Origin of the sequence: Candidatus Cardinium hertigii (assembly GCF_003176915.1) — a bacterium.
In the GTDB taxonomy this organism is placed as follows: Bacteria; Bacteroidota; Bacteroidia; order Cytophagales; family Amoebophilaceae; genus Cardinium; species Cardinium hertigii_A.
The window spans coordinates 1-461,373 of the sequence record NZ_CP029619.1; the positions used below are offsets into that span (position 1 = coordinate 1).

A 461,373-nucleotide genomic window follows, 5' to 3' on the forward strand; every position below is an offset into this window, starting at 1 on the left:
ATGCATACAGAGAGTAAGGTTATTTGGGATAGGTGTCTGTTGTATATTCGGAATCAGGTTAGTGAGCAAACCTATCAAACCTGGTTCACGCCTATTGTGGCGAAGCATTTTAAGGATAATGTACTGACCATTCAAGTTCCCAGTCAATTTTTTTATGAGTGGTTAGAGGAGCATCATCTATCCCTATTAAAGCAGGCGGTACGTCAAGAGTTAGGTCCTACGGGCAAATTAGCCTATGCTGTTGTTATTGACAAAGGCAATAAAAGGCAGAAACCATTACTGATAAATTTGCCTACTTATCCAGGGCCTGCTCCTCGAAGCATACCAGCTTTGGCTTCTAATAATGAATTATTACAATTAAACCCCAATTATCTTTTTGATAATTTAATAGAGGGAAGCTGCAATCAGCTTGCTAAATCTGCTGCACAAGCTGTGGCCAAACAGCCAGGTGAGACTGCTTTTAATCCACTTATGATTTATGGGGGGGTAGGGTTAGGGAAGACCCATATAGCACAAGCCATTGGTCATGCTGTTCAGTCTGCTTTTCCAGATAAAAAAATAGTTTATACTGCTTCGGAAAAGCTTACTGCGCAATTTATAGAGGCTTTGCGCGGCAACCAAATACATTCCTTTACCGCACAATATTTAACGGTGGATTTATTTATCCTAGATGATATACAATTCTTATCAGGCAAAGAAAAAACGCAAGAGTTTTTTTTCCATATTTTTAACCATTTACATCAATTAAAGAAACAGATTGTCATAACGAGTGATGCAGCACCGCGCAATTTGAAGGGATTGCAAGAGCGGCTTCTTTCTAGATTTAAATGGGGGTTGACAGCAGATTTACAACGGCCTGATTTTGAGACTCGTGTAGCCATCATAGAGAGCAAGATGATAGCAGATGGGATTACGTTTCCTTCGGATTTAATTTACTATATTGCCCAGCATGTTGATACCAATGTGCGTGAACTAGAGGGTGTATTAATTTCACTTATGGCGCATGCCTCATTGGGCAAGCAAGATCTCAATGTAGCGCTTGCTCAGCAAGTGTTGAAGCACATTGTACAGCATGCGCCTACGGTTGAAGCTACTATTGAATCCATTCAGCAGAAAGTTGCTGCAAGCTATCCTATTTCCTTGGAAGCACTTACAAGCAAGTCGCGTAAAAAAGAAAATGTAGCGGCCAGACAAGTAGCCATGCATTTAATTAAAAAGTATACTGCCCATTCCTTAAAATCCATAGGTGCTTATTTTGGAGGGAGAGATCATACGACAGTTATGCATGCTTTACAGGTAGTAGAGGAACGTTTACAAACAGATGCCCATTATGCACGGCTATATGCAGCAATTGAAGAAAAAATAAAATGCAAACAATAGCAGCGATGCAATGCTTATAGGCTGTGTTGGCATAACTATCTAAGCTATATTATATGTTTAGGCATAGGGCTATAGCGTGTAACTATTTTATATAGCTTATGCAGGCCCACTGCTCTCCCCGTTAGATGATTTGCTCAAACAAAAGTCTACATATCCTAAAACCTAGCAATAGCCAAGCGGAGCAATTAACAACTATAGGATTAAGTATATTATTATTGTTTTCGCCCTGAAAGCAAAGCTAGAAACCCTACATAGGATAGTAACAACTTAAAAGAAAGGCAACGCGGTTATTGGGTTATCAAGTGATACATAATACATAATAGATCATAACCATCCTTTATAAAAAGTTATAAATCCAGGTAACTGCTTTAAAAGATTTGTTTTAATGCATTTTATTTTTTATTTATTTATTAGGCTTATATTCTTAAATAAGGGATGGATAGTGTTTTCACGGGCTGGCTAGCTATCTATCTATGTTCTAGGATGTTAGCGTGGCTTATAGTGTGGTAGCCACTTGCATGGCTTAAGCAGCTAATCTTAGTTCTTATAGTAAGTTATATTATAACAGTTATTTGGTTGGTAAGTGTAGCCCATATGCGTGATAGGAGTAAATAAAATTCCATTATATAATGAATAATCAAGATTATTGTAGTAAAAAAGTAATTGTAGTCCGTTTATTTAGTTATTTGTTATTTTGTGGGCATTCTTGTTCATCTCCAAGTATAAGAAATAGCCAGCGCTTTGTTAGTAATGCGTTGCCTAGCAAAATAGCTGGGGAAGCTGTAGCAGTTGGGACAACTGTATCAACTGGAAAGAGCCTACCACTACCACCATCTACTCCTGTATCATCTATACAACCTTCTGGGATTTTGCTAAATAAAGCAGGTAAAAGTGCAGATAGATGTAGCGTATATCCTGCTAGTCCTGCTCCTAAGGTACTTTTCCATCATATAGCGGTTGGACCAGCTGGAGCAGCGGTATCAACTGGCAATAATGAGTTTCTATCTGAATTACCTTTAGTAGAGAAGAAAAAAGAGCTTCTTTTAAAAGAAATAGAAAATAAAAACGAAAGAGAGGGGGTAATACAGAAAAAGGGTCCTACTCTGCCACCTAAACCAACACAAAGTGATGTCACCCCTAGCAAAAGGAGAACAGAAGGGTTGCTAAGTAGTACTTCGAATAGCGCATCTCCTATTTCAAGGTTAAGTAAAGAAAACGCAGATCTACAAGCTGAATTAATAAAAGCAATGTATAAGAGACGCAATGATTCTGGTTACGATGATAGCGAAGATGACAGCGAAGATGACAGCGAAGATGACAGCGAAGATGTTTCTTTGGTTGCTATGAAAGCTACTGAAAGTGGATTAGATAATGGGAATCAGGTAAAAAATGGTGTTATTTCTAGCAAAACGGGAGCAGGAGGGGCCTCTTCTAGCCAAGTAGCTAGAGTAGTTCAAGGAAGAAGTAGTACTTCGAATAGCGCACCTCCTATTAACGCTGTGCTTAATGAACAAATAAATAATCTTTTAAGTGATATTCAAGAAGGGAAGTCCCTAAAAAAAACAAGGAGATGGAAAGTAAAAGAAAATGGAGAGGTGGAATTCGTCAAAGAAACACAGCCAAGTGAGGGGGATTCGGTCAAAGAACCACAGCCAAGTGAGGAGAATGCGATGAAGAAGATGAAGAAGACGATTAAAAAAATGCCCAGTTCTAGCGATGAAGAAGACCCTGAAGAAGAGAAACTTAGAGATGAGCGTGAATGGGATTAAAGTTAAAAATTAAAAATAGCGTAATTAGGTACTAAAATGGAAACGGGAAGCAAGAATTAACGCTATTGCAAGGTGTTCCTATGTATAAACTATACGTTAGGTAACAGCTTAAAGGATTTGTTTAATACAATTTATTTTTTACTTATTTATTAGGCTTATACTTTCTTTTAGTAAGGATGGATAGTATTTCACTGGCTTACATAGCTATCTATGTTTTAGTATGTTAGCGTGGCTTATAGTATGGTAGCTGCTTGCATAGCTTATATGCAGCTAATCTTGGTTTTTATAAAACAAGTTATACAGTTATTCAATTAACAAACGTAACCCTATAATTAATAATAATAAATAAAATAAAACAAAAACGCATTACAATGAACAACCAAGATTATTACAATAAAAAAAAAGCAATTACAGTCTGTTTATTTAGCCATTTGTTGCTGTATGCGGACGCTTGTTCGGCTCCAGCTGTAAACAAAAACGTTCTACGTACTGATCCACCTCCTAGCATAGTGGTTGGGCCGGTTAAAACAGTTGTATCAACTGAAAATAGTGTACCGCCATCTCCACCATCTCCACCATCATCAGTACCACCTTCTTCTACATCATCTGTGCAGTCTCCGAATCCTTGTTTAAGTGCAAGTAGAGGGAGCGCTTCTGCTCAATCAGCTAGTGTATACCCTAATAACCCACCCCATCTGCCGTTAATAAATAATACTTTAAGTAGTTCACCTCCTGCTGATTTGAATTTGCATCATTGTAATTGTAAGGGGAGAAACGGAAGTACACCAATAGCACCACCACCATCTTCTTCTACATCATCTGAGTGTTTAAGTACAGGTGAAGAGAGTATTTCTCTTTCTCTATCAGATGTAAATAATAATGTATCTTCTGTATCATTACCACCGCCACAACCAGTGCCATTAATATTACCACCACCACCGCCATCATCATTGATACCATCACCACCACCGCCACCATCACCTGATCAATTGCGCGTAACTAAACCTGTCATTGTAAGAATAAAAAAAACAACAACTGGTGCAAGCGGAACACCAGAAAGCATCCCCAACACAGGAGATCAAATTAAAAAAAACTCTTTGTTTCTTCAAAGCATCGGAAAAGAAGCAAAAGTATCAGCGGATAAAGCAAGAGTATCAGCGAATGAAGCAAAAAAATCAGCAGAAGCAGCAACGGAAGTAGCAGGAACAGTATCAGCAGAAGCAGCAGAAGCAGCAGAAGCAGCAGAAGCAGCAGCAAAAGCAGCAGAAGCAGCAGCAAAAGCAGAAACGGAAGCAGCAAAAGCAGCAGCAGCAGCGGAAGAAGCAAAAGAGGCAGCGGATGAAGCAGCAGCAACAAAAGCAAGAAACGCAGCGAATGAAGCAGCAGAAGCAGCAGCAGAAGCAGCAGAAGCAGCAGCAAAAGCAGCAGCAAAAGCAGCAGAAGCAGCAGCAAAAGCAGAAAGCACATAACAACGGTAAATCTAAAGATTCCTGCAGGGAACAGATAGTCAATAATACGTTGGCAAACAATGCATGAAGCTATTCGTTTTATCTCATTACATAGAATGGATAGCTTTCCCCTGCTGCCTAGCTAACTTTTATCATTCATTGCCAAAAAATAGGGATTCGTCCACTTCGTCCCTCATCCCTTCTTCTTAATAGATGTTTTCTGAATAGTAATGCTTGTTTATCATTGAAATCGATCATAGTCATGCCTTTTCGGAAAGTAAAGCTGAAAAAAGTTGTCCTACAAAATAAAGGGTGTGAAACAGGAAATGAAGGCTCTAAAAATAGCGTAGCTGTAAAGCTTATGGATAGAGTAAAAGAACATTTTCAGGGCTATACAGAAGAAGATAATTCTAGCAATGAGGAACCTATCAGACCTGATAGTGAATGAGATGATTAAGGTTAAAATTAAAATCTACCACTTTTTTGAGGTATCACCCTATAAAAGTTATAAGCTGGTGAAAGTGTAAAAACTTGTTTTAATGCGTTTTATTTCTTATTTATTTACTGTATCTGAATGTTATTTAATCATATACTTTTAAGGTAGGCTGCTAACGCTTTATGCTGGCATAGTTACATCCATGCGAATAGTAAGGGAGAGATGATAAAACAGGAGGTAACCATTTTGTATGGCTTATACCAAGCTAATTTTAGCGCTTAGTAAAGCAAGAGATTCCGTTATTGAATTAGTAAACGCAACCATGCAAGTAGCTAATTAAACAAAATTATATTATATAATGAATTCGAAAAATTTTTTTAATAAAAAAACAGTTACGATCTGTTTATTTAGTCATTTGTTGTTGTATGCTGATTCTTGTTCTTCTTCAAGTACAAAAAACAGCAAACGTTCCTCTCCCCCTCTATTTACACCACCTCCCCCTCTATTTACACCACCTACATCACCTACATCAACTTCGAAACCTTCTCCAAGTGAAGTAAATAAGTGTTCAGGTGGAGGTAGCGCATCTCCTTCTAGTTCTGTTCTTAAGGAGCCTCCTACTGCATCAGTTCATCCACCCCTTTCAACTAATGCAGCGGTATCAATTGGAAATGCTGAGGCCTCATCATTTACCCCATCTTCAAATTCTTTAGAGGGGGAGTCATCCCATATGCAGGAGAATGGTGGATCTGGATCTAATTCCTTATCAAAGCAATTAGCTTCCATAGGTGGTGCTAAAGCAAATATTACCCCTACTCCTAAAGGGGATCCTACTGCATCAGTTCATCCACCCCTTTCAACTAATGCAGCGGTATCAATTGAAAATGCTGAGCCCTCATCATCTACCCCATCTTCAAATTCTTTAGAGAGGGAGTCATCCCATATGCAGGAGAATGGTGGATCTGGATCTAATTCCTTATCAAAGCAATTAGTTCCCATAGATGGTGCTAAAGCAAATATTACCCCTACTCCTAAAGGGGAGCCTACTGCATCAGTTGATCCACCCCTTTCAACTAATGCAGCGGTATTAATTGAAAATGCTGAGCCCTCATCATCTACCTCATCTTCGGAGTCTTCTCTCAATGACAATGAAGACAATGAAAAAGTATCAGGGGAGGATGAAATGGAGAAGGCAGCATCCCCAAATACAATAACTAAGCCAAAAAGAACTTCTTGGTTGAAAGAGAACAAGTCTGTATCTTCTGAAGATACATTAAAGTCTTCTTGTGGTACAGCAAAAGGAGAAAAAATAGATAAACAAGCAGTGAAAAAACAAGAGAAAGCAGCAAAACAAGAAAGAGAAAAACAAGAGAAAGCAGCAAAACAAGAAAGAGAAAAACAAGAAAAAGCAGCAAAACAAGAAAGAGAAAAACAAGAAAAAATAGATAAAGAAGCAGAGAAAGCAGCAAAAAAGAAAGAGAAAAAAAAGAAAAAATAGATAAACAAGCAGTGAAAAAACAAGAAAAAGAAAGAGAAAAAGCAGCAAAAAAAGCAACAGCAGCAGCAGTATAAAAACGGAATAACGGTTGGTAATTCGGAAGATGTTGAAGGGAATACATAGTCAATGCTACGATACACAGCGCAGGGAGCTTCTATTCTACCTAGTTACATAGGATGAAGGAAAGCCTCCCTGCGCTTAGCTAACTTTTGTATTTAGTTGCCTATATGTTCTTTATACTACTCAATTAGGAAGATTTATAGAAATGGTTGCAAAGGGGGTTATGGTAAGATAATTATTAAAATACTTTTTTATCTTATATACGCAGCTCTTATGGAGCTGTTTTTTTATGCGCAAAGTGGAATTGGTTTTTTTGTTAGCTAAGCTGGATAGCTAGCGTTTATTATTTGTTACATTACGTAAATGTTTCTAGTAGGATTAGGGATATTGTTGCTGGCTTTGTTTCTTGGTTCTCGTCTACAGGGGATGAGTATGAGTATGATAGGAAGTCTAGGCATATTGAGCTATATGCTGCTTTTTAATGCTGTTCCAGCAGATCCGCCTTTCCCGGTTATACTTTGTATTGCTGCGGTACTTACAGCAGTAGGTACAGTAGAGGCAGCAGGTGGGTTACATTATTTGGTACAATTGGCTGAGTCATGCATCCGTAAATACCCTCAGAGAATCCTATATATTAGCCCTGCCGTAACCTATGTCATTACCTTTTTAGGTGGTACCAATCATATAGCTTATTCTATTTTACCAGTTATTGCAGAGGTATCCAAAGAAATAGGGATTCGCCCAGAGCGTCCTCTTTCCCTTTCTGTTATTGCTGCCATGCATGGTGCATTGGCTAGCCCTATATCTGCTATTATGGCTACTTTAACAGGTTTTTTAACGGGTTATGGCATAGATATGGTGACCATTTGTAAAATCTTAATTCCTTCCACTATGGGGGGAATAGGCATAGCAGCTTGCCTAATCAGTCAATTGAGCAGCAAAATGCCAGCCATGCCCGCTGCTGTGGAAAATAAAACAGCAGCTCCTACTACCCCTGTTAATCCCTCTTCTCTTGCCTGTAGCAATAGAAAAATGGCTCAAGGATCTATTCTTTTGTTTGTACTTGGGAGCCTCTCTATTCTTTTCATAAGTTCTTTTAAAACATTGCGGCCTACTTGGGAGGTAAATGCTATCCAGCTACCCCTTTCTGATGAGGTGCTTCTTTCGTTGATGATGCTGTCCACTGCCTGCCTGATCATGTTGATCTATCGTATTTCCCCCAAATCTATTATCCAAGGCAAGGCATTTATGACTGGCGTACAGGGCATGTTTTCCCTTTTGGGTACTGCTTGGTTGAGCAGTACATTTGTAAAATGTAACCAGGAAGTCTTGTTGCGGTTTGTTGAACGATATCTTTCGGAACCTTGGCAGTTTTCTATTATGCTGCTATTGATGTCTGCTTTGATGGGTAGCTCCGCAGCTACTATTAAGGCATTGTTCCCATTGGGTTTGCTATTGCAAATTCCACCCAAGATACTATTGGCTTCTGTTATAGCAGTGAATGGCATATTTATAATTCCCATTTATCCAACTATATTGGCTGCTATTCAGCTGGATACTACAGGCAGTACACGCATTGGCAGGTTCCTTTTTAACCACAGTTTTATGCTGCCAGGTTGTATTACAGTTGTAGCTGCTGTTTGTATTGCCTTTGCATTGGTTGCTACGGGAATCGTATAAGGTATAGTAGTAGATTTATGGGAAGATCTATTGTGCTGGGTAGTTCCCTAAATAGATGTTACATTGTGTTCGCAACTAATCCTATAAATGCCTATGGCTGCCCTATTGCTCTATCGTGCTTCTGCTGGTGCTGGAAAAACGCATACATTGGTAACCCAATATATCAAATGGGCTTTATGTGATACAGCTGCTTTTGAACATATTCTAGCGGTAACCTTTACAAACCAAGCTACCCGAGAGATGAAGCAACGGATTATGACCGCCCTGCATAGTCTTGCTAACGGAGAGGCTACTGCCTTGCAAAAGGAATTGTTCCATATGGGTTGGACCCATGAACCATTGCAGGTAAGAAGCAGAGAGCTCTTGTCTCGTATGGTCTATCAGTATGAGTCTTTTGCTGTTACTACAATCGATAGTTTTTTCTATAAAATTGTTCAATCATTTTCTGAAGAACTATGCCTACAACAGCATTTTGCTGTTGAAATGGATGAAGCATTAGCGCTAGAAGAAAGTGTAGCATTGCTCTTACAATCTGATCTTCCTCTCCTACAAAAATGGTTGGTTGATTTTGCTTTGGAAAATTTACTGGCGGGTAAGCGCTGGCATATAGCAGCGCAGCTCCAGCAGTTGGGGAAAACTTTGTATAAGGAATCATTTAAGTTGCATGAAAAAGCGTTACTAGCTGCCTTGGAACAGGAAGATGTATTACCCTATTTTCTAGCAGATTTGCAATCTAACTTACTTCTCTTTGAAGAAAAGATGCAGAAAACAGGTAAAAAAGCTCTTGCCTTGCTTGAACAAGAAAAGCTAGCACCGGAAGATTTTTCTTATGGGAATAAAGGTATTATAGGCTATTTCCGGAAAATAGCCCATACAAAAGATTTTGCGCCTACCAAACGTGCCCTCCTAGCTGCTACTGCTGTAGCCTCCTGGATTCCCAAAAGGACAACTAAAAATGAACAGCTCACACGGGTTATAACGGATGCGTTGCATCCTTTGCTTGTGGAGGCAATAGCGTTGTATGATACAGAAGGGATCCGTTATCGAACAGCCATAGCAGTTGCTCGTTTTGTTTATTCTTTTGGCTTAATGGCTGCTTTATTAAAAGAATTAGAACAGTACAGGCGTAGGCATAATGTATTGTTTCTATCGGATATAGCAACCCTGCTCTATCAGTTTATTCAGGAAAATGATACCCCTTTTCTGTATGAGCGAATAGGCAATAAATTCCACCATTTTCTTATAGATGAATTTCAAGATTTATCTCTTTTTCAATGGGTTAATATCAAGCCTCTTTTACTCAATAGTTTAGCTCAAGGATATGACAATTTATTAGTAGGGGATGTAAAGCAATCTATTTATCGTTGGAGGGGGAGTGATTGGAGGCTTTTAAACCATCAAGTAGAAGCAGCATTCGAGGGAACAAAAGTCCATGCGTTAAGGACCAATAGGCGTAGCCATAAAGCCATTGTATCTTTTAACAATACTTTCTTTAGTGCGGCAGCGGATCAACTGATGCGTTATCTAGAGGTTACCCTATCATCTGCTAAAGAAGCTGCTGCTCCCTTGCGTTATGAGTGGGAACAAATGAAACGGGTCTATGGAGATATCGCACAACAGCTGCTGCCTACTACACAGCAAGGAGGTTATGTAGAACTTTTATTGTTTAAATCCCATCCATTAGATACTTTAAGTAAGGAGCGCCCCAATGGGCAGCTACGCGTACAAAAAGAAATGATACATCTGTTAAAAAAATTAAAGAACAGATCTATTGCGGCTAAAGATATTGTATTACTGGTTCGAAACAATAGGGAAGCAGCGCTGGTAGAAGAGTTATGTAGGGGTTTGTACGCTGCTAGGGATGGTTATATGCCTGCACAGGCGAGGTCTTTGGTATGGGACCATGTAGCAGTCAAAGTAATAATATATGCCTTGTATTATCTTAACAGTGCGGAAGAGCTTATGCATAAGATAGCGTTGATCCAGACCTACTCTAATTACATAGGTCAGGAACCCATTAACTGGCATCATTATATAGGGAGGGGCCGTGAGGTAACAGCTATAGCAGTGGTATTGCCCAAAACTTTTTGGGATCAAAAAGCTTTTTTACAAAGTTTACCACTTTACGCTTGCGTTGAGCTGCTTATAAAAATTTTGTTTGCGGAAGAAGAAGCCTATAATGCAGTGCTAGCTTTTTTTCAAGGTATGGTTTTAGATTATTGCCATACAGCAGCGACCGATACGCTTCAAGCCTTTTTAAGTTGGTGGGAAAAACGGGGGAAAACCTTTCCATTACCAGTAAATTCGGATGAGGATATGCTACAGATAATGACCATACATCAAGCTAAAGGCTTGGAATTTAAAATAGTAATCATTCCTTTTTGTAATTGGAACTTAGATCATATACCTCAGAAAGGGCCCCTGCTATGGTGTGCTCCTTATCAGCAGGCGCCTTTTCATTATTTTCCTGTATTGCCCTTACACTATAGTGAGATGTTGAAAGCAACTTATTATGCTCAAGATTATTATCTAGAACATATGCAAGCACACTTAGATAATTTTAATTTGCTTTATGTAGCTTTTACAAGAGCCAAAGAGCAGCTTTACGTTATGGCCCCTTTACCAGAGCAGGAGGGGAAGCTGCTTACCACAGCTGATTTGATATACCGATCGTTGGTAGCATGTCCTACTGATAAGAGCGGTGGTCTTTCTGTAGTAGAAACATTGGCAGCAACGGTAGAGGAGACGCCTATAGGCATTCGGTTTTGTTTGGGATAGAGGGACCCTTCCTAACTATAAACCACTAAAGGCCCCTACACAAACTGCTACAGAAGGCCGTACAAACAGAGGCAACTGATATATGGGGTGTAATTGTAGAAGGTACACAAACTTATCCTGGTGTTGTAGAACACATTAATTACATTACTAAACATAATAAGCAAGTTTTCTTTGTTTACAATGCGCCTGTACGGAGAAGTGCTTTATTGTTTATGTTGCAATCGTGGCATCTAGCGGTTAACGAAGAGCAAATCATTACGGCAGGCAGCGTAGCTGCCCATATGATTGTAAACAGTGCAAACCTATGGGGGGTAAGGTATCCATTTATATACCATCTTCTAGAAGATATCAACTATTTAATGGATGCCGAACAAATCATGCTTACAACCAACATACATAAAGCTGATCTGTTGCTGCTCACTTTGTATTGTGACCAAACAGCTGACCTAGATTTAAATCAATGGGATCCTGTATTAGAGACTGCTAGTATAAGAAAAATTCCTATACTAGGTGCTTGTCCCGATATAGGTATTATGCAGCAAGGGGTCTATAGATATTGTGCTGGTTATTTTGCTGAAAAAGTAAAACAGTGGGGGGAGAGGTTATCTATGCAGGAAAACCTTATCCTGCTATATACCAACGTGTCTTAGATCAACTACCTGGTATACCTAAAAAACGAATCCTTATGATAGGTGATACCCTGTCTACAGACATCCTGGGTGCCAATCAAATAGGTATTGATTTAGCGCTGGTGCTAACAGGAAATGCAACGATAGTGCATAACCAGTTCCATAGCCTGGAAGATAAATTAATACAGCTTGCCAAAGCTACACAAAACATAACACTTCATTGCATTATCCAGTTAGGGGACTAGCTATACATGGATCTTTAAGTAAATTATACTAAGTGGTCGTCTCTGAAGTATTTATTACACAATAGGTTTATTTTCGGTCTACCTTTTTCTCACACTCAAATGGCAGGTTAGATTCTATTTCAATTGATCATTATATAAGTATAATCGTTCCGAGAGAGAAATTCTTAGTTATATAACAGAAATTATAACTGGTTATGTGTATATTAGGAATTTTTTTCTTGTGATAAGTCGTAGATTATGTCCAATAGCACATAGAATGATATTGCGTGTATTTCCTAAAATTCCTTGCAATAGGTTATTATTTTGAAACATAGAAAAAAATTTTGTTTATGTGTCTTTTTATATAATTTCTTTACAGTACATTCTTTTTATGCTAGGTATTCCATCCCTTTCTTGTTTACTACGTCTTGCGATTCTTGCCTTTTCCTGCTGCCTTTGCTGGTAAATCTTATCAGGAGGCACCCAGCCAGTTCCTGCTGGGTGCGGTAGTAAATAGTGGGCGGCTAGCATGGCTAAACCGTTGGCCAGCATAGAAGGAAAGGCACCATTAATAGCAGTTATCGGTTCAACACATCGGTTCCAAGCTAGGATAGCTACTATACCAGTAGCCATACCGATTAAGGCTGTACGGGAACTGCCGCGAAAGCCATACACCGACAAGAGGAAAGGGGCTGTTATAATAGGGACAGAAAAATCAAAAGCGAGATACAACAAACTTAATAAATCTCTTTTCCAAAAGACCAATAGTAGGGCACATACACCTATTATTAAGACGGTTAATCTAGCTAACACAAGTTTATGTTTATCTGTTAGCACTTTGGTAGTTTGTATATTACCTACTATATCATGGCTTACCATAATGGAACCTATATTTAACATAGAATCAGCTGTAGACATGGCCATAGCTAGTATGCTAATCGCAATAAGTCCTTTAAAAATAACGGGAAGGGTTTCAAATATATAGGGCCAAACTTGATCTTTGTATAATGTAGGCATCTTTACAAAAAGTAACAGTGCTATTAAAGTTATAAACCCTTTTATTACCATAGCAAAAGTACTAGAATACAAGAATAATTTTCTAGCCTGTATAGGTGAAGAGGCCATATAAATTCTTTGTATGGTGATAGGGTCTATAAAAGTGGTTAGATTAGTTAAAAACAATGCAGCTATCCCCAATAGTTTATCCATATACAAGCAGCTATTCAACTGAAATTTGGGTTCCTTGTGCAAAATGGAGATTACTTGCACCATTGACTTGTTGGTTATTTTAAATATAAACCAAACTAGCAAGGGGATAATAGCCGTAAAAGTTATAAACTGTAGTACATCCGTAAAAGTAACGGAACGAATGCCCCCAAACATGGAATACGTGATCAGTATAAAAGCAGCTATAACCGTAACGGTCTTTTGCATCGCCTCTATATTACCGCTATCACTTAAGCCTATACATTGCTTAATGGCTGTCTCCATAGCAATGATTTGTGCAGCTAAATAAAATATATGGCATACGATAGAACTTAAAGCGGTGATAAACCTGGGTTTATTGCCATAGACGCTACCTATACTTTCTGCTAGAGAGAGATGCTGCATAAAAGGCCCCATACGCAATAGTAAAGGACTGAGCAGCCAGTAGCCAAGAGCAGTGGAAAGGAAGAATAGAATCCAGGAAAATCCCTGTATATAAGTCTCTTCTACGCAACGCAATAATCCTCCTCCCCCAAAGTCAGTAGCCAAGAGAGTAGCCACCAGCGTAGCCGTAGCAAATTGCTTATTGCCTATGGCATATTCCCGAAAAGTGGTTACTCTCCTACTGTAATACAATCCTACTACTAAGGTCAGTAGCAGAAAAGCCATTACCATTACAAGGGGTAAATTATTGAATAGTGTCATTGTGAATAACAAAAAATTAGTTTTGTACAGCTATAGCCTATGATACAACAACTATAGCTCAACCACAGCTAAGTATACAATATATAAAGCTATAAAACCAAGTTATTTACATTTATGTATCAATATTGTTTCAAAAAGAACCTTCTACACTAGCCGTTACATCAGGTAATGCACATTAATTGTATGGTATTATACAATAATAATGTAAAAAAGCATGACCGAAATTATAATATAAGGTATATACCTTAAAAAGCCATCAAGGCTTCATCCCTCCTTCAGGTTCTGTAGGCTTATTACCAGCCAATGCTTCCTCCGCTGCCTGCTTCAAGAGGATCGCCATGCCTGGTTCTCCATAGCGCTGGGCCAGCTCCACATCAATGGTTAAGCTTTCTTTGGCCATGGCTTGTACAACGGCAGGATCTTTGTAACCGAAAGCATGCTTTAAATCATATAACCGCTCTGCCAGCTTCACATAGAGTACAGAAATATGTTCTTTTTGCAAGGATTCCTTAAAGCGGTTAACAATAGCCAACAATGATTCCTCTAAACGCTTCCGGCTATCGATAGCGATTGTATTTTCTACAAAGCAGTAGACGATTAGGGGATAATTGGCTTTGATATAGGAAAGCGGCAGTCTGGTATAGCGGACCAAATCATACAGCAGCGTCGCATAAACCAGTTTAGCATGGCCATCTGTCCAGGCAGCTACCCACTCAGCAATCGCTACGGCTCGTACATAAAAAAGCTGCCCCGATGCATGCCGTTTAAACCCATAGCAGCGCCGCAGTAAGAGCAGTATCTCTGCAATAAGGAAAGAATCTATACTTTCAAAGGAACGCACCCAATCATGAAAAGCGGACAGTTGTGCGAGCGATGCGGTCTTTTCATGGGGCGTAATAGACGCTTCCTCCTGCGTACCCGCTTCCCTCGGCAAGGAAAGTGCTAGCATCTCCTCTCTTACTTGGGTTACATCTAGGGGGAGTAGGCAGACCAGCTGCTCTGCATGGGGCCATAGCAAAAGCCCATAGTGCGCATACACAATCGATGCTAACTTTTCTTTGTGTAGGTTTACCTTTTGCGGAGATAGGGCAGAAACCACCGGTTGGGTAACGGCAGGACCTTCCACGTCATATATGGTTTGTAAGATAGGCAGGGGGATCTGTTTATTTTCTGTATGTACTACCAACGCCAATGCAGGGAAAGTAATACAATCAGGGGATTCTTTTTCTTCAAGCGGTTCTCTTTTTTTGTAGCGCAGTTGGGTAGACTGCAGCTGTAACGTAATAGTGGAACGAAAGGAAACGCTGGATTGCCTTACATGATTAAGGGCCAGGAAGAGAAGCCGTACCAACTGTTCCCTATCGCCTAGCAGCGTATCGGGTATATTTACGGATTCCTCTATCCATAAACCAGGTAAGTAGCCTTTTTCTTTTTGGTAGGCTACCTCTCCTGCATCGATAAGCGCTTCTAATGGGATAGCAGTCGGTTGTAAAAGAAGCTGGTCCTGGCGTTTGGCCCGCTGCTTTAAATAGTAGGCCCATTCTGCAAATTTATCTAGGATGCTTTGGAAGTCTTCCTTAAGGAAGGGAGTGGTACTATCTACAAAGGCAATAGATTGCGTAACATTTTGGATGGCTTTTTCTAAAATAGTTCCCTCCTGGGCTAAGGTGCTTTGGGAAGAAGCAATAGGCAGCTCTTCGCTATAGGCTAGCTTTTTTAGTTCGTAGGCTTCTTGTGTAGCTTGTTTCTGCAGGAAATAAAGATTACGGGATTCTTTTTGTATAATACTATTTTTTGCCCAAACACTGATCATTAAAAGCAGTAAGCCAAACCCTAGTATAGACAATAATAGTGTGAGGGAAGGGCATATTACCGTTGCTTTACAACAGCAAATAGCTATTAGCATACCCCCTGCCGTAATAGCTAGCGCTCTTAGGCTCCAATAGAACGGAAGTGTCCACAATAGAACTGTTCCATGGGTAAAAAATAAAAGGAAGGGGACTAAAAGTGTTTGGCATAGGAAGCAGCTAAAGAGAAGATGGAGCGGGAATCCAACTAACAAACTAAAAAACCAACAGATCCCTATTGCCCTATCTGAGATTTTATTAGCAAAAAAGGCTACATAGCCTATATGAGCAACCCCTAACATAAAAAAGGGGATACATGCCCATACTGTCTTTGTTTGCCCGTTGTAATAACAGCTGCTAACTAAGCTAGTTATAATAAGATAAACCCCTACAAATACAGTTGTAATGGCATTCGGTTTCAGCTTGGCTAAATGTTCTTTTGTAAAAAAAATGGCACGTTCTTTTTTATTACGCTTCGCAATTCTTTGCTTTTCTTGTTGCTTTTGTAGATAAATTTTATCAGGAGGCACCCAGCCGGTTCCTACTGGTTGCGGTAATAGGTAGTGGGCGGCTAACATGGCTAAACCGTTGGCCAGCATGCACAAGAAAGCGCCGTTGATACCTGTTGTAGGTTCAATCCACCGATTCCAAGCTAGAATAGTGCCTATACCAGTTGCCATCCCGATTAACGCTGTACGGGAACTTCCGCGAAAACCATACACAGCCAAGAGAAAAGGAGCGGTTACAATCGGCACAAAAAAATCAATTACTAAACACAATAATTCTAATAAGTTATTATGCTTAAAGGCCAAGAACATAGCAGTTAAACCTACTATAACAGTAGTACATCTGGCCAAGAGCAAGGGAGATATAACAGGCATCCTTCTTATATTTTGTAAGCTTGCATATACATCATGACTGACTATAACGGAACAAGCATTCAAATCAGAATCAGCCGTAGACATAGACATAGCCAATAAGCTAATAGCAAGGAATCCTTTAAAGAAGGGCGGAATATGTTGCATGATATAGGTCCAGATTTCTGTGCTGGGCAAAGTAGGAGCAGCTATAAAAGCAGCTATACCAATTAAAATAGTACAAATTGTTATAATTAAACTAAAAATGCTAACATAACGGCAAACCCGTTGTGCCTGTATCACATCTGAAGCCATATAAATACGCTGTATATTAGAATGTTCCATATATACTACTAAAAGCGATAAAGCCATGGAAATAATAGAGATTAGGCTGGTATTACAATGGAATAAACTGCTTAATTGAAATTGTGTTTGACTCTGTAAAAAAGGAATGGTATCGGCAAAGGGCTTGTCGATTTTTTGGATCATGAAGATCGCTAAAAAAGGAATGATCAGTGTAAAAGTTATAAACTGTAGTACATCCGTAAAGGTAACGGAAGAAATCCCTCCAAAACAAGAATAGAAGATTAAAACGAAGGTAGTGAATAGTGTCAGATATTGTATAGTTTGCGGAGCACATGATTGCATGCACATTGCAATTGCTTTAGAGATTACGGTAATTTGAATAGATATTCCAGCAATAGAATTACAGATACAAGATAAAGCCGTAACTATTCTAGGATAGGTACCATATACACTGCCTATCGTCTCAGGCATGGAGAGATGCTGCATAAAGGGCCCCATGCGCAATACCAAACGGCTAAGCAATAAGAAGGGAAGACTGGTTGATAAAGCTATAAATATCCAGTCAATACCTCGACTGTGAATTTCTTCTACATCTAGTGGCATATCGTCCCCTCCAAATTTAGTAGCTAGCATGGTAGCTACTAAAGCAGCTGTGGCAAATTTTTTATTACCTACTGCGTATTCCCGTAGCGTAGTTGTTTTTTTATGAAAATAAATACCTACTGCTAGCGTCAATAGCAAGAAGGCTATGACCATAAGCAAAGGAACGTTATGGTATAATAATGCAATCATAATTTTTTCATTAAATACATACAACTGGATTGGTTGGTATAGCCATGCCTTTCAAAATCGACCATATAGCCAAGTTTTTCATAAAATTTTTGTGCGCCTAACAAGCGCATGGGTAGCAACCGTTAGCATACTACATTGTTCTTTACGCCCCAGTAGCTCTACTTGTTCCATTAATTGTCGACCTAACCCTTGACCCCGATAGATAGGGTCGACCCATAGTTGGTCAATGTACAGCAAGCCAAATATCCGAAGCCCATTTAACCCAGCTATAATTGACTCATGTTTAGCCTTCTTTACAAAAAAGCAAAAGGAGTAATGGCTTGAAACGGATGGGCCTCCTGATTAAGCCGATCGGTTAAAAAGTCAACATCTGCATGGCTTGGACAAGAGGTGTAGGTTATTTCCATATTTTGTTCTCTTTGTTTTATATTTAAGAAGTAAACGGGATTGTAATAAACAGCTTACTTCCTAGCGCATATGTCCATAAGATAATCACTTCCCTTAAATTTATATTCATATATAAAAAATGTTATAAAAACTGAATGAAGATAAAAAGTTTTATATAGAAATGTTAGACAGCTTATGTTTTGGTTAGGAAGGAAAAAGCCAATATTTAATATGTTTTAATTTAAATAATAAGTGGTTTATTTTGTTTATGTGTCTTTTTATATAATTTCTTTACAGTACATTCTTTTTATGCTAGGTATTCCATTTTTCTATGAACAAGTAGCAATTCCTGAAGTATACGCAATAATTCCTCAAACAGGTTCTGTAGGCTTATTACCAGCCAATACTTCCTCCGCTGCCTGCTTCAAGAGGATCGCCATGCCTGGTTCTCCATAGCGCTGGGCCAGCTCCACATCAATGGTTAAGCTTTCTTTGGCCATGGCTTGTACAACGGCAGGATCTTTGTAACCGGAAGCCTGTTTTAAATCGTATAGCCGCTCTGCCAGCTTCACATAGAGTACAGAAATATGCTCTTTTTGCAAGGATTCCTTCAAGCGGTTGGTAATAGCCAGCAGCGATTCCTCTAAACGCTCCCGGCTGTCTATAGCGATTACATTCTCTACAAAACAGTACACCCCCATATTATAATTACCTTTGATATAGGAAAGCGGCAGTCTGGTATAGCGGACCAAATCATACAGCAGCGTCGCATAAACCAGTTTAGCATGGCCATCTGTCCAGGCAGCTACCCACTCAGCAATCCCTACGGCCCGTACATAAAAAAGCTGCCCCGATGCATGCCGTTTAAATCCATAGCAGCGCCGCAGTAAGAGCAGTACTTCTGCAATAAGGAAAGGATCTATACTTTCAAAGGAAGGAATCCAATCATGAAACGACGACAATGTTGCTAATGATGCGGTCTTTTCATGGGGCGTAATAGAGGCTTCCTCTTGGGTACCGGCTTCCCTCGGTAAGGAAAGTGCTAGCATCTCCTCTCTTACTTGGGTTACATCTAGGGGGAGTAGGCAGACCAGCTGTTCTGCATGGGGCAACAACAGAAGCCCATAGTGCGCATGCACAATCGATGCTAAATTTTCTTTGCGAAGGTTTACCATTTGCGGAGATACAAAAGGATCCATTGGTTGGGTAGTGGAAGCGTCTTCTACGTCATATATTGCTTGTAGGGTAGATAGGGGGATGTTTTTATTTTCTGTACGCAATACCAAAGCCAACGCAGGAAAAGAGATACAATCAGGGGCTCCATCCGCTTCAAGCGGTTCTCTTTTTTTGTAGCGCAATTGGGTAGGCTGCAGCTGTAGGGTAATAAGGGAGCGCGGAGAAACGCTGGATTGCTTTACATAGCTAAAGGCTAGGAAGAGAAGGCGTACCAACTGCTCCCTATCGCCTAGCATGGTATCGGGTATATTTACGGCTTCCTCTATCCATAAACGGGGTAAGTAGCCTTTTTCTTTTTGGTAGACTACCTCTCCTGCATCGATGAGTTCCACTAACGGGATAGCAGTCGGTTGTAAAAGGAGCTGGTCTTGGCGTTTAGCCCGCTGCTTTAAATAGAATGCCCATTCTGCAAATTTATCTAGGATGCTTTGAAAGTCTTCTTTGAGAAAGGGGGTAGTACTGTCTACAAAGGCAATAGATTGCGTAACATTTTGGATGGCTTTTTCTAAAATAGTTCCCTCCTGGGCTAAGGTATTTTGGGGAGAAGCAGTAGGGAGTTCTTCACTATAGGCTAATTTTTTTAGTTCATAGGCTTCTTGTGTAGCTTGTTTTTGCAAAAAATAGGCCACCCGTTCTTGTTGAATCCTATTTTGTTTTTTTAAATACACAACTGACATTACTAGAAATGAGCCCACTCCTACCAGAGGCAATACTATCATAGGATCAGGCCATACTACCGTTGCTTTACAACAGCAAATAGCTATTAGCATACCCCCTGCCGTAATAGCTAGTGCTCTTAGGCTCCAATAGAAGGGAAGTGTCCACAATAGAACCGTTCCATGGGTAAAAAATAAAAGGAAGGGGACTAAAAGTGTTTGGCATAGGAAGCAGCTAAAGAGAAGATGGAGCGGGAATCCAACTAATACACTTATAAACCAATATTTGCCTATTGTCCAATCTGAAATTTTGTTATTTTCCTTCAAGAAGGCTACATAACCTATATACCCAACCCCTAGCATATAAAAGGGAAGGCATTGCCATACTGTCTTTGTTTGCGCGTTGTAGTAACAGCTGCTAACTAAGCTAGTTATAATAAGATAAACCCCTACAAATACAGTTGTAATGGCATTCGGTTTTAGCTTAGCTAAATTTTCTTTTGTAAAAAAAATGGCACGTTCTTTTTTATTACGCTTCGCGATTCTTTCCTTTTCCTGTTGCCTCTGTAGGTAAATTTTATCAGGAGGTACCCATCCGCTTCCTGCTGGTTGCGGCAATAGATAGTGGGCGGCTAGCATGGCTAAGCCGTTGGCTAACATACAAAAGAAAGAACCATCCACCGCAGCTATTGGTTTTATCCATTTATGCCAAGCTAAAATAGAAAATATACCCGTAATCATACCTATTAATGCTGTCCGGGAACTGCTACGCAATCCATATATCGCCAATACATAGGGAGCAGTAATGACAGGGAGAGAGAAAGCAAAAGTTAATTGAAGCAAGTGTAACAAATTTTTATATTTAAGCGCTACCATCATGCCAAAAATACCTACTATGATAGAGGTAACCCTTGTTAGTGCAAGCGAGTGCCTACTAAAAAATTTTCGGAAGATTGCATAATGTTGGAAACTGCCCATTATGTCATGACTAACTATAACAGCACAAACATTTAATTTAGAATCAGCCGTAGACATAGCCATAGCTAATAAACTAATGGCTACCAGCCCTTTAAAAAAGGGAGGTATGTGTCCCATGATATAATGCCAGACATTATTTTGTGATAAGCTTGGATCCGAGATAAAAGTTGTTATGGCTAGGATGACTATAGTAAATTTTATGATAAAGTAGAGGATCCCAGTATAAAAAAAAACATTATTTGCCTGGCGAGGAGTAGCGCACATGTAGGCTCGTTGGATAGCCGTAGGTGTAACATAAGACATCAATCCAGCTAAAAACAACCCTATCATAATCAATAGTTTTTTATCAAAATGAAATACGGTGCTCAAACGGAATTTTTCTTCTTTTTGTAAGAGCGTAATAATTTCTGTTACGGACTTCCCTGTTTGCTTAAACATAAAGAAAGCTAAAAAAGGTATTACAATCGCAAAGGTTAAAAATTGTAATACGTCCGTAAAAGTAACAGAACGAATCCCCCCACTTGTAGAGTAAGTAATTAAAATTATAGTAGCAACAATGGTATGCATGCTGTGTTCTTCCAGGTTTAAACACATGGCAAACGAACGAGCTACAATATTGGTTTGAATAGCAAAACTGGCAACATAAGTGCAAATGGTAGATAAAGCTGTTAAAATACGTGGCCATTTACCAAATACACTACCTACAGTTTCTGGCATGGACAAATGCTGCATAAAAGATTCCATCCGTAATGCCAATGGGTTAAGCATCCAGATGCCAAAGCCAGAAAATAATGATTTTACTATCCAGTATAAACCAAAATAATGTATACACTCTACCGTCCTTACCAATCCACCTCCACCATAAGCAGTAGCCAACATAGTTGCCACCAATGCAGCAGTAGTAAAGTCCTTATTGCCTACTGCATATTCCCGCAAAGTAGTTACTTTCCTACTGTAATAGAGTCCTACTGCTAGGGTCAGCAGCAGAAAAGTTACTGTCATTACAAGTGGTAAATTATTCCATAGTGTCATTATGAATAATAAATAGTTTATTCACATTGTACAGCTATAGCTTGTTATACAACAACCATAGCTTACCTACCCATAAGTATACAATATAATGTAGGGCTATACAACTAGCTATTCTATATTTATGTATAAAAATTGTTGCAAAAGCCTATTATCCAATCTTGGATTTGTTATTTAGTTATTTTGCCATTAAAATAAACTGCATAGGCAACTCCCTAGACATACAACAGGGAAGGCATCGCCCAAAATATTTTACTTTCCAGCTATATATAATTAAACTAACTATAACCAGATAAACCCTACAAATACAGCTGTAATAACATTGGGTTTAAGTTTTGCTAAATTTTTTTTGTAAAAACAGCCCGTTCTTTTTTATTACGAGACCGTTGTGATAAATCGATAAAATAATTTTTTATATGTTTCTACGCTTATTAGGTTTGATTTTTGATGTTATAGGGCTAGGTATTTTTATTATTTATTGATTTTTAGAATTTTTAATCCATTTTGGATAGACCATCTCCCTAAATACCGCTTACTATACTATTAGGAGCCCTGTATAAGTTGTAGGCTATTGCTTCCATAAGCTATTGCGTATGGGTTTTAGCAAGGCCTATATAACGGATTCCTGAACTACGGAACCAACTTGTCAATGCTTCCAAAGAGACGTTCTACCTTATAACGTCTCTTTGCTACCAGTTTATTAAATCGTTTAGCAGTAGGTGATAAGGGGCGTTGCAGGGCTACTTTATTCAACAAAACCTGTACATAACTACTATCATGGCTAGAGGCTTTTATGGTACTGACTGCTAGAACCAATCCTTCTTTACTTTCCACAAGAAGATGGCTCTTATCGCCATAGTAAAGTGTATGTCCTTTTTTTGTCCAATTTGCTTCTGCATCTACTCCTTTTTGATAACTTTCGGATACGGTTATAGTGTCATTTTCATGCAGGTCATAGCTTTTTTTGCCTTTGGGGGCTACTCCCCTAAGAGCTCATGGTATAATGCAAGACAGCGCGCACTATACTGCTCGTCATTTGGCACCAGCAGGCATGCTTGAGCTTTGGGTAATTTTTTAAATTCAGCTTCATTAAGCATTTCCCCACGCAATACCAGATCGGAATATTGCATGGCCAGCTCTATTATGTTACAAAAATTACCTGTAGCTAGTAATGCCATATCTTCTACTGAAATGCCTATTTTTTCTATTCTGTTGGCTAATAGAGGAAAATGATTGGAATAAGTCGTATTGTAAAGTGTGGTGATAAGCTTTGCTTTTGTAAAAAGAGCATGCTGCTGGTATAATTTTTTCCAAAAAAGAGGCAGTAAGCTAGTAATCCAACCATGACAATGTACAACATCTGCTTCCCATTCCAGTTTTTTAAGGGTTTCCATAACCCCCATGCAGAAAAAAATCATACGTAAATCATTGTCTGCAAAAAAATAGTTGGAAGCATCTTGGAATACCGCTTTTCTACACCCAAATAAAACTTCATTATCCACAAAGTAAACTTGTAGGCGTACATTAGGTATCGTACTTACTTTTACTGTAATAGCATACGCCGCAGCATCTATGGAAACAATATTGCCCGATAAGCGCAATACTTCATGTAGCCTATTTAAACGGTCATGGATGACACCAAACTTAGGTACTATAATGCGAACATCAAGCTGCTTGTGCTGCATGGCTTCTGGAAGCTTACGCAGACAACTTGCTATAAGAGAAGTTTCCAAAAAAGGAGCAACTTCACTGGCAACATATAGTATCCTTTGTAGAGACATAATCGTAAGTTTAGCTACAGCAATAGCAGAAACCTATCAATGCAACACCTTAGTTGGCATTAGACCGTAGTCGTTTGTTAGAATACCCTGCTGCTTTACACTTTTTGGGGGATAGTGGACTTGAAGGGATTCGAACCCCTAACCGCTGCATCCGTAGTGCAGTGCTCTATCCAGTTAAGCTACAAGTCCATTTCTCTCTGCCTTGCTTTTGAAATTTAGTAAAAAATATTAAAATAATTTACTTATATTGCCTTACGATAAAAAATAAGTAACCTTGCATCCTTTATTTTTATTTTTAAATATTCCTTATTATGTGTGATTTTTAGCTAGAATCAGCTCTTTCCCTTTTGTTTTATTACGCAGCAATAAATAAAGCAAATATATTATTATATTTACCAAAGTTTTAAATCTAAAATTGACTAATCGTGAAAAAGAAAGCATGGTATTGGTTCGTATTTTGTCTTGCTCTGCAGGGGGCAGTTGCTACGCCTTCTGTTGCGACCACACAAAAACCTGTTATTTCGGTAGCGCAAATGAACAAAGCGTCTGATACCTATCAGCCAATTATTGAGCAGAGGTATTTTGTATTTGTATTGGAATTGCTCAAGAAGGATTGGTTGCATCAGTCAGGGAAGTCCTCATTAGGTATGGAAAGATGGTCTTGGCGCGATTTTATGCGCTGGCCAACCCCTTCCCTTTTGTACGCTGTACGTATAAAAAAATCCCGTTTTGCAATAGGGGGAGGAATTGGCTTTAGTACGTTACAATATTCGTTTAAAAGTGATAAAAAAGAGAACTTTACGTTGCGCAAGAAGGGAAAAAATAATACAGAATATGGTGCAATAGATTCAGAAGATTTAGGAGGAGACAATTGGGGGCTTATACAGCCAAGTGCTGTAAAATATTCGCAGTGGAACGTTTCTTATATGGACTTTCTATTGGGCATGCGGTTTAATAGTGTATTAGAGCAGTCGAGAGAAGGCGTGCATGTTTGGTTGGGTGGAAAGCTAGGGGTGCGCCTTGCTTCTGCTACTACCATTGGTTATGAAGCGCACGACGCAATCAGCTCCTTGTACCGTGACAATGATTTTAACCTGAATCGTTTTGCGTTTAGTGGACAAATAGGTATAGGGTATCGTTTTGTTGGTCTAATTGGTAGTTATACCTTTACTCCTCTTTTTTCCGATGGGGTATTAAGGGAAAGGGATAGTACTACTTGTGGTGCTATAAAGCCTTACTCTGTATCGTTTTATCTCACCTGTTAGGCGGCACGCAAGGTTTTTCCTTGTGGGCAAGGTGTTAGGTGTTGGATGTTCTATCCATAGGCAGCTGCGCGCAATGTGTCTTGAAAAGGAACAAAATGCATGAGAATGTAGAGAATATAACATAAGGAAAAATTCCATAGGCCATGCTATTCCATGCAGAGTGGGTCGTGGTAGGGTTGTAGAGAATGGATATATTTCGTATACTTGTTTAGTTTGCTCTTAGTTATAGGGAATAAATAGATTGCTGGTTTATTTTTTTTTGTTTGGTATTGGTTGTTATGTACTTAGGGGGAGATGCCAGAGTGGCCAATTGGGGCGGACTGTAAATCCGTTGCTGTATAGCTTCGAAGGTTCGAATCCTTCTCTCCCCACTAGTATACAAATGTTTAGTAGAGGTTACGCTTAATTTTTAAGCTAGGGTAATGTAATAAGGCGGGAGTAGCTCAGTTGGTAGAGCGACAGCCTTCCAAGCTGTAGGTCGCGAGTTCGAGACTCGTCTCCCGCTCTTTCATTTAAAGCTTAAAGCTTGTGTGAAGGGCCGGTGTAGCTCAGGGGTAGAGTGCTTCCTTGGTAAGGAAGAGGTCACGGGTTCAAATCCCGTCATTGGCTCTATAGCTGGGGTGGATGTGTGCATAGGTTTTGGGTAGATCCAACAAAAATTATTTGGTTAATATTTTTATTTTAAATCTAAAGAATACATATTATTATGGCAAAGGAGACATTTGATCGGTCAAAACCACATGTAAACATTGGTACCATTGGGCACGTCGATCATGGCAAGACAACCTTAACTGCTGCGATTACTGCTGTGTTGTCTAAAGCGGGATTGGCGGAAAAGAAAGAATTTTCATCCATTGACGCAGCGCCAGAAGAAAAAGAACGCGGTATTACCATTAATACAGCGCACGTAGAATACCAAACTAAAACAAGGCATTATGCACACGTAGACTGTCCTGGTCACGCAGATTATGTCAAAAACATGATTACAGGTGCCGCGCAAATGGATGGTGCGATCCTTGTAGTAGCAGCTACGGATGGTCCTATGCCTCAAACGAGAGAACATATTCTGTTAGCCAATCAAATTGGTGTTCCTAGTATCGTTGTCTTCTTGAATAAGGTGGATGCGGTAAATGATCCTGAAATACTTGAACTGGTAGAACTCGAAGTTAGAGAGCTCTTGAGTACCTATAAGTTTGATGGGGATAATGCGCCCATTATCCATGGTTCTGCATTAGGTGCGCTCAATGGTGAGCCTGAAGCGGAGGCTAAGATACAGGAGTTAATGAACGCAGTGGATGGACATATTCCTTTGCCGGTACGTTTGATAGACCGAGATTTTTTGATGCCGATAGAAGGTACTCATACGATTACAGGGCGTGGAACGGTTGCTACAGGTAGAATTGAAAAAGGTGTGATTACTACAGGTAGTCCAGTAGAAATCATTGGTATGGGAGCGGAGAAGCTCACTTCTACCGTTACAGGAATAGAAATGTTTCGTAAAATCTTGGATAGAGGGGAAGCAGGGGATAATGTAGGGCTTCTATTGCGTGGCGTAGATAAAGATGCCATTCGACGTGGAATGATCATTTGTAAACCAGGCAGCTTAAAACCGCATCACAAATTTAAGGCGGAGATTTATGTGTTAACTGAAAAAGAAGGGGGGCGCCACAAGCCATTTGTTAGCAAGTATAGGCCGCAGTGCTACTTTAGGACAACGGATGTTACAGGTGAGATAAAATTACCGGATGATGTAAAAATGGTAATGCCAGGAGACAATGTTAACTTAGAGATTGCCTTAATAAATAGTATTGCCATGGAAGTAGGGTTGCGTTTTGCGATTCGTGAGGGAGGGAGGACAGTTGGTGCAGGACGGGTAACAGAAATTATTGAATAGAAGGGGTATGGTTTCTCTTTTGTTGAGGGTGGTATGTACTGTTCCTTGCTGGGGTAGCCCGAACGCATCCATACGGGTGTAGCTCAATTGGTAGAGTGGTGGTCTCCAAAACCATAGGTTGGGAGTTCGAGTCTCCCCACCCGTGCATAAAATAAAATATGTCAAAGTTAAAGCTGTTTGTACAAAGTTTAATTCAGGAGATTAAGTATAAAATCACTTGGCCTCCTTACGGTAAGCTGCAAAGTAATGCATTATTGGTGCTGGTAGCATCTTTTATATTCGCATTGTTTATTGGATTGATGGATTTGTCTTTAAGGGAAGCTTTTATTTGGTTTTATAATGCTTTTTAAAGTAGACTAGTGGCATGGATACGTTACAATGGTATGTGCTTAAGGTTATAAGTAAGCAGGAAGAAAAAATAAAGAGCAGTTTACAGGTAGAGCTTCTCAAGGAAGGGTTACAGCATAGGGTAGGAGAGGTATTTATTCCTTATGAGAAGGTATATGAGATACGTGCCGGAAAAAAAACTATCAAAAATAGAAATAAATGTCCGGGCTATATTTTTTTGCAAGCAGATCTTTCCAATAGCTTATTCCTATTGATGCAACTGCTCAGGAGAATCAGAGGGATCTTAGGTTTTTTAGGGGTAGAAGGGTGGAAGGCTACTGATGCCCCACTCCCTTTAAGTCAAGTAGAGGTGGATCGTTTTATAGGGAAAGCAAGTGAATCAGATCCTGTTGATGTAAAGCTAGCGACTATTTTTATGGTAGGTGAAGTGGTTGAAATTATAGATGGCCCTTTTGTGGGTTTTTCTGGGGAAATAGAAGAAATTTTTGAGGAGAAAAAAACCCTTAATGTAGTGGTTAAAATTTTTGATGAACGGAGTACGCCCGTAGAATTGCGTTATACACAAGTTAAAAAGCTTCTTTAGCAGTGAAGTCTTTGCTCAAGTTAAAATACAATATGTTATGTCTAAACCAGTTGTAGGTTATGTTAGGTTGCGGATCAAAGGTGGTTCCGCTAATCCTGCACCGCCTGTAGGTCCAGCTTTGGGTAGCAAGGGCATCAATATCATGGAGTTTTGTAAGCAATTTAATGCTAGAACCAAGGAAAAACAGGGGGAATTGTTACCGGTTGTTATTACCGTTTATCAAGATAAGACGTTTGATTTTATTGTTAAGACACCGCCTACTGTTGTTTCGATTATGCAGCTTGCAGAAGTGTCAAAAGGTTCCTCTGAACCAAATAGGCGGAAGGTAGCACGTATTAGTTGGGAGAAAATCCAACAAATTGCAGAAGGCAAGTTGCCCGACCTCAATACCTTAGATGTACATGCTGCCATGCGTATGGTCGCTGGGACAGCAAGAAGTATGGGGATTACGGTAGAAGGTAATGCACCTTGGGCTTAGCATCATTCAGATATAGAATATAGAAATGGGAAGGCAAAAGAATAAAAAATGTCATACAGTTGTGCTCTCTAAAGAGATGCATCCGTTAAATAAAGTCGTCGAGTTGGTAAAACAAGCTACCTCGACCAAGTTTGATGCTTCTGTGGATGTTGCGATTCGTTTAGGCGTTGATCCAAAGAAATCGGATCAAGTGGTTAGGGGTAGCGTATCACTCCCACATGGGACCGGTAAGCCATGTCGTATTTTAGTGCTTTGTACAGCCGATAAAGAAGCAGAGGCAACAGAAGCAGGGGCAGATTATGTAGGGTTAGATACCTATATAGATAAGATAGCGCAGGGGTGGACAGGGGTAGATGTTATTATTACGATGCCTACTGTGATGGTTAAGTTGGGTAAGCTAGGTGCTGTATTAGGTCCCAGAGGATTAATGCCTAATCCTAAAGTGGGTACGGTTACTATGGATGTTGCTGGGATGGTTAGAGAGATAAGAGCTGGAAAAATCAGTTTTAAGACCGATAAGTATGGCATTGTGCATAGCAGTGTAGGGCGTATTTCTTTTCCAGTAGAAAAGATTGGAGAGAATATAGTGGAATTACTAAAAGCGGTTGTAAGATTGAAGCCTTCTACTTCAAAGGGACTTTATATCAATAGTATCAGTCTGTCTAGCACGATGAGCAAAGGTTTTTTTATAGATAGAAGTATAGCCATTGGACTTTAGAAAAATGAAACGTGCAGAAAAATTAACAGTTATAGAGGATTTGGCAAACAAGTTTACTACGTATGATTGTTTCTATGTAGTGGACGCCATGGGGCTTACCGTAGCGCAAGTAAATAAATTTAGGAAAAGCTGTGCAGAACAAAAGTTGCTCTATCAAGTAGCTAAGAATACATTTATTCAGAAAGCATTGGAACGATCTGGTAAAGGAGAAACGCATGCACCTTTTTTCTCTAAAGTTTTGAGCGGTTTTTCTGGGATTTTGTTTGTCTCTGAGAAAGCAAGTACGCCTGCAAGAATGTTAAAAGATTTTTGGGTAGCAGAACGTTTGCATCGCCCTCTTCTTAAGGGAGCTTCTATTTATGGTGATTTGTTTATCGGGCCAGCGCATTTGGAGGCATTGCGTAACTTGAAGTCGAAGGTGGAGTTATTGGGTGATATAGTTGCCCTGCTCCAATCCCCTATGGCCAATGTAATGGCTGCACTCCAATCTGGAGAGAGGCGTTTAATGGGTGTAGTAGAAACTTTATCGAAAGCTTCCCTTTAACCAAATGGATCTCTTTTGTGTATATATATCAATTATTTAATAAACACTTATAATAAATATGGCTGATTTAAAAGTTTTAGCGGAGCAGCTTGTTAATTTAACGGTTAAGCAGGCGAACGAGTTGTTCGATATTTTAAAACAGGAACACGGCATTGAGCCAGCAGCAGCAGCTCCTGTGGTTATGGCAGCAGCCCCTGCTGCGACAGGTGGAGAAGCTGCACCAGAACAAACAGCCTTTGATGTAGTTTTGAAGTCAGCAGGAAGCAGTAAGTTAGCTGTGGTAAAACGGGTTAGAGAGCTTACAGGGTTAGCTTTAACAGAAGCTAAAGGAATGGTTGATAAAGCCCCTGTTACGTTAAAAGAAAAATTAACGAAAGAGGAAGCAGATACCATGAAACAAAAGCTGGAAGAAGAAGGGGCAGAGGTAGAGCTAAAATAAATATAAAAGCAATATCTGCTTTACTGTTAGGATAAGGAAGATAAGTTATAGGGAGTTTTGGCTCTAAAACCTCTATATATGCTAGTTAAAGTGGCTGAGAAATGGACATTAGTTTCAGCTTATTAAGCATTTTACACTGTTGCATGCATATTACATGTGGGAATGTGTGTCTTGCTTCTTTTTAATGCATAAAACTATAAACGGATAGTACCTTCGTGAAAAACAATCAACCTAACAAAGAACGCCACAGCAATAGTTCAGATAGCTTTAGTAGTTGTACTAGTTTGCTTGATATCCAATTAAAATCTTTTAAAGATTTTTTCCAGTTGGGTGTTACTCCAGAAAATAGAATGCGTGAAGGGCTCTATAAAGCTTTTATGGAGCACTTCCCCATTGAAGATCCCAAGCATAATTGCACCTTAGAATTTATCAATTATACCATAGATCCTCCCCAATATGCGCCTCGGGAATGTATTGAGCGTGGTTTAACCTATGATGTACCGTTGAAAGTCAAATTGCGTTTGATACAGCAAGATGACCAAACAGGTAAATATGAGGGAGTTGAGCAAGAAGTCTTTCTAGGCAATATCCCTTATATGACGGAGCAAGGGTCTTTTATTTTAAATGGTATAGAGCGTGTAGTAGTTTCTCAGGTACATAAATCATCTGGTATTTTCTTTTTTGAAAACAAGCATCTTAGCGGATCAAATATTTACTCTGCTAAGGTAGTACCTGCCAAAGGTGTTTGGATTGAATTTACGGTTGACGTCAATGGTGTAATGTATATCTATGTAGATAGGAAAAAGAAAATTCCTATTACGACCATGCTGCGTGCGATAGGCTATGGTAGTGATAAAGAGCTCCTTAACCTATTTGACCTGGCAGAAGAAGTAGAGGCAACGCAACCCATACTAGCGCAACATATGGGACGCAAGCTAGCTGCTCGTATTGTAAAGCGCAACGTAGAAGATATTATAGATGAGGAAACAGGTGAGGTAGTAGCATGGACCAGCTATGCAGTTATTGCAGAACGGAATACTCCATTGGATGAGGACGCTATAGAAATTATATTGGCTTCAGGTGTAGATACGGTTATGCTGCATAAGTTAGATACAACTTGTGCTGATTATAGTGCAGTGTACAATGCCTTTAGTAAGGATCCAGCCAATGACACAAGGGAAGCCATCCAGCATATTTACCGTCAGTTACGAGATTCAGAAGCGCCAGATGAGCAAACAGCACGTGAAACCGTAGAAGCACTGCTTTTTAGCAGCAAGCGTTATACGTTAGGTAGTGTAGGCCGCTATAGGATCAATAAAAAATTGAACTTGGATATTCCTTTAAAAACGGCTGTTTTAACACAGGAAGATATTATACATATTATTCATTATCTTATTAAAATAGTGAATGGTACAGCTTCAGTAGATGATATTGATCATCTAAGCAACCGTCGTGTGCGTTCTGTTGGAGAACAATTGGCTACCCAATTTAGCGTAGGGCTTGCGCGATTGGCTAGGGCTGTTCGAGAAAAAATTAATGTACGGGAAGCGGAAACTTTTAAGCCAGTAGATCTAATTAATGCCCGGACACTTTCTTCTATCATCAATGCTTTCTTTGGCATTAATCCTCTTTCTCAATTAATTGATCAGGTAAATCCCTTAGCCGAGATTACCCATAAGCGTCGGGTATCTGCATTAGGTCCTGGTGGGCTTTCTAGAGATCGTGCTGGTTTTGAGGTTCGGGATGTCCATTATTCCCACTATGGTCGGTTGTGCACCATTGAAACGCCAGAAGGAATGAATATTGGATTGATTTCTTCTCTTTGTATGTATGCGCGGGTGAATAGCATGGGATTTATTGAAACGCCCTATAGGCAAGTACATAATGGGCAGGTATTGTTAGATAGTCCCATTTGTTACCTCAGTGCTTCGGAAGAAGAAAAAGCTAATTTTGCGCCAGCCAGTGTGCGTTTAGATGCTGACGGTAGAATTTTAGATGAGCGGGTCAAGGTACGTAGCGCAGATGAATATCCGCTTGTTAAGCCAGAGCAGGTGCATTATATGGATATTGCTAGTAGTCAGATTGCTTCGGTTGCCGCTTCCCTGATCCCTTTTTTGGAGCACAATGATGCCAGTCGTGCTTTGATGGGTTCCAATATGCAGCGGCAAGCGGTTCCTTTGGTTAAGCCAGATAGGCCCATTGTCGGAACAGGTGTAGAAAAAAGAGTTGCGGAAGAGTTCAAGGGGTTACCCACTGCTGAGGGGAATGGAAGGGTAACCTATGTAGACGGAAGAAAAATTATCATTACCTATGATCGCTCTGAAGAAGAAGCGCTGGTTGCGTTTGACGCGGCTTCTGTAACCTATCCTATTGACAAATTTAGAGGTACCAATCGCAATACCTGTATCAACCTATCTCCGCTTGTTTCTAAAGGGGATGCTGTAGTGAAAGGACAGCTGCTTTGCGAGGGGTATGCTACTCAGAAAGGGGAATTGGCATTGGGAAAACATTTAAAAGTTGCTTTCCTTTCTTGGAAGGGTTATACGTTTGAGGATGGTATTGTGCTTTCTGAACGGGTAGTACAGGATGATCTCTTTACTTCTATTCATATCAAAGAATTTGTCTTAGAAGTAAAAGATACTAAGTTTGGTGCGGAGGAATTAACCAACGAGATTCCCAATGTTAGCGAAGCTGTTATTAGTAAATTAGACAGCAATGGTATTGTTAGAATAGGAACTGAAGTTAAGGAAGGCGATATATTGATTGGCAAAATTACGCCTAAAGGGGAGATAGATGTTACGCCGGAAGCAAGATTATTAAAAGCTATTTTTGGTGATAAAGCAGGAGATGTTAAGAATACCTCCTTACAAGTTCCTCCTGGGATGGAGGGGATGGTTATAGATACCAAACTATTTTCTGGTCCTGCCAAGGATAAGGAAAGCAAGCTAAAAGTAAAAAAAGAGCTAGAATTATTAAAAAAAGCACATGCTAGGGAGCTGTTGAAATTAAGGGAATTAATTATTACCAAGTTATCAACGCTTTTAGACGGTATGGTGACGGATGGTATCTACCATCAATTTGGGGATATAATCATTGAGCCAGGCAGTAAGTTTAGCAGTCAAGTAATTAGTGAAAAGCTCTTTCCTAAAAAAAATATTTATCAGGATGAATCCCTTTACAATGTTCCAGAGGAAAGCCATTTCATTGGTGATTTACTACTAGATAATTGGACAAAGGATGATCGTAAAAATGTGCTTATCCAACGCATTATAGAAGGCTATAGTAAAAAGCGTAGGCGTTACATAGTACGTTTTAAGCGTGAAAAATTTGCATTAGAAGCAGGGGATGGGTTGCCCAAGGGAGTAGTGCAGGTAGTTAAAGTTTATATTGCAGAAAAAAGAAAAATTAAGGTAGGGGATAAAATGTCTGGAAGACATGGTAATAAGGGCATTGTGTGTAAGATTGTTCCGCAAGAAGATATGCCATTCCTAGCAGACGGGGTGCCTGTAGATGTGGTATTGAGTCCGCTTGCGTTGCCTTCTCGTATGAATTTAGGCCAGCTATATGAAGCCGTTTTAGGATGGGCTGGTTATACATTAGATAGGCGTTATTCCAATCCTATTTTTGAAGGTATGCCGTTAGAGCAAATCTCAGCGGAATTGGAGCGTGCAGGGTTACCTGCTTTTGGTAAGACAGCCGTTTATGATGGCGGAACGGGGCTTCTATTCGAGCATAAGGTTACCGTTGGGGTAGTGTATTTGTTGAAGCTTGCCCATTTGGTAGATGATAAGATGCATGCACGTTCTACCGGTCCTTACTCTTTGATAACACAGCAGCCATTAGGGGGGAAATCCCAATTTGGGGGGCAGCGGTTTGGAGAAATGGAAGTTTGGGCATTGGAGGCGTATGGTGCGGCTTATACTTTACAAGAAATGCTTAATACCAAGTCAGATGATGTAGTGGGCAGATCTAAGGCCTATGAGGCAATTGTAAAAGGAAATAATATCCCTAAGCCAAATTTGTCGGAATCATTCAATGTATTGATTCACGAGTTAAGAGGATTGGGTCTTGAAATCACGCTGGTACCGTAGTAATCGTATGGAATAGTGTACGTATTATACGGATTATCCAGTGATTATGCTATCTGTTTAGACAAGGTATGAAATTTAGAAGAAACAAGCTGTATAGCACTGAGTTTTCTGGTATTGTGGCAAGCCTAGCTTCTCCAGAAGTAATTCTTTCACGTTCCTCTGGGGAAGTAATGTTGCCAGAAACTATTAATTATAGAACTTACAAACCAGAAACAAAGGGATTATTTTGTGAACGTATATTTGGTCCTGTAAAAGATTGGGAGTGTCATTGCGGAAAATACAAAGGCATCCGTTATAAAAGCATTGTATGCGATAGATGTGGGGTTGAAATTACAGAAAAAAAGCAACGAAGAGAGCGAGTAGGACATATTGAATTGGTCGTTCCTGTAGTTCATATTTGGTATTTTAGGGTACTGCCTAGTAAAATTAGCTACTTATTAGGCATTCCTACTAAAAAAGTAGAGCAAATTATATACTACGAACGGTACGTAGTTGTTCAGCCAGGTATTAAGGAAGTAGATGGCATAGAGGCTATGGCTCTTCTATCTGAGGAAGAATATCTGGCTATTTTAGAGCAGTTGCCTCCAGAAAATCAATTGTTGAGCCCTTCAGATCCCAATAAGTTTATCGCTCAAATTGGCGCAGAAGCTATTGAATCTGTTCTTAAAAGAATTGATCTCAAGAAGCTTTCTATTGAATTAAGGAAGCAATTGTTGACAGATACCTCTCAGCAGCGTCGTTTGGAGGTAGTTAAAAGGTTAAAAATTGTAGAAGGGTTCAGAGATCCCAACAGAAAAGTTGAGAACCGTCCGGAGTGGATGGTAATGCGTATATTGCCTGTTATTCCCCCTGAACTGCGTCCACTTTTTTCATTAGGCGGAGGTAAATTTGCCACTTCTGATTTAAATGATTTATATAGACGGGTTATTATTAGAAATAACAGGTTAAAGCGATTATTAGACATTAAGGCCCCTCAGATCATCATACGCAATGAAATGCGTATGTTACAAGAAGCCGTTGATTCTTTATTTGATAACTCCCGAAAGGTCAATTCAGTGGCTTCAGAAGGTATTCGGCCATTGAAATCCCTTTCAGATATGTTGAAAGGGAAGCAAGGCCGTTTTAGGCAAAACTTATTAGGAAAGCGTGTAGACTATTCTGGTCGATCTGTTATTGTGGTGGGGCCTGAATTAATGCTACATGAATGTGGTTTGCCGAAAGAAATGGCTTTAGAGCTATTTATGCCTTTTGTCATACGTAGGCTTATAGAGCGCGGTGTAGCGGAAACAGTAAAAGTAGCTAAAAGGCTAATTGAAGAGAAAAATGCGGTTGTTTGGGATGTGTTAGAATATGCTTTGCAAGGTCATCCCGTACTGCTGAATCGTGCCCCTACCTTGCACCGATTAGGGATACAGGCTTTTCAACCTAAACTTATTGAAGGCAAATCGATTCAATTGCATCCTTTGGTTTGTACAGCTTTTAATGCTGACTTTGATGGGGATCAGATGGCCATTCATGTTCCGCTTGGGCAGGAAGCTATTGCAGAGGCTACGTTACTGATGCTCGCTCCTTTTAATGTGTTGAATCCTTCTAATGGCGTACCCATTACTATTCCATCACGTGATATGATCTTGGGGTTGCACTATTTAACGAAAGGGAAGCGAAGCACGTCTGATGATAGCGTATTAGGGGAAGGGATGTGTTTTTATGCGCCTCAAGAGGTATTAATTGCGTTTGCGCATGAAAAAGTATCCAAGCATGCCTATATAAAGCTGCTCCTACGTAAAAAGAATGCAATAGGCGAAGAGGAACGGCTATACATTGAAACTACGGTTGGACGTGTGTTGTTTAATGAATATTGTCCAGAAGGCATGGCCTTCATCAATGAAACGCTTAATGTAAGAAACATGCAAGGTATCGTAGTAGATATGTATGCCCAGTTTGGTACGGTAGCTACTGTAACTTTTCTAGATAACATTAAGAAATTAGGCTTTGAAAGTGCCTTCCAGGCAGGCATGTCCATTGGGTTGGATGATGTGAAAGTACCTGCTACTAAAAGCCAGCTTATTGAACAAGCCACTGCAGAGATAGAGGCGATTTCGAATAATTACATGCTGGGATTGATTACAGATAATGAAAGATATAATCAGGTCATTGATGTGTGGACAAGGGCCAATACACGCATTACCCATCAATTAATGGAACAATTAGAGGCAGATCAAGATTCTTTTAATTCGGTCTATATGATGATGGTGTCTGGTGCCAGAGGTTCTCGAGAGCAGGTTCGTCAGTTAGGGGGAATGAAGGGTTTGATTACCAGGCCTAAGAAAAGTGCACAAGGTGCAGTAGGCGAAATTATTGAAGATCCTATTATTTCTAACTTTCAAGAAGGGTTGAATGTGATTGAGTATTTTATTGCTACGCATGGTGCTCGAAAGGGGCTAGCGGATACGGCCTTAAAAACAGCAGATGCAGGTTATTTAACCAGAAGGTTAGTAGATGTAGCGCAGGATTTAACTGTTATTTTGGAAGATTGTGGTACGCTTAAAGGGGTTCGTGTACAGGCTGTAAAGGTTGAGAATCGAGTAGTTGAATCCCTCTCAGAACGGATTCTTGGACGTGTAGTAGCAGAGGATGTATTCAATCCTAAAACAGGGAAATTATTGATTCAGAGTGGGAGTGAAATCGATGAACAAATTGTGGCTAGCATAGAAGCGGCAGGCCTAGAAGAAATGTTCATACGTTCCGTATTAACTTGTGATTTATCGCAAGGGGTTTGTGTAAAGTGTTATGGCAGAAATTTAGCGACCTGTAATATGGTATCTATAGGGGAAGCGGTAGGTGTTATTGCTGCGCAATCCATTGGGCAGCCTGGTACGCAGCTTACCATGCGTACTTTCCATGTGGGAGGTATTGCTTCTAATATAGCAGTGGACGCCAAGGTTAAAGCAAAGTACGCGGGTATGGTATCTTTTGAGGATTTAATTACTACTACTTATTTGGATCAAGATGGGGAAGAAGTTGAGGTAGTAATGAGCCGTTCTGCTGAGTTGCAAATCCTAGAATCTGCTTCAAAAAAAATCTTAATAAGTACCCACGTACCTTATGGGGCCTATCTTAAAGTAAAAGATAAGGCATCTGTCATTTATGATCAGGAGCTTTATCATTGGGATCCCTATAATGTAGTGGTGCTGGCTACGCAGGAAGGAACGGTTAAGTTTTTGGATCTTGAAGAAGGCATTACCTATCAAGAAGAGTTTGATGAACAGACTGGTCGTAAGGCAAAGGTAATGATTGAATCCAGGGATAAGTCTAAACAACCAGGGGTTGCACTATGTGATAAAAAAGGCAAGCCTGTAGCTACCTATACACTTCCTGTTAAAGCACAAATTACAGTAGAAATAGGGGATGTAGTTCAAAAAGGAGAAGTGCTAGCCAAAGTTCCTCGTATTATCAACCAAACACGTGACATTACAGGTGGTTTACCCCGTGTGGTGGAACTCTTTGAAGCTAGAAGGCCAGCAAATACAGCTGTAATCAGTGAGTTAAGTGGGATCGTTTCTTATGGTGGTATTAAAAGAGGAAACAGGGAAATTTTTATCGAGTCTAAAGAAGGGGTACGGGCTAAATATATGATTCCTTTATCCAAGCACATTTTGGTACAAGATAATGATTATGTAAAGGTAGGGGAAGTTATTACAGATGGCTCAGTAGCTGTTGCGGACCTTTTAGCTACGAAGGGACCGTTAGTGGCACAAGAATTTATTCTTAATGAACTACAAAGTGTATATCGCCTACAGGGAGAAAAGATCAATAATAAACATATTGAAATCATCATTAAGCAGATGATGCGTAAGGTAGAGGTAATTGATCCAGGTGATACGAACTTATTGCATGGACAAATGCTTGATAAAGCCCAATTTTTAGAAGAGAATAATCGTATTTATGATAAGTGTATTGTTGAAGCGGTAGGCGGGTCTACCCTGTTTGAATTGGGACAATTTGTACCTAAGCATAGGTTAATTCAAGAAAATGAACAGCTTCAGCAAAAAGGGTTGGACCCTGTTCAGGTAAGATCAGCAGAGATGGCTATTGCACAACCAAAATTGCAAGGTATTACACAAGCTTCTTTGGCTACGCAAAGTTTCTTATCTGCGGCTTCTTTCCAGGAAACTTCCAAAGTGTTAAGTGATGCGGCTGTTAGTGCTAAGTACGATAGCCTCAAAGGATTAAAAGAAAATATTATTGTGGGCCATTTGATTCCTGCTGGAACAGGTATACGCAAGTATGAAAAATTAATGGTAAACTCCAAACGGGAATACGATGCAGCAGTAAGTTAATTCGGTTAGCAGCAGGTGTATGCTTACATAGGGAGCTTGTCTTCAGCAGAAAAATATAAACAAGGGATCTCGCCTTAAAAAGAGATCCCACCTTTGCGCTATCCCTGTAACAACCGCGCATCTCACTACGGAAAAGGGACAAAGCGCATGCTCAGCTAATGGAAAGCTGTTCTACATGGAAGAGCAAAGAAACGTTTTAAATTTTCCAACAAATAAAAAGTTCTGCAACGAAATTACATCGGTATGTAAAATAGCCTTGGAGCTACCTTCCCATGTTTTTTTAGCCTGATGTAGGAATAGGATAAAATCCCCTAAGGAGAGGATCGTATTCATATCGTGCGTTACCACTACGGTAGTTGTTCGATAGGTATAGGTAATTTCAGCAATTAGTTCATCAATTTTCAATGCCGTTTGAGGATCTAGACCTGAGTTAGGTTCGTCGCAAAACAAATATTTAGGGTGGGTAACAATAGCTCTAGCTATACCCGCCCTTTTTTTCATACCACCACTTAATTCATTGGGCATTTTACGTTGGACATCTGCTAATCCTACCTGTTCTAAGCATTCGTTAACCCGATCTTTTTTTTCAGCTAATGGCATATCGGTCAATGCATCTAGTGGGAAGCGAACATTCTCTTCTATAGTTTGCGAATCAAATAAAGCCCCCCCTTGAAAAAGCATGCCAATTTCTCTTCTTATTTCAGTTTGCAACGGCTTAGATCCATAAATAAGGTCCCGATTATCAAAAAGAGCCTGTCCTTGATCTGGCATCAACAAGCCAACCAAGCATTTGACCAGTAAACTTTTCCCCGATCCACTAGCACCTATTATTAGGCTCATTTGTCCAGCTTGGAAATGGCCACTAATATGGTCTAAGATAATTTTATTATTAAAAGATTTAGAGATGTTTTCAAAAGAAATCATACCAACGATTTATACACGATTTCCTAGTAAGCCGTACACCAAGAATAGGTCTGCTATAAGAATAGCTAGACAGCTATTGGTTACGGCGTCTGTGCTAGCCTGTCCTACATCTAATGCTCCCCCTCTTGTGGTAAAACCTTTGTAACAAGCTAATGAGGAGAGCATAAAGCCATATACTAAGGACTTGTAGAGTGCGACATGTACGTCATATACATCAAATGCTTGTCTTAATCCATCCAAATAGGCTTTAGGGGAGAACGTGGTTAACCATGTACAAGCGAGATACCCACCGTAGATAGAAAGAAACATTGCAATAATAACCAGTAAAGGGAACATACAGACCGTAGCAATAATTTTAGGTAAAGCTAAGTAGTTCTTCGTATTGATACCCATAATTTCTAAGGCATCGATTTGTTCACTAATGCGCATAGAACCTAATTCACTAGCTATACTAGAACTTATCTTTCCTGTAAACACAATACCAATAACGGTAGGAGCTAATTCTGAAACAGTCATATTGCGAACAGCAAGACCTATGATAGATTTGGGCATAAAAGGATTGGTCATTTGAGAGGCTAGTTGGACAAAAGTAGCACTTCCCATAAAAATGGAAATGATACAAACAATCCCAACAGAATCGACACCGATTTGTATACATTCTTTAGTTAAACGTGCTAAAAACATACGGTAAGGTACCGCGTTGCCAAACATAGCACGTAAAAAGAGCAAATAAGCCTTCAGCTCTTTTACCATGTGGTCTATTTATTAAATAAAAAATTACCTTATGATATGATATGATATAATAATAAGGTATAACAACACCCTAACCTAGCGCATCTGTAAGCAATCCAAACTAGCTTGCACTTTTTATATTTATAGGTCTTTTAACAAAAAATTATACAGAGCGTAAGTTAACTATGAATTTTGGATAAAACAAAAATTAATGGGATAACATCCATTCCCTTTTAGATAATATTAGGTTTTTGTTTTTGTCTTCCATTCAAAGCGCATGAGTAAAAGAAGGCTTAATACCATACGTTCCAATATTAAAGTCATCCAGACACCATTGATACCCCAATTTATCCCCCATTTATTTTTTAGTATTAAAAAGTAGCACATACTTATCCCAATCAGCTGTGTAAAGGTACTACATATAAGCGGGAAAGTCTTATCATTTAACCCACGTAATACGCTACTTCCCCAGTGAGATATGCTATAGAATAGTTGAAAAAGAAACAAATGATTAATTAACTCACAGACGAAAACGTTTACCCTACCTTCTGCTTTGTAGAAAGTAAAAATATAGGGGCCTAGAGCTAGTAAGATGCATCCAGTTATTAATGAGACCAATTCAATCATTAAGCAGGCTGTTAGGGCTACTTTTCTTACTATACAGATATTATGTGATCTATGCTGTTGTGCTACATACATAGCGCCAGAAATACCTAACCCAATAGAGAAAATAGTAACTAGCTGACAAATATTGAATACAATAGCATGGGTTGCTTGTTCTTCCATGCCAATCTTGCCTATTATAAAGGTGATCAAGAAGAGATAGCCCCCCTCTATGCCAAACTGTAGCCCAATAGGTCCTCCTATGCTCAATATTGCTTTGATATAACGCCAAGATATTTGATTGAATTGTAAGCGCATGGTGCATCCCTGTAATTGCAAAGTGTGACGGATATAGCTCATACCTATGATAGCCGTAAGCATTTCTGAAAGTACAATAGAAATACCAACGCCCTTTAATCCAGGGAATGGGACTTTACTTTTTCCACACAACAGAAAATTAAATATAATATTAGCAATCAATGTAAGAAAAGCTAATTTCAATCCTATTTTTTCACGAGAAATTCCTTCTAGGTAGCGCCTAATCATTGTATTAACGGCAGAGGGTATAAGCGCGATAGCAAGCAATAATAGGTAAGAACGTTGGCCTACATCGATTGGATGGGGTAGTTTACTAGAAGATTCTAAATAAAAAGAGTACCCAACCAGAATCAGAAAAAAAACAGAAGCAAGAAAGAGATTCAGAAATAGAGCATGTTGTAGAATTTGCGTAGCTTTCCTATAATTTTTTTTATGCATGGATCGAGCAGTTAGCAGTGAGACGCTCACAGAAATACCTGTATTAATTTTTTTAAAAAAATTAAATAAGGCATTGATACATAATGCATAAGCAGCGAAACAAATACCCATACGGGTAATCACAATGGTATTGATAGCCTCCATCGCCAATGTATTAAGGATACTAAATGCAATAGGGTAGGTACGGATCAAGTAACCTCTTACTAGCGCCCTATCAATAGAAGAAAAATGCCTTAGCATAGAAAATAAATAGGCGAGTTATAATCATATACGTATATTACATTCATAGTAATAGTAAAGTAGATCTGTTCATAGGATAGAGTTATACCCCTTTCCTAGCTTTATTAGTTTAAGCAACCACTACTAATTTAAAGGTATATTTGTTAATAATGCGGGAAAGGGAAATAATTTTTTATCTATTGGAGTAATTCTTACTGGTGTCAAGCTACCTATTGTTTTCATGGTAAAATTACTTGCGACAGGTTTCATTCCAAATCTGCCAGGCATGCCACCATTTACAGAGGATAAAAATTGTTGGTGTGTCCCCATAGCTACTGCCTGGCGTATGATTTCTTCTTGGCCTACTGTTGGATATATGCTATGGATGATGGCTGCATCTGCTAAATAACTTATATAGCCTGTTCGATCTTTTCCACTTTTGCAATTAAATAATACGGAAGGGTATGCCTGTTTTTTATCCTGGTTTAGAATTGCCCTGCAGGCAATATAATTTGCACCAATAGCAGCATAATGATTAGACGGATTTATCAGATGTTTAACCCTATTAGTGCTATCAGAGCTATCGGCTATCTGCTCTAAACTTTTTACTTTCTCCAAGAAAGTATTATGTGCTGAGCTTGTATCTTTTGCTTTGCTATCCTTTATCAGCTCTTTAACCTGATGCTTAAAAATCGGCGTTGTAAACATGCCAGGCGTGTTTACTGGAATGTACATCAAGCGATTGGTATCATTTACTATATAACGTGTTTGTTCAATGATCTTTTTTTCACTTAAATCATAAGACCCAAATTTCAACTCCACATCATTATTCAGAATCATGACTATTGTATTTCTATCCTTTGCATTTACTTGCGCCCAATTATGCTGTGCAATCTGATCACTAGCCGCCGCATCCTCAATAAGAGAAGCCAATGTAGCGCTATGGTAGTAGCTACCTAGTACGGTCGCATTGCCCTTTTCGTCATAAGCTAATACATTCTTTTGGTACGCATTTCGACATCCTGGAATAGAGCGAATTTGGGTAGGAATTAAATGGCTCCCCTCTAAAAACTTAGGCACATAGGCATCCACTAATTTCTTTTCAAAGAAATCTAAGCAACGGTACCAATCTTTGGATTGCCTATTCCTAAATTCTTCCTGTTGATCAGGTGTTAGTTTCAACCATTTTTTATCTTCTAACCCGAATATTTTGTTTCCTATTTTAAATTGGGTGGTAACGTTATAGTGTGTATCATCTAATCCCACATAATTTTCTGCTCGTCTTAATTTTTTATTTATCCCCTCTAATGATTCATGTGGGAAGATACGCTCCTGCAGTAGCAAAATAATCTCCTTATTGAGGATCTTTGTTTGGTCAGTCCAGAAATTTTCATCGCATGATGTATAGAACGCATTAGCTGTATATGTATGCATAAAAGAAGCAGCTTTTTCCTTAAATATACCATCATCCTCGCCATACAATAAGGCTATTTTTGCCCCTGCACGATAGCTATTCATGATTATTACCACATAGTCTTCTGCTGCATAGAAGCTATGACAAGAAACCGCTAGGGCATCTCGTAATAAGCTATCGCCAGCTAATTTCCATGTAATACCTCTCTTTTGATCAGCAGCTGCACGCAATTTTTGAATTTCCTTTGCAAAATCGAGCTGCTCAGCTGCTTTTGTAAGTGCTTGCCCTTGCAACTTGCTCTTCTTGGTAAGCGAACCTTTTATGGAATCTAAGTGGACAGGAAGCTTCCGTTTTTTATTTGTGCTTAAACAGCTATCTGCTCTTGTAAAACAGATGAGCCATAGTATATTGTATAGAGGCTTTTTATAATACACGACTTGCTAACGATAATTTAAACAACCTATTACCTTTTAATGAAATATAATATAATACTGCATTTTACTAATTTTATAGCAATTAATAAAACAATAAAACGCATTTGTCCTCAAAAATTATAGCATTACTATTTATCCACCATGTTGTTTGAACTTATAGCACCTTATGAACCTGCTGGGGATCAGCCAAAAGCTATTTTAGATCTGGTAAAGAACAGCAAAAGGGGAATACGCAATCAAGTTCTTTTAGGTGTTACCGGTTCTGGTAAAACGTTCACTATAGCCAATACCATTAAGGAGCTTAACAAGCCTACGCTTGTTATCAGCCATAATAAAACATTAGCAGCCCAATTATATGGCGAATTTCAAGCTTTTTTTCCTAATAATAAGGTGGAATATTTTGTATCCTATTATGATTATTACCAACCGGAAGTTTATTTACCCGTTAGTAACATTTACATTGAAAAAGAATTAGCTATTAATGACGAATTAGAGCGTTTGCGCCTTAGTACGGTATCCAGCTTATTAAGTGGCCGCAAAGATATCATTGTGGTGGCTTCCGTTTCGTGTATTTATGGCATTGGTAAACCAGAAACATTTCAAGCCAATAGCTGTCTGCTCAAAATAGGTGCCCTATTACCGCGGCATGACTTTTTAAATGTACTAGTAGGTATGCTCTATAGACGTCATAACCAAGATATGCCTTTCACCCGTGGTTGTTTTCGTGTGTTAGGGGATACCATTGATCTATTTGTTGCTTATGCCGATTATGCGTATCGTTTGGTCTTTTGGGGAGATGAATTGGAAGCTATTTTTATGATAGAGCCTACTTCTGGTAGGCAAATCAAGGCAGAAAGAGAAGTAGTTATTTTTCCTGCTAATCTTTTCATGACAAATAAGGAAACCTTACAAGAAGCCATCCAACAAATCCAATTAGATCTTGCTGCGCAATTGACCTATTTAGAGCAAGCAGGTAAACTGGATGAATCCAAACGATTGCAAGAAAGAACCTTATTGGATCTGGAAATGCTTAAAGAATTAGGCTATTGTTCTGGTATTGAAAACTATTCACGCTATATGGATGGTAGAGTTGCTGGAGAGCGGCCCTACTGCTTGTTAGATTATTTTCCATCAGATTACCTAATGGTTATAGATGAAAGTCATGTAACCATACCACAATTCAAGGCCATGTGGAGTGGGGATAGAGCGCGAAAAATAAATCTGGTAGAACATGGGTTTCGGTTGCCTGCTGCTATGGACAACCGACCATTACATTTTAACGAGTTCGAAAGTTTACTGCATCAAGTTATTTTTGTAAGTGCTACGCCTGCTGATTATGAATTAGAGCGATCTAATGGTATTATTGTAGAACAAATTATACGTCCAACCGGGTTGGTAGACCCGCAAGTAGATGTGCGTCCCACTACCCATCAGATGCAGGATATCTTAAACGCCATACATACTGTAGTAGCCAAAGAAGAGCGGGTGTTGATTACTACGTTAACCAAACGAATGGCAGAAAAACTAACAGATTACTTGGTCAGTGCCCATATTCGTTGTAAATACATGCATTCTGAGATTAAAACACTGGATCGTGTTACCATACTGAATGAACTCCGTAAGGGTACTTTTGATGTATTGGTAGGTGTAAACCTCTTACGAGAGGGCTTAGATTTACCACAAGCCTCTTTAATGCTTATTTTAGATGCGGATAAAGAAGGATTTTTACGCAATACACGTTCTCTGATTCAAACCATAGGAAGGGTAGCACGTCATACAGAGGGCCATGTTATTATGTACGCCGATAGCCTAACAGCTTCCATGGAAAAAGCTATAAAGGAAACAGAGCGCAGACGTAAGCTGCAGATAGTCTATAATACCAAACACCATATTACGCCTAGATCTGTATATCAAAAACAAATAGATATAGAACTTGCAATACAAATAAATATACCTGAGGCGTATGGTATTATTAGCAGGGAGGCATATCCTGCAGTTACTGAAGACGTAGCGGTTGTTTATGGTAGTAAAAATGGGCTTCAAGCAGAAATTAAGAAATTAGAAGAACAAATGCATCAAGCTGCAGCTGCGCTGCGTTTTTTAGAAGCTGATCGGCTTAAAGCACGTATAGAACACTTAAGGAAGGGGGAAAGGGGATTAGAGCTTGATTCAAACGAACAGAAGACAAGCCATAGGACGCCTTAATGAGGCTCTTTCCCTAGCTGTACCTGTAGTTGATCTGCTAGCTGTAGAATAAGTAGAATGGTCTGATTTCTATAGGCTTGTTCTAGTTGTACCTGTCTGCAATTTAAGTAAACATTAAAATGTATAACGAAGCCTTGTGTTTCCATATTTTCAATATATATAGCCGTTTTATCTGGCTTAGCAAGCGATTGAGCAGTAGCCATTTTATGCAGTCCCTCTATAAATTTAGTGAGGCGTTCCAAAGAAACCGTATAGCTAACAGGTATGGATAAGGAAACGATGCGCTCCGTTCTTTTGCTCATATTATCAATTTGACTATCTGCTAACTTTCCGTTAGGGATATATACGATAGACCCTTCCTTGGTTCGCAATAGGGTCGCCCTTAAGCCAACGGATTCTACCTTACCACGGATGGTACAAGCTATAATCTCATCCCCTATTACAAAGGGCCTATCCATCATAATTAAAAAGGAGCCAAATATGTTTTGAATGGTATCTTTAGCAGCAAAACTAATACCCAATGTACAGAAAGAAAGCACGTTTGTTAATGCTTTAGTTTCAAAACCAAGCTTTGACATAATAGTTATAAAACCAATAAATAGGATAAAAATTTTCACTACCATGCTAAAAAGTGGCAACGTATATACTATGAACTTATTGGGCTGTTGTCTAGCTTGTATCCATTCTTGTATAATATTTACCACTTGATACAGCAAGCAAATGAATAGCAAGGAATGTATGGTTCCCAATACTGGATTTATAAAGCGTTCTATAATCTGAAAAGGAAATATGCGCAAAGAAATGCTTAAGTAGAAGAGGAGGATGTATATAAATAGGATACGTCTTACTACGTAATATTGTTCCGCACGCTGCCCTATACATCTATAGAGCAGCGCATGAAATAAGTAGGGGAGAAACCTATGCGTTAACAAAATAATAAACCCCATAGCTAGGAGAAATACGTATTGCCAGACTTCCAGCATGCAGTATTTCTTTTTACCTATTCCTTTAGGCAATAAATCATAACATAGGTTGCGCATCGTTACGTAAGTATGGTATTGCTTCAGACAGGCAATGCTTTTTTTGCTATAGCGGCCCTCTTCTTCCTGTGTAAGGCTACCCAACGTCCCATCCGATTCTGCCCTATGGGCATGGTTCACGCAGCTGGAATGCGTATATACCGCATCATGCCAAGCATCCCAGTTGCCCTTCTGTACAGAAGTTACCGTAGCTTCTCCCTGAGCAGGCAATAGCATGTAATGCCCTATAAATAAAAAAATAAATGATATTTTTTTCATAATATTACATTTTAGTGGGTTGACTCACGTAAGCAATGCGGTACCTATAGCAACGCCAATAGGCTAGCTTATTATTTCACAAGGATGCTTACCATACACAATAGATTAAATTTAAAAAAACTGCTGTCATGTCACTAGCTATTGACAAAGGGCGTCATAAATTTGATTATATAGAAGTCTTAGGTGCGAGAACCCATAATTTAAAAAATATTGATCTTCGTTTCCCACGCAATCAATTGGTAGTACTTACAGGTGTAAGTGGTAGCGGTAAGTCCTCCTTGGCTTTTGATACGATTTATGCAGAAGGGCAGAGGCGGTATAGGGAAAGTTTTAGTGCCTACGCGCGCAATTTTCTGGAGAATATAACGAGGCCTGAGGTAGATGCAATCAATGGGTTAAGTCCTGTTATTGCGATTGAACAGAAAACAACTCATAGCCATGCACGTTCTACAGTAGGTACTTTTACAGAGATCTATGACTTTATGCGTCTGCTTTTTGCACGCATAGCGGATGCACATGATCATTGCAGCAGTAATAAAATGGTTGTTCAAAATGAAGACCAATTATTTACTGATTTATTGAATATGTATGCAGGTCAATCGGTTACCTTAATGGCACCGCTGGTAAGCGGTAAAAAAGGGCATTTTGGGGAACTATTCAATCGTTTAATTCGACTTGGCTTTCATAAAATTAGCCTGGATGGTACGATTAAGGAATTGGACGATTCGCTCACGTTGGCACGCTATAAAAAGCACGATATAGCCTTAGTGGTAGATCACGTAATAGTTACTAAGCCCAATCAGGATCGAATGAAGCATAGTCTACAGTTGGCATTGCTGCATGGTAAAGGGCGTGTCAAGGTTGTAGATGCGGCGCATCAATCGCGTTATTTCTCTACTTCTTTAGTGGATGTTGAAACAGGGTGTGCATATGACGCACCAGAGCCTAGTTTATTTTCTTTTAATACTGCTCATGGCGCATGTCCTACTTGTGCAGGGTTAGGAGAAAAAATTCAGGTAGATATAGATTCTATTATTCCAGATAAAACTAAAAGCATTTATCAGGGGGCTATTTTGCCTTTAGGGGCACATAAGTCCTCGATTTTATTTAAGAAAATCACAACGCTACTTGCCTTTTACCGCCATCAGATAACGGATCCAGTAGAGACGTTGCCTTTACCACTTTTGCATTTACTATTACTGGGTAATACAGTGCAATCTGCTACCAATAAAGGATTAGATTATGTGGAGCCTTTTCCAGGTGTTATCCCAACGCTTATCAAGGAACAGGAGCGAGAAGGTAGCGTTACAAGCAGTATGGGTACCATCTTTGAAGCAGTATGTCCAGATTGTGCAGGAAGCAGGCTCAATAAAGTGGCCAGATCTTTTAAAATCAAGGAACGTACGATTGCAGAATTGGCTAGTATGGAACTCGATAAGTTACAGGCATGGTTTACACAGCTACCCGCTAGCTTAACAGAGCGGCAGCAACAAATTGCCCAAGAGCTCATCAAAGAAATAAGCAAGCGGCTGCAATTTTTAATAGACGTTGGGTTGCATTACCTACAGCTGAATAGAAGCTTAAAGACTTTATCTGGTGGAGAAGCGCAACGGGTTAGGCTGGCTACGCAAATGGGCATTCAGCTATTGGGGGTTTGTTATATTCTAGATGAGCCTAGTATCGGATTACACCAGCGTGACAATAGCCGCTTAATTGCTGCATTAAAAACGTTAAGAGATATGGGGAACACGCTACTAGTAGTGGAGCATGATAGGGAAACGATGTTAGAAGCAGATTACCTTATTGAGATAGGGCCTCAAGCTGGGCTCTATGGCGGTTTGGTAGTAGCGGCGGGTAGCTTACCTGAATTCCTTATGCAGGATAGTGTTACGGCTGAATTTTTAAACCGCAAAAGGGATTTCCCCTTTTCTGCTACGCGAAAGAAGGGAAATGGGAACGCTATTACGCTTATGGGATGCAGCGGGCATAACTTAAAAAATATAACGGTAACCATCCCATTGGGTATGATGGTTTGTATAACAGGAGTATCGGGAAGTGGCAAGTCTTCATTGATTCACAAAACGCTTCTCCCTATACTGCAGAGAAAGCTGTACAATAGCCCTGTTGTGCCGTTAGATTATAAAGAAGCAACTGGTTTAGTGCATATTAATAAAGTTATAGAAGTAAATCAGGCTCCTATTGGCAGAACACATCGTTCTAACCCTGCTACCTATACCACTATTTTTACAGAAATACGTAACTTTTTTGCTCTTTTACCAGAGGCGCAGATCCAAGGATATAAGCCTAACCGGTTTTCTTTTAATATAAAAGAAGGACGCTGTAACAGCTGTGAAGGAATTGGGCATCAGCGTATAGAAATGGGTTTATTACCAGAGATTTATGTTACTTGTGCCAGCTGTAAGGGGAAGCGCTATAACCGAGAGACCTTAGCAGTACGTTATAAAGGGAAATCCATTGCTGATGTGTTAGATATGACCGTGGAGGATGCCTTTTCTTTTTTTAAGAACCATGCTACTATATGTTCCAAACTGCATACCTTAATGCAGGTAGGCTTAGGATATATTACATTGGGGCAGCATGCCACTACTTTATCTGGCGGAGAAGCACAACGTATGAAGCTAGCTACAGAGCTAACACAAAAAAGCAGCCGAGATACGCTTTATATTTTAGATGAGCCTACTACTGGACTTCATTTTCAAGATATAGTAGATCTTTTATCGGTATTGCAAAAGTTAGTAGAGCAAGGTAATACTGTTTTGGTTATAGAGCACAATGTAGATATGATCAAAGTGGCGGATTATGTTATTGATCTAGGGCCAGAAGGAGGAGATGCAGGGGGGTATGTAGTGGCAGTGGGTACACCGGAAGAGGTTGCGTTAGCGCAGGCAAGCCATACAGGCTACTTTTTAAGAAAAGAATTAGAGATTATACATAAATCCTAAAGCAACGGATGATTGGGATAGGGAATACAATAAAAAAATTACCGTTGTACTTTCAGTATGCGTACAGGGTAGGGATCTGTCTTGCTGTAATAGGTCTAACCTCTTGTAAAGACTTAAAAAATTGGAGCAGCCCGTATGTTTCACATGTTACTATTGAATTTGGACAAAAAAGAGATGCAGCAGGTCACCTAGCATCACTGCGCACCTGCCTCTTGCAAAGAGAATTATTCTACTTAAAGTTGGATAGGAATGCAAAGTCGGATGGGTATCGGGTTTTTATGGAAAATTTAGAGAAGCTACCAGAAAGATTAAAAAATAAAATTGTACTTGAGCCAAATGTTACTTCCTTTAGTTTTGAGCTGTACAATACGGATTATTACCATAAAGTTATCGTAACGTATGATACAGTTACTTCTCTGATTTCTCCTGAAGCGGGTGGTATTCAGAGAAAATACACTATTAAACAGATTGAGCTTATAGAAGAGACGGCTCCCCAAGCAGATGGCACTCCAGCAAGAAAGCCTATTTTTTGTGATTACCGCATAAAAAAGGCAACCCTAAAAAAAGAAAAAAGATCTGTTAATGTTAAATTATTTTATTAAAATCTTTTTTGCTGTTCTCTTGGTTGTTACGGTTTCTTCCCATGCAACTACTTCAACAGAGCAGTCTCTACCCTCCCCTTTACAAGAGGCGCCCCAAGCAGAAGCTAAGCGCGCTACTATTTGGCCCACTACGCTCTATCTTGGGATAGATCTTGCTAAAACGGGCTATGGTTGGCATCAGAAAACAGGTAATGCTTGGGAGATAAGTAGTTCGATAGATTTTAGTCGGCTTTTATGGGATATGGATTATGGGCAGGGGAGCATTCATCGGGATGGGGGCAACGATGGCTCGATTACGGATACAACTGGTCGCTATTTTAGGGTAGGATTGGGTTGGAACTTGCTAACACCAACAGACGATCATAATCAGTTTTTTGCAGGCATACGTTATGCTAGAAGCTGGTTTAACTTTGCTTTAAAAGGACGAGTGCTTCCATGTGATCACAGATCATATAATGATAAGCAAGGAATAATAGGAAAGCCTACAACATGCATAGGTTGTACATCAGGTTGGGACAGTTGGAAAGGTGATAGCGTAGTAGATTGGTGGGAAATAGTAGCAGGTGGTAAAGTACGTTTGGTCCATATTTTATCTATTGGTTGTACCGTACGCTATAAGTTTCATAAAAAAACGATAAAAAAACGTTGTACAAACAACCAGATTGCTGAACCTTTTGATATTCCAGGTTTTGGTTTTGGCGAATATGACCATGCCTTTGGTTGTAGTTTATATGTATTGCTACGCATTCCACTACAAAGCAAACATAAGGTTGCTATAAGCAGTAGAAAAAACTAAACGTAGCTAGGGAAGGTCTGTTAGTAGGAGTAGGCTAATAAGCAGGTATGCTATATGAGAAGAGTTTTAAAATATATTTTTCTAGTACTGTTGGTAATAGTTGTAGATCAAGCAGTTAAATTGTGGGTGCATGGGCATATGGAGTTGGGATTAGCGGGGCATATCAACCTAGTAGGTAATTTATTTGGGCTTACCTATGTTTTAAACTATGGCATGGCATTTGGATTGCAATGGAGCTTTAAGTATGGGAAGCTACTTATGACAGGGATACGTTTAGCTATTTCTTTGGGTATAGTTAGGCATATCTTTTTCGGTTTTTTGCGATCCGCCCCCACTGGTTGGGTTGTGGGGTGGGTTTTGATTTTAGCGGGTGCCCTCGGTAATAGCATAGATGGTGTTTTGTATGGTGTTTATTTGGACAATGCCCCAGATACAGCGGTTATGAAATGGTTTCATGGGCAAACCATTGATATGCTTCATCTTGATGTATGGTCTGGTACGCTGCCAAACTGGTTTCCAATTGTAGGAGGAGAAGTGATTGCCTTACTACCTATCTTTAACATAGCGGATGTATCTATTTGTAGTGGATTATTATGTATATTGTACTGCTACAGACAAATAGCTGCCTGGGAAAAATCCATTCGTTCAATAAGCTAAGGGTATAGTTGAATTTATTATTTATGAGACAGTTTATAAAATATTTTATTATTGTATTGCTTATTGTTTTAGCAGATCAAGCATCTAAATTATGGGTCCATTACCATATGGCAATGGGTGTTGAAGGGCAAATTAACCTTATTGGAAAGATACTAAAGCTTACCTATACGTTAAATCCCTCCATGGCCTTTAGCATCCATTTAGGATTTAAATATGGAAAATTACTGCTCACTATAACACGCATTGCTGCTTCTTGTTATATTTTTTGGTGCGTTGTACAGGCTATAAGGGAATGTGTAGCTCCTGCTTGGGTATGGGGTTGGGCATTGGTTTTAGCAGGAGCCATTGGCAACAGCATAGATAGTACTTTTTATGGAATATGGCTGGACAATGCACTTGATACGGCACCTATGCAGTGGTTTCATGGACAGGTTATTGATATGATTCATATTGACCTTTGGTCTGGCGTTATGCCTGATTGGATGCCTATTTGGGGCGGTATGCATGTCTGCTGTTTGCCTATTTTTAATATAGCAGATGTAGCCATATCTGTCGGGTTACTGTTTATACTGTGTAATGCTTCGGCTAAATCCAACAGCACATCTGACTTGCGGAATGAATGTGCACTTTATGAAGAAGGCTGCGGCTAGGCAGTACAGGCCTAGCTAATTACCCTACAGATTTAAATCAGAACGTTCTCTATTAAGTAAGGAAGCGCTTGCTTCTCTATCCGGCTAGCTGCTCCTCTCTATTCTTGTGGATTCGAAGAGACCACCACTATGCCCGCTACGATGCTAGGCGATAGGGCACAGTTGGTACAACTTCTATGCATGGCGTTTAGCTATGTAAGAGAAGCCAGTGCTTCCCTGTTCTTCCCTATTGCGTTACATGCTAGCACTTTCTTTACCGAGAGAAGCCGGTACCCAGGAGGAAGCCTCTATTACGCCCCAAGAAAAGACCGCATCGCTAGCGCAACTGTCCGATTTTCATGATTGGATGCGTTCCTTTAGGCATTGCGCATGCTTCAGCTATTTCCTCATTGGTTTTATACCAGTAAATATTGTATACTTAACCCTGGGTTAGGCTATAGTTGCTGTATCATAGGCTATAGCTGTTTAAAATTAACTTTTTATTATTCAGAATGATACTATTCAATAATTTACCGCTTGTAATGGTAGTAGGGTTCTTGCTACTAACCTTCGTAGTAGGGCTGTATTACAGTAGGAAAGTAACCACTTTTCGGGAATATGCCATAGGCAATAAGGACTTTGCTACGGCTACGTTAGTAGCGACCATGCTGGCCACTACTTTTAGCGGAGGAGGCTTATTGCGTGGTGTAGAACAAACCCATGCACAGGGGATTTTCTGGATACTATTTGGCTTATCTGTCTCTATCGCTTATTTATTGTTAAGTCCTTTAATGTTGCGCATGGGGCCTTTTATGCAGCATCTCTCTTTAGCAGAAAGCATCGGTACTTCCTATGGGAAAATGCCTAGATTGGTTGTTGCTTTGGTTTCCGTTATTGGAAACGTTATCATGGTGACCACGCAAATTATTGCTATGACTAAAGCTATCGAAGTATGTCTAGACTTAAGTAATAGCGACAACGCAAAGGTAATGCAAGCTAGCATACCAGGAATAGCTACCCTTATAGTTATAGGTTATTCTATGTTTGGTGGTATTCGTTCGGTTACTTTTACCGATGTATTACAGTTTATAACTTTTACGGCTATTATTCCTTTGGTAGCCTGGTTTATATTTAAGTCAACTGACAAGTCAGTGTTAGAGGTAGCTTCCATCCTGCACAAAGAACCAAAATTTCAGTTGACTAGCTGTCTGCATATAAATAAACTATTAGCGCTAACCACATTGTTTCTAGCCAGTTTAGTTGGTTTCATAGACCCTATTATTATACAACGGGCCTATATGGCTTCTAGTCCTATACAGGCTAGAAAGCTGTTTATACATGCTGGAACCTTCGGTTTTATAATCAATTTGTTTATAACCTTAATAGCACTTTTCCTTTTTGTTAAGGCGCCAACATTATCAACAAATCAAATTTGGCCCTATGTATTTAAAAGTATTCCCCCTATTTTTAAAGGGTTTATTGCTGTTAGTTTACTAGCTATGGCCATGTCTACGGCTGATTCTATGTTAAATACATGTGCCGTCCTAGTAAGCCACGATATAGTAAGTAGTATACAAACTACTAAAGGAATAGCAGATAAATACAAACTTAGTTTAGCGCGATGTACTGTTTTAATAGTAGGTAGCTGTGCTATGCTATTGGCCTTTCAGAAAAGTGATTTACTCGCTTTGTTGAAGCTTGCTTTTGCTTTCTCTATTCCCATCATAACCGCTCCTTTTCTCTTAGCTGTATATGGCTTTCGCAGCAGTTCCCGTACAGCGTTAATAGGAATGGCTACTGGCGTATCGGCCATTTTAGCTTGGAACCGATGGATTGAACCAATAACTGATATAGATGGTGCCTTTCCTTGTATGCTAGCCAACGGCTTAGCCATGCTAGCTGCCCATTACTTACTGCCCCAGCCAGCAGGAACAGGATGGATACCTCCTGATAAGATTTACCAGCAAAGACAGCAGGAAAAGGCAAGAATCGCAAGGCGTAGTAAACAAGAAAGGGAACGCTTTTTTTCGAAAGAAAATTTAATAAAGCTTAAGCCGTCTAGAACAGGGTTGTTGTTATCAGGTATTTATTTACTTGTTATAGGAGTTGCTACCTTTGGCTATTGCTATGATTATAGCCAAAGTCTATACAGCTATAGCTTATTGCTATTGCCTTGTATGGGTTTGCTCTACATGGGATGTTCCGTCTATGGCTACCAGACTATTCCAGATAGGGCAATAGGGATCTGTTGGTTTATAAGTGTATTAGTTGGATTCCCTTTCCATCTTCTCTTTAGCTGCTTCCTATGCCAAACACTTTTGGTCCCCTTTATTTTATTTTTTACCCATGGAACAGTTCTATTGTGGACACTTCCGTTCTATTGGAGCCTAAGAGCGCTAGCTATTACGACAGGGGGTATGCTAATAGCTATTTGCTGTTGTAAAGCAACGGTAGTATGGCCTGATCCTATGATAGTATTGCCTTTGGTAGGAGTGGGCTCATTTCTAGTAATGTTGGTTGTGTATTTAAAAAAACAAAATAGAATTCAGCAGGAACGGGTAGCCTATTTCCTGCAAAAACAAGCTACACAAGAAGCCTATGAACTAAAAAAATTAGCCTATAGTGAAGAACTCCCTACTGCTTCTCCTCAAAGCCTCTTAGCCCAAGAGGGAACTATTTTAGAAAAAGCCATCCAAAATGTTACGCAATCTATTGCCTTTGTAGATAGTACCACTCCCTTCCTTAAGGAAGACTTCCAAAGCATCATCGATAAATTTGCAGAATGGGCTTACTATTTAAAGCAGCGAGCTAAACGCCAAGACCAGCTTCTTTTACAACCGACTGCTATCCCATTAGAAGCGCTTATCGATGCAGGAGAGGTGGCCTACCAAAAAGAAAAAGGTTACTTACCTGGTTTATGGGTAGAGGAAGTCGTAAATATACCCGATACCATGCTAGGCGATAGGGAGCAGTTGGTACGGCTTCTCTTCCTGGCTCTTAACCATGTAAGGCAATCCAGCGCTTCCTTTCGTTCCCCTATTACGCTACAGCTGCAACTTACCCAATTGCGCTACAAAAAGAGAGAACCGCTTGAAGCGGATGGAGATCCTGATTGTATCTCTTTTCCTGCGTTGGCTTTGGTATTGCGTACAGAAAATAAAAATATCCCCCTATCTACCCTACAAGCAGTATATGACGTAGAAGACGCTTCCACTACCCAACCAATGGATCCTTTTGTATCTCCGCAAATGGTAAACCTTCGCAAAGAAAATTTAGCATCGATTGTGCATGCGCACTATGGGTTTCTGTTGTTGCCCCATGCAGAACAGTTGGTCTGCCTACTCCCCCTAGATGTAACCCAAGTAAGAGAGGAGATGCTAGCACTTTCCTTACCGAGGGAAGCCGGTACCCAAGAGGAAGCCTCTATTACGCCCCATGAAAAGACCGCATCATTAGCAACATTGTCGTCGTTTCATGATTGGATTCCTTCCTTTGAAAGTATAGATCCTTTCCTTATTGCAGAAATACTGCTCTTACTGCGGCGCTGCTATGGATTTAAACGGCATGCATCGGGGCAGCTTTTTTATGTACGGGCCGTAGGGATTGCTGAGTGGGTAGCTGCCTGGACAGATGGCCATGCTAAACTGGTTTATGCGACGCTGCTGTATGATTTGGTCCGCTATACCAGACTGCCGCTTTCCTATATCAAAGCCAATTATCCCCTAATCGTTTACTGCTTTGTAGAAAACGTAATAGCTGTCGATAGCCGGGAGCGTTTAGAGGAATCGCTGCTGGCTGTCGCTAATCGCTTTAAGAAATCCTTACAAAAAGAGCATATTTCTGTACTCTATGTGAAGCTGGCAGAGCGGTTATATGATTTAAAGCATGCTTCCGGATACAAAGATCCCGCTGTTGTACAAGCCATGGCCAAAGAAAGTTTAACCATCGATGTGGAATTGGCCCAGCGCTATGGAGAATCAGGCATGGCGATCCTCTTGAAGCAGGCAGCGGAGGAAGTATTGCTTATAAGCAAACCATAGCATTCATTTGCTAAAGCAGAGGGTTCTTTGCTGTAAGGTTACGTTGGGTGCAGACAGATGCATAACAGTGTCAGCTTTTCAAGAAGACAGTTTGTACCCTGTTTGCGTTTAAACCATAAGGCACTATGACCCACCATCTAAAGCATGATGCGTTAATCAAGAAGATCTTAACGGATCAACTAGCTGCACAAGAATTCCTAGAACACTATTTACCAGCTGACTTTAAAGCACTTGTTGATTTAAGTCAAATCACCATAGAAAAAGAATCTTTTGTTGAAGATAACCTTAAAAGAAAACTAACCGATCTTATTTATTCTGTTAAAACCAAAAATCAGGAAAAAGCTTTTGTCTATGTTTTAATTGAGGCACAAGTTATACCAGATCATTGGATGGCATTACGGCTATGGAAATACATGCTTTTATTATGCGAACGAAATAGGAAAAATAAAGATAGGTTGCCCTTACTATGTCCCATTGTAATTTATCATGGCTCTAGAACATACCATGCACCTAGGAATTTATGGCAATTGTTTAGCAATCCCGAACAAGCCAAAAAATTAATGGCTGAAGATTATCAGCTCATTGATTTACAGAGCATGTCAGATGATGCCATTTTAAAGAAAAGACAGTTGGCTATGTTTGAATATTTACTCAAACACATCCATCAACGCGATATATTAAAATTATGGTCAGAATTATTTACAAAGTGCAAACATGTCCTCTTAGTAGATAAAGAAAAAGATTATATTTGTATAAAGGCTTTGTTATGGTATAGTGATGCGAAGTTACCAGAAGAAAAGCAGGCGGCATTAGAACGGATCCTTTCGGATCATTTATCTAAGGAAGAAACAGCTACGATTATGAGAACGATTGCACAAAAATACATCGAGGAAGGCAGACAAAAGGGAATAATGCAAGGCCTGGAGAAGGGTATGATGCAAGGTATGGAGAAAGGCATGGAAAAGGGCATGGAAAAGGGCATGGAGCAAGGGATAATACAAGGCATGGAACAGGGCATGGTGCAAGGCATGATGCAAGGTAAAATAGAAATAGCGAAAGCCATGCTAGCAAATGGTGCTGAGATCTCCTTTATTGAGAAAATTACTGGACTTAATACGGCTTTTATTGATTCACTGCAAGCCTAATTGCTTTATTTATATGAAAAGAATATTTTTATTTTTCTTGTTCTATGTTACGTGTATTTATGCTCATGCGTATCAGGAAACGCATGTTAAAGAACGCTCATTTAGTGCTGGGATAACTATTGGCTTAGGGCCAGCTTCTATCCATGGCCTGGGGAATCCTTACTTTGATATCGATCAATTAAAGCAAAAACGAAAGAGTTCTGGTAACCATTCTTCTCTTATAGAGGGGGGAGGGCTTACCAGTGGGGAAGTAGGGAGTGTTGGTTGTGCACTTTGTGGTGGAGTCTATTTTGCTTATGCTTTTTCAAATTATATCAGTGGAGAAATTCAAATGAATTACATATCTAAGTCTATACTTATGACTTATAAAGGGAATACTTTTTTTTCGATGAGATTGTATGCTATACCATCCATTTACTTATATAGTAAGGGTTTATCTTTTCCACTGCTTGGTTCTTTTTATCCATTTGGTAACCAGAAAGGTTTGAAGTTATTTGCAGGTATTGCGCTTGATTTTCCTACTTTATGTAAAAGGTTTATGCAATATGGTATGGCAAAAGAGTGGTATGAGGGGAAAGAAGTGGCATATACTGCATTTAAAAAGCAATTACGCAATTGGGATATGGCTATGGTAATAGGTATAGGTTATGAATGGTGTGCTGGATGGATATTGGATATAAGATACAATAGGGGATTTTTGGGTTTATTAAAAGAAAATTATCTGGCAGATAAACTGTTTAAGGATAGTGATATAACTGGTATAAAAAATATTAAAAATCGTTATACTACTTTTACAATTGGCTACAACATACTACGGTTGTTTAAAGTATAATTATGGTTTTTTTGTACGGCATAAACTTTATAAGAAATTCATCCACAGCATAATATATCTCAACTAATTTTTCTACATTCCTAATTGGCTCTTTTGATAATTTGGTTCGTGTTCCCATCTCCAAATTTAAAATGTAAAGAAGCTTTTTTAACTCATTTTTTTATTTTCTAATCCAAAACTAACGTTAATAATATTCGTGTTTTACCCAAGTAGGGTGTTTATTTATCAGCTTATTACACAATTTTGATATATAAATATAAAATGCTTGGTTTCATAGCATTATATATTGTAGCACCAGCGTTTGGTGATTTGATTCTGTAAATCCCAGGCACTACGGTCTTGTATCCCTATCCAGCCGGTATGGGGGCGTTTAGGAAGCAGATAATGTAAGGCAAACAAACTCAATGCGCTTATAATCATTGAAATGATAACGTGATTAACGGATACAACTTACTTTTGATACAAAATAAAATACGTTGCTACGATTATGTTCAAACCCATGACTAGTAACACAGCAAGGGATCTGGGTCTAAATCCCAAGCAAGCTAGCCATAAAAGGAACTGAAACAGCTGGTTCATAAAGGCAGATCACTTTGTACATTAATTGTTATGGGAGTTTTTTCTGCTCAAAGGATTTACTAGAAGAAAGTTTACCGGCTGCATAGCCCACTCCTATAGCTATGGAAACCAACAAAAGATCTTTTTCTAATTCTAGAAATAATAATAATACCTGTTTTTTTTGAAAAACTATTAAAAACAAATCCAAGTAGCAGAGCAAATAAAACGAAGTAACGATCACCCAAGAGGGTGCAATAGGTTGTTCTGCTTTGATTTTTTTCATCCAAAAGTAAGCCAGCACGAGTGCACCCAATGACAAAGCCAGCAATAAAAAAGAAAAAATGGGGTACAACAAAAGATTGGCCAATGCATTGTAACAGAGGGCTAATCCACTTAATACATTGCAAATAATGCCCCCTGTAGTGGCATCTTTTTTAAGTATTTCTTCTAAAGAATCAGTAGAATCACCCTTGTTTTCAGCAGGAACCTCTTTTTTTGAAGCAGTCTGTTCCGTAGGTTGATCCCCTTTTGTTGGAGTAGCTTGGCACAACAGTCCACTTCCATAAGCCAATAGAACAGTAAATAGGCTGCGTTGCAGAGCGCTAGCTAGGTAATGTCCTTTCCAGTTTCTTGCGACAAATAAACTAATAGTAAACAAATAAAATCTCAGTTCCATAAACTTTACGTTTGATCACTTTTTTATAAACAGTTTTTACGTTAGATTAAAGGCATAGCAGTCATTGCTTATGATTACATAACCCTTTACTTAATATCTTAATTTTTAGAAAAAGATCATAATATATTGTATGAATATTCAAAAAAAGTTTAACATTTTATTTAACCGAACAGGTACTTGTCAAGCGGAACGACTCCTTCCTGAATTAATAGAAAACGATTTATTGATTAGCGATAAAAAATTAAGTGATTATCTAAGGTTTATTTATCTATATAGCGATCTTTTAGTTTACTACGATACCAATAATCAACCCATGCAGGCAAATGTCTGGCGCAAATTCCTAGAACAGGATGATACGGTGATGTGTGCTTTAATTTTACATACCAATATTGATCGGATAAAAGGGCGCATACAAAAAAAAATTTCTTTATTGAGAAGCAATTCCACCTCTATGGTAGACCACAAGCAGTGGATCCCTATTCTAGAGACCGCACGAGATCTTGTTATACTATTGAATTATTGGCATAAAAATTTACCTAACGAAGATATTGTTCGTGTTAAGTTAGATACAGTCGTACACGAAGTATTAAACAACCATATTAGTATCTTGTATAAGCTGCTCCATTATAGTGGAAAAAATCATGGTAGACAGCCTTTTATAGATTTTTGTCTATTTCTAGAAGAACACTGTGCCCATACTTCCTTATGGAAATTAAATAGAGCCCTTATTTACAATGAAGCAGGGGAAGTCCATCCAGATGATAGCCAAGTTATTGATAGCATGGATGATTTTTTTGATGCTTCTTTTAATACGGTATATCAGCTCAAAGAACTTGCTTCTAATAATTATCTCCATACCCTGCAATTGCAAAACAAGGAACCCCATGTAGCGCTTTTAATAGCTTTTTTACAGCTGCTTCAATATGCAGACGCGCATTTAAACCACCTACCCCAACGGTTTTTGGTTCATTACTATAGGCACATACTCAAATTCAATAACAATCCTGCTACGCCAGATCAAGCTTACTTACACTTTTTATTGAACCCTAATTATGAATTTGCTTTCATACCAGAAGGGAGCCGTTTGATTGCCAAGAATCCGCTAAATGACGAACAAATTTTATTTGAGATCAAGAGAAATATAACCATTCATAGAGCTAAAATTAAGCAGATTAGCAGCTTATTCCCTAAGCAAAGGTCTGATAAATCAGCGCATACAGCCATAGAGCTAGCTGCTATTACTTATGCCAATGAGCAATTAAAGAAATTGCCTTTTCAATTATTTCCTGTATTACAAAACGAAGAATCGGAAAAACCCCATTATCAGGTAGCTACCTTGCTTGCTTCTCCTCTGTTTTATCTTGCTGAAGGCCTACGCTCCATTCAGCTGAAATGGAAATTTACAGCTGAATCTTTTCAAGCGTTCTTGGGTAAGCATACCGATAAAGATAGCGCTATTTACTTAGCAAGGTTAAGTAGTATACTTCATAGTTCGGCATCCATACAAGTTACCACCAAAATGGGATGGTTTGGAATAGCAGCGGAAGCCGTTACCCTGCAATGGATAGAAGAAGCCTATTGCCTCCATATGGTTGTTGCTTTAGGTCAAGAAGTGCCTGCTATAAGCAAACTACCAGCTGAGTACCGAGGTTCCCTATTCAACCCTGCTATGCCTGCTTTAGCCATTGTTATACCTGCTGGGGTATCCATTACAGACTTATCCCTGTTTAATGCATTACTACTCGAAAGAATAGATATAAAAGTATGTGTGCAGAATTATCGGGGGCTTATACTTCAGAATCAACTGGGTATCATTGATAATAGCCAAATAATCGAACCTTTTGGTCCTTTACCTAAAATAGATAGTAGTTTTTATATAGGGAGTGGAGAAATCTTTGCTAAGCCTATAACTTCCTTAAAGATAGACATCAAATGGGAGAATATTCCTAATACAGAAGACGGCTTTAAGCATTATTATGATGGTTATCCCACTAAGGTAAATAACGAAGATTTTAAGGTAAATATTTCCTACTTAAACCATCAACATTGGAACCCAACTCCTGCCTCTAATAGGCAACATATACCCCTTTTTCAGGTAACAAAATGCAGTAGGGGGATAGAGCGTTTAGATAGCTATAGAAACATACGTACCATTGATATCGCTCCATTAAACATTACAAAAGCCCAGGAGCCATTAGACTTATTCACGTATAATCCTAAAACTATAGCTGGTTTTTTAAAATTACAATTAAGTGGGCCAGCGCAAGCTTTTGGTCATGCTATTTATCCTAGTTTATTAAATAAGGTATTGGTACACAACGCACAACAAAAAAAAGCTTCGGGATCCCTGCTTGTATTAAATGAACCCTATACCCCCCGTATTAAAGCTATTACAGTTGATTATGAAGCTGAGGAAACCATTGCATGCACCCCATCATCTGGAGAAGTAACGGAGCAGCATGGCAATAGTTTTTTTCATATTTCTTCTTTTGGTTATGTAAAGGTACTACCTAGCAATGGAGATACCGCTCCTACCTTGCTCCCTTTGATAGAAAAGGAACAGACCTCTATTGCTTTTGGTATAGCAGATTTAAACAGTACGAGCTGTTCCATGCATATAGCTATGGGAGAAGAGCCACTTGGTCTAGATCAAGCCATTCAGCCACCCAGCTGGTTTTATTTAAGCAGCAATCGTTGGTTGCCCTTAAAGGAAGCTATCGTAGTAGATGGCACCAATGGATGTAGCCAATCTGGTATCATTGTTTTTGATTTAGGAAAATTAGTTCGTCCTGCTACGAAAGATAACACCCTTATGCCAGCTGGGTTAATTTGGATTAAGGCACAATTTTCAGAGGAACCAGCACGTTTAACACCTATAATGGCTGTTTACCTGCAAGCCGTCGCTGCCTCAAGGGTAATGGATAAGCAGGGTGTATTTGCTGCGCCCATACTGCCGCCCCATAGCATCCTACAGCTTCAGCATCCTATAGAAGGCATTGATGCTGTTACGCAGCCTATTCAAACCTTTGGGGGGCGTCAATTTGAAAACCATCAAGCTTTTTATAGACGGGTCAGCGAACGATTGCGGCATAAAAATAGAGCCATATCCGCATGGGACTACGAGCATATGATTCTAGAAAAGTTCCCAGCAATCTACCGTGTGAAGTGTTTGAATCATACCTTAAGACATGCCAACAGCATGGTGCAACCTGGTTGTATAACCTTTGTGGTTATTGCGAAAAGAAAACATGGCGCCATAGGTATGTTTCCTAAAGCCAATAGACAGCTGCTTACGGAGATTAAAACCTACCTACAAAGCATCACTACACCCTTTGTACAATGTGCCGTAGTTAATCCAATGTATGAAGATATTAAAGTAAATGTTACCGTTAAATTTAATACTGGTTATGAAAAAGGTTTATTTTTAAATTTGCTGCAGAAAGATTTAAGACAATTTCTTTCCCCCTGGTTATTTGATCCATCAGCTGATATGCTGTTGGGGGGAGATATGCCTGCTTCCAAAATTATAGATTTCATTAACAGTCGCTCTTATATAGAAGGCATAGGAAATTTTTCTATATTTAAATACGTAGGGAGTGGTGCAGATTTAAAGTTAGATAAAATCAGCAATTACGATAGTTACCTACGGCCTAGTTATCCATGGTCTATTATGATTTCTGCAAAGAATCATAACATAGAATCTGTAGACACATTTGATAGTACGGCGCAATTGCGTCATGGCAGTGTAGGCGACATGGCTATTGGGGAGGATTTCATAATAGGTCCATTTGATAATACCAACACGCAGCTAGAAGAAAGCGGCGCATATCAAGATTTAGATATACTGATACCAAGTCTTGAGGAGCATTATTTAGTAACCCAAAAACATATTCGAACTGATCATGGCTATTACGAATAGAGAGGAATTAAAGAAAAATTTTGAGAAAGGAGCTATTCCTACGCAGAATGATTTTGAGGATTTAATAGATTCCATGTTCCATAAGCAGGATGATGGGCTTGTCTCACCGGATAACGGTTTAAGCCTATCTCCCAAAGGGGATTCTTCTAAGCTCATAACATTTTTCAATAGTTTAAATGATTTTAAGCCTACTTGGAGTATCGAGCCTTATCCAAAAAACAGTTCAGCATTTGGCCTTAATCTTACAGATAAAAATGGAGAAAGCAAGTTTTTCATACAATCCAATGGCTATATTGGTTTAGGGACGCTTAATCCATCAGAAAGACTAACGGTTCAAGGGAATATCAATATGCATGGTCGGAGGGGCAACTATGCTTCCGGTAAAGTAGCTGGGGACGGGCAATGGCATGATATTACACCTGCCTTAAATGCTTGCCATGCTTTTGAGGTAATAGCTAAGATTGGGAAGGAGGGGTGTGGGGTACATGCCCTAACGCATGCCATTGCATTGAGTACTTTTGGACGCTCTAGTAATAAAATTCAAAAAATAAGAGCTTATTATGGAAGCTTCAGAAATAGAATTGATGTACGCTGGAAGGGTAGCACATTTAATTATACATTACAAATCAGATCTATGCGTGATTATGGGGAGGGAAGTATGCTTCAGTATTATGTAACCAACTTATGGTGGGAGGAAGAAGCAACAGAAATGTAAACCCTACGTAATGTGCTTTTCTGTGGGGTTATTAAAAAATTTTCAAATAGAAACAAGCAAAAAAGGGAAGATTTTTTTAACTTTGAGAGCAGGGTAAGAGGTAATAATATGTAGGAACAGAAAATTTTATACCTTGTATTAAGGTGTTTCATTTGAAGTTTAAGTTAATTAAAGAGTTGATTGTATGAAAAAAGGAATTCATCCCCTCTATAGGCCTGTTGTTTTTTTAGACACTTCCAGTGGTGCTAAATTTATAACGCGTTCTACCATATCTACCTCAGAATCAATTGAATGGGAGGATAAAAAAACCTATCCTTTGTATAAGGTAGAGGTAAGTTGTGTATCGCATCCTTTTTATACGGGCAAGAAGATTTTTGTGGATACGGCGGGTAGAATTGAACGTTTTAATCAGAAGTATAAAAAGAAAACGTCATCCACCTCTAGCAACACATAATAGTAGGTTGGCCCAATAGAATAGATTTGGCTGAGGCTAGTCGAAAAGGAACAAATAATGTAGGGGAGGGGCGTGTTATTAATTTTCTTATTACCTAGTGAGTAAGGGTTGTTCAGCAAATAGGAGATTGGTAAGGGTGCTATTTGTAAATAGAACATAATTATGATGAGAAAAATAGTATTATTTGATCTACCAGAGGATCGCCTTACCTTAAGGCCGTTTTCTTTTACGCGTCCGCTCTCTGCAATTAGAGTGGGCATGCTGTCTATAGCGGAAAAATGGCAGCATTATTTTCCAGGATCCTATACCTATTTGACTTGTTCCACTTTGCATGTTAAGTACACGCCTGTTGTTTCAACGGATGCTTACTATATCAATGGGGTTCTTTGTCCTGATTCCGTATTAGCAGAGGCTATTGCGAGATTGAACTACAATGAAGTGTTATTGTCAGAGGAAGGGGGGCTCATTGCTTTTCGTGGAAATGGGTTTACTAGCGCACAGAGTAATTTATTAGAGCGCATTACGGATAAAAAGCTAAGTCGTACTATCTTCTTTGGAGAGCTCACGCAGATAAAACACACATGGGATATATTTTTGTGCAATGCCCAAGAAATAGAACGGGATTGGGCATGGTATACCAAAGGTCGTGTAAGCAAGCCCATTGTAGATCCGCATACTATAGTTTACAATGAAAAAGATATTTTTATAGAAGAAGGGCTTGCTATACATGCCGCTTGTTTAAATGCGGAGCAGGGGCCTATTTACATTGGTAAAAACGTCTCTATAGCGGAGGGGGCTGTATTAAGGGGCCCCTTGGCTATTTGTAATGATGTTCAAGTGCAACCCCATACCTATATATATGGGGGATCAACCATAGGTCCTTTTTCCTCTATAGGTGGGGAGGTAAGCAATAGTATATTATTGGGCTATAATGATAAGCCCTACCAAGGTTTTATAGGGCACACGGTAATAGGTGAATGGGGCAGACTGGCAGCAGGGAGTAGTTTAGCACGTACGTTCTTTAATGGGGAGCCCATTGTTACCTGGGATTTTACTAAGGAAGCAGCCTGTGAGGAGAAGAGCCTCTCTACTTGTGGGTTCTTTGTGGGGGATTACAGTCAGTTTGGAGGCAACGCAACGATAGAGCCAGGTAGTGTAATAGGTGTAGCTGCCCATTTAGCAGCAAACCAATTAGCTATGCCCTATGTTCCTTCTTTTACTTATAGTGGTACAAATGGTAAGCTAAGGAGTATTTCCTTGGTAGAAACTTTAGAGCGGCTTAGTAAGCTCATGTCCTACAAGCATCAGGTTTTCTTAAAAGAGGATAAGGCTATTGTAGCTGAGCTATTTAAAACGACCGCAATCCATAGGACAAAAGCTATGATGGATCATGCTATTTTCAGAGATACCTGAGCATAACGAGTTTAAAAATGCCTTAATAAGGCATGTAGCGCTAGGTAGGGTAGGACATGCTTATCTCCTGGTAGGCCCTCCAGGTTCTGCTAACCTTACGTTGGCATGGGCGTTTGCTACCTATTTAAATTGTACGTTTCCTATAGAAGGGGATGCCTGTGGAAATTGTTCTTCTTGCAAGAGCATGGCGCAATGGGCACATCCCGATTTGCAGTTGCTATTCCCTAAAAAAGCTACTGGAACGCAAACAGAAGCAGAAGCACAAACAATCTTCAAAAATTATTTGCGGCAGCATCCCTTCTTAACGTTAGAGGAATGGTTGGCTGTCCTAGAGCAGGGATCGGGGCAAATCACCAAGCAGGATATCCATGCTATTACCCAACGAATCGCTATACAAGCTTTTATAGGACCCTATAAGATTATATGTATATGGTTACCAGAATGTTTAAATAACGCAGCTGCCAATGCTTTATTGAAAACCTTAGAGGAACCGCCTGCACGCACTGTTTTCTTATTAGTGAGTTGTGCTAGTGAAAAGATAATACCAACCATTAGATCCCGTAGCCAGCAATACTATATTCCTCCCTTTTCGAAGGAAGCTATTGAGCAGCTGCTTCGGAAGCAGTACACTGCGTTAGACGCGCATAGGTATGGTGCAATAGCTTTTTTAGCGGAGGGGGATGCCAGTAAAGCTTTTCAATTGGCTGAGCAAGCTGCCCCGGCGCATTTTGATGATTTCAGTAGCTGGATGCGCCATTGTTACAGCGGCAATTTTACAAAACTGATCAAGCAATCTGAATCTTTTCATAAGCTACCCATAAAGGAACAAAAAGATTTTTTAAGGTATGCCTTACAGCTATTAAGAATGACTATATTAGGGAAATGTAATCCTACTGTATCTGATACAACTTTAGCTGATGAGTCTACATTTAGTAAAAACTTTGGGTTACATGTAACCGTATCCCAATTACACCTGATTATCCATTTATTAAACCAGGCCTATGCTCATTTAGAAAGATATGCCCACGCTAAAATGATGTTTGCGAACCTATCTATTCAGATAGCAACCTTGCTTAAGGCTAAACAATTGTCTATCTTAGGCCATGCTCTTAGTAAAAACAAATAAATACCTACATTTTTATTACAAGAAATCTAAACTAAATAAGAAAATGGGTTACATAAAAAAAATTGTCTTGTATTGCTTACAGTTAGTTATTATTATTATACAAGCAGCTGATTGTAATTGTAAGCGTAGCGATTATGCTGAAATAGCTAGTAAAACAAAATCAGCGAAGCAGTTAGTAGTATGCCTACATAGAGCAGGAAGCAATGGAGATGCATTAATCAATAGTAGCATCCTTCTTATGCATCATAAACTACCGGACTGCCATTTTATGGCACCACATGGGACAGAATTTTTTATTGGTTGCCAGTGTTGTTTTCCTAGTCCGGATCCACGTGAATGGTTTAATTCAATGCCTTTAAGAAAGGAGGTAGAGTTAAGAAAGGAGGTATGTTCCGAAATAGAGGATCAGGGTCGTACTATAGCTATAGTGCAGCCATTATTAGCAAAAAATGCGCCCCTGCTTATCAATACCATCAAGCAAAAACAAAGAGCGTTGCAGCTTACGAATAAGGATACGATTATAGTGGGTTTTTTTGAGGGGGCTACAATGGGGATCTATCTAACTTTAATGCAAGAGGAGCCGTTTTTAGCTACTATAGCTCTCCCCTCTATGGAACTAATACCACCTTCCTCTTGTAAAAATACCCAGACACCTATTTCCTTAATTTATAAGAAGGATGATACAATTGCAGAAAAAGGGACGGATACTGCTATAGCGTATTTAAAAAAATACAATGTACCATGTAATCGCTATATCTTACCAAACAAGCGGGATCGTAAGTCAAACAACGATGAACAACAGAAGATGATTATAGATTGTATCCGTAAAGCTTCTAAGGCTTAGCTGTGATATTACAGCTAGCAATTTTAATTTTGTAAGCAATAGCTGACTAGCTCTATATGCTTGGTTATGTAGCAATTTAGTAGTTTAGCTAGCTTAATTTCTTATCTTAAGCCGTATTTCTGGCGCCTGTAAGATTAAATCTTGACTTCTACACGGGATTCCTATTTTGAAAATAACCAATAGCATTAACGGTAAAGTTTTTACGTGGCATCACCCTAAAGATATGTTGATCATTGCGTTGATGTACTTCAACAGTTGCTTCCGTAATATTGAGTTTTTTGCATCACATGTTAGCCCTATAAGTACTTTTTTATGGCATGAATCATATTGAATGCTATATTTTGTACCCTAATAAAAAGCGGGTTATATCTAAAAATATTTTCTAGATGTTATATATATATTAGCATATTAGCAAAAACATATTACGACTTATACAATCAAACAAAGATGCTGGATCTTTACTAATCCTATGCGTCATTCTTCTTGTGGTATGCATTACGCCAAGCGCAATGGTTTGTTCTTTAGTAGTTGCGTAACTGTTAGTGTTTGCATGCGGGCCACCTCCTCAAGCATATATAACTTTGCTACTACCTCATTTTGGTAGGTGAGCATATCCTTGGTTTGTACCATTACAATAAAATCAAATATACCTATTACTTGATAGCAGGTTGTAATAGCTGCTATTTTATTGATAGCAGCCTGAAACAATTTAACAGCCGTACCTGTCATTTTTTGTAGCGTTATACCCACCATAACGGTTGTATCCAACCCTAGTTGGGCATAATCTATTTGTGCATAATAGTGGGTGATAACTTTATATTGTTCTAACGTCTTTACCCGTTCCAATGTAGCAGCAGGAGAGAGATTGAATAATATAAAAGATTCTATTTATAATCCTGGTCACCAGATGTATTTTTTCGAAATATCATCGGAAAAATTACTATAGCTATTATGCCTAACAGCATGACACCCAAAAAGAATTGGGTCCAGGTTAGATAGGAGGCAGCCAATCCTGCAACAGTTTGAAGTAAAATACGTAAAATAGAATTAATCGATGCAATAATGGTATATTGCGTGGTCTTCCATTTACTAGTGCATAGGCTAGCAGAATAGGTAGTAAATGCTGTAACAGCTAATCCAGAAACAAAGAACTGTACAGCAGTAGCTCCTATAAATAAAAGGATATCATGTCCTATTAAGGCAAGCAACATTAACATAAAAGGACTCAATAATTGTACAATAGCCGCTATCCTTATACCTCGGTATATGCCCGTCTTGGGAATCAACATACCACTTAGTGTACTACCAGCAAGTGCTGCTAGGGTACCAATTTTTGTAGATAACGATACATCCGTATTTCTAAAAGATAAATCATTAGATAAATATACTCTTACTGTCATAGGAAGTATATCATTAGATTTATAAAGCAATAAAAAAAAGAGAGCCCCTAATAAATAGGGTTGTTTTTCCTTTAATAACAGAATACTTTTATAAATGATATGAAAATAGTTACGCTTATCTTGTAATGTGTTTGAAATTTTAGAGGTAGGTTCCCTAATACATAAAATAGTTATAGGTCCTAGATGGGCTAATAAAAAAACCATTTGGTACACTTGATGCCAACCATACTTAGCTGCAACATCCAATGATAGTACGCTTCCGATAAACATACCTAACCGGAATCCTATACTACTAGAGGCAATGGATAGGGGCAGTTCCTCTTTTGTATTAGGTCGTTCTATGCGATAGGTTTCCCACACAGTATCTTGTATAGCAGCAAAAAGAGCAATAGTAAATATGATACAAGCCATAGGCAAAATAGGGAAGGGCCGATGGGGGCTAATATCCAATAAGTTTAAACTTAACAAGGCAAGCAATAAGCAAATTTGTGTAGCCATAGCCCATCCCCTTCTTCTCCCTAGCTTGGCACATAAAAAAGGAACCGTATAGCGATCAAGAAAAGGGGCCCATAAAATTTTTAAAGAATAAGGACATGTAGCGAAAGCTAGAATACCCATTTTTCCAATAGGATAGCCTACTTCAGCTAATTGATTAGTAAGAATCGCAATGGCTATTAATGAAAAGACTGAACCTGAGATAAGCGCATTTAATAAAATGGCTATTAAATAGCAGCGCTCTTTGGGAAAGACCTTTTCCCTTAGTAATAATAATTTTACTTTCATCTCAAACTAATACGCTTTATAGCGTAGGAACCCAACTTGTTTACAAAGATAGGGAATATAACAAGTCGATACAATTTTCATTTACAATGAAAGACTTTTTAAAAAAGACGTTAAACGCTTTTTATCTTATTTAACGTTACTTTTGTAATAAATAACTTTTAATAAATCCATTAAGGTCTCCATCTAAAACTTTTTCTACGTCTTTACGTTCATGGCCTGTTCGGTTATCTTTAATAATCTTATAGGGATGCAATATATAATTTCTAATTTGAGAACCAAAGTCAATCTTTTTTTTAGAACGTTCTACTTCTTGTTGTTGCTCCCTTCTTTTTTCTAGTTCTTGTTGATAAAGCTTAGATTTAAGCAGCTGTAACGCTTTCTCTTTATTTTGCAATTGGGAGCGTTCTTGTTGGCATTCTACGATAGTACCAGATGGGATATGCCTAACACGGACAGCTGTTTCTACTTTATTAACGTTCTGGCCACCAGCTCCACCGGATCGAAAAGTATCCCAGCGTAAATCTGTAGGGTTTAGTTCAATTTTTATGGTATCATCAATAAGAGGGGCCGCATAAACAGATGCAAAAGAAGTATGCCGTTTACCTGCTGAATCAAAAGGGGAAAGGCGAACCAATCTATGGATACCAACTTCTGCCTTTATATAGCCATAAGCATAGGAACCGATAACTTCTAACGTTGCTGATTTTATACCAGCAGTATCACCTGATTGATAATGAATAGTTTTTACACTATAACCCTGCTTATTCCCCCACATGGTATACATGCGCACCAACATAGCAGCCCAATCCTGGCTTTCTGTACCACCTGCGCCTGGCTTTATATCTATTACGGCATTGAAAGAATCCTCTTTACTAGATAGCATGGCTTTTAATTCCATTTCCTCTAGAAGTGTAGATACTGTTTCAATTGTTATGCACAGCTCTTTGCTTAACTCCGCTTGTTCTTCAGTAGCAGATTGGCTCAATTCTTCTAGTAAAAGGAGTATTTCCCACTGGTCTTGCAGCAGATGGAACTTCTTAACAATCTCTTCTAGTTCTTTGATTTGCTGAATAGTTTTTTCAATTTCCTCTTGTGGATTAGACCAGAAGGAAGGAGCGGAAGCGGCTTCCTTTAAAGAGTGTAATTGTAGCTGCTTGCCAGCCAAGTCAAAGACAGTGCTTTAAAGCGGTTATCCTTGCTTCCAGATGATCGTATTGCGTTTGCATAAAAGACTTTTTATTAATGTTGTGTAGAGGTATCAAAGTGACAACGATTCCCTATAGAATCTTCTGTTTCATCTGCCGCAAATACATAGTGTGTAATGCGAACGGTTTTTTTATCCTTGCTGAGCTCACCTAATGGATTACTATAATTTTTAATCATTTTATGAAAAGTATAAATAGTAGTATAGGTAGTGTGCTTAAAGAAAGAGGCTAAATCAAAACTTTTAATTAAACAATTCGAGTGATTTTGGTAATCAATTAACTTTTTAACTATACCATTCAAATCCTCTCGCACAAAGAGCTCATTACTAAAGTTAAAATAGGTAATTTCAGGAGGGTCCAATCCTTCGTTAATTTTTATCATAGCCTTATTAAGGGCCTCTATATCTTTAAACCCGAACTTCAATTTAAACCGAAGCATCGATTTTTTGTCATTCTTTACAATTATACCAGTAATGCCAGTGATAGGGTTCAATGTTTTTTGTAGCGTACATAGAGGATTGTAAGCAATTAGTTTAGGAATATCTTGGTAACTTTTATTCAAATATTTAAGAAATGCAATGAGTTTAGCTGATTTAGTTAAGTCAACTTCAAGGCTAAATAATCCAGACCCATCCTCATAGAAATAGGCTCTTTCCGTAAAATTTACACCCAAGGCAGTGCTTGAGGTAGTAGCACAGCAAAAGCATAGACAAGAGAATAAGCCTAAACGTATTTTTTTTTGTATTGTAAGAAATTTATTAACCATTCTTGAAAATCTATTACCTAAAAGCTTAGTAGAAACCAATGCAGCCATAGTATACACTATAAATCGTAGGGTATCCCAGTTATCAATGGATTAAAAGAGAGGTGTTCTTTTTAATAATAATTACATTGAACTTTACCTAGCCAACTACCCACAATTGAGTTCATTTTCTACCCACAATTGAGTTCATTTTAATAAAAAAATAAATGGCAAACAAATTTTGGTTGTTAAATGTTATATAATTTATATTATGTTAAGTAGGAGCTGATTAAATTTTCTCTAGAAATGTCCTCAATAATGTCCTCAATCTTACTATTATTTTATTTGCTATTTTCTTCGCTCCTTTAGCCTGTAGTATATTAATACAATCTTGATGGCCAGATTGTTTTGCCAAATCTAAAGGTGTCTGCCCGTTATTATCTTTTTGGTTTATCTCGGCTCCTGCTTTAATTAAAGCGATAATACAATTTAGATTGCCTTCTTGTGCTGCCGAATGTAAAGGGGTCCATTCATCTTTATCTTTTTGGTTTACCTCGGCTCCTGCTTGAATTAAAGCATCCATACAACCTAGATTGCCGTTGTATGCTGCCAGATGTAAAGGGGTCCATCCATCCTTATCTTTTTGGTTTACCTCGGCTCCTACTTGAATTAAAGCATCCATACAATCTAGCTTGCCGTTTTCTGCTGCCGAATGTAAAGGGGTCCGTCCATCTTTATCTTTTTGGTTTACCTCGGCGCCTGCTTGAATTAAAGCATCCATACAATCTAGCTTGCCTCTTTGTGCTGCCGAATGTAAAGGGGTCCGTCCATCTTTATCTTTTTGGTTTACCTCGGCGCCTGCTTGAATTAAAGCATCCATACAATCTAGCTTGCCTGTTTGTGCTGCCGAATGTAAAGGGGTCCGTCCATACTTATCTTTTTGGTTTACTTCGGCTCCTTCTTTAATTAAAGCATCCATACAATCTAGATTGCCGTTGTATGCTGCCGAATGTAAAGGGGTCCATTCATCTTTATCTTTTTGGTTTACCTCGGCGCCTGCTTGAATTAAAGCATCCATACAATCTAGATTGCCTTCTTGTGCTACCAGATGTAAAGGGGTCCGTCCATACTTATTTAATTGGTTTACCTCGGCTCCTTCTTTAATTAAAGCGGTAATACAATCTAGATTAGCTTGGTATGCTGCCAGATGTAAAGGGGTCCGTCCATACTTATTTAATTGGTTTACCTCGGCGCCTTCCTTAATTAAAGCATCAAGACAACCTAGCTCGCTTTCGTATGTTGCCAGATGTAAAGGGGTCAATCCACCATACTTATCTGCTTGGTTTACATTGGCTCCTGCTTGAATTAAAACAGTGATACAATCTAGCTTGCCTTCTTGTGCTGCTAAATGTAAGGAACTCCGTCCATACTCATCTGCTTGGTTTACATTGGCTCCTTCTTTAATTAAAGCATCCATACAATCTAGATTGCCGTTGTATGCTGCCGAATGTAAAGGGGTCCATTCATCTTTATCTTTTTGGTTTACCTCGGCGCCTGCTTGAATTAAAACAGTGATACAATCTAGTTTGCCTTCTTGTGCTGCTAAATGTAAGGGACTCCGTCCATACTTATCTGCTTGGTTTACATTGGCTCCTTCTTTAATTAAAGCGGTAACGACACCTAGATTTCCTTGGATTACTGCCAGCTGTAAAGGGGTTCGTCCATATTTATCTATGTGATTTATATAAGCTCTTCCTTTAATTAATTTTTTAATACAAACTAGAAGTGCATGAAACATTGCGTTATTGTTTAATTGTTTGGACAGGAAAATAAATAAAGTAAGTTATTCCATTTTTAGTACCATAGTGATAACACTAAAAATACAAACGCTTGCAATTAATGGACTCCTTTGTATGCTACAAAAAACGCTTCACCAGGGTTTAGGCATATCCGGCAAGCATGGTATCAAGTAATTCGCTTGAACAAAAAAGTCCAATCCCAAAATAGCGGCTAGCTATGTCAGAAACAAACTCTTCCCCTACTTGATCTTCTGAGAAAGGTTCTCCTGGATAATCATCGAGTAGGTAGACCCTGTTACCATCTTTGTCAATGATCGATTGGCTCAGTAACTCTTTTTCTTGTTCTAAGGGGGAGCCATACTCTAAAAATGTTCCATCATTCCAAGATCCCCCTCTTGCCCGTATTTTTTGTCCATTTTTAATTACCGAATATCCCCAGAGGTTTACACCACTATGTAATACAATGGTACAAATTTCGGTATCTGGGAAATGGTTAATTAAGCGCTGTTCGATCGATGAAATATTTTTTTCAAAGGAGGCGCTTGTACCTAATACATTATTATTATCACAAATTATCAGATTATCCTTGTAAGACCCTATGTAAACGTTGTTTGTGCCCATATCCATTGCCTCCCAAAATGGTACGTTATCAACTTTTGTAAGTTCAGGCGACTCTAAATCTAGATCATTAAGTAATTCTTTAAAGTCTATATCATCAATTTGGGCTCTGATTATGATTGTTCCTGCTATCTTCCATCCCATGCTATGTATAGTTATATTGAATTAATGTAAAGGAATAAACAGATTAATACTATTTCTTTAAATATAAAAAATCAATCTATTTTTATTTTTATCCAACCTTTTCAATAGGATGTTGCTGACTATCCAATACTAGTTGATAGCTATTGCCCTCATTATCTTTTTTGATTAACGTTCTAAGAATTTCGTGTCGTAACACAATGTGCCTGATACTTTGCTCTAATATATCTAACCTAATAACTGGAGATAATTTATAAGTCATCTCAATATTATATGCATTGCTTCCTCCCTCATACTGATCCATAAACCATAAACGCTCTTGGCTAAAGGAAAGCAGTGGTTGTACAGATTGCTCTTTAAGCATGAGTATATCATAATCTTTAGTATAAACACAGTTAGAAACTAAATGTTGAAGGATTTGTTTTCGATTAAGCTTAATAAAATCTGTGTGCTCTTTTTTTAAAACAGCATTTTTAGGCACAAATAATTTTATATTACTGCCTTGACTCCAAATTTTAATGCCTTGGTGCATAATGCTATAGATATGCATCAGTATTGAGTTAAAATTCATAACTTTGTCGTTTGTTATATTAAAGCTTTCAGTTACATATTAGCAAACTTATCAGTTTTTGCAAGGTATAATAACCCTATACCACCCATACTTAGCGTATTAACAGGCTTACAGAAAGAGAATATCTACACTTATTTTGCAGAAGTTACCTTTATATCTAGTCTTAATCAGATTAAGTACTTATTGTCATCTTTTTTCATTTTACTGCTCATGTTTAAAGGCGAGGTCTCCATGGATTTCACCAATGAAATGAATTATTATCTAACTCATTTTCACTAATATTATTCGCAGGTGACATGACATACACAATATTTGGTAATACTATAAGATCACTTATTAAGTTGGATTTACTGTAGGCATAATCCAAGTGATAAATCCATGCTTTGTATATTATAAGTAATACACTGATTCTTACTAATTTTTGCCCCTCATGGACTAATTATACATATACATAAATCCAATCTAATAATGCAAATTTTGGATCAACCAATTACCGCAGAACTAATTAGTTTATACAGGAAGTTTTCAGCGCTTGTAAAAACTGAGGCCGTTGCAATAGAAAATTGCAAAGATTTTGTTATGATAACTCAATTTACGTTTAGATATTTTTGTAAGCTTATAGTACTATAATGTTATTGTTTATGTCCTTCCTGTAGTTTGAGATAAATAACTTAATTATGCGAACCATACAATTTATATTGAAACTAATACAACCTTATAGGACCTATATATTAGGCAACATTTTCGTTGTTTTATGTGCCTCAATCGATACAAATTTAAGGCCTTATCTCATTAAACTGCTCATAAATACAGCTATGGATGCTAACAGGAATAGTTTATTAACTATATCCAAAATATATGCATTTGTACAAATTGTACAGATATGCTTATGGACATTCAATGATTGGTGCCTTATCCAATATAGCCATTCTCTTAGGGCTTATGTAATCACGCTATTAATGGAGCGCATAAGAAATTATCCCTATAACTTTTACCAAAAACATGCTTCTGGTAGCATCATGGCAAAAATCAATGATGCGTCAAATTTACTGCCTGATATTATTTTTGTTATAATATATCAATTTATGCAAGTTACCCTAAGCATATTTTTTGCCCTTTTTCTTTTAGCAAGAATACATTATATATTAGCAGTGGAGATGGTTATCTGGATCAGTTTTTTCTTGATTCACACATACTTTAGCATCTCAAGAGGCAATGCTTTAACTATGGAGTATACAAAAGCTCGAGCAAATATTTGGGGCTATATAACAGATTATTTATCTAATATTTTAAATGTACACTGTTTTTCTCGAGAGCATTATGAAAAGCAACGATTGCACAATACAAATTCAAGAGTTATAGAAAATAGTAAAACATACGGGTATTTCTTGATGAGGATTCACTTTTTTCAAAGTGTTTTGATTGCTCTGTATACTATCTGCTTTTTGAGTAGTGTTACCTATCTGCAATCAATAAGCTACATCACTCCAGGTGATCTAGTTTTAATTTTCATGTTAAACTTTAGAATTGCTGATAAACTTAATGAATTATTAAGTCAGTTATGTCTCTTTTTTACTAACTGGAGAACAGCCATGGGAGCACTTGAAGTTTACAACTTTCCTATGGAAATACAAGATCAGGATAATGCAAAACCTATCATAGTAAGTCATGGGCAAATTATTTTTGATAAAGTTTATTTTCATTATGAAAAATCTAAACCGTTATTTCAAAACATTTCTTTAACCATCCAACCTCGACAACGAGTTGGATTGGTAGGAAATTCTGGAAGTGGTAAAACTACCTTTCTCAATCTTATTTTGAGGCTATTTAATGTAAATGCTGGAAATATTTTGGTTGATGGTCAAGAAGTACAAAGCATTACTCGGGCTTCGTTAAGAGAAGCTATTAGTGTGATTCCTCAACTACCAACTTTATTTCAACGTACTATAAGAGAGAATATCTTATATGGTAAGTTAGATGCCACTGATGATGAAATTATTGATGCAGCTAAAAAAGCACATGCACATCAATTTATTCAGCAACTATCCAGAGGTTACGAAACTGTAATAGGTGCGCATGGTACACAACTTTCTGGGGGGCAGATTCAAAGAATTGCTATAGCACGCGCCTTTCTTAACAGTGCACCCATTTTACTATTGGATGAGTCTACTTCCCAACTTGATCCCCTAACAGAGAAAAAAATCCAAATATCTCTTAGATATTTAATGCAAAATAAAACTACAGTCATCATAGCTCATAAATTGTCTACCTTGCTCAAGATGGACCGTATTTTGGTTTTTGACCAAGGTCAAATTGTACAAGACGGTACACATGCTGAACTGCTACAGCAAACTGGCTTATATAAAGTACTTTGGTATGCTCAGGAACAAAATGCTTTAATACCAACAATGGATTCTGTAGTTAGTTAAAACCGCATTGTGAACCAGATTTATAATTGATTATAAATCATACATGAAAGGTACTTAATTTTGGTTTGGAGTATGAATAATTATTTCAACGACTCGATTTTCCTGATGAATACATGTAATTCTTCTATTAAGTAGTCATCAAAAATAAGAATGTCGAAATTTATTTTAGGAGTAACGAATATCTCTTTTTCGGTATTGATTGCCTTTTTTAATACTTGAACTTCTTCTTGTTCTTGCGTAGCAGAACAAAAGCAGTTGTTAAAAAGTTGTTTATGGCGTTGCACTTCTTTTAAAGCAGCAGATAACGCTACTTTATTTATTTGTTCTAATACAGCTCGATTACACTTAGTGATAGTTTCAGCTGTTATTAAAACAAAACTAGAATATTGCAATGTTGATTTGTGTGATTCGTGGAGGTTGTTACACTAAAGATGTAAGATTAATTTAAATTAAATAGCGACCTGTAATGGTTGTGTGATTCGTATAGATTGCTACAGTAAAGATGTAGGATTAAGAAAAACCAGAAAATTAGGGGCAAGTCGTATGCAAACTAACTTGAAACGTTTGAATGGCATATCTTTTTCATTGAATACCACACATAAATCTTTTAAAAAAACATAAAATAAGTCGTTTACATATTAAACGCCATTACCGCAAACAAATTAAGCTATTATAACTGCAAAGTACAAGGAGAACGTATACAAATGGATGTGTGCAAAATAGCTGCGTCATTATATCAATACACTTAGATGATTGTACACGTTATAAAGTCCTTGCTCTATATCCCAAGACGTACTTCAAAAAATACGCTGGACCTTCCTTCAAAAATTGAAGAAAAAGATACCGTTTCATTGTCAAAGGATTCAAATTGACAGAGGACAGGAATTTTTCGCCTATGAGGTGCAAGAATGCCTCAGGGAGTGGGAAATTAAATTCCGTCCTATTAAGCCATTTTTTCCACATTTAAACGGTAAAATAGAAAGAGCATAGCGTACAGACCTAGATGAGTTTTATAGTAGTGTTAACATTAAGGATCCTGATCTACAGGTTAAACTTAGATCTTGGGAAGAATATTACAATAAACAACGTCCTTAGCTCTCTTCAAAGGAAAACTCCCTGGGAAAAATATAAAGAATTGGAAAATTTTATCCCTTGTTTAAGTGAAGTACAAAAAAATTACATTCCATCAAAAGAGCCATTTGCCACACAAAATCATAAACATGATCAAATGTTGCAATAACTGCGAAAACACAACATCATTTCACTTCATACGCATGGATGTCATGACATGTAAATTAATTATGGTGTTGCGCATAAGATGCATGGGGGGCTTTGGGTTATGTATGTCATTTTGATCCAATATGGCATATGAAATTCTGTGGTAGTTTTACCAATAAGAACCTACTGACGGTCTATAATACCTACCATTGGAATCTATACAACCGCTATGAGTTTACCTATTTTAACTTCCTAGTAGGCGGTCAAGGTAATTATAAGTTTGACCATCAACTATCAATATCTGCTTTTCTTGCTTCTATTTCTCTTCTTGCTTCTGCTGCTGCTGATGTTCCTGTTTATGTTTCTCCGATACGCAATTCTTTACTAGAATTACATGCCAACTAAGCGTAGAAACATATAAAAAATTATTCTATTGATCTATCACAACGGTCTCAAAGCGTTATAAAAACTATTTTTGTCTTACCTTAATCTTATTTTACCTTATCTTGTGTGCGTTAAAAGACATTTTTTTAAGAAACCCTTACAGTATACAGAAAATGGCAGTATTAGATTTTGAGAAACCTATCATTGAATTAGAAGAAAAGCTTGCTCGTATGCGCGAAGCAGCAAGATTACAAAATGCACCTGAACTGCTAATGGCTATTGAAAAGTTAGCCCATGATATTCGGGAGCTACAACAAAAAACTTTCCAAAATTTAACAAGATGGCAACGGGTTCAACTAGCACGCCATCCGGATAGACCCCATACACTTGATTATATCGAACAGATTACAGAACACTTTATAGAATTACATGGTGACCGGCTCATGGGAGATGATAAAGCTATGGTAGGAGGATTCGCTAAAATAGAGGACCATATAGTCATGCTAATAGGTTGCCAAAAAGGGAGAAACATCAAGGAAAAAAAAAGACACAACTTTGGTATGCCTAATCCAGAAGGTTACCGCAAAGCGCTGCGCTTAATGCGTCTAGCAGAAAAATTTAATAAACCAATTGTAACATTAATTGATACACCTGGTGCCTATCCAGGGCTGGAGGCAGAAGAAAGGGGCCAAGGAGAAGCTATCGCTACCACTATTCAAGCGATGTTTTCCCTACGTGTCCCCATCCTATCCATTGTCATTGGTGAAGGCGCATCAGGAGGAGCTTTAGCTATTGCAATAGGTGATTGTGTATTGATGCTGGAGCATACTTGGTACTCTGTTATTTCACCAGAATCATGTTCTACTATCCTATGGAAAAACCGAGATTATAAAGAACAAGCCGCTGAAATTTTACAAGTAACTGCTCATGATATGGTTAATTTTGGTTTGATAGACGGTATTATTAAGGAACCAGTAGGGGGAGCACATAGGAATTGGTCTATAGCAGCAACCCTACTTAAGGAAAACATCCTACAACATCTTCAACAACTACTCAGTAAACCAATTGATGCGTTGCTACAAACAAGAAGAGAAAAATTTTGTGCGATGGGTAGCATACGTGATACAACAACGCAATAACCCTACTCTATAATATGTAACCTTAGCACTTATAAAATAAACTGTTAGATAAGCGAAGAAACAATGGCAGAAACCCAACTACCTGAAGTAGTTGAACAGATACGTCCTTTAAAGCAAGATAAATTGCGATTTATCTATGATCTTGGCTGCACTTCTGTAAAATGTACTAAACAACATAATAACTGTAAAAACAGATTTTATTTTTCTTGTGCAAGTCAACAGCTATACAAAGCTATGGGAAGGTGTTAAAGCTGGAGAATCAGATTTTGATTGTATAGTAGAGCGTAAAGATAAAACGAACAGCCAACCAGTAAATGTGGTATGGCTTTTGATCGAGGATTATTTAGCTGGAAAGTATCCGTAAAGTCTACGCTTTAAGATGGTAGATAGAGGCATGTTTAACCAGGAAAATTTGCAGTAAGGTCGATAAGCCAAAACGCCATCATGTGCTTAGAGAAGTCTGTTAGTCAATTAATTTAATTTCTTGAGTTAACGCCATTGGAAGAACGGATACGTAGGAATTTTTAAGGTATCAATCCATACGTACCACAGACAAGATTATATAATTCAATACACGTTATATAATTTCCTTCTTTATATTCTTTTTCCATTTGTTCTACTGCTTTTTCTTGATTCTCTGCATATACTATTTTTTTTAATATTTCCATTGCTTTTTCTCCACTTTCTTTTTTTGCTTCTGCTTCTTTTCTTGCTTCTTCTGCTATTCTTTTTATTTTTTCTAATTTTTCTTCTGCTATTGCTTTTGCTGTTGGCTTCGGCTTCTTTTGTTGCTTGTTGGCGGATGCCTCATCACAATTCTCTGCTGCCATGTTGCCTGCTTTTGCTGTTGGCTGCAACTTCTTTTGTTGCTTGTTGGCGGATGCCTCATCACAATTCTCTGCTGCCATGTTGCCTGCTTTTGCTGTTGGCTGCAGCTTCTTTTGTTGCTTGTTGGCGGATGCTTCATCACAATTCTCTGCTGCCATGTTGCCTGCTTTTGCTGTTGGCTGCAACTTCTTTTTTTGCTTGTTGCTAGTGGATGCCTCATCACAATTCTCTGCTAGCATTACTGTAGAACAAAACAGTAAGGGTATAATATTTCTTTTAAAATTTAAAATTTCTATTACCCGTCTATAAAGTTCTTTTATCAAGCTGCTCATTGTTATTTGGTTTTTAATATGCCGGGTTTAAGTATTACTTTATAAAAATAATTTATTTATACTAAATATAGAATAGCAGTATTAGATTTTGAGAAACCCATCATTGAATTAGATGGAACGCTCACCCGTATGCGAAACGCAGCAAAATTAAAAAAACGCACCTGAATTACTAATGGCTATTGAAAAATTAGCACATGACATTAGGAATTACAATATAAACTTTCCAAAATCTAACAAAAAGAACTAGGCTCATTTGGATGTTATAAAGTTTAGTCTTCAACCTATACAAGCAAAAGAGCATTAGGAGAAATCAACTAAAATGGTTCATCCAATGCATTTACCTTACTAGAACGCATCACAGTAGTAACGGGTTCTAATGGCGCAGCAGCAGCTGACATACCCCCATCCACGAATTTCATATACCAGCCTATGAATTGTAAATTTATATGATCTAATGCTCCATTTCGGTGCTTGGCTATGATAACTTCCGCCAAGCCTTGCGTAGGATTCCCTGATTCATCTTCTGTTAAGCCATAGTATTCTGGCCTATATAAAAACAATACCAGATCTGCATCTTGTTCAATAGAACCTGACTCACGCAGATCAGAGAGCTGAGGCCGCTTGCTGCCTCCTCGTGTTTCTACTGCCCTACTTAATTGAGAAAGCGCAATAACAGCAATATCTAGCTCCTTGGCTAAGCTTTTAAGTGCCCGCGAAATAGAAGCAATCTCTTGCTCTCGATTGCTTCCTCCTCTCTTAGCATCCCCAGACATTAATTGTAAATAATCAATTACGATCAGTTGAATGTTATGCTTCGTTTTCAATCGCCTACATTTGGTACGCAATTCAAAAATAGAAAGTGCAGGGGTATCATCTACATAAATAGGTGCATTAGAAAGGGTTGCCGTCTTATGTAACAGCTGCTCCCATTCATGGTCCATAAGCTTGCCTTGTTTAATTTTTTCACTGGAGAGTTCTGCTTCTGCCGCAATCAATCGATTGACCAACTGTAGGGCACCCATCTCTAAGGAAAAAATAGCCACAGCTATTTGGTGATCTATAGCTGCATTGCGCAAAGCAGAAAGTACAAAAGCCGTTTTCCCCATACCAGGCCTTGCTGCTATAATAATTAAATCAAATTTCTGCCAGCCAGAAGTAACCCGGTCTAAAGCTGTAAAACCACTGGGGATACCAGTTAATCCATCTATGCGATTGCGGCGGTGCGATAGATTGTTAAAAGCTTCTACCAATAAAGTACGCATGGCTACATAGCCTTTCCGTACATGGGCATCAGAAATTTCGAAAAGCGTCTGCTCCGTACGATCCAAAACATTAAATACATCTACCGTAGGATCATAGGCGGATTGCTGCGTTTTACTGGAAAGAGTAATTAATTTTCTTCGAATGGCATATTCAATAATAGCCCTGGCATGGAACTCAATGTTGGAAGCAGAACTGATTCGTGTAGTGAGGTAGCTAACATAATAACTCCCTCCTACAGCGGCTAACTTGCCTTCTTTACGCAATTGATTCACTACTGTAAGCATATCTACAGGCTCAGCAGCACTAAAAAGATGTAAAATGGCTTTGTAAATTTCTTGATGCGCTTCTTTATAAAAACTATCCGGTTGTAATAAATCTATAACACTGGCTAAAGCTTCTTTCTCTAGCATCAATGCACCCAATATACCTTCCTCTAACTCTATGGCATGCGGTGGATACTTGGCATGGGCAGCTAATCCATCCACTGTAGAGCGCAATGGTTGCTCTCTTTCTACATTCGGTGTATAATTTGTCATAATACTGAAGCAATGTGTTATTACGCTTAACTAATCGTATAGTTTAACTTACAAGCCCCGCTTAACAAGTATGGCAACACGGAGCAGTTTGTGCCAACCTAGCTACTGCTTTTAACTTAATTGTCTTAATCATATGTGCTAACCCGCTGCTGCGTTGGAATCCTATAAGGGCATGCATGCCAATCGCTTCCATAAAATAAAGCTCAGCGGCTGCAATAGCTTGTCCCGGCTGACCAGAAAGAACTTGAAGCAATAGCGCAATCAATCCCTTCGTAATGGCGGTGTTGCTGTCTGCTTGGAAGAAGAGCAATCCTTCACTTTCTCTGTCTACCAGCCATACTTTAGACATGCATCCTTGTACCAAATGGTTTTCTGTCTTATAGCAAGACGCCATAGTAGGTAAAGCGGTACCAATATCTATCAGATAATCTAGCATAGCTAGCCGGTCATTGCCTAAAGTAGCAAATGCAGCTATGATAGCATCTTGCTGTTGATCAATTGCTTTGGAATCTTGTGCCATATACATAAACTATATAAATCAATATCCTTTTTGTATAATTTTATGCAATGCTTCTAAAAACAGATCTATTTCTTCAAGGGTATTGTATATGGCAAAAGAGAGGCGTACCACACCTTCTATACCCAACCTATGCATAAGTGGCTGGGTACAGCAATGCCCTGTACGTACGGCAATTCCTTGTGCATCCAACAATAACCCAACATCTAAATGATGCCTATTGCTTAAATTAAATGCAATAATACCTATCTTTTCAGCAGCAGTTCCAATCAGCTGTATGCCTGCTATATGGCTTAACCCCTTCAAGGCATGACTTACCAAGGTTGCTTCCTGTTTAGCTAGCTTCGCATACCCTATGCGAAGCAACCATTCAATGGCTTCGCTAAAGGAAATGATGGAAGCCAGCGGCAGCGTTCCTGCCTCAAATTTATAGGGGGGGGCTTGGTAGGTTACTGTTTCCAAACGTACTGTATCGACCATACCACCACCTGCTTGATAAGGGGGCATCCTTTCTAGCCATTCCTCTTTGCCATACAAAACGCCCAACCCCGTTAGTCCATACATTTTGTGCGCAGAGAAAACAAAAAAATCACAATCCAATGCCGCTACATCAATAGGTAAATGGGCTACTGCTTGCGCCCCATCCACCACAACAATAGCGCCTTTGGCATGTGCTTGCTCTATAATGGCTTTAATGGGAGTAATGGTCCCTATTGCATTAGATACATAAGTTAATGCTACAATTTTAGTACGCTTGGTAATCCATTGATCCAACTGGGTTAGGTCCAGCTGCCCCGTATCATCTATAGGGAGCAGCTTTAAAGAGGCATTTTTTCGTTTACAAAGCAGTTGCCAAGGAACAAAATTGGAATGATGCTCCAAAACGGAAACCAATACCTCATCCCCTGCACCCAATACCATCTCCCCATAGGTAGCTGCAATTAAGTTAATGCTTGCTGTAGTACCCGCTGTAAAAACAATAGTAGCTGGCTTAGGGGCATGAAGGAATTTTTGTACGGCAGAACGCGTTGCTTCTAAAGCTGTGGTAGCCTGCGAAGCTATGGCATACATCCCTCTATGGATGTTTGCATTCTCTTGCTCATAAAAACATTGCGCCTTGCGTATAACCGATAACGGTTTATGGGTCGTAGCTGCATTGTCCAAATAGACTAAGGCCTTATTACCATAAACACGTTGGCCTAAAATCGGAAATAATTCCCTAATTTGACCTATATCCAAAGCATCCGTAACAACCATTCTGTCAACTGGCTATCTCTACATTCAGTCTAGCCTAGTCTAAGGTACTATAATTTCGCAAGCTTTGCTAGCAATTTAGCGCTTATATACTGTTTCAGTTCAGCTATAGGAACCGCATCAATGATTTCTTTCCCAAAGGCCTCTAAGAGTATTGTTTTAGCCAAATCAGCATCTATGCCTCGTGATTGCAGGTAAAAAAGCTGCGTTGGATCTAACGCTCCAGTGGTAGCACCATGCGAACACTTGACATCATCTGCATAAATTTCCAACTGTGGTTTGACGTAATGATGGGCTAATGGAGATAAAACAATGGCATTATTGGTTTGATAGGCATTGGTTTGTTGTGCTTCTGGGGTTACATAAATGCTTCCATGAAAAGCAGCTGTAGCCTGTCCGCCTACTATTCCTTTGTAATGCTGCTTGCTAAAGCTTTGTGGATAACGATGCGCTATTTGCACACGGTAATCTACTTTTTCCTCTGCCGCAAGACCATAAAGACCATAAAGATTAGCGGTAGCATGCTTCCCATTTAATTGTGTAATAAACCGCATACGCAGTTTAACGTTACCCAAGGAAAAAACATAATGGTTCAATGAACTATCCGCTTTTTGATTGCAATGTAATGTATGTACCTGGTAACAAGGCGTATGCCCCAGCGTATAGTAGGATAACTCAGCGCCTGCCGATAGGAGGACATGGGTTAAAGCATTGATAAAATGGGCGGTATGGTCGATCACATAATTATGTTCTACTATTGTTACCCGGCTAGATGCGCCTACTTTAAGCAGCAAACGGGGCATTATATGGGGAACAGAACCTGTTATAATATTCTGAATAACAATAATATCTTTTAAGTCAACCGTATCATTAATCTTTAAGAAGTAGATTTCTTGGCACAGCATATGATTGAGCAGCACAAACAGATCCTCCTCCGATCCTAAGTCTGCCTGGTAATCGTTTAGCCATGCTTGTTGCTCTTCGGGGGGGAGATCTGCCCACTTCCACAATTGAACCGCCTGGCCCCTTGCATCAAAATAAGAATCCGCTTGAGAGAAATTTCCATCTATAAACGTTACAATAGCTGCTGCCGTTCCATAGGTTTCTATAGCTGATAGAGGCATGGATTGTATACAAGAGCCCTGTACCGCATGGCTTACATAGGCCTGTTGGGTTAACTGACGGATAAGATCCTGTAAGAAATTATAGTTTTCTTTCTGATTTTCTATAATATTTAGACAACTCAATCTATTGAAAGCAAGCGAGCGTTCTGAATAAAGCGGATCTGTTGGCGTAACTAAAGCAAAGGCTTCCCCCAGCCAATCTATAAATGTTCCCATAGCATTTAGGCTAATGTAGCCCTTCCATACAAAATAACTTTTCCTCTACTTTTAAAATAAGTCAAGATCAAACTAAGCGTTCCCATGCGTTATTGTATAAAATTAAGTGGGTTGTACCATCCGTTCATAGCCTTCCTTCTCTAGTTGATGAGCCAGCAAACTATTGCCAGATTGTATAATTTTCCCCTCGTAGAAAATATGTACAAAATCTGGTATAACATAATTTAACAATCTTTGGTAATGGGTGATTAAGATAATAGCATTGTTTGCATTGCGCAACTGATTGATACCTTGCGCTACAATCTTTAATGCATCAATGTCCAGACCGGAATCGGTTTCATCCAAGATAGCCAAAGTAGGCTCAAGCATAGCCATTTGCAGCATCTCATTGCGCTTCTTTTCTCCTCCAGAAAAACCCTCATTGAGTGAACGTTGTACCAATGATGGATCCATCTGTAATAAGGCCATTTTCTCCTTTAAAAGGGCTAAAAATGAAACCGCATCCAAAGGGGGCAACCCTTTTTGTTTTTTTATTTGATTAATAGCTGTTTTTAAAAAATTTGTTGTGGTAACACCCGGAATTTCAACTGGATATTGAAAAGCCAGAAAAAGACCCAGCGCAGCCCTGGCTTCTGGTGCCAATGCCAACAAGTCCTGGTTATACAGCTGCACACTACCTTGTATTACTTTGTATTCTTCTCTACCAGCTAGCACCGCGGCTAAGCTGCTTTTACCCGATCCATTGGGTCCCATAAGGGCATGTACCTGACCTGCATTGACCTGAAGATTCACCCCATTCAATATTTTTTTATCCCCTATACATACCTGTAAGCCCTCTATCCTAAGCATGATTTTGTTGTTTTATTTAAATAAACGAAGGCCATCTATCAGATTATATGGATAAAACATCTGTTTCCTTTAAGGCCAATAGATGATTGATTTTATCAATGTATAGGTCTGTTAATTCTTGCAATTTTTTTTCTGATCGTTTTAGTTCATTTTCTGATATACCTTCTTTTTGTGCAGCTTTTACAATTTCTTTATAGTCCCGTCGCAGGTTCCGAATCACTATTCTACTTTTTTCAGCTTCCACCTTAATAAGCTTTACCAATGCCTTACGTCTCTCTTCTGAGGGGGGGGGTAGCGTAGCCATAATCACGCGCCCATCATTTTTAGTAGCAAAACCTAGCTGACTTTCTGTAATAGCCTTTTCTATGAGGGGAATGGCTTGTTGCTCCCATGGTTGAATGGCCAAGGTACGTGCATCGGCCGTTTGGATGGAAGCCAGTTGATGCAGTGGGGTAGGATTTCCATAATAAGCCACCAATAAACCTTGGAGCATTGTAGGTACCACACGCCCTACATGCAGCTTAACGAAAGCGTCTTGTAGATGGGCGTAGGCCTTATCCATGTCCCGCTTGGCTTCCTCTAAATGCTGTTGCATAATAATCTCCATAAACAATAGAAAGGTTATATACTAATATAAAAACCACGTAAATATTTGATTCGCTTGCTATTTGCTATCTAATACAATATACCATTTTATCAATGATAGCACCGTACGATTCCTATACATTGCTGCTATGATTCCATTTCATCGCTTGATGCTTCATCTTCTCTTAGATCTATTATTTCTATGTCTCCGTGTGCCATTGGATCGAATGTAAAGTAATCGTCTGCTAACGGAAGATTTATAGAAAAATTATCCAATGTACAAATATAGCTTGTTTCATCATTTTGTACTATTTCCCATCCATGAATTTGTGCAGTAGCCCGATCAATCGCTAAAGTAATATGCTGCCAATCATTATTCGCTATAGGTATTAACTGAACCAAATCTTGGATGCGTGCTTTTTTAGCTAGCGAAACAATTTGTTCCCCCTTATAAGCAAGGATATAATCTTGCTGGTAACGTCTACAGAGCTCAAGAAAGTTCAAGGCATAATCTGTTTTTTCGTAGGAACTTATGGTAACCTCTTTTAGGTCTTTATCATACACCCAGATGGTTTCTCCATCTGTTATGGTCTCTTTATGGTTATAGCAGCATCTGGATTGTTCTCCCCGTACTGTAATAACCATAGTTGACCGGTATAATTTATCTTCCTCTGGATAACGTATACTCAGGCGATAAACCGCACGAAAATTTTCCAATGTTTGGTAATAAGCAACCGTTTGTTCTAAAACAGCCAACGCCTTTTCATCCATTGCTTCAGCAGCTGCAAAGGCAACTTTACCCACACAAATCAATTGCAAGAAGAGCAAGAAGAGAACGAACTGTCCCACTCCCCTCCTACATTTCCCAATAGCAACCGTTAGCATACCAATAACCTCTCGATAAAAAACTATTCATACAATAATAAATAAAAAATCATTGGTCACCAGCTATACCCTTCTGGATTTTTAAAATCTGTCGCCTATACGTTACCATTTTATTTATAATATGCAAAACTTAAGTTTAAAAAAAGTATGGTGTCTATATTGTTGCTTTAGCAAAGAATTCAGTATCAGAGAAACAGCAGCAGCAGGTAAGACCCCATTACATAAGGAGGCAGCTAATGGTTATGTAGCTCGTATTGAGGCTTTAATTAACGGAGGAGCGAATGTAAACCAAAAAGATAATAATGGGTATGCTCCTTGGATGAGGTATAAATACAGTTACAAGAGGAACCCTTTCTGAGACAAAGATAGGCAGCATGAGCTGGAGTCCATTAAAAAGACTCCTACGTATAGGAGCCTTTGCGTTATAAACCGTTATGCTATAACAATTGTACTATATTAAAACATAGGCAAGAGGTCAAAGGCGGAAAAATGTATATTTGTTTAAGCTAAATTCTGTGCTTTATATCTATTGCAAGGGATTCCGGCTGCTTCTTGTTGTAGGATGGCTAATTCTGGATCAATTACGCCTCGGCTAATGCTTAACAGTATACCCAGCGCAATGCCAGTAAATACAATAGAGGTGCCACCCATACTTACAAACGGTAAAGGCAAGCCTGTAACAGGCCCCAACCCTACTGCTACAGCCATATTCAATAATGCTTGAAATACTAGTAAAAGACTTACACCTATAGCCAATAGGCCCGCATAGGAATTCGCAACAGTAGGCAACAAAACAATGGCTCTATACAACAGCAGCAAATAAAGTAGCATAACGAATAGGGCACCTACCAATCCGTACTCCTCAATGAGGATGGCATAAATAAAGTCAGAATAAGGATGAGGCAAAAAGTTACGTTGGCTGCTTTTACCAGGTCCTTTCCCCATAATCCCTCCTGTTGCGATAGCGATATAGGCCTGTTCCACTTGAAAAGAGGTTTCCCCTTTAAGAAAATTTTCTATGCGTTTAGCAGCGGTTTTACTGCGCTGACCTAAGCACAAAGCCCCTCCTCCCATTAGGCTACCCATAAGGGTAATAATACATAAATATTTAACCGGAATTCTACCGATATACATCAATACCAAACAGGTACCAAATAACAAAATAGCAGCAGAACAATTGGTTAAAGCAATTAACCCACTGACTAGACCAATCCACACGAACATAGGCAAGCATGTTATCTTTAAAGAGGTAATATTTTTTTGTTGTTTAGCTAAGTGATAAGAAACCTGTATGATTAGCGCAAGTTGTGCAAAGTCTGAAGGTTGAAAAGATTTATTGATAAGCGGAATAGGCAACCAACGAGAAGCTTCATTTAGTTTTAATCCATACTTCCAAGTAAGCAACAGCAGCGGAATAGAGCTCCAAAGTGCTGCTTTAGCTATGGTTGCATAATAGCGGTAATCCACACGGTGCAACAACCACATAGCACTCAGTCCCATTCCTATCAGTATAACTTGCTTTAGTAAATAATATTCTGTATTGTAGTGCATTTGCCTATAGGCTAAGGAGCTAACCGCACTATAAACGGTTAGCATACTTAAGCTAGATAGTAAGAAGGCAACACCCCATATTACAGGATCTCCTTTTAATCTTGCTTTAATTAACCCATGCATAGCATACGTCCGTTCATTCTAGAAAAGTTTTCAGAAACCTATCGTGTACAATATTGGGATCATACCTTATGATGTAGCATTTTTCATCAAGCTGTTAACTGTACTGCGCATTAAATATAGGCTCAGTAAAAATAAGACCGCAAGCAACATAATATAGAAAGCAGGTGCAAACTGTAATTTTGTTTGTGTAATCAACCAATGAGAAATAGGAGGTGTAGAGCCTCCAAATAGAGCAATACCTAGGTTATAGCTAAAGGAAGCCCCAGAAAATTTCTGTTCCGGCTTAAAAAGAGAAAGCACAAAAAAATAGGCTACTCCCCCCATGACTCCACTAAGCATACCCAATACAGTCAACCCAATGATTTGGTGCACTATGGATATAAAATGAGTCATGTATACTAAAGTAGGCAAGATCAATAAGCACAATGCTATACTAGCTCTAACTATTGTCTTAAAAGGGCCAATTCTATCAGCTAAACGACCAAACAAAGGCATACTAAGCATAGATATGAATGAAACATAGAAAAGGTAGCTTAGGGCAATTGTATTATCCAGCTTTAATACTGTATGGTAATAGACATTTGTATATGATTTCACTAGGTATACAATACTACTAGCCATAGATCCCACACAAAAAGTTACAAACATAGCTTTCCAAGCTGTTCGGACAACTACACGGAAAGGATCCTTAAGTGTTTTCTTTTGTTCCATAAGCTGCTTAAAAACAGGTGTTTCCACTATTTTCAACCGCAAAAAAAAGCCAGCTAGTCCCATCAATCCACCTAACAAAAAAGCAAGACGCCAAGCAAAAGCAATAGGGTATTGCTCCGCTAGGATTCCTACAAGGCTAGCCAATAGTGTACCAACAAGATTAGAAGCATTGACTAAACCAGCTGTAAAACCAGGTTTTACATGCCGATAATGCTCTAGGATATAAATAGCTGTTCCAACGCTTTCTCCACTGATAGAGAGCCCCTGCAGAAGCCGCAGGCCAAGCAATAGTGCGGGCGCATATATACCCATATCTTCATAAGTTGGCATACATCCCATGAGCAATGTAGATAGAGTCATACCACTCATAGCCATCGTAAGTGCTAAACGTCTCCCATATCTATCCCCAATAAAACCAAAAAAGATACCCCCTATGGGTCTAGCAAGCACGCCTATTGTGAAAATAATGAGGGTCCACAAGATATGCTTTTGTTGGGAACCTTCAGGGAAAAAAGCACGACTAATAACAGATGAAAATACTGAGTATACGGTAAAATCATAATATTCTAGTATATTACCTAAAATAGCTGGTAATAGAATGGAGGACGGTTTTCGCATATTAATATAAATCTTTACTATAAATAACTAAAGGGGTCCTAACACGAGTCATAACCCCTTTTATTTTTTATCCTAATCTGCTAGCGCTAAAGCTGGAATTTTTATTTCTTCTTCTGAAGCATTCTATAGGGATCCATTATACCTATTTAAAAGCTTATCTGCTTTCTTTTATCTCATTTTGAATGATTAACCAGTGGCAATAGCACTAGTGAGCTTAACATTACAGCTATACCCAGCACAGGAAACGCTATGCCACTATTGTTTTCAGGGACAAGTAATGCCGCCTCGTTATTACCCCCATCGGCAGGTAAGCTTATTGCTACGTTCCTTAAATCAGATTCTTCCTTTTCAATGGTATTGATGGTATCTGCTTTCTTCTTTATTTTATCTATTATTCCCCTTGAAACACCTTGCTGTAGCAAAGCTTCTGCATGGCCTACTACCTCAGCTGTTATACTTTCAGAATTTGGAAAAGTATGTATACAATATCCTGTATCTTCTTTAGCTTTCCTTGTGATAGCGTTTATATTCCATAATAGCTTCTCTTCGTAGGCCTCTAATACGTCTAAAAGCGCTGCTGTAATTTCCTCATTTTCTAGATTTCTTAAATCCGATGCCTTCTTTTTAATAGCCTTGGCCTTCTCCATTATTTCATCTACTACGCCCCTTAAAGCGCCTTGCTGTAGCAAGGATTCTGCATAGCGCACTGCTTTATCTGCCATACTATTGGGATCATCCAACAAAATATGCCTACAGAACTTTGTATCTCCTGGATTTGGGCATGCCATGGCATCAAGCACAGCACTTTTATTCCATGATAGCTTTTCTTCCAGCGCCTTTAAGTCTGCTAAGCACTCTGTTGCCGCAACATGCAAAAACACTTCTTTATTGCTACTGCTTGATCCTCTTAACAACTCCCCTGCCTTGCTGTTTATAGCAGTGGACGTTCTGTGTTTTGCTAAAGACATATTGTGAGGAACAGCATGCTTAGACGCTACTCTTATCTCATTAGGGAACGTTATAACACTACTACGCTTAACACTACCACACCCCATGAGCAGCACTATATGCAGAATAGATAACCCTAGCCTAATGATATCCCTTTTCTTTATTATAATTATATGGAATGCAGAAACTGTTTTATTGCTTACGTTGCTTACATTAAGTATGTTTTGTCCCATAGGTAATGATTTTTTAAACTTTACAATCAAATTCCAAAACATCAACCAAGAGTGGTTATACAACCCTCCCTTGGACTTCCTCCTGCCTTAACTATTTATACCTATTACACTTTCTTACCTATTTGTACTTTCCTATCTTCCCATACTTCCTTCTATAAGCTCCCCTCTATACGCTTTTCCCTGTTTTATTACTCCTTTATCTTCTAACACTGATTTACTCCCCTCCTTTACCTTTTCTTGGTGCTAATATACCATATTTAACCAAATAATAATAGCCCATATTCCCCTATGTATTTGTCAACACAACATCCTTTTTGGGTCTAATAAATTTGCAGCAGATAGTAGGTATAACTTGGCTTGGCTTTAGTTGTACCTTAAGCAGTAAGGTATTATGCTATATTTGGCTACAAAATTTTAAATTAGGTATGTATGCATTTCTCTAGAACATTAACCAGGAAACGATGCTATCCTTACTTTATGTAACCTGCCCAACCCTTGAGGAAGGGAGGCATATAGTCACTATCCTTCTGAGCGAACGCTTAATTGTTTGTGCCAATATCATCCCTACCGTCTTCAGCTTATACCAATGGGAGGGAAGTATACAAGAAGGTAAAGAAGCTATACTACTTATAAAAACAGCAGTTGATTTAGTTGCTAGTGTTAGTTCCCGGATTAAGGCGCTGCATTCCTATACCTGCCCTCTTATCTTAGTGATAGCTGCGGATGCAACCAATCCAGCTATTGACGCTTGGCTAAAGGAAAGTATACATAAAGAGCACACAACTGTTGATGAGACCTGATAATACTATTTTTTGATAAGAAAGAATAAATAAAATATTTTATTTATTCTTTCTTATTCTTTTGTGCAACCTTTCTAAAGTACAGTAATTTAGATTTTTAAAATTTTTACTTATTCAGCTTATGGTGCTTCATAGCGTTAACTAAAATAACTTTACGGTTAAATAGGCCATATATGCTATATGAATTGGTATGAAAATCTTAAATAATTTATGAAAAAGTTTACCCTTCGAATAGTAGGATGCCCTATAACCAAAACTCAAGTTAAGTACATCCTAGCTATAGTAATGGCCATCAGTAGTTTACTAACTCATTATAGCGCCTGCCAGCCATTTAGGCGCGGATCTAATGCTATAATGATAGAAAGCTACTTTACACCAGAAGATCCTTGTACAGATATCGTTGTATCTAGGATTAGGTCTGCTAAACAATTAATTTTAGTTCAAGCTTACGTATTGACCTCCCTAAAAATCGTCCAGGCATTACTACAGGCACATCGTAAAAAGATAACCGTTCAAATACTCATTGATAAAAATGCCCTAGCTTCCTATGGAAGTAAAGTAACCCTGCTACTAAAACAGGGGATTCCTATTATTATAGATAAAACAGCGGGACTTGCCCATAGCAAAACCATGATTATTGACGACCTATATGTTATCACTGGCTCCTTTAATTGGACCCATAGTGCACAATCTAAAAATACAGAGAACCTGATTATTATAACGGGAGCAGAGAATAATAAGCAATTTAAAGAAAACTGGTATAAAAGAGCAACAGCTGGAGAGCGGTTAACACTACTTCCTATTCATTCAGCTTACCACACGTCAGCTCTCGTTTGAATTACTGGACTAAAACTGAAATAAAAAAAACCTTTCTTACCTAAGGGAACACCAAACGCTTACCTAAGCCCCCTTAAAGGTTTAATCTTATTGCCTGTATGGTTCATTTTTAGAGGCAGCATCTATTAAATAGGTCATTGCTTTTTTTTTACTTTCAAAACCTTCTACTTTTACCCATTTCCCTTGCTCCAACTCTTTATAGTGGTTAAAAAAATGTATAATGCGCTTTTTTAAAAGTGGATCAACTTGCTCAATATCTTCAATATGTGCAAACTCGGGCGCTATTTTAGTAGTAGGTAAAGCAATAATTTTTTCATCAGGACCAGATTCATCTTGCATCAGCAATATACCAATAGGCCTTGTTGGGATACAGGCAGCAGGCATAATAGGGTAACTGGTTATAACCAAAGCATCAACTGGATCCCCATCGCCAGCAACGGTATGAGGTATAAAACCATAGTTACAAGGATAATACATGGCTGTCTGTATAAACCTATCTACGCATAAAGCCCCAGAGACTTTATCCATTTCATATTTTACAGTATTGTAATGCATGGGAATTTCCACAATTACATTTACATCATCTGGAAAATGTGTCCCCACTGCTATTCTATCTATATACATTTTAATTAATTAAATTTAGGCAACATGGCTAAAGGAATCGCTACTAGGTATATAATACTTTTTTAAATTATTATATATAAACATCCTTACTATTATTGTAGGCATCCCTGGAGGTAGCCAATGGTAACAAACTGTCCTACTTTCTAAAAGTAGGGAATATCTATTTTTTATCAAAGATAATAGTGCATGATAAACGATATACGCAAGGGTTTGCGCGATGGACCCATCCATAAACGATTTTTTTAAATTATTCATGCATTCCAACCGTTTACATAATGCGATGCTACCGTTGATTGGTGCCCATACCTCTACCAAAGGGGGCCTTCACCAAGCATTAGCACATGGACAAGCTATACATGCTAACATCATTCAGCTGTTTACAAGCAACCAGCTTCAATGGAAAGGTAGGCAACTTAACCAAGTTGCATTGGATGATTGGCATCATACCCTTCATTCTACATCTATAAGTCAGATAATGAGCCATGCGAATTATTTAATTAACTTGGGCTCTAATAATGAAAGCTTACTAGCCAAAAGTAGAGCTGCCTTTGTAGAAGAGGTAGAGCGCTGTTTAGTATTAGGAATCAGTTATTTAAACTTCCATCCAGGTGCTGCAACCGGTTCTCCTATGCTTTCTTGTTTAGACCGCATTATACACAGTTTATCAATGTTAGAACCCTACTTTGCACAAGATACTACCTTGCGTTTACTGATAGAAACCACGGCAGGTCAAGGATCGACAGTGGGATATACATTTGAGCAACTGGCTTATATTATTGAGAAAGTGCAACACATTGTGCCTATTGGTGTTTGCATAGATACCTGTCATATTTTTGCTGCAGGATACGATATCCGCACGTTAGCTGGATGGGACGCAACCTTAGCTGAGTTTGATGCTACAGTTGGGCTTTCGCATCTCTATGCGCTGCATGTTAACGATTCAATGTGTCCACTTGGTTCCAGGAAAGATAGGCATGCCAATCTAGGAGAGGGTATGATCGGTATGGCTTGTTTTCAAACGATCATGCAGCATCCGAAACTCCATTTCCTTCCTAAATATTTAGAGACACCCAATGGAGGTGCTATGTGGGAACAAGAAATAAAATTGCTGCAGCAATTTTACTTATAGTCCAAACTACCTAAGATAGCTATACCTTATTTGAATCCTGAATCTAGGTGTCACGTAGCCTGTAAGGCGCTCTTAATGAGCTCTTCTAGGGTAAGGGGTGTTATACCTTGTGCGCTTCTTACTGTTAGTACAGCTTTTTCAGCTGCTTTTTGTGTTAACCCCAACATAACCAACGCTGTAATGGCATCCCGATCTGTTTTCATTTCCGCTTGTTGGGGCAATGTAACAGTTGTGCCAGCTACATAATCCAGTTTTTGTGCTTGATCGGTTAATTCTAATATAAGACGTTGCGCAGCCTTAAGACCAATTCCTTTAATGGCAGTAAGTGATTTTTCTTCCTTATCCAGGATAACCTTATGCAATTCTGATGGTGTCAAAGAAGACAAGATTGTTAAAGCTGTCTTAGGGCCAATGCTACTAACCGAAATAAGACGTAGCCACCATTCTTTTTCTTCTAAGGTATAAAATCCATACAGTATGTGCGCATCGCTCTTAACGTGCCAAACAGTTTGAAGGGTGCAAAGAGCAACTGCTTTGATTTGCGTAAAGGTATATAAAGAAATGTGTATCCCATAACCTATACCGCCTACGTTTAAAACAAGATAGGTAGGTTCTTTGTATACGATTTCTCCTGTAAGCTGAACAATCATACAATAACACAAAGCTAAACAGTCTATAGACTGCCTCCCCTATGCTCTAAGCATATATAGGAGATCAATGCTAATGAGATCTAGTTTATTAGATGAGTAGATTATTTTTTCTTTTTATTACTCGTCTGTATGGTAGCAGCAACCCTTGCTTGAAAAGAAGTTGTCTCTCCCTGTTTTATTTTCTGCTGCCTGGCAAGTAATTTTTTCTTAATAGCCTCTTCGTCCACAAAATATTTGGTAAGCGCTTGCTGCAGGAAAGTAAGAATATTTGAAATAAAATAATAAAAACTTAATCCTGCAGGAAAAGAATTTAGCACAAGCATAAAAGTAAAGGGCATCACATAGGTTAATCCTTTCATAGGTCCTTCGGTAGGGCTATTTTGACTGCTAGACTTGGCATATAAGATAGTAGATAACGTCATTAATAAAGTAAACAAACTCACATGGTTTCCATACAAAGGGATAGTAAAAGGAAGCTGTATAACGCTATCGTAAGTAGATAAATCATTGGCCCATAAAAAGGGAGCATGGCGCAATGCAATAGCATTAGGGAAAAAATTAAACATAGCTAGTAAAATAGGCATCTGCAGTAAAATAGGAATACAACCACTCAATGGATTGATACCCAGCTCCCTATAAAAAGTTACCTGTGCCATTTGAGCTTTTTGAACGTTAGTCCCATATTTTTCCTTTATTTTATCCAGTTCTGGCTTTACTATTTTCATTTTTGCCATGGAAATAAAAGATTTATAAGAGAGGGGAGCTAATAATAGTTTTACCATAATGACCAATAGAAAAATAACAAGGCCATAGTTAGCGCAATGTTTCTCTAAAAACGCAAATAGGGGGATAATCAGCCATTGGTTTACCCATTTAACAATGATCCAACCCAAAGGTAAGTTTTGTTCAAAGCCTTTGGTTACTTGTTGAAGTATTTTATAATCATTCGGCCCAAAGAAAAAGCTATACTTACCCGCTCCATTGACTTTATCCTGGTCGGATAATGCCAATGATACATCCACTGTTCTGGTAATTTCCTTGCTACCTGACGGCGTTCGCATAGCCATAGTAGTGGAGGCAAAGGCATCTTGTGCAATAATGGCTGAAGAGAAAAAACGTTGCTTGAGGCTAACCCATTTTAACGGCTTATCTATTTGTTTTTGTTCTACCTTATCAGTTGTTTTCAGCTGATCAAAGGTTTGGTCCAATAAATAATAGTTAACCGTACTTTTAGCTGCATCTGCATTGTAATCCGTTTCTAAGCATTGCATATCCATATGCCAGCAGAAGGCAGGTTTGCTATTATTTTGTGTCAGATAGGCTCCCATGCCTACCGCTTTCCAACTGTAACCTATTTGATAACTATTCCCAGAAAGTTCAAATTGCTGCTCTAAATATTGGTCAGCTGTGAGCATTAATTTAAAGACTATGGTAGCCTGTTCATTTTCCTTAAGTTGGTAAGCAGGCAATGCCTCTGTTTTAAAATACAAAGACTTCGTTTCTATTAATACATTCTCATAGGGTAAGACTAGACCCATGCAGCTACTCTGTGCGTCTAGTAAAACCACTTCTTCTTCCTGTTTCTTATACCGCTTCAGTACAACTTTTTGTATGGTACCTCCTTTTGTATTAAATGTTACCTTAAACAATGCATTCTCAACCGTTACATATTTTTCTTCTCCTTGCAATGCAGCGGCAAAGGGGAACCCAGTTTTTACCTGAGCAGGCGCTCCATTGAATGATTCAACAGGCATGCCAGCCTCATTAACAGAAGGCACAACAGACTGAAACGTCTGCTTAGGCTTAAGGAAATGATGGTACAGCAGCATACTAAATGTTGATAAAAATAGCAACCGAATGAATTTATTTTTATCCATATATAATAATATAATTAGTAATTGGTTTCAAAACCACGAAAAATGAAAAATGACGCAATAGAAATGCCCCGACTTTTGATCGTCCGCAGCTGATAGTTAAAGATATTAAATATTTTATGATAAAAACAGTTACACAAAGTGTTACTTTATTAAGGTAGCTAAAATAAACAAATAGTATGATTTTTATTCTATTTTGCAATTTTCTTAATCTTTTCCTAAGATTAGGATACGGTTATGCATGAAGGTATGCGTGTCCTTGCTCACTTGTATGGATTAGGAGACCAATAGAGAAGCCCTAGACTAAAGGAGCAAAAGCGTAAAAACCAACCTAATCAGTTAGTTTAATAAGGAACCATTAATTATTCAGCAGCCATGGATAAAAATAAAACCTTCCTAGAGTCTGGGAGCTTGCATCAGCTGGCAACTGCTCTTACAGCAAGTTCCATTGCCCAAAAGCGGATTAAGGCTACCATACAGGCAGCATGTATATGGGCAAATTTTTTTGAGAAGAGAAAAGATCCATTTGTCAACTATCCAACGATCCGTAGTTTACAAACATCCTACCAAATAGCATATATTGCTGTTACGGAAATGCTTTTAGAGCTTCCTGCTGTTATAGCTACCATTTTAACGCCCTCTTTTGCAGCAGGCTGGGTTTCATTAGAAGCAATAGCGGAACATTTTGGAGAGGAAACGGCTTCTGTACTGGCAGCAATCGATAGCTTACATAGCTGCATTATACAATACAATACCATTGATCAATATGCCCCCTATGTTGAGGCGACTGCCCCTCCCGTAACAGCTGCACTATTAGATATTTGCGATATTATTCGATTGTATTACAATGCGCCAGCTGAAGAGCAGCAGGAGAAAGTCCTTGCCAGAACTAGTAAAACATTTTTATTTGAATTAAAATATTTTTATATCCCATTGGTACATAAGATACGTTTATACGATATACAAACTAAGCTAGCAGATTTCTGGTTTAAGCACACTGATACCATTAATTACTATGCAATAACCGCACAGCTAGGTAAAACAAAACTGGAAAGGCAAAGACAGCTAGATTTTATTGTTGAAGAGGTAAGTTTAATAATGCGTAAGTATGGGATTGATTGCATTATTAAAAAACGTGTTAAATCACTTTATGGTATTTGGCACAAGATGCAAAAATTAAATGCACCCTTTAACCAAATTCATGATCTAACTGCTATTAGAATCATTCTCCTAGATAGCAGTAACAAAACATTAGCAGAGGAGAAAATAATTTGCTGGAGGGTTTTATCTATTCTTAGCAACCTTTATAAACCACTGAATACTATAATGCGAGATTGGATTAGCATACCAAAAGATAATGGTTATGAATCATTACATCTTTCATTTGAAACCCACTATCATGGAGAATTAGAAGTGCAAATACGTACGGAGCGGATGGATTATATAGCAGAACAGGGAACAGCCACACATTGGCAATACAAGTATGGTAAATAATTCTAGGAGTTATGTGCTATGGTAACAGTAAATGTAAATAGTCTTCCTCCCTATAGGGAGGAAACACCACAAAAGGAAACCTATTCATATAGCAAACGTTATAGGAGCCCAACAGATAGTTAGCTCCTATCTTAACTGATCGGTTAACACGCTTAGCTCTTTCAAAATTTTTTCAGCGCCCTGTATTACATCTGTAATAACTTCCTCTCCCATACTTTTTGCCTGATTTGTATTAGCGTATTTATTGCCTATAAGCTGCCGCACAAGGGCCTTCAGCTTTTTACGGTAAGATTTCAAATTATACATCAAGCCACTTCTCACTACTGAACCAGTTTCAGGCGCAGCAAGAATCCCTACTAAAATACCTAAGCACAAAACTACAAAAAGCATACAGAAACTTTTAAGATTCCATTTCATCCTTATTTAATTTATTAAATTAATTGATTTACATTATTTATTTACGAATTTTACCCATCTCGACCAGCTGGTACTTTTTTTAAAAGTTCCTCAAGCATACCATTGACAAAGGAAGCGCTCTTAGCAGTACCGTATAATTTCGCTATTTCAATATATTCATTGATGGATACCTTCATGGGGATCTCTTCAAATCTACGTAATTCCGTTAATGCTAGCTTAAGCATCAATTTATCCAGTAACACCATACGTTCACTTGTCCATTTTTTAGCTGCTTCACCAATCATTGCTTCATACAAAGCATTATCCTGTAGTGTAAACTGTACAAGATGATCATAAAAACTTCCTATTTTTTCCCATCGTGCTTCTAATTTACGCCAAAAAGAGACAAAACCAGCCAACCCCTCTGCTGCAAGCAGCTTAAAAGTAGACGTCAACAACTGCTTTACAATAGAGGCATGCGCACTCCAATAGATATCTATCTTTTCAAAAAAGCTATCCACCTCTTTGTTATTAAAAATAATAGTTTGCACCATGCATTCCAATAATTCTATTGTATCTATTGAACCTGCAGCATCAGCCAGCAGTTTAGATGGTTCCGCTGACTGCAGCAGCTGTCTATACCAGGCTTGCACACAATCTTCTGCTATAGGCCAATGAATGGTTTCTGAAGGGATAGCTTCCTTCCAATGATTCCTATGGTATAATTGCGCGAGCAGCGCATGCTGCGCCAATGCTTCCTTTAACCGAGAAGCATTTCCTGTTATTAACTTGCCTGTAGCTACCTCCGCTTTAGCCATTTTATGCCACTCTATTAGTAGCAATAAAATGTAAAGATAGTCCATGCAGATGTAAGCCTTCGATTGATTCCACCCTTTATGTAAAATTGTTTGATCTTGTATACACGCTTGCCTATAATAGAGTAGATTATTATGAACAGATTGTCCTATTGTACTTTCTTCGTCGCTTGGAAAAAGAGGAGAAAACGGTTCTTTTGCTATGGTTTTTCGAAAAAGTGCAACAGCCGTTGTTTGTTTCTGCTGTAATTGAGCTTTTTGAACAGGCTCATGTACGAAGCAATCAAATAGAAAATCTGTTTTTATTTGTTCGATCGCTTTTTCCTTATGGGCTTGTTGGGCAATCGTATAACCATAAAGATATTGTAAGGCCTTAATACGTATAAAACGCCGTGTAATGAAGCTATTGCTCATTATGTCATTGACTTTTTATTAACGCAATTAACGAACGAAAGCATTTTTTATACTTTGAATACGTGTTAAAGCTAAGGATTGAGCCACTTCTTCTGTTGGGCAGCAGGATTCAGCTGCTTTATCCAATACATGCAAACAAATAGAATAGAGCTCTTCTGTACGCTGCTTGACCAAATTTTTATTAAAAGACCGCATATCCAATTCTGTAACAGCATTGATCAGCCCACCTGCATTTGCCAAAAAATCTGGTACATATACAATTTCTCTTTCAAACAACCGTCTCCCATCTTTTTCTGGTTGGGCTAATTGATTATTGGCTGCACCCGCAATGATAGCGCAATTCAATTGTGGAATTGTTTCCGCATTTAAACTTGCACCCAATGCACAAGGGGCATAGATATCTAAGGGCAAACTATGCAAATGTTCCGTAGTTACAATTACTACTTTATGAAGTTCCGATAACGTCTGTAAACGATCAGGGCAAATATCGGTTACATAAACTACTGCTTTTTCTTGACAAAGCAATGAAACCAAACAACTACCTACTTTACCTACACCTGCCACGCCAATTTTTTTCCCTACTAAACGATCAGAACCAAAAACTTTCTTTGCAGCAGCCTTCATGGCAATATACAGACCATAAGCTGTATTTTCAGAAGGATCTCCACTGCCCCCTAACGCCACAGGCAAACCTATTACATGGCGTGTTGATTTAGCAATCTGAACCATATGCTCCATAGAGGTATTGTAATCAGTTGCTGTTATATAATGCCCTCCTAATCGTTCTACGTAACTACCATATTTACGCAGAATCGCTTCTGTAAGCGTCACGCCCTTTTTCTTGATTAATACTGCTTTACCCCCACCTACATCTAATCCTGCGATAGCTGCTTTATAGGTCATGCTACGGGAAAGCCGTAAGACATCCTGCAAGGCAGCTTGCTCATCTGGGTATGCCAAAAAACGAAGACCCCCAACAGCTGGACCCAATGTAGTATCATGTATGGCTACAATGGCTTGTAAGGCAGTCGCCTCATCTTGCAAATAAACAATTTGTTCAGGTCCCTTTTGTTCAAAATGGGTAGCACCATCCCTATCGGTACTTATAGCATGTTCAAAATAACTTTGTTCTATTACTTTCATGACAAATTTAAACAGATATAAATAATGATTATTAAATGAAAATACATCCTATGTAGCGCGGAGTAGGGGGGATTCGAACCCCCGGTACCCTTTTTAGGATACACCCACTTTCCAGGCGGGCACCTTAAGCCACTCGGCCACCACTCCAAAAGGACCTCTGCATTGCTTCTTAGGAAAACAATACTCCCCTTTCTCAATTTTTTATGTTACCTATTTTTTTACATTATTATTTATAAGATAATCTTTTAACTGTATAAGCGCTTTATAACGATGTGAAATTTTATTTTTTTTTGTTTTATCTAGCGAAGCATAGCACACTGCGTGACCATCTGGTTGAAAAATATAACCCCAATGCATACCCGCTACGCCATTCGTTGCATGGGGCATAATAATTTTTCCATGCATGCTGCCTGTAAACAACTTAACGGGTTGATTAGGGCCAGCTGTGTAGGCAAACGTAGAACGCGCCTCTGCTGTTTTATCTGGAAAGCTTACCAAAAGACGTGCTACTCCCTCTAATCCTATATGGGCTAGAAAAGTTTTAATATAGGGACCAGGTAATCCATTGAGACTAGGACAACTTAATGAAGTATCTTCCACCACTACAGGCCCTTGTAGAATGGTAGCAGCCGTTACACACTTGTTCATAGAAATTTCATCAGGGGACGCTTGTAATTCTGGTAACGCTATATCATAATGAATAAACTTAAAGGCAACGTTGTCCTCCAATATAGCCTTGACATCCTGTAGTTTCAGGGCATTACTCGTAACAAAAGCGATTGTTTCCACAATGTGTTATACTATTTTAATAGGATAATAATGCAAGTTATCGTTTCTATAACGTAAAAACAACTCAATACTTGAAATCAAACGGTAACCCATTGGCTTAACGTTAGTAACCACACGAAGGAATACCTTTTACTGAATGACTATAAAAACTTCCTTTTGCTCTATTTTGTAACGGTTTACTTCAACAAAACGCATTTTTAAGTGCTGAGCTTTTACGGAGGGCAGTTGCGCGCTAGCCTAAAATATTTTATTTACATCCAACATTTCTTTATTTATTTTATTTTGTTTATGTGTATAATTTTCACTATTCACTGCTGAATTAGCATCCGCTTGCCTTTTCTCCTGATCAGCTATTTGTATAATCTGTTTTACTTTATCAGATACGCTACTTCTATCTACCAGTGGCGCTTTTTTATAACCCAACGCCCTATCCTCATATAGCTTTAACATAAATTTTTCCCAAATAGGACGTGCCGTTTGGCTACCAGACCCATTGGCAAAATCCCTAAAATGAATACAACGATCCTCCCCTCCTACCCAAACACCTATACATAGATTTTGGCTTAACCCTATAAACCAACCATCTGAATGATTCGAAGTAGTACCAGATTTACCTGCTATTTCATTATCCTTCCGTAGTTCTGGTGAAACCCCTCGCAAGGCACCTTCATCTAGTGAACCTTGCAGCATATAAGTCATAAGCGCCGCTGTATCTTCATGCATTACTTCCCGATTTTGTGGTATAAAAGTTTGAAGCACATTGCCATATTTATCTTCAATACGTGTAATAAAAAAAGGCTCCGTCCAAACGCCTTTATTTAAAAAAGTAGCATAAGCACTTACCATTTCATAAATGGAAACATCACTACATCCCAACCCAATAGAAGGAACCGCTTCTAAAGCTCCTTTTATTCCCATATTATGAGCGTAATTTACAATTAGTTCTGGTCCAAGTGCCTTAACCAAATAGGAGGTAATAGAATTATAAGAATTGGCCATAGCGTAACGCAAGGTAAGCTTCTTACCGGAAAAATAATTCCAGGCATTTTTACCGGTCCAAGTTTCCCCATTGGGCAATGAAAAAGTAACCGGTTCATCTACTACTACATCTCCAGGTAAATAGCCATTGTCCAACGCTACCGTATAAACAATAGGTTTAAAGGTAGAACCTGCTTGGCGCTTACCTTGCTTAACATGATCATATTGAAAATGTTTATAATTAATACCGCCCACCCAAGCTTTGATATGTCCCGTATGGGGATCCATTGCCATACAACCCGACTGTAGCATTTTGCGATGGTGCTTAAAAGCCTCCCAAGGTGTAAGGTTAACTTGAATAGGCCCTTCCCAAGTAAATAATGTGGTAGGTACAGCGGTATGTAAAGCAGCATGCACAGCTCCTAGATCCCCTCTATGCTTTTGAACCAGCTGCTTGTAAAAGTCTGATTTTTGAATTGCTGTTTCAACATAATCTTCCATTTCTGTTCCATTTTCATAAATCCAAGGATTCGCACCTTTCCAATGGTCATCAAATTTATGTTGTAGCTGCGCCATATGTTCCTTTACAGCGGTCTCCGCATGGCTTTGTATGCGGCTATCTAGCGTGGTGTAAATGCGCAACCCATCTGCATAAAGATCATACCCATTTTCTACTGTCCATTTTAATAAAAAATCACGTACAACTGCCCTAAAATAGGGGGCTATACCTTGTTCATAATTTTCTTCTTGATAATGTAGCTCAATAGGCATTTCACATAAAAGATCGTATTCCGCTTGCTTTATGAAATTATGCTTAACCATTTGTGCTAGTACTACATTTCTAATGTATTTCGCTTTATCAGGATGTAAAATGGGATTATAGCGGGTAGAGGCACGCAAAAGTCCCACCAATAAGGCAGCTTCTTCTACGTGTAATTCCGCTGCTGTTTTATTAAAAAAAGTACGCACTGCTACTTTAATACCATACGTATTGTTCCCAAATGTAACGGTATTAAGATACATGGTTAGAATTTCTTCCTTCGTATAGGTACGCTCTAGTTGAACAGCTAGGATCCATTCTTTTGTTTTGTGAACCAGCATTCTAAGGGATGGGATACTGGCACATTTTCCTTCATAGTTCACTTCCTTTCTGATAGCAAAAAGATTCTTAGCCAACTGTTGGGTAAGGGTACTTCCTCCCCCTCTATTGCGCCTCAATAAAACAGAAAGAAAAAAGGCCCGTGCAAGCCCCCGTAAATCTATGCCTGCATGCTCCCTAAAGCGACAATCCTCCGAAGCAATCAGCGCCTGAATGATATTAGGAGAAAGCATTTCATAGTCAATCGGACTGCGGTTATCTCGAAAGTATTTACCCAATAGGACCCCATCCGCTGAATAAAGCTCAGAGGATAAAGCACTTTGTGGATTCTCTAATAAAGCAGTAGAAGGCATGCCGCCATACAGATTGCAAAAATCAACCTGAACCGAAAAAAGATAAAGCGGTACAATTAGTACGCCCATACAAAAAAACAACCAAATACGCCGTATAATCTTTTGTTCCTTCATACATGCCATAAATAAATATCTATAGAAGAATAAGCAATAGTATGTAAAGTTATTCTTTTTAGCTAAAAGATAGACATAAGATTTCTGTAATATTTACTTTTTTAAACCATAAAAGGGAAAACAGACAGGGTTATTTCTATTTATAGGCTATTGGAATAGTACGGGGTCTTATAAACCGCAACCACACTATCTGCCCTACTTTAAGAAACTCTGGCTCTCGCATACGGTTCTTCTCTAAAAGCATCTTTAGTTTTATACCATAACGCTGGGCAACATGCCATACACTTTCTCCTATTTCCACTACATGGTAGTGTGCACCTCCTTTATTTCCTTTTTCGCTATAATAATAAACCATGCCTGGAACAGGTTGATCTGTTTTATTTATATCATTTACAGTCAAAAATCTATTTACTGTTAGATTAGCTAATTGGGCTAAAGTGGCAACCGTATCCCCTTTCTGCGCTATAATTGCTAATTTGCCATTTGCTTTAATAAACCGAGGGTTACGCAGCTCATGGCAAGGCACAATAGTTGGGAAGATATTGGAGGAACGTGGATCATAATTTATGCTTGTACAAGCTGTAGCTTGCTGGGGTAAAGCTAGAGGGCTAACTACTTTTTTTAAATCTATGCGTTGCTTAGGAGGTGTAAAAGCAGCATGGCGCAGCAAATGCGTATGGCTTATGGGTACAACCAAAGCGCATTTGGTATGGTATGGTACAACAGCTGCCTTAAGCCATTTGTTGTGTTCAGATAATAGCTTACGTTCTATATTGAAATAAGCGGCAAGATCTTGTAGCTTATGGCCATGGTGGCCTTGATCATAGATATGTAATTGCCATAAGGGGTGCTTCTGCTTCCCCGCTACTTTCTCAAACGCAAGCTTAGTAGCTAACACAGCAATAATATAATGATCTGTTGTGTGATCCAACCATACTACTTTAGCCGTATAGTATTGTTTAATGCCTAGTTTTACTACACCTGCCCTGCCTCTATTATAAGCCAACATGGCACCCAACCAGCTATTAAAATAGGCATAATGCCCCTTTAATAAACGTGCAGCAGCTTTGGTAGACTGAAGCAAATGCATTCTTTCATCTACCGGATACCCTATAGGCAATTTCAAATCTAACGCAGTAACTGGATGAATTTGCCAAAAGCCCACATCATTGGTACTACTTACCACATCCCCTACCAGCATACTTTCATGCAAGGCCAGAAATTTAAAATCATCTGGTATACCTTCTTTTGCTAAAATTTTTTCTATAATTGGGAAAAAAAGATGCGTCCTCTCTACTACTTGATTGAAAAATTTTTTAGCCTGTATAAGCTGATTCACTTTTGCCTGCATACGCTTGCGTGCCCCCCGTGTAAGTTTTAAGCGCATGCCTGCAAATTGCACCACAGATGGTACAACTGCAGAGGAGGATAAAGGTGCCGCCCACCCCTTATAGGGGGGAATCCAAATCATTACTATTAAAAGCCAACGCATAGTCTATACAATGCCCGCCTTGCTGCTTTTCGATCAAGCAAAAGCAGCCGTAAAATGTTACTACAGCAGTAGTATGTCATCCATACCTTACAATAGCCTACCAGAGGCATAGTGGCATATTATACCTCTGCCCCTCCTTCTTCTATATAACGAAAAGTCAGATCCCCTCTTAAAAATTCTTCTGTCGCCTCTAGTACAGGCTTAGGTAATTTTTCATAATGCTGCGCAATAGTGTATTGCCTATGCAAATCTAGGCTATCTTTCTCAGCGGCATCAGCGGTAAACTCCTCTAAGCTTCTGTTTAGTTCCTCCTTCATACGTAAGGTAATTTGCTTCGCACGCTTTGTAATGATAACGGTAGTTTCATAAATGTTATCTGTAGAGGCAATCAGCTCATCCACATTCCTAGGCACTAGGTAGACTTTCTTATTTAAATTCATAATAGTAAGTAGGGCAAACACCCTATAGGTATACTAGGCCGTCTTGGCCAATTTTTGTTTACTCTCTAACCATAAACGATCTACAGCTTCCGCAAGAAAACTAGCCGGATAAGTCCGCTTAAAGTTTTCTAATACCACCATAGCCGCACGGTAAAGACCCAAACGAAAATAAATATGGGCTACATGCAAACTTTTTTTCATCAGTCGCTCTTGTAAAGTTTGCAAAGCCTGCATAGCTTTATCCAGATAACAACCTGATGGATAATCAGCTATGTACGCTTCTAAATAATCAATAGCCGTATGGGTAACGGTTTGATCCAGATGCACATCCATCTCCTTAAAAGATAAGCTATATCCCCGCATAAAAACAGCCTCTTCTCTCTTCAGAGCAGCCGGGTTCTGCTCTACAAAGTTATGAAACAGATTTGAACTTTCCTCATACTGCTTTATATAAAATTTACAATAAGCCTGCAAAAATTGCATTTCTAAACGATCAAGCTTACGGGTTAATAACGGCATAACTACCTCCAGTTGCTTGCATGCCTTTGCATACTTCTTTTGCTTAAATAACTGAATAACCTGCTCCTTCTGTTCCGATAAAGGCCTTATAGATGCGCCTGACGGAGAAGCTTCTACCAAGTTATAAGATATAAAACAGATAATCAACAATAAATTTAACAAGGACCTGTATCTAAACATAAACGTTTTCTTCTAAAGAATTTATAGTAATAAGGCAATATAAATATAAACAAGATTTTATCCCTACATTATCTTATTTTTTTACGGCTATTTCTTGGCTATCTGGCGCTTTAACAGTTGGCTTTACAATTGTTTCTTTGGTGGGCCATTGATCAGCATACCAAGCAAAGTTAGTTAATTTCATTTGTTCTTTTGTTAGCAGTGCTACAGGATAAAAGGCACCTATAGGCTGAGGGGTACACTTCATCTCTTCTAATGTATTATCTTTCATGCTAATCTCCATATTATGGCACTTAATATGATTCATACCTATTAGTTCATTTTTCTCCCCCAGCACAAAGTAAAGACTTTCTCCATTCCCATCTATGGACATTCTTTCAATGGCTCCTGCTTTAAAATAGGCAACCATTTTTTGTCCCTTGATTTGGTTATAATTATCAACTGGATCAGCAGAAACCATAAATAAATCTTTATTTACAAACAGTTGAATCTTTTCTTGTTCCTCCTCTATGACCAGATACATATCCTCTCCTGTAATCTGATAGCCCGCACACCAAACAATAGGTTTATTCTGTAAATAAATCGTATTACTTTTAGAATTATAGACTGCACCATCTGCTACCCCTTGCAAATTTTCCTGATACAGCTTAACCTGGCCCAGTGCATGGACTTCTTGTTCAGAACCATTCTCCGTACTATTTTTTTCTACTGAAAGAAACCTATCTGCACGCAAGTACATCGTTTCATTATTAACTACCTTGGTTAACAATGGCTGACCGGTTATCTCTGTTCTTTTTTCTTTCTCCTTCTCAGAGTAGGTAGCCCGCTCCCCAACTATTACAGCAGCCTGCGCTTTGGCATCTAATGATACATTCCCCTCTGCTACACAATTTGTTTTATCTACCATTTCCAAACGATCTGCCTTTAAAACGGTATCTTGATGGTGCCAACTGCCGTTATGCATAACCAAATGATGGGTAGAAGGCAAATAACTACCCTCTTGCTCTGTTAACAAAGTATTATCTTCATAAATAATTTTAGTAGCGCCCTGAAAATAAGCTTCTTTTTTTTCTGTATGATACGTCAGCTGATCACAATGTAAAGCATACGTAGCATCTACCAGAACTACCTCCTTAGAAAAGGTAATCTTATGCCCTCCCCCATCGTATAACCCTGTACGACTGGTTAAAACCATTTGATCTTGTACTAATTTTCCACCATCCAAAAATTTACCTTCTTTTCTTTCAACATCATAGGTCAGCTTGGTTGTATAGAACGTACCACTGCTCGAAGCGCAAATTACATTACCGTCTAGTATGGTCCATTTCTTTTCTGGATAATACGTTAATACATCCGCTTGCAACTGGCTACCCTCCTTATCCACTATCTTTACATTTCCATGCGCTTCTATAAGCTCCTCCGCATCATACTTATACGCTTTATCTGCCGTTAGCACCATCCCACTAGGTTGAAAGGTAAACGTAACATTGCCCTCCAATTTCTTACAACTTTTGTTATGCAGCCTAGCATTCTCCAAACGATCCGCTTTGTAAGCAACCTTATCTTCTTGAGCAACAAGAGGAATAGCTATAACCAGCAGTAGGAAGCATGCAAAATAGTACATAAAGTAGATATTTTTTTTAAACATATTTAATATATTAGGCCTTAAGTGCGTGTTTACTATACCATTGAGCCAACCAGAGTCCCTGATAGGGCCTAAATTTATAGCTAAGTTATGTAAAGCCAAGCTATTTTAAAATCGCTATGATAATATATCTATGAAAATAACGAAAAATTTATACATAGCATGGGTAATGGTACTCCCTCTATTAACAGGTTGTGGAAAAACAGATGATGAATATCTGATTGAGCAAGCTTATATACATGATTATCCTGAAAAATCTGCTTCAAAAGGAACAGTGTATATTGCCACGCCCTATAACCAAAATGCTTACGATAGCCATAAGGCATTATTACAGGGATATGTGCTAATAGGCAAAGCTAATTTTACAAGTTATCCAGTAGCACCTTCGGCCTGCATTAAATTTGGGAGAAAAGTGGGCGCAGAAGCTGTTATTGTATCGCTAAGTGACAAAAAAGAGGTTGTAAAATACAAATCCGTAGCGATACCTGATAAAGAAATCAGAAAAACCACAGAAGAGCATACCAATGCCTTGGGTACGATCAGTGATTCAATGATAGATGCATTATGCGATACGCTATTCGACAGTAAAAGAAACCGTATTACCATTACACCTAAAAACAAAGAAGAAACACAAACAATATATAAGTATGTACAACAACCCTATGTTGAAATACATTATACCCATACGCTGCTTTTTTTAAAAAAAACAAACGCATGCAAGGCACCATGGGAATATACCATAAAAGATTTTATAAGTCAGCAAAAGCAGCAGGAAGATGATGGTAACTATATAGGAGAATGGGTGCATTACCAAATCGGCAAACTAAATTTATTGGCTACAGATAGCGAATATGTAGCCTTTATAGACAAGGATAAAAAATATAAAAACAAAGAAAAATGTATAATCAATAGAAAATTAAAGTGGAAGAATGGAGACATTAAATTGCGCATTAATAAAAGCAGTAAGCAAGGCTTCTACTTAGATAAGAATAAAATCCCTATACCTGTTTATATATTACTGAATCAGTCTCATCAGCTTGAAATAAGGGAACAACAAACAAACAAAGTAATCATTACTTTATATCATTTGCATCCGAAAAAATAATAATTTAACCTAGTTTCAGAATTATAAATCCTTCAATATTTTTCTATGGACACATAGAATCAAATTTTGCCCAGAAGTCGACCTATAAACTAAAAACCACTGTACATTTTTACTTAATAATTTATTTTAGTATTTAAAACGCTGACTAGTGGTAAAACAATATGAACAAGTGTTAATTGGGGATTCAGCATTACCATATATAATATACCAAATCAAAAACCATGCTTGAACTAAGTGAACAAGAAATTATTCGAATTCAGAAAAAAGAAGCATTAGAAGCCATGGGAGTGGCAACTTATCCAGCTTTCGTTACGCCCATTACAGCAAAAGCTGCTACCATTCTTAACGATTATAAAGAAGAAAATAAGGAAAAGTATAGCCATGTGGTAGTAGCTGGCCGTATTATGGGGCGTAGGATCATGGGAGCCGCTTCTTTTATAGAATTACAGGATAATAGCGGTCGCATCCAGCTCTATGTGCAAAGAGATAGCATTTGCCCAGATACAGACAAAAGTAACTACAATATTCTATTTAAAAAATTATTAGATATAGGGGATATCATAGAAGCTACCGGTTTTGTTTTTACGACCCAAGTAGGTTCCATAGCCGTGCATGTTAATGCTTTTCGATTGTTAACCAAAGCGCTTTCCCCATTACCGATTGTTAAAGAAGTTACTACGCAAACAGGTACGCAAAGCTATGATGCTTTTACAGATCCAGAACAACGCTACCGACAAAGGTATGTGGATTTAATTGTCAATCCAACCGTACGCAAAACATTTGAAAAACGCACCCAACTGATACATATTATAAGAGATGCCTTTAACAGCCAAGGTTACCTAGAAGTAGAAACACCTATCTTACAGCCTATTTATGGAGGTGCATCCGCACGCCCTTTTGTTACGCATCACCATACCTTGGATATGCCTTTGTACTTACGGATCTCCAATGAACTTTATCTAAAAAGACTGATTATTGGTGGATACGAAGGTGTTTATGAATTTGCCAAAGATTTTAGAAATGAAGGAATGTCTCGTTTCCACAATCCAGAATTTACCCAAGTAGAACTCTACGTTGCCTACAGAGATTATCTTTGGATGATGGGTTATGTAGAACAATTAATAGAGCAGATAGCGCTTACCCTACAAAGCAGCACCACTTTCCCCTATGGGGAACATGTGATGCATTTCCAAAGGCCTTGGAAGCGTTTTACCCTATTTGAAGCCATTCAGCACTTCACGGATTATGATATAAGTTGTATGGATGAGCCAGCATTACGAGAAACCGCTACCCAGCTTCAGGTAACTATAGAAGATAGCATGGGTAAGGGTAAAATCATAGATGCTATTTTTGGGGAAAAATGCGAGCCGCACCTTATACAGCCTACTTTTATAACCGATTATCCAGTAGAGATGTCTCCTTTAGCCAAACGGCACCGCAATAACCCAGCCTTAACAGAACGATTTGAAATGATCTGTATGGGTAAAGAAATTTGCAATGCCTTTTCGGAGTTGAATGACCCGATTGATCAGCAAAAAAGAATGGAAGAACAGGGTGCATTAGCTGCACGAGGGGATGCAGAAGCTATGGTTATCGACCATGATTTTTTAAGAGCCTTGCGCTACGGCATGCCGCCAACAGTGGGCATTGGGATAGGGATAGATCGCCTAACGATGCTGATGACTAACGCTAGCTCTATTCAGGATGTGCTTTTTTTCCCACAAATGAGACCAGAAAATAAATAGAGGGAAATGTTATTTTTTTTTTAATAATGTTATTTTATTTTTAATAAAAAGTTATCTTAAGGTTACGGTTAATAGTTAAAAGCAGGGAATTTATACGCTTTATATTTGAACCTGCTACTAATGCGAACCGTTTGTAAACGTACATTTAAATAAAAACCAAGTAAGCTAGCTTACTTGGAAGTTCACTATTTAGAAAGTAAACTAAAGTCGCTATATGAAACGTGTTACCATTATTTTAATAAGCTTAGCCCTTGTTTTAGGCATTAAATTTTGGCCTAAAAAAGCCAGTCAGAGCAATACCGAAAAAGTGCTCCATTTAGCAATGGAAACGCGCATCCAGGGGTTAGATCCCGCAGTTTCTACGAGCACATATGAAACGCGTGTAATAGCAAAAGTATACGAAGGGTTGCTAGAGTACCATTATTGGAAGCGCCCTTTTGAACTAACAACCAACCTAGCAGTAGCCATGCCTATCATTTCCGAGGATGGTTTAACCTATACTTTCACGCTTAAGCCAGGGGTATATTTTCAGGACAATGCTTGCTTTCCCAATGGACAAGGAAGGGAAATAACCGCAAAAGACTTTGTCTATAGTTTTAAAAGAATAGCCGATCCCGCGGTGCAATCTCCTTATTTTAGTGAATTAGAGCCAATCATTAAAGGTATGGATGCATTCCGTACGCAGCTTCAACAGCACAAGGGAGACTATAGTATCCCTATAGAGGGAGTGCAGGCATTGGATAACTATACCTTGCAGTTTACCTTAACCAAACCTTCTACGCTATTTTTACATTTCTTAGCGCAACCTTTTGCCTATGTAGTCCCTTCAGAAGCAGTAGCATATTATGGTGCGGACTTTGTCAACCATCCTGTAGGAACAGGGCCCTTTACATTAGGGCAGTTTAGCCCACAGGATAATAAAATCATCCTAGCCAAAAACAAGCACTTCAGGGATAAGTTTTTTCCTACTGTTACAGCGGAGGAACCTGATTTAGCAGATTTAGCAGATTTAGCAGAAGCAAGCGGCAAGAAGGTACCTTTTGTAGATACAATTATATACCATACCTTACTAGAGACACAACCACGTTGGTTGCAATTCAAAGAAAAAAAAATAGATTGTCTCGATCTTGTTTCCGAGTACTTTCCGGACGTTTTCAAGAATAAGCAATTCAACCCAACGCTGCACCAAGCAGGCATTAAGTTTCTAGCAAAAAATGGAGGCTTAGTGGGTTATATAGGTTTTAATTGTTGCCAAAAACCGTTAGATAATATTAAACTGCGACAGGCTATCTCATTGGCTTTTGATAGGGCTGCTTTCAAGAAAACTTTTAGAGAAGATCTAGGGGAAATCGTACATTCTTTTATCCCTAGCTCTTTCGTAGGGTATAGTGAAACGTTTACCAATCCTTACGCTATTTACGATATAGAAAAAGCAAAACAATACCTAGCGGAAGCAGGTTACCCTGGCGGACAAGGATTACCTATACTTACCGTAATTTGTTCAAATAATAATAAAAATCAGCTAGATTTTTTTGATCAATACATGAGAAAAATTGGTATTAAAGTAGAAATACAGCCGTGCATTTTTTCAGAATTGGTAGATAAACTGCACAAAAAGAATTATATGCTAGCTGCTATATCCGAGCAATTTGATTATCCAGATGCATCTGCCGTTTTTAACCTCTTGCGCAATCCATATAGAGGTGGTATGACTATAAGAGATCAAAAATTTAATCAGTTATATGATAAATATACTCAAAAAATGTTAGATCCAGCAGAGAAAGCCAGTGGTTATGCGCAACTGAATGCCTTAGCAACAGAGCTTACACCTGCTCTACTATTACCTTCTTTTCCGAGCTATGTTTTAATTAATAAGCGGGTAAAATACTATCGGCCTTGTCCTTACAACTTTGGAATGGAGCAATACGTAGACGTAGCATAGTAAGGGGGAACGCCTTGCGCTACAGCATGCTACCAATAGTGGGCAAATAGGACAAAAAAACAAAGAGCGGGTAGCGTTATTTTGTTTTTAACAAAAAAAAGCTACCTTAGAGGTGCGCTTATAGTAAAACAGGACTTCTATTATTTAGTTGAGCCACATACGAGCCGGTCATAAAGTAAATTTTAAAAACAAGTAAGATCAGTTTTATACAAAAAATTTACTCCCTTTAAAAGTAAGTTTAACTATTATATGAGACGTAATACCATCATTTTAATAAGTTTAGCCCTTATCCTAGGCATTAAATTTTGGCCTAAAAGAGCAAGTCAGAACGATAAAGAAAAGGTACTCCATCTAGCAATGGAAAGGCGTATCCAAGGATTAGACCCTGCTGCTACTATCAATATATGTGAGGTACGTGTGTTAGCAAAGGCATACGAAGGATTGTTAGAATACCATTATTGGAAACGCCCTTTTGAGCTAACGCCCAACCTAGCAGTAGCCATGCCTGTCGTTTCCGAGGATGGTTTAACCTATACTTTCACGCTTAAGCCAGGGGTATATTTTCAGGATAATGCTTGTTTCCCCAATGGAAAAGGAAGGGAAGTAACCGCAAAGGACTTTGTCTATAGTCTTAAAAGAATAGCCGATCCCGCGGTGCAATCTCCTTATTTTAGTGAATTGGAGCCAATCATTAAAGGTATGGATGCATTCCGTACGCAGCTTCAACAGCACAAGGGGGACTATGGTATCCCTATGGAGGGGGTGCAGGCATTGGATAACTATACCTTACAGTTTACCTTAACTAAACCTTCTACGCTATTTTTACATTTCTTAGCGCAACATTTTACCTCTGTAGTCCCTCAAGAAGCAGTAGCATACTATGGTGCGGACTTTGTCAGTCATCCTGTAGGGACAGGGCCCTTTACGTTGGAGCAGTTTAGCCCACAGGATAATAAAATTATCTTAACCAAGAACAAGCACTTCAGGAATAAATTCTTTCCTGCCGTTACAGCGGAAGAATCCGATTTAGCAGAAGCAAGTGGCAAGCAATTGCCTTTTGTAGATACAATTATATACCATACCTTACCAGAGGAACAACCACGTTGGTTGCAATTCAAAGAAAAAAAAATAGATTGTCTCGATGTGGTTGACGAGTACCTTCCAAGCGTTTTCAAGCATAAACAATTTAACCCAGCACTGCACCAAGCAGGCATAAAGCTCCTAGCAACAAATAGGGGCTTTATAGGTTATATAGGATTTAACTGTTGTCAAAAACCGTTAGATAATATTAAGTTACGGCAGGCCATCTCATTAGCTTTTGATAGGGCTGCTTTCAAGAAAACTTTTAGAGAAGATTTAGGGGAAATCGTACATTCTTTTATTCCTGATTCTTTCGTAGGGTATAGTGAAACATTTACCAATCCTTACGCTATTTACGATATAGAAAAAGCAAAACAATACCTAGCGGAAGCAGGTTATCCTGGCGGGCAAGGATTACCTATACTTACCATAAGTGGTCTAGAGCATAAAAAAGCCCAGTTAGATTTCTTTGATCAATACATGAGGAAAATTGGTATAAAAGTAGAAGTACAGCCGTATATTTTTTCAGAATTGAAAGAAAAACTGCACAAAGGGAATTATATGCTCATTGCCTTACATGAATATTTTGATTATCCGGATACAGCTGCCGTTTTTAACATCTTGCGCAATCCATATAGAGGTGCTATGATTATAAGAGATCAAAAATTTAATCAGCTGTATGACGAAACTACTCAAAAAATAGCAGATCCAGCAGCGCAAGTCAGCGGTTATGCGCAACTGAATGCCTTAGCAACAGAGCTTACACCTGCCCTGCTATTCCCTTCCCTTCCGGAATATGTTTTAGTTAATAAACGGGTGAAGTACTATCGGCCTTGTCCTTACAACTTTGGAATGGAGCAATACGTAGATGTAGCATAAGGGAAGGTACAGCTGAATAAAAAGTTGTACGTAACCAGCACAAAACACAGCTACAAAGGGCTTATAGGTAAACTATTTAAATGATTATGAGTTTAATTAACGATAATATAAGCCATTGGTTTAAGCGCAAGAAGAAAGGTATTCTGACTCCAACTGCCCTAAAAAAAGATTTACCCAATGGGCTTTGGATAAGGACCCCGAAAGGAAAGATTGTACATAGCAAAACACTACGGGAAAATCTACAGGTAGTACCCGATGACGGCTATCATTTTCGCATTGGTTCAAAGGAATATTTTTCAATTTTATTTGATGACAATAATTTTACAGAATTAAATGCTACGCTCCAATCTACGGATCCGCTTCATTTTGTAGACAGCAAGAGCTATCAAGAAAGATTACAGCAGGCAGAAGTGCAAACAGATTTAACTGAAGCCATACGAACCGCTTATGGACGATCACATGGCCTACCATTGGCCATTGCTTGTATGGATTTTAGTTTTATTGGAGGTTCTATGGGGAGTGTTGTAGGCGAAAAAATAGCGCGATTGATCAACCACTGTTTAAGCAGCCAAACCGCTTTATTGATCATTTCTCAATCGGGGGGGGCACGTATGATGGAAGGTAGTTTTTCACTTATGCAAATGGCTAAGACAGCGGCTAAATTGGGACAATTGGCTGAGGCAAGAATTCCTTACATTTCTCTTCTAACAGATCCCACTACAGGCGGTATTACGGCATCTTATGCTATGTTAGGGGATATCAATATGGCAGAACCAGGGGCATTAATTGGCTTTGCAGGTCCACGTATTATTCGAGAAACCATTGGAAAAGAATTACCTAAAGGATTTCAATCTGCAGAATTTCTATTGGAACATGGCTTCTTAGATATGATTGTAGATAGAAGAAAACTAAAAGTAACGCTAACGCAACTGTTACAAATGATAGGTTAATACAGAAAATCTGCTTTGCAACATTGCCTACTCCTTCCCCCCAGAAAGCTAAACCCATTGTTGGAATGGGCATAGAAAAAAGAATTGCGAAAGCGCTCAAAGTATTCCCTATTGCTGAGGGAAATGGCAGAATAATGAGGCAAGTCAACCAGCAGACATTGCCCCTAAATGTATAAATGCAGTGCCCTATCTATTATCCTCATCCGATTCAAAGGAATCAACGTCATGGTCACTATCGTTACTATCGTCAACGTGTTCCTGGTAATTATGCTGCGCAATATTATTATTATAATGATAATATTGATTTGATTGCTTTGGATAATTATGATAATGTTGCTTTAATTGCTTTAGCTCTACCAGACTAACTTTCAGCGACACAGTATCGTTAAATCCCATAATGGGAGCCAGCTCTTGTTCTAACTGCTGAATCTTCTCATTCTGCTCTGTTGAATTGATCTTCTCTTCTAGCTCCAGCTTCTTTAGTGCAGCATCAAATGTCCTTTCTTCCGGATTTATAATTCTTATTAACGCTTCTTCCCCTTGCTGAACCCTTTTATATTGTTTTTCCTCAAGTTCACGCCCATACATGGCGCTCTTCTCTTTCGTCATTTTTTCTTGTAAAGGGGTACTTTTCCTTTTTCTTTTTATCTGTACACGAGAACCTGTATTTTTTAAAAAATTACCTACCCTTCTACACAAAGTCTCACTTTTTTGTTTTTGTAATGCATGTTCAGTCAACTCCACGGCAGGAGAATGTGGCAGTCTAAGTGGAAATGTATGACCTCCGCCTATTTTCTCCTCTTCTTCTGTTTTTAATGGAAGTTCACAAGCATGAAGTGGTAGTGGCGGTAGTGGTTTATTCCTATTGAATCTTTCAAACAATTTCGAATCAGGTGAAACCCTATTCCCATTTATTGTTTCTGCCTGTAGAATTCCTTGAGGAAATATTTCTCTAGGAACATCACTCTTTGCCTCACTATCATCATTTAATCCACTTTCAGGCGATTCCAAAGCAGAAAGAAGGAGTAGTGAGACGGCATCGCTTTCTGCCCTATTCCCTCCATCTAATCCACACTTTGCCGATTCCGAAACAGAAGCAGAAACAAGAACAGAATCAGCACTTTCTCCACCAACAGGAACCTGGGAAGAAGCAGGAACAGGGGAGGCAACAGGAACAGGGAAAGAAGCAGGAACAGGAGAGGCAACAGGAAACTGGGAAGAAACAGGAGGAGGAGAGGCAACAGGAAACTGGGAAGAAACAGGAGGAGGTAATACGTAGAAAGGGAACCGATTGTTTTCTGCTATCTTATCCTTATGCAATTCCTTTTCTGGAATTTCCGGAAGAGGAAGCATGTCAGCAGTAAGCGGCAAGCGTAATTTGATGGGCTTCTGATTGGTAGGTCTGCAGCCACTATGTATTAAAAATAAAGAAAACCCAATGCTAGATAAAAGCCTATGCGAATGAACCCATCTTTTTATCTTTCGATGGGGTTGGATTTGATTTAATGTAGGAATCATTGTTTTTGTGTTTTAATTTAATATATATATAGTATACTTATATAATATTAAAAAAAATGGAAATTACAATCCCCCTACATCCTATAGATTATTTTATATACAGAATTTCTATTGAAAAACAGATTTTAATAGGATTATCCCCCGCTAAGAGGAACAATCGTTATGTTCCTCTTCAGAACTAGAGCTGCTATTCCCATCATGTACTTGCTCCCTCAGAGCCATTAATGCAGCACCAAGCTCACTTCCCTGAATTTGACCTATTTTTGTACATTTTATATCTTCCCTCTCTGTTAGTGGAACCTTCTTAAGCTGTTTCCCTTTTATATCCATGCAATTCAAAACAATTGTCTGCTTATATTTCAACTACTACAACTAAAACATGAGTTTAACATCGTAAGAATCCCACTCCTTGTCATACTCTGTAAGGCTTGTTCCATCATAATAGATTTTTTTTTTGTTTTCTTTACTTCTCCCTATAAAACACCTACATGTCATCCCCTGTTCCATCTCAATCAACTTCTTTTCTAGATACTTTAGATCCTCTAGCACAAACTTAAAAGTACCATTATTCAGGTTCATAACTCTAATTATCTCCTTTTCTACTTTTTCAATCAATGAACCTTCCTCCTGTGAAATATTCTCCCTGCTCACTATCCCCTTTAGCTTCTCTAGCGCAGATTCAAAAGTGTACTCCTTTGGTTTCATAATTCTAATTACCTCTATTTCTAGTTCCTTAACCTGAAGCCATACGAACCGCTTATGGACGATCACATGGCCTACCATTGGCCATTGCTTGTATGGATTTTAGTTTTATTGGAGGTTCTATGGGGAGTGTTGTAGGCGAAAAAATAGCGCGATTGATCAACCACTGTTTAAGCAGCCAAACCGCTTTATTGATCATTTCTCAATCGGGGGGGGCACGTATGATGGAAGGTAGTTTTTCACTTATGCAAATGGCTAAGACAGCGGCTAAATTGGGACAATTGGCTGAGGCAAGAATTCCTTACATTTCTCTTCTAACAGATCCCACTACAGGCGGTATTACGGCATCTTATGCTATGTTAGGGGATATCAATATGGCAGAACCAGGGGCATTAATTGGCTTTGCAGGTCCACGTATTATTCGAGAAACCATTGGAAAAGAATTACCTAAAGGATTTCAATCTGCAGAATTTCTATTGGAACATGGCTTCTTAGATATGATTGTAGATAGAAGAAAACTAAAAGTAACGCTAACGCAACTGTTACAAATGATAGGTTAATACAGAAAATCTGCTATCTATTCACAAACAGGCAGCAATTCCTATCAGCAACTGCTGCTGCAATCACTAAAATAGAGCCTCTGTAGAGCTATGGGCCTAAACTGTAACTACCATATAGATTTACCCTCTTCCTCATTTCTCTCTAGCCTCAATTAAAGTATAATACATAGGCTTTGCAACAGCGTTAGCTCTACGCTTGAAAGAGTTGAAAATAGAAACGGGAAGCTAAAAACTGGAAATCACATTTAGCCCCTACAAGCGCTCATTTAATGCCTATTCAGCGATTCTAGCTTCCCATTTTCCTTTTTAGCAAAATACGCTATTTTTAATTCTAAGCCTAATCATCCCATTCATTATTTGTACCATCATCGTTATCATTATCTTCTTCAGATGATGTATCCTGAGTACATTTCTTTATCTCTTCCAGTCTTTTTCGAAGTGCCTCAGCAGGCGAACTAACTTGCTTAGTTTTCTCTTCCTCTTTTGGATCTTTTGGAACTTCAACTTTCCTCAGCGTTACTCCTCCTTCCCTAATTTGTGCGAAAAGCGCCTGCCTTGTATCAGGCTGATCAGCTGCAGGAACTTCCTGAGAAGAATTTCCCCGAACAGAAGTAGAAACAGAAGCAAAAACAGGAGGAGGTGGTGGTGGTAGTGGCACGTTATTTTTAAATGGCTTATTTCCTCTACCTGCTACATTTGCTTTGCTAAAAAGCGCATTTTCCGCTCCCATTTTGCTAGAAACGTTACCACCCTGTGCCTGATCTCTACTGCATCCACCATTAGGCAATTGACTTTGATCATACTGGCCACTTTTAGAAGTTTCCTGAACAGATGCCATTTCCGCTCCCGTTTTGCTAGAAAATTCACTACTTTGTAATTGATTACCAATATTTAATTTACATTCAGGCGATTTACGCTCTATCCATTCAGGAGGAGGAAGAGGCAGAGGCGAAAAGTCATTTTTAGATTCATCGTTATAAGAATTACTACTTGCTAAATTTTTTACTTGCTTAGTTTTCTCTTCCTCTTTTGGATCTTTTGGAACTTCAACTTTCCTCAGCGTTACTCCTCCTTCCCTAATTTGTGCGAAAAGCGCCTGCCTTGTATCAGGCTGATCAGCTGCAGGAACTTCCTGAGAAGAATTTCCCCGAACAGAAGTAGAAACAGAAGCAAAAACAGGAGGAGGTGGTGGTGGTAGTGGCACGTTATTTTTAAATGGCTTATTTCCTCTACCTGCTACATTTGCTTTGCTAAAAAGCGCATTTTCCGCTCCCATTTTGCTAGAAACGTTACCACCCTGTGCCTGATCTCTACTGCATCCACCATTAGGCAATTGACTTTGATCATACTGGCCACTTTTAGAAGTTTCCTGAACAGATGCCATTTCCGCTCCCGTTTTGCTAGAAAATTCACTACTTTGTAATTGATTACCAATATTTAATTTACATTCAGGCGATTTACGCTCTATCCATTCAGGAGGAGGAAGAGGCAGAGGCGAAAAGTCATTTTTAGATTCATCGTTATAAGAATTACTACTTGCTAAATTTTTTACTTGCTTAGTTTTCTCTTCCTCTTTTGGATCTTTTGGAACTTCAACTTTCCTCAGCGTTACTCCTCCTTCCCTAATTTGTGCGAAAAGCGCCTGCCTTGTATCAGGCTGATCAGCTGCAGGAACTTCCTGAGAAGAATTTCCCCGAACAGAAGTAGAAACAGAAGCAAAAACAGGAGGAGGTGGTGGTGGTGGTAGTGGCACGTTATTTTTAAATGGCTTATTTCCTCTACCTGCTACATCTGCTTTGCTAAAAGGCGCATTTTCCGCTCCCATTTTGCTAGAAACGTTACCACCCTGTGCCTGATCTCTACTGCATCCACCATTAGGCAATTGACTTTGATCATACTGGCCACTTTTAGAAGTTTCCTGAACAGATGCCATTTCCACTCCCGTTTTGCTAGAAAATTCACTACTTTGTAATTGATTACCAATATTTAATTTACATTCAGGCGATTCCGTAGCAGAAGAAGGGGAATGCGTTCTTTCATTCTGCCTCGCCTCTACCTGTTTAGGCTCTGCTATCCATTCAGGAGGAGGAAGAGGCAGAGGCGGAAAGTCATTTTTAGATTCATCGTTATTTGGCATGTTAATATTTTCTATCACTTCCTCTGTCGTCCCTTTTCCATTAAAAAGTGTATCCCCTCCTACTTTATCACCACCTGGTAATTCCGAAGAAGAAGTTACATTATATTGCTGATTTCCACTATTTTCCTTAGTATATTTAGGGGAGGAAACAGGGGCAGAAGCAGGCGCAGCATTTTCTTTACCAGCAGAAGAAGGAGAGGAAGCAGAACGAGACAATGGGTAAGGGGAACCTAGTTTATTTACCATTTTATCTTTGTGTAATTTATCTTCTGACGATTCTGGAAGAGGAAACGTTTCAGCGGTAATGGGTAGACCTAGTCCGTAAGGTTTCTGCTTTGTAAATCTGCAGCCACTATGTGTTAAAAAAAAAAAAACCAATGCTAGACAAAAGCCTACGCGAACGAACTAATCTTTTTATCTTTCGATGGGATTGGATTTGATTTAATATAGGAGTCATTTTGTTTTTGTGTTTATTTAATAGTATTATAATTTTACATTATAGTTATGATTTATTTCTCTTTATAAAAGAAATATATACTTCCCTAATGTAGGGTATTAAAAAAAGATGGAAACTGCAATACATAAACATAAAACTCTATACCTTCCATCCTGAACGGATACTTCCGTATAAGTAAATATTATGAATTACATAGAAAAAGATATTTACTTTATGCAATTCGCCCTAAAAGAAGCCCAAAAAGCAGCTATGCTAGGCGAAATACCAGTGGGCGCTCTGATGGTAGCTGACAGTAAGATCATTGCGAGAGGCTATAACCAAACAGAAATGCTACAAGATCCAACTGCACATGCAGAAATCATTGCTTTAACTGCTGCTTCTAATTATTTCAACAGCAAATATCTTACCAATTGTACGTTATACGTTACATTGGAGCCTTGTATTATGTGCAGTGGTGCCTTATACTGGGCACAAATAAAACGGCTTGTATTTGGGGCTACTGATCCTACCAGAGGATACCGCCGGATCATACCCTTCCCTTTACATCCTAAAACAGCGGTAACCGATACTATACTGGCTCAAGAAAGCCATGAACAATTAATTGAATTTTTTAAAAAACTAAGAAACCCACACCCTACGGGTTATTGTGGCTGATATATACATACATAAATTAGCTTTCAAAGCGTATAGAACAGCAGTTCGTATAACTTAATAAACAAGAAAAAACTTAAATTAGCTTGGTAGGGTTTATACATGCATTACTTTATACGTTGTGTTAATACCTATAGGGTTGAGCTGAGCTCCCATAAAATGGTTTGTATGTATGGTAATTTAAAATGTTTTTTCTAAAAAAGACCATGAACATTTTTGGAAGATTGGTGCATGCTTTGTTTTATGTTAAACTTTAAACTAGTCTTCTGATATTTAATTTAATAGTATGATAGATTTGCGGCGTATTAGGGAGAATCCTCAAGCAATCATGGATGCCCTGTCTAAAAGAGGCATGCAAAATGCCAAGGAATTGGTAGATGAGGTATATACATTGGATTTAGAGAAACGAAGGATACAAGCACAATTGGAAGAGGTATCCTCTCGCTTGAATAGCATGCATAAAACAATAAATCATCCATTACATCAAACAGCTACCGTTTCAATAGGGCTGGACCAGAAAGAAGCAACGCATCACTTAAAAGAAAAACACAAAATTTTAATGGGAGCATACAAATCCTGTGAATCAGCATTACTAGAAAAACTTTACCAATTACCTAATTTGCCAGCTCAAGAGATTCCTATTGGAAAAAATGCCAAGGATAATCAAATCATCTATCAAGTAGCTGATTTACCAAAGGTTAAGCCAGGAGACGCAGCACACTGGGATTTAATTAAAAAATATGATCTTGTTGATTTTGAGTTGGGTAATAAAATCACAGGAGCTGGTTTCCCGCTATACCAAGGCAGAGGTGCTAGGTTACAGCGCGCTTTAATTAGCTTTTTTTTAGATAAAGCAGTAGAAGCAGGTTACCTAGAAGTACAACCGCCTATTCTAGTTAATGCAGCTTCTGCTTATGCAACGGGACAATTGCCAGATAAAGAAGGACAAATCTATCATATAACGGCCGATGACCTCTACCTCATTCCTACTGCAGAAGTATCTATTACGAACATGTATCGGGATTATATTGTGGATCTAGCTGAATTGCCTATTAAATGTGCAGGATATACGCCATGCTTTAGAAGAGAAGCTGGTTCTTGGGGAGCTGATGTACGGGGATTGAATAGGTTGCATCAGTTTGATAAGGTAGAGCTGGTACAAATTTGCCATCCGGATCATTCATACAGACAGCTAGAGGAAATGCTAACCTATGTACGGAGCTTACTAGAACAGCTGGAACTTCCTTACCGCGTGGTACAACTCTGCACAGGAGATCTAGGTTTTTGCGCTGCAATGACCTATGATATAGAAGTATATTCTGTGGCACAAGATAGATGGTTAGAGGTAAGTTCTATTAGCAATTTTGAAACTTTTCAAGCCAACAGATTGGCTTTGCGCTACAAGGATAAAAAGAAAAAAAGTCATCTCTTGCATACCCTCAATGGAAGTGCATTGGCTTTGCCTCGTATTATGGCAGCATTGCTGGAATTTAACCAGAACCCACTGGGCATCTCTATTCCTAAAGTTTTACAAGTTTATACGGGATTTGATTGTATCGTTTGAAGCATAAAATTGCTATTTCTTTTCTAGGCAAAACAAACCATGCGGTATAGTAAGCGTTGCCTATACTAGAAATGTAAAATTTATCATAATAGCTATTTGGTATAAATCTTTAAAGGTCTGAAACGACTAACTTGTATCGCGGACCTTAGGTATTGAAACAGCTAATGATATTGTACAATACCGTTAACAAACAACAACAAAATGATTGTTAACTTAGATTAACGCAATCTATACAAACAGCTGATTGGGCTATTCACAATACGCTTCCATTGCATTAAAAGAAAAGATTTACGCAGATAAAACAGTATACCACAGCAGTGAACCATCTTTCTTTTGCACAAGAAAACCAAATCTCGCTACATTTATGAATTATCATGGGGGAGTTGGAGCAGTTGTTTATGCATGTTAACCCATGGGAAGCGCTTAACACTATTTTGCTTTGCATTTCGCATTTATACCTACTACCCATAGATTGATGGTAGTTCCCTTAGGTACTTTACTTCCAGCTGTTGGATTTTGCGCTATTATACAGCCAATAGCTTCCTTCGTGCTGCTATTTTTTTGTACAGTATATACAATACCTGTACGAATGCCCTGTTCTAATAACAACAGGCTGGCTTCTTCTAAAGGCAGCGTTACGACATCAGGTAGTGTAACCTGTTGTTTTCCTAAACCACCACCTGCTACTAGATCAATCGTGGACCCCTTGTGAATGGGCTGCCCAGCAGCTATGGGATGCCCATTATGCCATTGCTCTAACACTGTATTTTTGGTAATGTCGGGTACGTATTTAATTTCGCCCAGTTTAAGTCCTTGATTTTTTAAAAGCAACTGTGCCTGCTTTACAGAAGCCTCCACTAAGTTTGGCATAGCGGTAGAGGGTGGATGGGATGCATTTAAGGTTACATAAATTTTTCTACCTTCTTTTACCAAAGCGCCTGCTAAAGGGAATTGTTGTAAAACTGTAAGAGGAGGTAATTTACTTGAATAGTCATTATGGTCTGTGATCGCATAGCGTAAGCGCTTCTGATGCACAAAATCGTCCAATTCCTCTACAGGCATACCTGTTAAATCTGGCACCTTAACTGTCTTTCCTTGCTGTGTGAGCTTAGGCAATACTATATAAAAAAAAGTATACAATAGCGTTATGCTTAGCAAACAGATATAGAGAAGATGTTTGCCTATCTGTCTTATACATGTTATGCGCATCTTATATTAAATGTTAAGCATATACAACGGATTCAGTATTTTTTTCAAAATTTCTTTTTGTAAAACCATATTGAATAATGGCATCTATAAAATGAAAGGGCGTATAGCCATTGCGTGCACACTGATGGAAAATACAGGTAGCAGGTGTCATAGCAGGAAGGGAGTTAACTTCAATAATCCATACTTCTATCTTTTGATTAGGATATATTTTCACAAAGGCATCTATTCTGGCATAGCCTTGAAGGTTAAGCTTTTGGGCTACTTTTTTTAGCTCTGCTTGAACCATTTGGCTTATTATTTTGGCTATGGCAGGATCCTTATGAAAACGGGCAGGGGTAATGTTATGCCCCTCTCCTGCTAAAAATTTTTCTTCCAATGTAAGAATCGTGTTAGCAGCCAATACTTCCGAAGGTTCAAATAGTTCATATAGTGTTGCTCTATTGGCGTCTATACGGGTTAACAAGCCTACCGTTATTTCTAATAAGTGTAAGATTCCTGGATCTTGCTCTATACAATTTTCTATTAACAGCTGTGCTGACTGGGGCAGATCATTTGACAAGCCTAATGGTTGGGTTCCTTTTAAGGAGCTATTAAAACTAGCCGTTATATAATCCTGTAAGAGAGCCCTATCTGTAATTTTCCTAACCCCACTGCTACAACCATCATCTACTGGCTTAACAATAAGTGGATAAACCAAGTTACGCTCGATACTGCTTATTACGGAAGTTTGGCTAGCATCCCAATCTTGTTTTGTAATAATAACTTGCTGGGCAACGTGAAAACCTTGTTGTTTTAAAAATTGATTGGTCGCATATTTGTCAATGGTTAAAGCAGCAGTTTGTATGCCGGATCCATTATAGGGAATAGCATATTGTTCCAATAATCTTTGCAAGGTTCCATCTTCTCCAGGTCTACCATGTAAAGCTATAAAAACAAAATCTACACGCTTTTTAAGGGCTGAATAGCTAAGTATTTCTGGTTGATGGATACTATGCTTCGCATAGGTATCAGTCAGTGCATGGGCTTCTGCTCTAATAGGATCTAATAAAGATAGCGTGTCTTCCCATAGCGTTGGATGCAATAGAAAATTATGAATATCATCCGCATTATCCTTTAATAGAAGAAAAGTAGGTAGCGTAAAAATATGCTGCGCTTCGGGAGAACCAGATAAAAATAACGGAATCACATCATATTTTGCAGAAGCAGCTAGCTTGTTATAGATATTTCTTCCACTCTCTAGGGATATATGCCGTTCAGCTGTATATCCTCCCATTAAAACAGCTATTCGTTTTCTCACATTTTCAAGGTTCATGTTCACTAGGCAATGTAGTGGGCTGCTCTGTAGAAGCGGATAATTTTTCCTCAGGGGAAATTGTTTCCTTAGTATCTGAAGAAAAACGTTTCCCTATTAAGCGTTCTACATCTGACTTGAATAGTGTTTCTTTAACCAATAGCGTTTCTGCTAGTAATGTTACCGATTCTAATTTTTCTTTGAGTAATATTTTAACACGCCGATAAGCTTCCTCTACGATTTCCCTTACTTCAGCATCTATAGTATAGGCTGTCTTTTCTGAGTAAGGTTTTGTAAAGGCATAATCTGTTTGTTTAGAATTATAAAAAGAGAGATTACCCACTTTAGCATTCATACCATAAATCGTCACCAAACTATAGGCTAATTTAGTAGTACGTTCTAGATCATCTAATGCGCCAGTAGAAACCTTACCGAAGATGAGCTCTTCTGCGGCCCTTCCGCCCAACGCCATAGCCAATTGATCCAGTAGTTCATCTTCCTGGTAAATAACTTGCTCCTTAGGTAAATACTGTGCATAGCCTAAGGAAGCTATCCCACGAGGTATAATACTGACTTTCACTAAAGGATGGGCATGCGGTAGGAACCATCCGGCAATAGCATGACCTGCTTCATGGTAGGCTACTATTTTCTTTTCTTCTGGCGAAATCAATTTATTTTTTTTCTCTAATCCTCCAATGATTCGATCAATAGCTGATTGGAAATCAGGCATTGTTATAAACTTTTTATTTTTTCTAGCTGCTATTAGGGCAGCTTCATTGCACATATTGGCTAGATCTGCCCCAGAAAAACCAGGTGTTTGCTCCGCCAATTGTCTGATACGTATTTGGCTTTCCAGCTTGAGCTCTTTGCTATGGTATTGGATAATAGCTTCTCTATCTATTATATCTGGATTATCTATGCTGACTTGCCGATCAAATCTTCCTGGACGCAATAAGGCCACGTCTAACACTTCTGGTCTATTGGTTGCTGCTATAATAATTACACCAGAATTAGTAGAGAACCCATCCATCTCTACTAAAAGTGAATTAAGGGTATTCTCACGTTCATCATTTACGCCAGGTACATTGGCTTTTCCACGTGCCCTACCTATGGCATCTATTTCATCTATAAAAATAATACAAGGGGCTTTTTCTTTTGCTTTCTTAAAAAGATCCCGTACACGTGCAGCACCTATCCCCACAAACATCTCCACAAAATCTGATCCTGACAGAGAAATAAAGGGAACATTGGCCTCTCCCGCTACTGCCTTAGCAAGCAGTGTTTTGCCCGTTCCTGGAGGTCCTACCAATAAAACCCCCTTAGGAATTTTACCGCCGAGAAAAGTAAACTTTTCAGGTGTTTTTAGAAAATCAACGACCTCTTTTACCTCTTCCTTTGCTTCCTGCATCCCCGCAACATCTTGGAAGGTTACTCTTATCTGATTATCTTTATCAAAGACAGTTGCCTTCAAGGTATGCATATTAAAAAGCTGTGCCCCAGGCCCTGCTATACTATTGCCTGGTTTACGAAGAAAGAACCAGTAAATTACAAATAAGGTAAAAAGAAAGGACCAGTTTATAAAACTGTAAGGTTTAGAACGCTCTTCAGATAGATAACCTATTCTAATGCTTGGATCTATTTTTGACTCTATGTCTTTAAAATTCCTATCGAAAATTTCGATGGAAGGAATACGAAAGGTATAAACTACCTGACTAGAGGTTTTCCAAATAATTTTTTCTTTAATTTCTTTCTGATGGTCTTCTTTTGCTAATGCCTCCTCTTTAAGCGTTACTTCTACCAACTGTTGATTGGTAATAAGTGCAACAGATTTTACTTCCTGATCAAGCATCATTTTTTCAAAGCGCTTCTCAGAAATAGGAATGACATGCTGTTCTTGGCTGATATAAAGAACCAAACCTGATAAAGCCAATGCGAGCAGTATAAAAATACATTGCGCTTTGTTGTACGTAAAATTTTTTTCCTTTTGTTGCATAATTTGTTTAGAGATGAAGAGCTATTTTTAGCCCTTACTTATGTAAGAGATTTTTTAGCTATAATATAAGTATCTTAGACTTAAGATAGCACATAGAAGCTTAGATTAACACAAGTTGCTTATAACAACGTTTAAGTTTGTATTTTTTGTTGAAGATCCGTTAGATGAGCGCTTAAACAACCAGATATAACTGCTGATTCCTAAACCTATCTTCGATTAATTCCCAATGTACGCTATGCCAAAAAGCTGTTATATAGTCTAACCGTCTATTTTGGTAGTGAAGATAGTAGGCATGCTCCCATAGATCCAATCCTAAAATGGGAAAACCTTGCGCTGCAGCAGGGAGACAATCCATCAATGGATTATCTTGGTTAGCTGTACTTGTAATCATCAATTGACCATCTTTATGTGCTACAGATAACCAAGCCCATCCGGAACCAAAACAGGCCATTGCCACCTCTGTGAATTTATTTTTAAATACCTCGAAGCTACCGAATGTTTGGGTTAATGCTTCTAATAAACCTGGTTGAGGCAGCTGTGTAGCATTGGATTTTAAGCTTCCCCAAAAAAAGGAATGGTTAAAATGTCCCCCTGCATTGTTACGAACCACTGTATGATACGCAGCAATTTTTTTTACAAGCTCCTCTAAAACAACTACCTCTTCCCCCTGAAGCGCAGCTATGGTTGTAGCAACAGTAGCCTTGTTTAAATTGTCCACATAAGCCTGATGGTGCTTGGTATGATGTAGGGTCATGGTACGCTCGTCTATGAAAGGCTCTAGTGCATGATAGGCATAAGGCAAAGAAGGAATGGTAAAAATCATAAAAGCAAACTTTCAGTTTATTATACAATTGTTTTATTTATAACAAGATAGCCTGCCCTATCCTAAAGCAGGCCTTTTTAATTTCTTTAAGCTAATTAATTATTTTTGAGCCCTCTTTCATCCCTTTTCACCTCCCTTCACCCTTTTTCACCTCCCTTCACCCTTTTTCACCTCCCTTCATCCCCTTTTCACCTCCCTTCATCCCCTTTTTCACCTCCCTTCATCCCCTTTTTCACCTCCCTTCATCCCCTTTTCACCTCCCTTCATCCCCTTTTCACCTCCCTTCATCCCCTTTCACCTCCCTTCATCCCTTTTCACCTCCCTTTACCCCACTTGATTTCCTTTTTACCCTCTTTCCTTCCCTGCTCTGTCATCTTTTCATCTTCACCCTTATCACAGCATATGGATGAAACTAGGAACACAAATAGCTTCGTTACACGGCGTCCTATACGTATTACAATTTTCTTTATTTTTGGATACGTACTTTTCTACATTTTACATGAATCTACAGAAAAAAAATTATTAATACAACTAGCCATCCACTTACTATAGCTGTAACCATATAAAAATTTTTAAGTTCTTGACGACCTAGCACATTATAGTGGGTCTAACGCAGTTAAGTGAAAATTACCAGTATAGGATAATTGCAAGGAAAACCCAAATTCCAATAGGTTATGCATCAAATCGCAATAAGGTTTTAGGGAGGTTTGAAGGGTTATACCATTGGAAAATTCCCAAGTTTTGGCAAAGGATACAAACAAAAGATGGCGTATTTTTTCGTAGTAAGTTACCTGGGTTGGATAGCTATCTTTCTCTTGCTGAATACATATAGATTGATAAAGCGGGTAGCCCATATTCTCAGAAGAAAACTTATTCCCATACCAATAGCTTACACCCATTTCTACGGGATGTAGGGAGATGGTTAAGGTATGGAAGTGTCCCCAACCTTCCTTAAAGGGGCGCTTCACTTTTAGGCAAGCACGTTCATGCGCTTGCCTATTATAGGCATAGCTATTTCCTACTAGATAACTAGCCCATTGCACTTTTTTAAGGAAAGTGTTCGTTGGTGTAAGGGCATAGGTTAACCCTACTGCTGCACACCATAAGCTGTACGATTGGATCGGAATACCCTGACCGCCCAGGTGGTAAACCGCTAATTGCAACGGTATGCTCCAATTGGTATGCTTGAGTCCATAGCTAGCGTCCAATTGAAAAGTAACTATTTCTGGTTTATTATTCTTTTTGCATAAACAATTTTTCCAATCTAACCAACCAGCTATATGGCTGGTTGGCTGCGTTAACCGGAAATGAAAGCCTTCCATATGCGGTTTTTCCAAGGGTTGATGTGAACTGGAAAGCGGTTCAATTAAAGTAAGTATAGCGTTATTAAAAATACCTACTATAAAAACATTTTGTTGTTTGCGGTAATACATGGAGCAAGCAGGGCGTATACCCATCCATGGCCATTGGTGGCCAAAGGTCCTGGACCAAATACAGCCTATTTGAAGGCCCATGCTATTCGTAATAGCAAGGTGTACGCTAGGTAGAAAATGAAAGCCAAACAAGGTTTCCCCCTCCATAATTTTGTTAAAGTATTCCGTATTGTTTATGAAATTTTGATTCTGAATAGAAAGTGTTATACTTCCAGGGGATGTATGGGGTAGAGCGGATAAAGGTAGAGCAGCATGATAGGTAAAGCATAGCATAAACAATAGGCTACACTGTAATACAAGCAAGCGTAGGCTACCGCAGCGGGATATGGTCTTATGGTTTTGCATAGAGCTATTTTGGACCTAACCATTCGATTAGGCTAAGGGTACATAGGCATCTTGTACAGCATGGTAAGTGTAAATAGATCCAGTAGGAATATCAAAAAACCACCGATGGATGGTAAGCTGCTGTTTCAAAACTTTTTCTTGTATCCATGGAAAAGTTAGACAATTGGCATAGGACTGATTAAGCGATAGCTTTGCATAAGCATCGCTGCTGCATGGGAGAGAAGGAAGCGCGGGAAGTAACGCAATCCAATTGGTTATAAAGTCATCCTGTTTAGATTCTTTTTTAGACAAGAAAGCCTTGATACCTCCACATTGGCTATGTCCCAATATAATAAGGTGCTGGACCTGAAGCAAGCAAATACCAAATTCCAATGCAGCACTGGTACCGTGATGCGTTTTATCCTTTTCATAGGGAGGTACTATGTTGGCTACATTCCGTACTACGAATAAATCTCCCGGGTCACATTGTAGGATTAACGCTGGGTCTACCCGTGCGTCGCAACAAGCGATGACCAGGATAGCAGGTTGTTGTCCTTCGCGGTAAAGGTTGTACATGATAGAGCTATCGCCACTAGCATATTTTTCTCTAAATATTTGGTAACCTTTTATTATTTTTTGTAGATTTTTTTCCATTATTGGACGGCATCCTTTCACGATGCTATAGTATGGGTTTAACAGTAGTTCGGAAGAAATGTATACATACGATCAACCTAACCTTAGGTTTATATTCAAATTTATACATTTTAGCGCATTGAGTTGGGGCTTGTTCATTCAAATACCAACCGAAGGATGGCTTCTCCCCCTGATATTAAGTCTAAATGATACGCCTCTGATACGCTAACCCATGCATAGTCTGTATGTTCCCTATTTAAAAGTACAATGGGATCATTATGCGAAGAGTGGGTAAGTAATAGCGTTTTAAAAACATGACAAATAAAATCATGCTTTCCGTTAGATTGGTATTTTCTTACATAGATAGACTTAACAAGATGAACCACTGATTCGTCAAGGTCAATAGCTGTTTCCTCTTTTATTTCCCGAACCATAGCTTGCCTCAACGTTTCATTTTTTTCCACTTTTCCGCCAGGTAAATTCCACCTACAAGCTGAAAGAACCGCTGGATGCCGCTTTAAAAGTAACAACTTATCCGCATAGGTCATACCGCAAATTACTATGGCAGGAGAAAGGGGACAAAACCCTTCTATAAGCACAGGAGACAAAGCAAGTAGGCCTCCTTCGAAAGGTATTAAATTCATTTTTCCGTCAACATTTATTACATTGAAATTTCTATTTTCTTACAAGGTAGCCATACTTTACCTCTATTCTCCTAACCTAATGAAGAGCCCTTCCGTTTCCGCATTGGACCAGACTTGAGCAAACGCAGCCCTTACTAAGGTAGCTGTTTGCTTTATTCCCATGGAATTTAGAAAGTTAAGGTTTCTTGCGTAATATGCTGTTGATCGGATAGATTATTGGCATATAAGGTAAAATATCCTATAGGAGTTTCGAGGGGAACTATTATACTTAAGTTTTGAAAAAGGGATGTTATTTTTATATTGCTGAGTGGGTAGCTGCCTGGACAGATGGCCATGCTAAACTGGTTTATGCGACACTGCTGTATGATTTGGTCCGCTATACCCGCCTGCCGCTTTCCTATATCAAAGCCAATTATCCCCTAATCGTTTACTGCTTTGTAGAAAATACAATTGCTATCGATAGCCGGAAACGTTTAGAGGAATCGCTGCTGGCTATTGCCAACCGCTTTAAGGAATCTTTGCAAAAAGAGTATTTTTCTGTACTCTATGTGAAGCTGGCAGAGCGGTTATATGATTTAAAGCATGCTTCCGGTTACAAAGATCCTACCGTTGTACAAGCCATGGCCAAAGAAAGCTTAACCATTGATGTGGAGCTGGCCCAGTGCTATGGAGAACCAGGCATGGCGATCCTCTTGAAGCAGGCAGCGGAGGAAGCATTGGCTGGTGCTAAGCCTACGGAACCTGTTTGAGGAATTATTGATATACTTCAGGAATTGCTACTTGTTCATAGAAAAATGGAATACCTAGCATAAAAAGAATGCACTATAAAGAAATTATATAAAAAGACACATAAACAAAATAAACCACTCTTTTCTTAACCAAAACATAAGCTGTCTAACATTTCTATATAAAACTTTTTATCTTCATCCAGTTTCTTATAACAATTTTTATATATGAATATAAATTTTAGGGAAGTGATTATTTTATGGGCATATGCGCTAAAGAGTAAACTGTTTATTACAATCTCATTGTTTTAGCTTTTTGGAAACGCGGAGAGAATCCATCCCCCTCCTATTACATCCTCCCCTTCGTAAAAAACAGCGGCTTGACCCGGTGTAATGGCATGAACACCAGAACCAAAAAAGACATGCATCTGATCTGCTACCTGCTCAATCACTGCCGCTGTACCCGTGTCGTTGTAGCGTACTTTGGTTACAGTATCTATCTTTTTTCCTTGTAGGTCTGGATACTTAGACAAATTTAATTTATGAACTACCATACCTTCCCTTCGCAATCGATCGAAACTACCCAATACAATTCGATTGGTTTCCTTCTGGATATCTATGACGTATACTGGGTAGCCCAACGCAACATGTAATCCTTTGCGTTGTCCAATAGTGTAAAAAGGGTACCCCTCATGATGCCCTACCACCGTACCATCTTCCAGTACAAATTCCCCTCCTTTAACTTTTTCCTCTAAGCCATCTACTTGTCTTTTAAGGAACCCTCTATAGTCATTATCAGGAATAAAACATATTTCATAAGATTCAGATTTAGTTACTAAATCTGTAAATCCCCGTTCTAAGGCAAAAGAACGAATAGCAGACTTGGTTAAATTTCCCAATGGGAATAAGGTCCTACTAAGGCTTTCTTGAGAAACGCCCCATAAAGCATAGGATTGATCTTTTTTCGAATCTACCCCTTTAGAGATAATATAACGTCCTCTTTCCTCTCGTACGTTGGCATAATGACCCGTTGCTAGGTAAGCACAATTTAATTTATTCGCACGCTGCAAAAGTGCATCCCACTTAATATGGGTATTGCACAATATACAAGGATTGGGTGTTCTACCAGCAAGATACTCCGATTTAAAATGATCAATCACATGACCGCCAAATTCCTTTCGTATATCTAGAATGATGTGCGGGAACCCTAATTCAACTGCCACATTGCGCGCATCGTTAATAGCATCTAAACTACAGCAGCCGGTTTCTTTCTTCTTACCTCCACTACCCGCATAACTCCAAGTTTTCATGGTTAGGCCTACTACCTCATAGCCTTGTTCATGCAACATAACAGCCGCGACAGAGCTATCTATCCCACCACTCATGGCTACTAATACACGCCCCTTTATACGCATCTATTGCCTCCTTTTTAGTTGTCTCCCTATTTTAATTATTTCCTTCTTTAGTTGCCTCCTTAGCTGTCTCTCCCCTTAGCTGTCTCTCCCCTTAGCTGTCTCTCCCCTTAGCTACCTCTCCCCCTTTTAAGTGCCCCCTTTTTAAATGATGCACAGTATGAAAGTACAAAATCCAAACTGTTATAATTGTTCTTAAAGGTAAGAATTTTTAAATAAAAATATACTGAATATGTAAAAAATGGAGCATTAGCAGCAAGGTATAGAATGTATTATTGCCTTCTAAATCAAAACTAAAAATATAATGCTCACCTTATTTGGATTCAAGTTGCTTTAACCAATAGATCAACGAGCAGTTCCTTTGCATCCCTAACAGTAGAAATAGGTTTAGTAATGGTAAGCATTACACTATTCGCTAACTTTCTTAGCTGGCAGCTGCTTGGGTATTGCTGTATATATTGGATGAGCTGTTCCCAGATGGTAGGATTCCTTTTTTGGAAATCCGCTCCTACATGACAAGACAATGTTTGGCATTTGAACACCAATCTTTGAAAACCCATACGCTGTGCCAGCCACCGCAGCTGTAGTGTTTCCAATAGAACTTCCGTAGCAGCAGGGAGCGGTCCAAACCTATCTACTAATTCCTCTTTAAATTGGGTTAATTGGGTATTATCTTTAATTCCATTTAATCTTGTATAAAGCATCATACGGTGTGCTGTGTTCTGTACATATTCAGCTGGTAACAATGCTTCACAATCTGTTTCAATAGAACAGTCATTATACACTTCTTTTTTTTGTAAATCACTCTCAAATAATGACTCGAAATCAGCACACTTAACTTCTGTTACGGCTTCTTCTAGGATTTTACAATACGTTTCAAAACCAATATCTGTTATAAAGCCACTTTGCGCTGCACCTAGTAGGTCTCCCGTACCACGTATATCTAGATCACTCATGGCCAATTTAAAACCATCTCCCAATGCGGAAAATTCTTCTAATGCACGGAGTCTTAATTTTGCTTCTGAGCTAAGCAGCTTATCTGGTGGAATCAATAGGTAACAAAAAGCTTGAATATTGGAGCGACCTACCCTTCCACGCATTTGATGCAAATCAGCAAGACCTAAAAGATGGCTATCATTAATAATAATGGTATTAACATTAGGCATATCCATTCCAGACTCTATAATACTTGTAGCTACCAGGATATCATATTTTCCTGTTATAAACTGTCCTATTTTTGCTTCTAGTAGAGATCCTGCCATTTGTCCATGTGCTATACAAATACGTGCAGTAGGCAGCCATAGAGATAACTCCTGGGCAGTTATATGAATGGTACTGATCTTATTGTGTATAAAAAAAACCTGTCCATTACGTATTATTTCTGCTTCTATCGCTTGTTTGATAACTTTAGCATTAAAATATTGCAGCTGTGTTTGTATAGGACGCCTATTGGAAGGTGGCGTCATAAGGATACTTAAATCTCTTGCCCCCATAAGAGAAAAATGAAGGGTACGTGGAATAGGTGTTGCTGTTAGGGTTAAGGTATCTATATTTAAACGCAACTGTTTTAATTTTTCTTTGGCCATTACACCAAATTTCTGTTCTTCGTCGATGATGAGCAACCCCAAATCTTTAAACCGCACCTGCTTTGTCAATAGCTTATGTGTGCCAATCAGTATATGGATCTTACCAGAAGCTGTATCAGCTAATGTTTGTTGTATTTCTTGTTTTGTTTTAAAGCGGTTGATGTAGCTTACTTGTATAGGAAAATCAGCAAGCCTATGAATAAAGGAATTGTAATGCTGTAAAGCTAAAATGGTTGTAGGTACTAGAACAGCTACCTGCTTACCCTGTATGGCTGCTTTAAAAGCAGCACGAATAGCTATTTCCGTTTTGCCAAACCCTACGTCTCCACAAATAAGTCTATCCATGGGACTAGAGCGCTCCATATCTTCTTTTACAGCTGCAATAGCTAATGCTTGGTCAGCTGTTTCTTCGTAAGGGAAAGAAGCAGACAATGCCATATCTAAAGGGGTATCTTTTGAAAAAGCAAACCCTACTGTTTGCTTGCGTTTTGCATAAAGCGTTATGAGTTCCTTCGCAACATCTTTAATCTCTTTTTTAACGGCATTTTTTTTATTTTTCCAGGCGGAGGTACCTAACTTATGCATGTTTACGGGTTCCCCCCCTTTGGCACTGTATTTGTTTACTTTATATAGCTCCTGTACATTTACGTAAATAGTATCATTATTTTTATAAATTAATCGAATTGCTTCTTGTTTATGCCCATTAATAGCTAAAGTATGCAGACCAGCAAATCGACCAATCCCATGATCCATGTGCACCACGTAATCCCCGACCTGAAAATTTTTACCCCCCTCCATAGGCACTGTTTTTGTTAAAGGGTAGTGTTTAGGTGAGGAAGGTGTATAATATCTGTTAAAAAATTGATGCTCTGTATAGCAAACCACCTTAGCGCTATGATCGATATAACCGGATCGCAAACCAATAATCAGCGGTATAAAGTGTGGTTGGGGTTCTTTTTCCTCTAAAATAGTATTAATCCGTTCTAATTGCCCCATCGTAGTGGCTGTAATAAATACCTTATAGTTATTCTGGTTCCACTTATAGAGGTCCTTAGCTAAGCGGTCAAAATTTTGTTTAAAAAGAGGCTGTGGTTCGGCAGCATACGCTAGGTTTGTTGCGTTCGTGCTATCGGGAACCATCGTTTTTTCTGATTCAAAATGGATTTGCCGAAAAGCAGTCAGGGAGGTTAATAAACTTTCTGCGCTTTCATACGGGACAGTAGTTGTAGCTACGGGTTGCGTAGCATAATAGTTATGCCATTCTTGTAGCTGATGTAAAACTTTGCTTGGGTTTTTAATCCAAATACAGCTTCCATTCGGTAAACAGCTGGTAAAAGAAGTATAAGCTATACCCTTTCTCTGCTGGAGAATAGCTTGATTGGAGGCAATAGTTGTATGGGTGATTTCTTTAAAAGATTTCTGATCTTTAGGATTAAAAATACGAATATTAGCAACCTGATCCCCCCATAATTCTATTCGGCAGGGTAATGATTGGGTAGCTGAATAAATATCTACAATGCCCCCACGTATGGCAAATTGGCCTTCACTAGAAACAAAATCTACTTTTATAAACTGTTGCTCTTTAAGTACTTTTTCTATTGTCTGGATTGATAGGATTTGCCCAATGCTTATAGGGTAAGCCTTTTTATGTAAAAGAGAGGGTTCTATAATTTTCTCAAAGAGAGCTGCCACAGAGGCAACCACTACCGAAACAGATTGTTGTGCATTGATAGCATGAATAATTTCTGTTCGCTTATGCTGAATATTTTTAGCTGTTTCTTCTGAAGCAACTTCGGTTATACTATCAGGCAGCCACCGGACAGCATAAGGTGCCATTAGATGCCTACAATCATTGTAAACCTCTAATGCTTCTTCTTTATGCTCCGTTACAACCAATTGTATTTGCTTGCAATTGTATTGCAACGCTGTGATCAATAAGGCATCTAAGCTCCCTGTAACACCTTGTATAGAGCATACTTTATTTGATGCTGGCTCTATTGGGTAGGCAGTTAACGCTGTTATGACTGTGTTTTTTTGGTATAGTGCTATAAGATCGTTGATAACCAAAATGCTATAGTTAGTTATTAAAAGACACCCTATGTAAAGGGCATGCGAGCAACAATAATGTGAATTAAATGCTGAATTGTATGCTACAAGAGCCAATAAAGGAAGCTGCTCTTACAAGCCAGCAACTATAAAAAAATAAAGCTATACCACAGACTCGCTGCGTAAAATAAAAGTACCCCCCTTACCATTGGCTTGGCCATCTCCCCCTCAAACTTGTCTTCGTACAGCCATTGCTTCATCTCACTGACCTATTTTAGGTACTCCTTTTTATTTGCGCATCCGGTACCATTTAAGCGTTTAAATCGCTTCATGAAACTAACCTCAATTTTTTATACTTACATACAACCCAATAGGACCGCCTTAAAATACAAGGTCGATAAAGTTTCTAATAGCAACTTCAATAAAGGCCGAATGACAGTCTTTATTGAAATCCTTTGTAACCAGCTATAAAAAGATTCCTTCCATTTTTTATTTTGTGCATCTGGTATAAGATGCCATACCAAAACCCCTCCTAGGAGCGCCCCCCATAGCAACAAGCCTCTTTTAGTCATAACTTATTAAGCATCAGTATATAACAATAAATAATCCTAAAGCAGCAGCAATAATACACGCACAAAACGCTTTATCGTTGCCTTTCCATCTATGTACACGCTTCATCTTTCCATGATTGGCTATGCCCCTAACTCTGTCCTCTGATGATACCTCCTTGCCTACCATTACATACAACGGAGCCCCTTACCCTACTTAGGGATTTTCCCTCTACTTAGATACCCATCCCTAAAGGTAAGAACTGTATCGTAAGGGCATAACACCCCGGCTCCTGAGACTCCATTGCGCATACAATTTACTATAAATCTTTTACGGTATTTTTAACTGTTTCTACAGAACTTTTAACATTATCCATGGCTTTTTCAGAACTGCTTCTAAAGCCACCTGCAAACAATTTTGCTCTATTGTTAACAGCCTTTGTTATAGCTCTTTTCGTTTCATCACAAACCAAAACGCCCAATATAATACCTATTACAGAGCCAAATAGGATACCTACTATAAAGTAAGACAAATTTCTATACACTATCATCATTTGTTTTTCATTTAAAATATTTAAATAAGCTATCTTCACCTATCCTCCCTTTACTTTCAACCTTAGCAATTAACTTAATAAAATTAAAAATAAAAACAATTAAGCGCACCCTTTCTTCTTTAAGCTGCCTTGTAAGATAACATAAAAGCCTTCCTCTTACAAGGTTATAAGGCGCTAATTGTACAATCTCTCCTCATTAGGCTTTTTTACTTTTTTTCTCTTCTTTGCTTGCTGCACTACGCAATGCCCTTGGAATCTCAACAGAAGCTATTGGCGTATGCGGTAATGTCAAAATAGTATAGTTTTTTGCTGGAATTTGGTGCACGCGCACAATTTGACCTAAATCAAGTGCAGAAACATCTACTTCTATAACAGAAGGCATTTCTTGTGGAAAAGAAGCAACCGTTAACTTTCTTTCTTTCTTAGAAAGGATTCCCCCCTTTGTTACACCTACCGCTTTACCAACGAATGCAATAGGAATTTGCATTTTTATTTTTTTGTTTTCTACAATTTGCAAAAAATCCACATGAAGTATCATTTCACTAACAGGATGAAACTGTATATCCTGTAGAATACACCGGTAAACACTTCCCTCAATATTTAGATCCACAAAATGCGCATAGGGCGTATAAACTAAATTACGCAAAAGTGCCATAGGCACATAAAAATGTAAGGAGGTATCCCTTCCATATAAAACCCCAGGTACTTCCGCTCCTATTCGTAATTTTTTAGAATCGGCTTTACCAAGATTGGTTCTCTTATACCCTAATATCTCTATTATTTCCATTCTCTTTATCTAAAATTATTTGCTCATTGACGTTATACCCCAAGGCAATCTACCTTATCCTCTGCAGCATCAATCTTTCTATCAATAGAACCCTATATTTAAAACCAATACCTTGTTGCATAAGGATTGCAAACAGATACATCCTCTTAATTGTATGCAGTTATTAAAAATAGCAGTTCTTAAGTAATTTAACTAACTTATACCATAAATTCCCTACATAAATAGACAAGAACCTTACCAAGTTAACATATAAAAACTTAATTAAAAAGCATCTAATTAAATAGACAAACTGCTACTCATACCACACAACATACTTTTTATGTTTTATGTTATAGCAGTAGTTAATGAGAAATTAGAATACTATCCAATTATAAAATGAGGGACCCTACTTTAGTAACTACTTTTTTATACACTATCCCTATGCAAAAACAGCTATCAAGTTATCTTATTCGAATAGGCATACAAAACCCTATAACAAGCCTGCGCTCTATCTTTTACAAAGGTATTAAACTATGCTGTTGTTTCTTGATAACGTGCTATCAACAATGGATAGCTCCTTTTTTACTTCCTTGTTGCCGTTTTCAACCCAGCTGTTCGAATTACGCCAAAAAAGCTTTTGCTAATTATGGGCTCTATAAAGCCTTCTGCCTTACGGTACGTAGACTATTGCGCTGCCACCCATGGTGTAACAATGGATATGATCCACTACCCTAACCACCCATACCCCCTTCGAACCAGTCTACACAATAGAGCAATTCTATTAAACTTCTTCTTTAGCCGCTTATTATACATAATAAATAGTTAATTCGATAACAATATATTTTTGTATATTTAGCTGTATTGAGCACAGTTGCTGTGTGTTGTAACACTCTATCTAATAGTTATAAAATCAGGACCTTTTAATTTTAATGATTTATTAAGAATGATACTCCACAATAATTTACCGCTTATCATGATAGTGGCTTTTCTATTACTGACTTTAGTAATAGGGATATATTACAGTAGGAAAGTAAATACTTTTAGGGAATATGCCATAGGAAATAAGCAATTTGCTACGGCTACGTTGGTGGCTACTACGTTGGCTACAATTTATGGAGGAGCAGGGTTGCTGCGTACTGTAGAACAAGTTTATGTACAAGGGCTCTTTTGGGTACTAATTATCTCTTTTTATCCTATCTATTATTGGCTGCTGGCTCCCTTGATGTTGCGCATGGGTCTCTTTATGCAGCATCTCTCTGTAGCAGAAAGTATAGGAAGTATCTATGGAAAGGGACCTAGGTTGGTCGCTGCGTTGGCTTCCACTATTGCTTGCATTATTATCATAGCTATGCAAATTATTGCTATTACTAGAGCTATTGAGATGTGTATAAATTTGGATAATAGTGGTAACGCAAAGATAATGCAAATTACCCTAACAGTAACAGCTACTTGTATACTTATATTCTATTCTATGTTGGGCGGTATTCGTTCGGTTACTTTTACAGATGTATTACAATTTTTAATTTTTACTACTGTTATCCCTTGTACAACCTGGTTTATACTTAAGGCAACTAACCAACCAATGATCGTGGGAGCTTCTAGCCTGTACCAGGAACCCAAATTTCAGTTGGATAGCTGCTTGACTACAAATAAACTATTGGCATTAGTTTCACTTTTCTTAGCTAGGTTAACTTGTGTTTATATGCCCACTAACATTCAGCGGATCTATATGGCTTTTAACCCTATACAAGCTAGAAATCTGTTGATACATACAGGAACTTTCATGCTTATAATAAATGTATGTATAGTTTTAATAGGACTTTCCCTTTTTGTTAAGGCGCCAACATTATCAGCACTCCAAATTTGGCCCTATATATTTGAGAGCATGCCAACCATTTTTAAAGGATTCATGGCCATTAGTTTACTAGCTATGGCCATGTCTACGGCTGATTCTTATTTAAATGTTTGCTCCGTGATCGTAAGCCATGATATAATAGGCAGCATACAAACTAGCAAAGTGCTAACAGATAAATATAAACTTGTATTGGCTAGATTAACCGCTTTAACAATGGGTATATGCGCTATGCTATTGGCCTTTCATAAAAAGGATTTAATTGAATTAATGATGTCTTCTATGCATTTTTACGCTCCCACTGTAATAGCCCCTTTTTTCTTGGCATTATATGGCTTTCGGGGCAGTTCCTATACAGCCTTAATAGGCATGCTTACCGGCTTGTCAGCTATGCTAGTTTGGAATCACTGGGTCGCACCCATGACTGGTATAGATGGTACTTTCCTTTGTATGCTAGCTAACGGGCTAGCCATGTTAATGGCCCATTACCTATTGCCCCAGCCAACAGGAACTGGCTGGTTTCCTACTGATAAGTTTTACACACAAAAGCAATAAGAAAAAGTTAGGAGGGGTAACCTGAAACCCAGCTTAAAGAATGAGTAATGAGCACAATATAAACGCATTGTGAATAAAAATTAATTTTCTAGCTATTGGTAGACCAGGTGAATACTTTTTCGCTATCCGGTTGTAGCCAAATTAATTCTATACCTAATTGCTTTATTTTAGATCTAATTAAGTAATTTAATTTAGTCTTTTGCTTGCTATATACCACTACTGTTTGCAAGGTACAAACTTTAGCCAACGTATCAAGCTCCCCTAATAACTTCGGTTCTATAAGCAGATAATGTACCCTTATCTTAGCATTATGCCAATGGTACCAATCAGTGGGAATGCTACGGATTGCCCAAATAACTTTTCTATACCAAACTGCTAGCCTATAGCCGCCATAATGGCAGCTATACGGTAAATGATCTGCTCCCTGCCAATCAGAACAGTTTACACTTTCATACTTATCCCGTAACGTAAAAGCTAAGGTCTGGTTATTACGACAAATCAGCTGACAACTATTTTGTTCTTTTATAATTTTTCTTATTCGATTAAAAGAAAAAAAAGCAATACATACACTTACGATAAGGGGATAGATTAGCCTTTTATATTTAAAAAAGAAATAAGTGGCAAACAGCACAATGTAGAGCAAACAGGCTGAATAACCATTTAGCATAAAGCCATCTATCGTAGCCAAAGGCCATCTGGCTATATAAGTAACAAAACTATTGATAATGAAAATAAGTTTAGCTAAAATAAAGCCTAACAGGCTGGGTAGTATAGGCAAGTAGCTTACCACTATCCCTAATAAGCTCAGCATAAGTATGCCAAACATAGCCGGTACGACAATCCAGTTGGCCAAAATAAAATAAAGCGGAAATTGCTTAAAATAGTATAAAATGAGGGGAAGCGTGCTTAATTGAGCGGCAATAGACAGTGCAGTAGAGGCCCATATCTTCTGTAACCAATAGTTGTTGATGCGTATACTATTCTGTATAGGGCGCTGCAAGTAAAGCATCCCTAAGGTTGCCATATAAGAAAATTGAAATCCCCAATTAAACAATAAAAAAGGTTTCCATACCAATGTAATAAAAGCAGCAATAGCTAACCCATTTCCACTATTTAAGGATCTACCCATACCTAAACTTAAACGAGCCAAGGTAAGCATGATAGTAGCACGTACCATAGCAGGCGCAAAGTTACACAACCAAGCATACAGCCAAAGAATTATAAGTATAAAAACAGTGGATAAATTAAGTATTTTTCCATTATGCAACAGATAAGTTAAGGGTTTGCTTATAAACCAGTGCAGCATTCCTACATGCAAACCAGAAACAGCTAGTACATGCATGCTGCCTGTATCCGCATAAGCTTTACGTAAAACAAATGATAATGATTCCTTTGTACCAAATAGAAGTGTTTCTATAAGGGCAATTGCTTCTGTTTCTTTTACTTCTTTTCGTAAAAGTCTTCTGTAACAGTCCTGTAATATTTCTTTCCATTTTTTATTTTGTTGCTGTTCTATAAGTATAAAACAACGTTTGGTTCCTTGTAACCTTTGACGATAATTAGCCTGTGGATATATAAAGCGTTCATAGCACTTTGCTGCTGCATTACGTACCAGGGGAATCGGTTTACCTAAAATAAGCAATGTATCCCCTTCTGTTGGTTTATAGCCATATTTTTTAGAGCAATAAAGCTGTATTAAATCATTCATCCGATACCAATCGTTACGGATCTTAATATGTGTTACAGAAGCTAAACAGCTCGATGTAGCTTGAGGATATACTTTTTGAACAGTAACTTGATAAGCTATACAAAGTTGATCATTGGATAGCCATTTAGATAGGCTATTTTGTTGTCTTTCGGTTATATGCCCTATCGTATGGCTATAACTTAACATAAACATCAGCCAAAGCCCTATACCATTCGACCAAATAGAAAGAGAAGCGGCTTTTGTAGAAAGCCAAACAATAGAGAAATATAGTAGAAATCCTATAAATAAAAATAATAAGGTCATCCACAGCGCTATGGGATAGCAACAAGCCGTTATAATCCCACTTATCCAAATGAGGGTAAGACGAAAAAAGGGGAACATGGCTTTACAACATTCTTTCCGCTCAATTTATTGTAAGGTAAGTGTCAAATGTAGTATACGCTTTATTTTTGAAAAGTTAACTATGCTTTCTCCCCTCCCCTTTTTCTCCTCTCTTTTTCCAGCTGCGTAGCTTGTACAGCTGGCAGAGGAACGCTGCTAAGCGGGCTTATTTACAACGGACATCCATTGGAGTAATCCCGAAAACAAGGGAATTGGCTCCCATACGTTTTTTCTAATAGCCTAGCTGTAAATACTTCTTTAGTAGTACCCACTGCCATAAGTTTATGGTTGAGCAGTACCAACCAATCAAAATAATCATATACCGATCCCAAAGCATGGTGGACTACTACAATAGTTTTACCTGCGGCTACCATCTCTTTTAAAAGGGTAATAATGGCTTTTTCAGTAGTAATATCTATTCCTGTAAAGGGCTCATCCATAAAATATAAAGTCGCATCTTGTGCCAATGCCCTCGCTAAGAATACACGCTGCTGTTGCCCTCCCGATAGTTCTCCAATTTGACGTTTGGCCAAGTGCGCCATGCCTACTTGCTCTAAACATTGCATGGTTATGGCTTTATCATTTTTATTGGGTCGTTCAAAAAAACCCAATCTGTTATACCTACCCAAAAGGGCAATATCAAAGACAGAGGCAGGGAAATCCCAATCTACCGTTTCTTTTTGCGGTACGTAACTAATATACCTTCTTACTTTATCAATGGCCCTTCCCAATAACTTTATACTACCCGATTGATAAGCAATAAGACCCATAGCAGCTTTAAGCAAGGTAGATTTACCTGCTCCATTAGGACCTATTATCCCAATAATTTTATGGGATGGTAAGTTAAAACTTATTTCTTGCAGTACAACCTTACTATTGGCATAAGCCACTGTTAAGCCAGCTACTTCCACAATACTATTTCCCTGTTCTTTCATTTTTATTTGAGTGCATTAACGATAGCTTTTGTATTGGCCTGGATCATGCCACAGTATGTTCCTGCTGGGGTATTGGACTCATCTAATGCATCTGAGTAAAGGGATCCTCCCATCTTTACTTTGTATCCATAATGGCTGCACCCCTCCAATACCGCCCGCATAGATTTATCTGAAACAGATGTCTCAAAAAATACCGCTTTAATATTTCTCTCTAAAATAAGCTGTACAATATGGTGAATGTCTTGTAACCCACATTCAGATACAGTAGATACACCCTGTAAACCTTTCACCTCAATATCATAAGCACGCCCAAAGTATCCAAAAGCATCATGTGCTGTGATCAATACCCGCTGTGCTTTTGGAATGGATCGAATCTGCCTGGTTACTTCCTGATGCAATACTTCTAATGCTTCTAGATAAACAGCTGTATTACGCTGGTAATAAACTGCTGATTCCGGTCTTGCTTCCTGCAACTTGCTGCTAATAAAGGCAACTATTTCTTTCCACAGTTTTATATTAAACCAGATATGCGGGTCTACGCCAAGTGGAAAAACAGCCGCATCATATATCAACTGTCTGGGATCTAAAGCATCCCCTACTGCATACACTTTGCGGTTCTCAGCTATCTTTCCTAATAAATCGCTCATTTTTCCTTCTAAATAGAGACCATTATAAAAAATGATATCCGCATGGGTTAATTTTTTAACATCTTTTTGTGTAGTTTGATACGTATGCGGATCTATACCAGGCCCCATAAGACTAACCACAGAGGCATCTTCTTTTACAATATTTCTAACTGTATCTGCTAATATACTTGTAGTGGTAAGAATGGTAAACACATTGTCTGAAGTGGTATCGGCACAACTGCAAATGCATAGCAGGGATAATAAGCTAAGACAAAATCTATAGAAGTGTATACTATTGTTCTTAATACGGGTAATTAACATAGGTTCTTATATAATTTTAATTTAAATGGCATTAAATAAACTGTGTACAGTATATTAAAAAGAATAAACAGGTAATTTATAATACTTTTGCATGCACTATGGTATTAACATAATATGATCCGTTATTTTACGGGATATATTCACTTTAAAGTGATTATCAATTATTACATCCATAGATTCATCAAAATAAATTTTTTCGATAACGGTTATTTTGGTACCCAAATGGATATTTCTTTTACTAAGATATTGTAAAAAAGCGGTAGATTCATTTTTAATAGCGCTTACTATACCACTTGTTCCTTCCGTTATATCCGTAAGCAGTAGACTAGATTGAGCGACAACCTTTCCATGGGCATCTGGAATTACAATGCCATGCGGGTTGCAATAGGGATAGCCTAAAAAACTTTCTAATCGCTCTATGAGCATGTCAGAATCAATATGCTCTAATTGTTCTGCTACCTGATGAATCGCATTCCATTCAAATTTTAATTTATCCACTAAAAAAACTTCCCAAAGTAAATGTTTGCGTACGACTTTTACAGCTGACTTTTTTCCTTTATCTGTTAAACGTACCCCTTGGTATTTTTGATATACAGCAAGCCCATTGCTGTGTAATTTCTGCACCATATCGGTAACAGAAGCGGGCTTCGTATGCAAAAATTCGGAGATAGCAGTAGTTGAAACCAATACAGTATCATTGTCTTTGGAAAGAAGATAAATGGCCTTTAAATAATCTTCTTCTGTATGTGTAAGCTTTTTCATAATAACCACCCACTTATGCCACTCTTAAATCATAACAGTCAAGAACAAGTAAGATTTAAACTAATTTAAATAAATAGTAAGGCAAATCAAATAGGCACTGCTCTTATCCTAGCTAGCCCCCTACCAGATTGCTTGCTGAGCACATGTCTCAATTTCGTATTAACTAATAAATAATTTAGTAATATCTAATTATTTTACTAAGTAGTGATGTAAATGGCCCCATAAGGGAAATTCGAGCGCGATAAATATACTGATTATCAAATTTAAAAACCATATCTCATCCAACGTACATTGTATTTACCATTCCCCCCTGCTGTATGCCCTAGCTGTAGAAAAGCAGCGCATATTGTTTATGGTTGCAACAGCGGTATTTGCTTTGCCATGCATGGCAAAATATTAGTTGGAATAAATTATAAATAGGCTATAAATCAAATTATAATAAATAAAAATTAAATAAAAACTTTAATAATAATAAATGATTAGCTAGTAGAAATAGGGGCTTTGGGTAGTTTATAGGGGTATTTGGCCAAATATTATATGGTTATTGTATAATAATATCTTATAATCAATCTTAAATAGAATAAAGCTAATCTTTTTATTTAAGATCTTATTATTACTAGCTGGGTAAACTAATTTGCTTATTGTTGGCTTTGCAAAGTAGTTGGCCCAAGCTTACTGAGCTGCTGCTACGCCTAGGGGCATATCTGTGGTTATTCAATGGAATATCTTAAAAGCACTATGCCATTGAATGGCATTTATTGCGCAGCGTGTTTTTCTAAATACAAGTTGACGCTATTAAGCGTGCAGCCTAAGGTTAATGATCACTAGGCTATCCTTACATTAATAACTAACGATTAGATTATGACACAATGGACTTGCTTTTACTTACCAACGATGGGGCACTGGCCCAACAGCTGGCACACCCGTCCAGCCAAGTGCAAAAATATTACCATGTAGTATTGGATAGGACGATACAAGCCGATCACTACCATAATATTCAACAGAGTATCCTATTAGAGGATGGCTTTACTAAAGTAGATACATTAACCATAGCAGTAGACAACCCTCGTCAACTAAACGTAGCATTACATATGGGAAAAAACCGCATTGTACGAAGAATTTTTGAACATTTTGGTTATACTATTCAAAAATTGGACCGAATAAGGTATGCCCACTTTACTAAAAAAAACATACCACGTGGTAAATGGATTTTTCTGAATCCTCAAGCAGTTGCTAAGCTTAAAAGCTTAATAAAATAATCCATACTCCTATTATAACTGCTTCCATTCTTAATACGACCTTAGATATGGTAAACCATAAGGAGAAGCAGCCAGTCCACAAGCCCTAACTGATTAGTCTATTATTGCTAAAACGGATTAATTAAATTAATTGTTAAATTGAGGGGAATAAAAAAAGGAGGAATAAGGAGGAGCAAGGAATAAAGAGGAGCAAAAAAATTAAAGAAAATTGAACAAACAGAAGATAATTACAAATCAAATTTGGGGTATTGGTTTTATTGCTTATAACTTACTTTTATATACTTTATTCATTGCATCTGCATGCAACAAGCCTAAAAAAGCTAGGCCGATAGGTACTCAACCTAAAAGTGCAAACGGGAACAAAGGAGTAGTTCTCCCTATAAGCACTGCATCATCTCAAGCTGCTACTGCCCCCTCTCGACCTACTGTTACCCCAGCGCAACCTATTGCTACCCCAGCGCAACCTATTGCTATCCCAGCGCAACCTATTGCTACCCCAGCGCAACCTATTGCTACCCCAGCGCAACCTGAACGATATTTCGAAAGAAAAGGGGATCTTTTTTTTATAATGGAACGTGTTGTTAGTGGGTGTAACTCGGGATTTTGGTATAATTTTTTAGAAAAAATAAAAAGCGCTTTTAAAGTTTCTGATATTAAGCAAAAGTACAAGCACTCACAGAACTCTTTTGAAATATTTAAAAATAACTTCTATCTAATGGATATGGATAAGGATGAACTTTGGATAGCCTATGCTGCTATTGTTGAACCTAGCTCTAATCTGAATTATGATGATATAGAGATGGTAATGACAGTGTCTACTGCTAATGGGCTGCCTTTTTCAAGTCATTGGGGTATTTTTCGATCTCCCCTATTTCAGATGAACATAAATCAAAAGCTTCAAAAGCAACCGCACAAAAATATTTCCGTATCCTTACATGCCTTTGCTGCACGTACCATCTTACAGCTACATGCAGATAAAATTTATATGATCAACGCACCAGCTTTAGAAATGCGTGATATATTGATCAAGGCATTACCTGATACAGCTATTGCTATAGGGGATAACTTGCTGAAAGAAGCATGCGAAGAAGAACTAAGAAACGGAAAGTTAAGTCAAGAGAAAATACCCCTTCTAGACATGATGCAAAAGATCCCTTATCGTATCAAGAAAGAAGGTAAAAGCGGGGATGGCGATATAATCCTTTTGGACCCACAAGGGATTGAGATAAAACGTATTGATAATAAAGAAGATAAAAATAAATGGTTTCCGGAGATAATGGGAACTCCTTATATTGCCATTGATCTTAAGGCATTAGCACGAGCTGGCTAAAGAAAGCATGGACCAATCCGCTTCTATCCTGTAACCGTCTAATCCATGGTAGTAGAAAAAAATATCCATATGCCGCTAATGGAGCGGCTCCCTGTTTATTTACAAAAAATGAACCGCTATAGACCTTTTAGTTAGCTATCCCTTAAAGGTCATATTTTTCTACTGTTATACCATAAGCATGGAGAAAGTTCAATCCTTCCTCAATAGCTAGCTGCTTATAGGTTGCATAGGAATCCTTATAAACTACTTTGGCGATGCCTACCCCAAATATGATGCGTGCACAAGGTAAACAAGGGGAAAGCGTAACATATAACGTGCTGCCTTTTAAATTAAGGGAACTGCCTAATGCTTTTAAAATAGTGTTTTGTTCTGCATGAATCGACAAGGCACAACCGCCTCTTATGCTTCTGGGACAACCCGTAGTAAGCGCCATTTCTTCACAATGATAGGTTCCAAAGGGTGGCCCATTATGCCCTGTGGCTATAATATGACCTCCTTCTACTAATACAGCGCCTACTTTTTTCTTTATACAAGGAGAATGTTCTGCTAATTCCATAGCGGATTTTATAAATGTAGTATGATAATCATATGTTTCTGTAATATTGTTCTTATCCATTTCTAACAGTAATGGTTTATAAAAGATTACTTCAGCTGTTGGTATCCCATTAAAGCTTGTAGAGAGCAACAACTAAACGCTCCCATTGTATAGGGTGAACATATTAAATGGTAATATTAAACCTATATACCGAGCCGGGTTACAATTCTAATTAGTTTTGATGAAAAAAACAAATTAGTTTATAAACTTAGTGCTTAAACTGTCTTTATTTATAGATTATTCCTTACTAATTTAGAGGGACATTTGTATTTGTATTGCATGCATTTTTCTTCTTACTTCTTGCTTGGATATAATGGGTTTCATAGGATAAAATCTATGGCTCCCATGTTATACACATAGGAGCTATGCCAACAATTATTCCGATTAAAGCTTATATAATAAGCTACCACTAAGGCCTAAAATAGTTAGGTGTGTAAAAGGAGGTTATACCCTATGGACTTCTTCCTATAAAGACACAATGGTATGTAAAAAAACACGGCATCCTAATGAATAAGGCATCCTGATAACTCAGACGCTAGCCTAAACGCTACAGCATAGCTGCTATTTCTCTTACACTTTCCTTAAACTGATTTCCCCGCTCCTCGAAATTTTTAAACAAATCAAAACTAGCACAAGCAGGCGATAAAAGAATTACTTCCCCAGGTAGTGCTACAGAAAGTGCAATCCGCAAGGCCTCGGCTATTTGCTTTGTTTCATAGATGGGTATTGCTAAGGAACGCAAGGCATGAAACAACAATCGGTTATCTTTACCTAAACAGATAATGGCCTTTACTTTTTCTTGCACAAGCGGCAACAATGCCGTATAATCATTACCTTTGTCCTGTCCACCTGCTATCCAAATAACAGGACTATAGAAACTATGTAAGGCTACCATAGTAGAGGCAACATTCGTAGCTTTGGAATCATTATAGCAGTCCACCCCTCGTGGAGCCCCGCACCATTCTAAACGATGGGGTAACCCACGAAAAGTAGGCAACGCGGTAACAATGCGGTCTGGAGTAACCCCCGACAGTAACGCTGCTGTAATGGCTACTGTAGCATTATACTGATTATGAATTCCTTGTAAAGGAAGTAGATGGCGATCAATGGTAAAAACATGATTTTGGACAGCAAAATACCATGCCTGCTGGTTGCCAGAGCGTACAGCAGGTTGTATAGGTGCAATAGGGTAGCATTGCGGGGCTACTTTGTATGAGGGAGGGAGGTAATGCTGTAGAAAAGGGTCCTCCTTAGGATAGATGAAATGATCAGCTGCTGTCATATTGCGTATGATATTCAATTTGGCTTTTACATAGGCCTCCATAGAATAATCATAGCGATCTAAATGGTCAGGTGTAATATTTAATAGGCAGGCAATAGCTGCTTTGAATTGTTGCATATGCTCTAGTTGAAAACTAGATAGCTCTATTACGTAATAATGGTAATCCATTTCCGTAAGGCATATTGCAAAGCTATGCCCTACATTACCTACTACCGCCACTTGATAACCAGCCTCTTTTAGCAAATGATAGATCAAATACGTAGTAGTGCTTTTTCCATTTGAACCTGTAACCGCTATGATTTTGCCTTTTGCATAGCGTGCAGCAAATTCTATTTCATCTATAATGGGGATGAAACGTTTTTTTAATTGTTGAATGATAAGCGATTGATTAGGAATACCGGGACTTTTAACTACTTCATCGGCATCTGCTATCTTTGCTAGCGTATGGAAGCCTTCTTCATAAGGAATCCTATGCTCAATGAGCATCTTTTTATAAACCGTAGCTATACGAATGCTATCTGAAACAAAAACATTCCATCCTTTTTTTTGGGCTAAAAGTGCAGCACCTGTACCACTTTCACCCCCACCGAGTATAGCTAATTTCATCACAATATCGCTACTTTTTTACATACTATCCAATCGCGTTAAAATCCAGATCGTAAATTAGGAAAAAATAGGAAACGTAAAACAGTTATTATGAGGAGGGTGAGGGATTCGAACCCTCGGTACCGTTAAGGCACGACGGTTTTCAAGACCGTTGCATTCAACCACTCTGCCAACCCTCCCAATAAGTAGGCAGCTACCTGTTAGATCCTACCCCTATACCCTGATAGCAAAAAAAGTAATATTACCACAAACAATAATCCATTGGTTCTACTCTATAGGTTTAAAACTTGTAAGTGCTTACGCTCTCTGCGGATTCACTTAATCATCGCAACAAATATACCAATAGTTTTTCATATACCACGTAGCTATACATTACCTCCGCTAGGCAACGTTGCGCACGCATTGGCTACTCATTACAATTCTTTTGCTCTGAGTCATTATCTTTTGTAGAATTAGTAGGCTTCTCTTTTTCGAAAGTAGCAATTCCCCCAGATAGGATAAACCGCATCACTTCTGCACTTGGTAAATCCAAAGGCGTAACCAAGGTAGGTGGTAACATAAGAAGCAGACCACTCAAATCATAAGAATTAGGAAAGTAAACGGCTATATAATCGGGCATGGCAAGCACTTCTAAAGAAGACTTTGTAATAAAACCTATTCTATAGATTTGCATGGATCGATCCATTAATACCATAACAGGTCGATCAAACTTGCCTTTGCTACTGCTGTTTACAAAAGCAGTCGTAAGATCCTTTAAGGAAGCATACAGTACACGAATAAATGGAACTTTTTGAATTAGCGCCTCTGTAAAGCTAAAGGCAGACTTTACCAATAAAGCCGTACCTACATACCCTAATAAAGTCAGTACTACAATGATAATAAGCATACCTAGCCCTGGAATAGAGCTAAAGTTAGCTATACCATCTATCTTGCGTAAAACAAGCGAAATAAAATAGAGCGTTCCCCCTAATGGGATGAATAACAATACTCCCCTAAAAAAATAATGCAACAGCCGGTTAATCAAGGATTGTTCGCCTCGCATAGTGCGTTTTATTTGAAAAAACTCTAAAATAAAAAATACAACTAAACCACCCTATAAATATAAAGTATTTTTTAACTATTTAATCAAATAACTACTCAAATACGCTTTCTTCGTTTTAGATTATACGCAATAATTACCAAATCTAGTCCATTCCATGCTCCCATTAGCTTACTATATGCACTACACTTCTAATCTAAAAGCTATGTAGCGCATAGCTATGTAAAGTAGCTACAGGGCCTATTGATAGACTTTAGCAATTACAATACCAAAAACAAAAGTGCTGGTTGCGTTATAATGCTTTATTTCTTAGGTCAGCGTAGCCAGATATTTTAAAAAAAAGATAGAAACTATTGCCTTATTACAATAGGTAGGTAACGCTAAAGGGGTATTGTGTATTGTATTAAGAAGATGCACAAGCAGCGTTAAGCTGACTACTGAATGATGCAATACAATCCATTAATGCCTTGGCTGCGCTATCTATTTCCCTTTTGCTAGCCGTAGCATTTGCTTTAAGTTGTAGCCATGTTTGGTACCTTTGTTCAAAAGCTTCCATATCTTCAAAGGATAACCATAAAACAGTAATAAATAGATGAGCTGGACTTTCGGTCATAACCATTTCTTCTACTACATGCCTAAAAGAAACTTGTTGAAACCGAGCAGGCCATGCAGGAAAAACTAAAGTCATCCTAAATGAATAAGGGTCATTTACTTCCTCTAACGTATCACTTGACCTCAGTAAAATGTGCTCAATAAGATGAAATCCCTCGCATTGGTCGTTTAAAGATCTGAATAAAGTAAGGCTCTTTTGTACCATATGCTCCGCTTGCGTTAAGCTACTTACAGCGCCTTTGTCCGTAATCAATTCAACGGTATTTTGCTTGACTTTATCAATGTAAAGCAGTATGCTGTAAGCATTATCCTTTTTAAGAATATGGTAGTATGCTTCGTTGATACCATAAAGCATCACCAATGAACGCATGTTTGCATATTTACCCTGGAATATAAAGAGATCCGAATAATCCGTTTGATAGCTTTTTCCTAAGAAAATATCCAAATTCGTATCATGGGCCGGTTTTTTCTCTAAATACATATTACGCTTAATAATTTGATGAAAAATCCGATCCGTTACATCTTCGATGCCTAAATTTCGGTAAATACGTTGCTTAAAACCAGAAGATACGTGCTGCATGCCTCCCTCTCCTGTTTCCTTACTATAGGCAGCTCTCCCTCTGTCTCTACTGATTTCAATGTAATCTTTTAAAAAGAGCGTTTTATTGAGATTAAGGTATTCCAGACGCTTCTCTTCATTTTTAGGGTACAGATGTAAGGAATAAATGGTAAAACGCTCTGCAAAATAGGCCAATAAATGGTCTAGCATCCTAGACCGCTTTTCCAGGCTGCGGATATTGCTTTCTAATATATTATTTATATAATCAACATAACCAGTTGAATCAATTGCTTGTTTGCGATCAATAGCGGTTAATGGATGTTTAAGATCTAAATATTTTTTTTGTACTATAAACTCAAGATCATTGCTTGGATCACTTTCTAGCTGCTTAATAATGTCATCCATACACGGAACATCCAAAGGCAAACGGCCAGCTGGCTTGTTCCATGCGTCACTATAAATAGCCATGGTATGCTTGACATTGGACAACTGCCCCAAATAATTAGCAAAAAGCTGGTCAAAAAACAGCAAATAGCTTTTCAGCTGTTTTGCTTTGGCGTGATTTTCCGGTGGCTCAGAAGGGGCACATCCTTCATGCCCAACATTATAAAGCAAAGGAAAATCCTGCTGTATGGAAACATAATCTTCTAGATGTCTATATGTACCTTCTAAAACAAATAATTCTTCCTCTTGAAGGTAGGCCTTAGTTAAGGTACCTCTTCCTTTCCTATCTTCTAAAAGGGTAGCTACTTTTTGCGCATTGATAGGGATAGGGAGCTCATTATAGGAAAGCATGATGTTGCTTTCAGCCCTATTAAGCGTTAAGAAACTATCTGGTAAAATAGGAACATTAATACTACTGAAATGCCCTTCTTCAGATTCTACAAAAAGTTCAAAATGTAATACCCGCTTAATGCCAGCTACCTTAATAGCTTTTTCTAGCAATTCAACTACATAAATACTAGACCTACTTTTTAGTTCAATAAGTTCTGCCTCATCTATAAATCCTTGCGTTAAAAGTGGTCCAGTAAAGATCTGATCTATGGTTTTACCCTTCTCTAATAGTTGGCTAATGCTGTAGAAAGTGATACGCGGTGAAAGAAACTCCTGGAATTCATATAAGAGCTGAGCTATAATGGCTTCTCCCTCCTCATACCCCAAACAATTGTTTACCTCAAAGGAGGCTTTAACGCTAATAGAAATTGGTTTCATTGCTTCAATGAGGAAAAAGTCTTCGCATAAATTCCTTTTTATATATAATCGCTCCTTAACCAATTCCAAAACCTTTGTTTCATGCGCACTATGCTTTATACGTTCCTCTAGCTCTACAAAGACTTTGTACCCTCCTTTGATGTCATGAGGGGCATCACTTAAACAAATATTGGCATTTTTTACCCCTGGTACGTCTAATACAATTTTTAAAAAATCCCAGCGTGTGAGCGGATGAGAAGGTAAGATTTCCTCCGCCCTATAAAACTGTTTTTCATTAGGTTTTTCTATAGCATCCGGATCATTAGCCCATAGGTCTTCTATGTAGAAGTTTGTTCTATACTGTAAATCCATTACGGCAAAAGCAAGCACTTCCAAAATAGTTATGCCCGGATCATGATTTCCATAGTCGGTCCACTTTTTCCCTGCTAATTGTTGAATATAGGCTATGCCCTGCGCTTTTAGAAAAGAATAATCAAATTCTAATGGGGTATCTGTCATAATCTGCTTTTGTTTTATTGATCTCTAGGAATAGGTAAAGCCCTCTGCAGACTACGCATGGAAAGGGAAAAACGTTATGCTGCTGCACTTGCACTATGGCTGGTAAACATATTGGAGCATATCTTCTATACCCCATTTCCTAACTTTATAACGTATATGCATAGCAATAACTCCCTCTCCATCAGTTGGTGTGGTTAACTGTACCTGGTATACTTCTACTCTTGGCTCATGGTCTGCAATGGCTTGCTTAATGTTGTTTACCATGAACGTTTCTAGGTTAAGATCCAATGGTTGAAAAGCCAATGGCGTAAGATCACAGCCATAATCGTCTTCCATAATACGCTCCCCTACCCTCGTGCGCATTAAAATCATTAAACTCTCCTTAATAGCACGTAACCCTCTTACCATTTCTACTGCATTACTGTGGTAGTTAAAAAAAGGTGGAAACTTCCATCCTACATTTAAAGCATAATTTTCTTCCATGTTAGTTTGTGTTTTTTACTTACTATACTAAAATATAATTATACTTTTCATCTTTCAAAATAGATCACCCCTTCCTATACAAAACAAGCGTTCCTTAAAACAAGGAAGAAGGAATATTTTGTAAGATCTACTCTCTCCTTTACTCTCGTTTTTTTTTGTACTATCGATCCAACCTCACTTAATACAATATAAATAGGAATAATTAGTTTCATCTTCATGGATAGAACTTTTCTATATTAGACATTTGGCATAACCACAAATAATATATTAAAGTTACATTTTAAGAAAAATTTAATAAACGTTACGAGGCCGTTGTGATAGATCGATAGAATAATTTTTTCTATGTTTCTATGCTTATTAGGTTTGATTTTTGACGTTATAGAGCTAGGGAGTATTATTATTTATTGATTTTTAGATTTTTTAATCCATTTTGGATAGACCATCTCCCTAAGTAGCTCTTCCTATAAAGTTTGGAGAGCTCTATAAGTTGGTTGTAGGCTATTGCTTCCATAAGATGTTGTGTATGGATTTTAGCAAGGCCTATATAACGGGCCTGAACTACGGAATCAACTTTTAATGCTTCCAAAGACACGTTCTACCTTATAACGTGTTTTTGTTGCTACCAATGTATTAAACCGTTTATCTGTAGGGGATAAGGGGAGGTTGCAGGGGCTACTTTAGCCAATAAAACCTGTAAAGGACTACTATCATGGCTAGAGGCTTTTGTTGTACTGACTGTTAGAACCAATCCTTCTTTACTTTCCACTAGGAGAAGTCGCTTATAGCCATAGCAAAGCGTATGCCCTTTTTTGGACCAATTTGCTTTCTGGATCTACGCCTTTTTGATAACGCTCGGATACGGTTATAGTGTCATCTTTATGCAGGTCATAGCTTTTTTGCCTTTAGGATGTCTAGGGATAGAGGGAATAGAAACATCCATAGCTGATGAGCCATGTTGAACGTACACATCATGATTAGACAGCATAAGAACATCTTCAGGCTCTTGCGCTCTAACACAACCTGATGGCTTAGCCAGCTTTTGGAAACCTTATGGGTTATACCTCCCTACTCAACCCCCAATCATAACTGTCGGGCACCCTTGCACAAGCATACCACCCATACCTGTTGAATCTCCTAAACGTGCTGCTGGCTTTTTACCTATGAGCACTGTCGCAGACCCTTTAACAATCGTATCTGGATGAGGAGGCGGCCCATTACAAAGTAACGTATCGCCCATCCTAGCTGCGGGGAAAGAACCTATTAGAACGGTTGGACAACCCAACATAACCATACCACCCGTGGCATGGGGAACGGCCGGAACCGCTGGCGTAACCATAGGACAAATGTGCTTATTTAGCAATACGGCTGCAGGTGGCATAATAATAGCATATTAAGTTAGTGATAAACATATAGGTTAGGAATATATATCCATTCATTGGTTAATTAATAAGCACCGTGGTCCCTTTTATAATGGTTGCCATACCAGATTTAACTTCTGTACTAGCGTTTCCATTTAAAATAGCCTTCATAGAAGCTTGTGCGTTGATATTCATACTTTTTATATTTACATTTTGCATTCCCTCTAGGACAACATCTTTCCCTGATTGAATCGAAATATTTCCCTGTGCATTTAAATGAATATCTTTGCTACTGGTTATAGCAACCCCACCTGTACCTAAAACAATTTTATTACTATTTTGATCTATGATCTCAATACTTTTGTTTTTATCGGATAGCTGAATAAGCCCTCCTGTAGCTGTCTTGATTATAATTTCAGGACCTTCTGGATCATCATGAAAGGTAAACTCTAATTTTTCCCTAGAAACAAAAGATTTAAAAAGATTTTTATCATCAATCATCTTAGGGGGGATATGCTTCCCATTGTAGAGGGACCCTAAAATAATGGGGAAACGAATATCATCATTCATAAATCCTACTACTACTTCATCTTCTAGTTCTGGCATAATAAAAGAACCGGCTTGTTTCGTAGCATAAAATGAGGCTAAACGGCACCAGATGCCCTCTTGCGGTTTATCTTGTATCAATGGCAAATGGACCAGAATTCGATTGTTTTTTTGAGGATCTTGCGTAATCTGCTTGACGATCCCAAGCTGTAAACCATGTATGGGCGCCATCATTCCTGCCGCAGGAAGAACTCCAATATCGTGATACTGAAGCATGTAGCGCTGCGCATCTAACCCTAACGTTAAGGTGGTTTCCCATATACCGCTTGATAACCTATGCTGTACACCAGATACATAGGCATCCCCTGAAAAGTTTTTAGCACCTTTGTCAATGGTTATAAGATGATCATGTACTAACTTAGCATTGCCCTTAACAGTAAGGTTGCCTTTTATTTTAGCTATTCTTCTTCGATTTAATAAACTAGTAGCTAATTTTTTTATTTCAGGAGGCGTTAGCATACCACTGTGGGATAGCATAGCAGGACCCTGCTTCGTAGCGGCTGTTAGCTTTTTATAGGATATAGCACCCATAGATTGCTCTCCAGGTTCCTCTGCTTTTTCATTCATCACGCGCTGCTGACTACTATCCCAAACCCGTACCGCTGCCCCTTCCCACTGATCTTTTGAATCTATCTCTGCTTTAAAATTAATGATATCAACACCATACGTATAAGTGCAAACGCCTCTTCCACTGGTTGTAGGTTTTTTAATCGAAATAGTCCCATCTTGTACAACTACAATTTGTCCATTGGCCTCTGCCCGAAGATTTATAAAATCCCAATCTGATATTTCATGCTGTGTAATGCACTCATGTACTACATCAGTGGCTTCTAGTTTGCTACTTAACCCACTGTAGTTACCCAAAATTTTCTTAAAAAAATCACTATCCTTACATTTTTCAAAGTGTACGGTCTTGGGTGTAAGCGTTGTCTTATAAGCAATATCTCGACAAGTTATTGTAAAAGTGGTACCAGCTGCCGCCTGGGCATGTATCGCTAGTTTGGCTATAACGCCTTCAAATAGTTGCGCTAATTTGCCATCGTAGCCTGCCTCTATCACTACCGCAGCACCTACCTCAAAAATTTGCTTATCCTCGTCGGTTATGGCAAAAGTCTTGGATTGTATGCTGCCATCCTGCAAAACAATTTTTGCATAAGGAATTCTATTGATCCTTTTATCCACTGCAATAGATGCAACGGGATAACGGGTGCTATCTAAGACCTTAGAACCTATTTTTAGGGTAAAAGTAACATTACTGGATATGTCCATTACAGCTTCCTAAAGAATTAAAAATATATACTTGTAATTGTAAAAAAGCTAAAAATAACGTGCGCCTTGTCTACCTAACAGAAAGAATATAATACATTTTTTGTTTTTACCTAATATCCTTAGCAGTTGTATGTATGGTTTCATTCGTTCGACCCCCTCCTATCAGGCTTGTAGAGCAGGGTATCAATTTGTGTTATACATTCTTTGTGACCGTTCGATGGCAGAAATCCTACCTCCATTGGAATATAAAGTATAGGGAAAGCAGTCAATAACCCTGTCCAAGGTTGATTTATTAATCGAGCACGATCTTTTTCTGTGGTAATGATAGCTTTATTTACATCTTGTAAGGCATGAAACCTATTAATAATATGTACTATATCCTTATATTTAAACCAATGGTGGTCTGGGAAAGCAAGATGTAGTACATTGTATCCAGCCCTTTTTAAATGGCTATATAGGGGCCATGGATCTGCAATAGCGGTCACCAGCAACAGCGTAGAAGGAACTTTTACTGGTTGATGAGACCAAATGTTAACCGCTTTATGATAGCGGATATAAGTAAAGAAAATAGCACTGGGAGCGTATGTTTGTAGCGTTCCTTGCAGCTCCGTCATGTTTTTTTTTGTTAAATTAGAGGGGCACTTGGTTACAATAATAATATCTGCACGTTTAGAAGCCGCTTGAGGCTCACGTAGCCGCCCTAATGGCAGCAAATGATCTGTAAAAAAAGGCCGATGGAAAGTAGTAAGTAAAATATTGACATGAGGTATTATGGAACGACATTGAAAAGCATCATCTAAAAGCACTATTTCGACATCTGGCCTATAGGAGGTAATGTGTGCGATCCCTTGTATTCTATTTTCACAAACGGCGACCACAATATTAAAGTTTTGTCTGGTTTTTTGATATATCAGCCATGGTTCATCGCCTGCTGTAGCAGCGGTTGTGTGCGCATTAAGTAATCTAAATCCGGAGGATTTGCGCTTATACCCTCTGCTTAATACTGCCACAACTTTTTGTTCAGCAAATAATTGAGCCAAATAAATCACAAAAGGTGTTTTTCCCGTACCACCTGCGGAAAGATTTCCTATATTAACCAACAGAGGTTTTATATAACAGCGACTGGTTTTAATTTTTTTATCGTAAAGAAAATTACGCAACCCCACTACCAAACCATACAACCAGCTCAACAAATGCAACCATATGGATAGCACAGCTATAAATTATAGTTAAAATAAAAGAATATTTATAGTGTAAGTATAATCAAAATTATTTTCTTATTATGCACTAGTTTTGCTAATTTTGTGTTAACTCTTTAGCATACAACAAAGCAATATGACAACAAAAGAGTCCCGATTACATTACAATAGTTCTATGGTGGTAGTATCCGATATAGTCAATTACTTGGAGCAGATCATTCAGTTGCATTGCCCTTGCCACTTGATCAAATCTGGATTGATAGTAGGGGATCTGCATAGCGTAGTTACCGGTGTATTAATCTGCTTAGATATAACGGAAGCCGTACTAGAGGAAGCTATGGAACAAACCTGTAATTTACTTATTACGTATCAACCGTTTATGTTACAACCGTTAAGTTGTATTACGCCAGAGAACTACAAGGGCAGATGTACCATTAAGGCCATAAAAAATAACCTTTCTATTTACGTTTTTTACACTAATCTAGATCCTTTAGGGAATGGCGCTAGCCATGAGATGGCAGAGGCCCTTGCCTTACAGAAAAATCAGCCTCTTTTACCGTGGCAAACAAAAATGTATAAGCTTACTACTTTTGCACCATCCTACGCAGAAAAAAAGATCATAACGGCTTTATATCAAGCAGGTGCTCTTTTGGCCACGTATGAGCCAACGAGGTTAGTAGGTAGTACAGCTGTTAACACGAGCGATGTAACGCATTCCATTTTGCCTAACAACCTGAATATAAACCATACAGAAGAAAAGCAACTTACGTTTACACTACCTATGTATGCTAAAGAAAAGAGTATACAAATGTTATGGCAAGCGCATCCTTATACAACGGTTCCCTATTACTTAGAGCAAATAGAATTAACACTGGAAGATAGTGGAATTGGTAGTATAGGTCTATTGCCTATCCCCTTACCCGCTAAATATTTTCTTAAATACCTTAAAACTAAGCTTGCATTGCCCAATCTTAGGCATACAAGTTATACGGATCAACTCATTTACAAAGTGGCTATTTATGCAGGAGAAGGAAGTTGGTTAGTAGAAACCATATTAGATAAGCAAATAGACGCTTTTATCACAACGGATTTACAATATGCGCAATTTTTGGAAAATAATAGAAATACATTACTGATTGACATAGGCTATGCTGCTGCTCGCTCCCCTATTAAAAAATTAATAGCTGCTTTATTGTTAAAAGAATTTAATAACATTGCAATATTATGCTGTAAAACCATTACCAATCCTATTTACCATATTAACGCTTAACCTATGGATACCAATATTGCGGACAAATTAGCACAACTTTTGCAAATTCAAGAAATGGATATACAACTTGATAACATCATCAAGCTGGGAGGTAGCCTACCAGAAGAAGTACGTGCATTAGAAGAGCATATAAAAAAGCTCTATAAAGAAATAGTAAATAACGAAGGACTTTTATCTTCTCTGCAGGAGGAAATTGCACAAAAGAAAGCATTTACCAAACAAGTAGAAAAAAAGATTCAGCAGTATGAATCCCAGCAAATGGAAGTACGCAATAACAGAGAATATGATATTATCACCAAAGAATTAGAACTACAACAATTAGATATTCAGCTTGCAGAAAAATTTCTACGCACAGCTTATGGCAAAATAGACCAAATAACACTTGACACAGAGGAATTAAAAAAGATTCTTCAAACAAAAGAAAAGGAGATTCTTACAAAGCAACAAGAACTTACCTTGATTTTACAAGCCAATGAAGCAGAATCCTCTTTGTTGCAACAAAAAAGAGAGGTGCTTGTAATGGAACTAGAAGAACTATTATATTTAAACTACGAACGCATTAGAAAAAGTGTTCAAAATAAGCTAGCTGTTGTATCACTTAGAAAAGGAGGGTGTGGTGGATGTTGTATTGTTATTCCGCCTCAACAGAAATTAGAAATATATGAGCGAAATAAAATAGTATATTGTGAGCATTGTGGTAGAATGCTTATTGCATTGGAAAAACCTACGGATCCTTCGCTATTCGTATCCTAACCGTATGCGCAACAGATTGCAAGATGAGCCAAATACATAAGTAGCCAAATACACTAAGCTTCCAAGATCAAAATAAGGTATGTCAATAGGTATGGCTATGGCTAAAAAACAATATAATGTGGGTTTATTCCGTGGCTACTTGCCCTATACTCCTATAAAGGCTAGAAATCAAAATAAGCTACTATGTTATATTGGTAAACGGTTAATGTCAACTAAGAAGTGCTAGTGGTTTTAATGGAAATGTGTCCCTATAAACAAGCGGCCTGCTGAGGGGTAATTGCACAGCTTATAAAGCCAAGAGGGTAGCATTAGTGGATTAACTAGAAAGAGGGAAAACTTATCTTATTTACATTTAGATACCATCTAAAGACAAAAAGTTATGAAAGAAACTATATACTCACCTGAAGAATTAAAATTCTTTGAAAAGATTCTTTTAGAAAAGCTAGATAAAGCACATTACGAACTTCAGGTATTGGAAAAGACATTAAGTCGTCAAGAAGCAGGGCTTGAATCACCTGGTAGATTGTTTGAGGAAAATGCAGAAGTTATAGAAACAGAAAATATAGGTCAGCTAGCAGAACGGCAACAAAAGTTCATAAAGCAGATTGAATCAGCGATTCAACGCATTAAGAATGGAACCTATGGCATTTGTGTTTTAACGGGAAAAGCAATAGGAAAGGAACGTTTAAAGGTAGTCCCACATACTATGTATGCAGTAGATGCGAAAGCTAAAACACCTAAATAGCCTAGATGGATAGTTTTAAAGCAGGTCCTTACTTACTATTAGGCCTCTTTAGAACTAAACATCGTGTAACACAGTTAAAGATTTCCCAAACAAAAAAAACAATTTATAACCGAACTTTAAGGTTATATTTATGAACATCGAAAGAAGTTTACTGTTTATGTCAGCTTGTTCTCTCCCGCTTATACGTTTAAATAAATTTATCAGTAATGCGGGGATATGTGCTAGAAGAGCAGCTGATCGATTAATTGCATCAGGTGCTATTACCGTAAATGGGCATCCCGTACGAACAGTAGGCACAAAGATAACGCTTTCTGCAGTGGTGGCCTACAAGGGTACTATTTTACAGGCGGCAAAGCCAACCTATATACTATTGAATAAGCCAAAGGGCTATGTAAGCACATTACAAGATCCGGAAGGCCGTAAGACAGTGGTGGATCTCATCAGCAAGCGCTATTGTGCTGAACGGGTTTATCCTGTTGGTCGATTAGATTATGACACAATGGGCTTGCTTTTACTTACCAACGATGGGGCACTGGCCCAACAGCTGGCACACCCTTCCAGCCAAGTGCAAAAATATTACCATGTAATATTGGATAGGGCGATACAAGCTGATCACTACCATAGCATTCAACAGGGTATCCTATTAGAGGATGGCTTTACTAAAGTAGATACACTAACCATAGCAGTAGATAACCCTCGTCAACTAAACGTAGCATTACATATGGGCAAAAACCGCATTGTACGAAGAATTTTTGAACATTTTGGTTATACTATTCAAAAATTGGACAGAATAGGATATGCCCACCTTACTAAAAAAAACATACCACGTGGTAAATGGATTTTTCTGGATCTTCAAGCAGTTGCTAAGCTTAAAAGCTTATCTTAATACGACCCTAAGCTTATTCGCTATTTGTTTTTAGATAAAACCATTCCTATAGCTACAAGTTAGGGACCGCTGCTCCCCTATTCCGGATTTTTATTAGTTGTTACTTGACTGTTATTTCCTGAATTTGATACGAAACGCTTCCTCTATCTCACTATATACAACCGCACGTACTATGTTTAATCGCTCTTCTTGCGTTAAGGTTGCCCATACCTCCTCATTCATGTATCCCTTTCGATCCATATGAAAATCTGCTATACTCTTTTCCACTACCATACCCACTTCTATTGGATCCCACTCTGCCTCTTTGTCTACCAAACATTCCCTTCGCTTAAACTTAAGAAGCCAAATCCGCTTATCCTTATTATCTATATGTATATTGCTTCTCTTCCCCATGCCAAAAAAAGAAAAACACTTCTTAATGCTATCAGGAACCTTACAAACATACTGCCTATCCGCCTGCGAACAAGAGAGTGTAGCTATCCCTATAAAAAGAAAACAGATAAGCCTTCTCATCCTTAAAGCAGTAAACCAAACGCAAACGTAATTATAAATGAATAAAATGGATGTATTTCCCATAGTAAAAAATATATTTATTTATATAGCAGAATAGTTACCTGGCGTATACGTATGCACTACACACCTGAAAGGAGGAAATGCTACGCCGTATCTCTTCCTCCAATCCGTTATTAAAAAATCCCCCACTGCTCACTTTGTGTTTTAAACAATATGCCTCAACCATTATTATAAGATAAAAAAACAGCCAAAAATTTTAAGCACCACTCACTTCCAATGAAAAGCATTCATCTTTACAAATAAAATAAACTGATATACAAAAAAAAATACACACATAAGCACACTACTATAATAGAAACACCAAGTTATAGCAGTGTTCACTGTAAATAAGCAAAGCTGCTATCCTATCCTCAAGAAAACCTGGCTATATACGCATGTATGGCAATTTTAATGCAAAATCATCTGTATGTCATATTATTTATCCAAAAATACCAGAAATCAAATTTACAAAACCCTGAGCCGCCTTTCGTTTCTGTTTTCAAGATATGTTACTCTACTTCCGGGTTAGCCAACTGAATGCCATGTTCATAAAGCTTATTGTCCTGTTTATTATCTCTTTCAATTTGAGTAGCGTTAAGGTGATCAACCCAGTATCCAGATTACAACTTACGCTCCACAGAATAGTTTAATTATATTATAAAACAATATATAATTAATTATATAAGATTGCACAAGTATGCGTTTTGTATTTAATATTTTATGCTGAATTTTAAATATTTTTAATTTACAAACTGATTTATAGTAATTTTATAAAAAATACTAAACCCCATTTTCCTATTGCACCATCTATAATGGGATAGTCATAAGTAGACTTTTAATTAAGTGACCCAAAACACTATTTTTTAGCAGGAACACCCCTTGATGCATACGACCTAGCGCTTACTTTCCATAATACTTCTTATTTCTTTTATACTTTTTTCTATTATTTCCTCCTTTTTTTTTACCCTGCTTATTGTTTCACTTTGCTCTTCCAATATAGAATTGCATCGATCTTTTTCCCTTTGCATTTTTTCATAACATGATTTCAGACAGGTATATGCTTCCTCTTCTCGTTCTTCATAATTATGCACCTCTTGTTTTAATTTGCTGATAAGGCCCTCTTTCTTTTTGGTGTCTCTTTTATACTGGTCAATTTGTTCTACCTGCTCCTGATATAATTGGTACAGCTCCTCATACTTTTCTTTTATCTCATGCCTAGATTTGCTCTTTTCCTCAAGCGCTGATTTTAATTTATACAATTGATAATCTGAATTAAAATACAAATCTTTAACCTTTTGATATAAATCATCCAACTCTTGAAAATCCTTCTTTTGCGCATTAATGATTTGATTTTTAGCATTTATATTTTGCTCATATTCAATACAGATATTTGTAACTTGATCTATTTGAGCATAAAGCATCTCATTATCTTCACTTATATCACATAAGCCTTCTCTTACTTCTTGTAATTTTTCTATCAAAATTTGCATTTCCGGTAACATGGCTCCATGCTCTTCCCGAAATGCTTTTAATGCTTCACGAAACTTTTGAAAGGATGATACGCCTATTTGCCCAGGTTGCTGCTCTATATGGTAAAAATTATTGTGCCTATCAGCCGGTAATGGAAAAACATAAGCGGTAAAGTTGGGAACTTTATTCGTCATTCTATTTGTTAACCTAGAATTTTTCTGATTCAAAGTTTCCCTCCCTCTTTTATTATTTTCGACTTTATGCCTGTCTTGCGCTCTTGCTTCAGCTTGTTCCCTGGTATTACAACCGAATATACGCTTTATTAAAGGCTTCTCACCAATGTATGTACTCTGGTGGGTACAACACACTGAAAAAATAGCCAATACCCATAATAGGCTATTCCGTATAAAAAATATCAATAACCTATGCTTATGATAATCGGTGTTATTGTTTGTTTTAGATTTCTGCATGTAATATAGAATGAATTATAGTTAGATAAAAAGTAGACATAATAAACTATTGCTTACAAGAAGTATAAATAATTTACCTACAATAATCAATGCTGCTATTCGTTTTATATTTTTGCATAATTAGCACATTATCAATGCTATACAATTTATATTCTCCTGATTACTAGGGACATAAATCTTTTATTAGGGCTTATATTATTATAGGGAATGTTCTGCATAAGACGCCTACTGAAGCAATAGAACGAACCACATCACCTAGTTATCCATAGACAAGTCGAGCTGGTCAATTAAGGAGGTAATACGGTCACCTTGGCGTACCGTATTGTCAATATAAAACTTTAGATCAGGAACTCTACGCATTTTATGCGCTATTCTTTTAGCCAATAGCTTGCGGATACTATTTTTATGACGCGTAATTTTTTGTAATAAAACTGCTTTTTGTTCATACAGCGCAACACTCAAATAAACCCTTGCGCTACTGTCTGCATTGCGCATCGTTACAGCCGTAACAGAAACCAATGAAGGACCCAATAGCGCAGCTGCTTCTTGTAAGAAAAGCATTCCTAGCTCTTTCTGTAACAACCTAGCAAGTTGTTCGGATTTAACAGCATGCATATGAACCATAAGCTGTAAATAATGGACAAGGGAATAGTGTAAGGTTTAATGTGATGTTTTTCTATATAAAACAGTTTGTAATGCAGCTACTGTTTTGGCCACATTGGGCAAAACCGCTTCTACCAAAGTAGGTGCGTAAGGTAAAGGAACATCTAAATTAGTAACCTTTTGAATAGGGGCATCTAAATAATCAAAAGCCTGTTTCTGCACCTGATAGGCTATTTCAGAAGCAATAGAGCCCAGCGGCCATGCTTCCTCTACAATTACCAGGCGATTGGTTTGCTTTATAGATTGTACGATAGTTGCGATATCTAGGGGCCGCACACTACGCAAATCGATCAACTCTACAGAAACCCCTTCTGCCTGCATAGTTCGTGCAGCTTCATGCGCTACTTTTACCATTTTGCCAAATGAAACCAACGTTACATCGCGCCCTGTTTGCTGCACATGTGCAGTACCTATTGGCAACAAGTATTCCGTTGAAGGAACCGCCCCTATATCACCATACATCAATTCTGATTCCATAAATACTACAGGATCATCATCTCTAATAGCGCTTTTAAGCAAGCCCTTGGCATCATAAGGATTAGAGGGAACTACCACTTTTAACCCTGGACAATTGGCATACCAATTTTCAAAATTCTGGGAGTGCTGTGCGGCTAACCTACCTGCATTACCAGTAGGTCCCCTGAATACAATCGGTACATGGTACTGACCACCAGACATAGCATAGAGCTTAGCTGCCCCATTTACAATTTGATCAATGGCTACTAAAGAGAAATTAAACGTCATAAATTCTATAATGGGACGCAATCCATTCATAGCAGCTCCCACCCCTAATCCAGCAAAACCACCCTCACTGATAGGGGTGTCAATAACACGCTCTGGCCCAAAATGGCCTAACATACCTTGGCTGACCTTGTAGGCACCACCATATTCCGCTACCTCCTCTCCCATTAAAAAAATGGCATCATCCCGCTGCATTTCTTCCATCATTGCCTCTCGCAATGCTTCCCTGAATTGTATCTGCCGCATCTTTTATGTTTTAATATATGGTCTATATATAACGCCCAGCCCTGCTAGTCCAGGCCCAAATGCCAACAATAATAACGCGCTCCCACTTCTAGGCACGCTCTAATAGCTTACGCCTGTAAAAAAACCGCTTACCCACGCCATTCCTTATTTAAATAATCCTTAATGGTACTCCTAATTTCTTGCACAGATAAATTGCTTTCTATTTTTCCATTTCTAGCTATAGATACCTGACCAGATTCTTCCGAAACAACTACTGCTAGGGTATCTGTTATTTCTGTAAGCCCCAGCGCCGCTTTATGCCGTAACCCAAAATAAGAAGCTACATTGGGATTTTCTGTTACAGGTAAAATACAACGTGCCGCTGCAATCTTATTGTTATGTATAATAACTGCCCCATCATGCAAGGGACTTTCTTTATTAAAAATAGCAATCAATAGCCGACTAGATACTACGGCATCAATCAAATCACCAGATGCCTCATAGTACCTAAGATCTGCATCTTTTGTGAAAACAATAAGCGCCCCAATATTTCCTCTCCCCAATACTTGTACTGCCTTTACAACAGGGGTTACATCTATTTCAATTTTCTGAGGGAATAACCATGGAAATAGCTGAGCAACTATTCCTTTACCAATCCCTGCACCTTTACCTAAAGTGGATAAAAAATAACGAATCTCCCGCTGAAATAGGATGACAGAAAAGAGAGGTGCTAACCCTGTAAATTTAGAAAAAATAATACCTAGATACCGTAACTTAAGCGCCTCAACTACCCTATAGCATAGATATATGATACCAAAACCTAACGCAATTTTTATGGCTGTACTGCCTTCAATTAACTTATATACTATATACAGCAATAACGCAACTAATAGTATATCAACTACATCTAAACAGCTTATCTCTTGCATACAAGGGGGTAAGTTGTAAGGCATAAGATAGAAAGTTTTGCAACTGCTGCTTATATTATATTAAAAACGACCTTATACCAAATATAACTATTTTATATAGATATATTTCTACTAATATTCTTTATCTTTCAAGAGTTGATTACTTTCTTTACTAATGCTTGAAATCTATTAAGCAAAATATATATATCTAACAAAGTATAATAGTGCATTATTCTTTAGCCAAATTATTATGAAAAGCCTAATAACGTTTGTTCCATAGCTGGTGAACTAAATTTTTCTTGCTGCTATATAGTATACATGCTGCTGCTATAGTGCATATAACCTTTGCGGTTGTGCGCTCTATTGAGATATTACTTGTAAGGAACCCGCTAATGCATATATTATCTCATACTGATCCGAAGAAACAGATACTTCAATTTTTATGTCTATGATGTATAATTGTTTAGGCAAACTTTTGGATTACTGTACGGCAGCCGTATTGGTATTTATGCGTTTCACTTTGCTTGCATTGGCCTATAACAAACAGAAGTAAATTTTTAACACGGCAATATGTTTATTATGCTTTACTTTTAGCGAGAGATATAGCATAATATAACTAGTTGCCTATCTTTATAGCCTTAAAGTATAAGAGTAGGATAAACACCGAACAATACGCAAAAACTATTTAACGAATATGTTATTGATAGTACGATCACTCCAGGGGAGTTTTATTTTTTATGTTTTTTATAAATGCTTCATTAATAGTTGTTCTACATATAGGACAGACAAGTTGCATTTTTATTGATCTACATAAACAGCTCAAACAAAAAGCATGCCCACAAACCATCCTTCCATTTTGATCAATATGCTGTGGAAGCGTTACTTTGGAACATTCGGGTTCTCCTTCACCATCCATTTGATGCATGCATATTACGCAATAGTCTTCCTGTTGATCCTCTTTCTCCCTCTGTTCCTTATCTATTTCACTGCATATGATTGCACGTATTATATTTAATCGCTCCTCTTGCGGCAATTCTAGCCATTCTTGATCTTCTATACGCTTATCTATTTGCTTTTGTTGTTGCTGCTCCTGATTGCCCCGCTGGCTTCTTCTATTTAATACGTTTTTCGGTAATTCCTGCTCCTTTCTTGGATTTTTATTGCTTAAACTACAAGTTCTCGCTGTTTGCTCTTGTTGTTGCTGCTCCTGATTGCCCCGCTGATTTCTTCTATTTAATACGTTTTCCGGCAATTCCTGCTCCTCTCTTGGATTTTTATTGCTCAAACTACAAGTTCCCGCTGTAAACAATAGGGAAGCCCATAATAAAAAAATTTCCTTAAAAAATTTGACCATTCCTATTTTTTATCATGCTATTAACATTACTTGATTCAGTATGGTATGATAAATATGTATTATCTGCTATTCGTTTTTAAAGATTGATAACTCCTTAAATAGCACTTTCACGTATCATTATCAATAAAAAATAAAATATAGTTTCCCCAATTAAAGAAAAGCCTACTACAGCATCCCTTTTCAAGAGCTGGCTGTATTTGTCGCTATATTGCGGATGCTTCAAGATTTAAATGTATAATACAATACAATTATAAATGTATGTTTAAAATGCTACAGAGGAAATTACAGTTTTCTCTATAAATCTCCAATAATTTTTCCGTATTATAAAGTTTGCTCTAAATGATAATTTCCTATTTTGGTATTATATAACACATATAAATTAAGCGTCAACTTCTAAGTATTACCCTAAAGCTGTACAAATTACGCACATAAATACTTTTATTGCAGATCAGTTCAAATGGATAAAAGAAATCTACGGCAGTTCATACAAATAAATAGGGAAACATAATAAGCTTATAAGTCAAATATTTCTAAACTTATAACTAATTGATTTATAGGATTTTTTGTTGTACATAAGCGTACGGAATAGACAGGTCAATGTAACAGCCAATAGATTTAAGGTAACTGTTTTAATATTTTTAAGGATAAAATTTCATCTTATGAATGAATCCTTTAAATGCTAATGCAACAAAAAATCTATGTTTATCTTTTTGGAATTTATGTTTACAAGCGGATCTTACGATACTATGTTTAACTATAGCCTCATTGCACATTACTTTGCATGATGACCTATCGCAGCAGCCACATATTTTTTCCATTTCTCGATAAGTTTAGCAAAGTTTTCTGGTAACGCTGCTTCAAATGACAGAAAAGAATGCTTTATAGGATGTGTAAAACCTAACACGGCAGCATGCAGTGCTTGATGGGGCATAAGCTTAAAACAATTATGTACAAAGGCTTTATAGGAAGCATATTGCTGACCACTTACTATACGCGTACCACCATAATAAGGATCACCAAATAGGGGATGACCTATATGCTGCATATGTACCCGAATTTGATGCGTACGACCGGTTTCTAACGTACATTTTACCAACGCAACATGATGGAACCGCTCTATAACCTGATAATGGGTAACGGCATGTTTCCCTTTGCCAACCATAGGGGAATTCACAGCGACTTGACACTTATAGCTGCTTTTGATTAGAGGAACACCAATAGATCCTTTATCTTCTTTAGGGTTCCCCCAAATCAACGCATAATAGGTACGTACTACCTTATGATCATAAAATTGCTTTTCTAAGGCAAGTAAGCTTGCACTGCTCTTAGCAACGACTAATAGGCCTGAAGTCCCTTTATCTAAGCGATGTACCAATCCCGGCCTGGTAGGCAACTGATCTTTCAAAGGAAAATGTTTATAGTAATGCAGCAGCGCATTGGCTAACGTACCTGTCTGATGGGTTTTATCTGGGTGCGTCACCATTCGAGCGGGTTTATGCACTACAAGCAAATCTTCATCTTCGTATACAATATCTAAGGCCTTATCTTCTGGGATAAGACTATCTAAATGAGGAGGAAAAAAGATAGAAGCGGTTATAGTATCTTGAGGCTGCACAAGATAATTGGCTTTTAAAATAGCCTTATTATTTACAGCAATACATTGATGGGCAATAGCCTCCTGTATTTTATTCCGACTAACCTGTAAGGCATCTGATAAAAACTTATCTATACGGATAGCTGCATCCGCTTCACTAACCGTAATACGATACAGCTTGTAGGGATAAGAAGAAGAAAAGGTTTCCACATTTATATGAATTTAGAGGCTACCAATTCTTGCATCAAAAAGGCACTTCTAAAAAACTTACGCCTGCGGGAAGCGCTCTTTTCTATACCAACCGTTAGTGAACCCGATCGTATAGCAGGCAGTCCCTGTCCCACTCCCTCTTTTCCCTCCTGTTTCTTTCGTTGCATTGCTGCTAATTTAGGAGAGGGCAGCTGCCCAACAGTATGCCTAATAGGTATTGCTTCCTGAGGTATTGCTTCCTGAGGTGTTGCTTCCTGATGAATGGCTTGCGCCTGCATGAGAATCGGAGCTTTATTGGTTCTAACCGATGGCCTATCATCCTCTTCTTCTACACTAGACGATGTTAACAAGCTATACAACCTATACATGCCTACAGCTACACAAAATCCTATTTTCCATAAATCTATTCTGGTCATCTTTGCCTTATTTAGCTTAATAAACAGTTATCCTCTTCCAAGCCATAGCATTGCCTTTGGCTGTATACGCGATAGCAGCTGTATACTAACTTACAAATTTCGCTTCGTCTCCTTACGCTCAAATCCTTCTATGATATCTCCTGTTTCAACGGTATCAAAATTTTTAATGTGTATACCACATTCTGACATAGCTTTTGCCTGCTTGATCTCATCTAATCCATGCTTAAGGGTATGAATGGTTCCTGTAAAAATCACCTTCTCATTCCTTATCACACGTATGGGATTGGCTTGATTGACAAACCCTGATTGAACCTGACAACCAGCTATATTTCCAACTTTTGAAATAGAAAACACCTTTTTAACTTCCGCTCGACCAGTAGGTATTTCTTCTATAGCAGGAGCCAAAAGATTTTGCATTGTATGGCGTATATCATCTATGGCTGTATAAATGATGTCATATTGCTTAATAATTACCCCTTCTTTTTCAGCTAATTTTTTTGCTTGTGAGGGAATTTTAATATGAAAGGCAATAATAATTGCACTTGTTGCTGCAGCTAGCAATACATCTGATTCGGAAACAGCTCCTACACACTTATGTAAAATCTTGACCTGTACTTCTTCATGGGATAAGCTAAGTAAAGCAGCCGCCAATGCTTCAATAGATCCATCGACATCTCCCTTGATGATGACGTGCAACTCGTTAAAGTTACCTACTGCCAGACGACGGCCAATCTCATCCAGTGTAAGCTGTGCCTTTGTACGTAAGGTTTGTTCACGCCATACTTTCTGTTTCTTTTGTGCTAGTTCTCCTGCTTCTTTCATGCTACCTATCACACGAAAAATATCTCCTGCCCTAGGCGCACCATTTAAACCCAATAGCTGCACAGGCATGGAAGGCGTAGCCGACTGATGGGCCATACCTTGATGATCTAATAAGGCCTTTACTTTACCATAATAAACACCAGCCAATACAATATCACCTATATGTAACGTACCATCCTGTACAATACCAGTAGCTACATATCCCCTACCCGTATCTAAAAAAGATTCAATAATCGTTCCTTTGGCCTTCCTAACAGGCATGGCTTTTAATTCCAGCAATGATGCTTCTAACAAAATTTTATCTAAAAGCGCACCAACTCCTTCCCCTGTTTTAGCTGAAATTTCTTGGCATTGGTACTTCCCTCCCCATTCTTCTACTAGGATATTAAGATTGGCTAAATCTTCTTTAACTTTTTTTGGGTTGGCCTGCGGCTTGTCCATCTTATTGATTGCAATAATAATGGCACAACCTGCTACCTGCGCATGGCTAATGGATTCCTTCGTTTGCGTCATCACACTATCATCTGCCGCTACTACAATGACAACGATATCCGTAATACGAGCACCCCTTGTACGCATAGCTGTAAAAGCCTCATGCCCAGGTGTATCTAGAAATACAATCTTTTTATTGCTTTCGGTAACAATAGAATAGGCTGCAATATGCTGGGTAATACCACCTATTTCTTTGGCGGTTACTTTAGTAGCACGAATGTAATCTAACAAAGAGGTTTTTCCGTGATCAACATGCCCCATAATGGTTACAATAGGGGGTCTCTCCTCCCACTCCCCTACTACCGCCTCACTACTGCTGTCTTTTTCTTCTTCGTCGTGCACATCCATAAACTCTACCTGATAACCAAACTCATCCGCTACAACAGTAATGGTTTCAGCATCCAAACGTTGATTGATAGATACAATCATACCCAAGGACATGCAAGTAGAAAGTACTTCCTGTACCGTAACTTTCATAAAAGAGGCTAACTCACTAGCAGAAGCAAACTCCATAATTTTCAAAACGCTTGCTTCTGATTGCTTCTGATGCTGACGTTGACCTTCAGCTGCTAAGTGGGCAGTACGCTTTTCTTTTTTATACTTAGCACGGGTACTGCTTCCGGAAGTTTGGTGTAACGTTGCGAATGTCTTTCCTATTTGGCCTTCCACCGCTTGAACAGAAACATTTTCTGTTTTTTCTTCTACACCTAAACGTTTGGATTTCTTTTCTTTATGTGCAAAAACTGTAGGTGATTTGGGGCTTTTAGTCCATTTGACCCCTTTGGATGTCTTGATGGGAGTGACCCTTTTTATTGCACTCTTAGCAGGCGCAGTATAGGAGGACTGCCTGCTCCTTTGTTCTATAACCATTTCACCCACTACAGTAGGCCGCTTAAGATCACCTAAAATAGAAAAATCTATTTTATCGCGTTTGCTAGTTTCTGCCAAGGAATTATCCTTTAATGGAACTGATACAGAAGCCTTTTTATCGGTTTCCTTCTGTGCCTCCTGAGGAGGCACAGAAGGCCTCTCAACGGCTTTAGCAATGCCTTTGTCCGATTCTAAAATAATTTTACCCACTCTTTTTAGGCTAGGCAGGACAGGAATAGCAGCCTCGTAATGAGATTCTGTTTTTTTCTTAACCTCTTGCGTTGCCTTTGTGACAGCTTTTGGTTTATTCTCTGCTTGATCATATCCAAGATGCTTATAGGTTTTACCGATGGTCACCTGTGCAGCCTCTCGTTTATCTACACTGGCCGATATAAACTCAACGGAGAGTAGATCAAACTGCTCTACCGTTATTTTTACATTAGGATTAGGCGCGATAATAAATCCCTTTTTTTCTAAAAAAGCAACAATAGTAGCCGTACTTACATTTAACTGACGTGCTACCTGACTGAGCCGTATTTTTTTCTTTTCATTATGGTTCATAAATTCCCTCCCTGCTACCTAGCAGATTGATTTAACCACTAAGTACCTGATGCAATATAGCATAGATTTCATCTACAGTCTCTTTTTCTAAATCCACACGCTGTTCAAGTACTTCCTTAGGCAAGGATAAAACACTCCTAGCAGAATCTAAGCCGATTTTATGTAACGCTTCCACAACCCAAGGTCCAATCGTCTCACTAAAGGCAGATAAAGGAATATCCTCCTCCTTTGGATCGGCTGCATTATCCCTATAAACATCTATTTCTTTACCAATAAGCTTACTCGCCAGCTTGATATTTTGCCCCCCTTTCCCAATCGCCAAAGCTACTTGATCTGAATCTAAATAAACCGCTATGCGCTCAGACATTTGTACGACACGATTAATACATGCTGGGCTTAAAGAACGCGCAATATAAAGTTCTAAATTATCTGTATAATTAATGATATCAATATTTTCATGCTGAAGCTCTTTAGTAACACCATGTATGCGGGTCCCCTTAATGCCTACACAAGCACCAACCGGATCAACCCTATCATCAAAAGATTCTACCGCTACTTTCGCACGGCTTCCTGGTTCTCGTACAATTTTTTTTACGGCAATCAAACCGTCCTGAATTTCAGGAATTTCATTCTCAAGCAACCGCTCTAAGAAAAGCGGAGAAGCTCTTGACAGTATAACACGAGGAAGCGTGTTATACAACTCTACCTTATGAACAATGGCACGTACATACGCTCCTTTCTTAAAATAATCTTTAGGAATTTGCTCTGCTTTCGGCAAAAAAAGTTCGTTGCTTTCATCATCCAATAAAATAATTTCCCTGCTCAGCAATTGATGTACTTCAGCTACTATCAAACAACCAATTAATTGCTTATATTTTTCATACAAGGTCTCCTTCGCCAACTCTTGTACTTTTTGTATAAGCGTTTGCTTAGCAGCTAATACGGTTCTTCTACCAAAATCAGTAATCTTAATTTCTTCCGATAATTCTTCCCCTACCTCAAAATCAGCTTCTATTTTTCTTGCCTCCCTAAGCGCTATTTTTGTTGGAACAGCTACATCTGGTGCATGATCCTCTACAATTTCACGGAAACGCCATATCTGTAAGTCTCCCTTATCAAGATTAATAATAATATCAAAATTATCACTATACCCAAACCTACTAAGGATAATAGAACGAAATACATCTTCTAAAATACGTATAACCGTAGGTTTATCGATATTCTTAGACCGGGCAAATTCCGCAAATGATTCTATTAACTTATTACTATCCATCACCCATAAACATAAATGCAATTATTTAAAGAGCAACACGCATAGTCCATATCCACCTATCCCCAAGCATTTAACTGCCTACATAACTGTTCCTAAGCACTATCACTATACTGTTTTTCCACATAAAGGGGATCAATACCATAGCAAGTTACAAAAATATTGCTATTTTCTTTAACCTGTAAACGCACTGAAGCTATTAGCTAGCAGAAAAACAGTCTATTAACTATAGGAAACTTGGGAATAGGGAAAGTTATGCATAGCTACCTTATGGGAAACCCTGTCGCTCTTTAAAAGAAATTATTACTTAATAATCAACCACAAAAATATTATACATCCTATTTAGCGCATGCTATATTTACGTATGCTAAAAGCTGCAATTTCTTTACCTATTACGTTGCCGCAGCACTTCATAGAGGAGCATACCTGCTGCTACCGATACATTTAAGGAAGCAATAGGACCCTGTATCGGAATAGATACTTGATGCAACGCATGGGTTAGGTGTTTAGCGGCTATTCCCATGGCCTCATCCCCTAAAATAAGCGCAACAGGGGAAGTTAAATCCACTTGGCATAATGGCTGTGCTGCTTTCTCATGACAAGCTATAATGGTTAAACCCGCTGCTTGTAAATAGGCTAATGTATGGCTTAGGTTAGCTGTGCGGCAAACCGGTAAGGTAGCCAATGCACCTGCTGATGTTTTCATAGCAACAGCGGTTATAGAAGCACTTCCTTGGGTTGGTAGTACCAATGCATGCACCCCCATACAGGCTGCTGTCCTGGCAATAGCGCCTACATTATGCACGTCTGATACACCATCTAATACGACGAGTAAGGGCAACTCCCCTTTTTCATAGGAAGCCTGCACCACATGCTCCACAACGGAAAAAACAATAGGAGATCTTATGGCTACAACACCTTGGTGATTCTTATTTATCCATTGCTTAAACTTTGCAACAGGTAAATAAGTATAAGGAATGGCATGCTGGCGTATAAGCGTATATAGCTCCTTTGTAAGTGGCGTTTGCCACTTACTGCTTTGTAAAAAAACTTTCTCAATCGGCTGTCCAGCTAATATAGACTCTATTACAGCCCTAGAACCAAAAATAAGATGCGTAAGATCTGTGGCTATATGTTTAAAGGAAGTCATTTCTTCTTGTTTCACTTAAATTAAAATACAACTACGATAATTTTAGTTTCTATTATTAAATATTATCTTGTAAACATGTCCCATTTCTTCTAAAAATTGTATGCATATCAGATGCTTTTTCTGAACAGAACATATACAACCGTAGGGGGTATAGTTGCTAACTTGGCTAAGGTACCAAGCCCATACATAACTCTCATCTAGAAGGTAAAGTTACGCTATACATAAATAATGTTTATAATGGATACAGCAAGCACCATAGTAGATGTTTTTCTATTATTTACTGCATAACCTTAGCATGTTTTGATTTCTTTACTATAACGAAAGCCAATAACAAAGGTTAAAATTTAAAAGGGACATAATTATTAAATCAAAAGGTTACGCCATGTTTGTTTTAAAGCTGCTTAGCAATAATCCCTTCACAAATGTGCTGCATTTCTGCTAGCCATTGCTGGGGAGCCTTATGGTTTTTCCCCCACGGTATATAAAAAGCTAAGGTTTCTTTAGCTATACGCTGTTGGTCAGATGGCTTACGGACAGATAACGTACGCATGTTATGCAATCGATCTGCCAGCTTTACTTGTACCACACGTATGTCTCTACATTGATGGAGTATATTTTTATTTTCTACCTTATCTAATTCCCAAGGATACCCATTGGTATTGTAGTGGGTAACCTGATCGACAATAGCAGCTACCTCAGCGCCATATATCAGCTCCAGCTGATGAAGCGTAACAGGTGTATCCTCTACGATATCATGCAACAAACCCGCTAAAATGGTAGCGGGATCCTGGGTAGCCTCCAATAGCAGCTTGGCTACTGCCATCGGATGGGTATAGTAGGGAGACCCTGATTTACGCCGTACTAAACCATGGGCCTTTTTAATAAAGGCAATGGTTTGCTGTATAAGCTCCTCCTTAAGCGTAGTTTGTGCCGTAAGTAAGGCTATTAGCTCCTGCTCTTGCGCCAAGCTTTCTGCTGTTTCAGCTAGGGCATTGGCTACCAGATCAGCAGGATCATATGTCTTAAAGCGCATAACTTTACGGCCGTCCAGCGGGAATACGTAAAGGCAACTTACCTGCGTTGGGCTTTCTATTATTTCCACATAGCCCCCGTGGGCTTCTACGATTTGTTTACTTTCTAGTTGATAAAACTGCGCTTCACTAGCAGGTAGGGTAATATTTGCGTTCATTGCTGTGATACGATAGCTGGGTTTTAAGTTTGGTAGGCTTGTATCCGTACTAAAACAGCAAGCCAGCGCAGGTAAAATTAAGGAAGGGAGATCAGCCGTGGTTTCTGCTGCCAAACCATACTGCAAGGTAGTAGCGGCGAGGGTTAAGGTTACGATATGATCAGTAGCTTGTTGGCCCTTGCTGATTGCCCATAGGTTGAGCAGCAGCAAGCACTCCAATAACGCGGGATCTACTACTATTTCAGCTACGTCTGTTTGTTTGCGAAATAAGAGCGCTAACGGTCCCCCTAAATCCAATATATACTGGTTTACTTTTAAGATAGTTGATTCAAGTGGGATGGGCTGTATTAATTTTTTATTAAGTTTTAGGCTCCGTTCTTCTTGGGCTCTCCATGCCAGACAATCGCTGAATTTTTGTAGTTTCTTGTTAAAGAGCGTTATTTCATTTTCTACTTTATGCGGATCATTCCTTGCAATAGGACACAAAGTTTCTTGCAGGTTAACTCCCATTGCTCGTAAGAGAGTACCTCCAGCAGTGGCATCCAATCTAGCCCAATGCGCTTGGCTATAGATGGCTTCTAAGGAAATCCTTTGTTCATAGGTTCTAGTAAGTTCGATAATTTTAAGTTTAGCGGTTGCTTTGTCTCGTAGGTATTTATACAAGACAAATCCTACTAGCGTGCTTGCTACAACTGCTGTCGCTAATACAAGTTCTATGACAGAAGCATGCCTAAAGCTTTCCCAAAATAAGTCCATAAAACGTATAGGAAGCAAGAATCTATGGATTAGTAAAGCACAAAGTAATAGCATACTACTGCATTCCACGGATAGTAATACAATAGATAGGCTTATGCTAGCTATAAGAAGCGCACAAACCATAGGGCTATAGTGTCCTAGTTTAGCAAATTGGAGGGGCGCTATAAAAAGCAGAAGAAACAATAGCATAGGCCATAGATCATGCAATAGCGGAATTCCTCCCTTTCGATAAGCATGCAGGGCTGGGTAGAGCGCTAGGATGGTTCCCAAGGCCATCACAGCCATATAGAGGTATACATAGGGAAGGAAATACTGCCTTTGGATAAAGCACAATGCGATAATGGCATTAAGGATGGTATAGCTGCCGACTGCTACAAAGGTGCGTTCTTGGGTAGGGAAAACACTTACACGATAGGAGCTGGTAAAAAGTGTTTTAAGCCGTTGCACCCGTTCCAACCACCAGCGTTTGGTGATTTGATTTTGTAGATCCCAGGCACTGCTATCTGGGATACCCACCCAGCCAGTATTGGCCTTTTTAGGTAGGATATAGTGGATGGTTGCTAAAATACATACACTGTAAAAAAATGCTTTAAGCCAATCTATTTCCCGTATAACTTTCTCCTGTATAAAAACATCATAAGTTGCTAGTGATGCACTTATCATTATGTTATACAGAACAGCAGACGTTCGTGGTATAAATCCAAAACAAGTCGTGATAAATAAAACGTTGATGGTAGGTACATAAATGTAAATAGCTTTAAATACTAACTGTACAACATTATCTGTATGGAACACAATAAATATAGAAATGGCACCTATTACGATAGAAATAATCCGTGCAGTTCTTAAAGAAGGTTTATTTTTTGAAGTGTTCGTTATAATAGGCCATATATCATTTGTGAATAAGGTCGAAGCAATATGCAAATACGAGTCAGCAGTGGACATTAATAGGGCAATAGTAGCTGTTACAAGCAATCCTTGCATACCAGGGAAATAGGAAAAATGCATAATATAGTTTAATAAATTCTGATTTTCAGGAATTTTATGGCCACTTATATGTAAAGCTACTGCAACAATTAAAAAAACTAGAGGAAAAATAATACGTGCAATAGCACTACGGAGGAAGACTTTAGCTGCTTGTTGAATGGAAGAAGACATGTAGATGCGTTGCGTATAGGCTGGATCAAAAAGGAATATGGAATACCAGGTAATATTGAGAAATAAGTCTGTTTTATTGGTAAAAATTTCGGTAAAATTAAACTGTGGCAATGCTATAAGTTTTTTCCAACCGTTTAACAGGTTGGGAGCATGATAGAGAAGTAGAAAGATTAATACGGGGAAACAAATACTAAAAAGAAAAAATTGATAAACATCTGTAAGTGCCACGGATCTAGCGCCACCAAATGTAGCGTAAATAATTACCAATAGTGACACCGCTATTGTATAGTAAGAAGCATATTCTGCTGCTTTAAAGAAGGAGCAGATCTTAATTACCATTAAGCCAACTTTGAACTGTGCTGATAAAATCATTATACTCATCATCATACCAAGCATAGCTGTAATTATTTGGATAACTGGTCCATAGATTTTACCCATAGACGCAGCTATGGAAAAATCACCAATGAACCTTTTCATCCTTATGATGATAAACCTGGAAGCCAAATAAAGGCCAAGCGGAAGGATTAAATCTATAATCAACATATAAATCCCTCTATGATAGTACATTTCTAATCTATGGCTTATAGTGGCCCCACCATACATAGTAGCTATCATTGAAACAACAATCACAAACGTAGGCATTCTTCTATCCCCCACAGCATAATCTCTAAAGGTAGAAATCCCTCTGCTGCAGTATAATCCAATAGCAAGTGTCGCAGCTAAGAATACGACGATAATCATTAAATCTATATCTATAGTCATAATATTATGTAGAATAAGTAAAATTGTGGGGTTCTAAAATCTTGTGGAAATACTCGGTTAAACTAGAATCTATTATCAATGATAATACTATACATCAAATATGCACTTCGAATGACATAAAATAGATAATAAAACAAATTTCTCAAATTATATTCGATACAAACTATAAACCAAAACAGACTGTTTTAAGTTGGCTAACCCAACAGTCTATTAGCCACTTCTTTCATCGTTCTTTTATACGACCAAGCCATGAGACTATCAAATAACACGCTGATTTGTTGCATAAATCGAAATAAAAAATACTATTCTATAGCACAAGCACAACATTCAGTTATTTGGAACCTATCAAATAAATCCTTAAACCCTACATCAAATTTCCTATAAGGTCTTTTCTTCTATAGAAAAAGACTATAAACCACAAGTGGCTACAAGTGATAAGGTGATGACACTGGTAGCCATTTTTCTGCTCCCTACGGCATATTTTTGGAAAGTCTTAATACCTCTCCCGTAGTAAATTCCAATAACCAAAGTGCCTATTAAGGCTAAACCTATAATCATTACATCAATATGCCCTAGCATCTTTCTTTTACTTTATTGCGCTATAATAAATTTACTACTATGTTTATAATGATTACTTGCTTTTATTTACACAAAAAAAATTATTATGCCTAATAATACCTATTAATTATTGTGCAAAAACATCCCTGTACTAACGCGTAGTAGCTATTAGCCTCTACGGCGCAGGAAAGGAAGCCTATGTAAAGATGCTATAGCTACTATATAAGCTGCTTAGCAATAATCCCTTCACAAATACGCTGCATTTCTGCTAGCCATTGCGGAGCTGCCTTATGGCTGTTCCCCCATGGTATATAGAAAGCTAAGGTTTCTTTAGCTATACGTTGTTGGTCGGATGGCTTACGGGCAGATAAGGTACGCATGTTATGTAATCTATCTGCCAGCTTTACTTGTACCACACGTGTATCCCTACATTGATGAAGTATATTTTTATTTTCTACCTTATCTAATTCCCACGGATACCCATTGGTATTATAATGGGTAACCTGATCGACAATAGCAGCTACCTTAGCGCCATACATCAGCTCCAGCTGATGTAGTGTAACAGGTGTATCCTCTACGATATCATGCAACAAACCCAGCTAAAATGGTAGCGGGATCCTGGGTAGCCTCCAATAGCAGCTTGGTTACACGTAGAGGCTATTTTAACCTTTTTAACATTACCTCGATTATCTCTTACAATCTTTCTAACATTTGAACCAATCCATTTAAAATTTGATTCTGATATCCTTTTTTCTAACTCCTCTATACCAATCGCAAACTCATGATTCCCAAAAGATGCAATATCAATATTAAATGAATTTAATATTGAAACTATTGGTCGACCTTTCTCTCTTTTTTCTGGGCCATTAGTTAACAAAACATCTCCAGAGCAACAAATTAAAAAGACCCTTTAAATATATTTTTAATTAGTAATCACCTATTAGTAAACAGTAGCCTCAACCAAGGTAACTTAGGTTAGGCGTTTTCGTAGTCTACAGCATAAATAGAACAGGCAATAGGGCCAAAATAACGTAGAATTTTTATTAAAATTTCATTCATATTCACAACTATTTAATGATATGCGTGATCTATTTGTAATTAGATAACATGAATCCCATGAAACAATCTGTAAACCCATTGCATCGATGGGCGATTAGTAGCATACCCACTTTGAGATAAAATAGTTTCATTACTGGATACTAACTCCTTACGTAGATAGTATTGCGCAATACTATAAACCATCAAACAAAGTGTCATTACCATCATTAACGTACTAATCCGCGTTGGCTTTTTAAGAAAAATAGAATCCACTTCGAAAGTATGGTCCTTGATAAATTTAAAGCCTGATTCTGTAACCGATTGCTCTTTATAAGTAGATAAAAGTTCTTGGTCTGGCAGCTCTTCTTTATCTAATTGATTAGTGGCCAAAATAAACCGTCCTTTACTTAACTTAGCTCGATCAATGGTAAGTATATCTTCTACCAAGGTTACATCTATTAGTTGGTATCTATTCTTAATGGTTGAGCTCCTTTTTTAGGGAGACCTTTTTGATCATAGACAGGAACTGATTTATAAGCATAGTTCACCTTATGATATTGCAGCTTTTTACTGATTTGTGCTAGCTGTTTATCTATATCTTGGGGGACAACCAAATAGATGGTTACCTAGATGCCATAACATCTTACGAGTAGCTGTAGCTTCTTGTGCTATGTTTTTTGCTAAAGTCGCTATTTCTTTATCATAGGCTTGTTGAGCGTAAATCAATACCCAACGTTGGGAAACGCCTTTATAAACTTGGTGCAAAGCATACATTTTATAACCATGATCTAAATCTACCCAGGAGATTTCTGGTTGAAGTAATAAAGTTTTAGCTTGACTTATACGATTTGAAACTCTTGATAACCAAATCAAATCATTTCTATATTTTACACAATAGGCATACATAGCTAAATCACCAACATATAAAAATGAAGGAGCGGATGCTAATTGCTTGCAGAAATTTTGCATTCGTTTAGCTGCTGCCTCTAAGGTTGTTTGGTCTGATGCATTACCAGAATGTGCTTCCATCCATATGGGGAAATTAGCAGCGCCAGACGTGGCTAATAATAGCGTCATCTGCTTTAGATCAAACCGTTTATTTTTAGCATGTCCATGAGTTGGAATGGGGGTTTAAAACACATTATAAGGTAGAACGTGTCTTTGGTAGCATTAAAAGTTGGTTTCGAAGTTCAGGAGCCCGTTATATAGGGCTTGCTAAAACCCATACGCAACAGCTTATGGAAGCAATAGCCTACAATGTATATAGGTTTCCTAATATTATTTTAAGAGCTACTTAGGGGAATGGTCTATCCAAAATGGATAAAAACTCTAAAAATCAATAAATAATAAAAATACCTGGCCCTATAACATCAAAAATCAAACCTAATAAGCATAGAAGCATAGAATAAATTTATTCTATCGACCTATCACAACGGTCTCAGCACATAGAAAGGTTTTTTCTCTTTTAGTCCGTAAGCTGTAATTCCAGCTATGTTAATCACAGCAGAACAGTTATTCAAATAAGAATCAGCTGTAGACAGAACATAACCCTATACAGCTAACACTCAAATGAAAAATTTGACCAATTTTTACAACAAAGCCATCCTGCATTAAAGTATAGAAATTCTTTAAGACAAGGTCCTGTCCAGTGGCTATGACTTTCTTTCACCCATTTCCCACAATGCATTATATAGCCCTCTCTTTGCAACAAGCTGCTTATGCATTCCATCTTCTACTATTTTTCCTTTATTAAAAACAAGAATGCGATCCATATCTTTCAACAGATCGAGATGATGGGTGATAATTAATGCGGTTTTATCTTCTATAAGTGATTTCAAAGAAGTATATATTCTATTTTCCGTCTGAACATCAAGGTTTGCAGTTACTTCATCCAGCAATACGATGGGTGCATCTTTAAGGATTGCTCGTGCAATGGCGATACGCTGTCTTTGTCCCCCCGATAAATTCAACCCTCCTTCACCAACCATGGTCTTATATTGATAAGGAAGCTCTTCAATAAACTCATGGGCACAAGCTCTTTTTGCAGCTTCTGTAACTTCGCTATCGCTAGCATGTGGGTTGCCATATCTGATATTCTCTAGGATAGTAGTGTGGAACAGATTACATTCTTGAGGCACTACTGATATAGCTTTATATAGGCTTTTCTGGGTTATGCTACTTATATTCTGCCCATCGATAAGAATAGCACCCTGTTCTACATCAAATAACCTGGTAATTAGTTTAAAAAAAGTTGTTTTCCCACTGCCTGAGTAGCCTGCCAAGCCAACTTTCTGCTTTGCTCCAATATGTATAGTCTCTTTATCAAATAATTTTGTTGTTTTTGAGTGGCTAAAGGTTACCTCTTTAAAGCTGATACTCCCTGATTTTACAATTAGAGGGATGGCACCAGATCTATCCTGGATTTCTGGCTCCTTTAACAATACATGCACAGATTGACTGACTTTTCCCCACAGTGTATTAAATTCTTGCATCCGTTCAAATAATTTCCATAATCCCTCCGTAACGATAAGATTCATCGACAGCGTCATGGCAAAATCCCCTGCTGTGACCAGATTTTTACGGTGCATATAAATTAAAAAGAGGATAGATATGGATTGGTAGCATTGAAACCCTATACTTTGAAAAAGATAGAATTTCAATGTAAACCAGCCATATTTTTGACTAGATTGGCAATAGGCAGCCTGCAGCCTACCCAAATGTTTTAAGGTAAATGGCTGAGCTGAAAATAAGCGCGTAACAATTATATTGCTGAAAATATCACCTATATATCCCAATAGTTTTCCTTCCTCTTTTGCGGTATGATTTGCTAAATTAAGCGCATACTTGGTAGTAAGCATGGAAGTGAAGAGGGTTAACAAGAACCATACAACAACTAGAAGTGCACACCAACTACTTACACGCCATAAAGTTATAAGGGAAACGAGGATCAATAAAAAATTAGTCACGTAATCATATAAAAATATACGAACCATAGTAGGAATAGCGGTTGCCATATTATTAATATTTGCAACCAAACTACCCGAAAAGTGGCTCTGAAAAAAGCGATACGAATGTTTCAAAGTATGCTGAAAAGTTAGCGTAGTAATATGGTTTTGCAGTGCTGGCTCATAGCGTAGGGTACACCACTCTTGTAGACGAAAAGCTAATAATTCAATGAATAGTGCCGCCATAAAATGACCTATAAGGCGCCCTATACTGTCTTTTGTAGCTGATGCGTTAGCAACATAATCAACCAAATTCTTTATAACTTGGGTTTTAAAAAAAACATTGGTGCTATAAATCAATAATACCACAAGCAATGCTACTAAGTAACGCTTAAAGGGGTACAATGTACGTAATATATATCTAAAAAGGATCATAAAAATAGGGAATTTACGGTACTGTCCAATTAACTGTGTAAATTATTTTTTAGGTTTTTAAATTCTATTTTCAAATAATTAAAAAATGTGCCGTAGCCACACTCCAATTATGAATAGGGGTGATCCACTTTCTAGTCATGTAGTTGATAGTTAAATTGCATATAGAGATAAGATCTTATCATCTCAACCAGGGATTCTTGTTTGACGTTTAGGTAATAAAACAGGTTCAAAAGTGAAGGCTCTATCTCTAGGAACGTTAATCGATGTAACCCCATTATCAGTGATAACTTGCTTACTAGATAAGCCATTACGCGCATGCTCTGAATCACTACGCGCATACTTGTTATAACTTAAATGAGCATCCATTTCTGACTGTAACGCTTTTTCTACAAGACGCTTGCTTAATTGTTTGAGTAAGCCGCCTTGAGCAAAAAGAGTGCTACGCCTGAATTTAGCAATACGTCTATCGCCTTGCTTATACCATCTTTTGGGCTATCTTTTCTTTCCATTGTTTTAGGGGTTGTGGTTTAGATAAATATACAACTTTTGGACATTTAGTATGGCTATAGTAGATTTATATCTCTGGTTCAGAGAACAGTAGTTCCTTTTTACTTTTTTACACAAAGCCTTTCCAAAACAAAAACAGGCTGTTACTTTATGGATTCAACAGCCACCAAAGTTTGTAATGTGAAAAGATCCTATTTCCATAAAGTTTAAAAATCGATTGCTACTAAAGGTAAAACCAGCACTGGTTGGTTTTTTTGATTAAAATTTCACCTAACATTGACATTCCTCACAAGATTCCAAATTTTTATATTTTCCTTACCGTACCGTAATACACTTGGTTAGCTTTCTGTTAGGATCAGCTATGTAATAGCTCAGATAGGCTAAAACTACAACTATTCGTTCAACAGAACGTCAGATACGCTCTTAAAGGTTCATTTTTTCTTCTTTGTTTGTCCTTGTTATGGTTTTTAAGGTGCAAAAGGTATAGGGCTGGGCTCTAAAACTTTATAAAAGCTCTTTTAAAAATATGTTTTTAACTAGTAATCACCTATTAGTAAACAGTAGCCTCAACCAAGGTAACTTAGGTTAGGCGTTTTCGTAGTCTACAGCATAAATAGAACAGGCAATAGGGCCAAAATAACGTAGAATTTTTATTAAAATTTCATTCATATTCACAACTATTTAATGATATGCGTGATCTATTTGTAATTAGATAACATGAATCCCATGAAACAATCTGTAAACCCATTGCATCGATGGGCGATTAGTAGCATACCCACTTTGAGATAAAATAGTCTCATTACTGGATACTAACTCCTTACGTAGATAGTATTGCGCAATACTATAAACCATCAAACAAAGTGTCATTACCATCATTAACGTACTAATCCGCGTTGGCTTTTTAAGAAAAATAGAATCCACTTCGAAAGTATGGTCCTTGATAAATTTAAAGCCTGATTCTGTAACCGATTGCTCTTTATAAGTAGATAAAAGTTCTTGGTCTGGCAGCTCTTCTTTATCTAATTGATTAGTGGCCAAAATAAACCGTCCTTTACTTAACTTAGCTTGATCAATGGTAAGTATATCTTCTACCAAGGTTACATCTATTAGTTGGTATCTATTCTTAATGGTTGAGCTCCTTTTTTAGGGAGACCTTTTTGATCATAGACAGGAACTGATTTATAAGCATAGTTCACCTTATGATATTGCAGCTTTTTACTGATTTGTGCTAGCTGTTTATCTATATCTTGGGGGACAACCAAATAGATGGTTACCTAGATGCCATAACATCTTACGAGTAGCTGTAGCTTCTTGTGCTATGTTTTTTGCTAAAGTCGCTATTTCTTTATCATAGGCTTGTTGAGCGTAAATCAATACCCAACGTTGGGAAACGCCTTTATAAACTTGGTGCAAAGCATACATTTTATAACCATGATCTAAATCTACCCAGGAGATTTCTGGTTGAAGTAATAAAGTTTTAGCTTGACTTATACGATTTGAAACTCTTGATAACCAAATCAAATCATTTCTATATTTTACACAATAGGCATACATAGCTAAATCACCAACATATAAAAATGAAGGAGCGGATGCTAATTGCTTGCAGAAATTTTGCATTCGTTTAGCTGCTGCCTCTAAGGTTGTTTGGTCTGATGCATTACCAGAATGTGCTTCCATCCATATGGGGAAATTAGCAGCGCCAGACGTGGCTAATAATAGCCGTCATCTGCTTTAGATCAAACCGTTTATTTTTAGCATGTCCATGAGTTGGAATGGGGGTTTAAAACACATTATAAGGTAGAACCTGTCTTTGGTAGCATTAAAAGTTGGTTTCGAAGTTCAGGAGCCCGTTATATAGGACTTGCTAAAACCCATACGCAACAGCTTATGGAAGCAATAGCCTACAATGTATATAGGTTTCCTAATATTATTTTAAGAGCTACTTAGGGGAATGGTCTATCCAAAATGGATAAAAACTCTAAAAATCAATAAATAATAAAATATTTAGCCCTCTTAGGATGGTGATCCTACGATAAAATTAGTTAAAGGAAGTGAATTGTTGTGGAAAAGTTAGATACCTGAAATATGGTAAACGTAGCACAACAAAATCAATCAGTGAAACTGAAAAGTTAACAACCTGAGACAACACTTGTATCGTGCTACAGCTGTAGTGTAGGGATTGCTTGAGCCGAATACCGAGCAATTGGTACGTTCGGTTCTCTGGGGAGTTGGGGAAGTAATTCCCCCGCTTACCCGACTGGCGGATGTAGGGCTTGAACCTACATCTCCTAGAAACAAACTAGGTACTTTACTTTTTAAGTTAACCCGCCTTTGGTTAAAATTATTTATGCTTCTTTACTTTTCAGTAATTCCAGTTAAAATTAAAAGGAAGAACACGGATAGTTTTAGTAAGCGCTTCATTGTTCTTATCTGTAATATTAACAATATATGATTGCGTAGTAAGATCCTTATGACTTACCATCTTTCTTTTATTTTATTGCGTTGTAATAATTTATCTTACTATGGTTTATACGTACTACTTGCTTTTATTTACACAAAAAAAATTATTATGCCTAATAATACCTATTAATTATTGTGCAAAAACATCCCTGTACTAACGCGTAGTAGCTATTAGCCTCTACGGCGCAGGAAAGGAAGCCTATGTAAAGATGCTATAGCTACTATGTAAGTTGCTTAGCAATAATCCCTTCACAAATACGCTGCATTTCTGCTAGCCATTGCTGGGGAGCCTTATGGTTTTTCCCCCATGGTATATAAAAAGCTAAGGTTTCTTTAGCTATACGCTGTTGGTCGGATGGCTTACGGACAGATAACGTACGCATATTATGCAATCGATCTGCCAGCTTTACTTGTACCACACGTGTATCCCTACATTGATGAAGTATATTTTTATTTTCTACCTTATCTAATTCCCACGGATACCCATTGGTATTGTAATGGGTAACCTGATCGACAATAGCAGCTACCTTAGCGCCATACATCAGCTCCAGCTGAGGTAGCGTAACAGGCGTATCTTCTACGATATCATGCAGTAAACCTGCCAGGATGGTGTCGGGATCCTGGGTAACCTCCAATAGCAGCTTGGCTACTGCCATCGGATGGGTATAGTAGGGAGCCCCTGATTTGCGCCGTACTAAACCATGGGCCTTTTTAATAAAGGCAATGGTTTGCTGTATAAGCTCCTCCTTAAGTGTAGTTTGTGCCGTAAGTAACCCTATCAATTCCTGCTCTTGCGTTAAACTTTCCACTGTTTCAGCTATCGTATTAGCTACCAGATCAGTAGGATTATACGTTTTAAAACGCATAACCTTACGGCCGTCCAGCGGGAATACGTAAAGGCAGCTTACCTTTGTTGGGCTTTCTATTATTTCCACATAGCCCCCGTGGGCTTCTACGATTTGTTTACTTTCTAGTTGATAAAATTGCGCTTCACTAGCAGGTAGGGCAGTATTTGCGTTCCATTCTGTGATACGATAGCTGGGTTTTAGGTTTGGTAGGCTTGTATCCGTACTAAAACAGAAAGCCAGTGCAGGTAAAGTTAAGGAAGGAAGATCAGCCTCAGTTTCTGCTGCCAAACCATACTGCAAGGTAGTAGCGGCAAGGGTTAAGGTTACGATATGATCGGTAGCTGGTTGGCTCTTGCTGATTGCCCATAGGTTGAGCAGCAGCAAACATGCCAATAACGCGGGATCGACTATAATTTCAGCTATGGGTGTTTGTTTACGCAATAGCAACGCTAGCGGTTCCCCCAAATCCAATATTTGCTGATTTACTTTTAAGATAGTTGGTTCAAGTGGGATGGGCTGAATAGATTTTTTATTAAGTTTTAGGTTCCGTTCTTCTTGGGCTCTCCATGCCAGACAATCGCTAAATTTTTGTAGTTTCTTGTTAAAGCGCGTTATTTCGCTTCGTATACCAGACGAATCTTGCTTATAAAGCGTGTCAGCAGTTTCTTGCAAGGTATCCCCCATTGCTCGTAAAAGGGTACCCCCAGCAGGGGCATCCAATCTAGCCCAATGCGCTTGGCTATAGATGGCTTCTAAGGAAATCCTTTGTTCATAGGTTCTAGTAAGTTCGATAATTTTAAGTTTAGCAGTTGCTTTGTCTCGTAGGTATTTGTACTGGACAAAACCTACTACAGCAGCGGTTACTAGCATTACAGCTAGCACAAGTTCTATAGAAAGTCCCCAACCAGCTAAAGTTAAACAGGGCGTATAAGGCGGTATAGTTTGATGTATCCCTAACGCTACAGCTAACAGGATACTGCCTGTTTCTAGCGAAAGTAAAACGATACCTAAACCTATACTACCAACCCACAATGCACAAACCATAGGACTATAGTGCCCTAGTTTAGCAAATTGGAGTGGCGCCATAAAAAGCAGTAGGAACAATAGCATAGGCCATAGATCATGCAGCAGCGGAGTTCCTCCTTTTTGATAGGCATGCAGGGCTGGGTAGAGCGCTAGGATGGTTCCCAAGGCCATCACAGCCATATAGAGGTATACATAGGGAAGGAAATACTGTCTTTGGATAAAGCACAATGCAATAATGGAATTGATAATGGTGTAGCTGCCGACTGCTACAAAGGTGCGTTCTTGGGTAGGGAAAACACTTACACGATAGGACCTGGTAAAAAGTATTTTAAGCCGTTGCACCCGTTCCAACCACCAGCGTTTGGTGATTTGGTTTTGTAAATCCCAGGCACTGCTATCTGGGATACCTACCCATCCAGTACGGGGGCGTTTGGGAAGCAGATAATGAAGGGCGAACAAACTTAATGCGCTTACAACCATTGAAAGGATAACGCGATTAGGGGATACAGCTTGCTTTTGATACAAAATAAGATAGGTTGCTATAAGTATGTTCAAACCCATGACTAGTAACACAGCAAGGGGTCTCGGCCTAAATCCCAAGCAAGCTAGTATAAAAGGAACTGCAACAGCGGGGTCATAAAGGTAGATCACTTTGTGCATTAATTGTAGCGTGCTACCCGTATGGAATACCAGCAGAAGACTGATCATCCCTATACCCATAGAGGCGATGCGTACCATGCGCAGGGAGCAATTGTGTGGTTTGGTAAACTTGGCTACAAAAGGCCATAGGTCATGGGTAAATAAAACGGAGGCAACATGCAAAGTGGAATCAGCGGTAGACATCAACAATGCTAGCATAGCCGTTACCAATAGGCCTGTCATACCAGGGAAATAGGTAAGAGAAAGTATATAGTGGAGGACGTTCTGATTGGATGGAATGTTATCCCCACGTATATGTAAAGCTGCTGCAACACTGAAGATAAGCAAATATATCACACAGGGCACTATGGCCATTTTGCTAAAAACTTTTGTAGCTTGCCCTACAGAAGCAGCCATATAAAACCGTTGTATGTAGGGAGGTACAAGCATAAGTAAATGCCTAAATATAAAATAAGTTAATAAAGTTGTTAAGGTATGCCCTGTACACATTTTGTTTAGATTATACTGCGGTACAGCGGTAAGTTTTTGCCAGCCCGCTGCTAAATCTTCCGTAGAAAATAGCAGAACGAAAATGAGCAGAGGGAAACAGAGTCCAAAAAGGAGAAATTGGTAGACATCGGTTATAGCTACCGCTCTCGCTCCTCCAAATGTAGCATACGCTATAACCAATAGGATTAAAAGTATGGTTGAATAGGTTTGAAAGGGGACTACTTTAGGAAATAGAAAGGTTATAATTTCAAGGAAAACTTTGATCTGAACTGTTAAAAGAGCAATAGATAGAACGATACCAAGTAGGGCGGTAATGATGCGAGCGGCTGGCCCATACAAGCTTCCCATAGATTCTGCTATAGAAAGATGCCCAATGAATGCCTTCATTCTTGGCATGATAAGCCTGCAAAAAAGATAGAGGATAGCGGCCATTACAACGGATGATCGCATAAATCTTTCGAAGCCTTGTCGATAGCAATCATCTAGGCCTTCATACAGGATTCTACCACCATACACAGTAGCTATAAGGGAAATAGCAATTACGCTGGTAGACATTTTTCTGTTTCCTACGGCATACTCTTGAAAAGTCTTGATACCTCTACCGTAATAAATTCCAATAAACAGCGTGCCTATTAAGGATAACCCTATAATCATAAAATCAATATGCCTTACCATCTCTCTTTTATTTTATTGCGTTGTAATAATTTATCTTACTATGGTTTATACGTACTACTTGCTTTTATTTACAGAAAGATAATTATTATGCCCAATAATAACTATTAATTATTGTGCAAAAACCTATACCTGTACTAACGCGTAGTAGCCTATTAGCCTCTACAGGGTAAGGGCTTTGGCGCGGGAAAGGAAAAGAAACTTGCGTAAAGACATTATACTTACTCGGTAAGCTAACTAGAAAGGACCTCTTCACAAATACGCTGCATTTCTGCTAGCCATTGCGGAGGAGCCTTATGGTTTTTCCCCCACGGTATATAAAAAGCTAAGGTTTCTTTAGCTATACGTTGTTGGTCAGATGGCTTACGGACAGATAACGTACGCATATTATGCAATCTATCCGCTAGCTTTACTTGTACTACACGTGTATCCCTACATTGATGAAGTATATTTTTATTTTCTACCTTATCTAATTCCCACGGATACCCATTGGTATTATAATGGGTAACCTGATCGACAATAGCAGCTACCTTAGCGCCATACATCAGCTCCAGCTGAGGTAGCGTAACAGGCGTATCTTCTACGATATCATGCAGTAAACCTGCCAGGATGGTGTCGGGATCCTGGGTAACCTCCAACAGCAGCTTGGCTACTGCCATCGGATGGGTATAGTAGGGAGCCCCTGATTTGCGCCGTACTAAACCATGGGCCTTTTTAATAAAGGCAATGGTTTGCTCTATAAGCTCCTCCTTAAGCGTAGTTTGTGCCGTAAGTAAGGCTATTAGCTCCTGCTCTTGCGCCAAGCTTTCTGCTGTTTCAGCTAGGGCATTGGCTACCAGATCAGCAGGATCATATGTCTTAAAGCGCATAACTTTACGGCCGTCCAGCGGGAATACGTAAAGGCAGCTTACCTTTGTTGGGCTTTCTATTATTTCCACATAGCCCCCGTGGGCTTCTACGATTTGTTTACTTTCTAGTTGATAAAATTGCGCTTCACTAGCAGGTAGGGCAGTATTTGCGTTCCATTCTGTGATACGATAGCTGGGTTTTAGGTTTGGTAGGCTTGTATCCGTACTAAAACAGAAAGCCAGCGCAGGTAAAATTAAGGAAGGGAGATCAGCCTCAGTTTCTGTTGCTAAACCATACTGCAAGGTAGTAGCGGCAAGGGTTAAGGTTACGATATGATCGGTAGCTGGTTGGCTCTTGCTGATTGCCCATAGGTTAAGCAGCAGCAAACATGCCAATAACGCGGGATCGACTATAATTTCAGCTATGGGTGTTTGTTTACGCAATAGCAACGCTAGCGGTTCCCCCAAATCCAATATTTGCTGATTTACTTTTAAGATAGTTGGTTCAAGTGGGATGGGCTGAATAGATTTTTTATTAAGTTTTAGGTTCCGTTCTTCTTGGGCTCTCCATGCCAGACAATCGCTGAATTTTTGTAGTTTCTTGTTAAAGCGCGTTATTTCGCTTCGTATACCAGACGGATCTTGCTTATAAAGCGTGTCAGCAGTTTCTTGTAAGGTATCCCCCATTGCTCGTAAAAGGGTACCCCCAGCAGTGGCATCCAATCTAGCCCAATGCGCTTGGCTATAGATGGCTTCTAAGGAAATCCTTTGTTCATAGGTTCTAGTAAGTTCGATAATTTTAAGTTTAGCAGTTGCTTTGTCTCGTAGGTATTTATACAGGAGAAATCCTACCAGTGTGATTGATACAAGAGCTGTTGTTAACATAAGTTCTATTACAGAAGCCTTCTTAAGGCTTCCCCAAAATAAATCAACAAAATTTATATAAGGAGGTAAAAATTTATGGATTACTAAAACACAAAGTAATAGCATACTACTGCCTTCCACGGATAGTAATACAATAGATAAGCTTATGCTAGCTATAAGAAGCGCACAAACCATAGGGCTATAGTGTCCTAGTTTAGCAAATTGGAGGGGCGTTATAAAAAGCAGAAGAAACAATAGCATAGGCCATAAGTTATGCAATAGCGGTGTCCCGCCTTTTTGATAGGTATGCAGGGCTGGGTAGAGCGCTAGGATGGTTCCCAAGGCCATCACAGCCATATAGAGGTATACATAGGGAAGAAAATACTGCCTTTGGATAAAGCACAATGCGATAATGGCATTGATAATGGTATAGCTGCCGACTGCTACAAAGGTGCGTTCTTGGGTAGGAAAGATGCTTACACGATAGGAGCTTGTAAAAAGCATTTTAAGCCGTCGCATCCGTGTCGACCACCAGCGTTTGGTGATTTGGTTTTGTAAATCCCAGGCACTGCTATCTGGGATACCTACCCAACCGGTATGGGGGCATTTGGGAAGCAGGTAATGAAGGGCAAATAAGCTACCTGCGCTTATAATCATTGAAAGGATGATTTGATTATGGGTTACAGCTTGTTTTTGATAAAAAATAAAATAGGTTGCTACGATTATGTTCAAACCCATAACTATGCGCACAGCAAGGGATCTAGGCCTAAATCCCAAACAAGCTATTATAAAGGGAACCGATACAGTTGGCCAATAAAAGTAGTACGTTTTGTGCATTAATTGAATAATACTACTCGTATGGAATACCAGCAGGAGGCTAATGATTCCTATACCCATAGAGGCAATACGTACCATGCGCAGGGAGCAATTGTTGTGCAACTTGGTAGACCTAGCTATAAAAGGCCATAGATCATTCGTAAATAAAACAGAGGCAATATGTAAGTGAGAATCAGCGGTAGACATCAACAATGCCAGCATAGCCGTTACCAATATACCCAACATACCAGGGAAATAGGAAAGGGAAAGAATATAATGGAAGACATTCTGATTGGATGGAATGCTATCTCCATGTATATGTAAAGCTGCTGCAACACTAAAAATAAGCAAAGCTATCACACAGGGAGCTATGGTAATTTTGTTAAAAACTTTTGCAGCTTGCCCTACGGAGGAAGCCATATAAAATCGTTGAATGTAGGCAGGTATAACCATAACTAAAAGCCTAAATATAAAACCAGGAAGTAAACTTGTTAAGGTATGCGCTGTGCACATCTTGTTTGGGTTAAACTGAGGTAGAGCAGTAAGTTTTTGCCAGCCTGTTGCTAAATCTTCAGTAGAAAATAGCAGAACGAAAATGAGCAGAGGAAAACAGAGCCCAAAAAGAAGAAATTGGTAGACATCGGTTATGGCTACCGCTCTCGCCCCTCCAAATGAAGCATAAGCGATAACCAATAGGGTTAAAAGTATGGTTGAATAAGTTTGCAAGGAAATTATTTTAGGAAATAGAATGGACATCATTTCAAAACCAACCTTAATCTGGGTGGTTAGATAGGCGATAGCTAATAGGATACTAAGAAGGGCGGTAATAATGCGAGCAGCTGAACCATATAAGCTTCCCATAGATTCTGCTATAGAAAAATGTTTCTCGAATTCTTTCATTCTTGGAATAGTAACCCTGGAAAAAAGATAGAGCATAGGAACTATTAGAATAGAGTGCGCAATAAGTATTTCAAAGCCTTGTCGATAGTTCTGATCTAGGATAACCCCCAGATGTGAACCGCCATATATAGTAGCTATAAGGGAAATAGCAATTACGCTGGTAGACATTTTTCTGTTTCCTACGGCATACTCTTGAAAAGTCTTGATACCTCTACCGTAATAAATTCCAATAAACAGCGTGCCTATTAAGGATAACCCTATAATCATAAAATCAATATGCCTTACCATCTCTCTTTTATTTTATTGCGTTGTAATAATTTATCTTACTATGGTTTATACGTACTACTTGCTTTTATTTACAGAAAGATAATTATTATGCCCAATAATAACTATTAATTATTGTGCAAAAACCTATACCTGTACTAACGCGTAGTAGCCTATTAGCCTCTACAGGGTAAGGGCTTTGGCGCGGGAAAGGAAAAGAAACTTGCGTAAAGACATTATACTTACTCGGTAAGCTAACTAGAAAGGACCTCTTCACAAATACGCTGCATTTCTGCTAGCCATTGCGGAGGAGCCTTATGGTTTTTCCCCCACGGTATATAAAAAGCTAAGGTTTCTTTAGCTATACGTTGTTGGTCGGCTGGCTTACGGACAGATAACGTACGCATATTATGCAATCTATCCGCTAGCTTTACTTGTACTACACGTATGTCTGAACATGCATCAAGTATGCTTTGCGCTGTTGGATCATCCCATTCCCACGGATACCCATTGGTATTATAATGGGTAACCTGATCGACAATAGCAGCTACCTTAGCGCCATACATCAGCTCCAGCTGAGGTAGCGTAACAGGTGTATCCTCTACGATATCATGCAACAAACCCGCTAAAATGGTAGCGGGATCCTGGGTAGCCTCCAATAGCAGCTTGGCTACTGCCATCGGATGGGTATAGTAGGGAGCCCCTGATTTGCGCCGTACTAAACCATGGGCCTTTTTAATAAAGGCAATGGTTTCCTGTATAAGCTCCTCCTTAAGCGTAGTTTGTGCCGTAAGTAAGGCTATTAGCTCCTGCTCTTGCGCCAAGCTTTCTGCTGTTTCAGCTAGGGCATTGGCTACCAGATCAGCAGGATCATATGTCTTAAAGCGCATAACTTTACGGCCGTCCAGCGGGAATACGTAAAGGCAGCTTACCTTTGTTGGGCTTTCTATTATTTCCACATAGCCCCCGTGGGCTTCTACGATTTGTTTACTTTCTAGTTGATAAAATTGCGCTTCACTAGCAGGTAGGGCAGTATTTGCGTTCCATTCTGTGATACGATAGCTGGGTTTTAGGTTTGGTAGGCTTGTATCCGTACTAAAACAGAAAGCCAGCGCAGGTAAAATTAAGGAAGGGAGATCAGCCGCAGTTTCTGCTGCCAAACTATACTGCAAGGTAGTAGCGGTAAGGGTTAAGGTTACGATGTGATCGGTAGCTGGTTGGCCCTTGCTGATTGCCCATAGGTTGAGCAGCAGCAAGCACTCCAATAACGCGGGATCGACTATAATTTCAGCTACGTCTGTTTGTTTCCGCAATAAGAGCGCTAACGGTTCCCCTAAATCCAATATTTGCTGGTTTACTTTTAAGATAGTTGGTTCAAGTGGGATGGGCTGTATTAATTTTTTATTAAGCTTTAGGCTCCGTTCTTCTTGGGCTCTCCATGCCAGACAATCGCTGAATTTTTGTAGTTTCTTGTTAAAGGATGCTATTTCGCTTCGTATACCAGACGGATCTTGCTTATAAAGCGTGTCAGCAGTTTCTTGTAAGGTATCGCCCATTGCTCGTAAAAGGGCACCTCCAGCAGTGGCATCCAATCTAGCCCAATGCGCTTGGCTATAGATGGCTTCTAAGGAAATCCTTTGTTCATAGGTTCTAGTAAGTTCGATAATTTTAAGTTTAGCAGTTGCTTTGTCTCGTAGGTATTTATAAATACCAAAGCCTATTATGGCAGCCGTTATAAAGACAAAAGCTAACACAAGTTCTATGACAGAAGCATGCTTAAGACTTTCCCAAAATAAATCAACAAAATTTACATAAGGAGGTAAAAATTTATGGATTACTAAAGCACAAAGTAATAGTATGCTACTGCATTCCACGGATAGTAATACAATAGATAGGCTTATGCTAGCTATAAGAAGCGCACAAACCATAGGGCTATAGTGTCCTAGTTTAGCAAATTGGAGGGGCGCTATAAAAAGCAGAAGAAACAATAGCATAGGCCATAGATCATGCAATAGCGGAATTCCTCCCTTTCGATAAGCATGCAGGGCTGGGTAGAGCGCTAGGATGGTTCCCAAGGCCATCACAGCCATATAGAGGTATACATAGGGAAGGAAATACTGCCTTTGGATAAAGCACAAAGCGATAATGGCATGAAGGATGGTGTAGCCGCCTACCGCTATAAAAGTACGTTCTTGGGTAGGGAAAACACTTACACGATAGGACCTGGTAAAAAGTGTTTTAAGCCGTTGCACCCGTTCCAACCACCAGCGTTTGGTGATTTGGTTTTGTAAATCCCAGGCACTGCTATCTGGGATACCTACCCAACCGGTATGGGGGCATTTGGGAAGCAGGTAATGAAGGGCAAATAAGCTACCTGCGCTTACAATAATTGGAATGAAAATATGATCATGTGATACAACTTGCTTTTGATAAAAAATAAGATAGGCTGCTATGTTCAAACCCATTACTATTAATACAACAAGGGGTCTTGGTCTGAATCCCCAGCAAGCTATTATAAAAGGAATCGAAACAGCTGGGTCATAAAGCTGGCGTGCTTTGTATATTAATTGCAGAATATCGTTCGTACAGAATACCATCAGGAGGCTGATCATCCCTATACAAATGGAGGCGATGCGTACAATTTTAAGCGAGTAATTATGCGACTTGGTAACCCCGGCTACAAAAGGCCATAGGTCATTGGTAAATAAAACAGAGGCAATATGTAAGCTAGAATCAGCGGTAGACATCAACAATGCAAGCATAGCCGTTACCAATAGACCTGTCATACCAGGGAAATAGGCAAGGGAAAGGATATAGTGGAGGACGTTCTGATTGGGTGGAATGCTATCGCCATGTATATGTAAAGCTGCTGTAACGCTGAAAATGAGTAAAGCTATCACACAAGGAATTATGGCAATTTTATTAAAAACTCTTACAGCTTGTCCTACAGAAGCAGCCATATAAAACCGTTGTATATAGTGAGGCATAAGCATAAATATATGCCTAAACATAAAATCAGATAGTAAAATTGTTAAGGTATGCCCTGTGCACATTTTATTTAGATTATACTGCGGTACAGCAGTAAGTTTTTGCCAGCCCGCTGCTAAATCTTCCGTAGAAAATAGCAGAACGAAAATGAGCAGAGGGAAACAGAGCCCAAAAAGAAGAAATTGGTAGACATCGGTTATAGCTACCGCTCTAGCCCCTCCAAATGTAGCATATGCTATAACTAATAGGCTTAAAAGTATGGTTGAATAGGTTTGGAATGGTATTATTTTAGGGAATAGGATGGCTATAATTTCAAATCCAACCTTAATCTGGATGGTTAAATTAGCGATAGCTAAAGTGATACCAAGTAGGGCGGTAATGATGCGCGCGGCTGACCCATATACGCTTCCCATAGATTCTGCTATAGACAGATGCCCTACGAATCTTTTCATTCTTGGAATGATAAATCGGGAAAAGAAATAGATCATAGCAACTATTACAACGGATTGCCTATTAAGTCTTTCAAAACCTAGCCGATAGCTATCATCCAGGCCAGCTAATAGCGTTCTACCACCATACACAGTAGCTATAAAAGAAATAGCAATTACACTGGTAGCCGTTTTCCTATTCCCTACAGCATAATCCTGGAAAGTCTGAACACCTCTCCCATAATAAATTCCAATGACCAAAGTGCCTATTAAGGATAACCCTATAATCATTACATCAATATGCCCTAGCATCTCTCTTTTATTTTATTACGTTATAATAAATTTACCTTACTATGTTCTATAAAGTATTACCTGTTTTTATTTACAGAAAAAATTTGTTATACCTACATAATATCTGTTTTTTTGTGAAAAAAACTGTACCTATAGCAGTTCTTTACACCTATTAAAATGCACAAGTAGATTTTTTATACAGAAGAAATGGTGCCTATGTGTAAAGGAAATACCACATTTACTTTTACTATATAAGCTAACTAGAAAGGACCTCTTCACAAATACGCTGTATTTCTGCTAGCCATTGCTGAGGTACGTGGTGCTTTGTTCCCCATGGTATATAGAAAGCTAAGGTTTCTTTAGCTATACGTTGTTGGTCGGCTGGCTTACGGGCAGATAACGTACGCATATTATGCAATCTATCCGCTAGCTTTACTTGTACTACACGTATGTCTGAACATGCATCAAGTATGCTTTGCGCTGTTGGATCATCCCATTCCCACGGATACCCATTGGTATTATAATGGGTAACCTGATCGACAATAGCAGCTACCTTAGCGCCATACATCAGCTCCAGCTGATGTAGCGTAACAGGTGTATCCTCTACGATATCATGCAACAAACCCGCTAAAATGGTAGCGGGATCCTGGGTAGCCTCCAATAGCAGCTTGGCTACTGCCATCGGATGGGTATAGTAGGGAGCCCCTGATTTGCGCCGTACTAAACCATGGGCCTTTTTAATAAAGGCAATGGTTTGCTGTATAAGCTCCTCCTTAAGTGTAGTTTGTGCCGTAAGTAACCCTATCAATTCCTGCTCTTGCGTTAAACTTTCCACTGTTTCAGCTATCGTATTAGCTACCAGATCAGTAGGATTATACGTTTTAAAACGCATAACCTTACGGCCGTCCAGCGGGAATACGTAAAGGCAGCTTACCTTTGTTGGGCTTTCTATTATTTCCACATAGCCCCCGTGGGCTTCTACGATTTGTTTACTTTCTAGTTGATAAAATTGCGCTTCACTAGCAGGTAGGGCAGTATTTGCGTTCCATTCTGTGATACGATAGCTGGGTTTTAGGTTTGGTAGGCTTGTATCCGTACTAAAACAGAAAGCCAGCGCAGGTAAAATTAAGGAAGGGAGATCAGCCGCAGTTTCTGCTGCCAAACTATACTGCAAGGTAGTAGCGGTAAGGGTTAAGGTTACGATGTGATCGGTAGCTGGTTGGCCCTTGCTGATTGCCCATAGGTTGAGCAGCAGCAAGCACTCCAATAACGCGGGATCGACTATAATTTCAGCTACGTCTGTTTGTTTCCGCAATAAGAGCGCTAACGGTTCCCCTAAATCCAATATTTGCTGGTTTACTTTTAAGATAGTTGGTTCAAGTGGGATGGGCTGTATTAATTTTTTATTAAGCTTTAGGCTCCGTTCTTCTTGGGCTCTCCATGCCAGACAATCGCTGAATTTTTGTAGTTTCTTGTTAAAGGATGCTATTTCGCTTCGTATACCAGACGGATCTTGCTTATAAAGCGTGTCAGCAGTTTCTTGTAAGGTATCGCCCATTGCTCGTAAAAGGGCACCTCCAGCAGTGGCATCCAATCTAGCCCAATGCGCTTGGCTATAGATGGCTTCTAAGGAAATCCTTTGTTCATAGGTTCTAGTAAGTTCGATAATTTTAAGTTTAGCAGTTGCTTTGTCTCGTAGGTATTTATAAATACCAAAGCCTATTATGGCAGCCGTTATAAAGACAAAAGCTAACACAAGTTCTATGACAGAAGCATGCTTAAGACTTTCCCAAAATAAATCAACAAAATTTACATAAGGAGGTAAAAATTTATGGATTACTAAAGCACAAAGTAATAGTATGCTACTGCATTCCACGGATAGTAATACAATAGATAGGCTTATGCTAGCTATAAGAAGCGCACAAACCATAGGGCTATAGTGTCCTAGTTTAGCAAATTGGAGGGGCGCTATAAAAAGCAGAAGAAACAATAGCATAGGCCATAAGTTATGCAATAGCGGTGTCCCGCCTTTTTGATAGGTATGCAGGGCTGGGTAGAGCGCTAAGATGGTTCCCAAGGCCATCACAGCCATATAGAGGTATACATAGGGAAGAAAATACTGCCTTTGGATAAAGCACAATGCGATAATGGCATTGATAATGGTATAGCTGCCGACTGCTACAAAGGTACGTTCTTGGGTAGGGAAAACACTTACACGATAGGAGCTGGTAAAAAGTGTTTTAAGCCGTTGCACCCGTTCCAACCACCAGCGTTTGGTGATTTGATTTTGTAAATCCCAGGCACTGCTATCTGGGATACCTACCCAACCGGTATGGGGGCATTTGGGAAGCAGGTAATGAAGGGCAAATAAGCTACCTGCGTTTACAATCATTGAAAGGACAATATGATTATGTGATAAAGCTTGTTTTTGATAAAAAATAATATAGACTGCTATGAGTATGCTCAAACACATGGCTGCTAGCACAGCAAGGGATCTAGGCCTAAATCCCAAACAAGCTAGCATAAAAGGAACCGAGACAGCTGGCCAATAGAAGTAGAACGATTTGTATAATAATTGCAGAATACTGGTCGTATGTAACACCATTAAGAGGCTGATTATCCCTATGCAAATAGAGACGATACGTACAATTTTAAGCGATTGTTTATCCGACTTGGGAAACCCAACTATAAAAGGCCACAGGTCATTTGTAAATAAAACAGAGGCAACATGCAAGGAGGAATCAGCAGTAGACATCAGCAATGCTAGCATAGCCGTTACCAATAGGCCTAACATACCAGGGAAATAGGCAAGTGAAAGAATATAGTGAAGGACATTCTGATTGGGTGGAATATTAATCCCATGTATATATAAAGCTGCTGTAACACAGAAAATAAGCGAAACTATTACACAGGGAGCTATGGCCATTTTGTTAAAAACTTTTGTAGCTTGCCCTACAGAAGAAGCCATATAAAACCGTTGTATATAGGGAGTCATAACCGGGCCCAAAAGCCTAAATATAAAACCAGGTAGTAAAGCGCTTAGGGTATATCTTGTGCACATCTTGCTTAGGTTAAACTGCGGTACAGCGATAAATTTTTGCCAGCCCGCTGCTAAATCTTCAGTAGAAAATAGCAGCACGAAAATGAGCAGAGGGAAGCAGAGCCCAAAAAGAAGAAATTGGTAGACATCGGTTATGGCTACGGCTCTCGCTCCTCCAAATGTAGCATACATGATAACCAATAGAATTAAAAGTATGGTTGAATAGGTTTGAAGTTGTACTACTTTAGGAAATAGAATAGCTGTAATTTCAAGGCCAACTTTGATCTGAGTGGTTAAATAGGCGATAGCCAAGATGATACCAAGTAGAGCGGTAATGATGCGGACAGCTGATCCATATAAGCTTCCCATAGATTCTGCTATAGACAGATGCCCCATGAATTCCTTCATTCTTGGCGTAATAAACCTGGAAAAAAAATACATGATGGAAGCCACACTAAAAAAGATGCAATACGTCTTTAAGCCTTGTCGATAGCTCTGATCCAACCTAAGCTGCAAGGTTTCACCACCATACACAGTAGCTATCAGTGAAATAGCAATTATACTGGTAGCCATTTTTCTGTTTCCTATAGCATAATCCTGGAAAGTCTTGATACTTCTACCGTAGTAAATCCCAATGACCAGTGTCCCTATTAAGAATAATCCTATAATCATTAAATCAATATGCCTTACCATCTATCTTTTATTTTATTACGTTGTAACAAAAGTACCTTACTATGATTTTCATATATACTACCTGTTTTTATTTACATAGTAAAAAATAATTATTTGCCTAATAAATAACTATTAATTATTGTACAAAACCCTATGCCTACTGTAGGCTAAGGAAGCCCGTGTAAAAACGCTATAGTTACTAGGTAAGCTATTTAGCAATAATCTCTTCACAAATACGCTGCATTTCTGCTAGCCATTGCGGAGGAGCCTGATGGCTTTTCCCCCATGGTATATAAAAAGCTAAGGTTTCTTTAGCTATACGTTGTTGGTCGGCTGGCTTACGGACAGATAACGTACGCATGTTATGCAATCTATCCGCTAGCTTTACTTGTACTACACGTATGTCTCTACATTGATGAAGTATATTTTTATTTGCTACCTTATCTAATTCCCACGGATACCCATTGGTATTGTAGTGGGTAACCTGATCGACCACAGCAGCTACTTCACTGCCATACATCAGCTCCAGCTGAGGTAGTGTAACAGGCGTATCTTCTACGATATCATGCAGTAAACCTGCCAGGATGATGTCGGGATCCTGGGTAACCTCCAATAGCAGCTTGGCTACTGCCATCGGATGGGTATAGTAGGGAGACCCTGATTTACGCCGTACTAAACCATGGGCCTTTTTAATAAAGGCAATGGTTTGCTGTATAAGCTCCTCCTTAAGCGTAGTTTGTGCCGTAAGTAACCCTATCAATTCCTGCTCCTGCGCCAAGCTTTCCGCTGTTTCAGATATTTTATTAGCCACAAGATCAACAGGATCATATGTCTTAAAGCGCATAACTTTACGGCCGTCCAGCGGGAATACGTAAAGGCAACTTACCTGCGTTGGGCTTTCTATTATTTCCACATAGCCCCCGTGGGCTTCTACGATTTGTTTGCTTTCTAGTTGATAAAACTGCGCTTCACTAGCAGGTAGGGTAATATTTGCGTTCATTGCTGTGATACGATAGCTGGGTTTTAGGTTTGGTAGACTTGTATCCGTACTAAAACAGAAAGCCAGCGCAGGTAAAATTAAGGAAGGGAGATCAGCCGTGGTTTCTGCTGCCAAACCATACTGCAAGGTAGTAGCGGCGAGGGTTAAGGTTACGATGTGATCGGTAGCTGGTTGGCCCTTGCTGATTGCCCATAGGTTGAGCAGCAGCAAGCACTCCAATAACGCGGGATCTACTACTATTTCAGCTACGTCTGTTTGTTTCCGCAATAAGAGCGCTAACGGTTCCCCTAAATCCAATATTTGCTGGTTTACTTTTAAGATAGTTGATTCAAGTGGGATGGGCTGTATTAATTTTTTATTAAGCTTTAGGCTCCGTTCTTCTTGGGCTCTCCATGCCAGACAATCGCTGAATTTTTGTAGTTTCTTGTTAAAGAGCGTTATTTCATTTTCTACTTTATGCGGATCATTCCTTGCAATAGGACACAAAGTTTCTTGCAGGTTAACTCCCATTTCTCGTAAGAGAGTACCTCCAGCAGTGGCATCCAATCTAGCCCAATGCGCTTGGCTATAGATGGCTTCTAAGGAAATCCTTTGTTCATAGGTTCTAGTAAGTTCGATAATTTTAAGTTTAGCGGTTGCTTTGTCTCGTAGGTATTTATACAAGACAAATCCTACTAGCGTGCTTGCTACAACTGCTGTCGCTAATACAAGTTCTATGACAGAAGCATGCCTAAAGCTTTCCCAAAATAAGTCCATAAAACGTATAGGAAGCAAGAATCTATGGATTAGTAAAGCACAAAGTAATAGCATACTACTGCATTCCACGGATAGTAATACAATAGATAGGCTTATGCTAGCTATAAGAAGCGCACAAACCATAGGGCTATAGTGTCCTAGTTTAGCAAATTGGAGGGGCGCTATAAAAAGCAGAAGAAACAATAGCATAGGCCATAGATCATGCAATAGCGGAATTCCTCCCTTTCGATAAGCATGCAGGGCTGGGTAGAGCGCTAGGATCGTTCCCAAGGCCATCACAGCCATATAGAGGTATACATAGGGAAGGAAATACTGCCTTTGGATAAAGCACAATGCGATAATGGAATTAAGGATGGTATAGCTGCCGACTGCTACAAAGGTGCGTTCTTGGGTAGGGAAAACACTTACACGATAGGAGCTGGTAAAAAGTGTTTTAAGCCGTTGCACCCGTTCCAACCACCAGCGTTTGGTGATTTGATTTTGTAAATCCCAGGCACTGCTATCTGGGATACCTACCCAACCGGTATGGGGGCGTTTGGGAAGCAGGTAATGAAGGGCAAATAAGCTGCCTGCGCTTACAATAATTGGAATGAAAATATGATCATGTGATACAACTTGCTTTTGATAAAAAATAAGATAGGCTGCTATGTTCAAACCCATGACTATTAATACAACAAGGGGTCTTGGTCTAAATCCCCAGCAAGCTATTATAAAAGGAATCGAAACAGCTGGGTCATAAAGCTGGCGTGCTTTGTATATTAATTGCAGAATATCGTTCGTACAGAATACCATCAGGAGGCTGATCATCCCTATACAAATGGAGGCGATGCGTACAATTTTAAGCGAGTAATTATGCGACTTGGTAACCCCGGCTACAAAAGGCCATAGGTCATTGGTAAATAAAACAGAGGCAATATGCAGACTGGAATCAGCGGTAGACATCAGCAATGCGATCATCGCCGTTACTAGTATGCCTAGCATACCAGGGAAATAGGCAAAGGAAAGGATATAGTGGAAGACGTTTTGATTGGATGGAATGCTATCCCCATGTATATGTAAAGCTGCTGTAACACAGAAAATGACCAAAGCTATTACGCATGGCATGATAGCAATTTTGTTAAAAACTTTTGTTGCTTGCCCTATAGAAGCAGCCATATAAAACCGTTGTATGTAGTCAGGCATAACTATAAATACATGCCTAAACATAAAATCAGATAGTAAAATTGTTAGGGTATGCCCTGTGCACATTTTGTTTGGGTTAAATTGTGGTAGAGCGGTAAATTTTTGCCAGCCCGCTGCTAAATCTTTCGTAGAAAATAGCAGAACGAAAATGAGCAGAGGGAAACAGAGCCCAAAAAGGAGAAATTGATACACATCGGTTATGGCTACCGCTCTAGCCCCTCCAAATGTAGCATATGCTATAACCAATAGGCTTAAAAGTATGGTTGAGTAGGTTTGGAATGGTATTATTTTAGGAAATAGGATGGCTATAATTTCAAGTCCAACCTTAATCTGGATGGTTAAATTAGCGATAGCTAAAGTGATACCAAGTAGCGCGGTAATGATGCGCGCAGCTGACCCATATACGCTTCCCATAGATTCTGCTATAGACAGATGCCCCATGAATCCCTTCATTCTTGGAATGATAAATCGGGAAAAGAAATAGATCATAGCAACTACTATAATGGATAATCTCATAAGTCTTTCAAAACCTAGCCGATAGCTATCATCCAGGCCAGCTAATAGCGTTCTACCGCCATACATAGTAGCTATAAAAGAGATAGCAATCACACTGGTAGCCATTTTTCTTTTTCCTACGGCATAATCCTGGAAAGTCTTAACACCTCTCCCGTAATAAATTCCAATAAACAGCGTGCCTATTAAGGATAACCCTATAATCATAAAATCAATATGCCTTGCCATTTGTTTTTTACTTTATTGCGTTGTAACGAACTTATCTTAGCTAAGTTTATAATGACTATTTATTTTATTTACAGAAAAATAATTACTATACCTAATAGCAACTATTAATTATTTTGCTAAGGAAAAGACCTATGTTTACTGCATGGATGCAAACGAAGGAAGTGACAAAGCGGAAGAACTTTTTAAAGAATGGGAAAAAATGGGAGGAGATATCCGATTCTCACTACGAAACAATAAAAGCACTAAGGATTGGTAGAGACAGTATTGCAGACAATTGGATAAGAGAAAAATACCAAGAAAGTGACAAGACCATTTCTGAAGAGGCATTTATAAAGGAACAGGAAGGTCGTTGTGTAGCTGCGTTAGCAGAGAAATCAGAACATTTTAGACGAAGAGCGTTTAGAATATAAAATTCTACAATGGTGATTTTTCTTTTGTACTGCCCATTAGCCCCATAGAATAGGGCTAATACAACTGATTCAATATACATGCAAAGTATTATAGCTTATCCTTAAGGGCAGCAAGATTAGTATATTTTTTGTCTATATAAGCTTTATAAGCTTGTACCGCTATAGCATTTCCTGTAACATGCTGAATAATTTGTGCTACATTATACACCCTACCAAATCGATAAATCTGCTCACGTAACCAATCACGCATAACAAGAAAATTTCCCATAGCTATTACGTGTGCTACCTGTAGTATCCAAGTTAATAGCAGCTAGTATAGTCGGATAAATGGGAATGATAAATATGCCATTGACTGCTGCAACAGAAGCTAATAATATTTTGGGTGAAATGCCCAACGCTAAACCCAACGGAAATAATGCTTTAATAGTAGCCGCAGAACTACCCATCAAAGCAGACATCAACAACAACATAATAGAAAACTGCCAAGGTACTGAAAGATATTGCTTAATAAACTGCAACAAGACTTCCTTATTGCATGCTACAAAAGTACTGCTCAACCAAGCAGTACCCAAAAGGGAAAACATGCCCTGTACACCAGCTGAATTTGCCATATCTAGCAAAGAAACTTGACCTAATATATTGGATTTTATATAAATAAATGGATTGACTGTAGAATACCTCACACCAGATTGACCAGCTAAGTTTACTATATGTTCTATTTGATCGTAATACTTTTCTACATATCTTTTTAGGCCTTCTTTATCAGATATATCTAATTTAAAAAATTAAAATTATTCCCTAAATTTTTAAGATATCCTAACCTTTCTTCTTTTAACCTTATATCATAATAATCGTTCATATTATCTATTCCCAATACTCTATACCCCTAAGCAATAGTGATTTTGCTAAGTGAAATCCTATAAATCCTATTACCCCAGTTATAAGCGTTATATTTTGATCTGGTTTGTTCATAGTCTACTCATATTCTACAGTTAGACTTCCTTTGTATATTTTAATGATCCTATCAAATGAAACTAATTTTGTGCTCCTATGGGTAATGTACAGGATAGTTTTATCTCTTAAATGTTCAAAAAGTATAGGAATAAGTTGTGATTCTTCATGGTAATCAACGCCTGATGTTGGTTCATCGAATAGCATAAATGGTGCATTTTTCAATATCGCACGTGCAATACATATCTTTTGTCTTTGTCCACCTGATAATTTTAATCCAGAGCTTCCAGCATATGTCATATATCCATCTGTTAAAGAAGAGATAAAATCGTGACAACGTGCCTTTTTAGCTGCTTCTATAACTTCTTGATAAGTTGCATGTAGATTACCTAATCTGATGTTTTTGTATATACTGTTATTTAATAAAATGGGATTTTGTGGTACATAAGCTATGTGGCGGCACCAAGATAATTGGTTAAAATCCTGTATAGGCTCAAAGTTAACTAAAACTTCACCGCTTGTGGGTTTATAGAATCCTAGTACTAGATTAGCTATCGTCGATTTACCAGATCCAGATGGACCTATTAAGGCAATTTTTTCTTGTGGTTCAATCTTAAGATTGATACATGTTAAGAACGTATTGTTTGTAAATGAAAAACTTAGATTCTTTAGTTCAATAGCAATATTTTGATCATTAAATGTTTTTTTACGGCGTTCTACTGACAAGGATCTATTTTCATATAGATCATTTAAAGCCTGAGATAATATCCCAAAGCTCTTAATAGCATCTTTAATTCTTATAGAAAGAGAATGCAATTTTTCTTTTAATATCATAAAAATTGAAATTACCATCACTATTTTCTCAATCTTCATGTTATATATTGTATAGGATACACAACAAAATACCAAAGAAGCAGTTCCTAGAAGAAAAGTCATTATCTCCTGTAAGCAATAAGCATGAATAGTAGAAAGTTGAGCAAACTTATGCTTGTCTACATTGTCACTTAGTATATTTTTTATAAGTTCTTGTCTGTCTTTTTCATCTGTATAGATGCTCAGTGAAATAAAGTTCTCTATCGAGTTGACGATATAACCAGCTATATCAGATTCAACCTTCGAAAATGCTTTCCACTTTTTATGGCTAAAGGTTAAGACTTTTTTATGCATATAGTATATAATATACACCATACTAAAAATATTAATCCAAGCTATTTACTAAGCGTTATAAACATGACCGAGGCAACACATAAATTAACTGCTATGCTTAGAAAAATCCAGAAAATCATATCTAATAGAGTATCAATAGAAGTAGAAATTTGATTAAGCTTATTGAAAATTTCAACTGGAGAACGCATTGTAATAAAAGAAAAAGAACGATTCATCACAAAACTATAAAAGTAAGATTTTACATAACTCCTTGTATCTGATATAGGAATTATGAATATATATGCGGCTATTCTTAGGATTACTTCTCCTGCTAAAAAACAACCTAGAAAAGCCACCATCCAAAAGAATAGGTTATCATGACATCCTGACCCTTCATCAATTATTTTATTTAAGAAGTATGGCCATAACATACCCAAAGATCTACCTAGCATGATGAGTATACTTACTATTATAAAGTATACCCTGTGTCTACAAAGACAGGTAAGAATAATTTTTATAGCACTCATTTCAATTGCAATGGAAATTATTTAAGACAAAATCTTGTAAAGAAACTACCTAGATCGAATCATCAACTAATTGGCTGAACTCGTTTAAAAACTAATAATTTATCCTATCTTGATATACTTCTTGAATAGATTTAGGATTCGCAGCCCTTGCCCTCGCAGAGCCATTAGCACGCTGATCCAAAATCTCCTTTTCTACCCTTGCCATGTATTCTAATATGGATGCACTCATAACCTCACGTATTTCCTCCTTGCTAGGCGTTCTTCCAACTGCTCTCCTCTTTGTATATAGTCTTTCTAGGATAGTAGTCACTACTGCTGAATCGTTACGTAATCTTTCTACAATAATACCTCCTGCTTCTGGATCATTACAACTATAACCACCTTGTATTAAATCTATTATTGAGCGCTCCACCTCCTTTTGCAGTGCGCTTCGATTTTCCGCAGATTCCTCAAAATCGCAGGTATTGGTATAGGTTCTGTTTGTAGAGGGCCCTGGCTCTGAACCCACACTATTTCCCATATGGTAAGCAAAGGAACGGTTACATCCTGTTAAGAACAGAAGAAGAACCAAACTACTTAATAGAAAGGTAGAGTATATTATGCCGTGTCATCCAAAAACTTAATATGAAAAATAGAGCTGTAAGTAACACTGTTAAAACAGTATTATGGATCAAATTTGCTGTTGCAAGCATAATGAAAATCTGACCGATACTTTCCATTAAATTAACCATAAGTATGGATTGGTTGTAAGTAGCCGTATGCTGCGCAGTGTAAAATACAGACCTACTTATTGTAGTCAATGCGCTATAAGCAACACCTACAAAAAAGGCACTAACCATATACAAAGCGATACTTAGTGTAGGCATAGTTTGCATAACCAAAATAAAGCAACAGGCTATTCCCAGTAAAGTCAACCAAGCATGATACGTATTGATCCATTTTTTGAAAAAGTATTGATAGGTAAAGCCAACTAGGATAACACCAAAGCGAAATAGGGTTTCGATGATCTTCCTTATCCGGATGAGTTTTTTAATACAGTTATTACAGGTGGTTCGTTGTCCTTTTTAGAGGATAAGATACAAGCAATAAAAGAGATTATTCGTGTTATGAAACCTTGGGGTATGTTGTCTATAACTAATCTATTTTATAAAGAAAAGCCTCCTAAAAAACTTTTAGAAGATTTAAAAAAAAATTATCGGAGTAGAGATAAAGCCCTGGAATAAACAGGACTATATTAACTTTTATCTTCAAGAAAGTGGATTTGAATATTATACCTTACATGAAGGTGAATTACAACCTGTAAGTGATCAAATATTATCTAAACATGTGAACTCTTTTATGGATAAGCCTCATATTGCTCAACTTGAACCTAATGTGAGAGAAGTTATTTCCGAAAGATGGAAGCATATGCTTACAGTATTTAACCAGAATCACCATTATTTAGGGTATTTTTCCTTGCTACTACGTAAAAGATTGGAATTAGAAGAAGATGAGTTATTTAAAATCAAGTGATATTTTACAGATTGAACGCATTTTTAAGAAAGAATGCCAAAAATTTCAATACAATTGGCAGGGAGAATATGATTTGATCTGTAATGATGGCGTTTTATTTAGGAATTCTACAATATCAGGGTTTTTACCAGATATTATTAAAAATCGAACACTAATCCCTACTGCTTTATCGCAAACTTGTTTACGCGAACGCGTAGCTCCTGATTATTTACATGTTTTTAATATGCTTGGTGTAGTAGCAATGGAAAGTGAATTATTCAATATTCTGCTACTAACTCTAAATTTTTTCCGATCTTTAGGCTATACAAGCGATCGCTTAATAATTTATGGGCCTGCTGGAAACAGCCTATGGATGGATCTTATTAATTCCCAAGCTAATCTAAGATATATTGAGTTATTACATAATAAACAAAAATATTGGGTAGAGTGGAATTTTAAAAATATTTCAATTAAAGGAGTAAGGATAACCATTGCTCTAGATCAAGTCAATAGAGTTGTGCCTGTTGGTAATATTATTATATTAAGCAATGCACAAAGTAGAAAATATATTGACGCCGGTTTTGGCATAGAGTGTATAGAGGCTTATCCTTATGGAGGAGTAATTGAGCAAATACCTAGATTCTCCCAATTACTATCTTTAGTGGGAGCAAAACAAGGCTTTGATTTTTTACGGCAGTTGTTTGCAGCTGATTTGTTAATTACACGAGGTCTTTTACCAGGTGCAAAGGGACATAGACATGTCTTACGTTGTTTCTTACGCAAGCTAATAAAAAATCGACCAAACTTTTCTGTTATTTTACCTAAAATGGAGAAAGTGTTGGCTGCTGACTTCAGTAAACTTCACAAATATTTGACCGAAGAGGCTTTTGCATTACGCACAAATAAAAAATCTACTTCCCTTGCGTTCAAATTTTATACTCGTAATCCTCAAATGTATAATGATGCCCATTTATGGAGTACTTTTGGATTAAAAAACTTGAATGAAAAATTTTAAAAATGAAGTAATATGGCTAGTCGTTGGTGTCAAATCAGACCTGATTTATATGATCTATTTTATAGCCCTAAACATCATAATAATGGAGATATAAAATACTATGTAGGACTAGTAGATACAGAAAAGAGTTCAAAAAAAATATTAGAAATTGGATCTGGTACTGGTCGTATAACCATTCCTCTTCTTAAAGGTGGCCACACTATTACAGCTGTAGAAATAAGTCAAGAAAGCTGTAATTGGCTTACTTTAAAAGTTCAAGAAAATCACTTAAAAAAAGATAAACTACTTCTGATCTCAAACGATATTATGAATGTAGAATTGGAGGATGAATTTGATTTTATTTTACTCCCTTTTAGGGTTTTTCAACATTTTTATGAAGAAGATGAACAGATCGTTCTGCTTAAAAAATTATATAATCTACTCCCATTAAATGGTAAGCTTATATTAGACGTATTTTATCCAGAATGGAAAATATTAACTCAAAATATTGGTGAGGCAGTTCTTTTTTCTGAGGACAAGAGAGGAAATGAAATCATTAAAAGATATTTTTTCAAAGAGGAAGTAAATTTATTGTCTCAATATTTTAGAGGATATTGGAAATATGAATTATATAAGACACAAAATATGGCTAAAACTATAATTGAACCATTTAAAATGGGATATTACACATACAATCAATTGAGCTTGCTATTCCGTATTTCAGGTTTTAAGATTATTGAATGTTTAGGAAGTTTTGCTGGATCTCCTCTTGGCAAGGGAAATGAGATCATTATCCAAGCTATGAAAAATATTTAACGGAAGTGTTCGATATGATGAACCCGTTGCAATAAAAACAGTAAATCTATGCCTAGTAAACAGCTTAGAACGTAGGATATTTCAGGGGTCATTTGAAAAGATTGTGTAAAATGTATTAGCCATTTAAAATCTACTTAAAAGCTACCTTCAAATTGAATCATAAATGTGCTATCAATATAGGGACATACGTGTGGTGCAAGTAAAGCTAGCGGATAGATTGCATAACATGCGTACGTTATCTGCCCGTAAGCCAGCCGATCAACAGCGTATAGCTAAAGAAACCTTAACTTTCTATATACCATGGGGGAAAAGCCATAAAGCACCTCCGCAATGGCTAGCAGAAATGCAACGTATTTGTGAAGGGATTATTGTTAAGCAGCTTTAAAGTAAATACAGTGCCTCTTATACATACAAAGGCGCCATTGTATAGGGCCAAACTAGCTAAAAAGAAAGAAAAACAGAATGAGAAGCTTAGAATTCAAACTATTGTACTGTACATACGGAATTAAAATTTATCAATAGGTCCGGTTGATATAAAGTTAATCCTGTGTTTACTGATTTTATTATACAAAATAATATATTGCTCAGGTTGGCACAGCATGCCAGGCCTTGTCCCAGCTCTAAATAAAGGTTTCGCATAGAGAATGTGTTGATTATTGAGGGCTTACGCAAGGAAGAACTGTTTCATATAGGGTAAAGTGTGTTGCACGAAACTTTCTATATCCCTCCATATAGGCCATTTCTTTCGGGGTAGCAAGCTTCCCTGCTTGAATCTTTTTAGCCATTTCCTTTAACCCACAAGGAAGAACAGGAATTGACCTAAATTCATCTAAAGCATCTTGTAACTCTTTGCTTTTATAATCCAGTATAAAAAATGGATATTTAAAAATATACCCAGGGCATCTAGCATGTAGTAAATCTTCCATTAAGTAAAGTGGAATGGTAGGCTTGGGACAACAGCGATAGGCACTGCAAGCTGAACGAATTAAATCACTATATAGATTATATACTTGTACTGTATCATTATTCATATCTTGTTCCGTACTAGAAAGTCCAATTTGTCGCATAGCAAAAATAGCCCAATACTTTTCCACAAAGGATGGACACGCTTGGCTCTCTAACAACGTAGCATTTCCTATATATAAATAGTAACAAGGGTGGTCTAAAATCATTAAAAAATAAGGAATATAACTAACATCGTAAGGTGTCTCTACATCATAGGATTGACATTCTTTTTCCATCTGTTGAAAAATAACCTTCAAGTCAAAAGGACCTCTGTGTGCTTCAAAAATGATATGCTTTGGATGTTTTTGAGATGCTTTAATCAAATCACCAGATAGCATCTGAGTAATTGTTTTTCGTAAAGATGAATCTAATACTTCTTCTTTACTGATTTGTTGTAATAAAGAACGAAAATGAGCGTCTCTATTAGCTTTTGAGATTATGTAATTATATATGGGATGCAGAAACTTCAACTGCAATACGGTTTCAAAAAGTGATTTAGAAAGTTTTTTATGTTTATATAAATCAAAGCATTCTTTTAAAAAGAAGTAAAAATCATTGCCTCCAACAGCAGTTTGGCCACTGCCATCGGATGCGTATAGTAGGGGGTTGGATAGTTTGCTATTATTACTTACCTTATTTTTGAGGGATGAGAGAGCCTATTATATTATAATTATAAAAGGAGCTACTTCGTAGAGGTAGTTGCCCAACTAAGATGAATCTAAAGTAAACCATAGATGGTATTTAAATGACATTTCAATCGGCTATAAAAACAGTATCAAGTTACCTACTGCAAAAATATTGTACGAATAAAATACATTTACTCTAATGTGCTTATACAGCATAAAAAAATCGCCTGCTCCCATTTATTAGTTAAGCTATTACTTTGCTTTCTTTTTACGCAACAGGCTGCACTCCATGGACATGCAGGTTGTATTACTGCTTTAATTATTGGAGAAGCCAAGGTAAACAAACAAAATAATTATAAAGAAACGCCTTTACATTTGACTGCACGATATAACCGTAAAAATTGTATTAATGTTTTAATTAGGCACAGAGCCAAGGTAAAACTATTAGATAATAAAGGACAGACTCCTTTACATCTGGCGGCACAATTTGGTCATCTGGATTGTATTATCGCTTTAACTAACGCCAGAGCCGATATAGACGCCTTAGATGATGATAACCAAACTTTCTTTACATCTGGCTGCAGCCTATGGACACGCAGGCTGTGTTAGATATTTAATTAATAAAAAACACAAAGAAAAACTACCAAATGAGACGGATTTCTTCACTTACATTTGGCTGCATGATTTGGATATCTAGATTGTGTTACCGATTTAATTAACGGGGAAGCCGATGTAAACCAAAAAAATGAGAATGTAGAAACCACCCTTTACAGCTAGCAATGCAATTTCACCATCAAGATTGTATTAATGTGCTAAAGGCTAAAGGAGGCAAGTAGGATCTGCCATTTGTACAGTAGCTTCAAAATGAAAGCGCGTTGCATTTTTCCAAAAGCGTGTAATGAGCGCATTGGTTTTAGCTTGATAAAGCAGCTTATCTTGCCAATTCTTTCTAGGATCCAATATAGTTGAATCAATAGCTGGTAAAGCAGTAGGGATAGCTAGGTTAAAGCCTGGTAAGCAGTCTTAGGTAGCTTCTTTTAGTAGGCCACTTACAATAGCCTTGATAAGGGTACGCGTAAGTTCAATAAGGAAACGATACCCCCTGCACCATAACTACCAGCTGTCCACACACCCTGTATTAACCAAATAAACAGTTGCGCTACTTTCCTTTAGACGTTCCCTAAATAAATTGAGGTATGTTTTCTACAGGCCTAATCAAAAAAGGAGCGCCAAAACAGCTACTAAAAGTAGCTTGGATGAGCTGTTTTTGCCCTACCTCTGTACTACCTACCAAGGCTGTATAACCACTTAAAAAATAATAAGCTGCTTGTGCTTCCGTCAAACGGCCTCATTTGGTAAAAACAACAGGGAAATTAACACGGCTGGATAATATTACACTATTTGAAAAGCTGCCACCAACAAAATTCTATTCGATTGATCAGTATTATATTGACAAAGCAGATATAGGAGTCGCAGGAGCTGTTGATTCCAGTGTAAACGACAGAGATCTGAATTTAGAACTTTATATAGCGCTTCTCATTTTTACCAATAGGGCTAGTGTTGCAAAAGATATATGTACCTAATAGCATTTTTATAGGAGCCTAAATAACCCTTTTATTTTTATAAAAAATGAAGTTTAGTAACCTCATTTATAACCCCAATAGAGTGTTTAAAACGCATTAAAAAATTTATATATTGTTTATCAGTAATTGTTGATTAATATTTGTATAAAGCTATACTAAGAATAGGATAAAAAATCAGGTTCTTAATTAATTTATAAAAATGATAAAATACCATTTCATGCCATGCGTTATTGTATCATAGCGGGAGAGTCTTCCGGCGATATGTATGGAGCTGACTTGATTAGACAAATTAAGCATATTGATAAAGAGGCTGATTTTTGGGCTTGCGGTGGAGAAGCCATGCAAAAAGCAATGGGCAAGCCTTGCGCGCTTTATACCACCAGCATTGCCTCCATGGGGCTAGATTTTTTACAAAACTGTTATAAGCTCTGGCAATGGTTTATGTTTTGTAAAAAAAGTTTAGTCGCTTATCAGCCTGATGCCATCCTGTTTATAGATTTTGGTGGATTTAACATGCGCTTAGCAGGCTTTGCTAAACAAAATGGGTGGTTTATTTATTACTATATACCACCTAAGATTTGGGCATACCGTAAACCGCGCATAGCACGCATACAAAATAACATACACCAGATATACTCCATACTTCCTTTTGAGGTAGCTTGCTACCAAGCTCATGGCTATTCATCCATTACTTATGTAGGGCACCCATTGGTAGAAATAGTAGAAAATCATTTTATTAATGATTCTTTTATAGCAGCCAATGGGTTAGACCAACGACCTATTATAGCTTTATTGCCTGGTAGTAGGATCGGTGAAATAAAACGGATATTACCCGTAATGGTCACACAAGCCGTTTATTTTAATACGTACCAATTTGTAGTAGCCGGTTTAAGTTGTATGCCAAGGACATTATACGAAAAAATAGTTCCTCCTACGGTTCGTATTGTTTATGACCAAACGTATGACTTGCTAGCCATGTCTAAAGCAGCCATTGTAACTTCCGGAACAGCTACTTTGGAGACTGCGCTATGGAATGTGCCGCAAATCGTCGTTTATAAAACCAGCTGGTTAACCTATGCTGTCTATAAAAGAATCCTAACCCTATCCCATATTTCGTTGGTTAATCTATTGGTAAACCAAGCTGCTGTTCCAGAACTAATTCAGGATGCATTAACTGAAAACCAATTAAGTAAAGCACTTACGCAACTGTTAATAGAAGAGATTTCTGCACAGCAACAATCTTTTTATAAACAAATCAGACAATTACTTGGAAAAAAGAGCGCTGCTGTAGAAGTAGCCCGTCTAATGGTGGCCGACAGGATGAAACAGCCTCCATACGAAACATAAGATCCTTCAGAATGCTAGGAGCGGCTTGTTATAAATCGGACAAGACCTCGATAAGGTGTAGTAGTTAAAATTTAATCTAATAATAATTGTTTTAAATTATATGGATATAAACAACAATTATTATAAGCTTATATCGAAAAAGCATCAAACTAAAAATTAGGGTAACTAGAGCTAGCAAAAATGCTAAGGACCCTATCAAATAGCAAAAAAGAATAAGTCACATAGCTGATCCTTTGCTTTTTTGTATTGATTATTGGATAATTAAAATATTAAACTAGTTTAATATGCGTTGCAAGGGTAGAATTAACATGGAGATAAGATAAAAACAGTTTAAACAATAAAGGTAGCGAAGTAGCTATAAATCAACAGTAAAATAAAAAAATATAAACCGTTATACAAAAAAATGCTAATAAAATAGTAGTAAGATTATTACTATTAACCAGTTCAGTGGTTTCCTGCCAAATGAATAGGCAAAATATGGATAAACAAACTGAGGATTTACCTCCAGTATTCTACCGAGACATATTTGAAAAAATAGCTGAACACACAGATGAAACTACTGATCGTGCGCTATGGAATACTTCTAAGTGCATGAGGAGCGTTATAAGAGACAAGTTAACGAAGCTTTATAAAGAAAAATTTAATAAGCTCAGGAGCCTCAGCGGTCATTATGTTCAGTTTTAAGGATGTTAATGCAGCTAGTTTTGAGGGGGCTTATAATTCGGTTTATGAATTGATATCGACCCTTTATGAATCCTATGTCTATTTATTTAATAGTGATAAAGTTAATAAAATACAGCTTGCGCCGAAGTGCTAGCTATTTTGATACAAAAAAAAGTAACACATCAGAAGGGTTTTATCATGGTTTTGTGTTAGGGATGTTATCAAGTTTTGGTATAACCCATTATATACGCTCTAATCGGGAGAGCGGCTTAGGTCGTTATGGCTATCCAAAAATAAAACTACAATACGCATTAAAGTTTTTTGACGATGCCTATAAAGATTCATTGAAGATAAATCCATGTGATGCAGTACGAACATCTTTTGGCTTAATACCAGATGGAACGCTTTTGGCATCTCCTTGGGCAATAAATAATAGGGGGAACCCATTGGATGATGTTTGGATGTTTGGAAATCTTTTTAAAAAACCGCTAGAAAGTATTTTAGCGCAAGAAAAGGCTAAAGTTTTTTTAAGCCGTCAAAATGAAAATTTTGGACAGTGTAAGATACATGCATTCTTGGCTTCCAAAAAAGAAAAGAAAATAGATGAAACATATGCACAAACAAGAAATAGAAGTAAAAAATATGCTCATTGCTTCTAAACTTCCAGATACTGATTACGTTATTAATCCATATATAGGATGCACATATGGATGTAGCTATTGTTATGCTAGTTTTATGGGAAGATTTGTTAAGCAGTCTATAGCAAACTGGGGGAAATATATTTATGTCAAAAAAAATGCAGTTGCACTGCTAAAGGATACTATTGCAAAACTAGACCATGCTAAAAAGCAACGATCCATATTATTATCCTCTGTAACAGATCCTTATCAACCTATAGAGCAACGTTATCAATTAACGCGAGGATTGTTAGAGGTAGCATTTGTATAAACGTTATCTCATGGATAACTATCACCGTATGGTTTTTTGGAATTACCCAAGACGGTTTGAGACCTACTCCTGAAAGTCGATCTTGAGGGACTTGTCCAATTACACAATCTTACGGAAAGATCCCTGTAAGATTAAATCTTGATTTCTACAGATCTCTTTGGAAAATCAATAGGAATGAACCCTTACATAAGAGGGCTGCCCTAGCTAACGCTGCTACATCACTTCCTTTACCCTATAATATAATAATAGGATTCTAGTTTGATATCCATTGCTGGATTCCCTTTAAATACTTTCTCTAATGCTGTTTTCCCTATATTTCCAATATAATTAGATTCTAGTATGATATTAATTTTATGCCTGCCTTTAAATGCTTCAGCTAATGCTACAGCACCTTCATCTCCAATACAATTGTTTGCTAAATTGATATTTGTAATTAACTTATTGACTTGTAATGTTTCAACTAATGCTACAGCACCTTCATCTCCGATACAATTGTTTGCTAAATCGATATTTGTAATCGACTTATTGACTTTTAACGCTTCAGCTAATGCTATGGCACCTCTATTTCCAATAAAACTGTTGTTTAGGTTAATCTTTGTAATGGTATTATTTTTTTCTAATACATTAGCTAATGCTTCTATACTTGCATGTTCAATAGCACTGAAACTTAAATCAATCTCCTTAATTGTCTGATTATTTCCTAATGCTTCCACAGCAGCCTTTCGCATCATTGGGTCATTAACAGTAAAGGAATCTGCCCCTTTATCTCTACAAAGCACCTGGAGCTGACTAAATTCCTTGTTGTAATGCTCAACCAATAGTTCATAGCCTACTTTTCGAGTATATGTTCCTTTTGTATTTTTTTTCATAAACCCAGGTAATACTTTGGATAGTTGATTGCCCATATATTGCCTATTCACTTAACAGGAAGCTAATACATTGGTTAACAGCAATAACTTCACTAATATACTACTAGCATTGTTTTGCATAGCGCATTTATATTTAAATAATTTATTCCTCTTACGACTAATCTCCTTACTACTTTTAATAGTATCCCTTAAACAGCTGTGCCCTTCAAACACTTTGTTTGGTCACCTTTTCCGCTACTAATTGCCTCCCACCACTATTGATTGCCTGAACGTGTTTTAAGGCGTTCGTAAGAGAGCTATCTTACCTCCTACTTCTCGTTTTCTAATTATAAGATAGAAAAACATATATTCTAATTATAAGATAGAAAAACATATATTCTAATTATAAGATAGAAAAACATATAATGGAATTCAACCTTCCATTTTATTTAACTTATTGAGGTTAGCTTACGCTGTATATGATTAAATGGCCATACAAGCTAAAACCATAGATCTTAGAAGTGATACCGTAACGTTACCCACTACAGCCGTAGTGGACGCTATGGGGCAAGCAACCGTAGGAGACTTTGCCTATGGAGAAGATCAAAGCTATAATGCTTTACTAGCTTATTGTAAAAAGCTTTTTAATGTGGAAGATGGCTTATTTGTAACAAGCGGAACATTAGCCAATAGGCTAGCCATTGCTAGCCAAACTATGCCTGGTGACGAAGTAATTACCCATTATAATTACCATATTCATTTTTTCGATAGCGCTGGCAATGCTAAAATAAATGGTGTGGTACTAAACTGCATTCAAAATGCTAGTGGTGTGATAGATATCGCTGCGGTAGAAGCAGCAATACATAGCAAACCAAGATATAAGCACTTTGCTCAAGTAAAATTAGTTACTATTGAGAATAGCATCAATGGGTTTAATGGTAAAGTTTATCCTTTTGATCTACAGGTTCAACTATATCAATGGCTACAAGCACAAGGGATTGCGCTTCATATAGATGGCGCTAGGATATGGAATGCCCATGTTGCAACGGGCATTCCTTTATCAGATTATGCCAAACATACGGATACCATAAGCTGTTCTTTTACCAAAGGATTGGGTGGGCCATTTGGCGCCATGCTTTTGGGTAGCAAACAAGTTATAGAGCGAGCTAAGAAGCTCCAGCTTTGGTTGGGAAGTGGGTATCATCAAATTGGCTATTATGCCCAAGCAGCTAAACAGGTTATGCAACACCAACTTACCAGATTAGCTCAAGACCACCAATTGGCTAAATTATTTGCAGATGGGATTCAAAGTATTCCTTACATTCAATTAATCCCTCCTTACCCTGATACCAATATTGTAGGTTTTAGCATCAAGGCATTGGGTGTTTCCAATGCGGTATTTTTAGAAACATGCCAAGCATATGGGCTCTTACTGTTTCCTTGGCTAGAAGCGCATATAAGAGCCGTCATTCATTTAGGAATTGATAGAGCAGCTATTTTATCGGCTGTTGCTACTATTAAACAGGTAGTAAATTACTTTATACACGCATGCAAATAGATTTTTTTAGTGATACCAATACCAATCCTAGCAAAGCAATGCGGCAAGTAATGGCGCATGCCAGCGTAGGTAATGAAGCAGCAGGAGAAGATCCAACCGTTAATGCTCTAATAAAAGTTACTTGCCAGCTGCTGGGGAAGCCGGCTGCTCTGTTTCTACCTTCGGGTACAATGTGTAATGTTATTGCTTATAAAGCACATATACAGCGACCAGGGGATTATATCTTACTGGATCATAAGGCACATGCATTGGTAGTACAATCTGGCTTAATCGCTGGACAAGCAGAGGCAACCCCGCTACCTATTGTGGGTATAAGAGGGGTTTTTACAGAAGATCAAATTAAAGAACATATTATTCGACCTCCCTTAAGAAACATACCTGCCGTAAGGCTTGTCTCTATTGAACAAACAACTAATTTTGGCGGAGGAGCCATATGGCCGCTGACTGTTTTGCAAGCAATAGCCGCTTTATGTAAAGCTTATGCTGTTTCCATGCATTTGGATGGGGCACGTTTATTTAATGCTGCGGTTGCTACGCAGGTTGCCGTATCCGCTTATGCTGCTTGCTTTGATTCTGTTTTTGTGGATTTTAGCAAAGGGTTAGGTGCGCCCATGGGTGCTGTGCTAGCTGGAGAGGAAGATTTTATAGAAAAAGCATGGTATTACAAGTTTCAATTAGGGGGTGCTATGCACCAAGCTGGTATTATAGCGGCTGCCTGTTTGTATGGCTTAGAGCATCATAGGGATGATTTGATAGAAGATCACGTTAAGATGAAGTATTTGTTGGAAGGCTTGTTCCCTATACATGGCATTATAGTCAACCCCAGTTTGTATCAAACCAATATTGGCTATTTTTCGCTCACGCCTGATACAATACCGATACAAACCCTATTGGATCGATTGCGCCATGCGTATGGTATCCGAATGGCAGCTGTAGCAGATAGCATTCGCGTAATAACGCATAGGGATATTACCTACAAGGCCATAGATATAACCTTGGCTGCTGTAAAAAAGATACTGCGTGTGATGTAAAGTTGGATCAACGTAGGTCAATAGCTTGTAAATAAATGATCTGCCTATGCTATCTTATGCCATGCGCTGAAACGTCGATACGGCATGGACAAGAGAAATCATCAACTTGAACTATTTCGAAAAAATACTTCTTTTGCTTTTCCTCTAGTCTGCTATAGCTATACCGGCTAGTTAACAGAATAATTTTATTGTGCCTGCTCAAACGTGCAAAATCCATCTTAAACCTTGATTCCTGCATTATTATAAAGCAAGCTTGTGGACTATTAACTTGCGCTGAAGCATACACAGAAAAAAAATCAAATATGATTATAACGAAACAGATAATTTTTCTCATCGTGAATTAATTATTTGGTTAATGCATTGAAACTTATGTGTATATAAAATGCCTCAAGAGCGTATAATATATACACTGTTATAGTTACGCAAGGTTATTATTTAGTGTGTTCTTTAAAAAGAGTAACAATTGCTCACATTCTTTCTCATATAAAGTAAAGTTTTCTTTTTTGTTAAAAACCATGTCTTTAAATTCTGAAAAGGGAACTAGCTTAACTTCAGTTACTTCTATAGGATTAAAGCGAATATCTTCCATTTTGAAATCAGCCCATCCTATATAAACATCGTTAAATTGACGATCTATGTAAGTAGGCGTAACGACAACATCTTGTCTAATGGAAGATAAAAAATCAATTTTCACCAGCAGAGGATCAATCCGTAATTCTTCTTGTAACTCTCTTTTTACAGCTTGCATACTATCTTCCCCAGCGTCAACATGTCCCGTTACAGATATACTAAACATTCCTGGATAATGATCTAGATTACTAGCGCGACGCTGTAAAAGAAGCTTTTTAGATTCGTTTTCAAATAAGTATAAATGAACTGTCCGATGAATCTTTCCTAATTGATGAATCTCTTTTCTAGACAGAACTTCGCCTGTTTTTATTCCCTGCTCATCAAGAACATCAATTCTATCTTCTTTAGATGTCGAACAAAGCATGCATTTAGTTACTTTTATAAGTGGTTTTATTTATATCCCACAAAAAGTTATCTCTAACAATACTGGGCGTATAGTCAAAGTCGTTTCCTCTGAAGGAAGAGGATATATCGTTCCAGTAATATAGAAAATTAAGGACGCATGATAAAATTAAAAGACGATTTTTAAGGATGAATTACCCTTTTGTAACGGACTTCCCCCCTCTCATTAATCTGTAATAAATTCCTCTAAACCAATAAAGGTTAACCCTATTTTAATGCCATACATATTCACAATCATGAATATTTAAAATTTTTGTTTATATTATTAAAATAGTATTGTATGAACTATGTCTAACGCCCTTTTTACACCTATTGAACCCAATGCAGCCCATTGGCCCATTAGTAAATTACATCAGCATCAAAAGGCTTTTTTACAAGAAGTAGTAGAGCGGACCATACTATCCTTGCGTACACGTTATGCAACAGACACAGCTCTCTATCATATGTTAACCCAAACTACTGCCAAAGAACTAGCTAGGATAGCAGCTGATCGATGGGTATGTGATCCACCAGATGACCAATTCTTTTGGGAAGATATAGAAAATGCACTTATACATAAAGTGGATGCAACGCTTCTACTAAACAAAATAGCAAGCCGTTATGTAAACGAGATAAGTAGTGATTTTAGTGTAACCCATTATAAATGGGTTTCTAAAGGAGTCCATACTGTTTTTACAAGTTTACTTAAACCCAGCTGCTTCAAGTTTAAAGGGAAACGGTGGATAAGTAAGCACAAAAGGCTTCATGAGAAATTGCATATAACCGGTGCATTGGATAGCATCCATGCATTAGCCCAAATAGGTACTATTGTTTTGGTCCCTACGCACACGAGTAATTGGGATTCTGTTGTTATAGGATTAGCTATGCAGCAGTTGGGCTTATCTCCTTTGAGTTGGGGAGCAGGATTAAATCTCTTTAATCATAAAGGGTTTCGCCATATCTTTAGTAAACTAGGCACGTATAAAATAGATCGACGTAAGAAGAACATCCCTTATTTACTAGCTCAAAAGCATTATACCCGTCTTACTGTAGAATGGCATTGCCCTACCCTATTTTATCCTGCTGGAACACGTAGCCGCTCAGGTACTATAGAATCCAACTTAAAATTAGGCTTATTAGGTACCCCATTTGAGGCACAAGCACATACCTTCCAGCAATATGGGCCCACAGCACATAAGATTTTTATGGTACCAGTGGTTCTTAATTACCATTGTGTTTTAGAGGCCCCTCAATTGATACAGGAGTGGATACATCCTGAAACTGCTAAACATGTAGCCAAAAGAGATTGTTGTTATAGCAACCTTTCGGTAAGTAAAAAGATACTATGTAAAGGCTCAGAAATATTCCTAAATATAGGGACTCCTTTAGATGTAATGGGTAACAAAGTGGATAAAGCAGGGAGAAGTTACCATGCGCAAGGACAAGAAATTGATCTTTACCAGCAGTTTTTAAAACTAGCAGGATCTACTACAAGTAAACAATCTGGTTATTACTTAAAAATATTAAGCCATACCATTGTGGATAGCTATAGCTGCCATAACCTTGTAGTGAGCAGCCATTTGGTTGCTTTTGTAGCTTATAAAATAGCACAAGGCAAGGAAGATTTCTCGATGCATTCAACAACAACCATAAAATTGGTTCGAGCCTCTTTTATGGTTGCATTGGAAAAAGTCTATCAAGCATTGCAACTGCTTTATGAACAAAAAAAAATAGATTTTACAGCCTTGGTACGCAAAAGCCATTTACCTGCTATTGTTGCAGATGGGCTTGCTAAATTAGGCGTATACCATGCTAAAACACCATTGGTAGCAGTAAAAAATGGGGACTTTCTCATTCAGGATCTCCCCCTATTGTATTACTACCACAACAGGTTAACAGGGTATGGACTTGAACAATTATTTCTTGCATAAGGGTTTACTACCTACCTGTGCTAGTTTTCATAGCCCCCTACAAAGGGTATACCCTTTTTGTAGCACCGACCATCCTTCGCTTTGGATTAATGTAGCAGACACCATAATACGCTGATGGTTCTGCTGCTTTAAATGACCTGCCTAAATAGCAAGACAAGTGCCTATCCCAATACAACCATGAACCAAGTCTATTTAGTATAGGCTACCCTTTTATCCCATTAAAAATCGCATGCTGCAGAAATTATATAAGAAAGGCCCCTATTAAGTACTAACAGAGTATTGATTGCTGATTGCAAAGAAAAGATAAAGTAATTTTTTCCATAAATTTTTTTAATGTAATAATAAAAGCTTAGCTATGATTCCTATTAATAAAGGCAATAATAAATCATCCTACTTTACCCTTTTATATACTCTCTTAGGAATAGGCTGTATAGCAGTAGCCACGATAAGTTGTATCAAGCAGCCATTAACTATGAAAGGATGTAGTACAACTAAAAATCAATGTGATAAAGGAAAAGAGGAAGGGAGTAAGAGCACTCCTGATAATTGTTGTAATAAAAATGAGATTTTATTTTCATTCCCTGTAGTATGTATTAATGATATAATGCTTTTTCCCAATTCTAAATTTTCCACAATAATAAAATTAATAATGCCAGACGAGCAAGCATCTTTACGTGATATATTAGAATTTATAACAAGAACTAACTTAAAGTCAGCAGGAGACTTCTTTTTATTTAGAGACAGAGGAAGCGGTGGGCAACAAGAACTAGAAGACCCAATTAGAAATATGCAAGAAATCATTAATAAATGTATTAATAATAAAATTAAAAATTTAGTTTCTAAGGCCATGCAGCACAAGGAAATGACTTATGGCGCATACATATGGAGATTTAATAAAGAAAAAAAACAGCTACATTTTGATATTGCCAAAGAACTAAAAAAGCAAGGTACTCGTAGGATCTCTTCTGAAGAGGAAAAGTCACTCCCTTTTGCAAATAAATGTGAAGAATGTAACCTTATGAATAAAATGGAGCCGCAATTGAACCATCTGATATCACTTCTATTTCAACAAGAAATCATAGCAAATAGAATAGCAATGAACCTATGTATGGATGCTAAGCAAGCTATAACAGATTTGGATAATACCGGTATACCATGTAACATATATAGGTATGAAATGCCTCGAAATGAATGGCGTGAACTATGTAGCGCGCTTACAACACAGTCCGTCGAAAAAGTAACAGAGCAATATGTAAAATTCTTGGAAGCTTGCATGAATCCGGCTGTTGATCGAAAAATACCAAATCTTACAAAAATTTTAGAAGAAAAAAATCAAGCGTATAACATAGATGCGGTATGCAAAGAAATAGGGGATGTATTCCCAACACAATTAAATATTACTCAAACTAAAAATAAAAATAAAACTATTAAAACTAAAAATCCGATTGCCTTTAAGTCAAAATCATTGTCCACAACGCTGCTCCCTGCTATTGACCAAGCAGAACAAAGCAGCAATAAACCGCTATTTGAGCAAATTGAGCTATTTGAGCAAATAAACCTATCGTTACTCCCTAACATGAATAGCCTAGATAAGCGGGTAGTGAAGTGGTCTAAAAACATGAATTGGCTTACAAAGTATTATCAGAAAGCAGAAGCCAATTCTTATGATGGGCAGTTTAAAGATAAAAATAAGGACTTAGCTACTTTAAGTGAAGAAAAAATCAAGCACGACATAACTCCTATCCACTTTTTGCTAGCATGTGCAGATGTAGATCATTATTTTCAGCGAAGAGATGACAAAGATAATACCAGAACAGCATTTATTATGATTGATAATCAACTAATAAAAAGATTCGGAATGGTAGATATAGCCCTAGCAGATAATATTATTTACCATCAGGCAATACGTTTCCCCGAAATAGTGGAAAAAACACTGCACTCCCCAATAGATAGCACAACTGAAATCTGTAAAGATACTGAAGAAGCTTATCAATATATAGAAGGAAGGTCTATAGTTAAGGACCTTACTACGCAAGCATATATTGTTCGCATTAAAGAAAAAGAAGAAAGATTTAGCAAAGATATTCATGTGTTCCCTTTCAGGATATATCGGTAATGGGGTAGCACTATCCTTTAATAGTTATCTATAAACTTTTTCTGTTTGCTATATTTTCTTTTTGAAAAGCCAGTGCTTGCCTCTTTTTTAAAGAGGCGCTTGTTTTGTTTCAACTTAATTAACCATAGCAGGAAAGGATCCTGCATCTGCTAAGGAGGTTAAAACCGTATAACCCACTTCCTCAACCGCAATAGTATGCTCAAAATGAGCTGAATTTTTCCCATCTTTTGTAACAATCGTCCATCCATCCGATAAGGTTTTAATAGCCCCCCCTCCTAAATTGCATATCGGCTCTATAGCTAATACCATTCCAGCCTTAAGTATAGGCCCTTCATTGGGTTTGCCATAATTAAGAATAATCGGAGGCTCGTGCAATGCGGTCCCTACACCATGTCCACTTAATTCCTTCACCACACTTAAATGGTGCTGCTTCGCATAGCTACCTATAGTATGTGAGATCGTAGTAAGATGTATCCCTGCCTTAATAACATTAAGCCCTTGCCACAAAGCCTGCTCTGTATGTTCTAACAGGAACTTTTGTTCTTCAGCAATAGACCCCACTCCATAAGTCCAAGCGCTATCACCAATATAGCCTTTGTATTGCACCCCTATATCAACCGTAACAATATCCCCTTCCTCTAGCAGACGACGGGTTGGAATACCATGTACTACGCCATTATTAATAGAAATACAGGTAGCATTAGGGAATCCTCTATACCCTTTAAAGGCAGGCTTTGCCTGGTTGCTACGGATTATCTCCTCCACCATCTCGTCTAGGAATAGACCACTAATACCCGGCTGAATGGCTTGTTGCAAGGCAGCATGACACAGTGCTACAATATGACCGGCCCATCTTAGTAACTTTAATTCTGAAGCAGTGCGGATGGCTATCATAAATGGCTAAAGTGGAGAATATCGGATTCGAACCGATGACCCCTTGCTTGCAAAGCAAGTGCTCTAGCCAGCTGAGCTAATTCCCCAATAAAAAGTGATGCAAGAAACGCAACCTGTTGAATTGCTAAAAACTATTAAACAAATATAAGGTTATAGCAGAGAAAAATCAAATTTAAGGATGCTAAAGGCTCCTAAAAAAGATGCTTTTTAAGGTTGGTTGCTATAAATTAGCACAAAAGATGGCAATGGTTTATTATTTCGTTATATTAACAATGTATGTGTAATGCGGTAGGATCATTGGATCGCATTTTAGGGCAACAGCATAAAATATATAGCAGCATTAGCCTTTACTATAAACTGGGAAAGTATGCGGCAGGCTGCAATGGCTATAACTTGCACGACAGATCAATAATTTATGGGTTTGATCCCATTAGAAACAAATGAAAGGTAAGGGTTCTCTTCCATCATAAATAAATGCAGCTTACCATAAAAAATTTATGAAATAAGCTAAATGAAAGGAAATTGTATTGCATCTCTCAAAATGTAAGCTGGCTGAAAAAAGACTCATTCAGTGAATAGCTTACGGGCGGTTATGCAATTAGCAAAGCTTTTTTGTACTAAAATATGGATTAACAGTGATTTAAAAAGATTGCGTATGTTATAATTTTACAAAGCGCTTCCTTTCTCCTGCTAAGGAAAACAGCAATGGGATAACAATATGGAAAACAGAAAGGTCAAGAAAGGGGGCTAGACCAAAAGTAGGGTAACCCATACAAAAATAAGTTATATCTGTTTAAAATACAGTATATTTGTTCATTATTGTTAAAATTTAGATTAAAAACAAGGAGTACTCATGGAATTTACGGTATCATCGGCTCTGCTATCGCAACAGCTAACGGCTATTAGCGGTGTTATAACACGTAATCCGATTGTGCCTATATTAGAAAATTTTCTTTTTCAGATAGATCATAATCGTTTAGTTGTTACAGCTTCTGACTTACAGACTTTTATTAGTGTTACCTTACCGATTCAATCGGATACACAAGCAAGTGTGGCCATACCTGCTCGCATATTACTGGATACAGTTAAAAACTTACCAGAACAGCTTATTAAATTGTCCATTAATCTTAGTAACTATACCATTTCCATTCAATCTGAGCATGGGTATTACAAATTGGCAGGGGAAAATGCCAACGATTTTCCACAATTAGCTACTATAAATGATGGCATTGCTTTAGATGTAGATGCAGCTGTGTACAAAAACATACTACAGAAAACCTTGTTTGTGACGAGCAGTGATGAATTGAAGCCTGCTATGTGTGGCGTTCATATGGAATTAACTGATAAACAAGCAACTTTTGTTGCTACCGATGGGCACCGTTTGGTAAGGTATATACGTAAGGATCTATCAGCAGCTACCCAAAAGGCTATTATTATGCCTAAGAAAGCCTTGATGCTTTTGCATGGCTTATTAAGTAGTAAAATGAAGCAGATGCATATTGCTTTTGATCCCTATAAAATCCAATTCGATATGGATAACATTAGTGTGATTACTAGATTAGTAGATGAACGTTATCCAGATTACGAGAATGTAATCCCAACAGAGCATAGCCGTAAACTGACTATCCATAGAGCTGCTTTGGTGAGCTCACTACGGCGTATTTCGATCTATGCGAATAGAGCGACCCACCAAGTAAAGCTGACGATACAGGATAACGTATTAACGCTCTCAGCAGAGGATTTGGATTTTTCCAATGAAGCCAAGGAAGAACTTATAGGTAGCTATGAGGGGTTGCCGCTGGAAATAGGATTTAATGCAAAACTTCTTTTGGATATGCTTACAAATATTACAGCCGAGGAGATAGAATTTCTTTTCTGGGAGGTTAATAAAGCGGTCTTAATCTTTCCTAAGGTTCAAGAGGAACATGAACATTTATTGTTATTAATCATGCCTATTATTTTCTAAATTATAGTAATCTATGTGCTATTTTATTCGTCTATTGGGTTTTGTTGCATGTTTAGGATGGTTTATACCAAATTACAGCCATGCAAAACCAATGAAACATGCCAACAAGCAACTTATTGTTTTGTTGAATGGATTATGTGATAAAGTTTCTACTTTTGATACCGTAAAACAAAAATTAGAAAAAGCCTTCCCTTCGGCTTCCATTATTGCCTTAACTAGTACAGAAGGTATGTTAAGTGTAATGCTTTCTATAAAAGAACAAGCAAAGGCTGCCTTCCAAGAATTAACTGATAAGGTAAATGATATACAAAGCAAATCTATTGTACTTATAGGCCATAGTCAGGGTGGTCTACGTGCTTATGCCTTGCTCAAACAATATGAAACGTTATTAAATATAAAAGGCCTTATTACTTTAGCTACCCCCTGGGAAGGGGCCCACGGGACTAAAGTAGATGGTAGCATGCTAAAACAACATTTAACAAAGGCTGTTTTAAATGACTTGCGTATGCTTGCACTTAACCTTGGCTATCCCTCGGATATGCTTATAAATCAGCTAAATATAACTATTCAAAAAAATCAAGAATTGCTATTTCTGCCTGGTGCCAAAGATTTAAAAATGGATAGTCTATTCTTAGATGAAATAAAAAAGACGCTCCTTCATGAGAAAGTCCCTATTTGGGCGATAGGGGGAATTCAAAATGATTTTGGAGCACTTTTACCTAGAAAAATAAAGCATAGGTTTATAGCATTGAACAGTATGTATACTTTTTTTATTGTTGGACAAGACGCACTTAACACTGCTTACCATGATATGAAAATACCACTTGCTAGCCAACATGCACGCAACTTTGTACCACAAAGCAAGAAAAACTTTAAAAGAATTAAGATTAGAAATGTATTTCATAGTACGCATGTTTGGCCTAAGTTAAACGTACCAGTAGGAAAATATATGCTTTCACATCCAGATGCATTACGAAAGATCATTACTTGTGCTAAAGAAGCATTTTCCCAAAAGTAAAGCTTATCTACGCTTTTCTATACTACTATTGGAGCAGTGTCTGAGTGGTTTAAAGTACCCGTCTCGAAAACGGATGTACCAAGTTATATATGGTACCGAGGGTTCGAATCCCTCCTGCTCCGCTAATGTACATTCACATTCTATTGGATAGGCAAGTATTTTTAAAATATGCTTAATCAGTAAAAAAATTATAAAAAGATATTGTATAAGCGCAACACATCAAAAAATGACACAAGCATTTATTGAAGAAACAACCAACTTTTTTATGCGAGCCTTGGGAGAAGCATATAGCATAAAAAATTAGCACAAGGTAGAACCTATAATAGCATACTTATAATCCCTCTCTCCTACGCTAATACACAGAAATATCCAATAGCATTACAGCGCTATAGGTACAAAAGTAAGACACAAGGAGCTAAAAGTTCATTCGCTGAAAAACGCAGGAGAAGATACAGGAGAACATAAATATGGTATAGTAATAATTTATTTGGAACATATTCAATAAATTATTACACTTCTATACTGTATCAGTATAAAATAGCTCTTCCTACAAGAAAGGTAGCGGGTATCCTAAATATAGGGAGCCACATATTACATAAACAATTTAAATGTATTTAAAGCATATGCAATCAAATTAAAGAGAAGGTATAAAGTGTTTATTGATTTTTTTTATAGCAATGGTAGTAGAAGGTTGTAATAACGGTATCATTATGAGAATGAATAATAAAACTGGCAATAGTGAAACAACAAGAAGCAAAGAAGAAAATACTAGCAATAAATACAACCTATTGCCTGTTTGTGCATCATCAAGTTTAAAAAAGTATGATACTATTTAATTTAAGGTAGTATTATGCTTGCATAAAGTTATTTGGTATTGGCCTACAGAAAAAAGGAGGCCATTGTCTTTAGAAGTAGCGCAAGCAGCAAGAGATATTTTAATTATGGGAAGGTAGCAGAGGTACGCTATCATGAAAGCTAATCACAATTATTTCAAATTAAACATAATATAATTTATGGGTTTAGATTGGATACCAATGAGAAAACCAAAGCCAGGTTTCGAGAAACGATTCAAACAGCTTTTACAATTGCTTGATGTTAATGGATATGTGGGGGATAAGGACAAGGATACGTCTGAGGAGGGAAAGGGTTTTCTTTCTCCCAGAGAGATATTATTAGTTGGGGGTCTGGTTGGAGGTATAGTTGGAGGTGCAATTGGAAATAGTTTTGGCTGTATGGTTAAAGATAAACTTGTGGGTATAGTTGGAGGTATAGTTGGAGGTATAGTTGGAGGTATAGTTGGAGGTATGGTTGGAAGTATGATTAGAAGCATAGATAGAAGCATGAATGAAGCTGTGGTTGGATGTATAGGAGGCGTTATATGTGGAAGTCTAGCATGTATAGGAGATGCATTTAAGGGTATATGTACGGGTATGTTTTTTGGTAGATATGTGGGTATACCTGTGAGTAGATTTGTTGCTATGGTTGGACGTATGGGTGAAACCCTGTACGATAATAGAGAAGAACTTCTTCAAGAATGGGAAGAGAGAGAAGAACTTCTTCAAGAATGGGAAGAAATATCCGATTCACACTGTGAAACAATAAAAGCACCAATGATTGGTAGAGATATTATTGCTGACAATTGGATAAGAGCAGCATACCAAAAAACAGACAAGACAATTTCTGAAGAGGAATTTATAAAAGAAAGTGAAGGTTACTACGTAGTTGAGTTAGCAGCGCAATCAGACGGGACTCCATTCTGTCTTCCTATGGCAGTTAAATACGATTGGATAAGAGAGGTATACAAAAAAAAGAGCGAAGATAATCCATATAATTATACGCTTGTAGGCCCCGTAGACTGCTATCATATTTTTTATGATGGATTCAAAAGTGGATTTCGTGCAAAAGCTTTGGAAGACTGCCTAGACTTGATTGGGGACGATTTATCTTCTGAAGCCTGGGGAAGCAAATTGGCAGATGAGACATTGCGTTATGGACAGCAACTTATGACAATTGCTGATAAAATTGCTTCTGCAAATAATATGTTTTATTTAAAAGAACAATTGAATTATCCAGAAGAAACAGAGGAAGAAATAGAGGAAGCAACATTAGAACAGAAAATATACACTCTTTATCAAGCAGCGAAGTGGCTTATTTTTTACGGTAAAAACGGACATGGATTTCATATTGATTTTTAATGTTAGCTAGCTATATTTGCTAGCTAAGGGTATCAAATAAGGGGTAGCTAACATAGCATAGGCATATTTATTATGCTAAAAGATTGCTATTGTAGCAGCTATTCAGTAACAAAAAAATAAAAGTACTATATCATTTAAAATGAGAAAGAAAAGAAATAATTCCAGGTTTACACTTATTTACTTACCTTTTTACTTACCTTTCTTGGCTATTTCTATTGGCTTTTAGTATTGTATACTTTTTTGCACTGGTTACTGTTTATCCAAACAAACTTTATTCCGTTAGAAGAATCGCTGCTTACAGTTGTGTTTCCTCTGCTATTATCCTGGATACCTATATACCTATGGTTAAATCCTAGCATTAAACTACTAAATTTAAGTTGTAGCCATTTAACTTTACGTGTTGTTGCCTGGCTGGTTATAGGACTACCAACTATATTTGCTCAAGATTACTTGGTAAAAGCAACAAGCAAATTAACACAGTTGGATAACATTACACTGTTTGAAAAATCGGCACCAAAAAAATACTATTCGCTTGATCACTATTATATTGACAAAACACGTATAGGTATTAAACATACAACTACTAGTACCGGCAGAAGAAACGAAACACTGGATTTATGCATTTATGTAACACTTCCAATTCTTACCAATTGGACCGATATTGCAAAAAGAGAATATCCCTACTGGCTTGGGAAAAAGTATACAAAAACAATTAGTAATCGGCTAAGTGATCAGGAAAAGGAATTTAAATGGAACGCATTTTATTGGGCAGGAAATTACTGAACGGATTAATAGTAATAATCTTACTAATATTAAATTAGAATTTTTTTGCATATTCTATAAAAAAAGTAAATAAATGCCTATATTACAATTGGCTTTGATATAGGATATAGACTTAGCTGAAAATTATCTATCGTATATCGTACTTTTGGCCCAGAACTTCTAGTTATTGTATTAGATTAACAATTGGTTGTCTGGTTGAGCCTAATCTTAATAAGATATGGTGTAATTATAATTTTTATTAGTTATAATTACCCTAATTTTAGGCGGATGTTTATGTAGTTGCGTGTTGCATTGCCCTCTACTGCCACTTTGTTTATACATTTTTTTTAAAATTGTTATTATATGAATTACACGTTTTTATCTAGTTTAGTATTAGCTGTTTGTATGCATGTACTATATGCTAAAGCTGATCAAAACCAACCTCCATACAACGCTGTGCATCCTTACGAAATATACAAGTTTGGCAAGGATGATGCGTCTATAGAGCGTAGCATACGTTTTGCAAAAGAGCATAACGTAGCCCATATATCCTATGTGGGGCCTATTCGTCCTACATATATGGCTATGCTGTTTAACCTTCTGAAAGATTTTAAGCTTAAATATTTGAGTCTAGGTTGTATAGATGGTGGTAGCGTTGGGAATGAGGATATAGAAATTTTGGTAAGCGAATTCCCAAATCTTCAATATTTGCGTCTATACCACAATAAAATCGGAAGTAAAGGTGCAGAAACTTTGGCGAAAAAACTTAAAGTAGTTCAACATTTGAATCTAGGTAGTGGTAACATTGGGGATAAAGGTGCTGAAGCTTTAGCAAACGGATTCCCAAAGCTTCAGGAGTTGCATCTAGCTTCTAATAAAATTGGAAATAAAGGTGCAGAAGGATTGGTAAAAGGATTTCCAAAGCTTCAATATTTGGATTTGGATGGTAATAGTATTGGGAATGAAGGTATAAAAGCTTTAGTAAACGGATTTCCAAATCTGCATGAGTTACATCTAGCATCTAATAAAATTGGAGATAAAGGTGCAGAAGTTGTAGCAAGCGGATTCCCAAAGCTTCAACGGTTGTATCTAGCGTCTAATAAAATTGGGCATAAAGGTGCAGAAGTTTTAGCAAGCGGATTCCCAAAGCTTCAATATTTGGATTTAAATGGTAATAGTATTGGTAATAAAGGTATAAAAGCTTTGGTAAACGGATTTCCAAATCTTCATGAGTTGCATCTGGCATCTAATAAAATTGGGGATAAAGATGTTAAAGAGTTGGCAAAAGGATTTCTAGAGCTTCAATATTTGAATTTAGATGGTAATAAAATTGGGAATGAAGGTATAAAAGCTTTAGCAAGCGGATTCCAAAAGCTTAGGAAATTGCATTTAGCGTCTCATAAAATTGGGGATGAGACTATTAAAATTTTAGTAAATGGATTCCCATATCTTCAGGAGCTGCATTTAGCGTCTAATAACGTTGGAGATAAAGGAGTAAAAGTTTTGTCAAACGGATTCCCAAATCTTCAGCGATTACATCTAAAGTCTAATAAAATTGGGAATGAAGGTATAAAAGCTTTGGTAAGCGGATTCCCAAAGCTTCAGGAATTGTATCTAGATGGTAATAACATTGGGGATGAGGTTATTGAAATTTTAGTAAGTGGACTGCCAGATCTTCAGGAGCTACATTTAGCGTCTAATAAAATTGGGAATAAAGGTGCCGAAGCTTTGGCAAGCGGATTCCCAAAGCTCCGGCAATTGTATCTAGCATCTGATAAAATTGGGAACGAAGGTGCAGAAGCCTTAGCAAAGGGGCTTCCCATGCTTCAACAGTTACGTCTAAAGTCTAATAGCATTGGGTATGTAGGTGCAAAAGCTTTGGCGAAGGGATTCCCAAATATTCAGCAGTTGTATTTACATTCTGATGGCATTCCGTATGAATTTGTAAAAATTTTAGAGGAAACAACTCATCTTCAAGTGTTAAGTAATAATGAAAGCAAGGAAATTGGAAAGGGAATTGGCAGGGCAATTGGAAAGGGAGTTGGCAAGGAAATTGGAAAGGGAATTGGGAGAGGCATTATTAATCTATTTACGTAATATTTCATGTATTCCCAATAGGAATACATGGGGTTTGTAAAGAGCCATATAGAGAAGTAGGTGCTAAGGATATATATGTATTATTGGTAAGTAAAAACACGGACCAATTGGATCCTTTGCTCAGAAGGGGCATAAACCCTTTGAAGAAAGTTTATGAGATGGCCTGGGCTCTTAGTGGGAATCTTTTGATATAGTTATCCTATTTGTATTTGTGAATGATTTAAAGTGCATTCATTGCGTAGCCTTTTATAGGAAAAATAAGCAGGTTAGCGTAAGATAGATTGTGGCGTATGGGCTACTCGTCATATCGCTTTAACGTTAGTAGGCGTTATCCATTTGGGTATGGTAATAAGCTACTAATTTATAATAATACACCATGGAGCATTGCCTACGTATTATGCAATGGACTATAGCTGAGGTGGTAACGCGCTTCCATGCTTAGCCTATCTGGCTGATGATCGTACGGTTGCAACCCATCTTTGTAGCCCTATCTCTGCCTACTTTACTTGCTGTAGTTAGATCCTTATGCTGCTTTTTGTACATTAATAGAGGAAATAGCACAAAAAAATCGCTTATTTTCTAGTATTGTTCATAAAGCGGTATTGCTTTTTATTAGGGTTGAACGAGAACCATTGCGTTATGGTTGGCTCAATTTTTTTATGAGCTAAAATATGATTTTCTCTCTGTTTTTCATATTTTTTAGCTAATTTGACTATACTACTATTTAAACTAACTAGAAGGGACCTCTTCACAAATGCGCTGCATTTCTGCTAGCCATTACTGAGGTGCCTTATGGCTTCCCCCCACGGTATATAAAATAAAGTTTCTTTAGGCTATACGCTGTTGATCGGATGGCTTACGGGCAAGATAACGTACGCATGTTATGCACTCTATCTACCAGTTTAACTTGGATAACACGTATATCTGAACATGCATCAAGTATGCCTTGCGTTGCTATAGCATCCCATTTCCACGGATACCCATTGGTAGGTATTATAGCAAGTACCTTTATCTACGATAGCAGCTACTTCTGGTCCATACATCAATGCTATCTGATGAAGCGCAATAGGCGTATTCCCACGATATCATGCAACAAACCAGACAGGGATGGTAGCGGGATCCTTGGTAACCTCCAACAGCAGTATAGCCACCGCCATTGGATGGGTATAGTAAGGAGCAGCTGACTGATGCCTAACGAGACCGTGGGCCTTTTTAATAAAGGAAATGGTTTGTAATATGTTTTTTTTCTAAGGTGCGTTGAGCCATAAGCAAGATTAGCAATTCTTTCTCTTGCACTAATCTATCCGATTCCAAGGCAGTATACGCAAAAATTTATTATACGTATTCTCATTAATAGTTATTACATATGTGCCATTCGTATCCTTATATAAGGATCTATTTGAGACAAGCACTGGTACTGATTGTTCCGGCTGTTTTTCAGGTGTATCTGAAGAATTCTCATGCTTAAAGATAGTTTCCAACTCATCTAGACAACGGAACATCTGGTGATAGATCATTTCCTTCCCCCCTACGGTTTCTGTTATAGCAATATCTATTATGCCTTGCTGCCTCTTACCATTATTATCAGATAAAACAGCTAAGGCTGATTGTCGTCTGTTAATCTTACCAGTGCTACTAATAGTGTTACCAAGGGTAAAAAAGTAATCCGCTTTATCCGGTTGCTTTGTAATCTGTCCAACAGGACGTACGTCATGCCGAAACTTTTCTTCTGTTACTTTTTCAGGTGAAGAATTAACTTTCTTATACTTAAGATCTGGTCCTGTTGATACATTCCGAAAATACGCTAATAAATCATCTGGATCTTGCTCCCATTTTTTTACCCTAGAATGATATTCAAATGGATCTGGAACAAGTCTATTATTAGATTTTTTATTTTGACAACGATCCGTTATTGTTTTTGATATTAATTCACTTTCAGTATTATTTGTACTAGAACTACGTTTTTCTATTGGTTTTTTATGCCCTTGCTTATTCATTTTAGCTTTCTTCGTCTTAGACAAGTTTGCTTTTTTTTCTTTTTCAGTCTGATTTAATCCTAATGCTTTTAACAAATCCTCTATAGGTTTTGAAGCTTCTTTCTCATTGAGGTATTCTTTGAAAGATTGTGGTTTATTTTTTGCACTTTCTTCATAAGCTTGATACAATTGATTTGCCTCATCCTCACCTTTTTGATCACGTATATTATCACGTGTAGCTTTATTTTCTTGATTTATTTTATCCCTCTTAGAAAAAAAATCTTTTAAAGTACCTCTACTACCATTTTTTTTAAAGGCTGTATAGATTTTTGCTACATAGGATGAGGTATGATTATTAGAACAAACGCTGTCAATCAAAAATTGAAATTCTTCCATGGAAATATCTAAAGTTAGTTCTCCAGTAAAATCCAATTTTTTATTTTCTTTTTGTCTTGTCGTCAATGAACTAATTAATAGATTTTTACTAATTGCTTTATCTTGAAATATCGCTGAAACTATCTCAGATGAAACGGTATAATATTTTATAGAAACTTGCTTCTCTGCTTCTTCACACATCTTCCCCATTATAAGTTTTATTATTTTCTTTTCAGCATCTTCATAATTACTATACCCATATTTTTCAGCATCGAATTGATCAAGGTTATTATAAAGTTGCTGATTTATATACATTAGTATATTTTTAAAAGTCCACTGCCATAATTCTCCCACAGTGATACCATTGGCTTTCCCTTGGTCTAGTTTTTTTTTCAAAGCATTTGCAAACTTTTTCGGGAGCCCCTTTAATGAGCAAATATCTGTAAAAAACTTCTTAAAGAAGAGAATCCCTGTAATCTGGATGTTTTCCGATTTCAAATGCCTTATATTATGGTCCAAATTTTGTATATGTATGTTATACGCATCACGCATGACTTCGATCAAACGGTCTAAAAAGGATAATATTTTCTTAACAAGATAACTTTCTACTTCTTCTTGATATTCTTTAGGTATATCTTTGAGTATTGTATTGGGAAGCACTAGGTACTCATAATTATGTAAAGAATAAATGGTAAGGCATGGTATTTCCTTAGCTCCAGAATTCATAAATTTTCCTAATTGCGTATTAGGGTCTATATGCATGCTCGTAGATTGCGTATTAGGGTCTATATGCATGCTCGTAGATTGAGATTGATGCATATTGTTATGCAGCTGATTACAACTACTGAACATACATCCTACCATACAATATAAAAAACCGATTACGAGTCTATAAGGAGTATATATACTAAACATAACTGCACTATTTATATTAATTAATTTTCTGATGCGCGATAATTCGTAAATCAAATCATAATTATTATGATTCTGTTTATCAAATTTCCGTTATTTTACATGGAAAAACAAGAAAAACACCATGAAATTTACATCAAGCCTACTATAATAAGGAATTCTTAGGTTCTTTTTACAAAGACCTTTGACTTCCTAGTATTTTTTAAGCAACGTAAAAAGGAGACATTTTGATATACCAAATACTCAAATACATAAAGTTCCCTCCTTTATATGTGGCAATAGAAAACAACCATGTAATAAATTGTATTACCGCTTTAATTGAGAAAAAAGAGGTCAATATAAACCTGCAAGACAATAAAGAGAAAACTCCTTTACAGCTGGCTGCAGAAAATGGACGTGAAGGAGTATACATTAGATTTTTAATTAATAAAGGGGCTAATAGAAACCTGCCAGATAATAATAACCTCACTCCTTTAGATATGGCTGAAAGATATAGTAGAGATGCAAATTGCATAAACGCTTTAACGCATCATAGCGCCAAGGAAAACCAAACAAATGCAGCATATAAAGACAATGCGCATATAAAATCTTTTGTGATAGCAATGGAAAATTCAGATCAAAAAGATAGTAATGGACAGGCTTCTTTACCTATGGTAGCTAATGCGTCACAAGCTAAAACAAGAAAGGTTGAAGTAAAGGTTGAAATAAAGGTTGAATAATTGCATTATTGTGAAAAAAGCTTGCTCCTTAGTAAATCAGTAGGCGTAATTAGATTAAAGTCTGGTAGTCAGCTATAAGGAATTTTTCCTAATGGGTTGCTATCGTTCTTTCCCCTATTTAGATATCCATGCTTGTTCCGTGAAGCTATAATCAAATCCGGACGTGCTTATATTCAGCAATGTTTCTAATAATATAATGTATGATTTGTATAGCTTTTGCATTTGTACAAGTTTAAAATACTATGTAAATTAGGTGTTAATAAACACGCAAAAAGAATTAAAAAGCATAATAATTAAGTAAATGCAAAGTATAGCACACGTAGCGTAAAATTTTAAAAAATTTATAGAGATGAAAATAATAAAATTTATTTATTATCCAAGCAATAAGCAAATGGTACATGTCTTTATACAAAAAGTTAGCCAGGTATTATTTTGGGGATTCAGCTTTATTTTTATCTGTAGTTGTAGCAAGCAACTACACCAGGTTCATCCAGAGCACGGTCAAACAATTTTGTTCATTTCAAATTTACATGAGGCTGTAAACCATAAAATTGTAGATTGTATTAAAAATTTCATTAAGAAAAAAGGAGCCAATGTAAACCTGCAAGACGATAAAGGACAAACTCCTTTACATCTGGCAGCAGTAGATGGATATAAAGAAGGCATTAAACTTTTAATTGAGAACGGAGCCAATGTAAACCTGCAAGACGATAAAGGACAAACCCCTTTACATCTGGCTGCATTCAATGGACGTGACAATTGTATTCCCGTTTTAATTGATAACGGGGCCAATGTAAACCAAGAGGACAATATCAAACAAACTCCTTTACATCTGGCTGCAGAAAATGGACGTGACAATTGTATTCCCGTTTTAATTGATAACGGGGCCAATGTAAACCAAGAGGACAGGTATCAGCATACTCCTTTACATCTGGCTGCAGCTAAGGGAGAAGAAGCATGCATTAGGTATTTAATTAAGAAAAAGGCCGATGTAAACCCAAAAGACAATATCAAACGAACTCCTTTACATCTGGCTGCAATAAATGGATGTGACAATTGTATTCCCGTTTTAATTGATAACGGGGCTGATGTAAACCTGAAAGACGATAATGGCCTCATTCCTTTACATTTGGCTGCATTCAATGGACATGAAACATGCATTAGACTTTTAATTAATAATAAAGAGGCTGATGTAAACCTGCCAGATAATAATGGCCTCATTCCTTTACATTATGCTGTAGAAAATGGACGTGACAATTGTATTCCCGTTTTAATTGATAAAATTGATAAAGGGGCCAATGTAAACCTGCAAAATAATAAAGGACAAACTCTTTTACATCATGCTGTAGCCCGTGGAGATGAAAAATTCATTAAGCTTTTAATTGAGAAAGGGGCTAATGTAAACATACAAGACAATAACAAAAGAACTCCTTTACATTATGCTGTAGCCCGTGGAGATGAAAAATTCATTAAGCTTTTAATTGAGAACGGGGCTAATGTAAACATACAAGATAATAACCAACAAACTCCTTTACATTATGCTGCAGCCCGTGGAAATTACAAATTCATTAAGCTTTTAATTGAGAACGGGGCTAATGTAAACCTGCAAGACAATAACAAAAAAACTCTTTTACATCATGCTGTAGCCCGTGGAGATGAAAAATTCATTAAGCTTTTAATTGAGAACGGGGCTAATGTAAACCAAGAGGACAGGTATCAGCATACTCCTTTACATCTGGCTGCAGCTAAGGGAGAAGAAGCATGCATTAGGTATTTAATTAAGAAAAAGGCCGATGTAAACCCAAAAGACAATATCAAACGAACTCCTTTACATCTGGCTGCAATAAATGGACATGACAATTGTATTCCCGTTTTAATTGATAACGGGGCTGATGTAAACCTGAAAGACGATAATGGCCTCATTCCTTTACATTATGCTGCATTCAATGGACATGAAACATGCATTAGACTTTTAATTAATAATAAAGAGGCTGATGTAAACCTGCCAGATAATAATGGCCTCATTCCTTTACATTATGCTGCATTCAATGGACATGAAACATGCATTAGACTTTTAATTAATAATAAAGAGGCTGATGTAAACCTGCCAGATAATAATGGCCTCATTCCTTTACATTATGCTGTAGAAAATGGACGTGACAATTGTATTCCCGTTTTAATTGATAAAGGGGCCAATGTAAACCTGCAAAATAATAAAGGACAAACTCTTTTACATTATGCTGCAGCCCGTGGAGATGAAAAATTCATTAAGCTTTTAATTGAGAACGGGGCTAATGTAAACATACAAGACAATAACAAAAGAACTCCTTTACATTATGCTGTAGCCCGTGGAGATGAAAAATTCATTAAGCTTTTAATTGAGAACGGGGCTAATGTAAACATACAAAATAATAATGGCCTCACTCCTTTACATTATGCTGCAGCCCTTGGAAATGACAAATCCATTAAGCTTTTAATTGAGAACGGGGCTAATGTAACCCTGCAAGACAAAGAAGGAAAAACTCTTTTACATCTGGCTGTAGCCCGTGGAGATGAAAAATTCATTAAGCTTTTAATTGAGAACGGGGCTAATGTAAACATACAAGACAATAACAAAAGAACTCCTTTACATTATGCTGCAGCCCTTGGAAATTACAAATTCATTAAGCTTTTAATTGATAAAAGGGCTAATGTAACCCTGCAAGACAAAGAAGGAAAAACTCCTTTATATTATGCTGAATTAAAGGGACATAAAGCATGTAGTAGACTTTTAATTGAGAACGGGGCTAATGTAAACCTGCAAGACAAAGAAGGAAAAACTCTTTTACATCATGCTGTAGCCCGTGGAGATGAAAAATTCATTAAGCTTTTAATTGAGAACGGGGCTAATGTAAACCTGCAAGACAAAGAAGGAAAAACTCTTTTACATCATGCTGTAGCCCGTGGAGATGAAAAATTCATTAAGCTTTTAATTGAGAACGGGGCTAATGTAAACCTGCAAAATAATAAAGGACAAACTCTTTTACATTATGCTGCAGCCCGTGAAAATGACAAATTCATTAAGCTTTTAATTGAGAACGGGGCTAATGTAAACATACAAGACAATAACAAAAGAACTCCTTTACATTATGCTGCAGCCCTTGGAAATTACAAATTCATTAAGCTTTTAATTGATAAAAGGGCTAATGTAACCCTGCAAGACAAAGAAGGAAAAACTCCTTTATATTATGCTGAATTAAAGGGACATAAAGCATGTAGTAGACTTTTAATTGAGAACGGGGCTAATAGAAACCTGCCAGATAATAATAACCTCACTCCTTTAGATGCAGCATATAAAGACAATGCGCATATAAAATCTTTTGTGATAGCAATGGAAAATTCAGATCAAAAAGATAGTAATGGACAGGCTTCTTTACCTATGGTAGCTAATGCGTCTCAAGCTAAAAAAAGAAAGGTTGAAGTAAAGGTTGAAATAAAGGTTGAATAATTGCATTATTGTGAAAAAAGCTTGCTCCTTAGTAAATCAGTAGGCGTAATTAGATTAAAGTCTGGTAATCAGATATAATGAACTTATTCTAGTGGGTTGCTATCGTTCTTTCCCCTATTTAGATATCCATGCTTGTTCCGTGAAGCTATAATCAAATCTGAACGTGCTTATATTCAACAATGTTTCCAATAATATAACGTATGATTTGTATAGCTTTTGCATTTGTACAAGTTTAAAATATTATGTAAATAAGATGTGAGGAATAAACACACAAAAAAAGAATTAAAAAGCATAATAATAATGCAAAGTATAGCACATGTAGCATAAAATTTTAAAAAATTTATATAAACCAGCTGTAAGAGATGAAAAGAATAAAATTGATTTATTATCCAAGCAATAAGCAAATGGTACATGTCTTTATACAAAAAGTTAGCCAGGTATTATTTTGGGGATTCAGCTTTATTTTTATCTGTAGTTGTAGCAAGCAACTACACCAGGTTCATCCAGAGCACGGTCAAACAATTTTGTTCATTTCAAATTTACATAAGGCTGTAGACCATAGAATTGTAGATTGTATTAAAAATTTCATTAAGAAAAAAGGAGCCAATGTAAACCTGCAAGACGATAAAGGACAAACCCCTTTACATCTGGCTGCAGTAGATGGATATAAAGAAGGCATTAAGCTTTTAATTGAGAACGGAGCCAATGTAAACCTGCAAGACGATAAAGGACAAACCCCTTTACATCTGGCTGCATTCAATGGACGTGACAATTGTATTCCCGTTTTAATTGATAACGGGGCCAATGTAAACCAAGAGGACAGATATCAGCAAACTCCTTTACATCTGGCTGCAATAAATGGACGTGACAATTGTATTCCCGTTTTAATTGATAAAGGGGCCAACGTAAACCAAGAGGGCAGGTATCAGCAAACTCCTTTACATCTGGCTGCAATAAATGGATATGAAACATGCATTAGACTTTTAATTAATAAAGAGGCCGATGTAAACCGGCAAGATAATAATGGCTTCACTCCTTTACATTATGCTGCAATAAATGGACGTGACAGTTGTATTCCCGTTTTAATTGATAACAGGGCTAATGTAAACCTGCCAGATAGTAAAGGAAAAACTCCTTTACATCTGGCTGCACTCAATGGATATGAAACATGCATTAGACTTTTAATTAATAAAGAGGCCGATGTAAACCGGCAAGATAATAATGGCTTCACTCCTTTACATTATGCTGCAATAAATGGACGTGACAGTTGTATTCCCGTTTTAATTGATAACAGGGCTAATGTAAACCTGCCAGATAGTAAAGGAAAAACTCCTTTACATTATGCTGCAGAATATAACAGAGAAGAATTCATGAATCTTTTAATTGATAATGGGGCCAATGTAAACCTGCAAGATAATAATGGCCTCACTCCTTTACATTATGCTGCAGCCCTTGAAAATGACAAATTCATTAAGCTTTTAATTGAGAACGGGGCTAAGGTAAACCTGCAAGACAATAACAAACAAACTCTTTTACATCATGCTGTAGCCCGTGGAGATGAAAAATTCATGAATCTTTTAATTGAGAACGGGGCTAAGGTAAACATACAAGACAATAACCAACAAACTCCTTTACATCTGGCTGCAATAAATGGACATAAAGTATCCATTAGATTTTTAATTATTTTAATTAATAAGGCCAATGTAAACCTGCAAGATAATAATGGCTTCACTCCTTTACATCTGGCTGCAATAAATAGACATGAAGCATGCATTAAGCTTTTAATTGATAAAAGGGCTAATGTAACCCTGCAAGACAAAGAAGGAAAAACTCCTTTATATTATGCTGAATTAAAGGGACATAAAGCATGTAGTAGACTTTTAATTGAGAACGGGGCTAATAGAAACCTGCCAGATAATAATAACCTCACTCCTTTAGATATGGCTGAAAGATATAGTAGAGATGCAAATTGTATAAACGCTTTAACGCATCATAGCGCCAAGGGAAACCAAACAAATGCAGCATATAAAGACAATGCGCATATAAATTCTTTTGTGATAGCAATGGAAAATTCAGATCAAAAAGATAGTAATGGACAGGCTTCTTTACCTATGGTAGTTGATAACAATAATGCGTCTCAAGCTAAAAAAAGAAAGGTTGAAGTAAAGGTTGAAATAAAGGTTGAATAATTGCATTATTGTGAAAAAAGCTTGCTCCTTAGTAAATCAGTAGGCGTAATTAGATTAAAGTCTGGTAATCAGATATAATGAACTTATTCTAATGGGTTGCTATCGTTCTTTCCCCTATTTAGATATCCATGCTTGTTCCGTGAAGCTATAATCAAATCTGAACGTGCTTATATTCAACAATGTTTCCAATAATATAACGTATGATTTGTATAGCTTTTGTATTTGTACAAGTTTAAAATATTATGTAAATAAGATGTGAGGAATAAACACACAAAAAAAGAATTAAAAAGCATAATAATAATGCAAAGTATAGCACATGTAGCATAAAATTTTAAAAAATTTATATAAACCAGCTGTAAGAGATGAAAAGAATAAAATTGATTTATTATCCAAGCAATAAGCAAATGGTACATGTCTTTATACAAAAAGTTAGCCAGGTATTATTTTGGGGATTCAGCTTTATTTTTATCTGTAGTTGTAGCAAGCAACTACACCAGGTTCATCCAGAGCACGGTCAAACAATTTTGTTCATTTCAAATTTACATAAGGCTGTAGACCATAGAATTGTAGATTGTATTAAAAATTTCATTAAGAAAAAAGGAGCCAATGTAAACCTGCAAGACGATAAAGGACAAACCCCTTTACATCTGGCTGCATTCAATGGACGTGACAATTGTATTCCCGTTTTAATTGATAACGGGGCCAATGTAAACCAAGAGGACAGATATCAGCAAACTCCTTTACATCTGGCTGCAATAAATGGACGTGACAATTGTATTCCCGTTTTAATTGATAAAGGGGCCAACGTAAACCAAGAGGGCAGGTATCAGCAAACTCCTTTACATCTGGCTGCAATAAATGGATATGAAACATGCATTAGACTTTTAATTAATAAAGAGGCCGATGTAAACCGGCAAGATAATAATGGCTTCACTCCTTTACATTATGCTGCAATAAATGGACGTGACAGTTGTATTCCCGTTTTAATTGATAACAGGGCTAATGTAAACCTGCCAGATAGTAAAGGAAAAACTCCTTTACATTATGCTGCAGAATATAACAGAGAAGAATTCATGAATCTTTTAATTGATAATGGGGCTAAGGTAAACATACAAGACAATAACCAACAAACTCCTTTACATCTGGCTGCAATAAATGGACATAAAGCATCCATTAGACTTTTAATTATTTTAATTAATAAGGCCAATGTAAACCTGCAAGATAATAATGGCTTCACTCCTTTACATTATGCTGCAGCCCTTGAAAATGACAAATTCATTAAGCTTTTAATTGAGAACGGGGCTAAGGTAAACCTGCAAGACAATAACAAACAAACTCTTTTACATCATGCTGTAGCCCGTGGAGATGAAAAATTCATTACGCTTTTAATTGAGAACGGGGCTAAGGTAAACATACAAGACAATAACCAACAAACTCCTTTACATCTGGCTGCAATAAATGGACATAAAGTATCCATTAGACTTTTAATTATTTTAATTAATAAGGCCAATGTAAACCTGCAAGATAATAATGGCTTCACTCCTTTACATCTGGCTGCAATAAATAGACATGAAGCATGCATTAGACTTTTAATTAATAAAGGGGCCGATGTAAACCAGCAAGATAATAATGGCTTCACTCCTTTACATTATGCTGCAGCCCTTGGAAATTACAAATTCATTAAGCTTTTAATTGATAAAAGGGCTAATGTAACCCTGCAAGATAAAGAAGGAAAAACTCCTTTATATTATGCTGAATTAAAGGGACATAAAGCATGTAGTAGCCTTTTAATTGAGAACGGGGCTAATAGAAACCTGCCAGATAATAATAACCTCACTCCTTTAGATATGGCTGAAAGATATAGTAGAGATGCAAATTGTATAAACGCTTTAACGCATCATAGCGCCAAGGGAAACCAAACAAATGCAGCATATAAAGACAATGCGCATATAAATTCTTTTGTGATAGCAATGGAAAATTCAGATCAAAAAGATAGTAATGGACAGGCTTCTTTACCTATGGTAGTTGATAACAATAATGCGTCTCAAGCTAAAAAAAGAAAGGTTGAAGTAAAGGTTGAAATAAAGGATGAATGATTGCATTATTGTGAAAAAAGCTTGTTCCCTTAATAAACCAGTAGGAGTAATTAGATTAAAGTATGGTAATCAGATATAATGAACTTATTCTAGTGGGTTGCTGTCGTTCTTTCCCCTATTTGGATATCCATGCTTGTTCGCTGAAACCATAATCAAATCCGGACGTGCTTATATTTAGCAATGTTTCTAATAATATAATGTATGATTTGTATAGCTTTTGCATTTGTACAAGTTTAAAATACTATGTAAATAAGATGTGAGGAATAAACACACAAAAAAAGAATTAAAAAGCATAATAATAATGCAAATGCAAAGTATAACACACGTAGCGTAAAATTTTAAAAAATTTATGTAAACTAGCTGTAAGAGAAGAAAAGAATAAAATTTATTTTATGATAAGTGGAATCTCATAGTAAATGGAGCCTGATACACAGAATTTAATATAATACAATGCTATCAGCAATAAATAATTTTACTTTAACTATGCAAGCTAAACGTATGTTCCATCCATTTAACTTTTTTATAGAAAAAGGCCATCGTATATTACTTTTTGGTATAATTTCATTTTTACTTATAGTTTGTAATTGCAACAATAAATCAAAACAAAATAACCAAGAGCAATGCAGTAGCGACTTGCATTTGGCAGCTAGCCAGGGAAATAAAAGTCGTATTAGAAATTTAATTAAAGATGGAGCCAAGGTAAACCAGAGGGATAAGGATGGACGAACTCCTTTACATCTGGCAGCAGAAAAGGGCTATAAAGATTGCATAACCATTTTAATCGAGAGCGGGGCGGATGTAAATCAAAAAGATAATGACGATTGCACTCCTTATACGATAGAGCCTTTCCCTTTTCTAACAAAACAAGGTTTCACCGCTTTACATCTGGCAGCAGATAAGGGCCATGCAAGTTGTGTTCAATATTTAATTGAGAAGGGGGCCAACGTAAACCAAAAGAATAGGTGTGGGCAAATTCCTTTACATCTGGCAGCGAAAAATAACCATCCAGATTGTGTTCAATATTTAATTGAGAAAGGGTCCAACGTAAATCAACTAGATTGTAACGAACAAAGCCCCCTACAACTGGCAATAGCAATGTATTTAGGAATATCAATGAATTCAAAAGAAGGTATTAAACATTTAACATGTATTAAAAGCTTAATAAATCAGGGGACTAATCTAAACCAATTAGATAAGCGTGGATACGCCCCTTTACATTTGGCAATACGCCGCGACTATGCAAGTTGTGTTGCTATTTTAATTAATAACAAGGCCGATGTAAACCTAAAAGATAAGCAGGGACAAACTCCTTTACAGCTGGCAATAGAAATGAACAATCCAAGTTATATTACCGCTTTAATTAAAGGAGGGGCCAATGTAAACCTAAAAGATAAATATGGATCGGCTCCTTTACATGCGGCAGCAGACCAGGGCCATTCGGATTGTATTTCTGCTTTAATTAAGGGCGGAGCTTGTGTAAACCAAAAAAGTGATTTTTTGGGGCTAGCTCCTTTACATCGGGCAGTTCTCAAAAATAATGTGCATTGTGTTACTGCTTTAATTAAGGGTGGAGCTGACGTAAACCTACAAGACAATAACGGACAAACTCCTTTACATCTGGCAATGGAAAGGAAATATTCAAATTGTATTGCCATTCTACAGTCTAATGGAGGAAAAGGCTAAAGGCTAAATGATTATATTGTTGTGAAGTTTGGTAAACAATAAACAAATTGGTGCATTTACTTCAAACCTTTATATAAAAGGCATGCCGCTATATTATTTTTGTTTGAGAGAAGCATAGCTCTTTTTTATTTGTAGTTATAGCAAGCAAATACAATAAGTTTATCCGGATCAAAACATAAATAAGCTACATAAATCCAATACATCAACGGCCGGTTCTTTTTATAAGATTGTGTAAAATGATTTTCGTTGTTATATTAATATTTAATTACCTAATTATCATCATGTAACCCAAAAAGATTGAATTCTTTTGTTTTTTCCTTTTTTACAGTTGCTTTTTTTCTCATATATTCTTCCCAAAATTCTGACCTTCTTCTGCTGCTTTTTCTAAAGAATTGAAAATATATTCTTCTATACATTTTTTAAATCCTTTGGCCTGTTTTTTCAATTCTTAAGCTTCTTTTTGAGTCCATAAATGATTAGAAATTATCATTTTTATCTGTTTTTCTAAAAACTCTTCTTCAGTACGATTTTAAATCATGCTTGCTGGGAACGTCATGGGTTCTTTGTTTAGAACTACACCCCTCTAGTGCTATTGAAAAAAGAACCAATAATCAGCGTGTTGGCTGATGGTCTTATGGCTTGGTCGTATAAAATAAAATGGAAGAAGGATCAAAACCAGGTGCATCATGATTGTATAACGCTTGTATGCGTTTAAAAATTTATGTAAACTAGCAATAGATAATAGAAAGGAATAAATTTTAAATATTTTTAAAAATTAAAAAGTGGAATCTTATACACAGATTACATATAGCGCCATAGTAGTGAATAAATTTATTTAAATTTTTTATCTAAACAATAAGTCAATGTTCCGTTCATTAAATGTCTTTATACAAAAAGCGACCCATAGGGTATTATTGCTGGGGTATAGCTTTATTTTTATCTGTAGTTGTAGCAAACAAATACAACAAAGTGACACAAAGCAATGGAGTAATGATTTAGATTTAGAAACTGGCCAGGGAAATGAAAATCGTATTAAAAATTTAATTAAAGGAGGGGCCTATGTAAACCAGAGGGAGAAGGATGGGCGTACTCTTTTACACTTGGCAGCAGAAAAGGGTTATCTAGATTGTATTTCCACTTTAATTAAGGCAGGAGCCGATGTAAACCAAAAAGATAATGATGATTGTACTTTTTTATATCATAGACCAAGTCTTGTCCGTCTAAAAACAAAAAATGGATTCACCCCTTTACATCTGGCAGTAGAAAATAACCATCCAGATTGTGTTGCGTATTTAATTGAGAAAGGGGCCAATATAAACCAAAAGGACAGGTATGGGCAAATTCCTTTACATCTGGCAGCAGAAAAGGGCTATCTGGATTGTGTTATTATCTTAATGGATCACGGGAGTAATGCAAATCAATTAGATAATAATAATTGGGCTCCTTTACATTTGGCTGCAGAAAATAGCCATCCAGATTGTGTTCAATATTTAATTGAAAAAGGGGCTAACGTAAACCAACTAGATGATCAAAAAAGGAACCCCTTACAGTTAGCAATGTATTCAAAATCTTATATTACTGAAAATTCAGAACGTATTAAAAATTTTAGATGTATTGAAATTTTAACAAGTCTGGGGACCAACCTAACCCAAAAAAGTAATTATGGAAACGCCCCTTTACATTTGGCAATACTCAACAACTATGCAGATTGTGTTCAACATTTTATTGACAAAGGGGTCAATGTAAACCAACCAAATAATGCGGGACAAACTCCTTTAGATCTGGCAATACGAATGAAACGTTTAAAATGTATTAATATGCTACAGGCTAATGGAGGAAAAGAGTCAAATGCACAATAGTAGTATAAAATATTGCTTCTAATTTAGTATTATCCTTCTAAACTAGGAGCTGCCATTTGTACAGCAGCTTCAAGATGAAAGCGCGCTGCATTTTTCCAAAAGCGTGTAATGAGCGCATTGGTTTTAGCTTGATAAAGTAGCTATCTTGCCAATTCTTGCTAGGGGCCCAATATAGCTGAATCAATAACTGGTAAAGCAGTAGGGATAGCTAAGTTAAAGTTTGGCAAGCAGTCATAAGTGAACTTTTTTAGGAACCCATTTACAATAACCTGGATAAGGTTACGCGTAAGTTCAATAGGGAATCGATACCCTTTTCTGCACCATAACTACCAGCTGTCCATCCTGTATTAACCAAATAAACAGTTGCGCCACTTCCCTTTAGGCGTTAATATAGCGTATAATTTTATATACTATTTGTATATGTTTAAAACTTATGTAAGCTAGTAGTAGAAAATAGTAGCGGAATAAGTACATAAAAGCATTAAGCAACATAATGCAAAGTATAAGATTATTAATATATTTAGTATTAGTAGTATTGTACTAGTAATGAAGAGGCTTATTTTATTTATTTTATCGTTCAAACAATTAAACAATAATCTTATGTTCCGTTCACGCACTGTTTTTATACGAAAGGCCCATAGGATATTATTTCTGGGGTATATCTTTATGCTTATTTGTAGCTTTAACAAGCAGATAGAACAAACTACTCCTTTACATGCGGCAGCATATGAAGGCAAGCTAGATTGTCTCACGGCTTTAATTAAAGGAGGGGCTGATGTAAATCTAAAAGATAAAAATGGATCGACTCCTTTACATTTGGCGGCACAAGAAGGCAAACTAGATTGTCTCACGACTTTAATTAAAGGAGGAGCTGATGTAAACTTACAAGATAAATATGGACAAGCTCCTTTACATGCGGCAGCATATACAGGCAAGTTAGATTGTCTCACGGCTTTAATTAAAGGAGGGGCTGATGTAAACTTACAAGATAAATATGGAGCGGCTCCTTTATATGCGGCAGCATATGCAGGCAAACTAGATTGTATCACGGCTTTAATTAAAGGAGGGGCTGATGTAAACCTAAAAGATAAATATGGAGCGGCTCCTTTACATGCGGTGGTAAAAATGGGCCATACAAATTGTATGGACGCTTTAATTAAAGGAGGAGCTGATGTAAACTTACAAGATAAAGATGGATTGGCTCCTTTACATGTGGCGGCAGAAATGGGCCATACAAATTGTATGGACGCTTTAATTAAAGGAGGGGCCAAGGTAAACCTAAAAAATAAAAATGGAGCGGCTCCTTTACATGAGGCGGCATATGCAGGCAAGTTAGATTGTCTCACGGCTTTAATTAAAGGAGGAGCTAAGGTAAATCTAAAAAATAAAAATGGATGGGTTCCTTTGCATTTTGCAGCATGTACAGGCAAACTAGATTGTCTCACGGCTTTAATTAAAGGAGGGGCCAAGGTAAACCTAAAAAATAAAAATGGAGCGGCTCCTTTACATGCGGCAGCATATACAGGCAAGCTAGATTGTCTCACGGCTTTAATTAAAGGAGGGGCTGATGTAAACCTAAAAAATAAAAATGGACCGGCTCCTTTACATTTGGCGGCAGAAATGGGCCATACAAATTGTATGGACGCTTTAATTAAAGGAGGAGCTGATGTAAACTTAAAAGATAAAAATGGATCGGCTCCTTTACATTTGGCGGCATATACAGGCAAGCTAGATTGTCTCACGGCTTTAATTAAAGGAGGGGCCAAGGTAAACCTAAAAAATAAAAATGGAGCGGCTCCTTTACATGAGGCAGCATATACAGGCAAACTAGATTGTCTCACGGCTTTAATTAAAGGAGGAGCTGATGTAAATCTAAAAGATAACAATGGAGCGGCTCCTTTACATCTGGCAGAACGATGTTGTCATCAAGATTGTATTGATATACTACAGGCTAATGGAGGAAACTAGGAGCTGCCATTTGTACAGCAGCTTCAAGATGAAAGCGCGCTGCATTTTTCCAAAAGCGTGTAATGAGCGCATTGGTTTTAGCTTGATAAAGTAGCTATCTTGCCAATTCTTGCTAGGGGCCCAATATAGCTGAATCAATAACTGGTAAAGCAGTAGGGATAGCTAAGTTAAAGTTTGGCAAGCAGTCATAAGTGAACTTTTTTAGGAACCCATTTACAATAACCTGGATAAGGTTACGCGTAAGTTCAATAGGGAATCGATACCCTTTTCTGCACCATAACTACCAGCTGTCCATCCTGTATTAACCAAATAAACAGTTGCGCCACTTCCCTTTAGGCGTTAATATAGCGTATAATTTTATATACTATTTGTATATGTTTAAAACTTATGTAAGCTAGTAGTAGAAAATAGTAGCGGAATAAGTACATAAAAGCATTAAGCAACATAATGCAAAGTATAAGATTATTAACATATTTAGTATTAGTAGTATTGTACTAGTAATGAAGAGGCTTATTTTATTTATTTTATCGTTCAAACAATTAAACAATAATCTTATGTTCCGTTCACGCACTGTTTTTATACGAAAGGCCCATAGGATATTATTTTTGGGGTATATTTTTATGCTTATTTGTAGCTTTAATAAGCAAATAGAACAAACTCCTTCTTTTTCTTTACATGCGGCAGCATATGAAGGCAAGCTAGATTGTCTCACGGCTTTAATTAAAGGAGGGGCTGATGTAAACCTAAAAGATAAAGATGGAGCGGCTCCTTTACATCTGGCAGCACAAGAAGGCAAACTAGATTGTCTCACGGCTTTAATTAAAGGAGGAGCTGATGTAAACCTAAAAAATAAAGATGGATTGGCTCCTTTATATGCGGCAGCATATGCAGGCAAGCTAGATTGTCTCACGGCTTTAATTAAAGGAGGGGCTGATGTAAACCTAAAAGGTAATAAACATGGATCGGCTCCTTTACATGCGGCAGCATATACAGGCAAGTTAGATTGTCTCACGGCTTTAATTAAAGGAGGGGCTAAGGTAAATCTAAAAAATAAAGATGGATCGGCTCCTTTACATTTGGCAGCACATACAGGCAAGCTAGATTGTCTCACGGCTTTAATTAAAGGAGGGGCCAATGTAAACCTAAAAGATAAATATGGAGCGGCTCCTTTACATGTGGCGGCAGAAATGGGCCATACAAATTGTATGGACGCTTTAATTAAAGGAGGGGCCAAGGTAAACCTAAAAAATAAAAATGGATGGGTTCCTTTGCATTTTGCAGCATGTACAGGCAAACTAGATTGTCTCACGGCTTTAATTAAAGGAGGGGCCAAGGTAAACCTAAAAAATAAAAATGGAGCGGCTCCTTTACATGCGGTGGTAAAAATGGGCCATACAAATTGTATGGACGCTTTAATTAAAGGAGGAGCTGATGTAAACTTACAAGATAAGTATGGACAAGCTCCTTTACATTTTGCAACATATGCAGGCAAGCTAGATTGTCTCACGGCTTTAATTAAAGGAGGGGCCAAGGTAAACCTAAAGAGGGATAAGAATGGAGAAGCTCCTTTACATTTTGCAGCATATACAGGCAAGCTAGATTGTCTCACGGCTTTAATTAAAGGAGGGGCCAAGGTAAACCTAAAGAGGGATAAGAATGGAGAAGCTCCTTTACATCTGGCAGCATATACAGGCAAACTAGATTGTCTCACGGCTTTAATTAAAGGAGGGGCTGATGTAAACCTAAAAGATAAAGATGGATGGGTTCCTTTGCATTTTGCAGCACAAACAGGCAAGCTAGATTGTCTCACGGCTTTAATTAAAGGAGGGGCCAAGGTAAACCTAAAAGATAAAAATGGATGGGTTCCTTTACATCTGGCAGCATATACAGGCAAGCTAGATTGTCTCACGGCTTTAATTAAAGGAGGAGCTGATGTAAACCTAAAAAATAAAGATGGAGCGGCTCCTTTACATCTGGCAGAACGATGTTGTCATCAAGATTGTATTGATATACTACAGGCTAATGGAGGAAACTAGGAGCTGCCATTTGTACAGCAGCTTCAAGATGAAAGCGCGCTGCATTTTTCCAAAAGCGTGTAATGAGCGCTTTGGTTTTAGCTTGATAAAGTAGCTATCTTGCCAATTCTTGCTAGGGCCCAATATAGCTGAATCAATAACTGGTAAAGCAGTAGGGATAGCTAAGTTAAAGTTTGGCAAGCAGTCATAAGTGAACTTTTTTAGGAACCCATTTACAATAACCTGGATAAGGTTACGCGTAAGTTCAATAGGGAATCGATACCCTTTTCTGCACCATAACTACCAGCTGTCCATCCTGTATTAACCAAATAAACAGTTGCGCCACTTCCCTTTAGGCGTTAATATAGCGTATAATTTTATATACTATTTGTATATGTTTAAAACTTATGTAAGCTAGTAGTAGAAAATAGTAGCGGAATAAGTACATAAAAGCATTAAGCAACATAATGCAAAGTATAAGATTATTAACATATTTAGTATTAGTAGTATTGTACTAGTAATGAAGAGGCTTATTTTATTTATTTTATCGTTCAAACAATTAAACAATAATCTTATGTTCCGTTCACGCACTGTTTTTATACGAAAGGTCCATAGGATATTATTTTTGGGGTATATTTTTATGCTTATTTGTAGCTTTAATAAGCAAATAGAACAAACTCCTCCTTTACATGCGGCAGCATATGAAGGCAAGCTAGATTGTCTCACGGCTTTAATTAAAGGAGGGGCTGATGTAAACCTAAAAAATAAAAATGGATCGGCTCCTTTACATCTGGCGGCAGAAATGGGCCATACAAATTGTATGGACGCTTTAATTAAAGGAGGAGCCAATATAAATCTAAAAGATAAAGATGGACAAGCTCCTTTACATTGGGCAGCATATACAGGCAAACTAGATTGTCTCACGGCTTTAATTAAAGGAGGGGCTGATGTAAACCTAAAAGATAAAGATGGATGGGTTCCTTTGCATTTTGCAGCACAAGAAGGCAAGCTAGATTGTCTCACGGCTTTAATTAAAGGAGGGGCTGATGTAAACCTAAAAGGTAATAAATATGGATCGGCTCCTTTACATCTGGCGGCAGAAATGGGCTATACAAATTGTATGGACGCTTTAATTAAAGGAGGAGCTGATGTAAAATTAAAAGATAAGTATGGACAAGCTCCTTTACATAAGGCAGCATATGCAGGCAAGCTAGATTGTCTCACGGCTTTAATTAAAGGAGGGGCCAAGGTAAATCTAAAAGATAAAGATGGACAAGCTCCTTTACATTTGGCAGCATATACAGGCAAGCTAGATTGTCTCACGGCTTTAATTAAAGGAGAGGCTGATGTAAACCTAAAAGATAAAGATGGATGGGTTCCTTTGCATTTTGCAGCACAAGAAGGCAAGCTAGATTGTCTCACGGCTTTAATTAAAGGAGGGGCTGATGTAAACCTAAAAGGTAATAAATATGGATCGGCTCCTTTACATCTGGCGGCAGAAATGGGCTATACAAATTGTATGGACGCTTTAATTAAAGGAGGAGCTGATGTAAAATTAAAAGATAAGTATGGACAAGCTCCTTTACATAAGGCAGCATATGCAGGCAAGCTAGATTGTCTCACGGCTTTAATTAAAGGAGGGGCCAAGGTAAATCTAAAAGATAAAGATGGACAAGCTCCTTTACATTTGGCAGCATATACAGGCAAGCTAGATTGTCTCACGGCTTTAATTAAAGGAGAGGCTGATGTAAACCTAAAAGATAAAGATGGATGGGTTCCTTTGCATTTTGCAGCACAAGAAGGCAAGCTAGATTGTCTCACGACTTTAATTAAAGGAGGGGCTGATGTAAACCTAAAAAATAAAAATGGATCGGCTCCTTTACATCTGGCGGCAGAAATGGGCCATACAAATTGTATGGACGCTTTAATTAAAGGAGGGGCCAAGGTAAATCTAAAAGATAAAGATGGACAAGCTCCTTTACATAAGGCAGCATATGCAGGCAAGCTAGATTGTCTCACGGCTTTAATTAAAGGAGGGGCCAAGGTAAATCTAAAAGATAAAGATGGACAAGCTCCTTTACATTTGGCAGCATATACAGGCAAGCTAGATTGTCTCACGGCTTTAATTAAAGGAGGGGCTGATGTAAACCTAAAAAATAAAAATGGATCGGCTCCTTTACATCTGGCGGCAGAAATGGGCCATACAAATTGTATGGACGCTTTAATTAAAGGAGGAGCTGATGTAAAATTAAAAGATAAGTATGGACAAGCTCCTTTACATAAGGCAGCATATGCAGGCAAGTTAGATTATCTCACGGCTTTAATTAAAGGAGGGGCTGATGTAAACCTAAAAGATAAAAATGGATGGGTTCCTTTGCATTTTGCAGCACAAGAAGGCAAGCTAGATTGTCTCACGACTTTAATTAAAGGAGGGGCTGATGTAAACCTAAAAAATAAAAATGGATCGGCTCCTTTACATCTGGCGGCAGAAATGGGCCATACAAATTGTATGGACGCTTTAATTAAAGGAGGAGCTGATGTAAACCTAAAAAATAAATATGGACAAGCTCCTTTACATAAGGCAGCATATGCAGGCAAGTTAGATTGTCTCACGGCTTTAATTAAAGGAGGGGCCAAGGTAAATCTAAAAGATAAAGATGGACAAGCTCCTTTACATTTGGCAGCATATACAGGCAAACTAGATTGTCTCACGGCTTTAATTAAAGGAGGGGCTGATGTAAACCTAAAAGATAAAAATGGATGGGTTCCTTTGCATTTTGCAGCACAAGAAGGCAAGCTAGATTGTCTCACGGCTTTAATTAAAGGAGGGGCTGATGTAAACCTAAAAGATAAAAATGGATGGGTGTTCCTTTGCATTTTGCAGCACAAGAAGGCAAGCTAGATTGTCTCACGGCTTTAATTAAAGGAGGGGCTGATGTAAACCTAAAAAATAAAAATGGATCGGCTCCTTTACATCTGGCAGAAGATTTGGTCATCAAGATTGTATTGATATACTACAGGCTAATGGAGGAAACGAGGAGCTGCCATTTGTACAGCAGCTTCAAGATGAAAGCGCGCTGTATTTTTCCAAAAGCGTGTAATGAGCGCATTGGTTTTAGCTTGATAAAGTAGCTATCTTGCCAATTCTTGCTAGGGCCCAATATAGCTGAATCAATAACTGGTAAAGCAGTAGGGATAGCTAAGTTAAAGTTTGGCAAGCAGTCATAAGTGAACTTTTTTAGGAACCCATTTACAATAACCTGGATAAGGTTACGCGTAAGTTCAATAGGGAATCGATACCCTTTTCTGCACCATAGCTACCAGCTTGTTCCATCCTGTATTAACCAAATAAACAGTTGCGCCACTTCCCTTTAGGCGTTCCCTAAATAAATGGAGGTATGTTTTTTATTTGTTGGACAAGAAGCACTTGTGGCACTGCTTGCCATATGTATAAGGCGGGTTTGGAATGGTTTTGTTGCACAAGTCGGTCCAAATTTGCATGGGAATGCTTATTTTTGTAGGGCTACGCAAAGTAAGAATAAAAAATAAACTATATCAAAAAGATTAAGGGACACTTGAATGCAGGAGCAACTTTTTTCCTTAAATTTTCGCTCTATGCCATAGATTCTCCACACATATCTATATTTAGTATTCTATTTTTTTCACTTTCCTTGGAAGGTATATTATATTGTATATATATAGCTTGAATAAGCGTTTAACGTATCATGAAAATCATACGCCAAGATTGCCCAAAAGTTGGCTGTACATGGTTTCGTTGTTTCAAAGCAGAAATTCAAAGCAGAAATAGACTAGCATTATTGTTCAAAGCCCTAAAGCATGTTTAGAAAAATTACCTATGGTATATAAACCAATTCAAATCAAAGGCCTTACGTTGTATTTCTCCCATAAAACAGTTGTTGAAGATTTCAATTGTCAGATCACTTATGGCAGCCGCATTGCGCTTATTGGCAAGAATGGAAGCGGAAAATCTACACTCCTTAAAGTAATGGCAGGTATTGTTGAACCTGCTGGTGGTACCCTCTATAAGGACAAGGCAACCGTTATCGGCTATGTTCCACAAATTATTGAAGATTATGCAAATTTAAGTGGGGGACAACGCCTTAATACTGCTATCACAGAAGCTTTGCGTTTAGACCCCAATGTGCTGCTGCTTGATGAGCCTACCAATCATTTGGATAAACACCAGCGAAAAAGCTTAATGTGCCTGCTACAGGCTTACTCCGGTACCCTTATCATTGCTTCCCATGATACTGAATTGCTACGCAATTGTATGGACACTTTGTGGCATATGGATAATGGAGCAATCCATATTTTTTCAGGTAATTATGACGATTACATACATAAGATCAATCTAAAACGCGCATCTATCGAAAGCGATCTTGAAAGATTAAGCAGACAAAGGAAAGATATGCACAACAAGCTTATGCAAACGCAAGAAAGAGCAAGCAAAAGAAAAGCTTACGGTGAGAAAAAATATGCGGCAGATAAATTGGCCCTACGTGCCGCTCAAGGTAGCGGGCAAAACAGTTGCAGTAAGAAGAAAGCAAAAATAAGAGAAAATAAAGAAGCTCTTTTTAATCAACTAGAATCCCTTCGACAGCCTGCGCTTATTAAGCCTAAATTTTTTATTGCTAATCATGAGGTTGCTAGACGATCAGTTGTTCAAATCTCTGGTGGTTTGGTAGGGTATTGCTTGGATCAACCGCTGCTGTCTGACATCAATTTAACCCTTTCTGGTCAAGACCGCCTTGCCCTAGCTGGGGATAATGGTAGTGGCAAATCGACACTGATTAAGGCCATCTTGGGCGATAAATCGGTACATAAAACAGGGGAATGGTATGTAGTAAAAAGAGAGGACATTGGCTACTTGGACCAACACTACAGTACGCTTTCCCCCAGTAAGTCCGTACTTGAGACAATCTCAACATTGGTACCAGATTGGTCTCACGCGGAAGTAAGGCGTCACCTCAATGATTTTTTATTCCGTAACAATGAAGAGGTAAATACGTGTGTCCATACCCTTTCAGGCGGTGAGAAAGCAAGGCTAACACTTGCGCAAATTGCTGCTAATCCCCCGAAACTCCTACTGCTTGATGAAATTACCAACAACCTCGATTTAGAAACCAAAGGGCATGTTGTACAACTCCTCAAAGCTTACCCAGGAGCAATGATTGTTATCTCACATGATACAGATTTCTTGGAGAAAATTGGAATAACACAGGTGGTTGACGTGGCCTCTTTTAAGCTATGAAATCAGATGTTTAACTGCTATGTATGAACCCCTAAATGATATAAGTAACAAATATTTTTATGTATATACTGAAAATAAGACAATGACCTCCTTCATTCGATAAATATTTGATTAATATAGAATCGAAATAATATGGCAAATTCTCTCAGGTTAGTAATATTTATTGGTTTAGACAAGCATATAGCAAGAATAATTCCTTTTTCTTTAATAACAACTACTTTAACTGACTTAAAATTTTTAAAGTATATAAAGAATATATCAGTATCATAATTAACGACCTTCTCTAGATCTAATAGATCAAATGGGATCGTAAAACCTATACCTAAAAATTTTACTAGCGCTTCTTTTGAAGCCCATAAGCAAGTTTGTATAACATATGCTTCCTGTTGTAGGATACTTTGAAACATATATAAGTCACTATTGCTAAAAGATGATGAATCTATTTTTTGTAAATGAGCGGTATATTCTATATCTATGGTTGCTTTAATACAAGGTGGACTTATTACAGCAGCCCCCAAATCATCCGAATGGGCAATAGAGATATTAAAATTACTTCCCTCTATAAAAGGTTCCCCCTCTATAGTATTGTTAATTTTAATGTCTTTAGAATAGCTGTTGTTATTTATGTGATGTGCGATAAGCTTTTTTACAACTATTCTCCCTAACAGAAAACTCCTCCTTTTTAAAGTATAAGTATATTTTGATAGCTTACTAAGCTCTTCCAAATGAAGGTATTTATTTTTAATTAATTCTAATTCTCTATCAGTTTTTTTAGCAAGACATAAAGATATTTTGTTATTCTCTATATCAAATTTTTCTTCTCCTTTCAGGTCAAAATCAAAAATAAAAAAATTGTCTAAAATTAAACTATCACGCATAGAAATCCAAAAATACTTTCGATACTTGGGATTTATGCAAACCGAGCGATTTGGCTATAAAGTAGATGCTATTGGTAATGATATTTGTTACTTGTTCATAAGGTGTATATATGCCCATTATGTTTTTAACTATGTTAAATTGCATGGTAGCCCAATTATTATGTGAGAATGGGTAATATGCTCCCAAGGCATCTGCTACTACTAGACCTGAAACAATAGCTCCCTCATGACCTGTGAGACTTGTATCTGTGCCGCAAAACCAAAAATGATTTTTTCCTTGAAGTTTCCGTATATTTTTTTTATTGCTCATATCTTGTGGTCTTAATTTAGGTATTTTCCAATATTTTTTTAGATAGATATATTGATCTGATATTGTGAACTTAGGGTCGAAAGTAACTAGGATAGGTGTTTCTATATGCTTATAAGGGTCTAAACAATTAATTACACGGGTTAATGAACCAATAAATCGGTCTTCATGCTGTTTATAAGTAAATTCACAATAAATAGTAGCATTAAATTTTTTAGTTAATATAGATAAATCAGAATGTAACACACATTCTATAGGTGTATATTCGAAATGACCTAAAATATTTTTTTCCTCATCAGTAGGATTGCTTATCATTGACAACGTGGTATCAGCATGAGTAGCAAAAATTACTTCATCAAACTTTAGTGGTGGCTTTTTATCTACATATATTAATACGCAATTACTATCTCTTTCGACTTTTACAACTTTACTATTAAGATGTATCTTATCCCCTAATTCTTGAGAGATCTTTGATAAGTAATTACCAATTCCTTCTTCAGATTTTCGCCAATAAGTGGGATGAAAGAAAGACAATAATCCCATAGAAAAAGAAATGGCACAAAAAGTTAAACTATACGCTAAGGTTTGGGAATTTCCACTTGAAAATGTTGTTAATAATGGGAGTAATGCCTTATATATGAAATCTTTGGAATAATTTTCTTGCTTTAAAAATTGTCCTAAAGTCGTTTTTTGTACAATAGGATTATCTAGATGAATTATTTCATGCATTTGAGCATGAAACCTACTACATTCTCTAGAAATTTTTTCCCATATAGGTCCTTTTATGTGTGTATTAGTCCAAAATTCATCATTCTTTTCCTTAGAAGCAGCTCCAAATGATAAAGGTGCTATAAATGTATCAATTTTAAAATGATTTAATAAGGTATATAAATTTGGTGCCTGCTTTTCAGAAAAATACTCTACTCCTAAATCTACTTTTACCCTATGGCCATTTATTTCAAGCGTTTCTGTATAAGCATGCCCCCCTAAGGTATTTTCCATTTCAAACAAAGAAATATTATGGACTTTACTTAAGGCCCATGCAGCGGTAGCTCCTGCTCCCCCCCCTCCTATTATAGCTATGCTTTTCTTTCTCATTTGTATACCTCATTTAATTATTCACGAATATACCTTCTATCAAGAAATTTGAGGCTCATATCAATATAATTTGAATATTCTGAATTATCAATGAATTCAAAAAATACCATTTCTTTAGTAACAATAGGTATATTGAGCTGGTTAAGTCTATTAATAGCTGTTAAATGATCTATCTCATTTCGTGCTGTAATAGCATCAACAATTACAAAGGTATCGCTGCCATTTTTTTTGAAATCTATAGCAGATTGGCTAATCGCTATATGTGATTCCGCTCCTGCAAGTAAAAATTGTTTTCTTTTTAGCTTACTAATTTTATCTTGAACTATAGGTTCCTTTAGGCAAGAAAAATGAACTACTTCTGCATGTAGGGGGTTTTGGGCTATTTTAGTTAATGTGCCTATAGACGCACCTAATTTTTTATGTTCAATTATGATTACAGGAACATCAAAATGATTTGCCAAGTCTACTAGCCAGTAACAGCTATCTAAAACATTTTGTCCATTAATAAGAGAAGGTAAGAAATCCTTTTGCATGCTAAATATCAAAACGCAAGCTTCCTTGTGGTTAATCAACATATTTTTTCCATTTTAATATTTTATAATCCTACTTGCATGAGCTTTATTATAGTTTAATATCATCTTTATAGTCCATAAAATTTTTGATTAATCTATTAAATTTAAATGGTGCAGTCAGAGGTATAAAATGTCCCTCATTCTCAAAAGAAATAATTTTAGAATCTCTAATAAAATTCAAGCGATTGATATCATGAAGATTGATAACAGGATCGTTTTCTCCGTACACTATCATACAGCGTACATTTAATGAAGATAATTTTGGCGTGGCATCGAATTCTTGCAGTCTATTGTAATAATATTTTAGTACCTCCAGTGAACATCCGGCACTTATATAATCAATAATATTTTGTGCTGAAAAATCAAACAAATCTTGCAAATAATTTTGATGATATAGTAACGCTTCTCTTAAGGTAATTGATTGAGCAAAAATATCGTTGTCAAACTTAGCAGAAGTATTTATTAGAATGAGATTTTGTACCCTAGGACTTACTAAACTAAGAATGATAGCAATACATCCCCCTAACGACCATCCTAATAAATCAAATTTTTTATATTTTCCAGCAATAGCTTCAAAACTCTTAAATATACTAAGAACCAGATTTTCTAAATCTGGTTCCTTAAATAAGCTGTTTCCATGGCCAGGATAATGGGGAATATATATTGTATTATTTCCTTTTAAGAAAAATCTAAGCTGTTGAATCCATACATGGGCAAGTGTATTTAAAGGAGGTAAAAAGACGATTGTATTCCTATTATTTTCTCCAAAAATAAACCACTCAATACCATCTTGAAGAATAGTATTATATGCAAATTCTTTTGAGAAAATTTTAGTTGTATTGCTAATATTTAGTTCCAATTGAGGTTTTGACTGATTTTTCTTCTTAAGTTTCTCTAAATTTTCAGCTAGCTCGTTTAAGTTATTAGACGTAAGAATAATTTGAGGATTAACGGCACCATATTCTTCTTGAAATATATCTAATAATTGCAGCGCTACTATAGAATCAATACCAAAACTTTGCAAAGGTTGATCAGATGAAATAGCTTCTACTTTATACCCTAAAATGTCTGACAGCCTTGTTTTGAGTTTATCCACAACACACCATTTATTGTCATCTATATATGCTTCAATAGCATCATTTTTTTTTATAGATGTTTCTGTATTATGAAAGGACCCATCCTGTCCTATCCAAGAATATTCCCTACAAAAGGGATAAGATGGTAGAGATATGTTATGTACGAAATTAGGATACAGCGCTTGCAAAGTTATTTTTTCCTCATGCATCAAAAAATAAGCTATATACGCAAGGTATTTATACAGTTCTTTTCCTGTAAGCTCGTTGCTTGTAAGGCGATACATAACTTCCTCTTTTGAATAAGGGGGCTTTTGGTAAGTATTTATAGAGCAGTTATGCTTATCATTTAAAAAAATGTTAATGTTCTCAAGTAACTGCTCTTTAGTTTCTGCAATAGAAACAAATTTATTAGGAAAATGAGTTAATGAACAATTCAAACTGTAACTGAGACAAGCTAATTCCTGATCTTCAATACCAGATAGAAAAATTTTATAAGAATGAAGGAGCTTTTCTAATTGTCTTTTATTTTTTGCACTAAATAAAAATATATAAGGTCTAATAGTATCTATCTTATTTAAATTTATTTGTTCTGGCTTTCGTAGAACAAGATGTGCATTGGTTCCACTAAAACCAAAAGCACTAATAGCAGCTAAGTTTTTTTCTTTCGGCCATTTTACTACATTGGTATTTATTTTAAACGCTCCTAGTTTAATTTCAGGGTTTAAATTTGCAAAATTTATTTGTGGAGGAATAGTATTATGTTTAAAGCTAAGTACAATCTTAATAATGCTTGCTAATGCTGAAGCAACTAAAGCATGACCTATATTCGCCTTTGATGATCCTATATAACACTTATAATCAGACAATTGTTCAAAACTTTCCTTTAAAGCTTTTATTTCTAAAGGATCACCAATAGCAGTACCAGTACCGTGAGCCTCAACATATCCAAGCTCAGACAAATTTATCTCATGTCCCCTGTATATTGAGGTTATCAACTCTTTTTGTGCATCAACATTAGGTGACATAAGGCCATTGGTATAGCCATCATGGTTAACCCCAATAGCTTCCATTATACCATATATCCTATGTCTATCCCTTATTGCATCACTTATTTTCTTTAACACTATACACGATACTGTTTCGGCAGGTACAAAACCATCTGCTCTTTCATCAAAGCTATAACATAATCCAGATTTAGAAAGTAAATTGGAATTTTTTGCAAGTTTAAATAATTCCGGTGTACTAAAGATGCAGCTTGCTCCTATAAGAGCGGTATCACATATGCCACTTTCTAAATATTTAATCGCTAAGTCAATTGCTACTAAAGAAGAGGAACATGCGGTATCAATATTTATTGAAGGAGCTTTTAGATTAAAAAAATACGATATTCTACCAGCGTTTACTGATACAGCATTTCCAAGGAAACTAAAGTTATTATAAATCTTTTTATTATCCTGAGTGTTATTTTTATAATCACCTGGAAGCGAAGTAGTGAAGACACCGCATTTACTATCATTTAATGCTTCTTTTGTTAATCCTGCATCTTCAAATGCTTCCCATGCTACTTCCATTAAAATTCTTTGCTGGGGATCCATTAAGGCAGCTTCTCGTGGAGAAATATTAAAAAAATTAGAGTCAAAATGAGTAATATTTTCTAAGAACCCTCCTTTATATTTTTTATCAGTAAATCCATCCCATCTATTACCATTTGTGATAGAGCATTTAGAATGAATTAAATTCTCCCAATATTCATTAGGGCTAGCTGCTCCAGGAAAACGTCCTGAAATACCTATAATAGCTATTTTTTCTTTATTTTCTTTTTTATTTGGTTTAAAATTATTGCCCTTGCTGCTGTGTGTTTGTTCTGAAGCTTTTAGCCTTTCCATATGTATGGCTAAATCATTAATAGATGTAAAATTGTACAAATCAGATGAAAAAATTTCATATCCCAGCTTTATTTTTATTAACTTAGCAATTTGTATTGCAAGTATAGAGTCCACCCCCATATCAATATAGGGTCTATCTAACATCAACTCTTCTTCTGAACAAAGCAAGACCGCTGCAAATATATTTTTTAATTGTATAAGTATATGGTTATCCTTCATATTATCTCTTTAATCATACTAGAGTCTGCAGCTGTTTCAAACCAATAAGGTTTAGTATAGAAAGGATAAGTAGGCAAGCTAAGCCTAAGTTTCGGTTCATGATCATGCAGTAACTCCCAATCAAGATCATATCCTGCTAAATATTGCTTGCGCCTTTCTTGAAGTTCGCAGTAGTATGTATCCCTATTCCTATAATCTCCTAAAGTTTCAACCATTTTTTCTTTGCTGCTTACCGCTACAATTGCTTCGGTTTGCTGATGAAGTCCATCTATTAGCTCTGCTATATTTTTGATTATCCAAGCGCACCTATAGGGAAAATGGCTGCGGCCACTATTAAGGGTGTAAGCAATATTAGCCAAACTATATGCTTTGTTTGAAAGATTAGCTAAATAATGTGCGAGGTTCTTTTGTGATTGTTGTAAGGAATACAAGGCCTTCGCTGATAAGCAAACAAGATAAAATGGTTTATCGGTAAAGTTTGTATCTATTTCTCTTGGGAGCGCTTCTTCTATAACGACATGGGCATTAGATCCTCCAAAACCAAACGAACTAATTCCAGCCACTCTAAGCGTATCACTTTCCCAACTTTGATTGTTAGATACAATGTAGAAAGGACTGTTATGAATAGCTATGTAAGGATTTAATTTATTAAAATGCAAATTCCCTGGTAAAGCTTTATGTTTAATAGATAATAATACTTTGAGTAGTGAAGCAATTCCTGCTGCTGGTTCCAAATGTCCTATGTGCGTTTTTACAGAACCAAGCCCTATATAAGGTTTATCTTCCCATATTCCCAACGCGCGCCAAGCCATCTTTAAAGCATCTATTTCAATAGGATCACCAAGTTTTGTACCTGTGCCATGGGTTTCAATATAACTGACACGTCGTGCTAACGCTTTGTCCTTATAGGCATGTATAAGCAATGCTTTTTGGGCTTCTGGATTGGGTGCTGTAAGGGAATGCGCTTTCCCACCATGGTTTTCAGAGCAACTGATAATATTTCCATAAATATTATCTTTATCCCTTACTGCATCACTATTTCGTTTTAGTAAAACACAACCCACACCTTCCCCCCTAACATATCCGTCTGCCTCTTCATCAAACGTAGCACAACGCCCTTGGGAAGAAAGAACGCCCATACTAGCAGCTGCATCGCTAACTTCATGGTCTATGAGTAGACTCACTGCTCCTACCAATGCATAGTCACATTCATAATTTTCTAAAGCTAAGACTGCTCTTCTTAAAGCTACCAAAGCACTTGAACATGCGGAATCAACAGTTTGACTTGGACCATTAAAATTTAACAAATAAGATACTCTATTTGCAAGCATTGCATGTGCATTTCCTGTTGCAGCATAAGGATGGCGACTTTGCTTCCATTGTTGTAAAAGAATTTGATAATCATTAAACTGAACGCCTACAAAAACGCCTACTTTGTTCAACTTTTGAGGGTTATATCCTGCATCTAAAATAGTACTATACGCTACTTGAAGAAATAAACGATGCTGAGGATCCATTAGCATAGCTTCTCTTGCTGATAAATTAAAAAAAGCAGGATCGAAATATTTCATTTGAGGAATCACGCCTCCATAATAATTTCTATTTTTCCACCTTTTTATGGGTTGTATAGCGTTTATGCCACTTTGCATATTTCGCCAGAAATCTTCTAAACTAAGCGCGTTTGGCATTATGCCATTTATTCCTATTATGCTACAGTTAGCAACTTTATAGCCATAGGAACTTTGTTTGTGTGTTAAATCATTAATGCTAAGCGATAGCGAATTATCCTTAATAAGTTCGTTACTATTTAATGTTTGCTTAGGTAATTTGTCTTGTATATACTGTTGAATTTTACCAGGCGTATTAAAGGTGAAAAAAATATTAGGTGGAACTGTAACTTCAAAGCTTTCCTTAAGTTTATCTGCTAGTTTCTGTAGTAATACAGAATCAAAACCTATGTCTCCAAAAGTTGTCTCCATTTCAATAGAATGCTTATCTAATTTGATAAGCTCTGAAATATGAGTCAATATTTTTTCTGGTACAACAGAAGCATCCATTTTACAGGAACTATTTAGTTCTAGTTTAGCAATAGGAATATCAAATAAACCGTGTAAAGCTTCATTTATTTTAATTTTATCCCCTTGAAGAGGCATAATAGCACCCTGTGAGATATAATTAATATTATTTATAATGGATAAAAGAATATGTAAACCTGCTCTATTCGTAATAGGTGCAATACCTTGCTGTTCATAAATAAGATTCACTTTTTCTTTGCTTACTTGCATTCCTCCGCTATCCCATAAAGGCCAGTTTATACTCGCAGTACGGCCAGAGCGTTCTTTATTTTCTACCCAAACATTACGTACAGTTGCAAATGTATCCATAAAACTATTCCCAGTAGCATAATCCGTTTGCCCTATATTGCCAAATACACTTGCTACAGATGAAAATAGTAGAAAGAAATCTAAGCTTTGCGTCTTAGTAGCCTCATCTAAAGCAACTGCTCCTTTTATTTTTATATCTACAATATTTTTAAAGTCTTTAATCTCTTTTGAAAAAAAGAGTTTATCTTTAGTACGTCCTGCAGCATGTATCACCCCGTTAATATTTCCATATGCTAATGTTACAATATTAATGAGCTCTTGTAGTTGTATAACATCTGTTATATCAACTTGCTTATAAACTATTTTTCCCCCTAAGGTCTGTAACTTCTTTAGCACATTTTTCTTATCCTGGGTAAGCTCAGATGAACCGAATAGTATTAAAGTTGCTTTAAAGAAGTGTGCTAAATATTCAGCTATAACTTGACCAATCTTGCCTAAGCCTCCAGAGATTATATAAACTCCCTTGTCCCGTAGAACTAATGACTTATTAATATTGGGAAATTGCTGCAGGTGGAAAGTTCTTACTAGTCTTGTTTCATGACGATAAGTAATTTCTTCAAAAAATTTACTATAGTAAGTAGATTCGTTAATAAAAATATTTAATAATTGTTGCCCAGAAATACTTTTTGAAAGCGTAAGCAATTTTACTTTAATATGATTACTTTCCAGTATAATGGATTTAAATAATCCCATCAGAGCAGCATAACATGCATCGTCTATATTACCTAATTCTTCTTTAACAATGACGATTTCAAAAAAGACAACAGATTTTATGATTAGTTGGGATATTTCAAAAAAATATTCTATATAATGGTTATTATTCTCTAATATATGACCTTGTAGATTTATAAATATTTTTATGGGTTTGGCTGAAGAATTAGTAAAAACAATAGCATTCAAAGCATCTTTAAAGCTTTTATAATCAAATGGAGCGACGATATAACTATAGGTGTTTTTATATCCTTCCCAGTATATTAACTTATCAATTAAAATTATATTCTGTGTATCCGTGATGTTTTTCACATCCAAAGAACTTTTTACCCATTGAGAAATGTAATAGAAAATTTCTTTTTTAGTTTCCTTATAATTTAAGTCCTCTTGAGAATTGTAATGCTGAAAGGTAATGGAGGTATCCTGTTGTAAGGTATTATTTATAGATCGCTCAAATTCATTAGACCAATATTCCTTTAAATCAAATGTATACAAAGGTAATTTTACCACCGAACGTAGTTTATAAATTTTTTCCCAAGGAATGTTATATCCTTCTTTATATAATTTATTGACTTCCCTAATAAGACTAACATATTCATTACTTTCTACATCCTTGTGTAAACTACTTAACAAGTTTTCTATTGTGCTATTTATGGTTAAAAGGGAAGTTTTGAAATGCTTCCATAAACTTTCAGCAACAAGTTCTTCTAATTTATCTACTAATTCTTCTTGACTGGAAAAAAGTACGGAACAGCGGTAACGAAAATGTTCTCTGCAACACGCTGCACTATAAGACAAAGAATATAATGAGATATGCTCAACATTTTTAAGCCATTTTTTGAAATTAAGGACATTTTCTTTAAGAGAATAAGCTGTTTTTGCTGATAAAGGTAAAATATAAATAGGCAAAATGGGGCTATTTTGCACAGTAGAGCTAGGAGGTTCTTGAATAATTACATGAGCGTTTGAACCACCCGCCCCAAAAGAGCTTATCCCCGCAACCCTAGGGTAATTGTGAACAGGCATCCAATCTTGCAATTTTTTTACTAAGAAAAAGGGAGTTTTTTTTAAATTAAGCAAAGGGTTTTCTTCTGAACAATTAATGGTAGGCACCATTTTCTTATACCTAAATTGTAATAAAACTTTAATAATAGCTGCAATTCCTGCAGCAGACTCCAAGTGGCCTATATTTGCTTTTAATGCTCCAAGAGCATAATGTTGTTTATAGGGAACTTTATAAGCTTCTGTTAAGCCCTGTATCTCGATGGGGTCCCCAAGAGGGGTGCCAGTACCATGGGTTTCTAGGTAAGTAATGGCTTCTGGTGGAAGTAAAGAACGTTCGAGCGCTTTTTTTATAACCTCTGTTTGTGCAGTAGGATTTGGTACCGTATACCCAGCTGACTTTCCTCCGGAATTTATAGCACTACCTCGTATAATACCATAAACATAATCCTTGTTTTTCAAAGCATCTTTTAATTGCTTTATTATTAATACTACTGCTCCTTCTCCTGGAACATATCCATCAGCATCTTTCCCAAAACTATTGCATTTTCCAGAAAGACTTAAAAAACGCCCCTGAGATAATATTTTATATTTGACCGGATGGGGCATGAGATTAACCCCTCCTATTATTGCAGAAGCGCAATCTCCATTTTTTACTGATTGTATTGCTAAATGAAGTGCAGTAAGTCCACCAGAACACATTGAATCTACTGCTATAGATGGTCCTTTGAAGTTAAAATTATAAGAGATCCTATTTGCAAGTGAAGCATATGATGAATCTATACTTTCTTTTTTTTCATCATATGAAATATAATGACCATACATTACGGAAATAAAAACACCAGAGTCATATAGAGATTCGGGTGTAAGCGCACTATCTTGTATAGCATGGTAAGTATTTTGTAAGAGGAGTCTTTCTTGAGGATCCATTCTTTCCGCTTCTGCAGGAGAAATGTTAAAAAATGAAGGATCAAATAATTTAATCGATCTTAAAAACCCTCCATGTCTTCCATAAGCAGTTCCTTCATTTTTAGGGTCAGGATCATAATATTTACGCCAATTCCACCGATCTTTAGGTATAATTTTAATACAATTTTTTCCTTGTATCAAGTTACTCCATAATACTTCTATAGAATCTGCTTCTGGGAATTGGCCAGCAAATCCTATAATTGCAATAGCATCATCTCTTGCAGAAGGGAAATGATTCTTAATTTCTTCCACAGGAGAATTAGAATAAGCAATTTCGTTACTTAAGCTATAAGTATCTATGCATTTTTCAAAACCAGAAAAAATTGTTTTTATTTCACTAAGAAAATGTCCTTTAATATATTCAGTTAATAAAACTATAGTTGGTTTGTCAAATAGGATTGTTTTATTAATTCGTACCTGATCATTAATTTTTCGAAGCTTTCTTTCAATCTCAGAGGCAATATTGATGGCTGCAACTGAATCAGCCCCTTTTTCAATAATAGAATCATTCTCTTCAAGATCATGTAATTTAGTATACGCTACAATTATTTCTTTTACCCAATGCGTTAAGTTTTTTGTAAAGCTATTTTCTGCTTGTTCAAACTGAAAATCAGGTATTACAACAGCTGAATTATTAAATTTTTTAATAAAATCAATCAAAAGAGAAGGAGTACCTTTATAGATGATAGCGTAATGTATGCTAGAGGAAAATATATATTCCATAGCATGGAGAGCTTCTTGCGTATGTAGAGGTAAAAGCTTCTCTTGCTTATAAGGTATGTGCATCCCTCCATTTTCCCAAAGACCCCAATCAATGCAAAAACTGTTTCCATATCGTTCTCCTTGCAGATACTTTTGATTCCTATGCATACTCCAGTATTTAAGAAAAGAATTGGCAGCAGCATAATCTGCTTGACCCAAATTGCCCATTGTTCCACTTAACGAAGAAAAACATACAAAGAAATCTAACTTTGTTTGCGCAGAGATTTTATCAAGGTTTATAGTGCATTGAATCTTAGGATATAGGGTTTCCGCAAATTCTTTATATTTTTTATGTTGAAATAATTTATCGTTTAATACACCAGCAAGATGAAAGATTCCGTGAATAATTTCATACTTAGCTAGACAATAGTCCCATGCCTCCTGCAACTCCCCTAAATTCCCTATATCAACTTTAATATAAGTAGCTACCCCTTGCAGGGGGAGCTCATTTTTTTCAATCTCTGTTAATGCGCTACGTCCAAAAATGATAATTTTTGCTTGGTATTTGCTGCTCAAAAACTTAGCTAAGCGTAAGGCTATTTTTCCTTGTCCTGTTATTAAATATACTTTCTTTCCTAGTAAAGTATTATTTATGTTGGTTAATTGACTACTTTCAAAAGACCCTTCATATATTTCATTATCCTTAATTAAGTTGAATGGTGCTTTAAATAAAGCACCATTCAACCACTTGCTTCTAAAACCATCTTCATTCAATTTTTTTACCTCAAGAGATTTAAATAAAAAACTTGAATGTTCCTCAACCAAAGAAAACCCTATTCCCTCCATTATTCCAGCTAAAACACAATCTGATTCCTTCAATAACAAGACGTTAATTTTTTCTTTAATTGCTAGTAGCGTTTGAAACAGAAAAAAAGTATTTTTTAAAAAACTTTCTAAAATAGGATAATCTGTTAATAAATTATTCATGGATCCTGTTAAAGCTATACAAACATTTAAAGGTTTAGCGTTAAGTTTTTCTAACTCTTTTTGCAAGCTGGTAAATCTGTTTTCCGGATCAAGCGTTAAATCATTAATAGTGATAGGATAGGTAATAATATTAGAAGAATTTAATGATTTTATCATTTCAAGAACATCGTTGTCAAAGTATAAAAAAACTTTAATCGTGTCGTGATCTTTCAATTCTTTGCTATCACCAACTTTTTTCCATATAGACCTGAATATATGTAATGCTCTATTTTCCACTGTAAATACATTTTTTTGTTAGAATTAACATTCTAATGAATAAAGTCATCAAACATATTACAAAGAAAAATCCGGATACGATATAGGTAAATAAACCGGAAATATTTACTAGGAAAGAGCCAAGCAACGCAGTTATGGCAGAAGACAACGCACTCATTGAAGCAGCTAGCCCCATACTTAAACCTTGCATTGTGTTGTCCACATTTTGTGACAAGTATACCAATAAAAATGAATAACCTAAGCCGTATCCTAAAGATGCTATAAAAGATAAAATATAAATACTCGTAATGGACTCAGAACGTAAGACTTGCATAAATATGCTCAAACTAATGATACACACACTTATAATTGAGCCTAGGATGGGCGTAAATATTTTTTGAAATGTTTTCGTTAATAAACAAAAAGAGATAGCCATCCCCCCTCCTATCAAGGATAAGATTTTTGCAATTTCTTTTGAGTAATCTGCAGCAGATAAAAAATAGGGTAAATATTGAAAGAAGAGCGTCCAACCTAATTGATAAAAGAAGAGCGCAATTAATATAATTTTAGCATCACCAATTTTTTCTAGCACATTAAAAGAAGCAAGGGAAGTTAATAAATTAATTTTCTTATCTACATTTTGAGGTTTTTGATCTTTGAATAGACACAAGAATAGTATGCTACATAAGGACAAAAGAGCTGTTACAAAAAAAGGAGTTTCAAGCCCAAAATTTGCCCATTTATTACTTTGGGAGAGAAATTTAGCAACTAACGGACCAATAATATATCCAGCTGTTACAGCAAAAAGAGTTAGCCCCATATTGCCTACTTTTTTATCTTCTCTACTCATATCATTCATGGCGGCTTGAGCTATTGGTATACTGCCTGCAGTAAGCCCATCTATTATTCTCCCTAGCAGGAACATAAAGGGAGATTTCAGCACTACGCCACCTCCAGATAAACAATATCCTACAAATGTACCTATAAGAGATAATAACAATATCCGTTTTCGTCCATATTTATCAGACAATTCACCTAAAATAGGAGAACCTATAAACATGCCTAAAGAAAAACCAATTAAACTAGCCGCGTATAATATGTTTCTAGTTTGAATAGAAGTAGAAGGAGATAAAATACTTTTATGTAAGTCTAAAAACATTTCAGAGAATAGAGGTAAAACAATGGAAATGCCAAGCCCATCTATAAACAATATTAAGCATAGTGCTAGCATAATTATTTTTTTTGTTAGCGTATTCATAGCGCAATCCATAAATTTTTTTTAAACAATTTTTAAAACTATTCGAGTAGACTTCTCTGATTTAAACAAGTGGCAAGCAAAATATAATAAAAATCTGCCTACCATCTTCTTGTAAAATAGGGATATAATTAATACTATTAATAACGTTCTTAACATTATTTAATTATATCAACCTTATCATTGGGTTCAGTTAGTATGTCTTTGAAAACTACGCCCTACCAAAAGCTTTTTTGGCAAGTTTGGAAGTCTAATCCTTTAGACCAAAGCTTGATCCTAAGGTATATCTTTGAGCTAAGTGGTAACCTAAATTCTTCACATCTAGAAACAGCATTAAAATATTATGTTAGAAAAATTCACAAAGCATGCAATGCTTATTTTTTCGAAAGGGATGGTATAGTTTGGCAAGCATCAAAAAATCTTTCTCTTAATTTTGAATATAGAGACCTTAGTGGTAGCACAATAAACATTAAAGAAATTATAGAAAATAACTCTGTTAATTTTAATCTTTCAACAGGACCTCTTTATAAGTTTATTCTTACTAAAATTGAAAAAAAAAGATATCTTTTCTTGATAGCTTTTAGCCATATAATTTTTGATGGAATCTCCTATATAAATTTTATTCAAATTCTAGAGAATTTATATAATAATGCTACTAAAAGCTGGAAGGAACAGAATGTATTTCTTTCCCCCACAATTCGGCCATACCATAAAGAAAACATTCAATTTTGGGATTCATTTTTTAGCAATAATAACTTTAAACAACCACTAAGATTTTTAACATCTACAGCTAGACATTCTAATAAAGCAAATCATCAGAAACGTAGTTTTTTCATAAAAACCAAAATATTCACTAAAGAAGAAACCGCTACATTGCTTCAAGCTGTTGTTCCCTTTACACTTTTCCATTTAATGGCAAGCGCTATGGCAAGTTTCATAGGAAAATATAACTCCATATTAACTCAAGAAGCGATCAATATTGGATATACAGTAAGTATAGATGATAGTAAAAAAGGCATAGGATGTTTTACTAACCTTAATCCTTTAACAGTAGATTATAGTCCTTATTCTTCTCCTTATGAAATTTTATTAGCTATAGCCAACACGCGTAAAAAAATAAAACCTCATCAAGCAGTACCTTTTCTTGAATTATTAAATAGATTATCAACAAAAAACAACAACCCTTCAAGGTCATTTAATATCTTAATAAATCATTCTCCTGGACTAATAGGGATTGCTACGCCTCACCTTAAAGGATTAAAAAGTAAGCTAATGGCTTCTCCGGCTACAGAAGGACCTTACGATATAGGTTTAATTTATAATATATTAAATGGGAAATTGCATATACAACTCAATATTGCAGAGCAGTTGTCTTCAAAAGAACAAATTGAAGAAATGTTTATTAATTTCAACAAAACTCTTAATTTCTTCATTACCAAATTAAATACTCCTTTTTTAGCATTACATTATTATAGTAAACATAGCCATATACATGGTCCTCCTATTCACTTACAACATCCTAATGGACTATCAGATATTTTTAAAAATTCATTTAAATGCTATGCTAACAAAGCTGCCTTAATATTTAAAGATAAATTCTGGAATTATAAAGAACTCGAGTTAGAAGTACTTAAATTGCAAGCATTGCTTGACATAAAACTTCCTAAGCTGCATGCTGATTTATCTTATAATATTGGCATCCATTTAAATAGATCACAAAATTTAGTTTTTTGTTTATTAACAGCAATTCTAAAAAAAATATGTTTTGTTCCCTTAGATCCTAATTTCCCGAATAGAAGATTAAAATATTTTATAGAAAATGCTAATGTTAATTATATATTAACTGACAGGGATACAATTACTAAAAGCGAACTCAACACAATTTGCTCCAATAACACTTTTATTGTTATTGATGAAAAAAATGAACATCTAGATATAGTTTGTACCAAACTAATGGAGGAAGAGCGTAATCTTAATAAAGCTCAATATATTCTTTTTACCTCTGGTTCTACTGGTGCTCCCAAGGGAGTGCGCATTTCTCACAAAAACCTTTACAATTTTATCTTAGCTATGCATGAGAGGATACCATGTAGAGAAGAAGATTATTTACTTTCTATTACCTCTTTAAATTTTGACATATCTTTGCTCGAATTATTACTACCCTTATCTGTTGGGGCAAGCGTAGATATAGCAGCATCAGATAGTATTAGCAATAGTTATGCACTTGCCGAGAGAATAAAGAATACCCCTACTACAATAGTTCAAGCTACCCCTTCAACATGGAAGATGCTACAGGTAATAGATTGGTTTAGTAATCGAAAATTAAAAATATTAATAGGAGGAGAAAATTTAGAAGAGCATTTAGCTGCTTATTTGCTTGCACAACATCATGATGTATATAACATGTATGGTCCGACCGAGACTACTATATGGTCCTCTTGTGTGTTAGTAACTACTCCGTATACTATTTCTTTAGGTCAACCCATCGGCAATACTACTTTTTACATTTTGGATCCTCAAAAACGCCCTTGCCCTTTAGGTATGCCAGGAGAACTATGGATAGGAGGGGAAGGAGTTGGGTTAGGTTATCTTAATAATGATACATCAGAAAAGTTCAAATCATTATCAACTGGTGAATATGTATATAAGACCGGTGACATAGTAAGTTACTTTGGAAAAAAATATTTAAAATTTATTGGACGAAACGATAATCAAATAAAAATCAGAGGTTTTAGAGTTGATCTTTCTGAAATAACAGCTGCAATTAAACAAATAATTAATTGCATCGAAGTAGTGACTATTGTAAGACTTATACCCGAGATTCATATTGTCTCTTTTGTACAAGGAACCACAAATAATAAGGAAGAAAATAGTACAATAGAAAAATTATCCACAATATTACCCCATTATATGATTCCTCAACGTATCATTTCCTTAAAACAGCTACCGCTTACTTTACATAACAAAATTGATCTTAAGAAACTGCAAGAAGAAGACATTAAGCTCCTTATTACCCAATACGGGTACAACAATACACCCAACAAGCAACTACAGATGGTACCTTTAAAGCACTCTATTAATGATGATGAAAGTACAGAACAAAAAATATTAAAAATTTTAGAAGAACATTTTAATTTAACTTTGCTGCACACAAATTATCAAACTCCCTTTGGACATTTTGGACTTCATTCAATTAATCTTAATAAATTATCTAGTATTATAAATCAAAAGTTTAATACCTCTATTAAACCTTATGAATTTTATCAACATAATAATTTTATCAAATTATGTGGACATATCGAAAAACAACTAGGCGATAAAATCTATAGTAAGAAACCATCCATACACATTAATCTTACCAATAGCACTCATGATGTATCAATTATTGGCATATCAGCTAGACTACCGGGTGCAACGAATATAAATTATTTTTGGCATAATCTTATTGCAAATATCAATACCATCAAGCTCAATAATTCATCTAGACCTACGTTACCTCCAGGGCTAAAAGCTGGTTTTATTAATGACATAGACAAATTTGATGCAAGTTTTTTTAACATTTCTCCCTTAGAAGCTACCTACATGGATCCCCAGCAAAGACTGTTATTAGAAACCTCCTGGGCCGCATTAGAGGACGCAGGGTACAATCCTTTATCATTAGAGGAAAGCAAAATAGGGGTATATATAGCTGCAACTAACTTTGATTATTATTCTGTTTATAGAGCAAGTACTACGCCTATTCCTTATACAATGCCCGGCCTTGTTTCATCTATGCTTTCTAATCGTATTTCCTATTTTTTTGCTTGGAGCGGACCTAGCCAAACTTTTGACACAGCTTGCTCGGGTTCGTTAGTAGCTTTAAGTAAGGCTTACAATGATTTATTAGAAGGACGAATAGATTATGCATTAGTTGGTTCCACAAATATTATTCTTGATAACTATACCAATGAAGCCCTTACAATAGGGAATTTCCTTTCTTCCCAAGGGCGTTGTGCTACGTTTGATGAAGAAGCAGACGGATATGTTAGGGGGGAAGGTGTGGGTTGTGTTTTACTAAAACGAAATAGTGATGCAGTAAGGGATAAAGATAATATTTATGGAAATATTATCAGTTGCTCTGAAAACCATGGTGGGAAAGCGCATTCCCTTACAGCACCCAATCCAGAAGCCCAAAAAGCATTGCTTATACATGCCTATAAGGACAAAGCGTTAGCACGACGTGTCAGTTATATTGAAACCCATGGCACAGGTACAAAACTTGGTGATCCTATTGAAATAGATGCTTTAAAGATGGCTTGGCGCGCGTTGGGAATATGGGAAGATAAACCTTATATAGGGCTTGGTTCTGTAAAAACGCACATAGGACATTTGGAACCAGCAGCAGGAATTGCTTCACTACTCAAAGTATTATTATCTATTAAACATAAAGCTTTACCAGGGAATTTGCATTTTAATAAATTAAATCCTTACATAGCTATTCATAACAGTCCTTTCTACATTGTATCTAACAATCAAAGTTGGGAAAGTGATACGCTTAGAGTGGCTGGAATTAGTTCGTTTGGTTTTGGAGGATCTAATGCCCATGTCGTTATAGAAGAAGCGCTCCCAAGAGAAATAGATACAAACTTTACCGATAAACCATTTTATCTTGTTTGCTTATCAGCGAAGGCCTTGTATTCCTTACAACAATCACAAAAGAACCTCGCACATTATTTAGCTAATCTTTCAAACAAAGCATATAGTTTGGCTAATATTGCTTACACCCTTAATAGTGGCCGCAGCCATTTTCCCTATAGGTGCGCTTGGATAATCAAAAATATAGCAGAGCTAATAGATGGACTTCATCAGCAAACCGAAGCAATTGTAGCGGTAAGCAGCAAAGAAAAAATGGTTGAAACTTTAGGAGATTATAGGAATAGGGATACATACTACTGTGAACTTCAAGAAAGGCGCAAGCAATATTTAGCAGGATATGATCTTGATTGGGAGTTACTGCATGATCATGAACCGAAACTTAGGCTTAGCTTGCCTACTTATCCTTTCTATACTAAACCTTATTGGTTTGAAACAGCTGCAGACTCTAGTATGATTAATAAAACAGCAAACTCATTAGCAACTGCTCATGCAATAGATAAAAGTGGTATTTATTGTATAGCAAAAATAAATGACTCAAGTGTAAAGGTTACTATTGATGGCAACCACCCTTGGCTTGCAGAACATATAATAAATGATCATAAAATGTTACCAGGAGTTGCGCATTTGAGCCTAGTGTTCTCTGCCATGAATAAACTTGATTTACTTTATGACAATTTAATTTTTCAAAACATTACCTGGTTACAACCTATACGCTCTTATGATCCTCTCACAATAATAATTGAATTTGTAAAGCAGACCAAAGGGTTACATTTTTATTTAAAAAGTTTAGATAATAAACAATTATTTTCTAGGGGGGAAATTATAGCACAGGAAAAAAATATTTATGGCCATTCTTTAAAATATTTTTCAGAAAAACCATCTTATAAACATATTTATCATAAAAACGAGCTTTATCAACACTTTTTAAAAAGTGGCATTAATTATGGTGCCTTTTTTCAAGGGTTAAATGCTATTTATATCCTTAATGAACAACTATGCTATTCAGAAATAAATATAGAATATAGTTTTGAGCTACTTAAAACCAATCTTTTAGATAGTGCTTTTCAATCCATTTTAGGCTTATCTCTATCATCTTTAAACAAAGCGATGCTCCCTTTTTCTGCTGGTCAAATAATTTTTACAAAGGAATATTTTGAAGATAAGAAAAGTAAATTCTATGCGTATACTATTAAAAAATCTTCCATGCGGGTAGATATAGAAATATTAAATGCTAATAAACATAAAATTTGTACTATTCTTGATTTAGGAATTCGTCCAATTAATCAGGTAAATAACATGACTAAAGTTAATATTGAAAAAAAACAAACCGAATTTCTATCCAATTTGACTTATACCCCTAAATGGGATGAGTCCCCTATAGAATCTTCCTTAAACGTATCGCCTAAAAAATATATAATTATTTATACCCAAGCTTCTGAAAGGATAGCACAAGCATGCTATAACCTTATTAGGTATAATCATGATGCTATATTGACACCTTTTGTTTCTGAACACTCCTTAATAACTGTTGAGGAATTAATAAGTAGTTCCCCAGCTTTGAAAGAAATATGGATAATAGATGCTTCCCCTATAGATACCTTAAATCATAAAGATTGCTATAAAAAATGTTACCTTTTTATAGAACTCTTAAAAAAAATTTCCCGTTATAGCGATTTAAGTATTAAACTTATTACTAATAATGCTATTCATATTAACGAATATAGTCCGACTATTCAACCTCAAAATTCCACCCTTTTAGGGATTGCTCAAACTGCTGCTAAAGAATTTCCTCATTTGAATATTTGTTGTATTTCTACAAATCACATAACGATAGCACATTTACATTTGATCATAGCCGAAAAGAATCAAAATAATACTACTATACAACCTATCGTATTATTAAATGGTAAACGTTATGTTCGGAAGCTGGTAGCAAGTATTTTAAAGCCTTTAACACAAACAAAGTTTCGTAAAAAAGGATGCTATTTGATTATAGGAGGTCTAGGAGGGTTAGGGTTTACCCTAAGCCAATATCTTGCTAAACATTACCAAGCGCAGTTGGTTTTAGTAGGACGCAGTGTAGCAGATCAAGAAAAAGTTGAGCTTTTAAGTAAATTAGGTGGAAATATCATATATGAACAACTTGATCTACTGGACATACAAGAAATTGAAAGAATACTGCAACAATACCAATTCCATGGAATTATTCATTCAGCTTTAGTATTAAAAGATAAGACTATTCCATTTATGGATAAAGAAACCTTATACGAGGTTTTAAATCCTAAAATTCACGGTTCTATAAATCTTTTCAGAAGTCTGCTTAAATATAATATTCATTTAGATTTCTTTTTATTTTTTTCTTCTATCCAGTCTTTTATTGCTAATAAAGGGCAAGCAAATTATACAGCAGCGTGTGTTTTTAAGGATGCTATAGCATCTTTAATGCGTAACTTTTATATGTATGAAACGAAGGTTATAAATTGGGGATACTGGGGAAGTGTAGGGATTGTATCTAAAAAAAATTACCGGGAACGCATGTTAACTATGGGGATTGGATCCATAGAACCAGAAGAAGGATTAAAGATTATTGAAGATTTTTTGGCTAGCGATTGCACACAAATAGCTGTTTTAAAAGCTACTTCAGAGGCGCTAAAGAGGTTAGATGTGTATTATGATGTTTCTAATACTTCCACGCATCATTTACATTCAGATTATACAAGTAAAAACGCATTAATAAAAAACGATACTATTATAGATTTAATAACCTGTAATTCAGAGGAATTTTTAAAGAAAATTGTTCCTTTATACCATAATTCCGGAGAAGAGATTTTATCTCATAAGAAGGCCCAGCAAGCTTTAGAAAATTACAGCAGGTATGCGGTACAGAATGCAAAAATTCCACAAGAAAATATATTAGAAAAATATAATAGGTTGAAAATAGCTATTAGGAGCATAGAAAAAGGAAAATATATTGACAAAAGTCAACTATTACACGAATATCCTTGGTTACATCCCCATATAAAACTATTGGATCATTGTTTAAGCTATTATCCTGAAGTTCTTACAGGTAAAGTAGATCCTATGTCGGTTTTATTTCCAGACGGTAGTTTCAGGTTGGTAGAACCAATTTATAGAGATAATCCTATTGCAGACTATTTTAACCAAATTGTAGGTCAAATTGTTCAAAATTATATACAAATACTACCTCAAAGACCATTCAATATAATTGAGATTGGAGCTGGTACAGGAAGTACAACAAAATTTGTCCTTCCTTTGTTAGATACAAATGTAAAATATTGCTTTACTGATCTTTCTATTGCTTTTCTTAAAAAAGCACAAACAGAATTTGAAAAATATAAAAACATAACCTATCAGATTTGTAACATAGAAAAAACTCCAGGTGAAGATTTACAAAATAAATTTGACCTATTAATAGCTACAAATGTTTTACATGCAACGAGCAATATAAAAAAGACTCTACAAAATGTTAGAAAATTCCTAAAAGAGGGAGGTATTACAATAATTAATGAGGTAACTTCTAGGCAAGATTATGCTACATTAACATTTGGTTTAACTCCAGGATGGTGGTTATTTGAAGATTTCCGTATAACAAATAGCCCTTTAATTGAGTCAGGCATGTGGCAAAAACTATTAAAAGCGGAAGGATTTAAGACCGTATATTCCCATGGGGAAGAAAGTCAGCAAGTTATTGTAGCTCTAGCTGCCGAACAGCGGTTTTCTATCCCTAGCAATATTGAAATAGCATTTAATCAATATACCCCTGCAAGAGAAAAGCATCTTGTTGATAATATAACAAGTAATAATATTGATGTTAAGAAAGAGCTAGATGAGAAGATCATCTTTAATAATTTAAAAAAATTTATTACTAGTAACATTTCTAAAATAATGCAAATTCCTCTGGAAGAAATAAAAATTGATGTTCCTTTTACTTCTTTAGGGATTGATTCGTTGATAGTATTAGAATTGCTAAAACCCTTTAAAGAAAAATTTGGATACCTTCCAAGTACGCTCTTTTTTGAATACCCAACTACAAGAAAATTAACAAACTATTTGTTGCAAGATTACAAAGAAATGTGTTATAAAGATTTCAATATTTCTTTTAATAGCTCTCTATCCAAAATAAATGAAGGTAATAATCACATAGCCATTAATTCTTCTATAAGGAAATGGTTAAAGCAAACAATTGCCAAAACTATAAGGTTAGATCCGGTGGAGATAAAAGATGATATTCCTTTTTCTAATTATGGTATTGATTCATTGATTACTTTAGAAATATTGAAACCTTTATCAAAGCAACTAGGGTATATGCCAAGCACTATATTTTTTGAATACCCTACTATACAAACAGTAACCCAATATATTCTCGAAAACCATAAAACACAAGCGTTAACCTTAGTGAATTCTAAAAATTTCTTAGAAGATATACATAAAAAAAAAGAAGCTGATAGCAATAATTTCAATCTAACAACAAATCAACCCATTATAGAAGATGGTATTGCTATAATTGGCATAGCCGGCAAATTTCCTAAAGCTGATAATTGTGAGCGGTTTTGGGAAAATATTTCTAGTGGTTTAAATTGTATAGAAAAAATCCCTATTGAACGATGGGATTATAAAAATTTTTATGATGAAAATGGTACAGTTGGAAAAATTTACACCAAATATGGCGGATTCATAAAAGATATAGATCGCTTTGATCATACTTTCTTCAATATTACTCCTTATGATGCAGAAAATATGGATCCACAAGAAAGGCTTTTTCTACAAACCACTTACCATGCAATAGAAAACGCCGGTTATCCTTTAAGTAAGCTTACCAACAAAGATATAGGCGTATTTGTTGGAGTAATGAACGCTGGTTATTCGTGGTTAGGGGTAGATGCACCTGATATAAATTGGGCTGATGCTTTATATTGGTCTATTGCAAACCGGGTCTCCTATTCTTTTGATTGGACAGGACCTAGTTTGGCAGTAGATACTGCTTGCTCATCATCTCTTACGGCTGCCCACCTTGCCTGTAAAGCGCTTAAAGCGCATGAGTGTTCATTGGCAATTGTAGGGGGAGTTAATCTCATAATCCACCCTAAGCAATATACTAAATTATGTAGATTAAGAATGTTATCTAAAGGAGATAAATGTCGTTCTTTTGGCAAAAATGCGGATGGTTTTATAGATGGAGAAGGAATAGCAGCTGTTGTTTTAAAAAGATACGCAGAAGCAATTAAAGACGAAGATTTCATTTATGGAATTATTCGGGGAAGTTCTATCAATTCGGGAGGGAAATCTAACGGCTATACTGCTCCTAATCCGAATGCGCAAGCTGCTCTTATTAAATCTACCCTTAATAAAGCAGCAATAGAATCTGAATCTATAAGTTATATTGAAGCTCATGGTACTGGTACAGAGTTAGGCGACCCAGTTGAAATAAGAGGTTTAACAAAAGCTTTTGACACGAACAAGAAGCAAATATGTGCTTTAGGATCGGTAAAGAGTAATATTGGACATTTAGAATCGGCAGCAGGGATTGCAGGCCTTATAAAAGTATTGCTTCAACTTAAGAATAATCATATCGCACCTTCTTTACATGCAGCTATTGAAAATCCTTACCTTACTATCCAAAATACGCCATTTTTCATAACAAAGGATCTAGTGGAATGGAAAGGAAAACACGCACAACCAAGGCGTACTATGGTAAATTCTTTTGGAGCAGGGGGAGCAAATGCTAATATATTAATTGAAGAAAATTGCCTATATCCAACTAATATTTCTAACAAAAACTTACCTATATATATAATTCCTATTTCTGCTAATAGTATCAGTGCGTTACAGGGTAATATAGATGAGCTTAGGGTATGGTTAAAGAAACAACAAAAGGTTGATTTATATGCTTTAGCTTATACTTTAGGATGTTGCAGAGAACACTATAGATTTCGTGCGTGTTATATTGTAAAAGATATGAATCAGTTGGTAATGAATCTTTCTAATAGTCTTCCTGAAAATCAGGAAATCATACAAGAGGATGCTATAATTGATGCTTATAGTGTACTTTTAACGAAATTAAATGGTACAAATTTTACTGCTCTTGATGTTAATCAACTTAAAAATTTATTTGAAGACACAAAATATTATTATTTACAAGGGGAAGATATTTTGTGGCTAGATATATACAAGGTAAAAAAATTAGCATTCCCTCCCGGATATTGTTTTGATAAAAATAGGCACTGGATTCAAAACGCCAAGTATGGCTTAACAACTAGTCAGAAATATTTGGCTCACCATAAAATTAATCAGGAAGAAATTTTGCCGGCAACTTTTGCATTAGCGCTAATTACTAGTAAATATCCAGAGTATAATAGTTTTAAGGATATACATTGGATACAACCAATAAACAAACCTATAGAAGAAATAAATGTATTGTTAAAAGGAGATACCTTTACACTGCAACATATGGATTTTACTTATGTAAAAGGCTGCGTAGCAAGAGAGAGCGTAGTACCTTTTAAAGTAAGCATAAAGGATTTATTAGGAGATACGAAGCTTAATTTGTTAGAATCTGATGATATATATGCGTATTATAATCAACTAGGTTATAATTATGGTGATATATATAAAAATTTAAGATGGCTTAAATACAATGAGAAAGTGGCTATTGGTATCATTAACAATTATAATCTTAAAATGTTTTCCATAGAACCTTCTATGCTTGATGCTGGATTACAGCTAGCCATAGTACCTTTAAGCTTAGTACAATTTATAAAAAAAGAGGAGGAAATAGCTTTACCGTGCTACCTTGAAAATATGATAATTCATAATACTAAGCTTGATAACATAGTATATTGTTATTGGATATTAAATTCATTTTCAGAAAATAAAAGGGAAATAAATTATGATTTATATTTCGTAAATAGTTACAACGAGCCATTCATTAGCTGTCAAGGAATGATTTCTAAGGTTATAAAAAAAACTGCAATAATGTTTAAGAACCAAGATAATAACAATATTAATCACACAGTTAATAATACCAATATAAAAATATATCCATTTAAATAATTAAAAAAATTTCTATATGCATGCTGATGTTTATATGTTTCCTGGTCAAGGTTCTCAATATAAAGGGATGGGGGAGGAATTATTTAACAACTTTCCTTTGGAAACTAAGGAAGCCAGTGAAATTCTTGGCTATGATATAAAGCAGTTAGCCTTACAAGATGAACAAGATAAGTTAAATTATACGTTATATACACAACCAATAATTTATTTTCTAAGTTGTTTATCCTATTTAGAAGAGAGGAAAAAAGTAAATTCTTCTTCATTCGTAGTATGTGGACATAGTTTAGGGGAATATGCTGCCTGTTTTGCTGCAGGAATATTTGACCTTTTTACAGGCCTTAAGATTGTTAAGAAAAGGGCTGAACTAATGAGCGAAATTAAAAATGGTACAATGATGGCTGTTATCGGTACAGATTCATTAAAAACAGAAACTTTGCTTGAATACATTAACCTTGATAATATAGATATTGCTACTTTTAATAGCCATAAACAAATTGTTCTCAGTGGATTAAGTAATGAGATAGTAGAAGCAGAAAAATTATTAGAAATACAAGGTTTTAAATGTATCCTTTTAAACGTAAGTGGAGCATTTCATTCAAGACAGATGGAAGGGGTACGCATTGAATTTATGCGGTTTTTAAAGGATTATGAATTTTCCCTCCCTATAATACCGATTATCTCATCTACTACAGCAATGCCATTAGAATATGATTTTATATTAGAAAACTTGGGTTTTCAATTAGTAAAATCAGTTAAATGGCTTCAAACAATTTTATATCTTCAGTCTTTGTCTCTTACTGTATTTAAAGAACTAGGTCCAGGTAATATGCTAACTAAGTTAAATGAGGAAATTTTTAAAAATAATGCAACGCTATAAAACTGTTAAAAATATGGAAAATAATGATTCAGGGAAAAATTGGAGCACGGACACATTTTTACTGGGAAAGTAAAAACGCTTAGAAGCTACCACCATATTTCCTATAGATACAGATAATAGCCTCCATATTCTCACTGGGAATAGGTGTTCTACATACAGCGCAAAAGCAATCGTATAGGTCATTAGGTACTGTTCTTGTGCGTGATGCTCTTATTATTAATTCGTACAGACAACCCAAATGAAAAGCATGCGCACAAACATTTTCGGACTTAATCGGTAAATATATCCTTCGTTTCAAAGTTTGGCCTTCCGTATCCATTTGGTCTAAGCATATCGCACATTCTGTTTGTTCTTTTTTTGCTGCTGCTTCTGCTGCACAAAGAATTTCTTCTGCCTTTGTCTCACTAACCCTTGCTGCTATTTCTGCTGCTTCTCTTCTACGTCTTGCTACTGTCTCTCTTCTACGTCTTACTTCTGCCGCTCTTCTACGTCTTACTTCTGCCTCTGCTGCTTCCTCTGCTTTTATCTCTGCTTCTATCTCTGCTAATCGACGTATTATTCTCCCCATTGCTTCCTCTGTTTCTATTGCTTCTATCCCTGTTAATAGATGTCTTATTGCTACCTCTCTTCTATGTCTTGCTGCTGCCTCTCTTCTACGTCTTACTTCTGCCGCTCTTCTACGTCTTACTTCTGCCTCTGATGCTGCCTCTGCTGCTGCTGCCTCTGCTGCTGCCTCTGCTGCTGCTGCCTCTGATGCTGCCTCTGCTGCTGCTGCCTCTGCTGCTGCTGCCTCTGATGGTGACTCTGCTGCTGCTGCCTCTGATGGTGACTCTGCTGCCTCTGATGGTGACTCTGCTGCTGCTGCCTCTGATGGTGACTCTGCTGCTGCCTCTGATGGTGACTCTGCTGCTGCCTCTGATGGTGACTCTCTTCTACGTCTTACTTCTGCCCCTGCTGCTTCTCTAAATGCCCCTCTAGATATCTTCGCTCTCATAAGTCTTTCTTGCTCCTTTTCTCCTAGATCACAATCCCCCGCTAGTATTGTTATGGAAAAAAGCAATAAGTGTGTAATACTTTTTAAAAAATTTAAATTTTGCATGTGTTTAACTACATTATGAGCGTAATGATTTTACAATTTACGCCCCCTCTATTCTTACAGCCGCTCGTTACGTTTGTACAATATACGAATTATAAACGTTACCTATGCATCTGCTGACATAAGTAAGCTTTTATTTGCTTAAAATCATGGGGTGCAAACCAAACGATCGCCTTATCTTTTTTAAACCAGGTCATCTGCTTCTTAGCGTATTGTTTGGTGTTATGCTTTATTTGAGCTGCAGCCTCTCTTAAGCTATGCTGCTTATTTAAATAGTTAAATAATTCCCTATAGCCTATGGTTTGTAACGCATTACTTGCTTGGTAGGGATAGAGTTTCTCCACTTCTTCTACCAATCCCGCCTCCATCATTGCTTCAACTCGAGCATCCATCTTTTGATACAATGGTTCTTTTCCTGGGTTAAGCCTATCTTAATAAGATGGATGTCTTTATTTTGAAGCGGCTCCTTATTAACTTTTTGCTGACGCCAGAAGGTATAAGACATGCCTGTCTCTAAACAAACCTCTAGCGCCCTTATGATTCTCCGAGGGTTCTTAGGATCTATTATAGTATTATGATACATGGGATCTTCTTTGGCCAGCCATGCTGTTAAATAGGGCAATCTTTTTTTTCAAGCGTGGTTTGGAGCATGGATCGTATGCTAGGGGCAATAGAAGGCATCTCCATTAATCCTTGGATGTTTTACTAACCTTTTCTCTTACCGTATATTTAAAGAACTAGGTCCAGGTAATATGCTAACTAAGTTAAATGAGGAAATTTTTAAAAATAATGCAACGCTATAAAACTGTTAAAAATATGGAAAATAATGATTCAGGGAAAAATTGGAGCAATGAAGGACACATTTTTACTGGGAAAGTAAAAACGCCTAGAAGCTACCACCATATTTCCTATAGATACAGATAATAGCCTCCATATTCTCACTGGGAATAGGTGTTCTACACTCAGCGCAAGAGCAATCGTATAAGTCATTAGGTACTGTTCTTGTGCGTGATGCTGTTATTATTGTTTCGTACAGACAACCCAAATGAAAAGCATGTGCACAAACATTTTCGGACTTAATCGGTAAATATATCCTTCGTTGCAAAGCTTGGCCTTCCGTATCCATTTGGTCTAAGCATATCGCACATTCTGTTTGTTCTTTTTTTGCTGCTGCTTCTGCTGCACAAAGAATTTCTTCTGCCTTTGTCTCACTAACCCTTGCTGCTATTTCTGCTGCTTCTCTTCTACGTCTTGCTACTGCCGCTGCTGCTGTCTCTGTTTCTAATGCTTCTATAATTCGTATTGCTCTTGCTTCTTCCGCTGCCTCTGTTGCTTCTATATCATCTTGTCTTCTTATTTCTTCTTCCCCTTCTCTTACAACTACTACAAACCATCCTATTTGGGATGCTTCTTCCGCTGCTGCTGCCTCTCTTCTATGTCTTGCTTCTTCCGCTGCTGCTGCCTCTCTTCTATGTCTTGCTTCTTCCGCTGCTGCTGCTTCTCTTCTACGTCTTGCTTCTTCCGCTGCTGCTGCCTCCCTTCTATGTCTTGCTTCTTCCGCTTCTTCCGCTGCTGCTGCCTCTCTTGCCTCTCTTCTACGCTTTGCTGCTATTTCTGTTACTTTTCTTCTACGTTTTGCCTCTGCCTTTGCTGCTGCCTCTACTTCTAATGCTGCTAATACTGCTGTTGCTTCTCTTTTACGTCTTACTTCTGCCTCTGCTGCTGCCTCTCTGCTACGCCTTGCTGCTATTTCTGCTGCTGCTCTTTTACGTCTTACTTCTTCTGCGAAGTTTTCTGCTTGACGTCTTATTGCTTCTCCCATTTTAACTCCTCTGCGTCTTGCTTCTTCCGCTGCTGCTTCTGTCTCTCTAAATGCCCTTCTAGATATCTTCGCTTTTATAAGTCTTTCTTGCTTCTTTTCTCCTAGATCACAATCCCCCGCTAGTATTGTTATGGAAAAAAGCAATAAGTGTGTAATACTTTTTAAAAAATTTAAATTTTGCATGTGTTTAACTACATTATGAGCGTAATGATTTTACAATTTATGCCCTCTCTATTCTTTATATATATATATAATATAATAAATTTTGCTATACACAATACAAAGAAAACCCTACTACTATTATTCTAGAGATTTATTTAATATACTCCAAGAAGTTTAAGGAAAAATGCTATTACAACCTAATGACAATGGACCATATCTATTCAAAATTGGAAGGAGGCCATGGCATATTTTTTAATCAAATTGGAAAATAATTTAAAAACCTAAAAAATAATTTACACAGTTAAAGGGACAGAGCCCCCATTGGATTCTGTAATTATCCATTACGGCCGCTCGTTACGCTTGTACAAGTGTACGGATTATAAACGTTACCTATGCATCTGCTGACATAAGCAAGCTTTTATTTGCTTAAAATCATGGGGTGCAAACCAAACGATCGCCTTATCTTTTTAAACCAGGTCATCTGCTTCTTAGCGTATTGTTTGGTGTTGTGCTTTATTTGGGCTGCAGCCTCTCTTAAGCTATGCTGCTTATTTAAATAGTTAAATAATTCCCTATAGCCTATGGTTTGTAACGCATTACTTGCTTGGTAGGGATAGAGTTTCTCCACTTCTTCTACCAATCCTGCCTCCATCATTGCTTTAACTCGAGCATCTATCTTTTGATACAATGGTTCTTTTTCCTGGGTTAAGCCTATCTTAATAAGGTGAAAGCCTGTGTTTTTAGATGGTTCCTTATACCGAGTCTTAGCTACCAATTTATTAAACCAATTAGCAGTAGGTGATAAGGAATTATTTCTAGTGGCTTTCTTCTGCATACCTGATTTTAACTTTTTTTCTTTAGTAGAGTTTCATTAGGTAATCCGCTATAGGCCTTATCTGCATATAACCTACTACCTGTTTTTAGCGTTACTTTATTCAACAAAACTTGTAAATGCGTACTATCATGATTAGATGCTTTTGTGGTACTGACTGCTAAAACTAAACCCTCTTTACTTTCTACAGCAGCGCATTTAAAAAAAAACACCACAGCTGCTTCTGCAACACACAACAGGGAACGCTTACTTATGCATTATCCTTCACTGGATCAATCTAATTTATTAAAGCTATAACACGGACACCTTGTATTACGCTATTATCAATATAAAACTTTAAATTAGGATATTTTCGAATCTTACCTGCCAGTCTTTTTCCTAATAACCTACACAATGTGTTTTGTGATGCACAATCTTTTGCCATAACAATGCCCACTGGTCATACAGCAAAAGGCTTAAATAGCCTTTTACTACACTGCCATCTCCAGTTATAGTAATAGCTGTTATCAAAATCAATACATAACTAAAATGACAGATAATAAACGCAAGGCTCAGTGCAAGAGCACCTCTTTTTATAGAATTTAATCAGGTTGGCTTAGGTGCTTAACTTACTTGATGGAGAGACCGGTAACCAAAACTATATCGCCTACTGATAGTATTTAACTATATATACATTCGGAACCATATAGTTCGGGAATCAAGATTGATCGTTAAATGAGAAAAACAACCTATTTTTTCGAAGGATTTAAGATACAAAAAAAAAAGCGCCCTTGGAAAGAGTAGTTCCTAAAAAAGAGATCTGAAATACTAGCAGATCAGCTTATTTGATACAGGCTGGTTCGTTCTGATTTTTAGCTTGAAGTCTAAATTACCCTTCAACTTTTTCACAAGAAGCCTATGGAGAAGCGAGCCCTATTTAAAAAGTAAGGTATTCATTCATAGTAGTTAGGGCATGGTATTTCTTCAAATGAACATTTTACTAGATAACGTGGTACTTCATTATGGTTAAGAATTTTATCAAACAGCATTAATTTATTCCTTGACTCATTTATGTATTCCTTTGATGCAATCAGTCTAATACCTTCTGTAACTGCTGATAGATCCTTTGCTTCATAGATTTTGTTACCTAGACCTTTTATCCCTATATCTCCTTTTTTTGCATTAACGTATCCCTTGTTTAAAACTCCCTTCCATCTTCCTAAGGAATTATTATTTTTAAGTTCTTCTTCTAAATTAGGATGTATAGCTGCAAATAAAGTATATCCTATCCTTATTGCTTGAGCATATTGAATGGGAGTCTTTTTATCATCAATGAGCCAGCCAATTTTATGTGCATTACTATTACTAGACTCCAATGGATTTAAAACTTCTTGTTTGGAAATCTCCCGTTTAATTTTTTGAAAATACTGATGAATTTTTTGAGAATCATTGGTTGCAAATGCTTCTTCAGTAGATAAAGGGACATCTGATTCTGTGTTTTCCTTCTTAGATTTTTGTTTATTCCTTATTATCGCAGGTTGCGTTGGTAACTGTGCTGTTGTTTCATGTGTTATCGATGTGCTTTCCAAGGCTTTTTGTGTAGGTGCTATTAAGCTATTTTCTAATATTTCTTTTTGATCTAAAAGTAGGCGATTGGAAAGATCATCTTGCATAGCAATCTTTATGCATTCTAGAGCTTCGTTATAATGACCTGAATTAGCATATATGATTGATGTACGATATAACAAATCAACCCGACCTACACTAGAAAGCTTTTTTAAATGCTCTTTCAAATTTTTATCGTAAATATTGCTATACGCATCCGCCAATTTTATTTTTATTTGTATCTCATCAGGGAGTTTACGAAACTCGCGTTTATCAGCGAGTATTTTAGTCTTTATAAGATCTTTATAATCCGCTTCCTGTTTTTCATTATCAGTATACAGTAATGCTGTCATTATTATGGATGTCATGTCCGTATAAGAAAACTCCTTAACTTCTTCACACGAAGGAAGTTTTGTATTTTCCGCTATGTTTCTCAGGATCTTTGCACAACGAAAAACATCTGGATGTGCATCACACCATGCCCAAGCTTTGCGAGCATCTAACTTACAATAGACACTAAATAAAGTTTTTATACATTCTGCATCATTTTTATTCATATTATATACTTTTATAAAATACTTTTCAGCCTCTTTATAAGAGTGTTCATGTAACATAATTAATCCATAATTCCAATTATGGTGCGAAATACATGCTTCTAGATTACATGCTTGATCAAAGTTATGACATGGAAGTGCATTCTTTTTAACACCATTAAGTAATTTTTCTGTAATAACTGAAAAATTTTTAGCATGTTCCATCTCACCAATTTGAATAAAAAAAATAGTTAAATGTTGGGACAATACTATTGATTTTTGAAAGTAATCATTGTTAATAATTTCAGTCAATATAGGTTCCTCTATAGATTTTATAGCTTTAGTATAATCAAGAAATAATCGAGCAAATTTAGTGCCTTCTTTAGCCAGTTTAACTAAAGACAGAAATGATTCCTCCAAATCAGCTTTTGAAACTCCTTTCTGTTGATGATAAGAAACTAAACTTGCGCATGCTTTGGTATACGTTTTCCAATTAGCACGTACACCCTCCTCATAGAACTCTAATTTATAATAGACCTTGTCTTTAAGCTCATATGGATAGTAATAAATAGCTTTCTCTGTAGGATTCCTTTTATATACTTTTATTTGTCTGTTTTTTTCTATCCAAGTAGCAAGGGATTTGTTATAGGTGTAGTTGCCTCCTTTCTTTTCTTGGAATATATATAGATTATTCAATAAAGCTACATCTATATCCTTCTTACAACTATTATCACTCAGCATGTTTTTGTTTAATATCTTTTTTATATCTTCCAAGTCTCCATAGGTACAGATTATAATTAACGATTCCTTCTTCACTTTTTCAAAGAGCCTTGCTGCTTCTTCTGATGATGGCGGCAACATATCAAATTTGTTTATGCCTAAGTTGCCAGCTATTCTGTTACAGCCAATGGATACCACTATTATAAAATAGTACAACAAGAAATATAAGATCCTATTTTTTTTATTTTTCATACTGAATCAATAGTTTAAAACAATAGGTTGTTTCCTTAAAATTTATTTTACGCACATTGTGACACAATTTCTGCAATAGTCATTAACTTATCATTTTCTTTACGCTTCTAGCATATAAAGCTACATATAATCTATAAGCTTTGCACTAAGTGCAGTGCTTATACACTATTTCTATAATAAATGTTTTGCACACTTTAGCATCTAGCTAGCAGAAGATCACTCTTTCCAGCGTTATGTGCTAGCTACAAATAACGTTTCTAAAACTTTTAGTTATATCTGAAACTACTATCTAACATAGTTAATCTTAACGAAGCACGCTAGTTCCTATCTTCTGTAAAATACAGCCTTTATTTCTGGCATTTTCTTTTCTGATCAGATCAAATTAGGGAAATGGTGGTTGCAATTACTCCGGCGCTTTGTACGCTTTAAACATTTATTTTAGATCGATCCCAAAAGTTGTAAACTTGTCCCTTTGGAAGGAGGCCATGGCATATTTTTTAATCAAATTGGAAAATAATTTAAAAACCTAAAAAATAATTTACACAGTTAAAGGGACAGAGCCCCCATTGGATTCTGTAATTATCCATTACGGCCGCTCGTTACGCTTGTACAAGTGTACGGATTATAAACGTTACCTATGCATCTGCTGACATAAGCAAGCTTTTATTTGTTTAAAATCATGGGGAGCAAACCAAACGATCGCCTTATCTTTTTTAAACCAGGTCATCTGCTTCTTAGCGTATTGTTTGGTGTTGTGCTTTATTTGGGCTGCAGCCTCTCTTAAGCTATGCTGCTTATTTAAATAGTTAAATAATTCCCTATAGCCTATGGTTTGTAACGCATTACTTGCTTGGTAGGGATAGAGTTTCTCCACTTCTTCTACCAATCCTGCCTCCATCATTGCTTCAACTCGAGCATCTATCTTTTGATACAATGGTTCTTTTTCCTGGGTTAAGCCTATCTTAATAAGATGTATGCCTTTAGCTTGAAGCGGCTCCTTATTAGCTTTTTGCTGACGCCAAAAAGTATAAGACATGCCTGTCTCTAGACAAACCTCTAGCGCCCTTATGATTCTTCGAGGGTTCTTAGGATCTATTATAGTATTATGATACATGGGATCTTCTTTGGCCAGCCATGCTGTTAAATAGGGCAATCCTTTTTTTTCAAGCGTGGTTTGGAGCATGGATCGTATGCTAGGGGCAATAGAAGGCATCTCTATTAATCCTTCGCAAAGCGCTTGCATATAAAGTCCGGACCCACCTACTGCAATAACAACAGAATGATGCAACAATAGGTCATATAAGCAGTCGCGCGCTTCCCCACCGAATTGTCCCGCTGAATAGTTTGCGGTAACAGGCAAGAAAGCTAAGAAATGATGTGGAACGCCCTCTTGTTCTGCTAGGGTAGGTTGTGCCGTCCCAATAGCCATACCCTGATAAAACTGTCTAGCATCTACTGATAGGATCTCAGTTTGGAAATATTGCGCTAGCTTAATAGCTATGGCTGTTTTACCGATGGCAGTGGGGCCTACTATTGTAATAAGGTATTTAGATCGATAGAACGACATAAAATTAAACAAGAAATAAATGTAAACGGATAACCTTATGCAGCAACAAGAAAATGCTATGCCACAAATACGCTCAAATGCATGGATAGTGTATGCTATAAACCTAAATCTCCTACAGAAGAAATACAAATATAAAACAGACCAAAGTTACTTATCTAACAGGCAATCTTAACTTTCAGGAAAATAAAACATTTAAACCATTAAGCAATCCAAAAGCCAAATATAAAAATTTAAAATATAAGCATACATTGCAAACGAAAAGTAAAAATAAAGTACAAAAAAGATGAACCCCAATTAATTACATCTAAAAACAACTAAAGATATAAGCAAAAATGGTTTATTTAATAATGATTTTCCTACCTTATAAAGGAAAGAAGGAATGTCACTTAGGAACAATTTGTAGCCTACCAGGACTTTGGTAGCATAATTCCCTTTGATCCAGCATAGTACGGATTAATGCTATGTATTCTTTTTCCTTTTCAATGGGAACAGCTGCAAGTAGCGCTTTAATATCTTGCTTGCCTTGCGTAATAAGTTCTATAATATAGTCTTTCCCTTTTGCTGTTTCTTTTGCCTTGCTATTCCCTTTACAAACATCACATTGGTGACAAATAATGGATTCTTCTTCAAAATAATCTAATAGTGTACTTAATCGGCAACAACAGTTATTAGTAATATATTGAACAACTGCTTCTATTTGCTTATAAGCTGTTTTATTTTTTTGTTCAATGCGCATTATGTTCAACGGCAATACAGGATAACGTGGTGTTAAAAAGGTAATCTGTGGCTGGTTTTTCTGTGGAAAATATTCAATGACCTTTAGCTGATGTAAGCTATATAGCTGCTTTTCCACTTGCCGTTCTGTAAACTGGATGCATTGAGCTATTTTTTTCTCAGATATTGTACAATAAGGAGTAAACAAGTTACCACCATAAAGCCTCAAAAGGCCTTTAATCAATAAATCATAGGAAAGATGTAAAAGTTGAAAAGCATATAATTCTTTTCTGGACAGCGGACAATACAGCTTGGATGGCTGATAATAGGCCTCGTTTAGCTGAATAAATCCTTCTGATTCTAATACTTTTAATCCATAGTAAGCTAATTTTGTGTCTAGGCCTATACTTTTTTTAAAGTCTTCTAAATCAAAATCATAAGTTATAAAAGCATGAGAGCCTACTGCTATTGCATAATAATTTACCAAATGCTGGTACACTTTTCTAATCTGGTCAGCTGTTGGATAACTTTCTTTCCATCTTTGCCTTAAAGTAATAATATCTTGTAAATCATACAGAAGAATAGCATATGCAGGCCTATTATTACGGCCTGCTCTACCCGTTTCTTGGCAATAAGCTTCTAATGAGGTAGGTAAATCCATATGCATTACAAGAGAGACATCGGCCTTATCAATACCCATACCAAAAGCAGCTGTTGCAACCATTACTCTGGTTTTATTTGCTGCCCATGCTTCCTGCTTGCTCGTTCGCTCTGTCATATTCAAACCAGCATGGTAATAGGCAGCAGTAATGCCATTTTTATATAAAAAATCAGCTACCTTTTGCGTTTTTTTACGGGTGTGGACATATACGATAGCAGGACCAGTCGTATGCTGGAGTGCTTGAAGTAATTTTGCTAACTTATGATCTGTTTGAGTCACCCAATAAATTAAATTGGATCTATGAAAAGTCTGTATAAAGCAGAGCGGATCTGTAAGTTGGAGATGCTTCTGGATATCTAATTGTACATTTTTAGTAGCAGTAGCTGTAAAGGCAACCGTATTAGCCGCAGGAATGGTTTGCTTAAAATGCGCGATCTCTAGGTACGAAGGCCTAAAATCATAGCCCCACTGCGAAATGCAGTGCGCCTCATCTATTACTAACGTAACAATGGACAGAGCAGCCGCACGCAACTTAAAGAGATCCGTGTGCAATCGCTCCGGTGAAACATACAGCAGCTTAACAGGGCCATATAGACAGTTATCTAACCTACGCTCTATTTCCGCGTTAGACATGCCTGAAAAAATAGCCTCTGCATAAATACCTCTTTGCGTTAGCTGTGCTACCTGATCTTTCATAAGTGCAATAAGCGGCGTAACCACAAGCGTTAAACCTTTATGGCATAAGGCTGGTAGCTGAAAGCAGAGTGATTTCCCACTGCCTGTAGGCAATAATACAAACAAATCCCTCCCATCCAAGATACCTTGGATGATCTCTTTTTGCAGTGGCCTAAAGGTAGTATACCCCCAATGCTTCTGTAATAAAATATGGATCCGTTCCATGGCTGCAGCGTATACCACGATTAACCAGCTAAAGGAGGACCCCTTTACGGATTAGCCTTACTTACTTAAAGATCTGGGACTATAACCTCTAACATAGCAGACCGCTGAATAATTTTACAATAGGTTTTGAATGTTTGTATCGCATCTTTTTTTAGTGGTAGGCTTATTTTATTCTCTAAAACATCTAAAATTTCACCCAATAGCCAAAGAGCATGCGGCAATTCCTTTCCTAATGCATGCCAGCTCATACCATAAGGATCCTTAGCTAACCCATCTATAAGTGTTAAGCCCTTTGCAATAGCATTTTTATTTTCATCATATTGAAAATATTTACATTCTTTCAATTCATCAGCACATTGGCTACAAACTTTTTGCCATAGCGCAACACCCATGGGGTTCTTTTTTTCCCATATCTTTAAGACTTCGTGTACCTTCTCTAGGCAATCCAATAGCCTATCTAAGGTATTAGCTGGTTTATCCAGCATAAAGCGCAGGTAACGATAGTAGTCTACTTCCGCTTTGGTCAATATAAATTTTTCAGGTTGTAAATAAATGGCAGCAGCTTTCTCAAAACGCTCCTTTACTTTTGGATCAGCTTCTAATTTTTGTTTTGCCTCTATAACTTTTTTTTCGTTTGAATCGGTTGGATTTTGAATAAAATTACCCCAGCAATCAAAAAAATTCTGTATAGCACGTTCTTCTTTAAGTGCAGGGGAATTGCTTTCTCTTTCTTCTCTGTAATGCTTCCAGATTTCATAGGGGTCTGGCTCTGTACCTGTTGTATGCCATTGCGAAGCCCTATTTTTTAATTTCTGGATGGAGGTATGAAATGACTTTGCCTCAATTAACGTATGAAATTCTTCTAGGGTATAATTGGGTAACACATAGGGGTTGTACGTATAGTAATCTCTTTCTTCTTCTACATTTGAGCATTTTAAATTTGCATCGTTGCAATTACCAGCGTAGACTACAAAGAAGAAAGTTAGCAAACAACCATTTAAGAAATACTTTTTTATAGGCATATTAAAAAAAACAGATTATGAAAACAACAGAGCTACTGTTGAAAACCCTATGCTTCCTGCATATATTTCCCTTATGCAGAAACATAAAAACAAAATAGAATAGTAAGCATAAACTAAGGCGAAATAACCCTAACACATCAATGCTTACATGTAAGCAGGGCCCAACCATTAAAAATAGATAAAATTTATTAAAAGTATAACGGTATAAAACAATCTATCGGTTACATTTTTTCTGGTAATGTAATAGTTAAAAGTTCCATGCTTTTTTGCAGAACCTGCGCCACACAAGAAGAAAGAAACAACCTAAAACTACTGAGGCTAGCATCAGTAACTCTTAATATAGGATAGCTCGCATAAAACTTATTATAAATTTTAGCTAATTCTAACACATAATTGGCTATTATAGAAGGCATATAAGATTGTGCAGCTGCTTCTACTTGGCTTGGAAATAGCGCAAGCTGAAGGATAATACTTTGCTCTAATGGATTAAGCGATAGGTTACCATCAATAGCTGCTGCTTGCCCCATTGCTTGTGCCTTACGCATTAATGAACAAATTCTAGCATAGGTATATTGGATAAATGTAGCTGTATCTCCCTGAAAATCAATAGATTCAGAAGGATTAAATATTATTTTTTTGGCAGGCGCAACCCGCAATAAAAAGAATTTTAAGGCCCCTATTGCTAATACATCGTATAATTGTTGCAATGCTTGGGCGTTAAGTCCCTCTATTTTTTGCGCATCTTCTGTGTAGGATTTAACCGTTTGAACCATTTCTGCTACCAGTTGATCTGCATCTACTACTGTACCTTCTCTGGATTTCATTTTACCATCGGGTAAGTTTACCATACCATAGGATAGATGGTACATGGCAGCAGCATAAGGTCTGCCTAACGTTTCCATAATGGCAAACAAAACTTTAAAATGATACGCTTGCTCGTCGCCTACAACATAAATCATTTTATCAAAATGATAATCCGTATAGCGCAGATCAGCTGTGCCTAAATCCTGGGTAATATATATAGCAGTTCCATCATTGCGTAATAATACCTTTTCTCCTAAACCATACGTAGCTAAATCAACCGCAATCGCCCCCTCCTCTTTGCGATAAAAAATCTTACGTGCAAGCCCCTCCTCTACCACTGCCTTGCCTAATAAATAGGTGTCCGATTCATAATACACCCTATCGAAAGTAATGCCTAACCGCTCATAGGTTTCCTTAAATCCTTCATAGACCCAGCCATTCATCTTCTTCCATAAAGCTATTACAGCAGGATCCCCCTTTTCCCACGCTAGTAACATTTTTTGTGCGGTTTGTACAATAGGGGGCAAGGGTGTGGCGCATTGCTCCTTATAAAGCTGCTCAAATTTTACATAATACTTCCCTACCAAATGATCTCCCTTGATGCCGCTGCTTTCTGGTGTTTCACCTTCCCCAAACTGTGCATAGGCTACCATAGATTTGCAAATATGTATGCCCCGATCATTGATGAGGTTGACTTTAACTACTGAGTATCCAGCTGCCTCTAATATAGCAGCCAAAGCACTCCCTAAAAAATTATTACGCAAATGGCCTAAATGCTGTGGCTTGTTGGTGTTAGGGCAGGAAAATTCAATAACTACCTTACTGTTTTTGCGTGCCAAACATCCATAAGTAAGGTCTCCCTTAATAGCTTTTAAAATAGCTAGCCAAATGCTATCCCGAATCACAAGATTTAAAAAACCACTTATGACGTTGTAGGAAGCCACCAAGTCCGTATGCTTTTGCATCCATTCCCCTATCTTCTCTGCCAAATGCATCGGTTCTTCCTTACATCTTTTAAAATAAGGAAACAACGGTATAGAAAAATTCCCTTGGAATTCTTTTCTGGTAACCTGTATAGGAGATATTTCTCCCTCTATGTTTAAATGATAAAGTGTTAAAAATGCCTGCTTTAAAGCGGAGAAAAGTTTGGCTTCGAGTTGCATGGTAAACAATTGTGCGGCTTGCTATACCCCTATCAAGGAGTAGGCTCCGTGCTATCTAAAACTTCTTCTAACAAACGTGCCACCAATTGCGGATTGGCTTTATTTTGACTTTTTTTCCTAATTTCACCCATAAACATAGCAAATAATCCTTTTTTTCCTTTTTGATAGGCAGCTACTTTATCTGGATAAACGGCTACCACTTCCCGAACAAGCGCTTTTAAATTACCTGTATCACTATCCTGTATAAGATTTAACGCCAAAGCAAGCTCTTTAGGGGTGCGGTCTACTTGTTGCAATAATAATGGAAACAATTGATTCGCTGCAGCAGAAAAGTTAATGGCACCACTTTCTACGAAGGCTACTAAAGCAGCCATCTGCTGTACAGTTAACGGAAATTCCGCTAACGATAGCGATTGTGTATTTAGGTAACCTTTAACAGGCCCTAGTAACCAATTCGCAGCAGCTTTATAATAACGCGTATGTTGGCAAAGCTGATCAAAAAATAAAGCAAAAGCTTTATCCTCAACTAGCACAGTGGCTGCATAATCCGGTAGCCCATATGTTTCTTTAAATTTTTGCAGGTAGGCTTCGGGCAGTGGAGGGATGGTTGCTTGAATGGCTGCAATCCATTCTGCTGAAACCCACACAGGGGGAATATCTGGCTCTGGTAAATAACGGTACTCACTAGCTGTTTCCTTGGCACGTAAGCTAATGGTTATACCTGAAGTGGCCTGAAAATTTCTCGTCTCCGCTGTAATAGATTGACCTGCCTCTAATAAGGCTGTTTGACGCGCTATCTCATGTTCTATAGCCAACTGCACATGACGCATAGAATTCATATTCTTTATTTCCACTCTCGTACCCAATAGGGTGCTCCCTTGAGGCATTACTGAAACATTGGCATCACAACGCAAGGAAGCTTCTTCCATATTTCCATCACAGATTTCTAAATAGCGAACTAGTTTACGTACCGCTGCTAAGAAGTGATAGGCCTCCCTCCCTGTTTCTATTGTTGGAGCTGTTACCATCTCCACTAAGGGAATCCCTGCCCGATTATAATCTATTAAAGTAGTACCTTCTACTATGCCATGTAACGATTTCCCCGTATCTTCTTCTAAATGCATACGGATAAGCGAAATCTTTTTTTTTGAATCGGGCAACGTTATAAAGCCGCCTTTACAAATGGGCGTGGCATCTTGGGTAATTTGAAACCCTTTGGGTAAATCTGGATAAAAATAACTTTTTCGTGCAAAATAATTCACTTCTGTTATTTCTGATTTACAGGCTAACCCTAGCTTAATGGCATAATCAAAAGCTGTTTTATTAACCCATGGTAAGGCCCCCGGATAGGCCATGGTAATAGGACTTACATGGGTATTAGGTAGTGCCCCATATTCCGCCCGCTCTGGAGCAAACATTTTGCTATTGGTAAGCAATTGAATATGGATTTCTAATCCAATAACCGCTTGATAGTGTTCTTGGGTGCACATAAAATTACATAAAGAGCGTAATTTAATAACGCTTTAGTTCGAATTTTTCTCCCAGATAGAGCCGCCTCACTTGCTCATCTGCTGCCAATTCCTCTGCTGTCCCTTCCTTAAGAAGCGCCCCTGCAAATAGCAAATAGGCTCTATTGGTAATAGAAAGCGTTTCATCTACATTATGATCTGTAATCAATACACCAATATTATTGTTTTTCAGTTTAGTTATAAGCAGTTGAATTTCTTCTACTGCAATAGGATCTACTCCAGCAAAAGGCTCATCCAACAAAATAAACTTAGGATCTATAGCCAATGTTCTTGCTATCTCCGTTCGGCGACGCTCGCCCCCTGAAAGCAGATTGCCTTTACGTTTCCTAATATGGGTAATGCTAAATTCTTCCAATAGCCTTTCTAGTTTTTCTTTCCGTTCTTGCTTGGATAAATCACGCATCTCTAAAATGGCCATGATATTCTCTTCTACCGTTAATTGCCTAAAAACGGAGGCCTCCTGCGGTAGATAGCTAATCCCCTTCTGCGCACGCTTATACAATGGTAAAGAGGTGATACAAGTATTGCCTAGATAAATATTGCCTGCATTGGGCTTAATCAGCCCCACTGTCATGTAGAAGGTAGTGGTCTTGCCCGCACCATTGGGACCTAATAACCCTACAATTTCACCAGGAGAAACCGACAGGGAAACCCCCTTTACTACCTTACGGCCTTTATATGATTTGGTTAGGGAATGAACATATAATTGCATAATTTAAATTATTTATGGTATAATACCCACTGAAACGCTGTTTGATTGCTTTCTCCTCAGCACAATGATAGGATATTCCCCCTAACTTAATCAAATTAATCAAAAAGCGGCTATAAAGTTTAATCTTCCAGTTACTGCATTACATGTAAAATTACGGTAATTTATGGAAATTACAGCTGCTCTTTTAACATTTATAAAGAAATCTATGCAGGTTAAAGCATAAAAAAACATATATTTGATGCCATGATAAAAATCTTTTCCCATTTCACGTTAGGTTTTCATCGGCTTCTATCTATCAAAATTAACCCTTAATTTGCAAAACCAATACGTACGTTGCCGTTTGTTATAGACAATAAAACATCTTTTTCTAAAGATCGAACAAGCTTGCGCACTACGGCGGTGTATGGCTCTATTTTTTTAAGACTATAGGTACGCGAGATTAGAGAGGTATGTAAAAATCTGATACAATGAAACTAATAGATACCTATATTTACCGGAAATTCTTTTCAACTTTCTTAGTTGCGCTTAGCATCACAACTTTGCTAATTATTTTTATACATTTAACAGAGAATGTGAATCATTTAAAGAAGGAACATCTATCATACAAACAAATAGGGCATTATTACTGCCTATTATTGCCTTATATGCTAAGTTTATTAATGCCCATTATTGTTTTTGGAACTACCATTTGGGTTACAACTAGATTAGCGCAAAGATCAGAGATTATTGCCTTATTAAGTGGTGGAATCAGCTTTCATCGCATCCTACTGCCCTATTTTATGGTTGCTTGCTTGCTTACAGCTGCTAATTTCTATTTAACAGGTTGGTTGTTAGCTACCACCAACAAATCAAGGCTCTTATTTGAATCTAAATACCTCAATAATACAGTCCTAACTTCCAATCCCCCCGCTTACATCCACCTTAAGATAGGTTCAAATCAATACTTGCATGTCAATACATACTATCCCTACAGTTATACAGGATACCATGTCTGCTTAGATACCTTTCAACATGCTACACTTATAGAAAGGATACAGGCTGCCAAGATCAAATGGGATCCCAAAGCTCAAACATGGGTATTGCAATCCTGGCAAAGACGTTTGTTTTCCTCTAAAAAAGAAACGCTTACAGAAGGGGATAAGCTGAAGCTTCCTTTAGCAGTAGATCCAGAAGATTTTTCTATTAATCCTAGACTAAGAGAAGGCTTAACCCTACCAGAACTAGATTTACATATTCAGAAGCTACTGCTTAAGGGCAATGACAGTGTACGTTTCTTTATAGCAGAAAAATACATTCGATATATGACGCCTTTTGCTATTATTATCCTTATTACGTTAGGTTTCTTAGTAGCTGTACATAAACCTAGAGGTGGTATAGGCAGGCAAATTACTTTAGGCTTTGTCCTAGCTGGCTTATATATAGCGCTTTTTCTATCAGCTAAAATCATAACAGAGGCACAAAGTAACTACCCTTTATTGGAAATATGGCTACCTAATATCATTTTCTCTTTAATCTGTATTATTTTTTATATACTGGTTCCTAAATGATAGGCATCTTGGTGTAGGTATACTATATATGTTTTAAATCAGTTTTACCTTTGTAAAAGTTATGGACATGGAACGCAAAGCACTTATTTTGACCGTAACAGTAGCCGACTATAGATTTCCAGAAAATTTTAGTTGTTGGTGTGCAGGTACATTGGAAGCCAAAGGGGTTCCTACCGTATTAGAAATTCTAGAAATTCCTAAAGAAGCTATGTCCCACGAATCTTTACAGCTACAAGCAGCACAACTCAACCGGTTAGAAGAACTGCTTCTCTTATCAGACCTATTGCTCCTTATTCTACCTTCCCACCAAAACATGCTCCCTACTGCTTTGGCTCCTTCTATTCAACTACTGGCTAGCAAAAAGCATTATAAAAAATGTAAGCTTATTACTATTGGAATGGATGTTACTAAAAAATCTAATGAAATAGACTATGATTTGGCTTTTAATTATTCTTCTGATCAGTTATATAAGCAACTTGGACCAATACGTTGCACAGCACCTACTCAGATTCAAGATAGTCCCACTGGTGATATGTGCCCGCTCTTCGCAGCATCTTATGATAGCCTCTGTTCACTTATTCAACAAATATTAGATATGGGATCAACGGAGTGTACAACTAAGGTTTAATTATCCACCTTGTATATTCGTATCGTACTATAATGGTATATTTAGGTAGCACATGTTGACCCTGTCCTAAGAATTATTTATCATTAGGTAATTTAAGGGGAAACGTAAAATGGGATGTAATGAAAATGAAAAACTTATTCAATGCACAACCAACATAAAAATAGCAATCATAAAATTATATATCTTATAGGCAAACCTGGCATAGGAAAATATACCATTAGTCAAGAATTGTCCAAATTTGGTTATGTTATTTGTGATAATCACTTGATTAACAATCCTATTTTATCCTTATTGCCCTATGATGGATTGAGTAGTGTCCCTGAATCTATTTGGTCTACCATAGCTCACATTAGGCATGTTGTCTATAATTTTATTGAGCAAGAGGCGTATAATAGTTATGTTTTAACCAATGTTTTATATGAAGTAGAAACGGATCAGCTCATCTACCAAGCAGTAGAGCAAATGGCAGAAAAGCGTAAATCACTATATATCCCTGTCAAATTATCTATTTCAGAAAAGGAGCATGTAAAACGTATTGTGAACCCTTCTAGAAAGATAAGATATAAATCAATAAACCCTGAAGATGTATATATTAAATATAAACTTATCGAGATAAGTCATCCCAATTTGCTTGAGTTGGATGTTACTACACGCAGTGCGAAGGAATCAGCTGAAACCATAGTAAGACATATCTCTTGTTTACAGTAACAAATGCACTTTACGCAGCTACCCTATTGATACCATTCATTGCTAAACTTGACCTATTATGCTTTATCTAATTGTTATCGGTAGTATTATGCTACTACTTATCGGGTTGTTTGTATGTCATAGTTTGCGTAACGCGTCCATTAGCGCTTTAAAAAACAGCCTTGTTAATCTAGAAAGGGAATTAGAAGAAAGTAAAAACCAAGCCAAATTATTACAGCAAGAGCATTTGAAAGTCAGTAATGAATTAGCCACTGCATGGGCGCACAACAGCCATTTAAAGGAGAAAATAGCTGAGCAAGATGCTTCCGTCAACCAGCTCCAGACACAATTAACCATTCATTTTAAAAACATAGCCAATGAACTATTAGAGGAAAAGAATAGAAAATTTACAGATCAAAGTCGATTGCAAGTAGAGCAATTATTAACACCACTGAGTGAAAAAATTACGCTTTTTGAGAAACAAGTAACCCAATACAATCAAGAAAATCTAGCCAGAAATGTAGCTTTACGTACAGAATTAAAACAGTTACACGAGCTTAATATTAAAATTACCCAGGAAGCTGAAAATTTAACCAAAGCGTTAAAAGGGGATAGTAAGCTACAGGGGGGATGGGGTGAATTTATTTTAGAAAATATCTTGATACAATCAGGACTTGTTAAGGATAGGGAATATATAGTACAACCTGCTATTACAACAGAAGAGGGACAAAAATTTCAGCCAGACGTAATTATTAAACTTCCAGGCAGTCGCAATATTATTATTGATTCCAAACTATCATTAAGCCACTATGAACAGTTTTTTAATACGGAAGATAGCATACAACGTATGGCGCATCTTAAGCAGCATGTTCATTCCATTAGACGTCATATTAAAACCTTAAGTGAAAAACGCTATCAACTAATTTATGGGCTACAAAACTTAGATTTTGTATTAATGTTCATCCCTATTGAACCAGCCTTTGCGTTAGCTATTCAAGAGGCTGTAACACTCTTTAATGAGGCCTATGAGCGTAATATTGTTATTGTTTCCCCTTCCAATTTAATTGCCACGTTGCGGACAATTGCCAATTTATGGCGCCAGGCCCATCAAAATCAAAATGCTTTAGAAATTGCCGCACAAGGAGGAGCACTGTATGATAAATTCGTTTCTTTTATAGAGGACATTAAGAATGTAGGTCGTCAGTTGGATTTAACACAAAAAAACTATCTAGAAGCTACTAAAAAATTATATGAGGGAAGGGGAAGTTTGGTATCCAGGGCACATAAGATGAAGCTATTGGGTGCACGCACCAGTAAGGTTCTGGATCAACAACTCATAGATAGAGCAATGCCTCATGAAACAGAAGAAGCACCTACCCCATAAGTGTGTACCCCACACGCAATAGCTCCTCCACTACCAACTTATAATAGAAGGTAGAAAAGATTATATTATAGCTGGTTCTTAAAGGCAGTAAATAGCACAAACAGTTAACGGAATTCAAACCAACACAAATAATAAGCATACGTTTTTTTATTTTATCGTTCATATATATATATATGAACCTCAATACTAAACGCACCTTAGGTAAATAGGCAGGTATTACTTGTATAACAACTAAGAACATCATTACGACCATGGAACAACCTATACATTATATAGATAGCCTTCTTATAGGAATATTTTTACTCGTGACGTTTGCCATTGGGTTTTATTACGGAAGAGGTATCAAAACTTTTCAAGAGTATGCGGTTGGAAATAGAAAGATGTCTACCATGACGCTTACTACCTCTCTTATAGCAACCATTTATGGTGCAAAGGCGTTGTATATTGGCTTAAATCAGCATTACCAAAAGGGTATTTATGCATTTATGTATTTAAGTGGATCGCTTAGTGTCTACCTAGCTTCTAAATTTTTAATCGTGAGAATGAAAGAATTTATAGGTAACCGTTCCATGGCAGAGTCTATGGGAACTATATATGGTCCAGCCGTACGCGTCTTAACAGCTCTGTTAGGCATTGTATTATGTGCAACTTTATTAGCTACTCAGATTAAACTGGGTCTTAATATAACCACTAAATTATTTCCATATAATGCACCTTATCAGATTATAATTATTTTTCTATTGGTTATCTGTTATGCTACTTTTGGAGGGATCAGAGCAGTAGCATTAACAGATGTTTACCAATTTTTTCTTTTTGGTCTTTATGTTCCCCTATTAATTTGTACACTACTGTATTATAGTAATGATTTACTAATTGATTGGAAACGCATTACAGCCATTCCTCAATTTAACCTAAATAAAGTACTTACATGGGATGATACCTTAAAAAATTCATTAAGTTGGTTATTTTGGTGGTCTCTTTTTACTAGTTGTAATCCTGCTTATATACAACGTTTTTATATGGCATCTACTGTACAACAAGCTGTTAAGGTCTTTAGGAATAGCAGTTTGATTCGGATGTTTTACTTTACGCCATTATTTTTATTTACTGCAATAGTATTGCATATGAAAAAAAATGGCACCTATCCTTACCAAGATATACTCGATTATATTATTCATCTAAGCTATTGGCCAGGTATGCAAGGTATTTTTATAACAGCTGTCTTTGCCCTATTGATGTCTACCGCTGATTCTATTTTACATATTGCCTCTGTTTTATTTACCAATGACATATGGTCTGTCCTAACAAAGGCAAACAAGCACAAAGCTGCTCAACATCAACTTACCGTTGCGCGTATAGTTTCTGTTGTAATTGGTTGTATTAGCCTTACTATTGCATTTTTGTCTACTAGTATTACAAGCTTTTTAGAGAAAACAGGTGTGGGTTTCTTTTATCACCTGGCTGTTTCCATTCCTTTTATCATAACCTGTTTAGGTTTTAGACCCCGCTCTATTGTAATTTTTATAGCTATGTGCCTCAATACAATGATAGGCATATATGCTTCTTACTATAAGCTTAGCCATCACCTTACTATTATTATTATTGCCAGTATACTTAGCCTATTCATTCCGCACTATTTACTCCCTAAATTACCCAACACTGGTTGGGTGGGTGTTAAAGATAACACTGACTGGAAACTACAAAATCAACTAACCAAACGATGGTGGCAAACAAAATGGCAGCGGATTAAAATGCCTTTTACATCAAGCTATCAAGCCATTATTTTTCCTAAAAGGACAAGTACATTTATGTTATTAGGCGCTTACCTAATTATTAGTTCGGTCTTAGCACTTTATCTTATCCATAAAGCCTATTTTTTACCCTACGTGTACCTCTATATGGCTATTATGGCTATAGGTACCATTATAGCAATTTACCCAGCATTTCATTCCTATAAAAAGGAAGGTTCTCCTTTACTATATAAATTATGGCCCACATTACTTTTTCTATTACTTTTTATTATTCCTTTTCAATTTGTTAAACTAAGCCACTACACCCCTACAGTTTGTGCTGTTTTAATTTTTAACGTTGGTTTAACTTCAGTACTATTGTCTTTAGAAAACAGCATCACAATGCTATTTCTAACCATAGGTATCCATCAATTTATTCCTCCTTATCTAGATTTTAGCAATTTGCTTTTGACAAATAGTTCGAATGTTACTTCCATAGAACTTATTGTAACGACGGCAATTATAACAATTACACTGGTAGGCTTTGGTATTTATAAACAGCTACGAGATAAATCCGTTTCTAAAGGGAAGATTATGGAAATTACCCGAGCCTATGAGCAGCGCATTGCGCTAGAGGCCATCTATAGCCAAGCGCATTGGGCTAAATTGGATGCCACTGCTGGAGGTAACCTCTTACGAGAAATGGGCCATGCACTACAAGAAACCAGTGAGGCCCTCTATAAACAGGATCCAACTGGTTTACGAAATGAAATAGCATTCTTTAATAAAAAATTACAAAAATTCAGTGATTGCCTACTATGGAGAGCCCAAGAAGAACGCAGCCTAAAACTCAATAAAAAATCTATACAGTCCATCCTACTTGAACCAACTATTTTAAAAGTAAATCAGCAAATATTGGACTTAGGAGAACCGCTAGCGCTCTTATTGCGGAAACAAACAGACGTAGCTGAAATAGCAGTCGATCCCGCCTTGCTGGAGTGTTTGCTGCTGCTCAACCTATGGGCAATCAGCAAGAGCCAACAAGCTACCGATCATATCGTAACCTTAACCCTTGCTGCTACTATCTTGCAGTATGGTTTGGGAGCAGAGGCTTCGGCTAATCAAATGCCCTTAACCTTACCTGCGCTGGCTTTCTGCTTTAGTACGGATACGATCCTACCAACCCTACAACCTAGTTATAGTATCCCAGCAATGAATGCAAATGTTACCCTACCTGCTAGTGAAGCGCAGTTTTATCAATTAGAAAGCAAACAAATCGTAGAGGCTCATGGAGGCTATGTAGAAATAATAGAAAGCCCAACAAAGGTAAGCTGCCTTTACGTATTCCCGCTGGATGGCCGTAAGGTTATGCGCTTTAAAACGTATGATCCTGTTGATCTGTTAGCTAATACCCTAGCTGAAACGGAGGAAAGCTTGGCGCAAGAGCAGGAGCTAATAGGTTTACTTACTACACAAACTACGCTTAGCGCAGAACGTATACAGCAAACCATTGCCTTTATTAAAAACGCTCATGGTTTAGTACGGCGTAAATCAGGTGCCCCCTACTATACCCATCCGATGGCAGTGGCCAAACTGCTGTTGGAGGCTACCCAGGATCCAGACACTATCCTGGCTGGTTTGTTGCATGATATCGTAGAGGATACGCCTGTTACGTTATCTCAGCTGGAGCTGATGTATGGCGCTGAGGTAGCTGCTGTGGTCGATCAGGTTACCCATTATAATACCAATGGGTATCCTTGGGAATTAGATAAATTAGAAGATAGAAATAGGCTCCACCAATGTGAGGACATATGTGTGGTACAAGTAAAGTTGGCGGATAGGTTGCATAATATGCGCACCTTATATGCCCGCAAGACATCCGATCAACAGCGTATAGCTAAAGAAACCTTAGCTTTTTATATACCGTGGGGAACAAAGCACCACGTACCTCAGCAATGGCTAGCAGAAATGCAGCGTATTTGTGAAGGGATTATTGCTAAGCAGCTTTAAAGTAAATACAGTGCCTCTTTATACAAGGTTCTTTTCCCGCGCCAAAATCTACCTGTAAAGGCTAATGCTACTACGCATTACTCTAGGCATAGGTTATTACACAATAATAATAGTTGCTATTAGGTATAGTAATTATTTTTCTGTAAATAAAAGCAAGTAATCATTATAAACTTAGTAAGATAAATTTATTACAACGCAATAATAAAAGAGAGATGGTAACGCATATTGATTTTATAATTATAGGGTTATCCTTAATGGGGACACTGGTTATTGGGATTTACTACGGTAGAGGTATCAAGACTTTCCAAGAGTATGCTGTAGGGAACAGAAAAATGTCTAGCAGCGTAATTGCTATTTCCCTTATAGCTACTATCTATGGCGGTTCAACCCTGGGAGTTCGCCTGGATCAAAACTATCGACAAGGCTTTGAAATACTTATTGCGCACTCTATTCTAATAGTTCCTATGCTCTATCTTTTTTCCAGGGTTACTATTCCAAGAATGAAAGAATTCGAGAAACATTTTTCTATAGCAGAATCTATGGGAAGCTTATATGGGTCAGCTGCTCGCATTATTACCGCTCTACTTAGTATCCTGTTAGCTATCGCCTATCTAACCACCCAGATTAAGGTTGGTTTTGAAATAATGTCCATTCTATTTCCTAAAATAATATCCTTTCAAACTTATTCAATCATACTTTTAACCTTATTGGTTATCGCCTATGCTGCATTTGGAGGGGCGAGAGCGGTAGCCATAACAGATGTCTACCAATTCCTCCTTTTCGGACTCTGCTTCCCTATGCTCATTTTCGTGCTACTATTTTCTACGGAAGATTTAGCAACAGGCTGGCAAAAACTTACTGCTGTACCGCAGTTTAATTTAAACAAGATGTGCACAGGGCATACCTTAACAAGCTTACTTCCTGGCTTTATATTTAGGCTTTTAGTTCTAGTTACACCTGCCTACATACAACGCTTTTACATGGCTTCTTCTATAGGGCAAGCTGCAAAGGTTTTTAACAAAATTACCATAGCTCCCTGTGTGATAGCTTTGCTTATTTTCAGTGTTGCAGCAGCTTTGCATATACATGGAGATAACATTTCATCCAATCAGAATGTCCTTCACTATGTCCTTTCTCTTGCCTATTTCCCTGGTATGTTAGGTATATTGGTAACAGCTATGCTAGCGTTGCTGATGTCTACCGCTGATTCTCACTTACATATTTCCTCTGTTTTATTTACGAATGACCTATGGCCTTTTGTAGCTAGGTTTACCAAGTCGGATAAGCCATCGCTCAAAATTGTACGTATCGTCTCTTTGGGTATAGGAGTCATTAGCCTTCTGATGGTATTCCATACAACCAGTATTCTGCAATTAATGTACAAAATATTTTACCTTTATGACCCCGCTGTTTCAGTTCCCTTTATAATAGCTTGTTTGGGATTTAGGCCTAGATCCCTTGTTGTGCTCATAACCATGGGTTGGAACATAATCGTAGCAACGTATTTTATTTTTTATCAAAAGCAAACTATAACCCATAATCGCGTTATCCTTTCAATGATTGTAAGCGCAGGTAGCTTGTTTGCCTTACACTATCTGCTTCCCAAACGCCCTCATACGGGTTGGGTAGGTATCCCAGATAGCAGTGCATGGGATTTGCAAAATCAAATCACCAAACGCTGGTGGCTGGCACGGATGCAACGGCTTAAAATGCTTTTTACAAGGTCCTATCGTGTAAATATTTTCCCTACCCAAGAACGTACCTTCGTAGCGGTAGGCTGCTATACCATCATTCATGCCATTATCGCATTGTGCTTTATCCAAAGGCAGTATTTCCTTCCCTATGTATACCTCTATATGGCTGTTATGGCCTTGGGAACCATCCTAGCGCTCTACCCAGCCCTGCATGCTTATCGAAAGGGAGGAACACCGCTGCTGCATAATCTATGGCCTATGCTATTGTTTCTTCTGCTTTTTATTGCGCCCCTCCAATTTGCTAAACTAGGACACTATAGCCCTATGGTTTGTGCATTATGGGTTGGTAGTCTAGGCTTAGGTATCGTTTTACTTTCACTAGAAACAGGCAGTATCCTGTTAGCTGTAGCGTTAGGGATACATCAAACTATACCGCCTTATACGCCCTGTTTAGCTTTAGCTGGTTGGGGGCTTTCTATGGAGCTTGTGCTCGCAACAGCTCTTGTATCAATCACACTAGTAGGATTTCTCCTGTATAAATACCTACGAGACAAAGTAACCGCTAAACTTAAAGTTATCGAACTTACTAGAACCTATGAACAGCGCATTTCCTTAGAAGCCATCTATAGCCAAGCGCATTGGGCTAAATTGGATGCTACTGCTGGAGGCACCCTTTTACGAGAAATGGGCCATGCACTACAAGAAACTACTGATTTTCTTTTTAATAAGGATCGATCTGTTGTACAAAACGAAATAGCATCCTTTAATAAAAAGCTACAAAAATTCAGCGATTGTCTGGCATGGAGAGCCCAAGAAGAACGGAGCTTAAAACTTAATAAAAAATCTATTCAGTCCATCCTACTTGAACCAACTATTTTAAAAGTAAATCAGCAAATATTGGACTTAGGAGAACCACTAGCGCTCTTATTGCGGAAACAAACAGACGTAGCTGAAATAGCAGTCGATCCCGCCTTGCTGGAGTGTTTGCTGCTGCTCAACCTATGGGCAATCAGCAAGAGCCAACAAGCTACCGATCATATCGTAACCTTAACCCTTGCTGCTACTACCTTACAATACGGCCTAGCAACAGAAACTGCGGCTGATCTCCCTTCCTTAACCTTACCTGCACTGGCTTTCTGTTTTAGTACGGATACAAGCCTACCAACCCTACAACCTAGTTATAGTATCCCAGCAATGAACGCAAAGGTTACCCTACCTGCTAGTGAAGCACAATTTTATCAGCTAGAAAGCAAACAAATCGTAGAAGCCCATGGGGGCTATGTGGAAATAATAGAAAGTCCAACGCAGGTAAATTGCCTTTACGTATTCCCACTGGATGGCCGTAAGGTTATGCGCTTTAAAACGTATGATCCTGCTGATCTTGTGGCTAATAAAATAGCTGAAACAGCGGAAAGCTTGGCGCAGGAGCAGGAATTGATAGGGTTACTTACGGCACAAACTACGCTTAAGGAGGAGCTTATACAGCAAACCATTGCCTTTATTAAAAAGGCCCATGGTTTAGTACGACGTAAATCAGGGTCCCCCTATTATACCCATCCCATGGCGGTGGCTAAACTGCTGTTAGAGGCTACCCAAGATCCAGACACCATCCTAGTGGGTTTGTTGCACGATATCGTAGAGGATACGCCTGTTACGCTTCCTCAGATAGAATTGATGTATGGCAGTGAAGTAGCTGCTGTGGTCGATCAGGTTACCCGCTACAATACCAATGGGTATCCTTGGGAATTAGATAAGTTAGAAGATAGAAATAGGCTCCACCAATGTGAGGACATATGTGTGGTACAAGTAAAGCTGGCAGATCGATTGCATAATATGCGTACCTTATCTGCCCGTAAGCCATCCGACCAACAGCGTATAGCTAAAGAAACCTTAGCTTTTTATATACCGTGGGGAAAGAGCCATAAGGCACCTCAGCAATGGATGACAGAAATGCAGCGTATTTGTGAAGGGATTATTGCTAAGCAGCTTTAAAGTAAATACAGTGCCTCTTTATACAAGGTTCTTTTCCCGCGCCAAAATCTACCTGTAAAGGCTAATGCTACTACGCATTACTCTAGGCATAGGTTATTACACAATAATAATAGTTGCTATTAGGTATAGTAATTATTTTTCTGTAAATAAAAGCAAGTAATCATTATAAACTTAGTAAGATAAATTTATTACAACGCAATAATAAAAGAGAGATGGTAACGCATATTGATTTTATAATTATAGGGTTATCCTTAATGGGGACACTGGTTATTGGGATTTACTACGGTAGAGGTATCAAGACTTTCCAAGAGTATGCTGTAGGGAACAGAAAAATGTCTAGCAGCGTAATTGCTATTTCACTGATAGCTACCATATATGGCGGTGGAACCCTAGGGGTTGGCCTGGATCAGAACTATCGACAAGGCTTTGAAATACTTATTGCGCAATCTATTCTAATAGTTCCTATGCTCTATCTTTTTTCCAGGGTTACTATTCCAAGAATGAAAGAATTCGAGAAACATTTTTCTATAGCAGAATCTATGGGAAGCTTATATGGATCAGCTGCTCGTATCATTACCGCTCTACTTAGTATCCTGTTAGCTATCGCCTATCTAACCACCCAGATTAAGGTTGGTTTTGAAATAATGTCCATTCTATTTCCTAAAATAATATCCTTTCAAACTTATTCAATCATACTTTTAACCTTATTGGTTATCGCCTATGCTGCATTTGGAGGGGCGAGAGCGGTAGCCATAACAGATGTCTACCAATTCCTCCTTTTCGGACTCTGCTTCCCTATGCTCATTTTCGTGCTACTATTTTCTACGGAAGATTTAGCAACAGGCTGGCAAAAACTTACTGCTGTACCGCAGTTTAATTTAAACAAGATGTGCACAGGGCATACCTTAACAAGCTTACTTCCTGGCTTTATATTTAGGCTTTTAGTTTTGTTTATACCTGCCTACATTCAACGCTTTTACATGGCTTCTTCTATAGGGCAAGCTGCAAAGGTTTTTAACAAAATTACCATAGCTCCCTGTGTGATAGCTTTGCTTATTTTCAGTGTTGCAGCAGCTTTGCATATACATGGAGATAACATTTCATCCAATCAGAATGTCCTCCACTATGTCCTTTCCCTTGCCTATTTCCCTGGTATGTTAGGTATATTGGTAACGGCTATGATAGCGTTGTTGATGTCTACCGCTGATTCTCACTTACATATTGCCTCTGTTTTATTTACAAATGACCTATGGCCTTTTATAGCTAAGTTTACCAAATTACACAACCGCTCACTCCGCATGGTACGTATCGCCTCTATTGGCATAGGGATAATCAGTCTTTTGATAGTATTCCATACAACCAGTATTTTGCAATTAATGAACAAAACGTACTATTTTTATTGGCCAGCTGTTTCAGTTCCCTTTATAATAGCTTGTTTGGGATTTAGGCCTAGATCCCTTGTTGTGCTCATAACCATGGGTTGGAACATAATCGTAGCAACGTATTTTATTTTTTATCAAAAGCAAACTATAACCCATAATCGCGTTATCCTTTCAATGATTGTAAGCGCAGGTAGCTTGTTTGCCTTACACTATCTGCTTCCTAAACGCCCCCATACCGGCTGGGTAGGTATCCCAGATAGCAGTGCCTGGGATTTACAAAACCAAATCACCAAGCGCTGGTGGTTGGCTCGCGTTCAACAGTTTAAAATGCTTCTTACAAGGTCTTATCGTGTAAGCATCTTCCCTATCCAAGAACGTACCTTTGTAGCAGTCGGCTGCTATACCATCCTTCATGCCATTATCGCATTGTGCTTTATCCAAAGGCAGTATTTCCTTCCCTATGTATACCTCTATATGGCTGTGATGGCCTTGGGAACCATCCTAGCGCTCTACCCAGCCCTGCATGCTTATCAAAAAGGCGGAACACCGCTATTGCATAATTTATGGCCTATGCTATTGTTTCTTCTGCTTTTTATTGCGCCCCTTCAATTTGCTAAACTAGGACACTATAGCCCTATGGTTTGTGCATTATGGGTTAGTAACCTGGGCTTAGGCATCGTTTTACTTTCGCTAGAAACAAGTAGTATCCTGTTAGCTGTAGCGTTAGGGATACATCAAGCTATACCGCCTTATACGACCTATTTAGCTTTAGCTAGCTGGGGTCTTTCTATAGAACTTGTGCTAGCTGTAATGCTAGTAACCGCTGCCATAATAGGCCTTGGTATCTATAAATACCTACGAGACAAAGCAACCGCTAAACTTAACATTATCGAACTTACTAGAACCTATGAACAGCGCATTTCCTTAGAAGCCATCTATAGCCAAGCGCATTGGGCTAAATTGGATGCTACTGCTGGAGGCACCCTTTTACGAGAAATGGGCCATGCACTACAAGAAACTACTGATTTTCTTTTTAATAAGGATCGATCTGTTGTACAAAACGAAATAGCATCCTTTAATAAAAAGCTACAAAAATTCAGCGATTGTCTGGCATGGAGAGCCCAAGAAGAACGGAGCTTAAAACTTAATAAAAAATCTATTCAGTCCATCCTACTTGAACCAACTATTTTAAAAGTAAATCAGCAAATATTGGACTTAGGAGAACCACTAGCGCTCTTATTGCGGAAACAAACAGACGTAGCTGAAATAGCAGTCGATCCCGCCTTGCTGGAGTGTTTGCTGCTGCTCAACCTATGGGCAATCAGCAAGAGCCAACAAGCTACCGATCATATCGTAACCTTAACCCTTGCTGCTACTACCTTACAATACGGCCTAGCAACAGAAACTGCGGCTGATCTCCCTTCCTTAACCTTACCTGCACTGGCTTTCTGTTTTAGTACGGATACAAGCCTACCAACCCTACAACCTAGTTATAGTATCCCAGCAATGAACGCAAAGGTTACCCTACCTGCTAGTGAAGCACAATTTTATCAGCTAGAAAGCAAACAAATCGTAGAGGCCCATGGGGGCTATGTGGAAATAATAGAAAGTCCAACGCAGGTAAATTGCCTTTACGTATTCCCACTGGATGGCCGTAAGGTTATGCGCTTTAAAACGTATGATCCTGCTGATATTGTGGCTAATAAAATAGCTGAAACAGCGGAAAGCTTGGCGCAGGAGCAGGAATTGATAGGGTTACTTACGGCACAAACTACGCTTAAGGAGGAGCTTATACAGCAAACCATTGCCTTTATTAAAAAGGCCCATGGTTTAGTACGGCGTAAATCAGGGTCCCCCTATTATACCCATCCCATGGCGGTGGCTAAACTGCTGTTAGAGGCTACCCAAGATCCAGACACCATCCTAGTGGGTTTGTTGCACGATATCGTAGAGGATACGCCTGTTACGCTTCCTCAGATAGAATTGATGTATGGCAGTGAAGTAGCTGCTGTGGTCGATCAGGTTACCCACTACAATACCAATGGGTATCCTTGGGAATTAGATAAGTTAGAAAATAAAAATATACTTCATCAATGTAGAGATATACGTGTGGTACAAGTAAAGCTGGCAGATCGATTGCATAATATGCGTACCTTATCTGCCCGTAAGCCATCCGACCAACAGCGTATAGCTAAAGAAACCTTAGCTTTTTATATACCGTGGGGAAAGAGCCATAAGGCACCTCAGCAATGGATGACAGAAATGCAGCGTATTTGTGAAGGGATTATTGCTAAGTAGTCGTCCCTGAAGTATTTATTACACAATAGGTTTATTTTCTGTCTATCTTTTTCTCACATTCAAATGGTAAGTTAAACGCTATGTCAACTGACCATTATATAGGTATAATCGTTCTGAGAGAGAAATCCTTCATATACAAAAATGATTCTTTTTGATTGATTATGTGTATGTTAGGAATGTTTTTCTCGTGACAAGTCATTGATTATGTCCAATAGCACACAGAATAACATTGCGTTTATTTCCTAAGATTCCTTGCAAGTAGCTAACCGATCATTTACCATCGGATTTCATAGGACCAATAGAACGAATATTTTTCTCCATCTTGGCCAAGTCCCTGGCGCCAGCGCGTTAAGGTTTTTATTTATACGAAAAATACAAAACATGATTATTATAATAGTATGAACATAATGATTTTTATATTGATTAACAAATAAATATATAATATCTCGGCATCTACTCAATAGTTCCTCCGCTACCAACTTATTATAATAAAGGGTAAAAATTATAGCTGCTTCCTAAAGGCAATAAATAGCACAAAACAGCTAACGGAATTCAAACCAACACAAATAATAAGCATACTTTCTTTTATTTTACCATACATATGTATATATTAATTGTTGATACTAAACGCATGTTAGGTAAATAAAAGGGCATTATTTGTATAACAACTAAGAGAATCATTATGGCCATAGGACAACCTATACATTATATAGATAGCCTTCTTATAGGAATATTTTTACTCTTAACGCTTGCTATTGGGCTCTATTACGGAAAAGATATCAAAACTTTTCAAGAGTATGCGGTTGGAAATAGAAAGATGTCTAGCATGACGCTTACTACCTCTCTTATAGCAACTATTTACAGTGCAAAGTCTTTTTATATTGGCTTTAATCAGCATTACCAACATGGTATTTATGCACTTAAGTATGTAAGTGGACCATTGAGTGTCTACCTAGCCTCTAAATTTTTAATTGTAAGAATGAAAGAATTTATAGGTAACCGTTCCATGGCAGAGTCTATGGGAACTATATATGGTCCAGCCGTACGCATCTTAACAGCCTTGTTAGGTATTGTATTATGTGCGATTATACTAGCTGCTCAGATAAAGTGTGGTCTTCTTATAACCACTAAACTATTTCCATATTATAATACAGAATATCACACTATAATTGTTTTTCTGTTGATTATATGTTATGCTACTTTTGGAGGGATCAGAGCAGTAGCATTAACAGATGTTTACCAATTTTTCTTTTTTAGTCTGTATTTTCCCCTATTAATTTGTACACTACTGTATTATAGTAATGATTTACTAATTGATTGGAAACGCATTACAGCCCTTCCTCAATTTAACCTAAATAAAGTATTTACATGGGATGATACCTTAAAAGATACATTAAGCTGGTTATTTTGGTGGTCTCTTGTTATTAGTTGCAATCCTGCTTATATACAACGCTTTTATATGGCATCTACTGTACAACAAGCTGTTAAGGTTTTTAGGAATAGCAGTTTGATTCGGCTGCTATTCTTTACGCCATTATTTTTACTTACTGCAATATTCTTTCATTTGAAAAAAAATGGCACCTACCCTTACCAAAATATACTCAGTTATATCATCCATCTAAGCTATTGGCCAGGTATGCAAGGTATTCTTGCAACAACTTGCTTTGCCTTATTGATGTCTACTGCTGATTCTATTTTACATATTGCCTCTGTTTTATTTACCAATGATATATGGTCTGTCCTAACAAAGGCAAACAAGCACAAAGCTGCTCAGCATCAACTTACCGTTGCGCGTATAACTTCTGTTGTAATCGGTTTCATTAGCCTTACTATTGCATTTTCTCTTACTAGTATTATAACCTTTTTAGAGAAAACAGGTATGACTTTCTTTTATCACCTGTCTGTTTCCATTCCTTTTATCATAACCTGTTTAGGTTTTAGACCCCGTTCTATTGTAATTTTTATAGCTATGTGCTTTAATACAATGATGGGCATATACATTTATTACTATAATCTTAAGGATCACCTTACTATTATTCTTATTGCCAGTATACTTAGCCTATTCATTCCGCACTATTTATTCCCTAAATTACCCAACACCGGTTGGGTGGGTGTTAAAGATAACACTGCCTGGAAACTACAAAATCAACTAATCAAACGATGGTGGCAAACAAAATGGCAGCGGATTAAAATGCCTTTTACATCAAGCTATCAAGCCATTATTTTTCCTAAAAGGACAAGTACATTTATGTTATTAGGCGCTTACCTAATTATTAGTTCGGTCTTAGCACTCTATCTTATCCATAAAGCCTATTTTTTACCCTACGTGTACCTCTATATGACTGTTATGGCTATAGGTACCATTATAGCAATTTACCCAGCATTTCATTCCTATAAAAAGGAAGGTTCTCCTTTACTATATAAATTATGGCCCACATTACTTTTTCTATTACTTTTTATTATTCCTTTTCAATTTGTTAAACTAAGCCACTACACCCCTACAGTTTGTGCTGTTTTAATTTTTAACGTTGGTTTAACTTCAGTACTATTGTCTTTAGAAAACAGCATCACAATGCTATTTCTAACCATAGGTATCCATCAATTTATTCCTCCTTATCTAGATTTTAGCAATTTGCTTTTGACAAATAGTTCGAATGTTACTTCCATAGAACTTATTGTAACGACGGCAATTATAACAATTACACTGGTAGGCTTTGGTATTTATAAACAGCTACGAGATAAATCCGTTTCTAAAGGGAAGATTATGGAAATTACCCGAGCCTATGAGCAGCGCATTGCGCTAGAGGCCATCTATAGCCAAGCGCATTGGGCTAAATTGGATGCCACTGCTGGAGGTAACCTCTTACGAGAAATGGGCCATGCACTACAAGAAACCAGTGAGGCCCTCTATAAACAGGATCCAACTGGTTTACGAAATGAAATAGCATTCTTTAATAAAAAATTACAAAAATTCAGTGATTGCCTACTATGGAGAGCCCAAGAAGAACGCAGCCTAAAACTCAATAAAAAATCTATACAGCTTATCCCGCTTGAATCAACTATCTTAAAAGTAAATCAGCAAATATTGGATTTAGGGGAGCCACTAGCGCTCTTATTACGTAAACAAACACCCATAGCTGAAATAGTAGTCGATCCCACGTTATTAGCATGTTTGCTGCTGCTTAACCTATGGGAAATTAGCAAGAGCCAACAAGCTACCGATCATATCGTAACCTTAACCCTTGCAGCTACTACCTTACAATACGGCCTAGCAACAGAGACTGCGGCTGATCTCCCTTCCTTAACCTTACCTGCACTGGCTTTCTGTTTTAGTACGGATACAAGCCTACCAAATTTAAAACCTAGCTATAGTATCGTAGGAATGAATGCAAATGTTACCCTACCTGCTAGTGAAGCGCAGTTTTATCAATTAGAAAGCAAACAAATCGTAGAGGCTCATGGAGGCTATGTAGAAATAATAGAAAGCCCAACAAAGGTAAGCTGCCTTTACGTATTCCCGCTGGATGGCCGTAAGGTTATGCGCTTTAAAACGTATGATCCTGTTGATCTGTTAGCTAATACCCTAGCTGAAACGGAGGAAAGCTTGGCGCAAGAGCAGGAGCTAATAGGTTTACTTACTACACAAACTACGCTTAGCGCAGAACGTATACAGCAAACCATTGCCTTTATTAAAAACGCTCATGGTTTAGTACGGCGTAAATCAGGTGCCCCCTACTATACCCATCCGATGGCAGTGGCCAAACTGCTGTTGAAGACTACCCAGGATCCCGACACCATCCTAGCTGGTTTGTTGCATGATATCGTAGAGGATACGCCTGTTACACTTCATCAATTAGAACTGATGTATGGCAGTGAAGTAGCTGCTGTGGTCGATCAGGTTACCCACTTCAATACCAATGGGTATCCTTGGGAATTAGATAAATTAGAAAATAAAAATATACTCCATCAATGTAGGGATATACGTGTGGTACAAGTAAAGCTAGCAGATAGATTGCATAATATGAGCACCTTATCTGCCCGTAAACCAGCCGATCAACAGCGTATAGCTAAAGAAACCTTAGCTTTTTATATACCATGGGGAACAAAGCACCACGTACCTCAGCGATGGCTAGCAGAAATGCAGCGCATTTGTGAAGAGGTCCTAAAATAAAGCGTCTATTTTTACAAGATCATCTATACAGATACCATTGATCATTTGAAAAGATTGTGTAAAATTTTTAATTACGTGTTGATTTTCATTTGTAAAATTGCTATTGCGTAAATTAAACCTTTTAGCTTAGGTGGTTTAGGTAGCCAGGTTGTATATTATATTATTACACGCTTTTAGGAAAAAATTAAACATTATGATGCTGAAGCTGCTGTACAAAAACGGCTCCTAATTTGGAAGGATGATGCTGACCAAGTTGAATACTTATTGCTAGCTTTTAAGATTATTACTACATTATAGCTAATACATATGGTTAAAAACCAAGCAATATAAAAACAGCTATGATTCAAATAGATCTCCTAATTATAGGTTTGTTCTTACTCATCACGCTTATCATTGGCCTATATTATGGCAGAGGCATTAAAACTTTCCAAGATTATGCAGTTGGGAATAAAAAGATGTCTACCATGGTTATCACACTATCTTTGATAGCTACTACGTATGGAGGGAGCATTCTAAGTTCAAGACCAGAAGGCTATTACCGTTCAGGCCTCCACGCATTAATCATGGATTTAGCCAGCCCCATTAACTTCTATATAGCTTCTAGATTTATCCTATTAAGGATGAAAGAATTTGTAAACCATTTTTCTATAGCAGAGTCTATGGGTAGTATGTATGGAGCTGTTGTACGGGTTGTTACTGCTATATTTGGTATAATGATAACAGTATCTTTATTAACGGTTCAGGTTAAAGTTGGACAAATTGTTATTACATCCTTACTACCCTCTACCATAGCATCAGATCATGCCACTATGGCATTGACAATGTTATCTTTATTGTTTATTGGTTATACTACCTTAGGAGGGAGCAGGTCAGTAGCAATAACAGATGTATATCAGTTTTTATTATTTGGTCTTTGCTTCCCTATGCTCATTCCACTATTTCTATATCATGCAGAAGATCTTGGATCAGGCTATCAAAAATTGATGCGACTTCCTACATTCAATCCTAATAGCGTCTTCCAATGGAATGATATGCTAAAAGGCACATTAACTTATGTTTTTTGCCGTACTATTTTCCCCTTTGACCCTGCACGTATACAACGTTTCTATATGGCTGCTTCAGTATATCAAGCAGCAAGCGTCTTTAACAAGGCTGCTATCATTCGCATACTACTTACCTTGTCTTTCTTAAGTCTTGCAATAGCTTTACATATAGGCCATCCTATTATTAACCCAGATTGCAACGTAATGAACTATATTATAGGACTTACCTATTTCCCTGGTATTCGTGGCCTATTAATAACAATCATTATAGCACTGCTAATGTCTACTGCTGACTCTAATTTACATGCTGCTACAGTGCTCTTTTCCAATGACATATATGCTGTAATAAGGAAATCTAAGCCCTCCCTTGTAATCATACGTATAACCGCTGCTAGCATAGGCATGCTAAGTATCGTAGTAGCATTACATACTACACCTCAAGTAACATCATTTTTATATAAGATGGCTGGTATATATACTTCTGTTGTAGCAGTCCCATTTATAATAGCTTGCATAGGTTTTAGACCACGTCCTATTGTCCTACTATTAAATATGGCCCTGCATACCATTATAGCAAGCTATCGTATTTATGTAGGGTACACTGGGTCTCAACAACTCATTTTTCAATCCATTATGCATAGTGCATTTACTTTAATAGCCATCCATTATGTATTTCCCAAACGGCCCTATACGGGCTGGACGGGTATTCCAGACGATAGCCACTGGAAGCTTCACAATCAAATGGTCAAACGTTGGCTATTAGCACAGTGGCAAAAATGGAAATATTACTTTCATAAAGATTATTGGGAAAGTATTTTCCCTCGGAAAGAAAATACCTTTATATGGCTTGGGGTCTATTCCATTGTTAATACATTAATTGTATTGTGCGCCATAGAGCAGCGTTATTTGTGGCCCTATATTTATGGTTATATGGCTATTATGACACTAGGAACAATAATAGCACTTTATCCAGCACTACATGCCTATCAAAAAGGCGGAACACCGCTGCTGCATAATTTATGGCCTATGCTATTGTTTCTTCTGCTTTTTATAGCACCCCTCCAATTTGCCAAATTAGGGCAGTATAGCCCTATGGTTTGTGCGCTTCTTATAGCTAGCATAAGCCTATCTATTGTATTAGTATCCGTGGAATGCAGTAGTATGCTATTATTTTGTGCCTTACTAATCCATAAATTTTTACCTCCTTATGGAATTTTTATTGATTTACTTTGGGAAAGTCTTAAGCATGCTTCTGTGCTAGAACTTGTATTAGCGACAGCAGTTATAGCAAGCACGCTAGTAGGATTTGTCCAGTATAAATACCTACGATATAAATCCGTTTCTAAAGGTAAGGTCATGGACATTACCCGTGCCTATGAACAGCGCATTTCCTTAGAAGCCATCTATAGCCAAGCGCATTGGGCTAGATTGGATGCCACTGCTGGAGGCACCCTCTTACGAGAAATGGGCCATGCACTACAAGAAACTTTGTTGCCTATTGCAAGGAATGATCCGCATAAAGTAGAAAATGAGATAATACGCTTTAACAAGAAACTACAAAAATTCAGCGATTGTCTGGCATGGAGAGCCCAAGAAGAACGGAGCCTAAAACTTAATAAAAAAGCTATTCAACCCATCCCACTTGAATTAACTATCTTAAAAGTAAATCAGCAAATATTGGATTTAGGGGAACCGTTAGCGCTCTTATTGCGGAAACAAACAGACGTAGCTGAAATAGCAGTAGATCCCGCATTATTGGAGTGCTTGCTCCTCCTCAACCTATGGGCAATCAGCAAGAGCCAACAAGCTACCGATCATATCGTAACCTTAACCCTTGCAGCTACTACCTTACAATACGGCCTAGCAACAGAGACTGCGGCTGATCTCCCTTCCTTAACCTTACCTGCACTGGCTTTCTGTTTTAGTACGGATACAAGCCTACCAAATTTAAAACCTAGCTATAGTATCGTAGGAATGAATGCAAATGTTACCCTACCTGCTAGTGAAGCGCAGTTTTATCAATTAGAAAGCAAACAAATCGTAGAGGCTCATGGAGGCTATGTAGAAATAATAGAAAGCCCAACAAAGGTAAGCTGCCTTTACGTATTCCCGCTGGATGGCCGTAAGGTTATGCGCTTTAAAACGTATGATCCTGTTGATCTGTTAGCTAATACCCTAGCTGAAACGGAGGAAAGCTTGGCGCAAGAGCAGGAGCTAATAGGTTTACTTACTACACAAACTACGCTTAGCGCAGAACGTATACAGCAAACCATTGCCTTTATTAAAAACGCTCATGGTTTAGTACGGCGTAAATCAGGTGCCCCCTACTATACCCATCCGATGGCAGTGGCCAAACTGCTGTTGAAGACTACCCAGGATCCCGACACCATCCTAGCGGGTTTGTTGCATGATATCGTAGAGGATACGCCTGTTACACTTCATCAATTAGAACTGATGTATGGCAGTGAAGTAGCTGCTGTGGTCGATCAGGTTACCCACTACAATACCAATGGGTATCCTTGGGAATGGGATAAATTAGAAAATAAAAATATATTAAATCAATGTAGGGATATACGTGTGGTACAAGTAAAGCTAGCAGATAGATTGCATAACATGCGTACCTTATCTGCCCGTAAGCCATCCGACCAACAACGTATAGCTAAAGAAACCTTAGCTTTCTATATACCATGGGGAACAAGGCACCACGTACCTCAGCAATGGCTAGCAGAAATACAGCGCATTTGTGAAGGGATTATTGCTAAGCAGCTTACATAGTAACATAGCGTCTTTACACAGGCTTCCTTTCCTGCGCCAAAGCCTACCGGGCTAATAGCTATTACGCGTTGCTGTAGGCATAGATTTTTACACAATAATAATAGTTACTATTAGGTATAATAATTATTTTTCTGTAAATAAAAACAAGTAGTCATGATAAACTTAGTAAGATAAATTTGTTACAACGTAATAAAATACAAGAGAGATGGTAAGGCATATGGATGTAATGATTGTAGGCTTATCCTTAATAGGAACGTTGGTTATTGGGATTTACTACGGTAGAGGTATCAAGACTTTTCAAGAGTATGCCGTAGGGAACAGAAAAATGTCTACCAGCGTAATTGCTATTTCTTTTTTAGCTACTGTGTATGGCGGTAAAACCTTACAAGCTAGCCTGGATCAGAGCTATCGAGAAGGTTTTGAAAGACTTATTACCCAATTCATCATAATAATTGTCAGCCTCTATCTTTTTTCCAAATTTATCATTCCAAGAATGCAAGCGTTCACGAAACATCTTTCTATAGCAGAATCTATGGGAAGCTTATATGGATCAGCTGCTCGCATTACTACTGCCCTACTTAGTATCCTTTTGGCTATTGCCTATTTAACCACTCAGATTAAGGTTGGTTTTGAAATTATGTCTATTCTATTTCCTAAACTAGTCCCCTTTCAAACTTATTCAACTATATTTTTAACCTTATTGGTTATTGCTTATGCTACATTTGGAGGGGCAAAAGTGGTAGCCATAACCGATGTCTATCAATTTCTTCTTTTCGGGCTCTGCTTCCCTATACTCATTTTCGTTCTGCTATTTTCTACGAAAGATTTAGCAACGGGCTGGCAAAAACTTACCGCTCTACCGCAGTATAATCTATACAAAATGTGTACAGGGCATACCTTAACAACTTTATTAACTTATTTTATATTTAGGCATTTACTTATGCTTGTACCTCCCTACATTCAACGGTTTTATATAGCTGTACTATCGACTATTTTTCTCATATCCATTTCTTTCCATACAAAAAAAATGTTTAGGAATTTTGAGGGATTTTCCCCCATGGTATATAGAAAGCTAAGGTTTCTTTAGCTATACGTTGCTGATCGGCTGGGTTACGGGCATGCAATGCTTGTCTTGGCACTTTTGGAAAGTCTACGAAAAGGTTATTATTCAAGTAAGGCCTAGACAACCAGAACCAATGTTAGGGGTATATGTACACAGGAAAGGACACTTTCCAAGACAGCCCCTTTGTCATCAAACTGTGACTGTTACTGTGACTGCCCCTCGCTCAGACAAGGTTGCATGGCTGCTTGGAAATAAGCAATAGGAAAAAAATTTTGGTAGAATGTTTTTATTTCACTATACTATTTTAATTAGGCTATGTAAATACATAACATAATTCAATAAAATTTCAAGATAAAAATTGAAGTTTCCAGTTCAAATTCAAACAAATTAAATGACTATTAAAAACGATTACAGGTCTTATGCTTGTTGCTATATCCTTAGGGGGATGTAGTAGGTCTCATGTGGGGGTAAAAAAGGATGTAAAAGATCAAGTGGAGAGCCAATATGCAAACCAACTAGATGGGCAAGGCGCTGATCAATCGGATGTAGAAGACCAAGTGGAGGGCCAATGTGCAAACCAACTAGATAGTCAAGGCGCTGGTCAATCGGGTATAGAAGACCAATCCGTAAAAAAAGAAGAGGAAACGCAATTCATTGGAGCTGCAATGTATCATGCGGTTAACTTAGGAGGTGCATTTGCATCGTGGGGGATGTGTTTGGGGGCGAATGTGGTAATAGATAATTTTTTAAAAAATCGCCACCACCAAATAGACGATATAGCAGCACCGATATTTTGGGGACTTATGGGGGGATTTATAGTGGGAAATCTGGCGGGAATTGCATTGGGAGTTATGAAAGAGATATACAAAAAGAGAAATAATATAGAAGCGGTAGAATATTTAAATAACACGTTAGAGCTATTAAGCGATTATTAAGGAGTATACTAAGGCTTATTCCCCTGTTGTACTATCTGTAATACAACAGGGTAGTTTCCTAAAATTCATCCTAGCATTCATTTTTACCTATTTATCGAATTTTTCATTTCTCGATAAAATAGTATAAAAAAGTAGTATACGTTCTATGTATTCGCGTATGAGGTTTGATTACGATTGTTCCGGATATCTTTTTGTTTTCAATTATAATTGCTCCTGCTATCTTTCGGATTTTGAATGTAATTGTTGCTGGCCATTTCATGCTCATGGCATGTGTTATATTGAATTAATGCCAGAAATAAACAAAATAATTATAAAATAATATTACACTTCCTTTAAAGAAAAATCAATCCATCTTTTATCCAACATCTTCGATCGAATATAGCCAATCTAATAATTAAATTTTCCCTTCCATAAATGGAGGCCAAAAGGCACAAAAACAATGTCAATGTAACTTTGAGCGACCCTATGCCCCTATATGAGACCGTACTTCTATTACTTCTGACAAAATATACTTACACAAAAAATTCCCTTTTCGCAGAAAAGACCTAATTCAACCTATCGGTAGCTTGCAATCGATAGGAACCTCCTCTTTCCTCCTACACTTCCCGGATAGCAGCCTCTGATTTGGTTTATTTTTTAGCATTATACAAGCAGAACAATCGGTTAAAGCAATTAATCCACTGATCAGACCTGTCACCTGCATATAGGCAAACAGGTTATTTCTAAAACGGCTTGTATTTTATTTTTTATTTATGTACTATAATCATATTATCAACGCTAACCATCGTCCTACTAGGCAAATAGGTCATTTAATGCTTTACAAAACATTATGATACAAATAGATCTCCTAATTATAGGTTTATTTTTACTCGTCACGCTTATCATCGGCCTATATTATGGCAGAGGCATTAAAACTTTCCAAGATTATGCCGTTGGAAATAGAAAGGTGTCTACTATGGTGATCACCCTCTCTATGATAGCAACCATTTATGATGGTGGGATTTTGCATTCTCGGCTAGAGGCCTATTATCGACAAGGCGTCTATGCGTTACTATTAGATTTAAGCAGCGCACTCAACCTTTATTTAGCTTCCAGATTTATAATCTCAAGAATGAAAGAATTTATAGGGCATGCATCCATAGCGGAATCTATGGGAAGTTTGTATGGCCCAATTGTGCGCATGGTTTCAGGGCTTCTGGGCATTATGATGGCTATTGCTATTCTGGCCGCTCAAGTTAAGATTGCTTTAAATATTACTCAAAAATTACTGCCTGGTATACATACTTGGCCAATCCATTCAACTATAGTTTGGGTATCATTGGTTATCCTATATGCTTCTTTTGGGGGCGCCAGATCAGTAGCAATAACAGATGTATACCAGTTCCTTCTTTTCGGATTGTGCTTCCCACTTCTCATTTTTATATGCCTATTCTATACAAATCCTGAAACCTTAGGATGGCAAAAACTCATAGATATACCATCTTTCAATATAAGGAAGGTATTTACATGGAATGATACATTGGCAAACGTATTGGCCTGTTTTATTTTGCGTTCCATGATTATATTTGATCCTGCTCGTATACAACGTTTTTACATGTCTTTTTCCATTACCCAAGCTATAAAAGTTTTCAACCAAACGGCTATAAGCCGCATCATAATACCGCTGCTTTTCCTCAGTGTTGCAATAGCCTTACATGTTGGTAACTATAACATTGAATCGGGTTATAATGTGCTTTATTATATTATTGATTTCGCCCACTTTCCAGGTGTTAAAGGCATATTCATAACTGTTATATTTGCCTTATTGATGTCCACTGCTGATTCTAATTTACATGCTGCTTCTGTTTTATTTGCCAATGATGTGGGGCCTTTTTTAAGCAAACGTACCAAGCATCTAGGCAAACAACCCAGCATTAAAGTAGTACGTGTTGCTTCTATTTTGATTGGCTTGATTAGCCTTGTGGTGGCATTGCATACTACCCATGTTATGCACTTATTGATTGATGCTGCGCATATTTATGGAACAACAGTTGCAATACCATTTATCATGGCCTGTCTGGGCTTTAGGCCGCGTTTAATGGTTGTCCTATGCAGCATATGTATCAATGCGGCTATAGCCATAACCTACATCTGTTATAATAGTGCTCAAGGAAGCATACTTACAAACTTGAATCCATTCGAAGCAATTGTCTTAGAAGGACAAAAAGCATTTGTCTTTCTTATGGTTAGTGCATGCATTTTATTGGCATTACATTATTTGCTTCCTAAGCTTCCAGGAACGGGATGGATAGGTATCCCAGATAGCAGTGCCTGGGATTTACAAAACCAAATCACCAAACGCTGGTGGTTGACACGGATGCAACGATTTAAAATGTTTTGTACAAGGTCCTATCGTATAAGCGTTTTCCCTACCCAAGAACGTACCTTTGTAGCGGTAGGTTGCTATACTATTATTAATGCCATTATCGCGTTGTGCTTTATTCAAAGGCAGTATTTCCTTCCCTATGTATACCTCTATATGGCTGTAATGGCTTTGGGAACGATCCTAGCGCTCTACCCAGCCCTGCATGCTTATCAAAAAGGCGGAACACCGCTATTGCATAATTTATGGCCTATGCTATTGTTTCTTCTGCTTTTTATTGCGCCCCTTCAATTTGCTAAACTAGGACACTATAGCCCTATGGTTTGTGCATTATGGGTTAGTAACCTGGGCTTAGGCATCGTTTTACTTTCGCTAGAAACAAGTAGTATCCTGTTAGCTGTAGCGTTAGGGATACATCAAGCTATACCGCCTTATACGACCTGTTTAGCTTTAGCTAGCTGGGGTCTTTCTATAGAACTTGTACTAGCTTCAATGCTTATAACGGCTGCCATAATAGGCCTTGGTATCTATAAATACCTACGAGACAAAGCAACCGCTAAACTTAACATTATCGAACTTACTAGAACCTATGAACAAAGGATTTCCTTAGAAGCCATCTATAGCCAAGCGCATTGGGCTAGATTGGATGCCACTGCTGGAGGTACCCTTTTACGAGAAATGGGCCATGCACTACAAGAAATCAGTGAAGTCCTCTATAAACAGAATCCAACTGGTTTACGGAACGAAATAGTATCCTTTAATAAAAAACTACAAAAATTCAGCGATTGTCTGGCATGGAGAGCCCAAGAAGAACGGAGCCTAAAACTTAATAAAAAATCTATTCAGCCCACCCCGCTTGAATCAACTATTCTAATAGTAAATCAACAAATATTGGACTTAGGGGAACCGTTAGCGTTGCTATTGCGTAAGCAAACAGACGTAGCTGAAATAGCAGTAGATCCCGCATTATTGGAGTGCTTGCTCCTCCTCAACCTATGGGCAATCAGCAAGAGCCAACAAGCTACCGATCATATCGTAACCTTAACCCTTGCTGCTACTACCTTACAATACGGCCTAGCAACAGAAACTGCGGCTGATCTCCCTTCCTTAACTTTACCTGCGCTGGCTTTCCGTTTTAGTACGGATACAAGCCTACCAAACCTAAAACCTAGCTATCGTATCACAGCAATGAACGCAAATAGTACCCTACCTGCTAGTGAAGCGCAATTTTATCAGCTAGAAAGCAAACAAATCGTAGAAGCCCACGGGGGCTATGTGGAAATAATAGAAAGTCCAACGCAGGTAAATTGCCTTTACGTATTCCCGCTGGATGGCCGTAAGGTTATGCGCTTTAAAACATATGATCCTGCTGATCTGGTAGCCAATAAAATAGCTGAAACAGCGGAAAGCTTGGCGCAGGAGCAGGAATTGATAGGGTTACTTACGGCACAAACTACGCTTAAGGAGGAGCTTATACAGCAAACCATTGCCTTTATTAAAAAGGCCCATGGTTTAGTACGGCGTAAATCAGGGTCCCCCTATTATACCCATCCCATGGCGGTGGCTAAACTGCTGTTGGAGGCTACCCAAGATCCAGACACCATCCTAGTGGGTTTGCTGCATGATATCGTAGAGGATACGCCTGTTACGCTATCTCAGCTGGAGCTGATGTATGGCAGTGAAGTAGCTGCTGTGGTCGATCAGGTTACCCACTACAATACCAATGGGTATCCTTGGAAATTAGATAAAGTAGCAAATAAAAATATACTTCATCAATGTAGGGATATACGTGTGGTACAAGTAAAGCTAGCAGATCGATTGCATAACATGCGTACCTTATTTGCTCGTAAGCCATCCGACCAACAGCGTATAGCGCAGGAAACCTTAACTTTTTATATCCCGTGGGGGAAAAACCATAAGGCGCCTCAGCAATGGCTAGCAGAAATGCAGCGCATTTGTGAAGGGATTATTGCTAGTTAGCTTATATAGTAAATGTGGTATTTCCTTTACACATAGGCACCATTTCTTCTGTATAAAAAGCCTACTTGTGCATTTTAATAATGCAAAGAACTGCTATAAGTACAGTTTTTTTCACAAAAAAAAACAAATATTATGTAGGTATAACAAATTTTTTCTGTAAATAAAAACAGGTAATACTTTATAGAACATAGTAAGGTAGATTTATTATAACGTAATAAAATAAAAGAGAGATGTTAGGGCATATTGATGTAATGATTATAGGGTTAGCCTTAATGGGTACACTGGTCATTGGAATTTATTACGGAAGAGGTATCAAGACTTTCCAGGATTATGCTGTAGGGAATAGGAAAATGGCTACCAGTGTGCTTGCTATTTCCGTTATAGCTACCATATATGGTGGTGGAACCCTGGGGGTTAGCCTGGATCAGAACTATCGACAAGGCTTTGAAATACTTGTTATGCAATCCATTTTAGTGGCTACCATCCTCTATCTTTTTTCCAGGCTTATCACGCCAAGAATGAAGGAATTCATGGGGCATTTTTCTATAGCAGAATCTATGGGAAGTTTATATGGATCAGCCGCTCGCATCATTACCGCCCTACTTGGTATTATCCTAGCTATCGCTTTTTTAACCACTCAAATCAAGATTGGTTTTGAAATAATGTCCATGCTGTTTCCTAAAATAATATCCTTTCAAACTTATTCAACTATATTTTTAACCTTATTGGTTATCGCTTATTCTACATTTGGAGGGGCGAGAGCGGTAGCCATAACCGATGTCTATCAATTTCTTCTTTTTGGACTCTGCTTCCCTCTGCTCATTTTCGTTCTGCTATTTTTTACTGAAGATTTAGCAGCGGGCTGGAAAAAACTTACTGCTCTACCACAGTTTAACCCAAACAAAATGTGCACAGGGCGTACCCTAACAACTTTATTATTGCATTTTATACCTAGGCTTTTAGTCTTGGCTATACCTGCCTACATACAACGGTTTTATATGGCTTCCTCTGTAGGGCAAGCCGCAAAAGTGCTTAACAAAATTGTCATAGCTCCCTGTGTGATAGCTTTACTTATGTTTGGTGTTGCAGCAGCTTTACATATACGTGGAGATAGCATTCCAACCAATCAAAACGTTTTCCACCATATACTTTCCCTTACCTATTTCCCTGGTATGTTAGGCATATTGGTAACGGCTATGATCGCATTGTTAATGTCTACTGCTGATTCTCATTTACATATTGCCTCTGTTTTATTTACCCATGACCTTTGGCCTTTTATAGCCGGTTTTACCAAGTCGCATAATTACTCGCTTAAAATTGTACGCATCGCCTCTATGGGTATAGGGATGATCAGTCTTCTGATGGTATGCCATACAACCAATATTTTGCAATTAATGTACAAAACGTACTACTTCTATTGGCCAACTGTATCGGTTCCCTTTATACTAGCTTGCTTGGGATTTAGGCCTAGATCCCTTGCTGTGTTACTAGTTATGGGTTTAAACATAATCATAGCAGCGTATTGTATTTTTTACCAAAAGCAATCTATAGCATATGATCAAATTATCGTTCCAATGATTGTAAGCGCAGGCAGCTTATTTGCCCTTCATTACCTGCTTCCCAAACGTCCCCATACCGGTTGGGTAGGTATCCCAGATAGCAGTGCCTGGGATTTACAAAACCAAATCACCAAACGCTGGTGGTTGACACGGATGCAACGATTTAAAATGTTTTGTACAAGGTCCTATCGTATAAGCGTTTTCCCTACCCAAGAACGTACCTTTGTAGCGGTAGGTTGCTATACTATTATTAATGCCATTATCGCGTTGTGCTTTATTCAAAGGCAGTATTTCCTTCCCTATGTATACCTCTATATGGCCATGATGGCCTTGGGAACCATCCTAGCGCTCTATCCAACCCTGCATGCCTATCAAAAAGGCGGAACACCGCTATTGCATGATCTATGGCCTATGCTATTGTTGTTCCTGCTCTTTATAGCCCCTATACAATTTGCTAAGTTAGGTCATTATAGCCCTATGGTTTGTGCATTAGGGGTTAGTAGCCTGGGCTTAGGTATCGTTTTACTTTCACTAGAAACAGGCAGTATCCTGTTAGCTGTAGCGTTAGGGATACATCAAGCTATACCGCCTTATACGACCTGTTTAGCTTTAGCTAGCTGGGGTCTTTCTATAGAACTTGTACTAGCTTCAATGCTTATAACGGCTGCCATAATAAGCCTTGGTATCTATAAATACCTACGAGACAAAGCAACCGCTAAACTTAACATTATCGAACTTACTAGAACCTATGAACAAAGGATTTCCTTAGAAGCCATCTATAGCCAAGCGCATTGGGCTAGATTGGATGCCACTGCTGGAGGCACCCTCTTACGAGAAATGGGCCATACCCTACAAGAAACTTTGTTGCCTATTGCAAGGAATGATCCGCATAAAGTAGAAAATGAGATAATACGCTTTAACAAGAAACTACAAAAATTCAGCGATTGTCTGGCATGGAGAGCCCAAGAAGAACGGAGCCTAAAACTTAATAAAAAAGCTATTCAACCCATCCCACTTGAATTAACTATCTTAAAAGTAAACCAGCAAATATTGGATTTAGGGGAACCGTTAGCGCTCTTATTGCGGAAACAAACACCCATACCTGAAATAGTAGTCGATCCCACGTTATTAGCATGTTTGTTGCTGCTTAACCTATGGGCAATCAGCAAGAGCCAACAAGCTACCGATCATATCGTAACCTTAACCCTTGCAGCTACTACCTTACAATACAGCCTAGCAACAGAGACTGCGGCTGATCTCCCTTCCTTAACCTTACCTGCACTGGCTTTCTGTTTTAGTACGGATACAAGCCTACCAAATTTAAAACCTAGCTATAGTATCGTAGGAATGAATGCAAATGTTACCCTACCTGCTAGTGAAGCGCAGTTTTATCAATTAGAAAGCAAACAAATCGTAGAGGCTCATGGAGGCTATGTAGAAATAATAGAAAGCCCAACAAAGGTAAGCTGCCTTTACGTATTCCCGCTGGATGGCCGTAAGGTTATGCGCTTTAAAACGTATGATCCTGTTGATCTGTTAGCTAATACCCTAGCTGAAACGGAGGAAAGCTTGGCGCAAGAGCAGGAGCTAATAGGTTTACTTACTACACAAACTACGCTTAGCGCAGAACGTATACAGCAAACCATTGCCTTTATTAAAAACGCTCATGGTTTAGTACGGCGTAAATCAGGTGCCCCCTACTATACCCATCCGATGGCAGTGGCCAAACTGCTGTTGGAGGCTACCCAGGATCCAGACACTATCCTGGCTGGTTTGTTGCATGATATCGTAGAGGATACGCCTGTTACGTTATCTCAGCTGGAGCTGATGTATGGCGCTGAGGTAGCTGCTGTGGTCGATCAGGTTACCCACTTCAATACCAATGGGTATCCTTGGGAATTAGATAAATTAGAAAATAAAAATATACTCCATCAATGTAGGGATATACGTGTGGTACAAGTAAAGCTGGCAGATCGATTGCATAATATGCGTACCTTATCTGCCCGTAAGCCATCCGACCAACAACGTATAGCTAAAGAAACCTTAGCTTTTTATATACCGTGGGGAACAAAGCACCACGTACCTCAGCAATGGCTAGCAGAAATGCAGCGCATTTGTGAAGAGGTCCTTGCTAGTTAGCTTATATAGTAAATGTGGTATTTCCTTTACACATAGGCACCATTTCTTCTGTATAAAAAGCCTACTTGTGCATTTTAATAATGCAAAGAACTGCTATAAGTACAGTTTTTTTCACAAAAAAAACAGATATTATGTAGGGTATAATAACTATTTTTCTGTAAAAAAAGCAAGAAATCATTATAAACATAGTTAGTAAGGTAAATTTATTATAGCGCAATAAAGTAAAAGAGAGATGCTAGGGCATATTGATGTAATGATTATAGGTTTAGCCTTAATAGGCACTTTGGTTATTGGAATTTACTACGGGAGAGATATCAAGACTTTCCAAGCGTATGCTGTAGGGAATAGAAAAATGTCTACCAGTGTAGTTGCTATTTCCCTGATAGCTACTATATATGGTGCTAGAATCCTGAATGAAGGCCTAGATGATTGCTATCGACAAGGCTTCGAAAGATTTATGAAATTATCCGTTTTAATAGCCGCTATCCTTTATTTGTTTTCCAGGCTTATCATGCCAAGAATGAAGGAATTCATGGGGCATCTTTCTATAGCAGAATCTATGGGAAGTTTATATGGGTCAGCCGCTCGCATCATTACCTCCCTACTTGGTATCGTTGTATCTATCGCTCTTTTAACAGTTCAGATCAAAGTTGGCCTTGAAATTATAACGCTTCTATTCCCTAAAATAGTACCCTTTCAAACCTATTCAACCATACTTTTAACCCTACTGATTATGGCGTATGCTACATTTGGAGGGGCGAGAGCGGTAGCCATAACCGATGTCTATCAATTTCTCCTTTTTGGGCTCTGCTTCCCTCTGCTCATTTTCGTGTTGCTATTTTCTACGGAAGATTTAGCAGCGGGCTGGCAAAAACTTACAGCTGTACCGCAGTTTAACCCAAACAAAATGTGCACAGGACATACCCTAACAACTTTATTATCTTACTTTATATATATGTCTGTACTTATGCTTGTACCTGCCTACCTACAACGGTTTTATATGGCTTCTTCTGTAGGGCAAGCCGCAAAAGTGCTTAACAAAATTGCCATAATTCCTTGTGTGATAGCTTTACTCATTTTCAGTGTTACAGCAGCTTTACATATGCATGGGGATAGTATTCCATCCAATCAGAATGTCTTCCACTATATCCTTTCCCTTTCCTATTTTCCTGGTATGCTAGGCCTATTGGTAACGGCTATAATAGCGTTGTTGATGTCTACCGCTGATTCCAACTTACATGTTGCCTCTGTTTTATTTACCCATGACCTATGGCCTTTTATAACTAGGGTTCCCAAGTCACGTAACGGCTCGCTCAAAATTGTACGTATCGTCTCTACTGGTATAGGGATGATCAGTCTTCTGTTGGTGTTCTATACAACCAGTATTTTTCAATTAATGTGCAAAGTGATCTACCTTTATGACCCCGCTGTTTCAGTTCCCTTTATACTAGCTTGCTTGGGCTTTAGGCCTAGATCTTTTGTTGTGGTAATAGTCATGGGTTTGAACATACTCATAGCAACGTATTTTATTTTTTACCAAAAGCAAGCTGTATCACATAATCACGTTATCCTTTCAATGGTTGTAAGCGCAGGCAGCTTGTTTGCCTTACATTATCTGCTTCCTAAACGTCCCCATACCGGCTGGATAGGTATACAAGACCGTAGTGCCTGGGATTTACAAAACCAAATCACCAAACGCTGGTGGTTGACACGGATGCAACGATTTAAAATGTTTTGTACAAGGTCCTATCGTATAAGCGTTTTCCCTACCCAAGAACGTACCTTTGTAGCGGTAGGTTGCTATACTATTATTAATGCCATTATCGCGTTGTGCTTTATTCAAAGGCAGTATTTCCTTCCCTATGTATACCTCTATATGGCCATGATGGCCTTGGGAACCATCCTAGCGCTCTATCCAACCCTGCATGCCTATCAAAAAGGCGGAACACCGCTATTGCATGATCTATGGCCTATGCTATTGTTGTTCCTGCTCTTTATAGCCCCTATACAATTTGCTAAGTTAGGTCATTATAGCCCTATGGTTTGTGCATTAGGGGTTAGTAACCTGGGCTTAGGCATCGTTTTACTTTCGCTAGAAACAAGTAGTATCCTGTTAGCTGTAGCGTTAGGGATACATCAAGCTATACCGCCTTATACGCCCTGTTTAGCTTTAGCTAGCTGGGGTCTTTCTATAGAACTTGTACTAGCTTCAATGCTTATAACGGCTGCCATAATAGGCTTTGGTATCTATAAATACCTACGAGACAAAGCAACCGCTAAACTTAACATTATCGAACTTACTAGAACCTATGAACAAAGGATTTCCTTAGAAGCCATCTATAGCCAAGCGCATTGGGCTAGATTGGATGCCACTGCTGGAGGTAACCTCTTACGAGAAATGGGCCATACCCTACAAGAAACTTTGTTGCCTATTGCAAGGAATGATCCGCATAAAGTAGAAAATGAGATAATACGCTTTAACAAGAAACTACAAAAATTCAGCGATTGTCTGGCATGGAGAGCCCAAGAAGAACGGAGCCTAAAACTTAATAAAAAAGCTATTCAACCCATCCCACTTGAATTAACTATCTTAAAAGTAAATCAACAAATATTGGACTTAGGGGAACCGTTAGCGTTGCTATTGCGTAAGCAAACAGACGTAGCTGAAATAGCAGTAGATCCCGCATTATTGGAATGCTTGCTCCTCCTCAACCTATGGGCAATCAGCAAGAGCCAACAAGCTACCGATCATATCGTAACCTTAACCCTTGCAGCTACTACCTTGCAGTATGGTTTGACAGCAGAAACCACGGCTGATCTCCCTTCCTTAACTTTACCTGCGCTGGCTTTCCGTTTTAGTACGGATACAAGTCTACCAAACCTAAAACCTAGCTATCGTATCACAGCAATGAACGCAAATAGTACCCTACCTGCTAGTGAAGCGCAATTTTATCAGCTAGAAAGCAAACAAATCGTAGAAGCCCACGGGGGCTATGTGGAAATAATAGAAAGTCCAACGCAGGTAAATTGCCTTTACGTATTCCCGCTGGATGGCCGTAAGGTTATGCGCTTTAAAACATATGATCCTGCTGATCTGGTAGCTAATAAAATAGCTGAAACAGCAGAAAGCTTGGCGCAAGAGCAGGAATTGATAGGGTTACTTACGGCACAGACTACGCTTAGGGAAGAGCTTATACAGCAAACCATTGCCTTTATTAAAAAGGCCCATGGTTTAGTACGGCGTAAATCAGGGTCCCCCTATTATACCCATCCCATGGCGGTGGCTAAACTGCTGTTGGAGGCTACCCAAGATCCAGACACCATCCTAGTGGGTTTGCTGCATGATATCGTAGAGGATACGCCTGTTACGCTATCTCAGCTGGAGCTGATGTATGGCAGTGAAGTAGCTGCTGTGGTCGATCAGGTTACCCACTTCAATACCAATGGGTATCCTTGGGAATTAGATAAATTAGAAAATAAAAATATACTCCATCAATGTAGGGATATACGTGTGGTACAAGTAAAGCTGGCAGATCGATTGCATAATATGCGTACCTTATCTGCCCGTAAGCCATCCGACCAACAACGTATAGCTAAAGAAACCTTAGCTTTTTATATACCGTGGGGAACAAAGCACCACGTACCTCAGCAATGGCTAGCAGAAATGCAGCGCATTTGTGAAGGGATTATTGCTAAGCAGCTTACATAGTAACTATAGCGTCTTTACACAGGCTTCCTTTCCTGCGCCAAAGCCTACCGGGCTAATAGCTATTACGCGTTGCTGTAGGCATAGATTTTTACACAATAATAATAGTTACTATTAGGTATAGTAATTTTTTTTCTGTAAATAAAAGCAAGTAATCATTATAAACATAGTAAAGTACATTTTTTACAACGCAATAAAGTAAAGGAGCAATGGTAAGTCATATTGATTTAATGATTATAGGGTTATCCTTAATAGGCACTTTGGTTATTGGAATTTACTACGGGAGAGATATCAAGACTTTCCAAGCGTATGCTGTAGGGAATAGAAAAATGTCTACCAGTGTAGTTGCTATTTCCCTGATAGCTACATGGTATGGCGGTGCAACTTTGCAGATTAGGTTGGATCAGAGCTATCGACAAGGCTTAAAGACGTATTACATCTTTTTTAGTTTTAGTTTGACTGCCATCATGTATCTTTTTTCTCGGTTTCTTACGCCAAGAATGAAGGAATTCATGGGGCATTTTTCTATAGCAGAATCTATGGGAAGCTTATATGGATCAGCCGCTCGCATCGTTACTGCCCTACTTGGTATCCTTTTGGCTATTGCTTATTTAACCACTCAGATTAAGGTTGGTTTTGAAATTATGTCCATTTTATTCCCTAAAGTAGTACAACTTCAAACCTATTCAACCATACTTTTAATCTTATTGGTTATGGCGTATGCTACATTTGGAGGGGCAAGAGCGGTAGCTGTAACCGATGTCTATCAATTTCTCCTTTTTGGGCTTTGCTTCCCTATGCTTCTTTTCGTTTTGCTATTTTCTACGGAAGATCTAGCAACGGGCTGGAAAAAACTTACTGCTCTACCGCAGTTTAACCTAAACAAGATGTGCACAGGGAATACCTTAACAAGTTTACTTCCTGGTTTTATATCTAGGCTTTTAATTCTGGTTATACCTGCCTATATTCAACGGTTTTACATGGCTGCTTCTGTAGAGCAAGCCACAAAAGTTTTTAGTAAAGTTGCTATCATACCCTGTGTGATAGCTTTGCTTATCTTCAGTGTTACAGCAGCTTTACATATACATGGAGATAACATTCCATCCAATCAGAATGTTCTCCACTATATCCTTTCCCTTGCCTATTTCCCTGGTATGTTAGGTATATTGGTAACAGCTATGCTTGCATTGTTGATGTCTACCGCTGATTCTCACTTACATATTGCCTCTGTTTTATTTACCCATGACCTATACCCCTTTATAGCCGGGTTTACCAAGTCACACAACCGATCGCTCAAAATTATACGTATCGCTTCTATTTGTATAGGTATGATCAGCCTCTTGATGGTATTCCATACAACCAATATTCTGCAATTAATGTACAAAACGTACTACTTTTATTGGCCAGCTGTATCGATTCCCTTTATAATAGCTTGTTTGGGATTTAGACCCAGATCTGTTGTTGTGCTAACAGCCATGGGATTGAGCATACTCATAGCAGGTATTATTATTTTTATCAAAAAACAATCTGTATCACATAATCACATTATCCTTTCAATGATTGTAAGCGCAGGTAGCTTGTTCCTTTTACACTATCTGTTTCCTAAACGTTCCCATACCGGTTGGGTAGGTATCCCAGATAGCAGTGCCTGGGATTTACAAAACCAAATCACCAAACGCTGGTGGTTGACACGGATGCAACGATTTAAAATGTTTTGTACAAGGTCCTATCGTATAAGCGTTTTCCCTACCCAAGAACGTACCTTTGTAGCGGTAGGTTGCTATACTATTATTAATGCCATTATCGCGTTGTGCTTTATTCAAAGGCAGTATTTCCTTCCCTATGTATACCTCTATATGGCTGTAATGGCTTTGGGAACGATCCTAGCGCTCTACCCAGCCCTGCATGCTTATCAAAAAGGCGGAACACCGCTATTGCATAATTTATGGCCTATGCTATTGTTTCTTCTGCTTTTTATTGCGCCCCTTCAATTTGCTAAACTAGGACACTATAGCCCTATGGTTTGTGCATTATGGGTTAGTAACCTGGGCTTAGGCATCGTTTTACTTTCGCTAGAAACAAGTAGTATCCTGTTAGCTGTAGCGTTAGGGATACATCAAGCTATACCGCCTTATACGACCTGTTTAGCTTTAGCTAGCTGGGGTCTTTCTATAGAACTTGTACTAGCTTCAATGCTTATAACGGCTGCCATAATAGGCCTTGGTATCTATAAATACCTACGAGACAAAGCAACCGCTAAACTTAACATTATCGAACTTACTAGAACCTATGAACAAAGGATTTCCTTAGAAGCCATCTATAGCCAAGCGCATTGGGCTAGATTGGATGCCACTGCTGGAGGTACCCTTTTACGAGAAATGGGCCATGCACTACAAGAAATCAGTGAAGTCCTCTATAAACAGAATCCAACTGGTTTACGGAACGAAATAGTATCCTTTAATAAAAAACTACAAAAGTTCAGCGATTGCTTAGCATGGAGAGCCCAAGAAGAACGTAGCCTAAAACTTAATAAAAAATCTATTCAGCCCACCCCGCTTGAATCAACTATTCTAATAGTAAATCAACAAATATTGGACTTAGGGGAACCGTTAGCGTTGCTATTGCGTAAGCAAACAGACGTAGCTGAAATAGCAGTAGATCCCGCATTATTGGAGTGCTTGCTCCTCCTCAACCTATGGGCAATCAGCAAGAGCCAACAAGCTACCGATCATATCGTAACCTTAACCCTTGCCGCTACTACCTTGCAATACGGCCTAGCAACAGAAACTGCGGCTGATCTCCCTTCCTTAACCTTACCTGCGCTGGCTTTCTATTTTAGTACGGGTACAAGCCTACCAAACCTGAAACCTAGCTATCGTATCACAGCAATGAACGCAAATACTGCCCTACCTGCTAGTGAAGCGCAGTTTTATCAACTAGAAAGCAACCAAATTGTAGAAGCCCACGGGGGCTATGTAGAAATAATAGAAAGCCCAACACAGGTAAATTGCCTTTACGTATTCCCGCTGGATGGCCGTAAGGTTATGCGCTTTAAAACGTATGATCCTGCTGATCTGGTAGCTAATAAAATAGCTGAAACAGCAGAAAGCTTGGCGCAAGAGCAGGAATTGATAGGGTTACTTACGGCACAGACTACGCTTAGGGAAGAGCTTATACAGCAAATCATTGCCTTTATTAAAAACGCCCATGGTTTAGTACGGCGTAAATCAGGGTCTCCCTACTATACCCATCTGATGGCAGTAGCCAAACTGCTGTTGGAAGCTACCCAGGATCCTGACACCATCCTAGCGGGTTTGTTGCATGATATCGTAGAGGATACACCTGTTACGCTACCTCAGCTGGAGCTGATGTATGGCAGTGAAGTAGCTACTATGGTCGATCAGGTTACCCACTACAATACCAATGGCTACCCTTGGAAATTAGATAAAGTAGCAAATAAACATATACTCCATCAATGTAGGGATATACGTGTGGTACAAGTAAAGCTAGCAGATCGATTGCATAATATGCGTACGTTATCTGCCCGTAAGCCATCCGATCAACAGCGTATAGCGCAGGAAACCTTAGCTTTTTATATCCCGTGGGGGAAAAACCATAAGGCGCCTCAGCAATGGTTAGCAGAAATGCAGCGCATTTGTGAAGGGATTATTACTAAGCAGCTTTAAAGTAAATACAGCGCTTCTTTATACAAGGATACCATTGTGTAGGGACAAACTAGCTAAAAAGAAAGAAAAATAGAATGAAAAGCTTAGAATTTAAACTATTGTACTGTACATACGGAATTAAAATTTATCAATCCAGTTGGTATAAAGTTAATCCTGTGTTTACTGATTTTGTTATACAACAATAGTATATTGCTCAGGTTGGCACAGCATGCCAGGCCTTGTTCCAGCTCTTTGATTGTATCTCAATAATATTAAACGTACAATGAAAAAATAACGGTAAAAACACAGCAAAAATTATACTAGCGACTCATCCACAATGGCATCAATTGTGTTTAAAATAAAGGTTTCGCATAGGGAATGTGTTGCTTATTGAGGGCTTACGCAAGGAAGAACTGTTTCATATAGGGTAAAGTGTGTTGCACGAAACTTTCTATATCCCTCCATATAGGCCATTTCTTTCGGGGTAGCAAGCTTCCCTGCTTGAATCTTTTTAGCCATTTCCTTTAACCCACAAGGAAGAACAGGAATTGACCTAAATTCATCTAAAGCATCTTGTAACTCTTTGCTTTTATAATCCAGTATAAAAAATGGATATTTAAAAATATACCCAGGGCATCTAGCATGTAGTAAATCTTCCATTAAGTAAAGTGGAATGGTAGGCTTGGGACAACAGCGATAGGCACTGCAAGCTGAACGAATTAAATCACTATATAGATTATATACTTGTACTGTATTATTATTCATATCTTGTTCCGTACTAGAAAGTCCAATTTGTCGCATAGCAAAAATAGCCCAATACTTTTCCACAGAGGATGGACACGCGTGGCTCTCTAATAAAGTAGCATTTCCTATATATAAATAGTAACAAGGGTGGTCTAAAATCATTAAAAAATAAGGAATATAACTAACATCGTAAGGTGTTTCTATATCATAGGATTGACATTCTTTTTCCATCTGTTGAAAAATAACCTTCAAGTCAAAAGGACCTCTGTGTGCTTCAAAAATGGTATGCTTTGGATGTTTTTGAGATGCTTTAATCAAATCACCAGATAGCATCTGAGTAATTGTGTTTCGTAAAGATGCATCTAATGCTTCTTCTTTACTGATTTGTTGTAATAAAGAACGAAAATGAGCGTCTCTATTAGCTTTTGAAACTATGTAATTATATATGGGATGCAGAAACTTCAACTGCAATACGGTTTCAAAAAGTGATTTAGAAAGTTTTTTATGTTTATATAAATCAAAGCATTCTTTTAAAAAGAAATAAAAATCATTGGTATACCTCATCGCATAAATAGCAATTTTTTTCTGTTTATCTGTTGGGAAACTTTCTGCTATATACGCTATTACAGCTCGTTGGTAATAAGATGGATGTTTGTATATCGCTAAAAAATCCTTAGAGCTGAATAATTCTTCAGGGTTCTGCCATGCGCCTACTTTCCATTCAATAGCTATAATTTTGTTAGAAAAAGTTACCCATGTGCCCCATTTACAACCGTTTTGAACAAGATCCGTAGGTTCTTTGTGATTTTCGTAACGAGGAAATGAAATAAAATAATGTGCACAATTTGGCCAAGAATTTTGTTGGGCATATACAATAAAACTTGAAGGATATAATGCCGCAAAGCAAAAACCTAAAAATAGCTTGAAGAAACAGGGGAACTTACTTACTACCATAAATAGAGAAGACATCAATTAGTAATGTCCGTTTAGCACTATACAATAATATCTGTTGCAAATTGGTCATACAATAACCTGTTCTTGCATACACTTATTGCTGCCATGTAATGGCATAACATTGCTTAAATCATAAGCCAAAGCCTCAATGGAGACAGTAATAGCTTGTTTGTCTATTTGATAAAACTTTGTGTAAAAAAAAATGTGCTGGCAATAAGTTCGAGGCCATTATAACAGAAAATTGTAAAGCTCTTATCATAAAAACGCAACTTTAATTCAGACATTTTTGTGCAATTTCCTTGCTGAAATATTATTATTTATGTTTTTCTGTAACCCTTGGATAAGCCCTTACCTACTTATTTGTAATAAATTCTTTCTATTGCAACGGTCTTAGCTCAGTAGGCTAAGCTTAATTATAATTATATGTTTTAAATATTAAACATGTATCTATTATAGTAAGGGAAGGCTTGACTAATTATATAATCACGTTCTTCTGTTTATTGTTTATGCTGTATTTAATCCAAAGTTAGACATACAAAAAGGACTGCATTCAAATTAATTTCCTTATTGTTTTACTTAATCACCTATATACCTTCTCACGGTAGCACCATTCAAACCATGAACACCTTGACTTACCTTGCTAATACCAGCAGCCACCACTTCTGTACTACTAACTGCAATTCCACAATGGCCAGAAGCATTTGTATAATTGATTTCTTTAGCAATAACATCACCTGCCTGCCATGTTTCTGAAGTACCCATGTATTGCCAATTCCTAATACAATCAGAGCTTGCCCACTTTTTAGCAGTATGAGGATGATAACCATTATGAGGAGCACCGCCTACAGCTTCATATATTACATCATAAACAAACAAATTACATTTTGGTTCACCTTCTTTAAACGTGAACTTACCATCTGTGGATTCTTTCTTTACACTTTGAGCCCAATCAATGGATTCTTTATAAGATTTAGCTTGATTTGCTATATCATCCTTTTTCCCCATATTATAGCGGTCTATATTACACCCTATTAGCGACAATGATAATATTAAGACTGCTAAATTTTTAGTTTTTGTTATCATGTATTTTAATTTTAAAGATATTGAATAATAAAACTAATTAGAATGATTAGGGTTAGGTTAGGTCTTAAGTTTAATTCAATAATATAACTTTTTATATCAAAAACAAATTTTATTGCTATCAATTAAATTATGTATAATCTCCCCTAAGCAAATCAGTATTTTTATGTTATTTGGTATTTATGTATTGATTCAGGCATCTATATCACTTTATCTTATACCATAAGCCTTGTCTCTTCCCTACATCTATTGATATATGCTTGTAATGTCCATGGTTACTATTATGGTTTCTTATCCTGTTTTCCACTCTTATAGATTACTATACCCATTCTATGGAAGTGGCCAAACTGCTGTTAGAGGCTACTCAAGATCCCGACACCATCCTAGCGGGTTTGTTGCATGATATCGTAGAGGATACGTCTGTTACGCTACCTCAGATAGAATTGATGTATGGCAATGAGGTAACTTCTATCGTAGATAAAATTACCCACTATAATACCAACGGCTATCCATGGAAATGGGATAATGCAGCAGCGCAAAACATACTTGATGCCTGTTCAGATATACTTGTTATTCAGGTTAAACTAGCAGATCGATTGCATAACATGCGTACCTTATTTGCTCGTAAGCCATCCGATCAACAGCGTATAGCGCAGGAAACCTTAGCTTTTTATATCCCGTGGGGAACAAAGCACCACGTACCTCAGCAATGGCTGACAGAAATGCAGCAAATATGTGAGAAAATTCTAAAATAAAGCGTCTATCTTTACAAGATCACTTGTACAGATCCCACTGATCATTTGAAAAGATTGTGTAAAGTTTTTAACTGCGTGTTGATGTTCATGTATAGTATTGCTATTGCGTAGATTAAACTTTTTAGCTTAGGTAGTTTAGATAGCCAGATTATATTACACGCTTTTAGGAAAAAATTAAACATTATGATGCTGAAGCTGCTGTACAAAAACGGCTCCTAGTTTGGAAGGATGATGCTGACCAAGTTGAATACTTATTGCTAGCTTTTAAGATTATTACTACATTATAGCTAATACATATGGTTAAAAACCAAGCAATATAAAAACAGCTATGATTCAAATAGATCTCCTAATTATAGGTTTGTTCTTACTCATCACGCTTATCATTGGCCTATATTATGACAGAGGCATTAAAACTTTCCAAGATTATGCTGTTGGGAATAAAAAGATGTCTACCATGGTTATCACACTATCTTTGATAGCTACTACGTATGGAGGGAGCATTCTAAGTTCAAGACCAGAAGGCTATTACCGTTCAGGCCTCCACGCATTAATCATGGATTTAGCTAGCCCCATTAACTTCTATATAGCTTCTAGGTTTATTCTATTAAGGATGAAAGAATTTGTAAACCATTTTTCTATAGCAGAGTCTATGGGTAGTATGTATGGAGCTGTTGTACGGGTTGTTACTGCTATATTTGGTATAATGATAACGGTATCTTTATTAACGGTTCAGGTTAAAGTTGGACAAATTGTTATTACCTCCTTACTACCCTCTACCATAGCATCAGATCATGCCACTATGGCATTGACAATGTTATCTTTATTGTTTATTGGTTATACTACCTTAGGAGGGAGCAGGTCAGTAGCAATAACAGATGTATATCAGTTTTTATTATTTGGTCTTTGCTTCCCTATGCTCATTCCACTATTTCTATATCATGCAGAAGATCTTGGATCAGGCTATCAAAAATTGATGCGACTTCCTACATTCAATCCTAATAGCGTCTTCTAATGGAATGATATGCTAAAAGGCACATTAACTTATGTTTTTTGCCGTACTATTTTCCCCTTTGACCCTGCACGTATACAACGTTTCTATATGGCTGCTTCAGTATATCAAGCAGCAAGCGTCTTTAACAAGGCTGCTATCATTCGCATACTACTTACCTTGTCTTTCGTAAGTCTTGCAATAGCTTTACATATAGGCCATCCTATTATTAACCCAGATTGCAACGTAATGAACTATATCATAGGACTTACCTATTTCCCTGGTATTCGTGGCCTCTTAATAACAATCATTATAGCACTGCTAATGTCTACTGCTGACTCTAATTTACATGCTGCTACAGTGCTCTTTTCTAATGACATATATGCTGTAATAAGGAAATCTAAGCCCTCCCTTGTAATCATACGCATAACCGCTGCTAGTATAGGCATCCTAAGTATCGTAGTAGCATTACATACTACACCTCAAGTAACACCATTTTTATATAAAATGGCTGGTATATATACTTCTGTTGTAGCAGTCCCTATAATAGCTTGCATAGGTTTTAGACCACGTCCTATTGTCCTACTATTAAATATGGCCCTGCATACCATTATAGCAAGCTATCGTATTTATGTAGGGTACACAGGGTCTCAACAACTCGTTTTTCAATCCATTATGCATAGTGCATTTACTTTAATAGCCATCCATTATGTATTTCCCAAACGGCCCTATACGGGCTGGACGGGTATTCCAGACGATAGCCCCTGGAAGCTTCAGAATCAAATGGTCAAACGTTGGCTATTAGCACAGTGACAAAAATGGAAATATTACTTTCATAAAGATTATTGGGAAAGTATTTTCCCTCGGAAAGAAAATACCTTTATATGGCTTGGGGTCTATTCCATTGTTAATACATTAATTGTATTGTGCGCCATAGAGCATCGTTATTTATGGCCCTATATTTATGGTTATATGGCTATTATGACACTAGGAACAATAATAGCGCTCTACCCAGCCCTGCATGCCTATCAAAAAGGCGGAACGCTGCTGCTGCATAATTTATGGCCTATGCTATTGTTTCTTCTGCTTTTTATAGCGCCCCTTCAATTTGCTAAGTTAGGACACTATAGCCCTATGGTTTGTGCGCTTCTTATAGCTAGCATAAGCCTATCTATTGTATTAGTATCCGTGGAATGCAGTAGTATGCTATTATTTTGTGCCTTACTAATCCATAAATTTTTACCTCCTTATGTAAATTTTGTTGATTTATTTTGGGGAAATCTTAAGCATGCTTCTGTGCTAGAACTTGTATTAGCTGTAATGCTAGTAACCGCTGCTGTAGTAGGTTTTGTCCAGTATAAATACCTACGAGATAAAGCCGTTTCTAAAAGTAAGGTCATGGACATTACCCGTGCCTATGAACAGCGCATTGCGCTAGAAGCCATTTATAGCCAAGCGCATTGGGCTAGATTGGATGCTACTGCTGGAGGTAATCTCTTACGGGAAATGGGCGATACCTTGCAAGAAATTTTGTGTCCTATTGCAAGGAATGATCCACATATAGTAGAAAATGAAATAATACGCTTTAACAAGAAACTACACAAATTCAGCGATTGTTTGGCATGGAGCGCCCAAGAAGAACGCAGCCTAAAACTCAATAAAAAATCTATTCAGCTTATTCCGTTTGAATCAACTATCTCAAAAGTAAATCAGCAAATATTGGATTTAGGGGAGCCGCTAGCGCTCTTTTTACGTAAACAAACACCCATAGCTGAAATAATAGTCGATCCCGCATTATTAGACTGTTTGCTGCTGCTCAACCTATGGGCAATCAGCAAGAGCCAACATGCTACCGATCATATCGTAACCTTAACCCTTGCCGCTACTACCTTACAATACGGCCTAGCAACAGAGACTGCGGCTGATCTCCCTTCCTTGACCTTACCTGCGTTGGCTTTCTGTTTTAGTACGGATACAAGCCTACCAAACCTAAAATCTAGCTATAGCGTGTCCCAAGTGGTAACTTTCACTGCCCTACCTGCTGGTGAAGCGCAATTTTATCAATTAGAAAGCAAACAAATCGTAGAAGCACATGGTGGCTATGTAGAAATAATAGAAAGCCCAACAAAGGTCAGCTGCCTTTACGTATTCCCGCTGGATGGCCGTAAGGTTATGCGCTTTAAAACATATGATCCTGCTCAAAAATAAGCTGCGCGATTTACAGATGTATAATTTATGGCAAGAGGATCGATTGGCTGCTTGTGTTGGATTGGAGAATCGTGTACCATTCTTAAATGATTTGGTATTAAAAGTAATTTTAGGTATACCACGATCACTACATGCTAAACTATTCTGGAATAAATACATTTTGCGTAATGCTTTTAAAAAAGAATTAGGTCATTCCGTAGCACATAGACCTAAGGTAGCTCTGTTTTATGGGCAAGGCCAGAATAATACCATTAAAATGATGCTACGTCTAATGTCTATGCATAATTTTGCACTCGTAGATCTTGCTTACCCTAATAGCCATGCCAATAGCTGGTTAAATAAGGCGCATCTGAAAAAAGCTATTCAACAGCTCATGATGCATCCGCCCTATAAAGGCTGGGAGAAGGTTTTACGATTGATTAATATTGGTATACTCGAGCAAATGCACTGTGGATTAAAAAGGAATTACAAAAAAATCAATTACCGTATGATGCATGGATAAATATGCCGCAATCCACATTTTATTACAATAGCTTTAGTATTAACAATAATATTGACTCATTTTATGATGCGTACTGTAACCATAGACAAATATTTTGAAAAGATTGCACAGCATATTGTATGTAATGCAACATTATCCAATCAGCATTTACATATAAAATTTCCAAAAGAAACTTTTGCATCAGAAATAGCAGATTTCAATTTATTCACTTCTTTACCAGAATTACTTAACTTATATAAAGGAGTAGTTATGGTTGTGGGGAAAGTCGCTATTGATGAAACCGAAGGATTAAGGGATAGGTTTTTTGTTCCTATGTACAGGGCCTTGGCGTATTATCAGCAAGGTGCTACGTTAGAGTTTGATTTCGTAGAAAGATTTTTTAATGGGTTACAAAAGTTTATAGTAAAGTTTCAAACATTTTTACAATTACCTACTGGAGTTTTAGGGAAAGCTATATGCTATGCTTCCCCAAATGCTAGCGGATTCCCTCTGCATTTTGACGCATATTATAATTTTATTTTTCAAATAATAGGCAAAAAAAAATGGATATTACAGTATAATACAAATGCTGATTTACCTTTACAACATTATGATTTTCACGAATATCCTTATCTTCCTACAGAATTAGAAATGTATTGGAAAAAAGATACAAAACTACCATTAGGTGATACAGATAATCTTATTATTGAAGAGCTAGAAGCAGGGTCCATGCTTTACCTTCCCAGAGGCTTATGGCACCAAACAGAAGCAAGCGATAGTTCTTTTTCATTAAACATTACTTTTAGCCTCCCTTCAGTTATAGACTTGCTCTTAGCTGCACTTAGAAAAAAAATGGTCCCCTATACAATAGCTAGAAACACTCCATTAAAAATCAATAAAGAAGATTATAAATGCTACGCAAATCTCTTGGAAGCTGCTCAAAATGATTTACAGTTGTCAGACCTGATAGCGCAACTAGGTGTTAAGCATGATGCTTATCAGCAAGGGAATAAAACGTTCCATGCTATGTTAGAATGCTTGCAAACAAAATTTAGTTAGGCAAATACATAGCTTATGTTACCCGCTGCTTTCCATATTTATGCACTTTTTAGGGGATTATCCCTGGGCCTTTATATACCTGTATCGCTTACTTTCTTAAATGACCACCACTGCCCATCTCTACATATTGGCCTATTAGGGACTTGTTTCGAATTAATTAAGTTTATAACAGCTATACCAATAGGAAGATGGGCAGATTGTTGTGGTCCTAGAGGGCCTTTAATGCTATCTGGTCTTATTGGTGGCTTATTATGGCTTCTTTTTTTCCTGGGTGACCATACCTTATATGTATACTACAGCTGTACTGCTTTACTTGGCATAGCTGAAGCATGTATGAGTGGAAGTTTGGAAAGCTGGATTACAAATTGTGTTACAAAATCAACGGTTACAGCTACCATATTGCGTAATACTTCTATTATGATGATCACTTCCATTATAGCGGGGTTTCTCAGTATACCGCTTTATCAGTATAGCCCATTATACTGCTGTTTACTGTTAAGTTTAGCTAATTTTGCGAAAGCTATTATACCGTTATTAAGCAGTTCTGTAGTGTGTATCAGTAAAAATTACACGCATGCATTAACTTTTTCAACAGCGCTTTTGGAAGGGGTTTGTATGGTATATCAAACAAGAAAACTAAGAGTGGTCATCTGCTCTATTTTTTTTGTAACCATGGCATGTGATATGGCATTGCGTTATTATGAATTATATCTACGGCAACGTGGCTTTGCAATGACCTATACAGGTTATGTAACAGGAAGTGCTGGGATTTTGGCGTTGCTTATGCTGTTATTGGTTACGCGTTATAAGCAAATATTGCGTTATCGTCCCTTTTGGATCATAGTAGGTATAGATATAATAGGAGCTATAATCTGTTACCTCTTAGCTTTTAGTACATTATCCACTGTTGTTTACATTAGCTTAACCATCCTGCTCGGTTTAGAAGACATCCGCTCCCCAATTGTTAAAGCTTTATTAGCAGAGACCATATATGATGCACAACATAAAGCATTGATTTTTTCTCTATTTGTATTGGTAGAATCTGCAGGAGAAATCTTAGCAGGCACACTCTTTGGTTACATTATAGCAGGTTATGGTTTACAAGTCGGATTTTCGATAAGTATATTGCTTTTTTTATTTTCGGCATGCATCTATGTAATAGATTATATGGTATACAGATTAAAAAACACTTTCTAATCCAAAAAGATAGAAGTCCTTCAACTCCTTCTGTTATATTACCTACTTTCTTTAATCTTTTCGTTGTTTTTATTTTGTTTCTAACCTAAAATAAGGAGCCTCTCTTTATGTTTTGATTGGGAGCTTCATAGCATCTAAAGTTGCCTTGGCTTGCGTAAAATTACCCAAACGCATAAAACTATTTGCCATTAATAAAAAGTCTGATCTACATTATTTATATAATAAGGGTATTTTTCTATAAGCGTAGATAAGCTATTTTAGGAATCGGGGATATGCTTGTAAATGTAAACGCCATATGCACCAATAGGTGCTTGTAATCTACTATTCCTTAACTTTTAACTTGCCAATATCGTAAGCAATAAGAAAATTTTGCTTCAAAAATGTTTTTAGCATAGCTTATCTTTTTCTCATAAAGGGCAGCTACTGTTTATGAAAATACAAAATTGGTAACTAGTTTGTCCTTTTAATGCTCCTTGCTCTATTCCCTAACAAAAGTAAGGAGTCTATTGCTAACCGCGCGTGTTAGATAAAATTTTTTCACATATCTGCTTCATTTCTGTTATCCATTCCTTCGTTATGTTGTGTTTTTCACCCCATGGGACATAGAACAGCAGTGTTTCTTGGGCGATGCGTTGCTGATCTTTCCATTTATGTATGGATAATGTACGCATATTATGTAACCTATCGGCCAATTTTATTTGCACTGCCCGTACATCATCGCATTGGTTCAGCCTATTTTTCTTTTCCTCTTTGTCCAGTTTCCAGGGGTACCCATTGGTATTATAATGGGTAACTTGGTCTACCAGTGTAGCCACTTCTGCCCCATGCATAAGTTCTACTTGATGAAGCGTAACAGGGGTGTCCTCTACGACATCGTGCAATAGCCCAGCTAGCAATGTTATAGGTGGTAACTGTTAGCAATTAGTTTAGCTACGGCTATAGGATGCGTGTAGTAGGGTTCCCCCGATTGGCGCATGACCAGCCCATGTGCATTTTTAATAAATGCAATGACAGGAATAATTTTTTCTTTAGTTAAAGTAGTGCTATTGGCAAGCAATGCAATCAATTCATTTTCTTGTGCGATGCTATCAGCCGTTTCAGCCTGCTTATCAACTGTTTACACATTACAGAAGAAGTAGAGCCCTGTAACCATTGTAGGCATTGCATAAACTTTGCCGATAGTAGCCCTATGAATATCTACGAATTAGACGCGGCTTCTAACAATGCTGTAGAAGATATTCGAGCATTAGTGGATCAAGTACGTTATGTTCCTCAGATGGGCAAATACAAAATATACATTATAGATGAGGTGCATATGCTATCTAATGCAGCCTTTAATGCCTTTCTTAAAACATTGGAAGAGCCCCCTAATTATGTTTTATTTATACTGGCTACTACAGAACGGCATAAGGTGCTTCCTACTATTTTATCGCGCTGTCAAATATTTAATTTTAACAGTATAAAAATAGATAATATTGTTGATCAGTTAAAATTAATAGCTAAGCAAGAATCTATTGCCTATGAAGTAGCTGCCTTACAACTCATTGCACAAAAAGCAGAAGGTGCTATGCGTGATGCGCTTTCCATGTTTGATATAATAGCTACTGCTATAGGTCAAAGCGGGACAATTACGTATAATGAAGCATCTGCTCATTTGCAACATTTGGACTATGCTTATTATTTTAGATGTACGGAATCTTTTTTAAAGCAAGATATTCCTGCGTTGCTTTCCATTTATGATGCTATTTTACGTGCTGGATTTAACGGGCGCCATTTTTTAGCAGGATTAGGGGAGCATTTGCGTAATTTACTGGTCTGTAAAGATCAAGTTTCACTTCCGTTATTGGAAGTTCCTGACCCCATAAGGCCACAATATGCTGAATATGCTGTTAAATGCAGCATGCGTTTTTTATTAGATGCTTTAGCACGTCTAAATCAATATATATTAAATTACCAAGCCAGCCAGCATAAGAGACTGCACGTAGAGCTTTTTCTTATTGAGTTAGCAACTGTAGTAGAAGCTACTGACGCAGCAGTAGTGCTCGATAAGTCAGGTAGTATAAAAAAAAAAATAGTACCCCCACCTAAACCCAATACTTGTATACAACCACCTTCAGTAGATAATGGTATTGCATGCCACATTCAACCTAAAAGCCAAAATAACAGGTCTTTACCAGGTAATAAGGTAATTATACAGGCAGCAGTAACAGAGCAGCTTCCTACCTTAGCAGATCTAAAAAAAACGTTAACCGAAACAGAAGCATTAATTACTGCTAAACAAGCATCCACTGTAAAAGCGGAAGTAGCATTTCCTCCAGTGAAGCAAAAGGTAGAAGCAGCGTTGACTTATTACAAGGAACAGCTTAAGAAGAAAGGAATGATAGCTGATTATCAACTTATTAGTCAGCCAATAAAAGTACAAGATAGGGTAGTTTCCATTACATTGATCAATCCTGTTCAAGAAGCTATGCTACAAAACCTCAAGGAGGATCTTTTAGCTTTCTTACGTAAGACGTTACATTGTTCTGATATAATCATTCAAGGTATTTTAGTAGAGGAAATTGCATCTAAAAGACCTTATACGGATCAAGAAAAATTAAGCTATTTAAGTAAAAAAAATGCTTTTATAGCCTTACTACAAGAAAAATTGATGTTAGAGCTTGCTTATTAATGCTACCACATGCAAAAGTTTTAAGCATGTGTAAAGTAGCCCCCGGTTTATATTGGTGTTTATCTCAATTAAAGTGGTAATACAGTCTTTATGGCCTTTTTTGCCGCTAGATGTAAAGCAGTTTCGCCACGTTTATTTTGCTGGTTTACATCAGCTTTGTTCTGAATAATTAAATCAATGATTGGATCTATTAATAGATGAATGGAGTACTTCTTCTTTTCAATCTGTTTATTGGATAGTTTATATGGATGAAATGTTCTCTTTAAGGGTAAAAAAGGGAGAGAAAGTGCATAAGTAGCATGTATAACCGATCAATCATCCTAGTTAAAAAGTATATCCCATAATTGATAGGAATAATTTGCTTTTTATAAAAAAAAACTGTACCATATGCTCTACAATGTTGGTATTACGCCACCGTTAACTAGTGATGGAAAGTGGCCTATTACAGCTAACATGTGGACGGGATCTGTATCTGGTTGGACTAAGGCAAGTACTCAGCAGAAGGGGGATATAGTTTCTGATGGTAATCATTGTGGTATAGCTGTAGATAGTACCTATACTATGGCGGCAGGAACTAATAAAATATACATGGATCAAGATATTAAAGGGGGAACCATACAACGTTGTGATACTGATTGACAGTGATAATTAATAGTGACTTTAGTGAACGTATTTTTACGTATACTAAATCTTATGGAAAGAGGGAACCATTCAGCGACAGCAGTTATGGATTATAGGTATGATAAAAATCATTTGTTACATTGAAATAATTATATACTTGGTACATGTATTTAAGCGCTACTCTAATTGTTTTTTTGATTTTGATGCCATGTTATCCATTAAAATCAAAAGTATATCTGATGCATAATGCGCATGACAGGGGGTATGTAGATTGGCCTTCTTGGGCTATTTATTTATATCGTCATCCAGGTTATAAGCCTTACCAGCCGTTTACGGATATTAAAAAATATGGATGTAATTGGGGTAATTGGGTAACATTTCCTCAAAAAATTGAAGCTATACAAGCCAGAGTAGGTTATATGCATAATCCTTCTGCATTATTCCGGTCGAAAGATTTTTTAGTAATTTATAAGCACCCTGCTTATTATAAGCAAGCTTTTTTAGATTATCTGGTAGACAAGCGGTATACTTTGGAGCAAAAAAAAATTGCTATATATGCCACTGTACGTTTGGGTTCCTTTTTATGTTGGGAAACCTATTACCAGCTATATAAGAAAAAAGAGATTGGCTTATCTCTTTTAGAGTTACTGCTTGCTATTAATTTGTCTTATCGTTTTGTAAATCCTCCAGAAAAGTTGATGAAAGAAGAATGCGTTTGCTTAGAACGTATTCAAAATAACATTCCAAAAGGTTCATCGTTGTATAATGCTATTAAATCTATATTAGATCATCAATTTCCGAAGTCATGGTATAGGCATCGAATGTTTTGTGATAATCAAGATGCTTCACATGGTTATTATGTGGCTCCTTTTCCATTTTATGATATGCTTACGGATGCAGTAAGAGATAAAAAATATTGGCAAAATTGGCATATTACAGCTGATAGTCCAGTGGGTTTAGAGACGTATCCCTACTTTTTAGTAGTTATAGAGCATCCTCAATATTATTATCCTGCCCATTTTGGTCCTTTTTCAAGTGCACAAGACGGAATAGCTATATTACGGGATAAAGGCTATACAGATGAAGAAAAATCTATGGCTATATTTGGGATGTCTCAATTAGGTGTATCATCTAGCTATGAGTCCTCCTTTTATTATGCTTGGATGATAGAACACGTCATAGAATGGTATAAACAAGGACACATTTCGGTACACCATTTATTTCAATTGTTTGTATGTGATTTTCCTACATTTTATAAATATCCTTTTTTTATTATAGATTATAAAGAAGCAGCCATACAAGTAGCATTGAACAAATTTATTGCAGCGCCTACTATACCTGAAGGGCTCAAAGAAATTGCCCGTAAAGTTAAAAATGGAACGTTAGCTACTAGAGAAGAAATGGCCTATATGGAGGGATATCGTACTTTTCGAAAAACCTATTTTACCTTGTATGAAACTATTTTTCCCCGTGATGCATAACGTAAAAATTTATAAATCTATTGGACCTGAAGGGGCAAAAATATTAGCTGAAGCATTGGGTAGGTAATAAGACAATTACAGGTATGGACCTATGTCGCAATCGTATTGGATATGAAGATGCAAAAGCATTGGCTAAAGTATTAACAGGCAATCGCGCAGTTACCTATCTTAATTTAAATGCTAATGGTATTGGCAATATAGCTGCATTAGGAGTCGCATTGTATAAGCTATTAAAAGATAATCAATCAATTAAAAATATTGATTAAAGCTTCAATAGGATACGACTTGAATGGTAAAAAATTTAGTTATAGCATTAAAAAATAGTACAATTTCAACTATTTACCTAAGCAATCAATCGTATTGATGCTAAAATTGTAAAAACATTAACTGAAGAAGTATCAAAAAGCAATCCACACTTGCAGCTGTAGAAAGTGTTAGGGTAGCTAGGGTCTATGATGCAATAAATGGATAATCCGAAGTAGTCAATGGGAAGCGGCACATATAGGCATTAACTATTTGTTTTACTTCCTTAATCTGGGAATCTTTGTCTTTATTTTTAAGCAGATAGTCTATCCACTCCACTATCAATGGCATATCCTTTTCTTTTAAGCCTCTGGTGGTAACAGCAGCTGTTCCCAAACGAATACCTGATGTGACTTGAGGCGTATTTTTATCAAAGGGAACCAAATTTCTATTTGTAATAATATCCGCTTTTTCTAAAGCTGCTTCAGCTTCTTTTCCCGTAATATTTTGTTTAGAAAGATCAAGCACCAACAGGTGGTTATCAGTTCCTCCTGATAAAATATGATATCCTGCATCTAGAAAGGCTTGTGCCATGGCTTGGGCATTTTTTTGTACTTGTTTAGCATAACATGTAAAACCATATGTCATAGCCTCATAAAAGGCAATGGCTTTAGCTGCAATACCATGCTCTAATGGTCCTCCCTGTATACCAGGAAAAACAGCAGCATCAAGTAAGGCAGACATCTTATGTAATTGACCACTTTTATTGGTTTTACCCAAAGGATTATCAAAATCCTTTCCCATTAATAATAGGCCACCTCTGGGTCCTCGGAGGGTTTTGTGTGTCGTAGTGGTTACAAAATGACAATAAGGAAAAGGATTGTTCAACAATCCTTGGCTAATAAGTCCAGCAGGATGGGAAATATCTGCCCATAAAAAGGCAGCTATTTCATCCGCAATAGTACGCAATTGTAGATAATCCCAGTCGCGGCTATAAGCAGAAGCACCACAAATGATGATAGCAGGTTTTTCGCTTCTTGCTTTTTGGGCTACTGAATCCAAGTCAATATAACCTGTTTCTGGATTTACACCATAAAAAGAAGCCTGGTAAAGCTTACCAGAAAAATTTACAGGAGAACCATGGGTTAAATGACCCCCATGTGCTAAATTAAAACCTAAGATCTTATCTCCAGGCTTTAAAACAGCCATCAGTAATGCAGCATTAGCCTGAGAACCAGAATGTGGCTGCACATTTGCCCACTCTACTTTAAATAGGTTTTTTGCACGTTCAATAGCCAATAATTCTATCTCATCTATGATATGGCATCCACCATAATAACGTTTCCCCGGTAGACCTTCTGCGTACGCTAAGTAAACAGGATCGTAGTTTTTAAAGCGTATTACTTTTTGCCCCTCTATAGGTAATACATAGAGCGCCTGTATAGCATCAGCTGTTTCCTGAATCGCTACGTAGCCCCCATGCGCCTCTACCGTTTGTCTGCATTCTATTTGGTAAAGGTGCTTTTCAGTTAGCGGAGCAGCTGTTACCCTTGGTTCGGCAATGCTGTAAACAGGTAACGTTTGAGGCAGCATCGTATCGGTAGTAAACCAAAAAACCAGCGCAGGCAAGCGCAGCGGCTCTGCTTAAGCAGGCGTATCCCTATCGTAATTATACTGTAGCAGACTATCCGCAATAGTAGCTGTAACCGTATGCTCTACTGTTTGTGCACATTGACTCATTTCCCATAGGTTAAGCATCAAAAAACATTCAAATAGCTCTGGGTAGACCCAGAGCTGCGTACGATTTGTTTGTTTGTGTAAGAGTAATTGTATGTCAGTATCTAACGTTCGTATGTGATCGTGTACGGTTAGCAAGCAATCTTCCCATGCGATCCGTTTTATTTTGTTTTGATTCAATTCTATACCATGTCCCAATTGGGCTTTCCATAAGTGTAGTTTTCCAAATTTATGTAGCTTGTTTAAAAAGTTACTAATATTTTTACTCAGTTTTTCTTGCCCATGGGTAGCAAGGTAGTGATAGGATTCCTCTAATGCATGGCTCATTTCCAAGAGTAGTTGACTATCATGGGTAGCTCTAGCCTGGACCAGTTGGCTTGGTTGTAAATGGCTTCTAGTGAAATCCTATGCTCATAGGTTCTGGTAAGTTCTATTACCCTAAGTTTGGCAGTTGATTTGTCTCGTAAATACTTATAAATACTTAGTCGTCCCTGAAGTATTATATATTTTCTTGTTATTCAATATAAAATTTATTAAATTTGTATTATTCAATAACCATTTTTTGAGTTTTTATATAAAAACCTTGCAAAATAGGCATGAAATCTAAGAAGATATATCCTAATTGTGGTAGGTTTTTTGAGCAACGTTTATCTAGTTTTCTTAACCCTAAACACGCTTTATTGCAGCTATCTGATTCGATTCCTTGGCAATGCTTGGAATCAGATTTAGATCGCCATTTTAGCTATGGCCTTGGGGCAGCCTCCTTTACCTATGCGTTTGATTGTAGGACTGCTCATTATAAGTCATATGTATCGTCTTTTTGATGAACAAGTAGCAGCTAGATGGGTGGAAAATCCTTATTGGCAATACTTTTGTGGTTATAATTTTTTTCAGTTTAAAGTACTTTTGCTACCTTGCAATACGGTTCGGCAGCAGAAACTGCGGCTGATCTCCCTTCCTTAACTTTACCTGCACTGGCTTTCTGTTTTAGTACGGATACAAGTCTACCAAACCTAAAACCTAGCTATCGTATTACAGCAATGAACGCAAATATTACCCTACCTGCTAGTGAAGCGCAGTTTTATCAACTAGAAAGCAAACAAATCGTAGAAGCCCATGGAGGCTATGTGGAAATAATAGAAAGTCCAACGCAGGTAAATTGTCTTTACGTATTCCCGCTGGATGGCCGTAACGTTATGCGCTTTAAAACGTATAATCCTGCTGATATGATAGCTAATACCATAGCTGAAACAGCGGAAAGTTTAGCACAAGAGCAGGAATTGATAGGGTTACTCACTACACAAACTACGCTTAGCGCAGAACGTATACAGCAAACCATTGCCTTTATTAAAAACGCTCATGGTTTAGTACGGCGTAAATCAGGGGCCCCCTATTATACCCATCCCATGGCGGTGGCTAAACTGCTGTTAGAGGTTACCCAAGATCCCGACACCATCCTAGCGGGTTTGTTGCATGATATCGTAGAGAATACGCCTATTACACTTCATCAACTAGAATTGATGTATGGCAGTGCGATAGCTGCTGTGGTCGATCAGGTTACCCACTACAATACCAATGGGTATCCTTGGGAATTAGATAAGTTAGAAAATAAAAATATATTAAATCAATGTAAGGATACACGTGTGGTACAAGTAAAGCTAGCAGATCGATTGCATAATATGCGTACGTTATCTGCCCGTAAGCCATCCGATCAACAGCGTATAGCGCAGGAAACCTTAGCTTTTTATATCCCGTGGGGAACAAAGCACCACGTACCTCAGCAATGGCTGACAGAAATGCAGCGCATTTGTGGACAGTTTCTTGTCTAATCATCCTACATTCTAAATTGTATAACATGATTATTGTCCGTTTTTCAGAGATAAAGCTTATATCCTACTTACGTTTAAAGCATAAGAAACCATAACCGGAAACCTAAAATAGGATGTTTTAATCAAAAAGATTTTAACGGACCAGCTAGCTGCACAGGAAGGCTATCCTATTGGTAGTTATGCAAAAGATGTGGGGGAAAAGGATAGGGGTACAAACAAAATCGTGCGTAAATACACTCTAGGGGCTACCATTTAGCCGAATATTCTTCCATAACATAAGCCCATTGTAATAAAAAATTGGGAAGTATTTCTCATTAGAAATCTAAATAAAATCTATACATTTCAGTAACTTTTAGATAGGACTTTTCCTCTTTGTAAAACTTTTGTTTTCTACAAAAAAGCAATCATACTATACGAGGTATATAAAAATAGGCCCCCATAATTTTTGCGTTTGGTCTTATTTATTTTGTAGACTATTACATTTAACCACTTAATGCTTCTTTGCAAGCTATCTTTATGACAGGAAGATTAAAGCACGATGGACTAGCCAAACTAATCCTTTCAGATCCAATAGCTGCTCAGGAATTTCTAAATCATTATTTACCAGAATCTTGTAAAGCATAATTAGATTTAACCACGATTAAGGTTGAAAAAGAATCGTTTGTAGAGGAAGATTTAAAGCAAAAATTTAGTGATTTAGTCTTTTCGATTAAAATGCAAAATAATGAAGAAGCATTCATTTACACATTAATAGAAGCTGAGGGTAGTCCTAAGTATTGGACAGCATACAAGTTATGGAAATATATATTTTTGCTACTCGAAATACATAAAACGAAAAAGAGATCAAAATTACCCCTCATAATTCCCATAGTCGTATATCATGGGAATAGACGCTTTAATGCCCCAAGAAATTTATGGGACTTATTTAGTCACCCTAGTCTTGCTCAATCGCTTATGGGAGGAGATTATCAACTGGTAGACTTATATGCTATGTCCGATGAATAGATCAAGCAGAAGGCACATTTAGGGATGCTGGAATACTTTATGAAATATATATATTCCCGTGATATGATTAAGTTATGGGAAGAATTTTTAGAAACCTTTAAATCTTGTATTCTCCTTGACAAAGAAAAGGGTTATATTTATGTAAGGAATTTCTTATGGTACAGCGATAGCAAATTACCTGAAGATAAACAACCCGTTCTAGAGAATATAATCACAAAATATCTACCTAGAGAAGATAAAGAAAATATTATGAGAACTATAGCACAAAAATATAGGGACGAAGGGATTCAAATAGGGCAAGAAAAAGGGATCCAAATAGGACAAGAAAAAGGGATTCAAATAGGGCAAGAAAAAGGGATCCAAATAGGACAAGAAAAAGGGATTCAAATAGGACAAGAAAAAGGAAAGATAGAGATAGCTAAGGCTATGCTTCTTAAAGGTTATCCTATGGAAGATATTGTGCTTCTTACTGGATTATCTTCTTCTCATATCCAGGATCTTGTAATGGAAAAGGCTTCTAATTAAGATAAGATTGGCTCTTAAGGATTTTATATAAAACAACTCAAAAAATGGTTATTGCATACTATAAATTTAATAATTTTTATATTGATTAACAATAAAATACATATAATACTTCAGAGACGAAAATACATAATACTTCGGAGACGACTAAGTACCAAGGATGTTCCGTATCTATTTCTCCATATTCTACTTGCTTACTTTTACGTTTTTCTAATAATGTAAGCTATCTTGAATTAAATTCTCAGTTTGACTGTCCAGCGCAGAGGTCGCTTCATCTAATATCAGTATAGGTGCATCCTTTAAGATGGCACATGCAATAGCCACTCTTTGACGTTGTCCACCAGAAAGTTTAACGCCTCTTTCTCCGACATAGGTATTATATATACTGTTCCGGTAACGCACTGATGAAATTGTGCATATGTGCTTTCTTACTAGCTTCTACTACTTCTTTATCTGTAGCATCTAGATGACCATAACGAATATTTTCCATAAGGGTACGATGAAATAGTGATATATCCTGCGGAATAACAGTGATCTGACTGCTCAATGAATCTTCTGTAACGTGCTGAATATTTTTACTATCAATCAGTATGATACCACGTTCATAGTCAAAATAACGTACCCTACTAAGCCTATTTTTTCACCAGGTTTAATGCGGAGGCTAAGGTTTTTAAAAACAGATTTTTGATCTTTATAATTAAAATAAATGATAGCTGATACCAGCTACAAAAAGGAATATCTTTGGCATCAGTACAAAAAATACTTGGACATAATAGGTTAATGACCACCGCAATCTATCTTACTTTTACCGACGCGCACGTTATGGAAGAAAATGCCGCTAAGTGGTAAGCGCTTAGCATGCATTTAGGAACGATTTTTCCTAATACCCTATATAGTCGTTAAAATTTAATTAAAGAGCGTGGCTATTGGCTAGGAAGTACCGTTTCATACAAGGTAAAATATTTTTTTCGAAAGGCTATGTAGCCTTTCATATATTCCATTTCTTGCGGCGTAGCGAGCGTACCTGCTAAGATCTTTTTTGCGATTTCTTTTAGCCCACAGGGGATAGTAGGTAGTGCTATAAAGCGATGTAATGCCCTTTGGAGGTCTTTATCTTCCTGGTTCAGGATAAAAAATGGATATTTAAAACAGCTTAGTCCCTTACGAAGGAATAAAGATTCCATCAATAAAAGAGACATACCTTTAGTGCTATCTGGAGAAAAATAGTAGTAATTACAAGCTGAATTAATGAGTACATCATATTTAAGTATATCTCCCTGAAATGCTCCTAGTTGATGCATCATAACAATAGCCCAGAATCTAGCTACCTTCGATTGACACTTTGGCTGATCAAAAATATAATAGTTACCACTCATTAAATAGTGGCTAGGGTGGTCTACTAGAATTAAAAACTCTGGAATATAGCTACTACTTTGGCTAACATCTTGCGGTATATAATAGGGGTCATATTCTATATACTCCTGCTGTATCGCATCACATATTTTTTGAGGAAAGCTTATGCCAGCATATTGATTATAGCTTTTTGGAAAATTATCCTTATAGGGACAATCATCTGGATACAACCCGGATAATGCTCGTTTAATCACCTTCTTTAACGAAACGGTTGTAACCGGCATATCAACTATTGCTTGGAGTAGATCAAGTAATTTATTTTTTCTCTTGTTTACCCATTTATGAGGTTCTGTAACTATAAATACTTGCTTAACCAATATTTCAAAAACAGATGTAGAGAGCTTCTTGGCTTGATATAAGTAATAAATCTCTCCCAACAGATCAATTATATCACTGATATGTCTCATTGCATATACGCATATCTTTTTTTGATTATCGTTGTAATCAGGATTGGCTAGATAGTCCAATACGGCTTCCTGATAATAATCAGGGTAATGATACATTGCTTCAAAATCCTTGGATTTAAATAGTTCTATAGGATCTTTCCAGGGGGAAACCTTAGCCTCAATGGCTACAATCTTTTGTGGAAAAGTAACCCAATTGCCCCAAGGGCATCCTTCTTTTAAAATATCTTGTGGTGGTTGATAGCCCTCATAATTTGGAAATTGCATAAGGTAATGGACGCAATTTTTCCACTCCATCATGGGTGGCTTCTTTTGACCATAAAGGGGAAAAAAAGAACTTAATACAAAAAAGGTAAATAAGGCTATTTTCAGTGGTAGCATGGGATACAAATTAAAAAATCTTGCTATTTTATGCAGGCTACCTACTGTATAACCCACATTGTATGTTAAACTGAAAGATTACGATTGGTTATATCGTCTAATGCTACTACCTTCCTTTAGACTTTGTTTTTCCCGTGTATCCAAAGTGACTTTTTGTACACCTGCTGCTATTACATAGGTGCTATCCACTGCTATACCACAATGTCTTGTAGTTGCTACAATATCCCCGAATTGCATAGGGGTGCTCGAATCTAATATATCAAAACGGCCATTAGCAGTTCCATGCCAATCCGAAGCTGTAAAGGGCCACTTTCCACTCCAGTTAAGAGGAGCCGTTATACCTGCACCATTTAATACATCAAACACAAAGAGGTTACACTTGGGAGTTCCTATTTCGAAATACATTTTTTTATCTTTCCCATTTTCGTCTTTATACGTAGAGGTCTTTGCTACATTATGGGCATACTCCTCTCTACAAGTGATGCTTAGCCTCTTTGCTTCTTCGGCAATCGCAGCCCTTGCCCGCGCAGAGCCATCAGCACGCTGATCTAAAATCTCCTTTTCTACTCTTGCCATGTCCAATATGCATGCACCCATAACCTCACGTATTTCCTCCTTGCTAGGCGTTCTTCCAACTGCTCTCCTCTTTGCATATAGTCTTTCTAAGATAGTAGTCACTACTGCTGAATCGTTACGTAATCTTTCTACAATAATACCTCCTGCTTCTGGATCATTACAACTATAACCACCTTGTATTAAATCTATTATTGAACGCTCCACCTCCTTTTGCAGTGCGCTTCGATTTTCCGCAGATTCCTCAAAATCATAGGTATTGGTATAGGTTCTGTTTGTAGAGGGCCCTGGCTCTGAACCCACACTATTTCCCATGTGGTAAGCAAAGGAACGGTTACATCCTGTTAAGAACGGAAAAAGAACCAAACTACTTAATAGCAAAGTAGATTATGTATATTCAAATATTATGCCATGCAACTTTTTCATAATCCAATGGTTAAATATATTTAGTATGATTACTTAATATTTAATTTAAGTATAGTAAAAGAAATAATATTATATATAACAATAGGTCTTTCCATAAGATTGTATAAATATTTTTTATTGTAGTGGACTGAAAAATTAGGGTACTAATCGGATAAGCAGAGAAAACTTTACCCCATTCCTTTAAGCACCGTACTTACAAGTTACCCTATATACGGCTCAAACAATCCCTACGCTACAGCTCAACCTTTCTTACTGCTCTGTCGCACCGACAGTTGGATAGCGTTGTGATAGATTGATGGTATAATTTTTTCTATTTTTCTAGTGTTATTTTTTTTGATTTTTATTGTTATAAGTCTAAATGGTTGTCCCTGAAATAGTATTACTGAATAGGTTTATTTGAGTCATATGATTTTCTCAGATTGAAATTTTAGGATGCACGCTGCCTTAAGCTAAACACCATAAAGGCATAAGGGTTATGGGATCAAGATTTTTAATTATATACCTGTTATTTTATCTGATCAGGTAGTAGAGGTTATAAATTTTTTTCTTGTGATAATCTATTGATTATGTCCAATAGCACACAGCATAACATTGCGTTTATCTCCTAAGATTCCTTACAAGTAGTTAACCGATCATTTACCATCGGATTTCATAGGACCAATAGGGGGCTTGCAGGAGTTATCCCTTTGTAGAGCCACTTATACATATATTACACTCATTATTAGTTATATTTAGGCAAAGAAATCTGACTAAGGCCATAGCTAAAACAGCGGTCTAAATCTGAATCCAAGCATTGTCAAGGAACTTCATCAGCTAACTGGGAAAGCGTGCCAAGGGTTAAGAAAACTAGAATAAACGTTTCTCAAATAACTTATCACAATTATTATATATTTTCTTCGATTTCATCCCTATAAAACATTCAAAACAGGGTTATTGTATGGCAAATATAATTTTTTCATATTGATTAATAAATAAATATATAATAATTCAGAGCCTACTAATTATAGGCTTATACTTTATAGGAACACTTATTGTTGGAATGTATCACGGTAGAAATGTTACAATCTTTCAAGCATACGCAGTTGGTAATAGAAAAATGTCTACCATGGTAATTACGCTATCTCTACTGGCTACAATCTATGGAGAGGTATACTGAGTGCTAGACTACATGCGCATTATACATTACGCATTGCTATAGGCATAGGTTTTTGCACAATAATAATAGTTGCTATTAGGTATAGTAATTATTTTTCTGTAAATAAAAACAGGTAGCACTTTATAAACCTTAGTAAGGTACATTTATTACAACGTAATAAAATAAAAAACAAATGGTAGGGCATATTGATGTAATGATTATAGGGTTCTCCTTAATAGGCACGCTGGTTATTGGAATTTACTACGGTAGGGGTATCAAGACTTTCCAGGATTATGCTGTAGGGAATAGGAAAATGGCTACCAGTGTAATTGCTATTTCCGTTATAGCTACCATATATGGTGGTGGAACTTTGCATGCCGGCCTAGATGGTTGCTATCGAAAAGGCTTTGAAATACTTATTACGCAATCCATTTTAGTGGCTATCATTGGCTATCTTTTTTCCAGGTTTATCACGCCAAGAATGAAGGAATTCATGGGGCATCTTTCTATAGCAGAATCTATGGGAAGCGTATATGGATCAACCGCTCGCATCATTACCGCCGTACTTGGTATTATCCTAACTATGGCCTTTTTAGCAACTCAGATCAAAGTTGGCCTTGAAATCACAGCTATTCTATTTCCTAAAGTAGCACAACTTCAATCCTATTCAACCATACTTTTAATCCTATTGGTTATGGCGTATGCTACATTTGGAGGGGCGAGAGCGGTAGCCATAACAGATGTGTATCAATTTCTCCTTTTTGGGCTCTGTTTCCCTATGCTCATTTTCGTTTTGCTATTTTCTACGAAAGATTTAGCAGCGGGCTGGCAAAAACTTACCGCTATACCACATTTTAACCTAAACAAAATGTGCACAGGGCATACCCTCACAACTGTACTACATAGCTCTGGTTTCCTATTTAGGCTTTTAATCGTGGTTACACCTTCCTACCTACAACGTTTTTATATGGCTTCTTCTGTAGGGCAAGCAACAAAAGTTTTTAACAAAGTTGCTATAATGCCATCTGTGATAGCCTTGCTTATGTTCTGTGTTACAGCAGCTTTACATATACGTGGGAATAGCATTCCAACTAATCAGCATGTCCTTCACTATATCCTTTCCCTTGACTATTTCCCTGGTATGTTAGGCATATTGGTAACGGCTATGCTAGCATTGCTGATGTCTACCGCTGATTCCCAGTTGCATATTGCCTCTGTTTTATTTACCCATGACCTATGGCCTTTTATAGCTAGGTTTACCAAGTCACGTAACGGCTCGCTCAAAATTGTACGTATCGTCTCTATTGGTATAGGGATGATCAGTCTCCTGATGGTATTTGATACGACCACTACTATTCAACAATTAATATGGCCAACCTTCTACTTTTATTGGACAGCTGTCTCGGTTCCTTTTATGCTAGCTTGTTTTGGATTTAGACCGAGATCCGTTGCTGTGTTAGCAATCATGGGACTTAGCATACTTATGGCAGTCTATATTATTTTTTACCAAAAGCAAGCTGTATCACATAATCACGTTATCCTTTCAATGGTTGTAAGCGCAGGCAGCTTGTTTGCCTTACATTACCTGCTTCCTAAACGTCCCCATACCGGCTGGATAGGTATACAAGACCGTAGTGCCTGGGATTTACAAAACCAAATCACCAAACGCTGGTGGTTGACACGGATGCAACGATTTAAAATGTTTTGTACAAGGTCCTATCGTATAAGCGTTTTCCCTACCCAAGAACGTACCTTTGTAGCGGTAGGTTGCTATACTATTATTAATGCCATTATCGCGTTGTGCTTTATTCAAAGGCAGTATTTCCTTCCCTATGTATACCTCTATATGGCTGTAATGGCTTTGGGAACGATCCTAGCGCTCTACCCAGCCCTGCATGCTTATCAAAAAGGCGGAACACCGCTATTGCATAATTTATGGCCTATGCTATTGTTTTTTCTGCTTTTTATGGCCCCGTTCCAATTTGCTAAACTAGGACACTATAGCCCTGTAGTTTGTGCCCTTTTTATAGCTAACATAGGGCTATCTACCGTATTAGTATCCGTGGAATGCAGTAGTATGCTATTGCTTTGTGCTTTAGCAATCCATAAATTCTTGCCTCCTTATATAAATTTTGTTGATTTATTTTGGGAAAGCCTTAGGCATGCTTCTGTTCTAGAGCTTGTGTTAGCTGTAATGCTAGTAACCGCTGCTGTAGTAGGTTTTGTCCAGTATAAATACCTACGAGATAAAGCCGTTTCTAAAGGTAAGACTATGGAAATTACCCGTTCCTATGAGCAGCGCATTGCGCTAGAAGCCATCTATAGCCAAGCGCATTGGGCTAGATTGGATGCCACTGCTGGGGGTACCCTTTTACGAGCAATGGGAGATACCTTACAAGAAACTTTGTTTCCTATTGCAAGGAATGATCCGCATAAAGTAGAAAATGAAATAACGCGCTTTAACAAGAAACTACAAAAATTCAGCAATTGCCTACTATGGAGAGCCCAAGAAGAACGGAGCCTAAAACTTAATAAAAAAGCTATTCAACCCATCCCACTTGAATCAACTATCTTAAAAGTAAATCAGCAGATATTGGATTTAGGCGAACCGCTAGCGTTACTATTGCGTAAACAAACAGACGTAGCTGAAATAGTAGTAGATCCAGCCTTATTGGAGTGTTTGCTCCTACTCAACCTATCGGCAATCAGCAAAAGCCAACAAGCTACCGATCACATCGTAACCTTAACCCTTTCCGCTGCTACCTTGCAATACGGTTCGGCAGCAGAAACTGCGGCTGATCTCCCTTCCTTAACTTTACCTGCACTGGCTTTCTGTTTTAGTACGGATACAAGTCTACCAAACCTAAAACCTAGCTATCGTATTACAGCAATGAACGCAAATATTACCCTACCTGCTAGTGAAGCGCAGTTTTATCAACTAGAAAGCAAACAAATCGTAGAAGCCCATGGAGGCTATGTGGAAATAATAGAAAGTCCAACGCAGGTAAATTGTCTTTACGTATTCCCGCTGGATGGCCGTAACGTTATGCGCTTTAAAACGTATAATCCTGCTGATATGATAGCTAATACCATAGCTGAAACAGCGGAAAGTTTAGCACAAGAGCAGGAATTGATAGGGTTACTCACTACACAAACTACGCTTAGCGCAGAACGTATACAGCAAACCATTGCCTTTATTAAAAACGCTCATGGTTTAGTACGGCGTAAATCAGGTGCCCCCTACTATACCCATCCGATGGCAGTGGCTAAACTGCTGTTGGAGGCTACCCAGGATCCCGACACCATCCTAGCGGGTTTGTTGCATGATATCGTAGAGGATACGCCTGTTACACTTCATCAATTAGAACTGATGTATGGCAGTGCGATAGCTGCTGTGGTCGATCAGGTTACCCACTACAATACCAATGGGTATCCTTGGGAATTAGATAAGTTAGAAAATAAAAATATATTAAATCAATGTAAGGATACACGTGTGGTACAAGTAAAGCTAGCAGATCGATTGCATAATATGCGTACGTTATCTGCCCGTAAGCCATCCGATCAACAGCGTATAGCGCAGGAAACCTTAGCTTTTTATATCCCGTGGGGAACAAAGCACCACGTACCTCAGCAATGGCTGACAGAAATGCAGCGCATTTGTGGACAGTTTCTTGTCTAATCATCCTACATTCTAAATTGTATAACATGATTATTGTCCGTTTTTCAGAAATAAAGCTTATATCCTACTTACGTTTAAAGCATAAGAAACCATAACCGGAAACCTAAAATAGGATGTTTTAATCAAAAAGATTTTAACGGACCAGCTAGCTGCACAGGAAGGCTATCCTATTGGTAGTTATGCAAAAGATGTGGGGGAAAAGGATAGGGGTACAAACAAAATCGTGCGTAAATACACTCTAGGGGCTACCATTTAGCCGAATATTCTTCCATAACATAAGCCCATTGTAATAAAAAATTGGGAAGTATTTCTCATTAGAAATCTAAATAAAATCTATACATTTCAGTAACTTTTAGATAGGACTTTTCCTCTTTGTAAAACTTTTGTTTTCTACAAAAAAGCAATCATACTATACGAGGTATATAAAAATAGGCCCCCATAATTTTTGCGTTTGGTCTTATTTATTTTGTAGACTATTACATTTAACCACTTAATGCTTCTTTGCAAGCTATCTTTATGACAGGAAGATTAAAGCACGATGGACTAGCCAAACTAATCCTTTCAGATCCAATAGCTGCTCAGGAATTTCTAAATCATTATTTACCAGAATCTTGTAAAGCATAATTAGATTTAACCACGATTAAGGTTGAAAAAGAATCGTTTGTAGAGGAAGATTTAAAGCAAAAATTTAGTGATTTAGTCTTTTCGATTAAAATGCAAAATAATGAAGAAGCATTCATTTACACATTAATAGAAGCTGAGGGTAGTCCTAAGTATTGGACAGCATACAAGTTATGGAAATATATATTTTTGCTACTCGAAATACATAAAACGAAAAAGAGATCAAAATTACCCCTCATAATTCCCATAGTCGTATATCATGGGAATAGACGCTTTAATGCCCCAAGAAATTTATGGGACTTATTTAGTCACCCTAGTCTTGCTCAATCGCTTATGGGAGGAGATTATCAACTGGTAGACTTATATGCTATGTCCGATGAATAGATCAAGCAGAAGGCACATTTAGGGATGCTGGAATACTTTATGAAATATATATATTCCCGTGATATGATTAAGTTATGGGAAGAATTTTTAGAAACCTTTAAATCTTGTATTCTCCTTGACAAAGAAAAGGGTTATATTTATGTAAGGAATTTCTTATGGTACAGCGATAGCAAATTACCTGAAGATAAACAACCTGTTCTAGAGAATATAATCACAAAATATCTACCTAGAGAAGATAAAGAAAATATTATGAGAACTATAGCACAAAAATATAGGGACGAAGGGATTCAAATAGGGCAAGAAAAAGGGATCCAAATAGGACAAGAAAAAGGGATTCAAATAGGACAAGAAAAAGGAAAGATAGAGATAGCTAAGGCTATGCTTCTTAAAGGTTATCCTATGGAAGATATTGTGCTTCTTACTGGATTATCTTCTTCTCATATCCAGGATCTTGTAATGGAAAAGGCTTCTAATTAAGATAAGATTGGCTCTTAAGGATTTTATATAAAACAACTCAAAAAATGGTTATTGCATACTATAAATTTAATAATTTTTATATTGATTAACAATAAAATACATATAATACTTCAGAGACGAAAATACATAATACTTCGGAGACGACTAAGTACCAAGGATGTTCCGTATCTATTTCTCCATATTCTACTTGCTTACTTTTACGTTTTTCTAATAATGTAAGCTATCTTGAATTAAATTCTCAGTTTGACTGTCCAGCGCAGAGGTCGCTTCATCTAATATCAGTATAGGTGCATCCTTTAAGATGGCACATGCAATAGCCACTCTTTGACGTTGTCCACCAGAAAGTTTAACGCCTCTTTCTCCGACATAGGTATTATATATACTGTTCCGGTAACGCACTGATGAAATTGTGCATATGTGCTTTCTTACTAGCTTCTACTACTTCTTTATCTGTAGCATCTAGATGACCATAACGAATATTTTCCATAAGGGTACGATGAAATAGTGATATATCCTGCGGAATAACAGTGATCTGACTGCTCAATGAATCTTCTGTAACGTGCTGAATATTTTTACTATCAATCAGTATGATACCACGTTCATAGTCAAAATAACGTACCCTACTAAGCCTATTTTTTCACCAGGTTTAATGCGGAGGCTAAGGTTTTTAAAAACAGATTTTTGATCTTTATAATTAAAATATACGTTTTTAAATTCAAGACGGATGCTTGATTTGCAACGTTTTTGGATTGATTACATCGACGCTTTTTTCACATGGCCAAAGTATAGATAATCCACTTTTTAAATTTCCTATAACATGTGAAAAGTCTTGTAGCGAAACGGTAATATGCCATATTTCCTCAGAAGCAATCAAAAGAATGCCAAACAACTGAGCAAATCAAATTGCATCCTTAAACCTAAGCCTATTGGCTTTGCGCTAGTAAGATTGCTCGAAGACGCTTTACGTAGCTATAATGTATCCTAAGACTTTAAGTATTGATTGGCAGTGTACTTAGAATGCATGCGCTTGAGCAAATGATACATAAACTAAAAAAGCGTAGGAATTTATAACTGTTTTATTATTTTACCTAGGTAAAGGGATACAATTTACTAAAGTAGGGGGATACAATCTGCTACCCTTAAGGGAGCCTTACAAAACAAGTTAGCATCATGAAAATACTAAAAGTTATTCATGGTTACCCGCCTTATTATAGTGCTGGTTCAGAAGTTTACAGCCAAACGTTGGTTCACGAATTGGCAAATGAGCATGAGGTACAGTTATTGAGTAGGTATGAGAATAGTTTCCTACCTGACTTCCACTATCGTACGCTTTTAGATCCTAGTGATGCACGTGTTTTGCTTCATTTGATCAATGTCCCTACTGCTAAATACCATTATAACTTTATTAATGAGCCTGTTAACGCACTCTTTAAATCCATCCTAGCTACTTTCCAACCTGATCTAATACATTTTGGTCACCTCAGCCATCTATCGATGGAACTTCCTAATATTGCGGTGCAGGCGGGGATTCCCACTATTTTTACTTTGCACGATTTTTGGCTAATGTGTCCACGGGGTAGGTTTATTCAACGCAATGCTACCAGTCTGTTTCCACTTTGTAATGGTCAAGCCGATCAAAAATGTGCTACCCAATGCTATAAGGGTTATTTTACAGGCGATAGCACACAATTAGCTGCAGACATAACCTATTGGGCTACCTGGGTGGGAGTTAGAATGGAACAAGCCAGGAAAATAATAAAGGGGATAGATCATTTTATTGCACCGTCGAGATTCTTGCAACGTAAATTTATACAGGATTTTCATTTACCCGCTCATAAAGTCTCTTATTTGGATTATGGGTTTGATCTAAGCCGGTTTACAGAACGTCAAAGAATACCAGAAGCCCTGTTTGTTTTTGGTTACATAGGCACCCATACGCCTGAAAAAGGGATAGATCTGCTATTAAGGGCTTTTGCTAAGTTATCCGTTAGGGCCCAACTTAATATTTGGGGGGCTTCTAGAGAAGAAACTGCTGCATTGAAAGCCATTGTGCAACAATTTCCTTCTGCTATACAGGAACGTATAAAATGGATGGGGCCTTATGCTAACGAAGCGATTACCGCTGCTGTTTTTGATCGGGTGGATGCTATCGTGGTACCCTCTATTTGGGGTGAAAATGCGCCCTTGGTCATACATGAGGCCCAGCAGCTGCGCGTACCTGTCCTAACAGCCGATTATGGGGGTATGGCAGAGTATGTAAAAGATGGTATAAATGGGCTACTGTTTAAGCATAGAAATGTAACTAGCTTAGCAGCAGCTATGCAAAGATTGGCTACAGACCCTGTCTTATATGGTCAACTTATGCAAACTGGTTACCTGTATAGTGCAGACGGTAACATCCCTTCTATCCAAGAACATGTTAATCAGCTACAACCTATTTATCACGCTGCCATAAACAGTAAAGGGAAAACAGTAGCCACTAAGCAGGGGCCTTGGCGGATTACTTTTGATACCAACCCCGACCATTGCAACTTTGCTTGTATTATGTGTGAAGGGTTTTCCCCTTATAGTAAGGTCAAAGCCACAAGAAAGGCGCAAGGCATCAGGGCTAGGGTGATGCCGATAGAGACCCTACGCAAAGTTATTCAAGAGGCAGCCGGAACAGCTTTAAGGGAAATCATCCCTTCTACCATGGGGGAACCTTTGTTGTATAAACATTTTACAGAGATCATAGCATTATGCCATGAATTTGGGTTAAAACTAAATTTAACTACAAATGGTTCTTTTCCTATTAAGGGAGCACAGCAATGGGCTGAGTTATTGGTTCCTGTTTTATCTGATATTAAAATTTCTTGGAACGGCGCTACAAAAGAAACCCATGAAGCAATTATGAGCGGTTCAAAATGGGAAGAGGTCGTTACTAATCTGCAAACTTTTTTACAAGTTAGGGATGCTTATTTCCAGTCAACGGGTAAGCGATGTAGCGTTACATTGCAGCTGACCTTTCTGGAAAGCAACTTGACGGAATTGTATGCCCTTGTTAAAATGGCCATAACGATGGGTATAGATAGGGTCAAAGGCCATCACCTATGGGCCCATTTTAAAGAAATTAAAGGATTATCTATGCGCAGAAATCATGCAGCTATTGATCAATGGAATAAGGTTGTACAGCAACTCTACCTACTAAGAGATCAGCTATTGCTCCCTAATGGAACCCAGATAAAATTAGTAAACTTTACCTTACTTCCTAAAGAAGGGATAAAAGATTTAGCAGTTGGAGGGCCATGCCCTTTCTTAGGAAAAGAGGCATGGATTAGTCCTGAAGGTAAATTCAGTCCTTGTTGTGCACCTGATGCGCTAAGGGAAACATTGGGAAATTTTGGCAATATACATGAGGTCAAACTGGAAGATATATGGAAAAGTGATGCCTATACCCATTTACAGAAAAACTACTTAAAACACCCCTTATGTAAAGGGTGTAATATGCGCAAACCTTTGGTATCGTAATATTTGAATGAAATAAAATGCCATGCCTACTGTTTCTTTACCTGCCATTGTCCTCTCCTCCTGCGGAAGATTTCATCAACTATTGGGGAAGCCGCTCTATGGAGCACGGTTTATACGGGTTGAAAAATTCCATGCGCCAGGATTAGCACCTGCTTATGATGCATCCGGTGCCTACCATATTGATACGACAGGTAAAGCAGCTTATCATAAAAGGTTTCTACAGATACATGGGTTTTATAACCATAGGGCAGCTGTGCAAGATGAGACGGGTTTCTATCATATTGACTCTGAAGGGAGTAGTATATATGCAGCGCGTTATCAATGGGTAGGGAATTTTCAAGAGGAAAAATGTGTAGTCAACAATGCAGATGGGTTTTTTCATATCGATTTAAAGGGCGCAAGAATTTATCCTGAAATATATGATTATGTTGGAGATTTTAAAGAAGGCGCTGCAGTAGTGTATAAAAATGGCCAAGCTACGCATATAAATCAAGAGGGGAAATGGTTGCATGCTAAATGGTATAAGCGGCTTCATGTTTTTCACAAAGGTTATGCTATAGCGGAAGATGCCAAGGGATGGTTTCATATAGATAGGCGAGGGAAAGCACTTTATCCACAACGGTTTAAAAGGGTAGAACCTTTTTACAACGGTAGAGCCAAAGTAGAAACATGGGAAGGGGCATTGGGACAACTGGATAGCAGTGGTAGCATGCAGGTTTTTATTGCAGGGCCTAATCAATTTGATCAGGTACATGCTATCTCTGCGGAACTTGCTGCTTTTTGGAAAACCTATTTGATGCATACGGCTGTAACACTTGGCTTATGCCATAGCTTGCCTTGTACAACTACTGATTTGGCACAACAGTTAAATATAGCAGAGGAAAATATAGAAAGATTATTAAGGGCAATGTGGGAGATAGGGTGGGTAACCTATGAGCCAAGTAAAACCATATGGCAGCTGGCTACTAAAGGCAGTTGCTTTAAAAACATACCTTTCTTAGCCAAGGCGGCTACCCTGTGGGCGCAAGTTGCTGCAGCAGCCAATTGGTTAAAACTCCCTGATTTACTACGACAACCTTGTATAGCTTCTTTTCCTTCTTTTAAAGAAAAAGAGCGCTCTTCTAAAAAAAGAAGACAGTATTATGAAGCATTATTGGGTTATGCGGCCTGGGACTTTCAAGCGTTGCATCAAAAAATAGAAATACAAACTACAAAGCGTGTGCTATTATTTGGTGTGCGTGCCTTAGCTTTTATAGCTGTTCTAGGCAATCAAAATAAAGATCTATTGTTCCATTATTACCATGATCCTGTACTACCTAAGGCACTCATTCAAACTTTCAATGTTAAGCCAAAAAGTTTAAAGTCGTTAATGGCGCATTATGATTTAGCTATTTTTTGTCAATTTTTACAGCATTATGATGATGTTACGGTCATAACGTATCTTCAATTAGCTAAAAAACGGGTAACGCGTTTATTTATCATAGAAACCATGCTAACCCATGACAAGCCTACAGGGGGCATGGTCGATATAAATACCATGGTAGAAACAGGAGGCAAACTAAGAACATTAGCAGCATGGGAGCAATTACTAGGTCAAGTAGGCGCCTATAAGCTAGCCAATGTGCTTCCTATAACAGATTATTTAACCCTGGTTGATGTTATGCTATGCAAGATAGAATCCCATTAGAAGAAAAAGGGTTTATGGTTGTCCGACAGCTTATCCCTCTAGCATTGGCTGAGGCAGCATTGGCTGATATTAAGCATACCCTAACGAAACTAGCCCAAAGATTGTCTGTTCCAATAGCTGATTATATGTATTGTACAGGTAGATGGGCAACAGATTCTCCCGTTACAAAGTGTATATCTACATTAGATGTGTTTATTAAGCATTACCTTGAAGCATTGTGGCAATGTCCAGTAGTGGCTAAAAAAGCAAATGTTATTTGTAAAACGGCTGATTTGATTGAGTCTATTCCTTTTCATCAGGATATTGCGTATAGTTTTAATGCCCCCTATCATTTTTCTGTTTGGGTTGCATTAAACGATGTACGAGCAACCTCAGGAGCCCTTCAAGTCATCAAGGGAAGCCATCAATGGCCAGTAGCTCCATTGGTGGATTTTTGGCAACCTCATTTTGTGGATAGGAAGGCAGATATCTATAAAGACCAAATCGAAACATTACCTATTGCAACAGGAGATGCAATTATTTTTGACGCGAAATTATGGCATGGAAGTGCAGAGAACCTAGAAGCTAAGGATAGGTTTAGTTATGTTACAAGGTGGGTTATCCCAGCCAAGGAATTTCCAGAAATTCCTAAGCCGAAAGTTTCAGATTTTGGGCTGTTAAACTGCGGGTTTTTAACAGAACACATACTCAGAAAAGCGTTACCTTTATTTGTTCATCTTACAATTCCACAAAATAAAACAGAACTGATATATAGCTGGCTAAACTTGCTTACGCAACCGCTTCCTATCTCTGGCATAGATCCTATCCAAGCGCAACAAGATTTGTACAAGCTACTGATCTTAGAACAGGCTTCAACCTTACATGATGCAGGAGACAGCTTAGGGAAAGTATATAAAAATGTATGGTTTTCTTTGTTGCGCTTCCTAAATCAAAGTATAACGGTTGTAGGTAATTAACAAAAGGCCGTTGCAAATAGATTTTAAAGAGTTTAACTAAAAATTCGCTTTCATTCATTTCTAGCCAAACGAACGTTAGCTTTAATTTATTATTAATATTTAGGCGTTTATCTTGCAAAATCATTAATGACATGTAGCCTTTTGTATGCGGGGTTCCCAAATTTTAGGCTGTATCCTAGCACTTTACTTAACGCTATAGCTTATTAGGGGAAGAAAAATACCATACCAATTTGCTAATTTAGGATAACATAGCCTTATGGTTTGTGCATTATAGATTTACAGCCTAGGATTTATATATTGTTTACTTTCAATAGAAACAAATAGCATGATGTAACTGTAGCTTTATTGCTACATTAAGCCATTACAGCTCATATATACCGCTTAGCTTTAGCTGATTTTATGGTTTATTTTCACAATAATAATAAATAGCTATTATTAGGCATAATAATTATTTTTCTGTAAATAAAAACAAGTAGTCATTATAAACTTAGTAAGATAAATTTGTTATAACGTAATAAAGCAAAAGGCAAAAGGTAAAGCATATTAATGTAATAATTATAGGTTTATCCTTAATAGGGACATTGTTTATTGGAATTTATAGACTTTCCAGGATTATGCCGTAGGAAAAAGAAAAATGGTTACCAGTGTGATTGCTATTTCTTTTATAGCTACTATGTATGGCGGCAGAATTATTCTATTTTAAGTATTGATTTACAATAACTCTTCTTATTATTTTTTACTAGACAAACCAATCATTGCGCACGTGAAAAAGAGGAAGTAGGCGTGCCTTCTTGAAGGGGGCTCTTCTCCACTAAAAGTAATTGCTTAGAACAACCAGCCCTTTCTCCTCTGTTAAAAAAATAAAATACCCCCTTACGCTCTTACGAGAACTGGCTTCCGCATAACAAATGGTAGCGCTGATGCTATAGTTGTAACAACCATTATATTTTCAGTCTGGCGTCAAACTGTGCAGCTGTAACCTTTTGGCTTATTACAGCAATATGCTGCTTAATAAAAGCTATGGCTCTATTTTTACTCAATTTTTCATGCAGCTGTGCATAATGCTTCCCACTATCCTTTTGTAAAAAAGATAACAGACCTCCTTGAATATCAGATTCTTCTAATTCTCTATTTTTTAAATTATGCGCAGCATAATCCGTATAAATACGCTTTGCCTCTTCTATTACATCTGATTGCGTAACAGCCAAGTTATTATTACGTACAATACTGCCTAGTATAAACTCAAATTTCAAGTTCGCTTCCTCTACAGTATAGTAATAGGCTATCTCTTCTGCTGTTGCATTGGGATTATTCACGGAAATCCATTTTTTAATAAACGCTTCCGGCAATGCTATCTGATTATACTTGAACAGCTCCTCCCGCAAACTTTCATAAAAGGCATAGTGTGCTTCCATGCGCTTATCCTTTAAGATAACCTGCACAATAGCTGACCTAAACGCATCTTGCGAATCAGCAACACCCTCCCCCAAAAGCAGATTAAAAAAGGCAATATTTAGCTCCGCCGGCGTAACATGTGCGATCTTCTCTATAGTAAAAAGAGCAGACCAAACTGCTTCCTGCTTACAAAAAGCAGCCCATTCACGAAAAGTTAAACCTAAAAAAGCAGGGGAATGGTCTGCTAGCATTGCTTGTGTAATGGTTACCTTATCCCCCACGTGGCACCCTATTAAAGCGGCACGCAAAGGGCTAGGAACACGCTCCACAGCTATACGAACTTTTATTTGCTGTTGATATATACTATCCGTTAAGCTACCCTGCAATAGCGCATGCACATCGCTTTCCTTAAGCGGCAAGGCCTGGCCATGTACCCACTGCAAGCCCTCTATGAGTTCATCCACAAGCGCATCCTCTACCGATTCTATTTCAAATTCCGTAACAGAAATAGGGGGACCCAATGCCACATTATCTATGGCTAACAAGCCCACTTCATAAGAAAAAGTAAAAGAATCCTGTTGCAATAAATCAAGCTGCATGGGAACCGCAACCAATAATGGCTCTATAAAAATTGGTATGGCTTCCTCTGTAACATAATCTTGTAAAGCCTTGTAAGCTATTTTCCGCAGCTCCTCTGCAAGGATAGCTTGCCCATGCATTTTTTTTACTAATGCCAATGGAACAGCCCCTACCCTAAAACCTTTTAAACGAACTTTCTGCGCATAATGCTTCAGCTGTTGCTCAACAATAGCTTTATAATCAGATTCATGCAACGTAATAGAAATAATCCCATGCGCAGGGTTCATTTTATTAAACTGAATATCCAAAGTAAAACAGATTTAAAAAGCAAAAATAAATAGCTCCACCCTTAACTACCTGTATTAAGCAGAAAAGTACGGATGAAGGGACTCGAACCCCCACACCTTTCGGTACTAGATCCTAAGTCTAGCGCGTCTACCAGTTCCGCCACATCCGCAAAAATAATTCAACTAAATTATTTAAGTCTTAGTAAATATAGGGAAAGTAGACAGTAAGACAATAGCTATTGTTACAGTATACTCCCTGTCTAAATAAGTAAGAAGCGTAAATAAATTGAAACGATTGTTACGCCTATGTATTGGTTTAATAAAAATAGCAAGAAAATCATTACATTAGTACAAAAATACAAAGCCTTCCCTGGAAATCTTCCATAAAGATTATGGCTACTTTATAGGCCTTCCGACTATTGTATCATGGCATCCTACTAGCTCAATCCATGCAATGGCCTTTACTGGCCAGCAGCAACAAATGGAGCTTGCTTAAAAAATCCCCCTACTTTACATCATATCTATATAATAGAAATCAAACTCTTCAAATATTTTGGATTAATCTATAGATATATTTAAACTTACCTATCCTTCCACAGGTATCACAAGACAACGTACGGAATTTTAAACTTCTACCATGAATAAAAATTATTCATTTACAACCCTAAAAGAAAACAGACTGTTTTTTTACTTAATGGGTATTTTACTTTCCATTGGGGCATTTCCACTGATTTTATGGGACAAAATAAGTTTTTTTATACTAATCAAACAATGGCATCATCCCATTATGGATCGATTGGCGCCTTACCTTAGCTATGTAGGAGATGGCATTACGTATGGTTGTATAGTATTGGTAGCCATTTTAGTAGGAGCAAGCTACAGCAATATTTGCATCATGGCAGGGAGCTTTGGATTGATGTCTTGTGTAGTGCAACTCCTGTTCAAACGTGGCTTTTGTTCCCATCTGCTTAGGCCAACGGCATGCATTCCGTTGCATGCCCTGCATGTTGTAGCAGATGTTAAGCTAGAAAAGACGTTAACTTTTCCATCTGGACATGCTGCTACTATTTTTGTACTAGCATCTCTTATACAATTATTACATAATAAGCATAACAATGTTTTGTATACCTTTTCATTGCTGTTATTGGCGATACTGGTTTCTTATTCCAGAATTTATCTTTGTCAGCATTTTTACACAGATATTTATGCAGGGGCTTGTATTGGAACAGGCGCTTCATTGCTCGTATATGTTTGGGTAAACCAAACAAATATACACCTCTACTTAGGGCGTTTGGTGTATCATTTTATATACCGGAAGTAGCCGCATCGCATTAGGCTAGCTCCTTCCTGTACTACCATATCCCCCCTCTCCTCTATCTGTTGGCGCTAGTAGCGTTACCTCCTGCCATACAACCGTTGTATAACACGCAACAACCAACTGAGCAATTCTATCCCCATCTTGTATTACAAAAGATTCATTCCCTAAGTTAATCAGCAACACTTTAATGACTCCCCTATAATCGGCATCTATCGTACCTGGACTATTTAGAACGGTTATGCCTTGCTGCAATGCCAAACCACTGCGTGGCCTCACCTGGGCCTCATACCCTGCTGGCAACGCAATAGCTATCCCCGTGTCAATGGCCTTACGTTGACCAGGCTCTAAGCTAATCGGCAACGGAATAAAAGCACGTACATCCATCCCACTAGCCCCTAACGTGGCATAAGCAGGTAAAGGATGATGCGAATAATTGATAATAGGAATACGCATGCTATGCTTATTTATCTATCTACTGAATGACTATTTTTTTTGTATAGATGGATAGCTATCTGCTTGTATAGACTGTAGGTAACGGGCAAAGGCAAGCAATTTTTCTTCTTCCAAATAGTTACCTATAATCTGTATACCAATGGGTAAATTATTTTCATCTACCCCATTGGGCAATGAGAGGGCAGGTAAACCTGCAACGGAAGCTAATACGGTATAGAGATCAGCCCAATACATAGACAATGGATTATGTTCAAAACTATTAATTGGAAAAGCAGTGGTAGTAGTTGTAGGCAATAGAATAAAATCATACTGGCTTAAAATCTCTTGCAACGCTTTTTTGATCAAATTACGTACTTTCAACGCCTTCCCATAATAGGCTTCATACTGGCCATTACTCAACACAAAGGTCCCTAACATAATACGCTTTTTGACTTCCTTTGCAAAGCCTTCTGTCCTAGTTTTGCTGTATACTTCTTCCAATGTAACCGCATCACTACCCCTATAACCATAGCGTATACCGTCAAAACGGGCTAAATTGGTACTCGCCTCTGCATTAGTCAAAATGTAATAGGTAGGTAATGCATACTTTAACAATTCAAAATGAAGATGTGTGACTTGATTCCCCTCGCTCTGTAAACAAGCCAGACTACGCAACGTACGGGCCTTGATCGCTGGCTGTAACCCATCATGATGCAATGTTTCTGTTAAACAAGCAATGGTATAGTTATTTTTCTGCTGTGCTTCAGCGTTATGGGAAGCAGTTTTGTAAGGCACTACCATAGCATCTAAGCCATCCGGACCTGCTAGCACCTCTAGCACCGTTGCACAATCTGCTACCGTATGCGCTAGAATGCCTACTGTGTCTAAAGAAGAAGCATAAGCTACTACGCCATATCTGGAAATTTTTCCATACGAAGGCTTCAATCCTACTAACCCACAAAAGGCCGCTGGCTGCCTAACAGAGCCACCTGTATCCGTTCCAATGGAAACATGGCACATATTGGCCTTGACAGCTGCAGCAGACCCTCCAGAAGATCCTCCTGCTACACGTGTCCTATCTAAAGGATTCCGTACGGTACCAAAATACGTATTCTCTGAAGAGGACCCCATCCCAAATTCATCGCAGTTCTGATGACCTAGGATCAATGCATCTGCTTCTAAAAGCCGCTGGGTAACCGTAGCATGAAAGGGGGCTATATAATTGGTCAAAATTTTACTGCCTGCTTGCAAAGGATGATCTTTGTAGCTAATCATATCCTTTAACCCAACAACCATACCCGCTAAGGGAGCAGCTTTGCCTGCTGCTATTTTCTGATCAATGAGCGCTGCACGCTGGGTTGCTTCTTGCTCATAAACCTTTATAAAAGCATTTAACGCTCTTTGTGCTTGTACTTGCTGCAAAAATTGCGCAACAACTGTCTGAAGCGTAAGCGCCTGCGTATAGAGTAAAGGACGAAGTAAATAAAAAGAATTGAGATAAGAAGGAATATTAACCATAAGAAAAACAAAATATGTAAGCGTATACTATTGGTTTTCAGGAAAGAGAATTCCATTTAACCCTTTATAGCTGGCAAGTTCCATCTCTACGCTGCCCACTATCAGATTTACCCTTAGTTTAATGGGAACTTTATGCGCATCATCCGCAATAAATAGCTCTATAGGCCGTTCCCCGGCAAAAATAGTTCCTTTCGTAGGAATAATCGGAGCGAAAACATTGGTTAAAATGCTACCTAACTTCGTGGTAATTGTTTTTTTTCCTAAAAAAAGAATCCCTTCCTGCATTGCTCGACCATCCAATAGAAACCCAAAGGATAAATGCTGCCCAACTTCTAACTTGGAAACATCAATAGAACGAAGCGCACAAATCATACTAACCATATCCCATATAGGAGCTTCATCACTGCCAAACGGAAAATAATTCTCTACTTGTTTCATGTTATGCGTCGATTCTGCTACTGTCATATTAGCTTTTTTGCCCTTATAATCAAAATTAATTGATTCTTCTCTTATATAATCATTATCTTGAATACGGGCAAAAAACTTATGTGGACGCGCATCCACATCGAGATAGCTCTCATAGCTGTGGGAGACCTTAAACCCTAATAAAGCCACCGCTTTATTAGAAATACCCTTTACTTGTATTTTATAACAGCTCTGCTCATTACAGGAATGTACCTGATCATCTACCTGCATGGTAGCAGTACCTGCCTGTATGCCAAAAAAATACGCATGATAGGTTAACGCCTCCCCTAGTTGAAAAGGCAATACTGCTGTATGGGCCATCTGTAGCTGCACGCACAATATGCCCACAAGCAGAAGAAAGGAGCTCCCTAATTTTTGTATATAACGCACAAACCTAAATAAAAATGAACAACTATACATGATCCATTGATTTTTGAGACAATGAAACAAGGATACAATAAAAAACGTAATAAACCAATTGTTTTACTGTAAATAAACAACTATTTTATTAACTTTGCTTGCTAATGACCTACTATTGTATATAACACGAATGTCTACTATGACTCCTTCTCATGCCTGTTTACTTATCCTATAGCTGGCTTACGACAGTCTATACAATAGATCGCTGCTAACCTTCCAAAGCAAAAGGAATAATAGATTTTGGGTTGAACCCAAAGTAAGTTACAACAAAAGGAAAGGCAATCGGTAAATTAGAACCGAGCAGTAGCGTAGGGAGCGTACGTTTTTATGTTTAACCGCATAGCCACTACTATACAGTGATAACTACAATGGTCTAAATAAACAAACGTACAAAAGATGAAATGATAGATAGATAAATGGCTGTAGTGCGTTTGTAAAGGCATCCCATATGTCAATGAATAAAGAGTTGTAGACCAGTCACAAATCTGCTTGCAGCCGAATCCAGGATCTTTAGCAGCGTATAGCAGCACAAGCAATCAAATAGTTAATATTCAATAGATAGCCAAAACGCAATGGGTCAATACCCAATAAAAAAATAGGACCTATGATACCACACGACAGCTAAATAAGACAGCATACAGAAATGTATGCATATCCTATGCTTTTATTATCTTTTGCATAACTGAAAATGTTAATTTTACATCGTTTATTGCTTATCTTTTACAGAATTAAATTCCATACCTCAAATAATGGATGGTATACTATAAATAGGTCCCTATATTAGCTAATAGGATTTAGTATATTTTGTATGCAGTTATTTTTCCAAACAGCCATGGCCATATCCAAGAAAACAAACATTATCCCACGCAATATTTTTGCATTTATCTTGTATTTCATGAATCAGCAGCGGGCTGGCTTTAGTTTAATGTTCTTAACCAACATCATTTGGGCTGCTAATAATGCATTGTACCCCTACTTTACTAAGGTATTGGTGGATAAAATGACCAAACTCACGCCAGGTATTGAGCGTCCCATGCGGCTACTGGCGCTTCCCCTGGTGGGGATCATTCTATGCTTCTCCATTTCTGAAATTTTCGCTAGGATCTATGGTCTTTTAGTGATCTATGTTTGGCCTCAATTCCGAAAAAACATCCGTATGAGCCTCTTCTCCTACGCACAAGGCCATGCGCACAGCTATTTTATAACACATCTTACAGGCGGACTGGCTCATAAAATTGCAGAACTGCCACGGGCTTGTGAAAATATCGTAAGCACGCTTTTGGGTTCTTTCTTCTCAACATTACTGGGTTTTTGTATATCATTGTGTATTTTGCTCTTTAAAACCCCTATTATATTTAGTATCATTTTATTTAGTTTTGTACTACTTTTTGTAGCCATAACATTTGTAAACATGCGTACCATCAAAGAAATGGCTATCCATCATGCAGAAGCTATTTCCACATTAGATGGGCAAACAGTAGATAGTTTAAGCTGTATGCTTACTGTCCGTTTATTTGCACGTACTACCCATGAACGAGATTACCTACAAAAATACCAAGCGCATGAAATTAAACAGTCTCAAAAAGCTGCTAAGGCCATTCAAGTAGATTATGCCTGGAAAGGCTTACTCTCTTTCCTATTTATTTCGATTACTTTTTACACATTGGTTCATAGATGGAACCATAAACGGATTTCCATAGGCGATGTGACGCTTATTGCTTCGACTTTTGCCTATATCATGGGGTCCATTTGGCATAGCCACTTTCATCTTATACAGCTTGCCAAAGAAATTGGGGTTTCAAAAGCAGCCCTCTCTATTTTAAGCGAACCACATAGTATGACACATGCACCTACTGAAAAATCCTTATGCGTTACAGCGGGTAGCATTCATTTTAAAGGGGTTTCCTTTGGTTATATACCCGGATTAAATATATTTAATCAACTTTCTGTTACAATCAAAGGAAAACAAAAGATTGGATTAGTAGGATACTCTGGCTCTGGGAAATCTACTTTTATCAATCTGTTATTGCGGTTGTATGATCTCAATAAAGGCAATATATTAATTGATAATCAAGATATTTCATGTGTTTCACCGACTTCTTTATATAAGCAAATTGCCGTTATTCCACAGAATCCTATTCTTTTTCATCGTACTATTTTCGAAAACATTCAGTATGGGCGTTTAGACGCAACTGAAGCAGAAGTTTTAGAGGCAGCCAGATTGGCGTACTGCGACGAATTTGTCCAGCATTTAGAAAAGGGATGGGAAACTATAATTGGAGAGCGTGGTGCAAAACTTTCTGGTGGACAGCAGCAACGTATTGCTATTGCACGTGCTATTTTAAAAAACGCACCCATACTGATTATGGATGAGGCAACCTCTTCATTAGATTCTATTACAGAGCATCTTATTCAAACTAACCTAAAAGATTTCATGCAGCAGTGTACTACCCTGGTTATTGCCCATCGTTTGTCTACTTTAAATCACATGGATCGAATCTTAGTACTGCACCAAGGTAGGATTATCGAAGATGGCCCTATGCCAGAGCTATTAGCTAAAAAGGGGCATTTTTCCCGTCTTTGGCAAACACAAGCAGGTGGACTGCTTCCAGCATTAGAGCATGGGTAATTTATTCCTAAAAGATTATTATCGGGGTGTAGCGTAGCTTGGTTAGCGCACTAGGCTGGGGGTCTAGAGGTCGTGGGTTCAAATCCCACCACCCCGACTTTTTTATAGGCATCCCATTCTTTACTGTCCAATTTTGCAAAGGGATATGATTTTAAACAGAGCATTTTTTTTACAAAAAACCAATCTAGTAAGTACTAATTTACTGGGAAAGGTATTGTGCTATCGTGGCTTGCAAGGGATCATTACAGAAACGGAAAGTTATATTGGCGTGAATGACCCGGCTTGCCATGCAGCCAAAGGCTTTACCAAAAGAACCAAAGTTATGTTTGGTCCAGCTGGATTCAGCTATGTATATTTGATATATGGCATGTATCATTGTTTAAATATTGTCACAGAAGCATTGCATTTCCCAGCAGCTACTTTAATTAGGGGTATTAAACTTATACATCCTCCCTATACCTATTTAAATGGACCAGGAAAACTCTGTAAATATTTAGGAATTGATAGAACGCACAATGCCATAGATATTACTGACTCTAAACTGTTCTATATTAAGGATATAGGATTACAATTGCCTTACCAAACTACGCCTAGAATAGGTATCTCAAAAGGAATAGACAAAATGTGGCGTTACCTCGTTACGCAGGATACATTAATGAAAACAATACCACCGAACATCCAGGGATACATAGACCCGGACTTCCCTACTCCATTTTCACCAATAATAACCAATCTACCTTCGTCAGCTACTCTTTAATTTTATAAATAGCACATTATTTTCTCCCATTTATACTGCCGATAAATGCTTTTAACAGGTTTTTGAATAACCCAAGCTGCTAAATATGCCTGATGCGGACTAAAAATTTGTATGGCATAATCTTCCAATATTCCCCTATCCTTTCTCGCGCTAACTACTAATTGAGCACTTTGATCAGGGCCTATAGAGATAGTAAAAGCATTCAACGGATAGGATAACCCTTGACCTATATTTTTAACAAAGGCCTCTTTGCAAGTCCATAGGCTATAAAACTTTTTTTCTCTCTGCTGAGGGGGGGTATGATGCATTAATTGCCTGTATTCATAATGAGAAAAAAATCTCCTAGCAATATTCTCAAAGTTAATTGATTGTAAAAATTCTATATCAATTCCAACCGCTCTTTTTTTAGCAATGGCACATACAATACATTGATTAGAGTGAGATACGTTAAAGCACACATCTGCTACGCCAGGATTACAAACATAAGGTTTCCCATACAAGGTATAAGCAAATTGAATAGACTTAGGCGCTTGTAACAAATACATGGATAAGATCGAACGCAACATATACCTTGCACATATGTAACGCACCCTTGCTTGAGTAGAGGTGATTTTTTTTGCCTTCTCTACTTCATCTTTGGAAAAATCGGCTAACCAACCATCAACCGATACCTCAAGCGTGGGAAGCAGGCTATACCAGATATGTATGGCATTCTCTTCCAATTCCAAATGATTCCATCTGTCCAACACGCTCAACATATATACCCATAAACTTCCCCTCTTTCTACATAACCTGTATCTTCTCTATCTGATTTTCTATCTTTAACACTTAGGAAGTATAGTTAGGCCAAATTCCACACGCATACATTCCATTCTCCACACACCTATACACCTCTTTTGTCTCCCTCTCCCTCTATATCTTTATATCCCTGCTCCTAACTATTTCACTACCTCTCTTCTTTTGATACCCATTAACCTATACTAGCTGCTTCCTATCAGGATAATACAAAAAATTGCAATGCCAAGCAACGCTCTATTTCTTCTACTAAATTAAAAGCTGCCCACTACTAACCTCATAGCTCTATTATTATATTACAAGAAAAATTTTTTTATATAATCTACTTTTACAGGCGTGTACTTCTGTTTTATCTCAAGTGATCATCCCGTACCAACCTATCATCCTTTCTAATACGATACATGGCCAAAAGAGGGAAAACGCCAACGGATATAAGACATAGCAAGCTATAGGTCCATTTACTAGCTGGCTGGATATAGATACATAGCACGTTCAGCAATGTTAACAAGAACAGCATCAGCAACAGGCCACAGACCAAACGAAACTGTAGCTGCCTATTATCATGCCGCTTAATAGCATAAGCTGTTAGTATTATACTGAAACAAGCCAAACAAACAGCAGCAATAGAGAAGCTATACAGCAACCTACCTGCATGGCATACATCGCCTCTACTTACTTCTCCTATTATAGGCCACACAAGCCTAAGGAAAAAAAGCATAGCTATACCAATGATGCCTAAATACACCGATTGAATGCGCTGCAGCATGGTAATTATTTCAATTGTGGGCCATAGGCATATAGTAGACATACTAGACAACTGAATGGGACATTTCCCTTCAGGTATCAGCGGTCTGGACGGGACTCGAACCCGCGACCTCCTACGTGACAGGCAGGCATTCTAACCAGCTGAACTACCAGACCTTTAAGCTAACAAGTGGTATCATACCTATTTCATACCACCTCTTTACAAATGTAATGGATAAATTTTTATTTATCAATAGAATAAACTTTTTACCAAGAGAAGCAATTGCAAGTTCAATTTATCTTATGTAGATTCATGAATATCCATAATAAATAAAATTATTATGTGTATCTTAAGCCAATTGGCTTAAACTATAGGATTTATACACATTATAAATGTATAAAGCCTAATGATTTAATTATTATATAAATAATATATATACTTTATAAATTCAATTACAGATATAGATTAACTATGACTACAGCAGAAGTAATATCGACTATTTCCCGTAGAAACGGCGTAGACAAAAAGGACATAAGGAGTACTATGGATGAATTATGGCGTGTAATTCAAGATTCTATAGCGGACAATCAGCGTGTACATTTTAGCGGATTTGGTAGCTTCTTTAAAAAGAAACGAGCAAAGAAAATTGGACGTAATATTAGTACCAATACAGCTATTGTAGTAGAAGAACACTTTATTCCATCTTTTAAACCTTCTAAAGCTTTTGCAACTAAGATTAAGATGATGGTTTAAAGTTCCCTTATATTGTTAACCTATTCTGATACAATAACGGAATAGGTTAATCCCTCACTAAACTAAAAAGCAGCTACGTTAGAGCTACGTTGTGCAATGCTACATTCTCCTCAAATATAGCGTTTCTCCGCGCTCCCCTATTACCCTACAGCTGCAGCCTACCCAATTGCGCTACAAAAAAGAGAACCGCTTGAAGCGAATGGGAGCCCCTGATTGTATCTTTTTTCCTGCGTTGGCTTTGGTATTGCGCACAGAAAATAAAAATATCTCCCTATCTACTATACAAGCAATATATGACGTGGAAGACGCTTCCACTACCCAACCAGTGGTTCCTGCCCTATCCCCGCAAAAGGTAAACCTACGCAAAGAAAAGTTAGCATCGATTGTGCATGCGCATTATGGGCTTCTGTTATTGCCGCATGCAGAACAGCTGATCTGCCTACTCCCGCTGGATGTGACCCAAGTAAGAGAGGAGATGCTAGCACTTTCCTTATCAAGGGAAGCGGGCACGGAGGAGGAAACCGCTGCTCTGTTCCATAGCTGTTTCATTAGATAGAACCATAGCCTTTAGGCATTACGCAAATTAACAGCTATTCCCTTAATTGTATGGTACAGTTGCTATACAAACTACTTGTTTTTATACCAGTAAATTTTGTATACTTAAGCCCGGGTTAGGCTCTAGCCGTTGTATCATAAGCTATAGCTGTTCAAAAAAATTAACTTTTTATTATTCCTAATGGAACTATTCAATAATCTGCCCTTTATAATGGTAATAGGGTTTCTGTTATTAACCCTAGTAGTAGGGCTCTATTACAGTAGGAAAGTAAAGACGTTACGGGAATATGCAGTAGGAAATAAGGATTTTGCTACGGCTACGCTGGTGGCAACTATGTTGGCCACTAACTTTGGCGGAGGAGGTTTATTACGTAACGTGGAACAAACCTATGCAAAGGGACTTTTCTGGATACTATTTGGCTTATTTTCTTCTGCTATTGGTTTTTGGCTATTAACTCCTTTGATGTTGCGCATGGGGCCCTTTATGCAGCATCTTTCTTTAGCAGAAAGCATAGGGAATGCCTATGGTAGACTGCCTAGATTGGTTACTGCTTTGGTTTCCATTATTAGAAGCACTCTCGCAGTGGCTATGCAAATTATTGCTATTACCACAGCCATTGAGGTATGTATCAATTTAAGTGGTAGTGAAAACGAAAAGATGCTACAAGCTAGCATAACGGTACTAGCTACGCTTATACTTATCCTCTATTCCATGTTTGGTGGCATTCGTTCGGTTACCTTTACGGACGTATTACAGTTTATAACTTTTACGGCTATTATTCCCTTGGTAGCCTGGTTTCTATTTAAGTCAACCAACAAATCAATGGTAGCGGTAGCTTCCATCTTGCAAAAAGAACCAAGATTTCAATTAAGTACTTGTTTGCATGCAGGTAAACTATTGGCAATAATTGCATTGTTTCTAACCAGTTTAGCTTCTAATATAACACCCACTACTATACAGCGGATCTATATGGCTTCTAGTCCTATGCAGGCTAGAAAATTATTTGTATATGCTGGTTTTTTCAGTCTAATAATAACAGGTTCTATAACTTTAATAGCACTTTTACTTTTTGTTAAAGCGCCAACATTATCAGTAGCTGAAATTTGGCCCCATATATTTACAAACATTCCCTCTATTTTTAAAGGACTCGTTGCCATTAGTTTATTAGCGATGGCCATGTCTACGGCTGATTCTAAGTTAAATACTTGTGCTGTCCTGGTAAGCCATGATATCGTAGGTAGCATACAAGCTACCAAAGGGATAGCAGATAAGCATAAGCTTGGCTTGGCGAGATTAACTGTTTTAACAATGGGCATCCATGCTATGTTATTGGTCTTTCAAAGAAGGGATTTGCTTTCCTTATTGATGTTTGGTTTTGATGTTTCTGTTCCCATCATAACAGCTCCTTTTCTCTTGGCTGTGTATGGTTTTCGTAGCAGTTCCCGTACAGCGTTAATAGGAATGGCTACTGGGATATTAGCTATTTTTGCTTGGAACCGTTGGATTCAACCCATGGCTGGTATCAATGGCGCTTTCCCCTGTATGCTAGCCAACGGTCTGGCGATGCTACTTGCCCACTACCTGTTGCCGCAACCAGCAGGAACCGGCTGGGTAGCTCCTGATAAAATGTACCAATGAACTTTTAGCTCCTTTACCTTTATTTTTCACCAGAAAAACTATAATACTATTGTATCACTTTATTACACAATTTTGGTACATAAGCATAAAATATTTGGATTTGTAGCATTATATGTTGTATACTTAGTATGCGGCTGCATACAGCTGCTGTTGTTATAACAGGTTAAAGCCTATATGGTTTTACGAATAATCTATTAAGAATTAGATGCATCACAATGATACTATGTAACAATGTACCATTTGTAATGGTAGCGTTTTTCTTGCTATTAACTTTAATAGTAGGCCTTTATTACAGTAGAAAAGCAACTACTTTTCGGGAATATGCCATAGGAAATAAACAATTTGCTACAGCTACGTTAGTGGCAACTACATTAGCCACTGCTTTTGGAGGAGGAGTATTGGTGTCTACCGTAGAACAGGTTCATAAACTTGGTTTGTATTATATATGTTATTTACCTATAACAAATAGTATTAGTCTTTGGATCATTAGCTTACTAGCTGTCCGTATGGGGCCGTTTATGGAAAACCTTTCTTTACCAGAAACTATCGGTGATGTATATGGTAAGTACCCAAGAGTTATTACAGCCCTTGCTAGCATTGGCGCTTCTGTTGCTAGTCTTGCTACGCAAATTATTGTAATGTCCCAAACAATCAGTATGTGTGTAGACTTCTTAAATTTCCACATTGTTACCGTTTTTGCAACATTAACACTTGTTTTTTATTCTAGCTTTGGAGGGATTCGTGCCGTTACCTTTACGGATGTAATGCAATTTATAACCTTTACTATAATTATACCCCTGTTGGCTTTGTTTATGTTACATAAAGTTAACAAGCCAGTGGTAGAAATTATTTCCTGCTTACAAAGAAAAGAAAAGTTTCAGTTTAGTAACGTATTCCATTTTGATATTAAACTAGTGGCAATGATCACATTGATTTTATCAAACATAATGTCTTGGATAGAACCAACCACTATGCAAAAAGTATATATGTCTTCCGGCCCTATCCAAGCAAGAAAAGTTTTTGAGTATGCTAGTTTTTTTAGTTTTATTATAATGGGGTTCATCATTTTGATTGGGCTATTTATTTTTGTTGTGTCACCAGAATTGCCGGTAACAGGTATTTGGGATTTCATAATGGTCAACATTCCCTCTTTTTTAAAAGGATTTGTTTGTATCAGTTTGTTCGCTATGACGATGTCAACGGCTGATTCTGAACTAAGTACTTGTTCTGTTATGATTAGCCATGATATTTTAGAGAGTTTACGGAATGTAAAGGGAACTTCTTATACCAAGAGAGTTTGGGTGGCTAGACTCACCACTGTAATTTTAGGTTTATCTGCTATGTTTTTAGCGTTTAAGTATAATGATTTATTAGAGCTATTATTTTTAGTTTTTGATTTTTCTGTACCTATTGTAACAGCTCCTTTTATATTAATTATTTTTGGATTTAGAGGAACATCCCGTACAGCCTTAATAGGTATGGCTACTGGCATATTAGCTATTTTATCTTGGAATCACTGGATTAAACCAATGACTGCTATAGATGGTGCTTTCTTTTGCATGCTGGCCAACGGTTTAGCCATGCTAGCAGCCCACTACCTATTGCCGCACCCAGCAGGAACCGGCTGGGTGCCTCCTGATAAAATTTATCTACAAAAGCAACAAGAAAAGAAAAGAATTGCGAAGCGTAATAAAAAAGAACGTGCCATTTTTTTTACAAAAGAAAATTTAGCCAAGCTGAAACCCAGTGCCATTACATTGGTATTAGTAGGGATTTATTTGGTTGTATCTAGTTTAGTTAGCATCTGTTATTACAACGCGCAAACAAAGACAGTATGGGCATGTATTCCCTTTTTTATGTTAGGGGTTGCTTATATAGGCTATGTAGCCTTCTTTGCTAACAAAATCCCAGATGGGGCAATAGGAAAATATTGGTTTATAAGTGTATTAGTTGGATTCCCGCTCCATCTCCTCCTTAGCTGTTGTCTTTGCGAAACACTTTTAGTCCCCTTTATTTTATTTTTTACCCATGGAACAGTTCTATTGTGGACACTTCCGTTCTATTGGAGCCTAAGAGCGCTAGCTATTACGACAGGGGGTATACTAATAGCTATTTGCTGTTGTAAAGCAACGGTAGTATGGCCTGATCCTATGATAGTATTGCCTTTGGTAGGAGTGGGCTCATTTCTAGTAATGTCAGTTGTGTATTTTAAAAAACAAAATAGAATTCAGCAGGAACGGGTAGCCTATTTCCTGCAGAAACAAGCTACACAAGAAGCCTATGAACTAAAAAAATTAGCCTATAGTGAAGAACTCCCTACTGCTTCCCCCCAAAATACCTTAGCCCAAGAGGGAACTATTTTAGAAAAAGCCATCCAAAATGTTACGCAATCTATTGCCTTTGTAGATAGTACCACTCCCTTCCTTAAGGAAGACTTCCAAAGCATCATCGATAAATTTGCAGGATGGGCTTACTATTTTAGATCACGAGCCAAACGCCAAGACCAGCTTCTTTTACAACCGACTGCTATCCCATTAGAAGCGCTTATCGATGCAGGAGAGGTAGCCTACCAAAAAGAAAAAGGTTACTTACCTGGTTTATGGGTAGAGGAAGTCGTAAATATACCCGATACCATGCTAGGCGATAGGGAGCAGTTGGTACGGCTTCTCTTCCTGGCTCTTAACCATGTAAGGCAATCCAGCGCTTCCTTTCGTTCCCCTATTACGCTACAGCTGCAACTTACCCAATTGCGCTACAAAAAGAGAGAACCGCTTGAAGCGGATGGAGATCCTGATTGTATCTCTTTTCCTGCGTTGGCGCTAATATTGTGTGTTGGAGAAAAAAGCATGCCTACCCTACAAGCAGTATATGACGTAGAAGACGCTTCCACTACCCAACCAATGGATCCTTTTGTATCTCCGCAAATGGTAAACCTTCGCAAAGAAAATTTAGCATCGATTGTGCATGCGCACTATGGGCTTCTGTTGTTGCCGCATGCAGAACAATTGGTCTGCCTACTCCCGCTGGATGTGTCCCAAGTAAGAGAGGAGATGCTAGCACTTTCCTTACCGAGGGAAGCGGGTACGCAGGAGGAAGACTCTATTACGCCCCATGAAAAGACTGCATCATTAGCAAGATTGTCGTCGTTTCATGATTGGATTCCTTCCTTTGAAAGTATAGATCCTTTCCTTATTGCAGAGATATTGCTTTTACTGCGGCGTTGCTATGGATTTAAACGGCATGCATCGGGTCAGCTTTTTTATGTACGTGCCGTAGGGATTGCTGAGTGGGTAGCTGCCTGGACAGATGGCCATGCTAAACTGGTTTATGCGACGCTACTGTATGATTTGGTCCGCTATACCCGCTTGCCGCTTTCCTATATCAAAGCCAATTACCACCTAATCGTTTACTGCTTTGTAGAAAATACAATCGCTATCGATAGCCGGAAGCGTTTAGAGGAATCGCTGCTGGCTATTGCCAACCGCTTGAAGGAATCCTTGCAAAAAGAGCATATTTCTGTACTCTATGTGAAGCTGGCAGAGCGGCTATACGATTTAAAACAGGCTTCCGGATACAAAGATCCTACCATTGTACAAGCCATGGCCAAAGAAAGTTTAACCATTGACGTGGAGCTGGCCCAGCGCTATGGAGAACCAGGTATGGCTATTCTTTTGAAGCACGCAGCTGAGGAAGCATTGGCTGGTGCTAAGCCTACAGAACCTGAAGAAGGGATGAATCCTTGATGGCTTTTTAAGGTATATAATATATCTTATATTATAATAATTTCGGTCATGCTTTTTTACATTATTATTGTATAATACCATACAATTAATTAATGTGCATTACCTGATGTAACGGCTAGTGTAGAAGGTTCTTTTTGAAACAATGTTGATACATAAATGTAAATCACTTGGTTTTATAGCTTTATATATTGTATACTTAGCTGTGGTTAAACTATAGCTATTGTATCATAGGCTATAGCTGTACAAAACTAATTTTATTCATAATGACACTATGCAATAATTTACCCCTTGTAATGGTAATGGCTTTTCTGCTACTGACCTTAGTAGTAGGATTGTATTACAGTAGGAAAGTAACCACTTTTCGAGAATATGCGGTAGGAAATAAGCAATTTGCTACGGCTACATTGATAGCGACCACATTGGCCACTGGTATAGGAGCTCCAGCATTAGTTTCCGTTGTAGAAGAGATCCATAGCCAAGGATTATGTTGGGTTATTGTGATGCCACTTTCTGCTTTTAGTTACTGGTTGATTAGGCCATTGGCATTTCGTATGGGACCATTTATGCAACATTTTTCTATAGCAGAAACATTAGGTAATGTGTATGGTAGTAGTTTGCGGATTATTACAGCTTTGATCTGTATCTTGGCTTCTATTACTTATATCGCATTACAAATTAAAATCATGTCCATGGCTATTGGTACATGTATAAATAACATGGATATTTATTATACCAAGTATACTATTATAGGAGCTACTTCTGTACTTATTTTTTATGCAGTATGTGGTGGTATTCGATCTGTTACCTTTACAGATATATTACAATTTGTCACTTTTACCAGTGTAATTCCTTTTTTAGCATGGTTTATGTTTGTAAAAACTGATAAATCAATATTTGATATTATTCCTATTTTGCAGTGTCAACCAAAATTTCACATTAGTAGTGTGTTTACTTGGAGTAGCCAGCCCATAGCAATGATTTCATTGCTTTTAACTTGCTTCTTTTCTGCTGTTGAGCCACCTATTATGCAAAGAGTATATATGGCTTCTAGTCCTGCTCAAGCGAAAAAAGTATTTGGTTATTGTACTGTTTTCAGTTTTATTATATGCATCTTTATTGTTTTAATTGGTATTTTTACTTTTGTAGGTTCTCCTCAGTTACGAACTGAAAGAATTTGGCAGCATGTTATGCAACAGATCCCCTTTGCTTTTAAAGGGTTTATAGCCATTAGCTTATTAGCCATGGCTATGTCTACAGCTGATTCTAATCTTAATAGCTGTTCGGTTATGCTTAGCCATGATATCTTAGGGCCTATACAAAAAAGAACAGGTATAGTATTTTCTTTAAGTCCACTTTGGATTGCCAGATTAACAGTACTATTAGTAGGAATTTCTGCTATGATTGTAGTCTTTCATTATGATAATGTATATGCATTAATGCTACTGGCAATAGATTGGTACATACCAATGGTACTTGCCCCTTATATTTTAGCCATTTTTGGGTTTCGCGGAACATCTCATACTGCTATCATTGGTATATGCATGGGTGCGTTCACTATTCTAGTTTGGAATCGATTAATTATACCTAAAACTGGTATAGAAGGTTCTTTTTTTTGCATGCTAGCCAACGGCTTAGCCATGCTAGCTGCCCATTACCTACTGCCCCAGCCAGCAGGAACTGGCTGGGTGCCTCCTGATAAGATCTACCAACAAAGACAGCAAGAAAAAGCAAGAATCAAAAGGCGTAGTAAACAAGAACGTGCCATTTTTTTTACAAAAGAAAATTTAGCCAAGCTGAAACCCAATGCCATTACATTGGTATTAGTAGGGATTTACTTAATTGTATCTAGCTTAGTTAGCAGCTGTTATTACAACGCGCAAACAAAGACAGTATGGGCATGTATTCCCTTTTTTATGTTAGGGGTTGGGTATATAGGCTATGTAGCCTTCTTTGCTAACAAAATCCCAGATGGGGCAATAGGAAAATATTGGTTTATAAGTGTATTAGTTGGATTCCCGCTCCATCTTCTCTTTAGCTGCTTCCTATGCAAAACACTTTTGGTTCCCTTTATTTTATTTTTTACCCATGGAACAGTTCTATTATGGACACTTCCGTTCTATTGGAGCCTAAGAGGGCTAGCTATTACGGCAGGGGGTATGCTAGTAGTTATTTGCTGTTGTAAAGCAACGGTAGTATGGCCTCCTATTATACTATTATTGCCCATACTACCATTTGGTTTGCTGTTTTTGGTGGGTAATGTTTGGGCAAAAAACAGTATTGTACAAAAGGAATCCCGTAATCTTTATTTCCTGCAGAAACAAGCTACACAAGAAGCCTATGAACTAAAAAAATTAGCCTATAGTGAAGAACTCCCTACTGCTTCTCCCCAAAATACCTTAGCCCAAGAGGGAACTATTTTAGAAAAAGCCATCCAAAATGTTACGCAATCTATTGCCTTTGTAGATAGTACCACTCCCTTCCTTAAGGAAGACTTCCAAAGCATCATCGATAAATTTGCAGAATGGGCCTACTATTTAAAGCAGCGGGCCAAACGCCAGGACCAGCTTCTTTTACAACCGACTGCTATCCCATTAGAAGCGCTTATCGATGCAGGAGAGGTAGCCTACCAAAAAGAAAAAGGTTGCTTACCTGGTTTATGGGTAGAGGAATTCGTAAATATGCCCGCTACGATGCTAGGCGATAGGGAGCAGTTGGTACGGCTTCTCTTCCTGGCTCTTAACCATGTAAGGCAATCCAGCGCTTCCTTTCGTTCCCCTATTACGCTACAGCTGCAGCCTACCCAACTGCGCTACAAAAAGAGAGAACCGCTTGAAGCGGATGGAGATCCTGATTGTATCTCTTTTCCTGCGTTGGCGTTGGTAGTACATACAGAAAATAAACAGATCCCCCTGCCTATCTTACAAACCATATATGACGTGGAAGGTCCTGCCGTTACCCAACCGGTGGTTTCTGCCCTATCTCCGCAAAAGGTAAACCTACACAAAGAAAAGTTAGCATCGATTGTGTATGCGCACTATGGGCTTTTGCTATGGCCCCATGCAGAGCAGCTGGTCTGCCTACTCCCGCTGGATGTGTCCCAAGTAAGAGAGGAAATGCTAGCGCTTTCCTTGCCAAGGGAAGCGGGTACGCAGGAGGAAGCCTCTATTACGCCCCATGAAAAGACCGCATCGTTAGCAAGATTGTCGTCGTTTCATGATTGGATTCCTTCCTTTGAAAGTATAGATCCTTTCCTTATTGCAGAGATACTGCTCTTATTAAGGCGCTGCTATGGATTTAAACGGCATGCATCGGGGCAGCTTTTTTATGTACGTGCCGTAGGAATTGCTGAGTGGGTAGCTGCCTGGACAGATGGCCATGCTAAACTGGTTTATGCGACGCTACTGTATGATTTGGTCCGCTATACCCGCTTGCCGCTTTCCTATATCAAAGCCAATTATCATCTAATCGTTTACTGTTTTGTAGAAAATACAATTGCTATCGATAGCCGGAAGCGTTTAGAGGAATCGCTGCTGGCTATTACCAACCGCTTGAAGGAATCCTTGCAAAAAGAACATATTTCTGTACTCTATGTGAAGCTGGCAGAGCGGCTATACGATTTAAAACAGGCTTCCGGTTACAAAGATCCTACCATTGTACAAGCCATGGCCAAAGAAAGTTTAACCATCGATGTGGAGCTGGCCCAGCGCTATGGAGAACCAGGCATGGCGATCCTCTTGAAGCAGGCAGCGGAGGAAGTATTGGCTGGTAATAAGCCTACAGAACCTGAAGGAGGGATGAAGCCTTGATGGCTTTTTAAGGTATATACCTTATATTATAATTTCGGTCATGCTTTTTTACATTATTATTGTATAATACCATACAATTAATGTGCATTACCTGATGTAACGGCTAGTGTAGAAGGTTCTTTTTGAAACAATATTGATACATAAATGTAAATCACTTGGTTTTATAGCTTTATATATTGTATACTTAGCTGTGGTTGAGCTATAGTTGTTGTATCATAGGCTATAGCTGTACAAAACTAATTTTTTGTTATTCACAATGACACTATGCAATAATTTACCCCTTGTAATGGTAATGGCTTTTCTGCTACTGACCTTAGTAGTAGGATTGTATTACAGTAGGAGAGTAACCACTTTTCGGGAATATGCCATAGGCAATAAGCAATTTGCTACGGCTACACTGGTGGCAACTATGTTGGCCACTGAATTTGGTGGAGGAGGGTTATTGCGTAGCGTGGAACAAACCTATGTCCAGGGCCTCTACTGGGTTCTAGTAGGCCTTTCTATTCCGCTCGGCTATTGGCTGTTAAGTTCCTTAATGTTGCGCATGGGATCTTTTATGCAGCATTTTTCCCTAGCAGAAAGTATAGGTAGTGTCTACGGCAATATACCTAAGATTGCTACCGCTTTGAGCTATATGGTATCCAACATTATTGGGATAGGTATGCAAATTATCGCTATGGAGACAGCCATTAAGGTATGTATAGACTTAAATGATAACGGAAATGCAAGGATGATGCAAAATAGCGTTACAGTTGTGGCTACTTGTATACTTATCATGTATTCCATTTTTGGAGGTATCCGTTCCGTAACTTTTACCGATGTATTGCAGCTTATAACTTTTACTGCTGTTATTCCCTTGGTAGTGTGGTTTATATTTGTGGAAACCAACAAATCGGTGGTAGAAGTAGTTTCCATTTTGCACAAGGAACCCAAATTTCAGTTGAGTAATTGTTTGCATGTAAATAAACTATTTGACATGGCTGCATTATTTTTGGCCAGTTTATCTTTTTTTATACATCCTACTATTGTACAGAGGATCTACATGGCTTCTACACCTATACAGGCTAGGAAATTGTGTTTATATTCTGGAATTTTTGCTCTGGTGATACGTAAATTTATAGCTTTAATAGCGCTTTTACTTTTTGTCAAGGCGCCTTTACTATCTAAGGATCAAATTTGGCCTCATATATTTACAAGCCTTCCTTCCATTTTTCAAGGGTTCATTGCCATTAGTCTACTAGCTATGGCCATGTCTACGGCTGACTCTTACTTAAATGTTTGTGCCGTGACGGCAAGCCATGATATACTAGGCAGTATAAAAGCTATTAAAATAATAGCGGATAAAAATAAGCTTGTATTAACTAGATTAATCACTGTAATAGTGGGTATATGTGCTATGCTATTGGCTTTTTGGAAAAGAGATTTATTAAGCTTGTTTATGTTTGCTCTTGATTTTTCTGTTCCCATTGTAACCGCCCCTTTTCTATTGGCTATCTATGGTTTTCGTGCTACCTCCCGTACAGCCTTAATCGGTATGGCTACTGGTATAGTAGCTATCCTAGCTTGGAACCGATGTGTTGAACCGATAACTGCTATTAATGGTGCCTTTCCTTCTATGCTGGCCAACGGTTTAGCCATGCTAGCCGCCCACTATTTACTACCGCACCCAGCAGGAACTGGCTGGGTGCCTCCTGATAAGATTTACCAGCAAAGGCAGCAGGAAAAGGCAAGAATCGCAAGACGTAGTAAACAAGAAAGGGAACGCTTTTTTTCAAAAGAAAATTTAATAAAGCTTAAGCCGTCTAGGGTAGTGTTACTGTTAACAGGTCTCTATTTACTTGTTATAGGCGCTGCTAGCCTTGGCTATGGCTATGATTATACCGGACACAGTCTATACAGCTATGGCTTATTGCTGTTGTCTGGTATAGGTTTGCTTTATATGGGGTGTGCTGTCTATGGCTACCATATCATACCAGATAAGGCAATAGGGATCTGTTGGTTTTTTAGTTTGTTAGTTGCGCTCCCGCTCCATCTTCTCTTTAGCTGCTTCCTATGCCAAACACTTTTGGTCCCCTTTATTTTATTTTTTACCCATGGAACAGTTCTATTGTGGACACTTCCGTTCTATTGGAGCCTAAGAGCGCTAGCTATTACGACAGGGGGTATGCTAATAGCTATTTGCTGTTGTAAAGCAACGGTAGTATGGCCTGATCCTATGATAGTATTGCCTTTGGTAGGAGTGGGCTCATTTCTAGTAATGTTGGTTGTGTATTTTAAAAAACAAAATAGAATTCAGCAGGAACGGGTAGCCTATTTCCTGCAAAAACAAGCTACACAAGAAGCCTATGAACTAAAAAAATTAGCCTATAGTGAAGAACTCCCTACTGCTTCTCCTCAAAGCCTCTTAGCCCAAGAGGGAACTATTTTAGAAAAAGCCATCCAAAATGTTACGCAATCTATTGCCTTTGTAGATAGTACCACTCCCTTCCTTAAGGAAGACTTCCAAAGCATCATCGATAAATTTGCAGAATGGGCTTACTATTTTAGATCACGAGCCAAACGCCAAGACCAGCTTCTTTTACAACCGACTGCTATCCCATTAGAAGCGCTTATCGATGCAGGAGAGGTGGCCTACCAAAAAGAAAAAGGTTACTTACCTGGTTTATGGGTAGAGGAAGTCGTAAATATACCCGATACCATGCTAGGCGATAGGGAGCAGTTGGTACGGCTTCTCTTCCTGGCTCTTAACCATGTAAGGCAATCCAGCGCTTCCTTTCGTTTCCCTATTACGCTACAGCTGCAACTTACCCAATTGCGCTACAAAAAGAGAGAACCGCTTGAAGCGGATGGAGATCCTGATTGTATCTCTTTTCCTGCGTTGGCGCTAATATTGTGTGTTGGAGAAAAAAGCATGCCTACCCTACAAGCAGTATATGACGTAGAAGACGCTTCCACTACCCAACCAATGGATCCTTTTGTATCTCCGCAAAAGGTAAACTTACATAAAGAAAATTTAGCATCGATTGTGCATGCGCACTATGGGCTTCTGTTGTTGCCGCATGCAGAACAATTGGTCTGCCTACTCCCGCTGGATGTGTCCCAAGTAAGAGAGGAAATGCTAGCGCTTTCCTTGCCAAGGGAAGCGGGTACGCAGGAGGAAGCCTCTATTACGCCCCATGAAAAGACCGCATCGTTAGCAAGATTGTCGTCGTTTCATGATTGGATTCCTTCCTTTGAAAGTATAGATCCTTTCCTTATTGCAGAGATACTGCTCTTATTAAGGCGCTGCTATGGATTTAAACGGCATGCATCGGGGCAGCTTTTTTATGTACGGGCCGTAGGGATTGCCGAGTGGGTAGCTGCTTGGACAGATGGCCATGCTAAACTGGTTTATGCGACGCTGCTGTATGATTTGGTCCGCTATACCAGACTGCCGCTTTCCTATATCAAAGCCAATTATCATCTAATCGTTTACTGTTTTGTAGAAAATACAATTGCTATCGATAGCCGGAAGCGTTTAGAGGAATCGCTGCTGGCTATTGCCAACCGCTTGAAGGAATCCTTGCAAAAAGAGTATTTTTCTGTACTCTATGTGAAGCTGGCAGAGCGGCTATACGATTTAAAACATGCTTCCGGATACAAAGATCCTACCATTGTACAAGCCATGGCCAAAGAAAGTTTAACCATTGACGTGGAGCTGGCCCAGCGCTATGGAGAACCAGGTATGGCTATTCTTTTGAAGCACGCAGCTGAGGAAGCATTGGCTGGTGTTAAGCCTACAGAACCTGAAGGAGGGATGAAGCCTTGATGGCTTTTTAAGGTATATACCTTATATTATAATTTCGGTCATGCTTTTTTACATTATTATTGTATAATACCATACAATTAATGTGCATTACCTGATGTAATGGCTATTGTAGAAGGTTCTTTTTACAACAATGTTGATACATAAATGTAAATTCCTTGGTTTTATAGCTTTATATTATATATTGTATACTCAGCTGTGGTTAAACTATAGTTATTGTATCATAGGCTATAGCTGTATGAAACTAATTTTTTATTATGCACAATGACACTATTCAATAATTTACCCCTTGTAATGGTAATAGGGTTTCTGCTACTGACCTTAGTAGTAGGGCTGTATTATAGTAGAAAAGTAACTACTTTTCGAGAATATGCGGTAGGAAATAAGCAATTTGCTACGGCTACACTGGTGGCTACCCTGTTGGCCAGTGAATTTAGCGGAGGCGGCTTATTGCGTGGCGTAGAACAAACCCATGCACAGGGACTTTTCTGGATATTATTTGGCTTATCTTCTCCTATCGCTCATTGGATATTAACTTCTTTGATGTTGCGCATGGGGCCTTTTATGCAGCATCTCTCTTTAGCAGAAAGCATCAGTACTTCCTATGGGAAAATGCCTAGATTGGTTGTTGCTTTGGTTTCCGTTATTGTAAACGTTATCATGGTGACTATGCAAATTATTGCTATGACTAAAGCTATCGAAGTATGTCTAGACTTAAGTAATAGCGACAACGCAAAGGTAATGCAAGCTAGCATACCAGGAATAGCTACCCTTATAGTTATAGGTTATTCTATGTTTGGTGGTATTCGTTCGGTTACTTTTACCGATGTATTACAGTTTATAACTTTTACGGCTATTATTCCTTTAGTAGCCTGGTTTATATTTAAGTCAACTGACAAGTCAGTGTTAGAGGTAGCTTCCATCCTGCACAAAGAACCAAAATTTCAGTTGACTAGCTGTCTGCATATAAATAAACTATTAGCGCTAACCACATTGTTTCTAGCCAACTTAGTTGGTCACATAGACCCCGTTATTATACAACGGATCTACATGGCCTCTAGCCCTATACAAGCGAGAAAGTTGTTTATACATGCTGGAACCTTCGGTTTTATAATAAAAGGGTTTATATACTTAATAGCACTTTTCCTTTTTGTTAAGGCGCCCACACTATCCAAAGATCAAATCTGGCCGCATGTATTTCAAAACATTCCCCCTATTTTTAAAGGGTTTATTGCTGTTAGTTTACTAGCTATGGCCATGTCTACGGCTGATTCTATGTTAAATACATGTGCCGTCCTAATAAGCCATGATATAGTAGGCAGTATACAAGCTACCAAAGGAATAATAGATAAATACAAACTTAGTTTAGCACGATATACTGTTTTAATAGTAGGTATCTGTGCTATGCTATTAGCCTTTCAGACAAGTGATTTACTCGCTTTATTGCAACTTGCTTTTGCTTGCTTTATTCCCATCATAACCGCTCCTTTTCTCTTGGCTGTCTATGGTTTCCGTGGAACATCCCGTACAGCCTTAATCGGTATGGCAACTGGTATAGTAGCTATTTTAGCTTGGAACAAATGGATTGAACCGATGACTGGTATAGATGGCGCTTTCCCTTGCATGCTGGCCAACGGCTTAGCCATGCTAGCCGCCCACTACCTATTGCCGCACCCAGCAGGAACCGGCTGGGTGCCTCCTGATAAAACTTACCAACAATGGCAACAGGAAAAGGAAAGAATCACAAGACGTAATAAGCAAGAAAGGAAGGACTTCTTTTTAAAAGCGCAGCTAGCAAAATTTAAACCGTCTAGAGCAGGGTTGTTGTTAACAGGCATTTATTTACTTGTTATAGGAACTGTTAGCTTTGTCTATTGTTATTACCATAGCGATCAAGTACAATACAGCTATAGCTTATTGCTATTGCCTTGTATAGGGTTTCTTTATATAGGGTGTGCCATCTATAGCTACCAGTTTATCCCAGATTGGGTAGTAGGCAGCTGTTGGTTTTTTAGTTTGTTAATTGCGCTCCCCCTCCACCTTCTCTTTAGCTGCTTCCTATGCCAAACACTTTTGGTCCCCTTTATTTTATTTTTTACCCATGGAACAGTTCTATTGTGGACACTTCCGTTCTATTGGAGCCTAAGAGCGCTAGCTATTACGACAGGGGGTATGCTAATAGCTATTTGCTGTTGTAAAGCAACGGTAGTATGGCCTGATCCTATGATAGTATTGCCTTTGGTAGGAGTGGGCTCATTTCTAGTAATGTTGGTTGTGTATTTTAAAAAACAAAATAGAATTCAGCAGGAACGGGTAGCCTATTTCCTGCAAAAACAAGCTACACAAGAAGCCTATGAACTAAAAAAATTAGCCTATAGTGAAGAACTCCCTACTGCTTCCCCCCAAAATACCTTAGCCCAAGAGGGAACTATTTTAGAAAAAGCCATCCAAAATGTTACGCAATCTATTGCCTTTGTAGATAGTACCACTCCCTTCCTTAAGGAAGACTTCCAAAGCATCATCGATAAATTTGCAGAATGGGCTTACTATTTTAGATCACGAGCCAAACGCCAAGACCAGCTTCTTTTACAACCGACTGCTATCCCATTAGAAGCGCTTATCGATGCAGGAGAGGTGGCCTACCAAAAAGAAAAAGGTTACTTACCTGGTTTATGGGTAGAGGAAGTCGTAAATATACCCGATACCATGCTAGGCGATAGGGAGCAGTTGGTACGGCTTCTCTTCCTGGCTCTTAACCATGTAAGGCAATCCAGCGCTTCCTTTCGTTTCCCTATTACGCTACAGCTGCAACTTACCCAATTGCGCTACAAAAAGAGAGAACCGCTTGAAGCGGATGGAGATCCTGATTGTATCTCTTTTCCTGCGTTGGCGCTAATATTGTGTGTTGGAGAAAAAAGCATGCCTACCCTACAAGCAGTATATGACGTAGAAGACGCTTCCACTACCCAACCAGTGGATCCTTTTGTATCTCCGCAAAAGGTAAACTTACATAAAGAAAATTTAGCATCGATTGTGCATGCGCACTATGGGCTTCTGTTGTTGCCGCATGCAGAACAATTGGTCTGCCTACTCCCGCTGGATGTGTCCCAAGTAAGAGAGGAGATGCTAGCACTTTCCTTACCGAGGGAAGCGGGTACGCAGGAGGAAGACTCTATTACGCCCCATGAAAAGACTGCATCATTAGCAAGATTGTCGTCGTTTCATGATTGGATTCCTTCCTTTGAAAGTATAGATCCTTTCCTTATTGCAGAGATATTGCTTTTACTGCGGCGTTGCTATGGATTTAAACGGCATGCATCGGGTCAGCTTTTTTATGTACGTGCCGTAGGGATTGCTGAGTGGGTAGCTGCCTGGACAGATGGCCATGCTAAACTGGTTTATGCGACGCTACTGTATGATTTGGTCCGCTATACCCGCTTGCCGCTTTCCTATATCAAAGCCAATTACCACCTAATCGTTTACTGCTTTGTAGAAAATACAATTGCTATCGATAGCCGGAAGCGTTTAGAGGAATCGCTGCTGGCTATTACCAACCGCTTGAAGGAATCCTTGCAAAAAGAACATATTTCTGTACTCTATGTGAAGCTGGCAGAGCGGCTATACGATTTAAAACAGGCTTCCGGTTACAAAGATCCTACCATTGTACAAGCCATGGCCAAAGAAAGTTTAACCATCGATGTGGAGCTGGCCCAGCGCTATGGAGAACCAGGTATGGCTATTCTTTTGAAGCAGGCAGCTGAGGAAGCATTGGCTGGTGCTAAGCCTACAGAACCTGAAGAAGGGATGAAGCCTTGATGGCTTTTTAAGGTATATAATATACCTTATATTATAATTTCGGTCATGCTTTTTTACATTATTATTGTATAATACCATACAATTAATGTGCACTACCTCATGCAACAGCTACTGTATCAAGGTTCTTCCTGCAACAATGTTGATACATAAATGTAAAATACTTAATTTTATAGCTTTATATATTGTATACTTAGCTGTGGTTAAACTATAGCTATTGTATCATAGGCTATAGCTGTACAAAACTAATTTTATTCATAATGACACTATGCAATAATTTACCCCTTGTAATGGTAATGGCTTTTCTGCTACTGACCTTAGTAGTAGGATTGTATTACAGTAGGAAAGTAAAAACTTTTCGGGAATATGCAGTAGGCCATAAGCAATTTGCTACGGCTACGCTGGTGGCAACAGTGTTGGCCACTAGCTATGGAGGAGCAGGATTAATGCGTACTGTAGAATTTGTTTATAGTGAAGGTCTTTACTGGATAATCATGGAGTTTCTTTGCAATGCTTTTCTATTTGTTGTTGCTCCGATAGCACTTCGCATGGGACCATTTATGCGAAATTTATCTATAGCAGAAACTATAGGAAATGTATATGGTATATATCCGAGAATCATTGTAGGAATATCTAGTATTTGTTCTTCTATAGCCATTATTACTATGCAAATTCATGTGTTACGTAAAGCTATATGTACATGCACAGGATCTGTTGATTTTTTAAAAGTAACCATATTGGCTACATTAGTTCTTATTTTTTATTCCATTCTTGGTGGTATCCGAGCTGTTACGCTTACTGATGTTTTACAGTTTATAACTTTTTCTATCATCATTCCTTTACTTGCTTGGTTTGTTTTTATAAAAATAAGGAAAACCCCAATTACTACGATTACGTCTCTTCTACAGAACACGCAAAAATATCAGTTTAGTGATTTTCTTAAGTTGGATATGAAACTCATAGCAATATTGGCTTTGCTTTTATCCTCATTAGTGGCTTATATAGCAGATCCTGTTTTTATGCAACGGATTTATATGGCTTCCGCTCCTATTCAAGCATATAAAGTATTTACTATATCTAGCTTATTTACGTTTTTAATAACGGGATCTATTACTTTAATAGGATTGTTTGTTTTTATAGGAGAACCAGGATTACAACAGCAGCAAATTTGGCCCTATATAATGAACCATATCTCTCCTTTTTTTAAAGGGCTTACGTGTATTAGTTTACTAGCCATGACTATGTCTACAGCTGATTCTTGTTTAAACAATTGTGCAATTATAATTGTTCATGACATAATGGGAAGTATAAAAAAAATAAGTTTAACCAATACAATTCAATTAGCTAGGTTAACCTCTTTTGTAGTAGGTTTATGTGCTATGGTTTTAGCTTTTCGCTGTAAAAATTTATTAGAATTGCTTAAAATAAGTTTTGATTTTTCAATACCTATTGTAACCGCTCCTTTTCTTTTAGCCATTTATGGATTTAGAAGCAGTTCTCTTACAGCTTTAATTGGTATGGGAATTGGTGCACTAACTATTTTAGCCTGGAATAAATGGATTAAGCCATTGGAATCTACAATAGAGATAGACGGTGCTTTTCCTTGCATGCTAGCCAACGGCTTAGCCATGCTAGCCGCCCACTACCTACTGCCCCAGCCAGCAGGAACTGGCTGGGTGACTCCTGATAAAATTTACCTACAAAAGCAACAAGAAAAGGAAAGAATCGCAAGGCGTAATAAACAAGAACGTGCCATTTTTTTTACAAAAGAAAATTTAGCCAAGCTAAAACCCAATGCCATTACATTGGTATTAGTAGGGATTTACTTAATTGTATCTAGCTTAGTTAACAGCTGTTACTACAACGCGCAAACAAAGACAGTATGGCAATGCCTTCCCTTTTATATGCTAGGGGTTGGGTATATAGGTTATGTAGCCTTCTTGAAGGAAAATAACAAAATCCCAGATTGGGCAATAGGCAAATATTGGTTTATAAGTGTATTAGTTGGATTCCCGCTCCATCTTCTCTTTAGCTGCTTCCTATGCAAAACACTTTTAATCCCCTTCATTTTATTTTTTACCCATGGAACAGTTCTATTGTGGACACTTCCGTTGTATTGGAGCCTAAGAGGGCTAGCTATTACGGCAGGGGGTATGCTAGTAGCTATTTGTTATTGTAAAGCAACGGTAGTATGGCCTCCTATTACACTATTATTGCCCATACTACCATTTGGGTTGCTACTTTTGGTGGGTAATGTTTGGGCAAAAAACAGTATTGTACAAAAGGAATCCCGTAATCTTTATTTCCTGCAGAAACAGGCCACACAAGAAGCCTACGAACTAAAAAAGCTAGCCTATAGGGAGGAGCTCCCTACTGCTTCTCCCCAAAATACCTTAGCCCAGGAGGGAACTATTTTAGAAAAAGCCATCCAAAATGTTACGCAATCTATTGCCTTTGTAGACAGTACTACCCCCTTTCTCAAAGAAGACTTTCAAAGCATCCTAGATAAATTTGCAGAATGGGCCTACTATTTTAAATCACGGGCCAAACGCCAGGACCAGCTTCTTTTACAACCAACAGTTATCCCATTAGAAGTGCTTATCGATGCAGGTGAGGTAGCCTACCAAAAAGAAAAAGGTTGCTTACCTGGTTTATGGGTAGAGGAATTCGTAAATATGCCCGCTACGATGCTAGGCGATAGGGAGCAGTTGGTACGGCTTTTGTTTCTGGCCTTTAGCCATGTAAGGCAATCCAGCGTTTCTCCGCGCTCCCCTATTACGCTACAGCTGCAACTTACCCAATTGCGCTACAAAAAAAGGGAACCGCTTGAAGCAGATGGATCCCCTGATTGTATCACTTTTCCTGCGTTGGCGCTAATATTGTGTGGGGGAGAAAAAAGCATGCCTACCCTACAAGCAGTATATGACGTGGAAAGCCTTGCTACTACCCAACCAGTGGATCCTTTTGTATCCCCGCAAAAGGGAAACCTACGCAAAGAAAATTTAGCATCGATTGTGCATGCGCACTATGGGCTTCTGTTGTTGCCGCATGCAGAACAATTGGTCTGCCTACTCCCGCTGGATGTGTCCCAAGTAAGAGAGGAAATGCTAGCGCTTTCCTTGCCAAGGGAAGCGGGTACGCAGGAGGAAGCCTCTATTACGCCCCATGAAAAGACCGCATCGTTAGCAAGATTGTCGTCGTTTCATGATTGGATTCCTTCCTTTGAAAGTATAGATCCTTTCCTTATTGCAGAGATACTGCTCTTATTAAGGCGCTGCTATGGATTTAAACGGCATGCATCGGGGCAGCTTTTTTATGTACGTGCCGTAGGAATTGCTGAGTGGGTAGCTGCTTGGACAGATGGCCATGCTAAACTGGTTTATGCGACGCTGCTGTATGATTTGGTCCGCTATACCTGCCTGCCGCTTTCCTATATCAAAGCCAATTACCACCTAATCGTTTACTGCTTTGTAGAAAATACAATTGCTATCGATAGCCGGAAGCGTTTAGAGGAATCGCTGCTGGCTATTGCCAACCGCTTTAAGGAATCCTTGCAAAAAGAGTATTTTTCTGTACTCTATGTGAAGCTGGCAGAGCGGCTATACGATTTAAAACATGCTTCCGGATACAAAGATCCTACCATTGTACAAGCCATGGCCAAAGAAAGTTTAACCATTGACGTGGAGCTGGCCCAGCGCTATGGAGAACCAGGTATGGCTATTCTTTTGAAGCACGCAGCTGAGGAAGCATTGGCTGGTGCTAAGCCTACAGAACCTGAAGAAGGGATGAAGCCTTGATGGCTTTTTAAGGGTATTATATATTACGTGTAATATAACTTTGATTATACTCCTCTTTCCCTATTGCATAATGGCAGGTATGCACTACCTCATGCAACAGCTACTGTATCAAGGTTCTTCCTGCAACAATGTTGATACATAAATGTAAAATACTTAATTTTATAGCTTTATATATTGTATACTTAGCTGTGGTTAAACTATAGTTGTTGTATCATAGGCTATAGCTGTATGAAACTAATTTTTTATTATTCACAATGACACTATTCAATAATTTACCCCTTGTAATGATAGTCGCTTTTTTGCTATTGACTCTGGTAGTAGGGCTCTATTACAGTAAGAAAGTAAGAACTTTGCGAGAATATGCTATAGGAAATAAGGACTTTGCTACGGCTACGCTAGTGGCAACATTACTAGCAACTGCTTGGGGCGGCGGTGGATTAATACGTACAGTGGAGGAGATCTATAGCCGAGGATTTTATCATATTTGTATTTCATTTTCTAGTGTTATTAGTTTGTGGATTATTAGTTTACTGGCATTTCGGATGGGACCATTTATGGAAAATCTTTCTGTATCAGAAACTATAGGTAGTGTATATGGTAAATATCCAAGGATTATCGCTTCTCTGGCATATGTTATTGCTTCTATTCCTAGTATTACTACACAAATTAAAGTAACTGCTTTGGCTATAAGTATGAGTACAGAGCTAAATGATTCAATAAAAAATTATAGTATAGTATTTGCCGCTTTTATTCTTGTCTTTTATTCTACCTTTGGTGGTATTCGAGCCGTTACTTTCACTGATGTACTGCAATTTATAACTTTTACCATTATCATACCCTTACTTACCTTATCTCTATTTGAAGTTATTAATAAACCAGTTGTAGCTTGTTTACAAAGCCACCAAAAATTTCAGCCTTATAGTGTATTTCGTTTTGACATGCAGTTGATGGCAATGGTTAGTTTATTTTTGTCCAATTTAATGTCTAGTACAATAGCACCTGCTAAGATACAAAGATTATACATGTCATCTGGGACCGTCCAAGCACATAAAGTTTTCTGGTACTCGAGTATTTTTAACATTATAATAACAGGTTGTGTTGTTTTAATTGGGCTATTTGCTTTTGTAAATTCAGACTCCTTGCCAAAAGAAACCGTATGGAACCATATTATGGAATCCATTCACCCTATTTTTAAGGGTTTGATTTCTATTAGTCTACTAGCTATGGCTATGTCTACAGCTGACTCTAAATTAAACACTTGTGCTATTATGATTAGTCATGATTTGATAGAAAGTATAAAAAATATAAAATTTCCATGTGTACACTCCCATCAAAACCGTTTTATGGCACGTATAATTAGTGTGCTAGATTTATGCTTAAAACCAGTACTAGCTTACCCTATTCGATTAGCTAGGATTACTACCCTAATTATAGGATTTTTAGCTATGGTTTTAGCTTTTAAGTATAAAGATTTATTAAAATTAATGACATTGGTTATTAATTTATATGTACCCGTTGTAACAGCCCCTTTTATTTTATCTGTTTTTGGTTTTCGGAGCAGTTCTCGTACAGCTGTTATTGGAATGATTACAGGTGTATTAACTATGAAAGCTTGGAATCAATGGATTAAACCAAGCACAATCCCATCCACTGTAATAGGTGTAGATGGTGCTTTTTTTTGCATGCTAGCCAACGGATTAGCGATGCTGCTCGCCCACTATCTATTGCCGCAACCAGCAGGAACCGGATGGGTACCTCCTGATAAAATTTACCTACAGAGGCAACAGGAAAAGGAAAGAATCGCAAGACGTAATAAAAAAGAACGAACCATCACAAAAGAAAATTTAGCCAAACTGAAACCCAATGCCATTGCCTTGGTATTAGTAGGGATTTACTTGATTGTATCTAGCTTAGTTAGCAATTATTACTACAACGGGCAATTCAAAGCTTTATGGCAATGCCTTCCCTTTTGTATGCTAGGGGTTGGGTATATAGGTTATGTAGCCTTCTTGAAGGAAAATAACAAAATCCCAGATTGGGCAATAGGCAAATATTGGTTTATAAGTGTATTAGTTGGATTCCCGCTCCATCTTCTCTTTAGCTGCTTCCTATGCAAAACACTTTTAGTCCCCTTCATTTTATTTTTTACCCATGGAACAGTTCTATTGTGGACACTTCCGTTGTATTGGAGCCTAAGAGGGCTAGCTATTACGGCAGGGGGTATGCTAGTAGCTATTTGTTATTGTAAAGCAACGGTAGTATGGCCTCCTATTACACTATTATTGCCCATACTACCATTTGGGTTGCTGCTTTTGGTGGGTAATGTTTGGGCAAAAAACAGTATTGTACAAAAGGAATCCCGTAATCTTTATTTCCTGCAGAAACAGGCCACACAAGAAGCCTATGAACTAAAAAAATTAGCCTATAGTGAAGAACTCCCTACTGCTTCTCCTCAAAGCCTCTTAGCCCAAGAGGGAACTATTTTAGAAAAAGCCATCCAAAATGTTACGCAATCTATTGCCTTTGTAGATAGTACCACTCCTTTCCTTAAAGAAGACTTCCAAAGCATCATCGATAAATTTGCAGAATGGGCTTACTATTTTAGATCACGGGCCAAACGCCAAGACCAGCTTCTTTTACAACCGACTGCTATCCCATTAGAAGCGCTTATCGATGCAGGAGAGGTAGCCTACCAAAAAGAAAAAGGCTACTTACCTGGTTTATGGATAGAGGAATCCGTAAATATACCCGATACGCTGCTAGGCGATAGGGAACAGTTGGTACGGCTTCTCTTCCTGGCCCTTAATCATGTAAGGCAATCCAGCGTTTCCTTTCGTTCCACTATTACGCTACAGCTGCAGCCTACCCAATTGCGCTACAAAAAAAGAGAACCGCTTGAAGCGGATGGAACTCCTGCTTGTATCTCTTTTCCTGCGTTGGCTTTGGTATTGCGTACAGAAAATAAAAATATCCCCCTATTTACTATACAAGCAATATATGACGTAGAAGATGCTTCCATTACCCAACCAGTGGATCCTTTTGTATCTCCGCAAAAGGTAAACCTACACAAAGAAAATTTAGCATCGATTGTGCATGCGCACTATGGACTTCTGTTGTTGCCGCATGCAGAACAGCTGGTCTGCCTACTCCCCCTAGATGTAACCCAAGTAAGAGAGGAGATGCTAGCACTTTCCTTACCGAGGGAAGCCGGTACCCAAGAGGAAACGTCTATTACGCCCCATGAAAAGACCGCATCACTAGCAACATTGTCCGCTTTTCATGATTGGATTCCTTCCTTTGAAAGTATAGATTCTTCCCTTATTGCAGAGATATTGCTCTTACTGCGGCGTTGCTATGGATTTAAACGGCATGCATCGGGTCAGCTTTTTTATGTACGAGCCGTAGCGATTGCTGAGTGGGTAGCTGCCTGGACAGATGGCCATGCTAAACTGGTTTATGCGACGCTGCTGTATGACTTGGTCCGCTATACCAGACTGCCGCTTTCCTATATCAAAGGTAATTATAATATGGGGGTGTACTGTTTTGTAGAGAATGTAATCGCTATAGACAGCCGGGAGCGTTTAGAGGAATCGCTGCTGGCTATTACCAACCGCTTGAAGGAATCCTTGCAAAAAGAGCATATTTCTGTACTCTATGTGAAGCTGGCAGAGCGGCTATACGATTTAAAACAGGCTTCCGGATACAAAGATCCTACCATTGTACAAGCCATGGCCAAAGAAAGTTTAACCATTGACGTGGAGCTGGCCCAACGCTATGGAGAACCAGGTATGGCTATTCTTTTGAAGCACGCAGCTGAGGAAGCATTGCTTATAAACAAACAATAGCATTCATTTGGTAATGATACTTTTGTATGTAAGATTAAGTTAGCTGCAGGTAATACATACTAAGCTAGTTTTTCAAGGATACAGTTTATGCTCTGTTTGCGTTTAAACCATAAGACAGTATGACCAGCCATCTAAAGCATGATGCTTTAATCAAAAAGATCTTAACGGATCAACTAGCTGCACAGGAATTCCTAGAACACTATTTACCAGCTGACTTTAAAGCGCTTGTTGATTTAAGTCAAATCACCATAGAAAAAGAATCTTTTGTTGAAGATAACCTTAAAAGAAAACTAACCGATCTCCTCTATTCCGTTAAAACCAAAAATCAGGAAAAAGCTTTTGTCTATGTATTAATTGAAGCACAGGTTATACCAGATCATTGGATGGCATTGCGCTTATGGAAATACATGCTTTTGTTATGTGAACGCAATAGGAAAAATAAAAACAGTTTACCTTTAATATGTCCCATTGTAATTTACCACGGCTCTAAACCATACCATGCACCCAGGAATATATGGCAATTGTTTAGCAACCCTGAACAAGCCCAAAAATTAATGGGGGAAGAGTATCAACTGATTGATTTACAAAGCATGTCAGATGATGCCATTTTACAAAAGAAACATTTGGCTATGTTTGAATACCTGCTTAAACACATCCATAAACGCGATATACTCAAATTATGGGAAAACGTATTTACACACTGCCAACACGCTCTATTAGTAGATAAAGAAAAAGGTTATATTTGTATAAAGGCTTTGGTATGGTATAGCGATGCTAAGTTACCGGAAGAAAAACAGGCGGCATTAGAACGGGTCATCTCGAGCCATTTATCTAAAGAAGAAACAGCTACGATTATGAGAACCATTGCACAAAAATACATTGAGGAAGGCAGACAGCAGGGGATAATGCAAGGAATGGAGAAAGGAATGGAGAAAGGAATGGAAAAAGGCAGGCAACAAGGAATAATGCAAGGAATGGAGAAAGGTAAAATGGAAAGGAATCTTGAAATAGCTAAAGTCTTGCTGGCGGATGGTGTTGAGGTCTCCTTTATTGCGAAAATTACTGGACTTGATACGGTTTTTATTGCTTCACTTCAATTATAAATTGACAATAATTCATCCTAGTAAGAGAGAAGCGCTCTCTTAACTATGTAATACCATTTTGATTTATATCTCTCCCTAACTAAGGGTAACTAACTATACTCCTTATAATTGTTTAGTATCAATGCCCCAAGTAAAGAGTAAATGCTCCTAGAAGGATTGCATTACCCGCTCTAATCCTACAATAAATAATATGGTCGGTCTACCCATATATATAGCCATTATAGTTTCATATTAAAAAATAGCAAGATTGGTATATTTTTGGGTTATATACTCTTTATAGGATTGTACAGCCATAGGAGTTTCTGTAATAGATTGAATAATTTGTGCTACACTATATATCCTTCCAAATTGATGTATTCGCTCACGTAACCAATCACGCATAAAAGAAAACTTCCCAGTAGCTATGTTTTCCTTCCAAGCTGGAAAACTTTGTTCAAAAGCATGAAAACATTGTGCTGCATATATGTTACCTAATGCATAGGTAGGGAAATAGCCAAAAGAACCACTAGACCAATGAATATCTTGTAGACATCCCTCTGCATCGTTAGTAGGCGTAATACCTAGCAATCTTTTCATTTCATCATTCCACAAATGAGGAACATCTTCTACCTCAATAGTGCCTTCTATTAACTGTTTTTCTAATTTAAACCTAAGTATAATATGCAATGGATAGGTTATTTCATCTGCGTAAATACGTACACAAGAAGGCCGAATGTGGTTGATATGTTGATAAAAATCAGATAAAGCAAGCTGCTTAAACTGAGGAAAAATCATTTGAAACTTAGGATAAAAATATTTCCAGAAAGGTAAAGATTTCCCCACCATTACCTCCCACCACCTAGATTGACTTTCATGTAATCCCATAGAAGCAGCTTGACCAGCTGGTGTAGCCCATTCTTCTTTAGAAAGACCTAACTCATAAAGCGCATGCCCTCCCTCATGTAAGGTGGCAAAAATGTTTTCTAATAATCCATTGTCCTTATGAATCGTAAACCTTACATCCGTAGGATGAATGCCCATGCAAAAAGGATGTACAGAAAAATCTACCCTGCTATTGTGATTGTTATAAAGACCCAAAGAGTCCAAAATCAGCTGATTGAACGACATCAAATCTGCTTGCGCAAAAGAACCCTCAAAATAAACCTCATAAGGACTGTTTTTCCCACTGGTTCTTTTTACTTTATCCAATAAAAAATATTCTAAATCAGAAAAAAGAGAAGACAAATCCTCTGTTGTTATACCTGGCTCATATAGATCCAGCAGCGCGTCATAGGGCGTAGTTGTGTAACCCAATAGGTTAGCTTTTTCTTGATTAAGCGCTACTACTTTTTGTAACCATGGACTAAATAAAGCAAAATTAGCGGTTTTTTTAGCTTCTTTCCATACTTCTGTTGCCTTAGTGACTACTGTATAATACGTTTGAATGAAAGATTTAGTCAGCTTAGTCATACGCTTAAAATCTCTAGCCCATTCCCTAAGGTTCGCTGCTTCCGTAAAAGAAAGATCTTTTATTTTAATATTTTCCGTATTAATATCGATCATTGCTTCTAATGCATCCCGATAAGCAGCACTGGTTGTTTCTTTATAAAGCAGAGAAGCTAGGTAAGCGAGCTGTTTGGAACGTATTTCAACAGCAGCAGCAGGCATACAAACTTGTTGATCCCATTCTAAAAGCTGTTCTATTTGACGCAATAGCTGAATATGGCTGAACTTTTCTATAAAATCTTTATACAAGGACATAACTGATTAAATTAAATAGCCTGTTGCAAACAAACAAGTAGCTAAAAGGAGAAGAGCAACTATAGGTAAATTGAACCATTAAAAATTTTTTTATCCTGTTTTACTCCGGCTGCCAAACAGGGGAAACCATCTATGGGGACCCCTGGTATGTTAAGTAAATTAGCTGTACTACGCAAATTAGCATCCTCTTGTGCATTGCTTTGCTGACCGACAAAACTCCTTCCCATATAGTTGAATCACCTACTCAATGAGTTGTTTTTAACGGAAATGCGCCAACTGGTTGGTAATGTAAATATTTTTATAGCAGCATATATTGATACCTAGCTGTAATTAAGCTAGCTGTAAGGTAAACTATAATCGTACCATGTGCCTAAGCTGTCTATAACAGCTACTACAGTAGTGGCTTCTGATACCAACCTTAGTAATAGAGCTGTATTACAGTAGAGCGGTAACTACTCTTTGCAAAAGGAGACTAGAGAACTTTTATGTTGTTTTATGGAGGCGTATAAATTTAGTAGTACCTCCAAAAGTTTGGTTCCCTCCCTTTTTATTTTTATACCTTTGAGCATACAGGTAACCTACGATTGCGCCACCCAACTGCGCTACATAATGACCGGCATGCTTACCCGTTAATTGCATAAAAGAAAAAAGCAGTAAAAAGACTACTACTACACGTAGCGGAAGAGATATAAAAAACAAATTTACTTTTAAATCAGGAATTAAAACACAAACTGCTACCATAATAGCATAAATAGCAGGTAAAGGACCATGTAAATAAGCAAGGCTCTCTTTAAAGGGAGGGGAGAGTTGGTAGAGCGCAAAAAAAGCACAAGCGCCTGCTATTTTCCCTAAACAATAAAGATACACAACGCTTTTCGTATGTGTAACCAACCGAATGCTTTGACCAAAAGTATAGAGCATAAGCATATCTAAACCCAACTCTAGAAAGCTATGGTGCACAAAAGAATAGGTAACAATCGCCCAAGGCCGCTTCAACAGTAAAACAAAACAAGAAGGAAGGGTCAATTGCTCGTAAAGTAGGGGCATACGGCTTGCATACCCGCAAATGTAAAAAAATGTATGTAGCAAGCCAATCAATACAAAACTTAAAATATGCAGCCATATTAACTGCATCCAACCACTTTTAGGTTGCTTAAACTGACTACGTAAGTAGTGGTACAAAAAATTTGTCATAACTAAAAAAATAGAATTCTACACCTATGCATATTACATTAATTTAATATATTCTGTATAGGGTTTGCTTATTCACTTGCTATTTTAAATAGGACTGTTAAAGCCTTTTGCTCTAGCGCATAAAGCTTAGCGGTCTTACCTAGTAAGCATAACTTTCCCTACTATTTCGAATAGGTACGTTCACTATATTAAACTAATTACAAATACAAATATATTAAGTATATGCTAACTACGCTAAGAAAAAGAAACCAAAAGAGAACCATTGTACTAGGATCCTGGTTGGTGTTGGTTTATCAAGGATGCACCAGCAATGGTAAACAATCTATGAAACAGCAATTGTATGCTCCTACTGAAGCAATAAGTGCTATCCCTTCGGCTCCGTCACGCTCCCTATCAGAAGATTTACCTGAATTGAAAAGCTTAACTAAAAAAGAAGCTAAGCAAAAAGCAAAAAATAAATTAACAGAAACTGAAAAAGCCATCAACCAATGTTTCAACTATGCAAGGCATATTCAACAAAAAAATTACCAGGAACAATTGGGCGAGATCATGTTGCATAAAACGTGTATAACATGGATAGGTCATCGTCTTTTACAAAGCAGCATTCAAACAAAAACAGGGCAAATAGGTCTATTAGAGGCAACCTTTACTGATGCCATGCAATACTTTCATGAAGCAACACCCTATATTTTACAAGCGAAACAACTAAAGTCTAACAAAGCATATAAAAAAATGCACCAAACACATGAAAAACTAAGAAAACAATTGGACTTTATTCGAGATGAGATAGTACAAATCAACGCTTTCATGAAACAGCAGCATGTATTTCGCAAATGAAATAACTAAAATCTAACAAAGCATATAAAAACACAGCAAACATAAGTCAACTAAAAGGATAATTAGGACTTTACCTACAAGAATATATCAGATTATTTAACTATATTTGAGGGAAAGTAATCTATTTAATAGCTCAATACCCTCTAGAGATAGGGGAAGGCTGTTTGTGTTACCAGCTAATTCGTTTTACACATTTTTAGCTTTAGCAAAAATATTAAAAGATACAGCAGTATGCTACTTCAGGATTTCGTAACAATTACTATATTCCGTTCATGTTAACCATACAACAACTTGTAAGAAGGGGAAGAAAGCGTACGGCTTCTGCCTCAAAGGCACCAGCGCTTTCATCCTGTCCACAGCGGCGTGGGGTATGCACTAAGGTGTATACCTTGAAACCAAGAAAGCCTAATTCTTCTATGAAAAAGGTGGCTAGAGTCCGTCTTACAACGGGCAAGGAAGTGAATGTTTATATTCCTGGGGAAGGACACAACCTTCAGGAACATTCTATTGTATTAGTTAAAGGAGGGGGCGTCAAAGACCTATCAGGTATTCGGTATCGAATCATTCGGGGAGTACTGGATACAGGAGGGGTTAATGGAAGACGCCAAGGAAGGTCGCTATATGGCGCTAAACAACCTAAAAAGAAATAAAAATAATAGATATAGGATAGGTTAATGGACTTTACAAGTTGCTAACGCAAATACAGCTCTCTGCCTGGTTCTCACATAGCACAAAAGCAGAGAGCATAGGGCCAAGTAATAGCAACAAAACGCATAGAGGAAACTAAGCCATGCAACAAAAGCAACAGAGGACAACCATATAATAGATATGAGAAGAAAACAAGCTACAAAAAGGATATTATCACCTGACTATAAATTTGGGGACCCGCTTATTACTAGATTTATAAATGGGTTAATGCAACAAGGCAAGAAAAGTATTGCTGCTACTATATTTTACAATACCATTGATTCAGTAGCACACAAGACCAATGAAAATGGTTTAGAAGTTTTTCGGAAGGCATTGCATAATGTAACGCCTACCTTAGAAGTTAAACGGCGGCGTGTAGGGGGGGCAACGCTGCAGGTACCTATTGAAATAAGGCAAGATAGGAAGGTGTTTTTGAGCATAAAATGGTTGATTGCTTATGCACGCGCCCGAGGGGAGAAAACCATGCAAGAAAAACTCACCAATGAGATTATTGCTGCTTCTAAGGAGGAAGGTGCGGCATTCAAGCGGAAAATAGATATCCATAAAATGGCTAGTTCGAACAAGGCCTTCTCTCATTTTGATTTAAAATAAATGGCAACCGAATTAGCATTTTTAAGAAATATAGGCATCATGGCGCACATTGATGCCGGGAAAACCACCACAACTGAGCGGATTTTGTATTATACAGGTCTGACCCATAAAATAGGAGAAGTCCACGAGGGGGGTGCCGTCATGGATTGGATGGCGCAAGAGCAAGAACGAGGTATTACTATTACCTCTGCAGCTACTACTACTTTTTGGAAATATCCTACCAGCCAAGGAAACGTCCATAACCAAACGCAAACTTATAAGATTAATATTATAGATACCCCTGGTCACGTGGACTTTACAGTAGAAGTAGAACGTTCTTTACGGGTATTAGATGGTGCCGTAGCATTGTTTTGCGCTGTGTCGGGTGTGGAACCGCAATCTGAAACTGTTTGGCGTCAAGCTGATAAATACAAAGTGCCACGTATCTGCTTTGTAAATAAAATGGATAGACCTGGTGCTGATTTCTTTAATACGCTTAACGAAATCAAAGACAAACTAGGGGCTAATCCTGTACCTTTGCAAATTCCTATTGGCAGTGAAGCTTCCTTTAGAGGAGTCGTAGATTTGATTACATATCAGGCTATTATTTGGAATGAAACAGACTTAGGAATGAGCTATGAAATTATAGCTATTCCTGAGGATTTAACTGAAACTGTTGAGGAATGGCGTCAAAAGCTTCTGGAAAGTGTAGCCAGTTATGATGAGGTATTAATGGAGAAGTTTTTTGACAATCCTGCAGCGATTACAACAGATGAAATTAGGGCTGCTATACGCAAAGCAGTTATTGATCTTTCTTTTTCTCCTGTGCTTTGTGGTTCTGCTTTCAAAAACAAGGGGGTTCAAGCTTTACTGGATTCCGTCTGTGCATACCTGCCTTCCCCTATGGATTTACCGCCCGTTACTGCTATACATCCAGACACAGAAGCCGCTATAATACGGGAAGCAAATAATAGTGCCCCTTTTACAGCACTGGCTTTTAAGATTGCTACGGATCCTTTTGTAGGAAGGCTTGCTTTTTTACGGGTCTATGCAGGTGAATTAGAAGCTGGTTCTTATGTCCATAATAACAGGACAGGCAAAAAAGAACGCATCGCTCGCTTGATGCAAATGCATGCTAACAAACAAAATCCCATTGATAAGGTACAAGCAGGTGACATTTGTGCGGTAGTAGGCTTTAAAGAAATTAAAACAGGAGATACGTTAACAGGTGAGAAGGATAGGGCTATATTAGAGTCTATTACCTTCCCAGAGCCTGTTATTGGGTATTCTATTGAACCAAAGAAACAAGCAGATCAGGATAAACTGACGCTCTCTATTGCTAAATTAATGGAGGAGGATCCTACCCTACGTATGGAAACTGATCGGGAAACGGGTCAAACTATCCTAAAGGGCATGGGAGAGCTGCATTTAGAAATCATTATTGACCGGCTAAAGCGAGAGTTTAAGCTTGAAATTAACCAAGGAGCTCCTCAGGTAGCCTATAAAGAGGCCCTTACCATAACCATAGAACATAAAGAGGTATACAAAAAACAAACAGGCGGTAGAGGTAAATTTGCAGATATTGTTTTTGAGATAGGTCCTAAAGAAAAAACCACTCCCTCATCCGATATGCCTGGTTTAGAATTTATAAATAAAATAGTAGGAGGGGCGATTCCTAAAGAGTTTATACCAGCCATTCAAAAGGGATTTGAAGCAGCTATGGATAATGGTCCTTTGGCTAATTATCCAGTAGAATCGATGCGGGTCAAGCTACTACATGGCTCTTACCATGAGGTTGATTCAGATTCCTTATCTTTTGAATTAGCTGCTAGAGCTGGCTTTAGGGCTGCTGCACAAAAGGCATCCCCTGTTCTATTAGAACCTATTATGGCGGTGGAAGTAGCTACACCTGATGCATTCACAGGCCCCGTAACAGGGGATCTTAACAGAAGAAGAGGTATTATGAGGGGAATGAACAACAAAGGAGGCGCTCAAATTATTAAAGCAGATGTTCCATTGGCGGAACTATTTGGCTATGTTACTGATCTACGGACTATTACATCAGGTAGAGCCTCTGCTTCACTCACTTTCTCTCATTATGAACCTGTTTCTAAAAACTTAGCAGAAAATATTATCAATAAAGCTAAAGGCATAACATTATAAATAATAGCATTACTATCGTATACCTATGAAGCAAAAAATTCGGATTAAGCTTAAGTCATTTGACGCTATGCTTTTAGATAAATCAGCAAAGCGCATTGTTAAGGCAGTAAAGGCTACCAAAACTGTTGTAAATGGTCCTATACCTCTTCCGTGTAAGAAAGAGGTATATACTGTATTACGTTCTCCTCATATTGATAAAAAATCGCGCGAACAGTTTCAACTTTGTACGCATAAAAGGTTAATAGACATCTATTACAGTAGCGCAAAGGCAGTAGACGCACTGACGAAATTAGAGCTCCCAAGCGGTGTGGAAGTGAAAATTGAAGCGTAGGGCACTACTGCGTACGCTTTATCTATCCTATTGAACCTGTATAGCAGGTCGACAGTTAGGCAACCTAATCATTAAAGTAGCTCATAGCAGTAGCTAAGGGCTTTCCATAAATATAAGATTGTACAAACAGCCTTGTCTACTCATATGCTACAGTTAGCGTTCCTTTGTATACTTTAATGATCCTATCAAAGGAGACTAATTTTATGCTCCTATGGATAATGTACAGGATAATTTTATCTCTTAAATATTCAAAAAGTATAGGAATAAGTTGTGATTATTTATGGTAATCAACTACTAATATTGATTCATTGAATAGCATACATGGTGTATTTTTCAATATCGTACCTGCAATACATATCTTTTGTCTTTGTCCACCTGATAATTTTAATCCAGAGCTTTCAGCATGCATCCTATATTCATCTGTTAAAAAAGAGATAAAATCGTGACAACGTGCCTTTTTAGCTGCTTCTACAACTTCTTGATAAAAGGCAAAATAGAACCTCATACTTTTGAGCTATTTTTAAGCATAGAAAAGGTATAAGAACATACCCTAACTAAGGTCTATTCACTACAAACCAATGGACTTTGTGAGCGTTTTAGATGACTTACAACAAGACTTAGATAGTTGGTTGCATTACTATAACCATGCACAACCCCACTCTGGGAAGTATGGTATCATGTCTATATTATAGACTAGTTACCTACCTAACGAGCAAAATTAGTTTATTTATTTTATAGCCGTTCTCTTTATTTTTATGACTTATTCATAATATAAATTATTTATAAATTTTTTACCTCTTAAGCTATATATGCCTATTCCATTTATTATTTGAACAAAAATACAATGGTGTCTGGTAAATGAGCGGTTAACTACTTGCAAGGAATTTAATGTTATGCTATGTATGGGACATAATCTATGACTTATCACAAGAAAAACACTCCTAACATACACATAATCATTCAGAACTATTTTATACACTAAGCATTTCTCTCTCAGAACAATTATACCTATATAATAATGGTCAGCTGAAATAGAACCTAACCTACCATTTGAGTGTAAAAAAGTAGACAAAAAATAAACCTATTGTGTAATAAATACTTCAGGGAAGACGAAGTACCCAAGCTCCCTTAAGAAGGCAACTGCCTTTTACCTTGTAACGCACGTTCTAATTCTTTATGACATGCTACATGACCATTCTGCAATGCTAAATAATCCGCTGTTTTATTAAATTTATTGCGCTTCTTTAAAGAAGCCGAAGCGTTAATCAACGTACGTACAATGGAAAGGTGTCCATTTTGTGCAGCCAAGTGCAAGGGCGTATTGGCGTAGTTATCTACTGCATCAATATCTGATTGGGTAGATGCAGCTAATATAGCTCTCACAGAGACCAAGCAGCCATTTTGTGCAGCAGTATGTAAGGGCGTTTCTCCTGTTTTCCTTCTAGTTTTAACCGACGCACCATGACGCAAAAGAAGTAATATACAATCCGTATGGCCGTGCTGAACAGCTGCATGTAAAGCGGTTTCACCCAATCGATTAGCTACGTCAAGCTTAGGTTTATGCTTGCGCTTGACAAGCTTATCCATACCTGGTTGCTCAGCTAACTTATTTTTAAGTTTTTTAGCAATAGGACTCCCATTTTCTTGCTCGTCTGCCTTAATTAACATCTCTATACATGCTAAATGGCCATTTGAAGCAGCCAAATACAAAGGGGTCTCCTTCGCCTTATTGCATACCCTGACGCTTGCACCTGCTTGAATCAACGCTTCTAAACAGGCTATATTCCCCTTTTTTGCTACAATATGTACGGCAGTACTCCCTGATTTTTTAGCAGCATTGATGTTTTTTTTACATTTCTCATTGGCTAATAATAGCTGTAAAAGATCAAAATCACCATTCTTAGCAGCTATATGGAACGGCATAATACCCCACTGATTGGCTGCATCAACCGCTGCCCCCTGCTCTATAAGTGCTATGGTACAATCTTTATGTTGGAAATTGGCAGCAAGGTGAAGCGGCGTATGATGGAAACGATCCAATGCATCAAGCTTAGCGCCTGCTTGTAGCAATAGCTTTACAGCAGCTACCTGATTTCCTTTAGCAGCCATATGCAAAGGGGTATAGCATTCTTCGGTAACCAGATGAACATTTCCCCCCGTTTGTATAAGTAAATTTAAACAGCGATTGTGACCATGAAAAGCTGCTAGATGCAAGGGCGTTTTATGATAGATATCTACCGCATTTACAGCAGCACCTATTGCAACAAGCTGCTCCACACAAGCAAAATGCCCCGCTTGAGCTGCCAAATGTAAAGGCGTACGCTGCTTAGCAGCTAACACTTCAATACTTTCTGGACTCATACGCAATAATAATTGCAAACAGGTTAACCTACCATAATAAGCTGCTACATGTAAAGGTGTATTTTGCTCTTTATCACGTGCCTGTGGGTTACCGCCTGCCTCTAATAAAAACTGTAAACCGTTTACATGTCCATGCAAAGCAGCCGCATGCAAAGGCGTATGCAATCCTTCTACTGCATTTATAGCTGCCTTGTGCTGTACAAGTTCTTGTAACGCAGCCAACTGCCCCTGTTGAGCAGCCAAGTAGAGCGGAGAAATACCATGGGGTGTAACCGTATTTACATTGGCATGATGCTGCAATAAGAACCGTATACAAGCTACCTTTCCACTCTGCGCTGCCATATGCAAAGGGGTTAGCTTATCCTGCTTTGTAAAGACCTGTACCTTGGCACCTGCTTGTATCAATGCCTGCACAGAAGCTAGAGAACCCGCTAAAGCAGCACAATGAAGAGGGGTAACCAGATCTGCATCTACCGCATGTACATTAGCTCCTCTCCTATCCAGCAAGTAACTTACGCAAGCAACCGAATCTGCTTCTGCAGCTGCATGCAATGGAGTTCTTCCTTGCTGGTTGACAATACGCATATTAGCCCCAGCAATCATAAGCTCCCGAATAATAGGAAGATGCCCCTTTTGAGCAGCTAAATAAAGCGGCGTTCTCCCAAAGGAATCTGTTAGGTTTACTTTAGCCCCTACATTAATCAACTCTTGAACACAAAATAAGTGGCCCCTCGCAGCAGCAATATGTAAGGCAGTCGTTTGGTAGCTGTCCACTGCATGCACGTTGGCCCCTGCTTCAAGTGAGGAACGTAATATACTTACGTTCCCTTGAGCTGCCGCCCTGTGTAGCGCTATAGGAGCAACAAAATTATTGATAGGAATAGAAGGAGGAATGGTTGAAAGAATGGGAACTTCCTGATTTACTACTTTGATTGCTGCATTAGCCATAGCTAGCTGAGGAAAACCCATGCCCAATACAAACGTACTAAATAGTGGTAATAAAAGATACTCGGTTAACATATAATATATTTTTTATGTGTTTGTAGAAGAATTACTAAATATAACTTATCTTGCATGCGTAATGCAAATAAAATTTTCACCTACTTTTAGTAAACGATAGGCAACCTACTTTCCTAAAAATAAAAAAATCTTTTTGCGTTTAACAAATAAGAATTATATGAAAAATTTGAATATGAATATACGCAAATTACTATTCGATTTAGTAAAATTTATCCTAAGACTTTTATTTGATGCATGCGCGATGGTTTGTATAGCCAAAAAAGCAGGCAAGAAATTAAGCTCCCTTATTGAAACATCCAAAGACAATATGAAAACAAAAGGAAAAAAAATAGGGAGGATGCTTTTACTGATTTGTTTCATTTGGACCTTGCTCAGCTTAGGGTTGCGTTTCTTATTATTTGGACTGGCAACCTGGTTAAACAAGCTATTGTCTGGTACATGTATAGGATTTTGTATAGTATCCGTGCTTTGCTTCCTAAGTGCATTAGGTATGATACGGCTGCTTTATAAAAGCAATACATAAAATAAAAAAAGTATAGTAGACCAATCAGTTATAGGAGAAACCCATAAGATAACCTTTGCACAGCTGCCACTGGTACTCAAAAAAAGGGAACACAACTATTTTGGGGACTATTTTGGGGCACAAAAGCACTCCTAACCTATATACCCTGAAGAAAATAGCCAAAAGAGCACAGCCACAGCATCTGCTTATGCTATCTTGTGGCCAATGCTTCAGCAGCTGTTGTAATTTCAGCTAAAGAATTAGTAATCAATGCTTGTCTCGTTCTATTGTAATGAATCCGTAATACTTTTAAAAAAGCATCTGCATTGTCCGTTGCCTGACTCATGGTAAGCATCCTAGCTGCATGCTCGCTAGCCATAGACTCAACCAACCTATTCATAACTTGATTTTTAAGTACCTCAGGTATAAGCTGCGCTATAAGTAACTGCTGTGTAGGTTCATACATATAATGCGGCCATTGCGTGTTAGGGGGACTTTCATAAGCATTCAATGCCAAGGGTAAAAAAGAAGCTGTGGCTACTTCCTGGCTAACGGCATTTTTAAAAGCCGTATAAACCCATACTATTTCCGTATAGCGCGCTTCTTGGTAAGTTTTGATGCAATGCTCGGCTAGCCTATGGCCTCCTTTCCAAAAATCTTTCTCTAAAAGATCAACATAATCATCTATAATAGGGTAATTTCCGTTTTTAAAGCATTGGTAAGCTTTCTTCCCAATAACCAACAATTCTATGGTAGCAGTAGCAGCTGACTTACAGCTCTCCATATAGCAACTGGCAGCTTTCAGAACATTTTTATTAAACGCACCACATAAACCGCGATCAGCTGTGACAACAATAAGTAATAACCGCCGTGGTTTCTCTGCTGCTTTTACAGTTAAGGGATGGGATAACATACTACCACTTATCCCCTGTAAAGCAGTCTGCAAAAGGATATTATACTGCATCGTATATTCCTTAAGCGGTAGCAAAAGCTGTTGAATCTTATATAGCTTAGAAGCAGCTATCATATTCATAGCTTTGGTAATCTGCTGCGTAGAAGTGATCAGATTAATCCGGTTTACTACTTCTTTAAGATAGGCCATAATGAAGATTTTTACTTATTACCCTCTCCGCTTATTCAATATAAACTAAACAAGGAACATCCTGTTAAGGCATTCACTTTTGAACACATTACGTATACTTAACCAGGATATTTTTAGCTACTGTTATGAGCATCTTAATGAGCTGATTGTCCCACTGTCCACCCGCTATACTGGTCAATAGGGTGGGATGTTGTATCCGTAATATATCTAAAAATTGCTTTTCAAATAACTTTACCTGATCTAATGGAACGGCATCTAAATACCCCCCCATCGCTATATAAAGGAGCGCTATCTGTTCCTCCACTGGCATGGGTGCGTGCAACCCTTGATTGAGTAGCTCCTGATTCTTACGACCACGCTCAATAGCTCGCTTAGTAGTAGCCTCTAAATCAGAACTAAATTTTGAAAAAGCCTCTAGCTCAGCGAATTGTGCTTGATCTAATTTTAAAGTAGCTGCTATTTTTTTAATTGCCTTCATTTGTGCAGCTCCCCCTATACGGGATACCGAAATGCCAACATTAATAGCAGGCCTGATACCAGCATTAAACAAATTCGTTTCTAAAAATATCTGCCCATCCGTAATGGAAATAACATTCGTAGGAATATAAGCAGAAACATCACCCATTTGTGTTTCAACAATAGGCAATGCCGTTAAAGAGCCGCCTCCTTTTATTTTTCCCTGTAAGGATTGCGGACAATCATTCATGGAAGAAGCCATTGCATCATTGCTAATGATACGTGCTGCACGTTCTAGTAAACGAGCATGTAGATAAAAGACATCACCAGGAAAGCCTTCCCTACCAGGTGGCCTGCGCAATAATAAAGATAACTCCCTATAGGCAACAGCTTGTTTGGATAGGTCATCATAAATTACCAATGCATTCCGCCCTGTATCTCTAAAAAATTCACCAATAGCTGCCCCTGCAAAGGGAGCAAAAGATTGCATAGACGCAGCAGCAGCAGAAGAGGCTGCTACAATAATGGTGTAAGGCATCGCACCATACCGTGTTAACGTATCTACCACATTCGCTATAGACGATGCCTTCTGCCCAATCGCTACATAAATACAATAAACAGGTTCTCCTTTTTCAAACAATCTGCGTTGATTAATAATAGTATCTATTGCAATGGTTGTTTTCCCAGATTGCCTATCACCGATGATTAGCTCTCGCTGACCTCGACCAATAGGGACCATGGCATCAATGGTTTTTAATCCTGTTTGAAGCGGTGTATTAACGGGTTCTCTGTAAATAACTCCTGGTGCATTGCGCTCCAAAGGCAACGCAAAGCAAGGACCTGCTATGGGACCATTCCCATCTATAGGCTCTCCCAGCGTGTTGATTACACGTCCTAATAAACCCTCCCCTACCTGAATAGAAACTACACGCCTGGTCCTGCTAACCATATCTCCCTCTTTTATGGTATTGGCATCCCCCAATACTACAGCCCCCAATAGCTGCTCTTCCAAATTTAAGGCTAACCCTTTACACCCATTATCGAAAACAAGTAGCTCCCCAGCTTGTACACTAAAAAGCCCATAAATGCGCACCACCCCATCACCAGATTGTACCACCGTACCTGTTTCTTCTAATTCGGCTTTTGTTTTAAAACTGGCTAGCTGTTCCTGTAATAAAGCTAAAATCTCATTTGTATTTATATGCACCATCACTTTTAATTATAAAAAGAACATCCGCTCCCCTACGTTCTAAAGTGCCTGACTAGCATAACTAGCCCATTAACTAGCATAACTCCTGACTAGCACAGCTAGCCCATTAACTAGCGTGCAAAAGCACAGCTAGCCCATTAACTAGCGTGCAAAAGCACACTAGTTCAATATAGCTGCAGTTGCTCCTTACATCCTAACCGCCCCATGGAAAGGTCCTTTGGATCAGTGGTATACCGTATGCCAAACATTTCATATGCCCTTAACCAGATGCTTCTGTAAGGCATAAAGGGAATGTTTTATGGTTTTATCCCATTGTAAGGTTCCAATTTGCAGCTTATATCCACCCATAACCGAGGGATCGATTTGCTGGGTTAATTTAATTTCTTTGCATGAAAACCTTTTTTTTACCTTCTCCATCAGCTTTTCTACGCAATCTTCTGGTAAAGCAACTGCCGTAGTTAGTACTACAGACTGCACTCCCCTGTAGACATGATAGGCCTTTTCAAAAGCATATAGCATAGCCCTTAATTGGCTTGCCTGACGTTGATTTACCAAAAAATCAATAAACTTCTTTAAAATAGGGGGCGTATCAGACCGATACAGCAAACCAAGTAATCGACGTTTTTCAGCAGTAAACACAGTAGGATTTTGAAGCACATGCTGCAAAGTAGGGACTTCCTTGAACTGATTTTGCAAAAAAATTATTTCCTGATAAATAGGTTGCAGTAAGCCATCTTGTATAACATGCGTTAAAAAAACACGTACATAATCTGCTACCGCTTTATCTACCTGCTCAGCCATACAACCACTGCTTTGTAATTTATTGTTACAGTTAAGCAAACTGCTTTTCCCCTGTTATAAAACGCTCTATAAGGGCTAATTGCTCCTGATCCTTACGCAACTCGCTACACAATAGCTTTTCAGCTATCTGAATAGACAACAAGCCTATATGGCTCTTTGCTTCTTCCAATACACGCTTCTCCTCCCTCTCTAAGGCTAACCTAGCTTCTGCTAGCAGCTGCTCCTTTAAAGTGATCCCCTCCTGGCGCGCTTGCTCAATAATTTTTTGCTTGGTCTCCAGTGATTCACTGATAATACGTTCCCGCTCTAAATTAGCTTCCTCTAGCAATCGTTCCCGCTCAACCACAGCTTGCGCCATAGAGGTCTGTGCAGCGGAAATTTGACTTATGGAATGTGCTACAGCTTCCTCACGTGCTTGCAATACCCCTATAATAGGCTTCCACGCAAACTTAGCCAATACCCAAAGGACTGTTAAGAGTGTAATGGTTTGCCAAAATAGGATACCAAAATCAGGTGTTATTAAGTAATTCATAAATGATATTGGATTTACAACACGAATACAAACAAATGTTTAGAGCACATTGGGAGCCCCCTTACTTCAACACAATAAGAAGACAAACCAATATAGCAAAAAGCGCAGCACCCTCAATAAGCGAGCAAGCAATAATCATAGCAGCTCGAACTTGACCGCTAATCTCTGGTTGCCTACTGATAGCTTCCATAGCCGCATGACCAATTTTCCCAATGCCAATAGCAGCACCCAATACGACAATACCTACACCGATACCTGCACCAGCATAGGCATAAGATGAACTTATATCCAACATATAATTTAATTTAAAATAATTAATATAAATTTTATACCCACTGCTAACCGTTCCGCAACCATTATCTGTAATACGTTAATGGCATCCCTTCTCTGCTACAGCCTGCCCTAAATAAATAGCAGAAAGTAGCGTAAAAACGTAGGCCTGTAACACAGCTACCACTAACTTTAATAGAAACATAAATGTACTAAAAGGCAGAGTAACCGCAAAACCTACCCAGATACTTTTAAGGCTAAACACTAACCCTATAATGCTTAATAAGATAATATGTCCTGCAGTGATATTGGCAAATAGCCGCACCATAAGAGAGAAAAATTTGGTAAAAATACCTACCATTTCTAGAGGGACCATGATAGGCCACAGCCATTTAGGGACCTCTGCTGGCTTAAATATATGGGACCAATACTGCTTATTGCCATTTATAATGGTTAGCACAATGGTAAACGCAGCCAACACCAACGTAACTGAAATATTTCCCGTTACATTAGCCCCACCGGGTAACAAACCTAAAAGATTATTCAGCCATATAAAACAAAAAACCGTCAATAAATAAGGTAGAAACCTTTCGTAGTGTCGCCTCCCTATGTTAGGAATAGCAATCTCATCTTTTATAAAAGAAACGATTAAATCTACAAAAGCCATAAAGCCACTCGGAACAAGGCAAGCCGTTCGTTGGTATTTTCTTGCTGCTACTAGTAAAACAGCTACCAATAGTAGTATACTTCCCAACATGGCAGCTATATTTTTGGTAATCGAAAGATCTACCACAGACCTACTAGCATCTACACAACAAATGGTATTACTTACCATACGATAACCCCGGAAAGGAACCGCATGCTGCTGATGATCATAAAAACGAGCAGAAGAAAAACACTCCATACCCCTATCTCGGGAATACAGTATAATTGGTAAAGGTAAGGTGACATGATACTGCCCAACCGTTGCAAAATGCCAGTCATGCGCATCTGTTACATGCTCCATAATGAAACCAGCTGATGCCCCTTGCTGGGCCCTACAAGGCAAAATAAAACTGAGGAGCAAGAGCAAACCATAACCATAAGAACTTACGTTTCTATCATAGAAGCACCTCTTAAACATATAAACCTTTATTTATACTGTAAACAATTTTATAAGCATCCCTACTAGAAACAATCCATAACATGCTAGGATAACCTGTCCTAACACATTAAGATAGTGAATAAACCTGTCCTTTTTCTTTTTTTTTAAAAATACATAGTTAGTAGGAATTTGCCAAGCAAATTAAACAAATAGGGCAGCTTCCGCAAAAGCCGTTAAAGATTAAAAACCTACTACCAACACTAATCAAAGAAAGACCAATGTACCCCTATATCCGCTGCAGGTTTCTGACCAGGGTAAAAAGGTGTCGCAAAATAGGACTTCCCCTTTCCCCCTTTTTCATCACCAAAATAATCATTGATACAGCTAAATTTTATTGATATTTTTATATTGCTTAACCTGTAATTCACAAAAAAATCCACAATAGGACAGCCTTGTACCGCAAAGCGTTGCTGCTTGTAAAAACGTTGGGCTATTATATCATAACCATCTGCATAATGCAATGCTTTCTTATGTACGTTTATACCTATTTCTATAGCCATCTTTTTTTCGTAGGGCTGATGCGCAAAATAATAACGCCCTGTATAGCTATACCAGGGCATGCGTCCTTTATAAATTTTAGGCTTAAGGTTGCTGATATCCTTTAAGAAAAAGAGCGTATTATCTATATGAAAATAAGAAAAAGAAACATCCAAATGACCCCCATAGGAGCAGAGATCAATAGGATCAGCAACCTGCGATGGAACAGAAATACAATGCACATCACTATCCTTTTTTATCTCATTATCACCAATCCATTCTTTATAATAAATAAGATTATGCATTCTTTGCAAAGTAACCATGGGTTCTACACGTACCCAAGGTAATAGCTTGCAGGTGAACGCTGCGGCCAACTGTTGGGTAGCTGGCGCTTTGTAAGTTTTAGGCCAGTGACGATAAGGAAAGTAACCATGCTGGACTAAGTAGGGTACCTTATGCTTAAGGGTATCACAGACTAACTTAAAAAAACGATTCTGATAGGCTAGCATTAAGGTATAGTAACCAGCTCCTGCCCATCCATATTCCCCCTCTAACTGGAACTGGTGACGCATACGCTGGGTAAGATCCCATTGCAGATGACCACCTAGATAGAATTCGTCTTCTTTGTTACCTTTATTCTTTTTTCCTACATCTGCTAGTAAAAAAGGAGTAGTAGCCTTTTCAAGGGGGTTAGAAAAATCCTGTTCAAAATGAATATTTTCTAGTCTAGCATGTACATTATAATCCACATCAATGGATGCTATACGCCCTTTAACGCCTATTTCATTATGGCGCACATTGAGCAGGACCTTACTTTCTATTGCTGGTAAGTGATCCTCTGTAGATTTAGATATAGGGGCTATAAAACGAGCATTTTCTTCTTTACATGCAATATTGCTCTTATTATTTTTACAGCTATAGGAGAACTCATGGTAGCATTGTATACCAGCACTAAAGTGATATTGATGAAAGAAATAGAAATGCCGTCTCTTATCGTCATGCTGAACTTGATTCTCACCGTTAAGTGAGATTCTAGCTTGGATGCCCTTTTCATCTAAAAATTTCCGAAAGTAACGACAGCGATTCAAAGGATCAGCTGGATAGGATTCCTCCTTCTTATTAAGCTGGACCCCACCCGTTTCTTTGGTACGATAGTTCATTATAGAATAGCTCGTACAAGCATAATAGGCTGAATCCAATAGATGAAAATGGGTAAAAATATCAAATTGAGGGAAGGCATCTACAATCTTCTTGTCCTCTTTATGCATTTGAGGCCATTCATTTTCTGTCATGGCACCATATAGGTTGATACCTGCAAACCAATTATCTAGCAATCGTTGGCTATAGCAGCCATCAAAAACAAAGCTCCCTATATTAGCTAAAACAACATTAAAATAGGTATAAGCCTTTGATTTAGGCATGCAATAGTAGCGTATATCCTGTGGCTGATGAAAATTAAAATCATAAACAGAGATTCCATCTGTGGCACCTATCCGTTGGGGCAACCTATAAGGGATGTATTGCGTAGCTGTCCAATTATTACCAAGATTTTGCAATAAATAATTATGCTGCTCCACGACCATAAAACGGTCCATTTTTGCTAGGGAGACCTCAATTGGCTTGTACTGGTTGCGATTATATTTTATATCTCTTGGTGTAATAAAAAAGGTAGTATTCGCCTTAACTTTATCTTCTGTGGGCTGTTCAAAAATATCTTCTGGTTTTGCAGCAAAACTTTTAAAAGGCAAAGCCAGTATTAAAAGCAAGTAGCTATACCATCGCCGCGTAGGATTAGCTAGCATCGTATACATCGGTTATATATTCCTTCTACTTTTACACATTAAAACGGAAAAGCAGCACATCTCCATCCTGTACCACATAATCTTTTCCTTCTATGCGTAATTTCCCGGCATCCCGACAAGCACTTTCGCTTTTGTAAGTCTGATAATCTTGGAAGGAGATCACTTCTGCTTTAATAAAGCCCCGCTTAAAATCCGTATGAATCATACCAGCTGCTTGTGGGGCTTTACTTCCTTTTTGAATGGTCCATGCACGTACTTCCTCTGGTCCTACCGTAAAATAGGTAATAAGCTGCAGTAAGGCATAAACGGATTGAATGAGCTTATGGAGCCCAGGCTCTGTAAGATTATATTCCGCCAGAAAAAAACGCTGCTCCTCATCCGTTAATAGGTTAAATTGTGCCTCCAAAGCCGCACAACCTACTATCAGCTCAGCATCTACTATTGCCTCTTGCAGCGCAACCATATGCGTATTTTCTTTCCCTAATAAAGTAGCTTCGTCCACATTAGCAAAGTAAACAACAGGCTTGGCTGTTAACAGCTGCCAGGCGTTTTGTACAGCGTTTTCTATTGGCACGCACCGTATATCTCTCCCTTGCTTTAAGGCTTGTAGCAAATGCTGCAAGCCCATAACCTCCTGCTGATCTGCTGCCCCCCCCTGCTTGGCCAGCTTCTCCGCCTTTTCCAATCGCTTGGTTAGGGTATCTATATCCTTACAGCGTAGCTCATGCTCAATGATCTCTTTATCAAATAAAGGATCTACCCCACCTGCTACATGCAGCACATTCTCTTCTTCAAAGCATCGGATAACATGTACAATAGCATCCACCTCCCGTATATGGCCAAGGAACTGATTCCCTAGTCCCTCCCCTTCATGCGCACCTTGTACCAGCCCAGCTATATCTACAAATTCTATAGTAGTAGGCACACTACGTTTGGATTGCGCCCACGTAGAAAGCAGTTTGATACGCTTATCTGGCACTACTACAACGCCCCTATTGGGCTCTATAGTACAAAAAGGGAAGTTGGCAGAAGCTGCATTCCCATTAGATAAGGCATTAAATAACATTGACTTACCTACATTAGGCAAGCCAACAATCCCACATTTTAAAGCCATACAATAAAAAAATACAAGCCAACACTTTTATACCCCCTAAAATGAACAGCTAAAAAATGAATACTAAGTAAATAAAAGCTACCTATTTTTGATAGGATTCTGTATCCCGATCATTTTTATCGAACGCATAATCAGACATTAAATTTGTCTTAAGGTGATGAACCACCTCATTAAGCGCACGCACAAACTTATTCACATCCTCCTTGTATAAAAATATTTTATGCTTTTCATAAAACATGCCATCCTCCTCTGTTCTTTTTTTGCTCTCCGTGATGGTAAGGTAATAATCTTTACTTCTGGTTGATTTTATATCAAAGAAATAAACCCTTTTGCCTGCATTTACTCGTTTAGAATAAATTTCATCTAGTTCTGTACGTGACTCCACTGTATCTATTATTTATTAATAAAATTCGCAAGTAATATAGTTAACCATGTATGTATATACATTCTTCGTTTTTAAATTGGCTACACTTTATCCTGTTACGCGTAAGCTACCCGAAACGGGAAACAACCCTCCGCTTGGAATAAAGCTTGAAACGACTCTGCTGCCAATCAACTTCCCTAAAGTTATTGAATATATAGGTAACTTACCTAATTATCCATGCAGAAATTGTTTTTTTGCTAACAGCTCTTCCTGGGTTTCTGTATGATCGAGATCTAGCACACAACAATCTACCGGGCAAACTGCGGAACATTGCGGTTCGTCGTGGAAACCAACACATTCCGTACATTTATCTGTAACAATATAAAACACATCTTCTGTATAGGGCGGCTGAGGGAGTGTGGCATCCACCTTTTTCCCTTCTATAAGCACTTCTTTTAATTGCGTTCCCTCTGCCCATTGCCAGGGGACTCCACCCTCATATATGGCAGTATTAGGGCACTCTACTGCACAGGCCCCACAATTGATACAAGCATCTGTTATGCGTAAAGCCATGATTGTTCCTAATTAATTATATTTTTTCCTAAAAATTAAGGCAATAGCCAAACTATGACAACTTAAAAATTTTAATGCTTTATTTCTATAGGTCCAAGCCAATTTTTAAAATTTCTAACTCGATAATACCAGCAGGCGCATCAATCATTGCTATATCCCCTACCTTTTTTCCTAATATTCCTTTCCCTATGGGAGAATCAACCGATATCTTACTTTGCTTTAAATCAGCTTCTCCTTGTGAAACAAGCATAAAAACAGATTCCATACCCGTTTTTCTGTTTTTTACACATGCTTTAGAGAGAATAGAAACACGGGATAAATCAATCTCCCCTAGGTTTAATACCCTAGCGCTAGCCACTAAATTTTCTAAAGCAGCAATTTTAGCCTCTAATAAGCCTTGTGCCTCTCTAGCAGCATCATACTCTGCATTTTCACTTAAATCCCCCTTTTTACAAGCTTCTGCAATATCATGTGCTACCCGAATGCGAGCTTCTCCTTTTAAAAAGCTAAGCTCTTTTTTAAGCTGATCAAGACCTTCTTCTGTATAATAAGTCATGAATGTTCTACATTTTTATGTTTCCAAGTAACCCTCCAGCTATAGCGCTAGGATGTAGCTGATTCTTTACCATTGTTTCTTTCTTATTCAAAGAAATAACTGCTTACAAAGGGCATGATTCCCACTCCTTGCTAGCTTAAAGAATGTCTACAACTAAAAAAGCATCCCGCCCATAGAAGTAGATTTCCACCTTACGGGATGCAACAGCAAAATTGTAACGCAACCCTAACAGATGGTTTAATCTGTAAAAGCTTGACCTGCAAACGACAAACTAAAAATAAGTAAAATGTTTTTTTGCTACTTGTTTTTAACAAAAGAGATAGCAACAATCCCTTTAACAAGCTTTACACTAATATGCTACTTTTTTTTGACAAAGAAAATCTTAAATTCAGCTAACGTGCCTTCTCTCTGGCCAAAATAGTAGAAACCGCTCAAATGGCTCATGAGCAAATGCAACTAAAAGGTCAAATGGGCTTGCCTATTCCTAAATTCAAAATGAAGAAAAATTCAGCTTGGAGTTGGGTTCCTATTAAATTAAATTAGGTAATATTGAAAATTTTAATATGTCAACAATTAAAAGCAAATTTTAGTTAATAATCATCCAAGAGTGGGAGAAATCATAATAGGGCAAAAAACTTTGCTACTGTTGAGCAAGACTTTGATTTTTTATCTTATTCCTTTATACCCTATCAGGTAACACCATGAACAATAAACTATAGTAGTAGCATGCTTAGTCTTTTTAAGCACATTTCTTAGAAAGCCTCCCACCATTCTTGGACATACGATAAAAAAGGAAAAGCTAAAATAAAACAAAGCTACAGAAAGCGCTAACAGAGAAAAAATGGGCATTTCATTTTAAATATGGCTGGTAGTTAAGATAAAACAACCATAAGGCCATATACAGATACGACCATACCAACTGGGTATAACATTGTAGATGGTAAGTAACTATTGAGGCATAACCATAAAGAGACTAGTTTGGATAGCTGTTTTACCATAACAATACTTCCTAGCATGCGTTCATTGCGTTCATGCATGGTTATAGTAATGTAACCAAACATCTAGATATTGTTGCCATTCATCTAAATTTGTATAGATCTGTTTACGCATAGCGGCAGCAAAGCATTCCTGTTTCATAGTTGTATTAAAACGCTCACAAAGTACATATTATCATGCGTATGCTATACACTCCCGTAATAAATCAATAAGCTTAGTAAGCATAACAATAAGAATAAGCATAATTACGTAACCTGCTAAGTTGATTACAAACTGTAACATACTTTTCCATGCATTTTTCTAGCATCTTTTTTTTTTGTATCCTAACTATATTAGGCATGCATTCATGTAAAAGCAAAGGAACTATATAATTGTGTTCAATACCATACTAGTTAAACGGCTATTGCGCTACGCATTCTTCTATAGCTTACCGCTAAGTTTAATGCATTGCAGCAGCTGCAAGAGAACGGTACACAAATCCAATACACTCCCTAGTTTCTTAGAAAAAAAAGAGCGAAACGAGAATACCGCACAACAACCATCTCCCCTATATACCTCTTCTGCTCCTGCTGGAACAGCAAAAGAAATAATCATTCTACCAGGATTAGCAACAGCAACGCCAACAGGAACAGGAAAAACAGCAACGCCAGAAGCTCCCTTAGAGATACCTGATACCTCCTCTGGAGCAACAAGATCAAAAGCTGATTCAAAATCAAAATATAACGCTGAATCAGAACATAGAACTGATTCAGAATTAGAATCTAGGCCAATCAATAAGCGAAGAAATAATAGCGGTAGCCCTAACAACAAGACCAATGAAGAAGAGATCCCCAATACCTCCTCCAGGCTAACAGGATCGAAAGCTGATTCAAAATCAAAATATAATTCTGAATCAGAAAATAGAACTAATTCTGAATCAGAAAATAGAACTAATTTAGAATCAGAAAATAAACCAAAACTATCAGAATCTAACGCAAATACAAGGCAAAGAAACAATAGCGGTAGCTCTAACGACGATGACAATGATCCTCCTCCTACGCGCTTTGATCATTCTTTTACTCCGTCAAAACCTAAACGTAGGTTAACTAAAACGCAAAGAGATCAAACGAATAGACATAAACCAAGGCAAAGAACCAATAGTGATAGCCCTAAGAACCATGAAAATGATAATCCTCCTACCCCATCAAGGCAAAAACCTAAACATAGTAGGTTAACCAAAACGCAAACTAAAGAAGCCACACCCCCTACTTCTATGTCTCTTAATGAGTCTATCCCACCACAGCAAAAGGATCCCAACCTATCCGTCCTTCTCAACAACACAAGACCCGAAGTTTCATCTCTTTGCGTTGAAGCTTCGGCTCCCCCTTTATACCACCAAATACCCCTTGTACCCTATCCTGAAATGCCTGCTTCTAGTTTCATGCCTATGTCCCAAAACCATCAGAATTTAACTCCAACACAAGGTCCCCTCTACCCTACTTTACCTGCTCCTTCTTCCCTATACCAACCACCCTGCAACCCTACCTACAACGCCCTTAGTACCCGGCCTCCTTTGTCTAATGAATCTCTGTCTAAGAATCCTTTACCACAGGATCCACCACCTTACAGCCGATAATTTTTCTAATCTTTTCGCATTTTTACAGAAATCCTATCTATTATAGGGGATAACCATAAAAACTATCCCTTTATGCCACAATAGAGCGATAACAGCCACAGTAGAGCGCGCATGCTACGTACTTAAATGGCGCACAAATAAGCTATGCGAAAAGAGCTTGTAGCCCGTAGGGGAATCGAACCCCTGTTTCCAGGATGAAAACCTGACGTCCTAACCCCTAGACGAACGGGCCAACACAACCTACTAATGTTGCTTCCTATTTGCTTGAAAGCTTAACAATGCCAGATAGATAAAAAAATAAGAAAAGAGAAGGCTATACCTACCAAGGCTATACCTACCCTTTTCTTACTTTTTATTTTCCAAAAACAGCTCAAATTTATGCCTTAAACAAAGAGGCGATATTATAACCTACGTTAACCATAAAATAGCGATTGTTTACCTTAGTAAGACCGTTAATTTTAACCTTTGCAAATTGGTCGTCAGGTTTCGTAGTAGAATTGTCTTTAATTCTATTCATGAAGTGATGCCCATACCTCGCTTCTAAAGAAAGCCCAAAAGAGAACTCATAGCCAATACCACCCTGTACTCCCACATCAAAAGTTTCTAGGTCTACCTTATTCAATTCAGGGTTTTCTTCATAGGTATCCTTTCCTGTCTCCTTAAATTTAAGAACCTTCTTCATTGAAAAATAAGCGGATGTACCTACAAATAGTTTGAAGATACCTTCGCCCTCCTCACGCCCCATTGGATAAACACATAAAGAAAGCGGTACGTACAAGCCATGCGACGCTATCTTGCATGCCGGTTCCGATTTAGATCCGCTATTATTTGAATTATTATTGTTTGCGCTGGCACTATTATCCTCTTTTTTACACAAAGTACCACCCAACTGCATATAACCCGCCCCTAACTCCATCCCAATATAATCCGTAAACGCGTACTCACCATAAACAAAACCATTGACAAATGGTAGCGCGAACATAGGATTTTCAAACCCCTCCTCTTTCGCTCCCACAACAAACCTAACCTTTTCATCAATACCACAAATAGAAGATACACTTAAACCAGCTTTTACCCCATAACTCCATGGACTGCATTCCGCTTGTGCGGCATTTAAGGTAGCACAGGCCAAAGCACCTGCCACTAATGTTTTTTTTATTCCCTTCATTATATTAGATACGTTAAATGTAAAAATGTATGTATAATAAATTTATACTTAATTATAAGCCCCCTCATGCTTTTAAATAGCGCCAAGGCACGTTAGACTTTAAAGCTTTGTTGCTTTGTTACTATCCATAAATACCTGTGACAATTACAATTTTAAGTGTAATTTCTAAAAAAAACAAGTACAGACTACCGCACGATTTTTAATTTTTTAATAAAGAAACCAAAAACAGCAGAATCAATGCCCCTCTCTTCGTAACACCGTTCCCCTAGCAGCGCCTCCCTTTTTCTCTTAACACCTCATTCCTTGCTAGCGTTTTTTTCTTAAAAGAGGGCATCCATTCTGTATTGTGCTTCTCTTTACCCCTTTTGCTAAGCATAACTTTTATTTTAATAAAGCACTGCTCCACTCTCTTGCTTAAGGGGACTTACTCCAATAATAAGAAAAATTATGTTTTAAACAAAAAAGCAGCCATTTACGCACCTTTTTTACTTTTACGCTAAAGATTTCATTTTGTATATGCGCTACTTATTTTTTATTAGGACTGGAATTGACTTAGGTAGCAGGGGACGTAGTGCGCAATATCTTCCCAGCATTGTTGCTGAAATCGAGCAAAAGCCAAAGGTCCTATATGTACTGCAGATGGCATAACTGCTTCTGCATAATGAATATCGCTGCGCTTTACAAGGTATGGTTTACACTTAAGCGCACCATCCCCCAAGAAAAGCAAGGGTTGTTGGGGGAGACTAGCTAGGTAGGCACTACTGTCCACTAGCGCCACATGCGTATCCTGTTTGATTTGACCTGACCTATCCACTATAAGGGTATAAATGGCATTGCGCCTTGCATCAAGAGCTGGACAAAGCAATACAGTCTTGTCTACTATACAAGGCGCTATGCCCGCTGCCATAGCTACTAAGGTGGGTACAGCAATCAATGGAATGCCTAACCCATAGCATAACCCCTTCCCTACTGCTGCACCAATGCGCAAGCCTGTATAAGAACCAGGACCACTGGCAATAGCTACAGCAGCTAAATCTTTACGATTATATTTACTAATTTCCAGCAATTCCTCTACTATAACCATTAAAGATTCTACATGGGTATAGCGCTGCACCAATGTGGTATGGGCTACCAGATGGCCTTGATTATGTAGGGCAACGGAACAAGCAGCCGTAGCCGTTTCAATACTTAAAATAAGTACCATAATACGCTTTACGTTTTATTTTTACCATAGGGCTGACAAAGCAAACTGCTCATTAAATCAAAATAAAGCATAGGTGATGGGTTGCTTTTTTTAAAGAGCCTGTTAGGGGAAGGTAAAAAATGGATCTTGGTTTTTAAGGTAACATGAGGGATATAAGCTTTTAATTGCCAATAGAAGCTGGATGCCTTGTCAATATAACCGCCTACCCATGCTTTCCCACTATGCCGTTCGAATCGAATTACCTGAACAACAGCAGATAGATAGCTTAAGCAATCCTCAGCTGTTTCGTAAGCAAAAATATTATAGTATACCAATTTACCGTTCTCATGAGCGGCTATATGCATATGGTTCTTATCCAACCAAATAAACAACAGGGGCACAACGGAAACAGGGTATTCCAGCTGAATGCCTTCAATCATAGCATTAACTTGATGGATGATTTGAAATCTACTATTGCTATAGCGCTTTCGAAACCAATCTAATACAGTAGCCTCCTCCGCAAATACAACAGATAGCTTGGCTAAGGCATGGGTAAAAACAGCAACCTCCTCACTGGACGCTACGTTACAAACTACATGCATATAAGCCATTAAGTCTTTTGGACTTAGCAAGAGATGTGGTAAAAGAGTGAATTTTTGATTGGTAATAGATAAAGTAACGGAATACCAATCTTGCTTTATAAGAAAAAAAGTTTCATTATAGAGTTGCGCTAAACACTGAATATAGCTGGGATGCTGCTTGTTAACTGGCAAGGCATATACGTCCAATAGCAAGCAAGCTTGCGCGTCTTTATCTAAGCAACCTATTTTAATGAGGCCAGCCCCTATATTGATCAATAGATGGTAATGGGTGCTTTTATCAGGCCTAAATTGCTTTGTATCAACAACAGAAAGAAGCTTCTTGGGGAATATTTCCATAGGTCAACCTTTATGTGCGATACTGCTTAACAGATAGTAGACCGCTTAACTAGCTTATTGCTTAATAATAGCAATCTAAAGCAAATATAACTCCTCTTCATACATTATTTTTGCTTACAACGCTATACAAAAATAGAAAAAAATCCTTATTTTTATAGCAATGATTCCTCTATGTTCTACTAAATCAATATGAAATATATAACAGCTATTGCGATACTAACAGGCTTGTTAGGCATTGGTATGCCCTGTCCTATGCCATCAGCTGCTACGGCTAGCGCACCTCTAAATGAGACGTTATTCATCCAAATTACAAGGGACATGGAATTGCTTAACAGCTGGCTTGTAACGCAGCATTATCCTCCAGAAACAAGCGCACACATACAACACCAAAGTTATCAATCCCTATTAGCACTCTATAAGGTAGATTTAGAAGCCTATCAAGCAAGTATAGCCTATTATTTCACCTCTTCGCTAGAAAAAGCACTTGAAACCTACGGTAAACTGTATATTGCCTTAGAAAAGGTAAGAACTGCTTGCTAACCTTATGTAACATTTAACAATTGGTTTCATTACTTAGCGTTTATCTTAATCCGCGGTACGTATTTAAAAGATTATTTTCATGACTTCAACTACAAATGACTATTCGGCTGATCATATTCAGGTTTTAGAAGGGTTAGAAGCTGTACGGAAACGGCCTGCTATGTATATTGGCGATATAGGTATCAAGGGATTACACCATCTGATTTGGGAGGTAGTAGATAATGCCATTGATGAATCTTTAGCGGGCTATTGTAACAGCATTGCCATTACCATTCAGGAAGACAATTCCATTACTGTATCGGATAATGGTCGTGGAATTCCAACTGAAATACACTCTAAAGAAAAGAAATCTGCTTTAGAGATTGTCATGACAGTATTGCATGCTGGAGGTAAATTCGATAAAAATAGCTATAAGGTTTCAGGGGGGTTGCATGGGGTAGGAGTTTCGTGCGTTAATGCACTATCCTCCCACTTACAAGTTACCGTATACCGAAATGGAAAAATCTACCAGCAAACCTACGCACAGGGTACTCCGCTCCATGCTGTCCAAGCAATAGGCGCCACGGACTTACGCGGTACCACCGTCCATTTTACGCCAGACAGTACGATTTTTACCACTACGGTCTATAATGCCCATACTATTGCAAACAGATTACAAGAATTAGCTTATCTCAATCTAGGCTTAAGGATTACGCTAGAAGACAAACGAGAAAGAAATGAATCTCAGGAGCCTTTTAAACAAACCTTTTACTCCAAAGAGGGGCTTCGTGCGTTTGTATTACACTTAAGTAGTGGCAAGGAATTTATTATGCCTGAGCCCATTCTAATAGAGGGAACAAAAAATAATGTAGCCGTTCAGGTAGCTATGACCTACAACACAGGTTATAGTGAAACGGTAGCTTCTTATGTCAATAATATCCCTACTATTGAAGGCGGTATGCATGTAACGGGTTTTAAAAGAGCCCTAACCCGTACGCTGAAAAACTATGCAGATAAATCTAACCTATTAGAGAAAGCTAAAGTAGAGATTATTGGGGATGATTTCCGGGAAGGCTTAACAGCTGTTATTTCCGTAAAAGTAGCAGAACCTCAATTTGAGGGGCAAACTAAAGCCAAATTAGGGAATGCAGAAGTACAAGGTGCTGTAGAAAGTTGTGTAGCGGAAACGTTGTATTACTATTTAGAAGAGCATCCCAAAGAGGCTAAGTATATCATTGATAAAGTGATTATAGCAGCCCAAGCACGTCAAGCTGCGCGCAAAGCACGGGAGATCATCCAACGTAAAAATGTACTAGTGGGCAGTAGCCTTCCTGGTAAGCTAGCTGATTGCTCTGAACGGGATCCTAAGCTATGTGAGCTTTTCTTAGTGGAAGGGGACTCTGCTGGTGGAACGGCTAAAATGGGTCGCAACAGAAGATTCCAGGCTATTCTTCCCTTAAAGGGGAAAATTCTCAATGTAGAAAAAGCACAATTGTATAAAATATATGACAATGAGCAAATCAGGAATATGATTACAGCATTAGGGATAACCCTTGGTAAGGATATAGAGGATAAACCTATGGATTTAGACAAACTGCGGTACCATAAAATTGTAATTATGACTGACGCAGACGTAGATGGTAGCCATATCCGTACGCTGATTTTAACTTTTTTTTTCCGCTATATGCGCGATGTTATAGAGCAGGGCCATTTATATATTGCTTCTCCTCCACTTTATTTGGTGAAACGAGACAAAACGGAACAATATTGCTGGACAGAATCAGAAAAAGAACAAAATATAATAAAATTGAGTGCTAAGGATGGAAAGGTGGACGCAGTAGTCGTACAGCGCTATAAGGGCTTAGGTGAGATGAACGAAATTCAGCTATGGGATACTACCATGGACCCAACCCGTCGCAACCTTAAACAGGTTAGCATCGCTTCTGCATTGGCTGCAGAACATCTCTTTTCTATGCTCATGGGGGATGAGGTGCCGCCTAGAAGGGACTTCATAAAGCGTTATGCCAAGTACGCTAAATTAGATATATAAAATTATGTATATAGTTAGGTAAGGGATTAAATATCTTAGTTCGTTATGAAGCTATTATTGATAGGATTGGGGAATATAGGTGCTGCTTATACCTATACCAGGCATAACATGGGATTTCTAGTGCTAGATCACTTAGCTAAACAACAAAAAGTTTTTTTTCAAGCCAATCATTTGGCTTTTACTGCTACTTTTACCTATCAACAACAACAGGTTTACCTAATAAAACCTACAACCTACGTGAATAATAGTGGTCAAGCTGTTAAACATTGGCTAAATGCCTTACAGCTTCCCATTACACAAAGCTTAACAGTAGTAGACGACTACGGGTTACCTTTCGGTACGATGCGCCTACGAAACAAGGGATCCCATGCAGGCCACAATGGGTTAAAAAACATAGCAGCTTGCCTGTTATCCACAGATTATCCTCGTCTTAGAATAGGTATTGGCAGTGACTTCCCTAAAGGTGGATTAGCGGATTTTGTTCTGGGGCATTTCACACGCAAAGAAGAGACCGCCTTGCCGGATTGCTTAGACCAAGCTGCTGAGATAGCATTGACTTGGTGCCGTACAGGTATGGTATATGCCATGAACCAGTTCAATAACCGAACAAAATAACAAATAGTTTGGGAAGGGATCCTTTCCATAGCTTGAACAGCCTATCTGCGTTTTTATAACTGTTTTTCGGTTTCATTAAGCTCCTCAAATACAAAATTATGATTTGTATAAATACAAATATCTGCTGCTATCGTTAAGCTTTCCCGTACTATTTCCATGGCGGTCAAATGGGGTGCGTGCTGTACCAATGCCCTAGCTGCAGATTGGGCATATACACTACCTGAACCAATAGCAGCTACCGGATAATCTGGCTCCAATACATCCCCATTGCCAGAAATCATTAACAAATCTTCTTGGTTCGCTACTAGTAACATAGCCTCTAGTCTTTTTAACATGCGATCTGTTCGCCAATCTTTAGCCAATTCAATAGCAGCACGCTTAATATTTCCCCGATAACCTTGAAGTTTTTCTTCAAAACGTTCTAATATCGTAAAGGCATCAGCCGTGGAACCCGCAAAACCTGCTAATACGCTCCCTTTAAACAATTTTCTTACTTTTTTTACATTATGTTTAGCAATAGTGTTGCCTAAAGTAGCCTGACCATCGGATCCAATTACTACAGATCCTTTATGCAGCACCACCAATACAGTGGTCGCATGCAAGGGAAGCATAGCTGGATGCTCTATACCATTCATAGGATTATACTTTGGTTATATATTGGTATACAATTTATAATAGCAAACGCAGCGGCTCTTCTACTAGCTCTTTTAAAGTTGCTAAAAACAAGGCTGCTGCTGCGCCATCTACTACCCGATGATCACAGGATAAAGTAACCTTCATGATGGGTGCAACCACTACTTGCTGATCCTGTACAACAGGCGATTGCTGTATGGCACCCACCGCTAAAATACAAGCCGCCGGTGGGTTAATAATAGCGGTAAAAGATTCTATTCCAAACATCCCTAGATTAGAAAGGGTAAAAGTAGCACCACTGCTCTCTTGCCAGATCATCTTATTTTCCTTTGCTTTTATACTTAAATGCTTCATTTCTTTACTAATGGCCATTACTGGCTTTTGATCTGCAAAGCGTATTACTGGTACCATGATACCTTCTTCTACTGTTACAGCCACGCCCATATGCACATGCTGATAATATCTAATTTTATCTGTTAACCATGCTGCATTTAGCGTAGGATGCTGTCTAAGCGCTAAGGCAACAGCCTTAATCATCAAATCATTGATCGAAATCTTAGTATCAGCATGCACGTTCAGTTCCGAACGCAACGCAACCATTTTATGCATTTGTAGCTGAATGGTTACATAAAAATGCGGAGCTGCTGCTTTATGTGCGGTAAGCACAGTGGCCATCTTTTGACGCAAAGCCGTAAGCGGACGATCTTGATAGCTTTCTTGCTCATGCCAAAGATGGGTAGATTTGGTAGAGGTAGCTATTGCTTCTTGATCAACTATAAAATCAAGTACATCCTGTTTGATAATACGTCCCCCTTCACCAGATCCTGGGATATTTGCCAAAACACATCCTTTTTCTTTTGCTAATCGCTTAGCTAAAGGAGAAGCAAAAATTCTATCTTTAGCTGTTTGCTTCTCGTTCACTTGTGCTGCCACTGTGACTGGCTCTAACCCTTTAGAAGGCAATCTATCAGGCGCAGGCATAGGCGGTAGTGTACAGGCAGTTGTATCCTGTAACAGCGATTGAAAATCTTCCCCTGGCTCTCCTATAATTGCAATAAGTGCATTTACCTCCACAGCTGATTGGGCCGTCACACCTACGTGGAGCAGCACACCTTCTTCATAGGATTCTAATTCCATTACAGCTTTATCTGTCTCTACCTCAGCAAGAATATCCCCTACCTCCACCTTATCCCCTACCTGTTTCAACCAACGGCTGATTACCCCTTGCTGCATGGTATCGCTCATCTTTGGCATTCTAATTAACTCTGCCATATATTTTCAAAAAGAATTCTATGATTGTAATTGTTATTAAATTAAATTAGCAGAGCCAATTACTTTTTCTCTATTTTCCTAACTTTCAAGTAGCTGTTTTTCTAACCCTCGATTAAATTTACGTATAATTTTGGAACTATGTCTTTTGATATGGTTAACTTTCATTTTACATTTTTTACATGCTATGCTGACCGCTTTTTTATCTTTTCTACAAAAAGAACAATTGGTTACAAACCAAACAGAAGCCACTTTACTAGCCGTAAGTGGGGGAGTGGACTCTGTCGTGCTTTGCCATCTCTTTAAAGAAGCGCATTTACCCTTTGCCATAGCCCATTGTCACTTTAACCTAAGGGGAAAAGAAGCAGACCAAGCAAGCCAACTCGTAGCAAGCTTAGCAGCGCATTATCAAGTTCCTTACTACACTACCCAATTTGAAACCAAATCCTTTGCTGCCAAACATAAAATCTCCATACAAATGGCTGCTAGAACCTTACGTTATCATTTCTTTCATCAATTATTGTATAAACAGAAACTAGCTCAAATAGCTACAGCACATCATTGGGATGATGCTGTTGAAACCATGCTGCTCAATCTTATAAAAGGAAGCGGTATTAGAGGATTGTGTGGCATACAACCTATCCATGGTTCCATCATACGTCCCCTACTGTTTGCTAATAAGAAAGATATTATTGCGTATGCCAAACAAGCATCGCTTACGTGGCAGGAAGATAGCTCCAATCAAGCCCTTTACTACCAAAGAAATTTTATCCGTCATAAAATTATACCGCTTTTACAGCAGATCAATCCAAATTTTAGCATTACCCTGAAGGAAACCGCTTTAAAATTGAACGATGTAAGAAAAATTTTTGCCCATCATATAGCTTTAGCGCAAACAAATAATACCATAACCGATGAAGATAGCCACTGTATTCCTATCCATACCATTACTGCGCTACCAGGCGCAACTACCACAGCTTTTGAACTGGTACGTTCCTATGGTTTTACTTTTAAGCAAATCCAATCCCTCATGGAAAAACCTACTGGAAGTGGCAAACGGATCTATTCAACAGATTATATACTTTATGTGGACCGACAAAAATGGTTCATATGTAAACAACAAAAAGCAGCAGGTAGGCAAGCAGCTATTGAAGCCAATACCCCCTGTATCGCTTATGCCAACCATACTTTTTACCTGACTCAACATAATCAAAACGGCTATACCATTCCGAAAGCCGCAAATGTAGCTGCCTTAGCCTACCATAAACTAGCTTTTCCACTTACCTTGCGCCCATGGCAAGCAGGAGATTACTTTTATCCCTTGGGTATGCAAGGCAGAAAAAAATTAAGTGACTATTTCATTGATCTAAAAGTAGCAATGGTTGTAAAGGAAAAAATTTTAGTCCTAACCAGTAACCAGCAAATTGCATGGGTAGTAGGGTACAGAATAGACCAACGCTTTTGCATAGACAACCAAACAGAAACCATATTCGAAATAACCTTAACTTAAGGCAAGAGCGGGGTATTCCCCGCTAGACTATAGGCAGCCTCTGCTCTATCCTATTACTTTTTCTAGTTGCAGTACCATGGCTATCCCATTTATATCAAGAGCAGTCCCTTCTAAAAGCTCTGCAGCAAATTGCAGCGCAACAGCTTGTGCTTCTGCACAAATATAATCTTTATAGGCAGTAATAGCTTGCTGGGCCATAGCTACATTTGCCTGAATGGTTAGTACAATTTTATCTTGTACCTCAAAGTTTAAAGTTTTGCGTAATTGCTGTATACGGTGAACCAGCTCTCGTGCGAACCCTTCTTCTTGCAAAGCAGTATGTAAAGTTATGTCCAGGGCAATGGTTATCGTTCCCTCTTTAGCTATACACCAACCTGGTACAGCATTTGTATGAATCAATACATCGGCTAGGGTAAGGGGAATAGTTACATCCTCCACAAGTAATAGATAAACCTCTCCCCTTTCTAAAGTAGCTATTGCTTCTGCCTGTAGGGCTACAATAGCTTGGCTTATCTGCTTCATTTTGTTACCATACTGCTTACCCAAACGAGGGTAATGGGGCTTGGCTTGCTTATGCAACAGATGGCTCGTATCATCTGCATAATGCACTTCCTTTACATTTAATTCTGCTTTAATAAGCGCTTCTAAGCTAGCCAAACAGCCTGCTGTAATTTGAGGCGTTGTAACAATAGTTAAACTTGGCAAAGGCTGTCGTACCTTTATTTTGTGCTGCTTACGTAGGGCATGCGCTAGAGAGACAATCATTTGAACTTGTTGCATCTTACGCTCCAATACTGGATCAAGCAGCTGGATATTGGCTTCTGGAAAATCTAACAAATGTACAGAAGCAGCTGTCTCTTTTTTAGTAACCTGATTTAACGATTGATACAAGTAGTCTGCATAGAAAGGCGCAATGGGCGCCATCAATTTAGCAATGGTAATAAGGCAATGGTAAAGGGTTTGATAAGCTACCTCCTTATCTTGGTCCTGCCTATTTTTCCAAAATCTTTTTCTATTCAAACGAATATACCAGTTACTCAATGCATCTACTACAAAATCTTGGATTGCCCTAGCTGCTACAGTAGGCTCATACTGATTATAGGCTTCGGTTACTGTTTGAATCAATGCATGCGAACGTGCAAGCAGCCATTGATCCATTGGATCCAGCTCGTTACTATCCATTACAGGACGCTCAAAATAAAAATGATCTAAATTGGCATAAAGTGCAAAAAAGTTATAGCAGTTGTTTAACGTAATAAAAAAGCGCCGAATAACCTCCTCTACACCAGTCCCATCAAATTTTAAATTATCCCATGGGTTGGCATTACTGATCATATACCAGCGCACTGCATCTGGCCCATATTGGTCTAGTAACACCATAGGGTCGAGGGTATTGTGTAAGCTTTTCGACATCTTATCGCCCTGCTTATCCAAAACCAAGCCATTAACCACAACATTTTTAAAAGCAGCCGTTTCAAAAAGCAATCCGGAAATGGCATGTAAAGTAAAAAACCATCCCCTGGTTTGGTCTATCCCCTCTGCAATAAAATCAGCTGGGAAATTTTTGAAAAAATTTTCTTGGTTCTCAAATGGATAATGCCATTGCGCACAAGGCATAGCGCCTGAGTCAAACCAAACATCTACCACAGCTGTCTCACGGTACATAGGTAACCCGCTGCTGCTAACCAAAACAATAGCATCTACATAGGGCCTATGTAAATCGAGGATTTCAGGTAAAGGTTGCTGCATGTAACCTGCTAGGGCTGCTTGCTCCATTTCAAATAGCAATTCTGAAACAGAACCAATACATTTTTCTTCTTTCTGATCGACTGTACGCCAAATAGGCAGCGGAGTACCCCAATAACGTTCCCGACTTAAATTCCAATCCACTAAATGCATTAACCAATTCCCAAATCTACCTTTCCCTATTGAATTTGGTTTCCATTGAATTTTATTATTTAACTCTATCAATAGCGCTTTATAGGCTGTCGTTTTAATAAACCAAGCATCCAATGGATAGTAGAGAATAGGCTTTTGGGTACGCCAACAATGCGGATAACTATGGGTATATTTTTCTACTTTAAACGCTTTGTTTTCCTGTTTTAGCTTATTTACAATCAAAATATCTACAGAAGGAAGTGTGGTATTTTTTTCATATTCAACCTTAACACAACGTCCTGCGAAGTCAGTAATGGCCGACACAAAGCGCCCCATCTTATCCACAATAGGAAGTTCTTCCCCTGCTTCATTGGTAACAACGATAGCTGCTATATTTTCTTCCTGTGCTATACGGTAATCATCTGCACCAAAGGTAGGTGCAATATGTACTATACCAGTGCCTTCTGTTGTGGTTACAAAGTCTCCTCCAATGACTTTGAAGGCATCCCCTTTTGGCTGAACATAAGGCAAAAGCTGTTCATAACGGAGGCCTATCAAATCTACGCCTTTACAACGCTCTACGATACGCCAAGGCAGATGACCCGCTGCACCATAAGACAACGGTAGTGTATCTTCTTCTTTATCCGAAAAAAAACGTCCTAGCGCCTCTTCTGCCAGCACTACTTGCAGCGGTAAATGGGTATAGGGATTAATAGTAGCAACTTTAACATACGAAATAGATAAACCCACTGCCAAAGCTGTATTAGCCGGCAAGGTCCAGGGAGTGGTAGTCCATGCTAAAAAATAATCATGTTCCCTATCCAAAATTTTAAACTGTGCTACAACAGAAAGGTCTTCCACCTGTTTATAACAGCCTGGTTGATTCAACTCGTGGGAGCTTAAGCCACTACCCGCAGCAGGTGAATAGGGCTGTATAGCATATCCTTTATAGAGCAAACCCTTGTTATAGAGCGCTTTAAGCAGGTACCACACAGATTCCATATAGTCCCTACTATAGGTAATATAGGGAGCTGTATTATCCTTCCAGTAGCCTAATGTACGATTCAAAGCTTCCCAATGGCTGGTATAGGTCATAACTGCTTCCTGACACTTTTGGTTAAATGCCTGAATGCTTATTTTTTTTCCAATGTCTTCTTTTGTAATCCCGAGTTCTTTTTCAACTTGAAGCTCTACTGGTAAACCATGGGTATCCCATCCGCTTTTGCGTTGCACATAGTAGCCTTGCATGGTTTTGTATCTTGTAAAAAGATCCTTAACAACCATGGATAAGACATGGTGTATACCTGGCTTTCCATTAGCACCTGGAGGACCTTCAAAAAACACAAAGGGATCTTTATTTTTGCGCTGTTGCAGAGAACGCTCAAATATTTTTTCTTTTTCCCAAAAAGATTTAATGGCTGTGGCAATAGTTTGTAAATGAAATGGCGTATGGATCCTATATAAATTCATAACAAAGGGTTTTTAGCATAACATTAACCATGCATAAGTACAAGTAAAAGCTAAAAATAATGATTTCTTATCATAGTAACAGGGGTATCTATTTGATTAAGTCGCACAATGCTTCTCGCCTAGCCTTCCTAAAGGAATGTACTGCTTCATGTTTGCAATGGCTTAGCTAAGTTTTTAAAGCGCGCATAGCAGGATAAGAATCTTTTATGTTCAAAGGCAGGTGTTCCAGAAAGTGTAATAGCACCTTTTGGAAAGGAGCGCGTAATACCTGCACGACCTAAAGCCGTTACATGATTCCCTAACGTAAGATGCCCTGCAATCCCTGTTTGCCCCCCTAACCTACAATAATCTCCTATTTTAGTAGAACCTGCTATCCCTACTTGTGCAGCAATACCACCATACTTGCCTATTTTTACATTATGGGCCACCTGAACCAGGTTATCGATTTTGCTACCTTGCCCAATAGCGGTTTGCCCTACCATAGCAGCATCTATAACAGTATGGGCACCAATTTCCACCTCATCGGCCAATACAACCCGACCAATAGAAGGAATCCGCTTATAACCACCTGATGCAAGCGTCTGGAATCCAAAACCTGGATTACCAACCACAGCAGCCGCATGCAGCACGCATTTCCTACCAATAACCGTATAAGCTGCTACCTTTGCGCCACTATATAGGATCGTATCCGCACCAATGGTCACATGATCCCCAATATACACATGGGGATAAATTTGCACTCGTTCCCCTATTACAACGTGATTCCCAATATAAGAAAAAGCCCCACGGTAACTATTTTCGCCTACTGTAGTCCCTTCTCCTATGTAAGAAGGAAATTCTATTCCCTCCTTAACGGCTATTTTTTTCTGTGCTACTTCCTCTACCAATGCGCAAAAAGCCGCATAAGGATCTACCACAGCAAGCAAAGTAG

316 protein-coding genes, 14 tRNA genes and 20 pseudogenes (1 of these 350 only partly in view) are annotated in these 461,373 nt (G+C 37.8%); 166 read left to right on the forward strand and 184 right to left on the reverse strand.

Annotated elements, in window-relative coordinates; all coding sequences use genetic code 11:
• The 9 genes from dnaA to DK880_RS00050 all read left to right on the forward strand — a co-directional run bounded on the left by dnaA (position 1) and on the right by DK880_RS00050 (position 11,923).
• On the forward strand, positions 1-1,380 hold the full coding sequence (dnaA, locus tag DK880_RS00005; RefSeq protein WP_109996813.1) for a chromosomal replication initiator protein DnaA: 1,380 nt from the start codon (positions 1-3) through the stop codon (positions 1,378-1,380).
• A gap of 629 nt (positions 1,381-2,009) precedes the next feature.
• Positions 2,010-3,149 carry a hypothetical protein gene (locus tag DK880_RS00010; RefSeq protein ID WP_109996814.1) on the forward strand — a complete coding sequence of 380 codons (1,140 nt, stop codon included), beginning with the start codon at positions 2,010-2,012 and terminating at the stop codon, positions 3,147-3,149.
• 371 nt (positions 3,150-3,520) lie between these two features.
• Positions 3,521-4,618 carry a hypothetical protein gene (locus DK880_RS05050; RefSeq protein ID WP_162534041.1) on the forward strand — a complete coding sequence of 366 codons (1,098 nt, stop codon included), beginning with the start codon at positions 3,521-3,523 and terminating at the stop codon, positions 4,616-4,618.
• Positions 4,619-4,841: 223 nt separating this feature from the next.
• Complete coding sequence (locus DK880_RS00020) at positions 4,842-5,045, forward strand: hypothetical protein (RefSeq protein WP_162534042.1); 204 nt, start codon at positions 4,842-4,844, stop codon at positions 5,043-5,045.
• Positions 5,046-5,391: 346 nt separating this feature from the next.
• Entirely contained in the window at positions 5,392-6,531 is a 1,140-nt protein-coding gene (locus tag DK880_RS05055; RefSeq protein ID WP_162534043.1) for a hypothetical protein, read from the forward strand.
• Between the two features lie 423 nt (positions 6,532-6,954).
• Positions 6,955-8,271: an anaerobic C4-dicarboxylate transporter family protein gene (locus DK880_RS00035; RefSeq protein WP_109996819.1), complete on the forward strand. Its 1,317-nt coding sequence runs from the start codon at positions 6,955-6,957 to the stop codon at positions 8,269-8,271.
• An 87-nt stretch (positions 8,272-8,358) separates the two neighbouring features.
• A complete protein-coding gene (locus tag DK880_RS00040; protein WP_109996820.1) occupies positions 8,359-11,049 on the forward strand; it encodes a UvrD-helicase domain-containing protein in 2,691 nt (896 codons plus the stop codon).
• 80 nt (positions 11,050-11,129) lie between these two features.
• Positions 11,130-11,699 (forward strand): TIGR01459 family HAD-type hydrolase, encoded by a 570-nt coding sequence (locus DK880_RS00045; protein WP_262494597.1) that lies wholly within the window; start codon positions 11,130-11,132, stop codon positions 11,697-11,699.
• The gene (locus DK880_RS00050; RefSeq protein WP_109996822.1) at positions 11,639-11,923 is read left to right on the forward strand and encodes an HAD-IA family hydrolase; all 285 of its coding nucleotides are present in this window, start codon (positions 11,639-11,641) and stop codon (positions 11,921-11,923) included. Before DK880_RS00045 ends, DK880_RS00050 begins: the two co-directional genes overlap by 61 nt.
• Positions 11,924-12,262: 339 nt before the next feature.
• On the opposite strand, the gene DK880_RS00055 is transcribed toward DK880_RS00050, so the two are convergent.
• From DK880_RS00055 to DK880_RS00085, 7 genes and pseudogenes are all read right to left on the reverse strand, one after another.
• Positions 12,263-13,813 (reverse strand): sodium:solute symporter family protein, encoded by a 1,551-nt coding sequence (locus DK880_RS00055; RefSeq protein ID WP_109996823.1) that lies wholly within the window; start codon positions 13,811-13,813, stop codon positions 12,263-12,265.
• A 256-nt stretch (positions 13,814-14,069) separates the two neighbouring features.
• A complete protein-coding gene (locus tag DK880_RS00060; protein WP_162534044.1) occupies positions 14,070-17,615 on the reverse strand; it encodes a sodium:solute symporter family transporter in 3,546 nt (1,181 codons plus the stop codon).
• A 78-nt stretch (positions 17,616-17,693) separates the two neighbouring features.
• Positions 17,694-17,894 (reverse strand): annotated as a pseudogene (locus tag DK880_RS05625) (GNAT family N-acetyltransferase); the annotation flags it as partial.
• 479 nt (positions 17,895-18,373) lie between these two features.
• Positions 18,374-21,904, reverse strand: coding sequence for a sodium:solute symporter family protein (locus DK880_RS00070; protein ID WP_109996825.1), 3,531 nt, complete (start codon positions 21,902-21,904; stop codon positions 18,374-18,376).
• 584 nt (positions 21,905-22,488) lie between these two features.
• Positions 22,489-22,876 (reverse strand): annotated as a pseudogene (locus DK880_RS00075) (transposase); the annotation flags it as partial.
• Between the two features lie 2 nt (positions 22,877-22,878).
• Positions 22,879-23,682, reverse strand: a complete 804-nt coding sequence (locus DK880_RS00080) for a glycogen/starch synthase (protein ID WP_109996826.1) — start codon at positions 23,680-23,682, stop codon at positions 22,879-22,881.
• Positions 23,683-23,797: 115 nt separating this feature from the next.
• Positions 23,798-23,871, reverse strand: a tRNA-Arg gene (locus tag DK880_RS00085).
• A gap of 236 nt (positions 23,872-24,107) precedes the next feature.
• Between DK880_RS00085 and DK880_RS00090 the strand changes: the two genes are divergently transcribed.
• From DK880_RS00090 to rpoC, 14 genes are all read left to right on the forward strand, one after another.
• The gene (locus DK880_RS00090; protein ID WP_109996827.1) at positions 24,108-24,947 is read left to right on the forward strand and encodes a porin family protein; all 840 of its coding nucleotides are present in this window, start codon (positions 24,108-24,110) and stop codon (positions 24,945-24,947) included.
• Positions 24,948-25,235: 288 nt separating this feature from the next.
• Positions 25,236-25,318 (forward strand) — tRNA-Tyr (locus tag DK880_RS00095).
• A gap of 61 nt (positions 25,319-25,379) precedes the next feature.
• Positions 25,380-25,452, forward strand: a tRNA-Gly gene (locus DK880_RS00100).
• 32 nt (positions 25,453-25,484) lie between these two features.
• A tRNA-Thr gene (locus tag DK880_RS00105) sits at positions 25,485-25,556 on the forward strand.
• Positions 25,557-25,653: 97 nt separating this feature from the next.
• Positions 25,654-26,841 (forward strand): elongation factor Tu, encoded by a 1,188-nt coding sequence (gene tuf, locus DK880_RS00110; RefSeq protein WP_109996828.1) that lies wholly within the window; start codon positions 25,654-25,656, stop codon positions 26,839-26,841.
• A gap of 72 nt (positions 26,842-26,913) precedes the next feature.
• Positions 26,914-26,986: transfer RNA gene (locus DK880_RS00115), tRNA-Trp, on the forward strand.
• A 13-nt stretch (positions 26,987-26,999) separates the two neighbouring features.
• Positions 27,000-27,191 carry a preprotein translocase subunit SecE gene (secE, locus tag DK880_RS00120; RefSeq protein WP_109996829.1) on the forward strand — a complete coding sequence of 64 codons (192 nt, stop codon included), beginning with the start codon at positions 27,000-27,002 and terminating at the stop codon, positions 27,189-27,191.
• 14 nt (positions 27,192-27,205) lie between these two features.
• Positions 27,206-27,772: a transcription termination/antitermination protein NusG gene (nusG, locus tag DK880_RS00125; RefSeq protein WP_109996830.1), complete on the forward strand. Its 567-nt coding sequence runs from the start codon at positions 27,206-27,208 to the stop codon at positions 27,770-27,772.
• Positions 27,773-27,809: 37 nt separating this feature from the next.
• Positions 27,810-28,250, forward strand: coding sequence for a 50S ribosomal protein L11 (rplK, locus tag DK880_RS00130; RefSeq protein WP_109996831.1), 441 nt, complete (start codon positions 27,810-27,812; stop codon positions 28,248-28,250).
• Positions 28,251-28,275: 25 nt separating this feature from the next.
• Positions 28,276-28,968: a 50S ribosomal protein L1 gene (gene rplA, locus DK880_RS00135; RefSeq protein ID WP_109996832.1), complete on the forward strand. Its 693-nt coding sequence runs from the start codon at positions 28,276-28,278 to the stop codon at positions 28,966-28,968.
• Positions 28,969-28,972: 4 nt separating this feature from the next.
• Positions 28,973-29,512: a 50S ribosomal protein L10 gene (gene rplJ / locus DK880_RS00140; RefSeq protein ID WP_109996833.1), complete on the forward strand. Its 540-nt coding sequence runs from the start codon at positions 28,973-28,975 to the stop codon at positions 29,510-29,512.
• A gap of 58 nt (positions 29,513-29,570) precedes the next feature.
• Positions 29,571-29,951, forward strand: a complete 381-nt coding sequence (gene rplL / locus DK880_RS00145) for a 50S ribosomal protein L7/L12 (protein ID WP_109996834.1) — start codon at positions 29,571-29,573, stop codon at positions 29,949-29,951.
• A 215-nt stretch (positions 29,952-30,166) separates the two neighbouring features.
• On the forward strand, positions 30,167-34,042 hold the full coding sequence (rpoB, locus tag DK880_RS00150; RefSeq protein ID WP_109996835.1) for a DNA-directed RNA polymerase subunit beta: 3,876 nt from the start codon (positions 30,167-30,169) through the stop codon (positions 34,040-34,042).
• 68 nt (positions 34,043-34,110) lie between these two features.
• The gene (gene rpoC / locus DK880_RS00155) at positions 34,111-38,382 is read left to right on the forward strand and encodes a DNA-directed RNA polymerase subunit beta' (protein ID WP_109996836.1); all 4,272 of its coding nucleotides are present in this window, start codon (positions 34,111-34,113) and stop codon (positions 38,380-38,382) included.
• Positions 38,383-38,553: 171 nt separating this feature from the next.
• Here the strand turns inward: rpoC and DK880_RS00160 are convergent, their stop codons facing one another.
• From DK880_RS00160 to DK880_RS00175, 4 genes are all read right to left on the reverse strand, one after another.
• A complete protein-coding gene (locus DK880_RS00160) occupies positions 38,554-39,306 on the reverse strand; it encodes an ABC transporter ATP-binding protein (RefSeq protein WP_109996837.1) in 753 nt (250 codons plus the stop codon).
• Positions 39,307-39,315: 9 nt separating this feature from the next.
• Positions 39,316-40,059 (reverse strand): MlaE family ABC transporter permease, encoded by a 744-nt coding sequence (locus DK880_RS00165; protein WP_109996838.1) that lies wholly within the window; start codon positions 40,057-40,059, stop codon positions 39,316-39,318.
• A 222-nt stretch (positions 40,060-40,281) separates the two neighbouring features.
• Positions 40,282-41,637, reverse strand: coding sequence for an MATE family efflux transporter (locus tag DK880_RS00170; protein WP_109996839.1), 1,356 nt, complete (start codon positions 41,635-41,637; stop codon positions 40,282-40,284).
• 123 nt (positions 41,638-41,760) lie between these two features.
• Positions 41,761-43,323 (reverse strand): tyrosine-protein phosphatase, encoded by a 1,563-nt coding sequence (locus DK880_RS00175; RefSeq protein WP_204082265.1) that lies wholly within the window; start codon positions 43,321-43,323, stop codon positions 41,761-41,763.
• A 282-nt stretch (positions 43,324-43,605) separates the two neighbouring features.
• On the opposite strand from DK880_RS00175, the gene uvrB reads away from it, so the two are divergent.
• On the forward strand, positions 43,606-45,669 hold the full coding sequence (uvrB, locus tag DK880_RS00180; RefSeq protein WP_109996841.1) for an excinuclease ABC subunit UvrB: 2,064 nt from the start codon (positions 43,606-43,608) through the stop codon (positions 45,667-45,669).
• On the opposite strand, the gene DK880_RS00185 is transcribed toward uvrB, so the two are convergent.
• A complete protein-coding gene (locus DK880_RS00185) occupies positions 45,666-46,967 on the reverse strand; it encodes a mechanosensitive ion channel family protein (protein ID WP_109996842.1) in 1,302 nt (433 codons plus the stop codon). The genes uvrB and DK880_RS00185 overlap by 4 nt on opposite strands.
• Positions 46,968-47,095: 128 nt before the next feature.
• Here DK880_RS00185 and uvrA point away from each other — a divergent pair, with 128 nt between their 5' ends.
• From uvrA to DK880_RS00230, 9 genes are all read left to right on the forward strand, one after another.
• Positions 47,096-49,930, forward strand: a complete 2,835-nt coding sequence (uvrA, locus tag DK880_RS00190) for an excinuclease ABC subunit UvrA (RefSeq protein ID WP_109996843.1) — start codon at positions 47,096-47,098, stop codon at positions 49,928-49,930.
• 8 nt (positions 49,931-49,938) lie between these two features.
• On the forward strand, positions 49,939-50,532 hold the full coding sequence (locus DK880_RS00195; protein WP_109996844.1) for a hypothetical protein: 594 nt from the start codon (positions 49,939-49,941) through the stop codon (positions 50,530-50,532).
• Positions 50,513-51,328 carry a DUF6048 family protein gene (locus DK880_RS00200; protein ID WP_109996845.1) on the forward strand — a complete coding sequence of 272 codons (816 nt, stop codon included), beginning with the start codon at positions 50,513-50,515 and terminating at the stop codon, positions 51,326-51,328. The genes DK880_RS00195 and DK880_RS00200 overlap by 20 nt, the downstream gene beginning before the upstream one ends.
• A 54-nt stretch (positions 51,329-51,382) precedes the next feature.
• Positions 51,383-51,985, forward strand: a complete 603-nt coding sequence (locus DK880_RS00205; RefSeq protein WP_109996846.1) for a signal peptidase II — start codon at positions 51,383-51,385, stop codon at positions 51,983-51,985.
• A gap of 23 nt (positions 51,986-52,008) precedes the next feature.
• The gene (locus DK880_RS00210) at positions 52,009-52,635 is read left to right on the forward strand and encodes a lipoprotein signal peptidase (protein WP_109996847.1); all 627 of its coding nucleotides are present in this window, start codon (positions 52,009-52,011) and stop codon (positions 52,633-52,635) included.
• Between the two features lie 208 nt (positions 52,636-52,843).
• On the forward strand, positions 52,844-53,068 hold the full coding sequence (locus tag DK880_RS00215; RefSeq protein ID WP_162534045.1) for a hypothetical protein: 225 nt from the start codon (positions 52,844-52,846) through the stop codon (positions 53,066-53,068).
• A gap of 58 nt (positions 53,069-53,126) precedes the next feature.
• Positions 53,127-56,654: a sodium:solute symporter family transporter gene (locus tag DK880_RS00220; RefSeq protein WP_109996849.1), complete on the forward strand. Its 3,528-nt coding sequence runs from the start codon at positions 53,127-53,129 to the stop codon at positions 56,652-56,654.
• A 125-nt stretch (positions 56,655-56,779) separates the two neighbouring features.
• Positions 56,780-57,799 carry an Rpn family recombination-promoting nuclease/putative transposase gene (locus tag DK880_RS00225; RefSeq protein ID WP_109996850.1) on the forward strand — a complete coding sequence of 340 codons (1,020 nt, stop codon included), beginning with the start codon at positions 56,780-56,782 and terminating at the stop codon, positions 57,797-57,799.
• 13 nt (positions 57,800-57,812) lie between these two features.
• On the forward strand, positions 57,813-58,631 hold the full coding sequence (locus DK880_RS00230) for a hypothetical protein (protein WP_109996851.1): 819 nt from the start codon (positions 57,813-57,815) through the stop codon (positions 58,629-58,631).
• Between the two features lie 279 nt (positions 58,632-58,910).
• Here the strand turns inward: DK880_RS00230 and DK880_RS05360 are convergent, their stop codons facing one another.
• On the reverse strand, positions 58,911-59,051 hold the full coding sequence (locus DK880_RS05360; RefSeq protein WP_204082266.1) for a hypothetical protein: 141 nt from the start codon (positions 59,049-59,051) through the stop codon (positions 58,911-58,913).
• Positions 59,052-59,238: 187 nt separating this feature from the next.
• Complete coding sequence (locus DK880_RS00235) at positions 59,239-59,865, reverse strand: hypothetical protein (RefSeq protein WP_109996852.1); 627 nt, start codon at positions 59,863-59,865, stop codon at positions 59,239-59,241.
• Between the two features lie 130 nt (positions 59,866-59,995).
• Between DK880_RS00235 and DK880_RS00240 the strand changes: the two genes are divergently transcribed.
• From DK880_RS00240 to DK880_RS00265, 6 genes are all read left to right on the forward strand, one after another.
• Complete coding sequence (locus tag DK880_RS00240) at positions 59,996-63,784, forward strand: baseplate J/gp47 family protein (protein ID WP_109996853.1); 3,789 nt, start codon at positions 59,996-59,998, stop codon at positions 63,782-63,784.
• Positions 63,768-64,499 carry an adhesin gene (locus DK880_RS00245; protein WP_109996854.1) on the forward strand — a complete coding sequence of 244 codons (732 nt, stop codon included), beginning with the start codon at positions 63,768-63,770 and terminating at the stop codon, positions 64,497-64,499. The genes DK880_RS00240 and DK880_RS00245 overlap by 17 nt, the downstream gene beginning before the upstream one ends.
• Before the next feature lie 184 nt (positions 64,500-64,683).
• Positions 64,684-64,953 carry a type B 50S ribosomal protein L31 gene (locus DK880_RS00250; protein ID WP_109996855.1) on the forward strand — a complete coding sequence of 90 codons (270 nt, stop codon included), beginning with the start codon at positions 64,684-64,686 and terminating at the stop codon, positions 64,951-64,953.
• A 162-nt stretch (positions 64,954-65,115) separates the two neighbouring features.
• Complete coding sequence (locus DK880_RS00255) at positions 65,116-66,366, forward strand: putative sugar nucleotidyl transferase (protein WP_109996856.1); 1,251 nt, start codon at positions 65,116-65,118, stop codon at positions 66,364-66,366.
• A complete protein-coding gene (locus tag DK880_RS00260; protein WP_109996857.1) occupies positions 66,344-67,492 on the forward strand; it encodes a DNA polymerase III subunit in 1,149 nt (382 codons plus the stop codon). The genes DK880_RS00255 and DK880_RS00260 overlap by 23 nt, the downstream gene beginning before the upstream one ends.
• A gap of 43 nt (positions 67,493-67,535) precedes the next feature.
• Positions 67,536-68,336 carry an alpha/beta hydrolase family protein gene (locus tag DK880_RS00265; RefSeq protein ID WP_162534046.1) on the forward strand — a complete coding sequence of 267 codons (801 nt, stop codon included), beginning with the start codon at positions 67,536-67,538 and terminating at the stop codon, positions 68,334-68,336.
• 495 nt (positions 68,337-68,831) lie between these two features.
• Here DK880_RS00265 and DK880_RS00270 read toward each other — a convergent pair whose 3' ends face one another.
• The 7 genes from DK880_RS00270 to DK880_RS00300 all read right to left on the reverse strand — a co-directional run bounded on the left by DK880_RS00270 (position 68,832) and on the right by DK880_RS00300 (position 75,556).
• Positions 68,832-69,182: an Lrp/AsnC family transcriptional regulator gene (locus DK880_RS00270; protein ID WP_109996859.1), complete on the reverse strand. Its 351-nt coding sequence runs from the start codon at positions 69,180-69,182 to the stop codon at positions 68,832-68,834.
• Between the two features lie 38 nt (positions 69,183-69,220).
• Positions 69,221-70,519: an MFS transporter gene (locus DK880_RS00275; RefSeq protein ID WP_109996860.1), complete on the reverse strand. Its 1,299-nt coding sequence runs from the start codon at positions 70,517-70,519 to the stop codon at positions 69,221-69,223.
• Positions 70,520-70,655: 136 nt separating this feature from the next.
• Positions 70,656-71,745, reverse strand: a protein-coding gene (gene prfB, locus DK880_RS00280; RefSeq protein WP_204082267.1) for a peptide chain release factor 2 whose coding sequence is annotated in 2 segments (ribosomal slippage) — positions 70,656-71,687 and positions 71,689-71,745 — 1,089 coding nt in all. Because the reading frame shifts where the segments join, the coding sequence is not laid out codon by codon here.
• 13 nt (positions 71,746-71,758) lie between these two features.
• Complete coding sequence (locus DK880_RS00285; protein WP_109996862.1) at positions 71,759-72,538, reverse strand: hypothetical protein; 780 nt, start codon at positions 72,536-72,538, stop codon at positions 71,759-71,761.
• Positions 72,539-72,755: 217 nt separating this feature from the next.
• Positions 72,756-74,264 (reverse strand): ankyrin repeat domain-containing protein, encoded by a 1,509-nt coding sequence (locus DK880_RS00290; RefSeq protein WP_109996863.1) that lies wholly within the window; start codon positions 74,262-74,264, stop codon positions 72,756-72,758.
• A gap of 142 nt (positions 74,265-74,406) precedes the next feature.
• Positions 74,407-75,027: a DUF6928 family protein gene (locus DK880_RS00295; protein ID WP_109996864.1), complete on the reverse strand. Its 621-nt coding sequence runs from the start codon at positions 75,025-75,027 to the stop codon at positions 74,407-74,409.
• An 88-nt stretch (positions 75,028-75,115) separates the two neighbouring features.
• Positions 75,116-75,556, reverse strand: a complete 441-nt coding sequence (locus tag DK880_RS00300) for a condensation domain-containing protein (RefSeq protein WP_162534047.1) — start codon at positions 75,554-75,556, stop codon at positions 75,116-75,118.
• Positions 75,557-76,272: 716 nt separating this feature from the next.
• On the opposite strand from DK880_RS00300, the gene DK880_RS00305 reads away from it, so the two are divergent.
• Complete coding sequence (locus DK880_RS00305; RefSeq protein ID WP_109996866.1) at positions 76,273-78,024, forward strand: ABC transporter ATP-binding protein; 1,752 nt, start codon at positions 76,273-76,275, stop codon at positions 78,022-78,024.
• An 80-nt stretch (positions 78,025-78,104) separates the two neighbouring features.
• Here the strand turns inward: DK880_RS00305 and DK880_RS00310 are convergent, their stop codons facing one another.
• Positions 78,105-78,416, reverse strand: coding sequence for a hypothetical protein (locus tag DK880_RS00310; RefSeq protein WP_109996867.1), 312 nt, complete (start codon positions 78,414-78,416; stop codon positions 78,105-78,107).
• A gap of 940 nt (positions 78,417-79,356) precedes the next feature.
• Between DK880_RS00310 and DK880_RS05060 the strand changes: the two genes are divergently transcribed.
• From DK880_RS05060 to DK880_RS05065, 3 genes are all read left to right on the forward strand, one after another.
• On the forward strand, positions 79,357-79,647 hold the full coding sequence (locus DK880_RS05060; RefSeq protein ID WP_204082268.1) for a hypothetical protein: 291 nt from the start codon (positions 79,357-79,359) through the stop codon (positions 79,645-79,647).
• A gap of 152 nt (positions 79,648-79,799) precedes the next feature.
• A complete protein-coding gene (locus DK880_RS00320; protein WP_109996868.1) occupies positions 79,800-80,765 on the forward strand; it encodes an acetyl-CoA carboxylase carboxyltransferase subunit alpha in 966 nt (321 codons plus the stop codon).
• A gap of 208 nt (positions 80,766-80,973) precedes the next feature.
• Positions 80,974-81,129 (forward strand): hypothetical protein, encoded by a 156-nt coding sequence (locus tag DK880_RS05065; protein WP_162534050.1) that lies wholly within the window; start codon positions 80,974-80,976, stop codon positions 81,127-81,129.
• A 160-nt stretch (positions 81,130-81,289) separates the two neighbouring features.
• On the opposite strand, the gene DK880_RS05070 is transcribed toward DK880_RS05065, so the two are convergent.
• The 8 genes from DK880_RS05070 to lolA1 form a co-directional block, all read right to left on the reverse strand.
• Positions 81,290-81,832, reverse strand: coding sequence for a hypothetical protein (locus tag DK880_RS05070; RefSeq protein ID WP_162534051.1), 543 nt, complete (start codon positions 81,830-81,832; stop codon positions 81,290-81,292).
• A 407-nt stretch (positions 81,833-82,239) separates the two neighbouring features.
• Complete coding sequence (gene dnaB / locus DK880_RS00335; protein ID WP_109996871.1) at positions 82,240-83,724, reverse strand: replicative DNA helicase; 1,485 nt, start codon at positions 83,722-83,724, stop codon at positions 82,240-82,242.
• Positions 83,725-83,785: 61 nt separating this feature from the next.
• On the reverse strand, positions 83,786-84,244 hold the full coding sequence (locus tag DK880_RS00340) for a SufE family protein (protein ID WP_204082269.1): 459 nt from the start codon (positions 84,242-84,244) through the stop codon (positions 83,786-83,788).
• Positions 84,245-84,262: 18 nt separating this feature from the next.
• A complete protein-coding gene (locus DK880_RS00345; RefSeq protein WP_109996873.1) occupies positions 84,263-85,498 on the reverse strand; it encodes an aminotransferase class V-fold PLP-dependent enzyme in 1,236 nt (411 codons plus the stop codon).
• Between the two features lie 47 nt (positions 85,499-85,545).
• A complete protein-coding gene (sufD, locus tag DK880_RS00350) occupies positions 85,546-86,835 on the reverse strand; it encodes a Fe-S cluster assembly protein SufD (protein WP_109996874.1) in 1,290 nt (429 codons plus the stop codon).
• 102 nt (positions 86,836-86,937) lie between these two features.
• Positions 86,938-87,684 carry a Fe-S cluster assembly ATPase SufC gene (gene sufC, locus DK880_RS00355; RefSeq protein ID WP_109996875.1) on the reverse strand — a complete coding sequence of 249 codons (747 nt, stop codon included), beginning with the start codon at positions 87,682-87,684 and terminating at the stop codon, positions 86,938-86,940.
• Between the two features lie 43 nt (positions 87,685-87,727).
• A complete protein-coding gene (gene frr / locus DK880_RS00360) occupies positions 87,728-88,279 on the reverse strand; it encodes a ribosome recycling factor (protein ID WP_239302526.1) in 552 nt (183 codons plus the stop codon).
• A 137-nt stretch (positions 88,280-88,416) separates the two neighbouring features.
• Positions 88,417-89,154, reverse strand: coding sequence for an outer membrane lipoprotein periplasmic chaperone LolA1 (gene lolA1, locus DK880_RS00365; protein WP_109996877.1), 738 nt, complete (start codon positions 89,152-89,154; stop codon positions 88,417-88,419).
• A gap of 121 nt (positions 89,155-89,275) precedes the next feature.
• On the opposite strand from lolA1, the gene DK880_RS00370 reads away from it, so the two are divergent.
• Positions 89,276-89,512 (forward strand): ankyrin repeat domain-containing protein, encoded by a 237-nt coding sequence (locus tag DK880_RS00370; RefSeq protein WP_109996878.1) that lies wholly within the window; start codon positions 89,276-89,278, stop codon positions 89,510-89,512.
• A 143-nt stretch (positions 89,513-89,655) separates the two neighbouring features.
• Here the strand turns inward: DK880_RS00370 and DK880_RS00375 are convergent, their stop codons facing one another.
• From DK880_RS00375 to DK880_RS00385, 3 genes are all read right to left on the reverse strand, one after another.
• Positions 89,656-90,828 (reverse strand): FtsW/RodA/SpoVE family cell cycle protein, encoded by a 1,173-nt coding sequence (locus DK880_RS00375; protein ID WP_109996879.1) that lies wholly within the window; start codon positions 90,826-90,828, stop codon positions 89,656-89,658.
• A gap of 66 nt (positions 90,829-90,894) precedes the next feature.
• A complete protein-coding gene (locus DK880_RS00380) occupies positions 90,895-92,157 on the reverse strand; it encodes an MFS transporter (protein WP_109996880.1) in 1,263 nt (420 codons plus the stop codon).
• A 173-nt stretch (positions 92,158-92,330) separates the two neighbouring features.
• The gene (locus tag DK880_RS00385) at positions 92,331-93,338 is read right to left on the reverse strand and encodes a hypothetical protein (protein ID WP_162534052.1); all 1,008 of its coding nucleotides are present in this window, start codon (positions 93,336-93,338) and stop codon (positions 92,331-92,333) included.
• A 461-nt stretch (positions 93,339-93,799) separates the two neighbouring features.
• Here DK880_RS00385 and cutA point away from each other — a divergent pair, with 461 nt between their 5' ends.
• Positions 93,800-94,138, forward strand: a complete 339-nt coding sequence (gene cutA / locus DK880_RS00390) for a divalent-cation tolerance protein CutA (RefSeq protein ID WP_109996882.1) — start codon at positions 93,800-93,802, stop codon at positions 94,136-94,138.
• Positions 94,139-94,348: 210 nt separating this feature from the next.
• The gene (locus DK880_RS00395) at positions 94,349-94,975 is read left to right on the forward strand and encodes a phospholipase D family nuclease (protein ID WP_109996883.1); all 627 of its coding nucleotides are present in this window, start codon (positions 94,349-94,351) and stop codon (positions 94,973-94,975) included.
• A gap of 87 nt (positions 94,976-95,062) precedes the next feature.
• Here DK880_RS00395 and ppa read toward each other — a convergent pair whose 3' ends face one another.
• On the reverse strand, positions 95,063-95,599 hold the full coding sequence (gene ppa / locus DK880_RS00400) for an inorganic diphosphatase (protein WP_109996884.1): 537 nt from the start codon (positions 95,597-95,599) through the stop codon (positions 95,063-95,065).
• Positions 95,600-95,852: 253 nt separating this feature from the next.
• Here ppa and DK880_RS00410 point away from each other — a divergent pair, with 253 nt between their 5' ends.
• The gene (locus tag DK880_RS00410; protein ID WP_204082270.1) at positions 95,853-96,728 is read left to right on the forward strand and encodes a deoxyribonuclease IV; all 876 of its coding nucleotides are present in this window, start codon (positions 95,853-95,855) and stop codon (positions 96,726-96,728) included.
• A gap of 50 nt (positions 96,729-96,778) precedes the next feature.
• Here DK880_RS00410 and ruvA read toward each other — a convergent pair whose 3' ends face one another.
• Positions 96,779-97,378: a Holliday junction branch migration protein RuvA gene (ruvA, locus tag DK880_RS00415; RefSeq protein ID WP_109996886.1), complete on the reverse strand. Its 600-nt coding sequence runs from the start codon at positions 97,376-97,378 to the stop codon at positions 96,779-96,781.
• A gap of 101 nt (positions 97,379-97,479) precedes the next feature.
• Positions 97,480-99,255 (reverse strand): membrane protein insertase YidC, encoded by a 1,776-nt coding sequence (gene yidC, locus DK880_RS00420; protein WP_109996887.1) that lies wholly within the window; start codon positions 99,253-99,255, stop codon positions 97,480-97,482.
• A 372-nt stretch (positions 99,256-99,627) separates the two neighbouring features.
• On the opposite strand from yidC, the gene DK880_RS00425 reads away from it, so the two are divergent.
• Positions 99,628-100,746: an HD domain-containing protein gene (locus DK880_RS00425; RefSeq protein WP_109996888.1), complete on the forward strand. Its 1,119-nt coding sequence runs from the start codon at positions 99,628-99,630 to the stop codon at positions 100,744-100,746.
• Between the two features lie 126 nt (positions 100,747-100,872).
• Here the strand turns inward: DK880_RS00425 and DK880_RS00430 are convergent, their stop codons facing one another.
• The 10 genes from DK880_RS00430 to DK880_RS00475 form a co-directional block, all read right to left on the reverse strand.
• Positions 100,873-101,163 (reverse strand): YtxH domain-containing protein, encoded by a 291-nt coding sequence (locus DK880_RS00430; protein ID WP_109996889.1) that lies wholly within the window; start codon positions 101,161-101,163, stop codon positions 100,873-100,875.
• 50 nt (positions 101,164-101,213) lie between these two features.
• Positions 101,214-102,371, reverse strand: coding sequence for a transcription antitermination protein NusB (locus DK880_RS00435; protein ID WP_109996890.1), 1,158 nt, complete (start codon positions 102,369-102,371; stop codon positions 101,214-101,216).
• A gap of 27 nt (positions 102,372-102,398) precedes the next feature.
• A complete protein-coding gene (locus DK880_RS00440) occupies positions 102,399-103,514 on the reverse strand; it encodes a Glu/Leu/Phe/Val family dehydrogenase (RefSeq protein WP_109996891.1) in 1,116 nt (371 codons plus the stop codon).
• A gap of 58 nt (positions 103,515-103,572) precedes the next feature.
• Positions 103,573-103,661, reverse strand: a tRNA-Ser gene (locus DK880_RS00445).
• 63 nt (positions 103,662-103,724) lie between these two features.
• Positions 103,725-104,303 (reverse strand): non-canonical purine NTP pyrophosphatase, encoded by a 579-nt coding sequence (locus tag DK880_RS00450; protein ID WP_162534054.1) that lies wholly within the window; start codon positions 104,301-104,303, stop codon positions 103,725-103,727.
• Positions 104,304-104,540: 237 nt separating this feature from the next.
• Entirely contained in the window at positions 104,541-106,856 is a 2,316-nt protein-coding gene (locus tag DK880_RS00455; protein ID WP_239302527.1) for a penicillin-binding protein 1A, read from the reverse strand.
• Between the two features lie 127 nt (positions 106,857-106,983).
• Positions 106,984-108,339 (reverse strand): LysM peptidoglycan-binding domain-containing protein, encoded by a 1,356-nt coding sequence (locus tag DK880_RS00460; protein WP_109996893.1) that lies wholly within the window; start codon positions 108,337-108,339, stop codon positions 106,984-106,986.
• Between the two features lie 119 nt (positions 108,340-108,458).
• Positions 108,459-108,779 carry a DNA-directed RNA polymerase subunit omega gene (locus DK880_RS00465; protein WP_109996894.1) on the reverse strand — a complete coding sequence of 107 codons (321 nt, stop codon included), beginning with the start codon at positions 108,777-108,779 and terminating at the stop codon, positions 108,459-108,461.
• A 33-nt stretch (positions 108,780-108,812) separates the two neighbouring features.
• Positions 108,813-109,460, reverse strand: a complete 648-nt coding sequence (locus DK880_RS00470) for an outer membrane protein assembly factor BamD (protein ID WP_162534055.1) — start codon at positions 109,458-109,460, stop codon at positions 108,813-108,815.
• Between the two features lie 91 nt (positions 109,461-109,551).
• Positions 109,552-111,102 carry an OstA-like protein gene (locus DK880_RS00475; protein WP_204082271.1) on the reverse strand — a complete coding sequence of 517 codons (1,551 nt, stop codon included), beginning with the start codon at positions 111,100-111,102 and terminating at the stop codon, positions 109,552-109,554.
• Positions 111,103-111,256: 154 nt separating this feature from the next.
• Between DK880_RS00475 and DK880_RS00480 the strand changes: the two genes are divergently transcribed.
• The 5 genes from DK880_RS00480 to accD all read left to right on the forward strand — a co-directional run bounded on the left by DK880_RS00480 (position 111,257) and on the right by accD (position 118,824).
• Positions 111,257-112,228: a hypothetical protein gene (locus DK880_RS00480; protein WP_109996897.1), complete on the forward strand. Its 972-nt coding sequence runs from the start codon at positions 111,257-111,259 to the stop codon at positions 112,226-112,228.
• A gap of 221 nt (positions 112,229-112,449) precedes the next feature.
• Entirely contained in the window at positions 112,450-113,973 is a 1,524-nt protein-coding gene (lysS, locus tag DK880_RS00485; protein ID WP_109996898.1) for a lysine--tRNA ligase, read from the forward strand.
• 214 nt (positions 113,974-114,187) lie between these two features.
• Complete coding sequence (locus tag DK880_RS00490; protein ID WP_109996899.1) at positions 114,188-115,915, forward strand: ABC transporter substrate-binding protein; 1,728 nt, start codon at positions 114,188-114,190, stop codon at positions 115,913-115,915.
• A gap of 249 nt (positions 115,916-116,164) precedes the next feature.
• Complete coding sequence (locus DK880_RS00495; protein ID WP_109996900.1) at positions 116,165-117,874, forward strand: ABC transporter substrate-binding protein; 1,710 nt, start codon at positions 116,165-116,167, stop codon at positions 117,872-117,874.
• Between the two features lie 86 nt (positions 117,875-117,960).
• Positions 117,961-118,824, forward strand: coding sequence for an acetyl-CoA carboxylase, carboxyltransferase subunit beta (gene accD / locus DK880_RS00500; RefSeq protein WP_109996901.1), 864 nt, complete (start codon positions 117,961-117,963; stop codon positions 118,822-118,824).
• Positions 118,825-119,010: 186 nt separating this feature from the next.
• Here the strand turns inward: accD and DK880_RS00505 are convergent, their stop codons facing one another.
• The 3 genes from DK880_RS00505 to DK880_RS00515 form a co-directional block, all read right to left on the reverse strand.
• Positions 119,011-120,342, reverse strand: coding sequence for a hypothetical protein (locus DK880_RS00505; RefSeq protein WP_109996902.1), 1,332 nt, complete (start codon positions 120,340-120,342; stop codon positions 119,011-119,013).
• 144 nt (positions 120,343-120,486) lie between these two features.
• Positions 120,487-120,672, reverse strand: a complete 186-nt coding sequence (locus tag DK880_RS00510; RefSeq protein WP_109996903.1) for a hypothetical protein — start codon at positions 120,670-120,672, stop codon at positions 120,487-120,489.
• A gap of 42 nt (positions 120,673-120,714) precedes the next feature.
• Positions 120,715-121,125: a hypothetical protein gene (locus tag DK880_RS00515; protein ID WP_109996904.1), complete on the reverse strand. Its 411-nt coding sequence runs from the start codon at positions 121,123-121,125 to the stop codon at positions 120,715-120,717.
• Here DK880_RS00515 and DK880_RS00520 point away from each other — a divergent pair.
• Positions 121,083-121,604: pseudogene (locus DK880_RS00520) on the forward strand (acetyl-CoA carboxylase carboxyltransferase subunit beta); the annotation flags it as partial. The gene DK880_RS00515 and the pseudogene DK880_RS00520 sit on opposite strands and share 43 nt — an antisense overlap.
• Before the next feature lie 337 nt (positions 121,605-121,941).
• Here DK880_RS00520 and DK880_RS00525 read toward each other — a convergent pair.
• Entirely contained in the window at positions 121,942-123,987 is a 2,046-nt protein-coding gene (locus DK880_RS00525; RefSeq protein WP_162534056.1) for a WH2 domain-containing protein, read from the reverse strand.
• 394 nt (positions 123,988-124,381) lie between these two features.
• Here DK880_RS00525 and DK880_RS00530 point away from each other — a divergent pair, with 394 nt between their 5' ends.
• Together DK880_RS00530 and serS are read left to right on the forward strand one after the other, a co-directional pair.
• Positions 124,382-124,852, forward strand: coding sequence for a nucleoside deaminase (locus DK880_RS00530; protein ID WP_109996906.1), 471 nt, complete (start codon positions 124,382-124,384; stop codon positions 124,850-124,852).
• Positions 124,853-125,135: 283 nt separating this feature from the next.
• Positions 125,136-126,413: a serine--tRNA ligase gene (gene serS, locus DK880_RS00535; RefSeq protein WP_109996907.1), complete on the forward strand. Its 1,278-nt coding sequence runs from the start codon at positions 125,136-125,138 to the stop codon at positions 126,411-126,413.
• 429 nt (positions 126,414-126,842) lie between these two features.
• Here the strand turns inward: serS and DK880_RS00540 are convergent, their stop codons facing one another.
• The 7 genes from DK880_RS00540 to DK880_RS00570 form a co-directional block, all read right to left on the reverse strand.
• On the reverse strand, positions 126,843-127,622 hold the full coding sequence (locus DK880_RS00540; RefSeq protein WP_109996908.1) for a PASTA domain-containing protein: 780 nt from the start codon (positions 127,620-127,622) through the stop codon (positions 126,843-126,845).
• 13 nt (positions 127,623-127,635) lie between these two features.
• Positions 127,636-128,919: a D-alanine--D-alanine ligase family protein gene (locus DK880_RS00545; RefSeq protein WP_109997687.1), complete on the reverse strand. Its 1,284-nt coding sequence runs from the start codon at positions 128,917-128,919 to the stop codon at positions 127,636-127,638.
• Between the two features lie 4 nt (positions 128,920-128,923).
• On the reverse strand, positions 128,924-130,906 hold the full coding sequence (ftsH, locus tag DK880_RS00550) for an ATP-dependent zinc metalloprotease FtsH (RefSeq protein WP_109996909.1): 1,983 nt from the start codon (positions 130,904-130,906) through the stop codon (positions 128,924-128,926).
• 172 nt (positions 130,907-131,078) lie between these two features.
• A complete protein-coding gene (locus tag DK880_RS00555) occupies positions 131,079-131,729 on the reverse strand; it encodes a superoxide dismutase (protein ID WP_109996910.1) in 651 nt (216 codons plus the stop codon).
• 596 nt (positions 131,730-132,325) lie between these two features.
• Positions 132,326-133,507 carry a hypothetical protein gene (locus DK880_RS00560; protein ID WP_109996911.1) on the reverse strand — a complete coding sequence of 394 codons (1,182 nt, stop codon included), beginning with the start codon at positions 133,505-133,507 and terminating at the stop codon, positions 132,326-132,328.
• Positions 133,508-133,534: 27 nt separating this feature from the next.
• A complete protein-coding gene (locus DK880_RS00565) occupies positions 133,535-134,140 on the reverse strand; it encodes a carbonic anhydrase (RefSeq protein ID WP_109996912.1) in 606 nt (201 codons plus the stop codon).
• A gap of 134 nt (positions 134,141-134,274) precedes the next feature.
• The gene (locus DK880_RS00570; RefSeq protein ID WP_109996913.1) at positions 134,275-134,763 is read right to left on the reverse strand and encodes an NUDIX hydrolase; all 489 of its coding nucleotides are present in this window, start codon (positions 134,761-134,763) and stop codon (positions 134,275-134,277) included.
• A gap of 275 nt (positions 134,764-135,038) precedes the next feature.
• Between DK880_RS00570 and DK880_RS00575 the strand changes: the two genes are divergently transcribed.
• Positions 135,039-135,512 (forward strand): HD domain-containing protein, encoded by a 474-nt coding sequence (locus DK880_RS00575; protein ID WP_109996914.1) that lies wholly within the window; start codon positions 135,039-135,041, stop codon positions 135,510-135,512.
• Between the two features lie 284 nt (positions 135,513-135,796).
• Here DK880_RS00575 and mnmA read toward each other — a convergent pair whose 3' ends face one another.
• The 5 genes from mnmA to DK880_RS00600 form a co-directional block, all read right to left on the reverse strand.
• Positions 135,797-136,903 (reverse strand): tRNA 2-thiouridine(34) synthase MnmA, encoded by a 1,107-nt coding sequence (mnmA, locus tag DK880_RS00580; protein WP_109996915.1) that lies wholly within the window; start codon positions 136,901-136,903, stop codon positions 135,797-135,799.
• 320 nt (positions 136,904-137,223) lie between these two features.
• The gene (mfd, locus tag DK880_RS00585) at positions 137,224-140,553 is read right to left on the reverse strand and encodes a transcription-repair coupling factor (protein WP_109996916.1); all 3,330 of its coding nucleotides are present in this window, start codon (positions 140,551-140,553) and stop codon (positions 137,224-137,226) included.
• A gap of 335 nt (positions 140,554-140,888) precedes the next feature.
• Positions 140,889-141,104, reverse strand: a complete 216-nt coding sequence (locus DK880_RS00590; RefSeq protein WP_109996917.1) for a hypothetical protein — start codon at positions 141,102-141,104, stop codon at positions 140,889-140,891.
• Between the two features lie 296 nt (positions 141,105-141,400).
• Positions 141,401-141,673 carry a YtxH domain-containing protein gene (locus DK880_RS00595; protein WP_162534057.1) on the reverse strand — a complete coding sequence of 91 codons (273 nt, stop codon included), beginning with the start codon at positions 141,671-141,673 and terminating at the stop codon, positions 141,401-141,403.
• Positions 141,674-141,830: 157 nt separating this feature from the next.
• Positions 141,831-142,421 (reverse strand): 50S ribosomal protein L25/general stress protein Ctc, encoded by a 591-nt coding sequence (locus DK880_RS00600; RefSeq protein ID WP_109996919.1) that lies wholly within the window; start codon positions 142,419-142,421, stop codon positions 141,831-141,833.
• A 420-nt stretch (positions 142,422-142,841) separates the two neighbouring features.
• On the opposite strand from DK880_RS00600, the gene yidD reads away from it, so the two are divergent.
• The gene (gene yidD, locus DK880_RS00605; protein WP_109997688.1) at positions 142,842-143,135 is read left to right on the forward strand and encodes a membrane protein insertion efficiency factor YidD; all 294 of its coding nucleotides are present in this window, start codon (positions 142,842-142,844) and stop codon (positions 143,133-143,135) included.
• Between the two features lie 208 nt (positions 143,136-143,343).
• On the forward strand, positions 143,344-144,807 hold the full coding sequence (locus DK880_RS00610) for a sodium:solute symporter family protein (RefSeq protein WP_109996920.1): 1,464 nt from the start codon (positions 143,344-143,346) through the stop codon (positions 144,805-144,807).
• A gap of 88 nt (positions 144,808-144,895) precedes the next feature.
• Here the strand turns inward: DK880_RS00610 and DK880_RS00615 are convergent, their stop codons facing one another.
• The 4 genes from DK880_RS00615 to DK880_RS00630 all read right to left on the reverse strand — a co-directional run bounded on the left by DK880_RS00615 (position 144,896) and on the right by DK880_RS00630 (position 149,540).
• On the reverse strand, positions 144,896-146,896 hold the full coding sequence (locus tag DK880_RS00615) for a ComEC/Rec2 family competence protein (protein ID WP_109996921.1): 2,001 nt from the start codon (positions 146,894-146,896) through the stop codon (positions 144,896-144,898).
• A 170-nt stretch (positions 146,897-147,066) separates the two neighbouring features.
• Entirely contained in the window at positions 147,067-147,831 is a 765-nt protein-coding gene (locus DK880_RS00620) for a metal ABC transporter ATP-binding protein (protein ID WP_109996922.1), read from the reverse strand.
• A 2-nt stretch (positions 147,832-147,833) separates the two neighbouring features.
• The gene (locus DK880_RS00625) at positions 147,834-148,778 is read right to left on the reverse strand and encodes a metal ABC transporter solute-binding protein, Zn/Mn family (protein WP_109996923.1); all 945 of its coding nucleotides are present in this window, start codon (positions 148,776-148,778) and stop codon (positions 147,834-147,836) included.
• A gap of 96 nt (positions 148,779-148,874) precedes the next feature.
• Positions 148,875-149,540 carry a metal-dependent transcriptional regulator gene (locus tag DK880_RS00630; RefSeq protein WP_109996924.1) on the reverse strand — a complete coding sequence of 222 codons (666 nt, stop codon included), beginning with the start codon at positions 149,538-149,540 and terminating at the stop codon, positions 148,875-148,877.
• A gap of 863 nt (positions 149,541-150,403) precedes the next feature.
• Between DK880_RS00630 and DK880_RS00635 the strand changes: the two are divergent.
• A pseudogene (locus tag DK880_RS00635) lies at positions 150,404-150,799 on the forward strand (pseudouridine synthase domain-containing protein); the annotation flags it as partial.
• Between the two features lie 208 nt (positions 150,800-151,007).
• Positions 151,008-152,129, forward strand: coding sequence for a hypothetical protein (locus DK880_RS00640; protein ID WP_109996926.1), 1,122 nt, complete (start codon positions 151,008-151,010; stop codon positions 152,127-152,129).
• Positions 152,130-152,271: 142 nt separating this feature from the next.
• Here the strand turns inward: DK880_RS00640 and DK880_RS00645 are convergent, their stop codons facing one another.
• From DK880_RS00645 to lpxK, 10 genes and pseudogenes are all read right to left on the reverse strand, one after another.
• A complete protein-coding gene (locus DK880_RS00645) occupies positions 152,272-152,745 on the reverse strand; it encodes a deoxycytidylate deaminase (RefSeq protein WP_109997689.1) in 474 nt (157 codons plus the stop codon).
• A 526-nt stretch (positions 152,746-153,271) separates the two neighbouring features.
• Positions 153,272-154,612: a UDP-N-acetylmuramoyl-L-alanine--D-glutamate ligase gene (gene murD, locus DK880_RS00650; protein WP_109996927.1), complete on the reverse strand. Its 1,341-nt coding sequence runs from the start codon at positions 154,610-154,612 to the stop codon at positions 153,272-153,274.
• A gap of 93 nt (positions 154,613-154,705) precedes the next feature.
• Positions 154,706-154,791: transfer RNA gene (locus DK880_RS00655), tRNA-Ser, on the reverse strand.
• Between the two features lie 227 nt (positions 154,792-155,018).
• Positions 155,019-155,654 (reverse strand): DUF502 domain-containing protein, encoded by a 636-nt coding sequence (locus DK880_RS00660; RefSeq protein ID WP_109996928.1) that lies wholly within the window; start codon positions 155,652-155,654, stop codon positions 155,019-155,021.
• A gap of 400 nt (positions 155,655-156,054) precedes the next feature.
• Positions 156,055-158,532, reverse strand: coding sequence for a hypothetical protein (locus tag DK880_RS00665; protein WP_109996929.1), 2,478 nt, complete (start codon positions 158,530-158,532; stop codon positions 156,055-156,057).
• Positions 158,533-158,625: 93 nt separating this feature from the next.
• A complete protein-coding gene (locus tag DK880_RS00670) occupies positions 158,626-159,015 on the reverse strand; it encodes a GPW/gp25 family protein (protein ID WP_109996930.1) in 390 nt (129 codons plus the stop codon).
• A 397-nt stretch (positions 159,016-159,412) separates the two neighbouring features.
• A pseudogene (locus DK880_RS05500) lies at positions 159,413-159,997 on the reverse strand (transposase); the annotation flags it as partial.
• Between the two features lie 87 nt (positions 159,998-160,084).
• Complete coding sequence (locus DK880_RS00685; protein ID WP_109996933.1) at positions 160,085-160,393, reverse strand: PAAR domain-containing protein; 309 nt, start codon at positions 160,391-160,393, stop codon at positions 160,085-160,087.
• A gap of 61 nt (positions 160,394-160,454) precedes the next feature.
• Positions 160,455-162,248, reverse strand: a complete 1,794-nt coding sequence (gene vgrG, locus DK880_RS00690) for a type VI secretion system tip protein VgrG (RefSeq protein WP_109996934.1) — start codon at positions 162,246-162,248, stop codon at positions 160,455-160,457.
• Positions 162,249-162,388: 140 nt separating this feature from the next.
• Positions 162,389-163,462, reverse strand: coding sequence for a tetraacyldisaccharide 4'-kinase (lpxK, locus tag DK880_RS00695; protein WP_162534059.1), 1,074 nt, complete (start codon positions 163,460-163,462; stop codon positions 162,389-162,391).
• A gap of 121 nt (positions 163,463-163,583) precedes the next feature.
• Between lpxK and DK880_RS00700 the strand changes: the two genes are divergently transcribed.
• The 4 genes from DK880_RS00700 (at position 163,584) to DK880_RS00715 (ending at position 167,101) form a co-directional block, all read left to right on the forward strand.
• Positions 163,584-164,717: a Nif3-like dinuclear metal center hexameric protein gene (locus DK880_RS00700; protein ID WP_109996936.1), complete on the forward strand. Its 1,134-nt coding sequence runs from the start codon at positions 163,584-163,586 to the stop codon at positions 164,715-164,717.
• A 3-nt stretch (positions 164,718-164,720) separates the two neighbouring features.
• Positions 164,721-165,470, forward strand: a complete 750-nt coding sequence (locus tag DK880_RS00705; RefSeq protein WP_109996937.1) for a zinc ribbon domain-containing protein — start codon at positions 164,721-164,723, stop codon at positions 165,468-165,470.
• A 379-nt stretch (positions 165,471-165,849) separates the two neighbouring features.
• On the forward strand, positions 165,850-166,215 hold the full coding sequence (locus DK880_RS00710; RefSeq protein WP_109996938.1) for a TraR/DksA family transcriptional regulator: 366 nt from the start codon (positions 165,850-165,852) through the stop codon (positions 166,213-166,215).
• Positions 166,216-166,345: 130 nt separating this feature from the next.
• The gene (locus DK880_RS00715) at positions 166,346-167,101 is read left to right on the forward strand and encodes a pseudouridine synthase (protein WP_239302528.1); all 756 of its coding nucleotides are present in this window, start codon (positions 166,346-166,348) and stop codon (positions 167,099-167,101) included.
• Positions 167,102-167,212: 111 nt separating this feature from the next.
• On the opposite strand, the gene DK880_RS00720 is transcribed toward DK880_RS00715, so the two are convergent.
• The 16 genes from DK880_RS00720 to DK880_RS05635 form a co-directional block, all read right to left on the reverse strand.
• Positions 167,213-167,677 carry a hypothetical protein gene (locus DK880_RS00720; RefSeq protein WP_109996939.1) on the reverse strand — a complete coding sequence of 155 codons (465 nt, stop codon included), beginning with the start codon at positions 167,675-167,677 and terminating at the stop codon, positions 167,213-167,215.
• 869 nt (positions 167,678-168,546) lie between these two features.
• Positions 168,547-169,542: a coiled-coil domain-containing 22 family protein gene (locus DK880_RS00725; protein WP_162534061.1), complete on the reverse strand. Its 996-nt coding sequence runs from the start codon at positions 169,540-169,542 to the stop codon at positions 168,547-168,549.
• Positions 169,543-169,848: 306 nt separating this feature from the next.
• Positions 169,849-170,217, reverse strand: coding sequence for a ribosome-binding factor A (locus DK880_RS00730; protein WP_109996941.1), 369 nt, complete (start codon positions 170,215-170,217; stop codon positions 169,849-169,851).
• A gap of 36 nt (positions 170,218-170,253) precedes the next feature.
• Positions 170,254-171,243: a pyruvate dehydrogenase complex E1 component subunit beta gene (locus DK880_RS00735; protein WP_109996942.1), complete on the reverse strand. Its 990-nt coding sequence runs from the start codon at positions 171,241-171,243 to the stop codon at positions 170,254-170,256.
• 128 nt (positions 171,244-171,371) lie between these two features.
• Positions 171,372-172,175 carry a diadenylate cyclase gene (locus tag DK880_RS00740; RefSeq protein WP_109996943.1) on the reverse strand — a complete coding sequence of 268 codons (804 nt, stop codon included), beginning with the start codon at positions 172,173-172,175 and terminating at the stop codon, positions 171,372-171,374.
• A 667-nt stretch (positions 172,176-172,842) separates the two neighbouring features.
• A complete protein-coding gene (locus DK880_RS00745; protein WP_109996944.1) occupies positions 172,843-173,484 on the reverse strand; it encodes an RING finger protein in 642 nt (213 codons plus the stop codon).
• 772 nt (positions 173,485-174,256) lie between these two features.
• A complete protein-coding gene (locus DK880_RS00750; protein WP_109996945.1) occupies positions 174,257-175,288 on the reverse strand; it encodes an RluA family pseudouridine synthase in 1,032 nt (343 codons plus the stop codon).
• 2 nt (positions 175,289-175,290) lie between these two features.
• Positions 175,291-175,704: a hypothetical protein gene (locus DK880_RS00755; RefSeq protein WP_109996946.1), complete on the reverse strand. Its 414-nt coding sequence runs from the start codon at positions 175,702-175,704 to the stop codon at positions 175,291-175,293.
• A gap of 90 nt (positions 175,705-175,794) precedes the next feature.
• Positions 175,795-178,449 carry a translation initiation factor IF-2 gene (gene infB / locus DK880_RS00760; protein WP_109996947.1) on the reverse strand — a complete coding sequence of 885 codons (2,655 nt, stop codon included), beginning with the start codon at positions 178,447-178,449 and terminating at the stop codon, positions 175,795-175,797.
• Positions 178,450-178,480: 31 nt separating this feature from the next.
• Positions 178,481-179,722 (reverse strand): transcription termination factor NusA, encoded by a 1,242-nt coding sequence (gene nusA / locus DK880_RS00765; RefSeq protein ID WP_109996948.1) that lies wholly within the window; start codon positions 179,720-179,722, stop codon positions 178,481-178,483.
• A 382-nt stretch (positions 179,723-180,104) separates the two neighbouring features.
• On the reverse strand, positions 180,105-180,869 hold the full coding sequence (gene rlmB, locus DK880_RS00770) for a 23S rRNA (guanosine(2251)-2'-O)-methyltransferase RlmB (RefSeq protein ID WP_109997691.1): 765 nt from the start codon (positions 180,867-180,869) through the stop codon (positions 180,105-180,107).
• Positions 180,870-181,260: 391 nt separating this feature from the next.
• The gene (locus DK880_RS00775; RefSeq protein ID WP_109996949.1) at positions 181,261-184,734 is read right to left on the reverse strand and encodes a sodium:solute symporter family protein; all 3,474 of its coding nucleotides are present in this window, start codon (positions 184,732-184,734) and stop codon (positions 181,261-181,263) included.
• A gap of 408 nt (positions 184,735-185,142) precedes the next feature.
• The gene (locus DK880_RS05075; protein WP_162534062.1) at positions 185,143-185,313 is read right to left on the reverse strand and encodes a hypothetical protein; all 171 of its coding nucleotides are present in this window, start codon (positions 185,311-185,313) and stop codon (positions 185,143-185,145) included.
• A gap of 197 nt (positions 185,314-185,510) precedes the next feature.
• Positions 185,511-185,885, reverse strand: a complete 375-nt coding sequence (locus DK880_RS00780) for an HD domain-containing protein (RefSeq protein ID WP_162534063.1) — start codon at positions 185,883-185,885, stop codon at positions 185,511-185,513.
• Between the two features lie 505 nt (positions 185,886-186,390).
• Entirely contained in the window at positions 186,391-186,777 is a 387-nt protein-coding gene (locus DK880_RS05630; RefSeq protein ID WP_162534064.1) for an IS1634 family transposase, read from the reverse strand.
• Positions 186,778-186,918: 141 nt separating this feature from the next.
• Positions 186,919-187,407 carry an IS1634 family transposase gene (locus DK880_RS05635; RefSeq protein ID WP_109996953.1) on the reverse strand — a complete coding sequence of 163 codons (489 nt, stop codon included), beginning with the start codon at positions 187,405-187,407 and terminating at the stop codon, positions 186,919-186,921.
• 56 nt (positions 187,408-187,463) lie between these two features.
• Between DK880_RS05635 and DK880_RS00800 the strand changes: the two are divergent.
• Positions 187,464-187,628: pseudogene (locus tag DK880_RS00800) on the forward strand (transposase); the annotation flags it as partial.
• Between the two features lie 354 nt (positions 187,629-187,982).
• Here the strand turns inward: DK880_RS00800 and DK880_RS00805 are convergent.
• The gene (locus DK880_RS00805) at positions 187,983-189,710 is read right to left on the reverse strand and encodes an ABC transporter ATP-binding protein (protein ID WP_109996954.1); all 1,728 of its coding nucleotides are present in this window, start codon (positions 189,708-189,710) and stop codon (positions 187,983-187,985) included.
• A gap of 183 nt (positions 189,711-189,893) precedes the next feature.
• Positions 189,894-190,097, reverse strand: a pseudogene (locus DK880_RS05640) (transposase); the annotation flags it as partial.
• 177 nt (positions 190,098-190,274) lie between these two features.
• Here DK880_RS05640 and DK880_RS00815 point away from each other — a divergent pair.
• Positions 190,275-190,424: pseudogene (locus DK880_RS00815) on the forward strand (IS982 family transposase); the annotation flags it as partial.
• Between the two features lie 501 nt (positions 190,425-190,925).
• Here DK880_RS00815 and DK880_RS00820 read toward each other — a convergent pair.
• Together DK880_RS00820 and DK880_RS00825 are read right to left on the reverse strand one after the other, a co-directional pair.
• Positions 190,926-191,312 (reverse strand): IS1634 family transposase, encoded by a 387-nt coding sequence (locus DK880_RS00820; RefSeq protein WP_162534066.1) that lies wholly within the window; start codon positions 191,310-191,312, stop codon positions 190,926-190,928.
• 141 nt (positions 191,313-191,453) lie between these two features.
• Positions 191,454-191,894, reverse strand: a complete 441-nt coding sequence (locus tag DK880_RS00825; RefSeq protein ID WP_109996956.1) for a hypothetical protein — start codon at positions 191,892-191,894, stop codon at positions 191,454-191,456.
• 105 nt (positions 191,895-191,999) lie between these two features.
• On the opposite strand from DK880_RS00825, the pseudogene DK880_RS00830 reads away from it, so the two are divergent.
• Positions 192,000-192,164: pseudogene (locus DK880_RS00830) on the forward strand (transposase); the annotation flags it as partial.
• Positions 192,165-192,475: 311 nt separating this feature from the next.
• On the opposite strand, the gene DK880_RS05080 reads toward DK880_RS00830, so the two are convergent.
• The 6 genes from DK880_RS05080 to DK880_RS00860 all read right to left on the reverse strand — a co-directional run bounded on the left by DK880_RS05080 (position 192,476) and on the right by DK880_RS00860 (position 211,162).
• Positions 192,476-192,547 (reverse strand) — tRNA-Thr (locus tag DK880_RS05080).
• 351 nt (positions 192,548-192,898) lie between these two features.
• Positions 192,899-196,375: a sodium:solute symporter family protein gene (locus tag DK880_RS00840; protein ID WP_109996958.1), complete on the reverse strand. Its 3,477-nt coding sequence runs from the start codon at positions 196,373-196,375 to the stop codon at positions 192,899-192,901.
• Positions 196,376-196,605: 230 nt separating this feature from the next.
• Positions 196,606-200,088: a sodium:solute symporter family transporter gene (locus DK880_RS00845; protein ID WP_109996959.1), complete on the reverse strand. Its 3,483-nt coding sequence runs from the start codon at positions 200,086-200,088 to the stop codon at positions 196,606-196,608.
• Between the two features lie 230 nt (positions 200,089-200,318).
• Positions 200,319-203,792, reverse strand: coding sequence for a sodium:solute symporter family protein (locus DK880_RS00850; protein ID WP_109996960.1), 3,474 nt, complete (start codon positions 203,790-203,792; stop codon positions 200,319-200,321).
• A gap of 235 nt (positions 203,793-204,027) precedes the next feature.
• Complete coding sequence (locus DK880_RS00855; protein WP_109996961.1) at positions 204,028-207,504, reverse strand: sodium:solute symporter family protein; 3,477 nt, start codon at positions 207,502-207,504, stop codon at positions 204,028-204,030.
• A gap of 187 nt (positions 207,505-207,691) precedes the next feature.
• Complete coding sequence (locus tag DK880_RS00860; RefSeq protein ID WP_109996962.1) at positions 207,692-211,162, reverse strand: sodium:solute symporter family protein; 3,471 nt, start codon at positions 211,160-211,162, stop codon at positions 207,692-207,694.
• Positions 211,163-211,293: 131 nt separating this feature from the next.
• On the opposite strand from DK880_RS00860, the gene DK880_RS00865 reads away from it, so the two are divergent.
• Positions 211,294-211,572, forward strand: coding sequence for a hypothetical protein (locus DK880_RS00865; protein ID WP_109996963.1), 279 nt, complete (start codon positions 211,294-211,296; stop codon positions 211,570-211,572).
• Between the two features lie 88 nt (positions 211,573-211,660).
• On the opposite strand, the gene DK880_RS00870 is transcribed toward DK880_RS00865, so the two are convergent.
• The 6 genes and pseudogenes from DK880_RS00870 to DK880_RS00895 all read right to left on the reverse strand — a co-directional run bounded on the left by DK880_RS00870 (position 211,661) and on the right by DK880_RS00895 (position 215,062).
• Complete coding sequence (locus DK880_RS00870) at positions 211,661-211,840, reverse strand: hypothetical protein (RefSeq protein ID WP_109996964.1); 180 nt, start codon at positions 211,838-211,840, stop codon at positions 211,661-211,663.
• A pseudogene (locus tag DK880_RS00875) lies at positions 211,815-212,345 on the reverse strand (anaerobic C4-dicarboxylate transporter family protein); the annotation flags it as partial. The gene DK880_RS00870 and the pseudogene DK880_RS00875, both read right to left, overlap by 26 nt.
• 202 nt (positions 212,346-212,547) lie before the next feature.
• The gene (locus DK880_RS00880) at positions 212,548-213,690 is read right to left on the reverse strand and encodes an ATP-binding cassette domain-containing protein (RefSeq protein WP_162534068.1); all 1,143 of its coding nucleotides are present in this window, start codon (positions 213,688-213,690) and stop codon (positions 212,548-212,550) included.
• A 41-nt stretch (positions 213,691-213,731) separates the two neighbouring features.
• Positions 213,732-214,121, reverse strand: coding sequence for an ABC transporter ATP-binding protein (locus DK880_RS00885; RefSeq protein WP_109996967.1), 390 nt, complete (start codon positions 214,119-214,121; stop codon positions 213,732-213,734).
• 166 nt (positions 214,122-214,287) lie between these two features.
• Entirely contained in the window at positions 214,288-214,704 is a 417-nt protein-coding gene (locus DK880_RS00890) for a hypothetical protein (RefSeq protein WP_204082273.1), read from the reverse strand.
• A 64-nt stretch (positions 214,705-214,768) separates the two neighbouring features.
• Complete coding sequence (locus DK880_RS00895) at positions 214,769-215,062, reverse strand: hypothetical protein (RefSeq protein ID WP_162534070.1); 294 nt, start codon at positions 215,060-215,062, stop codon at positions 214,769-214,771.
• A 147-nt stretch (positions 215,063-215,209) separates the two neighbouring features.
• On the opposite strand from DK880_RS00895, the pseudogene DK880_RS05645 reads away from it, so the two are divergent.
• The 4 genes and pseudogenes from DK880_RS05645 to DK880_RS05745 form a co-directional block, all read left to right on the forward strand.
• Positions 215,210-215,419: pseudogene (locus tag DK880_RS05645) on the forward strand (class I SAM-dependent methyltransferase); the annotation flags it as partial.
• Between the two features lie 266 nt (positions 215,420-215,685).
• On the forward strand, positions 215,686-216,702 hold the full coding sequence (locus tag DK880_RS00905) for a hypothetical protein (RefSeq protein WP_109996971.1): 1,017 nt from the start codon (positions 215,686-215,688) through the stop codon (positions 216,700-216,702).
• A 12-nt stretch (positions 216,703-216,714) separates the two neighbouring features.
• Entirely contained in the window at positions 216,715-217,497 is a 783-nt protein-coding gene (locus DK880_RS00910; RefSeq protein WP_109996972.1) for a class I SAM-dependent methyltransferase, read from the forward strand.
• Positions 217,498-217,660: 163 nt separating this feature from the next.
• Positions 217,661-217,882 (forward strand): HD domain-containing protein, encoded by a 222-nt coding sequence (locus tag DK880_RS05745; protein WP_204082274.1) that lies wholly within the window; start codon positions 217,661-217,663, stop codon positions 217,880-217,882.
• Between the two features lie 268 nt (positions 217,883-218,150).
• Here DK880_RS05745 and DK880_RS00920 read toward each other — a convergent pair whose 3' ends face one another.
• Positions 218,151-218,972, reverse strand: a complete 822-nt coding sequence (locus tag DK880_RS00920; RefSeq protein ID WP_109996973.1) for a hypothetical protein — start codon at positions 218,970-218,972, stop codon at positions 218,151-218,153.
• Positions 218,973-219,329: 357 nt separating this feature from the next.
• On the opposite strand from DK880_RS00920, the gene DK880_RS00925 reads away from it, so the two are divergent.
• Both DK880_RS00925 and DK880_RS05655 read left to right on the forward strand, forming a co-directional pair.
• Positions 219,330-219,737: an ankyrin repeat domain-containing protein gene (locus tag DK880_RS00925; RefSeq protein WP_162534071.1), complete on the forward strand. Its 408-nt coding sequence runs from the start codon at positions 219,330-219,332 to the stop codon at positions 219,735-219,737.
• Entirely contained in the window at positions 219,679-219,825 is a 147-nt protein-coding gene (locus tag DK880_RS05655; RefSeq protein WP_420886313.1) for a hypothetical protein, read from the forward strand. Before DK880_RS00925 ends, DK880_RS05655 begins: the two co-directional genes overlap by 59 nt.
• A gap of 122 nt (positions 219,826-219,947) precedes the next feature.
• On the opposite strand, the gene DK880_RS05085 is transcribed toward DK880_RS05655, so the two are convergent.
• Positions 219,948-220,088 carry a hypothetical protein gene (locus DK880_RS05085; RefSeq protein ID WP_162534072.1) on the reverse strand — a complete coding sequence of 47 codons (141 nt, stop codon included), beginning with the start codon at positions 220,086-220,088 and terminating at the stop codon, positions 219,948-219,950.
• Between the two features lie 220 nt (positions 220,089-220,308).
• Positions 220,309-220,470: a phosphoenolpyruvate carboxykinase (ATP) gene (locus tag DK880_RS05090; RefSeq protein ID WP_162534073.1), complete on the reverse strand. Its 162-nt coding sequence runs from the start codon at positions 220,468-220,470 to the stop codon at positions 220,309-220,311.
• Positions 220,471-220,480: 10 nt separating this feature from the next.
• Between DK880_RS05090 and DK880_RS00935 the strand changes: the two genes are divergently transcribed.
• The 5 genes from DK880_RS00935 (at position 220,481) to DK880_RS05370 (ending at position 223,669) form a co-directional block, all read left to right on the forward strand.
• Positions 220,481-220,711: a hypothetical protein gene (locus tag DK880_RS00935; RefSeq protein ID WP_109996975.1), complete on the forward strand. Its 231-nt coding sequence runs from the start codon at positions 220,481-220,483 to the stop codon at positions 220,709-220,711.
• A 222-nt stretch (positions 220,712-220,933) separates the two neighbouring features.
• The gene (gene lpxB / locus DK880_RS00940) at positions 220,934-222,058 is read left to right on the forward strand and encodes a lipid-A-disaccharide synthase (protein ID WP_109996976.1); all 1,125 of its coding nucleotides are present in this window, start codon (positions 220,934-220,936) and stop codon (positions 222,056-222,058) included.
• 462 nt (positions 222,059-222,520) lie between these two features.
• Entirely contained in the window at positions 222,521-222,742 is a 222-nt protein-coding gene (locus DK880_RS00945) for a hypothetical protein (RefSeq protein WP_109996977.1), read from the forward strand.
• A 116-nt stretch (positions 222,743-222,858) separates the two neighbouring features.
• Positions 222,859-223,380, forward strand: a complete 522-nt coding sequence (locus DK880_RS00950; protein ID WP_162534074.1) for a hypothetical protein — start codon at positions 222,859-222,861, stop codon at positions 223,378-223,380.
• A gap of 76 nt (positions 223,381-223,456) precedes the next feature.
• Positions 223,457-223,669 carry a radical SAM family protein gene (locus DK880_RS05370; RefSeq protein WP_204082275.1) on the forward strand — a complete coding sequence of 71 codons (213 nt, stop codon included), beginning with the start codon at positions 223,457-223,459 and terminating at the stop codon, positions 223,667-223,669.
• Between the two features lie 227 nt (positions 223,670-223,896).
• On the opposite strand, the gene DK880_RS00960 is transcribed toward DK880_RS05370, so the two are convergent.
• Entirely contained in the window at positions 223,897-224,538 is a 642-nt protein-coding gene (locus DK880_RS00960) for a leucine-rich repeat domain-containing protein (RefSeq protein WP_204082276.1), read from the reverse strand.
• A 466-nt stretch (positions 224,539-225,004) separates the two neighbouring features.
• On the opposite strand from DK880_RS00960, the gene DK880_RS00965 reads away from it, so the two are divergent.
• Both DK880_RS00965 and DK880_RS00970 read left to right on the forward strand, forming a co-directional pair.
• The gene (locus tag DK880_RS00965; protein ID WP_109996981.1) at positions 225,005-226,075 is read left to right on the forward strand and encodes a threonine aldolase family protein; all 1,071 of its coding nucleotides are present in this window, start codon (positions 225,005-225,007) and stop codon (positions 226,073-226,075) included.
• Positions 226,066-227,106 carry a threonine aldolase family protein gene (locus DK880_RS00970; RefSeq protein WP_109996982.1) on the forward strand — a complete coding sequence of 347 codons (1,041 nt, stop codon included), beginning with the start codon at positions 226,066-226,068 and terminating at the stop codon, positions 227,104-227,106. The genes DK880_RS00965 and DK880_RS00970 overlap by 10 nt, the downstream gene beginning before the upstream one ends.
• A 418-nt stretch (positions 227,107-227,524) precedes the next feature.
• Here the strand turns inward: DK880_RS00970 and DK880_RS00975 are convergent, their stop codons facing one another.
• Positions 227,525-228,100 (reverse strand): NUDIX hydrolase, encoded by a 576-nt coding sequence (locus tag DK880_RS00975; protein ID WP_109996983.1) that lies wholly within the window; start codon positions 228,098-228,100, stop codon positions 227,525-227,527.
• A 325-nt stretch (positions 228,101-228,425) separates the two neighbouring features.
• Between DK880_RS00975 and DK880_RS00980 the strand changes: the two genes are divergently transcribed.
• Positions 228,426-230,048, forward strand: coding sequence for a 1-acyl-sn-glycerol-3-phosphate acyltransferase (locus DK880_RS00980; RefSeq protein WP_109996984.1), 1,623 nt, complete (start codon positions 228,426-228,428; stop codon positions 230,046-230,048).
• A 355-nt stretch (positions 230,049-230,403) separates the two neighbouring features.
• A complete protein-coding gene (locus tag DK880_RS00985; RefSeq protein ID WP_109996985.1) occupies positions 230,404-232,164 on the forward strand; it encodes a hypothetical protein in 1,761 nt (586 codons plus the stop codon).
• A gap of 114 nt (positions 232,165-232,278) precedes the next feature.
• Here DK880_RS00985 and map read toward each other — a convergent pair whose 3' ends face one another.
• Together map and DK880_RS00995 are read right to left on the reverse strand one after the other, a co-directional pair.
• Positions 232,279-233,058 carry a type I methionyl aminopeptidase gene (gene map / locus DK880_RS00990; RefSeq protein WP_109996986.1) on the reverse strand — a complete coding sequence of 260 codons (780 nt, stop codon included), beginning with the start codon at positions 233,056-233,058 and terminating at the stop codon, positions 232,279-232,281.
• A gap of 12 nt (positions 233,059-233,070) precedes the next feature.
• Positions 233,071-233,144, reverse strand: a tRNA-Ala gene (locus tag DK880_RS00995).
• A 767-nt stretch (positions 233,145-233,911) separates the two neighbouring features.
• On the opposite strand from DK880_RS00995, the gene dnaN reads away from it, so the two are divergent.
• The 7 genes from dnaN to DK880_RS01025 all read left to right on the forward strand — a co-directional run bounded on the left by dnaN (position 233,912) and on the right by DK880_RS01025 (position 241,096).
• Positions 233,912-235,024, forward strand: coding sequence for a DNA polymerase III subunit beta (gene dnaN, locus DK880_RS01000; RefSeq protein WP_109996987.1), 1,113 nt, complete (start codon positions 233,912-233,914; stop codon positions 235,022-235,024).
• 13 nt (positions 235,025-235,037) lie between these two features.
• On the forward strand, positions 235,038-236,042 hold the full coding sequence (locus DK880_RS01005) for an esterase/lipase family protein (protein WP_109996988.1): 1,005 nt from the start codon (positions 235,038-235,040) through the stop codon (positions 236,040-236,042).
• 30 nt (positions 236,043-236,072) lie between these two features.
• Positions 236,073-236,164, forward strand: a tRNA-Ser gene (locus DK880_RS01010).
• 537 nt (positions 236,165-236,701) lie between these two features.
• The gene (locus DK880_RS05095) at positions 236,702-236,878 is read left to right on the forward strand and encodes a hypothetical protein (RefSeq protein WP_204082277.1); all 177 of its coding nucleotides are present in this window, start codon (positions 236,702-236,704) and stop codon (positions 236,876-236,878) included.
• Positions 236,879-237,055: 177 nt separating this feature from the next.
• Positions 237,056-238,237, forward strand: coding sequence for a hypothetical protein (locus tag DK880_RS01015; RefSeq protein WP_109996989.1), 1,182 nt, complete (start codon positions 237,056-237,058; stop codon positions 238,235-238,237).
• Positions 238,238-238,477: 240 nt separating this feature from the next.
• The gene (locus tag DK880_RS01020; RefSeq protein WP_162534077.1) at positions 238,478-239,020 is read left to right on the forward strand and encodes a hypothetical protein; all 543 of its coding nucleotides are present in this window, start codon (positions 238,478-238,480) and stop codon (positions 239,018-239,020) included.
• 384 nt (positions 239,021-239,404) lie between these two features.
• Positions 239,405-241,096 carry a leucine-rich repeat domain-containing protein gene (locus DK880_RS01025; protein WP_162534078.1) on the forward strand — a complete coding sequence of 564 codons (1,692 nt, stop codon included), beginning with the start codon at positions 239,405-239,407 and terminating at the stop codon, positions 241,094-241,096.
• 1,295 nt (positions 241,097-242,391) lie between these two features.
• On the opposite strand, the gene DK880_RS01035 is transcribed toward DK880_RS01025, so the two are convergent.
• Positions 242,392-244,173, reverse strand: coding sequence for a DUF1609 domain-containing protein (locus DK880_RS01035; RefSeq protein WP_162534079.1), 1,782 nt, complete (start codon positions 244,171-244,173; stop codon positions 242,392-242,394).
• Between the two features lie 413 nt (positions 244,174-244,586).
• On the opposite strand from DK880_RS01035, the gene DK880_RS01040 reads away from it, so the two are divergent.
• The 5 genes from DK880_RS01040 to DK880_RS01060 all read left to right on the forward strand — a co-directional run bounded on the left by DK880_RS01040 (position 244,587) and on the right by DK880_RS01060 (position 254,533).
• Positions 244,587-245,078, forward strand: a complete 492-nt coding sequence (locus tag DK880_RS01040) for an ankyrin repeat domain-containing protein (RefSeq protein ID WP_162534080.1) — start codon at positions 244,587-244,589, stop codon at positions 245,076-245,078.
• A gap of 349 nt (positions 245,079-245,427) precedes the next feature.
• Positions 245,428-248,565: an ankyrin repeat domain-containing protein gene (locus DK880_RS01045; RefSeq protein WP_109996995.1), complete on the forward strand. Its 3,138-nt coding sequence runs from the start codon at positions 245,428-245,430 to the stop codon at positions 248,563-248,565.
• Positions 248,566-248,927: 362 nt separating this feature from the next.
• Positions 248,928-250,754, forward strand: coding sequence for an ankyrin repeat domain-containing protein (locus DK880_RS01050; RefSeq protein WP_109996996.1), 1,827 nt, complete (start codon positions 248,928-248,930; stop codon positions 250,752-250,754).
• Between the two features lie 362 nt (positions 250,755-251,116).
• Positions 251,117-252,850, forward strand: a complete 1,734-nt coding sequence (locus DK880_RS01055) for an ankyrin repeat domain-containing protein (protein ID WP_109996997.1) — start codon at positions 251,117-251,119, stop codon at positions 252,848-252,850.
• 450 nt (positions 252,851-253,300) lie between these two features.
• The gene (locus DK880_RS01060) at positions 253,301-254,533 is read left to right on the forward strand and encodes an ankyrin repeat domain-containing protein (protein ID WP_109996998.1); all 1,233 of its coding nucleotides are present in this window, start codon (positions 253,301-253,303) and stop codon (positions 254,531-254,533) included.
• A gap of 269 nt (positions 254,534-254,802) precedes the next feature.
• Here DK880_RS01060 and DK880_RS05100 read toward each other — a convergent pair whose 3' ends face one another.
• The gene (locus DK880_RS05100) at positions 254,803-254,949 is read right to left on the reverse strand and encodes a hypothetical protein (protein ID WP_162534081.1); all 147 of its coding nucleotides are present in this window, start codon (positions 254,947-254,949) and stop codon (positions 254,803-254,805) included.
• A gap of 447 nt (positions 254,950-255,396) precedes the next feature.
• Between DK880_RS05100 and DK880_RS01065 the strand changes: the two genes are divergently transcribed.
• Positions 255,397-256,392 (forward strand): ankyrin repeat domain-containing protein, encoded by a 996-nt coding sequence (locus DK880_RS01065; RefSeq protein ID WP_109996999.1) that lies wholly within the window; start codon positions 255,397-255,399, stop codon positions 256,390-256,392.
• 158 nt (positions 256,393-256,550) lie between these two features.
• Here DK880_RS01065 and DK880_RS05660 read toward each other — a convergent pair.
• A pseudogene (locus DK880_RS05660) lies at positions 256,551-256,694 on the reverse strand (hypothetical protein); the annotation flags it as partial.
• A 244-nt stretch (positions 256,695-256,938) separates the two neighbouring features.
• Between DK880_RS05660 and DK880_RS01075 the strand changes: the two are divergent.
• A complete protein-coding gene (locus DK880_RS01075; RefSeq protein ID WP_109997000.1) occupies positions 256,939-258,360 on the forward strand; it encodes an ankyrin repeat domain-containing protein in 1,422 nt (473 codons plus the stop codon).
• 112 nt (positions 258,361-258,472) lie between these two features.
• Here DK880_RS01075 and DK880_RS05665 read toward each other — a convergent pair.
• Positions 258,473-258,616 (reverse strand): annotated as a pseudogene (locus DK880_RS05665) (hypothetical protein); the annotation flags it as partial.
• Positions 258,617-258,860: 244 nt separating this feature from the next.
• Here DK880_RS05665 and DK880_RS01085 point away from each other — a divergent pair.
• From DK880_RS01085 to DK880_RS01105, 4 genes are all read left to right on the forward strand, one after another.
• On the forward strand, positions 258,861-260,396 hold the full coding sequence (locus DK880_RS01085) for an ankyrin repeat domain-containing protein (protein WP_109997001.1): 1,536 nt from the start codon (positions 258,861-258,863) through the stop codon (positions 260,394-260,396).
• Positions 260,397-260,895: 499 nt separating this feature from the next.
• Complete coding sequence (locus tag DK880_RS01095; protein ID WP_109997003.1) at positions 260,896-263,277, forward strand: ankyrin repeat domain-containing protein; 2,382 nt, start codon at positions 260,896-260,898, stop codon at positions 263,275-263,277.
• Complete coding sequence (locus tag DK880_RS01100) at positions 263,235-263,507, forward strand: ankyrin repeat domain-containing protein (RefSeq protein WP_109997004.1); 273 nt, start codon at positions 263,235-263,237, stop codon at positions 263,505-263,507. Before DK880_RS01095 ends, DK880_RS01100 begins: the two co-directional genes overlap by 43 nt.
• Before the next feature lie 724 nt (positions 263,508-264,231).
• Complete coding sequence (locus tag DK880_RS01105; RefSeq protein ID WP_109997005.1) at positions 264,232-265,647, forward strand: ABC-F family ATP-binding cassette domain-containing protein; 1,416 nt, start codon at positions 264,232-264,234, stop codon at positions 265,645-265,647.
• A 92-nt stretch (positions 265,648-265,739) separates the two neighbouring features.
• Here DK880_RS01105 and DK880_RS01110 read toward each other — a convergent pair whose 3' ends face one another.
• The 6 genes from DK880_RS01110 to DK880_RS01135 are packed head-to-tail and all read right to left on the reverse strand — an operon-like array spanning position 265,740 to position 279,903.
• Complete coding sequence (locus DK880_RS01110; RefSeq protein WP_109997006.1) at positions 265,740-266,525, reverse strand: 4'-phosphopantetheinyl transferase family protein; 786 nt, start codon at positions 266,523-266,525, stop codon at positions 265,740-265,742.
• Positions 266,518-267,930, reverse strand: a complete 1,413-nt coding sequence (locus tag DK880_RS01115) for an FAD-dependent oxidoreductase (protein WP_109997007.1) — start codon at positions 267,928-267,930, stop codon at positions 266,518-266,520. The genes DK880_RS01110 and DK880_RS01115 overlap by 8 nt, the downstream gene beginning before the upstream one ends.
• Before the next feature lie 17 nt (positions 267,931-267,947).
• Positions 267,948-268,505 (reverse strand): isochorismatase family protein, encoded by a 558-nt coding sequence (locus DK880_RS01120; RefSeq protein WP_109997008.1) that lies wholly within the window; start codon positions 268,503-268,505, stop codon positions 267,948-267,950.
• A gap of 46 nt (positions 268,506-268,551) precedes the next feature.
• Positions 268,552-271,683, reverse strand: a complete 3,132-nt coding sequence (locus tag DK880_RS01125) for an alpha/beta fold hydrolase (protein WP_109997009.1) — start codon at positions 271,681-271,683, stop codon at positions 268,552-268,554.
• Entirely contained in the window at positions 271,680-278,714 is a 7,035-nt protein-coding gene (locus DK880_RS01130) for an SDR family NAD(P)-dependent oxidoreductase (RefSeq protein WP_162534083.1), read from the reverse strand. Before DK880_RS01130 ends, DK880_RS01125 begins: the two co-directional genes overlap by 4 nt.
• Entirely contained in the window at positions 278,704-279,903 is a 1,200-nt protein-coding gene (locus DK880_RS01135) for an MFS transporter (protein ID WP_162534084.1), read from the reverse strand. The genes DK880_RS01130 and DK880_RS01135 overlap by 11 nt, the downstream gene beginning before the upstream one ends.
• Before the next feature lie 228 nt (positions 279,904-280,131).
• On the opposite strand from DK880_RS01135, the gene DK880_RS01140 reads away from it, so the two are divergent.
• Complete coding sequence (locus DK880_RS01140; protein ID WP_162534085.1) at positions 280,132-291,654, forward strand: SDR family NAD(P)-dependent oxidoreductase; 11,523 nt, start codon at positions 280,132-280,134, stop codon at positions 291,652-291,654.
• A 16-nt stretch (positions 291,655-291,670) separates the two neighbouring features.
• Positions 291,671-292,531, forward strand: a complete 861-nt coding sequence (locus DK880_RS01145) for an acyltransferase domain-containing protein (protein WP_109997013.1) — start codon at positions 291,671-291,673, stop codon at positions 292,529-292,531.
• Between the two features lie 79 nt (positions 292,532-292,610).
• On the opposite strand, the gene DK880_RS05105 is transcribed toward DK880_RS01145, so the two are convergent.
• The 12 genes and pseudogenes from DK880_RS05105 to lptB all read right to left on the reverse strand — a co-directional run bounded on the left by DK880_RS05105 (position 292,611) and on the right by lptB (position 308,604).
• Positions 292,611-293,630 (reverse strand): hypothetical protein, encoded by a 1,020-nt coding sequence (locus DK880_RS05105; RefSeq protein ID WP_162534086.1) that lies wholly within the window; start codon positions 293,628-293,630, stop codon positions 292,611-292,613.
• 98 nt (positions 293,631-293,728) lie between these two features.
• Positions 293,729-294,210, reverse strand: a pseudogene (locus DK880_RS05670) (tRNA (adenosine(37)-N6)-dimethylallyltransferase).
• Between the two features lie 303 nt (positions 294,211-294,513).
• Positions 294,514-295,632: a hypothetical protein gene (locus DK880_RS01170; RefSeq protein WP_109997017.1), complete on the reverse strand. Its 1,119-nt coding sequence runs from the start codon at positions 295,630-295,632 to the stop codon at positions 294,514-294,516.
• 397 nt (positions 295,633-296,029) lie between these two features.
• Positions 296,030-296,386 (reverse strand): tRNA dimethylallyltransferase, encoded by a 357-nt coding sequence (locus DK880_RS05515; protein WP_239302546.1) that lies wholly within the window; start codon positions 296,384-296,386, stop codon positions 296,030-296,032.
• A pseudogene (locus tag DK880_RS05375) lies at positions 296,363-296,631 on the reverse strand (transposase); the annotation flags it as partial. The pseudogene DK880_RS05375 and the gene DK880_RS05515, both read right to left, overlap by 24 nt.
• 744 nt (positions 296,632-297,375) lie before the next feature.
• Complete coding sequence (locus DK880_RS01180; RefSeq protein WP_109997018.1) at positions 297,376-299,532, reverse strand: hypothetical protein; 2,157 nt, start codon at positions 299,530-299,532, stop codon at positions 297,376-297,378.
• A gap of 631 nt (positions 299,533-300,163) precedes the next feature.
• Positions 300,164-301,099 (reverse strand): tRNA (adenosine(37)-N6)-dimethylallyltransferase MiaA, encoded by a 936-nt coding sequence (gene miaA, locus DK880_RS01185; RefSeq protein ID WP_109997019.1) that lies wholly within the window; start codon positions 301,097-301,099, stop codon positions 300,164-300,166.
• 382 nt (positions 301,100-301,481) lie between these two features.
• Positions 301,482-303,374, reverse strand: coding sequence for a RecQ family ATP-dependent DNA helicase (locus DK880_RS01190; protein WP_109997020.1), 1,893 nt, complete (start codon positions 303,372-303,374; stop codon positions 301,482-301,484).
• A gap of 65 nt (positions 303,375-303,439) precedes the next feature.
• Positions 303,440-304,396, reverse strand: a complete 957-nt coding sequence (locus DK880_RS01195) for a hypothetical protein (protein WP_109997021.1) — start codon at positions 304,394-304,396, stop codon at positions 303,440-303,442.
• A gap of 221 nt (positions 304,397-304,617) precedes the next feature.
• The gene (argS, locus tag DK880_RS01200) at positions 304,618-306,363 is read right to left on the reverse strand and encodes an arginine--tRNA ligase (RefSeq protein WP_109997022.1); all 1,746 of its coding nucleotides are present in this window, start codon (positions 306,361-306,363) and stop codon (positions 304,618-304,620) included.
• Positions 306,364-306,395: 32 nt separating this feature from the next.
• The gene (gatB, locus tag DK880_RS01205) at positions 306,396-307,853 is read right to left on the reverse strand and encodes an Asp-tRNA(Asn)/Glu-tRNA(Gln) amidotransferase subunit GatB (protein WP_109997023.1); all 1,458 of its coding nucleotides are present in this window, start codon (positions 307,851-307,853) and stop codon (positions 306,396-306,398) included.
• Positions 307,854-307,875: 22 nt separating this feature from the next.
• Positions 307,876-308,604, reverse strand: coding sequence for an LPS export ABC transporter ATP-binding protein (gene lptB, locus DK880_RS01210; RefSeq protein WP_109997024.1), 729 nt, complete (start codon positions 308,602-308,604; stop codon positions 307,876-307,878).
• 467 nt (positions 308,605-309,071) lie between these two features.
• On the opposite strand from lptB, the gene DK880_RS01215 reads away from it, so the two are divergent.
• The 15 genes from DK880_RS01215 (at position 309,072) to DK880_RS01295 (ending at position 349,375) form a co-directional block, all read left to right on the forward strand.
• A complete protein-coding gene (locus DK880_RS01215) occupies positions 309,072-310,151 on the forward strand; it encodes an LptF/LptG family permease (RefSeq protein WP_109997025.1) in 1,080 nt (359 codons plus the stop codon).
• Between the two features lie 67 nt (positions 310,152-310,218).
• Entirely contained in the window at positions 310,219-310,779 is a 561-nt protein-coding gene (locus tag DK880_RS01220) for a hypothetical protein (protein WP_162534087.1), read from the forward strand.
• 141 nt (positions 310,780-310,920) lie between these two features.
• On the forward strand, positions 310,921-311,487 hold the full coding sequence (locus DK880_RS01225) for a hypothetical protein (RefSeq protein WP_109997027.1): 567 nt from the start codon (positions 310,921-310,923) through the stop codon (positions 311,485-311,487).
• Between the two features lie 88 nt (positions 311,488-311,575).
• Positions 311,576-312,850, forward strand: coding sequence for a DNA recombination protein RmuC (locus DK880_RS01230; RefSeq protein ID WP_239302529.1), 1,275 nt, complete (start codon positions 311,576-311,578; stop codon positions 312,848-312,850).
• A 251-nt stretch (positions 312,851-313,101) separates the two neighbouring features.
• Positions 313,102-316,590 carry a sodium:solute symporter family protein gene (locus DK880_RS01240; protein WP_109997030.1) on the forward strand — a complete coding sequence of 1,163 codons (3,489 nt, stop codon included), beginning with the start codon at positions 313,102-313,104 and terminating at the stop codon, positions 316,588-316,590.
• Between the two features lie 212 nt (positions 316,591-316,802).
• On the forward strand, positions 316,803-320,276 hold the full coding sequence (locus DK880_RS01245) for a sodium:solute symporter family protein (protein ID WP_109997031.1): 3,474 nt from the start codon (positions 316,803-316,805) through the stop codon (positions 320,274-320,276).
• Positions 320,277-320,488: 212 nt separating this feature from the next.
• Positions 320,489-323,956, forward strand: a complete 3,468-nt coding sequence (locus DK880_RS01250; protein WP_109997032.1) for a sodium:solute symporter family protein — start codon at positions 320,489-320,491, stop codon at positions 323,954-323,956.
• Between the two features lie 682 nt (positions 323,957-324,638).
• Entirely contained in the window at positions 324,639-328,127 is a 3,489-nt protein-coding gene (locus tag DK880_RS01255; protein WP_109997033.1) for a sodium:solute symporter family protein, read from the forward strand.
• 338 nt (positions 328,128-328,465) lie between these two features.
• Positions 328,466-331,945 (forward strand): sodium:solute symporter family protein, encoded by a 3,480-nt coding sequence (locus tag DK880_RS01260; RefSeq protein ID WP_109997034.1) that lies wholly within the window; start codon positions 328,466-328,468, stop codon positions 331,943-331,945.
• A 205-nt stretch (positions 331,946-332,150) separates the two neighbouring features.
• Positions 332,151-333,032 carry an SLC5/6 family protein gene (locus DK880_RS01265; protein ID WP_162534088.1) on the forward strand — a complete coding sequence of 294 codons (882 nt, stop codon included), beginning with the start codon at positions 332,151-332,153 and terminating at the stop codon, positions 333,030-333,032.
• A 395-nt stretch (positions 333,033-333,427) separates the two neighbouring features.
• Entirely contained in the window at positions 333,428-333,943 is a 516-nt protein-coding gene (locus tag DK880_RS01275; protein ID WP_109997037.1) for a hypothetical protein, read from the forward strand.
• 829 nt (positions 333,944-334,772) lie between these two features.
• Positions 334,773-338,285: a sodium:solute symporter family protein gene (locus DK880_RS01280; protein WP_109997038.1), complete on the forward strand. Its 3,513-nt coding sequence runs from the start codon at positions 334,773-334,775 to the stop codon at positions 338,283-338,285.
• Between the two features lie 230 nt (positions 338,286-338,515).
• Positions 338,516-341,983 carry a sodium:solute symporter family protein gene (locus DK880_RS01285; protein WP_109997039.1) on the forward strand — a complete coding sequence of 1,156 codons (3,468 nt, stop codon included), beginning with the start codon at positions 338,516-338,518 and terminating at the stop codon, positions 341,981-341,983.
• A 232-nt stretch (positions 341,984-342,215) separates the two neighbouring features.
• Entirely contained in the window at positions 342,216-345,692 is a 3,477-nt protein-coding gene (locus tag DK880_RS01290; RefSeq protein WP_109997040.1) for a sodium:solute symporter family protein, read from the forward strand.
• A gap of 206 nt (positions 345,693-345,898) precedes the next feature.
• Positions 345,899-349,375 carry a sodium:solute symporter family protein gene (locus tag DK880_RS01295; RefSeq protein ID WP_109997041.1) on the forward strand — a complete coding sequence of 1,159 codons (3,477 nt, stop codon included), beginning with the start codon at positions 345,899-345,901 and terminating at the stop codon, positions 349,373-349,375.
• A 366-nt stretch (positions 349,376-349,741) separates the two neighbouring features.
• Here the strand turns inward: DK880_RS01295 and DK880_RS01300 are convergent, their stop codons facing one another.
• Positions 349,742-351,052: a hypothetical protein gene (locus tag DK880_RS01300; protein WP_109997042.1), complete on the reverse strand. Its 1,311-nt coding sequence runs from the start codon at positions 351,050-351,052 to the stop codon at positions 349,742-349,744.
• Between the two features lie 576 nt (positions 351,053-351,628).
• On the reverse strand, positions 351,629-352,135 hold the full coding sequence (locus tag DK880_RS01305; protein ID WP_162534089.1) for a hypothetical protein: 507 nt from the start codon (positions 352,133-352,135) through the stop codon (positions 351,629-351,631).
• 308 nt (positions 352,136-352,443) lie between these two features.
• On the opposite strand from DK880_RS01305, the gene DK880_RS01310 reads away from it, so the two are divergent.
• The 7 genes from DK880_RS01310 to DK880_RS01340 all read left to right on the forward strand — a co-directional run bounded on the left by DK880_RS01310 (position 352,444) and on the right by DK880_RS01340 (position 358,820).
• Complete coding sequence (locus tag DK880_RS01310; protein WP_262494599.1) at positions 352,444-352,887, forward strand: HD domain-containing protein; 444 nt, start codon at positions 352,444-352,446, stop codon at positions 352,885-352,887.
• 328 nt (positions 352,888-353,215) lie between these two features.
• Positions 353,216-353,899, forward strand: coding sequence for an SLC5/6 family protein (locus tag DK880_RS01315; protein WP_109997045.1), 684 nt, complete (start codon positions 353,216-353,218; stop codon positions 353,897-353,899).
• A gap of 87 nt (positions 353,900-353,986) precedes the next feature.
• On the forward strand, positions 353,987-354,688 hold the full coding sequence (locus tag DK880_RS01320; protein ID WP_204082278.1) for a sodium:solute symporter family transporter: 702 nt from the start codon (positions 353,987-353,989) through the stop codon (positions 354,686-354,688).
• A gap of 111 nt (positions 354,689-354,799) precedes the next feature.
• Entirely contained in the window at positions 354,800-356,083 is a 1,284-nt protein-coding gene (locus tag DK880_RS01325) for a hypothetical protein (protein ID WP_204082279.1), read from the forward strand.
• Positions 356,084-356,099: 16 nt separating this feature from the next.
• The gene (locus tag DK880_RS01330; protein ID WP_162534091.1) at positions 356,100-356,585 is read left to right on the forward strand and encodes an asparagine synthase-related protein; all 486 of its coding nucleotides are present in this window, start codon (positions 356,100-356,102) and stop codon (positions 356,583-356,585) included.
• Between the two features lie 63 nt (positions 356,586-356,648).
• Positions 356,649-357,623 carry a JmjC domain-containing protein gene (locus tag DK880_RS01335; RefSeq protein ID WP_109997049.1) on the forward strand — a complete coding sequence of 325 codons (975 nt, stop codon included), beginning with the start codon at positions 356,649-356,651 and terminating at the stop codon, positions 357,621-357,623.
• 15 nt (positions 357,624-357,638) lie between these two features.
• Positions 357,639-358,820, forward strand: a complete 1,182-nt coding sequence (locus DK880_RS01340; RefSeq protein WP_109997050.1) for an MFS transporter — start codon at positions 357,639-357,641, stop codon at positions 358,818-358,820.
• Between the two features lie 509 nt (positions 358,821-359,329).
• On the opposite strand, the gene DK880_RS01345 is transcribed toward DK880_RS01340, so the two are convergent.
• Entirely contained in the window at positions 359,330-359,716 is a 387-nt protein-coding gene (locus tag DK880_RS01345) for an HD domain-containing protein (protein ID WP_162534092.1), read from the reverse strand.
• Positions 359,717-359,718: 2 nt separating this feature from the next.
• Positions 359,719-359,886, reverse strand: a complete 168-nt coding sequence (locus tag DK880_RS05115) for a hypothetical protein (protein WP_162534093.1) — start codon at positions 359,884-359,886, stop codon at positions 359,719-359,721.
• Positions 359,887-359,895: 9 nt separating this feature from the next.
• Here DK880_RS05115 and dnaX point away from each other — a divergent pair, with 9 nt between their 5' ends.
• Positions 359,896-361,491: a DNA polymerase III subunit gamma/tau gene (gene dnaX, locus DK880_RS01350; protein WP_162534094.1), complete on the forward strand. Its 1,596-nt coding sequence runs from the start codon at positions 359,896-359,898 to the stop codon at positions 361,489-361,491.
• Between the two features lie 68 nt (positions 361,492-361,559).
• Here dnaX and DK880_RS05675 read toward each other — a convergent pair whose 3' ends face one another.
• A complete protein-coding gene (locus tag DK880_RS05675; RefSeq protein WP_109997694.1) occupies positions 361,560-361,796 on the reverse strand; it encodes an ankyrin repeat domain-containing protein in 237 nt (78 codons plus the stop codon).
• Between the two features lie 82 nt (positions 361,797-361,878).
• Between DK880_RS05675 and DK880_RS01360 the strand changes: the two genes are divergently transcribed.
• The 3 genes from DK880_RS01360 to DK880_RS01370 all read left to right on the forward strand — a co-directional run bounded on the left by DK880_RS01360 (position 361,879) and on the right by DK880_RS01370 (position 363,859).
• Positions 361,879-362,130: a hypothetical protein gene (locus DK880_RS01360; RefSeq protein ID WP_109997053.1), complete on the forward strand. Its 252-nt coding sequence runs from the start codon at positions 361,879-361,881 to the stop codon at positions 362,128-362,130.
• 221 nt (positions 362,131-362,351) lie between these two features.
• Positions 362,352-363,593: a hypothetical protein gene (locus DK880_RS01365; RefSeq protein WP_109997054.1), complete on the forward strand. Its 1,242-nt coding sequence runs from the start codon at positions 362,352-362,354 to the stop codon at positions 363,591-363,593.
• A gap of 83 nt (positions 363,594-363,676) precedes the next feature.
• Entirely contained in the window at positions 363,677-363,859 is a 183-nt protein-coding gene (locus DK880_RS01370) for a hypothetical protein (protein WP_109997055.1), read from the forward strand.
• Positions 363,860-364,043: 184 nt separating this feature from the next.
• Here the strand turns inward: DK880_RS01370 and glyA are convergent, their stop codons facing one another.
• Both glyA and DK880_RS01380 read right to left on the reverse strand, forming a co-directional pair.
• Positions 364,044-365,465 carry a serine hydroxymethyltransferase gene (glyA, locus tag DK880_RS01375; protein WP_239302531.1) on the reverse strand — a complete coding sequence of 474 codons (1,422 nt, stop codon included), beginning with the start codon at positions 365,463-365,465 and terminating at the stop codon, positions 364,044-364,046.
• 15 nt (positions 365,466-365,480) lie between these two features.
• Positions 365,481-365,900, reverse strand: a complete 420-nt coding sequence (locus DK880_RS01380; RefSeq protein WP_109997056.1) for a hypothetical protein — start codon at positions 365,898-365,900, stop codon at positions 365,481-365,483.
• A gap of 269 nt (positions 365,901-366,169) precedes the next feature.
• Between DK880_RS01380 and DK880_RS01385 the strand changes: the two are divergent.
• The 4 genes and pseudogenes from DK880_RS01385 to DK880_RS05385 form a co-directional block, all read left to right on the forward strand.
• Positions 366,170-366,494, forward strand: a pseudogene (locus tag DK880_RS01385) (transposase); the annotation flags it as partial.
• Positions 366,495-366,799: 305 nt separating this feature from the next.
• Complete coding sequence (locus DK880_RS01390; RefSeq protein ID WP_420886314.1) at positions 366,800-367,402, forward strand: HD domain-containing protein; 603 nt, start codon at positions 366,800-366,802, stop codon at positions 367,400-367,402.
• Between the two features lie 636 nt (positions 367,403-368,038).
• A pseudogene (locus DK880_RS05380) lies at positions 368,039-368,407 on the forward strand (Rpn family recombination-promoting nuclease/putative transposase); the annotation flags it as partial.
• 39 nt (positions 368,408-368,446) lie between these two features.
• Positions 368,447-368,932, forward strand: a complete 486-nt coding sequence (locus DK880_RS05385; RefSeq protein WP_204082280.1) for an RpnC/YadD family protein — start codon at positions 368,447-368,449, stop codon at positions 368,930-368,932.
• A gap of 207 nt (positions 368,933-369,139) precedes the next feature.
• On the opposite strand, the gene DK880_RS05390 is transcribed toward DK880_RS05385, so the two are convergent.
• From DK880_RS05390 to DK880_RS01415, 4 genes are all read right to left on the reverse strand, one after another.
• Complete coding sequence (locus DK880_RS05390) at positions 369,140-369,331, reverse strand: ATP-binding cassette domain-containing protein (protein ID WP_109997058.1); 192 nt, start codon at positions 369,329-369,331, stop codon at positions 369,140-369,142.
• Positions 369,306-369,476: a hypothetical protein gene (locus DK880_RS05395; RefSeq protein ID WP_204082281.1), complete on the reverse strand. Its 171-nt coding sequence runs from the start codon at positions 369,474-369,476 to the stop codon at positions 369,306-369,308. Before DK880_RS05395 ends, DK880_RS05390 begins: the two co-directional genes overlap by 26 nt.
• Positions 369,477-369,852: 376 nt before the next feature.
• On the reverse strand, positions 369,853-371,013 hold the full coding sequence (locus DK880_RS01410) for a hypothetical protein (RefSeq protein ID WP_162534096.1): 1,161 nt from the start codon (positions 371,011-371,013) through the stop codon (positions 369,853-369,855).
• Positions 371,014-371,205: 192 nt separating this feature from the next.
• On the reverse strand, positions 371,206-372,003 hold the full coding sequence (locus tag DK880_RS01415) for a hypothetical protein (protein WP_204082282.1): 798 nt from the start codon (positions 372,001-372,003) through the stop codon (positions 371,206-371,208).
• 1,451 nt (positions 372,004-373,454) lie between these two features.
• Here DK880_RS01415 and DK880_RS01420 point away from each other — a divergent pair.
• The 3 genes and pseudogenes from DK880_RS01420 to DK880_RS05405 all read left to right on the forward strand — a co-directional run bounded on the left by DK880_RS01420 (position 373,455) and on the right by DK880_RS05405 (position 378,422).
• Entirely contained in the window at positions 373,455-376,940 is a 3,486-nt protein-coding gene (locus DK880_RS01420) for a sodium:solute symporter family protein (protein WP_109997061.1), read from the forward strand.
• 636 nt (positions 376,941-377,576) lie between these two features.
• Positions 377,577-377,945 (forward strand): annotated as a pseudogene (locus tag DK880_RS05400) (Rpn family recombination-promoting nuclease/putative transposase); the annotation flags it as partial.
• 39 nt (positions 377,946-377,984) lie between these two features.
• Complete coding sequence (locus tag DK880_RS05405; protein ID WP_204082283.1) at positions 377,985-378,422, forward strand: RpnC/YadD family protein; 438 nt, start codon at positions 377,985-377,987, stop codon at positions 378,420-378,422.
• Positions 378,423-378,629: 207 nt separating this feature from the next.
• Here the strand turns inward: DK880_RS05405 and DK880_RS05410 are convergent, their stop codons facing one another.
• From DK880_RS05410 to DK880_RS05130, 3 genes are all read right to left on the reverse strand, one after another.
• Positions 378,630-378,821, reverse strand: a complete 192-nt coding sequence (locus DK880_RS05410; RefSeq protein ID WP_109997058.1) for an ATP-binding cassette domain-containing protein — start codon at positions 378,819-378,821, stop codon at positions 378,630-378,632.
• On the reverse strand, positions 378,796-378,966 hold the full coding sequence (locus DK880_RS05415) for a hypothetical protein (protein ID WP_204082281.1): 171 nt from the start codon (positions 378,964-378,966) through the stop codon (positions 378,796-378,798). Before DK880_RS05415 ends, DK880_RS05410 begins: the two co-directional genes overlap by 26 nt.
• A gap of 171 nt (positions 378,967-379,137) precedes the next feature.
• On the reverse strand, positions 379,138-379,311 hold the full coding sequence (locus tag DK880_RS05130) for a hypothetical protein (RefSeq protein ID WP_204082284.1): 174 nt from the start codon (positions 379,309-379,311) through the stop codon (positions 379,138-379,140).
• Positions 379,312-379,592: 281 nt separating this feature from the next.
• Here DK880_RS05130 and DK880_RS01435 point away from each other — a divergent pair, with 281 nt between their 5' ends.
• From DK880_RS01435 to DK880_RS01445, 3 genes are read left to right on the forward strand one after another with little or no spacing between them, the layout of a single operon-like run.
• A complete protein-coding gene (locus tag DK880_RS01435) occupies positions 379,593-381,929 on the forward strand; it encodes a glycosyltransferase (protein ID WP_109997062.1) in 2,337 nt (778 codons plus the stop codon).
• Between the two features lie 22 nt (positions 381,930-381,951).
• Entirely contained in the window at positions 381,952-383,616 is a 1,665-nt protein-coding gene (locus DK880_RS01440; RefSeq protein WP_109997063.1) for a WG repeat-containing protein, read from the forward strand.
• Positions 383,595-384,572: a phytanoyl-CoA dioxygenase family protein gene (locus DK880_RS01445; RefSeq protein ID WP_109997064.1), complete on the forward strand. Its 978-nt coding sequence runs from the start codon at positions 383,595-383,597 to the stop codon at positions 384,570-384,572. The genes DK880_RS01440 and DK880_RS01445 overlap by 22 nt, the downstream gene beginning before the upstream one ends.
• 941 nt (positions 384,573-385,513) lie before the next feature.
• Here the strand turns inward: DK880_RS01445 and DK880_RS01450 are convergent.
• Positions 385,514-386,833 carry a trigger factor gene (locus DK880_RS01450; protein WP_162534098.1) on the reverse strand — a complete coding sequence of 440 codons (1,320 nt, stop codon included), beginning with the start codon at positions 386,831-386,833 and terminating at the stop codon, positions 385,514-385,516.
• An 88-nt stretch (positions 386,834-386,921) separates the two neighbouring features.
• Positions 386,922-387,003: transfer RNA gene (locus tag DK880_RS01455), tRNA-Leu, on the reverse strand.
• A gap of 467 nt (positions 387,004-387,470) precedes the next feature.
• Here DK880_RS01455 and DK880_RS01460 point away from each other — a divergent pair.
• On the forward strand, positions 387,471-388,154 hold the full coding sequence (locus tag DK880_RS01460) for a phosphatase PAP2 family protein (protein ID WP_109997066.1): 684 nt from the start codon (positions 387,471-387,473) through the stop codon (positions 388,152-388,154).
• 15 nt (positions 388,155-388,169) lie between these two features.
• Here DK880_RS01460 and dut read toward each other — a convergent pair whose 3' ends face one another.
• From dut to DK880_RS01475, 3 genes are read right to left on the reverse strand one after another with little or no spacing between them, the layout of a single operon-like run.
• A complete protein-coding gene (gene dut / locus DK880_RS01465; protein ID WP_109997067.1) occupies positions 388,170-388,604 on the reverse strand; it encodes a dUTP diphosphatase in 435 nt (144 codons plus the stop codon).
• A 30-nt stretch (positions 388,605-388,634) separates the two neighbouring features.
• On the reverse strand, positions 388,635-390,101 hold the full coding sequence (gatA, locus tag DK880_RS01470) for an Asp-tRNA(Asn)/Glu-tRNA(Gln) amidotransferase subunit GatA (RefSeq protein WP_109997068.1): 1,467 nt from the start codon (positions 390,099-390,101) through the stop codon (positions 388,635-388,637).
• A 27-nt stretch (positions 390,102-390,128) separates the two neighbouring features.
• Positions 390,129-390,956 (reverse strand): DUF3108 domain-containing protein, encoded by an 828-nt coding sequence (locus tag DK880_RS01475; RefSeq protein WP_162534099.1) that lies wholly within the window; start codon positions 390,954-390,956, stop codon positions 390,129-390,131.
• An 862-nt stretch (positions 390,957-391,818) separates the two neighbouring features.
• On the opposite strand from DK880_RS01475, the gene DK880_RS01480 reads away from it, so the two are divergent.
• From DK880_RS01480 to DK880_RS01490, 3 genes are all read left to right on the forward strand, one after another.
• A complete protein-coding gene (locus tag DK880_RS01480) occupies positions 391,819-393,615 on the forward strand; it encodes an ABC transporter ATP-binding protein (protein ID WP_162534100.1) in 1,797 nt (598 codons plus the stop codon).
• A gap of 22 nt (positions 393,616-393,637) precedes the next feature.
• Positions 393,638-393,712, forward strand: a tRNA-Pro gene (locus tag DK880_RS01485).
• Positions 393,713-393,760: 48 nt separating this feature from the next.
• Entirely contained in the window at positions 393,761-394,372 is a 612-nt protein-coding gene (locus tag DK880_RS01490) for a DNA-3-methyladenine glycosylase (protein ID WP_109997071.1), read from the forward strand.
• Positions 394,373-394,374: 2 nt separating this feature from the next.
• On the opposite strand, the gene DK880_RS01495 is transcribed toward DK880_RS01490, so the two are convergent.
• The 3 genes from DK880_RS01495 to DK880_RS01505 form a co-directional block, all read right to left on the reverse strand.
• The gene (locus DK880_RS01495; RefSeq protein ID WP_109997072.1) at positions 394,375-395,130 is read right to left on the reverse strand and encodes a 4'-phosphopantetheinyl transferase family protein; all 756 of its coding nucleotides are present in this window, start codon (positions 395,128-395,130) and stop codon (positions 394,375-394,377) included.
• Positions 395,131-395,516: 386 nt separating this feature from the next.
• A complete protein-coding gene (locus DK880_RS01500) occupies positions 395,517-395,975 on the reverse strand; it encodes a DUF4293 family protein (protein WP_109997073.1) in 459 nt (152 codons plus the stop codon).
• 39 nt (positions 395,976-396,014) lie between these two features.
• Positions 396,015-396,088, reverse strand: a tRNA-Asp gene (locus DK880_RS01505).
• 295 nt (positions 396,089-396,383) lie between these two features.
• Here DK880_RS01505 and DK880_RS01510 point away from each other — a divergent pair.
• From DK880_RS01510 to DK880_RS01555, 10 genes are all read left to right on the forward strand, one after another.
• Positions 396,384-396,665: an HU family DNA-binding protein gene (locus tag DK880_RS01510; RefSeq protein ID WP_109997074.1), complete on the forward strand. Its 282-nt coding sequence runs from the start codon at positions 396,384-396,386 to the stop codon at positions 396,663-396,665.
• 91 nt (positions 396,666-396,756) lie between these two features.
• Positions 396,757-397,221 (forward strand): hypothetical protein, encoded by a 465-nt coding sequence (locus DK880_RS01515; RefSeq protein WP_109997075.1) that lies wholly within the window; start codon positions 396,757-396,759, stop codon positions 397,219-397,221.
• Positions 397,222-397,401: 180 nt separating this feature from the next.
• Complete coding sequence (locus DK880_RS01520) at positions 397,402-398,859, forward strand: sodium:solute symporter family protein (RefSeq protein WP_109997076.1); 1,458 nt, start codon at positions 397,402-397,404, stop codon at positions 398,857-398,859.
• A gap of 215 nt (positions 398,860-399,074) precedes the next feature.
• Positions 399,075-402,602, forward strand: a complete 3,528-nt coding sequence (locus DK880_RS01525; protein WP_109997077.1) for a sodium:solute symporter family transporter — start codon at positions 399,075-399,077, stop codon at positions 402,600-402,602.
• 263 nt (positions 402,603-402,865) lie between these two features.
• Complete coding sequence (locus tag DK880_RS01530; protein ID WP_109997078.1) at positions 402,866-406,408, forward strand: sodium:solute symporter family transporter; 3,543 nt, start codon at positions 402,866-402,868, stop codon at positions 406,406-406,408.
• Positions 406,409-406,664: 256 nt separating this feature from the next.
• Positions 406,665-410,216, forward strand: a complete 3,552-nt coding sequence (locus DK880_RS01535; protein ID WP_109997079.1) for a sodium:solute symporter family transporter — start codon at positions 406,665-406,667, stop codon at positions 410,214-410,216.
• Between the two features lie 261 nt (positions 410,217-410,477).
• Positions 410,478-414,029, forward strand: a complete 3,552-nt coding sequence (locus DK880_RS01540; RefSeq protein WP_109997080.1) for a sodium:solute symporter family transporter — start codon at positions 410,478-410,480, stop codon at positions 414,027-414,029.
• A gap of 257 nt (positions 414,030-414,286) precedes the next feature.
• The gene (locus DK880_RS01545; protein ID WP_109997081.1) at positions 414,287-417,823 is read left to right on the forward strand and encodes a sodium:solute symporter family transporter; all 3,537 of its coding nucleotides are present in this window, start codon (positions 414,287-414,289) and stop codon (positions 417,821-417,823) included.
• Positions 417,824-418,077: 254 nt separating this feature from the next.
• The gene (locus DK880_RS01550) at positions 418,078-421,668 is read left to right on the forward strand and encodes a sodium:solute symporter family protein (RefSeq protein ID WP_109997082.1); all 3,591 of its coding nucleotides are present in this window, start codon (positions 418,078-418,080) and stop codon (positions 421,666-421,668) included.
• A gap of 119 nt (positions 421,669-421,787) precedes the next feature.
• Positions 421,788-422,771, forward strand: coding sequence for an Rpn family recombination-promoting nuclease/putative transposase (locus tag DK880_RS01555; RefSeq protein ID WP_109997083.1), 984 nt, complete (start codon positions 421,788-421,790; stop codon positions 422,769-422,771).
• A gap of 231 nt (positions 422,772-423,002) precedes the next feature.
• Here the strand turns inward: DK880_RS01555 and DK880_RS01560 are convergent, their stop codons facing one another.
• The 3 genes from DK880_RS01560 to DK880_RS01565 all read right to left on the reverse strand — a co-directional run bounded on the left by DK880_RS01560 (position 423,003) and on the right by DK880_RS01565 (position 425,705).
• Positions 423,003-424,511 carry a carboxypeptidase M32 gene (locus tag DK880_RS01560; protein WP_109997084.1) on the reverse strand — a complete coding sequence of 503 codons (1,509 nt, stop codon included), beginning with the start codon at positions 424,509-424,511 and terminating at the stop codon, positions 423,003-423,005.
• A 59-nt stretch (positions 424,512-424,570) separates the two neighbouring features.
• On the reverse strand, positions 424,571-424,738 hold the full coding sequence (locus tag DK880_RS05135) for a hypothetical protein (protein ID WP_162534102.1): 168 nt from the start codon (positions 424,736-424,738) through the stop codon (positions 424,571-424,573).
• A gap of 256 nt (positions 424,739-424,994) precedes the next feature.
• On the reverse strand, positions 424,995-425,705 hold the full coding sequence (locus tag DK880_RS01565) for a rhomboid family intramembrane serine protease (protein WP_109997085.1): 711 nt from the start codon (positions 425,703-425,705) through the stop codon (positions 424,995-424,997).
• Between the two features lie 222 nt (positions 425,706-425,927).
• On the opposite strand from DK880_RS01565, the gene DK880_RS01570 reads away from it, so the two are divergent.
• The 5 genes from DK880_RS01570 to rpsJ all read left to right on the forward strand — a co-directional run bounded on the left by DK880_RS01570 (position 425,928) and on the right by rpsJ (position 430,314).
• Positions 425,928-426,542, forward strand: a complete 615-nt coding sequence (locus tag DK880_RS01570) for a hypothetical protein (protein ID WP_109997086.1) — start codon at positions 425,928-425,930, stop codon at positions 426,540-426,542.
• 272 nt (positions 426,543-426,814) lie between these two features.
• Positions 426,815-427,192: a 30S ribosomal protein S12 gene (gene rpsL / locus DK880_RS01575; protein ID WP_109997087.1), complete on the forward strand. Its 378-nt coding sequence runs from the start codon at positions 426,815-426,817 to the stop codon at positions 427,190-427,192.
• A gap of 178 nt (positions 427,193-427,370) precedes the next feature.
• The gene (rpsG, locus tag DK880_RS01580) at positions 427,371-427,841 is read left to right on the forward strand and encodes a 30S ribosomal protein S7 (protein WP_109997088.1); all 471 of its coding nucleotides are present in this window, start codon (positions 427,371-427,373) and stop codon (positions 427,839-427,841) included.
• Positions 427,842-429,983, forward strand: a complete 2,142-nt coding sequence (gene fusA / locus DK880_RS01585; RefSeq protein ID WP_109997089.1) for an elongation factor G — start codon at positions 427,842-427,844, stop codon at positions 429,981-429,983.
• 25 nt (positions 429,984-430,008) lie between these two features.
• The gene (gene rpsJ, locus DK880_RS01590) at positions 430,009-430,314 is read left to right on the forward strand and encodes a 30S ribosomal protein S10 (RefSeq protein ID WP_109997090.1); all 306 of its coding nucleotides are present in this window, start codon (positions 430,009-430,011) and stop codon (positions 430,312-430,314) included.
• Positions 430,315-430,588: 274 nt separating this feature from the next.
• Here rpsJ and DK880_RS01595 read toward each other — a convergent pair whose 3' ends face one another.
• Positions 430,589-430,819: a P-loop NTPase family protein gene (locus DK880_RS01595; RefSeq protein WP_109997091.1), complete on the reverse strand. Its 231-nt coding sequence runs from the start codon at positions 430,817-430,819 to the stop codon at positions 430,589-430,591.
• Here DK880_RS01595 and DK880_RS01600 point away from each other — a divergent pair.
• Positions 430,799-430,985: pseudogene (locus DK880_RS01600) on the forward strand (IS481 family transposase); the annotation flags it as partial. The gene DK880_RS01595 and the pseudogene DK880_RS01600 sit on opposite strands and share 21 nt — an antisense overlap.
• 457 nt (positions 430,986-431,442) lie before the next feature.
• Here the strand turns inward: DK880_RS01600 and DK880_RS01605 are convergent.
• Positions 431,443-433,695 carry an ankyrin repeat domain-containing protein gene (locus DK880_RS01605; RefSeq protein WP_109997092.1) on the reverse strand — a complete coding sequence of 751 codons (2,253 nt, stop codon included), beginning with the start codon at positions 433,693-433,695 and terminating at the stop codon, positions 431,443-431,445.
• 157 nt (positions 433,696-433,852) lie between these two features.
• Between DK880_RS01605 and DK880_RS01610 the strand changes: the two genes are divergently transcribed.
• Complete coding sequence (locus tag DK880_RS01610; RefSeq protein ID WP_109997093.1) at positions 433,853-434,218, forward strand: phage holin family protein; 366 nt, start codon at positions 433,853-433,855, stop codon at positions 434,216-434,218.
• Positions 434,219-434,408: 190 nt separating this feature from the next.
• Here the strand turns inward: DK880_RS01610 and atpG are convergent, their stop codons facing one another.
• The 12 genes and pseudogenes from atpG to DK880_RS01675 all read right to left on the reverse strand — a co-directional run.
• Positions 434,409-435,299 (reverse strand): ATP synthase F1 subunit gamma, encoded by an 891-nt coding sequence (gene atpG / locus DK880_RS01615; RefSeq protein ID WP_109997094.1) that lies wholly within the window; start codon positions 435,297-435,299, stop codon positions 434,409-434,411.
• Positions 435,300-435,387: 88 nt separating this feature from the next.
• On the reverse strand, positions 435,388-436,965 hold the full coding sequence (gene atpA, locus DK880_RS01620) for a F0F1 ATP synthase subunit alpha (RefSeq protein WP_109997095.1): 1,578 nt from the start codon (positions 436,963-436,965) through the stop codon (positions 435,388-435,390).
• A 249-nt stretch (positions 436,966-437,214) separates the two neighbouring features.
• Complete coding sequence (atpH, locus tag DK880_RS01625; RefSeq protein WP_162534103.1) at positions 437,215-437,805, reverse strand: ATP synthase F1 subunit delta; 591 nt, start codon at positions 437,803-437,805, stop codon at positions 437,215-437,217.
• Positions 437,798-438,298 (reverse strand): F0F1 ATP synthase subunit B, encoded by a 501-nt coding sequence (gene atpF, locus DK880_RS01630; RefSeq protein WP_109997097.1) that lies wholly within the window; start codon positions 438,296-438,298, stop codon positions 437,798-437,800. The genes atpH and atpF overlap by 8 nt, the downstream gene beginning before the upstream one ends.
• A 61-nt stretch (positions 438,299-438,359) precedes the next feature.
• Positions 438,360-438,593, reverse strand: a complete 234-nt coding sequence (atpE, locus tag DK880_RS01635) for an ATP synthase F0 subunit C (RefSeq protein WP_109997098.1) — start codon at positions 438,591-438,593, stop codon at positions 438,360-438,362.
• Positions 438,594-438,668: 75 nt separating this feature from the next.
• The gene (gene atpB, locus DK880_RS01640; RefSeq protein ID WP_239302534.1) at positions 438,669-439,574 is read right to left on the reverse strand and encodes a F0F1 ATP synthase subunit A; all 906 of its coding nucleotides are present in this window, start codon (positions 439,572-439,574) and stop codon (positions 438,669-438,671) included.
• 338 nt (positions 439,575-439,912) lie between these two features.
• Positions 439,913-442,000, reverse strand: coding sequence for a putative porin (locus DK880_RS01645; RefSeq protein WP_109997100.1), 2,088 nt, complete (start codon positions 441,998-442,000; stop codon positions 439,913-439,915).
• Between the two features lie 22 nt (positions 442,001-442,022).
• Positions 442,023-443,105, reverse strand: a complete 1,083-nt coding sequence (gene ychF, locus DK880_RS01650) for a redox-regulated ATPase YchF (protein ID WP_109997101.1) — start codon at positions 443,103-443,105, stop codon at positions 442,023-442,025.
• A gap of 82 nt (positions 443,106-443,187) precedes the next feature.
• Positions 443,188-443,490: a DUF3276 family protein gene (locus DK880_RS01655; protein ID WP_109997102.1), complete on the reverse strand. Its 303-nt coding sequence runs from the start codon at positions 443,488-443,490 to the stop codon at positions 443,188-443,190.
• Positions 443,491-443,700: 210 nt separating this feature from the next.
• Positions 443,701-444,042: a 4Fe-4S binding protein gene (locus tag DK880_RS01660; protein WP_109997103.1), complete on the reverse strand. Its 342-nt coding sequence runs from the start codon at positions 444,040-444,042 to the stop codon at positions 443,701-443,703.
• Positions 444,043-444,127: 85 nt separating this feature from the next.
• On the reverse strand, positions 444,128-444,598 hold the full coding sequence (greA, locus tag DK880_RS01665; RefSeq protein WP_109997104.1) for a transcription elongation factor GreA: 471 nt from the start codon (positions 444,596-444,598) through the stop codon (positions 444,128-444,130).
• Between the two features lie 975 nt (positions 444,599-445,573).
• Positions 445,574-445,759 (reverse strand): annotated as a pseudogene (locus tag DK880_RS01675) (integrase core domain-containing protein); the annotation flags it as partial.
• A 208-nt stretch (positions 445,760-445,967) separates the two neighbouring features.
• Here DK880_RS01675 and DK880_RS01680 point away from each other — a divergent pair.
• Entirely contained in the window at positions 445,968-447,209 is a 1,242-nt protein-coding gene (locus DK880_RS01680; protein WP_162534104.1) for a hypothetical protein, read from the forward strand.
• Between the two features lie 160 nt (positions 447,210-447,369).
• On the opposite strand, the gene DK880_RS01685 is transcribed toward DK880_RS01680, so the two are convergent.
• The 4 genes from DK880_RS01685 to DK880_RS01700 all read right to left on the reverse strand — a co-directional run bounded on the left by DK880_RS01685 (position 447,370) and on the right by DK880_RS01700 (position 450,498).
• Positions 447,370-447,441, reverse strand: a tRNA-Glu gene (locus DK880_RS01685).
• A gap of 144 nt (positions 447,442-447,585) precedes the next feature.
• The gene (locus tag DK880_RS01690; RefSeq protein WP_109997107.1) at positions 447,586-448,377 is read right to left on the reverse strand and encodes a porin family protein; all 792 of its coding nucleotides are present in this window, start codon (positions 448,375-448,377) and stop codon (positions 447,586-447,588) included.
• A gap of 535 nt (positions 448,378-448,912) precedes the next feature.
• Complete coding sequence (tsaB, locus tag DK880_RS01695) at positions 448,913-449,581, reverse strand: tRNA (adenosine(37)-N6)-threonylcarbamoyltransferase complex dimerization subunit type 1 TsaB (RefSeq protein ID WP_109997108.1); 669 nt, start codon at positions 449,579-449,581, stop codon at positions 448,913-448,915.
• A gap of 8 nt (positions 449,582-449,589) precedes the next feature.
• On the reverse strand, positions 449,590-450,498 hold the full coding sequence (locus DK880_RS01700) for a DUF3822 family protein (protein ID WP_109997109.1): 909 nt from the start codon (positions 450,496-450,498) through the stop codon (positions 449,590-449,592).
• Between the two features lie 189 nt (positions 450,499-450,687).
• Between DK880_RS01700 and DK880_RS01705 the strand changes: the two genes are divergently transcribed.
• The 3 genes from DK880_RS01705 (at position 450,688) to pth (ending at position 453,682) form a co-directional block, all read left to right on the forward strand.
• Positions 450,688-451,038: a hypothetical protein gene (locus tag DK880_RS01705; protein ID WP_109997110.1), complete on the forward strand. Its 351-nt coding sequence runs from the start codon at positions 450,688-450,690 to the stop codon at positions 451,036-451,038.
• Between the two features lie 79 nt (positions 451,039-451,117).
• A complete protein-coding gene (gene gyrB, locus DK880_RS01710; protein WP_109997111.1) occupies positions 451,118-453,067 on the forward strand; it encodes a DNA topoisomerase (ATP-hydrolyzing) subunit B in 1,950 nt (649 codons plus the stop codon).
• Positions 453,068-453,112: 45 nt separating this feature from the next.
• Positions 453,113-453,682, forward strand: a complete 570-nt coding sequence (gene pth / locus DK880_RS01715; protein WP_109997112.1) for an aminoacyl-tRNA hydrolase — start codon at positions 453,113-453,115, stop codon at positions 453,680-453,682.
• 53 nt (positions 453,683-453,735) lie between these two features.
• Here pth and hslV read toward each other — a convergent pair whose 3' ends face one another.
• Together hslV and DK880_RS01725 are read right to left on the reverse strand one after the other, a co-directional pair.
• Positions 453,736-454,293 (reverse strand): ATP-dependent protease subunit HslV, encoded by a 558-nt coding sequence (gene hslV, locus DK880_RS01720; protein ID WP_109997696.1) that lies wholly within the window; start codon positions 454,291-454,293, stop codon positions 453,736-453,738.
• A 58-nt stretch (positions 454,294-454,351) separates the two neighbouring features.
• The gene (locus DK880_RS01725) at positions 454,352-455,587 is read right to left on the reverse strand and encodes a dihydrolipoamide acetyltransferase family protein (protein WP_109997113.1); all 1,236 of its coding nucleotides are present in this window, start codon (positions 455,585-455,587) and stop codon (positions 454,352-454,354) included.
• Between the two features lie 130 nt (positions 455,588-455,717).
• On the opposite strand from DK880_RS01725, the gene tilS reads away from it, so the two are divergent.
• Positions 455,718-457,094: a tRNA lysidine(34) synthetase TilS gene (tilS, locus tag DK880_RS01730; protein ID WP_109997114.1), complete on the forward strand. Its 1,377-nt coding sequence runs from the start codon at positions 455,718-455,720 to the stop codon at positions 457,092-457,094.
• A 45-nt stretch (positions 457,095-457,139) separates the two neighbouring features.
• Here the strand turns inward: tilS and ileS are convergent, their stop codons facing one another.
• Together ileS and lpxD are read right to left on the reverse strand one after the other, a co-directional pair.
• The gene (gene ileS, locus DK880_RS01735; protein WP_109997115.1) at positions 457,140-460,442 is read right to left on the reverse strand and encodes an isoleucine--tRNA ligase; all 3,303 of its coding nucleotides are present in this window, start codon (positions 460,440-460,442) and stop codon (positions 457,140-457,142) included.
• A gap of 146 nt (positions 460,443-460,588) precedes the next feature.
• Positions 460,589-461,373, reverse strand: the 3' portion of a protein-coding gene (gene lpxD, locus DK880_RS01740; RefSeq protein WP_239302535.1) for a UDP-3-O-(3-hydroxymyristoyl)glucosamine N-acyltransferase. 217 nt of this gene lie beyond the right edge of the window; the window shows 785 of its 1,002 coding nt (coding positions 218-1,002); its start codon lies off the right edge, out of view; its stop codon occupies positions 460,589-460,591.

Bases quoted from the DNA above. Each gene is read 5' to 3' on its own strand.
- dnaA (WP_109996813.1), top strand. From the start codon at position 1: ATGCATACAGAGAGTAAGGTTATTTGGGATAGGTGTCTGTTGTATATT.
- DK880_RS00010 (WP_109996814.1), top strand. From the start codon at position 2,010: ATGAATAATCAAGATTATTGTAGTAAAAAAGTAATTGTAGTCCGTTTA.
- DK880_RS05050 (WP_162534041.1), top strand. From the start codon at position 3,521: ATGAACAACCAAGATTATTACAATAAAAAAAAAGCAATTACAGTCTGT.
- DK880_RS05055 (WP_162534043.1), top strand. From the start codon at position 5,392: ATGAATTCGAAAAATTTTTTTAATAAAAAAACAGTTACGATCTGTTTA.
- DK880_RS00035 (WP_109996819.1), top strand. From the start codon at position 6,955: ATGTTTCTAGTAGGATTAGGGATATTGTTGCTGGCTTTGTTTCTTGGT.
- DK880_RS00040 (WP_109996820.1), top strand. From the start codon at position 8,359: ATGCCTATGGCTGCCCTATTGCTCTATCGTGCTTCTGCTGGTGCTGGA.
- DK880_RS00055 (WP_109996823.1), bottom strand. From the start codon at position 13,813: ATGACACTATTCAATAATTTACCCCTTGTAATGGTAATGGCTTTTCTG.
- DK880_RS00060 (WP_162534044.1), bottom strand. From the start codon at position 17,615: ATGATTGCATTATTATACCATAACGTTCCTTTGCTTATGGTCATAGCC.
- DK880_RS00070 (WP_109996825.1), bottom strand. From the start codon at position 21,904: ATGACACTATGGAATAATTTACCACTTGTAATGACAGTAACTTTTCTG.
- DK880_RS00080 (WP_109996826.1), bottom strand. From the start codon at position 23,682: ATGTCTCTACAAAGGATACTATATGTTGCCAGTGAAGTTGCTCCTTTT.
- tuf (WP_109996828.1), top strand. From the start codon at position 25,654: ATGGCAAAGGAGACATTTGATCGGTCAAAACCACATGTAAACATTGGT.
- secE (WP_109996829.1), top strand. From the start codon at position 27,000: ATGTCAAAGTTAAAGCTGTTTGTACAAAGTTTAATTCAGGAGATTAAG.
- nusG (WP_109996830.1), top strand. From the start codon at position 27,206: ATGGATACGTTACAATGGTATGTGCTTAAGGTTATAAGTAAGCAGGAA.
- rplK (WP_109996831.1), top strand. From the start codon at position 27,810: ATGTCTAAACCAGTTGTAGGTTATGTTAGGTTGCGGATCAAAGGTGGT.
- rplA (WP_109996832.1), top strand. From the start codon at position 28,276: ATGGGAAGGCAAAAGAATAAAAAATGTCATACAGTTGTGCTCTCTAAA.
- rplJ (WP_109996833.1), top strand. From the start codon at position 28,973: ATGAAACGTGCAGAAAAATTAACAGTTATAGAGGATTTGGCAAACAAG.
- rplL (WP_109996834.1), top strand. From the start codon at position 29,571: ATGGCTGATTTAAAAGTTTTAGCGGAGCAGCTTGTTAATTTAACGGTT.
- rpoC (WP_109996836.1), top strand. From the start codon at position 34,111: ATGAAATTTAGAAGAAACAAGCTGTATAGCACTGAGTTTTCTGGTATT.
- DK880_RS00160 (WP_109996837.1), bottom strand. From the start codon at position 39,306: ATGATTTCTTTTGAAAACATCTCTAAATCTTTTAATAATAAAATTATC.
- DK880_RS00165 (WP_109996838.1), bottom strand. From the start codon at position 40,059: ATGGTAAAAGAGCTGAAGGCTTATTTGCTCTTTTTACGTGCTATGTTT.
- DK880_RS00170 (WP_109996839.1), bottom strand. From the start codon at position 41,637: ATGCTAAGGCATTTTTCTTCTATTGATAGGGCGCTAGTAAGAGGTTAC.
- uvrB (WP_109996841.1), top strand. From the start codon at position 43,606: ATGTTGTTTGAACTTATAGCACCTTATGAACCTGCTGGGGATCAGCCA.
- DK880_RS00185 (WP_109996842.1), bottom strand. From the start codon at position 46,967: ATGAAAAAAATATCATTTATTTTTTTATTTATAGGGCATTACATGCTA.
- uvrA (WP_109996843.1), top strand. From the start codon at position 47,096: ATGTCACTAGCTATTGACAAAGGGCGTCATAAATTTGATTATATAGAA.
- DK880_RS00195 (WP_109996844.1), top strand. From the start codon at position 49,939: ATGATTGGGATAGGGAATACAATAAAAAAATTACCGTTGTACTTTCAG.
- DK880_RS00200 (WP_109996845.1), top strand. From the start codon at position 50,513: ATGTTAAATTATTTTATTAAAATCTTTTTTGCTGTTCTCTTGGTTGTT.
- DK880_RS00205 (WP_109996846.1), top strand. From the start codon at position 51,383: ATGAGAAGAGTTTTAAAATATATTTTTCTAGTACTGTTGGTAATAGTT.
- DK880_RS00210 (WP_109996847.1), top strand. From the start codon at position 52,009: ATGAGACAGTTTATAAAATATTTTATTATTGTATTGCTTATTGTTTTA.
- DK880_RS00220 (WP_109996849.1), top strand. From the start codon at position 53,127: ATGATACTATTCAATAATTTACCGCTTGTAATGGTAGTAGGGTTCTTG.
- DK880_RS00225 (WP_109996850.1), top strand. From the start codon at position 56,780: ATGACCCACCATCTAAAGCATGATGCGTTAATCAAGAAGATCTTAACG.
- DK880_RS00230 (WP_109996851.1), top strand. From the start codon at position 57,813: ATGAAAAGAATATTTTTATTTTTCTTGTTCTATGTTACGTGTATTTAT.
- DK880_RS05360 (WP_204082266.1), bottom strand. From the start codon at position 59,051: ATGATTATAAGCGCATTGAGTTTGTTTGCCTTACATTATCTGCTTCCT.
- DK880_RS00235 (WP_109996852.1), bottom strand. From the start codon at position 59,865: ATGGAACTGAGATTTTATTTGTTTACTATTAGTTTATTTGTCGCAAGA.
- DK880_RS00240 (WP_109996853.1), top strand. From the start codon at position 59,996: ATGAATATTCAAAAAAAGTTTAACATTTTATTTAACCGAACAGGTACT.
- DK880_RS00245 (WP_109996854.1), top strand. From the start codon at position 63,768: ATGGCTATTACGAATAGAGAGGAATTAAAGAAAAATTTTGAGAAAGGA.
- DK880_RS00250 (WP_109996855.1), top strand. From the start codon at position 64,684: ATGAAAAAAGGAATTCATCCCCTCTATAGGCCTGTTGTTTTTTTAGAC.
- DK880_RS00255 (WP_109996856.1), top strand. From the start codon at position 65,116: ATGATGAGAAAAATAGTATTATTTGATCTACCAGAGGATCGCCTTACC.
- DK880_RS00260 (WP_109996857.1), top strand. From the start codon at position 66,344: ATGCTATTTTCAGAGATACCTGAGCATAACGAGTTTAAAAATGCCTTA.
- DK880_RS00265 (WP_162534046.1), top strand. From the start codon at position 67,536: ATGGGTTACATAAAAAAAATTGTCTTGTATTGCTTACAGTTAGTTATT.
- DK880_RS00275 (WP_109996860.1), bottom strand. From the start codon at position 70,519: ATGAAAGTAAAATTATTATTACTAAGGGAAAAGGTCTTTCCCAAAGAG.
- DK880_RS00285 (WP_109996862.1), bottom strand. From the start codon at position 72,538: ATGGCTGCATTGGTTTCTACTAAGCTTTTAGGTAATAGATTTTCAAGA.
- DK880_RS00290 (WP_109996863.1), bottom strand. From the start codon at position 74,264: ATGTTTCATGCACTTCTAGTTTGTATTAAAAAATTAATTAAAGGAAGA.
- DK880_RS00295 (WP_109996864.1), bottom strand. From the start codon at position 75,027: ATGGGATGGAAGATAGCAGGAACAATCATAATCAGAGCCCAAATTGAT.
- DK880_RS00300 (WP_162534047.1), bottom strand. From the start codon at position 75,556: ATGCACCAAGGCATTAAAATTTGGAGTCAAGGCAGTAATATAAAATTA.
- DK880_RS00305 (WP_109996866.1), top strand. From the start codon at position 76,273: ATGCGAACCATACAATTTATATTGAAACTAATACAACCTTATAGGACC.
- DK880_RS00320 (WP_109996868.1), top strand. From the start codon at position 79,800: ATGGCAGTATTAGATTTTGAGAAACCTATCATTGAATTAGAAGAAAAG.
- DK880_RS05070 (WP_162534051.1), bottom strand. From the start codon at position 81,832: ATGCTAGCAGAGAATTGTGATGAGGCATCCACTAGCAACAAGCAAAAA.
- dnaB (WP_109996871.1), bottom strand. From the start codon at position 83,724: ATGACAAATTATACACCGAATGTAGAAAGAGAGCAACCATTGCGCTCT.
- DK880_RS00340 (WP_204082269.1), bottom strand. From the start codon at position 84,244: ATGGCACAAGATTCCAAAGCAATTGATCAACAGCAAGATGCTATCATA.
- DK880_RS00345 (WP_109996873.1), bottom strand. From the start codon at position 85,498: ATGGTTGTTACGGATGCTTTGGATATAGGTCAAATTAGGGAATTATTT.
- sufD (WP_109996874.1), bottom strand. From the start codon at position 86,835: ATGGGAACATTTATAGATTGGCTGGGGGAAGCCTTTGCTTTAGTTACG.
- sufC (WP_109996875.1), bottom strand. From the start codon at position 87,684: ATGCTTAGGATAGAGGGCTTACAGGTATGTATAGGGGATAAAAAAATA.
- frr (WP_239302526.1), bottom strand. From the start codon at position 88,279: ATGCAACAGCATTTAGAGGAAGCCAAGCGGGACATGGATAAGGCCTAC.
- lolA1 (WP_109996877.1), bottom strand. From the start codon at position 89,154: ATGCTAACGGTTGCTATTGGGAAATGTAGGAGGGGAGTGGGACAGTTC.
- DK880_RS00370 (WP_109996878.1), top strand. From the start codon at position 89,276: ATGCAAAACTTAAGTTTAAAAAAAGTATGGTGTCTATATTGTTGCTTT.
- DK880_RS00375 (WP_109996879.1), bottom strand. From the start codon at position 90,828: ATGCATGGGTTAATTAAAGCAAGATTAAAAGGAGATCCTGTAATATGG.
- DK880_RS00380 (WP_109996880.1), bottom strand. From the start codon at position 92,157: ATGCGAAAACCGTCCTCCATTCTATTACCAGCTATTTTAGGTAATATA.
- DK880_RS00385 (WP_162534052.1), bottom strand. From the start codon at position 93,338: ATGGGACAAAACATACTTAATGTAAGCAACGTAAGCAATAAAACAGTT.
- cutA (WP_109996882.1), top strand. From the start codon at position 93,800: ATGCTATCCTTACTTTATGTAACCTGCCCAACCCTTGAGGAAGGGAGG.
- DK880_RS00395 (WP_109996883.1), top strand. From the start codon at position 94,349: ATGAAAAAGTTTACCCTTCGAATAGTAGGATGCCCTATAACCAAAACT.
- ppa (WP_109996884.1), bottom strand. From the start codon at position 95,599: ATGTATATAGATAGAATAGCAGTGGGGACACATTTTCCAGATGATGTA.
- DK880_RS00410 (WP_204082270.1), top strand. From the start codon at position 95,853: ATGCATTCCAACCGTTTACATAATGCGATGCTACCGTTGATTGGTGCC.
- ruvA (WP_109996886.1), bottom strand. From the start codon at position 97,378: ATGATTGTTCAGCTTACAGGAGAAATCGTATACAAAGAACCTACCTAT.
- yidC (WP_109996887.1), bottom strand. From the start codon at position 99,255: ATGGATAAAAATAAATTCATTCGGTTGCTATTTTTATCAACATTTAGT.
- DK880_RS00425 (WP_109996888.1), top strand. From the start codon at position 99,628: ATGGATAAAAATAAAACCTTCCTAGAGTCTGGGAGCTTGCATCAGCTG.
- DK880_RS00430 (WP_109996889.1), bottom strand. From the start codon at position 101,163: ATGAAATGGAATCTTAAAAGTTTCTGTATGCTTTTTGTAGTTTTGTGC.
- DK880_RS00435 (WP_109996890.1), bottom strand. From the start codon at position 102,371: ATGAGCAATAGCTTCATTACACGGCGTTTTATACGTATTAAGGCCTTA.
- DK880_RS00440 (WP_109996891.1), bottom strand. From the start codon at position 103,514: ATGAAAGTAATAGAACAAAGTTATTTTGAACATGCTATAAGTACCGAT.
- DK880_RS00455 (WP_239302527.1), bottom strand. From the start codon at position 106,856: ATGGCATGTATGAAGGAACAAAAGATTATACGGCGTATTTGGTTGTTT.
- DK880_RS00460 (WP_109996893.1), bottom strand. From the start codon at position 108,339: ATGCGTTGGCTTTTAATAGTAATGATTTGGATTCCCCCCTATAAGGGG.
- DK880_RS00465 (WP_109996894.1), bottom strand. From the start codon at position 108,779: ATGAATTTAAATAAGAAAGTCTACCTAGTGCCTAGGAATGTGGATGAG.
- DK880_RS00475 (WP_204082271.1), bottom strand. From the start codon at position 111,102: ATGTACTATTTTGCATGCTTCCTACTGCTGGTTATAGCTATTCCTCTT.
- DK880_RS00480 (WP_109996897.1), top strand. From the start codon at position 111,257: ATGAAAATAACGAAAAATTTATACATAGCATGGGTAATGGTACTCCCT.
- lysS (WP_109996898.1), top strand. From the start codon at position 112,450: ATGCTTGAACTAAGTGAACAAGAAATTATTCGAATTCAGAAAAAAGAA.
- DK880_RS00490 (WP_109996899.1), top strand. From the start codon at position 114,188: ATGAAACGTGTTACCATTATTTTAATAAGCTTAGCCCTTGTTTTAGGC.
- DK880_RS00495 (WP_109996900.1), top strand. From the start codon at position 116,165: ATGAGACGTAATACCATCATTTTAATAAGTTTAGCCCTTATCCTAGGC.
- accD (WP_109996901.1), top strand. From the start codon at position 117,961: ATGAGTTTAATTAACGATAATATAAGCCATTGGTTTAAGCGCAAGAAG.
- DK880_RS00505 (WP_109996902.1), bottom strand. From the start codon at position 120,342: ATGATTCCTACATTAAATCAAATCCAACCCCATCGAAAGATAAAAAGA.
- DK880_RS00510 (WP_109996903.1), bottom strand. From the start codon at position 120,672: ATGGATATAAAAGGGAAACAGCTTAAGAAGGTTCCACTAACAGAGAGG.
- DK880_RS00515 (WP_109996904.1), bottom strand. From the start codon at position 121,125: ATGGTAGGCCATGTGATCGTCCATAAGCGGTTCGTATGGCTTCAGGTT.
- DK880_RS00525 (WP_162534056.1), bottom strand. From the start codon at position 123,987: ATGGTAAATAAACTAGGTTCCCCTTACCCATTGTCTCGTTCTGCTTCC.
- DK880_RS00530 (WP_109996906.1), top strand. From the start codon at position 124,382: ATGAATTACATAGAAAAAGATATTTACTTTATGCAATTCGCCCTAAAA.
- serS (WP_109996907.1), top strand. From the start codon at position 125,136: ATGATAGATTTGCGGCGTATTAGGGAGAATCCTCAAGCAATCATGGAT.
- DK880_RS00540 (WP_109996908.1), bottom strand. From the start codon at position 127,622: ATGCGCATAACATGTATAAGACAGATAGGCAAACATCTTCTCTATATC.
- ftsH (WP_109996909.1), bottom strand. From the start codon at position 130,906: ATGCAACAAAAGGAAAAAAATTTTACGTACAACAAAGCGCAATGTATT.
- DK880_RS00555 (WP_109996910.1), bottom strand. From the start codon at position 131,729: ATGATTTTTACCATTCCTTCTTTGCCTTATGCCTATCATGCACTAGAG.
- DK880_RS00560 (WP_109996911.1), bottom strand. From the start codon at position 133,507: ATGCAAAACCATAAGACCATATCCCGCTGCGGTAGCCTACGCTTGCTT.
- DK880_RS00565 (WP_109996912.1), bottom strand. From the start codon at position 134,140: ATGGAAAAAAATCTACAAAAAATAATAAAAGGTTACCAAATATTTAGA.
- DK880_RS00570 (WP_109996913.1), bottom strand. From the start codon at position 134,763: ATGAATTTAATACCTTTCGAAGGAGGCCTACTTGCTTTGTCTCCTGTG.
- mnmA (WP_109996915.1), bottom strand. From the start codon at position 136,903: ATGCGTATAAAGGGGCGTGTATTAGTAGCCATGAGTGGTGGGATAGAT.
- DK880_RS00590 (WP_109996917.1), bottom strand. From the start codon at position 141,104: ATGACTAAAAGAGGCTTGTTGCTATGGGGGGCGCTCCTAGGAGGGGTT.
- DK880_RS00600 (WP_109996919.1), bottom strand. From the start codon at position 142,421: ATGGAAATAATAGAGATATTAGGGTATAAGAGAACCAATCTTGGTAAA.
- yidD (WP_109997688.1), top strand. From the start codon at position 142,842: ATGCAAAAACAGCTATCAAGTTATCTTATTCGAATAGGCATACAAAAC.
- DK880_RS00610 (WP_109996920.1), top strand. From the start codon at position 143,344: ATGATACTCCACAATAATTTACCGCTTATCATGATAGTGGCTTTTCTA.
- DK880_RS00615 (WP_109996921.1), bottom strand. From the start codon at position 146,896: ATGTTCCCCTTTTTTCGTCTTACCCTCATTTGGATAAGTGGGATTATA.
- DK880_RS00620 (WP_109996922.1), bottom strand. From the start codon at position 147,831: ATGAAAGAACAGGGAAATAGTATTGTGGAAGTAGCTGGCTTAACAGTG.
- DK880_RS00625 (WP_109996923.1), bottom strand. From the start codon at position 148,778: ATGTTAATTACCCGTATTAAGAACAATAGTATACACTTCTATAGATTT.
- DK880_RS00630 (WP_109996924.1), bottom strand. From the start codon at position 149,540: ATGAAAAAGCTTACACATACAGAAGAAGATTATTTAAAGGCCATTTAT.
- DK880_RS00645 (WP_109997689.1), bottom strand. From the start codon at position 152,745: ATGGATAAGAACAATATTACAGAAACATATGATTATCATACTACATTT.
- murD (WP_109996927.1), bottom strand. From the start codon at position 154,612: ATGAAATTAGCTATACTCGGTGGGGGTGAAAGTGGTACAGGTGCTGCA.
- DK880_RS00660 (WP_109996928.1), bottom strand. From the start codon at position 155,654: ATGCGAGGCGAACAATCCTTGATTAACCGGCTGTTGCATTATTTTTTT.
- DK880_RS00665 (WP_109996929.1), bottom strand. From the start codon at position 158,532: ATGACAGATACCCCATTAGAATTTGATTATTCTTTTCTAAAAGCGCAG.
- DK880_RS00670 (WP_109996930.1), bottom strand. From the start codon at position 159,015: ATGGAAGAAAATTATGCTTTAAATGTAGGATGGAAGTTTCCACCTTTT.
- DK880_RS00685 (WP_109996933.1), bottom strand. From the start codon at position 160,393: ATGCCACCTGCAGCCGTATTGCTAAATAAGCACATTTGTCCTATGGTT.
- vgrG (WP_109996934.1), bottom strand. From the start codon at position 162,248: ATGGACATATCCAGTAATGTTACTTTTACCCTAAAAATAGGTTCTAAG.
- DK880_RS00700 (WP_109996936.1), top strand. From the start codon at position 163,584: ATGACAACAAAAGAGTCCCGATTACATTACAATAGTTCTATGGTGGTA.
- DK880_RS00705 (WP_109996937.1), top strand. From the start codon at position 164,721: ATGGATACCAATATTGCGGACAAATTAGCACAACTTTTGCAAATTCAA.
- DK880_RS00710 (WP_109996938.1), top strand. From the start codon at position 165,850: ATGAAAGAAACTATATACTCACCTGAAGAATTAAAATTCTTTGAAAAG.
- DK880_RS00715 (WP_239302528.1), top strand. From the start codon at position 166,346: ATGAACATCGAAAGAAGTTTACTGTTTATGTCAGCTTGTTCTCTCCCG.
- DK880_RS00720 (WP_109996939.1), bottom strand. From the start codon at position 167,677: ATGGGAAATACATCCATTTTATTCATTTATAATTACGTTTGCGTTTGG.
- DK880_RS00730 (WP_109996941.1), bottom strand. From the start codon at position 170,217: ATGGTTCATATGCATGCTGTTAAATCCGAACAACTTGCTAGGTTGTTA.
- DK880_RS00735 (WP_109996942.1), bottom strand. From the start codon at position 171,243: ATGCGGCAGATACAATTCAGGGAAGCATTGCGAGAGGCAATGATGGAA.
- DK880_RS00740 (WP_109996943.1), bottom strand. From the start codon at position 172,175: ATGCCTTACAACTTACCCCCTTGTATGCAAGAGATAAGCTGTTTAGAT.
- DK880_RS00745 (WP_109996944.1), bottom strand. From the start codon at position 173,484: ATGGTCAAATTTTTTAAGGAAATTTTTTTATTATGGGCTTCCCTATTG.
- DK880_RS00755 (WP_109996946.1), bottom strand. From the start codon at position 175,704: ATGACCAGAATAGATTTATGGAAAATAGGATTTTGTGTAGCTGTAGGC.
- infB (WP_109996947.1), bottom strand. From the start codon at position 178,449: ATGAACCATAATGAAAAGAAAAAAATACGGCTCAGTCAGGTAGCACGT.
- nusA (WP_109996948.1), bottom strand. From the start codon at position 179,722: ATGGATAGTAATAAGTTAATAGAATCATTTGCGGAATTTGCCCGGTCT.
- rlmB (WP_109997691.1), bottom strand. From the start codon at position 180,869: ATGACTTCCTTTAAACATATAGCCACAGATCTTACGCATCTTATTTTT.
- DK880_RS00775 (WP_109996949.1), bottom strand. From the start codon at position 184,734: ATGACTATAGATATAGATTTAATGATTATCGTCGTATTCTTAGCTGCG.
- DK880_RS05075 (WP_162534062.1), bottom strand. From the start codon at position 185,313: ATGCTAGGGCATATTGATGTAATGATTATAGGTTTAGCCTTAATAGGC.
- DK880_RS05635 (WP_109996953.1), bottom strand. From the start codon at position 187,407: ATGACGCTATTATTAGCCACGTCTGGCGCTGCTAATTTCCCCATATGG.
- DK880_RS00805 (WP_109996954.1), bottom strand. From the start codon at position 189,710: ATGATCCTTTTTAGATATATATTACGTACATTGTACCCCTTTAAGCGT.
- DK880_RS00825 (WP_109996956.1), bottom strand. From the start codon at position 191,894: ATGGAAGCACATTCTGGTAATGCATCAGACCAAACAACCTTAGAGGCA.
- DK880_RS00840 (WP_109996958.1), bottom strand. From the start codon at position 196,375: ATGGTAAGGCATATTGATTTTATGATTATAGGGTTATCCTTAATAGGC.
- DK880_RS00845 (WP_109996959.1), bottom strand. From the start codon at position 200,088: ATGGTAAGGCATATTGATTTTATGATTATAGGGTTATCCTTAATAGGC.
- DK880_RS00850 (WP_109996960.1), bottom strand. From the start codon at position 203,792: ATGCTAGGGCATATTGATGTAATGATTATAGGGTTATCCTTAATAGGC.
- DK880_RS00855 (WP_109996961.1), bottom strand. From the start codon at position 207,504: ATGGTAAGGCATATTGATTTAATGATTATAGGATTATTCTTAATAGGG.
- DK880_RS00860 (WP_109996962.1), bottom strand. From the start codon at position 211,162: ATGGCAAGGCATATTGATTTTATGATTATAGGGTTATCCTTAATAGGC.
- DK880_RS00865 (WP_109996963.1), top strand. From the start codon at position 211,294: ATGTTTACTGCATGGATGCAAACGAAGGAAGTGACAAAGCGGAAGAAC.
- DK880_RS00870 (WP_109996964.1), bottom strand. From the start codon at position 211,840: ATGGGAAATTTTCTTGTTATGCGTGATTGGTTACGTGAGCAGATTTAT.
- DK880_RS00880 (WP_162534068.1), bottom strand. From the start codon at position 213,690: ATGCATAAAAAAGTCTTAACCTTTAGCCATAAAAAGTGGAAAGCATTT.
- DK880_RS00885 (WP_109996967.1), bottom strand. From the start codon at position 214,121: ATGCTAGGTAGATCTTTGGGTATGTTATGGCCATACTTCTTAAATAAA.
- DK880_RS00895 (WP_162534070.1), bottom strand. From the start codon at position 215,062: ATGCCTACACTAAGTATCGCTTTGTATATGGTTAGTGCCTTTTTTGTA.
- DK880_RS00905 (WP_109996971.1), top strand. From the start codon at position 215,686: ATGAGTTATTTAAAATCAAGTGATATTTTACAGATTGAACGCATTTTT.
- DK880_RS00910 (WP_109996972.1), top strand. From the start codon at position 216,715: ATGGCTAGTCGTTGGTGTCAAATCAGACCTGATTTATATGATCTATTT.
- DK880_RS05745 (WP_204082274.1), top strand. From the start codon at position 217,661: ATGTGCTATCAATATAGGGACATACGTGTGGTGCAAGTAAAGCTAGCG.
- DK880_RS05655 (WP_420886313.1), top strand. From the start codon at position 219,679: ATGATAACCAAACTTTCTTTACATCTGGCTGCAGCCTATGGACACGCA.
- lpxB (WP_109996976.1), top strand. From the start codon at position 220,934: ATGCGTTATTGTATCATAGCGGGAGAGTCTTCCGGCGATATGTATGGA.
- DK880_RS00945 (WP_109996977.1), top strand. From the start codon at position 222,521: ATGAATAGGCAAAATATGGATAAACAAACTGAGGATTTACCTCCAGTA.
- DK880_RS05370 (WP_204082275.1), top strand. From the start codon at position 223,457: ATGGGAAGATTTGTTAAGCAGTCTATAGCAAACTGGGGGAAATATATT.
- DK880_RS00960 (WP_204082276.1), bottom strand. From the start codon at position 224,538: ATGAAAAAAAATACAAAAGGAACATATACTCGAAAAGTAGGCTATGAA.
- DK880_RS00965 (WP_109996981.1), top strand. From the start codon at position 225,005: ATGGCCATACAAGCTAAAACCATAGATCTTAGAAGTGATACCGTAACG.
- DK880_RS00970 (WP_109996982.1), top strand. From the start codon at position 226,066: ATGCAAATAGATTTTTTTAGTGATACCAATACCAATCCTAGCAAAGCA.
- DK880_RS00975 (WP_109996983.1), bottom strand. From the start codon at position 228,100: ATGCTTTGTTCGACATCTAAAGAAGATAGAATTGATGTTCTTGATGAG.
- DK880_RS00980 (WP_109996984.1), top strand. From the start codon at position 228,426: ATGTCTAACGCCCTTTTTACACCTATTGAACCCAATGCAGCCCATTGG.
- DK880_RS00985 (WP_109996985.1), top strand. From the start codon at position 230,404: ATGATTCCTATTAATAAAGGCAATAATAAATCATCCTACTTTACCCTT.
- map (WP_109996986.1), bottom strand. From the start codon at position 233,058: ATGATAGCCATCCGCACTGCTTCAGAATTAAAGTTACTAAGATGGGCC.
- dnaN (WP_109996987.1), top strand. From the start codon at position 233,912: ATGGAATTTACGGTATCATCGGCTCTGCTATCGCAACAGCTAACGGCT.
- DK880_RS01005 (WP_109996988.1), top strand. From the start codon at position 235,038: ATGTGCTATTTTATTCGTCTATTGGGTTTTGTTGCATGTTTAGGATGG.
- DK880_RS01015 (WP_109996989.1), top strand. From the start codon at position 237,056: ATGGGTTTAGATTGGATACCAATGAGAAAACCAAAGCCAGGTTTCGAG.
- DK880_RS01025 (WP_162534078.1), top strand. From the start codon at position 239,405: ATGCATGTACTATATGCTAAAGCTGATCAAAACCAACCTCCATACAAC.
- DK880_RS01035 (WP_162534079.1), bottom strand. From the start codon at position 244,173: ATGAATTCTGGAGCTAAGGAAATACCATGCCTTACCATTTATTCTTTA.
- DK880_RS01045 (WP_109996995.1), top strand. From the start codon at position 245,428: ATGAAAATAATAAAATTTATTTATTATCCAAGCAATAAGCAAATGGTA.
- DK880_RS01050 (WP_109996996.1), top strand. From the start codon at position 248,928: ATGAAAAGAATAAAATTGATTTATTATCCAAGCAATAAGCAAATGGTA.
- DK880_RS01055 (WP_109996997.1), top strand. From the start codon at position 251,117: ATGAAAAGAATAAAATTGATTTATTATCCAAGCAATAAGCAAATGGTA.
- DK880_RS01060 (WP_109996998.1), top strand. From the start codon at position 253,301: ATGCTATCAGCAATAAATAATTTTACTTTAACTATGCAAGCTAAACGT.
- DK880_RS05100 (WP_162534081.1), bottom strand. From the start codon at position 254,949: ATGTATAGAAGAATATATTTTCAATTCTTTAGAAAAAGCAGCAGAAGA.
- DK880_RS01065 (WP_109996999.1), top strand. From the start codon at position 255,397: ATGTTCCGTTCATTAAATGTCTTTATACAAAAAGCGACCCATAGGGTA.
- DK880_RS01075 (WP_109997000.1), top strand. From the start codon at position 256,939: ATGAAGAGGCTTATTTTATTTATTTTATCGTTCAAACAATTAAACAAT.
- DK880_RS01085 (WP_109997001.1), top strand. From the start codon at position 258,861: ATGAAGAGGCTTATTTTATTTATTTTATCGTTCAAACAATTAAACAAT.
- DK880_RS01095 (WP_109997003.1), top strand. From the start codon at position 260,896: ATGAAGAGGCTTATTTTATTTATTTTATCGTTCAAACAATTAAACAAT.
- DK880_RS01100 (WP_109997004.1), top strand. From the start codon at position 263,235: ATGGGTGTTCCTTTGCATTTTGCAGCACAAGAAGGCAAGCTAGATTGT.
- DK880_RS01105 (WP_109997005.1), top strand. From the start codon at position 264,232: ATGGTATATAAACCAATTCAAATCAAAGGCCTTACGTTGTATTTCTCC.
- DK880_RS01110 (WP_109997006.1), bottom strand. From the start codon at position 266,525: ATGCGTGATAGTTTAATTTTAGACAATTTTTTTATTTTTGATTTTGAC.
- DK880_RS01115 (WP_109997007.1), bottom strand. From the start codon at position 267,930: ATGAGAAAGAAAAGCATAGCTATAATAGGAGGGGGGGGAGCAGGAGCT.
- DK880_RS01120 (WP_109997008.1), bottom strand. From the start codon at position 268,505: ATGTTGATTAACCACAAGGAAGCTTGCGTTTTGATATTTAGCATGCAA.
- DK880_RS01125 (WP_109997009.1), bottom strand. From the start codon at position 271,683: ATGAAGGATAACCATATACTTATACAATTAAAAAATATATTTGCAGCG.
- DK880_RS01145 (WP_109997013.1), top strand. From the start codon at position 291,671: ATGCATGCTGATGTTTATATGTTTCCTGGTCAAGGTTCTCAATATAAA.
- DK880_RS05105 (WP_162534086.1), bottom strand. From the start codon at position 293,630: ATGCAAAATTTAAATTTTTTAAAAAGTATTACACACTTATTGCTTTTT.
- DK880_RS01170 (WP_109997017.1), bottom strand. From the start codon at position 295,632: ATGCAAAATTTAAATTTTTTAAAAAGTATTACACACTTATTGCTTTTT.
- DK880_RS01180 (WP_109997018.1), bottom strand. From the start codon at position 299,532: ATGAAAAATAAAAAAAATAGGATCTTATATTTCTTGTTGTACTATTTT.
- miaA (WP_109997019.1), bottom strand. From the start codon at position 301,099: ATGTCGTTCTATCGATCTAAATACCTTATTACAATAGTAGGCCCCACT.
- DK880_RS01190 (WP_109997020.1), bottom strand. From the start codon at position 303,374: ATGGAACGGATCCATATTTTATTACAGAAGCATTGGGGGTATACTACC.
- DK880_RS01195 (WP_109997021.1), bottom strand. From the start codon at position 304,396: ATGCCTATAAAAAAGTATTTCTTAAATGGTTGTTTGCTAACTTTCTTC.
- argS (WP_109997022.1), bottom strand. From the start codon at position 306,363: ATGCAACTCGAAGCCAAACTTTTCTCCGCTTTAAAGCAGGCATTTTTA.
- gatB (WP_109997023.1), bottom strand. From the start codon at position 307,853: ATGTGCACCCAAGAACACTATCAAGCGGTTATTGGATTAGAAATCCAT.
- lptB (WP_109997024.1), bottom strand. From the start codon at position 308,604: ATGCAATTATATGTTCATTCCCTAACCAAATCATATAAAGGCCGTAAG.
- DK880_RS01215 (WP_109997025.1), top strand. From the start codon at position 309,072: ATGAAACTAATAGATACCTATATTTACCGGAAATTCTTTTCAACTTTC.
- DK880_RS01220 (WP_162534087.1), top strand. From the start codon at position 310,219: ATGGAACGCAAAGCACTTATTTTGACCGTAACAGTAGCCGACTATAGA.
- DK880_RS01225 (WP_109997027.1), top strand. From the start codon at position 310,921: ATGCACAACCAACATAAAAATAGCAATCATAAAATTATATATCTTATA.
- DK880_RS01230 (WP_239302529.1), top strand. From the start codon at position 311,576: ATGCTACTACTTATCGGGTTGTTTGTATGTCATAGTTTGCGTAACGCG.
- DK880_RS01240 (WP_109997030.1), top strand. From the start codon at position 313,102: ATGGAACAACCTATACATTATATAGATAGCCTTCTTATAGGAATATTT.
- DK880_RS01245 (WP_109997031.1), top strand. From the start codon at position 316,803: ATGGTAACGCATATTGATTTTATAATTATAGGGTTATCCTTAATGGGG.
- DK880_RS01250 (WP_109997032.1), top strand. From the start codon at position 320,489: ATGGTAACGCATATTGATTTTATAATTATAGGGTTATCCTTAATGGGG.
- DK880_RS01255 (WP_109997033.1), top strand. From the start codon at position 324,639: ATGGCCATAGGACAACCTATACATTATATAGATAGCCTTCTTATAGGA.
- DK880_RS01260 (WP_109997034.1), top strand. From the start codon at position 328,466: ATGATTCAAATAGATCTCCTAATTATAGGTTTGTTCTTACTCATCACG.
- DK880_RS01265 (WP_162534088.1), top strand. From the start codon at position 332,151: ATGGTAAGGCATATGGATGTAATGATTGTAGGCTTATCCTTAATAGGA.
- DK880_RS01275 (WP_109997037.1), top strand. From the start codon at position 333,428: ATGCTTGTTGCTATATCCTTAGGGGGATGTAGTAGGTCTCATGTGGGG.
- DK880_RS01280 (WP_109997038.1), top strand. From the start codon at position 334,773: ATGATACAAATAGATCTCCTAATTATAGGTTTATTTTTACTCGTCACG.
- DK880_RS01285 (WP_109997039.1), top strand. From the start codon at position 338,516: ATGTTAGGGCATATTGATGTAATGATTATAGGGTTAGCCTTAATGGGT.
- DK880_RS01290 (WP_109997040.1), top strand. From the start codon at position 342,216: ATGCTAGGGCATATTGATGTAATGATTATAGGTTTAGCCTTAATAGGC.
- DK880_RS01295 (WP_109997041.1), top strand. From the start codon at position 345,899: ATGGTAAGTCATATTGATTTAATGATTATAGGGTTATCCTTAATAGGC.
- DK880_RS01300 (WP_109997042.1), bottom strand. From the start codon at position 351,052: ATGGTAGTAAGTAAGTTCCCCTGTTTCTTCAAGCTATTTTTAGGTTTT.
- DK880_RS01305 (WP_162534089.1), bottom strand. From the start codon at position 352,135: ATGATAACAAAAACTAAAAATTTAGCAGTCTTAATATTATCATTGTCG.
- DK880_RS01315 (WP_109997045.1), top strand. From the start codon at position 353,216: ATGATTCAAATAGATCTCCTAATTATAGGTTTGTTCTTACTCATCACG.
- DK880_RS01320 (WP_204082278.1), top strand. From the start codon at position 353,987: ATGGCTGCTTCAGTATATCAAGCAGCAAGCGTCTTTAACAAGGCTGCT.
- DK880_RS01330 (WP_162534091.1), top strand. From the start codon at position 356,100: ATGTATAATTTATGGCAAGAGGATCGATTGGCTGCTTGTGTTGGATTG.
- DK880_RS01335 (WP_109997049.1), top strand. From the start codon at position 356,649: ATGATGCGTACTGTAACCATAGACAAATATTTTGAAAAGATTGCACAG.
- DK880_RS01340 (WP_109997050.1), top strand. From the start codon at position 357,639: ATGTTACCCGCTGCTTTCCATATTTATGCACTTTTTAGGGGATTATCC.
- DK880_RS01360 (WP_109997053.1), top strand. From the start codon at position 361,879: ATGCTCTACAATGTTGGTATTACGCCACCGTTAACTAGTGATGGAAAG.
- DK880_RS01365 (WP_109997054.1), top strand. From the start codon at position 362,352: ATGCATAATGCGCATGACAGGGGGTATGTAGATTGGCCTTCTTGGGCT.
- DK880_RS01370 (WP_109997055.1), top strand. From the start codon at position 363,677: ATGGACCTATGTCGCAATCGTATTGGATATGAAGATGCAAAAGCATTG.
- DK880_RS01380 (WP_109997056.1), bottom strand. From the start codon at position 365,900: ATGAGCCATGCATTAGAGGAATCCTATCACTACCTTGCTACCCATGGG.
- DK880_RS01390 (WP_420886314.1), top strand. From the start codon at position 366,800: ATGATAGCTAATACCATAGCTGAAACAGCGGAAAGTTTAGCACAAGAG.
- DK880_RS05385 (WP_204082280.1), top strand. From the start codon at position 368,447: ATGAAATATATATATTCCCGTGATATGATTAAGTTATGGGAAGAATTT.
- DK880_RS01410 (WP_162534096.1), bottom strand. From the start codon at position 371,013: ATGCAATTTCCAAATTATGAGGGCTATCAACCACCACAAGATATTTTA.
- DK880_RS01420 (WP_109997061.1), top strand. From the start codon at position 373,455: ATGGTAGGGCATATTGATGTAATGATTATAGGGTTCTCCTTAATAGGC.
- DK880_RS05405 (WP_204082283.1), top strand. From the start codon at position 377,985: ATGAAATATATATATTCCCGTGATATGATTAAGTTATGGGAAGAATTT.
- DK880_RS01435 (WP_109997062.1), top strand. From the start codon at position 379,593: ATGAAAATACTAAAAGTTATTCATGGTTACCCGCCTTATTATAGTGCT.
- DK880_RS01440 (WP_109997063.1), top strand. From the start codon at position 381,952: ATGCCTACTGTTTCTTTACCTGCCATTGTCCTCTCCTCCTGCGGAAGA.
- DK880_RS01445 (WP_109997064.1), top strand. From the start codon at position 383,595: ATGCAAGATAGAATCCCATTAGAAGAAAAAGGGTTTATGGTTGTCCGA.
- DK880_RS01450 (WP_162534098.1), bottom strand. From the start codon at position 386,833: ATGAACCCTGCGCATGGGATTATTTCTATTACGTTGCATGAATCTGAT.
- DK880_RS01460 (WP_109997066.1), top strand. From the start codon at position 387,471: ATGAATAAAAATTATTCATTTACAACCCTAAAAGAAAACAGACTGTTT.
- dut (WP_109997067.1), bottom strand. From the start codon at position 388,604: ATGCGTATTCCTATTATCAATTATTCGCATCATCCTTTACCTGCTTAT.
- gatA (WP_109997068.1), bottom strand. From the start codon at position 390,101: ATGGTTAATATTCCTTCTTATCTCAATTCTTTTTATTTACTTCGTCCT.
- DK880_RS01480 (WP_162534100.1), top strand. From the start codon at position 391,819: ATGGCCATATCCAAGAAAACAAACATTATCCCACGCAATATTTTTGCA.
- DK880_RS01490 (WP_109997071.1), top strand. From the start codon at position 393,761: ATGATTTTAAACAGAGCATTTTTTTTACAAAAAACCAATCTAGTAAGT.
- DK880_RS01495 (WP_109997072.1), bottom strand. From the start codon at position 395,130: ATGTTGAGCGTGTTGGACAGATGGAATCATTTGGAATTGGAAGAGAAT.
- DK880_RS01500 (WP_109997073.1), bottom strand. From the start codon at position 395,975: ATGTCTACTATATGCCTATGGCCCACAATTGAAATAATTACCATGCTG.
- DK880_RS01510 (WP_109997074.1), top strand. From the start codon at position 396,384: ATGACTACAGCAGAAGTAATATCGACTATTTCCCGTAGAAACGGCGTA.
- DK880_RS01520 (WP_109997076.1), top strand. From the start codon at position 397,402: ATGGAACTATTCAATAATCTGCCCTTTATAATGGTAATAGGGTTTCTG.
- DK880_RS01525 (WP_109997077.1), top strand. From the start codon at position 399,075: ATGATACTATGTAACAATGTACCATTTGTAATGGTAGCGTTTTTCTTG.
- DK880_RS01530 (WP_109997078.1), top strand. From the start codon at position 402,866: ATGACACTATGCAATAATTTACCCCTTGTAATGGTAATGGCTTTTCTG.
- DK880_RS01535 (WP_109997079.1), top strand. From the start codon at position 406,665: ATGACACTATGCAATAATTTACCCCTTGTAATGGTAATGGCTTTTCTG.
- DK880_RS01540 (WP_109997080.1), top strand. From the start codon at position 410,478: ATGACACTATTCAATAATTTACCCCTTGTAATGGTAATAGGGTTTCTG.
- DK880_RS01545 (WP_109997081.1), top strand. From the start codon at position 414,287: ATGACACTATGCAATAATTTACCCCTTGTAATGGTAATGGCTTTTCTG.
- DK880_RS01550 (WP_109997082.1), top strand. From the start codon at position 418,078: ATGACACTATTCAATAATTTACCCCTTGTAATGATAGTCGCTTTTTTG.
- DK880_RS01555 (WP_109997083.1), top strand. From the start codon at position 421,788: ATGACCAGCCATCTAAAGCATGATGCTTTAATCAAAAAGATCTTAACG.
- DK880_RS01560 (WP_109997084.1), bottom strand. From the start codon at position 424,511: ATGTCCTTGTATAAAGATTTTATAGAAAAGTTCAGCCATATTCAGCTA.
- DK880_RS05135 (WP_162534102.1), bottom strand. From the start codon at position 424,738: ATGGGAAGGAGTTTTGTCGGTCAGCAAAGCAATGCACAAGAGGATGCT.
- DK880_RS01565 (WP_109997085.1), bottom strand. From the start codon at position 425,705: ATGACAAATTTTTTGTACCACTACTTACGTAGTCAGTTTAAGCAACCT.
- DK880_RS01570 (WP_109997086.1), top strand. From the start codon at position 425,928: ATGCTAACTACGCTAAGAAAAAGAAACCAAAAGAGAACCATTGTACTA.
- rpsL (WP_109997087.1), top strand. From the start codon at position 426,815: ATGTTAACCATACAACAACTTGTAAGAAGGGGAAGAAAGCGTACGGCT.
- rpsG (WP_109997088.1), top strand. From the start codon at position 427,371: ATGAGAAGAAAACAAGCTACAAAAAGGATATTATCACCTGACTATAAA.
- fusA (WP_109997089.1), top strand. From the start codon at position 427,842: ATGGCAACCGAATTAGCATTTTTAAGAAATATAGGCATCATGGCGCAC.
- rpsJ (WP_109997090.1), top strand. From the start codon at position 430,009: ATGAAGCAAAAAATTCGGATTAAGCTTAAGTCATTTGACGCTATGCTT.
- DK880_RS01595 (WP_109997091.1), bottom strand. From the start codon at position 430,819: ATGAGGTTCTATTTTGCCTTTTATCAAGAAGTTGTAGAAGCAGCTAAA.
- DK880_RS01605 (WP_109997092.1), bottom strand. From the start codon at position 433,695: ATGTTAACCGAGTATCTTTTATTACCACTATTTAGTACGTTTGTATTG.
- DK880_RS01610 (WP_109997093.1), top strand. From the start codon at position 433,853: ATGAAAAATTTGAATATGAATATACGCAAATTACTATTCGATTTAGTA.
- atpG (WP_109997094.1), bottom strand. From the start codon at position 435,299: ATGGCCTATCTTAAAGAAGTAGTAAACCGGATTAATCTGATCACTTCT.
- atpA (WP_109997095.1), bottom strand. From the start codon at position 436,965: ATGGTGCATATAAATACAAATGAGATTTTAGCTTTATTACAGGAACAG.
- atpF (WP_109997097.1), bottom strand. From the start codon at position 438,298: ATGAATTACTTAATAACACCTGATTTTGGTATCCTATTTTGGCAAACC.
- atpE (WP_109997098.1), bottom strand. From the start codon at position 438,593: ATGTTGGATATAAGTTCATCTTATGCCTATGCTGGTGCAGGTATCGGT.
- atpB (WP_239302534.1), bottom strand. From the start codon at position 439,574: ATGGAGCATGTAACAGATGCGCATGACTGGCATTTTGCAACGGTTGGG.
- DK880_RS01645 (WP_109997100.1), bottom strand. From the start codon at position 442,000: ATGTATACGATGCTAGCTAATCCTACGCGGCGATGGTATAGCTACTTG.
- ychF (WP_109997101.1), bottom strand. From the start codon at position 443,105: ATGGCTTTAAAATGTGGGATTGTTGGCTTGCCTAATGTAGGTAAGTCA.
- DK880_RS01660 (WP_109997103.1), bottom strand. From the start codon at position 444,042: ATGGCTTTACGCATAACAGATGCTTGTATCAATTGTGGGGCCTGTGCA.
- greA (WP_109997104.1), bottom strand. From the start codon at position 444,598: ATGACTTATTATACAGAAGAAGGTCTTGATCAGCTTAAAAAAGAGCTT.
- DK880_RS01690 (WP_109997107.1), bottom strand. From the start codon at position 448,377: ATGAAGGGAATAAAAAAAACATTAGTGGCAGGTGCTTTGGCCTGTGCT.
- tsaB (WP_109997108.1), bottom strand. From the start codon at position 449,581: ATGGTACTTATTTTAAGTATTGAAACGGCTACGGCTGCTTGTTCCGTT.
- DK880_RS01700 (WP_109997109.1), bottom strand. From the start codon at position 450,498: ATGGAAATATTCCCCAAGAAGCTTCTTTCTGTTGTTGATACAAAGCAA.
- DK880_RS01705 (WP_109997110.1), top strand. From the start codon at position 450,688: ATGAAATATATAACAGCTATTGCGATACTAACAGGCTTGTTAGGCATT.
- gyrB (WP_109997111.1), top strand. From the start codon at position 451,118: ATGACTTCAACTACAAATGACTATTCGGCTGATCATATTCAGGTTTTA.
- pth (WP_109997112.1), top strand. From the start codon at position 453,113: ATGAAGCTATTATTGATAGGATTGGGGAATATAGGTGCTGCTTATACC.
- hslV (WP_109997696.1), bottom strand. From the start codon at position 454,293: ATGCTTCCCTTGCATGCGACCACTGTATTGGTGGTGCTGCATAAAGGA.
- DK880_RS01725 (WP_109997113.1), bottom strand. From the start codon at position 455,587: ATGGCAGAGTTAATTAGAATGCCAAAGATGAGCGATACCATGCAGCAA.
- ileS (WP_109997115.1), bottom strand. From the start codon at position 460,442: ATGAATTTATATAGGATCCATACGCCATTTCATTTACAAACTATTGCC.